Source organism: Enterobacter cloacae complex sp. AR_0002, assembly GCF_001922365.1.
In the GTDB taxonomy this organism is placed as follows: Bacteria; Pseudomonadota; Gammaproteobacteria; order Enterobacterales; family Enterobacteriaceae; genus Enterobacter; species Enterobacter hormaechei_C.
The window spans coordinates 1608316-2063619 of the sequence record NZ_CP018814.1 but is presented as its reverse complement, the minus strand read 5'-3'; the positions used below and the strand labels follow the sequence as shown (position 1 = coordinate 2063619).

Sequence of the window (455304 nt, the reverse complement as noted above, 5' to 3'; positions counted from 1 at the left end):
TTACTGGCAATCCTGGCCACAACGAGTAAAATTACTCACCTGCCGCTTATTCTGTCATCAGGTCGTCGCCCATGAGTAAACCGTTTAAACTGAATTCTGCTTTCCGTCCTTCCGGGGATCAGCCCGAGGCTATTCGTCGCCTGGAAGAGGGGCTGGAGGACGGGCTGGCGCACCAGACCCTGCTGGGGGTTACCGGTTCGGGCAAAACCTTTACCATTGCCAACGTCATTGCCGATCTCCAGCGTCCGACGATGGTCCTCGCGCCGAACAAAACGCTGGCGGCGCAGCTGTATGGTGAGATGAAAGAGTTCTTCCCGGAAAACGCGGTGGAGTATTTCGTCTCCTACTACGACTACTACCAGCCGGAAGCCTACGTTCCCAGCTCCGACACGTTTATCGAGAAAGATGCCTCGGTGAACGAACATATCGAGCAGATGCGTTTGTCGGCGACCAAGGCGCTGCTGGAGCGTCGTGATGTGGTGGTGGTGGCCTCGGTGTCGGCGATCTACGGCCTGGGCGATCCGGATCTCTATCTCAAGATGATGCTGCACCTGACGCAGGGGATGATCATCGATCAGCGGGCGATTTTGCGCCGTCTGGCGGAGTTGCAGTACACCCGTAACGATCAGGCGTTCCAGCGCGGGACCTTCCGCGTGCGTGGCGAGGTGATTGATATCTTCCCGGCGGAATCGGACGACATGGCGCTGCGCGTGGAGCTGTTCGACGAAGAGGTTGAACGCCTGTCGCTGTTCGATCCGTTGACCGGTCACGTCGAGTCGGTGATCCAGCGCTTCACCATCTACCCGAAAACGCACTACGTGACGCCACGCGAGCGTATCGTGCAGGCGATGGAAGAGATCAAAATTGAGCTGGCGGACCGCCGCAAGGTGCTGCTGGCGAACAATAAGCTGCTGGAAGAGCAACGCCTGAGCCAGCGTACCCAGTTCGATCTGGAGATGATGAACGAGCTGGGCTACTGCTCCGGCATCGAAAACTACTCGCGCTACCTATCCGGGCGCGGGCCGGGCGAAGCGCCGCCGACGCTGTTTGACTACCTTCCGGCGGACGGCCTGCTGGTGATCGACGAATCACACGTTACGATCCCCCAGATCGGCGGGATGTACCGCGGTGACCGCGCGCGTAAAGAGACGCTGGTTGAGTACGGGTTCCGACTGCCGTCAGCGCTGGACAACCGTCCGATGAAGTTTGAAGAATTTGAGGCGCTTGCTCCGCAGACCATCTACGTATCGGCGACGCCGGGCAACTACGAGCTGGAAAAATCCGGTGATGACGTGGTGGACCAGGTGGTGCGTCCGACCGGGCTGCTGGATCCGATTATCGAGGTGCGTCCGGTGGCGACGCAGGTGGACGATCTGCTCTCGGAAATACGTGCCCGTTCCGCCATCAACGAGCGCGTGCTGGTTACCACGCTCACCAAACGTATGGCGGAAGATTTGACGGAGTATCTGGAAGAACACGGTGAGAAGGTGCGGTATCTGCACTCGGATATCGATACCGTGGAGCGTATGGAGATCATCCGCGATCTGCGTCTGGGTGAGTTCGACGTGCTGGTAGGGATTAACCTTCTGCGAGAAGGGCTGGATATGCCTGAGGTGTCGCTGGTGGCGATTCTGGACGCGGACAAAGAGGGCTTCCTGCGTTCCGAGCGCTCGCTGATCCAGACCATTGGCCGCGCCGCGCGTAACGTCAACGGGAAGGCGATCCTGTACGGGGATAAAATCACCCCGTCGATGGCCAAAGCGATTGGCGAAACGGAACGTCGTCGCGAGAAGCAGCAGCGCTATAACGAAGAGCACGGCATCACGCCGCAGGGGCTGAACAAGAAGGTGGTGGATATCCTGGCGCTGGGTCAGAACATTGCGAAGACCAAAGCGAAAGGCCGCGGCAAGGCCCGTTCAGTTGTGGAAGAGGATACCGTCGCGCTGACGCCGAAAGCGTTGCAGCAGAAGATCCACGAGCTGGAAGGGCAGATGATGCAGCATGCGCAGAACCTGGAGTTCGAAGAGGCTGCGCAAATCCGCGATCAGCTGCATCAGCTGCGGGATCTGTTTATTGCGGCATCGTGAATTTTTTGCCCGGTGGCGTTTTCTCCCTCTCCCTGTGGGAGAGGGCCGGGGTGAGGGCATCAGGCCGCACAAAACGAACCTAGCCTAATGCCTGAATCGCCTTCTCCAGCGCCTCGCGTAGCAGATGGCGGTCGTGGCGATATTTAATATCGCTGGCTTCCAGCGGTTCCTGTACCACCACGCGATCGCCAATCCCTGATACATCCACTTTCGGTCCGACCACGACACCATCGATAATTTTCTTACCAACGTACTGTTCCATCAGGTCCAGCTTATCCGCCAGCGACAGGCTTGCCGCCGCCGGGCTGAGTTCGCGGCCTAAATTACCGATATAGACCATGGGCGCAGGCGTTCTGCGCAGCGCCTGCGCCAGCTCTTTCACCAGCAGGATCGGCATCAGGCTGGTGTAAAAACTTCCCGGCCCAATCAGGATCAGATCGGCCTCGCCAATCGCTTCTACCGCTTCACGCGTTGCGGGTACGCTGGGGTAGGTCATCAGCTCTTTTGGCGGCAGAAGAAGCTGGTCGATATTCACTTCACCATACACTTCGTGATCGTCAGCATCGATCGCCATCAAATCTACCGGCTGTTCGGACATTGGGATCAGGAACGCATCCACTTTTAGCAGGTTACGAATTAAATTGATCGCTTCCAGAGGGCGCACGCTCAGGTGATCCAGCGCCTTTAACATCAGATTTCCAAGGTTATGGCCTGAAAGTTCGCCATTCCCGCCAAAACGGTACTCAAACATCGCCGAGGCCACGCTTGGCTCAGTGATGAGCTGGTTGAGGCAGTTGCGCATGTCGCCCCAGGCTATCCCGCCTTCAGCACGTCGGATCCGCCCGGTTGAGCCGCCGTTGTCCGTTGTTGTCACGATGCCCGTCAGGCGTGAGCCCAGTGACGATAACGACGACATAACCCGTCCCAGCCCGTGACCTCCGCCAAGAGCGACCACGCGGTCCAGATCCGCAAAAGTGCGATTGCGCATACCTATTCCTTATCCTGTTAAGCTTGCGTCACAGTAACGCAACTACTCCTAAAAGACGATGCCTCTCACAATCCATAATGACGTATATCAATGCGAAAGCGCTGTTTTTGCGTATTCTGTAGTGAAAATGCACGATAACATCGTTATGTATAAATTTATATAGCGAAAAGCGACAATGGCGAAGTGGCGATTTCCACGCTACTATCGCCATAACCACGTTTTCAAAACTGAAAACATACACTCTAGCCCTGGCGCCTGTGTCGAGAGATATGGCGCCCTGGCCGTGGCGGATTTGCCACCAGGGTACAGAAAGAAATGACTGTGCCTCCCGATCTGGAAAGGTGTACATGGCTTCACAACTTACTGATGCTTTCGCGCGTAAGTTTTACTACTTGCGTCTGTCGATTACCGATGTGTGCAACTTCCGTTGCACCTACTGCCTGCCCGATGGCTACAAGCCGGGCAGCGTCACCAATAATGGCTTTCTCTCCGTGGATGAAGTACGCCGCGTTACGCGTGCGTTCTCGGAACTCGGCACGGAAAAAGTGCGTCTTACCGGGGGAGAGCCCTCCCTGCGTCGTGATTTCCCTGACATTATTGCCGCCGTGCGTGAAAACGAACGTATCCGCCAGATCGCGGTGACCACCAACGGTTACCGCATGGCGCGTGACGTGGCGTACTGGCGCGATGCGGGGCTGACGGCGATCAACGTCAGCGTGGACAGCCTTGATGCCCGGCAGTTTCACGCCATTACCGGTCAGGACAAGTTCCGCCAGGTGATGGACGGCATCGATGCGGCGTTTACCGCCGGGTTCGAAAAAGTCAAAGTCAACACGGTGCTGATGCGCGACGTAAACCACCATCAGTTGGACACCTTCCTGGCGTGGATTAAATCCCGTCCCATTCAACTGCGTTTTATCGAGCTGATGGAAACGGGCGAGGGCAGCGAGCTGTTCCGCCGTCACCATATTTCCGGCATGGTGTTGCGCGATGAACTGCTGAAACGCGGCTGGATCCACCAGATCCGCCAGCGCAGCGATGGCCCGGCGCAGGTTTTTTGTCATCCGGATTATGAAGGCGAAATCGGCCTGATCATGCCCTATGAAAAAGACTTCTGTGCCAGCTGCAACCGCCTGCGTGTCTCCTCCGTTGGCAAGCTCCATCTTTGCCTGTTCGGGGATGGCGGCGTCGATCTGCGCGATTTGCTGGAAGATGACGCTCAACAGGACGCGCTTGAAGCACGCATTTCCGAGGCGCTGACGCACAAAAAGCAGACCCATTTCCTGCATCAGGGCAACACCGGCATTACTCAGAACCTGTCCTATATCGGCGGGTAATCAGGCTTTAGAAGGAACCAGAAGATGAGTCAAGTAAGCGCGGAATTTATCCCGACACGCATTGCTATTCTTACCGTTTCCGAACGTCGTGGTGAAGAGGATGATACCTCCGGCCACTGGCTGCGCGAGGCGGCACACGAAGCCGGACACCAGATTGTTGATAAAGCGATCGTCAAAGAAAACCGTTACGCCATTCGCGCTCAGGTCTCACAGTGGATTGCGAACGATGACGTCCAGGTGGTGCTGATCACTGGCGGCACCGGCTTTACCGCAGGCGACCAGGCGCCGGAAGCGCTGCTCCCGCTGTTCGATCGCGAAGTGGAAGGCTTCGGCGAAGTGTTCCGCATGCTCTCGTTTGAAGAGATTGGTACCTCTACGCTTCAGTCCCGTGCTGTCGCGGGGGTGGCGAACAAGACGCTGATCTTCGCCATGCCGGGGTCGACCAAAGCCTGCCGCACCGCGTGGGAAAACATTATTGCCCCGCAGCTGGATGCTCGTACCCGTCCGTGTAATTTCCATCCCCATTTAAAGAAATAAGCTATGTCACAACTGACCCACATAAACGCCGCTGGCGAAGCGCATATGGTGGATGTCTCCGCCAAAGCCGAAACGGTGCGCGAGGCGCGTGCTGAAGCGTTCATCACCATGCTGCCGGAGACGCTGGCGATGATTATCGACGGCAGCCATCACAAGGGTGATGTGTTTGCCACCGCCCGTATCGCTGGTATTCAGGCCGCTAAACGTACCTGGGACCTCATCCCGCTCTGCCATCCGCTGATGCTCAGCAAAGTGGAGGTAAATTTGCAGGCGCAGCCGGCGCATAATCGCGTGCGTATCGAGTCCTTGTGCCGCTTAACCGGGAAAACCGGCGTGGAGATGGAGGCGTTGACGGCGGCCTCCGTGGCGGCGCTGACCATCTACGACATGTGTAAAGCGGTGCAGAAAGATATGGTGATTGGCCCGGTGCGTCTGTTGGCAAAAAGCGGCGGCAAATCCGGCGATTTTAAGGTAGAAAGCCATGATTAAGGTGCTTTTTTTTGCCCAGGTCCGTGAGCTGGTCAATACCGACAGCCTGACGCTGGACGGCTCTTTCGAAAACGTCGCCGCCCTGCGCGCGCATCTGGCGGCGCAAGGCGACCGTTGGGCGCTGGCGCTGGATGAAGGCAAACTGCTGGCCGCCGTGAATCAGACGCTGGTGGAGTTGACCCACCCGCTGGCCGATGGGGACGAAGTGGCCTTCTTCCCGCCGGTCACAGGGGGTTAAGATGACGGAAACCCGAATTCTGGTCGGCCCTGAGCGCTTTAGCGTCGGTACCGAATACAGCTGGCTGGCAGAGCGCGATGAAGACGGCGCGGTCGTGACGTTTACCGGAAAAGTGCGTAACCACAACCTCGGCGACAGCGTAAAAGCGCTGACGCTGGAGCACTATCCGGGGATGACCGAAAAATCACTGGCGGCCATTGTCGAAGAGGCGCGAGGCCGCTGGCCGCTGGGACGCGTTACGGTTATCCATCGCATCGGCGAAATGTGGCCCGGCGAAGAGATTGTGTTTGTCGGCGTCACCAGCGCCCATCGCGGGAGTGCGTTTGCGGCGGGGGAGTTCATCATGGATTATCTTAAAACCAAAGCGCCGTTCTGGAAACGTGAAGCGACGCCGGAAGGTGAGCGCTGGGTGGAATCACGCGACAGCGATAAGCATGCCGCCAGCCGTTGGTAACAGGTTTACGTGGATGTGTTAGTCTTAACGTGTGTGTTTACTTAATCAGGAGTGAATCATGGACCGATTTCCGCGTTCCGATTCGATAGTTCAGCAGACCCGTAGCGGGCTGCAAACCTACATGGCTCAGGTATATGGCTGGATGACGGTTGGCCTGCTGCTTACCGCGTTTATCGCGTGGTATGCGGCAAACACGCCTGAACTGATGATGTTTATCTTCTCCAGCAAAATCACCTTCTTTGGGCTGATTATTGCGCAACTGGCGCTGGTATTTGTGCTCTCCGGGCTGGTGCACAAGCTCAGCTCGGGTATGGCGACCACGCTGTTTATGCTCTATTCGGCGCTGACCGGGCTGACGCTTTCCAGTATTTTCATCGTTTACACCTACTCCTCCATCGCCAGCACCTTTGTGGTGACCGGCGGGATGTTCGGTGTGATGAGCCTGTACGGTTACACCACCAAACGTGACCTGAGCGGCTTCGGCAACATGCTGTTTATGGGGCTGATTGGGATTGTGCTGGCGTCGCTGGTGAACCTGTGGCTGAAAAGTGACGCGCTGATGTGGGCGGTGACCTATATCGGGGTGGTGATCTTCGTGGGCTTAACCGCCTACGACACCCAGAAGCTGAAAAACATCGGTGAGCAAATTGATGTTCGTGACAGTTCAAACCTGCGCAAATACTCGATTCTGGGCGCGTTGACGCTTTATCTGGACTTCATCAACCTGTTCCTGATGCTGCTGCGTATCTTCGGCAACCGTCGTTAGTGAGGGTGGCGCTGTCTGATGCCCTCACCCTGACCCTCTCCCACAGGGAGAGGGAACAAACCCTAAAAACGGCAACGAAGTTGCCGTTTTGCTTTTATTTTGCCATTGCCTTCTCGTTCTTCGCGCGCAGCTTCTTGGCCCGACTCTCCAGCACCAGATAACAGACCGTTGCCAGCGCCAGCGGCAGGAAGTAGTAGATCATGCGGTACGCGAGCAGGGCGGCGATAATCGTCCCGTGAGACACATGCTCCCCCGCAAGCAGCGCGATAAACACCGCTTCCAGTACGCCAATACCCGCCGGAATATGCACAATCACCCCGGCAATACTGCTTACCAGCAACACGCCCAGCACGAAGAAGTAATTCACATCTTCGCCAATTAACAGCCAGATAATGGCCCCCATCGCCATCCAGTTGGCGCTGGAAACCACCATTTGCAGGACGGCAAACTTCCATGACGGCAGCACCAGCTTCTGGCCTTTAATGGTCATGTGACGACGTTTGGCAAAGGCGCAGGCCCACAGGTAGGCCGCGATGATCAGCAGCAGTACGATGCCCAGAATGCCCAGAGTGGCCTCATCGATGTACCAGTGCGCAGGCAGCTGCACCACGCCGATGGTGAAAATCACCCCGCCCAGCAGAATATACCCCAGCCAGTTGGTGGTGATGCTTAAGGAGAAAATACGCGTAATGGTGCCGCCCGGTAAGCCAAGGCGGGAGTACAGGCGATAGCGCATACCAATCCCGCCCACCCAGGTGCTCAGCGTCAGGTTAAAGGCGTAGCAGATGAATGACACCAGCATAACCTGCCGTTTGGCAAGCTTATGCCCGCAGTAGGCGCGTCCCAGCAGGTCATAGCAGCCGTACATCAGGTAGCTCACAATCACCAGCCCAACGGCACCCAGCAGGACTGTCCGGTTGTAGTTGCGAATAACTTTCCACACCTCTTCCCAGTCCACCTTCTGGGCATACACCACCAGCAGTACCGCGACGGCAATAAAGAACAGCCAGGTCAGGATTTTTTTCGCCAGCCGCCAGCGAGGATGAGATTTCGACATCAGGTTTTCCCTCCATCTTCCGCCTCTACGCGGTCCTGGGTTTCCATTTCGGGTTGCACAGGCGGATCCACCAGCGCCAGTTTCGGCGTATGCGCGGGCAGCCAGCCCACCATGGCCGGGAAGTGGCGCAGGAAGTGGAACACCACCACGCCGATGCCCACGTTCCACCAGCTCCGTTTCGGCACCATGGACTCATCCACACGCACGCAGTCTTTATTAATAAGACCCTGAAGGTTATCGCGCAGGGTGTGATTAAACTGGCGATCGTGGATGATGAGGTTCGCTTCCAGATTCAGCGATAAGCTCAGCGGATCAAGGTTGCTGGAGCCGACGGTCGCCCAGTGGTCATCCATCACGGCGACTTTGCCGTGCAGCGGGCGGCGGCGATATTCATAGATCTGCACGCCGCTTTTGACCAGATAGCGATAGAGCAGACGCGCGCCCACCTTCACAATCGGCATATCGGGCTCACCCTGCACGATAAGCTTCACGCTCACGCCGCGTCGGGCCGCGTTGCGCATGGCATGCAAAATCCGGTAACCGGGGAAGAAATAGGCGTTGGCGATAATCACCTCGCGCTTCGCGTTCGCCAGCATCTTCAGGTAATGACGCTCGATATCGTCCCGATGCTCCTCGTTATCACGCCAGACGAACAGGGCCTGCGCCTCGCCGGGCTTGCGGTTCTCCTCCGGGCGGTGACGGCGTCGCCACCAGCGGCGGACGGCCTCCTTGCCGGGTAAGTTTTCCAGCACGAACAGCTGGATGTCCTGCACTACCGGCCCTTCGATACGGATCGCGTAGTCCTGTTTCGCTTCGGGACCGTAATCCGACATATGCTCGGCGGAGTAGTTAATGCCGCCCACGAAGGCCACCGTTTCATCCACCACCACAATTTTGCGGTGCATACGGCGGAACAGGTTGGTGCGCATGCCGAACAGACGCGGGCCGGGATCGTAATAGCGGAACACCACCCCTGCGGCGGTGAGCTCGTTAACAAATTCGTCGCTGAGATCCGGCGAACCATATCCGTCGAGCAGGACCTCGATTTTTATACCGCGACGAGCGGCATGCAGCAGTGCGCTATGCAACTGCCTGCCCACGTCATCTTCAAACCAGATAAACGTTTCCAGAAAGACTTTCTGCTGTGCGTGGCTAATCGCCTCAAAAACCGCCGGATAATAGTTATCGCCATTTTCCAGCAGCGTAATACGGTTACCTTCCTGCCATGTGCATTTCATAAGTGGATCTCCGCGCTGAGTGGGGCATGGTCGGAGAGATGTCGCCAGTTGAGCAAGGCCAGCGCCGTCGGGCTACTGGCGTGGGCATTTTTTACGTAGATGCGGTCAAGGCGCAGCAGGGGGAAGCGCACCGGAAACGTTCGCGCGGGACGACCGCGTGCGCGGGTAAAAATCTCCTCCAGCCCCGCATTCACCTTCAGCGGATGGTTGGCACGCTGTCGCCAGTCGTTGAAATCACCGGCCACCACCACGGGCTCGCCCTCCGGCAGCGCATTTGTCCAGTCTGCCAGCATCTGTAGCTGGGCCTGACGGTGGGCTTCACGCAGGCCAAGATGAACACAGCCTACATGAATGGGAAAATCGAGCTCTGGGGGGGTGATACGACAGTATAACAGCCCGCGTTTTTCACTCTCGCCAACGGAGACGTCCCGGTTCTCATAATGCTCGATAGGAAAACGCGACAGCACCGCGTTACCGTGATGCCCCTCCGGGTAGACCGCATTGCGCCCGTAGGCGTAATCGCTCCACATGGTATCCGCCAGAAACTCGTAGTGGGGCGTGTCGGGCCAGTTTTCGAAATGCATCGGGTGCACTTCATGCGCGCCCATGACCTCCTGGAGGCAGACAATATCGGCGCTGACGGTGCGCACCGCGTCGCGCAGCTCCGGTAAAATGAAGCGGCGGTTAAATGCTGTGAAGCCCTTATGAATGTTTATCGTCAGCACCTTAAGCGAGAAATGCTGCGTTTTTTTGCTCATAAACACCTTCCTGGGTGACTATCCCGATGAAAATAAAGTGTAGTAGGCGTCACAAAAAGATGCGGCGTTACGGAATTTTCCGTAAAGTGCGGTAGTCTGAATTAGCAGAGAAAAATCCTTCAGGAGAGAAGCCATGAAGTGGCAACAACGCGTTCGTGTCGCAACCGGTTTGAGTTGCTGGCAGATAATGTTGCATTTACTGGTCGTGGCCGTACTGGTGATGGGCTGGATGAGCGGCACGCTGGTGCGTGTTGGCTTAGGGTTATGCGTGGTTTACGGCGTGACCGTGCTGTCGATGCTGTTTTTACAGCGTCATCACGACGCGCGCTGGCGCGAAGTGGGAGATGTGCTCGAAGAGCTCACCACCACCTGGTATTTTGGTGCGGCAATGATCGTCCTGTGGCTGTTGTCACGCGTGCTGCAAAACAACCTGCTGCTGGCCCTGGCGGGTCTGGCTATCCTCGCAGGACCCGCGGTGGTGTCGTTGCTCACCAAAGAGAAAAAGCTACGCGATGTTTCGTCTAAACATCGCATAGGCCACTGAGCCCGTAGTGGCCGCGATGACCAGTAGCGGCCACAAACTTCCCCACACAATATCCAGACTCGCATCCTTCAGATAGATTTGCTTGGTGATATCCGTGAAGTGACGAATCGGGTTTATCCACGTCAAATCCTGTAACCACACCGGCATGTTCTCCACTGGCGAAACGTACCCAGAAAGCAAAATCGCCGGCATCATAAAGACAAACACCCCAATAAACGCCTGCTGCTGCGTTGAGCATAGCGCGGAAATCAGCAGCCCAAACCCCACCAGCGACAGGCCGTAAATCACCATCGTGAAGTAAAACAGCGCCAGCGATCCGGCAAATGGGATCTGGTACGCCCATATTCCCACCCCCAGCACGATGGTGGCCTGGAACGTCGCGACAATCAGTGCCGGCACCGCCTTGCCGACAAATATCTGCCAGGTGGCGAGCGGCGAGACCAGCAGCTGATCCAGCGTACCTTGCTCACGTTCGCGTGCCACGGACAGCGAGGTGACGATCATCACCCCGATGGTGGTGATCATGGCGATCAGCGACGGCACCACAAACCACTTGTAGTCCAGATTCGGGTTATACCAGTTGCGCACCACCAGTTCGCTGTTGTTGGGTTTGGGTTTGCCCGCCATCAGCTCCTGCTGGTAATCCTTAACCACCTGCTGGAGGTAGTTGGCCGCAATCTGGGCGCTGTTGGAGTTGCGCCCGTCGAGGATCAGCTGCATCGGCGCGGTCTGGAAGGTATCCAGATTGCGGGAGAAATCCGCCGGGAAGCGCACCAGCAATAATGCTTTCTGCGTGTCGATGGTGGGCTGGATCGCCTGCGGGCTTTGCAGCAGCAGGACATGGGTAAAGGCTTTGGCGCGGGCGAAACGCTGCGTCAGCTCGACGGAATGCTTGCCATTGTCTTCGTTGTAAATGGCGATGGTGGCGTTGGTGACCTCCAGCGTGGCGGCAAACGGAAACAGTACAACCTGAAGCAGCACCGGCAGCACCAGAATGGCGCGGGTCTGCGGCTCGCGCAGCAGGGATTGCAGCTCTTTGCGGATCAGTGTCCATAAACGGTGAAACATGCGCGCTCCTTAATCTAACCGCCGTTTGGTTTTCATCCACGTCAACCCGATAAACATCACCGCCGACGCCATTAAAAACAGCGTGTTGATAATCAGCACTACCGGAATATTCCCCGCCAGGAACAGGCTTTGCAGCGTGCTCACGAAGTAGCGCGCCGGGATAATGTAGGTCACGGCGCGGATGACGGCAGGCATACTGTCTATCTGGAAGATAAACCCTGAGAGCATTATTGACGGCAGGAAAGCGGCGTTCAGCGCCACCTGCGCGGCGTTAAACTGGTTGCGGGTGATGGTGGAGATGAGCAGCCCCATCCCCAGCGTGCTGAGTAAAAACAGGCTTGTGATAAAGAACAGCACCACCAGCGAGCCGCGGTACGGCACGCCGAGGATAAAGACGGACACCAGCATGCAGAGCAGCATCGCCAGCATGCCGAGGAAGTAGTAGGGGATCAGCTTGCAGAGCAGCAGCTCGACGCGCGTCACTTCGGTCGAGAGCAGCGCCTCCATGGTGCCGCGCTCCCATTCGCGGGCGATCACCAGCGAGGTCAGAATCGCGCCGATCACCGTCATAATAATCGTTACCGCGCCCGGAATAATAAAGTGCTGGCTGATGGCGGCGGGGTTAAACCAGTAGCGTGTCTGCACGTCAATCAGCGGTTCAAACTTTTCCCCCCGGTCCTCGGCGCGCTGCATCTGCCAGAGCTGCCAGATCCCCTCCGCGTAGCCCTGCACAAAGTTCGCGGTGTTCGGCTCGCTGCCGTCGGTAATCACCTGGATCGGCGCATCGGCGCCCGGACGCGCCATGTTGGCCGCGAAATCCACCGGAATGACGATCAGGCCGCGAATTTTCCCGGCCTGCATTTTCTGGATCAATTCCTGCCGGCTGTCGCTGATGGTGGCATCGATGTAGGGCGAGCCGGTCATGGCGTGGGTAAAGTCCAGCGCCTCTTCGCTCTGCTGCTCCAGCAAAATCCCGACCCGCAGCTTGCTGGAATCGAGGTTAATCCCGTAGCCGAAAATAAACAGCAGCAGCAGGGGGATCACCACCGCAATCAGCCAGCTGCTGGGGTCGCGCACAATCTGCCGCGTCTCTTTGACGCACAGGGCGCGCACCCGGCGCCAGGAGAGGGCGTTACTGCGCATGAGTATTCTCCTTATCCCAGTCGTGAATGAGGGTGATAAACGCCTGCTCCATGGTCGGGTCTGGCTGCGCGTCGTCGGCGGCCTGCGCTTTCAGGTCATCCGGCGTGCCGTGGGCAATCAGCTTGCCGCGATAGACCAGCCCGATACGGTCGCAATACTCCGCCTCGTCCATAAAGTGGGTGGTGACCATCACGGTCACGCCTTTTTCCACCATGCTATTGATATGCAACCAGAATTCACGGCGGGTGAGGGGGTCCACGCCTGACGTAGGTTCATCAAGAAACAGGATATCCGGCTCGTGCATCAACGAGCAGGCCAGCGCCAGCCGCTGTTTGAAGCCAAGCGGCAGCGCGTCGGTCGCCTGCGAGGCGATATCGGTCAGGCCGAAGGCGTCGCACATGCGGCCGATCTTCTGGTTCTGCGCCCGTCCCCGCAGGCCATAGACGCCGGAGAAAAATCGCAGATTTTGCTCCACCGTCAGGTTGCCGTAGAGCGAAAACTTCTGCGCCATATAGCCCAGGTGCTGGCGCGCCTTGCCGGAGCTGACTTTGAGATCCATGTTCAGCACCAGCGCTTTGCCGGACGTCGGTACCAGCAGACCGCACATCATTTTAAAGGTGGTGGATTTTCCTGCGCCGTTCGGCCCGAGCAGGCCAAATATCTCGCCGCGCTTCACGGCAAAATTGACGTTATCGGTGGCGGCGAAATCGCCGAATTTTTTGGTGAGCGATTTCGCTTCAATGACCGTTTCGCCCGGCGTACCTTCCACCGTGTGCAGAATGGCGCCAAGCGGTGATTCTGAGGTTCCCGCCCCGCCCAGCAGATCGATAAACGCATCTTCAAAGCGCGGCGCGGTCTCTGTCATGTCGATCTCAGGCATCCCCTGCGCACGCCGGATATCGTCGGCGGTGGCCTCTTTTTTGAGGATCACGCGCACCGAACGGCCCTGAATCATCCCGTCGCTCACCTGGGGCAGCTTCAGCACCCGTTGCAGCAGCGTGCGGTTGGATTCCTGCGCGCTGTGCAGCAGAAAACTTCGCCCGGCCATGGTTTGCGTCAGCTCGGTGGGTTCGCCCTGATAGAGCAGTTCGCCTTCATTCATCAGCAGCACGTCGCGGCACTGTTCTGCTTCATCAAGGTATGAGGTACTCCAGAGGATCAGCATGCCGTCACCCGCCAGCTCGTGCACCATCTGCCACAGTTCACGGCGGGAAATCGGGTCCACGCCGACGCCGGGTTCATCCAGCAACAGCACCTTCGGTTCGCCCACCAGCGTGCAGGCCAGCCCCAGTTTCTGCTTCATCCCGCCGGAGAGCTTGCCCGCCAGCCGGTCGGTGAACGGGCCGAGCGAGGTAAATTCCAGCAGGCGGGCGAAGGTTTTCTCCCGGGTTTCGCCGGTGACGCTGCGCAGGTCGGCGTACAGGTTGAGGTTTTCCATTACCGTCAGATCTTCGTACAGACCAAACTTCTGCGGCATATAGCCGAGTATGCCGTGGAGCGCCGCGTCGTCTTTGATCGGATCGAGGCCAAGCACGCTGGCACTGCCTTCATCCGGCTTCAGCAATCCCGCCAGCATCCGCATCAGCGTGGTTTTACCCGCGCCGTCCGGCCCCACCAGCCCGGTCACATAGCCTTTCTGAATCGTACAATTCAGCGGTGCGACCGCCGGTTTAGCCATTCCCGGGAAGCGTTTGACCAGATTGTTGAGCTGGATAACCGCGTCATTCATGTCGTTCCCCGTCGTTTAAGGTCACGGTAACAGGCATGCCCTGACGCAGCGCGTCGTCCGCATCGGTGACGATGATGCGCAGGCGATACACCAGGTCGGTACGCAGGTCCGGGGTTTCAACGGTTTTTGGCGTGAACTCGGCGGTAGGAGAGACGAAGCCCACTTTGCCGTGATACGGCTTGTCCGGGCGACCGTCGGTATAGAGCAGCAGTTCGCGGCCCGGCTGCATCTGGCCAAGATTCGGCTCATCAATGTAAGCGCGCACCCACACCGGACGGGTTAAGGAGAGCGTTAACACGGTGCTGCCCGCGCTGAGCATGCTGCCCGGCTCCACGGCGCGGGTCATCAGCGTGCCGTCAGACGGGGCGATTAACGTGGTGTCGTGCAGATCCAGCTCCGCCTGGGCTAACTGCGCCTGCGCCTGCTCAAGGCTGGCCTTCGCCTGGGCAATGTCCTGCGCACGGTTACCGGTGCGGTACTGGCTTAGCTTATCCTGGGCAGATTTCAGCGTCGCCTGTGCCTGGTCGCGGGATGAGCGCGCATTTTCCAGGTCGTTGGCGGAAATAGTACGGCTTTTCCATAAGCCTTGCTGACGGTTATAAAAATTCTGCGCATAGTCATAGGCGGCTTTTGCCTGCTTAACGGCAGCGGCCGCCTGGGAGATCTCTTCGTCACGATAGCCCGCCAGCATCAGGTCGTATTGCGCCTGTGCGACGGAGACGCCTGCTTTTGCCTGCATCAGCGCGTTCTCAAACGGGGCTTTGTCCAGCATCCCCAGCGTCTGCCCGGCTTTGATGGCATCGCCTTCGTCAACGTTCAGCGAGGCCAGCCGTCCGCCAACGCGGAAGCTCATGTTGACGGTGCGGATATCCACGTTGCCATACAGCGTCAGGCCACGATCCTGCTGGCTCTGATACCACAGCCAGCCGCCTGTTCCCGCGGCAAGCAAGACAACAACCACCAGAATGATGGCGACAGGTTTTTTCATGACTTCTGGCTCCTTTGCGTTAAGCCTTGCAGGATCAGATCAACGTGACAGGTAATGACCTGGCTAATTTGCGCGGCTTTATCCTCATCGAATTGTGTCCAGCCCGTACGTAACAGGATGGTCTCACGCCCCAGACGGAAGGCGAGCACTTCGCCCAGCAGGGCGTGGGTATGCAAAATGGTGTCGGTATCGCTCGCGTCCCGTCCGGTATAGGCGGCGATCAGCCGGGTCAGATGGCTGTGCATCGGGGCGATCACCTGATCGTGCACCAGCTGGTACGCGGCAGTGGGGGAGAGCTGCTCGCGGGAGATAAATTTGCTCAGGTTCAGCGTATCGTCGTGCGTCAGCAGGCGGATCATGTTGTGACAGGCGTTAAGGATCAGCTGGCGGATGGCAGCCCGGTCAGGCTCTGGCTGGCTGAACAGCGCGGTGGCTTCTTCCACGTGCGGGCGAAAGCTGGTGCCGATAAAATCCGCGATCCACTGGGCGCAGGCGAGGTATAAATCCTCTTTTGAGCCAAAATAGTAGGTGATGGCCGCAATATTCTGCCCGGCCTGAGCGGCGATATCCCGCGTGGTGGCATGCAGACCATACTCGCCAAACTGCGCCAGCGCGGCGGCGATAAGCTGACTTTTCGCCTGTTCGCCTTTGGTTGTCGTTGGGGTTGTATTCATAGCAGCATTAAAAATTAATCAATCGATTGATTAAGATTATGCCTGATTTGCGCAAACGTCGAGTCATCGCCGGGGATATTTTATGCGCCACGTCACAAAAGCTGCTACACTCCGCACCTTCGCGACATTGTGGTTTTTGTCCTTCTATTCGTTATATCTCCCTGAAAACTACACCTGTGATGGTCGGGGCGGTTCGGAGTTTTTATGTCTTTTGATTCCCTTGGTCTGAACCCGGAAATTCTGCGCGCCATCGCAGAGCAGGGCTACGTTGAGCCAACCCCTATCCAGCAGCAGGCCATTCCGGCCGTTTTGCAGGGCCGTGACCTGATGGCAAGCGCGCAGACCGGTACCGGTAAGACCGCGGGCTTTACCCTGCCGCTGCTGGAGCTGTTGGTAAAAAACCAGCCGCACGCCAAAGGCCGTCGTCCGGTGCGTGCGCTGATCCTCACCCCAACCCGCGAGCTGGCGGCCCAGATTGGCGAGAACGTGCGTGAATACAGCCGCTACCTCAACATTCGTTCGCTGGTAGTTTTCGGCGGGGTAAGCATTAACCCGCAGATGATGAAGCTGCGCGGCGGCGTGGACGTGCTGGTGGCAACACCGGGACGTCTGCTGGATCTGGAACACCAGAACGCGGTGAAGCTCGATAACATCGAAATCCTGGTGCTGGACGAAGCCGACCGTATGCTGGACATGGGCTTCATCCACGACATTCGTCGCGTGCTGGCGAAGCTGCCGACGCGTCGTCAGAACCTGCTCTTCTCCGCGACCTTCTCCGACGAGATCAAGGCGCTGGCGGAAAAGCTGCTGCATAACCCGCTGGAAGTGGAAGTCGCGCGCCGCAACACCGCCTCCGAGCAGGTGACGCAGCACGTGCACTTTGTAGATAAGAAGCGCAAGCGGGAACTGCTCTCCCAGATGATCGGCCAGGGCAACTGGCAGCAGGTGCTGGTCTTTACCCGCACCAAGCACGGCGCCAACCACCTGGCGGAACAGCTGAATAAAGACGGCATCCGCAGCGCGGCGATCCACGGCAACAAGAGCCAGGGCGCGCGTACCCGCGCGCTGGCGGACTTTAAATCTGGCGACATTCGCGTGCTGGTGGCAACCGACATCGCCGCACGCGGTCTGGATATCGAAGAGCTGCCGCACGTGGTGAACTACGAGCTGCCAAACGTGCCGGAAGATTACGTTCACCGTATCGGCCGTACCGGCCGTGCGGCGGCAACCGGGGAAGCGCTCTCTCTGGTTTGCGTGGATGAACACAAGCTTCTACGCGACATTGAACGCCTGCTGAAGAAAGAGATCCCGCGCATTGAAACCCCGGGCTATGAAGTGGACCCGTCGATCAAAGCCGAGCCAATTCAGAACGGTCGTCAGGGTGGCGGACGCGGTCAGGGCGGCGGTGGTCGCGGTCAGCAGCCGCGTCGTTCAGAAGGTGGCGCGCCGAAATCTTCGGGCAAACCGCCGCGTCGTAATAACGACAGCAAACCAGCCGGTGAAAACCCGTGGCGTAGCGGCGAAGGGAAACCGGCAGGCGAGGGGCAGCGCCGACGCCGCCCGCGTAAACCTGCTAACCCGCAGTAATCTGGAAGCCCGGTCGTAAAGCCGGGCTTTTCTTTTTGCGGCAGCGGAGAGAAAGTGCCACAATAGTGGCTGTTTATACAGTATTTCAGGTTTTCCGATGGCTTTAACCGCTGCGCTGAAAGCGCAAATAGGCGCCTGGTATAAGGCGCTACAGCAGCAGATCCCCGATTTTATCCCCCGAGCGCCGCAGCGGCAGATGATTGCCGACGTGGCAAAAACGCTCGCCGGGGACGACGGGCGACATCTGGCGATTGAAGCCCCGACCGGCGTCGGGAAAACCCTGTCGTATCTCATTCCCGGCATCGCCATCGCGCGGGAGGAGGACAAAACGCTGGTGGTCAGCACCGCCAACGTGGCCTTGCAGGATCAGATCTTCAGCAAAGATTTGCCGCTGCTGCGCAAAATTATCCCCGATTTACGCTTCACCGCCGCCTTTGGTCGCGGGCGCTACGTCTGCCCGCGCAATCTGGCGGCGCTGGCCAGCAGTGAACCCTCCCAGCAGGATCTGCTCGCGTTTCTTGATGACGAGCTAACGCCAAACAACAAGGCGGAGCAGGAGCAGTGCGCAAAGCTGAAGGCCGATCTCGACGGCTACAGGTGGGACGGCCTGCGTGATCACACCAGCCAGGCGATCGGCGACGACCTGTGGCGCAGGCTCAGCACCGATAAAGCGAGCTGCCTGAACCGCAACTGTCACTACTACCGCGAGTGCCCTTTCTTTGTTGCCCGGCGTGAGATTCAGGAAGCGGAGGTGGTTGTCGCCAACCATGCGCTGGTGATGGCCGCACTGGAGAGTGAAGCGGTCCTGCCGGAGCCCAAAAACCTGCTGCTGGTGCTCGATGAAGGTCATCATCTGCCCGACGTGGCGCGGGATGCGCTGGAGATGAGCGCGGAAATTACCGCCCCGTGGTTTCGCCTGCAACTGGATCTGTTCTGTAAGCTGGTGGTAACTTGCATGGAGCAGTTCCGCCCGAAAACCACGCCGCCGCTGGCGGTTCCGGAGCGGTTGAGCGAGCACTGTGAAGAGGTGTACGGCCTCATCGCCTCGCTGAATAACATTCTTAACCTGTATCTCCCCGCCACCCAGGAGGCGGAACACCGCTTTGCGATGGGGGAGTTGCCGCAGGAAGTGATGGAAATTTGTCAGCAGCTGGCGAAGCACCTTGAAAAGCTGCGCGGGCTGGCGGAGATGTTCTTAAACGATCTCAGCGAGAAAACCGGTACCCATGACGTTGTTCGCCTGCACCGCATTCTGCTGCAAATGAACCGTGCGCTGGGCATGTTTGAGGCGCAGAGCAAACTCTGGCGGCTGGCCTCAATGGCGCAGGCGTCCGGCGCGCCGGTGACAAAGTGGGCCACCCGCGAAGTGCGAGACGGGCAGGTACATCTTTTCTTCCACTGCGTGGGCATCCGCGTGGCCGATCAGCTGGAAAAGCTGATCTGGCGCAGCGTGCCGCACGTGGTAGTGACATCGGCGACCCTGCGTTCACTGAACAGCTTCTCAAGGTTGCAGGAAATGAGCGGCCTGAAAGAGAAAGCGGGGGACCGTTTTGTGGCCCTGGACTCGCCGTTCAACCACTGTGAGCAGGGCAAGCTGGTGATCCCGCGCATGAACTATGAGCCGCTTATCGATAACGAAGAGCAGCATATTGCGGAAATGGCGGCCTACTTCCGCGAGCAGGTTGAGAGTAAAAAATACCCCGGTATGCTGGTGCTGTTTGCCAGCGGCCGCGCGATGCAACGCTTCCTGGAGCACGTCACCGATCTGCGCTTGCTCCTGCTGGTGCAGGGCGATCAGCCGCGTTATCGGCTGGTGGAAACCCACCGTAAACGCATTGATAACGGCGAGCGCAGCGTGCTGGTGGGGTTACAGTCCTTTGCGGAAGGGCTTGATTTGAAAGGTGACTACCTGACGCAGGTGCATATCCATAAAATTGCCTTCCCGCCCATCGACAGCCCGGTGGTGATCACCGAAGGCGAATGGCTGAAAAGCCTGAACCGTTATCCGTTTGAAGTGCAAAGCCTGCCTGCGGCGTCGTTTAACCTTATTCAGCAGGTCGGGCGTTTGATCCGTAGCCACGGCTGCTGGGGCGAGGTGGTGATTTATGACAAACGACTGCTCACCAAAAACTACGGCCAACGGCTGCTGAATGCGCTGCCGATCTTCCCGATTGAGCAGCCAGAAGTGCCGGAGGTAAAAAAACGCCCGGCAAAACCCTCTGCCGGGCGTACAAAAAGCATCCGTGCAAAGAGGCGCGGTCCTACTGGTAAGTGAATGTCACCTGAATCACGCTACTGAACGTCCCGGCAGTGACGGGCATTGAGGTGGCGTAGTAGCGCGCGGACAGGGGAAAGGTTGCCGTGTGGTCGCTCGGATTGATGGCGGCGTTAAAGGCGGCCTGCGGAGCAATCAGTATTTTGTCCTGCCGGTCTGCCAGCTCCAGCGCCAGCCCCTTTGCGCTGCCGATATTGGCGAATTTAGTGGGGTGCGTGCTGTCCGCCTGTCCATAGAAGTAGGCGGTGGCAAGCGCGAGGCTTGGCGGGCAGTGGGATACTGACAGGGAAAAGTCTTTCCACTCGCCGGTATCGCCCACGTCTTTAAAACTGCCCGACACCGTCTGGCCTAAGTCCACCGTCAGGTTTCGGCTGGCGCTGTCAATGATGCAGGTATTGGCGTAAATATTTCCCGTCATCTGGATCTGAATATCGTCTGCGTGGGCCTGGGCCAGTAAGCCCATCGTCAGAAACGCGATTGTCTTTTTCATGTTGGTCACTTATAGGCGAGAGTGATGGTTGCTACGGTGTTGGCGGGGCCGGGCGTCACCACATCGTTGATCTGCTCGTAGCGAACCTGAAAGGGGATCTCCAGCGTTTCATTGGCAACGGCCTGGCTTTGAGTGTTGACGTAGGTATCAAAGGTCGCAATGCGGTCATCAAACAGCATTCTCACCCCGACGCCCGTTGCCATGCCTGTCTGCTTCGTCAGTTTGATCACCCCCTCGAATGCCGTCTCGTAGCCGTTAGCACTGGTGATTTTTAGCTCAGGCTGAACGGTTGTGTCACAGTTAACGGTGATATTAAACGTTTGAGCGGGGCTGGATAAAAAACCCACGCTCATAAAATCACTGACGGGAAAATCACCCAAATTAACGGTGAGATTTTTTGGCGAAACAGAGCAGGTGACCTGATGCAAAATGACGTTACCTGCATACGCAATATGGTTAGGGCTGCCGATCCCTTCGTGACCGAAAACGCCAATGCCGAATTCGGTCTGAGACTGCACCAGCGTGCCGGAGGTCACGGCGTCGCTTGTTTTGACCAGTTCAAGCGTGACGTCAAAGTTAAACGACTGTGTGCCATCGCCAGAAACATAGCCAACAGGCGTTCCGCGTGAATCGCACTGTACTCCGCCTGCTCCGCTGATTCGCTGACCCTGATCGTTCATCAATGCGACCCCGACACCCGGTACGCCGGATTCGTATACTCCCTTCAGCCCCGGAATTTCCGCTCCGGTACCGTAGTAACACGAGACAATTTCCAGTCCGCTGTCGATACTCTGATCGCAGTGCCCGGCAACATGAACGCTCTGCTCTGTACCCGGAATGGTTGCACCAACCGCCAGCGTCGTCGGGACAGAAATGGAGGCCATGTTAATCATTTTGGGCAGATCCGGCGTGGTGCAGGTCGCCTTCGCATGCGGCATAAATAACGCGGCGGTTCCCAGAACCAGTAAGAAAAAGCACTGTTTAATCATTTGCATAATCGTTAGCCTGAACGGTGGATCAGTGACACTGCGCGGCAGCGTTAATGATGCTGGTTTGCTCTTTCTCATCCGTTAGCGCATAGTCAGCGACGCAGTGCTCGTTCGCCCCCTGTCCCCAGGAAACGTAGAGATGCCCTTGCTGCGGCAGACCAGAGAGGTAGGTCTGGCCGTCATTCCCGACAATAAATTCGCTGTCCTTATCTTCGGTGGTGACCGTTGCGCCGAAGGGCAGCGGTTTACCCTTTTGCGTAAGCGTCATCAGGACGCGGTTACCCACGCGGGTGTTAAAGCTGGCGCGCACCACGGCCCCGCGGGTTGGCGTCACGATCTGCGCCGCGTGGGTGACGTCGGCGTTGTCCGGTAGCGTTTCGGTATCCAGCGCGATGGTGTTGCGGCGATACGCGGTAACAAACGGCACGACGGTGTAGCCGCGGAAGTCGGTCTCGACGCCCGTCTAGTTCGTGATATGGGTTCCGTGCGTGCCCGGCGCTTTCACCAGCGCGATGGTGTCACCGAGCGGCTGGCTCAGGGTTATTCCGTTCGCATGGGCAACCACGCCGCCCTGCAAACCGACGTTCAGGGTCTGCTGATACTTATCCTGACTGACGCCTGCGCTCACTTCGCCATAGGTCGCTTTGTAATCGGCGTTGATGCTGGTGGAGTTACCGCTGCCGGTGCTGCTCAGCCCTTCCTGGATGTTCCAGTTCAGGTTGTCCTCTTTCAGCGCCGTGCCGTTCAGGCCGATGTTCTGCGTCGTGCCGTCTTTGGTGTTGTTCAGGTTGTAGGTGGCCCAGGTGTTATGCATCCAGCGGTCCAGCGGCACCGAGACGCTCAGCGAGAACTGGTTGTCGTTTGTCACCTCGTTACCGTCTTCATCGCTGTCCTGGGTGTTTTTGTTCATGCTGTAGCTGAGGCTGTAGCTCACCCCGTGCCAGCTATTGTTGTAGCTGACGCTCATCGAGGTCATGTTCTGGCTCTGACTCCAGTACGTCTCTTTCACCATGCTCAGGGTGACGGATCCCCAGCCTTCCGGCAGCGTCTGGTCGATGGTGGCTTCGGTTCGGGCGCGGCGCTGCTGCGGTGCAGACCAGTTGTCGGAGCGGGTATATGACTCCATGGTGTCGTCCAGGGTGTAAAACCCTTTGCTGTTATAGCGATAGCCCGCAAGGGTAAAGTTGGTGCCCGAACCGGCGAAATCTTTGCTGTAACGGATGCGCCATGACTGGCCCTTGCTGGACTGCTGTTTTTTCAACAGAGCTCTGGCGCGGGTTACGTCAATGGAGAACGCCCCCAGATCGCCCATGTTTTTCCCGGCGCCAATCGCCTGTGACTGATAATGGTTACTCTGCTGCACGCCGCCGTAGACCGTGAAGCCGAAGGGTAAACCGTAGATGGCGCTTCCTTGGGCAAACGGGGTCTTTTCAACGTCTTTGTCATAAGAGCGATAACGCCCGGCGGTTACGCTGTAGCGCAGGTTTTTTTCACGCTGCAATACCGGCACGGAGGCAAACGGCACCACGAAGTGGCTTTCGCTGCCGTCTGTTTCTTTCACCGTGACCTGGAGGTCGCCGCTGCTGCCGGTGGGGTAGAGGTCGTTAATCTCGAACGCACCCGGCGCGACCGTATTCTGATAAATTACGTACCCGTTCTGGCGGACCATCACCAGCGCGTTGCTGTGGGCGCTGCCGCGAATAATAGGGGCATAGCCTTTCTCGCTGTCCGGCAGCATGTCGCTGTCGGATTTTAGCTCCACGCCGGTATAGGGGACGCTGTCAAAAACGTCGGAAGGTGAGGTGCTTTGGCCCACCGTCACGTCACTTTTCATCGCCACAATATCGCGTTGCGCATAGGTATAAACGGAGGTGAATTTCTGTTCCTCCTCATGACCCGTGGTGCTGCGATTCCAGGTGGAGTAGTTACGAACGCGCCATGCCCCGATGTTGAAGCCGGGACGCAGGTTAACGTACTGGCTGCTGCTATTCTCTTCACCCTGCTGGCGCGCATGGCTCTGGCTGGCGTTGACGCTGTAATTAAGCAGGCCCGCGTTGATCCCTTCGTCAAACTCTTTCGGGTCGATGTAACCGCGAGGAACCTGACCGAGCGCCTTTTGCGGAATGCTCAGCAGCAGCTGCTGATTGCGCACGCGAAAGGTCGCGGATGCCGAAGGGATGGCGTGTAGATCGGCGCACTGACCTTCTGCCCTCAGCTGCGGATATTTTTGCGTTTTGATCCCGAGGCTCTTTAATTCGTCCAGTGTAAAACAAGGCTGGAGCGTGCTGGTGCCCTGTGGATCTTTAACTAAGTTGAAGGTCACGTCGCGGGTATCAATTTTATTGTTATTGATAAAGATCGCGACCTGATATTTACCTGGCGCCTGGCCGGGACCTTTTTCATAGACAGACAGATCGGTCTTTCCCTGCTGCGGGTTATCAATGTCCAGCAGGGCAGGGTTAAAATAATCATCAGCCAAAACCTGCTGCGCAAAGATCGCCATTGCCAGGCAACAAATAGCCATCAGCAATGACGAAAATCGGCAGGTGAACGGCTTTTTATGGCTGTACATGATGATTTTATTACCGGGTAATACGATTAATGAACGGGTTTAGACCATGTCTGACTGATGCTGCCGTAATCGGTAATAATGGAATACGCGACGGTAGAACCTCCGACGTTGCCAGGTAAAGCAAAATGCGTTTCAGTTTTCGGCACAGCCCAGGTGGCTTTTTTGACTTTCTGACCATTCAGGGTGACGGTCTGAAAATTCATATAGAAAGGTGTGGGATTATTCACCACTAAATCATTCCCTTCGCGATGCCATTCAAGTTTATCGGCCACATCTTCTGGTCTGCCTTTTACGGCTGACGGGCGATAGAGCAATTTAATGCGGGTATTAATGGCAATTTGCAGCGTATTTACCCCTTCGACATGCTTCGAGGACGGGATCGCTTTAATATTCAGCCAGTACAGAGATTCCCTGTCTTCCGGTAAATTTCCTCCCGTACGGACTACGCGCAGGACGTTATCCTCTTTCGCATCCAGTCGAAAAAGCGGCGGGGTGATCAGGAACGGGGCTTTGGCCTGGTTTTTACCGCCAGAATCGACCCAGGACTGCACCAGATAATCCGTGGTATCCGGGTTTGAAAGACCAAGAGAAGATTCCTTTTTATCTCCCTGATAGACCAGCCGGGTGCCATTAATCACGACCCCCGCCTGTGCCGAGGCTGCTACCAGTAAAAGAGTGCTCAGTAAATAACCGTGGCGCATAAAGATTTCTCAATAAAAAGATGAGATATTAATGCTCGCAAAAGCATTAATATCTCAGGATTGATAAGATCAGTTATAAATAACGGTGAAGGTTGATACAGAGTTAGCAGGGCCTGCGGTGACTGCCGCCTGGGTTTGAATATAACGCGCACCGAACTCCAGATCGTTAACCGCCGTGCCGGAGGCTAAAGGATATTGCTTCGAAGGGGTATACAGGCTGACAGGCTGCCCGGACGTGTCAACCAGCTGAATAGCCACACCGGTAGCCGCATCGGTATCGGGCGTTAACGCCAGCGCGGCATTATTATCCGCATCCGGGGTACCACCGAAGTTAATCGCTGCCGAGGTTACGGTTTCCGGACAATTGGTTAACTTAATATCAAACTTCGTTAATGTGCTGGTAGAGCCTGCGCCGGTAAATACCGTTTTAGATACTTTTCCCAACTGAACATCTAATGGATTACTTAATCCATTCACGACCTGGCAAGCAGAATCGATAATTTCTCCGGTGAAATTAATCTGCCCTTCACCGTTGGTTGCCGCAAATGCAGATGCAGAACATCCCACCGTTGCGGCGATAAACAACCCTAATGCAACCTTGTTCATAGTAAATCCCGATATGTTTCTGGCAAAAACGTTGCCTGGACGTTTTCACCGTTGACCTTTAATGACTTTTCGATGTTTATTTAATCAAAAAAAGGACAGAGACGAATCTTTTGTCCCAATCACAAATATTGCAAATAATGCTTGAGTTTATTTTTTTATCTGAAAACAGCAGGTTGATAATGATCACAAAACACTATCGGGTGCGTGTCCATCGGGCTATATTGTTAACAAGATGATGCTGTCAGGAGAAATGTCGTGGATTACCGCAAAATTATCAAAGAGGTAGGGCGTGGGAAAAACCATGCTCGCGATCTGGACCAGGAAACGGCCCGTGCGTTGTACACGCATATGCTGAATGGCGACGTGCCGGAGCTGGAAATGGGCGGCATTCTGATTGCGCTGCGCATCAAAGGGGAAGGTGAGGCGGAGATGCGGGGTTTTTATGAGGCCATGCAGTCGCAGACGATGCGTTTAACCCCGCCCGTCACGAAGCCGATGCCGATAGTGATCCCGACCTACAATGGCGCGCGTAAGCAGGCAAACCTCACGCCGCTGCTGGCTATTCTGTTGCAGAAACTCGGTTTCCCGGTGGTGGTGCATGGCGTGAGCGAAGATCCAACGCGCGTGCTGACAGAAACCATTCTGGAATTATTAGGCATCGAACCTACTCTCCATGCTGGCCAGGCGCAGGCCAAACTGGAGGGGAACCAGCCGGTCTATATTCCCGTGCGCGCGCTCTGCCCGCCGCTGGAAAAGCAGCTGGACATGCGATGGCGAATGGGAGTACGTAACAGCGCCCACACCCTGGCGAAGCTGGCGACGCCGTTTGCCGAAGACGCCGCGCTACGTCTTTCCAGCGTCTCCCATCCGGAGTACGTGACGCGGGTCGGACAATTTTTTGCCGAAATCGGCGGGCGGGCGCTGCTGATGCACGGGACGGAAGGGGAGGTTTATGCCAACCCGCAGCGTTGTCCACAGCTGATGCTGATTGAGCCTGCCGGGACGCGGGTCGTACTGGAACGTGGGGAAGAGAACTGCGATGTGATCTTGCCCGAGTCAAAAGATCCGCAGGTCACCGCGCACTGGATCGTACAGTGTCTGGCCGGAAAGGTGCCGGTTCCTCAGTCGATCAAGCTGCAAATGGCCTGCTGCCTGCTGGCGGCAGGGGAAGTGGCATCCGTGGAAGCCGGATTGCAGCGCGTTGCACAGTCGTTTTAAGCAAAAAAAAGCCCGTCCAGTGGCGGACGGGCAAACAAGGGTAACAACAACAGGGTCAATGAGGGTTGGAGCATCTCACCAGAGGGTATGGTGAGGGTGGAGCATAATTCGTTCGATTACTTGTAGATAACCGCAGTACCGCTCAGTTTGTTATTACCGTTAGTGGACGTGATGGTGTATCCACTTGCGCCGGCAGCGGCTGCTTTTTCCGCCAGTTTGGCTTCCAGACCGTCCAGCGTGGTCGCGCCTTCAGCACTCACCACCCCGATTTTGTTCAGATCCTGTGCCTGAGTAGAGGAGACTGGCTCTACGGCGAAAGCGCCGAAAGAGAGAGCGGACAGGGCAACAGCGGCAACAGCATATTTGATGGTTTTCATAGGTGAATTCTCGCAGGTTATTCTGTTAAAGGGACGATGTTCCGTCGATGTGATAAGTATCACGGTTTTTAGCGGAAGATAAAATCGAAGAGAATTGACGTGGTTGCTCAAAAAAATTGAATGACAAATAACTTATTGATTATTAATAAATTCAGAAGCGGAATTGACACTTCTTGTGGATGCGCTTTACAGAAGCCATCGGAAGGGCACGATTTGCTACGCGTATCGCTAAAAGTCGTGAGCGTAAAGTAAACGGCTGGCTCGGTTAACTTCGGTAAAGGAAAGTCAACGTAACTGGCTGTCTTTCGATCCTCTGCGATTATATCCTGAATGTGTCGCATTTTTCGAATCTTTCTCCTGCTGACAGGCAATACATAGCCGTACGCCAGGAATGGCTTTACGCCGTGCCTCAGGAATCGGATCTCCGCACTCTTCGCATTCCGTCAAACTTTCGCCGCGTGGAATTTCACCGCGAGCACGCGCGACCGCATCTTCAATAGTACTGTTGATCTGTTCGTTAACGGCGTCGTCATTCGCCCAGCCGGAAGCCATCATGTTCTCCTGATCTGTTTAAGCCATTCATCTTAATATGGGGTTAAAAAACGCACAGTCAAGGCGAAGGAAGGGAATGAGAACTGCATCTGCCTGGCAGATGCAGTGTGGGAAGGAATCGATTATTTATAGATGGTCGCGGTGCCGTACATATGGTTATCGCCACCGGCAGCGTTCACCACGAAGCCTTTAGCCCCTTCCTGACGCGCTTTTTCGGCCAGCTTGTCCTGAAGGTCATCAAGGTTGCTTGCCCGGCTGACAGAGACCGTCCCCGCCGCACGTAGCTGGCTGGTGTCGTTGCTGTCGGTCAGAGGTTGAACGGACCAGGCTGAGAACGATGCGCCTGCCAGCGCACCCGCAATAATAAAGGTCAGATATTTTTTCATAATCACATCCTCAGGGGAAACAACAGGTGATTCCTCTTAAGTTTAGAAGCCTGACGCGTGTGATTTAGCGCAAAAATTTGATGATGATCTGCTTATTTTTTGAACGATAAATTCTGACAATTTGTTGACAGATCATAGACATACAGGTCGATGATTTTTGTCGTTTTTTTGTGCGACTCAGACAGATATTTACCCCCGCGCCGTCACAGGGTATCTTACGCGGCTGTTTAAAGGAGAATGCCATGACTTCCCAAAAGCCGGGATTGCACCCGCGTAACCGCCACCGTAGCCGCTACGACATGAAAGCCCTGTGCCTGAGCTGCCCGGAATTGCAGGATTTTATTGTTCAGACACCAGCCGGTGAACCGTCGGTAAACTTTGCCGATCCGCTGGCGGTTAAGACGCTGAACAAAGCGCTGCTGGCCCATTTTTATGGCGTTACGCACTGGGACATCCCGGATGGCTTTCTCTGCCCACCGGTGCCAGGACGTGCGGATTACGTCCATCATCTTGCCGATCTGCTGGCGGATGACAATGGCGGCGTGGTGCCAAAACAGGCCACCGTGCTTGATATCGGTACGGGCGCGAACCTGATCTACCCCCTGATAGGCGCACATGAATATCAGTGGCGGTTTACCGGTAGCGAGATCGGTGCCGAGGCCTTCGCCAGCGCGCAGGCCATTATCAACGCTAACCCGGGGTTAAGCCGGGCCGTTCGTCTGCGTCGTCAGAAGGATGCCGCTGCTATTTTCAACGGCATTATTCATAAGAACGAACAATATGATGCCACCCTGTGCAACCCGCCATTCCACGACTCCGCCGCCTCTGCTCGTGCGGGAAGTGAACGCAAGCGGCGTAACCTGGGCCAGGCTGAAGATGGCGCGCTGAACTTTGGCGGCCAGCAGCAGGAGCTGTGGTGCGAGGGCGGGGAAGTGGCATTTATTCTGCGCATGATTGCCGAGAGTAAGGGCTTCGGTCGTCAGGTGAAATGGTTTACCACGCTGGTCTCCCGTGGCGATAACCTGCCGCCGCTTTACCGCGCGCTGACCGACGTCGGCGCGGTGAAAGTGGTTAAAAAAGAGATGGCGCAGGGCCAGAAGCAGAGCCGCTTTATTGCCTGGTCCTTTATGGACGATAACAAACGCCGCAAATAATCGTTTCTCTGGCCGGGTAAGGCGAAGCCGCCACCCGGCTCGTTTACAGCGTCGGCTCCTGCGGAGGGAGCGGCGAAGCGGGCGGCGACAATACCTGATACGTCTGCACCGGCGCTCTCACGTTCGCCAGATCGAAGTGTTTTTTCACCATGCTGTCGAGGGCGAAGCGCACCGTCCACTGCTTCAGCGGCTGGGTGGTGAACGACACGCGCAGGGTAAAGGCAGTGTTCGTCAGCCCGACGATGCCCGCGAACGATGGTTCACCAATCACCAGCCCGCGAATATCCTCCATCTCCATCAGTTCGTTCACCGCATCCCGCAGCGCCTGCTTCGCCTTATCTGCATCTTCGTGACGATCGACATCATAATTCGCCACCACCGAACCAATGCCGCGCACAAAGTTGGCAAAGGTGGTGATCGATGACCACGGAATAATGTGGTACGCGCCGGTATCCTGACGCACGCCGACGGAGCGAATGGACATCCTCTCGACCGTGCCGGTGAGCGGACCGATGGTCACCAGATCCCCGGTATTCATCCCGTTCTCAAACTGGATAAAAATGCCGGTGATAATATCCTTCACCAGCGTCTGAGAACCGAAGGAGATCGCCAGCCCCAGCGCACCGGCACCCGCCAGCAGCGGGGCGATATTCACGCCGATTTCCGACAGCACAATCATGATGGTGATGGTACTGATGATCACCGCCAGCGCGTTGCGGCACAGGGTTAGCAGCGTGCGGGCGCGGGCGCTCGGTAGCGGCCTGCCGTGGACATCCGACACCAGACGGTTTTCGATAAGGCTTGCCAGCAGCGTCCAGCCGACGGCGGAGAAAAACAGGATCAGCGCGATACGAATAAGAATATCAACGGTCTTTTCCCCCGCGCCGTTATGCAGCCAGTTCCAGAAATCAAACAGCCCCCACGCGTTCAGCAGCAGCATAATTGCCACGCAGACCGTCAGAATACGCGCCACCTTCAGGGATACGGTCATCCAGCCATTCACCCGCTTTTGCAGTTCCGGGTAGTTACGCTGAACCTGCGGCGACAGGGTGATCGTTTTCGACAGCCAGCGGGAAAGCAGGCCAGAGACAAAGGCCGCGATGCCGATAATCGCCAGGCTTTTGAACGTCGCCCCCATCATAAATTTCAGGCTATTGCCCGGGTCGAACAGGGAGAAGAAACAGAGCACAATAAAATAGGCGCTGGCCAGCCAGTGCCACACCAGCGCAAAGGCGCGAATAAAGAGGCTGAAAAAGGAGAGGGAGCGATCGGCCAGGTGCAGCAGGCTGTCGGTGATCGCTTTTTTATTGTGGAAGATGAGGTACAGCGCCCAGACGGTAATGCACAGCATGATCAGCACGTTCGCCAGCGCGCCGAACTGCACGTTAACCTGGTTGGAAATAATCGGCACGGCAACCAACAAGCCATAACCAATCAACCCGCTCAGCACGCTAAGCCGCACCGCCCAGTATTTGGCGCTCTGATCCGAAATGGCGAAGGGGCGAAGGTCCGGCACGCGCGGGCAGAAGATCAACCGCAGGAGGGCTTTAAAGAACTCAATCAGGGCAAACGCATTGAGGAACAGTCCCTGCTGAAACGCGATGGTTTTGTTTCCGGTATTAAGTCGGTCGGCCAGCAGCTGACCGACAAACAGCGTCAGGGCCAGCAGCAGTAAATCGATGACAAACGCCCCGGTAATCATTGCCGGAAGATGCAGCCAGCTGCTTTTATGCTGATTCTTTTTGCGTCCCCACTGGCCCATTTTCCGGTAAAGCGGCCAGACAGACAGGCGCAACAGCCAGTAAAAAATGAAGACGGCGCCAGCCAGAATAGCAAACTGGGTAGCGGCTGCGGAAAAGGTGTGAGGATTAAAAGGCTTATGTGAGGTGCCAACCAGGTTGCGATAGAGCTGGGCAAAACGCGACGACAGGGCTTCCCCGTAGCGGCGACTGATGTCGGTGACGTTTTCCAGCACCGTTTTTTCTTCTTCGGCTTCCGGCGGCGCAATAGCAGGAACCGGATCCTGAGGCGGCGTGGCGGCCACCTTCCTCAGCTGATCGATCAGCTCCTGCCGGGACGTGTCGTTCTCAAGCACGTCGGCAAGCGCGCCGTAAGCGGCTTTTTTCTTTTCAGCGTCTGGCTCTGGCGGCGCATTTTGCTGGGTGGCGGTGGCTCCGGTGGTGACGCCGGGAAGGGTTACAGCAAGTGATGGCGCGCTAAACAGGCTAAACAGTAGCAACAGGATCCACGGCACGGCGTCCTCCGACAAAAATATCGTGCAAAATGATAAGTATAGAGCGCGCGGAGCGGAGGGGAGTTTTTGGGAACAATCCGGCATAAAAAAGCCGGGCATGCCCGGCTCTGTGTGTGGTTATCAGGAGACGTGTTGCAGGAACTCCTGAAGGCGCTGGCTTGGTGGGTTCGCAATCAGCGTCTGCGGATTACCGTCTTCCGCGATGCGGCCCTTATCAATGAAGATCAGACGGGACGCCACTTTTTCGGCAAAGCCGATTTCGTGGGTAACGATGACCATCGTCATGCCTTCTTCCGCCAGATCCTGCATAACTTTCAGCACTTCGTGACGCAGCTCCGGGTCGAGTGCCGACGTTGGCTCATCGAACAGCATCATCTTTGGCTTCACCGCCAGCGCACGGGCAATGGCCACGCGCTGCTGCTGGCCGCCGGACAGCTCGGAAGGATAGTGGTGGGCACGCTCCGCCAGACCAACCTTCGCCAGCAGATCTTTTGCCAGCGCTTCCGCTGCCGCTTTGCTGGCCCCGCGCACGCGCAGAGGACCAAACATCACGTTTTCCAGCGCCGTGAGGTGCGGGAACAGGTAGAACTGCTGGAACACCATGCCCGCTTCCTGGCGGATCAGGCGCTCGTCCACTTTCGGATCGTTAACCTTCAGACCATCAACGATCAAATCGCCGCTGGTGATCTCCTCAAGCTTGTTAATGCAGCGCAGCAGGGTGGATTTTCCGGAACCCGACGGCCCGATGATCACCACCACTTCGCCCTGCCTGATGTTCAAATCGATATTGTGCAACACCTGGGTTGGGCCAAAGTGCTTGGAAACGTTTTTAAATTCAATCACAGGATTTTCATCCTTCTTTCAAGACGACGCAGAACAAAGCTCAGGACAAGCGTGATAATCAGGTAGACAACGGCGACCGCACTCCAGATTTCCAGGGCGCGGAAGTTACCCGCGATGATCTCCTGGCCCTGACGGGTCAGCTCGGCCACGCCGATAACAATAAACAGCGAGGTGTCTTTGATGCTGATGATCCACTGGTTACCCAGCGGCGGCAGCATGCGGCGCAGCGCCAGCGGCAGGATCACGTGACGGATGGTTTCGCGACGGGAAAGACCTAACGCCAGGCCAGCTTCACTGAACCCTTTATGAATCGACAGCACCGCACCGCGGGTAATTTCCGCAATGTAGGCGCCGGAGTTGATCATGATGGTGACAACGGCGGCGCTGAACGGGTCAATGCGCAGGTCGGTGAAGGCCATCGGCAGGGCGAAGTAGATGAACATGACCTGCACCACAATGGGTGTGCCGCGGATCACTTCGATGAAAACCAGTGCGATGTGATTTGCAATCCAGCCACCGTAGGTGCGGGCGAAACCGGCGACAAGACCGATAATCAACCCGCCAACCAGACCGAGGACCGAAATCCACAGGGTCATTTTAGCGCCTTCAAGCAAGAGTGGAATGGCAGGCCAGATGGCGCTCCAGTCAAACTGCATGATGTATTCCTGTATACCGTGGTGAAAAACGAAAAACGTAGGCCCGGTAAGCGTAAGCGCCACCGGGCGTTACAAACCTGAAGTCAGGTGAAATTATTTAGGCTCGGTACCGAACCATTTTTTGTAGATTTCGTTATAGGTGCCGTTCTCTTTCAGGGTTTTCAGCGCGCCGTTAACTTTGTTACGCAGGTCGTCGCTGCCTTTCGGGAATGCAATACCGTACTGCTGAGCTTCCAGAGAATCACCTACCGCTTTGAACTTGCCGTTACCGGCAGTTTTGATGAAGTAAAGGATGTTAGGCGTATCGTGCAGCACCGCATCCGCGCGGTTGGTGCCCAGTTCCATGTAAGCGTTGTCGATGTTCGGGAACTGACGCAGGTCTTTGGTTTTGATGTTGGCTTTCGCGTAATCAACTGAGCCAGTGCCGCTCTTCACGGCGACCACTTTACCGTCGAGATCTTTCACGCTTTTCACATCGTTGTTATCCGCTTTCACCATCACCAGCAGGCCGCTTTTGTAGTAGCCGTCAGAGAAATCGATGGCCTTTTTACGCTCTTCGGTAATGGTGATGCCTGCCAGCGCCAGGTCAACGTTTTTGGTTTGCAGTGCCGGGATAATGCCGCTGAAGTCCATTGGCTTCAGGGTGTAATCCAGTTTGAGTTCTTTTGCGACAGCGGCCCACAGATCCACGTCAAAACCAACGTATTTATCACCCTGTTTAAATTCAAACGGTACGAACGCCGTGTCCGTCGCCACAACCAGTTTGTCGGCAGCCTGCGAGGACACCGCAAACGCCAGGGTAAGTGCAGCCAGTGAAACTTTTAATACAGACTTCATAGCATTTCCTTTTATATCCACGGGGCGATCCCCTGCGAGAACCTCAGGCACAATGAAAAAATCGTGCCAATTTTACAAGCTGTTGTTTTGCAAAGGGGATGATGTCACGCATTGCACGAAAAGCGTGGCAATTCTGCCAGGTTGCACCAGAATGGAGCACCGTTTTGGTGCGCTTCGTTAAGGTCTTCTGACAGGGGGATATTTAGCGCAGAATCTGACGAAAAAACAATCTTCCGTTAACGGTTGTGTGAGGTGATTATTACATTTTATTCACTTTTGCGGTCGTTGCGGGCAAAAGTGCGCACCATAAATGTGCAAAACCCCCGCCAGGGGCGAGGGTTATTCGGAAAATCCGCAGGGATTATTCGATGTTGGACTCGATGAACCACAGGAACTGATCCAGGTCGCGTGATGCGGCAGTGAAGATATCAGCAGTATCTTCATCTTTGGCTTCGCCAATCGCTTTACGAACATCGTTCGCCACAATCGCGTAGCGGTCCGCCAGCTCTTTCAGGTGATCCTGAACGGTATGGATATCCAGCGGATAGCTTTTCAATGGCGTTTTGCTGTTGATCACCTGTGTGGTACCCAGTGCCACGCCACCCAGCTGTACGGCACGTTCGGCCATGGTATCCAGGTGAGTCACCAGTGCTGTGCGGAAGCCATCCAGCATTTCATGAACGGCAATAAAGTTTGCACCGCGCATATTCCAGTGAGCCTGTTTGGTGATCAGCGAAAGATCGATGAACTGGACCACCTGGCGATTCAGCAGCTCAATGGTCGCTTTTTTATCGCTATCCGATACATCGTTACGGGTATAAAGCAGATTAGACGCTTTCGTTTTCACCAGTTTAGCGGTACTCATAATCTCATATCCTCTTGATGTTTGTGTCCCAGGTAATTACGGGACTAAGTATAGCACCGGATTTTTTCTCTGCGGTTTGGCTCTGCCTATTGGTTTAATAGTGAAAGGAAGGTTGTATTATCAACTGATTGAAAAATAAGTGGTTTATTAAAGTTGATACAGATCAATCTTAATTCATTCTTCGGGAAGCCGGGCAGGTGAAATATTTTGGCAATACAAGACAGTTTGTAAGAAATTATTTGAAGTACTGACGAGGCGTATATTCTGCATGGCGGGTTAGCCATGCAGAATTTAAGGCTTAGTTGAGATCGATTTTTTGCACTTTAGGTTCCGGGCGCATGGTCAGGGTGGAGCCCATTGACGCCGCGATAATGGAACAGAGCGCCAGCGTTTGTACCAGGGTCAGGGTTTCACCGAGGAAAATCATTCCTGAGATGGCGGCCAGCGCGGGCTCCATGCTCATGAGCGTACCAAAAATGCGTGTGGGCAGGCGCGTCAGGGCGATCATCTCCAGAGAGTAGGGCAGGGCCGTAGAGAGAATGGCAACCGCCAGACCAACCGGCAGGATTGACCACTGCCATATTGAGTCTGTCGCTTGTGCCATTCCGATTGGGACAAAGATTACGGCGGCAATTAGTGAGCCTAAAGCGACCGTCGCGGGGCCGTGCTCTTCGCCCGCACGCTGGCCAGTGAGAATATACACCGCCCAGCACGCCCCCGCGCCCAGCGCCAGAGCTGCCCCTGTCAGATCGATTTGTGAAACGCTTTGCCCGAGCGGCAGCAGGAACCATAGCCCCAGCACGGCCAGTATGACCCAGATAAAATCTACCGGACGACGAGAAGAGAAGAGGGCAACCGCCAGCGGGCCGGTAAATTCAAGCGCGACCGCGATCCCCAGCGGGATAGTCTGAATAGAGAGATAGAACATGTAGTTCATCCCTCCCAGTGCCAGCCCATAAAAAAGCAGTGGCAGTCGCTGCTCCTTTTTAAACCGTAGCCGCCAGGGTTTAAAGATAACCACGAGGATCAGGGTGCCTAATGCGATACGCAGCGCCGTGACGCCGGGCGCACCAACCAGCGGAAACAGCGATTTTGCCAGCGACGCGCCGCTTTGTATGGACATCATCGCGATAAGTATGACTGCCACCGGCATCCAGACCGACGATTTACGGGGTAAACCTGGCATCCTTTCTCCTGTCAATTTATGTCAAATGAGGTAAAAGTCGCAGTGTAATGGAAATATGCTGCAACGGTTGAGCTACTGTTGAAAAAAATCCAGGGAAAATCCGTAAAATGAGAAAACGTTGATGATTTTATCGCCTGAAAGATTAGGAATAATCTGGATGAACTAAATGGCGATGACGCGCACTATTAGCATTTACAGGTGAAAATCTGGAGTTATTTGAACGAGATAGCTGGTGCTGGAAATGTTCTGTTACAGGAAAGGTCGCATTAGACATCGTGAATGACAAAGAGTTTCACAGAATTTTTTGATATATTTAAAACTTACGGACTTACTTGAAGCACATTTGAGGTGGTTATGAAAAAAATTGCATGTCTTTCAGCACTGGCAGCTGTTCTGGCTGTTTCCGCAGGTACCGCTGTAGCGGCAACTTCTACTGTAACCGGTGGTTACGCTCAGAGCGATATGCAGGGCGTGATGAACAAAACCAACGGTTTCAACCTGAAGTACCGTTACGAGCAAGACAACAACCCGCTGGGTGTGATCGGTTCTTTCACTTACACCGAGAAAGATCGTACTGAAAATGGCTCTTACAATAAAGGTCAGTACTACGGCATCACCGCGGGTCCTGCTTACCGCCTGAATGACTGGGCAAGCATCTACGGTGTTGTAGGTGTTGGCTACGGTAAATTCCAGCAGACCGAAAACCAGGGTCTGAACCGTACTGCAAGCAACAGCGACTATGGTTTCTCCTATGGCGCAGGTATGCAGTTCAACCCAATCGAAAACGTTGCTCTGGACTTCTCCTATGAGCAGAGCCGTATCCGCAACGTTGACGTTGGCACCTGGATCGCGGGCGTAGGTTACCGCTTCTAATCACTTCGGTGAGCCAGTAAAAAATCCGCCCTTTGAGGCGGATTTTTTTGTTTGTACCCTCTCCCCGTGGGAGAGGGCCAGGGTGAGGGCATTAGCCCGCACGAAACGGCAGAAATTACTTACTCTTAATATCGAAAATATCCGTCCCAAGATGGTTATAGTCGACTTTCTGTAACTTAAAGTTGGTAATGTAGACTGGTGGGCCCTTCTTCCCGGAGATAAACGGGTAATCATTTTTTATCTCTTTTGCCTTAATCCCCGTCCATTGTGAGAAGAATTTCAGGAAATCGTTCGCGGAACGGCGCGCTTTTATAATGCGATGCGTTTTGTCATCACTCGACAGCACCATAAACGGTACCTGGAAGTTCTGCTGGAACTTGTCATCGTGGGCTAGATACTGCACCTCTTTACCGCGCTCCTTAAACGCCAGGCCGTGGTCAGAGAAATAGACCATCGAGAAGCTGTCGCCGCTGTTGCGCAGCTGCCCGTACAGCTTGCTGAGCAGATCGTCGGTTTGCGTCATGGTGTAGAGGTAGCAGGACGTCTCTTTGGATTGCACAAACTCCGCATATTTTCCCCCGGTACGATCGCATGCCTGCGGGTGTGACCCCATCAGGTGCAGGACAATCAGCTGCGGCTGGGTGCGCTGGGTGGCAAAGACCTGCGCCGTCATTTTTAGCAACGCTTCATCTTTTGTGTTTTTATCGGCTTCGAAATCACCGCTTTTCAGGAACTGTACCTCGTCGGCACGCTTCGCGATGCTGGCGATGGCGGTATCATATTCGCCGATCTGTCCCTGGTTAGAGAACCACCATGTCTGAAAACCTGCCCGGTTGGCCAGGGTGACAAAATTATCCTGAAACTGCGGTTTTCCATCCACCACGCGGTTGAGCGTCAGACCGAGTGATTTCTGCGTTGAGCCGCTGGCCGCCACGTAGTCGGTAAACAGCGTACCGTTAACGGCGCTGGCAAACGGCGTGTTATCCCAGTGACCGCCAAACGCGCCGAGCGCATCGCGACGCGCGCTTTCTCCGATCACCACCACGTAGGTGTGATACTTCGGTTTCACCGCCAGCACGTTCCAGGTAGCTTTCATGGTGGAAAGCTCGGCCATACGTGCCTGCTCGTCGAGCACTTCCTCGTTATTCACCACCACGTCTTTGACGAAGCGAAACACCGGATACCCGGTATCTTTAAGCTTAAACACGCCGCCCCAGGCCAGATTTTGTACCGGCGCAACAAAAAACGTCACCACGCTAAAGGCCAGACACAGGCTTTCAATTTTACCCCATGCCTTTTTCCCGACGGGCTTACGGCGAACCGCAATCACGCCGAGGGCAAAAATGAAAAGGCCAACCACGTAGTTGTACCACGGAAAGATCGTCAGGATCTCTGTGGACTCTTCCATATTGGTGGAGTGGAGCGCCAGCAGGGTATTAAAGTTTGGCGCGCCATAGGCCTGGCCAAACGGGAAATAGGCGGCAGCAACCAGAGAACAGATCCCGATAAGCACCTTCTGCATGCGCGGTGCGCTTCGCCAGAGAAGGTGAAGAATACAGGTGAACCCGACGGCATAAAGCAGGCTAAAGGGGTAGCCAAGAGCAAAGTTAATCAACAGCGATTGCAAAAAATAGAATCCCGTCCACGGGCTTAAGCCCCGGCTGCGGGTAACAAGTGTATCAATCAGGGTTACGTTCATAGATCACTATCACGAAAACGCCATGTGCTCACCCTGGCGTCAAGGGTCAAAGCCTGCCGGACAGTGCGTGGAAAGGGAATGAGAGGTCCGCTTCAGCGAGCCGCAAATTGTGCAGGGCTGCAAGAAGATAGTGCGAGCGTGAATTAAGGTCAACAGTTGCTAAACAGATGTTTTGCGAAGGGGGCTGCAAATACGCAAAAATAATCGGGAACAGGCCAGCTTACAGCGAAAGTGTGACAGGAAAATGAAGCGGCGTACCGCGACGCCGCTTAGTGGGAAGAGTTGTCGTCCTGCTGGGGTTTGGCGTTAAACATATCGCACAGCATGTTCAACAGCATCAGGCGCACTTTAAAAGGAGAGTGGGTAAACACGTTCATACACCTCTTGAATTCATTCATAAGACCTCCTGATTCATGATCCCTTCGATCCGTGAAGGGTGACTGCATTACATACAGATATAGCACAGGCTATATTGTATAGCTATGGCTAATTCGTTAATTTTTTGTGCTTGTAGAGCTATGGTTTACAATGTGCGCTCCGTTACAGGGCGCTGGAAGCGTCAACCCCATTGAGGAAGCACAATGAACCGTCGCGCAGGTAAGCCAACAACAAAAAAAACGACGCAACTGGTGAACGTTGAAGAGCATGTGGAAGGCTTCCGCCAGGTGCGCGAGGCGCATCGCCGGGAGCTGATTGATGATTATGTCGAACTGATCTCTGATCTGATTCGTGAGGTTGGAGAAGCGCGCCAGGTGGATATGGCCGCACGCCTTGGGGTGTCGCAGCCAACCGTTGCCAAAATGTTAAAACGTCTGGCGTCGGTCGGGCTGATCGAGATGATCCCCTGGCGCGGGGTGTTTCTCACCGCTGAAGGCGAAAAACTGGCGCAGGAGAGCCGCGAGCGCCATCAGATCGTCGAGAATTTTTTACTGGTACTGGGCGTCAGCCCGGAAATCGCCCGTCGGGATGCCGAAGGTATGGAACACCACGTTAGCGAAGAGACGCTGGTGAAGTTCCGCGAATTTACGCTCAAATACGGTCCCTCCGCTGAATGAACATCCCCGGCTTGCAGGCCCTGAAACGCGATCGCTTTTTCCATCTTTTACTTATCACTGGCGTTGGGCTCAGCGTCTTTGTGCCCTTCACGCCGCACACCTGGCCGGCGGCCATAGACTGGCGCACCATAATTACCCTGAGCGGTTTGATGATGCTCACCAAAGGCGTGGAGCTGAGCGGCTATTTTGACGTGCTGGGGCGCAAAATGGTGCGCCGCTTCGCCACCGAGCGCAAGCTGGCCCTGTTCATGGTCTTTTCGGCGGCGCTGCTGTCGACGTTTCTCACTAATGACGTGGCGTTGTTTATCGTGGTGCCGCTTACGCTCACGCTGCGTAAACTGTGCGAAATACCGGTTACCCGTCTGATTATCTTTGAAGCGCTGGCCGTCAATGCGGGCTCGCTGCTTACGCCGATCGGTAACCCGCAGAACATTCTGCTGTGGGGACGCTCCGGTCTGTCGTTTACCGCATTTACCGGGCAGATGGCGCCGCTGGCGCTGGCGATCGTGGCGACGCTGCTGGCGGTGGGCTGGTTTGCTTTCCCGAATAAAACGTTGCAGTACCACAGCGGCACCACCGGCCCCCAGTGGCAGCCGCGTCTCGTCTGGAGCTGCCTGGGGCTGTATATCGTTTTTCTTATCGCGCTGGAGTTAAACCAGGCGCTGGCTGGCGCGCTGCTGGTGGCGTGTGGCTTCCTGTTCCTCGCCCGGCGGGTGCTGGTGAGCGTTGACTGGACGCTGCTGCTGGTGTTTATGGCGATGTTTATTGACGTCCATCTGCTGATCCAGCTCCCGGTATTGCAGAACGTTCTCCATAGCGTTGGCGGTCTGTCGCAGCCGGGATTATGGCTGACGGCGATTGGTCTCTCGCAGGTGATAAGTAACGTGCCGTCCACCATTTTACTGCTTAACTATGTTCCCCCTACGGTACTGCTGGCGTGGGCGGTCAACGTCGGCGGCTTTGGGCTGCTGCCCGGCTCGCTGGCTAACCTCATCGCCCTGCGGATGGCCAACGATCGCCGCATCTGGTGGCGCTTCCATGTATGGTCAATCCCGATGCTGCTCTGGTCAGCGGCGGTCGGTTTCGGACTATTCCTTCTCATATAGTGCGCAATTTGTCAGTTTTTCCTGGCAAATGTATAGCAACGTCCTAGCTTTAGTGAACGGCATAGTGTGATGCCGCTCACTGACAGGACCGTTGCTGAACTATGGCAGAAGATCAAAACCCACCTGCTGACGAGCAGGATCAAAACAATAACGAGCGCAAGCGCCCGGGCAAAAAACCGTTAATTATCCTTGGCATCGTGGTCATCGTGATGGTGATCGTGGCGCTGGTCTGGTGGTTTTTAACCCGTAACGAAGAGACCACCGACGACGCCTTCACCGACGGCGACGTTGTAACCATTGCCCCAAAAACGGCAGGCTACGTCACCGAACTTCGCGTGCGGGATAACCAGCGCGTGAAGAAAGGGGATGTGCTGGTGGTGATCGATCCGCGTGATACCACCGCCCAGCGCGATCAGGCCCAGGCCCAGCTTGGGCTGGCGGTTGCGCAGCTGCATCAGGCGCAGGCGCAGCTGGCGCTCTCGAAAGTGCAATATCCCGCCCAGCGCGATGAAGCCAAAGCCCAGGTACTGAAAGCCCAGGCGGATATGGCCAACGCGCAGGCGGAGTACCGCCGTCAGCGCGGCGTTGACCCGCGTGCGACCACGCAACAAAGTATCGATGCCGCGAACGCTCAGCTGCGCAGTGCCCAGGCTGGCCTTGCCAGCGCGCAGGCGCAGCTGGAAGTGGCGGAGCAGGTACAGCTGCAAATTCGCCAGCAGGAGACCAACGTCGAAGCGCGCGAACGCCAGGTCGATCAGGCCAGAGCGCAGCTGGAAACCGCCAACCTGAATCTCTCTTATACCGAAGTCCGCGCCCCGTTCGACGGTTTTGTCACCAAACGCAACGTCCAGCCCGGTACGCTGGTGCAGGCAGGTACGGCGCTGTTCTCGCTGGTTTCCCCGAACGTGTGGGTGGTGGCGAACTTCAAGGAGTCGCAGCTTGAGCGCATGAAGCCGGGCGACAAAGTGACCGTGTCCGTCGATGCCTGGCCGGATATGGAGCTGGAAGGCCATATCGACAGCATCCAGCAGGGCAGCGGCTCGCGCTTCTCCGCCTTCCCGTCGGAAAACGCCACCGGTAACTTTGTGAAGATCGTTCAGCGCGTGCCGGTGAAAATCGTCATTGATAAAGGGCTGGATCCGAACAAGCCGCTGCCGCTGGGGCTGTCGGTTGAACCGAAGGTCACCGTGGAATGACGGATCACAGCCACGATAACTGGAAGCCCGCCAGTAACCCGTGGGCGGTGGCGATTGTGGTCACCCTGGCGGTGTTTATGGAAATTCTGGACACCACCATCGTCAACGTGGCGCTGCCCCACGTCGCGGGGTCGCTCTCGGCCAGCTATGACGAATCCACCTGGGTGCTCACCAGCTACCTGGTGGCGAACGGCATCGTGCTGCCGATTTCGGCCTTTCTCAGCCGCCTGTTTGGCCGCAAACAGTTCTTCCTGATCTGCATTGTGATGTTCACCATCTGCTCGTTCCTGTGCGGTATCGCCACCGAGCTATGGCAAATCATCCTGTTCCGCGTGATGCAGGGCTTCTTTGGCGGCGGGTTGCAGCCCACCCAGCAGTCGGTGCTACTCGACTACTTTAAGCCGGAGGACAGGGGCAAAGCCTTTGGCCTTTCATCCATTGCCATTATCGTCGCGCCGGTACTCGGCCCCACGCTGGGGGGCTGGATCACCGATAACTACTCCTGGCGCTGGGTGTTCTTTATCAATATCCCGGTAGGGATTGTGACGGTGCTGGCCATCTATCAGCTGCTGGAAGATCCGCCGTGGGAGAAAAAGTCGGAAGAGAAGCTCACCGTCGACTGGACGGGGATCGGCCTGATCGCCCTCGGTCTTGGCTGTTTGCAGGTGATGCTCGACCGGGGCGAAGATGATGACTGGTTTTATTCGAACTTTATCCGCACCTTCGCAGTACTGACGCTGGTCGGTATTATCGGCGCGATCTACTGGCTGATGTATGCCAGAAAGCCGGTGGTGGATCTGCACTGTATGAAGGACCGCAACTTTGCGATCTCCAGCCTGCTGATGGCGGGGATGGCGATGATCCTGTACGGCAGTTCGGTGGTTATTCCGCAACTGGCGCAGCAGGATTTGGGCTATACCGCCACCTGGTCCGGGCTGGTGCTCTCGCCCGGCGCGGTACTGATTGTGCTGACCATCCCGCTGGTGCTGAAGCTGATGCCGGTGGTGCAGACGCGCTGGATCATCGCCTTCGGCTTTACCTGCCTGGCGGTGTCGTTCTTCTGGTCCCGCACGCTGACGCCGGATATCGATTTCGAAACGCTGGTGCTGTTCCGCAGCGCTCAGTCGATTGGACTGGGGTTCCTGTTTGTGCCCCTCACCACCATTGCTTTTATCTCGATCCCGAGGCGGCTTAACGCCGACGCGGCGGCGCTGTTTACCATGTTCCGCAACGTGGCCGGCTCGATTGGGATTTCGCTCTCGACGGCGGCGATCACCGAGCGCTCGCAGGCGCACAGCGCGCATCTGGCTTACCACGCTTCGCCGTTTAACGAGCAATTCCAGCTGGCGATTCGCGAAAGCGCCCAGGCGATCCAGAACTTCACCACTCAGGTGGGCGATCCGACCGGCATTGCCACCGGACGGATGTACCAGACGATGATCGAGCAGTCGCGCTTTCTGGCCTACATTGACGTCTTCACCATTCTGAGCGCGGTGGCCTTATTACTGATTCCGTTTTGTTTATTGCTCTCGCCGGTTAAGAGCGAGGGGAGTGCAGGAGCACACTGATGATACACAGACGTTTACACCCCCTGATTATAATGATGCTGCTGGTGGGTTGCGCCGTCGGGCCGGACTACCAACAGCCTGCACCGCTCGCCACCACGCACTGGAACGATAAGGGCGACAGCGCGGTGAAATCGCAAACTTCCTCCGCCGCCACTAACCCGCGCTGGTGGAAAACCTTCGGCTCGCCGCAGCTCGACAGCCTGATTGAACGCGCCATCGCCGGAAATCTGACGCTACAGCAAACCGTATTACGCATTGCCGGGGCGCGCGAACAGATTAACCAGGCCGGCGGGGCGTTTTTCCCGTCGGTGAATGGCAATGTGCAGGCGACGCGCCAGCAGCTTGGGCTGGAAGGGGAGCTAAAATCCCACGGTGTGTACGACCAGTTGAATAATGTCGATCCTGAACTGCGGGGCGCGTTAGGCCCGCTGACGCAGCCGATTAACCTCTATCAGGGCAGCTTCGACGCCCAGTGGGAAATCGACCTGTGGGGCAAGGCGCGCCGTCAGGTAGAAGCGGCCGAGGCGCAGCAGCGGGCAGCGATCGAGCAGCGTAACGATGCGCTGGTCTCGCTGGAAGCCGAAGTGGCGCGGGCGTGGCTACAGCTGCGTGGGGCGCAGAGCATCATTGCCACGCTTAATACGCAAATTGAAAGCGCACAGCAGACGCTGGATCTGACCGAAAGCCGCCAGCGGGGCGGGCTGTCGCCGCAGATGGACGTGGAGAACGCCCGGGCGCAGCTGGGCAATCTTGAAGCGCAGCTGCCGCAGTATCAGGCGCAGGAACGCCAGGCGATGAACGGGCTGGCGATCCTCCTTGGTAAGCCGCCGGGCGCGCTGGATGCCGAACTGCAATCCGTACAGCCGATGCCTGCCCTGCCGGATATTGTGCAGACCGGTATTCCGTCCACCCTCGCACGCCGTCGCCCGGACGTGCGCGAAGCGGAGGCGAATCTCCATGCCGCCACGGCGCAGATTGGCGTCTCGGTGGCAGAGCTGTTCCCGAGCTTTACCCTCTCCGGGCAGTTTGGCTTGCGCAACAGCGAATCCAATTGGCTAACCGACTGGAGCAGCCACTTCTACAGCTTTGGCCCGCAGGTTTCCATACCGATTTTCCAGGGCGGTCGGCTGGTCTCCAGCGTTAAGGTGGCGCGCGCGCAGCAGGGGGCGGCGGTGCTGGACTATCGTCAGACGGTGCTGACGGCGCTCGGCGACGTTGAAAACGCGCTGGTGAGCTATCGCACCGACCAGCAGCGTGAAGCGGGCCTGGCGAAAACCATCGACGCGCTGCAAAACGCCTTTGATCTCGCCAGCGACAGCTACCGGCAGGGGATCGCCAGCTTTATTGATGTGCTGGACGCCCAGCGTCAGCTCGCTCAGGCCGAACAGCAGCGGGTGCAGGCGCAGGTGCAGAGCGCGCTTGACCTGGTGGCGCTCTACAAAGCCCTCGGCGGCGGTTGGGAGCCGTATCAGCAGGTGCGGCTGCCAGACTACAGCGTCTTTGGCGACGCCCCGCGCGGATAGATTCAGAGGATTGGGCAAGATACGGACAGGAACGCCACATTCGCGATGGCTGGGGGGCGGGTATAACTAACAGACACCCAATCGACATGCGAGGAAAGCGTTATGCGTTATCAAAAACTGGGCAATACCGGACTGTTTGTTTCTGAACTCTGCCTCGGCACCATGACCTTCGGCGGTGAAGGCGGCATGTGGGGCAAAATTGGTCAGCTTCAGCAAAACGAGGCCGAGCAGCTGGTGGGCCGCGCGCTGGATGCCGGGATCAACTTTATCGACACCGCCGACGTTTACTCGGAAGGGCGTTCGGAGGAGATCACCGGGCAGGCGCTGAAGAACCTGAAAATTCCGCGCGAGAACGTGGTCGTTGCCACCAAGGTGTTTGGTGAAACCGGCACTGCGGGGGTGAACTCGCGCGGTAGCTCGCGCTATCACATCATCAGCGGCGTGAAGGAGAGCCTGCGTCGCTTGCAGCTGGATCATATCGATCTCTATCAGCTACACGGTTTCGACCCCGCTACCCCCATCGAGGAGACGCTTTACGCGCTGGATAATCTTGTGCAGCACGGTCACGTGCGCTATATCGGCGTCTCGAACTGGGCGGCATGGCAGATTGCCAAAGCGCTCGGCATCTCTGAGCGTCTGGGGCTGGCGCGTTTTGCCTCATTGCAGGCGTACTACACCATCGCCGGGCGCGATCTTGAGCGCGAACTGGTGCCGATGATGCAGAGCGAAGGCGTTGGATTGATGGTATGGAGCCCGCTGGCGGGTGGTCTGCTGAGCGGAAAATACGATCGCGACGGGCAGAGCGCGGCTGGTAGTCGTCGCCTGGCGTTCGACTTCCCGCCGGTGAATAAGGATCGCGCCTTCGACTGCGTGGACGTGATGCGTATCATCGCCGAAAGTAAAGGCGTTTCCGTGGCGCAAATCGCGCTGGCGTGGCTGCTGCACCAGAAAGCGGTGACCAGTGTCATTATTGGTGCGAAACGCGTCGATCAGCTGGACGATAATATTGCCGCCACCGGGATCCGCTTAAGCGAAGACGAGCTTAAACAGCTGGATACCGTCAGCGCGCTGCCGCGTGAATATCCGGGCTGGATGCTTGAGCGGCAGGGAGAATACCGTCGTAGCCAGCTCGCGCAGCAGTAACCTTCCTTTTCCCCGGTGGCGCTTCGCTTACCGGGGCTACTAACTCTGGTCTTTATTTCAACCCACCTCACAAAAAACGATCCACGCCTTTGATCGAAATTTCATCTTCGCCTATATGACTAGTCATGAAATTTAAATGACTAGTCATATAGGGAGCGACCATGAACAAATCACTGCCAGCCAACTTTTTATGGGGCAACTCGGTATCCAGCATGCAGACGGAAGGGGCATGGAATGAGGGCGGGAAGGGGATGTCGGTGTACGACATTCGGGAAGCCGGGGAGAACATCTCTGACTGGAAAGTGGCGACCGACTCCTACCACCGCTACCGGGAAGATTTCGATCTGATGCAGGATCTGGGCATGGACTGCTACCGCTTCCAGATCTCCTGGAGCCGCGTCTGCCCGCAGGGTGACGGCGAGTTCAACGACGAAGGTATCGCGTTTTACGACCGCTTTATTGACGATTTGCTCGCCCGCGGTATCGAGCCGATGGTCTGTCTCTACCACTTCGATATGCCGCTGGCGCTGGCGCAGGAGTACAACGGCTTCAACGATCGCCGCGTGGTGGACGCCTTTATCCGCTACGGCAAAAAGATGATCGACTGCTTCGGTGACCGGGTGAAGTACTGGCTGACCTTCAACGAGCAGAACATTTTCCATATGCCGGAAGCTTTTCGCATTTCCGGTTACATGAAAGGTGAGCAAACCCTGCGCGAGCTGTATGAGCTTCAGCACCATGCGATGGTGGCGCACATGACTCTGACCGAATACCTGCACCAGACTAAGCCGGGCAAGCTGATGGGCGGCATGCTGGCGCACCAGCTGATTTATCCGGCCACCTGCAAACCGCGCGATATCTTCTGCGCCCAGCAGTACGACGAATTCCTCAACCAGAACCTGCTGCGCGTCTTCGCGGGCCAGGGCTACAGCCCGGCGGTAATGGCGGTGGTGGAGCAGGAGGGCTTCGGCGATATCTACCGCGCAGACGATCTCGCGCTGTTTGCGCGCACGAAGAACGACTTTATGGCCTTCAGCTACTACGCCAGCAAAACGCTGGACAGCGATGCCATCCCGGAAGGCACGCCGGTTAACTATTACCTGCTGCACGGCGAGAAAAACAATCCGTACCTGAAGGCCACCGAGTGGAACTGGCAGATCGATCCGCTGGGCTTTCGCACCATCATCACCCGCTACGCCAACGACTGGCGGATGCCGGTATTCCCGATTGAGAACGGTATTGGGGTGATTGAGTCCTGGGATGGCGTGAATCCGATTGAGGACACCTACCGCATCGACTACCACCGGGCGCACATCGAGGCGATGAAAGCGGCAATATTCGAGGATGGGGCAGAGGTGATGGGCTATCTCGGCTGGGGGTTGATTGACATTCTCAGCTCGCAGGGTGACATGCGCAAGCGCTACGGCGTGGTCTACGTCAACCGTGAAAATCACGACCTGAAAGACCTGAAGCGCGTGCCGAAGAAGAGCTACGCGTGGTTAAAACAGGTTATCCATACCAACGGACGCGAGATGTAAGCCGTACGCTGCCGGGCCGTTTTTGTGACTGATTAATGGGAACACTCCGCTATGTCTGAAACAAAAATAACACCGCACATGCAGTCTTTTGTCGATAAATTTGTAGAGTTCTCGGCGCGCCTGGCAAACCAGGTGCATCTTCGCTCCCTTCGCGATGCCTTCGCCACGGTAATGCCGATTTTCATCCTTGCCGGTCTGGCGGTGCTGGTGAATAACGTGGTGTTCCCGTGGATTTTTGCGGGCGACACGCTTACGCAGTTTAAGGTGTGGGGCGAGGCGATTATCAACGGCACGCTGAACATCGCCGCGCTGCTGCTGGCCCCGATGATCGCCTGGTCGCTGGCGCGCAACAAAGATTTCGACAATCCGGTCTCGGCAGTGGTTATCGCCGTCAGCAGTTTCATTATCATGATGCCGATGCGCTTACAGATTACCCCCGTCGGCAGCGACGCCACGGTGAACGTCACCCAGGTTCTGACGTTCGCCAATATTGGCTCCACCGGGATTTTCGCCGGGGTGCTGATTGGGCTGCTCTCAACCGAGCTGTTTATCGCCATTTCACGGCTGAAGGCGCTGCACATTTCGCTCGGGGAGAACGTACCGCCAGCGGTGAGTAAATCCTTTACCGCGCTGATCCCGACGATCCTCACGCTCTCCCTGTTTGCGGTGCTGGCGGCCATACTGGCAAACGTTCTGCACACGGACCTGATCCATCTCATTACGACCTTTATCCAGCAGCCGCTGCGGCTGATCAACACCAGCCTGCCGGGGACGATTTTCATCTACAGCTTCGGTAACTTCCTGTTCACGCTCGGTATTCATCAGTCGGTGGTCAACAGCGTGGTGCTGGAGCCGTTCCTGCTGATCAATACCAATGAAAATATGCTGGCCTTCGCCAACGGCCAGCCGATCCCGCACATCATCAACAACATCTTTGTGCCGACCTTTGGCATGGTGGGCGGGACGGGCAGCACAATCTCATTGCTGATCGCTATCTTCATCTTCTCAAGACAGAAATCAGCGAAGCAGGTGGCGCGTCTGTCGCTGGCGCCGGGTCTGTTTAACATCAACGAGCCGGTGATTTTCGGCCTGCCGATAGTCTTTAACCTGCCGCTTATGATCCCGTTTGTGCTGCTGCCTGCTATCGGGATTTACTTTGCGTGGCTCTGTACCACGCTGGGGTTCATGTCGCGCTGCGTGGTGATGATCCCGTGGACCACGCCGCCAATTCTCAGCGCCTGGCTGGCGACGGCGGGGGACTGGCGCGCGGTAGTGGTGCAGTTGGCAATCATCGTATTTGGTGTATTCTTCTACCTGCCTTTCCTCAAAGTTGCCGAGCGAGTGGCTTTAAAAAACAGCGGGACAGAACACTAATTTAAGGAAGGACGATGGCGGCGAAGTACATCACCATAGCGCGGGAAATTAAAAAACGCATCATCAGCCAGCAGTACGCCGCCAATGAACCGCTGCCGGACCAGTTCGCGCTGGCGGCGGAGTTCAGCACCAGCCGGATGACCATTCAGCAGGCGATGCGTCAGCTGATTGTCGAAGGGCTGGTCTATACCCGACAGGGGCAGGGCACGTTCATCCGCAAAAATTTCCTCCAGCTTTCCCAGTGGGCTCTCTCCGGCAGCGACTACTTCGGGGCGACCAAAACCTGGGAACATTTAGGCACGGTGAGCAGTCAGGTTGTGCACTTCGAACTGCGTTTCCCGAACGAGAAAGAGCAGGCATCGCTGATGATAAATCCGGATACGCCGATCTATGACTTTATCCGTCTGCGTTTACTGAACGGTGAGCCGATGTCTCTGGACGCCACGGTAATGCCGCTCAATCTGGTCCCCGGTCTGAACAAAACCCATCTTGAAAGTTCGGTATTCCGGTATGTGCAGGAGACGCTGGGGCTGAAGATCATGGGATCGTATCGTGTGGTGCGGGCGCTGAAGCCCAGTGCGCTGGATATGCAGCACCTTGTCTGCGAGCCAACCGACCCGGTGCTGGAGGTAGAGCAGGTGATCTATCTGGAAGATGGTACGCCGCTGGAGTACGCCCATTGTCACTATCGCTATGACCATGGCGGCATCGTTATCGTGAATAACGGATAAAAAAAAGCGGACTTCAAGGTCCGCTTTTTTAATTATCACGATTAGTTTAAACGCACCGGCATACCGGAACGGTTCTGAATCGCCTGGTCAACGATGGTCGTGTCAACATCCGCCTGAGAGGTGACGGACTGCACCGCGCTGGTCAGCTTAATCGGTACGATTTCGTTGTTGTTGATCTGATCTTCGCTGGTGGACAGCGGGTTATGCACTTCAATGTAACGGCTGCCGTCTGGCTCTGACGTCGCTTTCACCGGTTCGTTAATGAACTGCACGCGCGTACCAACCGGCACGTTATCGAACAGGAATTTGATGTCTTCATTACGCAGACGCACGCAGCCGTGGCTTACGCGCAGGCCGATACCGAAGTTGGCGTTTGTACCGTGGATGGCATACAGACGACCAATGTACAGCGCGTACAGACCCATCGGGTTATCCGGGCCGGCAGGCACAACGGCTGGCAGCGGTTCACCGGCAGCAATGTACTCAGCGTGCATTTTGGCGGTCGGCGTCCAGGTTGGGCCCGCTTTCTTACGCTCCACTTTGGTGGTCCAGTTCAGCGGGGTGTCTTTACCCAGCTGACCGATACCGATAGGCAGAACGATCACGGTGTTGGTGCCTTTCGGGTAGTAATACAGACGCATTTCGGCGCTGTTAATCACGATACCTTCGTGCACGGTATCCGGCAGGATCAGCTGCTGTGGAATGTTGAGTACGGTACCCGCTTTCGGCAGATACGGGTCAACGCCCGGGTTCGCTTCCAGCATGTTAGACAGGCCGAGCTGATACTGCGCCGCGAAGTATTCCAGCGGCTGAGTGTTACCTTCCGGCACCGTCACCACCTGGTTTTCACCCACCAGACGGCTTCCGTCTGTCGGCAGGGGATACGTCACCGCAGACGCGGTCTTACAAAAACCTACTACGGCTAACGCCGCCGCAAAAAGCGTTGTTAATTTCATGTTCATGTTATGCGAGGTATCTAAGCCATTCTGGCGATGAGTTGATAAGTCTGAATCGGTAATGGGAGCGCATTATATGTGCATTCCCGTTAACTGGGAATTCAGATGTGTACGAAATCACATTTTTTTCGATTTTGTTAAAGTTTAGTGGATTACTGCAACACGGGATCTCAATTCGGAATTGTGGCATAATGCCTCGTTTATCACACTTTTCGCAGGAATCTCTCCGTGTTAGTTACCAGCAACGTCACTATGCAGTTTGGCAGTAAGCCGCTGTTCGAAAATATTTCCGTCAAATTTGGCGGCGGCAACCGTTACGGCCTGATTGGTGCCAACGGTAGCGGAAAATCCACCTTTATGAAGATCCTCGGCGGTGACCTGGAGCCAACGCTCGGTAACGTGTCGCTCGACCCTAACGAGCGCATCGGTAAGCTGCGTCAGGATCAGTTCGCCTTCGAAGAGTTCACCGTGCTCGACACCGTGATCATGGGGCACGCGGAGCTGTGGGAAGTGAAGCAGGAGCGCGATCGTATCTACGGTCTCGCTGAGATGAGCGAAGAAGACGGTTACAAAGTGGCCGACCTGGAAACGCAATACGGTGAAATGGACGGCTACTCTGCGGAAGCGCGTGCGGGCGAGCTGCTGCTGGGCGTCGGCATTCCGGTTGAACAGCATTACGGCCCGATGAGCGAAGTCGCGCCAGGCTGGAAGCTGCGTGTGCTGCTGGCGCAGGCGCTGTTCTCTAACCCGGACATCCTGCTGCTCGACGAACCAACGAACAACCTGGACATCGATACCATCCGCTGGCTGGAGCAGACGCTGAACGATCGCGACAGCACCATGATCATCATTTCGCACGACCGTCATTTCCTGAACATGGTGTGTACCCACATGGCGGATCTGGACTACGGCGAGCTGCGCGTTTATCCAGGCAACTACGATGAGTACATGACGGCGGCAACCCAGGCACGTGAACGTCTGCTGGCCGACAACGCCAAGAAGAAAGCGCAGATTGCGGACCTGCAATCCTTCGTCAGCCGCTTCAGCGCCAACGCCTCTAAGTCGCGTCAGGCGACCTCGCGTGCGCGTCAGATCGACAAAATCAAGCTGGAAGAGGTTAAAGCCTCCAGCCGTCAGAACCCGTTCATCCGCTTCGAGCAGGACAAGAAGCTGTTCCGTAACGCGCTGGAAGTGGAAGCCCTCACCAAAGGCTTCGATGAAGGCCCGCTGTTCAAAAACTTCAACCTGCTGCTGGAAGTGGGCGAGAAGATTGCCATCCTCGGCGCCAACGGCGTGGGTAAATCCACTATGCTGAAAACCCTGGTGGGTGAACTGCAACCGGACAACGGAACCGTGAAATGGTCTGAAAACGCGCAGATTGGTTACTACGCGCAGGACCATGAATATGAATTCGAAAACGATCTGACTGTCTTCGACTGGATGAGCCAGTGGAAGCAGGAAGGCGACGATGAGCAGGCGGTACGCAGCATTCTGGGGCGTCTGCTGTTCAGCCAGGACGACATCAAAAAGCCCGCCAAAGTGCTATCCGGTGGTGAAAAGGGCCGTATGTTGTTCGGCAAGCTGATGATGGAAAAACCGAATATTCTGGTGATGGACGAACCGACTAACCACCTGGATATGGAATCGATCGAATCCCTGAACATGGCGCTGGAGATGTATCAGGGCACCCTGATCTTCGTCTCTCACGACCGTGAGTTCGTCAGCTCGCTGGCGACCCGCGTGATCGAAATTACGCCAGAGCGCGTGGTGGACTTCACCGGTAACTACGAAGATTACCTGCGCAGTAAAGGTATCGAGAGTTAAAAAATAGCCGGGTGGCGGCTTCGCCTTACCCGGCCTACATTTTATCCCCTCTCCCTGTGGGAGAGGGTTAGGGTGAGGGCTACAGGCCGCACTACACCACCCACTCGCCCCCTTCAACTCCATTCACCCGCAGCGTACGTTTTTCCCCCGCCGGTAATGATACCTTCAGCGCCTTCCATGCCGGACGATAGTCGCCGCGAGCGTTCACCTTCAGGTTGATGGTTGCGCCATCGCACACCATTTCCCATTCCACCCACAGCGCATTGCCGTTCAGGTAGCCCCAGCTTTCACCGTCGTCTTCAAACAGCAGCCCCGAGGTTGTGCCGACGCCTTTCACCGGGAACAGCTTCAGCTCACGGGTATCGTCTTTATCGGCGCTCACGTGACGGATGCGCTCGCTGAGCGGCAGACCGGCCCCGGCGCGCACCAGCAGCGGCAGTTTTTCCAGCGGCGCATCAAGGACGATCGCTTGCCCGCCCGCATACCACGCGTGGGTGTAAAAATCGTACCAGCCGGTTTCGTTATCCGGCAGCCAGACGCGGCGCTCGCGCTGCCCGGCTTCGACGACGCTGGCGACCAGCAGGTCGCGGCCCAGCAGGAAGTCGTCGCACTCTTCAAAGGTCTGCGCATCGTGCTCATGATCGAGGAAGGTCGGGCGCAGCATCGGTTCGTCGTCGGCGTGCGCCTGCCAGAGCAGGGTGTAAAGATACGGCAGCAGGCGGTAGCGCAGCTCAATCGCGCCGCGGATGGCAGGCGTGACGCCCGGATACATCCACGGCTCGTTCACCGTTTGGTCATCGTTCCACGAGTGGATGGTAAAGCGCGGGTGCATCACGCCGTTCTGCACCCAGCGCACGAACAGCTCGGCGTCCGGCTTGTCGCCGGAGAAACCGCCGACGTCGTGCCCGACGTTGAACAGCCCGGACAGGCTCATGCCCAGCCCCATACGGATGTTATAACGCAGGGTGTCCCAGTTGGTGCGGTTGTCGCCGCTCCAGGTCTGAACGTAGCGCTGCATCCCGGCGCAGCCGGAGCGGGAGATCAGATACGGACGTTTCTCCGGCGCAAAGCGCTGCTGGGCCTCCAGCGAAGCGCGCATCATCAGCAGCGGCATCACCGGGCGAATGTGCTTGATGGCGATCTCCTGGCCGAAGCCATAGCAGCGCGCTTCCCCGTCCCACACTTCATACTCGTTGTTGTCGTTCCAGGTGGAGTCGATGCCCATCTCCAGCAGCTGCGTGGTCACGCCGTTCTGCCACCACTGCACCGTCTGCGGGTTGGTGAAGTCGAGGTGCGATCCTTCGTCATCCCAGAAGCTGGAACGTTCAGGCGCATCGGTTTCTGAATCGCGAATGAACAGGCCGCGTTCCGCCACTTCGCTGTAGCGGGGATGATCCTGCAACAGACAAGGCTTGATGTTGGCCGCAAGCCGCAGCCCCGCGTCGTGGAACGCCTGGCTCATCACCTTCGGCTGCGGCACTTTGTCGTAGTTCCAGTTAAAGACGTAGCGCTTGCCGTTAATCGAGGTATAGCCGGAGGAGAGCTGGAACGAGTCGCACGGAATGGCATGCTCTTCGCACAGGCGAATAAAGTTCATCAGCTGATTCTGCGCGTCCGGCGCGTCGGTGTAGTGCATGGTCGAGCCGCTGTAGCCCAGGCTCCATTTCGGTCCGAACAGCGCTTTCCCCGTCAGGCGCACGAAGGCTTTGGTGACGTCCAGCACGCGCCTGCCGGTAAAGATGTAGTAGTCGATATCGCCCGCTTCCGCCTGCCAGCGGCGATAGGCGGTGTGGTAGTTATCGATCTCGTTACCCAGATCCAGCCAGCAGCTGCTCAGGTTATCGTAGAACAGACCGTAGCTCACATCATCGCGACGGGTGAGGGTGAACGGGATGTGCTTGTACAGCGGATCGGTGCTGGCCGCGTTATAGCCCATCGCATCCAGGTTACGCATCTCGTAGCGTTTGCCGTTGCGCTGTAAATCGCCCGCTTTCTCACCCAGACCGTAAAAACGTTCATCCTTACGGCGGCTGAGATAGTGCGCCACGCCGTCACCGTGGGCGTTCAGCAGGTAGGCGCTGGTCGGGCGGTCATTGACCAGCGGCTGCCACTCGCCCGCGTCATTGCGGTAGTGCCACTCCAGCCACAGCGGCTGGTGGACGGTGACGCGCAGCTGCTCGGTTGCCACGGTTAACGTATCGTCCTGCTGCGTCAGCGTCCAGGCGGGGCAGGAGAAGCCGCTGATATCGTCACGACGGCGACCTTCCCACGGCACGTCTTTTTCCGGTGCGATGCTCCAGGTGCGGTCCAGCGCCAGCTCGCCTTTACGCTTGATCAGCACGCGGAACAGGTTCTCTTCCAGCACATACAGGCACAGGCAGTGCTGGCTATCGACCAGCAGTTCCAGATGGTTTGCCGACTGCGTATCAAGGGTCCAGTTTTTCAGGGTTTTCATATGCAATACATCCACTATCAGGCGCGCTTGGCGCGACGTTCAGCAATAAATGCTACCAGGAAGAAAGCGCCAATCAGGTCAAAGAACCCCATGGCGATAAAGAGCGGGTTGAAGCCGATTTTGTCGGCGGTCACCCCGATTAACAGCGAGAACAGGAAGCTGGCGATCCACGCCGCCGAGCCGCGCATGCCGTTGACGGTCGCCATTTGGCCCTTATCGAAGGACTCCACCACCAGCGCGCTCAGCATGCAGGAGATAATCTGGTGCCCGAAGCCGCCGATGGAGATCAGCACGATGGTGATATACGGGTCGCGGGTTACGGCGACGACCGCCAGTGAAATCATCAGAAACGCGCCTGTGACGGAGCTGGCCACCACCGAGTTCACGCGGGAGCAGCCGAACAGGCGGGTATACAGACGCGTCAGGTAGCCGCTCGCCACGCTGCCGAGGTCGGCGGCGAGGAACGGCAGCCAGGCAAACATCGCAATCTGCTTCAGGTCCATGCCGTGCTCTTTGGCGAGGTACAGCGGCACCCAGAAGCTCAGCACCGCCCAGGCGGGTTCTGCCATAAAGGCCGGAATGGCGATACCGTAGAAACGTTTGTTTTTTGAAACGGTTTTCAGCGCGGTCAGGAAGGGCAATTTGACCGGCGCTGGTTCGTTATCCTGCTTGATAAACGCCAGCTCGTCCTTGCTCAGGTTCGGGTGCTGCTCGGGGTTGTGGTAGAACGCCCACCAGAGGATCACCCACAGCAGCGCCAGCACGCCGGTAAACATAAACGCGCCCTGCCAGCCGAACGAGGCGTGAGCAAAGTAGATGATAGGCGGAGCCAGCATCGCGCCGATGGAGAAGCCCACGCCTGCCCAGCCAGCAGCAACGGGACGCTCTGATTTCGGGAACCATTCGCCGATGGTTTTGGCGTTCGCCGGGGTGGCGGCGGCCTCTGAAGCCCCCATAAAGAAGCGCAGTATGGCCAGGTGCAGCCAGCTTCCGGCGCCCGCGTGGAAAATACACATCAGCGCCCAGATCCCGGCGCAGACCATAAAGCCAATCTTCAGGCCAATGACGTCAATCAGCCAGCCGCACAGGGGCTGGAAAATGGTATAGGCGATCTGGAAGGCGCCAACGATCCAGGAGTACTGCTCTGTGGTGATCCCGAGGCTCTCTTTTAGCTCCGGAGCGAGAATACCTAAGGAATTTCGGGTGATGTAGTTAACGGTGACGCCCAGCAAAAACAGCACCAGCACGTACCAGCGCAGGTTCTTGATGACGCGACGGGTTTTGCCTGTCGCAATGGTGTTATTGATGTCCTGACTCATTTTACTCTCCACAAGACGGACGGTAAGGGGACGGCGGTTCAGGTGTCACACAGATTGTTATGCCTTTGATTTCAATCCGCTTATAATGCTTAAGTTGCTATACAACTAGTATGGAAGTTGTGTGACAAGTTCACCTTAAGGAAGAAAATGAGTGGGCAAAAGTGGATTTTGTGCAAAATTTCTCATAACCGACGAAAACACTCTGGCATGATGGCATTCACGTCAGTTATTGCCTGACACACACGCTATGAAAATTTTTTCATTTCGCAAATGGAGCCAGATCACAAAATGGACAAAAGGCTAAAAATCACCGAAATCGCGGCCCGTACGCAGCTCTCCATCAGCACCGTTTCGCGGGTGCTGGCGGGGAAAGCGAATACCAGCGAAAAAGCGCGTGCAAAGGTGCTGGCGTGCGCGCGCGAGCTGGGGGTAATGGACGGCATGGCGGCAGGGCGTCTGCTGCTTAACAGCCTGGTGGTTTTTGCCCCGCAGCGCGCTTTCGACGAGCGGTCCGACATCTTTTACTACCGCGTGATCCAGAGCGTGAGCAAAGCACTTGCCTCCCACGAGGTCCGGTTGCGCTACTGCGCGCTGGAGGAGAACGACAGCGACGCCCAGCTGTTTCTGGCGCGGATGAACGAGCCGGATACGCAGGCGGCCATTCTTCTTGGTATTGACGATCCGCATATCCACGATCTGGCGGTGGACGTGGGCAAACCCTGCATGCTGATTAACTGCCGCGACCGGCACATGCGTCTGCCTGCCGTTGCGCCGGATCACCGCGCCATCGGCGAGCGGGCGGCGGAGTACCTGTTCGAGATGGGACACCGCGAGGTGATGAACGTGCTGTGCCTGCGTCGCTACACGATGGAGCTGCGCCTGTCGGGGATCCGCGACGCGTGGCACGACCATAACCTCAGGTTCAGCGACCGGCGCGATCTGCTGATGGTGCCAAGCTTCAGCGCCAGAGAGACGGAGCAGCTGGTGAGTGATTGGCTAAATCAGCAGCAGGGAAAAGACCTGCCGACGGCATTCCTGGTTGGCGGCGACTTTATGGCGGCGGGCACCATCAGCGCCTTAAAAAACCACGGCCTGCGCGTGCCGCAGGACGTCTCGGTGATGAGCATCGACGGCTTTAACCTGGCGGCGATTCAGGATGTTCCATTAACGGCCGTGCATGTTCCCCGCGATGAGCTGGGAACGGAAGCGGTACACATGCTCCAGCAGCGGCTCATGCGACTGGACGCGCCGGTAGGCACATTGCTGCTGAACGGCACGCTGGCCGTGCGGGAATCGGTACGGCGGATACGTCAGGGGAAACGACGCACCGCCGTGGAGCGGGAAGGGCTGTACGACAGCTAGACCATCCCCAGCGCGCGTTTGCCGTGGATGTTGAGATCGTTCACGGTAAAGCGGTCCTGCCAGGTTTTTTCATAATCCTCGCGCGGGAAGTCTCCCGGCGACGCGCCGGTCTCCAGCGCTTCCTTGACCTTCTTCGCATAGGCGAGGTTCTTCTCGCACATCGGTGCGGCGGGGATATACATCACGTTGCCCCAGCCCTGCTGATTATCCACCGGCGCGACGGAGTGGATCACATCGCAGTGCCACCACACCGAATCACCCGCCTCCAGCGCAGGAATGCTGGTCAGCGCCTCGATAAGCAGCGGGTGCCACTTCTCGGAAACCGGCAGCACGCGCCCCGGCGCCACGCCGCACAGCTCGTCCTCCGGCACGTCGTCCAGCAGCGGACGCAGCAGAATATAGGCCATTGCTTCCGGGATCGGCACCACGTGCAGCAGCCCCTGACCGGGGATCATGTCCGACAGCGCCGTCCAGCCCTGGAAGGTGCGGAACACCGAGCATTTGGTGGTGTTATCGACGGTATACTCTTCCACTTCGGTACGATGCGCGGCGTTCCACGGATCGTATTTCTCAACGTTGCCGTCAAACACGCGGGCAAAGACCTGCTGGTAGGCAGGCAGCAGCCAGCGCTCCAGCGCGCCGGAGTCGGTATGCGCGCCGAGTCCCTTCGAGGTGGTTCCCGGCGGACGGCGGCGGATACGATCCGGGTAAATCACGCTCACGTCCGGGTCGAACCACTGCTTGCCGTTGCTCTCGAACGTCCATAAGCGGTTCAGGAACGACTGCACCTGCGCCATTTCTTCGCTCTGGCGCGCCTGCATTTGCGCCTGCGACCAGTAGATCGGGTAAATCTCCGGACGGGAGGAGGTCAGGGTGCCGAAGAAGTTATCGCCTGGCCCTTTGTACACCTCGTCAAACTTGTTCAGATCGAGGTAGTCGAGCATCGACTGATCCCACGCCAGCGCCTGCTCGCGCGGGAAGTGACCTTTAATCACCGCGCAGCCGCGGCGCTTAACGGCCTCGCGCTGCGCGTCGGTAATCGTGCCGTTTTTCACATCGTTAAACGGAATTACCGGCCAGACGGATTCACCTTTATTTTTGAGGGCGTTAATTTCCGCCACGCGGGTGGCAATGCTGTCGCTGAGCTTGTCGAACACCGCCTGCACGTCGCCGATCTGCGCGCGTAACTCACGTTTCAACTGACGGATTGCCGCTTTGTGATCCGCCGGCAAGGTTTCACTGGTAAAGGTCATAACTGCCTCGCATCTTTCATTCGAAAGTAAAAGTGTCTACAAGCGATACTTTAAGTTAAAAATAAGTTAATGCAAGTTTAAAAACTTGACCTGCGCCACAGGACGGGAAAATGAGTGAGGGTGCCGGAGCAGGACTCCGGCGAGGAAAGGATCAGACGTCGAAAGGAGCGTGGTTGTCGAGCACGGCCTGAATGACGTTCAGCGCGCCCTGATGGTTGTTGTCGTCAGTGCTGTAGCGGCTGATTTCTTTGATGCTTTCCGCCGCGTTGCCCATCGCAAAGGAATATTTCACCAGCTTCAGCATCTCGGCATCGTTGCCGCTGTCGCCAATGGCCACGCACTCTTGCGGAGAGATTTTCCAGCGCTTCAGCAGGCGGCTGATGCCGTTGGCTTTGTGCAGGCCGGGGATAATTAAATCGACAAAGCCAAAGCCGCTGGTGACCGGCTTCATGATGCCGTCCAGGGAGACGTGGAGTTTATCCACCAGATTAGGAATATCGCTGTCCGGCAGGTTCAGGGAGAACTTAAACAGCACGTCGTCAATGTCGCGGTAATCGCTGATGCGCTTTAAGCGGTGGTAGTGCTTTGACATTAGCGCCACGAACGCGTCCGGCGCTTTATCGCTGACGTAGGCGCTCTCCAGCCCGCAGGCCACGAAGTTCAGCCCTTTGTCTTTCAGCAGTTCGCCAATCACGATCTGCGACTCATGGCGGGTCAGTTCGCCGTGGAAAATCTGTTCGCCGTGATCGAAGACCAGCGCGCCGTTTTCCGCCACGAAGGAGATTTGATCCTTAAGTTCCGGGAAAAACGAGATGAGCTGGTAATACTGGTTGCCGCTGGCGACAACAAATTCAATGTTGCGGGCTTTAAGCTGTTTAAACTGTGCCTGGAAGCGGTCACGATCGTACTGCTTGGCATCATCAAGGAAAGTTCCGTCCATATCGGTGACGATAACTTTTACGGTCATACTATGCTCCTGGGTCACTGCGTTTTGAAACATTCTAATAACAAGGTGACGGGGAGCACAAATTTAATTTCATTCGAAAGTAAAAGCAAAACGGCAACCGAGGTTGCCGTTTTTAGTGTTTTCTCCCTCTCCCTCAAGGGAGAGGGGATACACTATTACAGCGTATGCTCAGTACGGGCGATAATATCGTCCTGCGCATCCGGTGACAGGGCGGTGAAGAACGCCGAGTAGCCCGCGACGCGCACTACCAGGTCGCGGTACTGGTCCGGGTGTTTCTTCGCTTCCAGCAGCGTTTCGCGCGAGACGATGTTGTACTGAATATGCCAGCCCTTATGCACCTCGAAGAAGGTGCGCAGCAGCACCATCAGCTTCTGGCGATCGCTGTCGTTTTCCAGCGTCGACGGGTTCAGCTTCTGGTTAAGCAGCACGCCGCCAAGAATCGCTTCCGTCGGCAGTTTACCCACGGAGCCAATCACCGCCGTCGGCCCGAGGTGGTCGGTACCGGAAGCCGGGCTGGCTCCTTCCGCCAGAGGGGTATGCGCCTTACGCCCGTCCGGCGTCGCCATGGTCGCTGCGCCAAACGGCACGTTTGCTGAGATAGACGACGTGCCCGCGTAGTAGTTACCCCCAATCGGGCCGCGGCCGTAGCGTGGGTTGTGATACTGCTTCAGCTCTTCAATGTAGGTCTGATAGGCGCGGGTCAGCAGCATATCCACGCTGTCGTCGTCGTTGCCGTACTTCGGCGCGCCGTTGATCAGGCGCTGACGCAGCTGCTCGTGGGTCAGCCCGTCGAAATCATCGGCCAGCGCCGCCGCCAGCTGCTGCTGGCCGATGACGCCCTGTTCGAACACCAGCTTCTTCACCGCCGCCAGGCTGTTGCCGAGGTTGGCGATGCCCACCTGCAGGCCGGACACCCAGTCATACTTCGCGCCGCCCTGCTTGATGCTTTTCGCGCGCTCGATGCAGTCGTCAACCAGCGCCGAGCAGAGAATGTCGTGGACGTTCTCCTCCAGCATGGTGTCTACCACGTACTCAATCTCGATGGATTTGCGGGTGTAGTAGCGGATCTGGCTATCCCAGGCTGCCATCACTTCGTCGAAGTTGTCGAAGTTACCGGCGGAGAGGGCTTTTTCCTGCGGCAGGAACACCTTGCCGCTGGTGGCGTCGCGGCCGCCTTCCAGCGCGGCGAGCATCACGCGGGCGAAGTTGATGAAGCTCATGCCGGTGCAGCGGTAGCCCCACTTGCCGCCCACCGCGGTTTCGATGCAGCCAATGGCCGCGTAGTCGTAGGCGTCGTCGCGTTCAACGCCGAGCTTGATGAATTCCGGAATGACGATTTCATCGTTGTTGAACGCCGGCATCCCGAAGCCGCAGCGGATCACCTGCACGCAGGCGTCGAGGAAGTCGTTGCTCATGCCCGCGTGGTAGCGCACGCTCAGGTTCGGCTGGGTGGAGCGCAGGCGACCGCAGGATTCCAGAATCGCGTAGGAGAGCGGGTTGACCGCGTCCATCGGCTCACCGTTAACCAGCTTCTGGCCGCCGATGGTGACGTTCTGGTACAGCGGGCTACCGGCGGAAGCCTTCGAGTGCGAGCCGGAGCGGATCTTGTTCACTTCCAGCAATTTCAACCAGCAGCTGTGCAGCAGCTCGATGGCGTGCTCGCGGTCCAGGCTCTGGTCCAGCTCCACGTCGCGGCGATAGTACGGGTAAAGGTACTGGTCCATACGGGCAAAGGAGACGGAGTGACCGTTGGACTCAATTTGCAGGATTAGCTGAATGAAGTAGCACAGCTGTAGCGCCTGCCAGAAGGTTTTTGGCGGCTCGTGAGCAATCACGTCGCAGTTTTCTGCCATCGCCAGCAGCTCGTCGCGGCGGCTTTCGCGGGTTTCGCTGGAGGCCATCTCGCGCGCCAGATCGGCGAAGCGTTTGATGTGCAGGCTGACGGCTTCCAGCACGATATCAATGGCTTTCAGGAACTGATCGCCGTGCAGGTCTTCCAGCACCGTCAGGTTGATGCGTGAGCGGCGCTCGGCCACTTTGGCGCGCAGGCCGTCCAGCCCTTTCTCCAGCACCAGCGGGAAGTTCACCGCCAGGTGCGCGTCGCCGGAGGTCATGTTGCCTTCGGCTTTGATGATGCCGGTTTCCAGCAGGCCTTTCTGCTCGTCGGTGAACATGCCGTAGCAGCGTCCTGCACCGTCTGGCCGCGCCACCATGGGCAGATCTCATGCAGCACGCGCTTGTTCTCTTCGCTCACCGCAAAGCCCGCGCCCGGACGGTCCGCCAGGTCGTCAATCTCTTTCTCAATCCAGGAGACGGTATATTCCGGGAAGATCGGCGCGGCGCGCACTTCGCTGGCCTGGTTCCCGATGATCAGCTCGTCGTGCTTGATCCAGATGGTACGCTTGGCCAGGTGATGCGCCAGCGCCAGGGCGCGGCGCACCGGGATCGGCTTGTCCATGTGCTGCTGGTACATTTCGGTGTAATGCTGGGCGCGCTCGGTACAGACCGGCGGCTTCACGATATGCACCAGGGCCGTTTTGTACGCCTTAATGCGCTCGCTGAGGGTGTTGAGATTCAGGGTGGTCATAAGTTTATCCTCGTAAGGTCGCGGTTAACCCTTTCTGGCAGGCGTACTGCTGCGCGAAGTCCAGCAGGGCAGGGTCATCCAGCGGTTTGTCAGGGGCAGAGTAGGGTTGGCCGAGCAGGGTGTATTTGTTCATGCCCAGCGTGTGATACGGCAGAAAATGAATATCGTGGACGCCGAGTTCATCGGCAGCGAAGTTGGTAATGGCGGTAACGGACGCTTCATCGGCGTTAAAGCCCTGGATCAGCGGCACGCGAATGGTGATTGTTTTCCCGGCGGCGGCCAGGCGCTTCAGGTTGTCCAGGATCCGTCTGGCTGAGCCATCAGTCCACTGTTTGAATACGTCACTGTCCACATGCTTCAGGTCCGCCAGGAACAGATCGACATACGGCAGTGAAGGCTCGATATAATGCCAGGGGACGTGAAGGCAGGTTTCAACGGCGGTATGAATGCCTTGTTCATGGCTGGCTTTAAACAGCGCGTGCGCCAGCTCAGAATTCATAAACGGCTCGCCGCCGGAAAGGGTGATCCCGCCGCCGCTGCGGTCGTAGAAGGGCTTATCTCGCAGCACGGTGGCCATAATCTCCTCCACCTGCTTCTCTTCACCGCAGACGGTAAGCGCCTGGGTCGGACAGCAGTCGGTGAGGGCAGTGAGCGTCTCTTCGTTAAGTTTCTCACGATGAATGACCAGCCCGTTCAGCGCGCGTTCAACATACCCCGGCGCGGCCTGCTGACACAGTTCACAGCCGTCCAGGCACAGACGCGCATCAAATAGCACGTCCCGGCTGCGGGAGCGGCTTTCCGGGTTCTGACACCAGCGACAGCCCAGCGAGCAGCCTTTCAGGAATACCACGGTTCGAATACCTGGGCCGTCGTGGGTGGAGTAACGCTGTATATTGAAGATCATTTTTCTGCCCTCGGGTTACATATGAATATTAAATTACTTTCGAATGAAAGTTATCTTGATATGGGTCAATTCCTGAGCAGGTTTTGCTGTGATAGGGTAAGTGCAGGCTAAATTTGAGGGCGACATCATGGAACTTTATCTCGACACATCTGACGTTGCGGCAGTCAAAAAGCTGGCGCGTATCTTCCCGCTGGCGGGCGTGACCACTAACCCAAGCATTGTGGCGGCGGGTAAAACCCCCCTGGAAGAGCTGCTGCCCGCGCTGCACGACGCGCTGGGCGGCAAGGGCCGGCTGTTCGCTCAGGTGATGGCGAAGACTGCCGAGGGGATGGTGGAAGACGCGCGTAAGCTGCGCGCGATAATCAATGACCTGGTAGTGAAAGTGCCCGTGACCGCTGAAGGGCTGGCGGCGATCAAGATGCTGAAAGCGGAAGGGATCCCGACGCTGGGTACGGCGGTGTACGGTGCCGCGCAGGGGATGTTGTCCGCGCTGGCGGGGGCTGAGTATGTGGCCCCTTACGTGAACCGCGTGGACGCGCAGGGCGGGGACGGGATCCAGACGGTGGTCGAACTGCAACAGTTGCTGACCCTGCACGCGCCGCAGTCAAAGGTGCTGGCCGCGAGCTTTAAAACCCCGCGCCAGGCGCTGGACTGCCTGCTGGCAGGGTGCGAGTCCATCACGCTGCCGCTGGACGTGGCGCAGCAGTTTATTACCTCTCCGGCGGTGGATGCGGCAATTGTGAAGTTTGAGCAGGACTGGCAGGGGGCGTTTGGGCGGACGTCTATTTGATGGGTGTGGCCTGATGCCCTCACCCCAACCCTCTCCCACAGGGAGAGGGAGCAAACACTAAAACGGCAACCTGAAGGTTGCCGTTTGCTTTAACCTTCGCACACCTCACACCCGGGATTACGCATTAGCTTCATCTCGCGAAACTGGCAGGTCATCGCGTCATACATCACGATTTTACCCGCGGCGGGCGTGCCATAGTGCGCCAGCACTTTGATCGCCTCCATGGCCTGCAAGGAACCGATAACGCCAACCAGCGGCGCCATTACGCCCGCCTCGACGCAGGTGAGGGCATTCTCGCCAAACAGACGGCTCAGGCAGCGGTAGCAGGGCTCTCCTTCAGCGTAGGTGAAGACGGTGATTTGCCCCTCCATGCGGATGGCCGCGCCGGAAATCAGCGGCGTTTTATGGGCAAAGCAGCCCGCATTGAGCTGGTTGCGAATGGCGACGTTATCGGTGCAGTCCAGCACCAGGTCATGCCGTGCAATCTGCGCAAACAGCGCGTCGTCATCCAGCATCGCGTCAATCAGGGTGAACTGAACGTTGGGGTTAATGCGCGCCAGCGCCGTGCGTGCTGATTCCACTTTAGGCTGACCGACCGTCGCGTCGCTGTGCAGCGTCTGGCGTTGCAGGTTGGACACCGACACGGTGTCGAAATCCAGCAGCGTCATGCTGCCGACGCCCGCCGCAGCCAGGTATTGCGCCGCCGCGCAGCCCAGCCCGCCCAGACCCACAACCAGCACGCTGGCCGCCTTGAGCGCTTCCTGGCCCTCGAAATCAAACCCGCGCAGCACGATCTGGCGGTTATAGCGCATCATCTCCGGGTCGCTCAGTTCCACCGTCATGTCAGCCTCCGAACAGGTGGTTAAAGCGTTCCACTTCAACCCATTCGCCCGCCTCAACGTGGCCGCGATCGCGCTCCAGCACGATAAAGCAGTTACCCTGACTGAAGGAGCTAAAGATGTGCGAACCCTGATGCCCGGTGGTGCTCACCTCCAGCTCGCCGTCGGCGTTGCGCGCCAGAATGCCGCGCTGGAAATCGAGACGGCCCGGTGATTTTTTGAGGCGCGTTGCCGCCCGCACGCGCACACGTTCCGGCAGCGGGCTGGCATTGTTGCCTGAAAGCTTCGCCAGCAGCGGGATCACCAGCTGGTAGAAGGTCAGCGCGGCAGAGACCGGGTTACCCGGCAGGCCACAGAACCAGCTGTGCGGAAGTTTACCAAACGCGAACGGTTTGCCCGGCTTAATCGCCAGCTTCCAGAAGGCGATTTCACCCAGCTCTTCAAGCAAGGTTTTGGTGTAATCCGCTTCGCCAACCGAAACGCCGCCGGAGCTGATCACCACGTCGGCAGAGGCGTCAGCGTCGATAAACGCCGCGCGCAGTTTTTGCGGATCGTCAGGAATGATACCGAGGTTAATCACCTCGCAGCCCAGCTGCTCAAGCATCAGGTGCACCGCCAGACGGTTGGTGTCGTAAATCTGCCCCTCGTTCAGCGGCTGACCCGGAAGCTGTAGCTCGTCTCCCGTGGAGAACACCGCTACGCGCACTTTGCGGACCACGTCAATCTCCGCGATGCCAAGCGATGCCAGCACCGGCAGTTCGGCGACCGTCAGTTTTTGCCCGGCGGCAAAGACCGTTGCGCCCAGGGTAATGTCTTCCCCGATATGGCGGATATTCTGTCCCGCTTTGACGCTGGCGGTAAAACGCACGCCGTCGTCCGTTTGTTCGGTTTCTTCCTGCATCACCACGGCTTCACAGCCCGTTGGCACCGGCGCGCCGGTCATAATGCGCACGCAGGTGCCCGCTGGCCACTCACCGTTGAACGGCTGCCCGGCAAACGCTTTCCCTGCCACCGGCAGCGGCTGACCCGTTTGCAGATCCGCCAGACGTACGGCATAGCCGTCCATCGCCGCGTTATCGAACCCCGGCACGTTCAGCGGCGAGACGATATCGCGCGCGGCAATACGGCCAAAACAGCGCACAAGCGGCAGCGTCTCAACGTCGTGCAGGGGAGTAATACGATCAAGCATCTGCGAGAGTGCCGTCTCAAGCGGCATCAGTCCGGCGGTAAAATCCATGGTGGGCTCCTGCGGAGTAACAACGAAAGCGCTCATTATGGCAGAAAAGTGCGGCTAACTGTATGACCCGATGGGTGTACGCTTTACATCACAGTTGCGTCTTTCTATATTCAAAAATCATCTGAAGATTCGTCGACGATAATGATATTTATAGAAAAAGCAGCCAGCCAGGCTGATGGGTGATGCGAAATGAGTAAAGCGGTTATCGCAATTCATGGCGGTGCCGGGGCAATCACCCGTGCACAGCTCAGTCCCGAGCAGGAGAAGCGTTATATTGATGCGCTGAACGCCATTGTGGAAACAGGCCAGCGGATGCTGGAAGCGGGCGACAGCGCGCTGGACGTGGTGACCGAAGCGGTGCGCCTGCTGGAGGAGTGTCCGCTGTTTAATGCCGGTATTGGCTCGGTCTTTACGCGCGATGAAACGCACGAGCTGGATGCCTGCGTGATGGACGGCGTCACCCTGAAAGCGGGCGCGGTAGCGGGCGTCAGCCGTCTGCGTAATCCGGTGCTGGCCGCGCGTCTGGTGATGGAACAAAGCCCGCATGTGCTGCTGGCCGGGGCGGGGGCGGAAAAATTTGCCGTCGAGCACGGTATGGACAGGGTCTCGCCCGAGCTTTTTTCCACCGAGGAGCGTTACCGGCAACTGCTGGAGGCCCGTACAGCGGGGATGACGCAGCTGGACCATGCCGCGCCGCTCGATGAACGCAGCAAAATGGGCACGGTAGGCGCGGTGGCGCTGGATAAAGCCGGTAACCTCGCCGCCGCGACGTCGACAGGCGGCATGACCAACAAACTTCCCGGTCGCGTCGGCGACAGCCCGCTGCCGGGGGCCGGGTGTTACGCCAATAACGCCACCGCGGCGGTGTCATGCACCGGCACCGGCGAAGTGTTTATCCGCGCGCTGGCGGCCTACGACATTACCGCACTAATGGATTACGGCGGATTAAGCCTGAGTGAAGCCTGCGAGCGGGTAGTGATGGAGAAACTGCCGGCGCTGGGCGGGATTGGCGGCTTAATTGCGGTGGATCGGGAGGGCAACGTGGCTCTGCCGTTTAACAGTGAAGGGATGTACCGGGCGTGGGGGTATGCCGGCGATGCGCCCAGCACAGGCATTTATCGTGAATAAGGGGGCATTGCGTGCCGCACCGTGAAGAGCTGGACAACTGCGAAGTGCTGGCTGTCCACCAACTGAATATTGCGTTTCAGGAAGAGCGGCAGTTCATCCCCGCAGTACAGAATTTATCGTTTTCGCTCAGGCGCGGCGAGACGCTGGCGATTGTTGGCGAATCAGGTTCCGGTAAATCCGTTACCGCGCTGGCGCTGATGCGTCTGCTTGAGCAGACGGGCGGGCAGGTCACCAGCGAGCGGATGCTGTTGCGCCGTCGCAACCGTCAGGTTATCGATCTCAACGAGCTGAGCGCGTCCCGGATGCAGGGTGTGCGCGGGGCAGATATTGCGATGATTTTTCAGGAGCCGATGACCTCCCTGAACCCGGTTTTCCCGGTGGGCGAGCAGATTGCCGAATCTATCCGCCTGCATCAGGGACTGAGCGGTGATGAGGCGCTCAACGAAGCAAAACGGATGCTGGAGCTGGTGCGTATCCCTGAGGCGCACGCGATTTTGTCCCGCTACCCGCATCAGCTTTCCGGCGGCATGCGCCAGCGGGTGATGATTGCGATGGCGCTCTCCTGCCGTCCAGCGGTGCTGATCGCCGATGAACCGACGACGGCGCTGGACGTGACGATTCAGGCGCAGATCCTGCAGCTCATCAAAGTGCTGCAGCAGGAGATGGAGATGGGGGTGATTTTCATCACCCACGATATGGGGGTGGTGGCGGACATTGCCGATCGGGTGCTGGTTATGCATCAGGGCAATGCCGTGGAAACCGGCACGGTGGAGCAGGTCTTTCATGCGCCGGTGCATTCTTATACCAAAGCGCTGCTGGCGGCGGTCCCGCGTCTGGGGGCCATGAATGGCAGTGATTTTCCGCGCCGTTTTCCGCTGATCTCACAGACCGAACAGGGCAAGCAGGAAGACGAAACCGAGCAGGATACGGTGGTTCCCGGCAGGCCAATCCTCGAAGTGCGTGACCTGGTGACCCGTTTCCCGCTGCGTAGCGGGATCCTCAATCGCGTGAAGCGCGAAGTGCATGCGGTTGAAAACGTCAGTTTTGATCTCTGGCCGGGCGAAACGCTGGCGCTGGTGGGGGAGTCCGGCTGCGGTAAATCCACCACCGGACGGGCGCTGCTCAGGCTGGTGGCGTCGCAGGAGGGGAGCATAACCTTCAACGGTGAGCGCATCGACACGCTACCTAACAGTAAATTGCAGGCGGTACGCCGGGATATTCAGTTTATATTCCAGGATCCTTATGCGTCGCTCGATCCGCGCCATACGGTGGGGTACTCGATTATGGAGCCGCTGCGGGTGCATAACCTGCTCGACGGTGAAGCCGCGCAGCGCCGCGTCGCGTGGCTGCTGGAGCGCGTGGGCCTGAAGCCGGAGCATGCCTGGCGTTATCCGCACGAATTTTCTGGCGGTCAGCGACAGCGTATCTGCATAGCCCGGGCATTAGCCCTGAATCCGAAGGTGGTGATTGCGGATGAGTCCGTGTCAGCGCTGGATGTCTCCATCCGCGCGCAAATCATCAATCTCCTGCTCGATTTACAGCGGGATTTAGGCATTGCGTTTCTGTTTATCTCCCACGATATGGCGGTGGTGGAGCGGATCAGCCATCGCGTGGCGGTGATGTACATGGGGCAAATAGTTGAAATCGGCCCCCGTCGGGCGGTGTTTGAAAACCCGCAGCACCCGTACACCCGCAAGCTGATGGCCGCCGTACCGGTTGCCGATCCTCAGCATCGTCACGCCCAGCGCGTGCTGTTGCAGGACGAAATGCCGAGCAATATTCGTAAACGGGGCGAAACCCTTGAGCGCGTGGCGCTGCGTGAGGTGGGTCCCGGTCATTTTGTCGCACCACCGCGTCAGGGCAATGCATTCTCGCGGTTATAACTTACAACAGGCAGGAGAACACAATGGTTCCTTTTGTTGCTCGTCAATGGCTGCTTGCCGCGAGCGTGACGGCTGCGCTGGCCGCCGCCCCCGCGTTCGCGGCGAAAGATGTGGTGGTGGCTGTGGGGTCTAACTTCACGACGCTGGATCCGTATGATGCTAACGACACCCTTTCTCAGGCGGTGGCAAAATCTTTCTACCAGGGGCTGTTCGGCCTGGACCGCGAGATGAAGCTGAAAAACGTGCTGGCGGAAGGCTATACCGTGTCGGACGATGGGCTGGTCTATACCGTTAAGCTCCGTACCGGCGTGAAGTTCCAGGACGGCACCGACTTCAACGCCGAGGCGGTTAAGATCAACCTGGACCGTGCCAGCAATCCGGAGAACGGCCTTAAGCGCTACAACCTGTATAAAAATATCGCCAGCACCGAGGCGGTTGACCCGGCGACGGTGAAGATCACCCTGAAAGAGCCGTTCTCGGCGTTTATCAATATTCTGGCGCATCCCGCGACGGCGATGATTTCGCCCGCCGCCCTGAAAAAATACGGCAAAGAGATTGGCTTCCACCCGGTGGGAACCGGGCCGTACGAACTGCTTACCTGGAACCAGACCGATTTTGTGAAGGTGAAAAAATTCGCCGGATACTGGCAGCAGGGGCTGCCGAAGCTGGATACCATCACCTGGCGTCCGGTCGTGGACAACAATACCCGTGCCGCGATGCTACAAACCGGCGAAGCGCAGTTTGCCTTCCCAATTCCTTACGAACAGGCGGCGCTGCTGGCGAAAAACAGCAAGCTGGAGCTGGTGGCCAGCCCGTCGATAATGCAGCGCTACATCAGCATGAACGTCACGCAGAAACCGTTCGATAACCCGAAGGTGCGCGAAGCCATCAACTACGCCATTAACCGTCAGGCGCTGGTGAAAGTGGCCTTTGCCGGCTACGCCACCCCGGCGACGGGCGTGATGCCGCCAACCATTGAGTACGCGCAAAGCTATCAGCCATGGCCGTACGATCCGGCGAAAGCGCGGGAACTGCTGAAAGAGGCGGGCTATCCGAACGGCTTTAACACCACGCTGTGGTCGTCGCATAACCACAGTACCGCGCAGAAGGTGCTGCAATTTACCCAGCAGCAGCTGGCGCAGGTGGGCATTAAAGCCAGGGTCACGGCGATGGATGCCGGACAGCGAGCGGCGGAAGTGGAAGGCAAAGGACAGAAAGAGAGCGGCGTACGGATGTTCTACACCGGCTGGACGGCTTCAACCGGTGAAGCGGACTGGTCCCTGTCGCCGCTGTTTGCTTCCCAGAACTGGCCGCCAACGCTGTTCAATACCGCGTTCTACAGTAATCCGCAGGTGGATAAAGATCTGGCCGATGCCCTGAAAACCACCAAACCGGAAGAGAAAGCGCGCCTGTACAAAGAGGCGCAGGACATTATCTGGAAAGAGTCGCCGTGGGTGCCGCTGGTGGTGGAAAAACTGGTCTCAGCCCACAACAAAGCGCTGACCGGTTTTTACATCATGCCGGATACGGGCTTTAGCTTTGATGACGCGGATTTAAAATAAAACTCATGCTGAATTATGTGTGTAAACGCCTGCTGGGGCTTATCCCGACGCTGCTGATTGTGGCCGTGCTGGTGTTTTTGTTTGTCCATATGCTGCCCGGCGATCCGGCGCGTTTGATTGCCGGACCGGAAGCGGATGCGACGGTTATTGAACTGGTGCGTAAACAGCTCGGTCTTGACCAGCCGCTGTACAGGCAATTTCTGCGTTACATTGGCAATGTCCTTCAGGGCGATTTCGGCATCTCAATGGTGTCGCGTCGTCCGGTGTCGGAGGAGATTGCCAGCCGCTTTATGCCTACCTTCTGGTTAACGATTGCCAGTATGAGCTGGGCGGTTGTGTTTGGCCTGGGCGCGGGGATTGTCGCCGCCGTCTGGCGCAACCGCTGGCCGGATAAGCTCGGTATGGCGCTGGCGGTCACCGGCATCTCTTTCCCGGCGTTTGCGCTGGGCATGCTACTGATGCAGATTTTCTCCGTTGAGCTGGGCTGGTTGCCGACCGTCGGGGCCGACACCTGGAAGCACTACATTCTTCCCTCTATGACGCTTGGCGCGGCCGTTGCGGCGGTGATGGCCCGGTTTACCCGCGCCTCGTTTGTCGACGTGCTGAGCGAAGATTACATTCGCACCGCGCGGGCAAAAGGGGTGAGTGAGAAATGGGTCATTCTGAAGCATGGTTTTCGTAATGCGATGATACCGGTGGTCACGATGATGGGGCTACAGTTCGGCTTCCTGCTGGGCGGCTCTATTGTGGTTGAGAAGGTCTTTAACTGGCCGGGGCTGGGGCGCCTGCTGGTCGACTCGGTCGATATGCGTGACTATCCGGTCATTCAGGCTGAAGTCCTGCTTTTCTCGCTGGAGTTTATTCTTATCAACTTAGTGGTGGATGTGCTGTACGCCGCCATTAACCCGGCCATCAGGTATAAGTAAGATGCGATTACTGAACTGGCGTCGCCAGGCCATTTTAAACGCTATGCCGGGGATCAGGCCGGACCATATTCGCACCCCGTGGATTGAGTTCTGGCGTCGATTCCGTCGTCAGCCCGTCGCTATGGTCGCCGGGTTGTTTGTGTTACTGCTGATCCTGGTGGCGATTATCGCCCCCTGGTTAGCCCCGTTTGATGCGGAAAACTACTTCGATTACGACCGGCTGAACGATGGACCGTCGATGATGCACTGGTTTGGCGTGGACTCGCTCGGGCGCGATATTTTCAGCCGCGTGCTGGTAGGGGCGCAGATCTCGCTGGCGGCCGGGGTCTTTGCGGTGCTGATGGGCGCAGCAATTGGCACCGTGTTGGGGCTGGTGGCCGGGTACTACGAAGGCTGGTGGGACCGCATCATCATGCGTATCTGCGATGTGCTGTTTGCCTTTCCCGGTATTCTGCTGGCGATTGCCGTGGTGGCGGTGATGGGCAGCGGCATGGCGAACGTCATCATCGCCGTGGCGGTATTCTCGATTCCCGCTTTCGCGCGTCTGGTACGTGGCAACACGCTGGTGCTGAAGCAGCAGACCTTTATCGAGTCGGCGCGCAGCATGGGAGCCAGCGATGCCACCATCCTGTTCAGCCATATTCTGCCGGGAACGGTCTCGTCTATCGTGGTCTATTTCACCATGCGCATAGGCGTGTCGATTATCTCGGCGGCCAGCCTGTCGTTTTTGGGGTTAGGCGCACAGCCGCCGACGCCGGAGTGGGGCGCGATGCTGAACGAGGCGCGGGCGGATATGGTGATTGCGCCACACGTGGCGATCTTCCCGAGCCTGGCGATTTTCCTGACCGTGCTGGCGTTTAATTTACTGGGGGATGGGCTGCGCGACGCGCTGGATCCGCGGATAAAAGGGTAGTGCTGTGGAATGTGCCGGGTGGCGGCGACGCCTTACCCGGCCTGGAACAGAGGCGTGGGGAGATTAAACCCGGCTGCCCCACAAATCATACTCGTCGGCGTTTTCGACCTTCACGCGAATAATATCGCCCGGCTTGACGTTGGTTTCGCCGTTCAGGTACACCGCGCCGTCGATTTCAGGCGCATCCGCCATGCTGCGGCCAATCGCGCCTTCTTCGTCCACTTCGTCGATAATCACCAGAATTTCGCGGCCCACTTTCTCCTGCAAGCGTTCAGCAGAGATCTGCTGTTGCAGCTGCATAAAGCGGTTCCAGCGCTCCTCTTTTACCTCTTCCGGTACCTGGTCCGCCAGCTCGTTGGCCGTTGCGCCTTCAACCGGGCTGTACTTGAAGCAGCCGACGCGATCCAGACGCGCCTCTTTCAGGAAGTCGAGCAGCATCTGGAAATCTTCTTCGGTTTCACCCGGGAAGCCGACAATAAAGGTGGAGCGCAGGGTCAGATCCGGACAGATTTCACGCCACTGCTTGATGCGCGCCAGCTGGCGGTCAACGGAGCCAGGGCGTTTCATCAGCTTCAGAATGCGCGGGCTGGCATGCTGTAGCGGGATATCCAGGTACGGCAGGATTTTGCCTTCCGCCATCAGCGGGATCACATCGTCAACGTGCGGGTACGGGTAGACGTAGTGCAGACGCGTCCAGATCCCGAGCTTAGCCAGCTGCTCGCACAGGCCGACCATGCTGGTTTTCACTGGCTCACCGTTGTGGAAACCGGAACGGTGTTTAACGTCCACGCCGTAGGCGGAGGTGTCCTGGGAGATGACCAGCAGCTCCTTCACGCCCGCGTCGGCCAGGCGTTTGGCTTCTGCCAGCACCTCGCCAATCGGACGGCTCACCAGATCGCCACGCATCGACGGGATGATGCAGAAGGTGCAGCGATGGTTGCAGCCTTCGGAAATTTTCAGGTAGGCGTAGTGGCGCGGCGTCAGCTTCACGCCCTGTTCCGGCACCAGGCTCAGGAACGGGTTGTGCTTTGGTTTGGGGACGTAGTGATGAACATGTTCCAGCACCTGCTCGTAGCTGTGTGGACCGGTGATCTCCAGCACCTTCGGGTGCACTTCACGGATCTGGTCTTCTTTTGCGCCCAGGCAGCCGGTCACAATCACTTTGCCGTTTTCCGTCAGGGCTTCACCAATGGCTTCCAGGGATTCCTGAACCGCGCTGTCGATAAAGCCGCAGGTGTTGACGATCACCATGTCGGCGTTGTCGTAGCTTGGCACCACGTCATAGCCTTCAGTGCGAAGTTCAGTCAGGATGCGTTCGGAGTCCACCAGGTTCTTCGGGCAGCCCAGGGAGACAAAGCCGATTTTCGGCGGGTGCGTAACATTGCTCATAGGTTAAAAATTCATCAATTATGGAGTTATCAGGGCGGGATTTTACAGCGTATCGCAGGGGATTTATACACTCTTGATGGCGCAGTTGAGGCCGGCAATCGTTGTAACATTGTAAAGAATGTTAATCAGTTATCGTTTATTGATCCCAGGCATTACATTGTACAAAAAATGACCTTATTCTTAATGAGGTAACATGGCTGACAGAGGAGGAATAGCATGTCCGTTGACAGACTGAAACGCGATCTGCTTAACAAGATGATCAACGCCCGAATCGACCTGGCTGCATATCTGCAACTCCGCAAGGCGAAAGGGTATATGTCAGTCAGCGAAAGCGAAAATCTGCGTGATAACTTCTTTGAACTTTGCAATTTCATGCGTGAAAAAGCACCCATCCTGAAAGCGCACTACGCTGAAAGCGAATTAGTGGCGCTGCGCAGCGCCGCCGAGGTGCTCTCCATCGCCGGGGTCTGTTTGATGAACGGACGTCACGACTGCCCGAATTTTATTGCCGTTAACGCGGAGAAGCTTGAAAACTGCCTGACCACGCTCGCGCTTTGCATCATGTGTCTGAACAAGCCGGAAACGCTTGCCCGGCACTGAACCCGGGGGAGGCAACTCCCCCTTCTGATTAAGCTTTTGTAAAAGTGGTAACGCACCCGGGAACAGTGGCTAATCTTTAAGCCATATGTCGATAAAGGAGTGCGTTATGCCTCGATCCTCGCTGATTTTCCTTCCAGTCTTGTTATTCCCGCTTTCACTGCTTGCAGCGCCTGAGACGGTTAAGGTCGACGTGCTACAGACAAAACTGGATCACCCCTGGTCGCTGGCGTTTCTGCCAGATAACAAGGGGCTGCTCATCACGCTCAAAGACGGGCAGCTTAAGCACTGGCAGGCAGGGAAAGGGCTCTCCGATCCGATTGTCGGCGTGCCGAAAGTGTGGGCGAGCGGCCAGGGCGGACTGCTGGACGTCGCGCTGGCCCCGGATTTTGCACAATCACGGCGGGTCTGGCTCAGCTTCGCCGAGGCAGGTAATGATGGCAAAGCGGGTACCGCGGTGGGCTATGGGCGGTTGAGCGATGACCTGTCGCGCATTGAGGGCTTCCAGGTGGTGTTCCGACAGATGCCGAAGCTCTCTACCGGCAACCACTTTGGCGGACGGCTGGTGTTCGACGGCAAAGGCCATCTTTTTATTGGCCTGGGTGAAAACAACCAGCGCCCGACGGCGCAGGATCTGGACAAGCTTCAGGGCAAGGTGGTGCGCCTGACGGAGGACGGAAAAGTGCCACCGGATAATCCGTTTGTGAACACCGCCGGTGCGCGCCCGGAAATCTGGTCCTATGGCATTCGCAACCCGCAGGGAATGGCGATGAACCCGTGGAGTGACACGCTGTGGCTCAACGAACACGGACCACGCGGTGGGGATGAGGTTAACATTCCTGAGAAGGGCAAAAACTACGGCTGGCCCCTGGCGACGCACGGGATCAATTACAGCGGCCTGAAAATCCCGGAAGCGAAAGGCGAGCACGTTGAGGGCACTGAAAAACCGCTGTTTGTCTGGAAAGTGTCGCCCGCCGTCAGCGGCATGGCGTTCTACAACAGCGACGTCTTCCCGCAGTGGAAAAACAAGCTGTTTATCGGCGCGCTGAAGGAGAAAGACGTCATCGTGCTGAGCGTGAAGGGCAATAGCGTGACGGAGGATGGGCGAATTCTTGGGGATAAAGATCAGCGTATCCGCGATGTGCGCGTCGGGCCGGATGGTTATCTGTACGTGCTGACCGACGAGACGGACGGGCAGCTTTGGAAAGTCAGCCCGTCCGGGTCGTAATCAGGTCACCGGGATCATCACCACGTTGCGATACGCCGGGCGCTCGCTGAGCTGCTGGATCCAGCGCTCAAGGTGAGGGCGCGGGGTCCAGCTGAGACCCATGTTAGTGAGGTTCCAGACGAAGGGGGCGACGGCGATATCGCCCACGCCGAACGTGTCGCCGGAGAACCAGGTATGCTTCGCCAGTTCGTCGTCCATCATCGCAAACAGCGACTCACACGCATCCTGGGCGGCATGAATGGCGGGATAATCACGATCGGCTTCCGGCGTACGGATAAGCCCCATCAGGATCACGCGGTGCGTGGGGGAAAGCGTCTGGTTTGCCCAGTCCATCCATTTTTCGCCCTGCGCGCGCTGGGCCGGATTTTCAACCCACAGGCGACCCTGGCCGTACTGCGCGGCGAGATAACGCACAATGGTATTGGACTCCCACAGCGTGGCGTCTGTCTCGTCATCGCGCAGCAACGGCACCAGCCCGTTTGGGTTCATCGCCAGATAGTCGGCGTCTTTATTCACCCCGAACGCCATGCCAGCCATAATTTGGTTGAACGGTAAATCCAGCTCCTCCAGCGTCCAGAGCACTTTCTTCACGTTAGTCGAATTGTTCCTGCCCCACAGCGTAATCATATTTACTCCCGATGAGATGTGAATCCGAGTCAGCTTTTCGCCATGGTGAGATAAACCTAACAATTACGCAACAGATGCTAAAAAAAACGCCGCAATCAAAGCGTATCTGAATGTTATTGCATAAACTTTAAAAACTTTACCTGGAACAGGTTTCTTTGAAGGCTGTAGTGCGCTATTACTCATCGCTTCTTGCGACACGGTGATTGTGACGTGATTTTTAGAATGGACACTCGGGTGGCATTTATGACGCAAAAAACTTCTTCTCTGCGCAGCCTGGCGGCAGGCTCGGCGCTGCTTTTCCTTTTTGCCCCAACGCTTCATGCGGCGGAACAGACAGCGCCCGAAGCGCCGCCTGTTGATGCGCGCGCCTGGATCCTGATGGATTACGCCAACGGGAAAGTGCTGGCGGAAGGTAACGCCGACGAAAAACTCGACCCGGCGAGCCTGACGAAAATTATGACCAGCTATGTGGTCGGCCAGGCGTTAAAAGCAGGCAAGATCAAGCTGAATGACATGGTCACCGTCGGGAAAGATGCCTGGGCGACCGGTAACCCGGCGCTGCGCGGCTCGTCCGTGATGTTCCTGAAGCCCGGTGATCAGGTCTCCGTTTCCGATCTGAATAAAGGGGTCATTATTCAGTCGGGAAATGATGCCTGTATTGCGCTGGCCGATTACGTCGCGGGCAGTCAGGACTCGTTTATTGGGCTGATGAATGGCTACGCGAAAAAACTGGGTCTGACCAATACCACCTTTAAAACCGTTCACGGCCTGGATGCGCCGGGTCAGTTCAGTACCGCGCGCGATATGGCGCTGCTGGGCAAAGCGCTGATCCATGACGTTCCGGATGAGTACGCCATCCATAAAGAGAAAGAGTTTACCTTCAATAATATTCGCCAGCCTAACCGTAACCGCCTGCTCTGGAGCAGTAACGTTAACGTGGACGGCATGAAAACCGGTACAACTGCCGGGGCCGGATACAACCTGGTGGCTTCTGCGACGCAGGGCGATATGCGCCTGATCTCGGTGGTGCTGGGCACGAAAACCGACCGCATTCGTTTTAACGAGTCAGAAAAACTGCTGACCTGGGGTTTCCGCTTCTTTGAAACCGTCACGCCGATTAAGCCGGACGCCACCTTCGTCAGCCAGCGCGTCTGGTTTGGTGATAAAAGTGAAGTAAACCTGGGGGCAGGTGAAGCGGGGTCCGTCACCATTCCACGCGGCCAGCTGAAAAACCTGAAAGCCAGCTATACCCTGACCGAGCCACAGCTGACCGCGCCGTTAAAAAAAGGCCAGGTGGTCGGGACGATAGATTTCCAGCTTAACGGCAAATCCATTGAGCAGCGTCCGCTGGTGGTAATGGAAGCGGTGGAAGAGGGCGGCTTCTTCAGCCGGATATGGGACTTTGTGTTAATGAAATTCCACGGCTGGTTTGGCAGCTGGTTCAGCTAAGTTTTTGCCGGGTGGCGGCTTCGCCTTACCCGGCATAACCTCAATACATCAACTTCACCTGCTGCGCTTTCGCGTATGCCACCAGCTCGTCATCCGGGCGGCAATCACTGACGATGGCGTCAAAGCGCGACAGCTCTCCCATCCTTGCCGGACGGACCTTGCCAAATTTACTGTGATCAACCACCAGCACATGCTGCTGTGCGGCGTTGAGCGCCCACTGTTTCACCGGTAACTCTTCAAGATTAAAACAGGTTGCCCCCTGTTTCACATTCACGCCCGCCGCAGAGTAAAAGGCGATATCCGGGCATACATTGCTCAGCGTGTCCTGATTATTCAGCGGTTTGAAAATGGCGTTGCTGGCATGAAATTCGCCGCCACACAAAATCACCCGGCACGCCGGTTTCTCCTGCAAGGCCAGGAAGGTGTTTAGCGAATAACAGACGGCGGTAAAGGGAACGGTGCTGTCGATGGCCTCGATGATCCACGGGGTTGTCGTACCGCAGTCAAAAAAAAGCGTTTGATGCGGCTGCACCAGCGAGGCGGCGAGCCGCGCGGCTTTGCGCTTCTCCTCCACCAGGCGTGTTTTTTGATCGCTTAACAGATAATGGCTGGCGCTACGCGGCTCCAGAACAATATACCCGCCAAGCAGCACAACGGGGGCGCTGTCGCTGTTCAGATCGCGACGAATGGTCATTTCAGACACGCCAAGCAGGGTAGCGGCTTCCTTAAGATGCAGCTTATCGCTGCGCTTCAGCGCCTGGAGCAGCTGAGCAATGCGGTCATCGCGACGTGTTTCCATAGATCCTCGGGCTAAAAAAGTGAGCCCCCGCAGGGCGGGGGCTCAAGTGTAACCTGACGGACCGGGGTTAGTCACGTATCCAGCCTTTGCGGATCGGAAGGGCAAACAGAACGCGATAGGCCTGTGATAATCCACGATAAAGCGCCGGACCAAAGAGGCTCCACAGGATGGCTGCGCTGATGCAGCCCATCAGTCCCACCAGGAAACCGCCGACCATATCCAGCGGCCAGTGCACGCCCAGGTAGACGCGGGACCAGGCGATGGTGACCGCCACGCCCATCAGCACTACGCCGGACCACAGGCGATGCCAGAACAGGAAGGCCAGCGCAAAGGTGAAGATCACCGTGCCGTGATCGCTCGGGAACGAGTCGTCCGGCGCATGGTGCAGGAAGTTGTAGCCGACGCGATCGACAAACGGACGATCGTGTGGGAAGGCGTGGCCCAGCACGTAGCTTGCCAGCACGCTGACGCCGATCGCCATCGCCATTTTGATCACCAGATGGCGCTGGGCGGTGACCTGTGTACGAGGTCCCCATAACCAGAGGATCACCGCCAGCGCCGGTACAATGCTGATCACATCTTTCGCAATGAAGGTGGCGAGATCGATCATCCATTCCGGTGACGACGGCGTGGCGTTGAGCAGGTAAAACAGTTCGTAGTTCAGATTTTCTAACATAATCTCGTTACTCTTTAGCAAACCAGGCGGAAACCAGCCCGTAAACCAGCACCTGGGAAAACCAGACCCACCACCCGGCCCACAGGTTGTGAGAGAAAAAATGCGCGCCGCGCATGACCTGCCCGAATCCCATCAGCAGCCCCATAACACCGCCCAACGCGACAAAGGTCCAGGCCAGGCGTGGACGTTCACGCCAGAAGGCAAAAAACAGCCCCATCACCATAAACCCGCTTGAGGCGTGGCCGCCGGGAAAGCAGCGTCCCGGTCCGCTGTCTGCCGGAATCGCGCTGAACAGGGGATACGAGACGGCTTTGCCGCCATACTCCACCAGATCCCACGGACAGCTGTGGTGGCTCATGCTTTTCAGGGCTCCTACAACGAGCGCGCCCAGACCCATCAGAAGCGCGGCCGTCACCAGCCGGGCATTGCGTCTGTAAGTCCCGTAAACCAGCGCGATGACGGCCAGGGCAATGGCCACATATTTCGCCAGCCGATGGTTGAGCAGATCCAGCAGCGGATTTTGCTGTAGCGGGAAATGATGCGTCGCCGCGTCATACCAAAAGCCGGTGATCCATCGGTCAAGCGATTCATCGCGCGAAAGCCAGGTAAAAAGCAGCGCAAGGACGATCAGCACGAAAAGCTGATAACCATAAAAGCGGGCAGGCAAACGGTAAAGGCGTTTTGTCTTATTTGTCGGTAACTTAGATAATTCTGAAGGGCTGACGGCGTGTGTCATAGTTTCGGTCAATAACGTGAAATAGCACTATCATAAGGAGGGCAACTTAAGGAAACCTTAAACAACAACGATAAGTGCCTTATTTCTGTTTTTTCACGTTAATTTGCTATCTCAGACAGCGGCAATTCATTACACTCATCGCGATTTTTTCATATTAAAGAGATTGCATGATAAACCGTTCTTCTTCCGGTAATCGTCTGGGTCGTCAGGCGTTACTTTTTCCTCTGTGTCTGGTGCTTTACGAATTCTCTACCTACATCGGCAACGACATGATCCAGCCAGGCATGCTGGCTGTGGTTGAGCAGTACAACGCAGGTATTGAGTGGGTACCTACATCGATGACCGCCTATCTCGCGGGCGGCATGTTTTTACAGTGGCTTTTAGGGCCGCTGTCGGATCGTATTGGCCGCCGCCCGGTGATGCTGACGGGCGTGGTATGGTTTATCGTCACCTGTCTCGCCACGCTGCTGGCGCAGAACATTGAGCAGTTTACGTTGCTGCGTTTCCTTCAGGGCGTGAGCCTGTGCTTTATTGGTGCCGTGGGCTACGCCGCTATTCAGGAGTCGTTTGAGGAGGCGGTATGTATCAAAATTACCGCGCTGATGGCGAACGTGGCGCTGATTGCACCGCTTCTGGGGCCGCTGGTGGGAGCCGCATGGGTCCACGTCGCGCCGTGGGAAGGGATGTTCGTGCTCTTTGCCGCGCTTGCGGCCATCTCTTTCTTTGGTCTGCACCGTGCGATGCCGGAGACCGCCACCCGCCTGGGCGAAAAGCTCTCGCTTAAAGAGCTGGGGCGTGATTATAAGGCGGTGCTGAAAAACGGCCGTTTTGTCGCGGGCGCGCTGGCGACGGGCTTTGTCAGCCTGCCGCTGCTGGCGTGGATTGCCCAGTCGCCGGTCATTATCATCAGCGGCGAACAGCTTAGCAGCTATGAGTATGGCCTGTTACAGGTGCCGATTTTTGGCGCGCTGATTATCGGTAACCTGGTGCTGGCGCGTCTGACGTCACGCCGTACCGTGCGTTCGCTGATTATTATGGGCGGTTGGCCCATAGCGGCAGGGCTGATTATCGCGGCGGTGGCGACCGTAGCCTCGTCTCATGCGTACCTGTGGATGACTGCGGGGCTGAGCATTTACGCGTTTGGTATCGGCGTGGCGAATGCCGGTCTGGTACGCCTGACGCTGTTCGCCAGTGAAATGAGTAAAGGCACGGTCTCTGCCGCGATGGGGATGCTGCAAATGCTGATTTTCACCGTCGGAATTGAGGTGAGCAAGCATGCTTATGCTTTCGGCGGTAACGGGCTGTTCAGCCTGTTCAACCTCGCCAACGGCGTGCTGTGGATTGCCCTGATGGTGGTATTCCTGAAAGACAAACGCGTCGGAAACGCCCTGCAACCGTAATCCTTATCCCCTCTCCCCCCTGGGCGAGCTCGGGACAGTTCCCTCTCCCTGTGGGCTGAGGGATCCCCAGTAATTTGAAAGCAAAAGCGATAACGTTGCCTCAGAATAACTGAGGGCTTTCAGCGATGCCTCGGTCCGGCTGTAAATCGCTGAGGCGTTTCCTGTAGGCCGGGGCGAGGCGCAGGGATGCGCCGAGAGGGCGGGCTTTACAGGGATGTTACCTCCGCCCGTCCCCGATAAGCCGGAAGGAATAAGCCGAAGGCACCTCGAAGCGGCGATTTTCCGCCGGAAGCCCGGGTCGCCAGGGTGGTGGCGACTGAGCCACCCTGGCACGTTCACCGGTCATGTCGTGACAGAGTAGCAAGGAACATAAAGTGAACGGAATGACCACCAGAGCCGTATGTTCCCCCTCACCCCAGCCCTCTCCCTCAAGGGAGAGGGGGCCGTCTGTGCAGGCATTATTTTGTGGGGAACCCTCAGCCCTGTGGGAGAGGGTTAGGATGAGGGCACCAGAGCGCACGGAATCAATTAAACGGCGCCTCCCCGTCCAGCACCCTATCAATTACGTCCAGCACCCCTTCGTCATTATTGTTCGGCGCTTCATAGCGGGCCACCGCCTTAATGTGCGGTCTGGCATTGGCCATCGCGAAGCCAAACCCAGCCTGGCGCAACATCTCCACGTCGTTACCGCTGTCGCCAAAGGCCACCACTTCACTGTCCTCAATGCCCCAGCGCGCTTGCAGGATCCGCAGGCCGTTAGCTTTGTGTACGCCGGGGATAATCAGGTCGATACTGCCGTGTCCCGTGGTCACCGGCACCATGATGTCGCCAAGCTTCTCATGCAGCAGCGCCTGAATGCGCGGAATTTCGTCGTCAGAGACGTTTAGCCCGAATTTGAAGAAAATATCGTTGAGGTTGTCAAAGCTGCTGACGCTTTCAAGGCGGTGATAGTATTTCGCAGCAATCTCTTTGAAGAGGTCGTTATACGTTTTCAGCGTGTAGGCGCTGTTTTTTCCGCAGGCAATTATCTCAATGCCGGGCACGTCGTTTAACAGGGTGGCGACGGTCAGAAAATGCTCTTTCGACAGTTCGCCGTTAAACACGTCTTCGCCCGCATCTACCACCCAGCCGCCGTTTTCGGCGACGAAGGCAATTTCATGGGCGATCTCCGGGAAAAATGAGATCAGCTGGTAGTACTGGTTTCCGCTGGCGACCACAAAACGGATGCCTTGCGCTTTCATGCGCGCGTACTGCGCCAGAAAACGCGCGCGGTTATAGGTTTTCGCATCGCTCAGGAAGGAGCCATCCATGTCGACTGCAATCAGTTTAACGCTCATATCCCTTCTCCATTGACGTTGTTTCTGCTTCCGGTTTTGCCACCGCTCGCGCCACCAGGGCGGCAATAATGACTAACCCTAATACCACCAGCATCGCGCTGCGTAACCCGTAGTGCTCACCGAGGAATCCAAGCAGCGGCGGGCCCACCAGGAAAGCGAGGTAGCCCGTGGTCGCCACGACGCTCACGCGCGTCGGCGCGTCGGGGCCGGTATCGCTGGCAGCGGAAATGGTCAGCGGGAAGCCAAGGGAGGCGCCCAGTCCCCACAGGATCACCGACACGCCGGCAATCCAGTCCACATCCACAAAGATAATCATCGCGATGCCCAGCCCACCCAGCAGGGCGCTGGCACGGACGACAGCCACGCGGCTGTAACGGTCGATAAACCAGCCCCCGGTAAAGCGTCCGACGGTCATGCCGAGCGTAAACCCGGCGTAAATCAGCGAGCCGGAGGTGGGGCTAAATCCGTGCCCGTCCACCATCAGCAACGGTAGCCAGTCGTTGGCCGAGCCTTCAGCAAACGCCATCGCCAGCACCACCACGCCAATCAGCATTAGCTGGAAATCACGATAAAAGGGCAACCCTTTTTCCGCAGACTTCTGTTCGTCCGTGGCGTGTTGTCCTGTGCCTGCGGGAATAGCCCTGATGCCGGTGAGGATCGGGATAATACAGACCAGCGCCGCCAGCAAAATGTGCACATTGGCCGCAATGCCCAGCGCCGTCAGCGCCATCCCCACGCCCGCGCCCGCCAGCGTGCCGAGGCTGTAAAAACCATGCATCATCGGCAGCACCGTTTTGTTCATCGCCTGTTCGACGGCGGCCCCCTCGACGTTAATGGCCACTTCCGCCGCACCAAAGCTGCCGCCAAATACCATCAGCCCAAGGGCAAACATCAGCGGCGAGGCGAACCACAGCGCCACGCTCAGACCGAGCATTCCCACCACGGCGCAGCACATGGTGGTGCGGATCACCGCGCGCGTGCCAAAGCGCTTCACCAGCCAGGCCGAGCAGAGGATGCCGCTCATCGAGCCAATCGACAGGCCAAACAGCACGATCCCCATCTCCGCCGTCGAGACGGACAGCGTATCGCGGATTGCCGGGGTGCGCGTTGCCCAGGAAGCCATCAGCAGCCCGGGGATGAAGAAGAACATAAACAGCGCCCACATGCGCAGATGCAGGGCTTTGCGAGGAGAAGTTAGCGTCATTGGGATCAGCACCAGAAGTACAACAATAGCGACAACACTAGCAACTTTGTGTACATTTGTACACAAACTGGATGAGGATTTTATGAGCAGACCACCGAACGACCCTAACCGCCGCGAGAAGATACTCCAGGCGACGCTGGACACCATTGCTGAGCACGGTATTCATGCCGTCACGCACCGCAAAATTGCCACCTGCGCAGGCGTGCCGCTGGGGTCGATGACCTACTATTTCGACGGGATGGAGTCGCTTCTGGAGGAGGCCTTCACGTGGTTTACGCAGCAGATGTCTCAGCAGTACCGGGATTTCTTCGCGGGGGTGACCGGGCGGGAGAGGGCGTGCGAGGCCATTACCACGCTGATCCACAGTTCAGCCGTGACCACGCCACACAATATGGCGCTGATGTATCAGTTATACGCGTTTATGCACCGCAGCGCCGCGCTGAAAACGGTGATGCAGGACTGGATGAAGATGAGCCAGACTACGCTTGAGCAGTGGTTTGATCCGGCCACCGCCCGTGCGCTGGATGCGTTTATCGAGGGAATGACGCTGCATTTTGTAACCGACCGGTCGCCGTTAACCCGGGAGGAGATCCGGGTGATGGTGGGGCGGATTGCGGGCGAGGATACCATCTGATAGCGCTCGCCCCGGCCACGCCTGATGTCAGGAGATTTTTTTCCCGCTGGCGTCAACGACGACTTCGCCATCTTCCTTCGTAAATGCCCCTTTTTGCGCGTCCGGAAGGATGTCGAGAACGGCTTCAGAAGGGCGGCACAGACGGGTACCCAGCGGCGTCACCACAATCGGACGGTTAATCAGAATAGGGTATTGCAGCATGAAATCGATAAGCTGGTCGTCGGTGAAATGTCCCTGTGAAAGGCCCAGTTGCTCATAAGGCTCGACGTTTTTGCGCAGCAGATCGCCTATGGAAATCCCCATATCTGCAATCAGCCTGGTCAGTTCATCACGCGACGGTGGGTTATCAAGATAGAGAATAATTTCGGGTTCCGTACCGCTGTTGCGGATCATCTCCAGCGTATTGCGCGACGTGCCGCAGGCCGGGTTGTGGTAGATAGTGATATGGCTCATATCCGTTACTCATTACAGTGTGAAGGAGAGACGTAGCGCCAGCGCGGCAAGCGTCACAAAGAGAACTGGCAGCGTCATTATGATGCCCGTCCTGAAATAGTAGCCCCAGGTAATAGTCATGTTTTTCTGTGCCAGCACATGAAGCCATAGCAGGGTAGCCAGGCTCCCGATGGGGGTAATTTTCGGCCCCAAATCGCAGCCAATCACGTTAGCGTAAATCATCGCCTCTTTAACCAACCCTGTTGCAGCACTACCCTCAATGGAGAGCGCGCCAATCAGCACCGTTGGCATATTGTTCATTATGGATGACAGGAAGGCGGTGATAAATCCGGTTCCCAGCGTGGTGACCCAGAGTCCGTACCCGGCTAAGTAATCAAGAACGCCTGAAAGAGACTCCGTCAGCCCGGCGTTGCGCAGGCCATACACCACCAGATACATCCCCAGCGAGAAGATAACAATTTGCCACGGCGCGCCGCGCAGCACTTTTCCGGTGTTAATGGCGTGCCCGCGTTTAGCAACGGCAAACAAAATCAGCGCGCCAGTTGTTGCGATAGCGCTGACCGGGATACCCAGAGGTTCAAGAACAAAGAAACCGACGAGCAGTAGCAGCAGCACGATCCAGCCCGTTCTGAACGTTGGCAGGTCGTGAATGGCCAAAGCAGGCTCGCGGAGTTTTGCCAGGTCATATTCGGGGGGGATTTCATTTCGGAAGAACAGATGCAGCATCACCAGCGTTGCGGCAATCGCAGCGATATCAACCGGGATCATCACCGAGGCGTATTCGCTAAAGCCCAGCTTAAAGAAGTCAGCTGAGACGATGTTGACCAGGTTGGATACAATCAGCGGCAGGCTGGCGGTATCGGCGATAAATCCCGCCGCCATCACGAACGCCAGCGTGGCCTGCTTGCTGAACCCCAGCGCCAGCAGCATGGCGATAACGATAGGCGTCAGGATCAATGCCGCACCGTCATTGGCGAACAGCGCCGCCACGGCCGCACCCAGCAGCACGATCCAGGTAAACAGCAACCGCCCGCGACCGTTTCCCCAGCGAGCAACGTGCAGCGCCGCCCACTCGAAAAAGCCGGACTCATCCAGCAGCAAACTGATAACGATTACCGCGATAAACGTGGCCGTCGCATTCCAGACGATATTCCACACCACAGGGATATCGTTAATGTGGATCACGCCGCTCATCAGCGCCAGCGCGGCGCCAATGGTCGCGCTCCAGCCGATGCTGAGCCCTCTGGGTTGCCAGATGACCAGCACCAGTGTGAATAAAAAAATCGCTCCTGCCAGAAACATCTTTTACTCCGTTATATCTGTTTTTGTGAATGTGTCGTGGTCAGCAAGGGCCCGGGAGGCGGTTTTTCAGCTTCATACGTGTCTCTTCTCGCAGGCAGTTCCAGCTGTTATCGATAACGGTTGCCGCCCACGCGGGCATGTTGGGAGAGAGACGGTAGTAGATCCATTTACCCTCACGACGATCGATGACCAGCCCGGCCTCGCGCAGTAAGGCCATATGGCGCGAGACTTTCGGCTGCGGCTCGTTGGTAGCGGAGCAGAGATCGCAGACGCACAACTCGCCCGCCTCACGCAGAAGCATGACGATGGAGAGGCGCGTTTCGTCGGAGAGGGTTTTGAAGAGCTGGATGGGGAGTAGCATCGGGTGATCCTGCGTGGTTTTTTGTCATATTCATTAAATCATATATGTTTGTGGCGAGTGAGGGAACTATCTCCTTTCAGGCTGTGCTTTTTGCTATGGGATCATTCTTCTGGTTTGAAAGTACATGGATGAAATTCGCCGGGTGTTTTGGGGCGTTGATAGTCGGCTATGTGCTTTCATACGGAGCTGCAAAAATTAGAGGTGGGTGAGCTTTAAAGCTCGATTTTGAGGAATCAAATCTGACATGCAAAAAATCTGTCGCCATTATGTCGCCAATGACCCAATGCTATGTATGTAACTGATTGAATTTAATGGTTTATTTTTTAAGGCAACAAAAAACCCATCAACCTTGAACCAAAACGGCGGGGTTGATGGGCTCCACAAATTGGGGACATCAAAGAAAAGCAGTGGCACTAGTTATGACTGCCCCCTGATAAAAAAGTTCTGCGCGTAACGAAAATAATTTTCACCACGCGCAAACTTGAGACTTATCCGAGTCCTGGCCAGATGATGATGATCAGCGTACCTGCCAGCGTGAGCAGTACGTTAGCGATAGCATAGGTGCCCGCATACCCCAGTGCCGGGATGTTGCTGCGCGCGGTGTCGCTGATGATCTCCATCGCCGGTGCGCAGGTGCGCGCGCCCATCATCGCGCCGAAGAGCAGGGCGCGGTTCATGCGCAGCACGTAAGCGCCGAACAGGAAACAGATCACCACCGGTACCAGGCTGACGATAAGTCCGGAAACCAACATTTGCCAGCCGACCGCGCCCAGGCCGTTGCCAATGCCGCTCCCGGCGCTTAAGCCGACACCCGCCATAAAGACCATCAGACCGAACTCTTTCACCATGTTCAGCGCACCCTGAGGGATATAGCCGAAGGTGGGATGGTTCGCTCGCAGAAAGCCCAGCATGATCCCGGCGAACAGCAGACCGGCTGCGTTACCAATGCCGAAGCTAAAGTTGCTGAACTGGAAGGTGATCATTCCGATCATCAGGCCGACAATGAAGAAGGCGCAGAAGGCTAACAGGTCCGTCACCTGGCTGTGGATCGAGATAAAGCCGATACGATCGGCAACGGTTTTAACACGTCGGGCATCGCCGCTAACCTGCAACACATCGCCTTTATTGAGCACCACGTTATCGTCGATAGGCATTTCAATCTGGCTGCGGATCACGCGGTTGAGGAAACAACCGTGGTCGGTCAGCTTCAGCTGTGCCAGACGGCGGCCCACGGCATTGTGGTTTTTCACCACAATCTCTTCGGTGACAATACGCATGTCCAGCAGGTCGCGGTCAAACACCTCTTTCCCGTTGCGGAAGCTCGGATCGAGACGCGCGTGGGCGTCCGGGTAGCCAACAAGGGCGATGTCATCGCCCATCTGGAGCACCGCGTCACCGTCCGGGTTTGCCAGAATGCCGTTACGACGGATACGTTCGATGTAGCAGCCGGTCTGACGGTAGATCCCCAGCTCGCGCAGGTTTTTCCCGTCGGTCCAGGCAACCAGCTCCGGCCCGACGCGGTAGGCGCGGATCACCGGCAGGTAAACTTTACGTTTGGAGTCCGTGTCCAGGCCGCGCTCGCGGGCGATGGTCTGGGCGCTGGTCTGGAGATCCTGATGCTGAAGTTTTGGCAGATAGCGCGCGCCAACAATCAGGCTCACCAGACCAATCAGATAGGTCAGGGCATAGCCCAGACTCAGGTTGTCCAGCGCGGAGGAAAGCGGCGTGCCGGCCATGCCAGAATGACGAAGCGTATCCCCCGCGCCGACAAGCACCGGTGTGGAGGTCATCGAGCCTGCCAGCATACCGGCCGTTAAGCCGATGTCCCAGCCAAACAGCTTGCCCAGCCCTAACGCAATCAGCAGGGCGCTGCCGACCATCACCAGAGCCAGCATCAGGTAATTTTTGCCATCTCGGAAGAAAATGGAAAAAAAGTTCGGACCGGCTTCCACGCCTACGCAAAAAATAAACAGCATGAAACCTAAGTTAAGCGCGTCCGTGTTAATACTGAAATGTTGTTGACCTAATAACAGGGAGACGACTAAAACGCCAATGGAATTACCAAGTTGAACTGAACCCAGGCGTAATTTACCCAGACAAAGGCCCAGCGCCAGTACCACAAATAATAACAGGATGTAATTCCCATTTAACAAGTCTGCGACGTTTATATTCACGGAGGCTAACTTCTTGTTTACCAGTAAGTTGTTGAATGAAAGGACTATTTGGGCTACTGTTTTCAGAGTCAGGGAATCACTTTGCATCTCCCTGCTTCCTGATAAATACCCTAAACACTAGCAGTCGGTTAGTTTAATCGTAATAGCTACCGACAGCCACCTATTATCGCACGACTTCTGTGCGTGCTTTGGCAAGGATTGCCGCATTGCTTTATCTGACTGGGCGTTCACCGGACGATTTTTGTATTTGATAGAGATAAGTCAGGAGGATAGTTTGAACTTTAAACGAAACTGGGCTGGCGTAATCAGCTGTTTTTTGCTGTTTACGGTCGTTTGCATGTCACTCGCTTTTAACGTGAAAGGCGCCTTCAGAGCGTCCGGTCATCCCGAGCTGGGCCTGTTGTTCTTCATCCTGCCGGGGGTAGTAGCCGGTTTTCTCTCACGTAAAGGCGAGGTGGTGATGCCGCTTATTGGGGCAATGCTTGCGGCCCCGCTCTGCCTGCTTCTGATGCGCGTGCTGTTTCTCTCGTCGAGAAGCGTCTGGCAGGAAGTGGCGTGGCTACTGAGTGGCGTTTTCTGGTGTGCGCTGGGCGCGCTCTGTTTCTTATTTACGCGCAGCCTGCTGCAACAGCGGAAGCAACGTAAATAAAAACGCCCTCAGGGTGAGGGCGTCTTCGCATTACTGAGCCGCAAACAGGCCCAGGTGTTCTTTGGCGTAGGCCTCAAAATCGGTGCAGCCGCCGATGTGTTTCTGATCGAGGAAGATCTGCGGCACGGTTTCAACCGGTTTACCCACAGTTTTTTCCAGATCGGCTTTAGTGATGCCTTCCGCGTGGATATCCACGTAACGGAAGTTGAAATCATCACGTTCTTCAGTCAGTTTTTCTGCCAGCTCTTTCGCGCGTACACAGTAAGGGCATCCTGGACGACCAAAAATTACTGCAAACATTTCTCTCTCCTCAAAAAACAAGCCTGACGGCGAATAGCGCCTATAGTGCACGATAACCTGCCGTCATGGAAAGAAGGTTTCACCTGTCACTTTGATACAGTCAGGCTATGTTTCGCCAATTACATCAGGTGGATCATTGCCTATACTGGCTGCCATACGTTTTACGCAACACAAAGAGAGACAAAATGACGCCAACCATTGACCTGCTTCGTTCCCACCGTTCCATTCGCCATTTCACCGATGAGCCGATTACCCAGGCGCAGCGGGACGCGATCATCGACAGCGCAAGAGGCACCTCCAGCTCCAGCTTTTTGCAGTGCAGCTCCATTATCCGCATCACCGATCCGGCGATGCGTGAGCAGCTGGTAACGCTGACGGGCGGACAAAAGCACGTTGCCCAGGCGGCTGAGTTCTGGGTGTTCTGCGCCGATTTTAACCGTCACCTGCAAATCTGTCCTGAGGCCGAGCTGGGGCTGGCGGAACAGCTGCTGCTGGGCGTTGTGGATACGGCACTGATGGCGCAAAACGCGTTCACGGCGGCGGAATCACTGGGGCTTGGCGGCGTCTATATTGGCGGGCTGCGTAACAACATCGAAAGCGTGACGGAACTGCTGAAGCTGCCGAAACACGTGCTGCCGCTGTTTGGTCTGTGCCTCGGCTGGCCGGCGGATAACCCGGATCTGAAGCCGCGCATTCCTGCTGCGATGCTGGTGCATGAAAACCACTACCAGCCGGTCGACCAGGACGTTCTGCATCAATACGATGAAGAGCTGGCGAACTACTATCTGACGCGCGACAGCAACAACCGCCGCGACACCTGGAGCGACCATATTCGTCGCACCATCATCAAGGAGAACCGCCCGTTCATTCTCGACTACCTGCACAAACAGGGCTGGGCAACGCGGTAGTCCATTCCTCCTGCGCCTCGTGTATGATAGGCAGGCTTTTACCATGTCTTTAGAGAGGTGCAGGGTGAAAATTGCCATATTGTCCCGGGATGGAACGCTCTATTCATGTAAACGCCTGCGAGAAGCGGCGGCGAAACGCGGACATCAGGTTGAAATCCTCGATCCGATGTCCTGCTATATGAACATCGACCCTGCGGCGTCGTCGATTCATTACAAAGGCCGCAAATTGCCGCATTTTGATGCGGTAATTCCACGTATTGGCTCCCAGATCACCTATTACGGCACGGCCGCGCTGCGCCAGTTTGAAATGCTGGGAAGCTATCCGCTCAATGAATCCGTGGCGATTTCCCGCGCCCGCGATAAGCTGCGCTCGCTGCAACTGCTGGCGCGCCAGGGGATCGATCTGCCCGTCACCGGGATTGCTCACTCCCCGGACGACACCAGCGATTTAATCGACATGGTGGGCGGTGCGCCGCTGGTCATTAAGCTGGTGGAAGGTACGCAGGGTATTGGAGTGGTACTGGCGGAGACGCGTCAGGCGGCGGAAAGCGTGATCGATGCGTTTCGCGGTCTGAATGCCCATATTCTGGTGCAGGAGTATATTAAAGAGGCTAAAGGGTGCGACATCCGCTGCTTTGTGGTGGGCAATGAAGTGGTGGCCGCCATAGAGCGGCAGGCGAAAGAGGGCGATTTTCGCTCTAACCTTCACCGCGGCGGTATCGCACGGGTGGCCCTTATCAGCGAGCGCGAGCGTGAGATTGCGGTGAAAGCGGCGCAGACGCTGGGCCTGGACGTGGCGGGGGTCGATCTGCTGCGTGCCGACCGCGGGCCGTTGGTGATGGAAGTTAACGCCTCGCCGGGGCTGGAAGGGGTGGAAAAAACCACAGGCGTCGATATTGCAGGTAAAATGATCGCATGGATTGAACGCCATGCGACGCCGGGATTTTGCCTGAAAACGGGCGGTTAAATGGATCGGCGCGCACTTTTTGCGTAATCTGGACAACGTTTTTATTTAAGAGGCTGCACTGCGATGGATTTACAGGTCGTACCTACACTGGATACGTTACGTCAATGGCTCGATGATGCCGGTATTACTTTCTTCGAATGCGACTCCTGCCAGGCGCTGCATCTGCCTCACATGCAAAATTTCGACGGCATTTTCGATGCCAAAATCGATCTGATTAACGACGTGATCCTTTTCTCCGCGCTGGCTGAAGTAAAGCCGTCCGCGCTGCTGGCGCTGGCATCCGATCTGTCAGCGATCAACGCCAGTTCTTTGACGGTGAAAGCGTTTCTTGACATACAGGATGATAATCTGCCAAAGCTGGTGGTTTGCCAGTCTTTATTCTCCGGCGCGGGGCTCTCCTTCAAGCAGTTCGCCTGGTTTATGCGCCTGAGCGAAGAGCAAATTTCCATGGTCATGATGGAAGCCAACGCACATCACCTGCTGTATAGCGCGGAAGATGACGCCGAGAATAATGATGCATCTCCCAATTTTCTCCACTAAGCCTGTCTGACTTTTGCGCAGTCGCTGCCAGAGCGGCTGCATAACACCGTTTTTTCTGCTGCTTTTAACCTTTCTTTAAAGAATTTTTCACCTCCTCTCCGGCCGTTTCGGCTTATCACGTAGACATAATCTGCATAAAAAATTGATAAAAGGCGTTTTTTCGTCTGGGCTATAGCCGGAGACACGGGCTACAGTTATTCTTGCGGTGCTTAAAAAAGCGAGCGGAACCTGCCGGGATGAGGGGGGTATTTTATTTCGGGCAGAGCGACAAACTATGCATGATTATTGCATATCTTCAGGCTGCACAGTTTTGGTTCGTTTGTTAACGAACTTTCAGAAGGAATAACAATATGATCGCCTTGAATAAAAAATGGTTATCGGGTCTGGTTGCGGGTGCTCTGATGGCCGTCTCTGCCGGCACGCTCGCTGCGGAACAAAAAACGCTGCACGTCTATAACTGGTCTGACTATATTGCGCCGGACACCGTCGCGAATTTTGAAAAAGAGACCGGCATTAAGGTTGTCTACGACGTGTTCGATTCCAACGAAGTGCTGGAAGGCAAACTGATGGCGGGCAGCACCGGTTTCGACCTGGTGGTGCCGTCGGCAAGCTTCCTGGAGCGTCAGTTGACCGCTGGTGTCTTCCAGCCGCTGGACAAGAGCAAATTACCGAACTGGAAAAACCTCGATCCGGACGTGCTGAAGCTGGTGGCGAAGCACGACCCGGACAACAAATACGCGATGCCTTACCTGTGGGCGACCACCGGTATTGGCTATAACGTGGATAAAGTCAAAGCGGCGCTGGGCCCGGACGTCAAGCTGGACAGCTGGGACGTAGTGCTGAAGCCGGAAAACCTCGAGAAGCTGAAAAGCTGCGGCGTCTCTTTCCTCGATGCGCCGGAAGAGATTTTCGCCACCGTGCTTAACTATCTCGGCAAAGATCCAAACAGCAGCAAGGCCGACGACTACACCGGTCCGGCGACCGACCTGCTACTGAAGCTGCGTCCGAATATTCGCTACTTCCACTCCTCTCAGTACATCAACGACCTGGCGAACGGGGATATCTGCGTGGCCATCGGCTGGGCGGGCGACGTCTGGCAGGCGGCGAACCGCGCGAAAGAGGCAAAAAACGGCGTGAATGTTTCCTACTTCATTCCGAAGGAGGGGGCGCTGGCGTTCTTCGACGTCTTCGCTATGCCGGCTGATGCGAAAAATAAAGAGGAAGCGTATCAGTTCCTCAACTACCTGATGCGTCCGGACGTGATTGCTCACATCAGCGACCACGTCTACTACGCCAACGGTAACAAGGCCTCCGTGCCGCTGGTGAGCGAAGAAATCCGCAATAATCCGGCGATCTACCCGCCAGCCGATGTGTTTGCCAAGCTCTTCACCCTGAAAGTGCAGGAACCAAAAATTGACCGTGTGCGTACCCGCGCGTGGACCAAGGTGAAAAGTGGTAAGTAACGGCGTTTGATATCGTTGCCCGGTGGCGCCGTCGCTTACCGGGCCGACAAATCCCGTAGGCCGGGCAAGCGTTAGCGCCGCCCGGCGATGCGCACCCTGACGGTGCGTTTGCACCAGTGTTGATCTATGCCGGAGAGCACCCCGTGAATGACGCGATCCCCCGCCCGCAGGCGAAAGTCCGTAAAGCGCTGACCCCGCTTCTTGAAATTCGTAACCTCACCAAATCCTTCGACGGCCAGCATGCCGTGGACGATGTCAGCCTGACGATCTACAAAGGTGAAATTTTTGCTTTGCTCGGCGCATCCGGCTGCGGTAAATCGACCCTGCTGCGCATGCTGGCCGGGTTTGAACAGCCCACCGCCGGGCAGATCGTGCTGGATGGGGTAGACCTCTCCAGCGTGCCGCCGTACCAGCGGCCCATCAACATGATGTTCCAGTCCTATGCCCTGTTCCCACACATGACCGTCGAGCAGAACATCGCCTTCGGCCTGAAGCAGGACAAACTGCCGAAAGCCGAAATCACCGCGCGCGTGGCGGAGATGCTGAGCCTGGTGCATATGCAGGAGTTTGCGAAGCGTAAGCCGCATCAGCTTTCCGGCGGCCAGCGTCAGCGCGTGGCGCTGGCAAGAAGTCTGGCGAAGCGTCCAAAATTATTACTGCTCGACGAGCCGATGGGCGCGCTGGATAAAAAGCTGCGCGACCGGATGCAGCTGGAAGTGGTGGATATCCTCGAGCGCGTTGGGGTGACCTGCGTGATGGTGACTCACGACCAGGAAGAGGCGATGACCATGGCCGGGCGCATTGCGATCATGAATCGCGGTAAGTTCGTGCAGATCGGCGAGCCGGAAGAGATTTACGAACACCCGACAACCCGCTACAGCGCGGAGTTCATCGGCTCGGTGAACGTCTTCGAAGGGCTGCTGAAGGAACGCCAGGACGACGGTCTGGTGATTGAATCGCCGGGGCTGGTGCACCCGCTGAAGGTTGATTCTGATAACTCCGTGGTGGACAACGTGCCGGTTTACGTTGCCCTGCGCCCGGAAAAAATCATGCTATGCGATGAGCCACCCGCCGATGGCTATAACTTTGCCGTGGGCGAAGTGGTACACATTGCCTATCTCGGCGATCTGTCGATTTACCATGTCCGCCTGAAAAGCGGCCAGATGCTCAGCGCCCAGTTACAGAACGAACACCGGTATCGCAAGGGACAGCCAACCTGGGGCGACGAAGTGAGCCTCTGCTGGGATGCGGACAGTTGCGTAGTCCTGACGGTATAAGGAGCGGTCATGAGTACACTTGAACCTCCAGCCCGCGTCAAAAAACCGGGCGGTTTCGCGCTCTGGCTGGCGCGCATACAGATGGCGCATGGCCGCAAGCTGGTCATCGCCATGCCCTATATCTGGCTGATCCTGCTGTTTCTGCTGCCGTTCCTGATCGTCTTTAAGATCAGCCTGGCGGAGATGGCGCGGGCGATCCCACCGTATACCGATCTGTGGGAGTGGGCCGACGGGCAGCTGACGCTGACCGTAAACCTCGGTAATTTCCTGCAACTGACCGACGATCCGCTCTATTTCGAAGCCTATTTGCAGTCGTTACAGGTTGCGGCTATTTCTACGATCTGCTGCTTGTTGATGGGCTACCCGCTGGCGTGGGCAGTGGCGCACAGCAAGCCGTCGACGCGAAATATTTTACTGCTATTGGTCATTTTACCGTCGTGGACGTCGTTCCTGATCCGCGTGTACGCGTGGATGGGGATCCTGAAGAATAACGGCATACTGAATAACTTCCTGCTGTGGCTTGGGGTGATCGACCAGCCGCTGACGATCCTGCATACCAACCTTGCGGTGTATATCGGGATTGTCTATGCCTATCTGCCGTTTATGGTGCTGCCGATCTATACGGCGCTGACGCGTATTGATTACTCGCTGGTGGAAGCCTCGCTGGATCTCGGCGCACGCCCATTGAAGACTTTCTTCAGCGTCATTGTCCCTCTCACCAAAGGCGGAATCATCGCCGGATCGATGCTGGTGTTTATCCCGGCTGTTGGGGAGTTTGTGATCCCGGAACTGCTCGGCGGCCCGGACAGCATCATGATTGGCCGCGTGCTGTGGCAGGAGTTCTTCAATAACCGCGACTGGCCGGTGGCCTCGGCGGTGGCGATCGTCATGTTACTGCTGCTGATCGTGCCGATCATGTGGTTCCACAAACATCAGCAGAAACAGATGGGAGACCACGGATGAACAACTTACCGGTAGTACGCTCCCCGTGGCGAATTGCGATCCTGATTATCGGCTTTACCTTCCTGTATGCGCCGATGCTGATGCTGGTGATCTACTCGTTCAACAGCTCTAAGCTGGTCACCGTCTGGGCGGGCTGGTCGACGCGCTGGTACAGCGAGCTGTTCCACGATGATGCGATGATGAGCGCGGTGGGGCTGAGCCTGACCATTGCGGCGCTGGCGGCGACGATGGCCTGCGTGCTGGGCACGATTGCCGCGCTGGTGATGGTGCGCTTTGGCCGTTTCCGCGGGGCAAATGGTTTTGCGTTTATGATCACCGCCCCGCTGGTCATGCCGGACGTGATCACCGGACTGTCGCTGCTGCTGCTGTTTGTCGCGCTGGCGCACGCCATCGGCTGGCCAGCGGATCGCGGGATGCTCACCATCTGGCTGGCGCACGTCACCTTCTGTACGGCATATGTGGCGGTGGTCATCTCCTCGCGGCTGCGCGAGCTGGATCGCTCCATTGAAGAGGCGGCGATGGATCTCGGCGCCACGCCGCTGAAGGTCTTTTTCATCATCACGCTGCCGATGATTATGCCGGCGGTGATCTCCGGCTGGCTGCTGGCGTTCACGCTCTCGCTCGACGATCTGGTTATCGCCAGCTTTGTGTCGGGACCGGGCGCGACGACGCTGCCGATGCTGGTCTTCTCCAGCGTGCGGATGGGGGTGAATCCGGAGATCAACGCCCTGGCCTCCATCATCCTTGGCGTGGTCGGAATTGTCGGATTTATCGCCTGGTATTTGATGGCGCGCGCGGAAAAACAGCGTGTGCGCGATATCCAGCGTGCAAGACGCGGCTGAAGGAATTACTATTTCCAGTGATGTGCCGCGTATGACGCGGCACTGTTTTTCAGGGAAGTAAAAACATTGGGATTCTTACAAAAAACACGTCATTCGCACGCCCGTCCGAACGTCCCTGCACTGGTGCAGGTGGCGGCGCTCGCCATTATTATGATCCGCTGTCTGGATGTGCTGATGATAATGAACACGCTGGGTCCGCGCGGAATGGGGGAATTTATTCACCGCAGCGCGCAGACGTGGAATCTGACGCTGGTGTTTCTCAGCAGCCTGATGCTGGTGTTTATTGAGATCTACTGTGCGTTCTCGCTGGTGAAAGGCCGTAACTGGGCGCGCTGGGTGTATCTGCTGACGCAGATCACAGCCGCAGGCTACCTGTGGGCCGCCTCGCTGGGCTATGGCTATCCGGAGCTGTTCAGCATACCCGGTGAGTCGCGACGTGAGATTTTCCATTCACTGGTGATCCAAAAACTGCCGGATATGCTGGTTCTGTTCCTGCTATTTGCACCAGCTTCGAGCCGGCGGTTCTTCCGCCTGCAATAATGTGTATAATCGCAGCCCTCTTGTTTCTTAAGGTTTTCATATGCAGTGCGCACTCTACGACGCCGGACGCTGCCGCTCCTGTCAGTGGATAGAACAGCCGGTCTCTCAACAACTCACCGCCAAAATGGCCAACCTGCAACAGCTGCTGGCAGCACACGCGGTGGGCGAGTGGTGCGCACCCGTCAGCGGCCCGGAGCAGGGCTTTCGCAATAAAGCCAAAATGGTGGTCAGCGGCAGCGTTGAAAAGCCGCTGCTGGGGATGCTGCACCGCGACGGTACGCCGGAAGATTTAACCGACTGCCCGCTGTATCCCGCCTCGTTTGAGTCGGTGTTTAGCGCTCTGAAACCGTTTATCGCCCGGGCGGGGTTAACGCCCTATAACGTTGCCCGCAGGCGCGGCGAGCTGAAATACCTTCTGCTGACCGAAAGCCAGATCGACGGCGGGATGATGCTGCGCTTTGTGCTGCGTTCGGAAAACAAGCTGGAGCAGCTGCGCGCGGCACTTCCGGGATTGCAGCAACAGCTTCCGCAGCTCAAGGTTATCACCGCAAATATTCAGCCGGTGCATATGGCGATCATGGAAGGGGAGAAAGAGATCTTCTTCACCGAACAGCATGCGCTGGAGGAGCGTTTTAACGGCGTGCCGCTGTGGATCCGTCCGCAAAGCTTCTTTCAGACTAACCCCACCGTCGCCAGCGCGCTGTACATCACCGCGCGCGACTGGGTGCGTGCGTTACAGGTTCATCACATGTGGGATCTGTTCTGCGGCGTCGGCGGCTTTGGCCTGCACTGTGCCACGCCAGACATGCAGCTCACCGGCATTGAGATCTCCGCCGAAGCGATTGCCTGCGCGAAGCAGTCCGCCGCGGAGCTGGGGCTGACGAATCTGCACTTCCAGGCGCTGGACTCCACGCAGTTCGCGACCGGGCAGGGCAACGTGCCGGAGCTGGTGCTGGTGAACCCGCCGCGCCGGGGCATCGGCCAGGCGCTCTGCGACTACCTGAGCCAGATGGCGCCGGAGTACATCGTCTACTCCAGCTGTAACGCGCAGACCATGGCGAAGGATATCGCCAGCCTGCCGGGCTACCGCATCGCGCGCGTTCAGCTTTTCGATATGTTCCCCCATACCGCCCATTATGAAGTGTTGACGTTGTTAACCAAAGCGTAGGCCGGGTAAGGCGAAGCCGCCCCCCGGCATAAACCCCACACAATGTTCAACAAAATGTGAACTCTTCCCCCCGGTGAAATCGGGTAAGCTTAAGCCATGAGAAACAAATAAAGGCTTACCCATGAAGCAGATCCTGCTGGTAGAAGATGACCACGATATCGCGGCACTCCTGCGTCTTAACCTGGAAGATGAAGGCTACGCCATTACCCACGAGCCCGACGGGGGCAACGCCTTACAGCGTCTTGAAACACAGCCGTGGGACGCGGTGATCCTCGATCTGATGCTGCCGAATGTTGATGGTCTGGAGATTTGCCGCCGTATCCGCCAGATGACCCGTTACCTGCCCATTATCATCATTAGCGCCCGCAGCAGTGAAACTGACCGTATTACCGGCCTGGAAACCGGGGCGGATGATTATCTGGCAAAACCTTTCTCGGTGCAGGAGCTGATTGCCCGCATTAAGGCGCTGTTCCGCCGACAGCAGGCGATGGGCCAGGCGCAGACGGACGGCATTATTCAGGCGCACGGTCTGACTATCGATCCGCTGGCGCGCACCGTGCGTCTTAACGGTCAACACGTCGATCTCACTCCGCGTGAATTTGAACTGCTCTATTTTTTTGCTCGCCATCCTGGAGAGGTCTTTTCACGTCTGGCATTGCTGGAGCAGGTGTGGGGGTATCAGCACGAAGGCTACGAACACACCGTCAACACCCATATTAACCGCCTGCGCATCAAAATAGAAAAAGATGCCGCCGAGCCGGAGATCGTTCGCACCGTTTGGGGCAAAGGCTACAAATTCGCGGAGCAGAATCATGATGCGTCGCTTTAGCCTGAGCCAGCGCCTGACGCTGCTGTTTACGGTGTTACTGCTGCTCTGCGCCACCGTCGCCTGTGCGGTGCAGCTCTACAGTAGCATGCAGTACGGCAACGCGATGGTGCAGCGGCTCTCCGGCGGGCTGGCGCAGCAGATTGTGCAGCGGGAAGCGATTCTGGATTCGCAGGGCAGGGTGGATCGCAGCGCCTTAAAACCGCTGTTCGACCGGCTGATGACCTTTAATCCGAGCGTCGAGCTGTATGTTGTCTCGCCTGATGGCGATATCCTGGCCGATGCCGCCCCGCCGGGGCACATTCAGCGGCAAAAAATTGACCTCGCGCCGATACAGAATTTCCTGAGCGGGACGGTGATGCCGGTGTTTGGCGACGATCCCCGAAGCCAGAATAAGAAAGTCTTCAGCGCCACCCCGCTGCGGCAGGACGGCGAGCTGAAGGGGTATCTGTACATTATTTTGCAGGGGGAAGAGTCCAACGCGCTGGCGGAGATGGCCTGGCACAAAGCGCTCTGGAGTACGGCGCTGTGGTCGATGCTGCTGGTGGCGCTGTTTGGTCTGCTGGCGGGGGTGCTGCTCTGGTACTGGGTGACGCGCCCGGTTAAAGAGCTCACGCTGGACGTGGCCGGGCTGGAGCAGGACAGCATCAGCGCGATTAAGCAGCTGGCGGCCCAGCCGCTTGAGCCTGCCGGCCAGGATGAAGTGGCGATCCTGCGCAATACCTTTATCGAGCTGGCGCGCAAAATCACCTCTCAGTGGGATCGGCTGGCCGACAGCGACCGCCAGCGCCGGGAGTTTATCGCCAACATTTCGCACGACTTACGCACCCCGCTGACGTCGCTGCTGGGTTATCTGGAAACGCTGTCGCTCAAATCCGCCACGCTGTCGCCGCAGGAGCATCAGCAGTACCTCGCTACCGCGCTGCGTCAGGGGCAAAAGGTACGCCATCTGTCGCAGCAGCTGTTCGAGCTGGCGCGTCTTGAGCACGGCGGCATCAAGCCCCAGCGCGAACGTTTTGCCATGGCTGAACTGATTTCCGACGTGGCGCAGAAGTTTGAGCTTACCGCCCGCACGCGCGAGGTGAACCTGCGTATTGATGTGCCGGGGCGATTGCCGCTGGTGAACGCCGACGTGTCGATGATCGAGCGCGTGGTCACTAACCTTCTGGATAACGCCATCCGTCATACGCCGAGCGGCGGAGAAATTCGTCTGGCGGTCTGGCAGGAGAATGAACGACTTCAGGTCGAAGTGGCAGACAATGGTACGGGCGTAGATGCCTCGCTGCGCGACGATTTGTTCCAGCGGCCTTCAGCGTTAAATCCTCAGGCGTCGCGAGAGAACCGTGGGGGATTAGGGCTGTTAATCGTGAAGAGAATGCTGGAGCTGCACGGCGGTGGGATCAGGCTGATGGAGTCCGTGAGCGGGGCGCGGTTCAGGTTCTTTGTACCGCTATGAGAAATTGCCGGGTGGCGCTGCGCTTATCCGGTCTACAGACCACCCCCGCAGGCCAGACCACCCGGCAAAAAGAGATTACTGAGGGAACCACTGCTCGCTGATTTTCTGGTACGTACCGTCAGCTTTGATCGCTTTCAGCGCGCCGTTCAGTTTCTCAAGCAGAGCCTTGTTATCCGGACGCACGGCAATACCGAGGCCAGTGCCGAAATACTGCGGATCGGTCACTTTCTCCGTCGCTGTACCCAGCTGCGGGTTGGTTTTCAGCCACTCATTCACGACTGCGGTGTCGCCAAATACGCCATCGATACGGCCATTTTTCAGGTCGATAATGGCATTCTGGTAGCTGTCGTAGGCCACGGTTTTCACTTCAGGATGCTTGTCCTGGAGGTATTTCTGGTGCGTGGTGCCGTTCTCCATGCCGATGCGCTTGCCTTTCAGCTCGTCGAAAGATTTATAAGCTCCTTTCTTCGCAATCACCACCGCAGAGTTTGCGTAGTACGGGTCGGTGAACGCGACCTGCTTGCTGCGCTCTGGCGTAATGTCCATGCCGGAGATCACCGCATCGTATTTTTTAAATTTCAGGGACGGGATCAGGCTGTCAAATGCGTGGTTAGTAAAGGTGCAGTCGGCCTGCATCTGTTTGCACAGCGCTTTCGCCAGGTCAATGTCGAAACCGACGATCTGGTTGCTGGCATCCAGCGATTCAAACGGCGGATAGGTGGCAGAAACGCCAAAATTGATTTTATCGGCGGCGGATGCGCCAGCGGCGAAGGTTGCGAGTAATGCGGCCAGAACTAACTTTTTCATTGTAATGCTCCCGTCTGTCTTATTGATGCGCCGTGTCTGCGGCCTGGATGTACAATGCCAGTTAATGAATTTATATGCAATAAAAATGATTAAGTATTATTTTAATCACAAAAAAAAGCGGATAACCCATCAGGTTACCCGCTCCATGAATACCGTTTTATGCATTTGCGTGGTTAATTCCTGCGCTCAAACGCTAACGCCTTACGCTCGATAAGACGCATCATCAGCGTCAGCAGACCGTTGACCACCAGATAGACCAGACCCGCCGCACCGAACACCATTACGTCGTAGGTGCGTCCGTACAGCAGCTGTCCGTGGCCCATCACTTCCATCAGGGTGATGGTGTAGGCCAGTGAGGTGCTTTTGAACACCAGAACGACTTCGTTGGAATAGGAAGAGAGCGCGCGCTTAAAGGCATAGGGCAGCAGGATCGCCAGCGTATCCTTCTTGCTCATGCCCAGCGCTCCGCAGGACTGCCACTGGCCTTCCGGGATCGCGCGAATGGCACCGTAGAACAGCTGCGTGGTGTAGGCGGCGCTGTTCAGCGAGAGGGCAATCAGGGCGCAGAGCCACGGTTCAGAGAGCAGGTGCCAGATCACCGGGTATTCCTGTAACGACGGGAACTGCCCCGGGCCGTAGTAAATCAGGAAGATTTGCACCAGCAGCGGCGTACCGGTAAAGAGCGTAATGTAGCCACGTACAATCCACACCAGCACTGGCGTTTTCAGCGTCAGGACGATGGTGAAGATCAGCGCCAGGATCAGCGCCACGATGATAGACGCGACGGTCAGCGTCAGGCTGGTGTGCAGCCCTTTCATCAGTTCGGGTAAATAATCCAGCATCAGCCTGGTCTCCGTTCAAAACGCGTTGCGCGCAGGTCAATACGCTTCAGAACGTACTGGCTCAGCAACGTGATCACCAGGTAGATTGCCGCCGCGACGATGTACCAGGTAAACGGCTCCTGCGTACGGGTGGCGATACTTTTGGTTTGCAGCATCAAATCGTTCACGCTGATCAGGCTTACCAGCGCGGTATCTTTCAGCAGTACCAGCCACTGATTACCCAGCCCTGGCAGGGCATGACGCCACATCTGCGGCATCACCAGGCGGAAGAAGATCGCCGCTTTCGACAGGCCCAGCGCCTGACCGGATTCCCACTGACCCTGTGGAACCGCTTTCAGCGCGCCGCGCAGCGTTTGTGACGCATAGGCTGAATAGAGCAGGGAGAGCGCAATCACGCCGCACAGGAACGGGCTGACGTCGAAGTTCTCGATCTGCATCTGCACCGGGATTTGCGCAAAGCCGAGATTAATCGTGAAGCCGTCCGACAGCGTTAACAGCAGCTGTGAGGAGCCGAAATAGATAAACAGGACCACCAGAATTTCCGGGAGTCCACGCAGCACAGTCACCAGCGCTGAACCGAGCCATGCGACAGGGCGCCACTTAACGGACTCCCACACCGCAAAGAACATCGCCAGTACGAGGCCGATAATCAGTGCACAAACGGCAAGGCCGACGGTCATCCCGGCGGCGCTTGCTAAAGGAAAAATTTCATTCATCAGGAATTACTTCTGGAACCATTTTTTGTAGATGGTTTCGTAGGTGCCGTCTTTCTTCACTTTTTCCAGCGCAGCGTTGAATTTCTGCTGCAACTCGGTGTTGCCCTGACGTACGGCAATACCCAGACCTGTACCGAAGTAGTCTTTATCGGTCACCTTGTCACCCACGGCAGCCAGCTTGTCGTTCGCTTTCAGCCATTCAGTCACGACAGCCGTATCCCCGAACACCGCATCGATACGACCGTTTTGCAGGTCCAGTTTCGCATTCTGGTAGCTGTCATACGGCACGGTGGTGATTTCCGGGTGCTTATCCATGATGAATTTCTGGTGCGTGGTGCCGTTCTGCACGCCGACTTTCTTGCCTTTCAGCAGGTCAACGGAGGCGTATTTACCTTTCTGACCGATGAACAGCGCCGAGTTGTCGTAGTAAGGGGTGGTGAACAGAACCTGCTTCTCACGCTCCGGAGTGATGTCCATACCGGCCATTACGGCGTCGATACGGCGGAACTTCAGGCTTGGGATCAGGCTGTCGAACGCCTGGTTGCTGAAGGTACAGGTCGCGTCGATCTCTTTACACAGGGCATTTGCCAGGTCCACGTCGAAGCCAACAATCTTGTTGTTCGCATCAATGGATTCAAACGGAGGGTAGGACGCTTCAGTGGCGAAACGGATGGTCTGGGCTGCGGTAGCGGAAAGGCTGACGCTAGCAAGCAGCGCGGCAATCAATACTTTTTTCATTATAATTTCCCTAACACATCAGTGTGATAAGTAGTTTTTGAAGGCATCGGTTTGCGGGTTAGTGAAGCAGCTCGCGTCACCCTGCTCAACGATATACCCGTTTTCCATATAGACCACGCGGCTGGCGGTTTTGCGCGCCACTTCCACCTCGTGGGTCACGATGACCTGGGTAATGTTGGTTTCCGCCAGCTCACGAATGATACTCACGATCTGGGCAGTAATTTCCGGATCCAGCGCCGCGGTCGGCTCATCGAACAGCAGCACCGCTGGCTCCATCATCAGCGCACGGGCGATCGCCACACGCTGTTGCTGACCACCAGAGAGATGCAGAGGATAACGGTCGCTGTACGGTTTCAGACGCAGACGTTCCAGCAGCTTTTCAGCGCGCGCCATCGCCTGGTCTTTGCTTAAGCCAAGCACGCGGCACGGGGCTTCAATCAGGTTTTGCACCACTGTCAGATGCGGCCAGAGATTGTATTGCTGGAAAACCATGCCCACGTTTTGACGCAGTTCACGAATCGCTTTATCAGAAGGGGTTTTCGCGAAGTCAAAATGGTTACCGGCGATGGCCAGCGTTCCCGAACGGGGCATTTCAAGCAGATTTAAAACACGCAGAAGGGAGCTTTTTCCCGCGCCGCTTGGGCCAAGCAAAACCAGCGTTTCGCCCTCCGGGCAACTCAGCGTAATGTCGAACAGCGCCTGGTGTGCGCCGTAGAAGCAGTTAATGCCGTTTAGTTTAATACTCATCGGGGCAGTCTTTACTCATCCAGGCAAACTATAGCAATTGAGGCCGCAGATAGTACCGTTGACAGAATAGTTATGCAATATTTATGCGTTAAAAGTTAAATATAACCCGTGTTTACTCTTAAACATAGCACAAAATAGCGACGGGAAAGGGGGGCGAGTATAAATGTCGGCATTCCGCCTGAAATGCCGGACATTTTACGGGGTTAACGTTTATTTAACGGATGCGTTAGCGGTTCTCAATCGACTGGCGAAGGGTGCCTGCCGGGGCATGAACGCTGCCGCCAATGTAGCGTACATCATCTACTGCCCAGCACTGGCCTTCACGGATCATCAGCACCTCATCCTGCCAGGTTTGCGTCCCCTGGGTTAGCTTCACGCGCAGGGGAATATTGCGTGCGTCAGTATTTGGAATGGTGGATGCGCTGGCGACGTCGGCGCTGTCCGGCAGCGTGGCGCGGCTGGAGAACGGATCGGATGACAGCAGGGCGTTATGCTGCGGATCGCGCGAAGCGTCGGTGAGCAGTTTCGCCAGATTATCGCTCAGGTACGGGCGCAGGGCGGTCAGGTCATTACCGCGATGCTGAATACGGTAATCATAAAATTGTTGCGCCACGGCGTCCGGGCCACCCTCAATACAAGGGCCGCTGCGGGTTCCGATATCCTTAAAGGCTGGCGTGACCGGCGTTGTGCAGGCGCTGAGCACCAGCGCGCATGGCACTAAAAGCGTTAAAGCAGAGTAGCGCATGTTGATTTCCTTATTTATTAACTATCCTTTCAATCATAGCGTAACGAACCGATAATGCAGTTGCTAACGCATTGAACGCTAAAGAAGGAGAGAAAGTATGCAGTTTTCAACAACGCCAACCCTGGAAGGTCAACCGATTACCGAGTACTGCGGCGTGGTCACCGGTGAGGCGATTCTGGGCGCGAACATATTCCGGGACTTCTTTGCCGGCATTCGGGATATCGTCGGGGGTCGCTCCGGCGCGTACGAGAAAGAGCTGCGTAAAGCGCGTGACATTGCGTTTAAGGAGCTGGGCGAGCAGGCCAAAGCGCTGGGCGCGGATGCGGTGGTAGGCATTGATATCGACTACGAAACGGTCGGGAAAGATGCCAGCATGCTGATGGTGAGCGTAAGCGGTACGGCGGTGAAAACCCGTCGATGAAGCGTTCGCTCTCAACCCTCCTGCTGGCGATATTGCTGGCAGGATGCGCCTCGGAAGAGGGCATCGTTGATAAAGGCGCGTACGAGCTGGATACGCGCCATCAGGCGCAGGCGGCCTACCCGCGTATAAAGGTGCTGGTTATTCACTACACCGCTGACGATTTCGACACCTCGCTTGCGACCCTGACCGATAAAAACGTCAGCTCTCACTATCTCATTCCCGCAAAGCCCCCAGCTCCACAGGGCAAACCGCGTATCTGGCAGCTGGTCCCGGAGAGCGAGCTGGCCTGGCATGCGGGCATCAGCTTCTGGCGTGGCACCAACCGCATAAATGATACCTCCGTCGGCATTGAGCTGGAAAACCGCGGCTGGCGGCAAACCGATGGCGTGAAAACCTTTACCCCCTTCGAACCGGGGCAAATTGCGGCGCTGATCCCGCTTGCCAGAGACATCATCGCCCGCTACGACATAAAACCGCAGAACGTGGTGGCACACTCGGATATCGCCCCGCAGCGCAAAGACGATCCTGGCCCGATGTTTCCGTGGCGCGAGCTGGCGCAGCAGGGTATCGGGGCCTGGCCCGATCCGGCGCGGGTGAATTTTTATATCAACGGCCGACCGCATTATCAGCAGGTTGATACCGCAGCGCTGCTCGATCTGCTGGCGCGCTACGGTTACGAGGTGCCAGAAAACAGCACGCCCGCACAGCAAAAACGCATCATCATGGTTTTCCAGATGCATTTCCGCCCGCAGTTATGGAATGGCGTAGCGGATGTGGAAACCATGGCGATTGTCGAAGCACTTTTAGAGAAATACGGGCAGGGGTAAACCTTCGGATTACCCCCGAGTGAGTATATTTTCTTAAGTTTCTATCAGATTAATCCTAAGTACAAACTCATTTCATTTTTAGTTAATTGACTTAAAATTATCCCGATTTAAGATGGACACATAGCGCGCTAAGTAATGTAGCGAATTAATCAAAAACTTTACTCTTTTATTTTTATTCTTGAGATTTTCATCAGGTAAAAATTTATGGTTCGGCGTAAATGCCGCGGCCATCTTATTTTAAAAAATCACATCTTAAATCGGGTATAACAATGTTAAGCATCTATGGAAAAAAATTACGTCCACAATATGAAATGGAAAGAATTATTTCTGCAACCGCAGGCGTTGAAGAAAAAACGTTAAAGAAATGGCAGAAAATTTCCACTACTGATTCCGGTTACATTCATGTCATCGTCAGCGGCGAAGTCGAATTTCGACGTGAATCTGACGAACTGTGCATGTTTACTGTCACCGGACAATGCCTTTTCGGCCTATCGTCAATGTATTACAACGCCACCCATATGTACGGCCTTGTCCGGACGAATACGGTCGTTCGCTCGATCAAGAAAGAGGTCTTCGCCCAGCTGATGACCGAAAAAAATCTGTGGCCTGACCTGACCAAAGTCCTTTCCTGGTACATATGCGTGATGAGCAAACGTGATGATGTTCTGGTTGCCCGCAGTGCGTATTCTGTTGTTCGTGAATTTTTATATGAGATTAACGATCTGACTGTTCATCAGCAACGTGATATTAACGTTTATGATTACATTCAGGAATACACTAACCTCGCACGTAGTACTATTATCAAAATCCTCTCCGATCTGAAAAAAGGTCAATATATTGTGGTGGAAAAAGGTCGATTGCTTAACCTCACCGCACTGCCTGAAAAATATTAATACCTACTCCCGCCGTTCTCCTTTCTCACTCAAAGGAGAACGGCTATTTCCACTGTTTTTTACACTCGCTTGTGAATTATCCTGCGTTTCGTCAACCGGCGGCGCGGGAATTTTTCCTTGAGAATAATCCTGCTCCTGCTCTTTTAATGCCTGCTTAAATAATTCCGTTAATGATGACTCTTCACTGCTCGTGCTGGCGGGGGCGATATCGTGCTCATGCGCCTCGGTTCCGGGTAAGGTATCCCGCGAGGTATCGTGCGGCACCGCGCCCTCGGGCGCCTGCTGCCAGTCGGCATCATCACTGCTGATCGGCAGATCCTGCATCGGTGGAGCATCAACATGCACTGGCGCAACTTTAGGCTGCGGATGCGGGAACGGTTTACTCACGTACACGTAATGCATTTCCGAAAGCTGCGTTTCCGGTTTGGCAACGCTGGCGTTGACCGGTTCAGGTGCCGGGTGGCGCAGGTTCCAGTAGACGTGCATATACAGGCCGACAACCAGCATGGCGCAAAGCCCGACCAGCCATAACGCTGTTTTGCCGAATACGTTTTTCAGGCTGGGGAGTCGGTACGAAAACCAGACCGCTTCCCCGGTTGTATAGCTGCGCTGGGCCGCAAGGCAGATGGTCGACATTAGGCTTTCTTCTCCTGCATTTTTGCGTCCGGGGTGGTGCGGGTTGCCTGAATCAGTACGCCCGGCGTGCTGTTGGTCACGCGCATCAGCTGCATCAGCGTTTCTTCACCGGGGATGCCATCCACGTGCAGATGCATTTTTTGCTGGAACTCGCGGGTGCGTTTCATCATTTCTGCGGTCCAGATCCGGGCATGCGTTTCGGGCTGGCTCAACGCGATGCTTAACTGCTGATCGAGCCAGGCCATGTCTTTGCTGTCGCTGGCCGTGCCGATCGCGTCTTTTCCTTCCGGTGTCAGGCGGTGCAACTGGGTGAAGTTGCCGGTCGCATGCCGGTTAAACCAGCTGCGGCTTACCTGCCAGGTCCGGTTATTCATTAACAAGTCAATTGATGTATCTCCGACCCTGGCGACCACTGCATAGTTAAGGTGACCGCTGGTTTTCAGCTCACTGACCCACGGATACCCTTCCTGCGCCAGCGTCTCCGGGGACGCGTTCCCCTGTTTACACATCAGGTTCACTTTAGCGGCGTTCTGGCACAGCGCATCGTCGGCCGAGGCGTCATACCCCCACATGAGATAAAGCTGATGCATCGCATCCGGCTGATTAACTATTTCGTTGTCGATAACCGGCACTACGGCTGCCTCAGGTTTTGGCGTCTGCTGTTTCCAGCTGACGGGTACCGGCAGCTGGATCGGCAGGCGCGCGCCGATCGACGAGGTAAAATACCAGCCGCAGGCGGCAAACAGCACGGACGCAAACAGCCCCACGGTTGCCAGGCGCTTACCGTGTTTTTTGGCGGGCAGGATCTCTCCCGCCGCCAGACGTAAATGGCGTGGGCTGACCTGCGCCGCGCGTTCCGTCCAGGCGGCGAGCATTGACAGGTGTGCCAGCGCGTTCAGTTTGCTGATGTTGCCTTTGGTCAGCGTGTGCATTTTGCGCACGCGGGCAGGCGGCAACGGCGAATGTTCACAGTCGTGTTCTTCGCACTGCGCCTGCACATAGCTCAGGTATTCGCGGCAGGTGAGGGGGCGCAGGACATGATGTGTGTGCGTATATTCGCGCAGTTCAGGTTGCTTTAGCAGGCGTTCCTGCTCCGCAGCACCCGTCAGCACCACGGCGAGCCGGAAGTTCAGCTCCTGGGCGCGCGTGAGCAGCGTTCCCAGGACTTCACGGCAGCTCTCCTTCATGGCTTCGGAATGGGCGATCGTCAGCACTCTGGATTTTGCTTTCCCCTCCTGCCACTGGCGCAGGACGGCATCCACCGCCTGCATGCGATCTTTAATCGCTTTCGTTCCCGGGTTGAGTTTGTACAGCAGGCTACTGGCACTCAGTTTGGGAAACGCGTTGATGGCAATAACGGTATTGCTGCTGGCTTTCAGCGCGTCGATGAAGTGGCTCAGAAGCGGAGCGTCGTCGCAAAAAAGCCCGATAATACCCGCCAGCTGGGTTTTCTCTTTCAGCAGGTTGAACACGTCCTGATGATAAGGCACCAGAAAATCACCGGATAAACGGGTGATTGTCCTGAATGGCGGATTTTTAAAATTAAAGTGGCTCTGATACATAACGACTGACCGTCTCTGATTAGGAATAGCAACAGCAGCAGAAAGTAAGGTAATGCCCCTGAGCGGTCAATTTGCAGACAGGGTAAAAATATCCAGCTGGCCGCGCCTAACATCTGGATTTTATACGGTCAATATTTTTCTGTATGAAAGTTGGTGGCGAAGTCAGTGGTCGTATTTGCAACAGCTTATTACTATTTTCCTCCATATTGGCGCAGTATGACGCTGCTTATTTTTGCTTTGCTATAGGCCGGATAAAAAATGAGGTTCTCATTTCTGTCACGGTGGATAACGCCTTGTATTATGTTTGTGCTGCTCATTTTTAGCGGCCAGCAAGGGTATCTCACCTTAAAAGATTATAAAAAAGTTACGAATAAGTTGGCTAAAGCTGATCTACAGCCGCTGAAAAAAACGCGCGAGGATAAACCCTTCACGCTTTTTACGGCTGCCGTCCGTCAGGAGAACTTAGCGGATGCGGCAAAAGCCCCGCTGGCAGCGGAGATAGAGGGCATTGTGCGCAGTGATGACGCCTGGCTCTCCTTTGCTGTTATCAAAACCCCAGGCGGTCAGCGAAGCTACCGTGAGGGTGAACCTCTCGCCGGATTTAACGACGCATTTATTCAGGAAATAAACAAAGATAATGTGGTGGTTAATTATGAAGGTGTTACGCAGGTACTGGCGTTAAATAAACCGGACTATTTTAAGGGGGGCGTGGATAGCGGCCCGGTTACACAATCGACGAAAGATGCTGGCGCAGAAAGTTTGCATCTTGATGATTATCTGGTGTTAAAACCCATCATTGAAAAAGGCCGACTGGAAGGCTACAGGATAAATCCAAGGAATGCCTCCGCCTTTTACAGTCAGTCAGGTCTGGAAAAAAGCGATGTGGCGGTTCAGGTTAACTCTGTCGATATGACCGATGAAGCAAAAGCGAAAAGCATTATTGCCAACTGGTCGAAAATGAAAGAAGCGGATGTCGTCGTGCGGCGTCACGCTCACCTTGAAAATATTCGGGTTAATGTTCTAAACAATTAACAAGTGTGCAGACATGAAAAAATTTCCCTGGGCGTGCGTGGCGCTGACCGCATTGTCGTTATATTCCAGTTCGCTGCTTGCAGCTAACTTTAGCGCGAGTTTTAAAAATACTGATATTCGCGAGTTTATCGATACGGTAGGCCGCAATCTCAACAAAACCATTCTGGTCGACCCGTCCGTCCAGGGCACCGTCTCGGTCCGAACCTACAACGTGCTGACGGAAGATGAGTACTACCAATTCTTTCTGAGCGTGCTGGATCTCTACGGCCTGTCGGTGATCCCGATGGACAACGGCATGGTCAAAGTGGTGCGCTCAAGCGTGGCGCGTACCGCCGGTGCGCCGCTGGCAGACAGCAAGAACCCGGGCAAAGGTGATGAGATCATCACCCGCGTGGTGCGCATGGAAAACGTACCCGTTCGCGAGCTGGCCCCGCTGCTGCGTCAGCTCAACGATGCCACTGGCATCGGGAACGTGGTGTACTTTGAGCCGTCCAACGTCCTGCTGTTAACCGGTAAAGCCTCGGTGGTGAACCGCCTGGTGGATCTGGTGCAGCGCGTCGATAAAGACGGTATTCAGCGCCGCGAAATCATCCCGCTGCGCTTTGCCTCTGCCAAAGAACTTTCGGATATGTTGAACAACCTCAACAACGAAGAGCAGAAAGGGCAGAACGCGCCGCAGCTGGCGACCAAGGTGGTGGCGGATGACGAAACCAACAGCCTGGTGATCAGCGGTTCGGAAGATGCGCGCGCGCGTACCCGTTCCCTTATCCATCAGCTGGATCGCGAGCAGAATAACGAGGGGAACACCCGCGTCTTCTACCTCAAATATGCCAGCGCCACCAAAGTGGTGCCGGTGCTGACCGGGATTGGCGAGCAGCTGAAAGACAAGCCGGGCGCGGCCAAAGCGAAAACCGCGAGCGCCTCAACCGATCTGAATATCACCGCCGACGAGTCAACCAACTCCCTGGTGATCACCGCGCAGCCTAATGTGATGAACTCCCTGGAGAAGGTGATCGACAAGCTGGATATTCGCCGTCCGCAGGTGCTGGTGGAAGCGATCATTGCCGAAGTGCAGGACGGCAACGGCCTGGATCTTGGGGTGCAGTGGACCAGCAAGCACGGCGGCGTGCAGTTTGGCGCTACCGGCCTGCCAATCAGCCAGATTAAAAATGGCACCATGAAAGGGGCGAGCTTCACTGGTCTGGCGACCGGCTTCTTTAACGGTGATTTCGGTGCGCTGATGACCGCGCTCTCCACCAACGGCAAAAACGACATCCTCTCCACGCCAAGCGTGGTCACGCTGGATAACAAAGAAGCGTCATTCAACGTCGGTCAGGATGTGCCGGTGCTTTCCGGTTCGCAAACCACCAGCGGCGACAACGTGTTTAACTCCGTTGAGCGTAAAACCGTCGGTACCAAGCTGAAGATTGTGCCGCAAATCAACGATGGCGACATGATCCACCTGAAGATTGAGCAGGAAGTGTCCAGCGTTGACAACAGCGCGACGGAAGATTCGAGCCTCGGCCCAACCTTCAACACGCGCACGATCAATAACGAAGTGATGGTTCACAGTGGCCAGACGGTGGTGCTCGGCGGCCTGATGGAAAATGTGACCAAACAGTCCGTCTCCAAAGTGCCGCTGCTCGGCGATATCCCGCTGGTCGGGCAGCTGTTCCGTTACACCTCGCAGGATACGTCTAAACGCAACCTGATGGTGTTTATTCATACCACCGTCCTGCGTGACGACGACAACTACAGCGCAGCCTCGAAAGAGAAATATGACCAGATCCGGGTGCGCCAGATGCAGCGCGTGGAAGAGAAAAAGCTCGGTATTGTTGAGCCGAGCGACAATGCCGTCCTGCCCGCGTTTCCTTCAGCAAGCCCTCACGTCGCACCGGTGAAAACCTCCGCGGCACGCAATCCGTTTAAAGAGTAAGGCGGAGGGATAAAACGTGGACGAACTGAGTAAATCCCTGTGTAGCAGCAACTACGCAAAAGATAACGGCGTTCTGCTTTACAACAATGACGTCTATATCCGTGAGGACACCCCGGCGTTAGCACTGCTGGAGGTGCGCCGGGTGCTTGGACGCGCGTTCGTCCCGATCACCCTGGCGCCGGAAGCGTTTGATGAGATGCTGGCCAAAATCTGGCAGCAGAGCAGCGGCGTGTCGCAGCAGCTGGTGGACGACATGGACGCGGATATCGATCTGATGGCGTTAACCGAGGAGATCCCGGATAACGAAGATCTGCTCGATAACGACGAAAACTCGCCGGTGATCCGCCTGATCAACGCCATTCTCGGCGAGGCGGTGAAGGACGGCGCGTCGGATATTCATATCGAAACCTTCGAGCGCACCCTGAGCATTCGCTTTCGCGTTGACGGCGTGCTGCGCCCGGTGCTGGAACCGGCGCGTAAGCTCGCCCCGCTGCTGGTATCGCGAATCAAGGTCATGTCGAAACTCGACATCGCCGAGAAACGTCTCCCCCAGGATGGCCGTATCTCCCTGCGCATCGGTCGCAAGGCGATCGACGTGCGTGTGTCGACCATTCCGTCCCAGTACGGCGAGCGCGTGGTGATGCGTCTGCTCGATAAAAGCAATCTCAAGCCCGACATCAACAAGCTGGGGCTGATTGATGAAGAACTGGAGAAGCTGAAAGGGCTGATCGAACGCCCGCACGGGATCATCCTCGTTACCGGCCCGACGGGTTCCGGTAAAAGCACCACGCTGTACGCCATTCTTTCAGCGCTGAACGGCCACGAACGCAACATTCTGACCGTGGAAGATCCGATTGAGTACGAGCTGGAAGGGGTGGGGCAGACGCAGGTTAACCCGCGCGTGGACATGACCTTTGCCCGCGGGCTGCGCGCCATTCTGCGTCAGGACCCGGACGTGGTAATGATCGGGGAAATTCGTGACGGTGAGACCGCCCAGATTGCGGTGCAGGCGTCGCTGACCGGTCACCTGGTGATGTCGACGCTGCACACCAACAGTGCCGCAGGGGCGATAACCCGTCTGCGGGATATGGGGCTGGAGTCCTTCTTAATCGGTTCATCGTTGCTCGGTGTCATTGCCCAGCGTCTGGTGCGTCGGCTGTGTACGCACTGCCGGACCACCAGTCCGCTGGACGCCAATGAAAAAGCGCTGTTCAGCTTTATGGACGCGCCGCCAGAAGCGATTTACCGCGCGGTGGGGTGCGAACACTGCCGTCAGAGCGGCTATCAGGGCCGCGCCGGTATTCATGAATTTCTGGTGGTGGACAGCGCCATGCGCCGCGCCATCCATGAAGATAAGGACGAAATGTCCCTCGAAACGCAGCTCTTTAAGCAGGCCTACAGCCTGCGTGAAAACGGGCTGCTGAAGGTGATCGGCGGCGTGACGTCTCTGGAAGAGGTCATGCGCGTCACCGCCGAGCGTGGGGGGGATGCATAATGGCTTTCTACGCCTGGACAGCGACGGATGCCGCGGGGAAAACCCAGCGCGGGACGTTACAGGCCGAGGGGCAGAAGCAGGTTCGCCAGTGGCTTCGCGAGCAAAAACTGATGCCCGTCAGCATTACCGAAACCCGCGATACGGCGGCTGGCGGGAAAGCGAAAACCGGGGTGAAGCTCTCCACTCCGGTGCTGTCGATGTTTACCCGTCAGCTTTCGACGCTGGTCAACGCCGCGCTGCCGCTGGAGAGCGCGCTGAAGGCGATCTCGAAGCAGACGGAAGACAAAAAGCTGGCGGCGATGGTGGTGGAGATCCGCGAGAAGGTGGTGGAAGGCCACACCCTGTTCGATGCCTTCAGCCAGTTCCCGCGCACCTTCGACAAGCTTTACTGCACGCTGGTGATGGCCGGGGAGAAAACCGGTCACCTGGGCGACGTGCTGGAGAAGCTGGCGGAGTACAACGAGCAGCGCCAGAAGATGAAAAGTAAGCTGACGCAGGCGATGGTCTACCCGATAACCCTCACCGTGGTCGCCATCGCGGTCATCAGCATCCTGCTGGTGGCGGTGGTGCCGCAGGTGATCGAGCAGTTCACTCACATGAAGCAGCAGCTGCCGATCACCACCCGGACGCTGATTGCGGTAAGTGATTTCCTGCAAGCCTGGGGCATTTATATTGTGGGCATTCTGGGGGGCGGCTTTATCGGCTTCAAAACCTGGCTGAGGAATGCCAAAAACCGTTTTCGCTGGCACAGCTGGCTGGTGAACGGCTCGCCGATTAAAAAGCTGGTCTGCGCCATCAACAGCGCCCGCTATATCCGTACCCTGAGTATTTTGCAGGCCAGTAGCGTGCCGCTGCTGGAGGGGATGTATATCGCGATGGACGGTATCGAAAACCGCTATGCCCGGCAGGTGCTGGAGCAGGCCGCCGACACCGTGCGCCAGGGGGCGTCGCTGTATGCGGCGCTGGAACAGGCGAAATTATTCCCGCCCACCATGCTGTATATGATTGCCTCCGGTGAAGAGAGCGGGGAATTAGGTAATTTAATGGATCGCGCGGCGGAAAATCAGGAATCGGCCTTACAACATCGAATTACATTAACGCTGTCGGTCTTTGAACCGGCGCTGGTGGTATCCATGGCGACGATTGTTTTATTCATCGTGCTTTCAATATTACAACCGCTTCTGCAACTTAATAATATGGTAGGTTAAATCATGGCTTTAAAACGTAAAAACCTGGCTCGCCAGGCGGGCTTTACATTGCTCGAATTAATGGTGGTCATTGTTATTCTCGGCGTACTGGCGAGTATGGTAGTGCCAAATTTAATGGGCAATAAGGAAAAAGCCGACACGCAAAAAGCAACCAGCGATATTGTCGCGCTCGAAGGCTCGCTGGATATGTACAAGCTGGATAACCACCGCTACCCGACCACAGAGCAGGGTTTGCAGGCGCTGGTGACCAAACCTGAAATCGCGCCAATCCCGAACGGCTACCGCACGGACGGCTATATCCGTCGCCTGCCCCAGGACCCCTGGGGCAATGATTATCTTCTGGTGAGCCCGGGTGAACACGGCGCGGTGGACGTCTTCTCAGCCGGTCCGGACGGCGAAGCCAATACCGCCGATGACATTACCAACTGGTCTCTGGATAAGAAAGAGAAATAATGAAAAATCAACGCGGCTTTACGTTGCTGGAAATTATTCTGGCGCTGGTGATATTTGCCAGTTGCGCCATGATGGTGGTGTCCACCATTCCTTCGCGCAGCGGCGCGGATATATTTGGCCAGCAATTAAAAGCGCTTGTTGATTATGGTTCAGACCGTGCGGTGATGGACGGAAATATTGTCGGGCTGGTGATCGCCACCGATAAATATCAGCTGGTGACGATCGCCGATGAAAATGGCGAGCGTCACTGGGTGCCATTATCTGCCGGACGCATTACCACCAAAGGTGATTTTCCGGAAGAGATGCATGTGTCGCTCTCGCCGCAGCGCCTGGCCGCGACGGTGACGTCCGAGCCGCAGGTGATCTTTTTACCGGACGGTGAAATCAGCCGCTTTACGCTGACGCTGCAAAGTTATGACAAACAGCACCATTTCCGCGTGGTGTCGCAAGGTGCGGCGCCGGTATCGGTAGAAAACGATGGCTAACGGCAACAAAAAGCAAAAGGGGATGACGCTGCTGGAGGTGATGGTCGCTCTGGTGATTTTCTCCACCGCCGCGCTGGCGCTGATGAACTCGGTCTCCCTGAACGTGCGTTTTACCCATGGCCTGGCCGATACCTTGCAGGCCACTTGGGTGGCGGAAAACCAGCTGGCGGAAGCACAGCTCACGAAAACCGACTTCCCGGATGCTGAACAGCAGGGGACGGAAATCATGGGCGGGCGCCGCTGGAACTGGCGTAAGCAGCGGATGAAAACGGCCGACAACGTCTGGGCGAATACAATACGCGTGTATGCGGAAGGCGATGAGAGCCAGCCGGTTATTTCCCTGCATATCATTCCCCCGGGAGAGAGCAAGTGAAGAAAATGCGACGCCAGCGCGGATTTACTTCCGCGTGAATTACACCGGCAATACCGATGAATTAACGCTTCGCGTGGTCAGCCAGCTTCAGGTGAATAACGAAGCCGGTGAGATCGTGACGTGGCAGCGTCGTTACCGAATGATTGAATAAGAAAAGTAGAACGTTATGAAACAGGTACTTTTTGTTCGTCCCGACAGCCGCGAGGGCGGGAAAATAATGTGGTGTGAGTCCGGCAGCGAGCGCGTCGAGGTGGTCGACAGCCTGGAGATGCTGGCCGAACACCCCCTGGCTACGCGCGTTTGTCTCCTGTTACCCGCCAGCGACATGATTTTCCGCCATTTTAGGCTACCGAAAAAGGTGGCTTCTCAGGGAATGGCCTTCTCGTGGATGGCAGAAGAGACGCTGATTGGCGACGTGGACAACCTCCACTGGACGGTACTCCACAAAAAAGGCGCCGACGTCGACGCCGTGGCCATTGACGCCGACCGCCTGCGCGCAACATTAACCCGCTGTCAGGAGGCCGGATTAAACGTGATTCAGGCCCTGCCTGATGCCTGGCTCCTGCCCGTGACGGCAGGGGGCAGCACGCTGGTCGCGCAGGATGATGGCTACTGGCTGCGTTTATCGCCCCATGTGGCGGGTGAAATGGAGGCAACCCTGCTGCCGCTGTTAATGCAGAAAGCCGGGGGCGGGGAAGTGTGGTGTTACGGCGATGCGCCTGCGAAGGTGCACATTGACGTGCAGCATGCCTGGCAGCATCCGCTGGCGCTGATCCAGCCGCAGTGGCAAACCTGTCGCGTTAACCTGCTTCACGGTGAATTCAGCCTTAAGGCCGGTCATGGGCGGGCAGCGAAAAGGATGAAAGCCGCGATGGTGGCGGCGGGCGTGCTGTCTGTTGGTCTGCTGCTGGGGCCACGCATTGCGATGGCCTGGATGCTGGTGCAGCAGGAAAATCGGGTGCAGCAGGAGATCGTCCAGGTTTATCAGCACCATTTCCCCAGCATGCGCCAGCAGACCAATATCAAATATCACTTTGGCCAAAGCCTGAAAAAACAGAGCAAGGGGTTCTTTCTTCAGCTTGAGGAGCTGGAGAAAGCCCGGCAGTCAGTCCCTGCGATGGAGATCGATCTGCTGGAATACGATGCGCAGCAAAACACCCTGACGCTGAGCGTCAGCGCGCAAAACCAGCCCGCGTTGCAGGCGTTTGTTAACCAGACCAGTGAGAATTTTGATTTTACCTTACAGCCTGTTTCAACAACCGAACCGTATACCGCCATGATCGCAGGGAAACATAAATGAAAGAGCGAATCGCACAGCTGAAAGCGCGCTATCAGAATTACAGCGCCCGGGAAAAAATCATTTTAAAAATATGTGCCGTTGCCATTGTGGGGGCAGCGGTGTATTACACAGGAGTGATCCCCTTGGATAATATGATTAAAAATAGTAAATCGACACTTAAAAGACAAAAAGAGACGCTTAACTGGATGCGCAGTGAAATTGATAAAAATCATCTTCAGATCCAGTTAGTCAAAACGGATAATCCGCGTACGGTGGTCGAGAATAGCGCCCATGAAATTAACCTTTCGCTGACGGATGTGCGCCAGGAGGGGCAAACTTTATCGTTCGTGGTGAATCGGGTTAATGTGTATGAATTAAAAAGCTGGCTGCGTGAAATTAATCAGACCACCGGTGTGAGATTGCAAAAAATTAACCTCACGCCGGTTGACCACCTCAGCGATGTGAAAGCGCAGGTGCAACTCACCTGGGCAAAAAACGCATGAATACCTTCGCGCTGATGCGGGATGCCTTTCCGGTAGGGTTCCCGATAATGAGTGCGATCCTGGGCGGCATTGTGGGCAGTTTTCTTGGCGTTGTCGCCGAACGCGTACCGGGGATGGTGATGGATGAGGAGGGGAGCGGTAATCTGCTCATTCCGGCCTCGCACTGTCCGGTGTGCCAGCACGCGCTCGCCGCGTGGGAAAACATCCCGCTGCTCAGCTGGCTTTTATTACGGGGGCGCTGCCACCAGTGCGGCAGCGCGATCCCGCTGCGACTCTTGCTGGTCGAACTGATCTCCGCCTTGTTTTTTGGCATCACGGCCTGGTGCATGCCGGACGTTCAGGCGCTGTTCTCTTTGTGGTTACTGGCGGCTTTTTTACTGCCGCTGGCCATGATCGACTGGCAGCACCAGCTGCTTCCGGACTGCCTGACCCAGCCGCTGCTGTGGGCAGGTCTCTTGCTTCATGTGTTTGACCACACGTTGCCGCTACGCGATGCGCTGTTCGGCGCGGTGGCGGGCTATCTGTCGCTCTGGCTGCTCTACTGGGCTTTTCGTCTGATCACGGGACGAGAAGGTCTGGGTTACGGGGATTTTAAGCTACTGGCGGCGCTGGGCGCCTGGTGCGGCTGGCAGGCGTTGCCCTCTATTGAACTGGCGGCAGCGTTAAGCGGTATTGTCGGTTATTTCGCCGTAAATAATTTAAATAAAAATAACCTCACTATTTCTTTTGGTCCTTATCTCGCCTTTGCTGGAATAGGGGTTTTTATTAGTCAGCAAATTGCTTTCACATTTTAAATATACAGGTCAAGATTTTTTATAAATCTTTTTGATGGAGGAAGGAAAGGACGATCCTTTACGCTCAGTGTATCGTAAGAGATATAAGCTACACGGGATTTGGCTTGTATCTTTTAATGGAGGAATACAACGCAGTAACAATTTTTTGTTCACGGCACTCACGTTGGTTAAATACGCATTACGCGAAACGCATCCATGATCTCACGGAAGACATGGGTTACTACGTTATAAATAAATTTATCAGGAAATAAAAATGAAATTTATGAAGCCAAAATATCTGGCGCTCTTTATTGCGGCGGCAACCAGCTCCGCATTTGCAGCAGCGCCAGGTGCACCGACGATCGGCTATGGCAATGACAAATTTGCCCTGGTGGAAGTGGATCAGGCTGCACAGGATTATAACAATCTTGTCAAAGTGCATAACGATGGCGTGGATGTAAAAGTTGAGTGGAACGTCTGGAGTGGTGATGCGCCAACTTCTGCGAAAGTTCTGCTGGACGGACAGACCGTATGGACCGGCGCAGCCGGTGCGACGGGCTCTGCAACGTTTAAAGTGAAAAAAGGCGGGCGTTATCAGGAACAGGTTGAAGTCTGTAATGCCAGCGGCTGTGCGAAAAGCGCCAGTAAGCTGATTATTGTGGCTGACACCGACGGTAGCCACCTGCTGCCGCTGAATACGTCTCTCCAGGAGAACAACAAAGCGTTCGCGAAGCATACCGATAAAGTGGTTGCGGCCTACTTCCCGGAATGGGGCGTTTACGACCGTAACTTCCCGGTTGATAAGATCCCTGCGGCAAACCTCAACCACATTCTGTACGGCTTCATTCCAATCTGTGGCGGTGACGGCATCAACGACGGCCTGAAAACCATTGAAGGTGGTAACAGCTTCCGCGTGCTTCAGAACGACTGTAAGGGCCGTCCTGACTTTACCGTGGCGATCCACGACCCATGGGCTGCGCTGCAAAAACCACAGGCTGGCGTCTCCAACTGGGATGATCCGTACAAAGGTAACTTTGGCCAGCTGATGGCGCTGAAAAAAGCGCATCCAGGCCTGAAAGTGCTGCCATCTATCGGCGGCTGGACGCTTTCCGATCCGTTCTTCCACATGGGCGACCCGGCTATCCGAGCACGCTTTGTCTCTTCTGTGAAAGATTTCCTCCAGACGTGGAAATTCTTTGACGGCGTGGATATCGACTGGGAATTCCCGGGAGGTGGCGGTGTAACCGAAAACCTGGGTAACCCGCAGCAGGATAAAGCGACCTATACCGCACTGATGCACGACCTGCGCACCATGCTGAACGAGCTGTCTGCACAGACGGGCCGTACCTATGAACTGACCAGCGCCATCGGTGCAGGCCGCGATAAGATCGAAGACGTGGATTACACCACGGCTCAGCAGTATCTCGACCACATCTTCCTGATGAGCTACGACTTCTACGGCGGCTGGAGCAACACCGTTCTCGGCCACCAGGCTGCGCTGCGTGCGCCAGCATGGCGTCCGGACACTGATTACACCACTGAAAACGGCGTTAACGCGCTGCTTGCGCAGGGTGTACAGCCAGGCAAGATCGTGGTGGGTGCGGGCATGTATGGCCGCGGCTGGACCGGCGTGCATGGCTACACCGGTGACAATCCATTCACCGGTACGGCAACCGGCATGGTGAAAGGCACCTGGGAACCGGGCGTGGTTGACTATCGTCAGATCGTGAACGAATACAAAGGCAAACCGGGCTGGGAATACGGCTACGACACGACCGCTGAAGCCCCTTACGTCTTCAACAAATCCACCGGCGACCTGATCTCGTATGAAGATGCGCGTTCAACCACGGCGAAAGGCAAGTATGTTCTGGCCAATAAACTGGGCGGTCTGTTCGCGTGGTCTATCGACTCTGATACCGGCGACATTCTGAATGCGATGAACGAAAGCCTGCTGGGCGGCGACTCGACTCCGGTTGATCCGGTGGTCACCAACCACGCGCCAATCGCGTCCTCTGCCGATCAGAACGTGTCTGGCCCGGCAACCGTCACGCTCGATGGCTCTGCTTCCAGCGATCCTGATGGCGATGCGATTACCTACAAATGGACTCAGGTCTCTGGTCCGTCTGTCACCATCAACAACAGCACCAAAGCGAAAGCGACCTTCAATGTTGCGGCAGCGACCACCGACCAGACCATGACGTTCCGCCTGACGGTGACCGATGCAAAAGGCCTGAGCAACGCGATTGATGTCCAGGTGGTGAACAAGGCGCCGAAAGCTAACCAGGCACCGGTTTTAAACCCAATGGAAGCGATCACGCTTGAATCTGGTGAAACCTATGCGCTGCATGCCCAGGCTGCGGACCCAGACGGTGATGCGCTGACCTACGCCTGGAGCGTACCAGCAGATATGCACGCCACCGGAACTGACTCCGCGAACGTGAATATCACGGCGCCGGAAGTGAGCTCGACGTCTACCTACACCCTGAGCGTGGTAGTGAGCGACGGTAAGACCAGCGTGCAGTCTAACGTCCAGGTTACCGTGAATCCGAAAGCGGCGCCTGCACCGGTACCTGCTGACGAAGACACTAACCCGGCGGATGACGTTACCCCTCCGGCTGATGATGTGACTCCTCCGTCTGACAAAGGAAGCTGCGATGCACCTGTGGATGCTAACGCCAGCAAATACGCGGCGTGGGAATCCAGCAAAATCTACAACGGTGGCGATATCGTAAGCTTCGACCATCTGGTGTGGAAAGCGAAGTACTGGACTCAGGGCAATCAGCCTGGCTTCGGTGTGGATGCATGGGAGCTGGTGAGCAACGTGAAGATGAACTGGCGTTCTGACCTGGTCTACAACGGCGGCGACACTACCACCTATGAAGGTAACGTTTACCGTGCGAAATGGTGGACCCGTGGTGATAACCCAGCCAACAGCGACGTATGGGTAAAAGAAGGCGCATCAACAGATTGCAAATAATCTAACCCATTAATCACTCCCCCTTTAGAGGGGGAGTGATTCAAAATTCATTTTACAGGATGTTGGTAAGGAGAAATAACCGAAACTGTCAGCAGGTAAAAATGAAAAAGTTAATTTTGTTGTTATTGATAATAAGCCAAAGCGCACTGGCAAATTGTTGGGATAAAGCGGCGCATTATTATCATGTCGATCCTTATTTACTGTACGCGATAGCGAATGTGGAATCCGGAATGAATCCGTATGCGGTTGGGCAAAACCGCGATGGCACGCGGGATGTCGGGCTGATGCAAATCAACAGTTCGCATTTTACCGCGCTGGAAAGCAGAGGCATCGACGAATATCGATTAATCACGGAGCCGTGTACATCGATCATGGTCGGGGCTTCTATCCTTTCCGGGATGATCAGGGTGTATGGCTACAACTGGGAAGCCGTTGGCGCGTATAACGCCGGACTGAAAAAAGAAAATTATCCGCAGAGGATGAAATATGCCCATAAGGTCTGGGCCAAATATCAGCAACTGAAATTAGCAGCACGTTATTAACGTTTTTTATTTTTGAAGAATTCCTGAAGGTGTTCTTCGAAAAGTGAAAACAGCTGAATGTGGTTTATGTATTAACGGAGTAATACCTAAGCCGGGATATTAACATTTAATTTGAAACGAACAGGAAAACTGAAATGAACAAAAGGACGTTACTGAGTGTACTCATTGCGGGAGCCTGCGTGGCGCCATTCATGGCCCAGGCTGCGAATCTGAAGGAGACCAGCAGTGAGCCGTACACCATCAAAGCCAGCGATCTGGCGAAGAAAGAGAAGGAACTGACGGACTTCCCGCTGATGGCTTCGGTTAAAGAGACCATCCAGACGCTGGATAACGCGCAGGTCGAACTGATTGAGCCAGGCCGGGCGGCGAACCCGGACAACGTTAAACGCGTTGAAGGGATTGTGAAAGCCAGCGACTGGGAATATCTCTTCCCGCTGCGCGCTCAGGCCTATACCTACAGCAACTTCCTGAAAGCCGTGGGTAAATTCCCGGCGCTGTGTAAAACCTATAATGACGGTCGTGACAGCGACGCCATCTGTCGCAAAGAGCTGGCCACCATGTTTGCCCACTTTGCCCAGGAAACTGGCGGCCACGAAAGCTGGCGTCCGGAAGCCGAATGGCGTCAGGCGCTGGTCCACGTACGTGAAATGGGCTGGAGCGAAGGGCAGAAGGGCGGTTATAACGGCGAATGTAACCCGGACGTCTGGCAAGGACAGACCTGGCCTTGCGGTAAAGATAAAGACGGCGATTTCCTGAGCTATTTCGGACGCGGTGCGAAACAGTTGTCTTACAACTACAACTACGGTCCATTCTCTGAAGCGATGTACGGCGACGTGCGTACGCTGCTCGACAAACCTGAGCTGGTGGCGGACACCTGGCTGAACCTGGCGAGTGCGATCTTCTTCTTCGCCTATCCGCAGCCGCCAAAACCAAGCATGTTGCAGGTGATCGACGGTACATGGCAGCCGAACGACCACGATAAAGCCAACGGTCTGGTTCCGGGCTTTGGTGTGACCACCCAGATCATCAACGGCGGCGTTGAGTGCGGCGGCCCGACTGAAATTGCGCAGTCTCAGAACCGTATCAAATACTACAAAGAGTTTGCAAACTACCTGAAAGTGCCTGTTCCGGCGAACGAAGTGTTGGGTTGCGCCAACATGAAGCAGTTCGACGAAGGTGGCGCAGGCGCCCTGAAGATTTACTGGGAACAGGACTGGGGATGGAGCGCGGATACCCCGGACGGCAAAACCTACTCTTGCCAGCTGGTGGGCTACCAGACTCCGTTCAGCGCCTTTAAAGAAGGTGACTACAGCAAGTGCGTGCAGAAGTTCTTTAACGTGAAAATCGTTAACGATGATGGTTCTTCCGTTACCCCGGACGAAACCCCGGTCACGCCAACACCGACGCCATCTGGCGATGAAACGCCAGCGCCAACACCAACGCCGGATGAAACCCCGGTCGAACCTGTTGTGGTGAACCACGCGCCGGTTGCGCAGATTGCCGGTCCGATCGGTGCAGTGGAAGCAGGTGCGCAGGTTTCTCTGAGTGCGGAAGGCTCTACCGATCCTGATGGCAACACACTGACGTATACCTGGCGTTCCCAGGATGGTCAGACTGTTACCGGTCAGGACAAAGCGGTTGTGACCTTCACAGCGCCAGAGTCTGCGACGGCGCAGCAGTATGAAGTGAGCCTGACCGTCAGCGATGGCGAGCTGAGCAGCACCACGTCTTACCTGCTGAACGTGAAAGCGAAAGCGGCAACGCCATCCGGAGAAGATACGTCTTACCCGGCATGGAGCGCGAACAGCAAGTACAACGCCGGTGATATCGTGAACAACCACGGTAAACTGTTCCAGTGCAAACCGTTCCCGTACAGCGGCTGGTGTAACAACTCTCCAACGTACTATGAACCAGGCGCAGGTCTGGCATGGGCTGAAGCCTGGACGGCTCTGTAAAAGCAAACGGCAACCCCCAGGGTTGCCGTTTTAGTGTCTGCACCCTCTCCCTGTGGGAGAGGGCCGGGGTGAGGGCATCAGTCCGCACTCTCTGTTTTTTGCCGGGTGGCGCTGCGCTTACCCGGCCTACATGAGGCTGGAACGCTTACCGGTGCAACTTCCCGTGATCCCGTAACCACGCCGCCGTACGCACTATTCCTTCATCCAGCGAGACAATCGGTTTATATCCCAGCTCGTTCTCCGCCCGAGAAATATCCAGCGTAAAATCAAAGTTGAGCTTCGACACACCGTAATGCGTCAGCGCAGGCTCTTTCGCCGATTTGCTGCCAAAACGCTCCATGCTGCGGGCAATCATGTCCAGCATTGGGTAGGGAACGGAACGGATCCGGCAGTCGATTTTTAATTCGTCAATTAGCCTTTGCACAATGCTGCGCAGGGTACAGGGTTCGCCGTTGGTGATGTTATACGCGCGCCCCGACACCAGCTTATCGCATTCCGGCTGGCTCGCCAGCCACATGGCGTGAACGGCATTTTCGTAATAGGTCATGTCCACCAGCGCATCGCCGCCGCGCGGTAACAGCACGCTGCCGTAGTGATGCATCATCTGGGCCAGTCGCGGGATGAAGACTTTGTCGTGCGGCCCAAACAGGCTCTGCGGACGCAGCACGGTAAAGCGGGTGTGCGGGTTTGACTGGGCCAGCAGGTCGATCACCTCTTCGCCCGCCGCTTTACTGCGGGCAAACTCACAGGCAAAGCGCGCCGGGCGGAAATCTTCCTGAATATCACGATGGTGGTGATAGTCGAAATAGAGCGACGGAGAGGAAATATGAATAAAGTTACGCACGCCCCAGGCGACGGCCCATTCACCCAGACGGCGCGTGGCGCGCACGTTGGCGAGATCAAAGGCTTCCTGGGTACCCCACGGGGAGGTAAAACTGGAGCAGTGCCACAGCGTATCGATACCGGCGAGCATCACCTTGGCCTGAGAGGAGACCAGCTCCGTCAGATCGGCATGGACAAATTCAGCGCCCATTTTTTGCAGGAGCTTACCCATCGCCTCATTGCGACCAGTGGCCCTCACGCTGATGCCTTTGTTGCGCAGAAACTCGACCGCATTTCGGCCTAAGCCGCTGGTCGCCCCGGTAACCAGTACCTTCATAACAATCCACTGTGTTGAAAAGAATTTCGTGCGCATTCTTTCGTGAATTACGATGTGTTGCAATGGGAAAGGTGAAAGATTAAGAGTTTTATTTAGTTATTTTCCCGCTTTTCTTCTGCCAGTAGCGCAATCCGTTTCGCCATTCCGCGGAAGATAAACAGGTGTGCCGGGATCATCAGCAACCAGTAAAACAGACCCGGCATTCCGTGCGGATGCCACCATGCCCGAACGTCCAGTTCACGATGGTCGCCCTTGTCCTTCAGGGTGAAGCAGAGCCGCCCCAGCCCCGGCGCCTTCATGCCAAACAGCAGCGCCAGCTGTTTTTCCGGCTCAACGATAATCACCTTCCAGCTGTCGACGGTATCGCCCACCTTCAGCCAGGGATGGGCAGGGCGCCCTTTTGCCAGCCGGTGACCGACCAGCAGATCCAGCGCGCCGCGCGTTTGCCACAGAATATTGCCGAAGAAATAGCGCTCTTTGCCGCCAATCTGGTTCACAACTTCCCACAGCGCTGCCAGGCTGGCCGTGGTTTTGACCGTACAGCCCGCCTGTTTCGGATAATAGCCGTACTCGGGCCGCCAGCGGGCAAACGCCTGCGCGTCGTAGCCCCAGTCGCTGGAGTTCACCAGCTTCTCTTCTTCTTTCAGCGTATTGCGTACGGCATCATCGAAGGGGATCAATTCCTGAGGGATCAAGGCACGCAGTTCACGATCGTCCGCCAGCAGATCGTGCTTCAGTCCCTGTATAAGCGCTTTGGCAGTCGTCGGCGGCACGGAGGTGATCACATTCAAAAACCACACCGAAATCCAGCGGGTCGGGAAGGGGATGGGGATCAGCCAGCGGCGGCGGCCGCTCACCCGCATAAAATGTTCGAACTGCGCCTGATAGCTCAGCACTTCCGGGCCTGCCGCCTCCAGCACGCGATGCTGCTCCGCCGGGTGATCCAGCAATGCCACCAGATAGTGGAGTAAATTCTCCAGCGCAATGGGCGTGGTGCGCGAGCGTACCCAGCGCGGCGGCGTAAGCACAGGCAGGTTGTAGACCATATCGCGCATCACTTCGAATGCGGCGGACCCCGCGCCGACGATGATCCCTGCCCGCAGTTCGGTGACGGGGATACGGGCGCTTCGCAGCGTTTCTGCCGTCAGCTGTCGGGCGCGCAGATGATCTGACTGCTCGTTCTCAGGCGCCTGGAGTGAGCTTAAAAAAATCACCTGCTTCACCGGCGTTTGCCGCAGCGCATCACGAACGTTCATCGCCACCTGACGCTCGTGGGCGATAAAATCGCCGCCTTCGCCCATGCTGTGGACAAGGTAGTAAAGCGTATCGACCCCTTCCAGCAGCGCAGGAAGCGCTTTCGGCCAGTTAAGGTCAACGTTGTGACACGTCACGCCAGGCAAATGTAGCTTTTGCAGGCGTTCCGTGTTGCGTGCCGCTGCCAGCACCTGGTGGCCCTGCTGGCTTAACGCAGTGGTCAGATGCTGACCGATATACCCGCTGGCGCCGAGCACCAGAATACGTTGCGGCACGGTATGCTCCTTAACGCTTTAAAAACGCCTGCCAGTGTTTCACCACCTCGGTCAACTGCTCGCGGTTAACGTCAAGATGCATCACCAGTCGCACGACCGGGGAGGCGTTGATCAGCACGCCTCGGGCTTTCATAAAGTCGCCCAGCGCGGCAGCATGCTCATCGCCGACGCGGACAAACAGCATGTTGGTGTCGTGTCGCATGACATCAGCGCCGATTTCACGCAGCTGCGCTGCCATCCACGCCGCATTATCGTGATCGTCTTTCAGGCGTGACACGTTATTTTTCAGGGCGTACAGTCCGGCAGCCGCCAGAATACCCGCCTGACGCATCCCGCCGCCGGTCATTTTGCGCCACCGGTTGGCGCGTCTGATGTAGTCTGCGCTGCCAACCAGCAGGGAACCTACCGGCGTGCCCAGCCCTTTAGAGAGGCAAATGGTGAACGAGTCGCAATATTGGGTGATCTCTTTCAGCTCGCAGCCGTACTCCACCACGGCGTTGAAGATACGTGCGCCGTCAACGTGGAGGCCGAGCTTGCGCTCGCGGGTAAAATCCCATGCCGCTTTCAGGTATTCGCGCGGCAGGACTTTACCGTTATGGGTGTTTTCGAGGCTCAGCAGTTTAGTGCGGGCGAAGTGAATATCGTCGGCTTTGATTTTCGCCGCGACTTTGTCCAGCGGCAGCGTACCGTCCGGCGCAGCATCGATCGGCTGCGGCTGGATGCTGCCGAGCACCGCCGCGCCGCCGGCTTCGTACAGGTAGTTATGCGCCCCCTGGCCAACGATATACTCTTCGCCGCGCTCGCAGTGGCTCAGCAGCGCCACCAGGTTAGCCTGCGTGCCGGTGGGCAGGAACAGAGCAGCCTCTTTACCGCTCAGCTCGGCCGCATAGCGCTGGAGTTCGTTGACCGTCGGGTCATCGCCGTAGACGTCGTCCCCGACCGGGGCGGCCATCATCTCTTCGAGCATGGCGCGGCCCGGACGGGTAACGGTATCACTACGTAAATCAATCATGGCATGTCCTTATATTTAAAAAGGCGATGCCAGATGTTTTACCTGAGCCAGTTGGTTTTTGCCAGTTCGATCACCTCGTCACCGCGCCCGCTGATGATGGCGCGCAGCATGTAGAGGCTAAATCCTTTGGCCTGTTCCAGCTTGATTTGAGGCGGGATCGCCAGCTCTTCTTTGGCGACCACCACATCCACCAGCACCGGGCCGTCGATGGCGAAGGCGCGTTGCAGGGCGTCGTCCACCTCTGAGGCTTTCTCCACCCGAATACCGGTGATACCGCAGGCTTCGGCGATGCGGGCGAAGTTGGTGTCGTGCAGCTCGGTGCCGTCCGTGAGGTAGCCTCCGGCCTTCATCTCCATCGCCACGAAGCCCAGCACGCTGTTGTTAAAGACCACGATTTTCAGCGGAAGCTTCATCTGCGCCACCGACAGGAAATCCCCCATCAGCATACTGAACCCGCCGTCGCCACACATCGCCACCACCTGACGTTCCGGTGCCGTCGCTTTTGCGCCCAGCGCCTGCGGCATAGCGTTGGCCATTGAGCCATGGTTGAACGACCCAAGCAGGCGTCGTTTGCCGTTCATTTTCAGGTAGCGTGCTGCCCAGACGGTGGGCGTTCCCACGTCGCAGGTGAAGATGGCATCGTCGTCGGCGAAGTGGCTGATCTGCTGCGCCAGATACTGCGGGTGGATCGCTTTTTCGCTCGGTTTGGCGAGATCGTCCAGCCCCTTACGCGCATCGCGATAGTCGCTCAGGGCTTTATCCAGGAATTTGCGGTCCGTTTTTTCTTCCAGTAGCGGCAGCAGGGCGGCGAGGGTGGATTTGATATCGCCGATAAGCGCCATATCCACCTTGCTGTGCGCACCGATGCTGCCGGGATTAATGTCGATCTGGATAATTTTGGCATCCGTCGGGTAGAACGCGCGGTACGGGAACTGAGTGCCGAGCAGGATCAGCGTGTCGGCGTTCATCATGGTGTGGAAGCCGCTGGAAAAACCGATCAGCCCGGTCATGCCGACATCGTACGGGTTATCGTATTCAACGTGCTCTTTCCCGCGCAGGGCATGCACCACTGGCGCCTTGAGCTTGCCGGCAAATTCCACCAGCTCTTTATGCGCACCGGCGCAGCCGCTGCCGCACATCAGGGCGATATTGCTGGAGTATCGCAGCAGTTGCGCCAGCTTTTTCAGCTCTTCTTCGGCAGGGGTAATGGTTGGCTGTGGCGCAGAGTACCAGTGGGTGGTGGCGGTTTCAGGTGCGGCCTTCAGCGCCACGTCCCCCGGCAGCACAACCACCGAAACCCCGCGATTCAGGATCGCCTTACGCATGGCTATCGCCAGCACCTGTGGGATCTGCTCCGGTGATGAGACCAGCTCGCAATAGTGGCTGCATTCACGGAACAGCTCCTGAGGATGCGTCTCCTGAAAATAGCCGCTGCCGATTTCGGATGACGGAATATGTGCGGCAATCGCCAGCACCGGAACATGGTTGCGGTGACAGTCGAAAAGACCGTTGATAAGGTGCAGGTTTCCCGGTCCGCAGGAACCTGCACAGACGGCGAGTTCGCCCGTGAGCTGCGCTTCGGCACCGGCGGCAAAGGCGGCGACCTCTTCATGGCGGGTGGGCATCCATTCAATGGTCTTCATCTTGTTGAGGCTGTCGCTGAGTCCGTTCAGCGAATCGCCGGTGACGCCCCAGATACGCTTTACGCCAGCCTGCTCCAGGGTTTTCGCTATGTATGCAGCCACGGTTTGTTTCATGGTGGTCCTTCTCCTTTATGTGATATCGCTTACAAGCTTAGAAGAAAGTCACTGTATTGGCTGCCTGGTATTCCATACGCACAGGCAGTAGGCACAACGTAGGCCGGGTAAACGTAGTGCCACCCGGCAAAAAGCCCGGTGGCGCTGACGCTTACCGGGCCTACAGGTGAACCACGACAGATTATGCGAGCACAAGATCGCCCTGCGGATGGCACGAACATGCCAGCACATAGCCCTCGGCAATTTCCGCTTCGGTCAGCGTCATGGTGCTGGTGACCGTGTACTCACCGGAAATCACTTTGGTCTTACAGCAACCGCACACCCCGGCGCGACAGGCCGCCGCTACCGGCACGTTGTTGCTTTCCAGCGCTTCAAGCAGCGTGGTGCCCACGCGGCCAAAGAAAGTCTGCGCCGGTTGCAGCTTCGTGAACTTCATCCCGCTGGTCGCCGCTGCCGCTACAGGCGTGAAGAACTGCTCTTTGAAGAAGCGGGTCACGCCGAGCGCTTTCACTTCTTTCTCCACGATCTCCATGTAAGGCGCCGGGCCGCAGGTCATCACGATGCGGTTCGCAATATCCGGCACGCTTTGCAGCAGCTCGCGGCTCAGGCGCCCCGCGACAAAACCGTGCGTCGCGTTGTGCTCAGCCACCAGCGTCACCGGATAGTTGCGCCATTCTTCGGCAAAAATCACATCTTCCGGGGAACGCACGCTGAAAATCACCTGCACGTCGGCCTGAGGACGGTATTTCGCCAGCCAGCGACGCATCGACATAATCGGCGTCACGCCACAGCCTGCCGCCAGCAGCAGGAATTTATCTTCCGTCTTGTCGTCACAGGTAAACTCGCCCTGCGCGTCAGACAGCCAGATGTAATCCCCGCGCTTCACGTCCCGGGTCAGCCACTCGGATCCTGCGCCGTCATCAATACGACGGACGGTGAGCGTAATGTATTCGCTCACGCCCGGCGTGGAGGAGAGGGTGTAGGCGCGCAGGGTATTCGCCGAATTACGCACGCTAACCAGCGCATACTGACCTGGGCGGTACGGGTAGTAGTCATGGCACAGCAGCGACAGCGTCCACACATCCGGCGTCTCCTGATGGATGTGATGAACCTGCATCCGCCACGGACATTGTGAGGTTGGCATGGTCATGAGTTACTCCTTACGCGCTCAGCAGTTGCTTCATATCATCTTCAACGTTGGTCACGGAACGCAGACCAAATTTCTCGTTCAGGATGGCCAGCAGGTCCGGCGTCAGGAAGCCTGGCGCAGTCGGCCCGGTGACGATGTTGGTCACGCCGAGAGAGAGCAGGGTCAACAGAATAACGATCGCTTTCTGCTCGAACCAGGAGAGCACCAGCGACAGCGGCAGGTCGTTCACGCCGCAGCCCAGTTTCTCTGCCAGCGTGACCGCCAGAATGATGGCTGAATACGCATCGTTACACTGACCCGCATCCACCAGGCGCGGCAGACCTTCGATGTTGCCGAAGTCCAGCTTGTTGAAACGGTACTTACCGCAGGCCAGGGTCAGGATCAGGCAGTCTTCCGGTACGCGGGTGGCGAAATCGGTGAAGTAGTTACGTTCCCCGCGCGCGCCGTCACAGCCGCCGATAAGGAAGATGTGACGCAGTTTTTCACGGCTGACGAGGTCAATCAGGGAATCCGCCGCACCCAGCAGGGTTTCACGGCCAAAACCGACGGTGATGAGGTGCGGGATTTCGCTGTACGGGAAGCCTGCCATCTGCTGCGCCTGAGCGATAACCGGACCGAAATCGTCGCCTTCAAGGTGGCTCACGCCCGGCCAGCCGACGATGCTGCGGGTCCAGATACGGTCGTCATACGCGCCGACGGTCGGGTCGATGATGCAGTTAGAGGTCATAACAATTGGGCCAGGGAAGCGGGCGAACTCCACCTGCTGGTTCTGCCAGCCGCTGCCGTAGTTACCGATCAGATGCTTAAATTTACGCAGCTCCGGGTAGCCGTGCGCGGGCAGCATTTCGCCGTGGGTATAGACGTTAACGCCGGTGCCTTCGGTCTGCTTCAGCAGGTTGTAGAGATCTTTCAGGTCATGACCGGAGATCAGGATGCATTTGCCTTCGGTCGCTTTGACGTTGACCTGCGTTGGCGTTGGGTGGCCGTAGGTGCTGGTTTCACCGGCATCCAGAATACTCATCACTTTGAAGTTCATCTGGCCGATTTCCATCGAGCATTCCAGCAGGGCGTTCATGTCGGAAGGCCAGGTGCCCAGCCATGCCATGATTTTGTGGTACTGGGCGTAAATAGCGTTATCGTACTGGCCGAGTACGTGCGCGTGCTCCATATAGGCCGCAGCACCTTTCAGACCGTACAGGCACAGCAGGCGCAGGCCGAGGATGTTCTCGCCAATTGCCGCTTTGTCCTTATTTGGGGTGAATTCTGCGGCCTGACGCTGTAGCTCGCCCAGGTCGTCGCTCACCAGCTGTAGCTCCGCCATCGGGTTGTCCACGCGGGCGCTGGCGTCGGCATTCAGGCACTGCGCTTTCAGGGCTTCACGCAGGGCAATCGCTTCGCGGGCATAGCCCACAATGCGTGGAGAATCGAAGTTAACGTTGGTCAGCGTGGAGAAAAATGCGCGCGGCGCAAAGCTGTCGACATAGTGATCGACAATGCCATATTCACGGGCTTTGAAGGCCCAGGCGGACAAGCCTTGCAGCGCCGCAATCAGCAGATCCTGGAGATCGGACGTTTCTGCGGTTTTGCCGCACATACCCTGCGCGTAAGAGCAGCCGTTGCCTGCTGGGGTACGGATGGTTTGTTCACATTGCACACAAAACATAATCACACCTGTTAAAGTTATATTTGAGATACATGTTTAAGGTTATGCCTGTGCCACAGCAGAGAAAAGTGCTTTCTTATACTAAGTGGAGGGTTATTGATTTAGCGCAATTTTGGCGGCAGGTTCACTACCGCCAAAGCAGTATCAGGCTGAGAAGAACGCCATCAGAATGGGTACCAGCAGGCTCAGAATAAAGCCGTGTACAATGGCGGCAGGAACCATCTCCAGCCCTCCCGAGCGCTGTAACACCGGCAGGGTAAAGTCCATTGAGGTGGCCCCGCACAGGCCCAGCGCAGTAGAGCGGCTGCGGCTTACCAGGCCGGGGATCAGCATGATGGCTAATAGCTCGCGCGCCAGATCGTTAAAGAAGGCGGCGCTGCCGATCACCGGACCAAACGATTCGGTCAGCAGAATACCGGAGAGCGAATACCAGCCGAAACCGGACGCCATCGCCAGGCTGGTTTTCAGCGGCAGATCGAGAATAAAGGCGTTAATCACTCCCCCCGCCAGTGAGCTGGCCACAACGATAACGGCAACCATCATGCCCCGGCGGTTAAGGACAATCTGTTTCAGCGTCATGCCATTATTTCGCAGCTGAATACCAATCAGGAAGAGCAGGAAAATAAGCGTATATTCGCTGGCTTCCATTGCGTGCTGTAAAAATGCCCAGCCGGTCAGACCCAGTAAAAAACCGAGTACCACCACGCCGCACAGCTTTAATGATTCCAGCGCCATCGCAATACGGGAGGGAAGCTTTTCCTGATGATGGTGATTTTTCCAGGGAATAGTGCGTTCCAGCCAGAACAGCGCGGCAATATTGCACAGCAGAATAACCACTACCGTAACCGCAGAATAATGCAGAATGGAAAGCAAGTTCGTCGCCAGATTATCCAGGAAGGCCAGGCTGATCCCCATAAAGAACAGAATGACGTAAACAATCCAGCTGAGAAAACGATTAATAAGCTTTAAGGCCGATTCATGACGCAGCGGAATAAGGTAGCCCGCAATCAGGGGCAGAAGAATGATGAGGAGTCCTGAGAACATGAACAGCCGGTCCTTTTGAGTATCAGTTAAGCGCCAGAGACACTACCCAATAAAGGCTGTGAGGTAAAGCTACAAAAAAAGCCGGGTGGCGGCTACGCCTTACCCGGCTTGTCTATTTGGGGTGGTGCGGCCTGATGCCCTCACCCCGGCCCTCTCCCACAGGGAGAGGGGGGAAAACCATTAATCGCGTTTTTCCAGCAGGGTGCGATACAGCACGCCGCCCAGAATACCGCCGATAATTGGCATCACCCAGAATAGCCACAGCTGTTCAAGCGCCCAGCCGCCCTGGAAAATAGCCACCGCGGTGCTGCGCGCCGGGTTAACGGAGGTGTTGGTCACCGGGATGGAGATGAGGTGGATCAGCGTCAGCGCCAGACCAATAGCGATGGGGGCAAAGCCCGCAGGCGCGTATTTGTCCGTTGCGCCGTGGATCACCAACAGGAAACCTGCGGTGAGCACAATTTCAATCACGATAGCAGACAGCATTGAGTAGCCGCCTGGCGAGTGTTCGCCGAAGCCGTTCGACGCAAATCCGCTGGCCGCGGCGTCAAACCCGGCTTTTCCGCTGGCAATTACGTACAGCACCGCCGCGGCAATAATACCGCCAATAACCTGGGCAATAATATAGCCAATAATATCCTTCGCCGGGAAACGTCCGCCCGCCCATAAACCTAATGTGACGGCCGGGTTGAAATGACCGCCGGAAATATGCCCCACGGCGAATGCCATGGTTAATACGGTTAAACCGAATGCCAGCGCGACGCCGACAAAACCAATACCTAATTCCGGAAATGCGGCTGCCAGTACTGCGCTACCGCAGCCACCAAACACCAGCCAGAATGTGCCAAAGCATTCTGCCGCTAATTTTCTGAACATAACCACCTCAATAATAAACGTCCGCGCCCATTCCTGCGCGCGGGTTATATCGCCATAAAGGGATGACGACTCAAAGAGCCAGTATTTTGAAACCATCAACATCCCTTCGCCACTCAAATAAATTCACTAAATTTGATTTAAGGCAATGTGATGTCAATCCTTGTTCAGAACGGAGGTAATTAGAGCATAGCCCAATAATTAAGGGGGCGTATATTCTGCTGTCGTGACCCACAGCCTGCCGCTATACTGCTGATAACTTGAAGGAAAAAGTGGCCGAATTGCGGGGGATGTATGCTACTCGAACGTGTGGAGATTGTCGGGTTTCGCGGGATTAACCGCCTGTCGCTGCAACTGGAACAGAACAACGTCCTGATAGGCGAAAACGCCTGGGGTAAATCCAGCCTGCTGGATGCCCTGACGCTGCTGCTTTCGCCCGAAGAGAACTTGTACCACTTCGTTCATGATGACTTCTGGTTTCCGCCGGGGGATGTCAACGGGCGCGAGAAACACCTGCATATCATTCTGACCTTCCGCGAATCCGAGCCCGGCCGCCATCGTGTGCGTCGTTTTCGCCCTATGTCGGCCTGCTGGGTTCCCTGTGAAGATGGGTTCCAGCGTATTTTCTATCGCCTTGAGGGCGAAATGGCGCAAAACGACGGGGTATTAACCCTGCGTGAATTTCTTGATGAGAAGGGGAATCCGATCCCGCTCGATAATATTGACGAGCTTGCCCGACATCTTATCCGCCTCTCCCCCGTATTGCGCTTACGCGACGCGCGTTTTATGCGGCGGATCCGTAACGGCACCGTGCCGAATATGCCCGAGGTGGAAGTAACCGCCCGCGAACTGGATTTCCTCGCCCGTGAACTGGTCTCACGGCCGCAGAACCTCACCGACGGCCAGATCCGTCAGGGACTGTCTGCCATGGTACAACTGCTGGAGCACTACTTCTCCGAGCAGGGAACGGGGCAGGCGCGCCACCGTCTGATGCGTCGCCGCTCGCACGATGAACAACGAAGCTGGCGCTATCTCGATATTATCAACCGCATGATCGACCGCCCCGGCGGGCGCACGCATCGGGTGATCCTGCTGGGTTTATTCTCCACGCTTTTACAGGCGAAAGGGACGGTGCGCCTGGATCGGGACGCGCGCCCGCTGCTGCTGGTGGAAGATCCGGAAACGCGGCTCCACCCGATTATGCTTTCCGTGGCGTGGCATCTTCTTAATCTGCTGCCGTTGCAGCGAGTCACCACCACGAATTCCGGAGAACTGCTCTCTCTGACGCCGGTAGAGTATGTCTGCCGCCTGGTGCGTGAATCGTCGCGGGTCACCGCCTACCGGCTCGGGCCCGGCGGGTTAAATGCCGAAGATGGCCGACGGATTGCGTTTCATATCCGTTTTAACCGTGCCTCTTCCCTGTTTGCCCGCTGCTGGTTGCTGGTGGAAGGGGAAACGGAAACCTGGGTGATAAACGAGCTGGCTCGCCAGTGCGGGCACCACTTTGATGCCGAAGGGATCAAAGTGATCGAATTTGCTCAGTCTGGCTTAAAACCGCTGATCAAATTTGCGCGCCGGATGGGGATAGAGTGGCACGTGCTGGTGGATGGCGATGAGGCGGGTAAAAAATATGCGGCGACCGTGCGCAGCCTGCTCAATAACGATCGTGAAGAGGAGCGGGAACATCTGACCGCGCTGCCTGCGATGGACATGGAGCACTTTATGTACCGTCAGGGATTTGACGACGTCTTTCACCGCGTGGCGATGATCCCGGTGGATGTACCCATGAACATGCGTCGGGTGATTGCCAAAGCTATCCATCGGTCGTCAAAACCGGATTTGGCCATTGAAGTCGCGACGGAAGCCGGCAGGCGAGGCGTGGAGTCGGTGCCCACGCTGCTGCGTAAAATGTTCTCCCGCGTCCTCTGGCTGGCTCGCGGGAGGGCCGATTAGCGGTCAGTCGCCTGCGAAACCTGTTGGATCAGGCTATCAAGCAGGGTATAGCGGCGGCGGTATTCGGACCGTTTTTTACTCGCAATCTCTTCCATCGGTTTGCGTGGCATGGTCAGTGGCAGGGCAAAGTTGCCGTTATCCTGCTGCTGTCCGCCAAGGGAGCGCCAGAAGCTGTCATAGTCAGCCAGCAATTTTCCCTCTTTTTTCTTGCGATAGCGCCAGCTGCGGTAGATGTGGGTGGCGTTACTCACCGCGAGGATCTGCTCGACCGGGAAGGCGCCTGCCAGCGTCATGACCGCTTCAACCAGCAGACGTTTTGGGAACAGTCCGTGACAGGCTTTGGTCGCCAGCTGAATGTGCTCGTGCGGGACATGCGCTTTCGCCCCCTGCATTCCGCCGATGAAGAGCGTTGACTTGCCCTGGTATTTGCACAGCGTAAAGGTCAGCTCGGCCAGCACCGTGTTCTGGTGGTCGCAAAAAGTGAGGGTCGCTTCCCCTTCTTTGTCCAGAAACGCATCCGCGCTCAGGCGAACGCTAAACTGCTGTTCCTCTTTGCCCGTTAACGTCACCAGCGTGATGCCCTGGCTGGAGAGGTAGCCGTTCAGCAGCGACGCCGGAAGATGGCGGCTCATCATCTGATAGTGATCGTTCAATGCGTCCAGCGTATTCTGACGACCCATATTTACGGTCAGCCACGGCCGGTGCAGGCGGCACGGCAGGCCGGGCTGCACGCGCAGGATCTGCATCAGACGGGGCTGTTTTGCAAGGTTTCCGAGCAGGCGCGCAGTGGTGAACGGCGTTGCCAGCGAGCGCAACATAAACTTACGTCGATAGGCCGGATTTTGCCACGCCAGCCCCGGCGTGAGGGAACCCGATGTCAGGCTTTTAAACAGTTGCCAGCCCGATTTAGGCTGGGGCAGCGTTGAATAAGGTGTATCGACGATGGAAGACATGTTAGATCCTGCTTCTGGTGGAATATCGCTATTTCAGCAGGCGCTTTATCAACATCGGGTAAACAATTCCCGACGATTACGGGGATCGGGGGTTTCGTTGAGGAGTGGTTTAGATAAAATCAACGGTGATGATAGCCAGAACAACTATTTGGAATATTTATGAACCTGAAGGGAAAACGCAGAAAGCTGTTTCTGCTGCTGGCGGTAGTGGTGTTAGCGGGCGGATTCTGGTTATGGAAGGTACTGAACGCGCCGGTACCACAGTATCAAACGCTGATTGTTCGTCCGGGCGAGCTGCAACAAAACGTGCTGGCGACGGGGAAACTGGATGCCCTGCGTAAGGTTGACGTGGGCGCGCAGGTCAGCGGTCAGCTTAAAACCCTGTCAGTTGAGATTGGCGATAAGGTTAAAAAAGGCCAGCTGCTGGGCGTGATCGATCCTGAGCAGGCGCAAAACCAGATCCGCGAAGTGGAAGCGACGCTGATGGAGCTGCGCGCGCAGCGCGCGCAGGCTCAGGCCGAGCGTAATCTCGCTCAGGTCACCCTGACGCGCCAGCAGGCGCTGGCGAAAACGCAGGCCATCTCGAAACAGGATCTGGACACAGCCGCCACGGAACTGGCGGTGAAGCAGGCGCAGATTGGCACCATCGATGCGCAAATCAAACGGAATCAGGCCTCGCTGGATACGGCGAAAACCAACCTCGATTACACGCAAATCGTTGCGCCAATGGCCGGGGAAGTGACGCAGATAACCACCCTGCAAGGCCAGACGGTCATCGCCGCGCAGCAGGCGCCAAACATCCTGACCCTGGCGGATATGAGCACCATGCTGGTGAAAGCCCAGGTATCCGAAGCGGACGTCATTCACCTTAAGCCGGGGCAGAAAGCCTGGTTTACGGTGCTGGGCGATCCACAAACCCGCTATGAGGGCGTGCTGAAAGATATCCTGCCGACGCCGGAAAAGGTCAACGACGCCATCTTCTACTACGCGCGTTTCGAGGTGCCAAACCCGCAGGGCGTGCTGCGTCTGGACATGACCGCCCAGGTGCATATCCAGCTGACCGGCGTGAAAAACGTGCTGACGGTTCCGCTCTCCGCGCTGGGCGAATCCGCCGGGGACAATCGCTACAAGGTGAAAGTGCTGCGCAACGGCGAAACCCGCGAGCGGGAAGTAGTGATTGGCGCGCGTAACGACACCGACGTGGTGGTGGTAAAAGGGCTGGAAGAGGGTGAAGAAGTGGTCACCAGCGAAACCCTGCCCGGAGCCGCGCAATGACGGCGCTGCTTGAGCTGAATGACATTCGTCGCAGCTATCCGTCCGGCGACGGGCCGGTGGAGGTGCTGAAGGGCATCTCCCTGCGCGTTGAAGCCGGTGAAATGGTGGCGATTGTCGGGGCGTCGGGCTCGGGTAAATCAACGCTGATGAACATTCTCGGCTGTCTGGATAAGCCCACCAGCGGCACCTATCGCGTGGCCGGGACGGATGTTTCCACCCTGGACGGCGACGCGCTGGCGAAGCTGCGTCGCGAGCATTTTGGCTTTATTTTTCAGCGTTACCATCTGCTTTCACACCTGAGCGCGGCGCAGAACGTGGAGGTGCCGGCGGTGTATGCGGGCGTCGAGCGCAAAAAACGCCTTGAACGCGCGAAGGCGCTGTTAACGCGTCTTGGGCTGGCGGAGCGTGTTGATTATCAGCCTTCGCAGCTTTCCGGCGGTCAGCAGCAGCGCGTGAGTATTGCCCGCGCGCTGATGAACGGCGGACAGGTGATCCTCGCCGATGAGCCAACCGGTGCGCTCGACAGCCATTCCGGTGAAGAGGTGATGGCGATCCTGCATCAACTGCGCGATCAGGGGCATACGGTGATTATCGTCACCCACGATCCGCAGGTGGCGGCGCAGGCGGAACGCATTATCGAGATCCACGACGGCGAGCTGGTCAGCAACCCGCCGCCGCGTCAGTCCAGAGCGGCGGCGGCGAAAGAAGCTTTGCCTGTGTCCACCGGCTGGGGCCAGTTTTCCAGCGGTTTCCGCGAGGCGCTGACCATGGCCTGGCTGGCGATGGCGGCCAACAAAATGCGCACTCTGCTGACCATGCTCGGCATCATTATCGGTATTGCCTCGGTGGTGTCGATTGTGGTGGTGGGCGATGCGGCGAAACAGCTGGTGCTGGCGGATATTCGGGCCATCGGGACTAACACCATCGACGTTTACCCCGGCAAAGATTTTGGCGACGACGAGCCGCAGTATCAGCAGGCGCTGAAATACGACGATCTGGCGGCTATTCAGAAGCAGCCGTGGGTGAACTCCGCCACGCCTGCCGTGTCGCAAAACCTGCGTCTGCGCTACGGCAACATCGACGTGGCGGCCAGTGCTAACGGCGTCAGCGGAGATTACTTCAACGTCTACGGCATGACCTTTAGCGAAGGGGCGACCTTCAACGCGGAGCAGCTGGCGGGCAGGGCGCAGGTGGTGGTGCTGGACGCGAACTCGCGCAGACAGCTTTTCCCCAATAAAACCCGTGTAGTGGGGGAAGTGATCCTGGTGGGTAACATGCCCGCCACGGTGATTGGTGTGGCGGAAGAGAAACAGTCCATGTTTGGCAGCAGCAAGATCCTGCGCGTCTGGCTGCCATACAGCACCATTTCCGGGCGCATTATGGGGCAGTCCTGGCTTAACTCCATTACCGTGCGAGTGAAGGAGGGCTACGACAGCGCGCTGGCGGAACAGCAGCTTGAGCGGCTGTTAACCCTGCGCCACGGGAAAAAGGATTTCTTCACCTGGAACATGGACGGCCTCTTGAAAACGGCGGAAAAGACCACACGTACTCTTCAGCTGTTCCTGACGCTGGTGGCGGTGATTTCGCTGGTCGTCGGCGGGATTGGGGTGATGAACATTATGCTGGTGTCGGTGACCGAACGTACGCGGGAGATAGGCATCCGCATGGCGGTCGGGGCCAGAGCCAGCGACGTGCTCCAGCAGTTTTTGATTGAAGCGGTGCTGGTGTGTCTGGTGGGAGGCGCGATGGGGATTGCGCTTTCGATGATGATCGCCTTCGCGCTCCAGCTCTTCTTACCGGGCTGGGAAATTGGCTTCTCGCCGATGGCGATCCTGACGGCGTTTTTATGTTCCACCTTCACCGGTATTCTTTTCGGCTGGCTGCCGGCGCGAAACGCGGCGCGGCTCGATCCGGTGGATGCGCTGGCGCGGGAATAGCCCGAAAATAAAAATGCCAGCCGATCGGGCTGGCATTTTGCCTGCGGGGTGTACACAATGAATCAGAGAGCTATGCAACCGTTTCTGCTTCAACGGGCACGATAAGACTGGCGTGATTGCCTTTTGGCCCCTGGTGTACATCGAACCGGACGGACTGCCCGGCTTTGAGCGTCCTGTAACCATCCATCTGAATGGTGGAATAGTGAGCGAAGATATCCTCGCCGCCGCCTTCGGGGCAAATGAAGCCAAACCCCTTGGCGTTGTTGAACCACTTAACAGTACCCATTTCCATGCTTCGACATCCTTCGTAAATCTTATAAATTAAGATGGAATGAACCGGTGGTGGAGTGGGGGCTGTTCAAAACCTCGCCAACTCACGCTTGTACAATTTAGAGAAACGGAAGAAGCCGTCAAGCGTTTGGCGCTGGAGTTGGGACAATAATCAACCAAAATTTGAGGCAGTTAACGCTATTGCAACAGTTTGTGACAGACATCGCGGATGACAGTAATAGATGATTGTTATCTAACATCTGAGGTAGATTCAAAGTGGTTATGCATAATGGGTAAGACCAACGATTGGCTGGATTTTGACCAGCTGGCGGAAGATAAAGTGCGCGACGCGCTAAAACCGCCATCTATGTATAAAGTTATGTTAATGAACGATGATTACACGCCAATGGAATTTGTTATTGACGTGCTACAAAAGTTCTTTTCTTATGATGTTGAACGTGCAACGCAACTGATGCTTACCGTTCATTATCGTGGCAAAGCGATCTGCGGCATCTTCACTGCCGAAGTCGCGGAAACCAAAGTAGCGATGGTGAACGACTATGCGAGGGAGAACGAGCATCCGTTGCTGTGTACGCTGGAAAAGGCCTGATAAGGCATAAAATTGGGGGAGGTGCCTATGCTCAATCAAGAACTGGAACTCAGTTTAAACATGGCTTTCGCCAGAGCGCGTGAGCACCGACATGAGTTTATGACCGTCGAGCACCTGCTGCTCGCACTGCTTAGCAACCCATCTGCCCGCGAAGCGCTGGAAGCCTGCTCCGTGGATCTGGTGGCGCTACGTCAGGAACTCGAAGCCTTCATCGAACAAACCACACCGGTGCTGCCAGCCAGTGAAGAAGAGCGCGACACGCAGCCGACGCTCAGCTTCCAGCGCGTGTTGCAGCGCGCGGTTTTCCACGTCCAGTCTTCCGGACGTAGCGAAGTGACTGGCGCCAATGTCCTGGTCGCCATCTTCAGCGAGCAGGAGTCCCAGGCGGCCTACCTGCTGCGCAAACACGAAGTCAGCCGGCTCGACGTGGTCAACTTCATCTCTCACGGAACGCGAAAAGACGAGCCTAACCAGGCATCGGATCCCAGCGGACAGATCAACAGCAATGAAGAGCAAGCAGGCGGGGAGGATCGTATGGAAAACTTCACCACCAACCTTAACCAGCTTGCTCGCGTTGGCGGTATCGACCCGCTGATTGGCCGCGACAAAGAGCTGGAGCGTGCCATCCAGGTGCTGTGCCGTCGACGCAAGAACAACCCGCTGCTGGTGGGGGAATCTGGCGTGGGTAAAACCGCGATTGCCGAAGGGCTGGCCTGGCGCATTGTGCAGGGCGACGTGCCGGAAGTGATCGCTGACTGCACCATCTACTCGCTGGACATCGGCTCGCTGCTGGCGGGCACCAAATACCGTGGTGATTTTGAAAAACGCTTCAAAGCGCTGTTAAAACAGCTGGAGCAGGATACCAACAGCATCCTGTTTATCGATGAGATCCACACCATTATCGGCGCAGGTGCGGCCTCCGGTGGCCAGGTGGATGCGGCTAACCTGATTAAACCGCTGCTCTCCAGCGGCAAGATCCGCGTGATGGGCTCCACGACATACCAGGAGTTCAGCAACATCTTTGAGAAGGATCGTGCGCTGGCGCGTCGTTTCCAGAAAATCGACGTTACCGAGCCGTCGGTTGACGAAACGGTGCAGATCATCAACGGCCTGAAAACCAAGTACGAAGCACACCACGACGTGCGTTACACCGCGAAAGCGGTCCGTGCGGCGGTGGAGCTGGCGGTGAAATACATTAACGACCGTCATCTGCCAGATAAGGCGATTGACGTGATTGATGAGGCGGGTGCGCGTGCGCGCCTGATGCCAGCCAGCAAGCGTAAGAAAACCGTGAACGTGGCGGATATCGAGTCCGTGGTGGCCCGCATCGCGCGTATTCCTGAGAAGAGCGTTTCTCAGAGCGACCGTGATACGCTGCGCACCCTCGGCAATCGCCTGAAAATGCTGGTCTTTGGTCAGGATAAAGCCATTGAGGCTTTAACCGAAGCGATCAAGATGGCTCGTGCTGGCCTGGGGCATGACCACAAGCCGGTTGGTTCCTTCCTGTTCGCCGGTCCGACCGGTGTGGGTAAAACCGAGGTAACGGTTCAGCTCTCCAAAGCGCTGGGCATTGAGCTGCTGCGCTTTGATATGTCCGAGTATATGGAGCGTCATACCGTCAGCCGTTTGATTGGTGCGCCTCCGGGATACGTGGGCTTTGACCAGGGCGGCCTGCTCACTGACGCGGTGATCAAGCATCCACACGCGGTCCTGCTGCTCGATGAAATCGAGAAAGCGCACCCGGACGTGTTCAACATCCTGTTGCAGGTGATGGACAACGGGACGCTGACCGATAACAACGGGCGCAAGGCCGATTTCCGCAACGTGGTGTTGGTGATGACCACCAACGCGGGCGTGCGGGAAACCGAGCGTAAATCCATCGGCCTGATCCACCAGGATAACAGCACCGATGCGATGGAAGAGATCAAGAAGATCTTCACGCCGGAGTTCCGTAACCGTCTGGACAACATTATCTGGTTCGATCACCTGTCTACCGAGGTGATCCATCAGGTGGTGGACAAGTTCATCGTCGAGTTGCAGGTTCAGCTGGATCAGAAAGGCGTGTCGCTGGAAGTGAGCCAGGAGGCCCGCAACTGGCTGGCTGAGAAAGGCTACGACCGTGCGATGGGTGCCCGTCCGATGGCGCGCGTGATTCAGGACAACCTGAAAAAACCGCTGGCGAACGAGCTGCTGTTTGGCTCGCTGGTGGACGGCGGCCAGGTAACGGTAGGGCTGGATCAGGCGAAGAACGAACTGACGTACGATTTCCAGAGTGCGGCGAAGCACAAGCCGGAAGCGGCTCACTGAGTGAATTGAACGTTAATGTTAAAAACCGGGCGAATGCCCGGTTTTTTTATGCCTGCTTTTCCCCCTCTCCCTGTGGGAGAGGGTTGGGGTGAGGGCAACAGACCGCAGAGGAATTTTGCGAAGCGCTTTCCAGTTTCGTACTACGTTGGTTGCTGGATAAATCCACAGTAATAAAATGGCGGCGCACCTGCAAAATCAGGTGCCGGGATTGGCGTCCTGAAAGTGTGTGAGCAGCAGTATGCTGCAGGCTTCGTTCGCCCTAAGGAAAAGGGTATAATTCTGCATCTGGCGGGCGAATCGGAAGCTTCTTTTGAAGCGCCAGTAGCACACACACTGGTACGCCAATTCCTTTTCGTCCGCCGCCAGCAAATTGGCGTTTCCTGCGGTGGTAAATTCAAAGTGTGTGAAGGAATTACCCAATGAATACAGAAAACAATTTCGCCCATTTCTACACTGAACTCTCACTCAACCCCGATCTCCCCACCCTGGCCGAGCGCTGCAAACTGCTCACCGAAATCCTCCTCGACTGCAAATCACTTCCGCAAACGCAGCCCGTTTGCCGTTGCCTCGGAGCCTACCTGGAAGAGGTGAAATCCGGCCTCACAGAGTCAATGCGTGATTTTCAGGTGGTTGAATTTGAGGACGACGCGGAGCAACCGCGACAAAAAGAGTGGTTGCTGGAAGATACCGAAACGAAATGCGACTACTGCCGGGCGTTAAACCATGTGCTGCTGGTATCGCATGTTGACCGCGATATGCTGCCGCACCTGACGGGACTGCTGCATGACATTACCCACGCGATAGCTGAAGATTTAATCGTACCTATGAACCCGTGCATGACTATACATCTGCCGACACAGCCACACTAAGACCATAAATAAAAAAGGCCGGGAATATCCCGACCTTTTAAATATTCATCTGCCATTACAGGCGAAAACAATTAGCGACTACGGAAGACAATGCGGCCTTTGCTCAGGTCGTACGGGGTCAGTTCAACAGTCACTTTGTCGCCCGTCAAAATGCGGATATAGTTTTTGCGCATTTTACCGGAGATGTGCGCAGTTACCACGTGACCGTTTTCCAGTTCTACGCGAAACATGGTATTAGGCAACGTATCAAGTACGGTACCCTGCATTTCAATATTGTCTTCTTTGGCCATCTAATCCTCTGGGGTATCACTACCAAGTTTTGAACCGGCAAGATAATGCCGAAATTCCTCAATTAAGTAAAGAATTGCGCGTTTAAAACGCAGCAAAACAGTCTCAGCGTATTGCCCAAGCGTCACGGTACAACCGAACGGAAAGCGCATTCGTAAAGGGGAGACGACAGGATAAACGTCAGGACGTTATCTGAAGCGAGGGTCCCAAACGGCGGCGGGGCAACAGGCAGAAGCTACTCTGCGGCATAATTATAACACCCTCATAAAAAATATGCGGAAAACATTTAGGCATTGGGCATAAAGAGCGCTCTGGGAACCCAAAAATCGCGTGGAAGGGTCTCTTTTCGGCATTGTTCAAGGTGTTCGATATAGTGTCGGCGGGAGATTTCAACGGCGCCGAGCGAGGCGGTGTGCTCATTCAGCACCTGACAATCCATCAGCCGTCCGCCACGTCGGGCAAATTCCTCGCTAAACACCAGCAGCGCGGTTTTTGACGCATTCGTGGCACGGGAGAACATCGACTCGCCGCAGAACAGCGTGCCCTGCGCCACGCCGTACATTCCGCCGACGAGGTTATCCTCTTTCCATACTTCAATAGAGTGCGCGTAGCCCAGCTCATGAAGCTGGTGGTAGGCGATAATGATATCGCGGGTTATCCAGGTGCCTTCATGACGATCTTCAGCGCAGCCTTCGATAACCTGGCCGAAGGCGTGATTGAGCGTGACGCGAAAGGGTGATTTTGCATGAAACCGCTTCATGCTGCGGCTCAGGTGAAACTGCCCAGGCCACAGCACGGCTCGCGGGTCGGGAGACCACCATAAGATCGGGTCGCCAGGCGAAAACCACGGGAAGATGCCGCGCTGGTAAGCCATTAAGAGCCGTGCCGGGCTGAGATCGCCGCCCAGAGCCAGCAAGCCGTTAGGTTCACGCAGCGCCCCCTCCGGTGAAGGGAACGCAATATTATGGCGAGAAAGCTGCACCAGGCGCATGACAACAGAACTCCAGTACGCGAGAGAGGACGCTACAAATATAGTCTACAGGCGCTGTTTAAACTGGTAGTAGCGACCCTGTTTTGCCAGCAGCTCTGCGTGACTACCTTGCTCAATTATGTGTCCGTTGTCCATCACAATTATCTGATCGAAATTCACCAGCCCGCGCAGACGGTGCGTGACCATCAGTACGGTTTTACCTTTCATCACATTCGCCAGTAAATCAAGGATTTGACTCTCAGTCGTGGCATCCAGTCCTTCTGTCGGTTCATCCAGCAACATCAGCGGCGCATCGTGCAGCAGCGCACGCGCAATGGCCAGACGACGCAGTTCGCCGCCGGAAAGCTGTCGACCCCCTTCACCCAGCCAGCTGTTCAAGCCATCGTCTTCAAGCAGCTTGTGCAGCCCAACCTGCTCCAGCATTGCCCGCAGCGTATCGTCGGAGGCGTCTGGTGCCGCCAGAAGAAGATTATCGCGCAGCGTAGCGCTGAACAGATGCACCCGCTGGGGCACGACGCTGACCGTTTTACGCAAGGCCGCTTCGCTAAAACCAGACAGCGGAACGTCGTTAAACCGAATCTCGCCCTGCTGTGGGTCCCACGCGCGCGTGATAAGTTGCAGAAGTGTCGATTTTCCACATCCCGTACGGCCAAGGATCGCAATGCGCTGGCCGGCATCAACAGAAAGGGTGATGTCTTCCAGCGCGTTTTGCGCCGGCTTGTCGTAGGCGAAAGTGACATTGCTGAGCGTCAGCGCGACCTGCTCCGGCACAGCGGTTTGACCCGCGCTGAACTTCACTTCCGGCTCCTGCTCGGCAATATCCGTAATGCGCAGCGCAGAGGCAATCACCTGGCCGAGATGCTGAAAGGCGCCCGTAACCGGGGCTAAGGCTTCAAAGGCTGCCAGGGCACAGAAAACAAACAGCGCAATTAGCGGGCCAGGCTGCGCGTTATCGCCCACGCCACCGGAGGCCATCCAGAGCATGGCGATTACGGCAATCCCACCAATTAACATCATCAGCGCCTGGGAGAAAGCGGTCAGTTCAGACTGGCGACGCTGGGCTTCATGCCAGTTCAGCTCCGTATTTTCCATGCGGGCGCGGTAGCGCTTGCTGGCGCCAAAAAGGGTGAGCTCGGCCTGTCCTTGCAACCAGGCGGTGAGCTGCTGGCGGTATTCTCCGCGCAGGCGCGTCAGGTTTTCCCCGGTGGTTTTACCTGCACGATAAAACAGGGGTGGCAGAATAATCAGCGTCATCAGCATGATGCCGCCGAGCGTCAGTGCGATGGGAACATCCAGGAAACTCAACCCCAGCGTGACCACGACAATCACCACAAACGCGCCCACCATGGGTGAAATGACGCGCAGATAGAGGTGATCCAGCGTATCCACATCTGCGACCACGCGGTTGAGTAATTCGCCCTGTCGAAAACGTGCCAGCCCGGCAGGGGAGAGGGGTAGCAGTTTGCTGAACGTATAAATACGCAGGTGTTGCAGCACGCGGAAGGTCGCGTCGTGGCTGACCAGACGCTCGAAGTAGCGCCCGGCAGTTCGCGTAATCGCCGTACCGCGCACCCCGGCGGCAGGCAGCATGTAGTTAAAGCTGTATAGCCCGGCAAAGCCTGCGGCCGCAGACGCGGAGAGGAACCAGCCGGAAAGCGTAAGCAGACCGATGCTGGCCAGCAGAGTGACGATCGCCAGCACGATCCCGAGCGTCAGCATCCATTTGTGGCGTTTATACAGTGCAAGATACGGAAGCAGGGCGCGCATCAGATATCCTCCTGACGGTTCGCCAGCAGGGTCGCAAACGGCCCCTGCGCGGCAACAAGCGCGGCGTAATCGCCTTGCTCAACAATGTGTCCGTTTTCCATCACCCAGATCTGATCCCAGTCGGCAATACCTTCCAGCTGGTGAGTCACCATCAGGGTGGTTTGCTGGCGTGAGGCTGCGTTAAGCGCATCCATCACGCGCTGCTCGCTATGAGCGTCCAGGCTGGCGGCGGGTTCGTCCAGCAGCATTAGCGAAGAGGGGTTCAGCAGCGCACGGGCAACCGCGACGCGCTGTGCCTGGCCTACTGACAGCCCGGCAGACTGATCGCCAATGACGGTATCGATACCCTGCGCAAGCAGCGGCAGAAACTCGCTGACCCAGGCGCGGTCGAGGACCGATTGCAGCTCATCTTCACGCGCATCCGGGCGCGCCAGCAGCACATTCTCGCGCAGCGTCGGAGCTGGCAGCTGCGGGTTTTGCCCCACCCAGCTCAGCTGTTTACGCCAGGCATCCGGATCGAGCTCGCGCAGCTCCGTTTTATTGATACGCAGCGATCCGGTGTACGCCATAAAACCTGACAGCGCATTCAACAGTGAGCTTTTACCTGAGCCGCTGGTACCCACCAGCACCACCCGTTGCCCGGCAGGCAGGGTAAAGTTCAGCGGACCGGCCAGTACTTTGCCTTCAGGCGACAGAACAGAAAAATCCTGTGCTTCAATGGTCACCGGATCGTTCGTATTCAGCGTTACCTCACCACGCTCCGGATGCGCCAGCGGCGTTTCCATGAAGGTTTTCAGGCTGTCGGCAGCACCCACCGCCTGCGCTTTGGCATGGTAAAAGGTGCCGAGATCGCGAAGCGGCTGGAAAAATTCCGGGGCCAGGATCAGCGCCAGGAACCCGGCGGAAAGCGTAACCGCCGTACCGTAGTGACCAAAGTCCAGCGCGCCGAGGTAGGAGAAACCAAAGTAAACCGCCACCAGCGCAATCGACAGGGAGGTGAAAAATTCAAGTACGCCAGAAGAGAGAAAGGCCATGCGCAACACTTCCATGGTGCGCTGACGAAAATCCTGCGACGCCAGGCGAATGTTTTCGGTTTCCGCTTCACCACGACCAAAGATCCGCAGGGTTTCCATACCGCGCAGACGGTCCAGGAAATGACCGCTCAACCGACCCAGCGCCAGGAAGTTGCGGCGGTTAGCATCAGCCGCGCCCATGCCGACCATCGCCATAAACAGCGGGATGAGCGGGGCGGTGCCAAGCAGGATCAACGCCGCCACCCAGTTAACAGGGAAGATGGCGATAACAATCATCAGAGGCACGAACACCGCCAGGGCCATCTGCGGAAGATAACGCGCGTAGTAATCGTGCATATCGTCGATTTGCTCAAGGATCAGCGTCGCCCAGCTACCGGCCGGCTTGCCCTGGATCCACGCAGGCCCGGCTTCTGAAAGCCGATCGAGCACCTTGCGGCGGATCTCATAGCGGATGTGCTGCCCGGCATGGAACCCAACCCGCTCGCGCAGCCAGACCACCCACGCACGCAGAACGAAAACCAGCACCAGAACGATAAACGGCAACAGCAGCGCTTCGCGCGGGATGTTCTCCATGATCATATGGTTGAGAATGCGGGCCAGCAGCCATGCCTGGGCAACAATCAACAGACCGCTGATAAATCCCAGAACGCGGGAAATCATAAGCCAGCGGCGGGACAGAACGCTTTGCTGTTTCAGCCAGCGGGTTAACTCTTGTTGACGGGTTTTTTCCATTGCGTACTTTGCAGGTGACGTTATAAGAAATTAGACATCTGCATGTTACACGTGAGCAAAAATAAAGGCGACCAGTGGCCGCCTTTATTTACGTTTGTTACTGACTTGTAAAGATTATTTACCTTGTTCAGCCAGCCCGTCCAGATAGCGTTCTGCGTCCAGCGCGGCCATACAGCCGGTGCCCGCAGAGGTGATCGCCTGACGATAAATATGGTCCATCACGTCACCAGCTGCGAAGACACCCGGAACGCTGGTCTGGGTGGCGTTGCCGTGAATGCCAGACTGCACTTTAATGTAGCCGTTCTCCAGCTCCAGCTGACCTTCAAAGATAGCCGTGTTCGGGCTGTGACCGATTGCCACAAACAGGCCTGCCACTTCCAGCGTTTCGACGTTATCGGTGTTCTGGGTATCACGGATACGCAGTCCCGCGACGCCCATCTGATCGCCAGTCACTTCTTCCAGCGTACGGTTGGTATGCAGCACAATGTTACCGCTCGCCACTTTGTCCATCAGGCGTTTGATCAGGATCTTCTCCGCGCGGAAGGTGTCGCGACGGTGGATCAGGTGTACTTCTGAGGCAATATTTGCCAGATACAGCGCTTCTTCCACAGCGGTGTTGCCGCCGCCGATCACCGCAACTTTCTGGTTGCGATAGAAGAAACCGTCGCAGGTCGCGCAGGCTGACACGCCGCGGCCTTTGAACGCTTCTTCAGACGGCAGACCGAGATAGCGGGCAGAGGCGCCGGTGGCGATGATCAGCGCATCGCAGGTGTATTCGCCGCTGTCACCCGTCAGGCGGAACGGACGGTTCTGCAAATCCACTTTATTGATGTGGTCGAACAGGATTTCGGTTTCGAATTTGGCGGCATGCTCGTGCATGCGCTCCATCAGCAGCGGCCCGGTCAGGTCGTTCGGGTCGCCCGGCCAGTTTTCCACTTCCGTGGTGGTGGTCAACTGACCGCCTTTTTCCATCCCGGTGATCAGTACCGGTTGCAGGTTAGCGCGTGCAGCATAGACCGCTGCGGTATAACCCGCAGGTCCAGATCCAAGGATTAGCAGCTTACTGTGTTTGGTCGTGCCCATGAGATCCCCATTGTTGTTGGCAGGCAATGGGCTGGATTGTAGGGAATTTGTTGCCGTAAAAAAAGAGCACGGCAGTTTTGCTTCCGATATATGCAATAGACGCGCCCTATGGGTCAGAGGCGGTCACATCACGTCTGCTACTGAAAACAGCGCGTTTATAAGGCAATAAAATGAGGATTAATACCCCTCCGTAATGAATATCCGGCATCTTGTACTAAAAATCGATGTTTTGCTTTGACAATCCCCTGCGCTTTTGCGAAAACATTCAAGGAAGAAAAAAAGACGCACGAACTGCATGCCGCATAGACATGCACGGAAATGCCATTTTTACCGGGTCAGTGAAATCTACGCATGGTGTGGACAGACGCCATACGTGATGTCTGTGACTGCTTTCGGGCAACGGTCTTCTTACCGCAGAACCCGAATCCACATCGCGTCTAATACATAACCAGGCGATGTGATGAATAACGGGTACAGGCTCTGAACAGTGATGTGCACAGGGTCCAGGCAGGAGTAGGGAAGGAATACAGAGAGACAATAATAATGGTAGATAGCAAGAAGCGCCCTGGCAAAGATCTCGACCGTATCGATCGTAACATTCTTAATGAATTGCAAAAGGATGGGCGTATTTCCAACGTCGAGCTTTCAAAACGTGTGGGACTTTCCCCGACGCCGTGCCTTGAGCGTGTGCGTCGACTGGAAAGACAGGGTTTTATTCAGGGCTATACGGCTCTGCTGAACCCGCATTATCTGGATGCCTCACTTCTGGTATTTGTTGAGATTACTCTGAATCGTGGTGCACCAGATGTGTTTGAGCAATTTAACGCCGCTGTACAAAAACTTGAAGAAATTCAAGAGTGTCATCTGGTTTCCGGTGATTTTGACTACCTGTTAAAAACCCGTGTGCCTGATATGTCCGCCTACCGTAAGCTGCTGGGGGAAACCCTGCTGCGTCTGCCAGGCGTGAACGACACCCGTACTTATGTGGTGATGGAAGAGGTCAAACAGAGCAATCGTCTGGTTATTAAGACGCGCTAACACGGAACAGGTGCAAAATCAGTGTAGTTTGATTACACTCCTGTTAATCCATACAGCAACAGTGCCGGGGAGTCCCGGCGCTGTTGTCCGTTTTAGCACACAGGCAGGACATGCCTGATACCTGGAGAGCCTTTCTTGAGCCAGGAATACACTGAAGACAAAGAAGTCACATTATCTAAGCTAAGCAGCGGACGTCGTCTCCTTGAGGCGTTACTGATTGTTATTGCCCTTTTTGCCGTCTGGCTGATGGCTGCCTTACTCAGTTTCAACCCCTCAGATCCCAGCTGGTCGCAAACCGCATGGCATGAGCCTATCCATAATTTGGGTGGCGTTCCCGGCGCCTGGCTTGCGGACACGCTCTTCTTCATTTTCGGTGTGATGGCCTATACCCTTCCCGTCATCATTATTGGCGGATGCTGGTTTGCCTGGCGTCATCGACAGAATGACGACTACATCGATTATTTTGCCGTTTCGCTGCGCCTGATTGGCGCCCTGGCGCTGATCCTCACCTCCTGCGGACTGGCGGCGATCAATGCCGATGACATCTGGTATTTCGCCTCCGGCGGTGTGATTGGCAGCCTGTTGAGCTCCGCGCTGCAACCGATGCTTCACAGCAGCGGCGGCACGCTGGCGCTGCTCTGCATCTGGGCGGCGGGCCTGACGCTGTTTACCGGCTGGTCCTGGGTGAGCATTGCCGAAAAAATCGGCAGCTTTATTCTGACTCTGCTGACGTTTGCCAGCAATCGTACCCGTCGTGATGATACGTGGGTCGATGAAGACGAATATGAAGATGAATACGAAGAGGAAGACGAGGCACCTGTGCAGCGTCGTGAATCCCGCCGTGCCCGTATTCTGCGCGGTGCTCTGGCACGCCGCCAGCGCGTTGCTGAAAAATTCGCTAACCCGTTAGGCCGTAAAACGGATGCCGCGCTTTTCTCCGGCAAACGTATGGATGAAGACGAGCAGATTGAGTATCGCGGTGCGGCCGTCGATCCTGATGATGTGTTGTTCTCTGGTCATCGAGCTACGCCGGGTGAGTATGACGAATACGATCCGCTGTTGCATGGTCATTCCGTGACTGAACCGGTAGCCGCTGCTGCCGCCGCAACGACGGCTGCGCAGGCCCATGTTGCGCCTGTTGAAGCCGTGATGCCGTCCTCGCCTGTTCCGGCACCGGAGTCCGCGATCCAGCAACCGCAGGTGGACTGGCAGACTGCGCCAGGCGTCCATACGCCTGAACCGACCATTGCGCCGGAGCCTGAAAGCTATATTCCTGTGCAGCAGGAACAGTGTCAGCAATCGTATCAGCCGTCTGAGCCTGCCAGCGAGCCGCAACAGCCGTATCAGGCTTATACGCCCGAACCCGCTGTGCCTGAACAGCCATATGTTGCGCCGGTGTCTGAACCCGAAGTGGTGGAGGAAGCGAAGCCATCCCGTCCGCCATTGTACTATTTTGAAGAAGTGGAAGAGCGCCGTGCCCGTGAGCGCGAGCAGCTTGCCGCCTGGTATCAGCCCGTGCCTGAGCCGATGCAGGAGCCTGTTGTAAAAGCGCCTTCTGCGAGCGTTGCACCTGTAGACCCAGCGCCAGCCGTTGCGTCAGGAGCAGAAACCGTGAAGCAGGCAACGGCAGCCGCTGCCGCGTCCGCTCCGCTATTCAGCCCGGCAACCGACGGTGCGCCGCGTCCTCAGGTGAAAGAGGGCATTGGTCCACAATTGCCGCGCCCTAATCGCGTGCGCGTACCTACGCGCCGGGAGCTGGCCTCTTATGGCATTAAACTGCCTTCTCAGCGTATGGCCGAAGAGAAAGCCCGTGAATCCGACTACGAAGATGATGCCGACGAACTGCATCAGGATGAGCTGGCGCGTCAGTTTGCTGCCCAACAGACTCAACGCTACGGGAATGAGTACCAACACGATGTTCATTCTCAGCAGGATGAAGATGATGCTGCCGAAGCGGAATTAGCGCGTCAGTTTGCCGCCACGCAACAGCAACGTTATTCCGGTGAGCAGCCTTCGGGGGCAAATCCGTTCTCGCTCTCGGACTTTGAATTTTCACCGATGAAAGATCTGGTGGATGACGGTCCGAGCGAACCGCTGTTCACGCCGAGCGTGATGCCGGAAGCGGAACCGGTGCGTCAGGCGCCAGCGCCACAGGTTTACGCGCAGCCGCAACAACCGGCGCCACAGGCGTATGCTCAGCCGCAGACGCCTGCCCAACCGCCGCAGCCGCAGTTCCAGCAGCCAGCACCACAGCCGCAGTTCCAGCAGCCAGCACCACAGCCGCAGGAAAGCCTGATTCACCCGCTGCTGATGCGTAACGGAGACAGCCGTCCGCTGCAACGACCAAGTACGCCGCTGCCGTCGCTGGATCTGTTAACGCCGCCGCCAGCGGAAGTCGAGCCGGTGGATACCTTTGCCCTTGAACAGATGGCCCGTCTGGTGGAAGCGCGTCTGGCTGACTTCCGTATTAAAGCGGACGTGGTGAACTACTCACCTGGCCCGGTGATCACCCGTTTCGAACTGAATCTGGCGCCAGGCGTAAAAGCGGCACGTATTTCTAACCTGTCCCGTGACCTGGCGCGTTCTCTGTCGACCGTGGCGGTACGCGTGGTGGAGGTGATCCCAGGTAAGCCTTACGTTGGCCTTGAGCTGCCAAACAAGAAACGCCAGACCGTTTATCTGCGTGAAGTTCTGGATAACACCAAATTCCGCGACAACCCGTCCCCGCTGACCGTGGTGCTGGGTAAAGATATCGCCGGCGATCCGGTGGTTGCCGATCTCGCGAAGATGCCGCATCTGCTGGTTGCGGGTACCACCGGCTCCGGTAAATCAGTCGGGGTGAACGCCATGATCCTCAGTATGCTCTACAAAGCGCAGCCTGAAGATGTGCGTTTCATCATGATCGACCCGAAAATGCTTGAACTGTCCGTCTACGAAGGCATTCCGCACCTGTTAACGGAAGTGGTGACCGACATGAAGGACGCCGCCAACGCATTGCGCTGGAGCGTCAATGAAATGGAGCGTCGCTACAAGCTGATGTCGGCGCTGGGCGTGCGTAACCTGGCCGGTTATAACGAGAAAATCGCCGAGGCGGCGCGTATGGGCCGTCCGATTCCGGACCCATACTGGAAGCCGGGTGACAGCATGGATGCCCAGCATCCGGTGCTGGAAAAACTGCCTTACATCGTGGTGCTGGTGGATGAATTTGCCGACCTGATGATGACCGTTGGTAAGAAAGTGGAAGAGCTGATTGCGCGTCTGGCACAGAAAGCGCGTGCGGCGGGCATCCACCTGGTACTGGCAACGCAGCGTCCGTCCGTAGACGTTATCACCGGTCTTATTAAGGCAAACATCCCGACCCGTATCGCGTTTACCGTGTCGAGTAAAATTGACTCGCGTACTATCCTTGACCAGGGCGGTGCAGAGTCGCTGCTGGGAATGGGTGATATGCTCTATTCCGGCCCGAACTCCACCTCGCCGGTGCGTGTCCACGGTGCGTTTGTTCGCGACCAGGAAGTGCATGCGGTGGTACAGGACTGGAAAGCGCGCGGGCGGCCGCAATACGTTGACGGCATCACCTCCGACAGTGAAAGCGAAGGTGGCGGCGGTGGTTTTGACGGCGGCGAAGAACTGGATCCGTTATTTGACCAGGCGGTTAATTTCGTCACCGAAAAACGTAAGGCGTCTATCTCCGGCGTCCAGCGCCAGTTCCGTATCGGCTACAACCGCGCGGCGCGTATTATCGAGCAGATGGAAGCCCAGGGTATTGTGAGCGAACAGGGGCATAACGGTAACCGAGAGGTGCTGGCACCACCGCCTTTTGATTAACCTTCAGCGATTGCAAAGAAGGGTAAATCAGCAAAAATTAAGCATATTCTTCTGTCGCCTGCCTTCGGGCAGGTCCAGAATAGAAACGGAACCCCCATATCGGGAAGACGTATTTTAAGGAATAACAATGAAAAAAATCGCCATCGCCTGTGCATTACTCTCCAGTTTTGTTGCCAGCAGCGTCTGGGCTGATGCAGCCAGCGACCTTAAAAGCCGACTGGATAAAGTGAGCAGCTTCCACGCCAGCTTCACGCAAAAAGTGACTGACGGCAGCGGCAACGCGGTGCAGGAAGGTCAGGGGGATTTATGGGTGAAACGCCCGAATCTCTTCAACTGGCACATGACCCAGCCTGATGAAAGCGTGCTGGTGTCCGACGGGAAAACCTTGTGGTTCTACAACCCGTTTGTTGAGCAGGCAACCGCCACCTGGCTGAAAGACGCGACCAGCAATACGCCGTTTATGCTCATTGCCCGTAACCAGTCCAGCGACTGGCAGCAGTACAACATCAAACAAAACGGTGATGAGTTCGTCCTGACGCCAAAAGGCAGCAACGGTAATCTGAAGCAGTTCACGATTAACGTGAGCAGCAACGGTACCATCAATCAGTTCGGCGCGGTTGAGCAGGACGATCAGCGCAGTAGCTATCAGCTTAAGTCTCAGCAAAACGGCGCTGTAGATGCTTCGAAATTCACCTTTACCCCGCCGCAGGGCGTAACGGTGGACGACCAACGTAATAAGTAAGAGGCATGAGTGAGCAACCTGTCGCTCGATTTTTCAGATAATGCGTTTCAACCTCTGGCCGCCCGTATGCGGCCAGAAAATTTAGCGCAGTACATCGGCCAGCAACACCTGCTGGCTGCGGGGAAACCCTTGCCGCGCGCTATTGAGGCGGGGCATCTGCACTCCATGATCCTCTGGGGGCCACCCGGCACCGGCAAAACCACCCTCGCTGAAGTGATCGCCCGCTATGCTAACGCGGACGTTGAGCGCATCTCGGCGGTTACCTCCGGCGTGAAGGAGATCCGCGAGGCGATCGAGCGCGCACGGCAAAACCGTAATGCCGGGCGCCGCACCATTCTGTTTGTTGATGAAGTCCACCGTTTCAACAAGAGCCAGCAGGATGCGTTTCTGCCGCACATTGAAGACGGCACGATTTTCTTCATCGGCGCAACCACGGAAAACCCGTCGTTTGAACTCAACTCCGCGCTGCTTTCCCGCGCCCGCGTTTACCTGCTTAAATCCCTGACCACAGAGGATATCGAAAAGGTTCTGACCCAGGCGATGGAGGACAAAGCGCGGGGTTACGGCGGACAGGATATCGTTCTGCCGGACGAGACGCGTCGTGCGATCGCTGAACTGGTCAACGGCGATGCGCGTCGGGCACTGAATACGCTTGAAATGATGGCCGATATGGCTGAAGTGGATGATGCCGGAAAGCGGGTGCTAAAGCAGGAGCTGCTGACCGAAATAGCTGGCGAGCGCAGCGCACGTTTCGATAATAAAGGCGATCGTTTTTACGACCTGATCTCGGCATTACATAAGTCCGTGCGCGGCAGCGCCCCGGATGCGGCGCTCTACTGGTATGCGCGTATTATCACCGCAGGTGGCGATCCGTTATATGTCGCGCGTCGCTGCCTGGCGATTGCGTCGGAAGACGTCGGCAATGCCGATCCGCGCGCCATGCAGGTCGCGCTTTCCGCCTGGGATTGCTTTACCCGAGTCGGGCCTGCGGAGGGTGAGCGCGCCATTGCTCAGGCTATTGTCTATCTGGCCTGCGCACCGAAAAGCAATGCAGTGTATACCGCCTTCAAAGCGGCGATGTCGGATGCACGTGAACGTCCGGATTACGACGTTCCGGTACACCTTCGCAATGCCCCTACAAAGCTGATGAAAGAGATGGGTTACGGGCAGGAGTATCGCTACGCCCATGATGAACCCAATGCCTACGCCGCCGGGGAGGAGTATTTCCCGCAGGAGATGGCACAAACCCGCTATTATCACCCTACAAACAGAGGTCTTGAGGGTAAGATTGGCGAAAAGCTCGCCTGGCTTGCCGGACAGGATCAAAATAGCCCTATAAAACGCTACCGTTAGTTCAATCGTTGCGGTAATGTTGGCAATATATCTCTGTGGCCGCAGGCTGTGGTCACTTTTTCCTTTTTTAATTCGATAAGCACAGGATAAGCATGCTCGATCCCAATCTGCTGCGTAATGAGCCAGACGCAGTCGCTGAAAAACTGGCACGCCGGGGCTTTAAGCTGGATGTAGATAAGCTGCGCGCTCTTGAAGAGCGTCGTAAAGTTTTGCAGGTACAAACTGAAAATCTGCAAGCAGAGCGTAATTCTCGATCGAAATCCATTGGCCAGGCGAAAGCGCGCGGGGAAGATATTGAGCCATTACGCCTGGAAGTGAACAAACTGGGTGAAGAGCTGGATCAGGCGAAAGCTGAACTGGACGTTCTTCAGGCTGAAATTCGCGATATTGCTCTGGCGATCCCGAACATTCCTGACGACAGCGTGCCTGTCGGCAAAGACGAAAACGACAACGTTGAAGTGAAACGCTGGGGTACGCCTCGCGAGTTTGACTTCGAAGTGCGCGATCACGTGACGCTGGGCGAAATGCACGCGGGCCTGGACTTTGCGGCAGCGGTTAAGCTGACCGGTTCTCGCTTCGTGGTAATGAAAGGGCAAATTGCTCACCTGCACCGCGCGCTGGCGCAGTTCATGCTGGATCTGCACACCGAGCAGCACGGCTACAGCGAAACCTACGTTCCGTATCTGGTTAACCACGATACGCTGTACGGTACAGGCCAGCTGCCGAAATTTGCCGGCGATCTGTTCCATACCCGTCCGCTGGACGAGGAAGCTGACAGCAGCAACTACGCGCTGATCCCAACTGCGGAAGTGCCGCTGACCAACCTTGTGCGTGATGAGATCATCGACGAAGACGATCTGCCAATCAAACTGACTGCGCACTCTCCATGTTTCCGTTCTGAAGCCGGTTCTTACGGTCGCGATACGCGCGGTCTGATCCGTATGCACCAGTTCGATAAAGTTGAGATGGTGCAGATCGTTCGTCCGGAAGAGTCTATGGACGCGCTGGAAGAGATGACCGGCCACGCGGAAAAAGTGCTGGAGCTGCTGGGTCTACCATACCGTCGTATGGCGCTGTGCACCGGCGACATGGGCTTCGGTGCCTGCAAAACCTTCGACCTTGAAGTCTGGGTGCCTGCGCAGAACACCTACCGTGAAATCTCCTCCTGCTCCAACGTCTGGGATTTCCAGGCGCGTCGTATGCAGGCGCGTTGCCGCAGCAAATCTGACAAGAAAACCCGTCTGGTTCATACCCTGAACGGTTCTGGTCTGGCAGTAGGCCGTACGCTGGTTGCTGTGCTGGAAAACTACCAGCAGGCTGACGGACGCATTGAGATCCCTGAAGTGCTGCGCCCTTACATGAAAGGCCAGCAGTTCATCGGCTAATTATTTGCTCTAAGACAAAAAAGCGCCTCAGGGCGCTTTTTTTATGACTCTGATTTGATACGAAGCAATAACCCCTCCCTCTAAAGTAGTAATACTCCTCCGAACGAAAGTCAGCATAAAACACCAATAACGTTGTAATTCGTTATAAATAAAACTACATAGCGGTTTGCGCCGCCTCTCTTTTCTTTGTGAGCAACCAAAGTGAGTCTTTATGAAAATCAAAGCGCCTGAAGCGTTAATGGCTGCCGAGGTCACTCGCCGTGGGTTGATGAAAACCACGGCAATAGGTGGTCTGGCGGTTGCCAGCAGCGCCTTTACGCTCCCCTTTACCCGACTGGCGTCGGCGGCGGAGGCTCTGTCTCCCGCTTCAGCCCCGGAAAAAGTGGTGTGGAGTGCCTGTACCGTTAACTGCGGTAGCCGCTGCCCACTGCGTATGCACGTGGTGGACGGTGAAATCAAATATGTCGAAACCGACAATACCGGCGATGATAACTACGAAGGGTTACATCAGGTTCGTGCCTGTCTGCGTGGTCGCTCAATGCGCCGTCGCGTATATAACCCGGATCGTCTGAAATACCCAATGAAGCGCGTCGGTAAGCGTGGGGAAGGGAAGTTCGAGCGCATTAGCTGGGACGAAGCCTACGATATTATCGCGACCAACATGCAGCGCCTGATCAAAGAGTACGGCAACGAATCTATCTACCTCAACTACGGCACCGGGACGCTGGGCGGTACCATGACCCGCTCCTGGCCGCCGGGTAAAACGCTGGTGGCGCGCCTGATGAACTGCTGCGGCGGCTATCTCAATCATTACGGCGACTACTCTTCCGCACAGATTGCCGCGGGCCTGAACTATACCTACGGCGGCTGGGCAGACGGCAACAGCCCGTCGGATATCGAGAACAGTAAACTGGTGGTGTTGTTCGGCAACAACCCGGGCGAAACGCGCATGAGCGGCGGCGGGGTAACCTATTACCTTGAGCAGGCGCGCGCCAAATCCAACTCACGAATGATCATCGTCGATCCGCGCTACACCGATACCGGCGCAGGGCGTGAAGACGAGTGGATCCCCATCCGCCCTGGTACCGACGCGGCGCTGGTCAATGCGCTGGCGTATGTGATGATTACTGAAAACCTCGTCGACCAGCCGTTCCTGGATAAATACTGCGTCGGTTACGACGAGAAGACGCTGCCAGCCAGCGCACCGGCTAACGGGCACTATAAAGCCTATATTCTTGGCCAGGGCAGCGACGGCGTGGCGAAAACCCCGGAGTGGGCATCCACTATCACCGGCATTCCTGTCGAACGTATTGTTCAGCTGGCACGTGAAATTGGTTCAACCAAACCGGCTTATATCAGCCAGGGCTGGGGACCTCAGCGCCACGCGAATGGCGAAATTGCCACCCGCGCTATTTCTATGCTCTCGATTCTGACTGGCAACGTCGGTATTCACGGCGGTAATAGCGGGGCGCGTGAAGGCTCGTATGAAGTACCGTTTGAACGTATGCCAACGCTGGATAACCCGGTTCAGACCAGCATCTCCATGTTTATGTGGACGGACGCGATCGAGCGCGGCCCGGAAATGACCGCGCTGCGCGACGGTGTTCGGGGCAAAGATAAGCTGGACGTGCCGATCAAAATGATCTGGAACTATGCCGGTAACTGCCTGATCAACCAGCACTCAGAGATCAACCGCACCCATGAAATTTTGCAGGACGACAAGAAGTGCGAAATGATTGTGGTGATCGACTGCCACATGACCTCATCGGCAAAGTATGCCGATATTCTGCTCCCAGACTGCACCGCGTCTGAGCAGATGGATTTCGCGCTGGATGCCTCCTGCGGCAACATGTCCTATGTGATCTTCACTGACCAGGCCATCAAACCGCGCTTCGAGTGCAAAACCATCTATGAGATGACTTCCGAGCTGGCGAAACGTCTTGGCGTTGAGCAGCAGTTCACTGAAGGACGTACTCAGGAAGGGTGGATGCGCCATCTGCACGAGCTCTCACGCAAAGCCATTCCTGACCTGCCGGACTTCGATACCTTCCGCAAGCAGGGCATGTACAAGCAGCGCGATCCGGAAGGGCATCACGTGGCGTATAAAGCCTTCCGCGACGATCCGCAGGCCAATCCGCTGACCACGCCGTCGGGCAAAATCGAGATCTACTCCGAAGAGCTGGCAAAAATTGCCGCAACGTGGGAATTGCCGGAAGGGGACGTTATCGATCCGCTGCCGATTTATACGCCAGGCTTCGAAAACTACAACGATCCGCTGACGGAGAAATTCCCGCTTCAGTTGACCGGTTTCCACTACAAAGCGCGTGTTCACTCCACCTACGGCAACGTTGACGTACTGAAAGCGGCCTGCCGACAGGAGATGTGGATCAACCCGATGGATGCGAAAGCGCGCGGCATTAGTAATGGCGATCGCGTACGTATCTTCAACGGACGTGGTGAAGTGCATATCGAAGCTAAAGTGACTCCGCGTATGATGCCTGGCGTTGTCGCGCTGGGGGAAGGGGCCTGGTATAACCCGGATGCGAACCGTATCGATCAGGCGGGCTGCATCAACGTTCTCACTACGCAGCGTCCATCGCCGCTGGCGAAGGGCAACCCATCCCACACAAACCTCGTTCAGGTTGAAAAGGCGTAAGGAGTAACCGATGACAACCCAGTATGGATTTTTTATTGATTCCAGCCGCTGCACCGGGTGCAAAACCTGCGAGCTGGCCTGCAAGGATTACAAAGACCTGACCCCGGAGGTCAGCTTCCGGCGTATTTATGAATACGCGGGCGGCGACTGGCAGGAGGATAACGGCGTCTGGCATCAGAATGTCTTCGCCTATTACCTGTCGATTGCCTGCAACCACTGCGAAGATCCGGCCTGCACCAAGGTCTGCCCGAGCGGGGCAATGCACAAGCGCGACGACGGTTTTGTGGTGGTGGACGAGGATGTCTGCATCGGCTGTCGCTACTGCCACATGGCCTGCCCGTACGGCGCGCCGCAGTACAATGCCGCCAAAGGCCACATGACCAAGTGCGACGGCTGCCACAGCCGGGTGGCGGACGGCAAAAAGCCCATCTGCGTCGAATCCTGCCCGCTGCGCGCGCTGGACTTTGGCCCGATTGAGGAGCTGCGCAAAAAACACGGCCAGCTTGCTGCCGTCGCGCCACTGCCGTCTGCGCACTTCACAAAGCCGAGTATTGTGATTAAACCTAACGCCAACAGCCGTCCGACGGGTGACACCACCGGCTACCTGGCAAACCCGAAGGAGGTGTGAGATGGGAAGTGGATGGCATGAATGGCCGCTGATGATCTTCACGGTCTTTGGGCAGTGCGTGGCGGGCGGGTTTATCGTTCTTGCGCTGGCGCTGTTAAAAGGGAACCTCAATACTGAACAGCAGCAGCGTTTGGTGTTGAGCATGTTTGGCCTGTGGGTGTTGATGGGCATTGGGTTTATCGCCTCTACGCTGCACCTGGGCTCACCGATGCGCGCGTTCAACTCCCTGAACCGCGTAGGCGCCTCTTCGCTGAGTAACGAAATTGCCAGCGGGGCAATCTTCTTTGCCGTTGGCGGGCTGGGGTGGTTACTGGCAGCGGTGAAAAAGCTGCCGTCAGGGTTACGCGCGTTGTGGCTCATCGTCACCATGGTACTGGGCGTTGTCTTCGTCTGGATGATGGTCAGGGTGTACAACACCATTGATACGGTTCCAACCTGGTACAGCGTCTGGACGCCGATGAGCTTCTTCCTGACCATGTTTATTGGCGGGCCCCTGCTGGGTTATCTGCTGCTGCGCGTGGCTGGCATTAATGGTTGGGCGATGCGCCTGCTGCCCGCGGTCTCGCTGCTGGCGCTGGTAATCAGTACCGTTGTCGCGCTCATGCAGGGAGCGGAGCTGGCGACCATTCACAGCTCTATCCAGCAGGCTTCGGCGCTGGTGCCGGATTACGGTTCGCTGATGGCCTGGCGTGTGGTGCTGCTGACGGCTGCGCTGGTGTGCTGGATTGCCCCTCAGCTTAAAGGTTACTCGCCTGCGCTGCCGTTACTGTCCCTGGCCTTTGTACTGGTGCTGGCAGGGGAGTTAATTGGTCGCGGCGTATTTTATGGTCTGCATATGACGGTCGGTCTGGCTATCGCCAGCTAATTTTAGATTTTGTTATAAAAAGCCGGGACATAGCGCCCGGCTTTTCTTTTTTCATTCATGAAATTTTTCGACTGATGTTTCGTTGTAAAAATTCCCGGAAATAAATAAAAACAAATAGATAATTAATATCAGTAGCAGGCTTTGCATTAGCAGGATGAGTTTTTTAAATCGACAAGGCGCATAACGTGCGTGACGCCTGAATCGGTGGATTGACTTTGTTTTTGCCAGTGGCATGATGCGCACGAAATCTGAACTTCCTCACGGTTTTTAATCCATGACCACCTATACCCGCCCGGTGCTTTTGTTGCTCTGTGGCCTGCTTTTGCTGACCCTGGCGATCGCGGTGTTAAACACACTCGTCCCGCTATGGCTCGCCCATGAAAACTTACCGACCTGGCAGGTGGGTATGGTTAGCTCGTCCTTTTTTACGGGCAATCTGCTGGGCACCTTATTAACGGGCAGCCTTATTAAGCGCTTTGGTTTTAACCGCAGTTATTATCTGGCGTCGCTGATCTTTGCCGTCGGCTGCGCCGGTTTAGGCCTTATGGTCGGCTTCTGGAGCTGGATGGTCTGGCGCTTTATTGCGGGCGTCGGCTGCGCCATGATCTGGGTGGTGGTTGAAAGTGCGCTGATGTGCAGCGGCACGTCCCGTAATCGCGGGCGTCTGCTGGCGGCCTATATGATGGTTTACTACGTCGGTACCGTTCTGGGACAGCTGATGGTCAGCAAACTGCCAACCGACCTGATGAGCGTGCTGCCGTGGGTGACGGGCATGGTGCTGGCGGCGATCCTGCCGCTGCTCTTTACCCGTATTGTGAATCAAAACAGCGAACATCAGGAAGCCACCCACGTCTGGCCGATGCTGAGACTGCGCCAGGCGCGTCTGGGGGTTAACGGCTGCATTATTTCCGGGATTGTGCTGGGCTCGCTCTATGGCCTGATGCCGCTCTATCTTAACCATCAGGGCGTCAGTGATTCCGGGATCGGTTTCTGGATGGCGGTGATGGTCAGCGCGGGGATTGTCGGCCAGTGGCCGATTGGCCGCCTGGCGGACCGCTTTGGTCGTCTGCTGGTGCTGCGCGTTCAGGTCTTCGTGGTCATCATGGGCTGTCTCGCCATGCTCAGCAACGCCGCGATGGCGCCCGCGCTGTTCATTCTGGGGGCTGCGGGCTTTACGCTCTATCCGGTCGCGATGGCGTGGGCCTGTGAGAAAGTTGAGCATCACCAGCTGGTGGCGATGAACCAGGCTTTATTGCTGAGTTACACTATCGGCAGTTTACTGGGGCCGACTTTTACCGCTATGCTCATGCAAAATTATTCTGATAATCTGCTGTTTATTATGATCGCCAGCGTGTCGTTTATTTATCTGCTAATGCTGCTGCGCAAAGTGGGCGAACATCCAACGCCAGTGGCCCATGCCTGATTTATTAAAAGCCTGTCGATGACAGGCTTTTTTGTCCCTGTCACATATAAGACTTTTACTGATTGTGAGTTTTTACTGCCTGGCGATAATTCCAATGAGTTCTCCCACTAAAAGGCAGCCATCATGTCTACTCGTCGTTTTTCCACTACCGCACTTGCCGTAGTGTTGGCTTTAACGTTTGCAACGGCTCCGGCCATGGCTAATCCTGGTAACGGGAATGGCGGTGGTCACGGAAACGGTGGCGGACAAGGTAATAGCGGCAATCATGGTAACGGGAACTCTGGTAACCATGGTAATAAGCACAATAACGGTCAGGATAACCCTGGGAAATCGGATAAGAGCTTTAAAAACAGCAAAGATGTCGGTAATGATGTGGATGCTCGCGTAAGCTTCGATCATGCCCGCCATCTGGCCCTGAATTACGGCTTAACGGGCTACGACTCTCTGCCTCCGGGTATTGCGAAAAACCTGGCGCGCGGTAAGCCACTGCCTCCGGGCATTGCGAAGAAAACCGTGCCAGCCGATATGCTGGGTCAGCTTCCTTCCTATCCGGGCTATGAATGGCGCGTGGTAGGTGACGACCTGGTCTTAATTGCGCTGAGTACAGCGATTGTGACTTCCGTTATTAACGGCGTCTTTAAATAGAATATAAAAAGGCCCGGTTTTCACCGGGCCTTTTCGTTAATACATGACCTTGTGGCCATACTGCTCAAGAATACCTTTGACGCGCTCCATCGTCTCTTTTTTCGGCGGCTTCACGCCATCGAGCTTGTACTCTTCACCCATCGCCACCCATTTATGTTTACCCAGCTCGTGATAGGGCAGAAGTTCGATTTTCTCCACGTTACCCATATCCCGGGTAAATTCACCCAGACGATGTGCAGAGTCATCATCATCTGACCAGCCCGGCACCACCACGTAGCGGATCCAGGTCTTGACGCCTTTGTTGGCAATGTATTTGGCAAATTCCAGGGTACGGTGGTTCGAGACGCCAACCAGATTCTGGTGGATCTCATCGTTCATCTGCTTGAGATCGAGCATGACCAGATCGGTCACTTCAAGCAGTTCATCAATAACTGGATCGTAACGGCGCACAAAGCCGTTGGTGTCGAGGCAGGTATGAATGCCTTCTTTGTGGCAGGCGCGGAACCAGTCGCGCACAAATTCAGCCTGAAGAATGGCTTCACCGCCGGATGCCGTCACGCCACCGCCGGACGCGTTCATAAAGTGGCGATAGGTCACCACCTCTTTCATCAGATCTTCTACGGTGACTTCTTTACCTCCATGGGTGTCCCAGGTGTCACGGTTATGGCAGTACAGGCAGCGCATCAGGCAGCCCTGGAAGAAAGTGATAAAGCGGATCCCCGGGCCATCGACGGTGCCACAGGATTCAAAGGAGTGAATACGACCAATAATTGACATTGCGGTGATATCTCCGAATTTGGCCCATCCGGGGGCCTATGTAGATGCACAGCTCAAAGGCTATGTCGAGTCTGTTTTGGCTGTTATCCATTAAGTATAGATAGCGGACAAAAGAGACTGATGAAGCGAGGGTGTTAAAAAGGCCCCACTTGCGTGGAGCCTTTATTGTACGCTTTTTAACGCGTGATTTCAGTCAATTCCACTTACATGGACTGAGTGAAAGTACGGGTAATAACGTCCTGCTGCTGTTCTTTCGTCAGGGAGTTAAAACGTACTGCGTAGCCAGATACGCGGATGGTCAGCTGAGGATATTTCTCAGGGTGTTCCATCGCATCGAGCAGCATTTCACGGTTCATCACGTTCACGTTCAGGTGCTGACCACCTTCGATGGACGCTTCGTGGTGGAAGTAACCATCCATCAGACCCGCGAGGTTAGTTTTACGCACTTCGTCGTCTTTACCCAGCGCGTTTGGCACGATAGAGAAGGTGTAAGAGATACCATCTTTCGCGTAAGCAAACGGCAGTTTAGCAACGGAGGTCAGAGAGGCAACCGCACCTTTCTGGTCACGACCGTGCATTGGGTTAGCACCTGGGCCGAATGGCGCGCCAGCACGACGACCGTCTGGGGTGTTACCGGTTTTCTTACCATACACAACGTTAGAGGTGATGGTCAGAACAGACTGAGTCGGGATAGCGTTACGATAGGTAGTGAGTTTCTGAATTTTCTTCATGAAACGTTCTACCAGGTCAACCGCCATGTCATCAACGCGAGCGTCGTTGTTACCAAACTGCGGATATTCGCCTTCGATTTCGAAGTCGATAGCCAGACCATCTTCGTCACGAATTGGTTTAACTTTCGCATATTTGATTGCAGACAGGGAGTCAGCCGCAACGGACAGACCTGCGATACCACATGCCATGGTGCGAACGACGTCACGGTCATGCAGCGCCATCAGAGAGGCTTCGTAGCTGTACTTGTCGTGCATGTAGTGGATAACATTCAGCGCGGTCACGTACTGTTTAGCCAGCCAGTCCATGAAGTGATCCATGCGGTCCATGACTTCGTCATAGTTCAGCACGTCGCCTTTGATCGGTTCAGACTTAGGACCAACCTGCATTTTCAGTTTTTCATCAACGCCGCCGTTGATTGCGTACAGCATGGTTTTCGCCAGGTTTGCACGCGCACCGAAGAACTGCATTTGCTTACCAACAACCATTGGACTTACGCAGCAAGCGATAGCGTAGTCATCGTTGTTGAAGTCAGGACGCATCAGGTCATCGTTCTCATATTGCAGAGAAGAGGTGTCGATGGACACTTTAGCGGCGAATTTCTTGAAGTTCAGAGGCAGTTTTTCAGACCACAGAACGGTGATGTTCGGCTCCGGAGAAGGACCCATGGTGTACAGGGTGTTCAGGAAGCGGAAGCTGTTTTTGGTTACCAGAGTACGGCCATCTACGCCCATACCGCCGATAGATTCGGTTGCCCAGATTGGGTCACCAGAGAACAGCTCATCATATTCTGGGGTACGCAGGAAGCGAACCATACGCAGTTTCATGACCAGGTGGTCAATCATTTCCTGAGCGTCTTGTTCGGTGATTTTGCCTGCTTTCAGGTCACGTTCGATGTACGCATCCAGGAAGGTGGATACGCGGCCGAAGGACATTGCTGCACCGTTCTGAGACTTAACTGCGGCCAGGTAGCCGAAGTAGGTCCACTGGATAGCTTCCTGAGCGTTGGTAGCAGGACCAGAGATATCGCAGCCGTATTTAGCCGCCATCTCTTTGATCTGACCCAGCGCACGGTGCTGTTCAGCGATCTCTTCACGCAGACGGATAGTCGCTTCCAGGTTTACGCCGTTTTCCAGGTCAGACTGGAGAGAGACGAACTGCGCGTATTTGTCTTTCATCAGGAAGTCGATACCGTACAGCGCAACGCGACGGTAGTCACCGATGATACGGCCACGGCCATAGGCATCTGGCAGACCGGTCAGAACGCCAGATTTACGGCAGTTCAGAATGTCTTTGGTGTAAACATCGAATACGCCCTGGTTATGGGTTTTGCGGTATTCGGTGAAGATTTTTTTCAGCATTGGGTCCAGCTCGCGATTATACGCTTTGCAGGAACCTTCAACCATTTTGATACCACCGAACGGGATGATTGCGCGTTTCAGTGGTGCTTCAGTTTGCAGACCAACAATTTTCTCAAGGGCTTTATTGATGTAGCCAGCATCGTGAGAAGTGATGGTAGAAGCAACGGAGGTGTCAAAATCAACTGGCGCGTGAGTGCGGTTTTCCAGTTTAACGCCTTCCATTACGCTGTCCCACAGCTTGGTGGTTGCGTCAGTCGCACCAGCCAGGAAGGATTCGTCACCTTCATACGGGGTATAGTTTTTCTGAATAAAGTCACGGACGTTGACTTCATTCTGCCAGTCACCTTTCGTAAAACCTTCCCAGGCTGTGGCTAACTTTTCATTAAGCTCGGACATGTAACACCTACCTTCTTAAGTGGATTTTTTATTTACTGCCTGAGACAACCATTAATGATGATCGCCGCCACGCAGGTAAATGACCCAGTATGTCAACCCAACTAACAGACCCCCACCGATAATGTTCCCGATAGTGACGGGGATCAGGTTATCAGTAATGAAGTTCATAATCGTCAGGTGTGAAAAACTTTCCGGGGTTGAACCTACAGCAGTCCAGAACTCCGGGCTTGCAAAGTTGCGGATAACAATCCCCATCGGGATCATGAACATATTCGCAATACTGTGCTCAAAGCCGCTGGCAACAAACATCGCAACCGGCAGAACCATAATCATGGCTTTATCCATCAGGCTACGACCAGAGTAGCTCATCCAGACCGCCAGGCAGACCATCAGGTTTGCGAGGATGCCGAGAGCAACGGCTTCGATAAATGTATGGTGCATTTTGTGGTCGGCGGTTTGCAGGACGTTAAGCCCCCAGCCGCCGTTGGCGGTCATATACTCGCCAGAGAGCCACATCAACAGAACAAAGAGCAGACAGCCAATCAGGTTGCCAACGTAAACGTTGAGCCAGTTGCGACCCAGTTGACCCCAGGTAATTCTTCCGCTGGCTTTTGCCACAACAATCAGCACCGTTGAGGTGAAGAGGTCGGCGCCGCAGATGACGCAGAGAATCAGGCCCAGTGAGAAGCAAATACCACCAATCAGTTTCGCTATGCCGAAAGGCATCCCGGCCGTGCCGGTGGTGGCTGTGATATAGAAGACGAAAGCGATGGAGATGAACACCCCAGCCGTAATGGCCAGAAAGAACGTCGTCATCGGATGTTTCGTGGCTTTGTAGACACCCGCTTCTTCGGCAACTTTCGCCATCGCAGCGGGGAGTAATAGATCAAAAGGGTTGTCAGCTTTCACACTAACTCTCTCTTTATTAAGTCGGCGACGAGATACTAACAAAGCATTATAGAAGAGAAATTGATATAGATCATATCTCGCCTGGCTTATAGGCCCGCAGTGTGTATGGTTTTACAGCAAAAGCGGAGTAAGTATTTGATTATCCGTATAAAAATAAATTTTAAAAGTTATGAAAAGAGTTGAATTTTTTCCTTCAGCCTCCCATGGAACAGTTAATTAAAATGGAGTATTTATTATAATTAGTAACAGTAAAGCTCAGGTAAGCGTTTTTATATTTACCCGTGGTTAACTTAATTATTACAATTAAAAGTCATTGCGGAAAAATAAAAAAAAGGGGCAATGAAATTGCCCCGTAATATAGCTCAGGCGATTGAATACGCCTACAGCCATTAATGTTATATGCGCTTATTTTGACCAGTAAGCGGCTTTTGCCTTCTGCAATTTTTCATACGCATTCAGCAGTGACTGATGCGCCGGGAAGGCTTGCAGATCGCTGTCAACCGCTTGCAGGCCGTAGAATGGTTCTTCACCGCTCAGCGCCGCGCTGGCAGCTTCAACGGCATCCGCACCGTACATACGCACAAAGGCGTTCAGATACTGCAATGGCTGGCGGTCGTCTTCCTGAGAAAGCAGGAGCAGCGTTTGCAGGCAACGGTAATAATTAGTGCGCTCGGCGGAGAAGACGGACTGGTTAAACTCCATCGTCCACTCGGTCCAGGCCAAAGCCTGATCCAGATCGCCGCCCGCCAGCGCCAGCATCGCTTTCAGCTCGCCGATGCGCAGGGTGTACCAGCCGTTATCTTTTCCGGTCGCCAGACCCAGCAGTTCGCGTACGCGGGTGAAATCATCGTGTCCTTCTTCGTCCAGCTGGGCGATCAGGTTCAGATAATCTTCTTTATCCCACTCGCTGCCTGGCAGGGCCAGCAGGGTTTCACGCAGATGCGCGCCCATGCTGTTGTTTGCCAGCCACAGATCTTCTGCCGGATAAATGTCCGACATACCTGGCACAATAATACGGCACGCGTAAACGCCGAGATGTTCATAGTCGGCAATGTAGACTTCCTGATCTTCCGCGTGGAAGATCGCCATCAGGGTGGCGAACTCTTCTTCCGTCGTACCGGCAAAGCTCCAGTCCACGAACGGATAGTCCGCGTCCTGTTTGAACATATCCCAGGAGATCAAACCGCTGGAGTCGATGAAGTGCGTTTCGAGGTTGGTGTGCTCGGCGACCTCTTCGTCATCAAAGGTCGGCGGCGTAAACACGTCGAGATCTTTCAGGCTACGACCTTGCAGCAGTTCGGTCACGGTACGCTCCAGCGCCACGCCGAAGTCAGGGTGCGCGCCGAAGGAGGCGAAGCAGGTGCCGTTGGCCGGGTTGAACAGCACTACGCAGATAACCGGATATTTGCCGCCCAGAGAGCCGTCATAAGCAAAGATTGGGAAACCTTCTGCTTCCAGTTTGGCGATGGATTCCACCACGCCCGGGTAGCGCGCCAGCACGTCAGCCGGGATCTCCGGCAGGCTGATGGATTCAGCAATAATGCGGTTTTTGATGTGACGCTCGAAAACTTCAGACAACCCCTGCACGCGCGCTTCGTTGCGGGTATTACCGGCAGACATGCCGTTGGACACATACAGGTTGCCGACGATGTTCATCGGGATATAAACGGTCTGCTCGTCAGACTGACGGGTGAACGGCAGGGTGCAGATCCCACGATCCTCATTGCCGGATTGCAGGTCGATCAGCATGCTGCCGGTCAGCTCGTTTTCCGGATCGTAGAACGCGCGCAGGCGGGCATCGAGAATGCCTTCCGGCAGTTCATCGTTTTCGGTCAGCGGGAACCATTTTTCGTTCGGGTAGTGAACGAACGGACCGTTGGCGATAGTTTCGCCCAGCCAGAAGTCGGCGAAGAAGTAGTTGGTGGACAGACGCTCAAAATACTCACCCAGCGCAGAGGCCAGCGCCGCTTTTTTGGTCGCGCCTTTACCGTTGGTAAAGCACAGCGCACAGTCTTTGTCGCGAATATGCACGGACCAGACGTGAGGCACCGGATTCAGCCAGGAGGCTTCTTCGATATTAAAGCCCAGGTCGGTCAGTTTCTGCTGGAAGCGAGCGATGGAATCTTCCAGAGCGGCGTCTTTGCCGGGGATAAACGTTTGAGTCATGGCGTTCACTTTTATCGTACGTAAAGCGCGCAATGATACGGGTTTTGCGTGACGGGTGCTATCTCCGGCGAAAATAAATGGCTGGGCTATGCTTATAAGCAGTAACCTACTGTTAAGGCATAGAAAAATGAAAGCATTTGATCTCCAGCGGATGGCGTTTGATAAAGTCCCGCCTGAGTTTTTAGGCGAAGTGGCGTTGCGTAGCCTTTACACCTTTGTACTCGTCTTCCTGTTTCTGAAAATCACCGGACGTCGCGGCGTGCGGCAGATGTCGCTGTTTGAAGTACTGATTATCCTGACGCTGGGGTCGGCGGCAGGGGACGTTGCCTTTTATGACGATGTGCCGATGGTGCCGGTCTTTATCGTCTTTGTGACGCTTGCACTGCTGTACCGGCTGGTCATGTGGCTGATGTCGAAAAGTGAGAAACTTGAAGATCTGCTCGAAGGGAAGCCGGTGGTGATTGTCGAAGATGGTCAACTGGCCTGGGAGAATGTGCAAAGCGCCAATATGACGGAGTTTGAGTTCTTTATGGAACTCCGTCTGAGCAGTGTTGAGCAACTGGGGCAGGTGCGTCTGGCGATTATGGAAACGAATGGTCAAATCAGCGTTTATTACTATCCCGACGATGAGGTGAAGCCCGGTCTGTGCATCCTGCCGGATATGCTCATCGAGCGATACAAAACTGTACCTGAAGCGGGGGAGTATGCCTGCATAAAATGTAGTCATGTGGTGGTCATGCAGGCGGGCGATCATCAATTATGCCCCCGCTGTACGAATCCAGAATGGACGAAGGTTAGCCGGGCTAAACGCATCACCTGACAGCGATTTTGTCGGTTTTGTGACAACGGTACGGCAGATTGTTTTGTGTGACGAGGGGCACATTTCTTCGGCCATCAGTTTTAGACATTGCGGCGCGTGTCACTGAATGATAAAACCGATATCCACAGTTATAACTTATGGCTTTTAGCGTGGTGAGGGGAAATGGCTCAAGTCTTTAATTTCAGTTCAGGTCCGGCAATGTTACCGACAGATGTGCTCAAACAGGCTCAACAGGAGCTGTGTGACTGGAACGGTCTGGGTACGTCGGTGATGGAAGTCAGCCACCGGGGTAAAGCGTTTATTAAGGTGGCGGAAGAGGCAGAAAAGGATTTTCGCGATCTGCTGAACATTCCCTCGAACTACAAAGTATTGTTCTGTCACGGCGGTGGACGCGGCCAGTTTGCGGGTATCCCGCTCAATCTGCTGGGCGACAAAACCACCGCTGATTACGTTGATGCGGGCTACTGGGCGGCCAGTGCGGTAAAAGAAGCGCATAAATATTGCACGCCGAATGTCATCGATGCCAAAGTGACCGTTGACGGTCTGCGCGCCGTGAAGCCGATGAGTGAGTGGCAGCTTTCTGACAACGCCGCGTATCTTCACTACTGCCCGAACGAAACCATCGACGGTATTGCCATTCACGAAGAGCCAGACTTTGGCGAAAATGTCATTGTGACGGCGGACCTCTCTTCAACCATTCTGTCCACCCCGCTGGATGTCAGCCGCTACGGCGTCATCTACGCGGGTGCCCAGAAAAACATCGGTCCTGCGGGCCTGACAATCGTTATCGTGCGTGAAGACCTGCTGGGGAAAGCCCATAAGTCTTGCCCGTCAATTCTGGATTACACCGTCCTGAACGACAACGATTCCATGTTCAACACCCCACCAACGTTTGCCTGGTATCTCTCCGGCCTGGTCTTCAAATGGCTGAAGCTAAAAGGCGGTGTGGCGCAGATGGATAAGATCAATCAGCAAAAGGCTGAACTGCTGTACGGCGTGATCGACAAGAGCGATTTCTACCGTAACGATGTCGCCAAAACTAACCGTTCGCGCATGAACGTGCCGTTCCAGCTGGCGGACAGCAACCTGGATAACGTGTTCCTTGAAGAGTCCTTCGCGGCGGGTCTGCATGCGCTGAAAGGCCACCGTGTGGTAGGCGGGATGCGCGCCTCTATCTATAACGCCATGCCGCTGGAAGGCGTTAAAGCCCTGACTGATTTCATGATCGACTTCGAACGTCGTCACGGTTAATTGGCTGTTTTTCACCCCCGCAGCGTTCCTGCGGGGTTTTTATTATGTTGAGTTGAGAGTTGAGTTTCATGGAATCCCTGACGTTACAACCTATCGCGCGGGTAGATGGCACCATTAATCTGCCTGGTTCAAAAAGTGTCTCGAACCGCGCTCTGCTGCTGGCAGCTCTGGCAAACGGCACCACCGTCCTCACTAATCTGCTGGACAGCGATGACGTGCGCCATATGCTCAATGCACTGAAAGCGTTGGGCGTTCAGTACGCGCTGTCTGACGATCGTACCCGTTGTGAAGTCACCGGTAACGGCGGCGCGTTACATTCTGCTGAAGCGCTGGAGCTTTTCCTGGGTAACGCCGGTACCGCGATGCGTCCTCTGGCCGCTGCGCTGTGTCTGGGGAGTAACGATATTGTGCTGACCGGTGAGCCGCGAATGAAAGAGCGTCCGATCGGCCATCTGGTGGATGCCCTGCGCCAGGGCGGCGCGCAGATTGATTATCTTGAGCAGGAAAATTACCCGCCCCTGCGTCTGCGCGGGGGATTCACTGGCGGCAATGTAGAGGTTGACGGTAGCGTTTCCAGCCAGTTCCTGACCGCGCTGCTGATGACCGCACCGCTGGCACCACAGGACACCGTCATCAGCATTAAAGGCGACCTGGTTTCTAAGCCGTACATTGATATTACCCTGCACCTGATGAACACCTTTGGTGTTGAGGTGGAAAACCAGTCTTATCAGCGCTTCGTGGTGCGCGGAGCGCAGCAGTATCAGTCCCCGGGCCACTACCTGGTTGAAGGCGATGCTTCCTCCGCCTCCTATTTCCTTGCCGCAGGTGCGATTAAAGGCGGTACGGTAAAAGTGACGGGCATTGGCCGCAACAGCGTGCAAGGCGATATCCGTTTTGCTGACGTGCTGGAAAAAATGGGCGCGGTGGTGACCTGGGGCGATGACTTCATCTCCTGTACCCACGGTGAGCTGAACGCCATTGATATGGATATGAACCATATTCCGGATGCGGCGATGACCATTGCTACCGCTGCGCTGTTTGCGAAAGGCACCACCACGCTGCGAAACATTTACAACTGGCGTGTGAAAGAGACGGACCGCCTGTTCGCGATGGCAACCGAGCTGCGTAAAGTGGGGGCCGAGGTAGAAGAGGGCGAAGACTACATTCGCGTCACGCCGCCGGCAAAACTGCAATTTGCAGAAATTGGCACCTACAACGATCACCGCATGGCGATGTGTTTCTCGCTGGTGGCGTTGTCAGATACGCCAGTCACTATCCTTGATCCGAAGTGTACGGCAAAAACGTTCCCGGACTACTTCGAACAGCTGACGCGCATTAGCACCCTGGCCTGATGATCGTATGCCGCATCACCTGATGCGGCATTTCCTTACGCTTTCTGACACTCATCCTCTTTCATTTCTTCTACACTCTGCTTCAATCATTCCGTAATTTGCACGCAAAGGTAACAGTTGCGCACGTTGGCGCGTATAATGCGCGGCGTTCATGTAAACGGTATGCCTTAATTAAGGAGAAAAAGATGACGGCAATTGCCCCGGTAATCACCATTGATGGGCCAAGTGGCGCAGGGAAAGGTACTCTGTGCAAAGCGATGGCGGAAGCATTGCAATGGCATCTTTTAGATTCGGGAGCAATCTATCGCGTGCTGGCGCTGGCTGCGCTGCATCATCATGTGGATGTTGCGTCTGAAGAAGCGCTGGTACCGCTGGCTGCGCATCTGGATGTGCGCTTTGTCTCGACCGATGGCAACCTTGAAGTGATCCTGGAAGGGGAAGATGTCAGCGGTGAAATCCGTACCCAGGAAGTGGCCAATGCGGCCTCTCAGGTGGCGGCTTTCCCACGCGTTCGTGAAGCGCTGTTACGTCGCCAGCGCGGTTTCCGTGAAGCGCCGGGGCTGATCGCCGACGGCCGCGACATGGGAACCGTGGTATTCCCTGATGCGCCAGTGAAAATTTTCCTTGACGCCTCTTCAGAAGAACGTGCCCATCGCCGCATGCTTCAGTTGCAGGAAAAGGGGTTTAGTGTTAACTTTGATCGCCTTTTATCCGAGATAAAAGAGCGCGATGACCGCGATCGTAACCGCGCCGTCGCACCACTTGTTCCCGCGCAAGACGCATTAGTGCTGGATTCAACCAGTTTAACTATTGAGCAAGTGATTGAAAAAGCGCTACAATATGCGCGCCAAAAACTGGCACTCGCGTAATCGCGACCGATTTAGCAGTACCCCCGCTGCAATGGATTGACGGCGGGTATGTGAAACAACCCCATCCGGCACGGAGCCAGGTGGACGTTAATATTAACCTGAAGATTAAACATGACTGAATCTTTTGCTCAACTGTTTGAAGAATCCTTAAAAGAAATCGAAACCCGTCCGGGTTCCATCGTTCGTGGCGTTGTTGTTGCTATCGACAAAGACGTTGTACTGGTTGACGCCGGTCTGAAATCTGAGTCTGCCATCCCGGCTGAGCAGTTCAAAAACGCCCAGGGCGAGCTGGAAATCCAGGTAGGTGACGAAGTTGACGTTGCTCTGGACGCAGTAGAAGACGGCTTCGGCGAAACCCTGCTGTCTCGTGAGAAAGCTAAACGTCACGAAGCATGGATCACGCTGGAAAAAGCTTACGAAGAAGCTGAAACTGTGGTCGGTGTTATCAACGGCAAAGTTAAAGGTGGCTTCACTGTTGAGCTGAATGGTATTCGTGCGTTCCTGCCAGGTTCTCTGGTAGACGTTCGTCCAGTCCGTGACACCCTGCACCTCGAAGGCAAAGAGCTTGAGTTCAAAGTAATCAAGCTGGACCAGAAGCGTAACAACGTTGTTGTTTCCCGTCGTGCCGTTATCGAATCCGAAAACAGCGCAGAACGCGATCAGCTGCTGGAAAACCTGCAGGAAGGCATGGAAGTCAAAGGTATCGTTAAGAACCTCACTGACTACGGCGCATTCGTTGACCTGGGCGGCGTTGATGGCCTGCTGCACATCACCGACATGGCGTGGAAACGCGTTAAGCACCCAAGCGAAATCGTGAACGTGGGCGACGAAATCACTGTTAAAGTGCTGAAGTTCGACCGCGAGCGTACTCGTGTATCCCTCGGCCTGAAACAGCTGGGCGAAGATCCATGGGTAGCTATCGCTAAGCGTTACCCAGAAGGTACTAAACTGACTGGTCGCGTAACCAACCTGACTGACTACGGCTGCTTCGTTGAAATCGAAGAAGGCGTTGAAGGTCTGGTGCACGTTTCCGAAATGGACTGGACCAACAAAAACATCCACCCATCCAAAGTTGTTAACGTTGGTGATGTAGTGGAAGTGATGGTTCTGGATATCGACGAAGAACGTCGTCGTATCTCCCTGGGCCTGAAGCAGTGCAAAAACAACCCATGGCAGCAGTTCGCGGAAACCCACAACAAGGGTGACCGTGTTGAAGGTAAAATCAAGTCTATCACTGACTTCGGTATCTTCATCGGCCTGGACGGCGGCATCGATGGCCTGGTTCACCTGTCTGACATCTCCTGGAACGTTGCAGGCGAAGAAGCAGTTCGTGAATACAAAAAAGGCGACGAAATCGCAGCAGTTGTTCTGCAAGTTGACGCAGAGCGTGAGCGTATCTCCCTGGGCGTTAAACAGCTTGCAGAAGATCCGTTCAACAACTGGGTTGCACTGAACAAGAAAGGCGCAATCGTAAACGGTAAAGTGACTGCTGTTGACGCTAAAGGCGCAACCGTAGAACTGGCTGACGGCGTTGAAGGTTACCTGCGCGCTTCCGAAGCTTCACGTGACCGCGTTGAAGATGCAACTCTGGTTCTGAGCGTTGGTGACGACGTTGAAGCTAAGTTCACCGGTGTTGACCGTAAGAACCGTGCAATCAGCCTGTCTGTTCGTGCTAAAGACGAAGCTGATGAGAAAGATGCAATCGCAACTGTGAACAAACAGGAAGATGCAAACTTCTCTAACAACGCAATGGCTGAAGCTTTCAAAGCAGCTAAAGGCGAGTAAGTTCAGGTTCGCACCATCATTTGAGCTGTAACGCATTTACAGCGCGAAGGATGGAGAGCAGACTTGACAGATTGCAGGATTCGTCCTGTAATCAATAACAAAGGGCGGCTACGGCCGCCCTTGTTTAATAAGCTGTTCAGCTAATGGGTTTGAAAGGAACCGGAGGAATCATGACCAAGTCAGAATTGATTGAAAGACTTGCCAGTCAGCAACCGCATATCCCTGCCAAGGCTGTGGAAGATGCCGTTAAAGAGATGCTGGAGCATATGGCTACCACTCTTGCCCAGGGCGAGCGCATTGAAATCCGCGGTTTCGGTAGTTTTTCCCTGCACTATCGTGCACCACGTACCGGGCGTAACCCGAAGACTGGCGATAAAGTGGAGCTGGAAGGAAAGTATGTTCCGCACTTTAAGCCGGGTAAAGAACTGCGCGATCGCGCCAATATTTACGGTAACTGAGTTTAATCATCAGGGTTAAACTGAGTTTAAAGAAAGCACCTTAGGGTGCTTTTTTTGTATCCCGCCCCTGCATTTCTGAATACGCGCCGCATTTAAATTTTCTCTTTACTGTAAACGCTAAAAAACGTTGCAGCGTCCGCTGTAAATCACGCCTTTTCTGTCTGACGACGCATCAGTCCCGCCGCATAATCGCCTGAAACATGGAGGTGAAGATGGGGATCCACGTTATCAGTATGTGCGCCATTCTGGCCATAATCCCGCTCTATTGGTTACCCGTTTTGCCAGATTTGCATATTGTCTGGTTGCTGATTGCCGCAGGAATTGCGTTATCAGTACAGCAGAGAAAATGGCTCAGGTTTTCAGGCCTCGCATTGCTTTTTATGTGCTGGGGGATCCTGGCCGCTCAGGAAAGCGTGTGGCCGATGAACCATTTAACGAAAGTTCCGCAGCAGGCCGAGGTGGTCATTACCGCAACGGACGGCGCAACGATGCATCAGGGAAGGATTGTCAGCCTCAATGGAGAACGTGTGTGGGCTGCCATGGGCGTGGCGCTGTATGGCAACTATCTGCCGCAAAACGTCTGCGTGGGTCAACGCTGGGCAATGACCCTGCGGCTCAGGGTGGTACACGGAGAACTCAACGATGGCGGCTATGATTCACAGAAAAATGCCTTTGCCCGACATCAGACGCTGAGTGGACGGTTTACCCATGCGGCGCTCGTTGACGAAGGCTGTAGCCTGCGTGCGCAGTACCTGACATCACTACAGAGTACGCTTTCAGCATATCAGTGGGGACCCGTGATACTGGGGCTGGGAATGGGGGAGCGGCTGTCGGTCTCGCGGGAGATAAAAAACCTGATGCGTGAGACCGGAACGATGCATCTGATGGCAATCTCGGGATTGCATATTGCGCTGGCCGCTTCTGTCATCTGGTTTCTGGCGCGAGGCATCCAGTTCTTCCTGCCGGGCCGCTGGATTATCTGGCAAATCCCCTTGCTGGCAGGGCTGATTTTTGCCGCGTTTTACGCATGGCTAACAGGCTTACAGCCGCCTGCGCTGCGCACGGTTATCGCGCTTGTGGTACTGGCGGTGTTAAAAATGAGCGGTCGCCAGTGGTCGCCCTGGCAGGTATGGCTTACCTGCGTGGCGGCGATCTTGGTTTTCGATCCACTGGCGGTCCTGTCACAAAGCCTGGCGCTATCAGCGTTTGCGGTCGCCGCGCTTATTTTTTGGTATCAGTGGTTGCCTCTCCCGCTCTGGCAACGTGGCCGGTGCCTGCGACCGCTGGTTACGCTGTTGTATTTGCAGGTCGGTATGCTGCTGCTTCTGTTGCCGCTTCAGGTGCTGATTTTCCATGGTTTCAGTCTCTCCTCGCTGGCGGCGAATCTGTTTGCCGTTCCTCTGGTCACGTTTATCTCAGTTCCGCTGATCCTGCTCGGCATGTTTCTGCATCTGTTTCCGGTGGCGACGCTGGAAAGTATCGTCTGGCTGGCTGCCGATAAATCTCTGGCAGGGCTTTTCTGGCTATTGATGCGTTTACCGAATGGCTGGCAGGACGTTGATGAACGCTGGCAATACCTGACGTTACTGCCATGGCTGCTGATCATTGGCTGGCGATTCAGGGCCTTCAGCGCAGTACCCGCAGTCTGTCTGGCAGGCAGCGTGGTGCTGGCATTTCCCCTCTGGCACAGGGCCAAAACAGACAGCTGGTCCCTGCATATGCTGGATGTAGGGCAGGGGCTGGCGATGGTCATTGAGCGTCACGGGAAGGCCATTCTGTATGACACTGGGTTGGCATGGCCCGGTGGGGACAGTGCGCAGCAGCTGATTATCCCCTGGCTACGCTGGCATCATCTGAGGCCGGAAGGGGTGATCCTGAGCCATGAACATCTCGACCACGCGGGGGGACTGGCATCGCTAAAAGCTGCCTGGCCCGCAATGTGGATCAGAAGCCCCTTATCCTGGGCCGGGCATCTTCCTTGCTTTCGTGGAGAGCGATGGCAGTGGCAGGGTTTAACGTTCTCCGTGCACTGGCCACCCGAAAATACCTCGGCAAAAGGTAACAACCGCTCCTGCGTGGTAAAAATCGATGACGGCGAACAAAGCGTTTTACTGACCGGAGATATTGAAGGGCAGGCAGAACTGGCAATGCTGAGCCACCGCTGGCGTCAACTAGCGTCTACACTGATTCAGGTGCCGCATCATGGAAGTAACACGTCATCTTCAACACCGCTGCTACAGCGCGTGGAGGGACAGGTTTCGCTGGCCTCGATGGCCCGCTATAACGCGTGGCGTTTCCCTTCCATCAAAGTAGTCAGGCGCTATCGAACTGAGGGATATCTCTGGCTTGATACTCCGCAGTCCGGACAGATATCTGTGACGTTTTCGCACCAAAGTCGGCAAATTCGCCGCTTACGTGAACACTATTTACCGCGTTGGTATCATCAGTGGTTTGGCGCGCCCGTAGATAACGGGTAGAATATGCGGCTATTTCAACAAATGCTGGTTTTTTGAATGCATAACGACAAAGATCTCTCCACGTGGCAAACGTTCCGCCGGCTCTGGCCGATGATTGCTCCTTTCAAAGCAGGCTTGATCGTGGCGGGCGTAGCGTTAATCCTCAACGCAGCCAGCGATACGTTTATGTTATCGCTTCTCAAACCGTTACTGGATGACGGTTTCGGTAAAACGGATCGTTCAGTGCTGCTATGGATGCCGCTGGTGGTTATTGGGCTGATGATCTTACGCGGAATCTCCAGCTATGTATCCAGCTACTGCATCTCCTGGGTATCCGGTAAAGTGGTGATGACCATGCGCCGTCGGTTATTCAGCCATATGATGGGGATGCCGGTCTCATTCTTTGACAAGCAGTCAACCGGTACCCTGCTGTCGCGTATTACCTACGATTCAGAGCAGGTTGCGTCGTCCTCTTCCAGCGCACTGATTACCGTTGTGCGTGAAGGCGCATCCATCATCGGCCTGTTCGCGATGATGTTCTATTACAGCTGGCAACTGTCGCTGATCCTTATTGTGCTGGCGCCGATTGTCTCCATCGCGATCCGCGTGGTATCAAAGCGTTTTCGCAACATCAGTAAAAATATGCAGAATACGATGGGGCAGGTGACTACCAGCGCCGAGCAGATGCTGAAAGGCCATAAGGAAGTGTTGATCTTCGGCGGTCAGGAAGTCGAAACCAAACGCTTTGACAAGGTCAGCAACAGAATGCGTCTGCAAGGGATGAAAATGGTATCGGCCTCGTCGATTTCCGATCCGATCATTCAGCTGATTGCCTCTCTGGCCCTGGCCTTCGTCCTGTATGCCGCAAGCTTCCCGAGCGTCATGGAAACCCTGACTGCGGGTACCATTACCGTGGTGTTCTCATCCATGATCGCGCTGATGCGTCCGCTGAAATCGCTGACTAACGTCAACGCCCAGTTCCAGCGCGGGATGGCAGCCTGTCAGACGCTGTTCAGCATCCTCGATTCCGAACAGGAAAAAGATGAAGGTACACGCGTGATCGAGCGCGCTAAAGGCGACCTGGAATTCCGTAACGTGACCTTTACCTATCCAGGCCGTGAAGTGCCGGCGCTGCGTGACATCAGCCTGTCCATCCCGGCGGGTAAAACCGTCGCGCTGGTTGGTCGTTCCGGTTCGGGCAAGTCGACCATAGCCAGCCTGATTACCCGTTTCTACGATATCGACCAGGGCGAGATCCTGCTTGATGGTCACGACCTGCGGGAATATACCCTCCAGTCGCTGCGTAACCAGGTTGCGCTGGTCTCGCAGAACGTGCATCTGTTCAACGATACGGTGGCGAACAACATTGCGTATGCCCGTACCGAAGAGTACAGCCGTGAAGAGATTGAGAATGCGGCGCGTATGGCCTATGCGATGGACTTCATTAACAAAATGGATAACGGTCTGGATACGATCATTGGCGAAAACGGGGTGCTGCTCTCTGGTGGTCAGCGTCAGCGTATCGCGATTGCCCGTGCGCTGCTGCGCAACAGCCCGATTCTGATCCTCGATGAAGCAACGTCCGCACTGGATACGGAATCTGAACGCGCTATCCAGTCTGCTCTGGATGAATTACAGAAAAACCGTACCTCGCTGGTTATCGCGCACCGTCTGTCGACCATCGAACAGGCTGACGAAATCGTGGTGGTGGAAGATGGCGTGATCGTTGAACGCGGCAGCCATGCGGACCTGCTGGAACAGCGTGGTGTTTACGCGCAGCTTCATAAAATGCAGTTCGGTCAATGATTGCACGCATCTGGTCGGGTGAATCCCCTCTGTGGGTGCTGCTTCTCCCGCTCTCCTGGCTGTATGGCCTGGTGAGCGGTGCTATTCGTCTGCTTTACCGCCTCGGGATCAAGCGCGCCTGGCGCGCACCGGTACCGGTGGTGGTGGTCGGCAACCTGACGGCGGGTGGAAACGGCAAAACCCCGGTGGTGATCTGGCTGGTAGAACAGCTCCAGAGGCGCGGTATCCGCCCGGGAGTTGTCTCACGCGGTTACGGTGGTAAAGCGGCGCAGTATCCACTGGTGCTGAGCCCAGCTACGACAACCGCTGAAGCCGGCGATGAGCCGGTACTGATTTACCAGCGTACAGGCGCGCCGGTTGCGGTATCGCCGGTGCGCAGTGATGCCGTGAAGGCACTGCTTGCGGAGCATGATGTACAAATCATCATTACCGATGATGGTTTGCAGCATTACGCGCTGGCGCGTGATAAAGAGATCGTGGTCATTGACGGCGTTCGGCGTTTTGGCAACGGCTGGTGGCTTCCAGCCGGTCCAATGCGCGAGCGTGCGTCGCGCCTGAAAACCGTCGATGCCGTGATTGTGAACGGTGGTGAAGCCAGAGCGGGCGAAATCCCGATGCTTCTTCGTCCCGGACAGGCCGTAAATATGCTGACCGGCGAGCGTAAAGATGTCGCGCAACTGGAACATCTGGTTGCGATGGCCGGTATAGGTCATCCGCCGCGTTTCTTCGCAACGCTGGAGAAGTGCGGCGCAAAGCTTGATAAACGGGTGCCGCTGGCCGATCACCAGGCGTTAGTTGCCGAAGAGGTTGAAAGGCTGGCAGCGCCGGGCCAGACGCTGATCATGACGGAAAAAGACGCGGTAAAATGCGGGGCCTTTGCGAAAGAAAACTGGTGGTATCTGCCGGTTGACGCTGAACTCAGCGGCGAACAGCCGGAACATTTGCTCAAGGAACTGCTCGCGTTAGTGCAGTAACTTCTACGCGGTTCCGGTGGTGCTTTGACTGACAGGAAAACGCATGTCTCTACCGCAACTCTCACTTGCAGCCGCACGAAACCTGCATCTTGCCGCCCAGGGGCTTCTGAAAAAGCCCCGCCGCCGCGCGCAGCCAGCTGATATCCTCTCTACCGTGCAACGCATGTCGTTGCTGCAAATCGACACCATTAACATCGTGGCGCGTAGCCCGTATCTGGTCCTGTTTAGCCGCCTGGGAAATTATCCTCCGCAGTGGCTGGATAATGCGCTGAGTCAGGGCGAACTGATGGAATACTGGGCGCATGAAGCCTGTTTTCTCCCGCGCAGCGATTTTGCACTGGTGCGTCACCGCATGCTCGCCCCGGACAAAATGGGCTGGAAATACCGCCAGGAGTGGATGGTGGAACACGCGGATGAAATAGAACAACTGATTGCCCATATTCAGAAAAACGGTCCGGTACGCTCCGCGGATTTTGAACACCCGCGAAAAGGCGCCAGCGGATGGTGGGAGTGGAAACCGCACAAACGCCATCTTGAAGGGCTGTTTACGTCGGGCAAAGTGATGGTGGTCGAGCGCCGCAACTTTCAGCGCGTCTATGACCTCACGCACCGCGTTATGCCTCACTGGGACGATACGCGTGACCTGCTGTCTCAGGAGGTAGCCGAAGCCATCATGCTCGGGAACAGCGCCCGCAGCCTTGGCATCTTCCGCCCGCAGTGGCTGGCGGATTATTATCGTCTGCGTCAGCCGCAGCTAAAACCACTGCTCGAAACGTGGCAGCGCGAACAGCGCGTTATGCCGGTCTCGGTAGAGTCGTTAGGTGAAATGTGGCTGCATGCGGATTTGTTCCCTCTGCTGGCGCAGGCGCAGGAGGGCAAACTCCAGGCGACCCACAGTGCCGTGCTGTCGCCGTTCGACCCCGTTGTCTGGGACAGAAAGCGGGCCGAACAGCTGTTTGATTTCAGCTACCGTCTGGAATGCTACACCCCGGCGCCCAGGCGTCAGTATGGTTATTTTGTTTTGCCGCTGCTGCACAAAGGACAGCTTGTCGGGCGCATGGACGCTAAAATGCACCGTAAAACCGGCATGCTTGAAATTATCGCGCTCTGGCTGGAAGAGGGCATAAAGGTGACGGCTGGCCTGGAAAAAGGGTTAACGACTGCGCTCAGTGAATTTGCGCGCTGGCAGGGGGCGCATGAAATTGTACTCGGTCGCGTGCCTGTGGAGCTGTTTGCGACCTGTCGAGATGGCTGGGAAACAGACACTCCCTGAAAAGGGAATATGATAAGCTTTAGGGATTACCCATACGGAGGAACTATGGATCACCGTTTACTAGAAATTATTGCCTGCCCGGTGTGCAACGGCAAACTGTATTACAGCCAGGATAAACAAGAGCTGATTTGCAAACTGGACAGCCTGGCGTTCCCGCTGCGTGACGGTATTCCGGTCCTGCTGGAAAATGAAGCCCGTTCACTGGTGGCAGAAGAGATCAAACCATGAGTTTTGTTGTCATTATCCCTGCGCGTTATGCTTCAACGCGCCTGCCAGGTAAACCGCTGGTGGATATCAATGGCAAACCGATGATTGTGCATGTCCTTGAACGGGCACGCGAATCGGGCGCCGGACGTGTCATCGTCGCCACCGATCACCCGGATGTCGCGCGAGCGGTTGAGGCCGCGGGTGGGGAAGTGTGCATGACCCGTGCCGATCATCAGTCAGGCACCGAGCGCCTGGCGGAAGTCGTCGAAAAATGTGGTTTCAGCGACGAGACGGTGATTGTGAACGTGCAGGGCGATGAGCCGATGATCCCGGCGGCGATTATCCGTCAGGTGGCCGACAACCTGGCTCGGCGTCAGGTCGGGATGGCAACCCTCGCGGTGCCGATTCACCACGCTGAAGAGGCGTTCAATCCGAATGCGGTGAAAGTGGTCATGGACGCAGAGGGCTACGCGCTCTATTTCTCCCGCGCCACCATTCCGTGGGATCGCGATCGTTTCGCGCAATCGAAAGAGACAATCGGCGAAACCTTCCTGCGCCACATCGGTATTTACGGCTACCGCGCCGGCTTTATTCGTCGCTACGTCGCCTGGGCACCAAGCCCGCTGGAGCATATTGAAATGCTCGAACAGCTTCGCGTGCTGTGGTACGGCGAGAAAATTCACGTTGCGGTTGCCCAGGAAATCCCAGGCACCGGCGTGGATACCCCTGAAGATCTCGAGCGCGTACGCGTCGAAATGCGTTAATTCGCTGGCATCCCCTCGTCTGGGGGGGATGCTCTCCCGCCAGGCAATTTTCCTTTTCTTTTTCATTATTGATCTCTACCGGGTGACATCCGGGTTTCGCGCGCTCATTATAAAAGCAGTAGTCTTAATGGGGGTAATCTCATATGGAACAGCTGCGTGCTGAACTCAGCCATCTCCTTGGCGAAAAGCTAAGCCGGGTGGAATGCGTGAATGAAAAGGCCGATACCGCACTCTGGTCGTTGTATGACAGTCAGGGAAACCCCATGCCGCTGATGGCCAGAAGTTTTACCTCGCCGGGCGTCGCCAGACAGCTGGCCTGGAAAATGTCGATGCTGGCGCGGGAAGGGACTGTCCGTATGCCGACGGTCTACGGCGTGATGACCCATGAGGAGCATCCCGGCCCGGATGTTCTGCTTATCGAGCGTTTACGCGGGGTTTCTGTTGAAGCCCCGACGCGTACACCGGAGCGCTGGGAACAGCTGAAAGATCAGATTGTCGAGGCTCTGCTTGCCTGGCATCGGCAGGACAGCCGGGGTCTTGTTGGCGCGGTAGACAGCACCCAGGAAAACCTGTGGCCGCTGTGGTATCGCCAGCGTGTCGAAGTGCTGTGGGGCACGCTGAACCAGTTCAACAACACCGGCTTAACGATGCAGGACAAACGTATTCTGTTCCGCACCCGGGAATGTCTGCCGACGCTGTTTGAGGGTTTTAACGACAACTGCGTGCTGGTTCACGGCAACTTCACGCTACGCAGTATGCTTAAAGACTCGCGCAGCGACCAACTGCTGGCGATGGTCGGGCCGGGGATCATGCTCTGGGCGCCGCGCGAGTACGAACTGTTCAGGCTGAGCGAGGGCGGGGCGGCGGAAGATTTGCTCTGGCACTATCTTCAGCGCGCCCCCGTTGCGGAGGCCTTTCTCTGGCGACGCTGGCTCTATCTTCTCTGGGATGAGGTGGCGCAACTGGTCAACACCGGGCGCTTTAATCGCGCCAGTTTCGATCTGGCCGCAAAATCACTCCTGCCCTGGCTTGCCTGACGAACCCTTAAGCCACTGCCACAAGCGGCCAAGCGTCTCGTAGCCGACGCGGTCGCTGTGCATCAGCCATACCGGGGACGGGATTATCCGTTCCCACGGATTGAGCGGGGCGTCAATGGCCAGCTGGTTTGCCGGAGCAGGAAGCGGATGCAGGCCCTGCTTCTCAAAGAAAATCATTGCGCGCGGCAGGTGTGAAGCAGAAGTCACCAGCAGGAACGGCACATCACCGATGGCCTGTTTCACCGCCGCCGCCTCTTCTTCGGTATCTTTTGGGCTATCCAGCGTGATGATGGCGGAACGCGGTACGCCAAGTGATTCAGCCACTCTTGCTCCTGCTTCAGCGGTACTGACCGGGTTGGTTTTTGCCGCAGCGCCCGTGAAGATCATCTTCGATCCAGGATTGGCCAGCCACAGGCGGATCCCCTCGTTCAGGCGCGGCAGGCTGTTGTTGATCAGGTTCGAGCTGGGCGCCCAGTTCGGATCCCAGGTATACCCGCCGCCCAGCACCACGATATAGCCCACCTTCTGATTTCCCTGCCACGTCGGGTAGGTGTTTTCAATCGGACGTAATAAACCGTCAGCGATCGGTTGCAGGCTGAGTAACAGCAGCGCCAGCCAGCCCACGGTAACAAGGGATTTACCGCTTTTCTGAAAGCGGCTAAACCATATCATTGCCAGCCCCAGCGCGATGAGAAGCAACAGCAGGGGAAGGGGAAGCATCATGCCTCCGATATATTTTTTTAGGGTAAAAAGCATCCTTTTTGGTTCCTTTTTTAACCATACAGCAGGCGATTGTCGGTGATATTACACCAGAGTGGTTCATTCTCCGCGCGGGTGTGACAAAATAGCGGTTTTGCAGTGAGTGGAACCCTCCCAATGCGGGATCGCAATTTTGATGACATCGCGGAAAAGTTTTCGCGCAACATTTATGGCACCACCAAAGGTCAGCTTCGTCAGACGATCCTCTGGCAGGATCTGGACAAGCTGCTGGCTGAATTCGGTGACCGACCGTTGCGCGTGCTGGATGCCGGCGGTGGGGAAGGTCAGACTGCAATTCTGATGGCGCAGCGGGGACATCACGTCACGCTTTGCGATCTTTCTGCCGAGATGGTTGCGCGCGCCGGGCGAGCGGCAGAAGAGAAAGGTGTGAGCGACAACATGCATTTTATACATTGCGCCGCTCAGGACATTCCGCAGCATTTGGAAACGCAGGTTGATCTGATATTGTTTCATGCTGTGCTCGAATGGATCGCCGAACCCCAGGCGATGTTAAAAACGCTGTGGTCGATGTTGCGCCCGGGCGGTGCGTTATCGCTGATGTTTTACAATGCCAACGGCCTGCTAATGCGAAACGTGCTGGTCGGCAATTTTGGCTACGTACAGCAGGGCATGTATAAAAAGAAACGACGCACGCTTTCACCGGATTTCCCCCGTGAACCGCAGCAGGTCTATGGCTGGCTGGAGGAGATCGGTTGGGAAATTACCGGCAAAACCGGCGTGAGGGTGTTTCATGATTATCTGCGTGATAAACAAAAACAGGATGACTGTTTAGACGCCTTAACAGAAATAGAGACGCGGTACTGCCGCCAGGAGCCTTATCTGAGCCTTGGCCGCTATATACACGTCACCGCGCGCAAGCCGCAGATGCAAGGATAATCTATGAGTGAATTTTCCCAGACAGTCCCCGAACTGGTTGCCTGGGCCAGGAAAAACGATTTCTCCATCTCGCTGCCGGTAGACAGACTCTCATTCCTGCTGGCGGTTGCGACGCTAAACGGCGAACGCCTGGATGGCGAAATGAGTGAAGGCGAACTGGTGGATGCGTTCCGCCACGTCAGTGATGCGTTTGAGCAAACCAGCGAAACCATTAGCGTGCGTGCCAACAACGCAATCAATGATATGGTGCGTCAACGTCTGCTGAACCGCTTTACCAGCGAGCAGGCGGAAGGAAACGCCATCTATCGTCTTACGCCACTGGGTATTGGCATTACCGATTATTACATCCGCCAGCGCGAATTTTCCACGCTGCGTCTCTCCATGCAGCTCTCTATTGTTGCAGGTGAGCTGAAGCGTGCCGCCGACGCGGCTGATGAAAACGGTGACGAATTCCACTGGCATCGCAACGTTTACGCGCCGCTGAAATACTCGGTCGCCGAGATTTTCGACAGTATCGATCTGACTCAACGTCTGATGGACGAACAGCAGCAGCAGGTGAAAGACGATATCGCTCAACTGCTTAATAAAGACTGGCGTGCGGCCATCTCCAGCTGTGAACTCTTGCTGTCAGAAACGTCCGGTACGCTGCGTGAGTTGCAGGATACGCTGGAGGCGGCGGGGGATAAGCTACAGGCCAATCTGCTGCGCATCCAGGACGCGACAATGGCGCACGACGATCTGCATTTTATCGACCGTCTGGTGTTTGATTTGCAGAGCAAGCTTGACCGCATTATCAGCTGGGGCCAGCAGTCAATCGACCTGTGGATCGGTTACGACCGCCACGTGCATAAATTTATCCGTACCGCCATCGATATGGATAAGAATCGCGTCTTTGCTCAGCGTCTGCGCCAGTCGGTACAGACCTATTTCGATGCGCCGTGGGCGCTGACCTACGCCAACGCCGATCGTCTGCTGGATATGCGCGACGAAGAGATGGCGCTGCGCGATGAAGAGGTTACCGGTGAACTGCCGCCGGATCTGGAATACGAAGAATTTAACGAAATTCGCGAGCAGCTTGCGGCGATGATCGAAGAACAGCTCGCTGTCTACAAAACCAGACAAGCACCGCTGGATCTTGGCCTCGTGGTACGCGACTATCTGGCGCAGTATCCGCGCGCGCGCCACTTCGATGTTGCCCGCATTGTTGTAGACCAGGCGGTGCGCCTGGGCATCGCACAAGCCGATTTCACCGGACTGCCGCCGAAGTGGCAGCCGATTAACGATTACGGAGCCAAGGTACAGGCGCATGTCATTGACAAATATTGAACAAGTGATGCCAGTTAAGCTGGCACAGGCGCTGGCGAATCCGTTGTTTCCGGCGCTGGACAGCCAGCTGCGTGCCGGTCGTCACATTGGCCTTGACGAGCTGGATAATCACGCCTTTTTGATGGACTTTCAGGAGTACCTGGAAGAGTTTTACGCTCGCTATAACGTTGAGCTGATCCGCGCGCCGGAAGGGTTTTTCTACCTGCGTCCGCGCTCTACCACGCTTATTCCGCGCTCGGTGCTTTCCGAACTGGATATGATGGTCGGCAAAATTCTCTGCTACCTCTATCTCAGCCCGGAACGTCTGGCGAATGAAGGGATCTTCACCCAGCAGGAGCTTTACGATGAGCTGCTGTCGCTGGCGGATGAAAGCAAGCTGCTCAAGCTGGTGAATAACCGCTCAACGGGGTCCGATCTGGACCGTCAGAAATTACAGGAAAAAGTTCGCTCATCCTTTAACCGTCTACGCCGTCTGGGAATGGTCTGGTTCATGGGTCACGACAGCAGCAAGTTCCGCATCACCGAATCGGTCTTCCGTTTTGGCGCCGACGTGCGTGCGGGTGATGATGCGCGTGAAGCGCAGCTGCGCATGATACGTGACGGTGAAGCGATGCCGGTGGAAAACCATTTGCAGCTCAATGACGAGCACGAAGAGAATCAGCCGGATAGCGGGGAGGAAGAGTAATGATTGAACGCGGTAAATTTCGCTCACTGACGCTGATTAACTGGAACGGCTTCTTTGCCCGAACCTTCGATCTGGATGAGCTGGTGACAACGCTCTCCGGCGGTAACGGGGCGGGTAAATCCACCACCATGGCGGCCTTCGTGACGGCGCTGATACCTGACCTGACCCTGCTGCACTTCCGTAACACCACTGAAGCGGGCGCCACGAGCGGCTCTCGTGATAAAGGTCTGCACGGTAAGCTGAAAGCGGGCGTTTGTTATTCAGTGCTGGACGTGATCAACTCCCGCCATCAGCGCGTGGTTGTAGGCGTGCGTCTGCAACAGGTTGCCGGCCGCGACCGTAAAGTAGATATCAAACCGTTTGCGATCCAGGGGCTGCCTACCTCCGTACAGCCAACCGCGCTGCTGACGGAAACCCTGAATGAACGTCAGGCGCGCGTCCTGACGCTCCAGGAGCTGAAAGACAAGCTGGAAGCCATCGAAGGCGTACAGTTTAAGCAGTTTAATTCCATTACCGACTACCACTCTCTGATGTTCGATCTCGGCGTGGTAGCCCGTCGTCTGCGCAGCGCGTCAGATCGTAGTAAATACTACCGTCTGATTGAAGCCTCCCTGTACGGCGGTATCTCCAGCGCCATTACCCGCTCCCTGCGCGACTACCTGTTGCCGGAAAACAGCGGCGTGCGTAAGGCCTTCCAGGATATGGAAGCCGCGCTGCGTGAAAACCGCATGACGCTGGAAGCGATTCGCGTTACGCAGTCTGACCGGGACCTGTTTAAACACCTGATCAGCGAAGCCACCAACTACGTGGCGGCGGACTATATGCGCCACGCCAACGAGCGCCGTATTCATCTCGATCAGGCGCTGGAGTATCGCCGCGAGCTGTTTACCTCTCGCAAACAGCTGGTGGCCGAGCAGTATAAGCATGTCGAAATGGCGCGCGAACTGGGCGAGCACAATGGTGCGGAAGGGGATCTGGAAGCCGATTACCAGGCGGCCAGCGATCATCTGAATCTGGTGCAGACCGCGCTGCGTCAGCAGGAAAAAATCGAGCGCTACGAAGCCGATCTTGATGAGCTGCAAATTCGTCTTGAAGAGCAAAATGAAGTGGTGGCCGAAGCTGCCGAATTGCAGGAAGAGAACGAAGCCCGCGCGGAAGCCGCCGAGCTGGAAGTGGATGAGCTGAAAAGCCAGCTCGCTGACTACCAGCAGGCGCTGGACGTGCAGCAGACGCGTGCGATTCAGTACAACCAGGCGTTGCAGGCGTTGCAGCGTGCCAAAGAGCTGTGCCATCTGCCGGACCTGACCCCGGAAAGCGCTGACGAATGGCTAAATACCTTCCAGGCCAAAGAGCAGGAAGCCACTGAGAAACTGCTTTCTCTCGATCAGAAAATGAGCGTGGCGCAAACGGCGCATAGCCAGTTTGAGCAGGCGTACCAGCTGGTGGTGGCGATTAACGGTCCGCTGGCGCGTAACGAAGCGTGGGACGTTGCCCGTGAGCTGCTGCGCGACGGCGTCAATCAACGCCATCTGGCCGAACAGGTGCAGCCGCTGCGCATGCGCCTGAACGAGCTGGAACAGCGTCTGCGTGAACAGCAGGAAGCCGAGCGTCTGCTGGCGGAATTCTGCAAGCGTCAGGGTAAAAATTACGATTTCGACGAGCTTGAGGCCCTGCATCAGGAACTGGAAGCGCGTATTGCGGCCCTGTCCGATACCGTATCGAATGCCAGCGAACAGCGCATGACGCTGCGTCAGGAGCTGGAACAGCTTCAGTCCCGTTCGAAGACGCTCTTGCAGCGTGCGCCGATCTGGCTGGCCGCACAAAGCAGCCTGAACCAGCTCAGCGAGCAGTGTGGCCAGGAGTTTGCGTCCAGCCAGGACGTCACCGAATACATGCAACAGCTGCTGGAGCGCGAGCGCGAAGCGATTGTTGAGCGTGACGAAGTGGGCGCGCGCAAGCGTGACGTCGATGAGGAGATCGAGCGTTTAAGCCAGCCAGGCGGCTCAGAAGATCCGCGTCTGAATGCCTTAGCCGAGCGTTTCGGCGGCGTGCTGTTGTCTGAAATTTACGACGATGTTGGTCTGGACGATGCGCCGTACTTCTCCGCGCTGTACGGTCCATCCCGTAACGCGATTGTGGTGCCGGATCTGTCGCTGATTTCTGACCAGCTTGCAGGGCTGGAAGACTGCCCGGAAGATCTCTACCTCATCGAAGGAGATCCGCAGTCGTTTGATGACAGCGTATTCAGCGTTGACGAGCTGGAAAAAGCGGTGGTGGTGAAAATCGCCGATCGCCAGTGGCGCTATTCGCGCTTCCCGGAACTGCCGCTGTTTGGCCGCGCCGCGCGTGAAAGCCGCATTGAAAGCCTGCATGCCGAGCGCGAAACGCTTTCTGAACGTTTTGCGACCCTGTCGTTTGATGTACAAAAAACGCAGCGTCTGCATCAGGCGTTCAGCCGCTTTATCGGCAGCCATCTGGGCGTGGCCTTTGAGCCCGATCCGGAAGCCGAAATTCGCAAGCTCAACACCCGCCGCGGTGAGCTGGAGCGTGCGCTGGCTAGCCATGAAAATGACAACCAGCAGAGCCGCGTCCAGTTCGAGCAGGCGAAAGAGGGCGTTGCGGCGCTTAACCGCATTCTGCCACGCCTGAACCTGCTGGCGGACGATACGCTCGCCGACCGCGTGGATGAAATTCAGGAACGACTGGACGAGGCGCAGGAAGCCGCGCGCTTTGTGCAGCAGCACGGCAATCAGCTGGCGAAGCTGGAGCCGATGGTTTCCGTTCTCCAGAGCGACCCGGAACAGTTTGAACAGTTAAAAGAGGATTACGCCTGGTCACAGCAAGTGCAGCGCGAAGCGCGTCAGCAGGCGTTTGCCCTGACGGAAGTGGTGCAACGTCGCGCGCACTTCGGCTACTCCGATTCAGCAGAAATGCTGAGCGGGAACAGCGATCTTAATGAAAAGCTGCGCCAGCGCCTTGAGCAGGCGGAAGCGGAACGTACGCGCGCGCGCGAAGCGATGCGTACTCACGCCGCACAGCTGAGCCAGTACAGTCAGGTGATGGCGTCGTTGAAAAGCTCCTTCGACACCAAGAAAGAGCTGTTAAACGACCTGCATAAAGAGTTGCAGGACATTGGCGTGCGCGCCGACAGCGGTGCAGAAGAGCGGGCACGTATTCGCCGCGATGAGCTGCATGCTCAGCTCAGCAACAACCGTGCGCGTCGTAATCAGCTGGAAAAAGCGCTGACCTTCTGTGAAGCGGAGATGGACAACCTGACGCGTCGCCTGCGCAAGCTGGAACGTGACTATCACGAGATGCGCGAGCAGGTTGTGACCGCGAAGGCGGGCTGGTGCGCGGTGATGCGCATGGTGAAAGACAACAACGTGGAGCGTCGTCTGCACCGCCGCGAGCTGGCGTATCTGTCGGCCGATGAACTGCGTTCTATGTCGGATAAGGCGCTGGGCGCGCTGCGTCTGGCGGTGGCGGATAACGAACACCTGCGCGACGTGCTGCGCATGTCCGAAGATCCGAAGCGTCCTGAGCGCAAAATCCAGTTCTTCGTGGCGGTGTATCAGCACTTGCGCGAGCGTATCCGTCAGGACATCATCCGTACCGACGATCCGGTTGAAGCGATCGAACAGATGGAGATCGAGCTGGGCCGTCTGACGGAAGAGCTGACCTCCCGCGAGCAAAAGCTGGCAATCAGCTCCCGCAGCGTGGCGAATATTATTCGTAAAACCATTCAGCGCGAGCAGAACCGTATCCGTCAGCTGAACCAGGGCCTGCAAAGCGTGTCGTTTGGCCAGGTCAACAGCGTGAGGCTGAACGTGAACGTGCGTGAGGCGCACTCCACGCTGCTGGACGTGTTGTCTGAACAGCATGAGCAGCACCAGGATCTGTTCAACAGTAACCGCCTGACCTTCTCCGAAGCGCTGGCGAAGCTGTATCAGCGTCTGAATCCGCAGATTGACATGGGCCAGCGTACGCCGCAAACCATCGGCGAGGAGCTGCTGGACTACCGCAACTATCTGGAAATGGAAGTTGAGGTTAACCGTGGCTCAGACGGCTGGCTGCGCGCGGAATCCGGTGCGCTCTCTACCGGTGAAGCCATCGGTACCGGTATGTCGATTCTGGTGATGGTGGTGCAGAGCTGGGAAGATGAAGCGCGTCGTCTGCGCGGCAAAGACATCTCTCCATGTCGTCTGCTGTTCCTCGATGAAGCCGCGCGTCTCGACGCCCGCTCCATCGCCACGCTGTTTGAGCTTTGCGAGCGACTCGATATGCAGCTCATCATCGCGGCGCCGGAAAACATCAGTCCGGAAAAAGGGACAACCTATAAGCTGGTGCGTAAGGTGTTCCAGAACAGTGAACACGTGCACGTCGTGGGCCTGCGTGGTTTCGCCCCGCAGCCACCGGAGTCATTACCGGGCACGGCTGACGCCTCTTAACCTGGGGTGCGACAAATAGCGGCGCTCATGCGCCGCTTTTTTTATTCACTTAACTTGTGTTCAGGGCTGCGTTATCTTTAAACTTCTTTACATAAGGCAAGGCAGCAGCGTGTATGCCTTTCTATACTGAAGGAAAGCTCCAGAATACTGGGCATGTCGTGAAAAACAGGGGGCAAGGGATGTTGCTTAAGAAAAATCGTGGTCGTCAGCTGTCTGCGCTGAGTTTGTGCCTGACAGTGATGTTTGCTCCACTGTTTACCGCTCAGGCCGATGAGCCTGAAATTGTACCGACTGACAGCTCCGCGACGATGGGCGCGCAGCCGACGTCACTGTCACAACCGCTGGATCAGTCTCCGGCGACGGCCATCATGGCCGGCATTAAACCGCTGCCGGAAGGCATCGATACTGGATCATTACGTCAGCAGCTTATGACCGGGCTGCCCTCGGGCTATACTCCCGCTTATATTAACCAGCTCACGCTGCTTTACGCTGCGCGCGATATGAAACCGATGTGGGAAAATCGCGAGGCGGTACGTGCCTTCCAGCAGCAGCTGGCTGAAGTGGCGATTGCAGGTTTTCAGCCGCAGTTCACGACCTGGGTTGAACTCCTGACCGATCCTGCCGTGACCGGACAAGCGCGTGACGTGGTGCTGTCTGATGCCATGATGGGCTACTTACAATTTGTTGCGGGGATTTCGGTGAACGGCAACCGCTGGTTATACAGCAGTAAGCCGTACAAGCTGGCGACGCCTGCGCTGTCCGTCATTAACCAGTGGCAGCTGTCGCTGGATAACGGCGAACTGCCGCGCTTTATCGCAAGCCTTGCGCCTGCCCATCCGCAGTATGCCACGATGCATCAGTCGCTTCTTGAGCTGGTTGCGGATTCCCGCCCGTGGCCTCAGCTGCGCGGCACCACAACGCTGCGTCCGGGGCAGTGGAGCAGCGATGTGCCTGCGATCCGCGAAATTATGAAACGCTCCGGCATTCTCGACAGCGGCCCTAAAATTGCGCTGCCCGGTGACGAGACGCAAAATGCGGTCGTCAGCCCGTCGGCGCCGGTAAAAGAGAAAACCGCCGTTGCGTTGAGCAATAAGCCCGCCGCTTACGATCGCGAGCTGGTCGCCGCAGTGAAGCAGTTCCAGGCCGCGCAGGGGCTGGGCGCTGACGGCGTGATTGGTCCATCTACTCGCGACTGGCTGAACGTCTCTCCGGCCCAGCGGGCTGGAGTGCTGGCGTTGAATATCCAGCGCTTGCGCTTGCTGCCGGGCACGTTATCCACCGGCATTATGGTCAACATTCCGGCGTACTCCCTGGTCTACTATCAGGACGGTAGTGAAGTGCTGGCGTCCCGCGTGATTGTCGGCCGACCTGACCGTAAAACGCCAATGATGAGCAGCGCGCTGAATAACGTGGTGGTTAACCCGCCGTGGAACGTGCCGCCGACGCTGGCGCGCAAAGATATTCTGCCTAAGGTCTGGAATGACCCGGGTTATCTGGAGCGACATAACTATACGGTGATGCGTGGCTGGAACAGCAAAGAAGCGATTGACCCCTGGATGGTGGACTGGTCAACGATTACGCCTTCGAACCTGCCGTTCCGTTTCCAGCAGGCACCGGGCGCACATAACTCGCTGGGACGTTACAAATTCAATATGCCAAGTTCGGACGCAATCTATCTGCATGATACCCCGAACCATAATTTGTTCCAGAAAGACGCACGCGCGCTCAGCTCGGGCTGTGTCCGCGTGAACAAGGCCTCTGAGCTGGCAAATATGCTGTTGCAGGATGCAGGCTGGAACGATACGCGGATATCAGATGCGCTGAAGCAGGGAGATACGCGTTACGTCAATATCCGCCACAATATTCCGGTCAATCTTTACTATCTGACGGCGTTTGTAGGGGCAGACGGACGTACCCAGTATCGTACAGATATTTACAATTATGATCTGACAGCGCGATCCGGCGCACAAATTTTGCCAAAAGCGGAACAATTAATCAGGTAAATGAAGTAGTTCGGTAAAAATGATTGTCGTAAGTTATGGTGAATATGAGGCGATCTGGCTGCAAGCCGCGTATTTACTGGGGTTGGGCGCCTTGACGTAACAGGTTTTGCCAGTTATGGTGCCCTTCGTGCGCTAAGCATATTGACAATTTCTTTTACCTGTAGACCTGATTATCATGGACAAATTTGACGCTAATCGCCGCAAATTGCTGGCGTTAGGTGGCGTTGCGCTGGGCGCAGCAGCCATCCTTCCGACGCCAGCATTTGCCACCCTCTCGACACCTCGTCCGCGTATTTTAACGCTCAACAATCTGCATACTGGTGAGACGCTTAAAGCGGAATTTTTCGATGGCAGAGGCTATATTCAGGATGAATTAGCAAGACTCAACCATTTTTTCCGTGATTTCCGCGCGAATAAAATCAAAGCCATCGACCCTGGATTATTCGATCAGCTTTACCGCTTGCAGGGACTGCTGGGGACCAAAAGGCCGGTGCAGCTCATCTCTGGCTATCGCTCTCTGGATACCAACAATGAACTGCGTGCCCACAGCCGTGGGGTAGCGAAAAAAAGCTATCACACCAAAGGGCAGGCGATGGATTTCCATATTGAGGGCGTTTCGTTAGCCAATATTCGCAAAGCGGCGTTATCTATGCGCGCAGGTGGTGTAGGATACTACCCACGTAGCAACTTTGTGCATATTGATACCGGGCCGGTTCGGCACTGGTAATAACGAAACACAGGAGCAGTATGAACTATCGTATTATTCCGGTTACCGCGTTCTCACAGAACTGTTCATTGATCTGGTGTGAACAAACTAAACTGGCCGCGCTTGTTGATCCCGGTGGCGACGCTGAGACAATCAAGCAGGAAGTCGCTGCCAGCGGTGTAACGCTGATGCAGATTTTACTCACCCATGGCCATCTCGACCATGTGGGTGCAGCGGCTGAACTGGCTGAATACTACGGTGTGCCGATTATCGGCCCGGAAAAAGAAGATGAGTTCTGGCTACAGGGATTACCTGCTCAAAGCCGTATGTTTGGCCTGGAAGACTGTCAGCCACTGACACCGGACCGCTGGCTGAACGAAGGCGATCGCGTTAACGTAGGGAATGTAACTTTACAGGTGTTGCATTGCCCCGGACATACGCCCGGCCATATTGTCTTCTTTGATGACGTGTCGCGTCTGCTGATTTCCGGTGACGTGATTTTCAAAGGGGGCGTAGGACGCAGTGATTTCCCACGCGGCGATCACGGTCAGCTGATTCAGTCGATTAAGCAGAAGTTATTACCGTTAGGTGATGATGTGACGTTTATCCCTGGACACGGACCAATGTCAACGCTGGGGGATGAGCGGTTGCATAACCCGTTCCTTCAGGATGAAATGCCTGTCTGGTAAACCCGGTAAAATAAAAAAGCCTGCGCGATGCAGGCTTTTTTTTAGGGATGCAGGTTACAGCACCGCGACAATGGCTTCGCACAGCGGCGCCATGTTGTCAGGCGTCATACCTGCAACGTTCACGCGGCCAGATGCAACGGCATACACGCCAAACTCTTCACGCAGGCGCAGCACCTGCTCTTTGGTCAGGCCGCTGAAGGAGAACATGCCGTTCTGCTTGATGATGAAGCTGAAGTCACGGTCAGCGCCTTTCTCAGCCAGCGTGTTCACAAACAGCAGACGCATGCGCTGAATGCGCTGACGCATATCGTTCAGCTCTTGCTCCCAGATGGCGCGCAGCGCATCGTTGCTCAGGATCGTCGCGACCACAGACGCACCGTGTGCCGGTGGGTTGGAGTAGTTAGCGCGGATCACGGACTTCATCTGGCTGAATGCGCGATCGACGGTTGCTTCGTCAGCAGCCACCAGCGTACAGGCGCCGACACGCTCGTTATACAGACCAAAGTTCTTGGAATAGGAGCTTGCGACTATCAACTCTTGATGCACGGCGGCGAATGCGCGCAGACCTTCTGCATCTTCTTCCAGACCACGGGCAAAGCCCTGGTAAGCGAAGTCAAACAGCGGCAGCCAGCCTTTTTCAACGGACAGCTTAGCCAGCTGTTCCCACTGCTCAAGCGTAGGATCGATACCGGTTGGGTTATGGCAGCAGCCGTGGAACAGCACCACATCGCCCGCCTGGGCTTCGCTCAGGCTGGCCAGCAGGCCGTCGAAATCCAGCGCGTGGCTGGCTGCGTCGTAGTAGGCGTATTCACGCACTTCCAGACCCGCAGAATTAAACACGCTCTTATGGTTCGGCCAGCTTGGATTGCTTACCCACACACGCTTCACAGAAGTGTTTTTCGCCAGGAAATCTGCCGCCACGCGCAGTGCGCCGGTACCGCCTGGGGTCTGCGCCGTGCGGGCGCGTTTTTCGCTCACAATGGTGCTGCCTTTGCCGAACAGCAGCTCCTGGGTGCAGCGACCAAATTCAGGGATACCATCAATACCGAGGTAGTTTTTGGTGGTTTCGTTTTCCAGCAGATACTGCTCAGCTTTTTTGACGCTGGTCAGTACCGGAGTTTTGCCGGTTTCATCTTTATATACACCAATACCCAGGTTGATTTTTCCAGGGCGGTCGTCGGCGCGAAACAGATCGGCCAGGCCCAGAATTGGGTCGGCAGGAGCGGCAGTAATGTTCTCAAACATGACGAAGTTCCATTGTGATTACAGAAGTGAAATCCGCTATCAGGTTAACGGTAGATTTACAAAATGCCAACCGTTTGCGACGAAAAGCGTGCGGCTTTTCAAAAGTCGCTATTATTTTCTCTCAGGAATAAAAAAACAGGGCCGAAGCCCTGTTCATTAAGCATATAACAACGAGGTGTGCTGATTAGAACTGGTAAACCAGACCCAGAGCCACGATATCGTCGTTGTTGATGCCCAGCTTGTTGTCGTCTTTCAGCTGGTTGATCTGATAGTCAACATAGGTAGACATGTTTTTGTTGAAGTAGTATGTCGCACCAACGTCGATGTAGTTGATGTAGTCTTCGTCACCGATACCTTCTACGTCTTTCGCTTTAGATTTGTAGAAGCGATGGATGGACGCAGACCGAAGTCGAACTGGTACTGAGCGACGACAGAGAAGTCCTGAGACTTGTTAGCGAAACCACGGCTGCCCAGACGCGCTGCGTTACGCATTTCGCCATAAATAGCTGCCAGGTAGATGTTGTTCGCGTCATATTTCAGGCCGGTTGCCCACTGTTCAGCTTTGTCACCTTTACCCCATTCCAGCGTCTGCTGGTTGTTGGTACGGTCAGCTGCACCATAAGCACCCACAATGCCGAAGCCTTCGAAATCATAGCTCAGTGAGGTTGCCCAGCCGTCGCCGTTGGAACGTACTGCATCAGTACGCTCGTTTTTGCCCAGGTACTGAACACCAAAGTTCAGACCGTCAACCAGGCCGAAGAAGTTGCTGTTACGGTAAGTCGCCAGACCACCCGTACGGCCTGCGAAGAAGTTATCGCTCGCGCCGGTGTCGCCGCCGAACTCAGGCAGCATATCGGTGATGCCGATTGCGTCATAGACCAGACCGTAGTTACGACCGTAGTCGAAGGAGCCTGCGTCACCAAATTTCAGACCTGCGAATGCCAGACGGGTTTTGTTGCCGTTCTGTGCATCGCCACCTTCAGAGTTGTTACCCTGGAAGTTGTATTCCCACTGACCGTAGCCAGTCAGCTGATCGTTGATCTGAGTTTCACCTTTGAAGCCCAGACGCGCGTAAGTGTTGTCGCCATCGTTGCTGTCATTATCGGAGAAGTAATGCAGGCCGACTGCTTTCCCGTAAAGATCTAATTTGTTGCCGTCTTTGTTATAGATTTCAGCAGCGTTTGCTGCACCGGCTACCAGCAGGGCAGGGACTACCACTGCCAGGATATTGCGCTTCATCATTATTTATTACCCTCATTGGTTTTTTTATGACACTCGCCACTGCCGTCAATAAATTCTGTCAATAAATATTTCCGGAACTATTGATGAGAGTTAGGTGTCTTTATGTGTCTGACAGGCATCTTTCCATTCATAGAACCGTTTCGCTACACTGAAAGTGCTACAATCTTCAAGATTCAGTTACCAAAAGAAAATATATGTAACTAAATATGTATTTTTGGGAACTTTGTGAAGCACCTCAAACTTCAGCGCTTTCTGGTGAATTAAACCTCCGCTTTATTCTTATATATATGATTTCCTTATGTTTAATTTAGCTAAAGGCCTTTCGTATAAACAGAAGTTAAACGGCTCATTTTTTCTTATAATCGACAAAAGCCATCCAGATGGCTGTGAGGGTGGTTGTTTTTTGTGCTATTGCGTAAGGATTGTATTAAGCGCCATAAAAATGGGGTTATTTTTTTATCTCAGGATATTTCGTGGAAACAAAACGTAACAGGTAGAGGTAATCGCGGGGTTGTGGTTTAAAGACGCTTACTTTTGACTGACGAAAACTGACATTGCAGGATAAAATAATGGCCAGCATTTGCTGGCCATTAAGGATTTGGTCGGTTAGAAACTTGCGTTACGCGGTGTGCGTGGGAACGGAATCACATCACGTACGTTCTGAACACCTGTTACGTAAGCAATCAGACGTTCAAAGCCCAGGCCAAAGCCGGAGTGCGGGACGGTGCCGTAGCGACGGAGATCGCGATACCAGCTGTAGTCCGCCGGGTTCAGACCCATCTCCTGCATACGCGCGTCCAGCACATCCAGTCGCTCTTCACGCTGGGAGCCACCGATAATCTCACCGATGCCCGGCGCCAGCACGTCCATCGCGGCAACGGTTTTACCGTCTTCGTTAAGGCGCATATAGAACGCCTTAATGTCTTTCGGATAATTTTTCACCACAACCGGTGCTTTGAAGTGCTTCTCTGCCAGATAACGTTCGTGCTCGGAGGAGAGATCCACACCCCAGTAAACCGGGTTTTCGAATTTCTCACCGCATTTTTCCAGGATAGCGACCGCGTCGGTGTAATCCACCTGCGCGAAGTCTGCGGAGACGAAGCGCTCAAGACGGGCGATGGCGTCGTTATCGACACGCTCAGCGAAGAATTTCATGTCGTCTGCGCGCTCTTCGAGAACCGCTTTGAACACGTATTTCAGCATCGCTTCTGCCAGGCCAGCCACGTCATTCAGATCGGCAAAGGCCACTTCCGGCTCCAGCATCCAGAATTCCGCCAGGTGACGGCTGGTGTTGGAGTTTTCCGCACGGAAGGTTGGGCCGAAGGTATAGATCTTAGACAGTGCACAGGCGTAGGTTTCGCCGTTCAGCTGGCCAGAAACCGTCAGGAAGGCTTCTTTACCAAAGAAGTCTTTGTCGTAATCCACTTTACCTTCCGGCGTACGCGGCAGGTTTTCCATATCCAGCGTTGAAACGCGGAACATTTCACCTGCGCCTTCGGTATCGGATGCCGTGATCAGCGGAGTAGAAACCCAGAAGTAACCCTGCTCGTCAAAGAAGCGATGCAGCGCCTGCGCCAGCGTATGACGCACGCGGGCAACCGCACCAATCAGGTTGGTGCGCGGACGCAGGTGCGCAACTTCACGCAGATATTCGATGCTGTGACGCTTTGCAGCCATCGGATAGGTGTCCGGATCTTCAACCCAGCCGGTCACTTCCACCGAGGTCGCCTGAATTTCGTAGCTCTGACCCTGGCCCGGAGAGGCCACCACAACACCGGTGACGATCACGGAACAGCCGGTTGTCAGGTGCAGAACGTCATCATTGTAATTGGGCAGAGAATTATTAATGACGGCCTGTACAGGATCAAAGCAGGAACCGTCATAGACGGCGAGGAAGGAGATGCCAGCTTTAGAATCTCGGCGAGTACGCACCCATCCGCGCACGGTGACCTCCTGGTCAACGGCGACACGGCCCTGGAGTACGTCGGCTACAGGCACAACGCTCATAATATTCTCTCTGTTAATAGTCGGAAAAAATAAACACTTGTCCGCCCTTATAGGGGGGATATCTATGTTACCTGCCATCCGCTATCAGACAAGTAAATTTCACCGTCTTGAGAGAAGAAATAAGAAATAAATAAGAGAAGGGGAGCCATGAAGGCTCCCCCGAAGCCGTTAACTGGCTTTTTTAACCTGAGGCAGATCGAAGGCTTTACGTAATGCGCGGACAAACGCTTTGTCATGGCAGATGGTTTTGCCAGGGCTGTCGGAGAGCTTCGCGACCGGCTTACCGTTACATTCCACCAGTTTTATGACGATGTTCAGCGGTTTCACCTGAGGGATATCACAGGTTAACCGCGTACCAATCCCGAAACTCAGGTTCACCCGCGATGAGAAGTGGCGATAAAGGTCGACGGCTTTCGCCAGGTCAAGGTTATCGGAAAAGACCAGCACCTTACTCATTGGGTCGATACCCAGCTTTTCGTAATGGGCGATGGCTTTCTCACCCCATTCAACCGGGTCCCCGGAATCATGGCGCAAACCCTGGTAGCGTTCGGCAAACTCAGGGCCAAAGTCGCGCAGGAACGCGTCCATGGTAATGCAGTCGGTAAGGGCAATACCCAGCCGATCCGGGTATTCCTCTAGCCACGCGGCGAGGGCGGCGCGCTGGCTGTTGGCAAGGTCAGGGCTAATCTGCTGGTGCGCCTGGAACCATTCGTGCGCCTGGGTGCCCATCGGCGTTAAATCAAGGCGACGTGCCAGATCGTAGTTACTGGTGCCAACGAACCACGGCTCCTGTTGCAGACGTCTGACAATGGCTTCCTGAACCTCGCGAGAGAAGCGGCGGCGCGTGCCAAAGTCCATAAGACGGAAGCGGGACATATCCAGCCCTTCGGTCAGTCTGGAAAACTCAACGAGTTTATTCTCCAGAGCGGCGACCGCCTGCGTCACACCGGTTTCAGGGGAGCGATAGCGGTGGGCCAGCTCGCTGATCACGGCCAGAAGCGGCACTTCCCACATGATCACCTCGCGCCACGGGCCGGTCAGACGAATGTCCAGCTTGCCGTTATCATTGGTGACGGTGACCTGTTCCGGCTTATAGCGGAACTCACGCAGCCAGTTCAGATAGTCCGCTTTAAAGAAAGGCAGGCCTGAAAGCCACTGATATTCGTCATCGGTGAGCGCCAGATGCTGCATGGCCTCGACCTGTTCACGAATGGAATCTGCGTAGATACCCAGCAAGTCGTCACCCCGGCAGCGAAATTCCGCCGCAACATGGACATCATGATAGTGGTGAAACACGGCTTGCTGCATATGCAGCTTGTACGCGTCGGTATCCAGCAACGTATGCAGAACCGGAGAAGCGAATTGAGTCATAGGTGCGCTGTAGCATCCTCTCACGGGAGCGTTTAGTACAATAAACAACTCCGGAGTATACCCTGTTTAGTGATTTATTGAACCCCGATCACAACATAAGCACACTTTATGGTCGAGAGCATTTCGTGCCCCGTGTTATAAAAATGTAGCTAAAAAGGGCGTTGTGCCTGAAAAGATGAACATTCTGCATAGCGCGTTTTACACAACAGGAATATATTGAATCGTTACTCGACAAACGATGCATAAGGTTTTCTATGACACAACAGCCACAAGCTAAATACCGCCACGACTACCGTGCGCCGGAATACCTGATAAGCGATATCGATCTGACTTTCGACCTGGATGCCACAAAAACCGTCGTGACGGCGGTAAGCCAGGTGACGCGCCAGAGCGCGACAGCCGTGCCGCTGCGTCTGGATGGTGAAGACCTGACGCTGGTTTCCCTGCATATTAACGATGAAGCCTGGTCAGACTATAAAGAAGAAGGCAACCAGCTGGTCATCGACAACCTGCCGGAACGCTTTACCCTGCGCATCGTGAATGAAATTAGCCCTGCCGCCAATACCGCGCTGGAAGGGCTTTACCAGTCAGGCGTAGCCCTGTGTACCCAGTGTGAAGCCGAAGGTTTCCGCCACATTACCTGGTATCTTGATCGCCCGGATGTCCTGGCGCGCTTTACCACCAAAATTATTGCCGACAAAACGCTGTACCCGTACCTGCTCTCCAACGGCAACCGGATTGGCGAGGGGGAACTGGAGAATGGCCGTCACTGGGTACAGTGGCAGGATCCGTTCCCTAAACCCTGCTATCTGTTTGCGCTGGTGGCGGGAGATTTCGATGTTCTGCGCGACACCTTTAAAACGCGCTCTGGCCGTGAAGTCGCGCTGGAGCTGTTCGTGGACCGTGGCAACCTTGACCGCGCACCGTGGGCAATGACCTCTCTCATCAACTCCATGAAGTGGGATGAAACGCGCTTTGGTCTCGAATATGACCTCGACATCTATATGATTGTTGCTGTCGATTTCTTCAACATGGGCGCGATGGAGAATAAAGGTCTTAACATCTTTAACTCCAAATACGTGCTGGCGCGTACCGATACCGCCACGGATAAAGATTACCTCGATATCGAACGCGTTATCGGCCACGAATATTTTCATAACTGGACCGGGAACCGCGTCACCTGTCGCGACTGGTTCCAGCTGAGCCTGAAAGAGGGCTTAACCGTCTTCCGCGATCAGGAGTTCAGCTCCGATCTGGGATCGCGGGCGGTGAATCGCATCAACAACGTGCGCACTATGCGTGGTCTGCAATTTGCAGAAGATGCCAGCCCAATGGCCCACCCGATCCGCCCGGATAAAGTCATTGAGATGAATAACTTCTACACCCTGACGGTGTATGAAAAAGGCGCTGAAATTATCCGCATGATCCACACCCTGCTGGGCGAAGAGAATTTCCAGAAAGGGATGCAGCTTTACTTCGAGCGTCACGACGGCAGTGCGGCCACCTGCGACGATTTCGTCCAGGCGATGGAGGACGCCTCTAACGTGGATCTGTCTCATTTCCGCCGCTGGTACAGCCAGGCCGGTACGCCGATCGTGACGGTCAAAGACGACTACAACCCGGAAACCGAGCAGTACACGCTGACCATCAGCCAGCGCACGCCGCCAACGGCCGAGCAGGAAGAGAAACATCCGCTGCACATTCCGTTCAGCGTTGAGCTGTACGACAACGAAGGCAATGTGATCCCGTTACAGAAGGGCGGTCACCCGGTGCATAACGTGCTGAACGTGACCCAGGCAGAGCAGACCTTTATCTTCGATAACGTCTATTTCCAGCCCGTTCCTGCCCTGCTGTGCGAATTCTCTGCGCCGGTGAAACTCGAATATAAGTGGAGCGATCAGCAGCTGACGTTCCTGATGCGTCACGCGCGCAACGATTTCTCGCGCTGGGATGCGGCACAAAGCCTGCTGGCGACCTACATCAAGCTGAACGTCAACCGTTACCAGCAGGGCCAGCCGTTGACGCTGCCGGTTCATGTGGCAGACGCGTTCCGTGCCATCCTGCTGGATGAGAACATTGACCCGGCGCTGGCGGCTGAAATTTTAACGCTGCCGTCTGCGACTGAAATCGCCGAGCTGTTTGACATCATTGATCCGATTGCCATCGTCGCCGTGCGTGAAGCGCTGACCCGCACGCTGGCGACCGAACTGGCAGATGAGTTCCTCGCCATTTACAACGCCAACAAGCTGGACGCGTATCGGGTGGAACACGCGGATATCGGTAAACGTTCCCTGCGCAATACCTGCCTGCGCTATCTGGCGTTTGGTGAGGCAGAGCTGGCGAACACGCTGGTCAGCAAGCAGTACCACGAAGCCGATAACATGACGGATGCGCTGGCCGCGCTGGCTGCAAGCGTTGCCGCCGAGCTGCCGTGCCGCGATGCGCTGATGCAGGAGTACGACGACAAGTGGTATCAGGATGGTCTGGTGATGGACAAGTGGTTCATCCTTCAGGCCACCAGTCCGGCAGCCGATGTACTCAGCAAAGTACGTAGCCTGCTGAAGCACCGTTCGTTCACCATGAGCAACCCGAACCGCGTCCGCTCTCTGATTGGTGCCTTCGCCAGCAGCAACCCAGCCGCGTTCCATGCCGAAGACGGCAGCGGTTATCAGTTCATGGTTGAAATGCTGACCGAGCTGAACAGCCGTAACCCGCAGGTGGCGTCTCGTCTGATTGAGCCGCTGATCCGCCTGAAACGTTACGATGCGCAGCGTCAGGCGAAAATGCGCGCCGCGCTTGAGCAGCTGAAAGGGCTGGAAAATCTGTCTGGCGATCTGTACGAGAAGATTGCTAAGGCCTTAGCGTAATAAAAAATTGCCCGGTGGGCAGGTAAAAGCAAAACGGCAACCTCGGTTGCCGTTTTTTAGTTTTTTCTCCCTCTCCCTGTGGGAGAGGGCCGGGGTGCGGGCATCAGGCATTAGCTTTAATCAACACCCGTTCACTTACCCCACGCTTCATCACCCGATCCAGCACTTCGGCTTCCAGCTCCCCCAGTCGGGCCGATCCCACGCGGCGAGGACGCGGAATATCTACCGTCAGATCCAGACCAATTTTACCTTCTTCTATTAACAGCACCCTGTCTGCCATTGCCACGGCTTCACTGACATCATGCGTCACCAGCAGCACCGTAAAGCCGTGCGTCTGCCATAGGGTTTCAATCAGATCCTGCATTTCGATCCGCGTCAGGGCATCAAGCGCGCCGAGCGGTTCATCAAGCAGCAGCAGGCCGGGACGATGAATCAGCGCGCGTGCCAGCGCTACGCGCTGCTTTTGTCCACCCGACAGGGCCGCAGGCCACTCTCCCGCGCGATTCTCCAGCCCTACCGCAGCGAGTGCCTGCCGGGCGTCCTCCCGCCAGATGCCCTTCAGGCCCAGCCCGACGTTATCCATCACCGTTTTCCACGGCAGCAGACGCGCATCCTGAAACATCATGCGCGTATCATCCTGAATCGTGGCCAGCGGCGTAGTGCCTGCCAGAATGTCACCGCTGTTTGGCGCTTCCAGCCCGGCTAAAAGACGCAGCAGGGTACTCTTGCCGCCACCGCTGCGGCCGACAACGGCAACAAACTGTCCGGCAGGAATATGCAGATCCAGTGCATTCAGAATGGTGTTGTCGCCGTAGCGTTTGGTCACGCCGTTCAGCAGTAACGGTGTTCCCTGGTTCAGTCGTGCAGTATTCATGCTTTCGCCTCCTGAGCGGTGTAGGCCGGGTTCCAGCGCAGCCAGCTACGTTCCAGCCACTGGGCGCTGACGTCCGCAAGTTTGCCGAGCAGGGCATAAAGGACAATGGCAACCACCACCACGTCCGTTTGCAGGAACTCGCGGGCGTTCATCGCCAGATAACCGATGCCGGAGTTAGCCGAAATGGTTTCCGCCACGATCAGGGTTAGCCACATCAGGCCGAGCGCAAAACGCACCCCAACCATAATGGAGGGCAGGGCGCCCGGCAGGATCACATGGGTAAACAGGGCAAAACCTGACAGGCCATAGCTGCGGGCCATCTCAACCAGACCGCGATCGATATTGCGGATCCCATGCCAGGTATTGATATAAATCGGGAATAACGTTCCCAGCGCCACGAGGAAAATTTTGGCGCTCTCATCAATGCCAAACCACAAAATAACCAGTGGGATAAGCGCCAGATGCGGCACGTTACGCAGCATCTGAACGGAGGTATCCAGCAGCCGCTCACCCCAGCGGGACAGGCCGCTGATCAGCCCCAGCGTCAGGCCGATGCTTCCGCCAATCGAAAAGCCGATTACCGCGCGCCAGGAGCTGATGGCAAGATGTTGCCACAGCTCACCGCTGGCGCTGAGCGACCAGAACGCTTCCACAACGCCCTCCGGAGAGGGCAAAATGCGGCTCGACAGCCAGCCAGTTGAAGACGCCAGTTGCCAGACGAGGACAATGCCGACGGGCAGAAACCACGGCGCGGCGCGCAGTAGCCATTTTTGTGCGGTTGCAGACATGGTGGCTCCTTAGCTTTGCGCGACTTTTCTCGGGATAAACGCGTTCGCCACGGCTTCGCCCTGTAACTGAAGCTGGCGGGGCTGCGGAATTTCCGGGATAGCGACATCCAGGTGCGGAAACAGCAGTTCACCCACCTTGTACGCCTCCTCCAGATGCGGGTAGCCAGACAGGATAAAGCTGTCGATCCCCAGCGCCGCGTATTCATTAATGCGTGCCGCTACGGTTGGACCGTCGCCGACCAGCGCCGTGCCGGCGCCGCCGCGCACCAGACCCACCCCGGCCCACAGGTTCGGGCTGATCTCAAGATTTTCACGCTTGCCGTTGTGCAGGGAGGCCATCCGGTGCTGGCCCACGGAGTCGGTTTTGGCAAACGCCGCCTGTGCTTTAGCGATAGTATCGTCGTCCAGATGAGCGATCAGACGGTCGGCGGCTTGCCAGGCCTCGTCGTTGGTTTCGCGGACGATCACGTGCAGGCGAATACCAAAGCGCACCGTACGGCCATGTTCTGCGGCTTTAGCGCGTACCTGAGCAATTTTCTCTTTCACCAGCTCCGGTGGCTCGCCCCAGGTCAGATAGAGATCGACCTGCTCAGCCGCCAGCTCCTGCGCCACGTCCGACGATCCGCCAAAATAGAGGGGAGGGCGAGGCTGCTGTAACGGCGGGAAGTAGAGCTGCGCATCGCGAACGTGGATATGTTTCCCTTCGAAGGTGACGGTTTCCCCTTCCAGCAGACGTCGCCAGACGCGGGTGAACTCTGCGGAGGCTTCATAGCGTTCGGTATGATCGAGGAAAACGCCATCCCCCGCCAGCTCCTGCGGATCGCTGCCCGTCACAAGGTTGAACAGCGCACGGCCGTTGGAAAGCCTGTCCAGCGTTGCCGCCTGACGCGCCGCGACGGTGGGCGACACCACGCTCGGGCGCAAGGCTACCAGGAATTTCAGGCGCTGGGTGACGGGGATCATTGACGCGGCAACCAGCCACGCATCCTCACATGAACGGCCCGTCGGGATCAGCACCCCGGTAAAACCGATGCGGTCTGCCGCCTGGGCGATCTGCTGTAGGTAGCCGTGATCGACCGGGCGGGCGCCTTCTTCTGTGCCAAGATAGTGTCCATCACCGTGGGTGGGTAAAAACCAGAAAAGATTCAGACTCATGATTTTTTTCCTTCAATGCCAGCGGGTTGCCAGATGCGTTCGCGAATATCCACCTGCTTTGGAACCAGGCGGTTTTGATAAAAGAGGTCTGCCGTTTGCTGCTGGAGAGCGGCAACGTGGGCGTCAACCGGTGCTATGGTGGTGGGAGGACGGTGGTCAAGATAGGTGGCGATCACCGGTTCAGGCAGGCCCATGGTTTTTGCCAGCAGCGTGATGCTCTGCTGACGCTGGCTTTGGGTCAGCGCATCGGCCTGAGAGAAGGTATCCAGCACCTGCTGAATAAATGCGCCATTTTTCTCAGCGTAAGGACGTGCCGCCAGGTAGAACGAACCGGTCTGCTTCAGGGTGGTGCCGTCTTTCAGCACCCGCACACCGCCCTGCAACAGTGCGGCGGAGTAATACGGATCCCAGATAGCCCAGGCATCAACATTTTTTTGCTGAAACGCCGCGCGCGCATCGGCAGGCGTCAGGTAAACGGGCTGGATATCGGTGAATTTAAGACCGGCCTCCTGCAACGCGCGCAGCAGCAGGTTGTGCGAGCTGGAACCTTTCTGGAAAGCAACCTTGTGGCCTTTAAGATCGGCGACGCTTTTGATCTCGCTGTTTTCCGGCACAAGGATCACCTCTGCCTTCGGCTTGGCGGGCTCAACGCCAACGTAAACCAGATCCGCCCCGGCCGCCTGCGCAAAGATCGGCGGGATATCGCCGGTGCTGCCTAAATCAATACTCCCGACGTTCAGCGCCTCCAGCATCTGTGGTCCGGCAGGGAACTCGACCCATGAGAATTTGGTCTCCGGGAAACGCTTCTCCAGCAACGCATGGCTTTTCGCCAGCACCATGCTGACGCTGCCTTTCTGATAACCGATACGCAGGCTCTCCGGCGCTTTCTCCGTCGCCTGAGCCAGCGACGCCACTGCCAGCAGACCTGCCAGCCCGATACGGGTAACTGTTTTAAACATGCGCCACTCCTTGTGATTGATGAAATGCCGCCGCGTGGCGATCCCGACGATTCAGGGCGTGCCAGAAGGTTTCAAGCGCGCTGTCGAGGCGGGTTTGCAGATTCGGCGTGAAATGCGGTTTATGCTGGTAGTCGATTACCTGTGAGTCGTCAGCGAAGACGCCATGCAGGATCTCCTGTGCTTTCAGCGCGTTCAGAACCGGCTTGAGGGCATAATCCACCGCCAGTAAATGGGCTACCGTACCGCCTGTGGCCAGCGGCAGGACGACCTTACCGTCCAGCGCACGTTCGGGCAGCAGATCGAGGAGCGTTTTCAGTGCGCCGGAAAAAGAAGCTTTATAAATCGGTGTCGCGACGACCAGCCCGTCAGCACTCTTAAGTTGTTCGATCAGGGTTTTCAACGCCGGGCTGTCGAAACGGGCGTAGAGCAGATCTTCAGGCGCGAAATTGTGCAAATTCCAGTGACACACTTCGACATCCAGAGCATTAAGCTTTTCGCGAGCGTATTCCAGCAGTGCGCTGGAGCGAGAGGGGAAGCGGGGGCTTCCGGCCAGGGTAATGACGCGCATGGTTGCTCCTTATAACTAATTGTTTGCTTTTATCTAACATTCATAACAATTTTCAGGAGTGTGACATTGCGTGGTTATTCCACTAAATGATTTATCCTCAGGATGAATGCAGAAAAATGCATAAGAAGCGAACCGATAAGTAAACGATTGCGTTTTACGTGGCTTTTTTGCCACAGGTCAATTCCCTTTCAGGGCGGGATCGCACATAATCCCCTCCCGGTTTGCACACCGGGAATCCAGGAGAGTTCATGTACTACCCCTTCGTTCGTAAAGCCCTTTTCCAGCTCGATCCTGAGCGCGCTCATGAATTTACATTTCAGCAGTTACGCCGTATTACAGGAACGCCTCTGGCCGCGCTGGTGCGTCAAAACGTGCCGGAAAAACCAGTTCAGTGCATGGGCCTGACTTTCAAAAATCCACTGGGCCTGGCGGCCGGTCTGGACAAAAATGGCGAATGCATTGATGCACTCGGTGCGATGGGCTTTGGCTCGATCGAAATCGGGACGGTAACGCCGCGTCCGCAGCCGGGAAATGACAAGCCACGTCTGTTTCGCCTGGTTGAAGCCGAAGGGCTGATCAACCGCATGGGCTTTAATAACCTTGGCGTCGATCATCTGGTTGAGAACGTTAAGAAAGCCCATTTTGATGGCGTGCTGGGTATAAATATTGGCAAAAATAAAGACACGCCGGTCGAGCAGGGTAAAGATGACTATCTGATTTGTATGGAAAAAGTCTATGCCTATGCCGGTTATATTGCGGTGAATATTTCCTCGCCTAACACCCCAGGGCTGCGTTCATTACAATATGGCGAAGCGCTCGACGATCTTCTTAGCGCCATTAAAAATAAACAAACGGCGCTACAGGCGATCCACCATAAATATGTTCCGGTCGCGGTTAAGATCGCCCCGGATCTTTCGGCAGAAGAATTGATCCAGGTTGCCGACAGTTTAGTTCGCCATAATATTGATGGTGTGATTGCGACCAATACGACACTCGATCGCTCTCTCGTTCAGGGAATGAAAAACTGTGACGAAGCGGGTGGATTAAGTGGCCGTCCGGTACAATTAAAAAGCACCGAAATTATTCGCGCACTCTCCGCGGAATTAAAAGGCCAGCTGCCGATTATTGGCGTGGGTGGCATTGACTCCGTCATCGCTGCACGTGAGAAGATGGCGGCAGGCGCATCGCTGGTGCAAATTTATTCCGGCTTTATTTTTAAAGGGCCGCCGCTGATTAAAGAAATCGTCACGCATATCTAATCTTTTCTCTTAATCAGACAACCAGGGCTTTATTTCCAGCCCTGGTTGTTTTATATTCCGTCATTGTTGCTTATTTAGACATTATAGTCTTTTATTACTAGTGTTATAAGCGAAGCGGCAAACAGGACATTTTTAGTACAGGACGTTTAGGGGACGGGAGAGAAACATGCGAATTAAACCTGACGATAACTGGCGCTGGTATTTTTGTGAAGAGCATGACCGTATGATGCTCGACTTAGCCAATGGCATGTTGTTTCGCTCTCGTTTTGCGCGCCGAATGTTAACGCCAGACGCGTTTGCTCCCTCAGGCTTTTGCGTTGACGATGCCGCGCTCTATTTCTCTTTCGAAGAAAAATGCCGCGAGTTCGATCTCTCCAAAGAACAGCGCGCTGAACTAGTATTAAACGCGCTGGTGGCGATCCGTTTCCTGAAACCGCAAATGCCGAAAAGCTGGCATTTCCTTGCGCACGGCATGAGCTGGACCCCGGCTATCGGCGATGCGGCGAGCGTCAATCTGAGCGATACCGAAGAGGAGGTGAATTTGCTGGTGGTTGAACCCGGTGAAAACGCTGCGCTCTGTTTGCTGGCCCAACCCGGCGTGACCATTGCCGGGCGAGTTATGCAGTTAGGTGATGCCATCAAAGTGATGAACGACAGGCTGAAGCCACAGCTGCGCGTTGATTCCTTCAGCCTCGAACAGGCGGTTTAAGCTTCCAGCTGTACGGATGTTTTCGGGACACAGCTACAGCACAGGATCGTGCCGTCACCGCCAATCGCAGATTTCTTCAAGGCACTCACTTCACCATCGACCAGTTTAATGCGACAGCATCCGCAAATCCCCGCGCGACAGGAATACGGTACGCGGATACCCGCCTGTTCCAGTTGTTCCAGTAGCACCTGCTGATTGTTACCACGGATAACTTTGCCTTCCCAGTGAATATCCACCGCGGAAGCGACGTTGGTTACCACGTCAACCATCTCTTCTTCCTGACCTGCGCCGTACACCCTGGCAGGCCCTCGGGTAAGGATCTCGATCTCGTCGCCCACGCGGATCACGCCGCTGGAGCGGGGGATCAGGTTCTGGCCGAAGTCGACATCACCTTTATCCTGCGCGGTGCGAAATGACTGCAAGGTTTTTAGCGGTTCACCGGAAGGATGCTTCTGGCCTTTCTCCGGGCTAATGGTGGTGAGAATACAGCGGCTGCACGGTTTCACCACGTCAAAAATAACGCTGCCGATGCGGATGACTTTCCAGGTATCTTCATCCCAGGCCTCCGCTCCGGTCACCACCAGATTCGGGCGAAACTGCTCCATCTGCACGCTGGCTTTGCAACGTTTTTGTAAATCTCGCAGCGAGGCCTCGCTGGTCAGCAGAAAGGGAAAACCATCCGCGAAGGAGAGGGGAACCGCATCGTGGCGCTTCACGCGACGGGTCAGCGCAGGCCCAACCCAGCGCAGCTGAACGTCACGGGAGAAAAAGCCGCTGAGCCACTGGTTAATGTTATCCGGCGCGATACGCGCGGTAAAATGATTGCCCCACACTTCCGTTGGCGCATCAAGCGGCGCAAAATCAGCAAAGCGGATCACGACGCTTGAACCGTCTGGCGCGGTCAAATGCAGCCCGTCATGAAGCGGGGAAGGCGTAAAGCGAACCATCTGCGGGAACTGACGTGCGGTGATAAACGTACCGTCAGGCTCGGTGACCATAAAAATACGATCGAAGGCGAATCCGCTCATATCGGCCAGCGCGTGAGTCACGCCGATACCGCGCATCGATTTCACCGGATGAATAAAAAGCCTCGATAACGTCGCCACTACACACTCCCGCTAAAGAAAATAAGCCTTCAACTTTATGACATACACGCCATATTAGCTATAATGCGCGACAATTTTCTATGAGTAAAAGTGACGATATGAATTCTCTGTTTGCCAGTACGGCCCGTGGGCTGGAAGAGCTGTTAAAAACTGAACTGGAAGCCCTGGGCGCGAAAGAGTGCCGGGTGGTTCAGGGTGGTGTCCATTTTGAGGGCGACACGCGGCTTATTTACCAGAGCCTGATGTGGAGCCGTCTGGCGTCGCGCATCATGCTGCCGATGAAAGAGTGCAAGGTCTACAGCGATCTTGATCTCTACACCGGCGTACAGATGATCGACTGGACAGAGATCTTCACCCCGGACGCCACCTTTGCGGTGCATTTCAACGGCGTCAACGATGAGATCCGCAACAGCCAGTACGGTGCCCTGCGCGTTAAGGATGCCATTGTGGACTGCTTCACGCGTCGTAATAAAGAACGTCCGAACGTTGACCGTGAAAACCCGGATCTGCGTATCAACGTCTGGCTGAACGGCGATACGGCCAGTATTTCCCTTGATCTGAGCGGCGCAGGCCTGCATCTGCGCGGTTATCGCGATCGCACCGGGATGGCGCCGATCAAAGAAACGCTGGCTGCCGCTATCGTGATGCGCTCCGGATGGCAGCCAGGTACGCCGCTGCTCGATCCGATGTGCGGTTCCGGTACGCTGCTGATTGAAGCCGCGATGCTGGCCACCGACCGTGCGCCAGGGCTGCACCGCGGCCACTGGGGCTTCAAAGGCTGGGCGCAGCACGATGAGGCCATCTGGAAAGAGGTCAAAGACGATGCGCAGACCCGCGCCCGTAAAGGGCTGGCGGAATACACCTCTCACTTTTACGGTTCGGACAGCGATGCACGGGTGATTGAACGTGCGCGCAGCAACGCCCGTCGTGCCGGTATCGGCGAGCTGGTCACCTTCGAGGTGAAAGACGTGGCGAACCTGACCAACCCGTTGCCAAAAGGCCCGTACGGTACGGTGATCAGCAACCCGCCGTATGGTGAGCGTCTGGACAGCGAGCCGGCGCTGATTGCACTGCACAGCCTGCTGGGCCGCAACATGAAAGCGCATTTCGGCGGCTGGAACCTCTCCCTGTTTAGCGCCTCGCCGGAGCTGCTGAGCTGCCTGCAATTGCGTGCCGATCGCCAGTTCAAGGCGAAAAACGGCCCGCTGGACTGCGTGCAGAAAAACTACCATCTGGCAGAGATAGCGGCGGATAGCAAACCGTCAGGCGTGGCGGAAGATTACGCCAACCGCCTGCGCAAAAACCTGAAGAAATTTGAGAAGTGGGCAAAGCAGGAAGGCATCGAATGTTATCGCCTGTACGACGCTGACCTGCCGGAATACAACGTGGCGGTTGACCGCTATGCGGGCTGGGTAGTGGTTCAGGAATACGCCCCGCCGAAAACTATCGATGCGCAAAAAGCGCGTCAGCGTATGCTGGATGTGATTGCGGCCACCATCGCCGTACTCGGCATTTCGCCAAACAAGCTGGTGCTGAAAACCCGTGAGCGTCAGAAAGGCAAAAACCAGTATCAGAAGATGGGCGAGAAGGGTGACTTCATCGAAGTGGGCGAATATAACGCGCGCCTGTGGGTTAACCTGACCGACTACCTTGATACCGGTCTGTTCCTCGACCACCGTATCGCCCGCCGCATGCTGGGCCAGATGAGCAAGGGCAAAGACTTCCTGAACCTGTTCTCCTATACCGGCAGCGCCAGCGTTCATGCGGGGCTTGGCGGCGCGCGTAGCACCACCACGGTAGATATGTCACGAACTTATCTGGAGTGGGCAGAGCGCAACCTGCGTCTTAACGGCTTAACCGGTCGTCAGCATCGCCTGTTACAGGCCGACGTGCTGGGCTGGCTGCGCGATACCGACGAGCAGTTTGACCTGATCTTTATCGATCCGCCGACCTTCTCTAACTCCAAGCGTATGGAGGATAGCTTTGACGTTCAACGCGATCACCTGCGCCTGATGACCGACCTGAAACGCCTGCTGCGTAAAGGCGGCACCATTATGTTCTCGAACAACAAGCGCGGATTCCGCATGGATCACGACGGCCTGGCCGAACTGGGACTGAAAGCACAAGAAATCAGCCAAAAAACGCTGTCTCAGGACTTTGCCCGTAACCGTCAAATCCACAACTGCTGGCTGATCTCCGCGGTCTGAAAGGAAAAATAAATGTCTTTAATTAGTATGCACGGCGCGTGGCTCTCTTTCAGCGACTCACCGCTTCTCGATAATGCAGAGCTGCATATCGAAGATAACGAGCGCGTCTGTCTGGTGGGCCGTAACGGCGCAGGTAAATCGACGCTGATGAAAATCCTCAACCGTGAGCAGGGGCTGGATGACGGCCGTATTGTTTACGAGCAGGATCTGATCGTCTCTCGTCTGCAACAGGATCCGCCGCGTAACGTCACCGGCAGCGTTTACGATTTTGTGGCCGAAGGGATTTCAGAGCAGGCGGAATACCTCAAGCGTTACCACGAGATTTCGCATCTGGTCATGACGGACCCGAGCGACAAGAATCTCAACGAGCTGGCAAAAGTGCAGGAGATGCTCGATCACCACGGTCTGTGGCAGCTGGAAAACCGCATTAATGAAGTGCTGGCCCAGCTTGGCCTGGAAGCGGATATGGAGCTGTCGGCGCTCTCCGGCGGCTGGCTGCGTAAAGCGGCGCTGGGCCGTGCCCTGGTGAGCGGGCCTAAGGTGCTGCTGCTGGACGAACCGACGAACCACCTGGATATCGAAGCGATTGACTGGCTGGAAGGGTTCCTGAAAACCTTTAACGGCACCATTATCTTCATCTCCCACGACCGTTCGTTCATCCGCAATATGGCCACGCGCATTGTCGACCTCGACCGCGGCAAGCTGGTGACTTACCCGGGCGATTACGATACCTATCTACTGGAGAAAGAAGAGAACCTGCGCGTCGAAGAGCTGCAAAACGCCGAGTTCGACCGCAAGCTGGCACAGGAAGAGGTCTGGATCCGTCAGGGCATCAAAGCCCGTCGTACCCGTAACGAAGGCCGCGTTCGCGCCCTCAAGGCGATGCGCCGCGAACGTAGCGAACGCCGTGAAGTCATGGGGAGCGCCAAAATGCAGGTTGAAGAGGCGTCCCGCTCGGGCAAGATTGTCTTCGAAATGGAGAACGTGAATTATTCGGTTGACGGCAAAGTGCTGGTAAACGATTTCTCCGCTCAGGTTCAGCGCGGCGACAAAATTGCGCTGATCGGCCCGAACGGGTGCGGTAAAACCACGCTGCTGAAACTGATGCTCGGTCAGCTCCAGGCCGACAGCGGTCGTATCCACTGCGGTACCAAACTGGAAGTGGCGTACTTCGACCAGCACCGCGCAGAGCTGGATCCAGACCGTACGGTGATGGATAACCTCGCTGAGGGCAAACAGGAGGTCATGGTTAACGGCAAGCCGCGTCACGTGCTGGGCTACCTTCAGGACTTCCTGTTCCACCCGAAACGCGCCATGACGCCGGTGCGCGCGCTGTCCGGCGGTGAGCGTAACCGTCTTTTGCTGGCGCGTTTGTTCCTGAAACCCAGTAACTTATTGATTCTCGATGAACCGACTAACGATCTGGATGTCGAAACGCTGGAACTGCTGGAAGAGTTGATTGATGGTTATCAGGGAACCGTGATGCTGGTCAGCCACGATCGTCAGTTTGTCGATAACACCGTGACCGAGTGCTGGATCTTCGAAGGCGAAGGACGCATCGGGCAATATGTAGGCGGCTATCATGACGCGCGTGGACAGCAATCACAGTCGCTGGCGCAAAAACAGGCGAAGACCAAAAATGTCGCTGAACCTGTTGTTGCAAAAGCAGAAACTGTCAAAAAGTCTCCTGCTAAAATGAGTTATAACTTGCAGCGCGAGCTGGAGGGGCTGCCGCAGCGTCTGGAAGAGCTGGAAGCTGCACTGGAAGCACTGCAAATCCAGGTCGCTGATGCGTCATTCTTTACGCAGCCTCACGACTATACTCAGAAAGTATTGGCTGAACTCTCCCAAGCTGAACAGGCGCTGGAAGAGGCATTTGAGCGCTGGGAGTACCTTGAGTCTCTGAAAAACGGCGCATAAACAGGGATAATCTATGTGTGACCAGCACCATGCCGATCGGCATATATTATGCTCGCAATGCGATATGCTCGTGGCGTTGCCAGAGCTTGGTCACGGACATAAGGCTGCCTGCCCGCGCTGCGGCGCTACGCTGACGACCGAGTGGGACGCGCCAAGGCAGCGTCCTACGGCTTATGCGCTGGCAGCCTTATTCATGTTACTGCTCTCCAATCTCTTCCCTTTCATCTATATGAAAGTAGGTGGGATGACCAGCCAGGTAGATTTACTGGAAATTCCTGGCGTGATGTTCTCGGAAGATTACGCCAGCCTTGGCACCTTCTTTCTTCTGTTCGTGCAGATCGTCCCGGCTTTTTGCCTGGTCGTCATTCTGCTGCTGGTCAACCGCGTCAGGATGCCCACTGTCCTTAAAATCAAACTCGCGCGGATCCTTTTCCAGCTGAAAAGCTGGGGGATGGCGGAAATTTTTCTCGCGGGTATCCTGGTCAGCTTCGTGAAGCTGATGGCCTACGGCGATGTGGGGATTGGCAGCAGCTTTATTCCGTGGTGTCTGTATTGCGTGCTGCAACTGCGCGCGTTCCAGTGCGTGGACCGACGCTGGGCCTGGGACGATATTGCCCCGGCGCCGACGCTCTCGCAGACGGTAAAGGTGGGCGTACCGGGTATCCGTCAGGGGCTTCGCTCCTGCTCGTGCTGCACCGCCGTGCTGCCCGCGGATGTCGAGGTGTGTCCGCGCTGTGAAACAAAAGGTCACGTCCGGCGCAAAAATAGCCTGCAATGGACCATGGCGCTGCTGGTGACCTCTGTCATGCTCTATCTGCCCGCCAATATCTTGCCGATCATGATCACCGATTTGCTCGGCGACAGAATGCCCTCGACCATACTGGCCGGGGTGATTTTGCTGTGGAGCGAGGGATCTTACCCTGTAGCAGGCGTCATATTCCTCGCCAGTATTATGGTTCCGACCTTAAAGATGATTGCCATTGCCTGGCTTTGCTGGGATGCAAAAGGGCACGGTAAGCGAGACAGCGAGCGCATGCATCTGATTTATGAGGTCGTGGAATTTGTTGGCCGCTGGTCGATGATTGACGTGTTCGTGATTGCGGTTCTCTCAGCGCTGGTGCGTATGGGGGGGCTGATGAGTATTTATCCCGCTATGGGAGCGCTGATGTTTGCGTTGGTCGTCATTATGACCATGTTTGCGGCCATGACCTTCGACCCTCGTTTATCGTGGGATCGTGAGCCCGATTCAAGCCATGAGGAAGAGTAAGAGCATGGAAAATAAGAGTGGAGAGGCTAAAGTGCAGAAGGTCAGAAACTGGTCGCCGGTGTGGATTTTCCCCATCGTGACCGCGCTGATCGGTGCATGGATCCTGTTTTATCATTACAGCCATCAGGGACCGGAAGTCACGCTAATTACCACCAATGCAGAGGGGATTGAGGGCGGAAAAACCACCATCAAGAGCCGCAGCGTGGATGTGGGTGTCGTGGAAAGCGCGACCCTGACGGATGATTTAACCCATGTTGAAATCAAGGCCCGCCTGAATGCTGGCATGGAAAAACTGCTCCATGAAGATTCTGTTTTTTGGGTAGTGAAACCGCAGGTTGGTAGAGAAGGGATCAGCGGCTTAGGGACGCTATTGTCCGGGGCTTATATTGAACTCCAGCCCGGCAACAAAGGCGCCCAGCCAGCAAACTATCAGCTGCTGGATTCACCGCCGCTTGCGCCACCGGATGCAAAAGGGATCCGCGTTATTCTGGACAGTAAAAAAGCGGGCCAGCTCTCGCCGGGCGATCCGGTGCTGTTCCGTGGGTATCGCGTCGGTTCGGTTGAAACAAGCACCTTCGATCCGCAAAAACGGACCATCAGCTATCAGCTATTTATCAACGCGCCTAATGACCGCCTGGTGACCAGCAACGTTCGCTTCTGGAAAGACAGCGGGATCGCGGTAGATCTCACCTCTGCGGGGATGCGCGTTGAGATGGGTTCACTCACCACGCTGTTTGGTGGGGGCGTCAGTTTTGACGTGCCGGAAGGTATAGATCTGGGACAACCGGTGGCGGAGAAAACCGCCTTCAGACTGTTTGACGATCAAAAAAGCATTCAGGATGCGCTCTATACCGATCACATCGACTACCTGATGTTCTTTAAGGACTCTGTACGCGGCTTGCAGCCAGGGGCGCCAGTTGAGTTCCGCGGTATTCGTCTGGGGACAGTGGGACAAGTGCCTTACTTTGTTCCGGGACTGAAGCAGATGCTTGATGATGATTATCGTATTCCGGTGCTGATCCGCATTGAGCCTGAGCGTTTGATTAACCAGATAGGCGAGGACCAGGATATTGGGGAGCATATCAGCGACCTGCTGAATCGCGGGCTGCGCGGCTCGCTGAAAACCGGCAACCTGGTCACAGGGGCGTTGTATGTCGATATGGACTTCTATCCAAAAGCGCCACCAATGACGGGTATCCGTGAATTTGGTGGCTACAAAATCATTCCTACGGTCAGCAGTGGCCTGGCGCAGATCCAACAGCGCCTGATGGAAACGCTGGATAAGATCAACAATCTGCCGCTGAATCCAATGCTTGAAGCTGCGACGGGATCACTGCATCAGAGCCAGGCAACGATGCAACGTCTGCAAACCACGCTGGATAATATCAACAAGATCACCGCTAACCAGTCCATGCAGCAGCTGCCGCAGGATATGCAGAAAACGTTGCGCGAACTGAATCGTAGTATGCAGGGCTTCCAGCCGGGCTCAGCGGCCTACAACAAGATGGTGGCGGATATGCAACGTCTTGATCAGGTTTTACGCGAGCTACAGCCCGTTCTGAAAACGCTCAATGAAAAGAGCAACGCACTGGTGTTTGAAGCGAAAGACAAAAAGGATCCTGAGCCTAAGAGGGCGAAACAATGAAAAAATGGCTAATCATCGCAGGCGCACTGGTATTAACGGCCTGTAGCTCTGGAAGCGATAACAAAAGCTACTACCAGCTGCCGTTAAGCGCCCAGTCCGGTGCGCAGAGCAGCACCTCGCAGGGCAGCCGTCTGCTGTGGGTTGAACAGGTTGCCGTGCCAGATTACCTGGCGGGCAACGGGGTGGTCTACCAGACCAGCGATGTGCAGTACGTAATCGCCAACAATAACCTGTGGGCCAGCCCGCTGGATCAGCAGCTACGCAATACGCTGGTGGCGAATCTGAGCAGCCAGCTCCCCGGTTGGGTCGTTGCCTCGCAGCCTCTGGGAAGCGATCAGGACACTCTGAATGTTAACGTGACGGGATTCCATGGCCGCTATGATGGTGCTGTTGTTATCAGCGGGGAGTGGCTGCTGAATCACCAGGGTCAGCTGATTAAGCGTCCTTTCCATCTTGAACTCAAGCAGCAGAAAGATGGCTATGACGAAATGGTGAAAGTACTTGCGCAGGGATGGGCACAGGAGTCGGCTGCTATCGCAAGAGAGATTTCCCGCCTGCCATAAGTAAAATTCATCGACGAAAGCCGCACTCAGCTTCTTGCTGATTGCGGCTTTTTTTTCGTTTTGCGTTCAGGTTGTTACTTGTCCCGCGTCACATTTTTTGTACAAACGATCTTCCATGTAGCTCACAAATATGACACCCGTATGAATTTTGAACGTTGACGCTGACGTCGATTCGGGGTATTCGTTAACTGTGCTTGCACATATTGCAACCACTGTTTTCTTTCCACCAGACAAAAGAATGAGGGAAACGAGGCATGAAGAGACAGAAACGAGATCGCCTGGAAAGGGCTCATCAACGTGGTTATCAGGCTGGCATCGCCGGACGTTCAAAAGAAATGTGTCCCTATCAGGCCCTGAATCAAAGGTCCCAATGGCTAGGGGGCTGGCGAGAAGCCATCGGAGACAGGGCAGTACTTGCTTGATACCGTCTCTTTAAAAAGAAACCTCCGCAATGCGGAGGTTTCGCCTTTCTGGATGGGGCTAAAAGCCGTTATCAGAAAGCGGAGGTATCCTGGAACAGACCCACTTTCAGGTCGTTCGCGGTATAGATCAGGCGACCATCTACCAGCACTTCACCGTCCGCCAGGCCCATAATCAGGCGGCGGTTAACGATGCGTTTGAAATGGATACGGTAGGTGACTTTCTTCGCGGTAGGCAGAACCTGACCGGTGAATTTCACTTCGCCTACGCCCAACGCACGGCCTTTGCCTTCACCGCCAAGCCAGCCCAGATAGAAGCCAACCAGCTGCCACATGGCATCGAGGCCCAGGCAGCCAGGCATTACCGGATCGCCAATAAAGTGGCAACCGAAGAACCACAGGTCCGGGTTGATATCGAGTTCTGCTTCTACGTAACCCTTATCAAAGTTGCCGCCGGTTTCGGTCATTTTCACGACACGGTCCATCATCAGCATATTTGGGGCTGGTAACTGCGGGCCTTTCGCGCCAAACAGTTCACCGCGACCAGAGGCAAGAAGGTCTTCTTTAGTATAGGATTCGCGTTTATCTACCATGTTCTCAGTAAGCCTTATTTTAGTGAAGGACGCAGGATAGCTAACACGTGTACGCTGAACAAGTCCGATCAGTTCGCACTAAACCAACTTAACCAGCGTAACGGCCACGGATAACGATGACGAGCATCCTGCTGTGTCGCCTGAGCTATACGTTCCTGAATGGTCTGCATCAGGGTTGTCTGGCCTTCGCCGTCCCAGACCAGGTTTGTCAGTAAGGGTAGTGCATCCTCAACCCCTTCGATGGCCCAGACGGTGAATTGTTCCTGCTCTACCGCATCCAGAATCGCCTGGCTCAGGCTCAAATGGCGAGCGTTAGGTGCCGGAATAATCACGCCCTGTTTGCCGTTTAAACCGCGCTGCTGGCAGATTGCGAAGAAGCCTTCGATTTTCTCATTCAGTCCGCCCACCGGTTGGGCACGGCCAAACTGATCCACGGACCCGGTAATCGCAATATTCTGGTTAATCGGCACGTCTGCAAGCGCGCTGATCACGGCGCACAGCTCCGCCATTGAGGCGCTGTCGCCGTCGACTTCACTGTAGGACTGCTCAAAGGTCAACGAGGCAGAGAAGGGGATCTGCTGCTCGAGCTGAAGTTCAGACATCAGGAACGCCTGCATGATCATCATGCCTTTGGCATGAATGTTTCCGCCCAGTTCGGCCTTGCGTTCGATATCGGTAAATTCGCCGTCACCAATGTGTACGACACAGCTGATACGGGAAGGCTCACCAAAGGCGCGCGGGTGTCCGGGGAACTCGATGACGGACAAGGCGTTGATTTGCCCGATACGTTCGCCTTCGGTCTCCACCAGAATCTGTTCCAGCAGAATTTCATCCTGCATACGGTCAGCAAGATAACCTTCACGCCATTCACGCTGGGCCAGCATCTGGCTAAGCTGCTCACCGGTAAACGGACCGTTACCGCTGATAACCCCCACTTCACGCAGCTGTTTACCGATCCAGAGCGGGCAGAGCGGCAGGGTTTCCTGATCGCCAGTGTAGCGTACGGCCTCGCGGATTAAGCCCGGCCACGCATCCTCGGCAGGCGAGGGCAGTGCGAAACGTTCCGCCACGGCCATAACCCACTGACACCACTGCGCCATGTCATCGGCATCGGCGATCTGAATATTATCTTCAAATTCGCTATAGACAGCCTGCTCCGCGAGTTCTGGCTCCATTTCCTGGAAATCAGCCAGAGATTCACGGTCGCCCGTCAGCACGACGGTCAGCGACAGCGGCATAGACGGAATGGATACAGGCAGCGGACGCGAATCGTCGTAGCCTACCCAGTCAAAACGTTGCTGCGTCACCACCGTTTTCAGGCGCATCCACAGCAGAGGCTGAGCAAGCAGGGTGCGAAGGGAAATGAGCAACACGCCGCCATTCGCGCGGTGTACCAGCCCCGGTTGCAGTGACACATCGCCATTGAACTGACGAAGGCAGCCGAACAGCTGTTCTGCTTCCACCCAGTTGGCGGTGATCACCTCGCCTTTTGCAGCGAACTGTCCGTCTGCCTGCGTGGCAGGTTCGTACGTCACGTCACGTCCGGCAATATGATACTGGCCACCAAAAACGGCATTCGTTTTTGGCTGCAACTGGCGCATGGCATCACCGAGAAGCGTCAGATACTCGGCTTCTTCCGGGGCTTTGAGCAGCATGAAAGGAGATGTAGCCCATGGGGATGACATCTGCTCCAGCGCGTAATGCAAACGCGGTTGTGTATCGCTAAGTATGAATTCGTGTTCTTTTGTGAGGTCTGGCTGTGCAAACAGCTCCTGATAGCTCTCGGTATCCGGAACCAGGTCACGCCATGCAAGTTTCGTAATGGTCAAAGTTGATGTTTTTTAGTCAGAAGTAAAACCGTGGAGTATACCGTAAGCGGCGCACTCTGCCCAATCAGGATTCGGGTTTTCGTCATGCGGATCGCCTGCGGCGTTTCACAGGATATGATTTCTTTTCAGCAGATTGCCAAAAAACTGATATTCTGAACAGAGTTACACGGTAACACTGAGATCGCAATGAAATATCAACAACTGGAAAACCTCGAAAGCGGCTGGAAATGGAAGTACCTGGTCAAAAAGCACCGTGAAGGGGAGCTGATCACCTGCTACATCGAAGCCAGCGCGGCGCAAGAAGCTGTGGATATGTTGCTGACCCTCGAAAACGAACCGGTACTGGTCAACGGCTGGATTGAGAAACACATTAATCCGGCCCTGTTAAACCGGATGAAGCAAACTATCCGTGCTCGTCGTAAACGGCATTTCAATGCCGAGCATCAGCACACCCGTAAGAAATCCATCGACCTGGAGTTTATGGTCTGGCAGCGTCTGGCCGGGCTTGCGCAACGGCGCGGGAAAACCCTGTCGGAAACGGTGGTGCAGCTGATTGAAGATGCCGAGCACAAAGAGAAGTATGCCAGCCAGATGTCGACGCTGAAGAACGATCTACAGGCACTGTTAGGTAAAAAATAAGCGTTTTGCTTTTCTTCAGATAATAAAAAACCCCGCATGGCGGGGTTTTTTTATAAGACGATAACTTATGCCGCAGGCTGAGTTACAACGTCTTTGATACCTTTAACTTCGATCTCTACGCGACGATCTGGTGCCAGGCAGTCGATCAGTGCAGCGCGTGGTTTCACGTTGTCACAGGTAGAACCGGTAACTGGGTTAGATTCGCCCATACCACGTGGGGAGATCTTGTTAGCTGGGATACCTTTAGATACCAGGTAATCAACTACAGACTGAGCACGTTTCTCAGACAGACCCTGGTTGTAAGCGTCAGAACCGATACGGTCGGTGAAGCCCAGAACCACTACAGAACCGTCTTTAGGATCCAGGTTGCTCAGCTGGGTGTACAGCTGATCCAGTGCCTGCTGACCTTCTGGTTTCAGGGTAGCTTTGTTGAAGTTGAACAGAACGTCAGACTTCAGAGTGAAGTGCTTGGTCTGTACTTCTGGCGCTGGAGCCGGAGCTGGAGCTACGACTGGCGCATCTTCCTGCTGACCGAAACGGTAAGAAACACCAACGCTCAGCATGCCGTTGTCTGGACGAACGCCAACGGTAGCACCGTCACCGATGTTGTTAACCCACTGGTATTCCAGACGGGTAGCGATGTCACGGGTCATTGCCCACTCAACGCCACCAGCGAATACTGGGGAAACACCCGTGTCGTGGTCGTCACCAGCGATGCTGTTGCTGGAGTCTGCACGCCATACCATGCCGCCCAGACGGGTGTACACGTCCAGATCGTCAGTTACTGGGTAACCCAGTTTAGCGGTCAGCTGTACGCCTTGAGCTTTGAAAGCGCCATTTACGTTGTCGCCTTTGTAAGGCATACGACCTAACCAGTCGTAACCCATTTCAAAGCCAACATACGGGTTAACCTGATAGCCACCGAACGCACCTGCACCCAGCTGGCTCTCGTGAGTAGGGCCATCGTTGTTCAGGCTGCTGTTGTACCAACCGGTGTCATGGAACTGAGACCAGCCCAGTTTACCACCTGCATACCAGGTATTATCTTTCGGAGCGGCCTGCGCTACGGTAGCGAAGCCAGCCAGTGCCACTGCAATCGCGATAGCTGTCTTTTTCATTTTTTGCGCCTCGTTATCATCCAAAATTTGCCATGAATATCTCCATCGGAGGAATCACGGTTAAATCCTTCACCGGGGGGCGTGGTCAAATATAAACCTACCGATATCTTCGGCTTAGGCCGAGCACCCCTGGCGATGTAAAGTCTACAACGTAGCTGAAAACTTACAAGTGTGAAGTCCGTCAGGCATATGAAAAAAAAAGTTCCGTATACCTAATATTTAACAATTTTTGAACGAATTTTGTGCAGTAAAATTAACGAGAACCGCGTCAGACAAGCCTTGCCGCAGTTTTGGCGCGTTGAACTTTTTTTGCATACTGCGGTCGAAAAAAATTCCAGGAAAACTCTTAAAATCACTCAATGGTACACATTTGAGTGAATTTTTAGCCCGGGATGTTGTCCTCTGCGATAGGAATCTCCACGAACTGGCCGCATGATGAAACCCATCGCGTTACCTTCTTCAGCCGCTTCAGTCAGACGCAAATGTTCCTCTTGCGACAGATCCTCAGGCAACCACCCAATCACGACGCTATAGTTCCCGGTACGTAATGCCCGGACCATCGACTCGACCGTATCGCAAGGGGAGAGTTGATTAATCTGCATCACCTTCGCTAACGGCAGCCCAGCCGACTGAACCCATTCGCGACTTAATTTTTGCTGTGGCGTCAGCCAGAGCTGCCAGCGAGACTGTTGCCCGAGCTGCTGCAAAAGCGGCAGGAGTAAGAGTTGTGTCAACAGCGGCTGGTCTTCACGGTAAACCACTTCACTGATAAGCCCTGTCGATTCACGCCCGATAGAATTCTGCGCAGCATTGCCTGCGGCAGAAGTAGAAGGTGTTAAGTGATTTGCATAGCCTGAAGTGTACATAATCATTCCAGCCCTGTAGTTACTGTATGGATATACAGTAACCCCTGTATGCATAAAGATCAACCTCATTTTCGGAAAGCGACTCGCAAATTTCATCCATTCCTGGTGAACATGAAAAAATCATCTTGCCCAACGGCAATAAGTTGCCTATTTTCCTGCTAACGGATCCGTTAGTAAGAAATATCGTGGTTACTGTATGATTTTTAATGGAATTATCATGAAAAAGATATCTTATGAGCGGATTTATCAATCTCAAGAATACCTCTCTCCGCTGGGCGAAATTCATCATCGCGCCCTGTTTGGCGGTTATACCCTGGCCGTGGATGAAGCGGTGTTCGCGATGGTGTCTGACGGCGAGCTGTACCTTCGCGCCTGTGAGCAAAGTGCAAAATACTGTGTAAAAAACGCTTCCTCTTTTCTGACCCTGATGAAACGAGGACGCCCAGTGCTGCTTAATTACTACCGTGTGGACGAAGGTCTGTGGCAAAACAGGGAAAAACTGCTTCAGCTCTCCTCGTTTGCGCTCGATGCCGCCAGGAAAGAGCGCTACCAGCGCCATCAGCGTAACCGGCTTAAAGATCTGCCGAACCTGACCTTTCAGATTGAGGTCCTGCTTATGGAGGCGGGCATTACCAATGAAGAGACGCTACGACAGTTGGGGGCGAAGACGAGCTGGCTGAAAATGCGCTCTAAGAATAAAGCGCTGAGTATCCGGGTATTGTTCGCGCTTGAAGGCGCGATTGAAGGGTTACATGAAGCGGCACTCCCGGCGGATATTCGCCGGGAGCTTACGGAGTGGTTTAATGCGCTGCCTGAGTCGCAGGGCCATCATTCCGCCAGGTAGCGATCTGCTGTCGCAGCCGACAAATTTCCGGCAGCAAAGCGATAAGCAGGCCAATTTGCTGAAGGACCAGTGGAGCTTTGTTGTCGGTGCCTGGATCAAGGTGTGCGATACGTTGCACCAGTTCATCCAGTGCCTGGTGAACCCGTGGCTCATCCGCAGGTTGATGATGAAGCGCATCATCAACGTAGCAAACGGCGTCGTCCAGCAGCGCCAGGATGTCCGGATTCGTCAGTTTCTCTCGGTGGGCGCCAAGGGTAGAGATATAGCTGGTGAACGTGTGGTTCAGACACAGCAGGCGGAAGGCTGTCTCACGGATTTCTGCCGTAGCGCGCGGCTCAGTTGACATATTCGAGACAACGGAAGCCAGCTCTGCGTCAGTGTTATGCGCATCGCGACGGGCAATCCGATAGGCCAGACGGTTATCGCGACCCTGATGGTATTGCTCAAGAATAGCATCCAGGTAGCGGCAGTTGGCGTTCATTGCTCTGTCGGACACCTGCGGTAAATTTCGGAAACGCCAGTCAGGCCAGATAAAACTCACCGCCGCCCAGGCGATGGCGCAGCCGATTAGCGTGTCAATCACACGGGGGAGGGCCACCTCAAAGCCTTCACCCAGCAGATTGAAGCAGAGCAGCACCAGCAGCGTGATGAACATCGTGGCGTGGGCATACTGCACATTGCGGAAAGCGAAGAACAGTACACCGGTAATCACAATCAGGATCAGTTGCCCTTCTACGGATGGCACAAAGTAGAGCACCGGCAGCCCGATGGCGACCCCGACTAATGTCCCGACAATACGCAGCGCGAGCCGATGGCGGGTAGCGTTATAGTTCGGCTGGCAGACAAACAGGCTGGTCAACAGGATCCAGTAGCCGTGGTGCAATCCTGTTATCTGGATAAACGCGTAGCCGACGCACAGTACCAGCGACATCCTTACCGCATGGCGAAAGAGGGCGGATTCCGGCGTAAAATGACGGCTCAGGCGCAGCCACATATCGCTGAAACCGTTGAGACTGTCGTCGGCAAGCTGGTTGTCAGCGTCATTGCCCGGCATCGCCATCGCCTGTTCAGACTCAATGGTGGCGAGCTGAGCATCAATGGCTCTCAGGTTGTTGAGCAGGAATCCCAGGGCTTTGAACTGTTCCGGTGATGTCCCACTGGCCTGAACGCGATCGAGCGCCGCATCCAGGTGGCTGAATGCGCGTTCAAAGCGCGGATCGTGCTGATAGGGCGTGCGCAGCAGTATTGAGCGCGCAAGTTGCTGGCAGGCCTGAGACTGCATCGACAGCAGGCGCTGGAAACGGAACATCACGTCGCTATAGCGGAATTTCTCGCGCAGGTCAGCGTACTGCACATGCGAGGAGCTGGCGCGCTCGTGAATATCCTGGGCGACAAAATAGTAGTGCAGTGTGCGCCGTGTACCGCGCTGACCGCGATCGCCGCGCAGACGGGTGAGCAGAGACGCTTTGGTCTGATTCAGCGTGGCGACCAGCTGGCCATTTGCCAGCGCCAGATCGTACAGGGGCGCCTGACTGTCCTCTTCAATATCCGGATCAAACAGCCGGGATTTCAGCTCCAGATAGTGGGCCAGCTGTTCGTAACTGCGGGCAATGTTGTCCTGTAAGGCACGAACCGGAAAAATAAGATGCCCGGTTAAGGTCAGCAGGTTATACCAGATAGCACCCAACAGCAGCAGGACCGGTTGCTGATACCACTGCTCGTAAAGAGAGACGCCCAGCATGGTGTAAATGGCAATCAGCAGGGCGCCAAACGCGATAGTGGCGTAGCGTTGCCCGAGGCCGCCGAGCAAAATGAAGCCGCTGGTGGACACCGTCAGCCCTAAGGCAAACAGCCAGGGCCACGGGAAAAGCAGCTCAACGGAGGCGGAAGCAATAAAGAAGCAGACCAGCGTGATGACCAGATTACGCAAACGACCGGCCAGGCGGTCGTCGAGATCCGCCAGCGCACCGGCCACCACCCCAAGCGTGAGGGGGATGGTGAGCTTCACATCATTCAGCCACCACGGCAGAGCGACGGTGCCGCAGAGGGCGAGAAAAATCCTGACGTTATACAGCCAGTTACTGTTCCATGTATAGCGACGAAGCAGGGGGCTTAGCATGAGAGCGGCCAGTCCTTATTACTGAAAACGACGACGGGCGTTGGCTTCACGCGCGGCTTGCGCGACTTCGACCGGGACAACTCGGCGTCCTACCGGCCACAGGGCGATGGTGGCAATTTTGAAATTAGCGATGCCAACCGGAATGCCAATAATCGTAATGCACTGGGCGATGCCGGCGAAAATATGCATCAGACACAGCCACCAGCCAAAGAAGATCAGCCATAAAATATTCAGCAGCGTGCCGCCGGTATTCATCAGGGCATTTTTTCTTTCCGGCTCCAGCTCATCCACGTGCACGGCTTCATTTCCATAAGGAACGAGGGACAGTTTGGTGATTTCCCAGCAGGAGCGCGTCAGCGGAAGGGTGAAGATGAGCACAATGCTCACCAGGGTGGCAAAAAGCCAGGAAAGGGTGGTGGCAAAACCGCCAAGGACAAAATTCAACACATTCAGAACGGTACGCATAAACCCTCATTTCCTTCGATATGATTAACGCCCGGTGATTGTAACGTTTTTTTGGGCTGGAGCACCTTAAAACTGGCAGTTAAACTGTCTGACAAATTATGACCTCGTGGATCCGGCAGGATATGGAACTGAAAGCAACTTCAATGGGCAAACGCCTGGCGCAGCACCCTTACGACAAGGTTGTCCTTCTCAATGCGGGAGTGAAAGTCTCCGGGGAACGCCACGAATATCTTATTCCGTTTAATCAGCTACTGGCCATTCATTGTAAACGAGGGCTGGTATGGGGGGAGCTGGAGTTCGTCTTGCCGGCAGACAAAGTGGTGCGGCTTCACGGGACCGAGTGGGCGGAAACCCAACGCTTCCACTACCATCTGAACACGCGCTGGCAACAGTGGAGCCAGGAGATGAGCGTGATAGCCGCACAGGTGCTGCAACAGGTGCTGGACGATATCGCGCTAAGCAATACGCAGCAGAAGTGGCTGACGCGCCAGCAAACCGCCGGGCTTCAGCAAAAAATTGCCCAGGCGCTGACGGCATTGCCTTTACCGGTGGCGCGGCTTGAGGAATTTGATAACTGCCGCGACGCGTGGCGGAAGTGTCAGGCCTGGCTGAACGATATCGAGAAAAGCCGTCTGGCGCATAACCAGGCCTGGACTGAGGCGATGCTTACGCAATATGCCGATTTTTTCAGTACGGTGGAATCATCGCCCCTCAATCCTGCCCAGGCGCGCGCCGTGGTGAATGGCGAGCAGTCTCTTTTAGTGCTGGCAGGCGCCGGGAGCGGCAAAACGTCGGTGCTGGTGGCACGCGCGGGCTGGCTTCTGACAACGGGCGAGGCGGTTGCCGACCAGATTTTGCTGCTGGCCTTTGGTCGCAAGGCGGCGCAGGAGATGGATGAGCGCATTCAGGCGCGTTTGCATACCCAGGATATCTCGGCGCGCACGTTCCACTCCCTCGCTTTACACATCATTCAACAGGGCAGCAAAAAAGTCCCTGTTGTCAGCAAGCTGGAGAACGACGCTCAGGCTCGCCAGACGCTGTTTATCAAGGCATGGCGTCAGCAGTGCAGTGAAAAAAAGGCGCAGGCGAAAGGCTGGCGTCAGTGGCTTGAAGAGGAACTCAACTGGGAGGTGCCGGAGGGCAGCTTCTGGCAGGATGAAAAGCTGGCGCGCCGGCTGGGCTCTCGTCTCGACCGGTGGGTAAGCCTGATGCGCATGCACGGCGGCTCTCAGGCGGAGATGACAGAAAGCGCACCGGAAGCGATCCGCGCTGTGTTTTCTAAGCGGGTTAAGCTGATGGCGCCGATGCTGAAAGCGTGGAAAACCGCGCTGAAAGACGAAAACGCGGTCGATTTTTCGGGGCTGATCCATCAGGCCATTATCATTCTGGAGAAAGGGCGCTTCGTCAGCCCGTGGAAACACATTCTGGTGGATGAGTTTCAGGATATCTCGCCGCAGCGCGCTGCGCTGCTTTCGGCGCTGCGGGCGCAGAATAAACACACGTCGCTGTTTGCCGTGGGCGATGACTGGCAGGCTATCTACCGTTTCAGCGGGGCGCAACTATCCCTCACGACAGCCTTCCACCACTATTTTGGGGAAGGCGATCGCAGCGATCTGGACACCACCTACCGCTTCAACGCGCGGATTGGCGAAATAGCCAACCGTTTTATTCAGCAGAACCCGCATCAGCTGTCGAAACCGCTTAACAGCCTGAGGTCTGGGGATAAAAAGGCCGTCACGCTGCTGGCGGACGATCAGCTGGAACCGCTGCTGGATAAACTGAGCGGCTATGCGAAACCGGATGAACGAATTCTGGTGCTGGCGCGTTACCACCACCTCAAGCCGACGGCGCTGGAAAAAGCGGCGACGCGCTGGCCAAAACTACAGCTCGATTTCATGACCATTCATGCCAGTAAAGGGCAGCAGGCCGACTACGTGATTGTGGTGGGGCTAAAAGAGGGGAGCGACGGTTTCCCGGCGCCGGCGCGGGAATCCGTGATGGAAGAGGCGTTATTACCTGTTCCGGAAGATTTCCCGGATGCAGAGGAGCGGCGCTTACTGTACGTGGCGATAACCCGCGCGCGCCATCGCGTGTGGCTCTTGTTCAACAAAGAGGAGCCGTCGGTGTTTGTCGATATTTTGAAGAGTATTGACGTGCCGGTGGCGAGAAAGCCGTAACGCGCCGGGCAAATTCTGTAGGCCCGGTAAGCGCAGCGCCACCGGGCAAAAAACTACTTCAGTCTCTCCGCAAGATAACGCTGATAATCCGGGATCAAAATCTCCACCGGATCGTTAAACTGCGGCGATTCAATGATGAAATCTGCCGTTGAAAGATTGGTGGCTACCGGAATGTTCCATACCGTCGCCAGACGCAGCAGCGCTTTAACGTCCGGATCATGCGGAACCGCGTTCAGCGGATCCCAGAAGAAAATCAGAACGTCAATTTTACCTTCTGAAATCTGAGCGCCTACCTGCTGGTCACCCCCCATCGGGCCGCTCAGCATGGCATTCACTTCCAGACCGGTTTCGCGGTGGATCAGGTTGCCAGTTGTTCCCGTAGCAGAAAGGGCATGATGCTGTAAAAGAGGCTGATGGCGACGAACCCAGTTAAGCAGCATTTGTTTACAGTGATCGTGCGCAACCAGAGCAATGTGCTTGCGCGCCGGAAGTGTACGTGTTGTCAGTTCCATAATCTTATCCGTGAGGTTACCTCGCTACACGATGACGAGAACTGACTGATGCTGCAAGAGAAAGGACAAAAAAATGTGGCTTACGACGAAGGTTGTTGTTTTGCCCATTGCAGAAAACGGGCGCGCGTGTCCGGATCGGCATTCTGGAACCAGAACTTGAGACGTTGCTCAGTAAGGGTCTGCGACTGAGGGGGGAGTACATCCAGCTCCGATACGCCCGAAAGCAGGGTACTGTCATCCGCCATCATGGTGGCGAACTGGGGCAGCGAGGCGCGCCTGCTGGCCCTGTTGTAGGTCTCGGTGTCCGCTTCATAGTCAGTTCCCTTTGGCCTTTTTGTCAGCGCCAGAATATCCAGCTTTACCGGGATGGGCATGGAATCCCCGTCCACCAGTTCAATGCGCGGCGAGGCATCAAATGCCAGTGACTCCTTTTCTGTCTCAAGGCGCGGGAGACGAAAATTGACCTGGCTGATACGCTGGGTATTAAAGCTGACCACCAGCGGAGGCGAAATGTACACCTGCTGTTCGTTGTCGGCGAAGCGAATGGTCTTTTCCACCCGAAAAACCAGCTGATGCGGGCCGTTATCCAGCTCGATGCTGTCTGCGCCCCGTAGCAGGGAACTGGAGACTTTTTTCCCGTCCAGCACCAGCAGGTCAATGTCGGTTGTGAGTCTGAGAGTAGTTGCGAAAACACAAACCGGCATGATTAACGCAACCACAGCCCAGGCAATGCCGGTTTTCATAGCAGACTCCTGTAGACAAACTACCCGGTAAGAATGTATCAAAATTTTTCGATAAACACGTTTACTAACATATAGACATATTCTGCCGTTTTGCCCTCATACTTCTGTATGGGATGCGTGGTTGAGATGTTCGCTTTGACGTACACTTTGAAAAAAACCAGGAGGAATAGCATGAAAGAGAACGACATTGTCGAGATTCTGACGACCACGCGCACTATCGCGCTGGTCGGCGCGAGCGATAAACCGGATCGCCCAAGCTATCGGGTCATGAAATACCTTCTGGACCAGGGATATCACGTGATCCCGGTCTCGCCGAAGGTGGCGGGGAAAACGCTGCTGGGTCAGCAGGGTTATGCGACGCTCGCGGACGTGCCGGAAAAGGTGGATATGGTGGACGTTTTTCGTAATTCAGAAGCGGCCTGGGGCGTGGCGCAGGAAGCGATCGCCATTGGCGCGAAAACGCTGTGGATGCAACTGGGCGTGATTAATGAGCAGGCGGCCGTGCTGGCACGCGATGCCGGGCTGAAAGTGGTGATGGATCGCTGTCCGGCAATCGATATTCCCCGTCTGGGGCTGGCAAAATAAAAAAAGCCCGTTTGACGGGCTTTTTTACACCTTTAGTTACGCAGTCTTGGTGCCTGTAACTGTTTGCGGATGGTCTGAGCAAGCTCGTCCATAGTGGGTTGTTCCGGATGCTCATCCTGTAGTTCACCACTCAGCTGCGCTTCGGCAAGATAGGTATGGACAGGCTGACCATCGTCGCCCTCCATAACCACATGATACCAGGGCGCGGCGCGAAGCTCTGCGTCAACGGCCAGATCGTCTGCTGACGGTTCATCAAGGGAATACTCCGGGTCGATATCCACGACCACACCCAAATATCCAAGCAAGGTGTGGCGGACCTGCTGGCCGATACCGAATTTGCTGGCAATCATAGTCACCTCCCGGGAAACATTACATACACACTATGTGCGGGCAATATTTCTCTTTTCAAGTTACATGACGCGACAGGCAAACCCTTTCAGATACAGCCCTTCCGGGTAGGTAGCGATCACCGGGTGATCGGCGGCCTGACGGAACTGCTCTATAAATTGTACATCACGACTCGCATCTATTGCGGCATCGGCGATGATTTTTTGGAATAAATCTGTCGTCATCAGGCCAGAGCAGGAGAACGTCAGCAGTACGCCGCCCGGGTTCAGCAGCTGGATCGCCAGCATGTTAATGTCTTTATAGCCACGGCAAGCGCCCATCAGCTGGCTTTTATTTTCTACAAACTTCGGTGGGTCCATCACGATAACGTCAAATTTCTCGCCCTGGTCGCGGTATTTACGCAGCAGTTTGAACACGTCGTCGCGCACAAACTCCGCTTTGCTCAGATCCAGCTTGTTCAGCTCAACGTTCTGTTTCGCCACGTCCAGCGCTTCCTGTGAGGTGTCGACGCTCACAACCTGGGCACAGCCGCCCATCAGGGCAGAGACCGCAAAGCCGCCGGTATAAGAGAAGCAGTTCAGCACGCGCCTATCGGCAACGTACTGGCGCGTTGCCAGACGGCTGTCACGCTGGTCGAGGTAATAACCGGTCTTATGGCCGCCCTGGATATCCACCAGCAGCTTCATGCCATGCTCTTCAATAGGCAGCAGGGCAGGCGGCAGTTCGCCGGTGACCGGGCCTTGCGTCAGCTCCATGCCCTCTTTTTTACGTACCGCCACGTCGCTGCGGTCGTAAATGGCACATTCCGGGAACAGGGTTTGCAGGGCGCTAATCAGCGCGGCACGCTGGTATTCCGCCCCGGCGCTCAGCAGCTGCAACACCAGGAAATTGCCGAAGCGGTCAATGGTCACGCCCGGCAGCCCGTCGGACTCTCCGGCAATCAGACGATAGCTGTCCAGCCCGTCACGCTTTGCCAGCCACTCACGCCACTGCTGCGCCTGTTGCAGACGACGGACAAAGAAGTCGATATCGATGGCTTCTTCTTTATCGAACGTCCAGACGCGCGCGCGGATCTGAGATGCAGGCGAGTATGCGCCGCGTGCTAACCATTTCCCCTGATGGTCAACAATATCGATGGTTTCACCGAGGCTGGCTTTACCTTCCATGCGGGCAACCGCGCCGGAAAAGACCCAGGGATGACGGCGCAGTAATGACTTCTCGCGCCCTTTGGCTAACACTAAACGTACACTCATAATTTGCTATTCTGTCGATTCCAATGAAATGGCCGCCATTTTCCCGACTTCAGTGAGGAAATGCAACGCGCCAGTCGGATAAGGAGAAGGATGATGTCAAATGTTTGCACCATTGCCTGGGTCCATGGCCTTGTACAGGGCGTCGGATTCCGCTACAGCACCCAGCGCGAAGCCCTTCAGCTCGGGCTGACGGGGTATGCGCGTAACATGGATGATGGCAGCGTGGAGGTTGTGGCCTGCGGTGAGGCGGATCGGGTTGAGAAGTTGGTGGCGTGGCTGAAAGCGGGCGGGCCGCGCAGCGCGCGGGTTGATAAGGTGCTAACGGAACCGCATCAACCCGACCGGGAATACGCTGACTTCAGTATTCGCTATTAAATGCATTTTACCGGCTTTGGCAGGCCGGCGATTTTTGTCGCCTGTTTAGCCGGGCCTTTCGGAAACAGGCGATACAGATAACGGCTGTTGCCTTTCTCTTCGCCAAATTTATTCGCCATGGCTTTGACCAGCATGCGGATAGCTGGCGACGTGTTGAATTCAAGGTAAAATTCTCGCACGAAGCGCACCACTTCCCAGTGTTCCGGGGAGAGGGTAATTCCTTCGTTATCCGCAATTTTCTCCGCCAGCGCTTCGCTCCACTGGCTGCTCTCTTTCAGATAACCGTCGTTATCGGTTTCGATCTCTTTGCCTTCAAAACTCAACATATTCATTCACGCTTTAGTCAAAAACCGCCTCAGTCTACCAAAAAAACAAAGCCCCGCATAAGCGGGGCCCTGTTCACAGCACGGTGAGTTAATCGCGGCTGGCGAAGCCCAGGATGCTCAGCAGGCTGACAAAAATGTTGTACAGCGACACATACAGGCTCACGGTGGCGCGGATATAGTTCGTCTCACCGCCGTGAATGATGTTGCTGGTTTCATACAGGATTGCGCCGGATGAAATCAGGATAAACACCGCGCTGATTGCCAGATGCAGCGCAGGCAATTGCAGGAAGATGTTCGCCAGCATACCGACCAGTACAATCACGATACCCGCCATCAGCATACCGCCAAGGAAGGACATGTCCTTACGGGTGGTCAGCACGTAGGCCGAGCAGCAGAAGAACACCAGCGCGGTACCGCCCAGCGCCATACCAATCACGTCGCCCATTCCGGCAGACAGATAGGCATTCAGGATTGGCCCCAGAATGTAACCCAGGAAGCCGGTAAAGGCGAACGCGGAGAGAATCCCCACCGGTTTATCCGCGGTTTTGTAGGTCAGGAACATCAGACCGTACATACCCACCAGCGTCAGGATCAGGCCTGGAGAAGGCAGCATCAGTACGGTGCTGGCCGTTGCGGTGATCGCCGAAAACGCCAGCGTCAGGCTGAGCATGAAATAGGTATTGCGCAGCACCTTATGGGTGCTGAGTAGCGATGTGCGGTCGCGTGAAGAAGTAATTATACGATCCATGAGTCACTCTCTTATGACAGATGTAATTAGCGCAAAGAATAGGAAACGGCGCGGCAGACGCAAAGTGGTTTTACCCATCTTTACTCAGCCCCTTAGGGATTATGCTGGTTTTTTATTCTGGCAAAGCCTTTGTACTCAGAATGAAGTGCGGTTTGTAGGGCGTATTCAGATCAACCTCTTATAGGTCACTGAAAAATATTGCGTTATTTCCCTAAGGCCGCTAAGAGTTATTTCCGGATCGTCATAAAAACAGACAATAAGGCGAAGGAAATGAAACCACAAACACGCACGCACTTTACACTCTCTTTGTTAACCGCAGGGATCCTGTGCGCCAGCACGGCAACCTGGGCGGCTAAGGTGCCGGCAGGAACCCAGCTGGCAGATAAGCAGGAACTGGTCAGGAACAACGGCACTGAGCCCGCCTCGCTCGACCCGCATAAAGTCGAAAGCGATGTCGAATTTAATATTATCAGCGATTTATTCGACGGGCTGGTCAGCGTCTCTCCGGCAGGTGAAACCCAGCCGCGCCTGGCGGAGAAATGGGAAAATAAAGACAACACCGTCTGGACGTTCCATCTGCGTCCGGGCATTACCTGGAGCGATGGAACCCCCATCACCGCGGAAGATATTGTCTGGAGCTGGCAGCGGCTGGTCGACCCGAAAACCGCCTCTCCGTATGCCAGCTATCCCGGCAGTATGCGTATCGTCAACGGCACTGATATCGCAGAAGGCAAAAAAGCGCCCGAGTCGCTGGGGGTGAAAGCCATCAATGACAGCACGCTGGAAGTGACGCTCACGCAACCCAACGCCGCTTTCCTGGCGATGCTGGCTCATCCGTCTCTGGTGCCAATAGATAAAGTCCTGGTGGGCCGTTTCGGAGATAAGTGGACCAAACCGGAGCACTTTGTCAGCAGCGGGGCCTATAAACTGTCACAGTGGGTGGTGAACGAACGCATTGTCGCGGTGCGTAACCCGAAATATTGGGATAACGAACATACCGTCATCAACAAGGTGACCTATCTGCCCATTTCCTCTGAAGCCGCTGACGTCAACCGCTATAAAGCGGGCGAAATCGACATTGTCTACACGGTGCCGATCAACCAGTTTGCACAGCTGAAGAAAACGCTGGGGAGCGAGCTGGACGTTTCACCGCAGCTTGCCACCTATTATTATCAGTTCAACACCACCCGGCCGCCGTTCAACGACGCCCGCGTGCGCAAGGCGCTGAACCTGGCGCTGGATAAAGACATTATCGCCGATAAAGTATTAGGGCAGGGTCAGCGCCCGGCATGGCTCATCAGCCAGCCGGATATTGGCGGCGTCAAGCTTCAGAACCCGGATTACGCCAGCTGGCCGATGGATAAACGCATTGCCGAGGCGAAAAAGCTGCTGGCCGAAGCCGGATTTAACGACAGCCATCCGCTCAGTTTTAATCTTCTCTATAACACTTCGGAATCGCACCAGCGTATTGCCATTGCCGCCAGCTCAATGTGGAAGAAGAACCTCGGCGTGGAGGCGAAGCTGCAAAATCAGGAGTGGAAAACCATGCTTGATACCATGCACACCCATAACTTTGACGCGGTACGCTACGCCTGGATTGCCGATTACGACGATGCAGCAACCTTCCTGAATACCTTCCGTACCGGGGATAGCCAAAACACCACTCAGTACAGCAATCCGGATTACGATCGGGCACTGGTGAACGCGGCGAAATCGAAAACGGCGGAGGAGCGCGGTAAGTTCTACCAGCAGGCAGAAGATCTGCTGGGACGCGATGTTCCGGCGATCCCGGTCTATCACTACGTGCGCACGCACCTGGTGAAACCGTGGGTAGGGGGCTTCACGCCAGACAAGCTCGGGTACTACTACACCAAAGATATGTACATCAAAAAGCACTAACGATCCGCGGTGGATATTATGCTGGCAAAATGGCCAATCTGTCGTCTATTCAACCGATTAAACGCATTTTGGCTATTTTTAAAGCGAACGAATGCGCGCGCTCTTTACAGCGCGCGGTGAGGTGTTTATAGTTCGCCTCACTTGGGAAGCGTGGCCGAGCGGTTGAAGGCACCGGTCTTGAAAACCGGCGACCCGAAAGGGTTCTAGAGTTCGAATCTCTACGCTTCCGCCAAATTTGAAACCCCTGCGATAGCAATATCGCAGGGGTTTTTGCTTTGGCGCCAGGCTTCCGTCATGCCACCATGTTGTAGCTTATCGTGATCCCGGCGTCGGCCTTGCAGACCTGAGCTTTTACGCACCAGGTGTCCTCGATGTTTGCTGGTGTCAGTACCGCTTCGGGCGCGCCCGTGGCGGCGATCTGCCCGGCCTTCAGGAGGATCAGACGCTGGCAATAATTGGCCGCAAGATTGAGATCGTGCAGTGCAACCACCACCGTAAGCGGCAGCTGTGAAACGAGCCGCATCAGCTCCAGCTGGTGCTGAATGTCCAGGTGGTTTGTCGGTTCATCGAGCAACAGCACCTGCGGCTGCTGGGCCAGCGCGCGGGCTATCTGGCTTCGCTGGCGCTCTCCGCCAGACAAAGAGTGCCATCGCCGCTGGCGTAAGCGGCATAACTGCATCAGGCCAATCGCCTGCTCAACCGCAGCCTCATCGTCGCGCGAGGTTCTCTGGAATGTTTTCCGGTAGGGCGTACGCCCCAGTCTGACAATATCCTCAACGGTCAGTTCTCCGTCGACCTCAGCATGTTGCGGGACAAACGCCATGTGCTGCGCGCGTTTTTTCAGCGGCATCATGCCGAGCGTTGTGCCATTAAGCGCCACGCGTTCGCTGAGTCGTGGAAACAGCCCGGCGAGACAGCGCAGTAGCGTCGACTTGCCCGAGCCGTTTGGCCCTAACAGGCCGATAATCTGCCCGGATGGCAGGTCGAGATCGATATTCTTAAGCACCGTCTGCGCTTGTCGGGTTACGGTTAACCCGGCCACAGTAATATTCATGGATGCTCCTTTCGGTTTTGATAAAGCAACGCCACAAAGACGGGGGCGCCCACCAGCGCAGTCACCACCCCGATGGGGAGAACCTGGTGCACAATCAGCGTGCGTGAGACGATATCGGCGAGGATCATAAAGTGGGCGCCGATAAGAAACGTCAGCGGGATCGAGCGACGATGGCCCGGCCCGCATAGCATGCGCGTCACATGGGGAATGACCAGCCCGACAAACCCCACTGCGCCGGTGGCGCTCACCAGCGTTGCGGTAACAATGGCACAGGTCAGCAATAAGACAATACGCACGGCGGTAACCGGGATCCCCAGCGTGGTGGAGACCTCATCCCCGAAGGTGAAGGTGTCCAGCGCCCGTGAAAAGAGCAATACCACCAGTAAACCCGCCAGCGTAACGGCCAGCGCCAGCAGCGCGTCAGGCCAGCGCACGCCGCTCAGACTTCCCAGCAGCCAGAACATGACGCTACGGGACTGCTCGGCATTGGCGGACGTGCTGACGACGTACGCGGTCATGGCGTTGAAGAGCTGGGTGCCCGCAATGCCAGCCAGCAAAATGCGCGACGGGCTTTCACTCATCCCGTTTGTTATCACCATGATGAGCGCAAAGGCGGCGCACGAGCCGACAAACGCACCGCTGCTCACGCCAATCACGCTTCCCCCCATGCCGAGAAGCATCACGCAGACGGCCCCCAGCGAGGCGCCCGCGGAAATCCCCAGCAGATAAGGCTCAGCCAGAGGGTTACGCAGGATCGACTGTAACACCAGCCCGCACAACGCCAGGCCGCCGCCGTTGCACGCGGCCATTACTGCCCGGCTCATGCGATATTGCCAGACGATACCTTCCTCCGTTTGCGGCAACGCATAAGAGGTCAAACCCAGTCCGTTGAGGATCGCTTTCCCGGTACTGGCATACGACACCGGCATATCCCCGATACTGGCGGCAAAGACCAGCATCAGCGGCAGCGCCATGGCACCTGCTGCCAGTAAACCCTGCTGGCGGCGGTCAAAAGCGAAATGACTCATTGTTCATCCTGGAAAGAAGCCAGCCGATCGCTGATAAGCTCAACCGCATCGACGTTACGCAATGAAGGGTTTAACGACATCGCTGGCACCACGATGATGTGGTTGTTCCTGACCGCAGGCATGTTCTTTGTCACCGGGTCACTGCGCAAGAACGCTTTTTTTACCTCAACCTCATCGGCAGGATAGAGCCTGCGCGACATCCCGGCGATAACAATCACGTCCGGCTGCGATCGGGCAATATGTTCCCACGTTACAGCGGGCCATTCGTCGTGAGAGTCAATAATGTTCTTCAACCCCAGCGTGCGGCTAATCCAGCCAGGCGCGCCGTAATTCCCCGCCACCCAGGGATCGCCATTCAGACGGCTGCTGGAGAACCAGAATACGACGCTAAGTTGTTTCGCGGAGGCGCGCGCCTGGGCCTTTTTAATACGCTCCGCCAGCGCACGATTGAGCTGCTCACCTCGCGCGGAAACATCAAAAATCGTCGCCAGATCTGTCACTTCCCGCGTAATTTCCGCCAGTGAAAACGGCGCGCTACGTGCTCCGTCTGCGTTTGAGGTTTCCGTTACCGTTTTATCCGTGCAGTCGGCAGGGGAGATCCACGTATTAATCCCCAGCGACGCAAACTGTTCACGGGTTCCCACTTCTCCCTGCGGACCAATGTGCCAGTGATACTGCGCGAGAACGAGTTCAGGTTTCTGCCCTACCACGGCCTCAAAGGAGGGGGAATTATCCGCAAGCCGGGGGAGGTTTTTCCCGGCATCCTCCAGCGTGGGTGGCAGCGTGCCGAACCAGACTGACGTCGCGGCGATGGTTTTCTCCAGCCCCAGTGCGAGCAGTAATTCTGTTTCATGCTGACCCACGGTCACGACGCGCTGAGGAGCCTGCGTAAAGGTCTGCTTTACGCCGCAATTTTCAATCGTGAGAGGCCAGGTGGTTGCGGCGAAAGCGGCAGGTGCCATGGAGAGCAGTGAAGCCAGAAATAACCCTTTTTTAAGTAACATAGAACGCTATCCGAAATTGTTATGTTATAACATAATACATATATTGCGATTGAGAGCAACACGCTCACCGTCGCTTGTTGCAGAAACGAAAGGCTGGACTATTCTCAACATACCCACCTGGCATTCGCGGGTTGCCTGAAAAATAACAAGATTTCTGACCTGGGGGAGTGAGGATGAAAAAGATCCTGCTCGCGTTTGCGTTCTGTTTTGCCGCCCTGAGCGCCTTCTCATCGTATGCCGCAGAGCCCCGCCAGGCGCCTACGGAGCAGGAGCGCGCCCGAACGGTCTATATCTTCCATCAGCCCATCGTCATGCTACAGGCGAAATTTGGCCTGACCACGCCGGAAGAGCGCGTTTTACGCATCCGCAACACCCTGCGCAATTTTACCGAGGCGGATGTGCGTGAGCCGCTCAGCATCGTCCCCGTGACCCGCTATAACCAGCAGGGACGGCTGATAGTGATGAACGGTAAACCTGTGATGCTGCTGACGGAAGGGGATTTGGACGAAGGGGACGATCTTACCCTCGATCAGGCCGCACAGCGCGTGCTGGCGCGCATGGAAGCACAGAGAATGGCGCTGCGCGATCAATACGATTCCGGCTGGCTGGCGCTGTCGACGGTAAAAGCTGCCGCTGGCCTGCTGGCGCTGTTGCTGCTCTGCTACGGCGCGTGGCGATCCTGGCGCTGGTTCCGGCGCGTCTACCGTCGGCGTATTGTGGAGAATCGCAGCCGGGTGCCGCAAAGCTGGCGGCGGTACATTGGCGCCATTGAGATTCGGCTTTACGCCTTGCTGATGTTCCTGCTGGGGTTGATCGGCTTTTACGTCTGGCTGAGCTGGGCATTCAGTCTGTTTCCGTGGACGCGGGTGTGGGGCACGTCGCTGGGAGACTGGACGCTTCGCGTGGTGCAGCAAATCGCCCTGGCGATTGTCTCGGCCTTGCCGGGGCTGACGATTGTTCTGATCATTTTCCTCATTACCGCTTTTATTCTGAAGCTTCTTAAGATGGTGCTGAATCAGGTGGAGGCTGGTCGTCTGCAACTTCCCGGCGTACATCCGGAAACCGTGGGGGCTACCCGTAAGCTCATTTCCGTTGCCGTCTGGCTATTTGCTCTCTCCGCCGCCTGGCCGTTTCTTCCCGGTGCAAACTCGCTGGCGTTTAAAGGTATTAGCGTCTTCTTTGGACTGATGTTAACGCTGGGTTCGGCAGGGGTGATGAACCATGCCATGAGCGGTCTGGTCCTGATTTACTCCCGCGCACTGCGTAAAGGCGATGTCATTCGGGTGGCGGATAACGAAGGTAAGGTCAGTGAAATTGGCATGCTGGCGACCAAAATTATTACCCGGGAAAATTATGTCGTTACCGTGCCCAACGCGGTGGTGGTGAGCGGTAAGATCACCAACCTGAGCGCGCTACAGCCCGATGGCAGCCTCAATCTGACGGTCAGCGTCACTATCGGTTATGACACCCCATGGCGTCAGGTGCATGCCATGCTGGAGCTGGCCGCGAAACGGGCAAAAGGGATTGACCTTTCCGAGCCGCCGCTGGTGCGCCAGTTAGGGTTAATGGACTGGTATATCGCTTACGAATTGCAGGTCCGCCTGCTGCCCGATCAGTCCCTCGCGGTTGCCCGCAATGAACTGCATAGCCAGATACAGGATGTGTTTAACGAATTTAACGTGCAGATCATGTCCCCGAATTTTGTTATGCAGCCAGAGGGCAGCGTGATGGTTGCCAAAGAGAACTGGTATACCGCGCCAGCCAAACCCCCTCAGGGCGAAACGTGACGGCCCGGTTTTTCCGTGGCAAGGCAAAATGTTACAGCTTTTAATCGACGATCGCCGATTTTACACGGGTCATCGCCAGAATGTTTTTTGAGCGCATATTTAATTTCTCGAGGATCCTCACGCGGTAGGTGCTGGTCGTTTTTTGTGACAATTGCAGCTTTTTCGCGATCTCATGGTTTTCCAAATGAAACAGCTTCAGCACGTCATATTCTCGTCGCGTAAAGGAGTGTGTTCTGAGCGCCCGGTAAAAGCGCATCAGCTGCTGAAAAGGGTGAGCAGTAAAATGCATCGACGAATAGATAATATTATCGATTCTCACTGCGCGGTTGGCTTCTATCTCATGCATCAGGACAATGTAATCACGCTTAACTTTTTTGACCTGCCGAATGGTTTTATTGCGTAACTTATCCTGTTCAATCGCAATGATAAAATCCATCGCCTGATCGACCCCATCAAGATCGTGAATATCCGCGTCATCGCGAATCAAATGGGTTGATGTCAGGGAGCTTGATACACCATGGCAAAGGTAATAGTTATCACTGATAAATAAAAAATTCATAATCGTCGTTAAATAAAGTCATGGCTATCTCTTAACGCAGTGATCTACGGTTAATGAGTGTTGTGCGAAAAAGAGTCTAAATGACCACCCGCGAATCTAATAAACGTTATGAATGTAAAAATAAATGTTTACATTTTAGCCAGTCGATGGCGAAGAAATCAGCGGGACGGAAGGGGAGGACGGAAGACGTGTAATGTTATGCAAATTCGTGCTTTACATCATGCTCAGAGATGTTTATAGTGCGCCTCACTTTGGAAGCGTGGCCGAGCGGTTGAAGGCACCGGTCTTGAAAACCGGCGACCCGAAAGGGTTCTAGAGTTCGAATCTCTACGCTTCCGCCAAATTCGAAAACCCTGCGATAGCAATATCGCAGGGTTTTTTCGTTATTCCAGCCCCAGCGTATACTGCGCGATTTTGAAGTAGATAATCAGCCCGGTCCCGTCGATTAGCGTGGCGATAAACGGTGCGGAGACCACCGCCGGATCGATTTTGCAGCGTTTCAGTACCATCGGGATCACCGACGAGACGATGGCGCTCCACAGCGTAATGCAGACCAGCGTCAGGCTGACGATGAGCGTGATTTCCATCCCAATACCCATCATCCAGGCGCGAACGCAGCCCGCCAGACCCAGCGTGGCGGCAATCATTAACGAGGTGCTGATCTCTTTGCGCAGCACGCGACCCACATCGCGAAGGTGGACTTCACCCAGCGCCATGGCGCGCACCAGCGTCGAGGTGATCTGCGTCCCGCTGTTTCCGCCGGTGCCAATCAGCAGCGGAATAAAGAACGCCAGCGCAATGGCGGATTCCAGCGCCTCTTCAAAATGCTGGATCACCGAGCTGGTATACGCTTCCGCGACAAACAGCAGCAGCAGCCAGACGGAGCGTTTCTTCCACAGGCTGAAGGCGCTGGTTTCCAGATAGGGCTTCTCCAGCGGCAGCGTCGCCCCCTGAAGCTGGGCATCTTCAGTAACGTCATCTTCCAGCAGATGGGCGATTTCACGCTCGGTAAGGCAGCCCACCAGCTTGCCGTGGGTCACCACCGGCACTACATCCGCACCCGCATGCGCCAGCAGCCCGGCGACATCCGCCCGCTCATCTTCCGGTTTGAGCTGAATAAAATCCGATATCATCAACCCCTTAACGGGCTGCACGGTGTCGGTGGCCTGCAACAATTTGCGTACGGCGATCAAACCCGCGAGGCGACCGTTATCTTCGATAAAAATATGCGACGGAATATCATCATCTTTTAATTTTTCAAAGAACTGCTCGCGTGCCAGAGCCACGCATAATGAAATATCAATAACGATAAAATCGGTATTCATATATTGCGCGATGGCGCTGTCATTGAAAGCCAGGTTTTGGTTGTGAATAGCGTAAGACATAGCAAATTCCCTTTGAATAATAAAATCTCTCAGGGGCGAGCAAGACAGGGCATGTCGGAAAGGAGATCCCCACGTCCTGGGTTCAGCACTGTACACCGTATCCCGCAAGGGAAGTTATACTGACAAAGCCTTGATTCGACAGTGCCTGTTTTACCCTGTGCCGGTTCTCTCGAACCCACCAGAGCGATAACGTTTATTTGTACAGGAGCCTCGCCATAACGAGATCGTTGTAAAACGAGAGGGATAATACGCTTATTTAAAACTGCTGCTGAGGAATTTTAATAATGTTGAAGAACGGTTTAAATGAATAGTATTAAACGCATGTTGAGGTTTTATTTAACTGTTTTCTTTTTAAATGGAGAATTCATTTGTTACCGGAGAGAGTAAAATGGCATGGCTGGACACGCTGCTGGATCATTTTGCGCATTATCCGACGCATCTGTTCGCGCTGCTCGTTGTTATGGCGTTGAGTAAATCGACGGTGCTGGTCTCCTCGGTGCTGCCGCCCGCATCGGTCATGCTGATGGCGGGGATCGCCGTCAGCCAGTCGAGTCTGCATCCCGGAATGACGTGGCTGGCGGTGGTGATGGGCGCTACGGCAGGTTCGGTGCTGAATTACCATATCGGCCAGCTGATGGGGCATACCCGGCTGGTGTCACGCCTCACCGCAAAACATGCCGATAAGATTCTGCGGGTACAGCATCAGCTGCAAAAGAACGGCGTAGTCGCGCTGTTCACGTCGCGTTTCCTGGCGGTGCTGCGTTATATCGTGCCGCTGGCGGCCGGCATGCTCAGGATGAGCGCGATGAAGGTTTACGTCGTTAGCCTGCTGTCAGCCTGCGCATGGGCGGCGCTGTATGTCGGCATCGTCACCGGCATCAGCATCTGAACGTATTCATCAGTTTGAGAAATGCTTCCCGAAAAAACGGTCACCAGTCTGTCACACTCAGCGTAACGATAAAAACGCATGAGGAAAAAGGGATGAGAAAAGCACTACTCGCTGTCGCCGTGGCAGGAACGCTTTCAGTGACGTTTGGGGCGCAGGCACAGGACACGCCGGATGGCTATCAGCTGGAACAGGTGCTCATCATGAGCCGCCACAACCTGCGCGCGCCGCTTGCCAATAACGGCAGCGTGCTGGAGCAGTCCACGCCGAAGCAGTGGCCGGAGTGGGACGTCCCGGGTGGACAGCTCACCACCAAAGGTGGCGTACTGGAAGTGTATATGGGTCACTATATGCGCGAGTGGCTGGCAGAGCAGGGGATGGTGAAGACGGGTGAATGCCCGCCAGCGGATACCGTCTATGCCTACGCCAACAGCCTCCAGCGCACCGTGGCGACCGCGCAGTTCTTTATCACCGGCGCGTTCCCCGGGTGCGATGTTCCTGTGCATCACCAGGAAAAAATGGGCACCATGGACCCCACCTTCAATCCGGTCATTACCGATAACTCCCCTGAGTTTCGCGAGAAAGCGCTGAAAGCGATGGAGACGGAACGGCAGAAAATGCAGCTGGATGAAAGCTACAAACTGCTGGAAAAGCTGACAAACTACAGCGACTCGCCGTCCTGCAAGGAGAAAAAAGTCTGCTCCCTGACGGAGGCGAAAGATACGTTCAGCGCCGATTATGAAAAAGAGCCGGGCGTCTCCGGGCCGCTGAAGGTGGGTAACTCGCTGGTAGATGCTTTCACGCTACAGTATTACGAAGGCTTCCCGACAGACCAGGTTGCCTGGGGGGAAATCAAAACCGATCAGCAGTGGCGCGTGCTGTCGAAGCTGAAAAACGGCTATCAGGACTCGCTGTTTACGTCGACGGAGGTGGCGCAGAACGTGGCTAAACCGCTGGTGAAGTACATTGATAAAGCGCTGGTGACCGACCAGGCAAAAGCGCCAAAAATCACCCTGCTGGTAGGGCACGACTCTAACATCGCCTCGCTGCTGACCGCGCTGGACTTCAGGCCTTATCAGCTGCACGACCAGCAGGAAAGAACCCCGATTGGCGGTAAAATTGTCTTCCAGCGCTGGCATGATAAAAACACTAACCAGGAGCTGATGAAAATTGAGTATGTTTACCAGAGTTCAGATCAGCTGCGTAACGCCAGCGTACTGTCGCTGCAATCCCCTTCGCAGCGCGTGACGCTGGAGCTGAAGGGCTGTCCGGTGGATGGCAACGGCTTCTGTCCTGTCGATAAATTCAATGCGGTGATGGATAACGCGGCGAAATAGAAAATAACCCCCCGCGTGGGCGGGGGGAACGTTCAGACGTTTTTACGTTCGATGGTTTGCTCGCCCCAGAACAGCGAGTCTTTGTCGGTTTTTTTGAAGGCGCGAACCAGCACTTCATCGTTGCCTTCTTCCCAAATCTGTTCAGCCAGCTTTTCGTCATAATTGGCGACTTCAAAGATGGCTTCGGCAATCTCCGGAGAGGTATTGCGTAAACTTGCCCATTCGCCCACGTGGTGAGCTTTGGATTCTTGAGTTGGCATACTTGTCCTCCTGTTAGGTTAGCCGTTCAGTTTTTTGGCAAGACCCGCGACGTATTCACCCTGATAGCGGGCGATTGAAAGTTCTTCATTGCTTGGCTGACGTGAACCATCCCCACCGGCAATCGTTGTTGCGCCATAGGGCGTACCACCACGGACCTGGGAGACATCAAACAGTTCCTGCGCGCCGTAGCCAATCGGCACAATGACCATCCCATGATGCGCAAGCGTTGTCCAGGTGGAAGTGATCGTCTGCTCCTGGCCGCCGCCCGTGCCGGTAGAGCTGAACACGCTGGCCAGCTTGCCGTATAACGCGCCGGAGGCCCAGAGCCCGCCCGTCTGGTCGAGGAAGGTGCGCATCTGGCCGGACATATTGCCGAAGCGGGTCGGGGTGCCGAAGATAATGGCATCATAGTCCGCGAGCTCCTGCGGGGTGGCGACCGGGGCGTTTTGTGTTTTCCCCCCGGCTTTGGCGAAGGCTTCCGCCTGCATGGTTTCCGGTACGCGTTTAACCACGACCTCAACGCCGTCTACTCTGTTTGCGCCTTCTGCTACTGCGTGAGCCATGGTTTCAATGTGTCCATACATGGAATAATAGAGCACCAGAACTTTTGCCATTTTGCATCACTCCTCGTTGGTTTTTCTTACAGCGGATCGCTGCGTTCCTTTAAAGATATGACATCACAGCCAGACTGCAAAAATGAACGGCATTTCTTTGATATATAACAATATCTTTTCGTTACGTGCTTTGTAGCAAAATGAAACAACTTTCGCGGCGCGGATTTTTCAAAATATAAGAATGGCTTATGAATGACTTCCTCAATATTTCATACGAAAGGCTGAGATCATGTTGCAGAATATTACCTCTCGCTTGCCGGATAGCCGCATTACACTAAGCTTAGTTTCACGCGGCACAGATAAAGGCACTGTCCTTGAGCCGCGAGGTGAAAGAATCCTCTTTTACTGAATGCAATATGATGTCTAATGTTTCACACTCTGGAGGTTAGAGATGGCAAACCATCGTGGTGGTTCAGGTAATTTCGCTGAAGACCGTGAAAGAGCATCAGAAGCAGGTCGTAAAGGTGGCCAGTCTAGCGGGGGCAACTTTAAAAACGACCCTCAGCGCGCATCAGAGGCTGGTAAAAAAGGGGGTAAAAATAGCCACGGCAGCAACAAGTAGTACGCCGGGTTAACTCTCTGCCGCCGGGTTTCCCGGCGGTTTTTTTATGTCTGCTACATTGAACTGTCATCAAAGGCATCGCACACTACAGGATTGATTCTTCGTGCTGGTGTCCCATGTCCGTTTCCCGTTTTACCTTCTCCATTAAGCCTCAGGAAGCCATCCTGATTTTGATCACCATGTTCTGGGGCGGAACCTTTCTTGCCGTTCAGTACGCGGTCACGATGAGCGATCCGTTTTTCTTTGTAGGGCTGCGTTTTGCAACAGCTGCGGTTGCCGTGGCGCTTATTTCACTGAAAACCCTGCGCGGATTGACCCTGAGAGAGCTTAAAGCGGGTGTCGCCATTGGCGTGGCGATTGCCATGGGTTACAGCCTGCAAACGTGGGGGCTCCAGTCTATCTCCAGCAGTAAATCCGCCTTCATCACCGCCATGTACGTACCGCTGGTGCCGCTGTTGCAGTGGCTGTGCCTCGGCAGAATGCCGGGCCTGATGTCGTGCATTGGCATCGTGCTGGCGTTCATCGGCCTTATTTTATTAGCCGGGCCGGAAAATAATCTGCTGGCGCTGGGGCCGGGGGAGATCATCACTCTGGTGGGGGCCGTCGCCATTGCGGCAGAAATTATTCTGATTAGCGCCTGGGCAGGAAAAGTGGACGTCAAGCGGGTGACGGTGGTGCAGCTTGCCACCGCGTCGCTGGTGGCGTTCGCGACGATGGTGCCGGCAGGGGAGTCCGTCCCGCCGATGTCTACCGGGCTTATCGTCGTGGCGCTGGGGCTGGGCATTTTCAGCGCCATTATCCAGGTTACCATGAACTGGGCGCAGCGCAGCGTATCCCCGACACGGGCGACGGTCATTTACACCGGTGAACCGGTGTGGGCGGGTATTTTCGGGCGACTCGCCGGGGAGCGTCTGCCGCTGCTGGCGCTGGTGGGCGCGGCATTTATTATCGCCGGGGTGCTGGTGAGCGAGTTGAAGTTAAAAAAACGACGTAAGGCGACTGCCGGATTGAGCGCTGAACAAGGGGCAGATAGCTAACAACGCGCACCCTGTCCGTTTAGCCCGACGGCGCTTCGCTTGCTCGGGCCTACTTGCCAATTGTAGGCCGGGTAAGCGTAGCGTCACCCGGCAAGAATGCGGCACGTATTTCAGGTGGAAGGGGTGATGGCTTTTCCTTGCGGTACATCCCTTTTCCGGCGGCTCAGCAGGGCGTTGAGCAGGATCGCGCCGAAGGTCGCCGTGCCAATCCCGCCTACCGTAAACCCGCCCAGCGTCAGGGCGAAATCACCCGCCCCCAGCACCAGTGTCACCGCCACCATGATCAGGTTACCATTCTGGCTCAGATCAACATGATTCTGCACCCAGATACGTGCCCCCGCGACGGCAATAAGACCAAATACCACAATCGAGGCGCCGCCAATCACGGGTGCCGGGATGGTGTGGATCAATGCGCCGAATTTTGGGGAAAAGCCGAGCAGCATCGCCATCACCGCCGCCGCCACGAAGACCAGCGTCGAGTAGACTTTGGTCACTGCCATCACGCCGATGTTTTCCGCGTAGGTCGTCACGCCGCTGCCGCCGACCGAGCCGGAGAGCATGGTCGCCAGACCGTCTCCCACAAACGCCCGTCCCATATACGGGTCCATATTGCGGCCGGTCATTCCCGCTACGGCTTTCAAATGGCCCAGGTTTTCAGCCACCAGAATCACCGCGACAGGCGCGATGAGCATCATCGCCTGAGCGTTAAAGGTGGGCGAGGTTATGTGCGGCATGCCGAACCAGGCGGCCTGATGAATCAGTGTGAAATCAACCGGTTTGCCGAGGCCGAACACGTTCGCCAGCAGCGCGTAGACCAGACAGGCCGCAATCAGCCCGACCAGGATCAGCAGCCGCTGGATCATGCCGCGCGTAAAGACCGCCACCACGCCGATGCACAGCACCGTAATCACCGCCATCCAGCTTTCAAACGGCGAGCCGGATACGCTCTTCACCGCAATCGGCGCGAGGTTCAGGCCTATCGCCATCACCACCGCCCCGGTGACAACGGGGGGCATCATCCGCTCGATCCAGCGTGTGCCGACTTTGATCACCACCAGACCGGTCAGGGTATAGACCAGCCCACAGGCGATAATGCCGCCGAGGGCCACGCTCAGGTTGGGGTTAATACCCTGACCGTTAAACCCGGTCGCTGCAATGACCACTCCAACGAAGGCGGCGCTGGAGCCCAGATAGCTGGGCACACGCCCGCCGGTGACAAAAAAGAACAGCAGGGTACCCATACCCGACATCAAAATGGCGAGGTTAGGATCCAGCCCCATCAGCATGGGCATCAGCACCGTCGCACCAAACATCGCGACCGCATGCTGCACGCCCATCACCATTGTCTGCCCGAGCGGGAGCCTTTCATCCGGCGCGACCACGCCTGCTTCTGTGGAGGTCGATTTCAACTGCCAGTGGGGAAGTCCGAACATGATCTGTCTCCTGAATGCGGATTAACAGGCGGGTCGCATAAGTGCGTGATAGCCGCGGTCGAACCACACCAGCCCTTGCGGCGCCGGGTGGCGTACGATGGATACGATGTCGCAAAACAGAATGTCGTGGGTGCCGACGCTCACCACCTGGCTGATGCGGCAGTCGAATGAGGCCAGGGCCGCCTCCAGACGCGGGCAGCCCGTCTCCCCCGTCTGCCAGCGGGCAGCGGCAAAGCGGTCCTCAGTCGGCGTTTTACCGCCAAACAGGTTGGATAAAGGCTCCTGTCCGGCACTCAGCGTGTTAACGCACAGGGTGCGGTTCTCGCTGAAAATCGGCCAGACCGACGCGCCGCGGTTGAGGCAAACCAGCAGAGTGGGCGGGGTATCGGTTACGCTGCATACCGCGCTTGCGGTAAAGCCCGCCATTCCCGCCGGGCCGTCGGTGGTGATGATATTGACCGCCGCACCGACGCAGGCCATGGCATCACGGAACGTTTGTTGATCAAGGGTCGTCATGATGGCTCCTTATTTACGCCAGCCCGCAGGCGTCTTCGAAGGTCAGACGCGGTAAGCGCCCATAAACTTTGCGCATATCGCCATAGCCGATGTTAATCAGCAGATTGCTTTTAAGCAGCGTGCCCGTGAAAAAGGCCGCGTCCACTTTTTCCCGGTCAAAACCCGACATCGGCCCGGTGTCCAGCCCGAGCGCGCGGCAGGCGAAAATCAGGAACGCGGCCTGCATCGAGCTGTTGCGAAAGGCGGTCTCTTCCGCCAGCGCGGGGCTTGCGGTAAACCAGCTTCTGGCATCGCCGTGCGGGAACAGTTCAGGCAGGCGCTCATAAAACTCGCTGTCCCAGGCGACAATCGCCGTGACCGGGGCAGTGAGCGTTTTCTCAAGGTTGCCGCTGGAGAGCGCCGGGCGCAGCTTTTCTTTTCCTTCCGGGCTTCGCACAAACACAATGCGCGCCGGGGAGCAGTTGGCGGACGTCGGCCCCCATTTCATCAGGTCATAAATCTCGTGCAGCGTCTCGTCACTGACCGGTATATCCAGCCAGCCGTTATGGGTACGTGCGCCGGTAAACAGCGTTTCCAGCGCGGCGGGCGTGATGGCTTCGCTCATTCAAACTCCTTACAAAGCGGGTTCTGGGCTGTGCAGCAGGCTGGCAAGCCCGTTCAGCAGCAGAGTGTTAAAGATGTCCGGCGCGGTCACGTTGCAGGCATGCCCGCCCTGGCGCATGACCGTTTTGCGGGCGTGCGGGAGTGCGGCGTGCAGTTCATCAGAACAGACGGACGGCACCAGCAGATCGTCGGTGGAACAGATAATCTGCACGGGGCAGCGAACGCGTGCAGCGTGGCGGCTGAAATCGGCCTGCTTCAGCGCATGCAGCCTGCGCAGCAGATTGGCTTTGCCCTGAAAATGGGCCAGCGCCAGCGCGTCCTCGGCCTCCAGCCGCGGGGCGCGGGCGGCCATCCAGTCTGCCGGGTAGAGGAACAAGGGCTGTGCCTCTACCCACGCCTGCGCGCCGCCCGCATGCAGCAGACGTTCGCGAACGTCAAAACAGCGTCGGGTATGGGCATTGAGCGTCAGCCAGCCGTTGACGCAGACCAGCGCGGTAAGGGCGTCGGGCTTATCGATGGCCAGCCGCAGGCCCACCAGCGCCCCCAGCGCGTGGCCGACCACGCAGTAACGGGCGATCCCTGCCCCGGCTAACGCCAGTGCGAGCTCGTCGGCCATGTGTGCGAGGGTGTAGTCTTCCGGCAGGGTATCCGGGTTATTCCCCGTGCCCCGCTGGTCGTAGCACACCACCTGATACTCCTGCCCCAGCACGGCGAGCTGAGGCAGCCAGTAGCTCCCGCTGCCGCCGAGCCCGGCAATCAGTACCACCACGGGCGCGCCCGCAAAGGGGGGCGGGGAAATGGACAGTTTCATGGCGGCCTCACTTCGCGATGTGCGCAACGGTGGCAATTTCAACCAGCGCGTCCGGCTTTACCAGCCCGCACTGGATGCAAAACCGCGCCGGTTTATCGCCCGGGAAAAACTCCGCGTAGATTTCGTTAATCGCGGCGTAGTTTTTCCAGTCGGTGATAAAGATGCTGTTGAAGGTCACGTCCTCCATCGTGCCACCCGCCGTTTCGATCACGGTTTTGATCGTCTCCAGCACGTGGCGGGTTTGCGCCTTTGGGTCATCGATAAACACCACGTTGTTGTCTTTATCAAACGGCAGCGTGCCCGAGACATACACCACGCCGTCGGCGAGGGTGCCGGGAACGAAGGGGGCAATCGGAGTGCTGGTGCCCGGCGGAATAATCACGGATTTCGGCATAGCGGTTCTCCTCAGGCGATACGGGCGAGCGGGGGATCCAGCGCGTCGCAGAAATCATTGACGTTACTGACCCAGCCAAAAAAGGTTTCGATATTGAACAGGGCGGCTTTCTGGGCAAAATCCGGCCCGGCCTGATGGGTAGCGTCTTCCAGCACCACGCCAAAATACTCGAGGAAAAAGCCGTCGCGCAGGGTCGACTCCACGCAGACGTTGGTGGCAATGCCCGTAAAGACCAGATGACGAATGCCCCGGCTGCGCAGCAGGCTGTCGAGCGGGGTATTGAAAAAGCCGCTGTAGCGCGGTTTCGGCAGTACGATATCGCTGGCTTCCGGTACCAGCTCATCCACCAGTTGATAATCCCAGCCGCCTTTCGCCAGCAGCGTGCCCTGGAGTTCTGGCCGTTGGCGCATGGTTTTCAGGGCGTTGGATTTGTGAAAGTTGGGGGAGCCGGGACCACCAGCTTCGACGTACTGGTCGTCCCAGCCGTTCTGGAACCAGACGATGAGCATGCCCGCAGCGCGCGCAGCGTGCACGGCGGTTTTAATGTTCTCGATCACCGGCTGCGTGGTGGAGACGTCAAACCCGGCCAGATCCAGATACCCGCCTTTACTGGCATAGGCGTTTTGCATATCCACCACGATCAGCGCGCTGCGCTGCACGTCAAAGGTAATGGCTTCCGGGCGAGCGTTGAGGGTCGTCATTACGCCACCTCCTTCGTCACGGCAGGGATGTGGGCGCGGCACTGCATCAGCGGCTGAATGCGCTCGCCGAAGGTTTCCACGCCGGTGAGAAAATCATCGAAGGTCAGCAGCACGCCTTCGGCGCCGGGCACGGCAGCCACTTCGTCGAGCATTCTGGCGACGCTGGCATACGAGCCAACCAGGGTGCCCATGTTGATATTGACGGCAGACGTCGGGTCGGCCATCTGGCGAACGTTGGTGTCCGCGCCGGAGCGGGTATCCTTCTGGCTCTGCTCGGTCAGCCAGCTCAGCGCTTCGTCATCCGCGCCGTCCTTGTATCGTTCCCATTTGGCGCGCGCGGCGTCATCGGTTTCGTCGGCAATCACCATAAACAGCACGTAGGAGCCCACGTCGCGCCCGGTTTTGTCGGCGGCCGCTTTCATGCGTGCCGCAGTGGGCGCGAAGGCGGCAGGGGTGTTAACGCCTTTGCCGAAGCAGAAGTTGAAGTCGGCGTATTTCGAGGAAAATTCCATTCCCGCGTCGCTCTGCCCGGCGCAGATAACCTTCATCGGCACCGACGGCTGCGGGCTGACGCGGCAGTCGTTCATGGTGAAGAAATCGCCTTTGAAATCGCTTTTGCCGGTGCCCCACAGATCGCGCAGCACCTGCACATATTCAGTCAGGTAGTCGTAGCGACGGGAGAAGTAATCGTCCCCCGGCCAGATCCCCATCTGCTCGTACTCCGGCTTTTGCCAGCCGGTGACCAGGTTAACGCCAAAGCGCCCGCCGGAGATGGAGTCGATGGTGGAGGCCATCCGCGCCACGATCGCCGGGGGCAGGGTAAGGGTGGCGGCGGTGGCGTAGATCTGGATCCGCGAGGTGACCGCCGCCAGGCCCGCCATCAGGGTAAAGGACTCCAGGTTGTGGTCCCAGAATTCGGTCTTACCGCCGAAACCGCGCAGCTTGATCATCGAGAGCGCAAAGTCGAAATGGTAATGCTCCGCTTTCTGCACGATGGCTTTATTCAGCTCAAAGGTCGGCATGTATTGCGGGGCAGTGGTCGAGATAAGCCAGCCGTTGTTGCCGATCGGTACAAATACGCCAATTTTCATCACGAACCTCTCTTCATTACGTCGCAGGTGTCACGATGTTTTTGCAAAGGCAGTGCCAGTTTTGAAAATCACTTTGTTATTAGGGTGTTAAATGATGGTTGTTGAAATTAACAGCGAAAATGTGGACTAGATGGTCAAAATCATTGCACAGAAAACAGGCACTCATGCGCGCTGAGGGTGCAGAAGGTCGTGGCGAGACGGGGGTTTTGCTATGCTGAGCGCAGGACAGAAAATGGAGAGCGAAAATGACACAAGGCGCAGTGAAAACACCCGGAAAACGTTCGCAGGCGGTGAGCGCCAAGAAACAGGCGATCCTCAGCGCTGCGCTGGAGACATTTTCGCAGTTTGGTATTCACGGTACGCGCCTTGAGCAGGTGGCGGAGCAGGCCGGGGTGTCCAAGACCAATCTGCTCTACTACTACCCGTCGAAAGAGGCGCTGTATGTGGCGGTGATGCAGCAAATCCTCGATATCTGGCTGGCACCTCTCAAGGCGTTTCGCGAAGAGCTGGCCCCGCTGGTGGCGATAGAGGAGTACATAAGGCTGAAGCTGGAGGTATCGCGTGATTACCCGCAGGCATCCAGGCTGTTCTGTCTGGAGATGTTGCAGGGCGCGCCGCTGTTGCAGGCGGAGCTGACGGGAGATCTAAAGCAGCTGGTGGACGATAAATCGGCCATTATTGCCGGATGGGTCGCCAGCGGAAAACTGGCGCCCGTCGATCCGCATCATCTGATCTTCATGATTTGGGCCTCAACCCAGCACTACGCTGACTTCGCGGCCCAGGTCGAGGCGGTGACCGGTAAAACGCTCCAGGACGAGGCGTTTTTCCAGAGCACCCTCGAAAACGTACAGCGGATGATTATCGAAGGGATCCGCGTGCGTTAATTGCCCGGTGGGAGAGGGCAGCTTAGGTCGCCCTCTTCACACTGCATCAGCGTGGCCAGAAACGCTTCGCGCTCTGCGGTTTTCTCCGCCAGACACTGGTTCACAATCATTGGCTGAACGCTCCCGCCTTCCGTACCCGAACCGATAAACGCACAGTCTGCGTCGCGCAGGCCGATCCACGCCTGCTGCGCCTTTTTCAGCAGGTCGCGCTGAGGGGCTGCCGCGCGTTTGATGGCGGCCTGGTACGTCTGGTTGAGCTTTTTATCCGCAGCCTGGTACTGCTCTGCCGCACAGGCACTGAGTTCTGTCTGGGTGGTCGCTTTGTCGCACTCGTCGGCCAGCGCGCCGGCGCTGAGCAGCAGTGCTGCGCCTGCGATAAGATATCGTTTCATACACTCCCCAATAAAATAAGGCTCCGTCTCCGGAGCCTTATTAGCACAGCGTTAGCCGATTGTCATCAGGCTGGCGTTACCCCCCGCCGCCGCGGTGTTGACGCTGAGCGAGCGCTCAACGTACAGACGCTCCAGCAGCAGGTTGGTTTCCCCGCGCGCAAAGCCCTGCACGGAAACGATGGCACCGCTGCGGGCCGCAACCTGCTCGCACAGTTCGCGCAGCTGGTCGGAATCACCGTGGTAGATCACCGCGTCAAACGGCTGGGTCAGCAGGGCATCGGCCTTCGCAAAGCGAATGCGGGCCGAAACCGCTTTTGGCAACTGTTTGGCGAGGTCGCGATGCAGGGCATCTTCCGGCCACAGCACCTCACAGCCCGTTGCCGTTGCGGCTGCCAGCTGCACCAGCGCATCCTGCTCGTTATCCGCCACGCACAGCACACGCTCGCGCGGCATCAGCGTCCAGGTGTTGCGCTCACCGGTTGGACCCGGCAGCAGACGCTGTGTTCCCGCCTGCGCCAGCTCGCCGTACTGCTGTGCAATCGCATGCAGCTCGGGACGATTTTCAGCCCACTTAATCAGCGCGTCCAGCGGCTGGGTCAGCACGGCTTTCACCTGCGCATCCACCGGATATTCCGCGTCCTGACGCGCCAGCGTCACGCCCAGCGCATTTTCCGGACGATTTGCCAGCAGGCGGTACAGATAGAGCGGACCGCCCGCTTTCGGGCCGGTGCCGGAGAGACCTTCACCGCCGAATGGCTGCACGCCCACGACCGCGCCAACCATGTTGCGGTTGACGTACAGGTTGCCAACTTTAGCATTGCCGGTCACCTGGGCAATGGTTTCGTCGATACGGGTATGCACGCCAAGCGTCAGGCCGTAACCCGAGGCGTTGATCTGATCGATCAGCTCGTTGAGGTTGTTACGGTTGTAGCGCACCACGTGCAGTACCGGGCCGAAGACCTCTTTTTTCAGCTCGTCGAAGCTTGCCAGCTCAATCAGCGTTGGCGGCACGAAGGTGCCGGTCTGCCACTCGCGGGCATCTTCGCTGTTCTCGCGCACCGCCTGGAACACCGGACGGCCTTTTGCACGCATGGTCTGAATGTGGTTTTCAATGTTGGCTTTGGCTTCCGCGTCGATCACCGGCCCGATGTCGGTAGTGAGACGGCCCGGGTTGCCCATGCGGCATTCCGCCATCGCACCGCGCAGCATCTTCAGCGTGTGGTCAGCCACGTCATCCTGTAAGCACAGTACGCGCAGGGCGGAACAGCGTTGGCCCGCGCTGTCGAAGGCAGAAGCCAGCACGTCAACGACGACCTGCTCGGTGAGTGCGGAGGAGTCCACGATCATGGCGTTCATGCCGCCGGTTTCAGCGATCAGCGGGGTAGGACGGCCCTGCGCATCCAGACGGGTGGCGATGTTGCGTTGTAGCAGGGAGGCCACTTCGGTAGAACCGGTAAACATCACGCCGCGTACGCGGTTATCGGAGGTCAGTTTGGCCCCGACCGTTTCACCGCGCCCTGGCAGCAGCTGCACCACGCCCGCCGGTACGCCCGCTTCCAGCAGAATGTTAATGCCCTGGGCGGCAATCAGCGGGGTCTGCTCTGCCGGTTTTGCCAGCACGCTGTTGCCTGCGGCCAGCGCTGCGGCAATCTGGCCGGTGAAGATCGCCAGCGGGAAGTTCCACGGGCTGATACACACCACCGGGCCGAGCGGACGGTGGGTTTCGTTGTCGAAATCATCGCGCACCTGACCCGCGTAGTAGTGCAGGAAGTCGACCGCCTCGCGCACTTCGGCGATGGCGTTGCTGAAGGTTTTACCCGCTTCACGCACCAGAATGCCGATAAGCTGCTGCATCTGATCTTCTATCAGCACCGCCGCGCGTTCCAGAATGGCGGCACGCTCCTGCGGCGGGGTGGCAAACCAGATTGGCGCATTGTTCACCGCGCTCTCCAGGGCCTGCTCCACTTCCGCTTCCGTGGCTTCGCGCACGTAGCCGACGATATCCTTCGGCTCTGCCGGGTTGATCACCGGCTGCATTTCACCGTCCTCAACGGACTGCTCAAGGATCGGTTTAGCCTGCCACTTCTGCAATGCGCTGTTAAGCAGGGCGGAAGAGAGCGACGCCAGACGGTGTTCGTTGGCGAGATCCAGACCCGCCGAGTTGACGCGACCTGCACCATACAGCTCGCGCGGCAGGGCAATCTTCGGATGCGGCAGACCAATCTGGCCTTCCTGCGCCGCCAGCTTCTCAACGGCCTGCACCGGATCGGCCACCAGTTCGTCCAGCGGCAGGGTGGTGTCGGCGATGCGGTTAACGAAGGAGGTGTTCGCCCCGTTCTCCAGCAGACGGCGCACCAGGTAGGCCAGCAGGGTTTCGTGGGTACCTACCGGGGCATAGATTCGGCACGGACGGTTCAGCTTGCCGTCGGCCACTTTACCGGTCACCTGCTCGTACAGCGGTTCACCCATGCCGTGCAGGCACTGGAACTCGTACTGGCCCGGATAGTAGTTCTGACCCGCCAGACTGTAGATCGCCGCCAGGGTGTGGGCGTTGTGGGTGGCGAACTGCGGATAAATCAGGTTCGGCACGCCGAGCAGTTTTTTCGCGCAGGCGAGGTAAGAGACGTCGGTATAGACCTTGCGGGTATAGACCGGATAGCCTTCCAGACCTTCCATCTGGGCGCGTTTGATTTCGCTGTCCCAGTAGGCGCCCTTCACCAGACGGATCATCAGGCGGCGACGGCTGCGGCTGGCCAGGTCAATCAGGTAGTCAATGACGAACGGACAGCGTTTCTGGTAGGCCTGGATAACGAAACCAATCCCGTTCCAGCCCGCCAGCTCCGGCTCGAAGCACAGTTTTTCCAGCAGGTCGAGGGAGATCTCCAGACGGTCCGCCTCTTCGGCGTCGATGTTGATGCCGATATCATACTGGCGCGCCAGCAGGGTCAGGGACTTCAGGCGCGGGTAGAGCTCTTCCATTACCCGATCGTACTGCGCACGGCTGTAGCGCGGGTGCAGGGCGGAAAGCTTGATAGAGATGCCCGGACCTTCATAAATACCGCGACCGTTGGACGCTTTACCGATGGCGTGGATCGCCTGCTGGTAAGAGACCATGTAGGCCTGCGCGTCGGCGGCGGTCAGCGCCGCTTCGCCCAGCATGTCGTAGGAGTAGCGGAAGCCTTTGTCTTCCAGCTTGCGGGCGTTCGCCAGCGCTTCGGCAATGGTTTCCCCGGTGACGAACTGCTCGCCCATCAGGCGCATCGCCATGTCCACGCCCTTGCGGATCAGCGGCTCGCCGCTCTTGCCGATGATGCGGTTCAGAGAGCGCGACAGGTTGGCTTCGTTATGGGTGGAGACCAGCTTGCCGGTAAACAGCAGGCCCCAGGTGGCGGCGTTAACGAACAGGGACGGACTGCGGCCAATGTGGGAGTGCCAGTTGCCGTTGCTGATTTTGTCGCGGATCAGGGCATCGCGGGTGGCTTTATCCGGAATACGCAGCAGCGCTTCCGCCAGACACATCAGCGCCACGCCTTCCTGCGAGGAGAGGGAGAACTCCTGCAACAGACCCTGCACCATACCGGCGCGTCCGCTGGCGGTTTTCTGATTACGCAGCTTGTCGGCGAGCTGATACGCCAGGCTGTGCGCCTGAGCGGCAACGGCTTCCGGCAGGCGCGCCTGCTCCAGCAGCATCGGCACGGCGTCGGTTTCGGCACGGCGGTAGGCGCCGGTAATGGCGGCGCGGCTGACGGACTGCGGCAGGATCTGCTCGGCAAATTCGAGGAACGGCTGGTGGTTCTCCTCAACGGCCGTCGCGGCTTCTTCGCTTTCGTTCGCTGCGCCCGCCAGCAGGGCAGGCAGCTCCGGCAGACCTTCTTCACTCTCCAGTCTTTCCAGATAGTTAAAAATCGCCTGCTTGATTAACCAGTGCGGTGTGCGGTCGATGCGGGTCGCAGCGGTTTTAATCCGTTCGCGGGTAGCGTCATCCAGCTTAACCCCCATGGTGGTCATCCCCATGCCAAAACTCCTGTTGTTCTGTAATAGCGTTCTGTTGATAGCGTGAAATATCCACCATGTTGCAACTTTGTGCAACCGTGTTAAATGTGACCTGGTCTGCAAGCTGGAAAATGAATGGATTGTTAACGATTAGTTAGCTGTGAAAAAGAACGTGCGGCCGTTTCTGAGCCCAGTTTTTATGCGGTGCTTAACACTTTTTAAAGGTGCAACCCGTAAAAGCGTGAGCGAGTGCAACCTATAGGAAAGACGTATAAAACCAGTGATGAAATTCATGTAAATGCAGTGTTAAATCGTTTGTCAGTGGGATGCGTATACGGCAGGATAGCGCGCCCAACGGAAACACATACACACATCACTACGTTCCGGTGATGACATAACAAGGCAACCCGGACGGTTGTCGCTCGACATTTTGGAGAATTTGAATGGCTATTAGCACACCGATGCTGGTGACATTTCTCGTTTATATTTTTGGCATGATCCTGATAGGGTTTTTGGCATGGCGTTCCACTAAAAACTTTGACGACTACATCCTCGGCGGGCGCAGCTTAGGCCCGATGGTCACCGCACTCTCTGCGGGCGCTTCCGACATGAGCGGCTGGCTGCTGATGGGGCTGCCGGGCGCGATTTTCATCTCCGGTATCTCCGAAAGCTGGATCGCCATCGGCCTGACCGTTGGCGCATGGATCAACTGGAAGCTGGTAGCAGGCCGTCTGCGTGTGCATACCGAAGCCAACAACAACGCCCTGACGCTGCCGGACTACTTCACCGGACGCTTTGAAGATAACAGCCGTATCCTGCGCATTATCTCTGCGGTGGTGATCCTGCTGTTCTTCACCATCTACTGTGCTTCCGGCATCGTGGCGGGCGCGCGTCTGTTCGAAAGTACTTTCGGCATGAGCTATGAAACCGCCCTGTGGGCCGGTGCGGCCGCGACCATCCTCTATACCTTCGTGGGCGGATTCCTGGCGGTAAGCTGGACCGACACCGTGCAGGCGAGCCTGATGATCTTCGCCCTGATCCTGACTCCGGTGATTGTCATTTTCACCGTCGGCGGCTTTGGCGAATCGCTGGAAGTGATCAAGCAGAAGAGCATCGAAAACGTCGATATGCTGAAAGGGCTGAACTTTGTCGCCATCGTCTCCCTGATGGGCTGGGGCCTGGGCTACTTCGGCCAGCCGCACATTCTGGCGCGTTTCATGGCGGCGGATTCTCACCATACCATCGTTCACGCGCGTCGCATCAGCATGACGTGGATGATTTTGTGTCTGGCGGGCGCGTGCGCGGTTGGCTTCTTCGGCATTGCGTACTTTAACAACAACCCGGCGCAGGCGGGCGCGGTGAACCAGAACGCCGAGCGCGTGTTCATCGAACTGGCGCAGATTCTGTTTAACCCTTGGATTGCCGGTATTCTGCTCTCCGCGATCCTGGCTGCGGTGATGTCCACCCTGAGCTGTCAGCTGCTGGTGTGCTCCAGCGCCATCACCGAAGACCTCTACAAAGCGTTCCTGCGTAAGGGCGCGAGCCAGAAAGAGCTGGTGTGGGTAGGGCGTTTTATGGTGCTGCTGGTTGCGCTGGTGGCGATTGCGCTGGCAGCAAACCCGGAAAACCGCGTGCTGGGGCTGGTGAGCTACGCGTGGGCGGGCTTCGGTGCCGCGTTTGGGCCGGTAGTCCTGTTCTCCGTCATGTGGTCACGCATGACCCGCAACGGCGCGCTGGCGGGGATGATTATTGGTGCGGTTACCGTTATAGTCTGGAAACAGTTCGCCTGGCTGGGCCTGTACGAAATCATTCCTGGCTTCATCTTCGGCAGCATCGGTATCGTGGTCTTCAGCCTGCTGGGTAAAGCACCGTCTGCCTCCATGCAGAAACGCTTTGCGGAAGCCGACGCGCACTACCACACTGCGCCGCCGACTAAGCTTCAGGCTGAGTAATCTCCCCTCACCCTAACCCTCTCCCCGGTGGGGAGAGGGGATAGTCCTTTCACCTATGTGAGTCTTCATCAATGAGAATTAAAACAGGGTTAATGGTGGCAGCATTCGTGATGCTGGCGGGCTGTAACGCACCCGCGCAGCACGTGCCGGTGGAAACCTGCAAAGCGGATAACCAGATGCAGCAGACCACGCTCTATTTTGGCTTGAATCGCCCGGCAGGGGCGCAGATTACCGGCAGCGAGTGGCAGCAGTTTGTTGACCAGGACGTGACGCCGCGTTTTCGCGATGGCTTAACGGTGTTTGATGCCCGTGGTCAGTGGCTGGGTAACGACGGCAAGGTGGCGCGCGAGCCGAGCAAGGCGCTGATGCTGATCCACGGGAAAGATGCGCAGAGTGAGAAGAATATTGAAGCGTTGCGCGGGATCTATAAGTCACGCTTCGCGCAGGAGTCGGTGATGCGGGTTGACCAGCCGGTGTGCGTGCAGTTTTAATGAAAAACGGCGGGAAATCCCGCCGTTGTAGTATCGTAGGCCCGTGCAAGCGAAGCGCCGCCGGGCATTAACCGCACAAAACTTACAACACCAACCCCGCAAAGCTCGCCGAAAGCAGGCTCACCAGCGTCGCGCCGTACACCAGACGCAAACCAAACCGCGACACCACGTTGCCCTGCTGCTCGTTCAGACCTTTTATTGCCCCCGCCACAATGCCAATGGAAGCAAAGTTAGCGAACGACACCAGGAACACGGACAAAATACCCAGCCCGCGAGGTGACATTTGATGGGCAATTTTTTGCAGCTCGATCATCGCCACAAATTCATTCGCCACCAGTTTAGTTGCCATAATGCTCCCCGCGTTTAAGGCATCGCTCAACGGAATACCAATAAGCCACGCCAGCGGATAAAACACATAACCCAGAATCTGCTGGAAGCTCATGCCAAATATGCTGGAGAAGAGGGCGTTAACGGCGCTAATAAGGGCGATAAAACCAATCAGCATCGCCAGAATAATCATTGCCACCTTAAAACCGGCCAGAATATACTCGCCCAGCATTTCAAAGAAGCTCTGGGATTCGTGCAGTTTTTCCAGCTTGATATCCGGCTCCGCTTCCGGGCGGGTCGGGTTAATGACCGAAAGAATAATAAAGGTGCTGAACATGTTCAGGATCAGCGCCGCGACGACAAATTTGGCGTCGAGCATGGTCATATAGGCCCCGACAATCGACAGCGACACCGTCGACATAGCCGTGGCAGCCATCGTAAACAGACGACGTGAGGAGAGATCCCCGAGTACGCCCTTGTAGGCAATAAAGTTTTCCGACTGACCGAGGATCAGCGAGCTCACCGCGTTGAAGGATTCCAGCTTGCCCATGCCGTTCAGTTTTGACAGCAGCGTCCCGATCACCCGAATAAAGATCGGCAGAATGCGCCAGTGCTGAAGAATACCGATCAACGCTGAGATAAAAATAATGGGGCAGAGCACGCCAAGGAAAATAAACGCCAGCCCTTTTTCACCCATCCCGCCAAAGACAAAATTCGTCCCTTCGGCAGCGAATTTAAGCAGCGACTCAAAGAAACCGGAGACGTATTTAATAATAAACAGACCGCTTTCTGCATGCAGGAAAAAGAACGCCAGCGCAATTTCAATCACGATCAGCTGTAAAACGAAACGAATACGAACTTTTCGGCGGTCGAAACTCACCAGCCAGGCAAGCGCAAGAATAATCACCAGCGCCAGCAGGAAATGGACAATTTTAAACATGGTTTATTTTCAGTTGGTTTTCGAGGTGGACATTTAGCCACAGCCCCGGTTAACCGTAAATGGGCATTTTCGTTATACCTTATAAACGCAACGGTTACTCAGGCAATTATTACTCCGCAATGCGTTTACATCTGGTCATCAAAACGCAACACATTTCGCTTGTTTTTCTTGTTGCCGTAATGATAATCACTATCACAAGAATTTACCTTTCTTTGCATCAGTTGACCGCGATAAACATTTAAGGTGTCGGCATGTTTGTTCCTTTTCTCATTATGTTACGTGAAGGCCTTGAAGCGGCCCTGATTGTTAGCCTTATCGCCAGTTATCTGAAGCGTACCCAGCGCGGACGCTGGATTGGCGTGATGTGGGTTGGCGTTTTCCTTGCCGCGGCGCTCTGCCTGGGGCTGGGTATTCTTATCAACGAAACCACCGGTGAATTTCCGCAGAAAGAGCAGGAGCTGTTTGAAGGCATTGTTGCCGTAATAGCGGTGGTGATCCTCACCTGGATGGTGTTCTGGATGCGCAAAGTTTCCCGTAACGTGAAGGTACAGCTTGAGCAGGCGGTGGATAACGCTCTGCAAAAAGGCAACCACCACGGCTGGGCGCTGATCATGATGGTCTTTTTCGCCGTGGCGCGTGAAGGCCTGGAGTCCGTGTTCTTCCTGCTCGCGGCTTTTCAGCAGGACGTGGGCATCTGGCCGCCGCTGGGCGCGATGCTCGGGCTGGCCACGGCGGTTGTGCTTGGCTTCCTGCTCTACTGGGGCGGCATTCGTCTTAACCTGGGCGCGTTCTTCAAGTGGACCAGCCTGTTTATTCTGCTGGTGGCCGCGGGACTGGCGGCAGGGGCGATCCGCGCCTTCCACGAAGCGGGCCTGTGGAACCACTTCCAGGACGTGGCGTTCGATCTCAGCAACGTCCTGTCGACCCATTCACTGACCGGTACCCTGCTCGAAGGGATCTTCGGCTACCAGGAAACGCCGAGCGTCAGCGAAGTGGCGATGTACTTTATCTATCTGGTTCCGGCGCTGATCCTGTTCGCTATGCCGCCACGTACCGGCTCGCAGACGTCGCGCGTTGCGCCGTAAGTGCTGTTTTAGTTACAACATACTTTTAAAGGGAAGAGTCATGGCCATTCAGTTCCGTCGTAGTGCGTTATGCGCAGGCATCGCCGCGCTGTTCGTGTCTGCCTTCGCCGCTCAGGCAGCAGATATTCCGCAGGTCAAAGTCACCGTCAACGATAAACAGTGTGAGCCGATGACCATCACGGTTAACAGCGGTAAAACCCAGTTTATTATTCAGAACCACAGCCAGAAGGCGCTGGAGTGGGAAATCCTGAAAGGCGTGATGGTGGTGGAAGAGCGCGAGAATATCGCGCCGGGCTTCAGCCAGAAGATGACCGCAAATCTTCAGCCCGGGGAATATGACATGACCTGCGGCCTGCTGACTAACCCGAAAGGTAAGCTGATCGTCAAAGGCGCAGCGACGGCGGACGCGGCCAAAGGCACGGCGCTGCTGAGTCTCGGCGACGCTATTACCGCCTATAAAGCCTACGTCACCAAAGAGACGGCGGACCTGGTGGCAGGCACCAAAGCCTTTACCGACGCGGTGAAAGCGGGCGATATCGAAAAAGCGAAATCCCTGTATGCGCCTACACGTCAGCACTACGAGCGCATCGAGCCGATTGCCGAGCTGTTCTCTGACCTCGATGGCAGCATTGACGCCCGTGAAGACGACTACGAGCAGAAGGCCGCCGATCCGAAATTCACCGGCTTCCACCGTCTGGAAAAAGCCCTGTTTGGCGATAACTCCACCAGGGGGATGGAGAAATACGCCGAGCAGCTCAACAGCGACGTGCTGGAGCTGCAAAAACGCATCAGCGAGCTGGCATTCCCACCGTCGAAAGTGGTGGGTGGCGCAGCGGGTCTGATTGAAGAAGTAGCCGCCAGCAAAATCAGCGGTGAAGAAGATCGTTACAGCCACACCGACCTGTGGGACTTCCAGGCAAACGTCGACGGCGCACAGAAAATTGTCGATCTGCTGCGGCCACAGTTGCAAAAAGAGAACGGCGAACTGCTGGCGAAAGTGGATGCCAATTTTAAGAAAGTTGACGCTATCCTGGCGAAATACCGCACCAAAGACGGGTTCGAAACCTACGACAAGCTGACCGATGCTGATCGTAACGCGCTGAAAGGCCCGATTACGACGCTGGCGGAAGATCTCTCCCTGCTGCGTGGCGTACTGGGTCTGGATTAAGCGATGAACGAGCATGACGAGTACGACGTGGCGGAACCTTCCCGACGTCGGTTGTTAAAAGGGGTAGGGGCGCTGGGCGGCGCGTTTGCCCTGGCGGGCGGCTGTCCGGTGGCGCATGCGGCAAAACCGCAAAGCGCCCCCGGCACGCTCTCCCCGGACGCGCGTATGGAAACGCAGCCGTTTTATGGTGAGCACCAGGCGGGGATCCTGACGCCGCAGCAGGCCTCGATGATGCTGGTGGCTTTCGATTCGTTGGCGAGTGATAAGGCCGACCTTGAGCGTCTGTTCAGGCTATTAACCACGCGCATTACCTTCCTCACCGCCGGCGGTCCGGCACCGGAAACACCGAATCCGCGCCTGCCGCCGATGGATTCCGGGATCCTCGGGGCGTTTATCGCTCCCGATAATCTGACCATCACCGTGTCGGTGGGGGAATCACTATTTGATGATCGCTACGGTCTGGCGAAGCAGAAGCCGAAAGCGCTGCAAAAAATGACGCGATTCCCGAATGATTCTCTCGACGCGGCGCTGTGCCACGGCGATCTGCTGTTGCAGATCTGCGCTAATACCCAGGATACGGTGATCCACGCCCTGCGCGATATTATCAAGCACACCCCGGATCTGCTGAGCGTGCGCTGGAAGCGGGAAGGTTTTATCTCTGACCACGCCGCGCGCAGTAAAGGGAAAGAGACGCCGGTCAACCTGCTGGGCTTCAAAGACGGTACCGCCAACCCGGACAGCAGCAATACCGCGTTGATGAACAAGGTGGTCTGGGTTACGGCGGATCAGGGCGAACCGGCCTGGGCGGTGGGCGGCAGCTATCAGGCGGTGCGTATCATTCAGTTTCACGTGGAGTTCTGGGACCGCACGCCGCTGAAAGAGCAGCAGACTATCTTCGGCCGCGATAAGCAAACCGGCGCACCGCTCGGCATGAAGCTCGAGCACGATGAACCCGACTACGCCCGCGATCCGAACGGGGATGTCATCGCGCTGGACAGCCATATTCGCCTCGCCAATCCTCGCACCAAAGAGACGCAATCCAGCCTGATGATGCGCAGGGGTTACAGCTACTCGCTGGGGGTGACCAACTCCGGGCAGCTTGATATGGGACTGCTGTTTGTCTGCTATCAGCACGATCTGGAGAAGGGATTCCTAACCGTGCAGAAGCGGCTCAACGGCGAAGCGCTGGAAGAGTACATTAAGCCCATCGGCGGCGGCTATTTCTTTGCCCTGCCCGGCGCGCGTGACGCGAACGCCTGGCTCGCTCAGGGTCTCATAGAAGCCTGATAATCGTCCCTGCGACAGTTCGCGGGGACATTATTTTTTTCCCGGACTATCTTATTGTTATATTTCTGTAATATTTCTATATAAGACTGATTTTCCATGTAGGGGCAGTCCGAAAAGTTGCATTCAGGTAAAATAAATGTTGCATTTATGATAATTCCTGATGTACTTAAGAGAAGACAGCGGTAGTTCCCGGCAGTGATGTTAACTCACTATGGAGATCGCGAATGGTTGCGTCCTGTACTGGACAAGGTAAACATATCAACCGCAGTACCCGGCGCGGAGGCTCAGACTCCGGCAGCGATTTCTTCACCACCAAATTCTCTCCTTCACCTCAACAACCTTTTTCTACCGACGTGCATAACGGTGCGCGTAGCCGTTGTATATCGTCATCCGGTAATGCAAGCAATGGCTTACAAGGAAGCCAACCCTCTGATGTTCGTGCGCATAATCGTGCCGATGCTGGCGCGTGTGATGAATACCAACAACTCAAGGTGCTATCCATGGGAAGACAGAAAGCAGTGATCAAAGCTCGTCGCGAAGCAAAACGTGTGCTGAGACGGGATTCACGTAGTCATAAACAGCGTGAAGAAGAATCGGTCACCTCGCTTGTGCAGATGAGCGGCGTAGAATCGATTGGCATGGCGCGGGACAGCCGCGATGCATCGCCAATTGTGGCGCGAAATGAAGCTCAGGCGCACTACCTGAATGCTATCGAGAGTAAACAGCTCATCTTTGCAACCGGGGAAGCCGGATGCGGGAAAACCTGGATCAGCGCCGCCAAAGCGGCGGAGGCGCTGATTCATAAGGACGTGGAAAGGATCATCGTTACCCGTCCGGTACTGCAAGCGGATGAAGATCTGGGCTTCCTGCCTGGCGATATTTCCGAGAAGTTTGCCCCGTACTTCAGGCCCGTCTATGACGTGCTGGTGAAGCGGTTGGGCGCTTCCTTTATGCAGTACTGCCTGCGACCAGAGATTGGCAAGGTGGAAATCGCGCCGTTCGCCTATATGCGCGGACGTACATTTGAAAATGCGGTCGTTATTCTTGACGAGGCTCAGAACGTGACCGCTGCGCAAATGAAGATGTTTTTAACGCGCCTCGGGGAGAACGTGACGGTGATCGTCAACGGCGATATTACCCAGTGTGACCTGCCGTCGGGCGTGAAGTCCGGCCTGAGCGATGCCATGTCACGTTTTGAGGAAGATGAGATGATAGGGGTGGTCCGCTTCACAAAAGAGGACTGCGTCCGCTCGGCGCTCTGCCAGCGCACGCTACAAGCGTATTATTGAATATGCTGTTGTGTTCAAGGCCCGGGAAACCGGGCTTTGTTTTTTGTGCATTTTATCCCCTCTTCCCTGGGGAGAGGGTTAGGGTGAGGGGCTCAGGCCGCACCGAACTGCATATAGCACTGGGGGGATTGACTCGCTGCGCTCGCCCTGCGGGCAGCCTGTTCGCTTCGCTCTCAGTCTGTCCAACTGGCTGCGCCAGTTGTCGAACCCCGGCCGGGGGTTCTCATTCCCCACAAAGGCGTACAACATGCAAAAAAAAAGCCCGCATTTTCATGCGAGCTCTTCTTCAAATATGGCGGTGAGGGGGGGATTGACTCGCTGCGCTCGCCCTGCGGGCAGCCTGTTCGCTACGCTCTCAGTCTGTCCAACTGGCTGCGCCAGTTGTCGAACCCCGGTCGGGGGCTCTCATTCCCCCCAAAGGCGTACAACATGCGAAAAAAAAGCCCGTATTTTCATGCGAGCTCTTCTTCAAATATGGCGGTGAGGGGGGGATTCGAACCCCCGATACGTTGCCGTATACACACTTTCCAGGCGTGCTCCTTCAGCCACTCGGACACCTCACCATATTGTTTTGCTGCCTGACCGCTTGGGGGGCAACGGGGCGCTACTATAGGGAGTTGCGCTAAAACGGTCAAGCAGATTTTCAGCATTCGTGCTTGTTCGGTTAAGCCTTAATCAGCTTATGTCGCAGCGCGCAGGGTTAACGCTGCGAATCGAGCACTTCGCTATTTTTCACCACGTCCTGCGCTTTGCTGTAACTTTCGATCAGCAGCTGGTAGGCCGGGAAGATGTGTGTGTACACCTCTGCCCATTCACCCGCATCTTCACGGTTCCACGTGCGCTGAATTTCGGAAGCAACAGCAGCCGTGTCCATCGGCACCACGCCTGCCTGCACCACGCGCGCCAGGGTGATCTCCTGCGCCATTTTGCTGTAGGTGCCGGAGGCATCAATCACCGCAAACACTTTATATCCGTCCGCCACCGCGCTGATGGACGGGAAGGCCATGCAGACGCTGGTGATCGTCCCCGCGATAATCAGCGTTTTGCGCCCGGTGGCTTTCACCGCCGCCACGAACTCCGGGTTATCCCAGGCGTTGATCTCACCCTTGCGTGCGACATACTGTGCGTGCGGCGCGTTGGCGTGGATCTCCGGGATAAGCGGGCCGTTTGGTCCCTGTGGAACCGACGCCGTGGTGATCACCGGGATCTTCGCCAGCGAGGCGATTTTTGCCAGCGCCGCTGCACGGGCGCGCAGCTCAGGCATTGGCATGTCTCCAACGGTCTGGAAAAGCCCGCTCTGGTGATCGATAAGCAGCATAACGGCATCGTTTACGTCAATAACGGGACGTGCACCGTTGAAGTTTGCAGGGGTAGACATAATGCGCTCCTTATTACGTTTAGATTTGGCCAAAGCGGCCGGAGTTGAAATCGCGAATAGCCTCGGCGATTTCGGTTTTACTGTTCATCACAAACGGGCCATAGCCCACGATGGGTTCATTCAGCGGCTCCCCGGCCATCAGCAGCACTTTGGCATCGCTGCTGGCTTCGAGATGCAGTTTGTCACCGCTCTGGCTCAGCACGACCAGTTGCGCCTCACCGGCAGGCGTGGTGCCGTTCACCGTCACGCTGCCTTCAACGACAACCAGCGCCGTGCTCCAGCCTTCGGGCTGATTAAGCGTCAGGTGGCTACCCTGATGCAGCGCGAGATCCCACACGTTCAGCGGTGAGAAGGTATGCGCCGGGCCGGTTACCTCTCCAAAGCGGCCAGCAATCACGCGCAATGTTCCGCTGTTATCTGGCAGGGTGACCACCGGGATATCCGCCTGAGTGATGCTCTGGTAGCCAGGCGTCGCCATTTTGTCCCTGGCGGGCAGGTTGACCCACAGCTGCATCATTTTCAGTTCACCGCCTTTCTGCGAAAACGCGCTGGAGTGGAACTCCTCGTGCAAAATGCCTGCGCCCGCCGTCATCCACTGCACGTCACCTGGACCAATAACGCCGCCTCTGCCGGTTGAATCACGGTGCTCCACTTCGCCTGAGTAGACGATGGTTACCGTTTCAAAACCGCGATGAGGATGCTCGCCCACGCCGCGTTTCGCGCCATCCGCCGGGAAGGTATGCGGTCCGGCGTAGTCCAGCAGCAGGAACGGGCTCAGGGGCTCGCCATGCGTCTGGTAAGAAAACATCGAACGAACCGGAAAACCGTCACCGACCCAGTGCGGACGAGGTGCGGTATACACGCCTGTTACGTTTTTCATGATTAACTCCTGATGTCCTGTTGATGGAATTAGCTTATATTCAGGGTTAATATCCCGGTAGATAGCAAAAATGACATTCACTGTTCCTTAAATGGAACAATGGAGGCGTATGCAGGACCTCAATGATTTCGTATGGTTTGTGAAGGTGGTGGAGCATGGCGGCTTTGCAGCGGCGGGTCGGGCGCTCGATCAGCCTAAGTCGAAACTGAGCCGTCGGATTGCGCAGCTGGAGGAACGCCTGGGTGTTCGGTTGATACAACGTACCACGCGGCAGTTTGCGGTGACGGAGGTGGGGCAGACATTCTATCAGCACTGTAAAGCTATGCTGGTGGAGGCTGAAGCTGCGGAGGAGGCGGTGGCTGCTTTACAGGCTGAGCCGCGTGGTATGGTCCGGATCACCTGTCCTGTCACCTTGCTGCACGTTCACGTGGGGCCCATGCTGGCGCGGTTTATGGCGCGCTATCCGGGGATCAACCTTCAGCTCGAAGCCACCAACCGCCGGGTCGATCTGGTGGCGGAGGGGGTGGATGTGGCGATCCGCGTTCGTCCGCGCCCGTTTGATGACAGCGATCTGGTATTAAGGGTGCTGGCGGACAGGGGACACTGTCTGGTTGCCGGGCCGGCACTGATTGAACGGATGGGCAACCCGGCGATGCCCTCTGAACTCAGCGAGTGGCCGGGGTTAAGTATGGGGGCGGGCAAGCACCTGCATAAGTGGGAATTGAACGGGCCGGAGGGCGCAAAGGCAGAAATTCACTTCACGCCACGCCTGGTGACTACCGACATGCTGGCGCTGCGGGAGGCGGCGATGGCGGGCGTGGGCGTGGTACAGCTGCCCATTTTGATGGTGAAGGATCAGCTGGCTTCAGGTGAACTTGTTCGGGTGCTGAATGCCTGGGAACCCAGACGGGAAGTGATCCATGCGGTGTATCCTTCCCGGCGCGGCCTGCTGCCATCGGTCAGGACGCTGGTGGATTTTCTCACCGAAGAGTATGCAAAGATGGTTGAAGACTAGCTTTTTGTAGGTCGGGTAAGCGTAGCGCCACCCGACACAATTACCGCAGGGGCTGCAAAGTTCGAATCCCCCACAGGCGTGCAACATGTGAAAAAAAAGCCCGCATTTTCATGCGAGCTCTTTTTCAAATATGGCGGTGAGGGGGGGATTCGAACCCCCGATACGTTGCCGTATACACACTTTCCAGGCGTGCTCCTTCAGCCACTCGGACACCTCACCATATTGTCATCCCGTTGTTGTCGGGACGGGCGCTAATGTAAGGAAAAGCCGTACTGCCGTCAACCCACTTTTTCAGTAATTTAGCGTGTTTAGACAAACTTCAGGCAACCTGATTCCGAAATGTGCGAAATGCGCCTCTTTTATCAGCAACGCGGTTTAGCGATAAATTTGTTATGCTGGCAAGCCAGTTGAAAATGAAAATAAAACAGCGCAATAAAAAGCAATGACTATGGATATTATCTTCTATCACCCCACTTTTGATACGGCTTACTGGATTAGCGCGCTCACGGCGGCTCTGCCTGGCGCACGCGTTCGCGAATGGAAACAGGGCGATAATGAACATGCCGACTACGCGCTGGTCTGGCATCCCCCGGTCGAAATGCTTCAGGGACGCCGTTTGAAGGCGGTGTTTGCTCTTGGTGCAGGGGTGGATTCCATTCTCAGTAAGCTGAAGGCACACCCTGAAATGCTGCCGGAAGATATTCCCCTGTTTCGTCTGGAAGATACCGGTATGGGGCAGCAGATGCAGGAATATGCCGTGAGCCAGGTGCTGCACTGGTTCCGCCGCTTCGACGATTATCAGGCGTTCAAACAGCAATCCCACTGGGAACCGCTCCCGGATTATCAGCGTGAAGATTTCACCATCGGCATCCTCGGCGCGGGTGTACTGGGCTCAAAAGTCGCCGAAGCGCTCGCCCCGTGGGGCTTCCCACTGCGCTGCTGGAGCCGGAGCCGTAAGGAGTATCCGGGCGTCGAGAGCTTTGCCGGAACGGACGAACTCCCGGCGTTCCTGAAAGGGACTCGCGTCCTCATTAACCTGCTGCCGAATACGGCGGAAACGGTCGGCATTATCAATGGCACGCTCCTCAACCAGTTGGCAGAAGACAGCTACTTAATGAACCTGGCGCGCGGGGTACACGTTGTGGAAGACGATCTGCTGAAAGCGCTGGATAGCGGTAAACTGAAAGGCGCAATGCTGGATGTGTATAGCCGCGAACCGCTGCCAAAAGACAGCCCGCTCTGGGCACATCCGCGCGTGGCGATGACGCCCCATATTGCGGCCGTGACGCGACCGGCGGAGGCCGTGGCGTACATCTCGCATACCATCAGCGAAATAGAGAAGGGTAACGCGGTGACCGGACAGGTCGACAGACAGCGAGGCTACTGAGAGAAACCCGGCGTTCGCCGGGTTTTTGCTAATATTCGCCGCTGATAACTGCTATCCTTTGGAAAAACCGCAGAGGAGAGAAAGATGTATCCCGTTGACCTGCATATGCACACCGTCGCCAGTACCCACGCTTACAGTAACCTCCATGATTATATCGCTCAGGCGAAGCTGAAAGGCATCAAACTGTTTGCGATAACCGATCACGGTCCGGATATGGCGGATGCGCCGCACTACTGGCATTTTGTGAATATGCGTATCTGGCCACGCCTGGTGGACGGTATCGGGATACTGCGCGGCATCGAAGCGAACATCAAAAATACTGACGGTGAGATTGACTGCACCGGCCCGATGCTGACCTCTTTAGATCTGATCCTCGCTGGCTTCCATGAGCCGGTCTTTGCGCCCCAGGATAAAGAGACCAACACCGCAGCGATGATTGCCACTATTGCCAGCGGCAACGTGCACATTATCAGCCACCCGGGAAATCCGAAATACCCGATTGATATTCAGGCCGTGGCGCAGGCGGCAGCGAAGCACCGCGTGGCGCTGGAGATTAACAACTCCTCCTTTGTTCACTCGCGTAAGGGCAGTGAAGCCAACTGCCGCGAAGTGGCGGCGGCCGTGAGTGACGCGGGCGGCATGGTGGCGCTGGGCTCTGATTCACACACGGCCTTCACGCTGGGGGATTTCAGCGAGTGCCTGAAAATATTGCGGGACGTGAATTTCCCGGAAGAACAGATCCTGAACGTCACGCCGCGTCGTATGCTCGACTTCCTTGAGTCGCGCGGCATGGCGCCGATTGATGAATTTGCCGATCTTTAATTAATAACGGAATAAAAACATGAATGAGTTTTCCATCCTTTGCCGCGTGCTGGGCACCTTATATTACCGCCAGCCGCAGGATCCGCTGCTGGTTCCGCTGTTTACCCTGATTCGTGAAGGTAAACTGGCGCAGAGCTGGCCGCTGGAACAGGATGAATTGCTGGAACGCTTGCAAAAAAGCTGCGATATGCAGCAGATTTCAACGGATTACAACGCGCTGTTTGTGGGGGAAGAGTGTCGCGTGTCGCCGTATCGTTCTGCCTGGCAGGAAGGTGCGACCGAAGCGGAAGTTCGGGCGTTTCTTTCAGAACGCGGCATGCCGCTGACGGATATGCCTGCCGATCATATCGGTACCCTGCTGCTGGCGGCCTCCTGGATTGAAGATAATGCAGGTGATGATGAGAACGAGGCGATTGAGACCCTGTTCGAAACGTATCTGCTGCCGTGGGTTGGCACCTTCCTGGGTAAAGTGGAAGCCCACGCCACTTCGCCATTCTGGAGAACGCTGGCTCCGCTGACGCGTGACGCTATCGCTGCTATGTGGGACGAGCTGGAAGAAGAGAACGAAGAGTGACTTGAATCACAAAAATCCTGCAACGATACATTTCAACTTGCACGTAATGTGCTTCTGATCTCATTTCTATGGTGCGCATCTGCTAAGATGCGCACCATGAACATATTACTTTGTATTGCAATCACGACTGGCATCCTCTCCGGCCTCTGGAGTTGGGTGGCTGTTTCTCTCGGCTTGTTGAGCTGGGCTGGTTTTCTTGGCTGCACGGCCTATTTCGCCTGCCCGCAGGGTGGTCTCAAGGGGCTCTTTATTTCAGGCTGCACGTTACTGAGTGGCGTGGTCTGGGCGCTGGTCATTATGAAAGGCAGCGCGCTGGCGCCGCATCTTGAAATCCTGGGGTACGCCATGACCGGCATTGTGGCCTTCCTGATGTGCGTTCAAGCAAAACATCTGCTGTTGTCCTTTGTGCCCGGCACATTCATGGGTGCCTGCGCGACCTTTGCAGGGCAGGGGGACTGGAAGCTGGTGGTCCCTTCGCTCATGCTGGGGTTACTGTTTGGCTACGCAATGAAGAACAGCGGCCTCTGGCTTGCGGCCCGACGCGAGAAGAGCCAGAGCGTTCCTGCGGTAAGTAAATAAAAAAAGGCGAGACGGAAATCTCGCCTTTTTTAAGCGCCGCCGATTATGACTCTGGCGGCACCGACATCTCACGATATTTCACCAGCACCGCATTACTCACGTCACTTTTATTCTGAAGATCCCACAAGCCGCGATCGATACCGTCATTAATGAGGAAAATCACGCCGGTTTCGATGGCCGACATCAGACACAGCATGACCGGCTCGTTAGAGGTATAGCCAATTTCACCCTCCAGCAGACGCTGGTAATCGATAAAGCGGAATACCCCGGCCTGCACTTCATAAGAGAGAATCGTTTTGCTGGTGGTCACCGAGGATAATATCTCACCCGTGCTCACGTTAACCACGCGCAGGTTGACGGCAATCTGGTCCAGCTGATACTGCGTGTCGGCCCCGATGCCAAAGTAACGCGCACCCGCGCCACCCGATTTCACGTTACTTTCGTAGCCGATAATCGAGCCTTCCACCATGATATTGGCTGCGGTGAGAGACTGTAGTGGCATGCGGTTATTGACGCCAACGGTACCATTCTCCTGCGCGGCACGAATGATTTTTCGTTCGTTAAGCAGGTTTTGCAGCCCCTGACGTTCCAGCGGGATAAACCAGCGAGAATCTTTCAGGGCGGTAACCAGCATCGCGGTGGCGCTCTGCGGTACGGCTGTCGAGAAGTTACTGGCCGGATACGGTTTGAACTGACCCGTCTCATCCTGAATGTTATACACCGAGACGAATATCTTTCCGGTTGGGACCGGCAGATGCGTCAGATCCCGATAGCTCTGGGCACGAGGCATCAGGGTGGGTTTAGCGGCTTCTTTTGGCGGGGCAGTTAAACAACCGCTTAATAAGCACACTGCAACTAAAATAAAAAAGCGCTGCATAATAATTGTCCTTATTTCGGGGTTGTTTAGAAATCAGTTGAATTGGTCTGCAAACCGGAAACCTGGATTGTCGACGTTTTACCGGTTTTTCGGTCTGTCACATTTAACTGAAGCTGCCCGTCTTTATTGGCAATATCGACGATAAAGTCGTTGGTGACCATCCGGCCGGGTTTTCCGGTATTAATGTTAGTTAATAAGCCACCTAATATTTGCGACTGGATGGCCTGAGTAAAATTATCCAGGGCTGACGGGGTCTCGATACCGAAATCATCGTCATAGCTGGGGTCTTTATAGGAGTTTTGAGCCTGAGCCTGGTTAAGCATAAAGGCTCCGTTATTCGGGTTGCCGCCAAAATTAGGGTTGCGGAACTGGAATGTCATATTTCCGGCCCAGCTCAACGGCGCAATGAGCATTAACGAAATCACTGTGTGTGCGAGACGCATTACAGCCTCCGAAATTGGTATCGTTGTTAGAACTCATCTTTTGCTAAATCGCCTGTGCTCAAAAGGGCTTTGTCTAACTGTAGGCGGTTAATAGCTTCTTCTGTTTGTGCCAGCGCGAAAGCGACGTTCTGATCGAAGTCTCTTTTCGTTGGGAATAAAAAAGTCTGGTAAATAACGTCCTGATTAGCGGTTATTGTGATCCAGCTTCCCCACCGCGCACTGGGCCGTTCGTTGATGGTTAAGTTACCCGGATAATCGCTTTCCCACTTATCGCTGAAGGCACGATAAAAATCGTGTCCGGCAGAGGTGACGGTGTGGTCGGTTAACAGTCCGGGAACTTCTACCTCAACAGCCTGAAGGTTTCCGGCAGCAAGCATAATGCCTGCGGCGGCAATCCAACTTAAGGTGCGTTTCATGCTATTAACGCCTGAGGTTATCGTTTGCCCACGACACCGCCTGCGTGCGATTTTTAACAGCTATCTTTTTGAAAAGATTATAAAGATGCGTCTTAACCGTATTTTCGCTGATAAATAACGAACGGGCGATTTCAATATTTGAAGCACCAATACGCAGTTTGTTCAGGATCTCTTTCTCACGGTGCGTCAGAAGGGCCGATTCCGAACTGTTATAGCGATAATTTCCGGAGTGGGTAATGAGGTAGCTGGCCAGTTTCTGCGAGAAATAACACTCCCCCCGCAATATGCCCTGCAAACCCTCCACGACACGGTTTTCTTCTTCAGTGACGTAAAACACGCCGTTAATATGCGGCCAGCTCTCAATTTCGCGGAAAGGATACTCATCAGGCGTATTTAATAACAATACGCGGATATTATTGTTTTTCCTGCTTAAATTATCTTGCCAGTAATGAATGAGTTTTTTATCCGCTTCCATCATATCGAGAAGAATGATGCTGCCAGAAGCGATATCATCAAAAGAACGTTGAATATTATGCAGTTTCCCGTTAAGAGACAGGCATTGCTTTAAATGCTGCAATAACGCTGTCGCTTGTAAGGAAGGTTTTGTGATCAACAATAATGTATGACCGGGTAAGCTATGGACTTCATTAAACATGATGAAACCCCACGTTATTTATGACACCCGGCAGTTGCCCTCGTATTATTGAAAAGGGCACCAGAGGTACTGACAGGTGTGGCACTGCTGTGTGTAGTTAAAAAACCTTCCTCCAAAGGAGGCGGTAAAATTAAAAACAAATAACGTACTGCTGTTTTCAATCTAGCTATTGCAAACTTTAAAGCAAGTGTTAATCGTGTAACAGAATGTAAAATTCGATATTAATTTGTGTATATTGCAGGGCTAATAGATTTTAAGATAAGGGGAAAGTTGTACATGTGTATAAACGTGCACAGATTTTAAAAACCATAAAGTATATTATAATGGGTTGAATTATTTGGCTTTGTATTATTCTAAGCCAGCCGGTAAAAAGTATGATCTCTGCTAAAAACATAAGACTTCCCTAAGCCAGAATTTTTTCTTAAGAAAACTTGCTTCGTGTCACGCGCGTGGCAAAGGGCATTGTCTTTTTTGTCTGAAGAAGCCGGTGCAGGTTGGACAGTCTGTCTCGCTGTTGTACAAGCGCAGGAAGACATTTTTGGTTTCTGCTTTAGGCGTGTATCCCGTCGTTTCAGGCGAGATTTACGACTTTGAGGTGAAGGAGAATATAAAAATAAGGCGCACGGGTGAGATATTAAACATGTTTCGGCAGACATACTCTTTTCCGTAACGCGGCGTTAACAAAACGAATCGCGTTAACGGAGCAAGAGATACTTTTTTATAGCCAGGTCCAGGGTGACAGCATGAAAAACAAAACGTTGTTTATGATGTTTACATTACTGGGTGCGCCTGGGTTTGTAATCGCAGGTGATTCAGATTTAGCCAGTTCTGAATATAATTTTGCGATAAATGAATTAAGTAAAGCTTCATACAATCAGGCAGCCATTATTGGTCAACAGGGTTCAGGAAATAATTCTGATGTACGCCAGGACGGTTCTAAATTGCTGTCCGTTATTTCTCAGGAGGGCGGGAATAACCGCGCGAATGTTGATCAGTCAGGGACGTATAACCTTGCTTATATCGATCAGACCGGCAACGGCAACGATGCGAGTATTAAGCAGGGCGCTTTTGGCAACACCGCCATGATTATCCAGAAAGGCTCGGGTAACAGGGCGAATATAACGCAGTATGGTACGCAGAAAACAGCAGTTGTAGTGCAGAGACAGTCGCAAATGGCTATTCGCGTTATTCAACGTTAGCGATGTGTGACGCCTTAATCAATCCGATGGGGGTTTACCATGAAACTTTTCAAAGTGGCAGTTATTGCAGCAATCGTAGTTTCTGGCAGTGCTTTCGCAGGTGCGGTACCACAATTTGGCGGCGGCCACGGTGGTGGCTGGGGTGGCGGCAATAACGGCCCTGACTCAACCCTGAGCATTTACCAGTACGGCGGCGGTAACTCCGCGCTTGCTTTGCAGACGGACGCCCGAGATTCTGAATTGACCATTACCCAGCATGGTGGTGGTAACGGCGCAGATGTTGGCCAGGGCTCTGATGACAGTTCTATCGATCTGCTGCAAAAAGGCTTTGGTAACAGCGCCACCATCGACCAGTGGAATAGCAAAGACTCTGTTATCAACGTGAAACAGTTCGGCGGCGGCAACGGCGCGGCGGTAGACCAGACAGCGTCCGGCTCAACGGTGACTGTGCACCAGGTTGGCTTTGGCAACAACGCGACCGCACACCAGTACTGATTCATTTCTGTACCAAAAAACAGGGCATGCGCCCTGTTTTTTTTCGGGAGGATCTCATGAGCACCTTCATTCTCCTTGCCGCGCTTGCCAGCCAGATAACGTTCAGCATCTCACAGCAGGCAAATATGACAACCATTATTCCTCAGGTCACGCTGGCAGACGCTTGCGAATGTCAGGTTGAGGTGTTATCTGTCCGACAGGGGCAGGGGGGACAAAGTACATCGCGGCAGAAAAATACTCTTTTTATACCCGCTAATCAGCCGATTGATTTAACGCGAATCAGTTTAAATATTCGCTCAGGGGATGCGGTAAAAATAATCGTCACCGTTTCCGATGGAAAATCGCTTCATTTATCACAGCAGTGGAACGCACCGGTAAGTGCGCTTTAATAATTCATGAAATCAATGATTTAATAAAGTGGCGGCGCTGCACAGGTAAGCTATGCTGATATCAAGAACCCAGTCATCGGGTTGCTTAAATTGATACTTCATAACGGAGCGTTTTTACCCCTCAAGGACGAATTTCATTGAGGAGTACAAATAATGTTCAAATCCGCAGCGTGTATTATTTCTGGTCTGGGACTGATCCTGTCCTCTTTTTTTTCTCCGGCTTATTCAGCAACTATAGAAAATGGTGGGGTGATTCATTTTCGTGGCGCGGTGGTCGCTGACCCGTGCGAAGTCACGCCCCGGCATCAGCAGTTTGCGATCTCCTGTCCGGAAAATAACCGTATGAAAACGCATACCATCAGTTATGACGAGGCGCTCCGGGGCCATCATCCTCATTCAGCTCTGGCCGCTGTCAGCATGAAATACCTGAATGAACAGAAAACGCTTGCGGTCGTTCAGGTGGATTACCGCTAACCGACGTTTTTTTCGCGGCAGTTTTTCTCCTTCTCCCTCTGCGATACACTGGTGAAAAAGGCGGGTTGCAGAGGGTGTTTATGAGACCGCAAATCGACGTTATTCATGGCGATATCACGACGGTGCGCGTTGACGTGATCGTCAACGCAGCCAATTCCTCCCTGATGGGTGGTGGCGGGGTGGACGGTGCCATTCACCGGGCCGCAGGCCCTCAACTCCTTGAAGCATGCAAAACCGTGCGTCAGCAGCAGGGAGAGTGCCCGCCGGGGCATGCTGTTATTACGCTTGCGGGCGATCTCCCGGCCAAAGCGGTGATCCATACCGTTGGACCCGTCTGGCACGGTGGCGACCGCCATGAGGCTGAGATTCTGGAGCAGGCGTATCGTAACTGCCTGCGGCTTGCGGCGGATAACGGGTATAAGACCATGGCGTTCCCCGCCATTAGCACCGGGGTGTTCGGTTATCCAAAGGAAGCAGCAGCTACGATCGCCGTGAATACCGTTTATCACTACCTTTCCCTCAAGCCCATGCCGGAAAAAGTCATTTTTGTCTGTTTCGATGAGCACACCGCCGACCTGTATCAGCGGATTTTGACCGCGCGCAGCCAGGCATTTTGATGTCTGAAGTGCAAAAACGGCGCCCTGGAGGCGCCGTTTTGTTATCCCGCTTTAACCTGAGGTTTGCCTGAGAACAGGAAACGCAAAAGCGGGATCCGCAGGTGGATTTCATACAACACGATGGCAATGCCAACCACAAAGACCAGGCCGGTGAAGAAGCCCAGCGCATTCGAGGCGATATGCGGCGTAATGTACGCCCCGAAAAACAGCGTCAGCGGATGGTGAACCAGGTAGATAAACAGCGAAGCATTAACGAAATAGGTGACGCGACTGGATTTAAAATTCAGCAGACGATGGCCAAGGGCGAACACCACGTTCACCATCCACAGGCCCATCAGCATCGTTATCACGCTCTCTGTCTCATACATCCACGCGTCCCCGCTGCCATAGCGCTGATTGAGAAGATAGGCGGCAAAGGCCAGCGCAGCACCCACCGCACACCAGGGGGAGGGGGTGGTAAACAGCGCTTTAAGCCGGGGATGAATAAATGCCAGCGCCCCAATCAGGAAGAAGGGAATGTAGAACAGGGTCTGCATCACCACGAAATTAAACAGCCCATCGCTCAGAATGGGAGGGTAGACAATGAGCAGGGTACGCCTGACGGCGGCATACGCGACCCCCAGCGCAAGAAACAGCAGCGACAGCTTGCCCAGGGTGATGTTGGCGAAGAAGGTCGAGGATGCGGTGCTCGCGCGCTGACGCAGCTGGCTGAAGATCAGCAAACTCACCATGGTTAGCACCACCAGTACCAGCAGGAACCAGAGGTGGGAAATAAGCTCCCAGACCAGGGTGTTGTATTTCTCATAGAAGGAGAGATTCGGCCAGTTTTCCGCCTTGCCTTTAACATGCTGCAACATGATGAACTGCGGCAGCGTCAGCAGCGGAATGGCCGTCAACATCGGTATGCCCACGCGCTCCACGCGCACTTTCCACCATCGCTTGAGGGGATAGCGCAAGAAGAGCATGTAAGAGAAATAACCGGAAATAACAAAAAACACCTGCATGCGGAAGGCATGGATAAAATCATTAAACAGCGTCAGCCACCAGGAGGGCATCTGGCTGTTCACGTGCCAGGTGTGGCTGGAATAGATCAGTGAAATATGAAAAGGGATCCCCAATAGCATGAGCCATGCGCGGATCGAGTCGAGGAAATATTCACGTTGTACAGGGGTTGTGCTCATATAACTTTGCGCATTCTCAGACTTTTCGCCTTATCCCTAAGGCTCATAATGGTTACATTCGGAGCCAACCCTACACCAAGACCGACACCCTGTCTCCAGGATAAGCACGCAAAGTGAAAAGCGGGTTCTTTCATTTGCTTAATCCATGAGCCAGCGAGCTGAACAAAGCAGTGATAATGTTGTCGGATTGCCTGAGTTTCCATTAAAATGGATCGGATCGATATAAGCACACAAAGGGGGAAGTGCTTACTTATTATGAAACATAAACCACAAATGATGAAAATGCGTTGGTTGGGTGTAGCAGTGCTGTTGTCACTGTATACCTCATCTGCACTGGCCTTTAACATCGATGATGTCGCAAAACAGGCAAAATCGATGGCGGGCAAGAGCTACGAAGCGCCAAAAAGTAACCTGCCCTCCGTTTTCCGCGACATGAAATACGCGGACTATCAGCAGATCCAGTTCAATCACGATAAAGCGTACTGGAACAATATTAAAACCCCGTTCAAGCTTGAATTTTACCACCAGGGTATGTACTTCGACACGCCAGTTGCCATCAATGAAGTGACGGCGACCGCGGTACGCAAAATCAAGTACAGCCCGGATTACTTCAATTTTGGCGATGTGCAACACGATAAAGACACGGTGAAAGACCTCGGCTTCGCAGGCTTCAAGGTGCTTTATCCGATTAACAGCAAAGATAAAAACGATGAAATCGTCAGCATGCTTGGCGCCAGCTACTTCCGCGTGATTGGCGCGGGGCAGGTGTACGGGCTTTCTGCGCGCGGTCTGGCAATTGATACCGCGCTGCCATCAGGTGAAGAATTTCCACGTTTTCGCGAGTTCTGGATCGAACGTCCAAAACCAACCGACAAACGTCTGACAATTTATGCGCTGCTGGACTCCCCTCGTGCGACCGGCGCTTATCGCTTCGTGATCATGCCAGGGCGTGACACGGTGGTTGACGTGCAGTCTAAAGTTTACCTGCGCGATAAAGTGGGCAAACTGGGCGTCGCACCGCTGACCAGTATGTTCCTGTTTGGGCCGAACCAGCCATCTCCGGCGACCAATTTCCGTCCTGAACTGCATGATTCCAATGGCCTCTCCATCCATGCCGGTAACGGCGAGTGGATCTGGCGTCCGCTGAACAACCCGAAACACCTCGCGGTCAGCAGCTTTGCGATGGAAAACCCGCAGGGCTTTGGTCTGCTGCAACGTGGCCGTCAGTTCTCCCGCTTTGAAGATCTGGATGACCGCTACGATCTGCGCCCAAGCGCCTGGGTTACGCCGAAAGGCGACTGGGGTAAAGGTAAGGTTGAGCTGGTTGAAATTCCAACCAACGATGAAACCAACGATAACATCGTGGCGTACTGGACACCGGATCAGCTGCCTGAAGCCGGTAAAGAGATGAACTTCAAGTATGCGATTACCTTCAGCCGTGACGAAGACAAGCTGCACGCACCGGATAACGCGTATGTGATGCAGACGCGTCGTTCAACGGGTGATGTGAAGCAGTCCAACCTGATTCGTCAGCCGGATGGCACGCTGGCATTTATCGTGGACTTCGCCGGGCAGGATATGAAAAAACTGGCGCCGGATACTGCCGTGACGGCACAGGCCAGCATTGGCGATAACGGTGAAATCGTTGAAAACGCCGTGCGGTACAACCCGGTCACCAAAGGGTGGCGTTTGACCCTGCGCGTGAAGGTGAAGGATCCGAAACAGACCACTGAAATGCGCGCCGCGCTGGTCAGTAACGATAAGCCGCTGAGTGAAACCTGGAGCTATCAGCTACCTGCCAATGAATAATACATCTGAATATATTGATGCCATGCCGCTGACGGACATTGAAAAAGCGGCGCTCCCTGCGAGCGACATCCGCGCGGTTCACACCGCGCTGGATGGTGAACATCGTCATTTTTCCCGTGATGATGATACGCCGCTGGGGTCAGTGAAGGCACGTCTGGAGCAGGCATGGCCGGACTCGCTGGCAGAAGGGCAGTTAATCAAGGATGACGAAGGGCGTGACCAGCTACAGGCGATGCCAAAGGCCACGCGTTCCTCCATGTTCCCCGATCCGTGGCGCACCAACCCGGTGGGCCGCTTCTGGGATCGTCTGCGTGGGCGTGACGTGACACCGCGCTATCTGTCACGTCTGACCAAAGAACAGCAGGCCTCCGAGCAGAAATGGCGTACCGTAGGAACGATTCGTCGTTACATTCTGCTGCTGCTGACGCTGGCGCAGACGGTTGTCGCCACCTGGTACATGAAAACCATTCTGCCGTACCAGGGCTGGGCGTTGATTAACCCTGCTGACATGATTGGCCAGGATATCTGGGTCTCCTTCATGCAGCTGCTGCCGTATATTTTACAGAGCGGCATTCTTCTGCTGTTCGCCGTGCTGTTCTGTTGGGTCTCCGCCGGGTTCTGGACGGCGCTGATGGGCTTCCTGCAACTGCTGATGGGGCGTGACAAATACAGCATTTCCGCGTCGACGGTCGGGGATGAACCCCTCAATCCTGAGCACCGTACCGCGCTGATCATGCCTATCTGTAACGAAGACGTTGACCGCGTATTCGCCGGGCTGCGTGCCACCTGGGAGTCCGTGAAGGCGACCGGTAACGCGGCGCATTTCGACGTCTATATCCTGAGCGACAGCTACAACCCGGATATTTGCGTGGCAGAGCAAAAAGCCTGGATGGAGCTGATTGCCGAGGTGCAGGGGGAAGGGCAGATCTTCTACCGCCGTCGTCGTCGTCGTGTTAAGCGTAAGAGCGGGAACATTGATGACTTCTGTCGTCGCTGGGGTAACCAGTACAGCTACATGGTGGTTCTGGATGCGGACTCCGTGATGAGCGGCGACTGCCTGAGCGGGCTGGTCCGTCTGATGGAAGCCAACCCGAACGCGGGTATTATTCAGTCCTCGCCAAAAGCGTCAGGTATGGACACGCTGTATGCGCGCTGCCAGCAGTTTGCGACCCGCGTCTACGGGCCGCTGTTTACTGCCGGTCTGCACTTCTGGCAGCTGGGTGAATCTCACTACTGGGGCCACAACGCCATTATCCGCGTGAAGCCATTCATCGAGCACTGTGCCCTGGCGCCGCTGCCGGGTGAAGGGTCGTTTGCCGGGTCCATTCTGTCGCATGACTTTGTGGAAGCTGCTCTGATGCGTCGTGCAGGGTGGGGCGTCTGGATTGCCTACGATCTGCCTGGCTCGTATGAAGAGCTGCCGCCGAACCTGCTGGATGAGCTCAAACGCGACCGCCGCTGGTGTCACGGTAACCTGATGAACTTCCGCCTGTTCCTGGTGAAAGGGATGCACCCTGTTCACCGTGCGGTGTTCCTGACGGGCGTTATGTCCTATCTGTCTGCGCCGCTGTGGTTTATGTTCCTGGCACTCTCGACCGCGTTGCAGGTTGTGCATGCTCTGACGGAGCCGCAATACTTCCTGCAACCGCGCCAGCTGTTCCCGGTGTGGCCGCAGTGGCGTCCGGAGCTGGCGATTGCGCTGTTCGCGTCGACCATGGTGCTGCTGTTCCTGCCTAAGCTGCTCAGTATCATTCTGATCTGGTGCAAAGGTTCGAAGGAGTACGGTGGCTTCTGCCGCGTGACCCTTTCACTGCTGCTGGAAGTGCTGTTCTCGGTCCTGCTGGCGCCGGTGCGTATGCTGTTCCATACGGTGTTTGTGGTGAGCGCGTTCCTGGGATGGGAAGTGGTGTGGAATTCACCGCAGCGTGACGATGACTCTACGCCGTGGAGTGAGGCCTTTATGCGCCACGGCTCTCAGCTGCTGCTGGGCCTGGTGTGGGCCGTTGGTATGGCCTGGCTGGATCTGCGTTTCCTGTTCTGGCTGGCGCCAATCGTCTTCTCGCTGATCCTGTCGCCGTTTGTGTCGGTGATCTCCAGCCGTTCCACGGTGGGCCTGCGTACCAAACGCTGGAAGCTGTTCCTGATCCCGGAAGAGTATTCTCCGCCGCAGGTGCTGGTGGATACCGATACCTATCTGGAGCAGAACCGCAAACGCACGCTGGATGATGGCTTTATGCACGCCGTGTTTAACCCGTCATTCAACGCGCTGGCAACCGCGATGGCGACGGCGCGTCACCGCGCCAGCCAGGTGCTGGAGATCGCCCGCGATCGCCACGTTGAGCAGGCGCTGAACGAGACGCCAGAAAAGCTTAACCGCGACCGTCGTCTGGTGCTGTTGAGCGATCCGGTGACGATGGCACGGCTTCACTACCGCGTGTGGTCCGCGCCGGAGAGATACTCTTCGTGGGTGAACTACTATAAGGACGTTAAGCTGAATCCGCTGGCACTGAAGGCGAAGTAAGTTGTTAAGTAGGGCGGGTAAGCGAAGCGCCACCCGCCAAATGAAATACCGGCTTAATCGCCGGTATTTTTTTAGAGGTCAGACATGAAAGTAATCATTGTCGTCATGATGGCATGCCTGCTCAGCGGCTGCGGCAGCATTATCAGCCGCACCATCCCCGGGCAGGGCCACGGGAATCAATACTACCCCGGCGTACAGTGGGACGTTCGCGATTCCGCATGGCGCTATCTCACCGTGCTCGATCTGCCGTTTTCGCTGATTTTCGACACGCTGTTGCTGCCCATTGATGCCAGTCACGGCCCTTACGAGTAACGGGAGCTCATCGCTCGTCCCATTCGTCCGCTGCGGCCTGACCCTCTTCGGTATCCAGCGGCGGTTCGAGCTGAAACTCGCCTTCGTCCCATTCGTGCAGCGTATTTTCTTCCAGCCACTCCTGACGTAACTCAATTTCGTCATAGTCGCCGTCGAATACTGCCTGTGCACCTTCACCACTCAGTATCGGCAGACATTCACCATCTTCACCTTCATCAGCAAAGAATTCGGCCTGCCACATAATATCGCCGTCCTGTAGGACGTATTTTTGGATATTGAGTTGTTGCACGTCAGCATCTTCTTCCTCAATGCCGGGATTATCGGCGAGGAACTCTTCGCGAGCGGCATCAATTGCTTCTTCCAGCGTGGCGTACATGGTCATTGGTGTCTCCCTGTTTTTCGTGAAGGTATTCAGGGAAAGAATAGCTGATTATGTGATTTTGCAAGTATGAATGCGAAAATTAGCCGTCACGATGTTGTCTTATTCGCCCCGGGCGTAGCGCCCGGGATAAGCTGAGCCACGAATAAACGGCGTTGAACAGCACGACGCCTGCCGTCACGATAAAGACCGCCCGGAAACCGAAACTGGCTGAAATCCCCGCACCGACCAGCGGCCCGGTGACGTTACCCAGATCGCGAAACGACTGGTTATAGCTGAAAATACGACCGGCTATCTGGTTGGTGGAATTATAGACCAGCAGCGTCTGCACGGCCGGGAGCAGTGCGCCATCGGCAGCCCCCAGCAGGAAGCGCAGGACGCCGAGCTGCCAGGGAGACTGCACCATCGCCATGGGGATCAGCAGCAGGACGGAGACGATCAGGGCGCAGATCAGGATCTTTTCCGGGCCGATACGGTCTCCCAGCTTGCCGAGCCGCGGCGCGCTCAGTAGCGCCGCCACGCCGGGAACAGAGGCGATCAGGCCGCTGATAAAGGCGATATTGCTGACGTTTCCCGCCAGATCGCGGACATAGAGCGTCAGAATAGGCGCGATTGAACCGGTGGCCACCTGGATAATCATGGTAGTCACAAACAGACTCAGCACCAGCTTTGGGTTTTTCAGCGAGGCCAGCACATCCCGGGCGTGCAGCATCTCTTTTTTGGCTACCGGCGTGAAATTCTCCCGGATACAGATAAGCGTCACCAGGAAGCAGAGGAACAGCACGCTGGCGGTAATGAAGAATACCGGCCGCAGTCCGTAGTGGTCGGCCAGCAGCCCGCCCGCCAGCGGGCCCAGCAGTGCGCCACTTACGCCGCCAGTAGAGAGCGTGCCCAACGCCCAGCCGCTTTTCTGGCGCGGGATTTGGGTGGCGATCAGGGCGTTGGCGTTAGGGATAAATCCCCCGAGCAGACCCAGGAGTGCGCGTAATATCAGGAACTGCCAGACGTTCTGCGCCACCCCCATCAGCAGCATAATGATCGCCATGCCGAGCGCGGAGCGCAGCAGCATAATTTTGCGGCCTTTGCGATCCGCCAGCCCACCCCAGAAAGGCGACGCAATGGCGGAGAACAGGAACGTAATGCTGAACACCAGGCCGGACCACATATTCAGGGCGCTATGTCCGGTGACGCCGAGCTGTTCAACGTAGAGGGGCAGGAAAGGCATCACCAGGCTAAAGGCGGCGCCAGTAAGAAAACAACCCAGCCACGCAACCGTCAGGTTACGTTTCCAGTTTATGGGAGCATCTGTGGGGGACATAACTATCCGCATAATGAGGTGCAGGGCACCGTGACCAGTGAGGTAATAAGCCTGCTAATTATGCGCCCGGGGTATGATTGCCGCAATGACGGGGAGCTTTTAAAGCTAAAACAACATGCGGCCCGGAAGGCCGCATGCAGATTAATACCGGGAAGGGACGCCCTGAGGCCGGGTTTTAAAGCGGCGATGCAGCCACATGTACTGCTCCGGGGCGAGCATAATGCATTTCTCGACAACGCCGTTCATCCAGCGGGCGGTGGTTTCCGCATCAATCAGCGGTGGCGCGAGCTCCGGCTCCAGCATGATGAGCTGATAGCCTGAACCGTCTGGTTTACGGCGCGGTACAAACGGCACGATAGCCGCTTTGGACATTCGCGCCAGCATCCAGGTCCCGGTGGTCGTCGCTGCATCTTCCACCGCAAAGAACGGAACAAACACGCTGGATTGCGGGCCATAGTCATGATCCGGGGCGTACCAGACCACTTCACCTGATTTCAGGGCGCGGATCATCCCTTTCAGGTCTTTTCGGTCGATCATGCTTTTATTGGAGCGCATACGTCCGTTGGTCTGGATCAAATCGATCACCGGATTATCGTTAGGACGATAAACGCCAATACCGGGCGCCTGCATGCCGAACATGCGTGCGCCAATTTCGAGCGTCAGAAAATGAACGCCAATCAGCAGGACGCCAGTCTGGTTGGCCTGAAGAGTATGCACTGGCTCCATGCCGGTCCCAGCCACTTCCGTCCAGCGCGCCATGCGCTTATCCGACCAGAACCAGGCCATACCGGTCTCCATCAGCCCCATGCCGACAGATTCGAAGTTTTTAACCACCATGTCGTGGCGCTCAGATTCACTCATCTGAGGAAAGCAAAGCTCAAGGTTGCGATACGCGATCCTGGCGCGACGCTTCATAAACTGCTGAGCAATGCGACCCAGCCCTTTACCCATGCGGAAAATGACGGGATAAGGCAGCTGTACAATTAGCCACAACAAGCCAATGCCTGACCATGTTAACCAATAGCGGGGATGCAAAAGCGCGGCAGTAAATTTCGGTAACTGGGTCATGTCTGTCCTGTGTTCTAACGTCCTGAAAGGCTATTGTCTCATTTTTTAAGGCATAGCCAAAATGTCTGTCATCGAAACATGAAAGAATATGCAAATGTTAAGTCTGATTAATCAGATTGACTGAAATGTAGCGTAAATTGTGTGGATGTAAATTGTCTTTGTTTGCTATATCATGCCGACCGATTTTTATTTCTCAACGATTGCAGGACTTGTACACCATGCCAGTGTTACACAACCGCGTTTCGAATGAGATGTTGAAAGCGCGTATGTTGGCCGAAACCGAACCGCGCACAACGATCTCTTTCTATAAGTATTTCACCATCGACGATCCACAGGCGACCCGCGATGCGCTTTACCAGGCTTTCACCGCCCTGAACGTGTTTGGTCGCGTCTATCTGGCGCGTGAGGGGATTAACGCGCAGATCAGCGTGCCGGAAAGCAAGGTCAGCGCCTTCCGCGATCTCCTTTACGGGTTTGATCCGGCGCTTAACGGCTTACGCCTGAATATTGCGTTGGATGATGACGGTAAATCATTCTGGGTGCTGCGCATGAAGGTGCGCGAGCGTATTGTGGCGGATGGCATTGACGATCCGAGCTTCAATGCTGCTAATGTGGGGGAATACCTGAAGGCCGCTGAAGTGAACGCGATGCTCGACGATCCGGATGCGGTGTTCATCGATATGCGTAACCACTACGAATATGAAGTGGGGCACTTCGAAAATGCGATGGAAATTCCTGCCGACACCTTCCGCGAGCAACTGCCGAAAGCGGTTGAGATGATGCAGGAGCATAAAGACAAAAAGATCGTGATGTACTGTACCGGGGGGATCCGCTGTGAAAAAGCCAGCGCCTGGATGAAGCACAACGGGTTTAATAAAGTCTGGCACATTGAGGGTGGGATTATCGAGTATGCCCGCCGCGCCCGTGAGCAGGGTTTACCGGTGCGTTTTATCGGTAAGAACTTTGTGTTTGATGAGCGTATGGGCGAGCGAATTTCAGAGGACGTGATCGCGCACTGTCACCAGTGCGGAACACCGTGCGATACGCATACCAACTGCAAAAACGACGGGTGTCATCTGCTGTTTATTCAGTGCCCTGCATGCGCCGAGAAGTTTAATGGCTGCTGTAGCGAGCTGTGCAGCGAAGAGAGTATGTTGCCTGAAGAAGAGCAACGTCGTCGCCGTGCCGGACGCGAGAACGGGAATAAGATCTTTAATAAATCCCGGGGCCGACTGAATACCAAACTGGGTATTCCGGACCCGGAGTAAAACACTGCCCGGCGGCTCACAAGCCTGCCGGGCCTGTTTTATGACTTCTGCTGAACGCCTTCCACCGAAATAATCAGCTCTACATCCTGCGATGCCGGGCCTAAATCCGTGGTGATATTAAAATCTTTCAGATGAATTTTGCCTGCGGCTTCAAAGCCAGCACGTTTTCCGCCCCATGGATCGTCACCCTGTCCAATTAATTTGGCATCCAGTGTGACAGGTTTTGTTACGCCGTTCAGCGTGAGAATACCGGTAATAGCGAGTTTATCACCGTCTTTCTTCACCTCTGTCGACGCGAAAGTAGCTTGCGGGAATTTGCCCACGTTCAGGAATTCAGCGCTGCGCAGATGTTTATCACGCTCGGCGTGATTAGTGTCGACGCTGTTGGTATTAATGGTGACGTTCACTTTATCGGCAGCAGGGTTTTTCTCGTCGAAAGTAAATGTGCCATCGAAATCATTGAACGTGCCATATAACCAGCTGTAACCCAGATGCTGAATACGGAAATTGACGAAGGCATGCTGGCCCTCTTTATCAATTTTATAGTCGGCGGCCAGGGCCGAACCGGTAGTAAATAACAGCGAACCTAATGCGATACCCAACAGGCGTTTTTTCATTTTATGCTCCAGAGTCAACTGACGAACGGCCAAGCATGCGCTTCAGCGTATCGTCTTTATCAATAAAGTGGTGTTTCAGGGCCGCAAGGCCATGCAGGACAGACAAGATCACTACGCTCCATGCCAGCCACAAATGAACCACACCTGCGGTGTCAGCCTGTGAACCGGCGTCAGCCAGCGTGGCTGGGACATCAAAAAGCCCAAATACGCTGATCGGTTTGCCGTCTGCGGTCGAAATGAGATAGCCGCTGATCAGAATGGCGAACAGCAGGGCATAGAGTGCGATATGCGCGCCAACAGCGCTTATGCGGGTAAGTCGGCCATGGCTTTTGGGCGCAGGAGGGGGCGGAGAGATAAGTCGCCAGATCACGCGAAAAACCAGACCCATCATCAGCAGAACCCCAATGCTTTTGTGCAATTCGGGGGCCTGATGATACCAACCGTCATAATAGCTTAATGTCACCATCCAGAGGCCGAGACCAAACATGGCATAGACGGCAATTGCAAATAGCCAGTGTAAACACATGGATATTATTCCGTAGCGACGGGAGGAGTTACGCCATTGCATATGAATTTCCGTTCTCAAATGACTGAGCAATAAAAATGGACGGGTTAAATAAATAATGCAACTGAAAAAAATGAATAATGTATTTTATTTAATTTATTTCAGCGAATTTGAATGTGTTTCCGCAATGTATTTCAATCGCTTCGTTCAATAAATTTGAGGCGACGTTTTTTAAAAATATAAGTTAAATAAATTTAAAGGAGTGTCAATAAACGTCAGCGAGAACGTTCAGAAGAATACAATATAGATAACGTCAATGATCGCCAGTAGCGACCAAAGAACAATGTAGAGCATGAAATGCTCGCGGATGTTATTGATAAGGTAATTCACCAGTCTGCGCATCATGCCCCTCTCGCTAAACAGGCCCCGGTTACTCGGAGCCTGAAGAGGTATTATCGATCAAAGCGCGAGAGCGCGAAGGGCTTGAGATCAAACGAAGGCGCTTTCCCCTGAGCAAACTGGGCGGCGATTTCACCTAACACAGAGGCAAATTTAAACCCGTGACCGCTGAGCCCGGTTACGAGCAGGGTGTTGTCGTGCCCCGGCAGGGTGTCGATGATAAAGTCTTCATCCGGGGTGTTGTCGTAGGTGCACGCTGCGCCGTAAAGCAACCCGCCTACGCCCGGCAGGATATTACGCAGGAACGTGAAGGCTTCGGAACCATCCTGCGGATAAGCTCCGTACGGTTTGCGTTCTTCCGCAGAGGAAATTACCTGCCCGCCGTTATGTTTGCCAATCTTGAGCGCGTCTTTTTCCGAGGGGAAACCGTAGAACTGGTCGCCATTGGGTAACTCGCCTGTAAACGCCGGGAATTTGTTCTGGCTGCTGTAACGCCCGTCAGACTGGAACCAGGAGAAGACTTTTCGCACCGGCTGGATGGGCAGGTCCGGCAGCAGTTTCGTCACCCACGTTCCCGCACTCACCAGCAGACGCGTGGCGGTATATTCACCTTCAGAGGTGGTGACGGTTGAACCCTCTGCATGGTGGGTGATGCCCGTGACCGGACAGTTGAACAACTGCGCGCAGCCCGCTTTGGCGGCGAGATCAATCCAGGTCTTAATGGCCGTTTCGCTGTGCAGTACGCCAGAGTTGGCTTCAAACAACCCAATGTAGTCTTCAGGGACAGAAATTTCCGGCCAGCGCGCCATGATGCCGTTCGCATCCAGACGCTCGACGTCCAGGCGGTAGGCTTTCGCGCTCTCCTCGACGGTCGCCAGAAACGTGGAGCTGGCTGGCCCCAGGTTAACGACCCCGGTGCGCTCAAAAATGCGTTCTTCGGTGAGGGCGGCCAGCTCATCCCACAGCGTCTGAGCCCGAAGCACCAGCGGTACATAGCGCTCACCTTCGCCATAAGCGTGACGTATCAGACGGGTATCGCCGTGATGGCTTCCTTCAGAGTGGGGGGGACGATGGGCGTCAATCATCAGCACATTCAGACCCGCCTGCGTGGCGTAATAACCGGCGGCAGATCCTACGGAGCCGCTTCCGATAATGATCAAATCGTATTTCATAGGCTTCTCTTTACTAACGCTTTGTTAGCAGAGTAATTAACTATGTAGGCTTATACAAGAACGAAATAAATAAGGCACCGCGAGGGTGCCTGTTGAGTGAAGAGGCATAAGATTAATGCCGTTTATACTCATTTTCCTGGTAGTCGCCAGATTCTATTTTTGCGATGCCTGCTTCCAAAATAGAGATAAACTGACGGGCGACGTCTGTTGTAAGCCACAGCGTCTGTCCAACTTCCGCTTCATCACGGTTTAGCTGATTTGGGGTCTGGTAGTGCAAACGCAGCATCAGCGCATCGTAGCTGTCTACGGTGCTGATATCCCAGCCAACAAGCGGATGGGTCTGGATCACTTCACTATTCTTTTCCATTATAACCCCCTTAATGCGTGTTAGAAGACAACGACTTTGAGGTTCAATGCATGTTTTTCTGAAAGCAATTTCAGTATATCAATTAATAAGGGTTCAGCAGGAAAAAATAAACGGGTAGCAACACATTTTTCTGCTTTTTAGGATTGTTCGAACAATAAAACGCCATCTTGTTCACGATTTTCTAAGAAGATGCTGAAATATTTTGAACTTTCAGGAGACGAAACGAAAAAAAGCCGGGGCGACCCGGCAAAAAACACAATGAGGGAGCAAATTTTAATCAGTGATGAACCAGTCGTCGGCGCTTTCCCATGTTTCCTGCAAAATTTCGCTGATGCGTTCTTTGTCTTCTTTCGCGCCGCCGATGACGGAAAGATGGTTTGCTGTCGCATAACGTACCGTTACGGCGCCATCGTTTTCAGGAAAAGTGCTGTTAATACGTCGGGATAGTTCACCCGCCAGAGCGTCGAGTGCGCCAGCAGGCAGGACGGTGGATTTGGCAATGGTGACTTCAATACGCATAAATGCCCCCTGTGTAATATACTGTTTATTTATACAGTTATATTATCGGTTTGACAACAGGGGGCGACAGTTTTTTAGCGTTTTACCGTCCAGTTTACGGTTTCACCGGCCAGGAAGGGGATCAGCGTATCGTCGGTGAGCGCAATCGACGCTTCAACCTGGCTTTCTTTGCGCTCCAGCTCAATGAACGTGTCATTGATCGGCAGACCGTAGAAACGCGGGCCGTTAAGGGAGCAGAAGGCTTCGAAATGGTCTAACGCATTCATCTCTTCAAACACGGTTGCGTAACTTGCCAGGGCGGTCGGGGCGTTAAAGCAGCCTGCACAGCCGCAACTCGCCTCTTTACGGTGACGGGCATGCGGGGCGGAATCCGTGCCGAGGAATGCGCGCGGGAAGCCGCTAGCGACCAGCTCACGTAGCGCCTGCTGGTGGATGTTGCGCTTGAGGATCGGCAGACAATACAGATGTGGGCGAACGCCGCCCACCAGCATGTGGTTACGGTTAAACATCAGGTGCTGCGGGGTGATGGTGGCGGCAATCAGCTCGTTTCCATCCCGGACATACTCTGCGGCATCTTTAGTCGTAATGTGTTCAAACACCACTTTCAGCCCCGGAAGACGCTGGCGCAGCGGCTCCATGACCGTTTCGATAAAACGTGCTTCGCGATCGAAAATATCAATGTCAGCGTGGGTCACTTCCCCGTGCACCAGCAGCGGCATGCCCAGTTTTTGCATACGCTCCAGAACGGGCATGATGGCGTCGATACTGGTCACCCCATGGCTGGAGTTGGTGGTGGCATTCGCCGGGTAGAGCTTCGCGGCGGTGAACACACCTTCGTTAAACCCGCGCTCAACCTCATTGGGATCCAGCGAGTCCGTCAGGTAGCAGGTCATCAACGGGGTAAAATCGTGCCCGGCCGGAACGGCGTCAAGGATACGCTGGCGATAGGCAATCGCGGCCTCGACGGTAGTGACTGGCGGAACCAGGTTAGGCATAACAATCGCACGGCCATAAATTTCGCTGGTATACGGCACGACGGTTTTCAGCATGTCGCCATCACGAAGATGGATATGCCAGTCGTCTGGGCGGCGGATTTTGAGAACCTGGGATTGTACAGTCATGGAAGCTCCGGCTTGAAAGAGATCAGTCATAAGATGGCTGTTTTTGCCGGACACAAATCATAAGCGGAAACGTTTTCGTTTGCACACTATTCCGTTAAAAAAAACGGGCGCCTGAGCGCCCGGAGTATTTAGTCGGTGAAAGGGATGATGATTTCACCCGGTTTCACCTCTATCCCTTTGGCATATTTTTTCGCCAGAGATTCACCTTTGCTTTTGTCTTCGCTCAGAACATAGGCAGGTTGTTGGTTAAAGTAGTTCTGCAACGACTGGTTGAGATACGGCATCAGCGTTTGCAGCACCGGTTTCATTTTATCCGGCGTTACAACCGCATCGACGATTTCCATCTCTTGCAGGAAAATTGCCCCTTTCTCTTTATTAAAGACCGGCAGCGCCTTGAGCTTCAGCTTGATATCCGCTTTCTGATTGCCGAAGAGCGAGGTCATATCGAGGCTGGCATCGCCGGAAAGGGTGACTTTGTTAGGCTCCTCGCGACCAATCTGGCTGGCGAGATTCGTCAGGACGATATGCGCATCCGCAAGGCCGGGCACGCCGATATCTTTTGAAAAGTTATTATGTTTTTCCAGCGCCTGATTAATTTCCTGCTCACTGACGGTGTACTGCGTAAGCTGGTTACATCCCACCAGCAGACCACTGACAATTAACGCAGCGGCAATAACGATCTTTTTCATGGCGTTCCTCAACATAAAATCGGCGCATCTGTCCTGATACGCCAGTATGTCAGGGTGATCCTACAGAAACCAGCAGAAAAAACTGATAATGCAAGAGGTCAGGCGCCAGGCTCCAGCATCCCGCGGGTGCTGCGTTTATCACTGAACTGCCACCAGAGGGCAATCAGCGTCATAAAGCCGACCATGCCGAGCATGACCCACGGCAGCTCCGGCTGATGGAGCGCTTTTCCGGCATCAAACAGCCAGCCGCCACCGGTGTAACCCAGCGCGCCGCCAAGCGCCAGCCCGAGACGGCTGAAGCCCATGTAGCTGCCCCGGGCCCGGGCGTCGGCAAGTGACGCGCTCAGCGTTTCACGGGCTGGCTCGGCAATGATTGAGCCAATATAGAAGGTGCAGATCAGCATAAACAGCTGCTGAAGCGAACTTACCAGACCGATGGGCATCATGCTCAGCGTCATCAGCAACAGCCCGGCCATCAGACGGTGCTCAAGCCGGAAACGGCGCTCGCTCCAGCGGGCAATTGGATAGAGCAGAGTCAGTGAGAGGCAGGCCTCTATGGCATACATCCATTTCACCGCCGCTGGCGTGCCGGCAATATCGTTAACCATAATGGGCAGCATCAGCATGACCTGCACGGCGAGCATGTAGTAGCCGGTCAGGGTTAACACATAGGTGACGAAGCGTTTATCGCTCAACACACGGTCAAGCCCTTCCCGCACAGGCGCTTTCACCGTCGACAGCTTCCATGCGGGCAGAAACAGACCGTTAAACAGCGCGCAGAGAATAAACAACACCGCGCCGGTGGCGCAAACCAGGCGGAAATCGTATTGCAGCAGCCAGCTTCCCAGCAGGGCGCCCACCACCGCGCCAGCGCTGTCCTGCATCATCAAAATCGAGAAGAAGCGCCCCCGATGTTGCGGACGGATAAGCTTAACCACCAGCGCGGTACGCGGTGGGTCGAAAAGGGTGCCGCCAATCCCGGAAAGGAAACAGGAGAACCACAGCAGCCAGGGTTCATGAGCGATTGCCATGGTGGCGAATCCCGCCGCACGTAACAGCATGCCGGTGACGATCATCGGTTTCGCGCCGAAGCGGTCAGCTATTGCGCCGCCAAACACGCCCAGACCCTGTTGTACAAACTGGCGTAGACCCAGCGCGATCCCGACCATCAATGCCGCCCAGCCCATTTGATCGACAAAACGAATTGATATAAGCGGAAAAACGACAAAAAAGCCGAGCACGACCAGCATGTTATCGACGAGCAGGAAATATTTACCCAGGCTCCTGGCCTGTGATACGCGGGACATTTTCCCTCCAGGGAAAATAAAAGGTGAGCACGCTAACATTCTGCGGTGTCGCCGCGCTTTTTCCCATACCCGCTGGCGACAATATTTTTTTATCAAAAAGGTGCTTTGATAGAGAGTTCTCATCGAAAAATGTGAAAAGCGATCAAAATGGTATGTCACTGTTTTCACAGAAGGCGCAGGCACAGGTATAGTAAAGCTAACAGGCAGAGCAGAAGCGACGGGAAGGAGTGGTAACGATGTTTGGCTATCGCAGTAATGTGCCAAAAGTGCGTCTGACGACGGACAGGCTGGTCGTTCGTCTGGTGCATGAGCGTGATGCCTGGCGTCTGGCGGATTATTACGCCGAGAATCGCCAGTTTTTAAAACCCTGGGAACCCGTTCGGGACGAGAGCCACTGCTACCCCTCTGGCTGGCAGGCGCGCCTCAGTATGATTGCGGAATTTCATAAACAGGGAAGTGCGTTTTATTTCGCGCTTCTCGATCCGGAAGAGAAAGAGATCGTTGGCATTGCCAATTTTTCAAACGTGGTACGCGGGTCGTTTCACGCCTGCTATCTCGGGTATTCCATCGGCCAGAAATGGCAGGGACAGGGGCTCATGTTTGAGGCGCTGACGGCGGCGATTCGCTACATGCAGCGCACGCAACATATCCATCGCATTATGGCTAACTACATGCCGCACAATAAGCGCAGCGGCGATCTGCTGGCCCGCCTGGGGTTTGAGAAAGAAGGCTATGCCAAAGATTATCTGCTGATTGACGGCGAGTGGCGGGACCATGTGCTCACCGCGCTCACCACGCAGGAGTGGACCGCGGGTCGTTAAGGAGAAAAGATGAAATATCAGTTAAATGGCGCCGAAGCGCGCGTGATCGGCTGCCTTCTGGAAAAGCAGGTCACCACGCCGGAACAGTATCCTCTGTCCGTGAATGCCGTCACGATGGCCTGCAACCAGAAGACGAACCGTGAGCCGGTGATGAACCTTGGCGAGCACGAGGTGCAGGATATCCTTGATGAGCTGGTGAAGCGCCACTACCTGCGCACCGTCAGCGGCTTCGGTAACCGCGTCACTAAATATGAACAGCGCTTTTGTAATTCTGAATTTGGCGATTTAAAACTCAGCGCTGCGGAAGTGGCCGTTATCACCACGTTGCTGCTGCGCGGGGCGCAGACGCCGGGGGAACTGCGCACACGCGCTTCCCGCATGCATGAGTTTCAGGATATGCAGGACGTTGAACAGACGCTGGAGGGATTAGCCTCACGCGAGGACGGTCCCTACGTGGTGCGTCTGCCCCGCGAACCGGGCAAGCGTGAAAGCCGCTACATGCACCTGTTTAGCGGCGACGTGGAGCCCTCTGCGCTGGCCGTCGTATCCGACACGCCAGCATCAAACGAAAGCCTGACCGCGCGCGTGGCAGCCCTGGAAGACGAGGTTGCCGGGCTGAAGCAGCGTCTGGATGCGTTACTCGCACATCTGGGAGATTAATCGTGACAACATTACGCATTGGTGTTGTGGGGCTGGGAGGGATTGCGCAAAAAGCCTGGCTGCCCGTTTTAGGCGCCGCGTCAGACTGGACGCTGCAAGGGGCGTGGTCGCCCACCCGCGAGAAAGCAGAGCGCATCTGCAAAACCTGGCGCATCCCTTATGCCGGTTCGCTACAGGATTTAGCCCGTGAATGTGATGCGGTATTTGTGCATACCTCAACCGCGACGCACTACCAGGTGGTGAGCGAGTTGCTGAATGCAGGCGTTCACGTCTGCGTGGATAAACCCCTGGCGGAAAATGTACAGGATGCTGAGCGACTGATTGAGCTGGCCGCGCGTAAAAAGCTGACGCTGATGGTCGGCTTCAACCGCCGTTTTGCGCCGCTCTATCAGCAGCTTAAAGCGCAGTCCGGCTCGTTCGCCTCTCTGCGTATGGATAAGCACCGTACCGACAGCGTGGGGCCGAACGATCTGCGCTTCACGCTGCTGGATGATTATCTCCACGTCGTGGATACGGCCCTGTGGCTGAGTAACGGAAAAGCCCAGCTGCAAAGCGGCACGCTGTTGACCAGCGAGCAGGGTGAGATGGTTTACGCCGAACATCATTTTGCCGTTGAGCATTTGCAGGTGACGACCAGCATGCATCGTCGGGCGGGCAGCCAGCGCGAGTCCGTGCAGGCCGTTACGGATGGCGCGCTGTATGACGTCACCGATATGCGAGAGTGGCGGGAAGAGAAGGGCAATGGCGTGGTTGCGTTACCCGTTCCCGGCTGGCAGAGCACCCTGGAACAGCGTGGCTTTGTGGGCTGCGCGCGTCACTTCATCACCTGCGTGCAGAATCAGACGGTTCCTGAAACGTCCGGGGAGCAGGCCATTCTGGCGCAGCGCATCGTGGAACGACTCTGGCGCGAAGCCATGTCGGAATAACTCGCTGTAACATCTGCCGATAGTAATTCGTTGAAATCCGGTTAGACTAAGCGCCGCTTGTTGGCTTTGCCGGGTGGCGCTTTCGCTTATCCGTCCTGGAAATCCGTAGGGTTTTGGAACTTCACGTTAATGAACTTATTAAAATCGCTGGCGGCCGTCAGCTCGATGACCATGTTTTCCCGCGTGCTAGGCTTTGCGCGCGATGCCATTGTGGCAAGGGTTTTTGGCGCAGGGATGGCGACTGACGCCTTTTTCGTTGCGTTCAAGCTGCCGAACCTGCTGCGCCGTATTTTTGCCGAAGGGGCTTTCTCACAGGCATTTGTCCCGATCCTTGCGGAATATAAAAGCAAGCAGGGCGAAGATGCCACCCGCGTCTTTGTGGCTTACGTTTCCGGTTTACTGACGCTGGCGCTGGCGATCGTGACCGTCCTGGGCATGCTGGCAGCGCCCTGGGTAATCATGGTAACGGCACCGGGCTTTGCCGACACGGCGGATAAATTTGCCCTGACGACGCAACTGCTGCGGATAACCTTCCCCTATATTCTGCTGATTTCGCTGGCGTCGCTGGTGGGTGCCATCCTGAATACCTGGAACCGCTTCTCCGTGCCGGCCTTTGCCCCCACGTTCCTTAATGTCAGCATGATTGGCTTTGCGCTGTTCGCCGCGCCGCATTTTAACCCACCGGTGCTGGCGCTGGCCTGGGCCGTGACCGTCGGCGGGGTGTTACAGCTTGCTTACCAGCTTCCGCACCTGAAAAAGATCGGCATGCTGGTTCTGCCGCGCATTAGTTTCAAAGATGCGGGCGCAATGCGCGTTATTAAACAGATGGGACCGGCGATACTCGGCGTGTCCGTCAGCCAGATCTCGCTGATCATCAATACCATCTTCGCCTCTTTCCTGGTGTCGGGCTCGGTGTCCTGGATGTACTACGCCGATCGTCTGATGGAGTTTCCATCAGGGGTGCTGGGCGTGGCGCTGGGGACTATTCTGCTGCCGTCGCTGTCGAAAAGTTTCGCCAGCGGCAACCACGATGAATACTGCCGCCTGATGGACTGGGGACTGCGTCTCTGTTTTCTGCTGGCATTGCCAAGCGCGGTGGCGCTGGGGATCCTGGCAAAACCGCTGACGGTGTCGTTGTTCCAGTATGGAAAATTCACCGCCTTTGATGCCGCCATGACCCAGCGTGCACTGGTAGCCTACTCGGTGGGGCTGATGGGGCTGATCGTCGTGAAGGTGCTTGCGCCCGGTTTCTATTCACGTCAGGACATCAAAACGCCGGTTAAGATTGCCATTGTGACGCTGATTATGACGCAGCTGATGAACCTCGCGTTTATTGGACCGCTGAAACACGCGGGGCTGTCATTGTCGATTGGTCTGGCGGCCTGTCTGAACGCCGGGCTGCTGTACTGGCAGCTGCGCAAGCAGGATATCTTCACACCGCAGCCGGGCTGGGCAAGCTTCCTGCTGCGTCTGGCGATCGCGGTAGTGGTGATGGCGGCTGCGCTGGTTGGCATGTTGTATGTCATGCCTGAATGGGCGCAGGGCACCATGCCTTACCGCCTGATGCGTCTGATGGCCGTGGTGGCGGTCGGGGTGGTGGCGTACTTTGCCACGCTGGCGGTGCTTGGCTTCAAGGTGAAAGAATTCGCCCGCCGCACGGTATAAACGTCAAAAGGGGAGTTCACCAGAAGGTGCTCCCCGCTTCATGACGTGCCGCTACTGCGTCAAATCGAAATCTTTTTCCCGCCCGTGATACGTGCCGTGGCCGTCTGACCATCCGCACCGTACAGCCCCGGCTCTTTATAGGGCTTTAACACCTCAAGCGCCTGCTGATTACGGATAATCTGACCTTCCAGCAGCCAGCCGTTATGCTGGTTGAGATCGCGAAGATGCTGGGTTTTTTCTGTAATGGTCTGCCAGCGTTCGTTGATCTCATCATTGGCGCTGCGTTTCGCGTCTTGCTCAGCGCGTCGCTGTTTTTCCAGATAATCCAGGGTCGCCAGCAGCGAGCTTTTATCTTCAGTTATGCGTTGCAACGCGCTGCCGTTGATTTGACCAGAAGAGAGGTGGTGCTGTTCGGCATCCATCACCGTTTTCAGGTCGTTCAGGACCACCGTCATTTGATCCAGTATTTCTGACAGTCGACTCATACGGTTAGTTACTCTGGAGGAAACTCTGTGCGTCCTGAATCAGCGCATCAGCGATTTTGCTGGTATCCATTTTCAGTTCGCCGTTACGGATAGCCGTTTTCAGCGCTTCAACACGTTCCATGTTGATATCGCTGCTGCCTGGCTGCATCAGCTTCGACTGCGCATCGCTCAGCGTGACGCTGGTGCTGTTAGCCGTCGACGTTTTTTCCAGACGCGTTTTTTGCGGGGCAGCCTCATTCGTTTCGCGAGGTTGTACAGTGCTAACCGGCTTCAGGGCTGATGTACGATCAATGCTCATAGTGTTGTCCTCATCGAGGGTTCGCGGCGTTTGCGCCTGACATCATCATTTGTTGAATATTTATCGGCAGTCGCCGCGAAATCTTTAAAAAGATTACAGGTTAATCAGAATATTCCCATCAGGACCGACCGTGCCGCTGACCACCTGGCCTGAGGACATTCTGACCCGGGCATTTTGCGCCACTGCGGCATTATTCAGCGCTTTTCCTTCGCTGTTGATACTAAAGCCTTCGCCATTGGCGACCACCATCACCTGTTGTCCCGCTTTCACCCGCCATGCCTGGCGCAGCATGGATAGCTGTATCGCCTGTCCAGGGGCGACATCGCGCAGGCTGACCGCCTCCTGAGCCTGGTTAATGTCCAGCATCGTCCGCGGTGGAAGCTGATCCAGACGGCCTCGCTTCAGCGTTACGCTGTCAGGTTGCAGCAGGCTGCCTCGCGGAATCGGAACGGCGGCGACAACATAATTGCCCGTCGCCTGTACCGCAACCTGTAAATACCGTTTTTCATTGGCGCAACGCGCCAGCACGTTCACGTTACCCCATAACTTTGTGCTGCCGGTCACGCTAAATGACGGGGCTTCGCAGGAAGGGTAAAGGTTAGGCGGGGTGCGCACGGTCACGCGTACGTCATCGCTGAAACCGGCCAGCTTCTGCGCAAAGAATGCATTGAGCTGGTCCTCTAACCCCTCCGCCTGCAACAGAGGGCTCAAAAGCAACAGGGTCGCCGCCAGGCCACGTTTAAAAGTCCGCATCGCACGTTCCACCATGTCCAGAATTAAGCAAATTCTACCCGCAGTGGTTTTCCATCAACGCAACAAATAGCGACGCATTTTGCGCTTATTCCGTCGATAAGGGAGACGCCTTGAGATTTAAGCTGTGAACTGAAATTTTCTCATCAGCGGAGGAGACATGCTCGATAAACTCGACGCCGCGTTACGTTTTCAGCAGGAAGCGCTCAATTTACGCGCCCAGCGGCAGGAGATTTTAGCCGCCAATATCGCCAACGCGGATACCCCCGGGTATCAGGCGCGCGATATTGATTTTTCCAGTGAACTCAAAAAAGTGATGGAGCGTGGACGTGCCGAAGGAACGGGTGTCTCACTGGCCCTGACATCCTCACGTCATATTCCCGCTCAGGCGATGACCGCACCAACGACCGACCTGCTTTACCGTATTCCCGATCAGCCCTCGCTTGATGGTAACACCGTCGACATGGACCGGGAGCGCACACAGTTTGCCGATAACAGCCTGCAATACCAGACAGGCCTGACGCTACTCGGCGGGCAAATTAAAGGCATGATGACCGTCCTACAGGGGGGCAATTAGTAAATGGCCTTGCTGAATATTTTTGATATCGCCGGTTCGGCATTAACGGCGCAGTCTAAACGACTGAACGTGGCCGCCAGTAACCTGGCCAACGCCGACAGCGTGACCGGCCCTGACGGGCAACCGTATCGCGCTAAACAGGTTGTCTTCCAGGTTGATGCTGCACCGGGTGCGGCAACGGGCGGCGTAAAAGTGGCGGACGTGGTTGAGAGCCAGGCACCCGACAAGCTGGTTTACGAGCCAGGCAACCCGCTCGCGGATGCCAGCGGCTACGTGAAAATGCCGAACGTGGATGTGGTCGGGGAGATGGTGAACTCCATGTCCGCGTCGCGCAGCTACCAGGCAAACGTCGAAGTGCTTAATACCGTGAAGAGCATGATGCTCAAAACACTCACTCTCGGCCAGTAAAGGAGACACGCATGTCCATCGCCGTAAACGTGAATGACCCGACAAATACCGGCGTCAATAGCACCAGCAGTGCGACCGGTTCCAGCTCTCTCACCGGGAGCAATGCCTCCGATTTACAGAGCAGCTTCCTGACCCTGCTGGTGGCGCAGCTGAAAAATCAGGACCCGACCAATCCGATGCAGAACAACGAACTGACCACGCAGCTTGCGCAGATCAGTACCGTCAGCGGCATTGAGAAACTGAACACCACGCTCGGCTCGGTCTCCGGTCAAATCGATAATAGCCAGTCCTTGCAGGCCGCCAACCTGATCGGGCACGGGGTGATGATCCCGGGGACCACGATTCTGGCGGGCACCAGCACCACCGATGGCACGTCCACCACCACCACGACGCCGTTTGGCGTTGAGTTGCAGCAGCCGGCCGACAAAGTCACCGCCACAATCAAAGACGCCAGCGGCAACGTGGTGCGCACGATTGAGATTGGCGAGCTTAAAGCGGGCGTTCATACCTTTACCTGGGATGGCAGCCTGACCGACGGCACTAAAGCGCCTAACGGCTCGTATCAGGTTGCGATTAGCGCCAGCAACGGCACCACTCAGCTGGTGGCTCAGCCGCTACAGTTTGCCCTGGTTCAGGGCGTCATCAAAGGTAGCGATGGTAACAAACTGGATTTGGGTACCTCCGGTACCACCACACTCGACGAAGTTCGGCAGATTATCTAAGCCTTCATACTTATCAGGAGTAAGTCATGGCCTTTTCTCAAGCGGTCAGCGGCCTGAATGCTGCGGCCACCAACCTGGACGTCATTGGCAACAACATCGCCAACTCCGCGACCTATGGTTTTAAATCCGGTTCTGCGTCTTTTGCAGATATGTTTGCAGGCTCTAAAGTGGGCCTGGGCGTGAAGGTGGCGGGTATCACCCAGGACTTCACCGACGGGACGACCACCAACACCGGTCGCGGTCTGGACGTCGCCATCAGCCAGAACGGTTTCTTCCGTATGGTGGATGCCAACGGTTCCGTATTCTACAGCCGCAACGGCCAGTTCAAGCTGGATGAAAACCGTAACCTGGTGAACATGCAGGGGCTTCAGTTAACCGGTTATCCGGTTGCCGGCACGCCACCTACGGTGCAAACCGGTGCGAATCCGCAGGCTATCTCCATCCCAACGACGCTGATGGCGGCGAAGTCCACCACCACGGCCTCTCAGCAGATCAACCTGAACTCCACCGATACCGCACCAACCGTCGCCTTCGACCCGGCCAACCCTGACTCTTACAACAAGAAAGGCACCGTGACGGTGTTTGACAGCCAGGGTAATGCGCACAACATGAACCTGTTCTATGTCAAAAACGCGACGCCAGCTAACTCCTGGAAGGTGTATTCCCAGGACGGCAGCGTAGCAGGAGATGCCGCGAAACTGGCAACCACGCTGACCTTTAACGCGAGCGGCGTGCTGACGGGTGGCGATGATATCAAGATCACAACGGGCACCGTTCCGGGCGCGACGCCAGCCACGTTTGACATGAGTTTCGCCAACTCCATGCAACAGAATACCGGTGCGAACAACATCGTGGCGACGAGCCAGAACGGTTATAAGCCGGGCGATCTGGTGAGCTACCAGATCAACGATGACGGTACCGTTGTCGGTAACTATTCGAACGAACAGACCCAGGTGCTGGGCCAGATCGTGCTGGCAAACTTCGCCAACAACGAAGGCCTGAAATCCGAAGGGGACAACGTCTGGTCTGCCACGCAGTCTTCCGGTGTTGCCCTGCTGGGTACTGCGGGTTCCGGTAACTTCGGCACGCTGACCAACGGCGCGCTGGAAGCCTCTAACGTCGATCTGAGTAAAGAGCTGGTGAACATGATCGTCGCGCAACGTAACTACCAGTCCAACGCGCAGACCATCAAAACCCAGGATCAGATCCTTAACACGCTGGTTAACCTGCGTTAAGCAGCTGACGGGAAAGCGCAATGGATCACGCAATATATACAGCGATGGGCGCAGCAAGCCAGACGCTCAATCAGCAGGCTGTTACCGCCAGCAACCTGGCGAACGCCTCCACGCCAGGTTTTCGTGCGCAGCTCAACGCGCTGCGTGCGGTGCCGGTAGAAGGGCTGTCATTGCCCACGCGTACGCTGGTCACCGCTTCCACGCCGGGCGCCGACATGACGCCAGGCCAGATGGATTACACCGCGCGTCCGCTGGACGTTGCCCTTCAGCAGGACGGCTGGCTGGCGGTGCAAACGGCTGACGGCGGGGAAGGGTATACCCGCAACGGTAATATCCAGGTGAGCGCCACCGGGCAGCTGACGATTCAGGGGCATCCGGTGATGGGCGAAGCCGGTCCGTTGACGGTGCCGGAAGGGTCAGAGCTGACCATTGCGGCAGACGGGACGATTTCGGCGTTAAATCCGGGCGACCCGGCTAACACCGTTGCGCCTGTCGGTCGTCTGAAGCTGGTGAAAGCGGAAGGCAACGAAGTGCAGCGTGGCGATGACGGGATGTTCCGTCTGACCCAGGCGGCGCAGGCCACGCGTGGCGCCACGTTACAGGCCGACCCGACCATCCGCGTGATGTCCGGCGTGCTGGAAGGCAGTAACGTCAAACCGGTAGAAGCCATGACCGACATGATCGCCAGCGCCCGCCGCTTCGAAATGCAGATGAAAATTATCAGCAGCGTCGATGAAAACGCAGGCAAGGCTAACCAACTTCTGGCTATGAGTTAACAGGACTCCCTATGATCAGTTCTTTATGGATCGCGAAAACCGGTCTGGACGCACAGCAAACCAATATGGATGTGATTGCCAACAACCTGGCAAACGTCAGCACCAATGGTTTCAAGCGCCAGCGTGCGGTTTTCGAAGATTTGCTTTATCAAACGATTCGTCAGCCAGGGGCGCAGTCTTCTGAGCAAACCACGCTGCCGTCCGGTCTGCAAATTGGTACCGGCGTGCGCCCGGTTGCCACCGAGCGTCTGCACAGCCAGGGCAACCTGTCCCAGACCAACAACAGTAAAGACGTTGCCATCAAAGGTCAGGGTTTCTTCCAGGTGCAGCTGCCTGACGGGACCTCCGCCTATACCCGCGATGGTTCGTTCCAGGTGGATCAGAATGGTCAGCTGGTGACAGCGGGCGGCTTCCAGGTTCAACCTGCGATCACCATCCCGGCGAACGCGCTGAGTATCACCATTGGTCGTGACGGTATCGTCAGCGTCACTCAGCAAGGTCAGGCCGCGCCGGTCCAGGTTGGACAGCTCAATCTGACGACCTTCATGAACGATACCGGGCTGGAAAGCATCGGTGAGAACCTCTACACCGAAACGCAGTCTTCCGGCACGCCAAATGAAAGTACCCCGGGCCTGAACGGGGCGGGGCTGCTGTATCAGGGGTATGTGGAAACCTCGAACGTTAACGTGGCGGAAGAGCTGGTGAATATGATCCAGGTCCAGCGCGCCTATGAAATTAACAGTAAAGCAGTGTCGACGACCGACCAGATGCTGCAAAAACTGACGCAACTCTAAGGTGTAGCCCGGTGCGGTAAACGTCGCACCGGCTCCCTGTTTTCGAAGATGAAGGCAATGCAAAAAAACGCGGCGTTTCGTTATCCGATCCTGACTGTTCTGGCCGTCACCCTCAGCGGGTGTGCCTGGATCCCGTCTAAACCATTGGTACAGGGTGCGACTACCGCCCAACCCGTTCCCGGCCCCGCGCCGGTGGTGAACGGTTCTATTTTCCAGACCGCGCAGCCGATTAACTACGGTTATCAGCCGCTGTTTGAAGACCGTCGTCCGCGTAACGTCGGCGATACGCTGACCATTGTGTTGCAGGAAAACGTCAGCGCGAGCAAGAGCTCGTCGGCGAACGCCAGCCGCGACGGCAAAACCAATTTTGGCTTCGACACCGTACCGCGCTATCTGCAAGGGCTGTTCGGCAACGCCCGTGCGGATGTGGAAGCCTCCGGCGGCAACACCTTTAACGGTAAAGGTGGCGCGAACGCCAGCAATACCTTCAGCGGAACGCTGACGGTAACGGTTGACCAGGTTCTGGTGAACGGCAACCTGCACGTGGTGGGCGAAAAACAGATCGCCATTAACCAGGGTACGGAATTTATTCGCTTCTCCGGTGTGGTTAACCCTCGCACTATCAGCGGCACCAACACCGTACCGTCCACCCAGGTGGCGGATGCGCGCATTGAGTACGTCGGCAACGGCTACATCAACGAAGCGCAAAATATGGGCTGGCTGCAACGCTTCTTCCTTAATCTATCGCCGATGTAAGCGAGGTGACCTATGTATAAATTTCTCTTCGCCGTGGCGCTGTCGTTGGTCGCCACCGTTGCGCAGGCCGATCGCATACGCGATCTCACCAGCGTGCAGGGCGTGCGCGAAAACTCCCTGATTGGCTATGGCCTGGTGGTGGGGCTGGATGGGACGGGTGACCAGACGACCCAGACGCCGTTCACCACCCAGAGCCTGAACAACATGCTCTCGCAGCTCGGTATTACCGTACCGGCCGGGACCAACATGCAGCTGAAAAACGTGGCGGCCGTGATGGTGACCGCGTCTTATCCGGCCTTTGCGCGTCAGGGGCAGACCATCGACGTGGTTGTCTCGTCGATGGGTAATGCCAAAAGCCTGCGTGGCGGTACGTTGCTGATGACGCCGCTGAAAGGCGTCGACAGCCAGGTGTATGCTCTGGCGCAGGGCAACATTCTGGTTGGCGGAGCAGGTGCGTCGGCGGGCGGCAGCAGCGTGCAGGTGAACCAGCTGAACGGGGGACGTATTACCAACGGCGCGATCATCGAACGTGAGCTGCCGACCCAGTTCGGCACCGGCAACACCATTAACCTGCAACTGAATAACGAAGACTTTACGATGGCGCAGCAGATCGCTGACACCATCAACCGCAGCCGGGGCTACGGCAGCGCCACCGCGCTGGATGCCCGCACCGTGCAGATCCGCACGTCAACCGGCAGCAGCAACCAGGTGCGAATGCTGGCCGATATCCAGAATATGGAAGTGAACGTGCCGGTTCAGGATGCGAAAGTCATTATCAACTCCCGAACCGGCTCGGTGGTGATGAACCGCGAAGTGACGCTGGACAGCTGCGCCGTGGCGCAGGGCAATCTCTCCGTCACGGTTAACCGCTCGGCCAACGTCAGCCAGCCGGATACCCCGTTTGGTGGCGGTCAGACGGTAGTGACCCCGCAAACGCAGATTGATTTACGACAGAGCGGCGGTTCGTTGCAGAGCGTGCGCTCCAGCGCCAACCTGAACAGCGTGGTGCGTGCCTTGAATGCGCTGGGTGCAACGCCAATGGATCTGATGTCCATTCTGCAATCCATGCAAAGTGCAGGCTGCCTGCGCGCTAAACTGGAAATCATCTAAATGCTGACCGATAGCAAACTGTTGACCAGTGCCGCCTGGGATGCCCAGTCGCTCAACGAGCTGAAAACCAAAGCGGGCAAGGATCCGGCGGCGAATATCCGCCCGGTTGCCCGTCAGGTGGAAGGCATGTTCGTGCAGATGATGTTGAAAAGCATGCGTGAAACTCTGCCGAAAGACGGCATGTTCAGCAGTGATTCCACGCGGCTTTACACCAGCATGTACGATCAGCAGATTGCCCAGCAAATGACCGCCGGAAAGGGACTCGGCCTGGCGGACATGATCGTGAAGCAGACCGCAGCCGCTCAGGGACTCCCGCCTGAAGAGGCCCCGCCGCAGGTGCCGCTGAAGTTTGATCTGGAAAAGGTGACCAGTTATCAAAATCAGGCGCTAACGCAGATGGTGCGTAAGGCGATGCCGAAGCCGGCAGAAACGCGTGACGAGCCGCTCTCCGGCGACAGCAAAGACTTCCTGGCGCAGCTCTCCCTGCCGGCGCGTCTTGCCAGTGAAGAGAGCGGCGTGCCGCACCATCTGATTCTGGCGCAGGCGGCGCTGGAGTCGGGCTGGGGGCAACGTCAGATCCGCAGGGAGAACGGCGAGCCGAGCTTCAACATCTTTGGCGTGAAGGCCACCTCCAGCTGGAAAGGGCCGACCACGGAAATCACCACCACCGAATATGAAAACGGTGCGGCAGTGAAGGTGAAAGCCAAATTCCGCGTCTACAGCTCGTATCTGGAAGCGTTGTCGGATTATGTCGGGCTGCTGAGCCGGAACCCGCGCTACACTGCGGTGACCCAGGCCGCCACGCCAGAGCAGGGCGCTCAGGCATTGCAGAATGCCGGCTACGCGACCGATCCAAACTATGCACGCAAGCTGACCAGCATGATCCAGCAGCTGAAATCCATGTCTGAGAAGGTCAGCAAAGCATATAGCACAGATCTCGAAAATCTGTTCTGAAAGTTCTCAAGTCCCGGAGGAGGTTGCCGATAACCTTCATCAGGACTCGTGTCTGAACGTATAAAAGGAACCCCCATGTCCAGTTTGATTAACAGCGCCATGAGTGGCCTCAGTGCTGCGCAGTCGGCACTCAATACCGTCAGTAATAATATTTCAAGCTACAACGTGGCAGGTTATACCCGCCAGACCACCATTTTGGGGGCATCAAACAGCACCCTGGCCGGTGGTGGCTGGGTGGGTAACGGGGTCTATGTCTCCGGCGTTCAGCGTGAATATGATGCGTTTATCACCAACCAGCTGCGTGCGGCGCAGAACCAGAGCAGTGGGCTGACCACGCGCTACCAGCAGATGTCAAAAATTGACGACGTGCTGTCGGATACCACGAACTCGCTTTCTGCCAACCTCCAGGATTTCTTTAAAAGCCTGCAAACGCTGGTGAGTAACGCAGAAGATCCGGCTGCACGCCAGACGGTGCTCGGTAAGGCGGATGGTCTGGTAAACCAGTTTAAAACCAACGATCAATATCTCCGCGATCAGGATGCGCAGGTCAATACGGCGATTTCTACCAGCGTCGATCAGATCAATAACTATGCGAAGCAGATTGCTAACCTTAACGATCAGATCTCCCGGCTGACTGGCGTAGGGGCGGGCGCATCCCCGAACGAACTGCTCGATCAGCGCGATCAGCTGGTGAGTGAACTGAACAAGATTGTCGGTGTGGACGTTACCGTACAGGACAGCGGCACGTATAACATCTCTATCGCCAACGGTTACACCCTGGTACAGGGCAGCAACGCAAGTCAGCTGGCGGCGGTGAAATCCAGTGCGGACCCAGCGCGTACAACGATTGCGTATGTGGATGCCGCAGCAGGCAACGTGGAGATCTCAGAAAAACAGATCACCACGGGGTCGCTTGGAGGGCTGTTAACGTTCCGTTCTCAGGATCTGGATCAGGCGCGAAACACCCTCAACCAGATGGCGCTGGCGTTTGCGGATGCCATGAATACCCAGCACCAGGCGGGCTTTGACGCCAACGGAGATAAAGGCGGCAAGCTGTTTGATTTTGGCTCCCCGGCAGTGCTGAGTAACGGCAAAAACACCGGAAGCGCGTCCGTTACGGCAACGATGACGGACAGTACCAAGGTCCAGGCGACAAATTACAAAGTTGAGTATAACGGTACTGACTGGACAATCACGCGTCTGTCGGACAACACCAGCTTCACGGCCAAGCCTGACGCCAGCGGTAATCTTTCGTTTGATGGTCTTAACGTTAAGATTAGCGGCTCAGCCAATAATAAAGACAGTTTCATCGTCAAACCGGTGAATGACGTCATTGTGAATATGGACGTTGCGATCAGCGACGAATCCAAACTGGCGATGGCCTCCGCGCAAGGAAGCGGCGAAAGTGACAATACCAATGGCCAGAAGCTGCTGGATTTGCAGAGCGCTAAGCTGGTGGGGGGGAACAAAACCTTTAACGATGCTTATGCCGCGCTGGTCAGTACGGTGGGCAGCACCACGGCGTCGCTGAAAACCAGCAGCGAAACCAAAGTTAACGTGGTGACGCAGCTGACCAAACAACAGCAGTCAATCTCCGGGGTTAACCTGGATGAAGAGTATGGCAACCTGCAACGCTATCAGCAGTACTATCTGGCGAATGCGCAGGTGCTGCAAACGGCGAGCACGCTGTTTGATGCATTGATCAATATCCGCTAAGGCTGAGGCATAAAAAATGCGTATTAGTACTCAAATGATGTATGAGCAAAGCATGCGCGGCGTGACGAACTCACAAAGTCTCTGGCTCAGCTACGGCGAGCAGATGTCTACGGGGAAGCGCATCAACCGTCCATCTGACGATCCGATTGCCGCCTCGCAGGCCGTTGTGCTCTCTCAGGCTCAAACGCAAAACAGTCAGTATGCGCTGGCGCGCTCCTTCGCTACGACGAAAGTCTCGCTGGAAGAGAACGTGTTATCGCAAGTGACAACCGCTATCCAGGCTGCTCAGGAAAAGATTGTCAATGCGGGCAACGGTACGTTAAGTGACGATGACCGCGCTTCGCTGGCCACGAACCTGCAAGGTATTCGCGATCAGCTCATGAACCTGGCTAACAGCACGGACGGTAACGGCCGCTATATTTTTTCCGGTTACAAGACCGAAGCGGCGGCTTTCGACCAGACTACGGGTGATTATAAGGGCGGCGGAACGCCAATCAGCCAGCAGGTTGACTCCGCGCGCACGATGCAAATCAGCCATACGGGCACTGAAGTTTTCGATAGCTTCACCAGCAATGCGAAGCCAGAGCCAGATGGTAGTAAACCGGAAACGAATTTGTTCAAGATCCTCGACTCCGCAATTGAAGCGCTGAATACGCCGATTGGGGAGGATGAAACGAAAGCCGAGGCGTTTACGGCGGCTATTGATAAAGCCAACCGTGGCCTGAGCAACTCCCTCAACAACGTGCTGACCGTGCGCGCCGACCTCGGCATCAAGCTGGATGAGCTGGGCAAGCTGGACGCTCTGGGTGAAGACCGCGCGCTGGGTCAGACCCAGCAGATGAGTAACCTGGTTGACGTGGACTGGAACTCGGTGATTTCGTCCTACACCATGCAGCAGGCGGCGTTGCAGGCCTCGTATAAAGCCTTTAGCGATATGCAGGGTATGTCTTTGTTCCAGATGAACAGATAAGACTCTGACCTGTTTAACATGTCTTGAAACTGGGCATGTTTTGACTGCCCAACCCGTCCGGGTTGGGCATTTTTTTTTAAACACTTTCTGCCTGTGCGGACAGCACCCGGGCGCTTTCAATCACTCTGATAGCCAGCGCAATGGCACCACACAGGGTTGCCAGAGCCACCACGCCAGACCAGCCTGCCAGCGTGTAGATATTGCTGCCTAATGCCGAACCCAGCGCCATTCCGATGAAAATGACGGTAAACAGCAGGGCGTTCAGGCGTCCGCGGGCCTGCGGCTCAAGGCTGTAGACCAGATTCTGGTGGGCCACGAGGCTGGACTGCAAGCCGAGATCGAAACCGACCGCGGAGAGGGCAATCAGGATCAATTGACCGTGTATACCCAGTGCCGGCATCAGGAACATCAGGGCAAACGAGAGGGTCACCAGCGCGGCACCCAGTTGGGTGACTTTACCGGCGCCCAGCTTATCTGCCAGACCACCTGCCAGCGGTGCGGCCAGCGCGCCAGCGGCTCCGGCAATACCAAATCCACCCGCCACAGCGCTGCCAAGGTGATACCGTTCCAGCAGCATGACCGCCAGCGTTGACCAGAATGCGCTAAAGGCAATCGACAGAAAACCCTGGGCCAGCGCGGCCCGACGCAGCGCCGGGTAGCGGCGCCAGAGGTGTTCCATGGAGCGCATCAGCGCCGGGTAGCTCAGCGTGGAGTGAACGGCGAAGCGGGGAAGCACGGCCCACATGACCACGCCGACAAAGGCAATACTTGCGGCGGCCAGCTGATACATCACCCGCCAGCCAAAGGCTTCACCCACCACGCCGCTCACGGTTCTGGAGAGCAAAATCCCCAGCAGCAGGCCGGTCATCACCGTGCCGACCGTTTTTCCCTGTTTGCCTTCCGGTGCGAGGATCGCTGCGGCCGGGACAATATCCTGCGCCATGGTGGCGGCCATGCCAATCAGCAGGCTGGTGAGCAGCAGGGAGTGCAGTTGTCCGGTCAGGCTACAACCCAGCAGGAACAGCGCCAGAGCCGCACTTTTTATCAGGATCAGCGTTCTGCGATCATGACGATCGCCGAGCGGCAGCAGAAACAGGATACCTAAGGCATAACCCGCCTGGGTAAGCGTCGGGACCATGCCCATGCCTTCGATGCTCAGGTTCAGGTCTGAGCCCATCAGCGGCAGCAGAGGCTGGGCATAATAGATGGATGCCACGCTAAAGCCCGCACCGAGCGCCAGCATTAAGATTACCCAGCGGCTTACAGCCCGGGTGGTAGTTGTGTTCATAAGATGTTCCTCATTCGTCGTGTGCGGCTATTTTTTATCAGTACGCCTTGCGACGGTAGCGGGCGCGGTGGTAAAACGCTTATACGTGTAGCGTATGGATGGAAATGATATGAAAAGGCCTGAGCGTATAGATCGGGTAGAACTGATGCGAACGTTTGTTCGCATTGTGGAGGCGGGGTCTCTTTCTGCGGCAGCACGTCAGCTGGCAACAACCCAGGCCACGGTGAGCCGACGGTTGCAGTCGCTTGAGACCATGCTGGGAGTACGCCTGATGCTGCGCACAACCCATACGACCCGGCTGACCGATGACGGCGAACGCTGCTATCAGCATGCCCGACGGGTGATTGACAGCTGGCTGGCACTGGAAGACGAGGTAGGGCAGACGGAAGATGAACCGGTTGGGGTGCTGAGGGTGCGCGCCCCGCACGCGTTTGGCCAGGATCAGCTTCTGAAACCGTTAACCGAATTTTTGCAGCGCTATCCCCAGCTTTCTGTTGAGTGGATGCTCAACGATCGCTCGGTTGATTTCCTCGGCGACAACCTTGACTGTGCTATTCGGGTGGGTGTGGAAGTCGATCCGGCAACCGTGTCCGTGCTGCTGGCTGAAGTGCCGCGCTCGGTGGTGGCTTCACCGGAATTACTGGCCCGTTATCCCGCGGTTAAAACGCCGGAAGATTTGCAACAGCTTCCCTGGATTGCCATCAGCTCTTTTTATCAACGCCATGTGGAGCTTTTCCACGATGCATCATCTGCCCCGACGCGGGTTACCATTACGCCACGCCTGAGTACCGACAGCCTGTATGTGGCGCGCAATACGGCACTCACCGGGCTAGGCGTTGCGGTGGTATCCAGCTGGACAGTACAGGATGATATTCAGGAAGGACGACTGGTGCATCTACTGCCAGAGTGGCAGCCGGCAGCGCTACCGGTACATCTGGTTTACCCCTGGTCTCGTTATTATCCGGCGCGCTTGCGGCGTTTTCTGGAGCTGATGCGGCAGATAATGCCGGAGGTTACCGGAATGAGAAAGCCCCTGCAACAGCCATAAAAAAGCCGACCCGAAGGTCGGCTTTCAGTATTAGCGTGCGTTATTCAACAGGCTGAGGACGAGTAGCTGGCGCAGTAGCCATGTGCGTTGCACTGTGACCACCGGCAGCACCTTTGCCTTCGAAGTTGAATGCCGGACGAACCCAGTCGCTATGGCGTGGCGCTTCAGGTACATACTCAGGTGCCGGGGCGCGAGTCATCGGCGCGGTAGCAACGTGAGCAGGCGCTACAGCTGCAACGACCTCAATCGGCTCTGATTTCACTTCAGGCTCTTTGACCTCTTCGACAACAGGTTCAACCTGAATCTCGACGTCCTGAACAACCTCTTCAGTCACCGTTTCGACGGCAACGTCTGCGGTCTCTTCTGCTGCGGAGACTGGCTCAGCGTCTTCCGCGACTTCTTCAGCCACCACGGTATCTTCTTCGGCAATGATCTGCGGAGCGGCATCAACCGGCGCAGCAATGACTTCAGGATGGGTCGTTTCCACTTCCACAGCCTGCGGTGCCGCTGTGTCAACAACCTGCGGTTCAACCACGGTTGCCGCTTCAGTCACGACGTCTTCCACCGCTGCTATTGGTGCAATCACCTCTTCGGTCACAGTCTGTTCTTCAACAGCCTGCTCCGGGCGAGCAACCGGATAACGGATCCAGACTTTACCGGATGCCATCTCTGGTGACGCACACGCCACGGTCAATGGCATTGGCGACTGAGTTGGGTAACGCTCGTCACGGTAACGACGACGACGCTGACCGCTCACGCGTAGATGACGCGGAGAACGACGGGAGCGACGCGGCATACCTGCGTTGTCACGGTTTTCGCTGCTTTCGTCTTGCTCAACCTGATTTTCTACTACGGCTGGCAGGTCAACTTTCGCAACCTGTGTACCCGTTGTGCTTTCTGCTGCTTCAACCGCGATAACGTCGTTTTCTTCCGCCTGAACAGCACCCACACGCACTTTCTGGGTCAGCTGACGCTGCTTACGACGCGGCATAACCTGAGTACGCTCTTCCTGCTCCGTGTCCTGCTGTTCAACAGGCGCTTCGCGGTTCAGGTTTTTGACTTCCTGCTGGGCCTGGCGTTTCTCGTCGTTACGACGACGGTTACGCTCGCGGCGAGGTTGCTGCTCGTCACGCTGTTTGCTCTTCTCGGACTCATCGCCCGCCTGCTGGCGAATCTCACGATCTTCAACGTTCTGCTGTTGCTTCTCGCGACGGTTGCGACGGTTGTCCTCGCGTTGTTCACGACCTTCGTTGTTCTCGGAACGATTATCACGGCGCTCGTTACGATCGCTACGGTCGTTGCGGTCATTACGATCGCGACGATTGTTCTGACGCTTACGACGGTCCTGCTGACGCTCTGGTTTCGCTTCTTTTGGCGCTTCTTTCGGCTGCTCAGGCTGAACTTCTTCGCCAGCAAACATTTTTTTCAGCGCGCCGAAGATGCGGCTCAGGAGACCCGGCTGCTCAGGCTGCGCTTTTGCCGCGGCAGGGGCCGCCTTTTGCACGGCAGGTTTTGCCGCTGGTTTTTCCAGCGTCGCTTCCGGCGGGGCTTCCGGCATGATGAAGGTTGCTAATGCAGGCTGCTCAGGCAGTTTACGCTCGGCAGGCTCTTCATCCGATGGCAGCGCCATTTCTTCTTCATGAAGCTTCGGCAGCAGGTAGCTGAGGGTGCTTGTCTCTTCACCTTTACGCACGCGCAGCACGTGATAGTGCGGGGTTTGCATCTCGTCGTTTGGCACGATGATGCAGCGAACGCCGCCCTGACGCGCTTCGATTGCGCTCACCGCTGCACGTTTTTCGTTCAGCAAGTAGGAGGCAATCGGCACCGGAACAATGGCGTGAACCTCTTTGGTGTTCTCTTTCAGCGCTTCTTCTTCAATCAGACGCAGAATAGAGAGGGAGAGCGATTCATTGTCACGCACGGTACCTGTCCCGGAACAGCGCGGGCAGACGTGATGGCTGGACTCGCCGAGTGACGGGCTCAGACGCTGACGGGACATTTCCAGCAGGCCGAAGCGCGAGATATGGCTAATCTGGATACGCGCGCGATCCTGGCGCACCGCTTCACGCAGACGGTTTTCAACCGCACGCTGGTGGCGAACCGGGGTCATGTCGATGAAGTCGATAACAATCAGACCACCCAGGTCGCGCAGGCGGAGCTGGCGGGCGATTTCATCAGCGGCTTCTAGGTTGGTGTTGAAGGCGGTCTCTTCGATGTCGCCGCCGCGGGTTGCACGCGCGGAGTTGATGTCGATAGCGGTCAGCGCTTCGGTGGTATCGATAACGATAGAACCGCCGGACGGCAGACGCACTTCACGCTGGAAGGCAGACTCGATCTGGGATTCAATCTGATAGTGGCTGAACAGCGGGATTTCACCGGTGTACAGTTTAATTTTGCTGGTGAAATCCGGGCGACCCAGCGCGGCGATGTGCTGGCGAGCCAGCTCAAGCACTTTCGGGTTATCAATCAGAATTTCACCGATGTCCTGACGCAGATAATCACGGAAGGCACGCACAATGACGTTGCTTTCCTGGTGGATCAGGAACGGAGCAGGACGGCTTTCAGCCGCTTTCTTGATGGCTTCCCAGTGCTTCAGACGGAAGCTCAGGTCCCACTGCAATGCTTCGGCAGATTTGCCGACGCCTGCGGTGCGCACGATAAGGCCCATGCCGTCTGGCAGCTCAAGACTTGCCAGCGCTTCTTTCAGCTCTGTACGGTCATCACCTTCGATACGGCGAGAGATGCCACCCGCACGCGGGTTGTTTGGCATCAACACCAGATAGCTTCCTGCCAGACTGATAAAGGTGGTCAGTGCGGCACCTTTGTTGCCACGCTCTTCTTTATCGATCTGGACGATAACTTCCTGACCTTCACGCAGAACATCTTTAATGTTCGGACGGCCATGGGAGTTGTAGTTTGCAGGAAAATATTCGCGGGCGATTTCTTTGAGAGGAAGGAAACCGTGACGCTCAGCACCGTAATCGACAAATGCAGCTTCAAGGCTTGGTTCAATGCGGGTGATTTTGCCTTTGTAAATGTTCGCTTTTTTCTGTTCGTGTCCAGGACTTTCGATATCCAGATCGTACAGGCGCTGCCCATCCACAAGGGCGACACGCAACTCTTCTTGCTGAGTTGCGTTGATTAACATTCTTTTCATCGTAACTTACTCGTTATTCTTACATTGACGACAAAGCTGCGGGCAAGGTGACGCTTTCCGGGGTATGAACCGATGGCCTCGTGTCTATTCACGTCGCCAACCTCACGGTTGTCGCTCGCTTAAGAGGCGCAGAGTGTCGGTTGCCTGTGTTTCATACGGAAACACAGCGCAATTATCAGGGGAATTGCCTGGGAAAACTCTCCAGAGAACAATCCTTATACCGGGAAGTACTGCAACCCGCAGCCCGCTAACTGCCTGAAAGATCAATACGTCTTACGCCATTGCTGCGTGGATGATCGGTCAGACAAAATTGGTCATTCCGTCGACATCCTTACAAAACCCGGATTTAACGCGGAAAACGGATTCATTATTCCACTGCTCGCCGGGTTATAGCAAGATGACTTTTACCAATTATCACCCGGTTACTCACAGTTTCTTCACTTCAACGGGGTGATTGGTTTAATAACCACCAAATCGATTGCGCGAAAGGGGAGCGGTCCGGATAAAAGTAAATATAAGCATAGAAAAATGAGTGGCGCTAATGCCTGACGCTATTTAGAATCGCCAACCATGAAAACAGAGACTCCAGCCGTAAAAATGGTTGCCATCGCCGACGACGAGGCGGGGCAACGTATCGATAATTTTTTGCGCACCCAGCTGAAGGGTGTGCCAAAAAGCATGATTTATCGCATCTTGCGTAAGGGCGAGGTGCGGGTGAACAAAAAACGCGTGAAGCCAGAGTATAAGCTCGAGGCGGGCGATGAAGTCCGCATTCCACCGGTACGTGTTGCAGAGCGTGAAGAAGAGGTCGTTTCTCCGAAGCTGCAAAAAGTCGCGGCCCTGAGCGACGTTATCCTTTATGAGGACGACCACATTCTGGTGCTGAATAAACCGTCCGGAACGGCGGTACACGGGGGGAGCGGCCTAAGCTTCGGCGTGATTGAAGGGTTACGCGCGCTGCGCCCGGAAGCGCGTTTCCTCGAACTGGTTCACCGTCTTGACCGTGATACCTCTGGCGTGCTGCTAGTGGCGAAAAAACGTTCTGCGCTGCGTTCACTGCATGAACAGCTGCGCGAAAAAGGGATGCAGAAAGATTATCTGGCGCTGGTGCGCGGCCAGTGGCAGTCCCACGTGAAAGTGGTGCAGGCGCCGCTGCTGAAAAATATTCTGCAAAGCGGCGAGCGCATTGTTCGTGTTAATCAGGAAGGGAAACCGTCTGAGACGCGCTTTAAAGTTGAAGAGCGCTACGAATTCGCCACGCTGGTGCGCTGTAGTCCGGTGACGGGGCGTACTCACCAGATTCGCGTCCATACCCAGTTTGCGGGCCATCCGATTGCGTTTGATGACCGCTATGGCGATCGCGAATTTGATAAGCAGCTGGCGGGGACGGGGCTATCGCGTCTGTTCCTGCATGCGGCAGCGCTGAAGTTCACCCATCCTAATACCGGTGAAGTTATCCGTATTGAAGCGCCGCTGGATGAGCAGCTCAAACGCTGTCTGAAAGTTCTGCGCGGCTGATTTTGTGCCGGGTAGCGCTGCGCTTACCCGGCCTACATGTTTTTCTCCCTCTCCCACAGGGAGAGGGCCGGGGTGGGGGCATCAGGCCGCAACGGTCACATCGTCAGCGGATTACACTCTTCTCGCCTTAACATCTGGCACAGCGCAATCAGCGGCAACCCCACCAGCGTGTTGGGATCGCGGCCATCGAGCTTGTCGAACAACGCAATCCCTAGTCCTTCACTTTTAAAGCTCCCTGCACAGTTCAGCGGACGTTCCCGACGCACATAATCCATAATCTCCTGTTCGCTAAGATGACGGAAGTGCACATCAAACGGCTCGCACTCGGTTTGCAGATGGCCGGAAGCCGAATTATATAGCGCCAGGCCGGTATAAAAGGTCACGATACTGCCTCGCGCACGCAAAAGCTGCTGGCAGGCGATTTCTTCCGTATACGGTTTGCCGGTGATTTCGCCGTCCAGCACACAAACCTGATCGGAGCCTATAATCAGATGAGCGGGGTAACGTGCGGCCAGCGACTGTGCTTTCTCTTTCGCGAGACGGGTCACCAGATGACGCGGTGACTCGCCCGGCTGTGGCGTTTCATCCACCTCCGGCGCAGCGCATTCAAACGGGATCCCGAGCTTTTCCAGCAGCATTCGGCGATAAGGTGAAGTGGAAGCAAGGACGAGATTTGGCATATTTTTATCACCAGATATAGCGTATCGATGCCAGCCATTTTAAACTACAGGCCGCAATGTGTGCGAATAATTGGCAAAAGGCAGCTCTGGTTGCCTTTTTCTTTGACTCTATGACGTTACAAAGTTAATATGCGCGCCCTATGCAAAAGGTAAAATTACCCCTGACTCTTGATCCGGTTCGTACGGCTCAAAAACGCCTCGATTACGAAGGAATCTATTCTTCCGATCAGGCTGAGCGTATTGCCGAATCTGTAGTCAGTGTGGACAGTGATGTAGAATGCTCCATGTCGTTCGCTATCGACAACCAGCGTCTCGCCGTGTTAACCGGTGATGCAAAGGTGACGGTAACGCTCGAATGTCAGCGTTGCGGGAAACCGTTTGTACAGCATGTTCACACAACGTATTGTTTTAGTCCGGTTCGTTCTGACGAACAGGCTGAAGCACTCCCGGAAGCGTATGAGCCGATTGAGGTTAACGAATTCGGTGAAATCGATCTTCTGGCGCTGGTTGAAGATGAAGTCATCCTCTCCCTGCCAGTCGTTCCGGTGCATGATTCTGAACACTGTGAAGTGTCCGAGGCGGACATGGTCTTTGGGGAACTGCCTGATGAAGCGCAAAAACCAAACCCATTTGCCGTATTAGCCAGCTTAAAGCGTAAGTAATTGAGGAGTAAGGTCCATGGCCGTACAACAGAATAAACCAACCCGTTCCAAACGTGGCATGCGTCGTTCCCATGACGCGCTGACCGCAGTTACCAGCCTGTCTGTAGACAAGACTTCTGGTGAGAAACACCTGCGTCACCACATCACCGCTGACGGTTTCTACCGCGGCCGCAAGGTTATCACTAAGTAATCACGCGTCAGCGTGATTAGGCTTAGTGAGGAACTTCCCCGTGCAAACGGGGAGTTTACCGAACCAGGCTGCGACGATACCTTGACACGTCTAACCCTGGCGTTAGATGTCATGGGGGGAGATTTTGGCCCTACCGTGACAGTGCCTGCAGCATTGCAGGCACTGAATTCTAATTCGCAACTCACACTTCTTTTAGTCGGTAATCCCGACACAATCACGCCATTACTTGCAAAAGCTGACTTTGAACAACGTTCGCGTCTGCAGATTATTCCTGCGCAGTCAGTTATTGCCAGTGATGCCCGGCCATCGCAGGCTATTCGTAATAGCCGCGGCAGCTCTATGCGAATGGCGCTGGAGCTGGTGAAAGAAGGGCGAGCACAGGCTTGCGTCAGCGCGGGAAATACTGGCGCGCTGATGGGGCTGTCGAAATTATTGCTCAAGCCGATTGAGGGCATTGAGCGTCCGGCGCTGGTGACGGTGTTACCGCATCAGCAGAAGGGCAAAACGGTGGTGCTGGATCTGGGCGCTAACGTGGATTGTGATAGTACAATGCTGGCTCAGTTTGCCGTTATGGGGTCGGTGCTGGCAGAAGACGTGCTCGGGATTAACAATCCCCGCGTTGCGTTATTGAATATTGGTGAAGAAGAGACCAAAGGTCTGGACAGTATCCGCGACGCTGCGGAAATACTCAAACAGGTCCCCTCCATCAACTATATTGGTTATCTCGAAGCCAATGAGTTGCTGACGGGCAAAACGGATGTATTAGTGTGTGATGGCTTCACCGGAAACGTGACGTTGAAGACCATGGAAGGGGTCGTACGAATGTTCCTTTCTCTGCTGAAATCGCAGGGAGACGGTAAAAAAAGGTCCTGGTGGCTGATTATATTAAAGCGTTGGTTACAAAAAAGCCTGACGCGGCGATTCAGTCACCTCAACCCCGACCAGTATAATGGCGCCTGTCTGTTAGGATTGCGCGGCATCGTGATTAAGAGTCATGGCGCCGCCAATCAGCGAGCATTTACCGTCGCGATTGAACAGGCAGTGCAGGCGGTGCAGCGTCAAGTCCCTCAGAGGATTGCCGCTCGCCTGGGATCTGTATTAGCTAAAAGTGACTGAGCGTACATGTATACGAAGATTTTAGGTACCGGCAGCTACCTGCCAAAACAAGTGCGTACCAACGCCGATCTTGAAAAAATGGTAGATACGTCTGACGAGTGGATTGTCACGCGCACAGGTATCCGTGAACGTCGTATCGCCGCGCCAGACGAAACTGTGTCCACCATGGGCTACGAAGCCGCTCAGCGAGCGCTTGAGATGGCTGGCATTGATAAAGAACAGATCGGGCTTATTGTGGTGGCGACCACCTCTGCCACGCATGCCTTCCCAAGCGCAGCGTGCCAGGTGCAGAACATGCTCGGCATCAAAGGCTGCCCGGCATTTGATGTTGCAGCAGCATGCGCGGGTTTCACCTATGCACTGAGCATCGCCGATCAGTATGTAAAATCGGGCGCCGTAAAATATGCGCTGGTGATCGGCGCTGACGTGCTGGCGCGTACCTGCGATCCAACCGATCGCGGCACGATCATTATTTTTGGCGATGGCGCGGGCGCGGTGCTGCTGGGGCAGTCCGAAGAGCCGGGCATCATCTCCACGCACCTGCATGCCGATGGCCGCTACGGCGAGCTGTTAACGCTGCCTAACGCCGATCGCGTTAATCCGGACAGTTCAATTTACCTGACAATGGCAGGTAACGAAGTGTTTAAAGTGGCCGTGACTGAACTGGCTCACATCGTTGATGAGACGCTGGAAGCGAACAATCTGGACCGCGCCGCACTCGACTGGCTGGTACCGCATCAGGCTAACCTGCGTATTATCAGCGCGACGGCGAAGAAGTTGGGCATGTCTATGGATAACGTTGTGGTGACGCTCGATCGCCACGGCAACACCTCTGCGGCATCGGTACCGTGCGCATTTGACGAAGCGGTACGCGATGGACGAATTAAACGGGGCCAACTGGTCTTGCTTGAAGCCTTTGGTGGCGGGTTCACCTGGGGTTCCGCGCTGGTTCGTTTCTAGGATAAGGATTAAAAAATGACGCAATTTGCTTTTGTGTTCCCGGGACAGGGCTCGCAAACTGTTGGGATGTTGTCTGAAATGGCAGCAAACTATCCGGTTATTGAAGAGACTTTCCGTGAAGCTTCTGACGCGCTGGGTTATGATCTGTGGGCGCTGACCCAACAGGGCCCCGCTGAAGAACTGAACAAAACCTGGCAGACTCAACCGGCACTGCTGGCGGCATCCGTCGCATTGTGGCGCGTATGGCAGCAGCAGGGCGGCAAAGCGCCGACGCTGATGGCGGGTCATAGCCTCGGTGAATACTCTGCGCTGGTCTGCGCTGGCGTGATTGCCTTCGCTGACGCGGTACGCCTGGTTGAATTGCGTGGTAAATTCATGCAGGAAGCGGTGCCAGAAGGCACGGGCGGCATGTCTGCCATCATCGGTCTGGATGATGCTTCTATCGCTAAAGCCTGTGAAGAATCTGCTGAAGGTCAGGTCGTTTCTCCGGTAAACTTTAACTCGCCAGGCCAGGTGGTAATCGCGGGTCATAAAGAAGCGGTTGAGCGTGCAGGCGCTGCCTGTAAAGCTGCGGGCGCAAAACGTGCACTGCCCCTGCCGGTGAGCGTGCCGTCTCACTGCGCGCTGATGAAGCCCGCAGCCGATAAGCTCGCGGTTGAGCTGGAAAAAATGACCTTTAACGCACCGACGATTTCCGTTGTGAATAACGTCGATGTGAAGTGCGAAACCGCGCCGGAGGCTATCCGTAACGCGCTGGTTCGCCAGCTCTACAGCCCGGTTCAGTGGACTAAAACTGTTGAATTTATGGCGTCTCAGGGCGTGGAACATCTGTATGAAGTCGGTCCAGGTAAAGTACTTACCGGTCTGACAAAACGTATTGTAGATACCCTGACTGCCTCGGCGATTAACGAGCCGGAAGCCATGAAAGCGGCACTCTCGCAATAAAAGAGGAATACCATGAGTTTTGAAGGAAAAATTGCCCTGGTGACCGGCGCAAGCCGCGGTATTGGGCGCGCTATTGCTGAAACACTGGTTGCGCGCGGCGCAACGGTGATCGGGACTGCGACCAGCGAGAATGGCGCACAGGCCATCAGCGACTATCTGGGTGCGAACGGTAAAGGTCTGGTACTGAATGTGACTGAACCAGCATCTATCGAATCTGTTCTGGAAAATATTCGCGCAGAGTTTGGCGAAGTGGATATTCTGGTCAATAATGCCGGGATCACTCGCGACAACCTGCTGATGCGAATGAAAGACGACGAGTGGAACGATATTATCGAAACCAACCTGTCATCTGTATTCCGTCTGTCAAAAGCGGTAATGCGCGCTATGATGAAAAAGCGTCATGGTCGTATTATCACTGTAGGTTCTGTGGTTGGTACCATGGGAAATGCTGGTCAGGCTAACTACGCTGCGGCGAAAGCAGGTCTGATCGGTTTCAGTAAGTCGCTGGCGCGTGAAGTCGCGTCCCGCGGAATTACTGTAAACGTTGTTGCTCCGGGCTTTATTGAAACGGACATGACGCGTGCGCTAACTGATGAGCAGCGTGCGGGTACGCTGGCGGCAGTTCCAGCGGGTCGTCTTGGCGACCCTAAAGAAATCGCCAGCGCGGTTGCATTTTTAGCCTCTGACGAAGCGGGTTACATCACTGGTGAAACCCTCCACGTCAACGGCGGGATGTACATGGTTTAATCACGATCGAAAATATTTGCGTTATTTGGGCAAATGGCCTCAAAATAACGTAAAATCGTGGTAAGACCTGCCGGGATTTAGTTGCAAATTTTTCAACATTTTATACACTACGAAAACCATCGCGAAAGCGAGTTTTGATAGGAAATTTAAGAGTATGAGCACTATCGAAGAACGCGTTAAGAAAATTATCGGCGAACAGCTGGGCGTTAAGCAGGAAGAAGTTGTGAACTCCGCTTCCTTTGTTGAAGACCTGGGCGCAGATTCTCTTGACACCGTTGAGCTGGTAATGGCTCTGGAAGAAGAGTTTGATACTGAGATTCCGGACGAAGAAGCTGAGAAAATCACCACCGTTCAGGCTGCCATTGATTACATCAACGGTCACCAGGCGTAAGTGAACATCTCCAGGCGGTCATTCGACCGCCTGAGTTTTATCTTTTGTTGTCCCACGAATCTCTTTTTTTATCCCTCCCTGGAGGACAAGCGTGTCTAAGCGTCGTGTAGTTGTGACCGGACTTGGCATGTTGTCTCCTGTCGGCAATACCGTAGAGTCCACCTGGAAAGCTCTCCTTGCCGGTCAGAGCGGCATCAGCCTAATCGACCATTTCGATACTAGCGCCTATGCAACGAAATTTGCTGGCTTAGTAAAGGATTTTAACTGTGAAGAGATCATCTCGCGCAAAGAACAGCGCAAGATGGATGCCTTCATTCAATATGGAATTGTCGCTGGCGTTCAGGCCATGCAGGATTCTGGCCTTGAGATTACGGAAGAGAACGCGACCCGTATCGGCGCCGCTATCGGCTCCGGGATTGGCGGTCTTGGTCTGATTGAAGAAAACCATACATCTCTGATGAATGGCGGCCCGCGTAAAATCAGCCCGTTCTTCGTTCCGTCTACGATTGTCAACATGGTGGCAGGTCACCTGACCATTATGTTCGGCCTGCGTGGCCCAAGCATCTCAATCGCGACAGCCTGTACGTCTGGCGTGCATAACATCGGCCAGGCCGCGCGTATCATTGCGTACGGCGATGCAGATGCTATGGTTGCGGGCGGCGCTGAAAAAGCCAGTACCCCACTGGGCGTCGGTGGTTTCGGTGCAGCGCGTGCGCTCTCTACCCGAAACGATAATCCTCAGGCGGCGAGCCGTCCGTGGGATAAAGACCGTGATGGTTTCGTGCTGGGTGACGGTGCAGGCATGATCGTACTGGAAGAGTACGAACACGCGAAAAAACGTGGCGCGAAAATTTATGCTGAAGTTGTTGGCTTTGGCATGAGCAGCGATGCTTATCACATGACGTCTCCTCCAGAGAATGGCGCAGGTGCTGCGCTGGCGATGGAAAACGCCATCCGTGATGCGGGCATTACGCCGGCACAGATTGGCTACGTTAACGCGCATGGGACGTCTACCCCTGCGGGCGATAAAGCAGAAGCGCAGGCTGTTAAGTCTATCTTCGGCGAATCTGCCAGCCGTGTGCTGGTGAGCTCCACGAAATCCATGACCGGTCACCTGCTGGGCGCTGCGGGGGCAGTAGAGTCAATCTACTCTATTCTCGCGCTGCGCGATCAGGCTGTACCACCAACCATCAACCTGGATAACCCGGATGAAGGTTGCGATCTGGACTTCGTTCCTCACGAAGCGCGCCAGGTTAGCGGTATGGAGTATACCCTGTGTAACTCCTTCGGCTTCGGTGGGACTAACGGTTCTCTGATCTTCAAAAAGGTCTGAGTCTGGTTAGTCGCTGACGATAAAAAAGGTCCGCTTGCCGGGCCTTTTTTATTAGGCGAAATCCCCTTGTCCGGCTGTCCACATCCTGCCAGACTGAGCCTCCACGCATAAGGAGCCACTATGTTTTTGATTAATGGCCTTGAGCAAGACACGCTGCCGGCAAGCGACAGGGCGACCCAGTTTGGCGATGGCTGTTTCACGACTGCGCGTATTCTCGACGGTGACATGTGCCTGCTCGGGGCCCATATCCTTCGTTTACAAAAAGCCTGCGAAACATTACTGATCCCCTTCTCGCAGTGGGACATTCTTGAAAGTGAGATGCGTCGGCTGGCGTCAGAAAAAGCAAGCGGCGTCCTGAAAGTCATTATCAGCCGCGGGAGCGGTGGCCGGGGCTATAGCGGTTCTGCCTGTCTGCATCCTACGCGGATCCTTTCCGTTTCAGATTATCCTTCCCATTATGCGCACTGGCGTGAAGAGGGCGTAGCCCTGGCGCTAAGTCCGGTACGTCTGGGAAGAAACCCGATGCTCGCTGGCATAAAACATCTCAACCGCCTTGAACAGGTGCTAATTCGTACTCATCTTGAGCAGACGGAGGCCGGGGAGGCGCTGGTTCTTGACAGCGAAGGGTACATTACGGAATGCTGTGCGGCTAATTTACTCTGGCGGAAGGGCAGTGACGTGTTCACGCCTTCGCTGGAGCAGGCCGGCGTCAACGGCATTATGCGGCAGTTTTGTATGCACCAGCTGGCACGCGCAGGCTTTCGCGTTGTCGAAGTCAACGCTAAGGAAGAGGCGCTGTTGGCTGCCGATGAAGTTGTTATCTGCAATGCGCTGATGCCCGTTGTCCCCGTTCGCGCTTATGGCCGCAAATGCTGGTCATCCCGCGAGCTGTTCCAGTTTCTGGCCCCGTTATGTGAGCAAACCAGGTAGTCATGAAGAAAATGTTACGCTTTGTCCTCCTTCTGATCGTTGCGTTAGGTATCGCTGGCGGAGCAGGAGTGTGGAAAGTCCGTCAGCTGGCGGAGAGTCAGATCCTGATAAAAGACGAGACGATTTTTACCCTGAAAGCGGGGACCGGGCGGCAGGCGCTTGGTCAGCAGCTGTATGACGACAAAATTATCAATCGCCCACGCGTATTCCAGTGGCTGCTGCGTATTGAACCGGACCTGTCCCATTTCAAGGCCGGTACCTATCGCTTTACCCCTGGCATGACCGTGCGCGAGATGCTGCAACTGCTGGAAAGTGGTAAAGAAGCCCAGTTCCCGCTGCGTTTCGTGGAAGGTATGCGTCTGAGCGATTACCTCAGGCAGCTGCGTGACGCGCCGTACATCAAGCATACGCTGAAAGATGACCGCTACCAGACCGTGGCAGACGCCTTAAAATTCGAACATCCCGAGTGGGTGGAAGGCTGGTTCTGGCCCGATACGTGGATGTATACGGCAGGCACGACGGATGTGGCCATGCTGAAGCGCGCGCACAACAAAATGGTCGCGGCGGTAGACGCTGCCTGGGAAGGGCGAGCAGAAGGCCTGCCTTATAAAGATCAAAACCAGTTCATGACGATGGCCTCGATCATCGAGAAAGAGACGGCCGTTGCTGCCGAACGTGACCAGGTTGCCTCGGTGTTTATTAACCGTCTGCGCATCGGCATGCGTTTGCAAACCGATCCTACCGTCATCTACGGCATGGGCGAAAACTACAACGGCAGGATTTCCAGAAAAGATCTGGAGACGCCAACGGCGTATAATACTTACGTGATTAGCGGCCTGCCGCCTGGACCGATTGCGACGCCGAGTGAAGCATCGTTGAAGGCCGCCGCGCACCCGGCCAAAACGCCGTATCTCTATTTTGTGGCTGACGGAAAAGGGGGGCACACGTTCAATACCAACCTGGCCAGCCACAATCGCTCCGTTCAGGACTATCTGAAGGCACTTAAGGAAAAAAATGCGCAGTAAATACATTGTCATTGAGGGACTCGAAGGGGCGGGCAAAACAACTGCCCGTAACGTGGTGGTGGATACGCTTACGTCGCTTGGCGTTGCCGACATGGTCTTCACCCGCGAGCCGGGCGGTACGCAGCTGGCGGAAAAACTGCGCAGCCTGGTTCTGGATATCAAATCCGTTGGCGATGAAGTTATTACCGACAAAGCGGAAGTGCTGATGTTCTATGCGGCGCGCGTTCAGCTGGTGGAGACGGTGATCAAACCCGCTCTGGCAGAAGGGAAATGGGTGATTGGCGATCGCCACGATCTCTCAACCCAGGCATATCAGGGCGGTGGCCGGGGTATCGACCAGACCATGCTGGCTACGCTTCGCGACGCGGTTCTGGGCGATTTCCGTCCTGACCTGACGCTGTATCTGGACGTGACCCCTGAGGTGGGCCTGAAGCGCGCCCGTGCCCGCGGCGAACTGGACCGCATTGAACAGGAATCTTTTGATTTCTTTAACCGCACCCGTGCGCGTTATCTGGAACTGGCCGGGCAGGACAAGACCATTCGTACCATCGATGCGACGCAATCTCTTGAAGACGTTACGCGTGATATTCAGCAGACTGTTACGCAGTGGCTACAGGAGCAGCAGGCATGAAATGGTATCCATGGTTGCGCCCACACTTTGAACAGCTGATCGGCAGCTATCAGGTTGGTCGGGGGCATCATGCGTTACTGATCCAGGCGCTTCCGGGAATGGGTGATGATGCGTTGATTTACGCCATCACCCGCTTTCTGATGTGCCAACAGCCGGAAGGACATAAAAGCTGCGGTAAGTGCCGGGGTTGCCAGCTCATGCAGGCGGGCACGCATCCTGACTATTACACCCTCGAACCCGAGAAAGGCAAAAATACGCTCGGTATCGACGCGGTGCGTGAGGTCAGTGAGAAACTGTACGAATATGCGCGTCTGGGCGGGGCGAAAGTGGTGTGGCTGAAAGACGCCGCGCTGCTCACGGAAGCCGCAGCCAACGCCCTGTTAAAAACCCTGGAAGAGCCGCCAGAGAACACCTGGTTTTTCCTCTCCTGCCGCGAGCCGGAACGCTTGCTGGCGACGCTGCGCAGTCGCTGCCGTCTTCACCACCTCGCTGTCCCTCAGGAATCCTGGTCGCTCGCCTGGCTTGAGCGAGAAGTGACGGTGTCACAAGACGCGGCGCGCTCGGCGTTGCGCCTGTGCAGCGGTGCGCCTGCGGCTGCGCTGGCCTTATTGCAGCCGGAGGTGTGGTCCCAGCGTGAAACGCTGTGTCGTGCGGTTGAATCAGCCCTCGACAGCCATGACTGGCTGAGCATGCTGCCAGCGCTGAACAGCGATCAGGCTCCGGAACGGCTGCACTGGCTGGCCGCACTGCTGCTGGATGCGCTCAAAATCCAGCAGGGGGCTACGCTTCTGACTAACCCTGACGTGTGGGCGTTGGTCACCACACTGGCGAATCGCCTGTCAGGGCAGTCGCTGCACGCTATCCTTCATGATATCTGCCAGAGTCGTGAACAACTTTTGACGGTAACCGGTCTCAATCGCGAGCTTTTACTGACCGACCAGTTACTGCGTATCGAACACTACCTGCAACCGGGTGTCATACCGCCGGTTTCCCACCTCTGAGAGAGACATTATGTTTTTAGTCGACTCACACTGCCATCTCGATGGCCTGGATTATCAATCCCTGCATAAAAATGTGGACGACGTGCTGGCGAAAGCCGCCGCGCGCGATGTGAAATTTTGCCTGGCCGTGGCGACCACGCTGCCGGGTTACCGCTCCATGCGTGAACTGGTAGGCGAGCGCGATAATGTCGTCTTCTCCTGCGGCGTGCATCCGCTGAATCAGGATGAAGCTTACGACGTTGAGGATTTACGCCGTCTTGCCGCAGAAGAGGGCGTAGTGGCGATGGGCGAGACCGGTCTGGACTATTTCTACACCCCCGAAACAAAACCTCGCCAGCAGGAATCCTTCCGCAACCACATCCGTATTGGCCGTGAGCTGAATAAGCCGGTTATCGTTCATACCCGCGATGCGCGCGCCGACACGCTGGCGATCCTGCGGGAAGAAAAGGTGACGGATTGCGGTGGCGTACTACACTGTTTCACAGAAGACAGAGAAACGGCGGGTAAGCTGCTTGATTTAGGCTTTTATATTTCATTCTCGGGGATTGTCACGTTCCGCAATGCTGAGCAACTGCGTGATGCGGCGCGCTATGTTCCGCTGGATCGTATTCTGGTGGAAACCGATTCCCCGTACCTGGCGCCGGTGCCTCATCGCGGCAAAGAGAATCAGCCAGCGATGACCCGGGATGTCGCTGAGTATATGGCCGTTCTGAAAGGTGTCAGTATTGAAGAGCTGGCTCGCGTGACAACGGAAAACTTCGCCAGCCTGTTCCATATCGACCCCGCCCGCCTGCAATCTGTCTGATACACCTGTTATTTTTAGGCTCGTAATTAATAAGTAAAACGAGTAAAGTTCACCGCCTCATTTGGGGCGGTGATGGCGTTTTTAGACACATCCAGACATGCTTTATGTAAATATCTGCAAGTTTTTTGGCCGTCTTGAACTGAAACGTGATAGCCGTCAAACAAACTCAGAGGGAATTATTTTACTCTGTGTAATAAATAAAGGGCGCTTAGATGTCCTGTCCACGGCGCGGTACTCCCCCCGGGCCAATGCGTGAAAACGTAAAAAAAGCACAAATACTCAGGAGCACTCTCAATTATGTTTAAGAATGCATTTGCTAACCTGCAAAAGGTCGGTAAATCGCTGATGCTGCCAGTATCCGTACTACCTATCGCAGGTATCCTGCTGGGTGTCGGTTCTGCAAACTTCAGCTGGCTGCCAGCCGTAGTTTCCCACGTGATGGCCGAAGCAGGCGGTTCTGTTTTTGCTAACATGCCGCTGATCTTCGCTATCGGTGTTGCTCTGGGCTTCACCAATAACGACGGTGTATCTGCTCTGGCGTCCGTTGTTGCTTACGGCATCATGGTGAAAACCATGGCTGTGGTTGCGCCGCTGGTACTGCATTTACCTGCTGAAGAGATTGCCGCTAAGCATCTGGCGGACACCGGTGTTCTCGGTGGTATCATCTCCGGTGCGATTGCAGCGTATATGTTTAACCGCTTCTATCGCATCAAGCTGCCTGAGTATCTGGGCTTCTTCGCGGGTAAACGTTTTGTGCCGATCATTTCTGGTCTGGCCGCGATTTTCACCGGTGTGGTCCTGTCCTTCATCTGGCCACCAATCGGTACGGCAATCCAGACCTTCTCTCAGTGGGCGGCTTACCAGAACCCGGTTGTGGCGTTCGGCATCTACGGCTTCATTGAGCGCTGCCTGGTACCATTTGGTCTGCATCACATCTGGAACGTTCCATTCCAGATGCAGATTGGTGAATACACCAACGCAGCAGGCCAGGTGTTCCACGGCGACATCCCACGCTACATGGCGGGTGACCCAACGGCAGGTAAACTGTCTGGTGGCTTCCTGTTCAAAATGTACGGTCTGCCAGCTGCCGCAATTGCGATTTGGCACTCTGCTAAACCAGAGAACCGTGCAAAAGTGGGCGGTATCATGATCTCCGCAGCGCTGACCTCGTTCCTGACCGGTATCACCGAGCCGATCGAGTTCTCCTTCATGTTCGTTGCGCCGATCCTGTACATCATCCACGCTGTACTGGCAGGTCTGGCATTCCCAATCTGTATCCTGCTGGGTATGCGTGACGGTACGTCCTTCTCTCACGGTCTGATCGACTTCATCGTTCTGTCCGGTAACAGCAGCAAGCTGTGGCTGTTCCCAATCGTGGGTGCAGGCTACGCAGTGGTGTACTACACCGTCTTCCGCGTGCTGATCAAAGCACTGGACCTGAAAACGCCGGGTCGTGAAGATGCAACGGAAGACAGCAAAGCCGGTGCGACCAGCGAAATGGCGCCTGCTCTGGTAGCTGCTTTCGGTGGTAAAGAGAACATCACTAACCTGGACGCGTGTATCACTCGTCTGCGTGTGAGCGTTGCCGACGTTGCGAAAGTAGACCAGCCGGGTCTGAAAAAACTGGGCGCAGCGGGCGTCGTTGTTGCAGGTTCTGGTGTTCAGGCTATCTTCGGTACGAAATCCGATAACCTGAAAACCGAAATGGATGAGTACATCCGCAACAACTAAGCTGTGACCTGGGGAGACTAAGGCAGCCGAATGGCTGCCTTTTTTATTATTGCGGCTTGTGGTGCCGGGTGGCGGCTGCGCTTTACCTGGCCTACGTGATGGGTACGCCCGGTAAGCGCAGCGCCACCGGGCTTCTGTCACTCAGAAATCGTAGCTCGCGCTCACCGAGACGTTCAGCGGCGCGCCATACACTACATAAGAGCCGACGTAATCGTAATACTCTTTGTCGAACAGGTTGTTGACGTTAGCCTGTACCGCAAAATCTTTGGTGACCTGATAACGGCTGAACAGGTTCACCAGCCCATAGCTGCCTTGCTCCGCGCGGGAACGTCCTGCCGGGCCGCCTTCCACGTCCGTCCACACTTTGTTCTGCCAGTTTACGCCACCGCCCACGGTCAGTTCCGGCAGCATTGGCAACTGATAGCGGGTGAAGAGCTTCATGGTTGTGCGCGGCTGATCGGAGCTGACGGCGTTGCCATTCTTATCTTCTGCGATGTAACGCGTCGCGCCGAAGGTCAGCTGCCAGTTATCGGTCAGGGCACCGTTGAGCTCGAACTCGACCCCTTTGCTGACCACCCCGTCCAGCGATTCATAGATCGACTCACCGCTCGGCATGTAGGTATAGGTATTGCTGGCGACGTTATCCTGCTCAATGCGGAAAATCGCCAGTGAGGTGGTGAGGCGGGTATTAAACCAGTCTGCCTTCACCCCGGCTTCGTAGCTTTTGCCCGTGGTAGGGTCGAGATAACGTCCGTTGGCATCGCGCTTATCCTGCGGCTGGAAGATAGAGGTATAGCTGACGTAGGTCGACCAGTCCTCATTGATGTCATACACCAGGCCAGCGTACGGCGTGACATCATCTTTGGTGCTTTCCAGACGGGTATTCGGCGATCCTGCCGGGTTATAACGAATATTGTATTGGGTGTAGCGCGCGCCCAGGATCAGGTGCAGCGGATCGGCCAGCGAGAAACGAGCCGAAGAATAGGCTGAAGACTGGCGAATATCATCCTTGCTGTAGAGTTTCCACGGCGTCCACTGCGGATCGGCGATGTTCCCGTTCCAGTTCTTAAAGTTGCCGACATCCACCATGCCGTATACCGCATCCGGCATGGAGTTGTCGTAATGGTTACGTTGACGGCTGAAGCTGCCGCCGAACATCATTTCATGTTGACGACCAAAGAGATCGAAGCCGCCGCGCAGGAAGGCGTCGACCGCATCCTGTTTACGTTCCCCACGGTTCCAGCCGCCGTAACCTACCAGGCCCGCACCGGTCTCTTTATCCGGATAGCCGGACATATACATCAGTTTGGAGTCGAAGTTGGTTTCAGCGTGCATACCGTTGATATGCGCTTCCCAGCCATTATCGAAACGCTGAGTCAGGTTAGCGAAGATGCGGGTGCTGTCTTTATCTGAATAGGCCCAGTCAGGCGCGACGGTCTGGCTGCGATTGTAGTGGGTCTTACTTCCGTCGCTGTACCAGGTCGGCAGTCCGCCCCAGGTTGGGTCGGCGGTATGGCTTTCCTGATACTCATACCCTACCGAGAGAGTCGTGCTGTCGGTGACATCCGCGTCCATCACGCCGTAGAGGAATTTCTTCCGGTAGTGGTAGTTATCCACGAAGCTGTCGTTGTCCTGATAACCGGTGATCAGACGACCCCGTACCTTACCTGACTCTACCAGCGGCGCCTGGAGATCCAGCACGTAGCGCTGCTTGTCCCAGCTGCCGTAGCTGGCGGAGACGTTACCTTTAAATTCCGGGCTGTCCGCGTGCTTACGCACCATATTAACGTACGCCGCCGGGTTCCCCGTGCCGGACATCAGGCCGGTGGCGCCGCGAACCACTTCAATGCGGTCATAAATCGCGGTATCGGCGGCGGTATCACCAAAGTTCCACACTTCACTGATGGAGGTTGGCAAGTCGTCATAGGCGTAGTTGCTGACGAAAAAGCCGCGTGAGTAAAACACGGTACGGTCGCTGTCCTGCACCTGGGCCGTAATGCCCGTGGTGTTCGTCAGCACCTGTCCGATGGATTGCAGATTCTGGTCAGCCATACGTTGCTGGCTGATAACGCTGACGGACTGTGGGATGTCGCGGGGAACCAACAACAGTTTGGTGCCGGTGGTGGTGGTTTTTACGCTGTAATCCTGATCCTGGCTGGCAGAAAGATCCTGTGTGTTGTCAAAACCCCCGTCAACGACAACGGTATCTTCGGTGGTTGAAGCAGCGAAAGCGGCGGTTGGCGTCAATGCCATAGCAATGCAGGCGGCCAGCAACGAAGGTGTTGCGGCAGGCTGACGTTGCCCATCCCTGGTGTGATTAATGAAAGACATCATCAAACCCTTAGTGAATGGTGAAGGTATTTCGCGACAGTCCCGCTAGCACGGGCTGACGTCGTTTTCTATGTTAAAAATGCGCATGAAAATGCAAATGCGAAATATACGCATTGTGATTAACGCTGTAAACAGATGTTTCGGGATGAACTGAAATAAGGTTTCAGAAAAGAAAAGTCCTAAAGCGATGCCTCTTCAGCCAGATGGGGGACAATCAGGAAAGAAATCACGGGAGAAGGTTGAAAGGACAGGAGAAACTCGCTCATACTCTTGTCTTGTGTCACGCAGTAAATCAGACAATGTGTGTTAACAACGGACGCACGACGCCAGATTAAACTTAAAAGGAAAAGGTCATGGCTGAAGAAACGATTTTCAGTAAAATTATCCGCCGCGAAATTCCGTCGGATATTGTCTATCAGGATGAACTGGTCACGGCTTTCCGCGACATTTCTCCCCAGGCGCCGACGCACATCCTTATTATTCCCAATATTCTGATCCCGACCGTTAATGACGTTAAAACCGAGCATGAAGTGGCGCTGGGCCGTATGCTGACGGTGGCCGCGAAAATCGCTGAGCAGGAAGGGATTGCTGAAGACGGATACCGTTTGATCATGAACTGTAATCGCCATGGCGGCCAGGAAGTCTATCATATTCATATGCATCTGCTGGGTGGACGTCCACTGGGACCGATGCTGGCACATAAAGGTCTTTAATATGTTAACTGGGCGTATTGCAGCGCTGATCGTGACGCTGGTAATGGTTGGGTGCAGCGCGCGTCCAGCCATCCCGGTCAGTGAAGAACAGACGCTGGTGATGGAGTCCTCAGTGCTTGCTGCGGGCATCACGGCGGAGAAGCCTTCGCTGACCATAAGCGAAATCCAGTCTTCAGCCTCTTCTACGCTCTATAACGAAAGGCAAGAGCCAGTGACGGTGCATTATCGCTTCTACTGGTATGACGTGAGAGGTCTTGAGATGCACCCGCTTGAGGCGCCGCGCAGCGTGACCATCCCGGCAAGATCGTCGGTCACGCTCTACGGCAGCGCCAGCTATCTGGGTGCACATAAGGTGAGACTTTATCTTTATTTGTAAGGAGTGAACCTTGATTAAAACAATGAGCCGTTATGCGCTCCTGAGTGCCTTTGCACTCTTTCTGGCGGGTTGTGTGACGCGAACGGAAGAACCTGCACCGGTGGATCAGGCGAAGCCGGGAACGGAACAGCCAACAACGCCAGCGCAGCCTGTTCCAACCGTGCCGTCTGTACCGACCATTCCGGCGCAGCCTGGCCCGATCGAACATCCGGACGACACCGCACAGCCTGCGCCGCGAGTACGCCACTATGACTGGAATGGCGCAATGCAGCCGATGGTGGGCAAAATGTTGCAGGCACAGGGTGTTACGCCCGGCAGCGTGCTGCTGGTGGACAGCGTGAACAACCGTACAAACGGTTCCCTGAATGCGGGAGAAGCGACGGAAACCCTGCGCAACGCGCTGGCAAACAACGGTAAATTTACGCTGGTCTCTGCTCAGCAGCTCGCGGTCGCAAAGCAGCAGCTTGGTCTGTCGCCTCAGGACAGCCTGGGTTCGCGCAGTAAAGCGATTGGTATTGCCCGCAACGTTGGCGCGCAGTATGTCCTTTATTCAAACGCGACAGGCAACGTGAACACGCCGTCGTTGCAGATGCAGTTAATGCTGGTTCAGACCGGCGAAATTATCTGGTCAGGTAAAGGTGCCGTTACGCAACAATAAGCGCACGCGTCATGAGGTCCTGACGCGTTATTTCCCTCAATACCATGTTATCGCGCCGCAAGCCCCCGCCGGGCTTGGCGGCGCGAGTTGCATTATTGAGCATGGCGACCATCGGCTGGTTTTACGTCAGCATCACGATGCCGCCGCGCCTGCCTCCCATTTTCGTCGCCAGTTCCGCGCCCTGAAGCGCCTGCCCGCCGACCTTGCGCCACAACCTCATCTCTTTATCAGAGACTGGATGGCGGTGGCGTTTATTGCGGGTGAGATCAAAAGCGAGCTTCCCGATACGCCTGCGCTGGCAGCCATGCTGTATCATCTGCATCGCCAGCCGCGTCTGGGCTGGCGGGTAACGTTACTTCCTTTGCTGGATCACTACTGGCAGCAGGCTGCGCCTGGACGACGCACGCCCTACTGGCTGGCGCAGCTTAAGCGGTTGCGTAAAGCGGGAGAGCCGCAGGCGTTACGTCTGGCGCCGCTGCATATGGATGTCCACGCGGGGAATATCGTTCATACCACGGCAGGCGAGAAACTTATCGACTGGGAATATGCCGGAGACGGTGACGTGGCGCTCGAACTTGCTGCGGTCTGGATGCCTGATGAGGCGTCGCGCGAGCAGCTGATAACCGCCTATGCCCGAAACGCCAACATCAATTCGCTCACCCTTGCGCGGCAGGTCGCGCGCTGGCGTCCGTGGGTGTTGATGCTGATGGCGGGATGGTTTGAAATGCGCCTTCAGCAGACAGGTGACAAACAATTTATTGCGCTGGCAAATGATGCCTGGCGTCAGTTACAAACGAAAGGATAAGAGAGGTTGGTGTGGGTCCAGTAATGTTGGATGTCGAAGGGTTTGAGCTGGATGCGGAAGAGCGCGAAATTCTGGCACATCCGCTGGTAGGGGGGCTGATTCTTTTCACCCGCAATTATCATGATCCGGAGCAGTTGCGTGAGCTGGTTCGCCAGATCCGTGCGGCGTCGCGCAATCACCTGGTGGTGGCCGTAGACCAGGAAGGTGGGCGTGTGCAGCGTTTCCGCGAAGGGTTTACCCGTTTACCCGCCGCGCAATCTTTTGCTGCGCTGCTGGGGATCGAAGAGGGCGGTCAACTGGCGCAGGATGCCGGCTGGCTGATGGCCAGCGAGATGATCGCCATGGATATCGACATCAGCTTCGCCCCGGTGCTGGACGTAGGACACATTAGCGCGGCAATTGGTGAGCGTTCGTATCATGACGATCCGCGTATTGCGCTGGCAATGGCGACGCGCTTTATTGACGGTATGCATGCTGCGGGCATGAAAACCACCGGCAAACATTTCCCGGGCCACGGGGCGGTGACGGCAGATTCCCATAAAGAAACCCCGCGCGATCCGCGCCCGGAAGCAGACATTCGCGCTAAAGATATGTCGGTTTTCCGCTCGCTGATCGCTGATAACAAGCTGGATGCCATCATGCCTGCGCACGTCATCTACAGTGAGGTCGATCCGCGTCCGGCCAGCGGCTCTCCACACTGGCTTAAAACCGTGCTGCGTCAGGAGTTAGGCTTCAATGGCGTAATTTTCTCTGACGATTTATCCATGGAAGGGGCGGCGATTATGGGTAGCTATGCCGAACGTGGGCAGGCTTCGCTGGATGCGGGTTGCGATATGATCCTCGTCTGCAATAATCGTAAAGGGGCGGTGAGCGTGCTGGATAACCTGTCGCCGATCAATGCTGAACGTGTTACACAATTGTATCATAAAGGTTCATTTAGTCGTCAGGAGCTGATGGACTCGGCGCGCTGGAAAACGGTAAACGCCCGGCTTGAAGCCCTGAACGAGCGCTGGCAGGCACATAAAGCAGCCCTTTAATTCATCCCGGAAGGCGTAGCGTGGTGAGACGATGATCATCTATTTACACGGTTTTGACTCAAACAGTCCTGGTAATCATGAGAAAGTGCTGCAATTGCAGTTTATCGATCCGGATGTCCGGCTGATCAGTTACAGCACACGTCATCCGAAGCATGACATGCAGCATCTGCTTAAAGAAGTGGATAAAATGTTGCAGCTCAATATCGACGATCGCCCGCTGATCTGCGGCGTGGGGTTAGGAGGATACTGGGCAGAGCGCATCGGTTTTTTGTGCGATATCCGTCAGGTCATTTTTAATCCTAACCTGTTTCCGAACGAAAACATGGAAGGCAAAATCGATCGCCCGGAGGAGTACGCCGACATCGCCACCAAATGCGTGAGCAATTTCCGTGAAAAGAACCGCGATCGGTGTCTGGTGATCCTCTCCCGCAACGATGAAGCGCTGAACAGCTCCCGCGCCGCCGAGCTTCTGCACCATTACTACGAAATTGTCTGGGACGAAGAGCAGACCCACAAGTTCAAAAACATTTCCCCGCACTTGCAGCGTATTAAAGCCTTTAAAACGCTGGGCTGATCTCCCTGAACCTGATAAAGGCTCGGTACGTGAAAGCGTACCGGGCCTCTTTTTTGTCAGAGTTGTCTACTTTTAAACCATCAAAACTTGATACATATCAATTTTGGTATGACCAATGCGCCTGACGTGCTATTCTCAATGAATCTGAACGGTTTCAGCGCAGTAACCTGTTGTTAATTAAGGGTTATTTATATAACTTTTAATTAACAATTGGTTAATAATTTGAGGGGGTCACGTTGACTACGCCATTGAAAAAGATAGTGATTGTCGGCGGTGGTGCTGGCGGACTGGAGCTGGCGACGCAGCTGGGTAAGAAACTGGGTCGCGGTAAGAAAGCCAAAATCACGCTGGTGGATCGTAACCACAGCCATCTGTGGAAGCCGTTACTGCACGAAGTGGCGACCGGGTCGCTGGATGAGGGCGTGGATGCGCTCAGCTATCTGGCGCATGCGCGTAACCACCACTTCCAGTTCCAGCTGGGTTCGGTGGTGGATATCAATCGTGAAAACAAAACCATCACGCTGGCTGAGCTGCGTGATGATAAAGGCGAGTTGCTGGTTCCTGAGCGCAAGCTGGCCTATGACACGCTGGTGATGGCCCTGGGCAGTACCTCCAATGATTTCAACACCCCAGGCGTAAAAGAGCACTGCATCTTCCTGGATAACCCGCATCAGGCGCGTCGTTTCCATCAGGAGATGCTTAACCTGTTCCTGAAGTACACCAACAACATGGGTGCTAACGGCAAGGTCAACATTGCTATCGTGGGCGGCGGCGCAACGGGCGTTGAATTATCGGCGGAGTTGCACAATGCGGTCAAGCAGCTGCACAGCTACGGCTACAAAGGGCTGACTAACGAAGCGCTGAATGTGACGCTGGTGGAAGCAGGTGAACGCATTCTGCCTGCGCTTCCGCCGCGTATTTCCGGCGCGGCGCACAACGAGCTGACTAAACTGGGCGTGCGCGTGCTGACCCAGACCATGGTGACGAGCGCGGATGAGGGCGGCCTGCATACCAAAGACGGCGAGTACATCCAGGCCGACCTGATGGTCTGGGCTGCGGGGATCAAAGCGCCTGATTTCATGAAAGATATCGGTGGGCTGGAGACAAACCGCATTAACCAGCTGGTGACAGAGCCGACGCTGCAAACCACGCGCGATCCGGACATCTTCGCCATCGGCGACTGTGCCTCCTGCGCACGTCCGGAAGGCGGATTTGTACCGCCTCGCGCTCAGGCTGCGCACCAGATGGCAAGCCTCGTGCTGCATAACATCCTGGCGCAGATAAAAGGCAAACCGATGAAAGCCTATGTCTACAAAGACCACGGCTCTCTGGTGTCGCTCTCAAACTTCTCCACCGTGGGCAGCCTGATGGGTAACCTGATGCGCGGCTCCATGATGGTGGAAGGGCGCATCGCCCGCTTCGTGTACATTTCTCTGTACCGTATGCACCAGATTGCGCTGCACGGCTACTTCAAAACCGGCCTGATGATGCTGGTTGGCCGCATCAACCGCGTGATCCGTCCACGCCTGAAGCTGCACTAATTTCTCTCTCCCTCCGGACCCTCCGGAGGGAATTCTTAGCACATCATGCTGTGCATTTCCCTCCTGACGCTTAAGAGTTCTCTTAAACCCACGTTGTCCCGGCCAACAACCCTGATTTTGATCCTTTATCTTATTGGCGAAGCGTTTATTGCGCTGCAAAATTGCTACCAATTGCAACAAAGGAGGAAGTCCCGTGAATAAATCAATGTTGGCGGGTATAGGGATTGGCGTCGCAGCTGCGTTAGGTGTGGCTGCCGTTGCCAGTCTGAACGTACTTGATCGTGGCCCGCAGTATGCGCAGGTGGTTTCCGCTACACCGATCAAAGAGACGGTCAAGACGCCTCGTCAGGAGTGCCGTAATGTTTCTGTCACCCATCGTCGTCCAGTTCAGGATGAAAACCGTATCGCTGGCTCCGTGCTGGGCGCGGTTGCTGGTGGGGTGATTGGTCATCAGTTTGGTGGCGGCCGTGGTAAGGATGTCGCGACGGTGGTTGGTGCGCTGGGTGGCGGTTATGCCGGTAACCAGGTACAGGGCGCGATGCAGGAAAATGATACCTACACCACAACGCAGCAGCGCTGTAAAACCGTGTATGACAAGTCTGAAAAAATGTTGGGCTACGACGTAACCTACAAAATTGGCGATCAGCAGGGCAAAATCCGCATGGATAAAGATCCTGGTACGCAGATCCCTCTCGACAGCAATGGTCAGCTGATACTGAATAACAAAGTGTAAAAAAGATGTTCTCTGAACTTAGCTCCTCATGCGCTCAGGCTGAGGAGCTTTTTTTTGCGTCAGAGTTTAAGAAGTTCAGGCCACAGGCGCAGCGTTGTGTGCGTAATCCCCTGCAATTTTTCCAGCGTCGCGCCTTCACGGGCGCTGATGGACATCCCCTGTAAAATACAGCTCAGATACTGGGCCAGCTCCTGCGGACGGCAATGCGCCGGGATTTCGCCGCGCAGCTGACGCTGAGCCAGAAACGTGCTGAGCGTCTCCTCCTGCATCGCATGTCGCGATTTGACCGTGTTGGCAATCTCTTTAGAGGATGCCGCGAGGGTCGCGGAGGTGTTGATCATAAAACACCCCGCAGGCGTGTCCTTGCTGGTATAGCAGGTCGCGATTGCCGTGAAATAATCCTGTAATGCCTGCTCAACCGTTTTTTCTTCACAGAATAGCTGGGCTTCATGTTTTGCCGCGAAGCGCGAGATGTATCTGTCCAGAACGGCCCGGAATAAGCCTTCTTTGTTGGTGAACTCTGCGTACAGGGTAGGGGCTTTAGCACCCGTAGCTTCCACGAGATCGGAAAGCGACGTGGCTTCATACCCATGCTGCCAGAAGAGCGTCATGGCCTTATCGAGCGCCGCATCCCTGTCGAACACTTTTGGTCGGCCACGGCTTTTCTTTGCGCAACGCGTGACATCGGTTGTCATGTGCCGTTGGTCCTCTGTTGTTTTGTTGAATAGTCATTATAAAAATAAACGTCTGCAACGACCAGCGGTGATTTCTGAAAAATAATTTAATTTTATCTTTTTGAAATATAAGGCAAATGAAATTAATTTAACGATCATTATAAAAATGAGTTGACGTGTGACCTGGATCACATCTATCATTTACCTATCGATCGTTAACTAAATAACTAACGACCACTACATCATCTGCCTAAAGGTATAAAATCATGAAAAACGTTAAAACCCTCATCGCTGCCGCCGTTCTGAGTTCACTCTCTTTCGCAAGCTTCGCTGCTGTTGAAGTACAATCCACTCCAGCAGACCAGCAGAAAGTCGGTACCATCTCTGCCACTGCCGGGACTAACCTGGGCTCTCTGGAAGATCAGCTGGCGCAAAAAGCTGACGAAATGGGTGCGAAATCATTCCGCATCACCTCTGTGACCGGTCCTAACACCCTGCACGGTACCGCAGTTATCTACAAATAAGCGTAACGCAACCCTCCGTTATGCCACTGCAATAAAAAACGCCCTGCTGATGCAGGGCGTTTGTCGTTATTGCTGCTTTACATTGACTGCTGAGCAACCTCATGATGCCGCGTAACATCGGTTGGCATCCCCGAACGTGCTTCCATCGCCCGCTCCATCACTGCGCCATCGGTGTTGGCATTCGTTTTAAAGCTCACCATTGAGGCATTCAGATTAATCGGCAGCGTCTGCGGATCGTCATTGATGTTTTTCGATAGCGGCTGGTGGATCTCAACCAGACGGACGCCACCTGGCTCTTCAGACACTTTAATCGGCGTATTAATGATATTCACTTTCGTGCCAGGGGCGATCACGCGGTAGAGCGTTTTGATATCGTCATCGCGCAGGCGAATGCAGCCGGAGCTGACGCGCATCCCGATCCCGAAATCCGCATTCGTTCCGTGCAGAAGATAAACCCCACCATATGCCGCCAGGCGAATTGCATGATGTCCCATCGGATTATCCGGGCCAGCAGGTACCACGGCGGGCAGGTCGATACCTTGAGCTTTATAACGGGCGCGAATGTTTGCCGTCGGGGTCCAGGTAGGATTAGCGCGCTTATCAGAGACGGTGGTGACCATGGTAGGTGTGAGCGTATCGCCCCCCAGTTGACCAATACCGATAGGGTAGACGGTCACTTCGTTCTTGCCCGGCGGGTAGTAATACAGACGTAGCTCGGCGAGGTTAATCACAATGCCCTGACGCGGCGCGTCCGGCAGGATGGTTTGCAGCGGAATCGTCAGTACGCTGCCCGCCCGGGGCACGTACGGATCTACGCCCGGGTTGGCCTGCAACAGCGCCAGGAACCCGACGTTATATTTTTTGGCAATCGCTTCCAGCGAGCCGCCATCGTTTTCAACCACGTGAAAGCGGTTTTCACCTACGACGTTGCTGCCGGCGGGCGGAAGAGGCCAGGTATTGGCGCGAGCAGGGAGCGCGACGGCAACCGTCGCGGCCAGCGCAACCAGAGTTAACCAGCGGGTAAAACGCGAAGAAATCATCATTATGATAATCCATACAAATGATAAGGTTATTGTTTTATAAGGCGTTAATGATAATTATGGCGAATGTATAGTCGGGAAGATCGGGCGAAGTGCAAAGAGTTTGTAAATTGTCCCCCACCAGCCGGGCGCTGGCGGGGGAAACCGTTATGCGATGGCGTTCTCTTCCAACTGACGCATAAAGTTACGCACCCAGTCCATGCGGGTTTTACGTTCCGTCAGATCCTGAGTAAATTTCAGACGCGTAGGGCCATCAAGACGGAAATGCTGCGGCTGTTTTTGCAGGAGGCCAATCAGCCACATCGGATCGACGTGGTTCTTTTCGGCAAACTCAATTACGCCGCCTTTCTCATTGCCTTCAAGTTTGCGAATGCCCAGCTTCTGCGCCTGCTGACGCAGGCGGGCAATATCCAGCAGGTTGCGCGCCGCATCGGGCAATATCCCAAAACGGTCAATCAGTTCGACTTTGATCTCTTCCAGCTCGCCTTCGCTTTTCGCGCTGGCAATGCGTTTGTAGAACGACAGACGGGTATTCACGTCAGGAATAAAATCATCCGGCAGCAGGGAAGGCATGCGCAGTTCCACTTCGGTCTGCTGGCTGGTGAGATCTTCCAGAGACGGTTCACGTCCGGCTTTAAGCGCGTCGACGGCATTTTCCAGCAGCTCCATATACAGCGAGAAACCGATGGTTTCCATGGAGCCGCTCTGGTCTTCACCCAGCAGCTCACCGGCGCCGCGGATCTCCAGGTCGTGGGTCGCCAGCGCAAAGCCAGCGCCCAGATCTTCCAGCGAGGCGATCGCTTCCAGACGCTTTTGCGCGTCGGTGGTCATTGCCTTCGGATGCGGCGTCAGCAGCCAGGCGTAGGCCTGATGGTGCGAACGCCCGACCCGCCCGCGCAGCTGGTGCAGCTGAGCCAGGCCGAAGTGATCCGCCCGTTCGATGATGATGGTGTTCGCCGTCGGAATGTCGATTCCGGTCTCAATGATGGTGGTACACACCAGCACGTTAAAGCGCTGGTGGTGGAAATCGTTCATTACCCGCTCCAGCTCGCGCTCGCGCATCTGGCCGTGACCAATGGCGATGCGCGCTTCCGGCACCAGCTCTGCCAGCCTGTCGGCGGCTTTCTGAATATTTTCAACGTCGTTGTACAGGTAATAGACCTGGCCACCGCGCAGCACTTCGCGCAGGATCGCCTCGCGCACCACCAGATTGTCGTACTCGCGAACAAAGGTTTTCACCGCCAGACGGCGCGCCGGTGGGGTAGCGATTATCGACAGATCGCGCATGCCGCTCATCGCCATGTTCAGGGTGCGCGGGATCGGCGTTGCGGTCAGGGTCAGAATGTCGACGTTGGCGCGCATCGCTTTGATGCGCTCTTTGTGGCGCACCCCGAAGCGGTGCTCTTCGTCAACGATCAGCAACCCCAGATCTTTCCACTTCACGTCACTTTGCAGCAGCTTGTGAGTGCCGATCAGAATATCAATTTTGCCTTCACTTGCCTGTTCCAGGATCTGCGTCTGCTCTTTGGCACTGCGGAAGCGGGACAACATTTCGATACGTACCGGCCAGTTGGCGAAGCGGTCGCGGAAGTTGTCGAAGTGCTGCTGGGCAAGAAGGGTGGTCGGCACCAGCACCGCCACCTGCTTGTTGTTCTCAACCGCCAGGAAAGCGGCGCGCATCGCCACCTCGGTTTTACCGAAGCCCACGTCGCCGCAGACTAAGCGATCCATCGCCAGCGGCTGGCACATGTCGCTCAGCACGGCGTTGATGGCCTGGGCCTGATCCGGCGTAGTTTCAAACGGGAAGCTGTCGCAGAACAGCTGGTACTGCTCTTTATCATGCTTAAACGCATACCCTTCTTTGGCCGCACGCTGAGCGTAAATATCCAGCAGCTCGGCGGCCACGTCGCGCACTTTTTCCGCCGCTTTCTGGCGTGCACGCGCCCAGGCATCGCCGCCCAGCTTGTGCAGCGGCGCATTCTCTTCCGCGCCCCCGGCGTAGCGGCTGATCAGATGCAGGGACGACACCGGAACATACAGCTTGGCGTCGTTAGCGTAGGTCAGCATCAGGTATTCACCTTTGATGCCACCTGCTTCGAGGGTGGTCATCCCCTGATAGCGACCCACACCGTGTTCCAGGTGAACAATCGGCTGACCGGGGTGCAGTTCGGCCAGGTTGCGGATCAGGGTGTCCGGGTTGATGGTGCGACGGCTGTCCTGACGACGGCGCGCGACGCGCTCGCCCAGCAGGTCGCTTTCACATATCAACGCCAGGTTATTGAGCGTATCAATGAATCCGTGCTCGGCGGCGCCGATCATCAGGTAACGGCCATTTCCGGTCGCTTCGCTCAGGCGAAGAATACGCTTTGGCGCGACTTTGATCCTTCCCAGCAGTTCGCCCAGCGCTTCACGGCGACCTTCACTTTCAACGGAGAAGACCACCGGCCCGGTGAAGGACTCAAGAAACTTGCGCAGATTATCGAGCGGGGATTTCTGCTGCGCCTGAACGGCCAGGTCAGGCAGCATCCGGAAGGCGAGGTTAGTGTTGGCGGCCTTATCGGCAAGCGAATCGGTTTTGAGCTGCATACGCGGCCAGCGTTTCAGCTCGGCGTTGAGCTCGTCGGTACGCAGCCACAGCATTTCCGGCGGCAGCAGCGGACGCATCGGGTCAACGCCCCGGTTTTCAAAGCGGGCACGCGTTTCGCTTTCAAAGCGGCTGGCGCTGGCGTCGATATCCCCGGTGTTAACAATCAGCGTATTTGCCGGGAAGTAGCTGAACAGCGCCGGCAGCGGTTCGTTAAAGAAAAGGGGCTGCCAGTACTCGATCCCGGCCGGAAGGGTGCCTTTGCTGACCTGCTGGTAGATATGTTCGGCATCACGCTTCACGTCGAACCTGTCGCGCCACTGGCTGCGGAACAGTTCGATGGCGGTTTTATCCGTCGGGAACTCATGGGCGGGCAGCAGATTAATAGAGTCCACTTCCTCCAGCGTGCGCTGGGTGTCGGCGTCGAACACGCGCAGGCTGTCGATCTCATCATCGAAGAAATCCAGACGGTACGGCTGGTCGCTGCCCATCGGATAGAGATCAAGCAGCGCACCGCGCGTCGCGTATTCGCCGTGCTCCATCACCTGATCGACATGTCGATAGCCGGCTCCATCCAGCTGCACGCGCAGGGCATCGCGCGACAGGCGCTGGCCTTTTTTCATCACCAGCGCATGGCCGTGCAAATAGCTGTGCGGGCAGACGCGCTGCATCAGGGTATTCACCGGCACAATCAGCACGCCGCGCTGCATGGTGGGGAGCTGATACAGCGTCGACAGGCGCGAGGAGATGATCTCCTGGTGCGGAGAGAAACTGTCGTAGGGAAGCGTTTCCCAGTCGGCCAGGCTGAATACCAGACTGTCGGTGAACTGACGAATTTCGTCGTGCAGGCGCAGGGCGTTTTGCATGTCCGGGGCAACCAGCACCACCGGCCCTGGATGCCGCTCGGCAATTTCCGCCACCAGCGTGGCGCAGGCCGCGCCTGTCAGTTCGCCCAGCTGGCGTTGGTCACCTGCTTTTACAGGCAAGGAAAAACGATAGTGTTCAGGCATGGCTATGTCAGAGTCTCTTGGGGATATACCAACAGTATTGGGGCATATCACTGATACGCAATGTCTTTATTATCCTCGATCGTTATGCATAAGCAAATCGTAACCGCACAAGAGGGAAAGTGCCCCCGGATGGGGGCCGAGGAGATTAACGGGTAGCAGTCTGTGGAGAAAGCCGCGCGGGAGGGGAGAAGAAAAGGTCGCCAAAGAGGGCGGTTGAGAGCTTACGTGCCCCCAGCCCAACCAGCGTGCAGACGAGCAGGCTGATAAACGGATAGACCAGAATCAGCGTTAACTCCGCCCAGATCGGCCAGTACGCCGCATTCATTTCGCGAATCAGGAGCAGGCTAAACGCCTCAATTAAAATGCGGTGGGTGGTATAAATCGCGATGGTGTTTGAACCGATGACGTTCAGCAGATTATTGGGATGAACGGCATAACGCTGCTCGAAGCTGTAAAAGAGCTTCATGATGACTACGATCGACAGCAGTGAGAGCGGCAGAGGAACATTAGCGAACCACAGCACTACCGACACCGCGCCAGAGGCGATAAGTACCAGCCAGCTGCGGCGCAAATTCATCCCTTTCATCCACGCCATCAACTGCGCGCCGTACCATGCGCCGAGGCTGTAGTAGATCATGTTGCGCACCACGCTGTTCATTCCCCACCACGGTAACGGCAGGAAGTTGATGGCGATGCTTGCCAGCGCCAGAATCCCCAGCATCGGCAGTTTCCAGCGGCTCAGCAGCTTACAGAGCGTAAAGTAGACCACTAACGCGTACAAATACCACAGGCTGGTGCTGGCCGTGAGCATTCCCAGTACAAACCCTGAAACGGAATCGGCGTAGGCCGCATTGGATGCTGTCGCCAGTTCTCGCTCGGGGGCGAGCCAGGCATTCAGATGGGTCAGCGCCTGCCATTGCAGGACGCCCCACAGGGCCAAAACCCAGACGATGCTCCAGATCCGCTTGTCGAGACTGGTGCGCCAGTTCACCTCGTCAATATAACGACGGATCAAATAGCCGGAGATAAAGAAAAACACCGGCATACGGAACGGGGCAAGGTAAAGATTAAAGTAGACCCAGCATTTGGCGAGCAGGCCCGATAACGGATGCTGTAGCCCGTCAAGGTGAGGATAAAAGGTGATCACCGAGTGGTAAATTACCACCAGGCAGATGCACAGGCCTTTTATCTGGTTAATCCATAATGCTTTTTGTTTCATGGTGCGTGACGACCTTGTTGCCATAAACGAAACGCCGATTGTTGTAAAATGAAGCCCTGATGTAATGGGTAACAGTCTGTATCAGGACGATTTTCGGAAAAGGTGGAGACTGTCTGGCGGAAGTTCAGTCAGTAGCATGATGATTTATCTGAATTTTTCGGAAAAATGATTACCGAATCTTACGGTTTCAGTCATTTACGCTTAACGGATTCGCTTATATACTCGTGGGTCTGCTATCAGCAAACAGACGGATTTCATGTATCAACCTGTCGCACTCTTTATAGGCTTACGTTACATGCGTGGGCGCGCCGCGGACCGCTTCGGTCGCTTTGTCTCCTGGCTTTCGACTATTGGCATTACGCTTGGCGTGATGGCACTGGTGACGGTGCTTTCCGTCATGAACGGCTTCGAGCGCGAGCTGCAAAACAATATCCTGGGGCTGATGCCGCAGGCCGTTCTCTCTTCCACTCAGGGTTCCGTTAATCCGCAACAGCTGCCGGAAAGCGCGGTGAAGTTACAGGGTGTCACGCGCGTTGCGCCGCTCACGACGGGCGATGTGGTGCTGCAAAGCGCCCGTAGCGTGGCGGTCGGGGTGATGCTGGGTATCGATCCCGCGCAAAAAGATCCGCTGACGCCGTTCCTGGTCAATGTGAAACAAACCGACCTGGAAGCGGGTAAATACAACGTCATCCTCGGCGAGCAGCTTGCCGGGCAGCTCGGGGTCAACCGTGGCGATCAGCTGCGCGTGATGGTGCCGTCAGCCAGTCAGTTTACGCCGATGGGGCGTCTGCCAAGCCAGCGCCTGTTCAACGTGATTGGCACGTTTGCGGCGAACAGCGAAGTTGATGGTTACCAGATGCTGGTGAACATTCAGGACGCCTCGCGTCTGATGCGCTACCCCGCGGGAAATATTACCGGCTGGCGTCTGTGGCTTGATGCGCCGCTGAAGGTGGATACCCTTAGCCAGCAGACGCTACCGGAAGGGACGAAATGGCAGGACTGGCGCGACCGGAAAGGCGAACTGTTCCAGGCCGTGCGCATGGAGAAAAACATGATGGGGCTGCTGCTGAGCCTGATCGTGGCCGTTGCCGCGTTTAATATCATCACCTCGCTCGGGCTGATGGTGATGGAGAAGCAAGGCGAAGTCGCCATTCTGCAAACCCAGGGGCTGACTCCGCGCCAGATCATGGCGGTATTTATGGTCCAGGGTGCCAGCGCCGGCATCATCGGCGCGCTGCTCGGCGCGGCGCTGGGGGCGCTGCTCGCCAGCCAGCTCAACAATCTCATGCCGATTATCGGCGCGCTGCTTGATGGCGCGGCGCTGCCGGTGGCTATCGAGCCGCTCCAGGTGGTCGGTATTGCGTTGGCCGCGATGGCCATTGCGCTGCTTTCTACGCTTTATCCTTCCTGGCGGGCTGCCGCCACTCAACCCGCTGAGGCTTTACGTTATGAATAAGATCCTGTTGCAGTGCGACAACCTGTCCAAACGCTATCAGGAAGGCACTGTGCAGACCGACGTGTTGCACAATGTGAGTTTTAGCGTGGGCGAAGGCGAGATGATGGCGATTGTCGGCAGCTCCGGCTCCGGTAAAAGTACGCTGCTGCACCTGCTTGGCGGGCTGGACACGCCAACCGAAGGCGATGTGATCTTCTCCGGGCAGCCGCTGAGTAAAATGTCGTCTACGGCGAAAGCCGAGTTGCGTAACCGTGAGCTGGGTTTTATCTACCAGTTCCACCATCTGCTGCCGGACTTTACGGCGCTGGAAAACGTCGCAATGCCGCTGCTGATTGGTAAAAAGAAACCCGCGGAAATTAATGCCCGCGCCAGCGACATGCTAAAAGCGGTAGGGCTGGGTCATCGCGGGAATCACCGTCCGTCTGAGCTTTCAGGCGGTGAGCGTCAGCGTGTGGCCATCGCCCGTGCGCTGGTCAACAACCCGCGCCTGGTGCTGGCGGATGAACCGACAGGTAACCTCGATGCGCGTAACGCAGACAGCATTTTCCAGCTTCTCGGCGAACTGAACGCCGCGCAGGGAACCGCGTTTCTGGTGGTCACCCACGATTTACAACTGGCTAAGCGGATGGGGCGTCAGCTGGAAATGCGCGACGGTCGTCTGAATGCTGAACTGACGCTGATGGGAGCGGAGTAATGGCTTCACCGTTATCGTTACTCATCGGGTTACGCTTTAGCCGCGGTCGTCGCCGGAGCGGGATGGTTTCCCTTATCTCCGTGATCTCCACCATCGGTATCGCCCTGGGCGTGGCGGTGCTGATTGTGGGCTTAAGCGCCATGAATGGCTTTGAGCGTGAACTGAATAACCGCATTCTGGCCGTTGTCCCTCACGGTGAAATCGAGCCGGTTAACCAGCCGTGGTCCAACTGGCAGGATGCCCTGAACAAAGTGGAAAAGGTGCCCGGCATTGCGGCGGCTGCACCTTACATTAACTTTACCGGGCTGGTAGAGAGCGGGGTAAACCTGCGCGCCATTCAGGTGAAAGGGGTAAATCCTCGTCAGGAAGAGCGTCTGAGCGCGCTGCCGCGCTATGTGCAAAATGGCGCATGGGCAAACTTTAAGGCCGGCGAGCAGCAGATTATCATGGGCAAAGGCGTTGCCGATGCGCTGAAGGTGAAGCAGGGCGACTGGGTCTCGATCATGATCCCGAACGCCAGCGCTGATCACAAATTGCAGCAGCCTAAGCGCGTACGTCTGCACGTCACCGGTATTTTGCAGCTGAGCGGCCAGCTCGATCACAGCTTCGCGATGGTGCCGCTGGAAGATGCACGCCAGTATCTGGATATGAGCGACAGCGTGACGGGCATTGCCATTAAGGTTAACGACGTCTTCAACGCCAATAAACTGGTGCGTGACGCTGGCAGCGTGACGAATAACTATGTCTACATCAAAAGCTGGATCGGCACTTACGGGTATATGTATCGTGATATCCAGATGATCCGCGCGATTATGTATCTGGCGATGGTGCTGGTGATTGGGGTGGCGTGTTTTAATATCGTCTCGACGCTGGTGATGGCCGTTAAGGATAAGAGCGGCGACATCGCCGTGCTGCGTACCTTAGGGGCGAAAGACGGTCTTATTCGCGCCATCTTCGTCTGGTACGGTTTACTGGCGGGGCTGTTTGGCAGCCTCTGCGGCGTGGCGATCGGCGTGGTGGTTTCCCTTCAGCTGACGCCGATTATCAACGGGATTGAAGCGCTTATTGGCCATCAGTTCCTGTCAGGCGATATCTATTTTATTGACTTCCTGCCGTCTGAACTGCACTGGCTGGACGTTATTTATGTGCTGGTTACAGCACTTTTACTGAGTCTGCTGGCAAGCTGGTATCCGGCGCGTCGCGCTAGCCGAATTGATCCGGCGAGGGTATTAAGTGGCCAGTAATTTCGTCATGGTTTAGCGGTCTTTTGGCCGCTGAATCAAACAGAGGAATGCATCATGTATTACGGATTTGATATTGGCGGCACCAAGATTGCGCTCGGCGTGTTCGATAAAGATCTTAAGCTACAATGGGAAACCCGCGTCCCCACGCCGCGCGAAAGCTACGATGAATTTTTAACCGCCATAGCCGCGCTGGTGGCGCAAGCGGATGAACGCTTTGGCGTCAAAGGCAGCGTTGGCATTGGTATTCCGGGTATGCCCGAAACCGACGATGGCACGCTGTACGCGGCCAACGTGCCTGCCGCCAGCGGCAAACCGCTGCGGGCCGATCTCTCCGCGCTCCTTGAACGCGATGTGCGTTTAGATAACGATGCCAACTGCTTCGCGCTCTCTGAAGCCTGGGATGATGAATTCCGTCGCTTCCCGCTGGTGATGGGGCTGATCCTCGGAACGGGCGTCGGTGGCGGGATTGTCATTAACGGTAAGCCCATTACCGGGCGCAGCTATATTACCGGCGAATTTGGCCATATCCGCCTGCCGGTGGATGCTCTGGAGGTCGTCGGACGTGATTTCCCGCTGACCCGCTGCGGCTGTGGGCAGCACGGCTGTATTGAGAACTACCTGTCAGGCCGCGGGTTTGCATGGCTTTACGAACACTTCTATCATCAGAAACTTGAGGCCCCTCAAATCATTACCCTGTGGGAGCAGGGGGATGCGCAGGCGCGTGAGCACGTCGAGCGCTATCTGGATCTGCTGGCGGTGTGTCTGGGGAATATCCTGACTATCGTCGATCCGGATCTGCTGGTGATCGGGGGAGGGCTGTCAAATTTCACTGCGATTACGGAACAGTTGTCCGGGCGTCTGACCCGACATTTATTGCCGGTCGCCCGCGTGCCGCGCATTGAGCGTGCGCGACACGGGGACGCAGGAGGCATGCGCGGAGCCGCATTCCTTCATCTCACCGATTAGTTTACGAGGTTATTATGCTGTCGCGTCGCCAGGGTCGACTCAGCCGTTTTCGCAAAAATAAACGCCGCTTACGTGAACGCCTGCGTCAGCGGATCTTTTTCAGAGACAGGATGATGCCAGAAGCGATGGATAAACCCAGAGTGGTGGTGTTGACCGGTGCGGGGATCTCCGCCGAATCCGGTATTCAGACTTTCCGCGCAGCGGATGGACTGTGGGAAGAACACCGAGTTGAAGATGTGGCGACGCCGGAAGGTTTCGCCCGCGACCCGGCGCTGGTGCAGGCGTTCTACAACGCCCGCCGTCGCCAGCTTCAGCAGCCGGAGATTGCGCCGAATGCGGCGCACCTGGCGCTGGCAAAGCTGGAGGAAGCGCTGGGGGATCGTTTTCTGCTGGTCACGCAGAACATCGACAATCTTCACGAAAGGGCCGGAAACCACAACATCATTCACATGCACGGCGAACTGCTCAAGGTGCGGTGCGCATGGAGTGGTCAGGTGCTGGAGTGGAAAGAGGACGTGCTGGACGAAGACCGCTGCCACTGCTGTCAGTTCCCTTCGCGTCTGCGTCCGCATGTGGTCTGGTTTGGCGAAATGCCGCTGGGAATGGATGAGATCTACAGCGCCCTGGCCATGGCGGACGTCTTTATCGCCATTGGTACTTCGGGACATGTCTATCCGGCGGCGGGATTTGTTCACGAAGCGCGACTTCAAGGTGCCCATACGGTGGAGCTTAATCTGGAGCCAAGCCAGGTCGGGAGTGAGTTTGAAGAGAAACATTACGGTCTGGCGAGCGAGGTGGTGCCAGCCTTTGTGGATAAACTCCTGAAGGGGCTATAAGAGTAACGGGCGACATTGCGTCGCCCGTTATGCATTAACGGCCTGCTTTTAGCTTCTGATAATATTCTTCATACAGGCGGCTCGCGTCACCGACGTCGTTCTGCCATTCCCCTTTGCTGATGGTTTCAGCGTCCGGATAAAGCGATTTATCATTTGCCACTTCAGGGCTTAAAAGCTTCCGTGCGGCCAGGTTTGGCGTCGGGTAGCCGATAGTTTCCGCCACCTCTTTTGCCACATCCGGGCGCAGCAGGAAGTTGATCAGCTTCAGGGCACCCTCGACGTTTTTCGCATTCGCCGGGATCGCAAGGCTGTCCATCCAGAATATGCCGCCCTCTTTCGGCCAGACCACCACCAGCGGCGTCCCGGCCTGACGCGCCACAAACGCAGAGCCGTTCCAGACCATCCCCAGATTCACTTCACCTTCCATATACGGGTTAGCCGGGTTATCCGAGTTGAACGCCGCCACGTTTGGCATCAGCTTTTTCAGTTCGTTATACGCTGCTTCGATTTCTTTCGGATCGGTGGTGTTGCCGGAATAGCCGAGTTTACGCAGCGCCACCTGGAACACTTCGCGCGCATCGTCGGTTAACAGCAGGCTGCTTTTGTATTCCGGCTTCCACAGGTCAGCCCAGGATGAAACCGTTTTGGGATCAATGGCATCGCTGTTGATGCCAATTGCCGTCGCGCCCCAGATGTACGGAATGGAGTAGTCGTTGTTCGGGTCGAACGGCTTGTTTAGCATCTCAGGATCGAGGTTAGAAAAATTCGTTAGCTTCGTTTTGTCGATCTTCTGGATCATGCCTTCTTTGCGCATCTTGTCGACGAAATAGGTCGACGGCACCACCAGGTCATACGCGCCATCTTTATAGGTTTTGAGCTTGGCGTACATGGTTTCATTCGACTCGTAGGTCGAATAGATCACCTTGATGCCTGTCTCTTTGGTGAACTGCTCCAGCAGGCCCGGCGGCACATACTCGGTCCAGTTGTAGAAATAGAGCGTTTTGCTGTCATCAGCATGCGCAGCGCCCATTCCGAGCACCAGTGCCGCAGCGGCAAGCATTTTTTTCATTTCTGTGTCCCCTGAGATTTTGTTTTATCACGAGCAATAACCTGGCTGGCAATCACCAGAACCAGCGATAACACCAACAGAATAGTCGCCAGCGCGTTCACTTCGGGTGAAACACCGACTTTAACCATTGAGTAGATCTTCAACGGCAGAATTTCATAGCTCGGCCCGGTGACGAAGGAGGACACGACCACGTCGTCCATCGACAGGGTAAAGCTGAGCAGCCATCCTGCTGCCACGGCGGGCATCGCCAGCGGCAGAATGATTTTGCGCAGAATGGTCATCTCGCTGGCACCCAGATCTTTCGCCGCTTCCAGCATGCGTACGTCGAACCCTTTCAGACGCGCGTAGACGGTTACCACCACAAACGGCAGACAGAAGGTGATATGCGAGAACAGCAGCGACCAGAAACCGAGCTGGACGCCCAGCAGCATAAACAGCACCAGCAGTGAAATGGCCATCACGATATCCGGGGACATCATCACCACAAACAGCATGCCGCTGACGAACGGCTTACCGCGAAAACGGTAGCGGTACAGCGCCACGGCGGTCAACGAGCCAATCAGCGTCGCGAAGGTGGCAGAGAATACCGCCATTGTCAGCGAGTGCTGAGCGGCCTGTAGCAGGCTGTCATTGTTCATCAGCAGGCCATACCATTTGGTGGTAAACCCTTGCCAGTTGATCCCGAAGCGCGAGCTGTTAAAGGAGTTCACGATCAAAATGATTATCGGAATATAAAGATACGCATAAATGGCGGTCATAAAACCACCGCGAAGCAGTCGACCGATCATTCCAGCTCCACCTTCTTATTCAGCAGGCGTGAGGCACGCCAGTAAACCAGCAGCATCAGCCCCATCACCACCGTCAGCGTTATGCTGGTGGCCGAGCCGAACGGCCAGTCGCGAATGTTAAGGAACTGGCTCTTAATCACGTTACCGATCAGCAGGTTTTTCGCCCCGCCCATCAGGTCCGAGACGTAGAACAGCCCCATCGCAGGCAGCATGACCAGCAGACAGCCGGCGATAATACCCGGCATGGTCAGCGGAATAATGATGCGGACAAAGGTTTGTAACTTACTGGCGCCCAGGTCTTTCGCTGCTTCCAGCAGCGGTTTATCGAGCTTTTCAATGCTGGAGTAGAGCGGCATCACCATAAACGGCAGCAGGATATAGACCAGGCCGACAATCACCGCGCCCGGGGTGAACATGATGCGGATCGGCGTCTCGATCACCCCCAGCCACAGCAGAAACTCGTTCAGATAACCTTTGGTGCTGAGGAAGATTTTCAGCCCGTAGATGCGGATTAACGAGTTGGTCCAGAACGGCACAATCAGTAAAAACAGCAGCAGCGGCCGCACTTTTTGCGGCAGGCGGGCCAGGAACCAGGCGAACGGATACCCCAGTACCAGGCAGGCGAGGGTGGCAATCAGCGCCATATTGAGCGAGTGCAGCAGCACGTCAAAATAGAGCGGATCGAGCAGGCGCGCGTAGTTGTCCAGCGTAAAGACCATCGCCACGAAGTTCGCGTCGTCGCGGGTCAGGAAGCTGGTCACGATGATCATCAGGTTGGGAAGAAAGACAAACAACACAAGCCAACCGACGATCGTGGCAATCACCACATTCTGGAACTTACTTGTGTTCTTCATCAGCCAGTACAACCTCCCAGCTTTCTACCCAGTTGATGACCATTTTCTGATCCAGCGAGTGGTCGAAGTCCGGATCGTCCTCGTTAAAGAATTCGCTGACCATCACCATTTTGCCGTTTTCCAGTTCGACCACGGATTCGAGGGTCATCCCTTTGTAGTTACGTTCGCGAACGTAACCGATCAGACCTTCGACGTCAGCCGTGTCGTGGATCTCATCAACGCGGAGATCTTCCGGGCGCAGCAGGACGTTGAGCCTTTGCCCCTTTTCCACGGCAAAGTTAACCGTGATGTTGCATTCGCGGCCTTCCACGTTCGCGCGCACGCGCTGCTCGTCCAGACGCTCAATCACCGTGGCGTTGAAAATATTGATTTCACCAATGAAGCTGGCGACGAACAGGTTTTTCGGCTCTTCGTAAATTTCACGCGGGGTGCCATCCTGCTCAATCTTGCCGTCGCGCATCACCACGATACGGTCTGACATGGTCAGGGCTTCTTCCTGATCGTGCGTGACAAACACGAACGTAATGCCGAGCTTACGCTGAAGTGCTTTCAGCTCGTTCTGCATCTGCTTGCGCAGCTTGTAGTCCAGCGCGGAGAGGGATTCATCCAGCAGGAGCAGGCGAGGTTTGTTGACCACGGCGCGGGCAATGGCCACACGCTGCTGCTGACCACCGGAAAGTTGATGAGGCTTGCGCTGGGCGAATGCCTCCAGCTGCACCATGCGCAGGGCTTCGGTAACCCGAGGCGGGATCTCGCTGGCCGGTGTTTTTTGCATCCGCAGGCCAAACGCCACGTTCTCAAACACGGTCATGTGCGGGAACAGGGCATAGCTCTGAAAGACGGTATTGACGTGGCGATCTTCGGCAGGAACCTGGGTAATGTCCTGGTTCTCAAGATGGATATGGCCGTTATCGACGCTTTCCAGCCCGGCGATAAGGCGCAGGACGGTGGTTTTGCCGCAGCCGGAGGGGCCGAGCAGCGTGAGAAACTCACCGTCATTGATGGTCAGATTAAGGTCGGAAATGACATCTTTGCCATCGAAACTTTTACGAATTCGTTCCAGTTGCACCAGCGGTGAAAGGGAACGGGGTTGTGTATTCAATTTTCGCGCTGTCCCATATAGACGCCTCAGGCAGCAGACTGAAGCGGGGTTTGTGTGTAACCACCTTGGTGACTCGTAATGAGGGCGGACATTCTACGGCAAACCCATTGAATCGCCAATCCTTCTCACTTATTCATAAGCTACATTTATTAACGCAGAACGATATAAACGTAAAAAGTTCTCGTTTGCGGGATAAAAGTGACCTGACGCAATATTTGCGTTTTGCTGCTTAATGATAATGTTGTCACAAAAAGTGAGGGTGACTGCATGGATAAACTACTTGAGCGTTTCTTACATTACGTTTCGCTGGATACCCAATCTAAGCCGGGGGTCCGACAGGTGCCAAGCACCGAAGGCCAGTGGAAGCTGCTAAATCTGCTGAAAGAGCAGATGGAGGCTATGGGGTTGGTTGACGTCACGCTCAGCGAAAAAGGGACCGTGATGGGAACGCTGCCGGCGAATATTGACGGCGATATCCCGGCAATTGGCTTTATTTCTCATGTCGATACCTCACCTGATTTTAGCGGTAAACACGTTAATCCGCAGATTGTTGAAAACTACCGCGGCGGTGATATAGCACTGGGCATTGGCGACGAAGTGCTGTCGCCAGTGATGTTCCCGGTACTGCATCAGCTGCTGGGGCAGACGTTAATCACTACCGACGGCAAAACCTTGCTGGGGGCCGATGACAAAGCGGGCATCGCCGAGATCATGACGGCGCTGGCGGTGCTGAAGGGCAAAAATATCCCGCATGGCGATATCCGCGTGGCCTTCACGCCGGATGAAGAGGTTGGAAAAGGCGCGAAACACTTTGACGTTGAGGCGTTTAACGCGCAATGGGCCTACACCGTTGACGGTGGCGGCGTGGGTGAACTTGAGTATGAAAACTTCAACGCGGCATCGGTAACGATCAAAATCGTCGGGAATAACGTGCACCCGGGCTCTGCGAAAGGAGTGATGGTGAATGCACTGTCGCTGGCTGCGCGTATTCATGCGGAAGTGCCCGCCGAAGAGAGCCCGGAGATGACGGAAGGGTATGAGGGTTTTTATCATCTGACCAGCATCAAGGGGACCGTGGACAGCGCGCAGATGCACTATATTGTCCGCGATTTCGACCGCAAAGCCTTTGAAGCGCGCAAGCGTAAGATGATGGAGATCGCGAAAAAAGTCGGCAAGGGGCTACATCCGGATTGCTATATTGAGCTCATCATCGAAGACAGCTATTACAATATGCGCGAGAAGGTGATGGAACATCCGCACATTCTTGATATCGCCCAGCAGGCGATGCGCGATTGTGACATCGAGCCGGTGATGAAACCGATCCGTGGTGGAACCGATGGTTCACAGCTGTCGTTTATGGGCCTGCCGTGCCCGAACCTGTTTACCGGTGGATATAACTACCACGGCAAGCATGAGTTCGTGACGCTGGAAGGGATGGAGAAAGCGGTGCAGGTGATTGTGCGGATAGCGGAGTTAACCGCGAAGCGGTAAAAAAAGCCCGGTGGCGCTTCGCTTACCGGGCCTACAGGAACGGCTTTTGTAGGCCGGGTAAGGCGTAGCTGCCACCCGGCAAACATCATGGTTCAGTCCTCAAAAAACCAGTACCCGCTGTTAACCAGCGCGGCCAGCATGGCGAGGAAGGAGGGATCGTCCAGCGCGTCGCCAAAGGTATCCGCAGTCAGCACCATATGGCTGGCAATCGCTTCCAGCGCCGGGCGATGCGGAGAGTCCAGGCGCTCGCCGTTGACGAATACCTCTTCGCCAATGCGCAGTACACGTAATCCGCCCAGACGAACCAGCTTATCGCCCTGCTGGAGCGCATCATAAATTTCATCTGCCTGATAAGGCGGCTCTGGCGGTGCGACGTCCAGTTCGTGACGCGACTGGCTGATAAACTCGCCAAACCACTGTCTGAAGTGCTCCGGTTCGTTGATCAGATCCAGCATCATCCCGCGCAGCTTATCCAGCTCCTCTGGCAGAATATCCGCCGGATGCTCACGCGCCGGAACGTCCGGATCGCTGTAACGGTAACTGCCCAGCTCACGCTGTAAAACATAGTCAGCAAATCCGCTGATCATCTCGCGCCCGCTTGGCGCGCGGAAACCAACCGAATAGTTCAGCGAGTTTTCCAGGGAATAACCTTCATGCGGGAAGCCCGGTGGGATATAAAGAATGTCACCTGGCTCCAGCTCTTCATCAATGATCCCTTCAAACGGATCAACCTGGAGCAGATCCGGGTGCGGGCAGTGCTGTTTCATTGGCACTTTTTCGCCCACGCGCCAGCGACGGCGACCGGTACCCTGAATGATAAACACGTCGTACTGATCCAGATGCGGACCCACGCCGCCACCGGGAACGGAGAAGGAGATCATCAGATCGTCCATTCGCCAGTCTGGCAGGGCGCGGAAGGGACGCATTAAGGCTGCGGTAGGTTCGTGCCAGTTGTTGACCGCCTGCACCAGTAAAGACCAGTTGTTTTCGCCCAGGTGATCGTAGCTTTCAAAGGGACCGTGGCTGACCTGCCATTTCCCGTCCTGGTGGCTTACCAGACGGCTGTCTACCTCGTTTTCCATCGCCAGACCAGCGAGTTCGTCAGGAGAAATAGGGTCGATAAAATTGCTGATCCCGCGTTTAAGAACGACCGGGCGTTTTTGCCAGTAACGTTCAATAAAGTCGGGCCAGTTAAGCGTTAATTGATAATCCATATTTATGTATTCCGCAGGCTCTTACTGAGTCGGATTATAACGGAAGCCCCGCTCCCTGGCTGCGAGATCCGCGTATTTTTCACATTCCGGGTCAACTATCGTTCGATACGGGATGCTGGCGGCCAAAAATGACTTCCATCCGGGCTCCGCCCAGCAAACTTTCACCGGTTTCAATCTTGCCCTCGTACTGATCGACAATTTCCCTGGCGACGGATAATCCGACGCCCTGGCCTGGCCGCAGCGTATCGGCGCGCTGGCCGCGATCGAACACCACTTCGCGTTTATTACGGGGAATGCCAGGACCATCATCCTCAACGATAATATGCAGTTCGTTATCCGTTACCCGCGCGGAGACCTCGACAAACTCCAGACAATATTTGCAGGCGTTATCGAGCAGGTTTCCCATCACTTCCATAAAGTCATTCTTCTCGCCAACAAAGCTAATTTCCGGTGAGATATCCAGACTGATGTTGACCCCTTTACGCTGGTACACCTTGTTCAGCGCCGAGGTGAGGTTATCCAGCAGCGGGGCTACCGGGTGCAGTTCACGGCTCAACAGAGCGCTTCCGGAGCGCATGCTCGCGCGGTGCAGGTAATAGCCGATCTGCTGTGAAATACGGCTGATTTGTTCCAGCATCACCGGCTCTGCATCATCCACGCTCATTTTCGAACTGCGCATGGAACGCAGGGTACTCTGCATCACCGCCAGCGGGGTTTTCAGGCTGTGCGTAAGGTCGGTGAGCGTCGTGCGATACTTGTCGTAGCGTTCACGTTCGCTTTTCAGCAGGCGGTTGAGGTTGCGCACCAGGCTGGTCAGTTCGCGCGTAGTTTCCGGGTTCAGCTTCTCGCGGTGATGTTCTTCCAGCTCGCGCACCTCTTTGGCAAGGGATTCAATCGGGCGGAGGCTCCACCATGCAGCAACCCACAGGAGAGGGATCACCAGCAGCAGGTTGGCAGCCAGAACATACACAAACCAGTTCCAGACCATATATGAGCGTTTCAGCTCAACCGGGATGGTATCGATCACCACAATGGTTAACTGCGGCATGTTCAGGGTGGCGGGATAAAGGTTGATGGCCACAGAGTGGGTCATCTCCGTGTCGTCATCTTCGGCACGGATCTCATTAAGCTTGATCTGTAAGGCGCGATCGTCACGCAGCAGGCTGCTGGTGGAGTTGAGATCGGCTTCTATTTCATGAAAACCGTTGGTTTTCAGCCATTCCGGACGGATGCGCTTTTTCAGCCACGGGACATCGCGCTGGGCCCACAGCAATTTCCCTTTTTCATCGTAGATCAGCGCCAGCGTCGGGCTCTGCTGATTCAGGTTTTCCGGCATCTCGACGGTGATTCGGTTGTTCTCCCACTTCGCCAGGGTATAAAACAGGTTACTTTCGCCGCGAAGCAGGCGGAAGGTGGTTTTATCGAAGCTCACGCTATACCCGACCAGCGCCACCATCCCGTAAGAGAGCGACAGCACCAGCACGACGGCGGCGGTTGCCAGCAAAAAGCGAACCCGCAGCGAAAGGGGTAAAATGTGACGCAAAATCCCTTTCATTTAGCGTAATTCAAACAGGTAGCCCTGACCACGCACGGTGGTGATCACGTCATGCGGGTACTGCGCCTGAATTTTTTTACGCAGGCGGCCCATCAGCACGTCAATGGTGTGGCTTTCGCGCAGTTCGGCATCCGGATAGAGCTGAAGCATCAGGGAATCTTTGCTCACCACTTTACCGTTGTTACGGATCAGCGTTTCCATGATGGTGTATTCGAATGCGGTCAGCTTGATCACTTCATCATTAATAGAAAATTCGCGGCGGGAGAGATCCACCTGGAATGGCGGCAGAGAGATCACCTGCGACGCCAGCCCGCTGTTGCGGCGCAGAAGCGCCTGCATACGCGCGGCGACTTCTTCAATATGGAAGGGTTTAGTCACGTAGTCATCCGCGCCAGCGCTCAGGACTTCAACCTTGTCCTGCCAGCCTTCACGGGCAGTTAGCACCAGCACCGGCAGGGAAACGTCATGGCTACGCCAGCGGCGGATAAGGGACAATCCGTCTTCATCCGGTAGCCCTAAATCGACAATGGCGATGTCCGGCAGGTGTTCATTGAGATAATAATCGGCCTCTTTTGCGTCTTCAGCATCGTCCACCTGATGACCCATCTCCTGAAGTTGAACTTTCAGGTGATGGCGTAGCAATGCGTTATCCTCAACAACCAGTACGCGCATCATCATTTCTCCCTTTATAAATGGTATGAATAGTTTAACGCTGATTATTCAGGTTGACACCAGCGCGATGAAATTAAATGATTTTTTTGCATGCTCCAGAACACAGGGGGCATGACGCCAGGCGCGGGTAATATAAACGGACTTGTTTTCGCAAGCTTCTGCAATCCGGATAAAACAGCCATCCGTTTATGAAATGTTGAAGGCGAGTCGCTTTTTTGACAGAAGGGTCACGCCAGTTTTGTAAAGATTGCCCTTTTTTTTGTAAGGATGTTCTCACTATGTATGCCTTTGTCTATGCTTATTTTATGGTACGAAATTAGATTTGCATAAGATGTGCCAGAAAAGCAGCATTTTTACACGACAAAACAGCAATATAGCGAGTAAAGAGGGTTTTATGGAATGGAAGGTTGTTGAGACTATTGCGAGCCCGGAAAGCGGAACTATCTTTTGCAAAGTTGAAACACAGTATGGCCTGAATTATATCCTGTGGTTAAAGGGAGATTATTACGTTCGTACAGGTGAAATCATCACCACCTCAAACCAGGGGATCCTGATTAACGATCGACGCCGTAGAGTATGGATAGCGCAGGCAATGCCCTTTACATCCATAGGCTGGATGGGGTTCAAACAGAAAAACGCGTGTCCAGGCAACCGGCAAGAGATGGATCGTCCGTGCACGGCTGAAACCCCGTGCCAGTTCAAACTGTGCCCGTTCGGCTTAAAACGGTATATTCCGGAAAGTTATTCCACGACGAAAATTAACAACCATCCTGACGGCAGGCTTTAATCCCGGCAAAACAGGTAATGTGACGTGAAAACATCAACTCGATGATGTAAAACAGCCCCCTTTCCGGATGGAAAGGGGGAAGGGCGATTACTCTAGCTCGTCAACCATAGTAATGGCGCGGCCAATATAGTTTGCCGGGGTCATCTCTTTCAGGCGCGCTTTTTCTTCTTCTGGCAGCGCCAGACCGTCGATAAACTGTTTCATACCTTCAGCATCAACGCGTTTACCGCGGGTCAGCTCTTTGAGTTTCTCGTACGGTTTTTCAATGCCGTAACGACGCATCACGGTCTGAATCGGCTCCGCCAGCACTTCCCAGTTGTGATCCAGCTCGTCCAGCAGACGGTCGCGGTTAACTTCCAGTTTGCTCACACCTTTCAGGGTGGACTGGTAGGCGATCAGCGCGTAGCCAATACCTACGCCCAGGTTACGCAGCACCGTGGAGTCAGTCAGGTCGCGCTGCCAGCGGGATACCGGCAGCTTGCTCGCCATATGCTGCAACACGGCATTCGCCAGACCCAGGTTACCTTCGGAGTTTTCGAAGTCGATTGGGTTCACTTTGTGCGGCATGGTGGACGAACCGATTTCCCCGGCGATGGTTTTCTGCTTGAAGTGGTTCAGGGCGATGTAACCCCATACGTCACGATCGAAGTCGATCAGGATGGTGTTGAAGCGCGCAATGCAGTCAAACAGCTCGGCGATGTAGTCGTGCGGCTCAATCTGGGTGGTGTACGGGTTCCACTGGATCCCCAGAGAGGTCACAAACTCTTCGCTGAACTGGTGCCAGTCCACTTCCGGGTACGCGGCGATGTGGGCGTTGTAGTTACCCACCGCGCCGTTGATTTTGCCGAGGATCTCAACCTGCTCCAGCTGACGATACTGGCGTTCCATGCGGTACGCCACGTTCGCCATCTCTTTACCCATGGTGGATGGGGTTGCAGGCTGGCCGTGAGTACGGGACAGCAGCGGAATGTCGCGGTATTCCACGGACAGCGCTTTCACCGCATCAATGATTTTACGCCAGTAAGGGAGTACCACCTCTTTCCGCGCGGTAGAGAGCATCAGCGCGTGAGACAGGTTGTTAATATCCTCAGACGTACAGGCGAAGTGAATAAATTCAGATACCGCGTGCAGGGCAGGGACGCATGCCACTTTCTCTTTCAGAAAGTATTCAACTGCTTTCACGTCGTGGTTGGTGGTGCGTTCGATGGTTTTAATGCGCGCGGCATCTTCTTCGCTGAACTCAGCAACGATTTTATCAAGGTAATCGTTTGCCTTTGCGTCAAAAGCAGGAACTTCCTTGATTGCTGTCTGGGCGGCCAGCTTTTGCAGCCAGCGTACTTCAACCTGAACACGGAACTTCAGCAGGCCATATTCGCTGAAGATCCCGCGCAGCGCGCTGACTTTATCGCCGTAGCGTCCATCGACAGGGGATACGGCGGTCAGTGAGGATAATTCCATAATTCGCAACTCCGGGAGGTTAACAATGAGCAAGAATTTGTTTTGCCTGAGTCGTCAGGCGATGACGAGAAAACATTAACTGTAGGCGGCCACCGCCGACCTGTTGCCACAGCACGGCGGCACGGATGCCTGCCAGCAGCGAAGCGCGTACCTTCGCCTGTACCTGTGGGCTTTGCAATACGGCAGGCGAACCGGTGACCTGAATACGCGGGCCGAGCGGGCTAATCACGTCAACGTAGATACCGGCCATCGCGCTCAGCAGGGTCTCAGACTGGAGGTCAAAGTGGTCGAGCTGGCGCTGTAGCCCGGCGATGCGATCGCCCAGGGTATTCATTGCGCCTTTTGCCGTGTTCAGCTTACGTTCCAGCACCATCAGGCTTAAGGTGTAGCGGGTCAGTTCCGCATTCAACCCCTGACGGTTGCTGGCGTTGAGCACGCCGAGCAGAGTTTCAAGACCGAGACGAAGATTGGTTTCACTGCCGCCAAAGACGCCCAGCGTGGAGCCTGGGTTGAGGTCGATAACGCTGTTAAGTGAAACGTGCAGGGCGTCAGCGTCGCAATGACCCTGATGCGCCAGCTGTTGCACCAGACGGGCTGACTGGCAAATTCCCGCCAGCGCCAGGGTGATGTCGTAATAGTTCTTCGCCACACGGTCTCCTTTATGTGTGCAAACGGTTTAAACAGCAGGCAGCGGCAGGCGCTGTTCAATGATCCCACCGCCGAGGCAAATTTCGCCGCTGTAGAAAACAGCAGACTGGCCAGGGGTAACGGCGGAAACCGGCTCGTCGAAACGCACGTCAATGCGATCGTCATCCAGTGCGGTTACGGTGCAAGGGATGTCCGTCTGGCGGTAGCGCGTTTTCACTGTGCAGCGCAGCGTGCCTTTCAGCGGCTCGCGATCGACCCAGTGCAGCTGTTGCGCGATCAGTCCAACGGACATCAGGCGCGGGTGGTCGTGACCCTGAGCCACAACCAGAATATTGTTTTCGACGTCTTTGTCGACCACGTACCACGGATCTTCGCTGCCCTCTTTGGTGCCGCCGATACCCAGACCTTTACGCTGGCCGAGAGTGTGGTACATCAGTCCCTGGTGCTGACCAATCTCATCACCGTCAACGGTGACGATTTTGCCCGGCTGTGCAGGCAGGTAGCGCCCCAGGAACTCGCGGAATTTACGCTCGCCGATAAAACAAATACCGGTGGAGTCTTTTTTCTTCGCGGTGATCAGATCCAGATCTTCAGCAATCTTACGCACTTCCGGCTTTTCCAGCTCGCCGACCGGGAACAGACTTTGGGCAATCTGTTCGTGGCTCAGCGTATAGAGGAAGTAGCTCTGATCTTTATTGCCGTCCAGGCCGCGCAGCAGCTGGCTTTTGCCATTCACATCCGCGCGACGCACGTAGTGGCCGGTCGCAATGTAGTCTGCGCCCAGGTCTTCCGCAGCGAATTCCAGGAAGGCTTTGAATTTGATCTCTTTGTTGCACAGGATATCCGGGTTTGGCGTGCGGCCCGCTTTGTACTCTTCGAGGAAGAGTTCAAAAACATTGTCCCAGTATTCTGCGGCAAAGTTAACGGTGTGCAGTTCGATGCCGAGCTTATCGCACACGGCCTGCGCATCGGCGAGATCCGCAGCGGCAGTGCAGTATTCCTCGCCATCGTCTTCCTCCCAGTTCTTCATGAACAGGCCCTCCACCTTATAGCCCTGTTGCTGCAACAGGTAGGCGGAAACGGAGGAATCGACACCGCCGGACATGCCGACGATTACTTTTTTCTGGCTGTTATCTGACATGGAATACTCACGACATTGAACTTCAAGGCGGCGTATTCTATCACGCCCCCCCACCATTGACACCCTCTGTAAACGGCCAGTTAAATTCTGCAATGACATCCAGCGGCAGGCGCGCCGTAGACTGCCAGCAGCGGATGCTTTCCGCAACCAGTGGCGAGCGCAGGTTTGGCGCGTTCAGGATCTCCTCTGCGGTCACCCACAGGCAGCGATCGATATCGTCGTCGTGCGGTTCAGTGGCGCACGTTTCGTTAAGCTCAACGGCGAATAAAAAGCGCAGGAAAGGTGTCTGGTCAGGCGCTATCCACTGATGCATACGGATAAAGTGCTGCGGTTCGGCGCGGATACCCGTCTCTTCCCAGAGCTCGCGTTTCGCTGCCTGCAATAAGGTTTCATTGGCTTCAAGATGCCCGGCTGGCTGGTTCCACAGCGCTTTGCCGTTAATGGTCTCTTCCACCACCAGGAATTTCCCCTGCGCGTGGACCACGCAGGCGACCGTAACATGAGGTTTAAACATCAGTTCTCCTTAGGGGTAACATCCCGCCATTCCCCGTTTGCCAGCGAGTCCAGCGTATAGCTGCCCATGGCGTAGCGAATGAGTCGCAGGGTAGGGAAGCCCACATGCGCAGTCATGCGCCTGACCTGTCGGTTGCGGCCTTCATAAAGGGTGATTTTAAGCCAGCTGGTAGGAATGGATTTACGCTCACGAATCGGCGGGTTGCGCGGCCACAGCCACTCGGGTTCATTCACACGTTCAATACCAGCCGGCAGGGTGGGACCGTCGTTCAGCGTTACGCCGTTGCGCAGCTTTGCCAGCGACGCGTCGTCCGGCTCGCCTTCAACCTGCACATAGTAAATTTTTCCGGTACGTTTGCCCGGCTGAGTAAGCCTGGCCTGGAGCACGCCGTCATTGGTAAGGACCAGCAGCCCCTCGCTGTCGCGATCCAGACGTCCCGCTGCGTAGACTCCCTGTACGGGGATAAAGTCCTTCAGCGTGCTGCGCCCGGCCTCGTCGGTAAACTGCGGCAATACATCGTAGGGTTTATTGAACAGTATGACCCGCGTTGGCTGGGGTTCTGGCGTTCTTCTGGTGGCTTGTCGTGAGCTGAATCGCTCAACCCGGTGTTTTCTAAAAGAAGTTTTCGTCATGGTATTTTCAGGCGTTATCAATTGCCGCATTATAGCCTAATAACGAAGACCTTTCATGGCGTCGGACAATCAGGTACTATCGGAAGGCTCATTACAATTTATTAACATAAGATCAGTAACAACCAGAAGCGCTCGAAGGAGAGGTTAATGGAAAGCAAAGTAGTTGTTCCGGCGGAAGGTAAAAAGATCACCCTGCAAAACGGCAAGATTAACGTTCCTCACAACCCGATTATCCCGTTCATCGAAGGTGACGGTATCGGTGTAGACGTTACCCCGGCGATGCTGAAAGTGGTTGATGCCGCTGTTGAGAAAGCCTACAAAGGCGAGCGTAAAATTTCCTGGATGGAAATTTACACCGGTGAAAAATCCACTCAAGTTTATGGCCAGGACGTCTGGCTGCCAGCCGAAACGCTGGACCTGATCCGCGACTATCGCGTTGCTATCAAAGGCCCTCTGACCACGCCAGTTGGCGGCGGCATTCGCTCCCTGAACGTGGCGCTGCGTCAGGAACTGGATCTGTATGTGTGTCTGCGTCCGGTGCGTTACTACCAGGGCACTCCAAGCCCGGTTAAGCACCCGGAACTGACCGACATGGTTATCTTCCGTGAAAACTCTGAAGACATCTACGCGGGTATCGAATGGAAAGCGGACTCTGCTGATGCAGAAAAAGTGATTAAATTCCTGCGCGAAGAGATGGGCGTGAAGAAAATTCGCTTCCCTGAGCATTGCGGCATCGGCATCAAGCCGTGCTCCGAAGAAGGGACCAAGCGTCTGGTGCGTGCCGCCATCGAATACGCTATCACCAACGATCGTGACTCTGTGACCCTGGTGCACAAAGGCAATATCATGAAGTTCACCGAAGGCGCGTTCAAAGACTGGGGCTACCAGCTGGCGACCGAAGAGTTCGGCGGTGAACTGATCGACGGCGGCCCATGGCAGAAAATTAAGAACCCGAACACCGGTAAAGAGATCATCATTAAAGATGTGATTGCCGATGCGTTCCTGCAACAGATCCTGCTGCGTCCTGCTGAGTATGACGTGATCGCCTGTATGAACCTGAATGGTGACTACATCTCCGATGCGCTGGCAGCACAGGTGGGTGGTATCGGTATCGCCCCGGGCGCGAACATCGGTGACGAGTGCGCCCTGTTCGAAGCCACTCACGGTACTGCACCGAAATACGCAGGCCAGGACAAAGTCAACCCAGGCTCTATCATTCTGTCCGCAGAGATGATGCTGCGTCATATAGAATGGTTCGAAGCCGCAGACCTGATCGTTAAGGGTATGGAAGGCGCGATTAACGCGAAAACCGTCACCTATGACTTTGAACGTCTGATGGAAGGCGCTAAACTGCTGAAATGCTCAGAGTTTGGCGACGCGATTATCGCGAACATGTAATCCACTCGCTGGGTTAAATGACAACGGGAGCCTGAGGGTTCCCGTTTTTTATGCACACAAGACGGAAACAACGCTATGACTCATGATATCCCGCTCAAGTATTATGACATCGTCGACGAGTATGCGACTGAAACGGCGAAACCGGTAGAAGAGGCAGAGCGTACGCCGCTGGCACACTATTTCCAGCTGCTGCTCACTCGCTTATACAACAATGAGGAAATCAGTGAAGAGGCGCAGCGGGAGATGGCTGTCCAGGCGGAGATAGACGAAGTGCGCATTGACGATATTGCGAACTTCCTGAATCAGTGGGGCAATGAATAACGCATCATCGCGCTGAGTCTGCCAGCAGCCTGGCGAGGTCGTGCCGGGTTAGCGACTTTGAAAAGTACCAGCCTTGTACGAGGGCATCGGGGTATCTCTGCGCGATGAACTGAAATTGTTTTTCGCTTTCAACCCCTTCAAAAACCAGGGTTTTGTGCAGTTTAGCGAGCGCGTCGCTGAAGATCACCAGGATATCCTGTTTATAGTGCTCGCTGATGCCGTCCACTAACGACTTATCTACCTTGATTTCGTCATATTTGAGATTTGTGAGCCTGGCAAGATTAGAGTTTTGCACGCCAAAATCGTCTATTGAAATTTTGACGCCTGCCGATTTAAGCTCCTCACAAAACTCTTCAAGGATGGCCGAGGTGGAAACGCCATTCTCGGATAACTCAACTTTGATTAACGATAAAGGAATCGCGTTCTCTGAGCATGCATGACGTAATACCGACAGGAATTTGCCGTCTTCAATTTCCGTCCGGCCAACGTTCAGTGAAATCATTAACTGATGTTCAGCGGCCAGCGCGGCAATTTCCGCCAGGGATTTCTTTATCATGTTCTGATAATAAACGTTATACAGGCCAATTTTTTTGATTAACGGGATAAACAGCTCAGGAGAAACCTCTTTGTGATTGTTATCCTGCCATCTTGATAACACTTCAACCCCGACGATTTTCTTATCAGCAACCCGAATAACAGGCTGAAAATGAACGCTGATGGTATTCGCTTTTACCGCTTTGACCAGCGTTCGTTCCAGAGAACGTCGGTCTTCATAAAGTCGAAGAGAAAACAGCGTCAGGGATACCCAGATAAAGTATAAAAACAAGCACAGAAGCACCATCACTACGTGGGAGAGCGAAGCCAGTCCGGCATCGTGGTGTGTGACGGTAACGCACAAATCCCAGCGTGTACTGCACTCTGTCACAGCCAGCGTAAATAACAGAGACTGTAAGCGGCTGAAGTTTTCTGATGGCGGCGTAACGGTGAAAAAGGTGCGGCCGAAATCTTTAGTGGAAGAACGAAGCGAATAGTTGGCGGTAACGGGGGCAAATTTATCGTAGGCTGAACGGGAGGTGAAAATAATAAGGTGGTTATAAATTGTCGCATTACCGATAAAGAAATCTTTCTGCGAAAACTGCGCCAGACTGAATCCGTTCTGGGTTTTATGCAGCTCAGGGGGAAGGGCGATGGGATTTGCCAGCTTGCCCCAAAACGCGGTGCAGGTGATTTTCCCCTTTTCAATAAACCCCACATCGGCGAAATAGAGACTACGCATCTTTAATTTTCGGTAGACGTTCAGACTGGCGCTATCGCATCCCTGCGCGGAGGTATTTTTAAGCGTACTGGCGATATTTTGCGTTAACTCTTCGGAATAGCTTAAGAGCGTGTGGGAGATCTCCCTCTGCCGGTTCTTTTGCTGCTCAACGATAATGGCGTTAACCGCATACAGCGACAGGACGACCATTAGGGTTGAGATGATAGCAACGGCAATGGCCTTCTTCATTTTCCTGCTGTCCCGCCACGTCCTGAGGTGCAGGGATCTTATCACAGGTCATAAAAGCTACAAGTATGAGAGTTGAGCCGGCACGGAATCGGAAGGAAATCCACCCTGCCAGGCTCCTTTCAACTCAGAACCACTCAAACCGTGTTGAGAGCAGTAACAGTAGCGTACTGGCAGAAACAAGATTAAGGCAGATGACGAACTTGCTCGATACGTTCATGTTATCAACGCTTTTTGGTTATTCAGAAGCCACAGAGAATAGCGTTTCACCTCCACAGAAAAAACGCCAGATTTTGGTGGGTTGAGGCAAAAAAAAAAGCCCACTAAAAAGTGGGCAAGAAATACTGGAAGCAATGTGAGCAATGTCGTACTGAATACCTGAGTTATTTGCTCAACTATTCAGTAATGAGAAAGATAATCTTTCTCAGTAGAAGATGCAACCCCAGGATGAGTGTGGATCGACATTTTTTACTGCTCATATTTTACTCAAACGAGCCGTGTGATTCTTATCACAAATTTCCTTTCTCAGATCCTGTGCTATCCTTTTCTGTGTCGTTGATTTAATGACAAAAACCATACAGAGAGGAAAGCTATGGGAATTTTATCCTGGATTATCTTTGGGCTGATTGCGGGGATCCTGGCGAAGTGGATTATGCCGGGCAAAGATGGCGGCGGTTTCATCGTCACGATCATTCTGGGGATTGTGGGTGCAGTCGTCGGCGGCTGGATCAGTACCCTGTTCGGCTTTGGCAGAGTTGATGGCTTCAACTTCGGCAGCTTTGTCGTCGCGGTGATTGGCGCGCTGGTTGTTCTGTTTATCTACAGAAAAATCAAAAGCTAAATCTGACCTGTGTTAAAAAAGGCTGCCTGACGGCGGCCTTTTTACTTTGGGCGTTACCACCAGCCTAACTGCGTACCGGCGACGGCCACGATGGCGACAATCAGCATGATGATGGTCGTTTTTCTCATTTATGCCCCCGGCGCGGCGTAACCGCCAAGGAAAAACCAGCCTAAAAACACCACCGCTGTGATAAAAATAACCACCGGAAAGAGGATCCCTATTCTCATGCCATCACCTGTTTGAGTTTGTATAAGGCCGTAGAGTGTACGGTTTTAATCTAACGCGACAAAGCCTGTTTTGCTTTTTCCTTTTTTATCCTGATACATCGCGAGGTCCGCGGTGCGCAGGGCGCTATCTTCATCCGTGCTGTGAGGATCAACAATAACGACGCCAAGGCTTGCACCGGGATAAAGAATGGTGGCATTGCCTAACCCGTATTCGCCCGCAATAAGACCATTGAGGCGGGTTTTGATTGCGTTGATCTCTGTACTGGTGTCGCCATCATCGCTGTGACTCAGGCTGGCAACCAGAAATTCATCGCCGCCGAGCCGGCCAATAATCTCATCCTGCGTTTGCTCGTGAGTCAGTCGCTTGCCGACCTGTACGAGGAAGCGATCGCCCGCCTCATGCCCGTACTGGTCATTGATTCGCTTGAAATCATCGAGGTCAATAAAGGCAATCATGACGTTGCGGCTAAGATGGCGCGCCAGTGAGAACAGGGTGGTAAGGTTTTCAAAAATGGCGCGACGATTCGGCAGGCCGGTAAGGGCGTCGGTGTAAGAGTGGGTAATGAGCGCCGCATTTGCTTCACGAAGCTGAAGCACAAGCGACTCTTTCTGAATATACTGACCAATTAACCCGGCAAAGAGCCTGATCACCTGCTCGCCACGCTCGCTGAACTGTTTCTGTGCGGTGCTGGCAGCGCAAAGCGTGCCGTACAGAGAACCGTCAGCCAGGTGAACCGGCACGCTCATATAGGTTGTAATACCCAGTGCTTTTGCCGCTTCACACTCCGGCCAGCGGTCAGGCACCTCGTTACTGAACAAAGTGTCGCTATCCATGGCGCGCTTACAGAGCGTTTCGTCCCAGGGCACGCTGAACCCTTCCGGGATTTGCATTTGCTTGCTGTTACGGGCATATAAAATGTGCTGCAAACGCGCGTTAATATCGATTTTGGTCAGGTAGGTTGATTCCATATCCGTCACAATTTCCAGCATTTCCAGTAGCTGACGCACAAGACTGTCGAGAGATTGCTCAGTGGAGAGGGTTTCTGAAACACGGGCAAGAATGATATCTGACATGAGGCAGGTTGACTCCCATGCAGAAGACCTCTGTATCTGCATGTTATGCTGAAAATTTAGACTCCGGTCATAGTAAAACATGAACAGGATTAATTTTATAGATTCTTCTGAAAGCGGATGAGGGAGAGGCTAAAAAAAAGCCCCGATGTTGAGATCGGGGCAAAACATCTTGATTACGGAATGATGTTCTCTGGTCAGTGTGAGAACAGGTATCACTATAAGAGGGAATCGTGCAGGTTTAATGGAGAAATCATGGAGAAAACGGCGATGACCCGTTACTCTGACGTTTTTACACCCTGAAGGATCATGATAATGAAATATCTTCTCCTGGCGCTTGTTGTACCGCTGGCCGCCTGCTCAACAAAGACCACCCCTTCTGATGCGCCTCAACCGCCGCACGCTATTGGTATGGCAAACCCGGCGTCAGTGTACTGTCTGGAGAAAGGGGGAGAGCAAATCCCTGTTCAAAGCCCGCAGGGTGTACGTACCGAGTGCAAATTACCAGGCGGGGAAGTGATCGATGAATGGGATCTCTACCGACGCGATCACCCGCAACCAACCAGATGACAAGGGCAATAAAACTGCGATACACTTCTCTTTAGGATTATTCTTAGCCAGTTTCTGGCAGTACGTTTGCGAGAAGAAGTATGTTTCAGTTAAAACCGGGCAGCATGGCGATGATCGTGGGTGCGCGTACGGCGGCAGGCCGTCGAAATATCGGTAAATCCGTGGAGCTGTTTGGCCTTTGTCAGCCGGGCCAGCGTTTTGTAAACCCGGTTAACGGCGTCATGACGCAATTACCTGATACATCAGCACGTGCGCTGTGGCTGGTCACCGGTGATGTTTACGCCTTTGATAACCAGCACGGTTTTGCGTTTGTTCGCCCGGAACATTTGATGCCGCTAACTCCCGACGAGATGCCACACAACGTGGATGAGCTGGCGATCGGTTAATCACAGTTTACGTAGCCAGTCCGCCAGTACCCGCGCGTGATTCTGCTCCCTATTTTTCGCCCCGTAGAGTAGCGTCACGGTCTGCTGTCGGGCGAGGGCCGCCAGGCGTTTGCCTTCATCCTGATGCTGCGCCAGCTCTTTACGATAGGCTTCACTGAACGCAGTGAAATCTATCGTTTCACTGTGAAAAGCTTTTCGCAGTTCGCTGGACGGCGTTAGCGATTTACACCACTCATCACAGGCGAGGTCGGTCTTTTTTATTCCTCGCGGCCAGAGTCTGTCTACCAGCACCCGGTAACCATCGTCTGACGTTGCCTGTTCATATACGCGCTTACATTGAATCATCCGTTTTCCTCCTGCCGTGCGACGTTCGGCAAGAACACTATAGCACCCGGCTTTTATCCACCCAATTTAAGGTATTGTGATAATTGCAAAAGATCGGTAGTCTGAGGCTCCTTATGTTATCTGAAAATCCTCCGGCATAAGGAATCTCTCATGGAACTCTCCCCGGTTAAAACGACGCTGCGCATTGCGCTGGTTGGTGATTTCAATCCTGATGTTATTGCGCACCAGGCGATCCCGCTGGCGATTGACGACGCCGCTGCGGTTCTGGATCTCACCGCTGATTATGACTGGCTCGCCACGCCTGAGCTGACCAGCCCCGAAGACCTGGTCGGGTACGATGCCATCTGGCTGGTACCGGCAAGCCCGTATAAAAACACCGAGGCGGCGTTTATTGCGGCGCGTTACGCGCGTGAGAATAGCATCCCCTTTCTCGGCACCTGCGGCGGGTTCCAGCATGCGCTGATTGAGTATGCGCGTAATGTACTGGGCTGGCACGATGCAGGCCATGCCGAAACCGATACCGAGGGAAGGATGGTGATTGCGCCGCTGACCTGCTCGCTGGTAGAAAAAACCGACGCGATAGAGCTGCGGAATAACACGCTGATTGCCAAAGCGTATGGCAAGCCGGAAATTCAGGAGGGGTATCACTGCAATTACGGCGTCTCACCTGAGTTTGCCAGCCAGCTTGAGCGGGGCGACATGCGCGTAACGGGCTGGGACGAGCAGGGCGAGATCCGCGCGGCAGAGCTGATAACCCATCCTTTCTTTGTCATCACCCTGTTCCAGCATGAGCGGGCTGCGCTTCAAGGGCGACCTGTCGTGCTGGTACAGGCCATGCTGCGGGCGGCGCAGGGATAAAAAAAGCAGACCGTCAGGTCTGCCTTGAATGTCAGCGGGGTGTGATCTCCCGGTCACGCCCGGCCAGCATGCCGCACAGGGCCATCACTACCGCAGCCAGCGCACAGGCCAGCAGCGGAATGCGCCAGTCTCCGGCGGTATCGTGAATTTTCCCCATCAGCGGTGGGCCACAGGCCGCCAGAAGATAGCCAATCGACTGTGCCATGCCGGAGAGCGCGGCGGCCTGATGTGCCGAGCTGGCCCGCAGTCCGATAAACGTCAGGCCGAGGATCATGGTGGCGCCGGATCCAAAGCCAAACACCAGCGTCCAGACGACGGCCAGCCCCGGCGCGAACCAGAACCCGGCCGCACTGACAGCGCACATCAGAGCGACAAGCCCGGCTATGCCACGCTGATCGTTAAGACGGTGCAGGATCAGCGGAATGGCGAGACCGGGAACAGCGGTTGCCAGCTGGAGAAGCCCGTGCATGGAGCCAGCCTGCGTTTCGCTGTAGCCGTGGCTAAGCAAAATCGCGGGTAACCAGCCGATAATGACATAGTAAATCAGCGAGTTAATGCCCAGAAAAAGCGTCACCTGCCAGGCGAGTGCCGAGCGCCAGATAGCCCGGTTGTGCAACGCGCCCGCGCCGGTCAGGGTGGCGGCCGGCCTCTGGCGCCATTGCGGTAACCACAGCAGCAGCGCCACCAGCGGGAAGAACATCAGCATCAACAGCGCTCCGTGCCAGCCACCACTCCCCAGCGACAGCGGGACGATCAGCGCCGACCCTGCGGCAGCGGCGGCCCCCATCGTCAGCGAATACGCCCCCGTGAGTTTTGCGACCTGGCCCGGAAAATCACGTTTGATTAAGCCAGGTAACAGGACATTGCCCAGCGCAATCCCACAGCCCACGATCGCCGTACCGATAAACAGCAGCGCGGCCGACGGCAGCGAACGTACGCCAATCCCGATGCAAATCAGCAGCAGAGCGATAAAAAGGCTGCGCTCCATGCCCAGGCGCCGGGCGACGCCTGCGGCAAGGGGAGAGATAAAGGCGAAGGCAAGCAGGGGCAGCGTTGTGAGCAGGCCGGTTTGCGCCGTGCTTAAGCCATAGTCCTGTCGGATGGTGTCGAGCAGGGGGGCGACACCGGTAAAGGTGACGCGCAGGGTCGTGGCGATCATCAGGATGCCTGCAACCAGCAGCGCACCCTGTTTCCCGGAAGGTTGAATAGCAGTAGTCATTATTGTCTCTTACGTTCAGGCGAGCGCATACCATACCGATTTAAGTTGTGGTTGAAATCAGGCTAAAATGACAGTTTATCGCTAATATCGGACAACTTTATGTACGGACTGGGGCTCGACGGCTACGATCCCGATAGCCAGCACGACGCGGCGGTGGCCTTTCGCATCCGCGTGGTGGCACAGGAACAATTTATTCCGCTGCATCAGCACCGCAAAGGGCAGCTGATTATGGCGCTGGGTGGAGCGATCACCTGTGAAGTGGAGAGCGCGATGCTGATGGTGCCGCCCCAGTATGCGGTGTGGATCCCAGGACAAACGCCGCACAGCAACAAGGCGACGCCCGGCGCGCAGCTCTGCCTGCTGTTTATTGAACCCGGTGCGCTCGAATTGCCGACGCGTACCTGTACGCTGAAAATATCGCCCCTGGTGCGGGAGCTGGTGCTGGCGCTTGCGGACAGGTCACGGGAAGAGTTGCCTCTTCCCGCTACGGGAAGGCTGGTAGACGTCCTGTTTGATGAACTGCCCCTGCAACCGCAGGAGCATCTACAGCTGCCGGTATCTCCGCATCCAAAAATTCGCCTGATGAGTGAGACCATGGCAAACGAACCTGCCGCCTGGCAGACGCTGGCGCAGTGGGCAAGCCACTTTGCCATGAGCGAACGCAATCTGGCGCGGCTGGTGGTGAAAGAGACCGGCTTAAGCTTTCGCCGCTGGCGGCACCAGCTCCAGCTGATTGTCGCATTGCAGTTTTTGATCGGCGGGAAGTCGGTCCAGCAGGCGGCGCAGGCGCTGGGGTATGACTCCACCACCGCCTTCATCACCATGTTTAAGAAAGGACTGGGACAGACGCCGGCCCGCTATATCGCCAGCCTGACTACGACTTCCCGATAAACAGCGAAACCAGACCGGCAGCAATCAGTGGGCCAACCGGCACGCCACGAAACAGCGCCACGCCTAACACGGTGCCCACCAGCAGCCCGGCCACCAGCGAAGGCTGGCTGCTCATCAGCGTCACGCCGCGACCGCCAAGCCACGAGACAAAAACGCCCACCGCAATCGCCACCAACGATTTCCAGTTTACAAAGGAGTGCAGCAGCGTTGAGGCCGGTAGCGTTCCGCTGGCAATCGGGGCCATCACGCCGATGGTCAAAATAATGATCCCGATGGTAAGCCCCTGTTTTTCTATCCACGGGAAGAAGGTGTTCAACGGTGTGACGCGAACGATGATCAGGACCAGAATGGAAATCGCGACGGTGGTGTTGTGGCTGACAAAACCCAGTGCAGCCAGGGCCAGAAGTATGAGCAGTGTAGGGTCGAACATGACGGGATCCTTGCCAAAAATAGTAAGCCTGCTTACTTTACGCGCAAACGCGTCGGCAGGCAGGCTTTACTGAAAAAATTGTCTATTTTTGGGCACTTGCCTGACGTCAGTCCACCAGTTGCTGGATAAGCGGACTCCCTTCGCGGATAAACACCGGGATGGTTTCCAGCGCCGCAGGCACCCGGATATGCTCCCCACCGGCGTAGCGCTCACCGTTGAGAGCGACCCAGCTATTGCCCGTCGGCAGCCAGACATCGCGCTCACGCTGGCCGGCCTGCATAACCGGTGCCACCAGAAGATCTTCGCCAAACAGATACTGATCTTCACACGCCCAGCTCTGCTTGTCCTGCGGATAGTGCCAGAACAGCGGACGCATGAGCGGGTCTCCGTGCAGATGAGCCTGCTGGTACAACGCGTCAATATACGGGCGCAGGGTTTCGCGCACGGTAAGCCAGTGCTGCATGATGGCGTAATTCTCTTCTCCGTAACTCCACAGCTCATTAGGCGAACCGCTGTTACACTGAGGAATGCCGTCACGGTAGCGCTCCGGAGGCTGAATCTGCGGTTCGCGATAGCCGTGCATGCGCAGAACCGGTGTAAACACCGCCCACTGGAACCAACGGATCAGTAATTCGTGGAACGCCGGGTCGTTAACGTTCCCTCCCTGGAAGCCGCCGATATCGGTCGTCCACCATGGGATCCCCGCCAGCCCCATATTCAGTCCCGCGGCGAGTTGATTGCGAAAAGCATGGAATGAGGAGTGGACATCACCCGACCACGCCAGCACACCGAATCGCTGGCTGCCTGCCCAGGCGCAGCGTACAAGGTTAACAATGTCGGTTTCACCGTTTGCCTGGAGCCCATCGTAAAAGCCCTGCGCAAAATCACGCGGGTAGCGATTGCCCACTTCCAGTACCGGACCGGCGTGGTAGCGATAGTTGTCAAAATCATAGGCGCGGTATTCCGGTTCCGCTTCGTCCAGCCAGAACAGCTTAATGCCCATGTCGTAGTAATTTTTCTTCACCGTATCCCAGACGAATTTCCGCGCCTCAGGATGGGTCGCATCAAAGAAGGTGGTATTGCCCATAAAGTCGAGGTTGACCTGCACGCCACGTTCACTGCTGACCAGCCAGCCTTTGGCTTTCATCAGCGGATAGAGAGGGCTGCGCGCCTCTACCGTTGGCCACACCGACACCATCAGCGCAATACCCATTTCGCGCAGCTCGTCGACCATCCCTTCAGGGTCGGGCCAGTCTACGGGGTCGAAGCACCAGGTGCCCTGATTCGGCCAGTGGAAAAAGTCGATGACCATTACCGACAGCGGCAGATTACGGCGGCGATACTCCCGCGCAACCTCAAGCACCTCCTGCTGGGTACGGTAGCGTAATTTGCACTGCCACAGCCCGCTGATAAACGCCGGGGCGGCGGGCGGAGTTCCGGTGGCTTTTACATACTGGCGGGTGATATCCGCCACCGTGTCAGCGGCGGTGATCCAGTAGTCCATTTCTCCCGTCACGCGGGCGCGCCATTCCGTCTGATTTTTTGCAAAGCTGGCTTCACCAATCGCCGGATTGTTCCACAGCAGGCCATAGCCAAGGCTGGACTGCATAAAGGGCACGCTGGCCTGGGAGTTGCGCTGCGCCAGTTCCAGCGTACAGCCTTTCAGATCCAGCCACGGCTGTTGATACTGACCCATGCCATAGATGCGTTCATCCGGACGCGATTCAAACCGGACGGTGAGCTGATATTTTCCCCCCATTAGCGGCTTAAATTCACGGCCATCCAGCTTCAGGGCGCTGACATATTTATCCTGACTCTTCTCGCTGGCACCGATACCCACCGTTGAACGCTGGCGCCACATCTCTTCCAGCAGCAGTTCGCCGCGCTGATTGTAGAAGGCCAGCTGACCTTTAAGGTTCAGCGTCGCGGTAATATTGCCGTTGCGCAGCGTCAGGCTTTCCGCTTCGGCGATAATCTCAGCCTGGCAAGGGGCGGCGGGCAACAGTGCCTGTAAGGCGTCCTCAAAAGCCGGGGAGCAGGTGGCCCTGACGCGCAGGCTGTTTTCTCCCCACGGTTCAATACGCAGGATCTGGCGTTCAAAACGCCATTCGATGCTGTTGGAATGTTGAATCAGCTCACTCATGGATAACGCGTCCTTCTAAACAGGGTGTTTGGCGAGATGGATGGATTGCATTGTGCTGTCGTCGAGCTTATACCAGCGCAGCGTGGCAAACGCGCAGAGTGACAAGACGCCAGGCACGACGGTGAAGAGGGCGATGATGCAGTACATGGCCGTGTTGGTCTGCTCCGGGGCATTGGCAACATAACCGCTTAAGCCCAGCGTCCAGCCAACAATCGCGCCGCTGATCGCCATCCCCAACTTGAGTACGGCGAGGAAAGTGGAGAAGATCACGCCGTCCATGCGTTTGCCCTGTTTCCATTCGCCGTAATCGGCGACGTCCGCCATCATTACCCACATCAGCGTGGTGGTGGCCTGGTAAAGGGTGGAGACGATAAACGTCATGGGCACCAGAATAAGCACCGACTTAGGCGCAAAGAACAGAGCGATGCTGAGTACCCCCGCCAGTACGGAACAGTATCCAAACATCTGCACTTTGCTGACGTTCTGCGTCAGACGTTTGGCCAGCGCGCTGCCTGCGGCTTTCCCGAGAATATGCGCCCCGAGCATCCACATAAAATAGCTTGCGCTACCGAGATAATAAGTGACGAAATACATCATTGCGCCAAGGCGAATAACGCCAAAACCAATGTTGGTTAATACCAGGACGGCGACAATCCGCCATTGGTCGTTTCGTAATAAATCCCGCAGTTCCGCAAGATAATTATTGTGGGTAGCGGGAGCCTTAATACGTTCACGCGTATTGGCGAAGCAGATCCAGAACATGACGACCGCGACGGTCGCCATAATGGCCATTGCCCAGCGGTAGCCCAGTAATTTATCGTCGCCACCTAAAAACTCTGCCAGCGGCATCATAAAGAATGTCGACAGCGCGCCACCCAAAGTGGCAAGGAAAAAGCGATAAGACTGGAGGGAAATTCGCGCATCGTTGTCGGGCGTAATCACCGCGCCCATGGAGCAATAGGGAATATTGATTGCGGTATACATCAGCATCATCAGGGTATAACTGACGGTAGCGAAAATCATTTTACCGTGCAGATCGAGGGACGCCGGCACGGCGTAGGTCAGCAGACAACTTGCGCCAAAGGGCAGCGCCAGCCACAGCATCCAGGGACGGAATTTGCCCCAGCGCGTGCGCGTCCTGTCAGCGATATAGCCCATCGCCGGGTCTATTATGGCATCGGCGGTTCTCGCCAGAAGAAACATGGTGCCCACGAATGCGGCAGGTAGCCCCACCACGTCCGTATAGTAAAACGTCAGAAAAATAATGACGTTATCCAGCCCAATATGGCTCGCCATATCGCCTAACCCATAACTGATCTTTTCTTTACGGGTAATTATCTCGGTCATTGTATTCACCTTGCCAGTGTAAGGTTTATTTTTGAGGTGCTCCGTAAACAGGGTTAACCAGGATGAAAAGGTTAACAATTGCGAGATCTGGCATCGGGGTTACGTAAATTTCTTTTCGTGATACCGGTAACAAATAAAGTATTTAAACAGTGACTTTATACGGAGGAGGATAGTTAACAGCGAATCGTTTCAGCGAAAAAAATCGTCTTTTCGCGGACGCGTCATTGTCATTTAGCTGTCATTGTGGGGGAGTAAAAAAGAGGTAAATGGGCAAAGCAGAGGGCATCATGAACGATCCTATGTTTGTCGAAACGCTAATTATTTCCTCATCATTTTTTATCATCGCGATTATTTTGATTGCTTCCGTGCTGCTGCTGGAAAACGGCTGACCGTTAGCCAGCCGCTGTATTTATTGTTTACGGAACGTCACCAGTTCAGGACGGGCGATACGCAGATAGTCCTGGGTATCCATTATCACCGATTTTTCCAGCAGGCCGGCGTTAAAGGCGATTTCATCGAAGCGCTCAAACAGCAGCGGATCGGCGACCAGCGTCAGATCCGGATGAAAGCTGAAGGGGGGAATGGCGCCGAAAACGCAGCCGGTAAGCGCATCCACTTCTGCCGGACTGGCGAGAGAGGCCTTTAGCCCACCGAAATGGCTGGCCAGCAGGCTCAGATCGGCCTGCCGATCGGCGGCAAGGATTGCCAGAATATGTTTCTTAACGCCGTTGCCTTTTACCTTGCAGACCAGTGCTTTTGCACCCTGCCGGAGATCGGTCCCGCGAATTTCACTGACCGCTTCGCATTTCCCAACGGCCTCATGCGCCACCACGCGAAAGCGCGCCTCCTGCTCGGTTAATAAGCTGATTAGGCGCTGATGGGTCGTCGTCCCGGTCACGTCATCAGACATAACGATTTCACCTGTGATTTGCCAATACGTAGCTTGCTACATTAGCACGGGACGGAGAGGGCTGAAAGAAAACAGCCAGCGGGAGCGCTGGCTGTTGGGTCATGCGTTGCTGGTGGATGACTGTTTCTGGAACAGTTCCCGGAAGACCGGATAGATGTCATCCTGGTCACGAATGTGCTGCATCGCAAAGTTATCAAACATCGCTTGCAGATGCTCATACTCACGCCATAGCGTCTGGTGGGCGCGACGGGTAATTTCAATGTAGCTGTAGTAACGCACCACCGGCAGGATCTTCTTCGCCAGAATTTCATGACACAGCGGCGAGTCATCCGCCCAGTTATCGCCATCCGATGCCTGCGCGGCGTAGATGTTCCACTGCGCCGGATCGTAGCGCTCCTTCACTACCTCATCCATCAGCTTCAGGGCGCTCGACACGATGGTGCCACCGGTCTCCTGCGAGTAGAAGAACTCATGTTCATCCACCTCTTTCGCCTGAGTGTGATGGCGGATGTAGACCACCTCCACGTTCTTATACGTTCTGCTCAGGAACAGATAGAGCAGAATATAAAAACGCTTAGCCATATCCTTGGTGGCCTGATCCATTGAACCTGACACGTCCATCAGGCAGAACATCACCGCCTGGCTGGAAGGCTCAGGGCGTTTTTCGTAGTTCTTGTAGCGCAGGTCGAACGTGTCGATAAACGGCACCCGGTCGATCTTCGCCCGCAGTTTGGCAATCTCTTTTCGCAGGCGCTCCTCTTCCAGCAGTTGCGCCGGTTCCGTGTTTTCCACTACTTTCAGGCTGGTTTCCAGCTCGCGCAGTTCGCGCCGTTTGCCTGCCGTCATCGCCGTGCGTCGCGCCAGCGAGTTTTGCAGTGAACGCACCACGCTGATGTTGGCGGGCACCCCATTTGCGGTATAGCCCGCACGATGGGTTTTGTATTCGTTGAGTTGACGGTGCTGATTCTTTCTCAGATTCGGCAGGGCCAGATCCTCAAACAGCAGATCGAGATATTCGTCTTTTGAAATCTGGAAGACAAACTCATCCTGGCCTTCTCCGTCCTGGCTGGCTTGCCCCTGACCGCTGCCAGAACCGCCGCCTCCGCCTTGGGGACGCTCGATTCTGTCATTCTGGACGAAGTGGTCATTACCTGGGTGTACACGATGGCGAAGGCCGCCACGCCCCTGATGAAACATCGGTTCGCTGATGTCATCGTTGGGGATGGAGACGGATTCGCCGCTGTCGACGTCGGTCACCGAGCGTTTGTTGATGGCCTCGGAGATCGACTGTTTAATTTGCGCTTTATAACGGCGCAAGAAGCGCTGGCGATTCACCGTGCTCTTGTTTTTGCCGTTAAGACGCCGGTCAATAAACCAGGTCATATATCCCCCGTACTGCATTTGCCAACTTGCAGCGTCCGTAAGTGCCGGACATTTTGTTGGCCCGGTAAGCGCGTTACCGGGCACTTGTTTTAAGACGATTTACGCACGCGCAGATACCATTCACAAAGCAGGCGGACCTGTTTGCGCGTATAGCCTTTTTCCATCATACGGTCGACAAAATCGTCGTGCTTTTTCTGCTCGTCGGTTGAGGTTTTGGCGTTGAACGAGATAACCGGCAACAGCTCTTCCGTGTTAGAGAACATTTTCTTCTCTATAACGGTGCGCAGTTTTTCGTAGCTGGTCCAGTTCGGATTGCGGCCGTTGTTATGCGCTCTGGCGCGCAGCACGAAGTTCACAATCTCGTTTCGGAAGTCTTTCGGGTTGCTGATCCCGGCTGGTTTCTCGATTTTTTCAAGTTCCGCGTTCAGGGATTCACGGTCAAACAGCTGGCCGGTATCCGGGTCGCGATACTCCTGATCCTGGATCCAGAAGTCAGCGTAAGTGACGTACCGGTCGAAGATGTTCTGGCCGTATTCGGAATAGGATTCCAGATAGGCGGTCTGGATCTCTTTGCCAATGAACTCGGCGTATTTCGGGATCAGGTAGCCTTTCAGGAACTCCAGGTAGCGTTCAGCCTGCTCCTGTGGGAACTGTTCACGTTCAATTTGCTGTTCCAGCACGTAGAACAGATGTACCGGGTTGGCGGCCACCTCCGCGTGGTCGAAGTTAAAGACGCGGGAGAGGATCTTAAACGCGAAACGCGTCGACAGACCGTTCATCCCTTCGTCGACCCCGGCGTAATCGCGGTATTCCTGGTACGATTTCGCTTTCGGGTCGGTATCCTTCAGGCTTTCGCCGTCATACACGCGCATTTTTGAGTAGATGCTGGAGTTTTCCGGCTCTTTCAGGCGCGACAGGATCGAGAAGCGCGACAGCGTTTCCAGCGTTCCCGGTGCGCAAGGGGCATGGACCAGCTCACTGTGGTTGAGCAGTTTTTCGTAAATCTTGATCTCCTCGGAGATCCGCAGGCAATAAGGCACTTTGACGATGTACACACGGTCAAGGAACGCCTCATTGTTTTTGTTGTTACGGAAGGTCACCCATTCAGATTCGTTAGAGTGGGCAAGGATAATCCCGTTAAACGGCAGGGCGGAAATACCTTCCGTCCCGTTGTAGTTCCCCTCCTGGGTGGCGGTCAGCAGCGGATGCAGCACTTTGATCGGTGCTTTAAACATCTCGACGAATTCCATAATCCCCTGGTTGGCACGGCACAGCGCACCGGAATAGCCGTAGGCATCCGGGTCGTTTTGCGCGTGATGCTCCAGCTTACGGATATCGACTTTACCCACCAGCGCCGAGATATCCTGGTTGTTCTCGTCACCGGGTTCTGTTTTGGCAATGGCGATCTGCTCGAGGATAGACGGCCACACTTTCACGACGCGGAATTTGGTGATGTCCCCGCCAAACTCGTGCAGACGTTTTGCCGCCCACGGCGACATGATCGTACCGAGATAGCGATGCGGAATGCCAAACTCTTTTTCCAGAATTTGCGCATCCTCTTGCGGATTAAACAGGCACAGCGGATGGTCATTGACCGGGCTGCGCTCGCCGTTGGCGCTCAGCACATAGATCGGCACGCGCTGCATCAGCGCTTTCAGCCGTTCAGCCAGGGAGGATTTACCCCCACCGACAGGACCCAGCAGGTAAAGGATCTGCTTCTTCTCTTCCAGCCCCTGAGCGGCATGCTTCAGGTAGGAGACGATCTGCTCAATGGCATCTTCCATGCCATAGAACTCTTCAAACGCCGGGTATCGGGCGACCACCCGATTCGAAAAGAGACGGGAAAGCCGTGGCTCCAGGGCAGTATCAACCATGTTTGGCTCACCAATAGCCATCAATAGCCGTTCTGCCGCATTGGCATAGGCACTGCGATCTTGCCGACAAATGGTAAGAAACTCCTGCAGTGTGAACTCTTCGTCCTTGGCAGCTTCGTAGCGCTGGCGATAGTGATCGAATATATTCATGGCATGCCGTCCTTTCGTTTTTTAGCACAGGATAAGAGCCGTTCGTATGAGTAGTGGAGGCTCCCGGAAGAGAATTTTTCGCACCTCACTGCCAGAGCAGCAACCTGTGTGCCAGGTCGAAGGCTATGAACCGCAGGGTGTTCAGCAAAACCTCTTCTTAAATTAAAGCGTAGATGGCAATTGCAAAACTTGCATACGGATAAAATCTACTTTCAATGACATATCAATAACTCATCCAAAAATTTCCACTGCGGTTATAAGCGAAAAGCGGGTTTTTCATTTATCGGTCACATAAATGAAAGCGGGATGTCATCTGAAAAATGAAAAATAACGGGTTAATCAAACGGATTAGTGCGCAAAAAATTTTGGGATGTACGGGAATGGCGGTTACACTTCACCCGCTGATTATTTGACTACAGGAAAGAATGGATTGTGACCAAACTCAAACTTCTGGCATTGGGCATCCTTGCCGCTACCGCAGCGAGCACCGTACAGGCTGAGAGCCAGTGGACTGTTGGCGCGGGTGCTGGCGTGATTAACAGCCCGTACAAGCAGTATGACCGCGACGTTTATCCTGTCCCCGTTGTCACCTATGAAGGCGATAACTTCTGGTTCCGTGGGTTGGGCGGCGGCTACTATCTGTGGAACGATACGGCCGATAAGCTCTCCATCATGGCCTATTACGACCCAACGCACTTTAAACCAGGCGACAGCGACAGCAATGCGCTTCGTCAACTGGACAAACGCAGAAGCTCACTGATGGCGGGGCTTTCTTACGTCCATAATACCGAGTATGGCTTCCTGCGCACTGCACTGGCGGGCGATACCCTGGACAACAGCAACGGCTTCATCTGGGATCTGGCGTGGCTTTACCGCTATACCAACGGCGCAGTGACGCTGACGCCGGGTATCGGTGTGCAGTACAGCAGCGAAAATTACAACGACTACTACTATGGCGTGTCTAAAGCGGAGTCTCGCCGCAGTGGTTTGAATAGCTACAGCGCGGATGATGGCTGGGACCCGTACCTGGAACTCACCGCATCGTATAACTTCCTCGGTGACTGGAATGTGTACGGTACTGGCCGTTACATTCGTCTGAGCGATGAAGTGAAAGACAGCCCGATGGTCGACAAGTCCTGGTCTGGCATCTTCTCTGTAGGTGTGACCTACAAGTTCTGACCAGAACGTAATGCATTAAAACGGGGCGCTTGCGCCCCGTTTGTTTTTTATGATGCCTGAACAATATTAGCGCTTCACAATCTTGATCGTCTGGCCTAAGCGGGACGGTTTTTCTTCGCTGGTTTTCTGCGGCGCGGTCACGCACGCGGTTTCCACGCAGACGAAGGTTTTGTAACCGTCATCCGGGATATCCGCCATGCTGACGGAAAGGGCAGGGCCCGGGTTCCAGCCCACTACGTTGCTGTGGTGGTGATGAACCACATCAATACCGCGGTTCAGCGCGCTGTCGTGGATGACGCTACAGGCTTCCGGGTGCAGGTATACGCGGTCGGTACGATCCGGGAAAGTCTGCACGCCGTCGTCCAGCTTGCCTTCTTTCGCGTTATCCACTTTGTCGATAAAGGTATCGCCAAGTCCGCTCACCTTAACGGCCTGAATGTCGCCTACGTTGAAATAGGTGTGCAGGGCGGACGTAGTTTCGAATTCGCCGTGCGCTTCCAGTTCAATCTCGCAGGTTTTACCCAGCTTGAAGCGGGCATACAGGGTGAATTCATGTGGCCACAGGGCGCGCGTTTCATCATTCGCCTGGAGCTCAAAGGTCAACACCGCGCCGTTTTCATCTTCGTTGTGGGCTTTCAGCGTCCACTGCTGGTTACGGGCGAAACCGTGAGACGGTAATCCCTGCTGCGCTGACGGGCCAAACCATGGCCAGCAAATCGGTACGCCGCCGCGGATCGCCGCCCCTCTTTTGAACGAGGTGGCCTCGCTCAGCCACAGGCCTTCTTCTTCACCTTCTGGTTTCCAGGAGAGCAGGTGGGCGCCGTTGAGCGCGACGGAGGCTTTAACGCGCGGATGATCAACGACGATGATATCGGCACCGTCAATCTGACGGCGGGAGAGCACAGGGGTAAGTTGTTCGACTACCGGAAGTGCAAAAATTTTATTAATCATTAAGCAATCCTCTGTCTAAAAACAATAAAAAAGGCGACCGAAGTCGCCTTTTAGGATCAAGCACTCATCTCAACTTATTTGGAGATGTGAGCGATCAGGTCCAGTACTTTGTTAGAGTAGCCAGTTTCGTTGTCGTACCAGGAAACCAGTTTCACGAAGTTGTCGTTCAGTGCGATACCTGCTTTAGCATCGAACACGGAAGTGCACACTTCGCCGTTGAAATCGGTAGATACAACGTCGTCTTCGGTGTAACCCAGAACGCCTTTCATTGGGCCTTCGGAAGCAGCTTTGATTGCTTTCTTAATTTCTTCATAAGAAGCAGCTTTTTCCAGACGAACGGTCAGGTCAACAACGGATACGTTAGGAGTTGGAACGCGGAACGCCATACCAGTCAGTTTGCCATTCAGTTCTGGCAGTACTTTACCTACTGCTTTAGCAGCACCGGTAGAAGATGGGATGATGTTCTGAGCCGCGCCACGGCCGCCGCGCCAGTCTTTGTGAGACGGGCCATCAACGGTTTTCTGAGTAGCGGTGGTTGCGTGAACGGTAGTCATCAGACCTTCGATGATGCCGAAGTTGTCGTTGATAACTTTAGCCAGCGGTGCCAGGCAGTTGGTGGTGCAGGATGCGTTGGAAACGATATCCTGGCCAGCGTAAGTTTCAAAGTTTGCACCGCGAACGAACATTGGGGTGTTGTCTTTGGAAGGACCAGTCAGAACAACTTTCTTCGCACCCGCAGTGATGTGTTTACGTGCAGTTTCGTCGGTCAGGAAGATACCGGTAGCTTCAGCTACAACGTCAACACCGATTTCGTTCCATTTCAGGTTAGCTGGGTCTTTCTCAGCAGTAACGCGGATGGTTTTGCCGTTAACAACCAGGTGGCCGTCTTTCACTTCAACGGTGCCGTCGAAACGACCGTGAGTTGAGTCGTACTTCAGCATGTACGCCATGTATTCAGCGTCCAGGAGATCGTTGATACCAACGATTTCGATGTCAGAACGTTTCTGAGCAGCACGGAAAACAATACGGCCGATACGGCCAAAACCGTTGATACCTACTTTGATAGTCATATATTCCACCAGCTATTTGTTAGTGAATAAAAGGTTGCCTGTAAAATTACAAAAACCTTACGCAGCGTCAAGCGGAATCGTGTCAATCATTGCGACAAATCAATCCTGTGACTAACGTTTGTGCGACTGACTCGCCTCACTTTCCCTTTGAGCTAGCAACCACATGGGGGCTGCGCCCGGAATTTTAAAGGCCTCGCAGGATTAAAATGTGAAATTGATCACAATTGCCTGACCGCCTTTTCGCGACACATAAGTTTAGAACAAAAGTGCACGCGCGGGTGTTAATGTTTTGTTAGAATCTGGGTTAAAAGATGTCTGTTTCAACAGCGAGATGTAAGCATATGTCGAACCAACGTAACCCCGACGATTTGAAAAAAAACCTTACAGAGATGCAGTTTTACGTGACGCAAAATCACGGCACAGAACCGCCGTTTTCCGGGCGTTTGCTGCACAATAAACGGGAAGGCGTCTACCACTGCCTGGTGTGTGATGCACCGCTGTTTAACTCCCAGACGAAGTACGATTCTGGCTGCGGCTGGCCGAGTTTTTACGAGCCTGTCAGCGATGATGCGATCCGCTACCTGACGGACACCTCGCACGGCATGGTGCGCACCGAAATTCGTTGCGGGAACTGCGACGCCCATCTCGGGCATGTCTTCCCGGATGGCCCGCAGCCGACGGGGGAGCGTTTCTGCGTAAATTCGGCTTCCATGAGCTTTACCGATGATGAAAACGGCGACCAGATCAAGGGTTGAAAAAACGATTCAGCAAATTATTCCTTTGAAAGGGAGAGATCATGAATATTGATGACATGATTGCAGGTATGACCCCGGAGGTTTATCAGCGTCTGGTGACGGCCGTTGAGCTGGGAAAATGGCCGGACGGTGTGGCGCTCACACCTGAGCAAAAAGAGAACAGCTTGCAGCTGGTGATGCTGTGGCAGGCGCGTCACAATACCGACGCCCAGCACATGACCATCGACACTAACGGTCAGATGGTGATGAAAAGCAAGCGCGAGTTGAAAGAAGACTTCGGCATCACGCCGAAGCCGATTGCGACGATGAAAATGCAATAACGGTGCGGGTTTATGCCCTCACCCAACCCTCTCCCAAAGGGAGAGGGCTTGATTGTCTTACTACTGATGCAGGATCCCAAGCGACTCCGCCAGCTGTTTCGCGAGCTGGTTTTCGTCGTCAGCCCCATACTCCCAGAACATGGCGCCGGCAAGTCCTTTCTCCTTGATGTAATCCGCTTTGATCGCCACGGAGCGCGGGTTCTCATAGGAAATCGCAAACAGCGCCTTCCCGTCGGCAGATTTCACCGACAGCCACGGCACCTTCGCCTGTTCGTCCCAGTGCTCGGTAAAGCGTTTTTGCGGATCGTTCAGCAGCTTGCGGACGATATCGTTGTATTTCACATAGGTATCTTTGGTCAGATCATAGCCAAGCGATTTGAACAGGCTCAGTTCCTGCGGCCCGAAGTAGGGCTGCGTCACCGGATTGTTTTGCGCGTCTGGTTTGCTCCAGTCGATCCCTGGCTCTACGGCACGTTTCGGCACGCGCCCATAGAAACCAATTCCGAGGTTCATCTGCTGCGGCTTCAGCCCGGCGGCCAGATAGTTATTCACCACAAAATCGACGCTGTATTTGTCTGCGGCAGCAACCGTTGGCCAGTCGCTGGAGTCATACAGATTCGCGTTAAAATACTGAGTACCGTACGCCATGTCGTAGGTCATCAGGTTGATGTAATCAAGCAGGGGGGCAATGGCTTTCACATCCACCCAGCTTTTCGGACTTTCCGCATTCGCGCCCACCGCAATCGTGACCAGCTTTTTCTTACCAAACGCGTAACGCATCTCTTTTAACAGCGCGGTGAAATTATCCCGGTCGGCTGGAGTGCTCTCGACCAGTCCCCACGCGCCGTTGACCGGGAACTCCCAGTCGAGATCGATCCCGTCCAGGCCGTATTGACTGACGATCTCCTGCGCGGAGCGAATAAACACCGCGCGGCTCTCTTTGGTTGCCGCTGCGCCAGAAAAACCTCGCGCGCCCCAGCCGCCAACGGAAAGCAGGACTTTCAGGTTCGGGTTTTGTTTACGAAGCTGAGGAAGTAACGCCAGATCGGATGCCACCTTGGGTGATAACCAGATTTGATGCAGTTTTGCCGGATCTTTCAGCGCGGCGTTGGTTTCGTCTTTCTCGTTGTTATAGACCAGACCAAACGAGTAGTTGAGGTGGGTGATCTGGCGCACGTCGAGTTTATGAATATCGCCACCCGGTCCGGCGGTAACATCGCCACCGCCATTGAAGTAACCCACGGACATCAGGGGCGCAGCGGAAGCCAGTGACGCGCAAAGCAAGGGTAATGCTGCCAGCAAGGGCAAACGTTTCATATAATTTCCTCTTTGACTGAATAAAAATAACCACGCCACAGAAAAGGCGTGGCGAAAAAACAGCCTCGAGAGAATAGCATCGCCGTTTCGCTTGTGATGCGAGGGAGTTCACTTTATGGGGATTGGGGAAGAAATGCCGGGTGGCGCTGACGCTTACCCGGTCTACAAAACCAGAGAAAGTAGGCCGGGTAAGGCGAAGCCGTCACCCGGCTAAAAAGCTTACGCCTGCGTCTCCATCCAGTCAGCCAGCGTATACAGCGTTGCGCCTTCTGCGGCCATATCCATAAACGCCTGAGCGCTGTCATGCGGCTGAATATTCACCCCGCGACAGCCGTCGGTGATGACATTCACGGTATAGCCCAACTGGAGCGCATCCAGCACGGTGAACTTCACGCAGTAATCCGTCGCCAGGCCCAGCACAATCAGCTCGGTGATCTCATGGTGGCGCAACCACGCGTCCAGCGCCGTCTTCTGACGATGACCGTTATCAAAGAACGCGCTGTAGCTGTCGATGGTTGGGTTTTCACCTTTGTGGAACACCGCGTCGATGGCCTTCTGGTTCAGCAGCGGATGCAGCTCAGCGCCTTCCGTCTGCTGCACGCAGTGATCGGGCCAGAAGGTTTGCGCCAGCCCGTCCAGTTCGCCCTGGCTGAAAGGCTCAACGTTGTGCTGGCTGGCAAAGCTGCCGTGGTTTGCCGGATGCCAGTCCTGACTCGCCACCACCGCTTCACCACGAGCTTTACACCACGCAATCAGCGAATTCGCGACGTCTACGGTGCTGTCGCCTTCCGCGACGGCCAGCGCACCACCCGCACAGAAATCATTTTGCAAATCGACCAGTAACAGGGCGCGTTGCTTCATGGGATCTCCTTATTCGTCCGGCGTCAGTTCACCGCGCAGGTTTTGCATCATGGCGCGGCGAATGGAATCAATATCCAGATCCTGACTCAGTAAATAGTGAAGTTTAGTCAGTGTTGCCTCAACGGTCATATCGAAACCACTTATCACGCCTGCGTGAGCCAGAGCATTACCGGTGGCGTAGCCGCCCATATTGACCTTGCCGGACATACACTGGGTGAGGTTGACCACCACAATCCCGCGATCGCTCGCCTCCTGAAGCTCCTTAAGGAACTCACCGTTCTGCGGGGCGTTACCCACACCATAGGAGCGCAGGATCAGCGCCTTCACCGGCTGGCGCAGAAAGTTGCGCACCACGTCGGCGGAAATACCCGGGTAAATCGTCACCACGCCAATCGGCTGCGGGGTAATGGGGTGAACGATCAGCTCGCCTGCGGTATTTGGCGCGGGCGGCGTGCCCAGACGACGGATATGGATCCCCGCTTCCAGCAGCGGTTGCAGGTTAGGTGAGGCAAAAGCGTCAAAGCCATCGGCGTGCGCTTTAGTGGTACGGTTCCCGCGGTACAGTCGGTTGTTGAAGAACAGCGTTACCTCGTTGATCGGGTAATTAGCGGCCACGTACAGGGAGTTAAGCAGGTTGATCTGCCCGTCTGAACGCAGTTCCGCCAGCGGGATCTGCGAACCGGTCACGATGACGGGCTTGCTCAGGTTCTCCAGCATGAAGGAGAGCGCCGAGGCGGTGAACGCCATGGTGTCGGTGCCGTGAAGGATCACGAAGCCGTCGTACTGGTCGTAATGGGCTTTAATATCGTCCGCAATATGCTGCCAGTCTTCCGGCGTCATGTCGGAGGAGTCCATCAGCGGCTCATATTCGTGGATGGTAAAGTCCGGCATTTCCGGACGGTGAAATTCAGGCATCAGCGCCAGCTGGCGCTGCAAGTGGCCGGAAACCGGGATATAGCCATTTTCTGAGCGCTGCATACCGATGGTACCGCCGGTATAGGCGACATATATTGATTTCTTCTGCATGGTAATGAGTTCTTGTTCTTCAAAAGAAAAAATCCCCTCTTCACGGGAAGAGGGGACGGTTTTTAACGCACGTTCGCGCAGGTCAGGCAAAACGCGTAACGGCTCTGTGGATCATTAAAGGCTGCGAGCTTGTCGCTCTCCGCTTTCATGGCTTTCGCCGCGGTCGCCACCGGCGCCGGCAGATACGCCTGAAGCGCTTCCGGTAGCATGGTGCGGACGGAGCCGGACATGCTGTCCATGACCATATCGAAGAACGTCGGTTCGTCCTGATAATAGTCCACGTGCCACTGCTTGAGCTTCGCCAGCTCCGCCGCTTTCTTCACGGCGTCGTCGAAGTCACCCAGGCTGTCTACCAGGCCGTTGCTCTTCGCATCCTGGCCGGTCCAGACGTGGCCCTGCGCGATCTGGTCAATCTGATCGGGCGTCTTTTTACGGGAGTCCGCAACCAGCGTGATGAAACGTTTATAGCCACTCTCAATGCTGAGCTGCATCATCTCAGACACCTCAGGCGGCAGGGATTTGGTAACGGACACGTCTGCCAGCGGCGAGGTGGAAACGCCGTCGGTGTGGACGCCGAGATAATCCAGGCTGTTCTCAACGGTGTTGATCACACCGAAGATGCCAATCGAGCCGGTCAGCGTGCTTGGGTTAGCCACAATGTAGTTGGCTGGCGTCGAGATCCAGTACCCCCCGGAAGCCGCCATGCCGCCCATCGAGACCACTACCGGCTTGCCTGCGGCGCGCGCGGCGGCCAGTTCAGCACGGATCACTTCAGAGGCGCTGACGCTGCCGCCAGGGCTGTTCACCCTCAGGACAATTGCCTTCACTTTCGGATCCAGGCGCGCATCGCGGATCTGCGACGCGGTGGTGTCTCCGCCGACGTTCCCCGGCGTTTCTTCCCCGTCCATAATGGCCCCGTTAGCAAACACCACGGCGATGCTGTCACCGCTGTCGTCCGGTTTTTTCGCAGCGTAGTCATACATGCTGATGGCGCTGTAGTTTTTGTCCTCTTTACTCCAGCCGAACTGTTTGGTCAGCGCTTTTTCAATTTCAGCGCTGGAACCCAGCTGATCGACCAGTTTGTTATCAAGCGCGTATTTCGCTGTATCGCCGTCCACCTTGCGCAGGCCGTCCAGCACGCCGCGCGCGCCCGGGAAGACCTGCTCAGCGGTAATCTGACGGTTAGCGGCAATGGTGCCGAGGTAGTTCTGCCACAGCTCACCAATCCAGCGGCTGTCCGCTTCACGGGCAGCAGGGGACATATCATCGCGGATAAACGGCTCCACGGCGGATTTATAGGTCCCGACGCGGAAGACGTGGGTAGTGACCTTCAGCTTGTCGAGCAGCGATTTGTAGTACAGACCGTTAGTGGCGAAGCCATGCAGATCGACCGTGCCCTGTGGCGAAAGCCAGATCTTATTGGCAAAGCTCGCCAGATAATATTGCCCCTGGGTGTAGCTGTCGCCAATGGCAATAACCGGTTTACCGCTGTCGCGAAATTCGCGCAGCGCTTTACCGATGTACTGCATTGACGGCTGATCGGCGCCGGCAAAATCTTTCAGGTCCAACACGATACCGGTAATGTTACGATCGTCTTTGGCCTGACGGATGGTGTCGACAATATCAAACAAGGAGTTTTCCTGGAGACGGTCTGACGTTGCGCCGAACAGCTGGCGGCCAATCACGCCCAGACGGTTGCTGGTCGATGGCTTATCAACAATCACCCCGGTGATATCGAGTAACAGTGCGCCGCGCGTCGAATGCTGCGACTGGTTTGCGTTGCTGATATGCATCCAGATACCAGCGCATACCAGGACCAGGAAGATGAAAAAGATGTTCATCACCAGGTTGCGGACGAAGTTGAGCAGTCGCCACGTCCATTTAAAGAAACCGGCAAAGATTCGCCAAAGGGTTCGCATGTATTCTCCCTAACCAGAAAAGGACTGTTTCCGTCGCCACGGGACGGTAATGTGCGGTTATCGTAATGACCCAACCGCCACTTGTCAGCAGGAATCGCCTGCCACGCTGTAACAAATTCTGCTGTCGTGTTAATTTTGTGAGTAAATTTCATGAAAGGAGTTAACCAATGGACGCACTTGAACTGCTTGTTAACCGTCGTAGCGCTTCCCGCCTGGCCGAACCGGCACCCGTCGGCGAGCAGCTGGAAAACATTCTGCGTGCCGGAATGCGTGCGCCGGACCATGGCACATTGCAGCCGTGGCACTTCTTTATTATTGAAGGCGAAGGGCGCGGCCGCTTCAGCCAGCTGCTGGAGCAGGGGGCTGTTGCCGCAGGCCAGGATGAGAAGGGGATTGATAAAGCCCGCAACGCGCCATTCCGTGCGCCGATGATCATCGCGGTAGTCGCAAAATGCCAGGCCGATCATAAAGTGCCGGTCTGGGAGCAGGAGATGTCTGCCGGTTGCGCGGTAATGGCAATGCAAATGGCCGCCGTCGCGCAGGGCTTCAATGGCATCTGGCGCACCGGACCGCTGACCGAAAGTTCGGTCGTGCGTGATGGCTTTGCCTGTGGCGAGCACGATAAAATTGTCGGCTTCCTCTATCTCGGCACCCCGCAGCTTAAAGCCTCCAGCACCATCAGCGTGCCGGACACCACGCCTTTCGTCAGCCGTTTTTAATTACCCGCGCTAAACTGTCTGGATTCTGAGCATCCGCCGCAGAATTCAGACAGTCATACTTACCTCTTTATGGAATGAGCGCTACCATAGCGCGATTGAGATGACAGGAGACGTCCATGAGCGAGCAAACCATTCGTTTAACGCAATACAGCCACGGAGCCGGTTGCGGTTGTAAAATTTCCCCGAAAGTGCTGGAGACCATCCTGCACAGTGAGCAGGCGAAGTTTGTCGACCCGAACCTGCTTGTCGGTAACGAAACGCGTGACGATGCAGCGGTTTATGACTTAGGTAACGGCACCAGCATTATCAGCACTACTGACTTCTTTATGCCGATTGTCGACAACCCATTCGACTTCGGACGCATTGCGGCCACCAACGCCATCAGCGATATCTTTGCGATGGGCGGTAAACCGATCATGGCGATCGCCATTCTGGGCTGGCCGATTAACACCCTCCCGCCGGAGATTGCCCGCGACGTGATTGAAGGCGGACGCTTTGCCTGCCAGCAGGCGGGTATTGCCCTGGCCGGTGGTCACTCTATCGATGCGCCGGAGCCGATCTTCGGCCTGGCCGTCACCGGCGTGGTGCCCACCGAACGCGTGAAGCGCAACAGCACGGCGCAACCGGGCTGCAAACTGTTCCTCACCAAGCCGCTGGGCGTTGGCGTACTGACGACCGCAGAGAAAAAGTCCTTGCTGAAGCCCGAGCATATTGGTCTGGCAACGGAAGTGATGTGCCAGATGAACCTCGCCGGTGCGGCATTCGCCAATATCGACGGCGTGAAGGCCATGACCGACGTGACCGGATTTGGTCTGCTGGGGCACCTCTCTGAAGTGTGTCAGGGCGCGGGCGTGCAGGCGCAGGTCTGGTATCAGGATGTGCCGAAACTGCCGGGCGTGGAAGAGTACATTGCTCAGGGCGCCGTTCCGGGCGGGACGCAGCGCAACTTCGCCAGCTACGGCCATTTAATGGGCGAAATGCCGGAAGCATGGCGTAACCTGCTGTGCGATCCGCAAACCTCCGGCGGTCTGCTGCTGGCGGTGACGCCGGAAGCTGAAGCTGACGTTCAGGCGACGGCTGCCGAGTTTGGCATCACCCTGACGGCCATTGGTGAGCTGGTGACCGCCCGCGGTGGTCGCCCGATGATTGAGATCCGTTAATTCGATGCGGTTGTTTATTGCCGAAAAACCGAGTCTGGCGCGTGCCATCGCCGACGTGCTGCCCAAGCCGCATCGCAAAGGTGATGGCTTTATCGAATGCGGTAACGGACAGGTGGTCACCTGGTGTATCGGGCACCTGCTTGAACAGGCGCAGCCGGATGTCTACGACAGCCGCTACGCCCGCTGGAATCTCAACGATCTGCCAATTGTGCCGGAAAAGTGGCGTCTGCAACCGCGTCCTTCCGTCACCAAACAGCTCAACGTCATTAAGCGCTTCCTGCATGAGGCGACGGAAGTGGTCCACGCGGGTGACCCGGACAGGGAAGGGCAACTGCTGGTCGATGAAGTGCTGGACTACCTGGAGCTGGCGCCGGAAAAGCGTCAGCAGGTGCAGCGCTGCCTTATCAACGACCTCAACCCGCAGGCGGTGGAGCGCGCGATTTCGCGCCTGCGCGCCAACAGCGAATTTATTCCCCTGTGTGTCTCCGCGCTGGCACGTGCCCGCGCGGACTGGCTGTACGGGATCAACATGACCCGCGCCTACACCATCCTGGGACGCAATGCGGGCTATCAGGGCGTACTCTCTGTTGGGCGTGTTCAAACCCCGGTGCTGGGGCTGGTGGTGCGTCGCGACGAAGAGATCGAAAATTTCGTCGCCAAAGACTTCTTCGAAGTCAAAGCGCATATCGTCACGCCGAAAGACGAACGCTTTACCGCCGTCTGGCAGCCGAGCGATGCCTGTGAGTCATATCAGGACGAAGAGGGACGGCTGCTGCATCGTCCGCTGGCGGAGCACGTGGTTAACCGCATTACCGGCCAGCCCGCGATAGTCACCAGCTATAACGACAAACGGGAATCAGAGCCCGCACCACTGCCGTTCTCCCTTTCGGCGTTGCAGATCGAGGCCGCGAAAAAGTTTGGCCTGAGCGCGCAGAACGTGCTCGATATCTGCCAAAAGCTCTATGAAACCCACAAGCTGATCACCTATCCGCGTTCGGACAGCCGCTATCTGCCGGAGGAACACTTCGCCGGACGCCACTCGGTGATGAACGCCATTGGTGTCCATGCGCCGGATCTGTTGCCGCAACCGGCGGTAAACCCGGATACCCATAACCGCTGCTGGGACGATAAAAAAGTCGATGCCCACCACGCGATAATCCCGACGGCGCGCACCAGCAACGTCAACCTGACCGACAACGAAGCAAAAGTCTATAACCTGATCGCACGTCAGTATCTGATGCAGTTCTGCCCGGACGCGGTTTTCCGCAAGTGCGTTATTGAGCTGGAAATTGCCAAAGGCAAATTTATCGCCAAAGCGCGTTTCCTCGCGGAAGCGGGCTGGCGCACGCTGCTCGGCAACAAAGAGCGTGACGAAGAGAACGACGGTACGCCGCTGCCGGTCGTGGCCAAAGGCGACGAACTGCTGTGCGAGAAGGGGGAGGTGGTTGAACGACAGACCCAGCCGCCGCGCCACTTCACCGATGCGACGCTGCTTTCGGCCATGACCGGGATCGCCCGTTTTGTGCAGGATAAAGATCTGAAGAAGATCCTGCGCGCCACCGACGGTCTGGGTACGGAAGCAACCCGCGCGGGGATCATCGAGCTGCTCTTTAAGCGCGGTTTTCTTGAGAAAAAGGGGCGCTATATCCATTCGACCGAGCCGGGGCGCGCGCTGATTCATTCCCTGCCGGAGCTGGCCGCCAGGCCGGACATGACCGCGCACTGGGAATCGGTGCTGACGCAGATCAGCGAGAAGCAGTGCCGCTATCAGGACTTTATGCAGCCGCTGGTGGGGACGCTTTACCAGCTGATCGATCAGGCGCGCAGCACGCCGGTGAAGCGCTTCAGAGGGATGGTTGCACCAGGCGCGGGTGCGAAGAAACCGTTTAAAAAGAAGAAAAGCGCGGCCTGATACGCCCGGTTTTCACCCTCTCCCTATGGGAGAGGGCCGGGGTGAGGGCACCCGGCCGCACGATATAAACCTTAAATCACACCCTGCCCAATCATCGCATCCGCCACCTTCACGAACCCGGCGATATTCGCCCCGCGCACGTAGTTGGTTTGCGATGCCTCCCCGCCGTACTCCACGCAGGCATGGTGAATATCCAGCATGATGTGGTGCAGGCGCGCATCCACTTTCTCCGCCTTCCAGCCGAGACGCGCGGCGTTTTGCGCCATCTCGAGGCCGGAGGTGGCCACGCCGCCCGCGTTAGCGGCCTTGCCCGGCGCAAACAGCACGCCCGCGTCCAGGAACAGATCGGTCGCTTCAATGGTGGTGGGCATATTTGCCCCTTCCGCTATCGCTTTCACGCCATTGCTAATCAGCGTCCGGGCGGCATCCACGTCCAGTTCGTTTTGCGTCGCGCACGGCAGGGCGATATCCACCGGCACGCCCCACGGCTGTTTACCTTCCAGATAGGTCAGGCCAAACTCACGGGCATAATCCGCTACCCGACCGTCACGGCTGGCTTTGATTTCGCACAGACGCGCCAGTTTTTCTGCCGTAAAGCCAGCTTCATCCACTACGGTGCCGCTGGAGTCGGAGGCGGTCACCACGCGCGCGCCAAACGCCATCGCTTTCTCGATAGCGTACTGCGCCACGTTGCCGGAGCCGGAGACCGCCACGCGCATCCCCTCGAAGCTCAGCCCGTGACGCTTAAGCATCGCTTCAGTGAAATAGACCAGACCGTAACCCGTCGCTTCCGGGCGAATCAGGCTGCCGCCAAACGACAGACCTTTGCCGGTAAAGACGCAGGCGCTGTTGTTGGAGAGCTTTTTCATCATCCCGGCCATAAAGCCCACTTCACGACCCCCCACGCCGATATCTCCGGCGGGAACGTCGGTGTCCGGCCCAAGGTGGCGATAGAGTTCAGTGACCAGCGCCTGGCAGAAGCGCATCACTTCGCCTTCGCTCTTGCCTTTCGGATCGAAATCACTCCCGCCTTTACCGCCGCCCATCGGCAGGGTAGTGAGCGCATTTTTAAAGGTCTGCTCGAAGCCGAGGAACTTCAGAATCGACAGGTTCACCGAAGGATGGAAGCGCATCCCGCCCTTAAACGGCCCAATGGCGGAGTTAAACTGCACGCGCCATGCGCGGTTGACCTGCACCTGATTGCGATCGTCCACCCACGCCACGCGGAACTGGATGACGCGCTCTGGCTCTACCAGACGTTCAAGCAGCGCCATCTGGCGGTAGCGCGGATTTTCCTCAAGGAAGGGCCACAGGGTGGTCATGACTTCACGAACGGCCTGGGCAAACTCGCTTTGGTGCGGGTCGCGCTGCTGAACATGGGCAAGAAAGCTTTCCAGAGAGCGTGTCTGATCCATAGATATAAGAACCTCTTATAATAATTTATGCGTGTGGCGGAGATGTTTTGTGTCGTTTTTTTGACTATACCACCCGCACCGCTTTGAGAGGCAAGCAGAAATTTATGCTGCAAGGGAAATTAATGACAGGGCGCGCGTCATAACTAAAAGCGATGACGAGATACATTAAAGATCCCGTCCGGATCGACCGTTATAGATATAAACGATGCAAAGGAAACAAAGTCTATGAACCGTTACGCAATGGCCGCGTTATGTTTGATGGTGTCCGCCGGGGCACAGGCTGATCGCATTCGCCCGGATGTCGAGGTTAACGTGCCGCCAGAGGTCTTTAGCGCTGGCGGCCAGCGTGCGCAGCCGTGTAATCAGTGCTGTATCTATCAGGATCAAAACTATTCCGAAGGCGCAGTGGTCAGGGCGGATGGCGTGCTGTTGCAGTGCCAGCGTGATGAACGCACCCTCAGTACAAACCCGCTGGTCTGGCGTCGCGTAAAAGAATAAACGCTTCCAGCAGCGGTATATCCGCCGGGGCTAAATCATACGTGAACGCGTCTTCTGGCGTACACCATACCAGCGCCGAGTGATAATGCGCCTTCAGCTCACCGCTAAATTCAGGCACATGCCAGGCGTGGAGGTGAATCAGCCGCTGCGACACCTCCCGCTGGTGGCTTGCCACATACCGCGCGGGCACAGCTTCAATGCCGAGCTCTTCGCGCAGTTCGCGGATCAGCGCTTCCGGCTGGGTCTCACCGGCTTCAACCTTCCCGCCCGCAAATTCCCACATTCCTGGCTGATCGGCATGTTCGGGACGCTGCGCCAGCAAAATCTTGCCCTCATTTTCGAGGATGGCCGCAACCACATCGAGTGTTTTCAGCATGTTCGTCAATAATTAATAGCGAAAAACGACATATTATCGTGCCCTTCCAAAGAGTCCAGTCATCAGGAGAATCAGGTGAAAGAGATATCCGCCTGGGTTGCGCCCATGGAAACCCTTCCCGTCAGCCTTAGCCCCATCGCCGCCATGCAGAAAAAACACTTCGGCGCGGTGCTGAACCCCACTCGCTGGTGGGGGCGTATGCCGCGTCTTTTCTGGCTGGTGGCGCTGTTTGTCGGCTATCTGGAGCGGCGCAAGGCGCGTTTGACCCCGGTTCTGCGATCGCTACTAATGACGCGGGTCTCGCAGATCTGCCACTGCGCATTTTGTATTGATGCCAACAGCCTGCGTCTGGCCGAGCGGAGCGGGGCGCTGGATAAAGTGCAGGCCGTCAGCGACTGGCAAAATTCCACCCTGTTCAGCGAAGAGGAGCGCGCGGCGCTGGCCTATGCGGAAGCGGTCACCGCCACGCCGCCTGAGGTGGATGAAAATATCAAAAGCCTGCTGAAGCGCCACTTTACGGAAGAGACCATCACCGAAATGACGGCTCTGATTGCCTTTCAGAATCTTTCCGCCCGCTTTAACGCCGCGCTGGATATCCCGACTCAGGGGCTGTGCGCCACGTTTAAAGGTAAACCACATGCTGGATAAACATCTGCACCCCCGGCTGAAACCCGGGTTAAATCAGCTGGCCGCCGCGCTGGATAAACCGTTTATCACGCCTGATGGCTTAACGCTCGCCGGGTTTGCGATTGGCGTGCTGGCGTTACCTTTTCTGGCGCTGGGCTGGTATCCGGCGGCGCTGATCGCCATTGTGCTGAACCGGCTGCTGGATGGTCTGGACGGCGCGCTGGCGCGTCGCCGTGGCCTGACGGACGCGGGAGGATTTCTTGATATCGCCCTCGACTTCCTGTTTTACGCCCTGGTGCCGTTTGGTTTTGCGCTGGCCGCTCCGGCTGATAATGCGATCGCCGCCGCCTGGCTGCTGTTCGCGTTTATGGGGACGGGCAGCAGTTTTCTGGCCTTTGCCGCGCTGGCGGGGAAGCATGATATCGACAACCCCGGCTATGCGCACAAGTCGCTTTATTACATTGGAGGATTAACGGAAGGAACAGAGACCATCGCGCTGTTTGTGCTGTGCAGCCTGTTTCCGGCGCATTTCGCGCTCTTTGCATGGGTGTTTGGCGCGTTGTGCTGGCTGACCACCACAACGCGCATCTGGAGCGGTTATATCACGCTGAAGTCACTTCCCCGCTAGCGTGCGCTCTCCGGTCCGCGCTCCCCGGTGGAGACCGGGTTCTGCGGATGGCTGCTCCATTCGTACCAGCCGCCGTCGTAGACGGCAACGTTCTGCCAGCCCATGGCGCGGGCGTACATAAAGGCTTCAGACGCGCGCCAGCCGGTACCACAGTAAAACGCAACGTGCTGCTCCGGCAGGATATTCCACGTTTTCCACATGGCGGCAATATCATCGGCGCTGCGCATGGTGCCATCCGGATTGTGGAAATCTTCCATGTGGGTCGCGTCGCTGCCCGCATGGCCCCAACGCGCACCGGCAATTTCACCTTTTGGCTTGATATAGCTGTAGCCGCTGGTTTCACCGATAAACTCTGGCCAGGAACGAATGCTCACCAGCGACGCGTCCTGACGGTGCAGCATTCCCCGGGCCTGCTCCATATCCACCATCAGCCGCGGCTGGCCCGGGATCGGCGCGCCAAAATCAGGGGCTGGCTTCACGTTTGCAGGCGTTCCGCGCTCAACGGGCAGGCTGGCGTCGGACCACGCCTTCCAGCCGCCATCCAGAATCCGTACATCCTTCACGCCCGCGTAGAGCATGATCTGCGCCACGCGCGCGGCGGCATACACGTCGCGACCGTACAGAATGACGGTGGTATCGTGACGGATCCCGTGCTTCGCCAGCATCGCTTTCAGCTTTTCGTCAGAGACCTTATTCCACAGCGGTTCGCTTTCCACTTCATTGGTGTCGATATAGCCCGCGTCGGGAATGTGGCTCAGGAGATAAAGCTTCGGCGCACCCCAGCCAGCCTCGATCACCTTCCACTCTCCGGCTGGTGCGGCGGTAACGGGTTTGCCCTGCTGCAACTGGTGGATCCACTGCGGATAAACCAGCTGTTCGAAATGCGCCAGACGTTGCAGACGGTCGGATTGTTGCAGGGCATCGCTCAGGGTGGAGACGTGGGTAAAGCCCGCTTTCTCCAGCCGTGTTTTGACGGTCTGGTTGTCATTATCGTTGCCATAGAGCGCAACCGGCATGTCTGGCGTAAGCCGATGCTGTTTTGCCCAGCCGCTGAGCTGTTCATCGCTCATTGCCCCAAGCCAGCTGGCAGAGAGATTAAGTGCGGCGGGCTCGTGCCCGGACGTTCCGCTCAGGGTCTGCGGCCAGCCGTTATAGAACGCACTGATGCGCGTATCAATTACCGCGCCGTTTTGCGTCTGAAGCTGAGCCAGCGTGAGGGAGTGGGGCATATCAGCCGCCGTGGAGGAGAGTGAGGCGAGGCCGCAGATCAGGGCCAGCGCGGTCAGTTGAGAAACACGTTTCATCGAAAAACCTGACGTCATTAAAAGAGGGGGGCATTGTCGTCTCTCCTGAAGCCAAAAACATTGCGTTAGCACATTATTGCCAGCGAGAAATCTCAATCACCTCGCCGCCGGGCGGAATATCGTCCTCATCATGCGTGACCAGCACCACCGGGATCCTGCGCTGGCGAGTGACCTCGAATACCCACGCCCGGAATGAGGCGCGCAGCGTTTTATCCAGTCGACTGAACGGCTCGTCGAGCAGCAATGCCTGCGGCTGGGCGAGAAGGGCGCGCAACAGGCTGACCCTGGCGCGCTCGCCGCCGGAAAGGGTCGCCGGATCGCTGGTGTAGTGGTTTGCCAGCCCGGCAGTCTCCAGGGCCTGCTCGACCGCGTTGCGGCGGGCGCGCCCGACGATGTGCGCCGGCAGCGCCAGCATCAGGTTTTGCCCCACGCTGAAGGCGTCAAACAGCAGGGCATCCTGAAACAGAATGCCGATCCCGCGCGTTTCCACGGGGAGCATATCGCAGCGACGATCGTTCAGCCACAGCTCGCCGTGCGCCTTAAAATCAGCGGATAACGCACCCACCATCCAGGCGAAAAGGGTCGATTTCCCACTCCCGGAGGGCCCCATCAGCGTGACGATCTCCCCCGCCGGGACGCGGAAGTTGACCTCATGTAAGAGCGGCGCAATGGTGAGATTTTTCACGGTCAGCATTAACGTAATCCTTGTCTGTGACGGCCCACGAGCCGGGAGAGCAGCGCGGCAAGGGCAAATACGCTGCTGGTCAACAACAACAGACCCAGCGCCCGGCTGGCGAGGATCGGAATGCTGCCGCCGCTGCTGAGGGCGACCGCCTCCGTCGTCAGGGTGGTGAAACGTCCCGCCCCCAGCCAGAGGGTAGGCATGTACTGGGCCATGCTCACGGAAAAGCCGGTGGCAAAGGCCAGCAGGGCCGGACGAACCATCAATGGGCATTTCACTAGCCAGAAAATTTTCGCCCGCCGCCAGCCCAGCGTTCTGGCGGTGAGGATAAGCCGGGGATCGAGCCGGCGCCAGGCCGGTTGCAGCACCAGGAGCATCCACGGGAGGACCCAGAGCATATGGCTCCAGAGCACCGCAGCGTACTGGCCGTCGATGCCCAGCCACAGCGCTACGGCGTATTGCCCGGACACGAGGGGCAGCGCCGGGAGGGCGAGCGGCAGCCAGATCCACACCGCGCCGCGCTGGGATCCCCACTCAAGCCAGAGCATGAGGATGGCCAGCGCTGTCAGGCTGGACAGCAGTCCCAGTGAAAGGCTGTCGCTGACGGGGCCGATGTCGTCCCGGCGTGCCAGCATCAGCAGAACCAGCGCACAGAGCACGCCGCACAGCGGCAGTAACCCGCCCAGCACCCGTGCGGGCAGCACACTATGCGAAGCGCGACGAACCCCGGAGGGAGCACGCTGGGCGTGCCGCCATGCCGTCCAGAAGCCGTATCCCACCGCGGCAAGCGCCGCCAGCAGCAGGAGCAACACCAGACACAGCAGCGTTCCCTTGGTTTGCTGCTGCGCATCGCCCTGGGTGAGCCACTGCCAGGCCAGCACCGCCAGCGTAGGCGGGTTGCCCGGCCCGAGCACGATCGCCACATCCACCACGGAAAGCGACCAGGCGAGCACCGCCAGCATCACGGCGCCCAGCGCGGGGGCGATTGCCGGGAGGACGAGCCAGTTGAGCGCCTGCATTCGTCCGTAGCCGAAGGTATGCAGGACAATTTTCTGCTGTACGAGGCGCTTTTCAGGCAGCGCGGCGTAGATTGTCCACAGAACGAACGCGCTCTCTTTGACCGCAAGCGTCAGGCCAAGCCCGATACCGTAGCGGTCAAGCTGCGGCGAACAGACTGTACAGATCCGGTAAAACTGCCCCCCTTCCGCAAACAGCAGCAGCGCGCTGGTGGCGAAGGCGACGTGCGGCACGGCTAACAGCCACGGCAGACGGGTGCTCAGGCGCTGCCAGCCTTCACCCGGCCAGAGAAGCGCAAGCAGGGTCAGGGCGATAAACAGTGAGCCCAGCGTCGCGATAAGCGTGGAAACCAGCGTGGCGGCCAGCGCCTGCGGCAGCTGCGGGTCGGCAAACAGCGTCGCCCAGTTGCCGGGAGAAAACGCCGGGGCCAGCAGCATGCCGCTGGCGGGAAGCAGGGGCAGATAGATGACCGCCATTGCCGCCCAGACCAGCCCGCTTAGCGGGTTCCGTAGCGGCGAAGCCATTCCTGCTCCAGGGCGTTAACCCAGGCGGCGTGCGGTTCGGGAAGCACATCAGGCGTGCTTGATGGGGTAAAGGCGCGAAGCTGTTTTGCCGCTTTCGCAGGCAGTTTTTCGCCATCCAGCACGCTCGGGTCACCCCAGACGTCAGGATTAGCTTTGCGGATCTGCGCCTGTGGTGACAGCAGGAAATTCGCCACCACTTTCGCACCTGCGCTCGCGCTGGCGTTTGCCGGGATGGCGACAAAATGGACGTTGCCGATCATGCCTTTGAGAAAGCCGAAACTGTAGCTGTCGGCAGGCAGTTCACCGCTCGCCACCTTTTGCATCGCATGGGCGGGGTTAAAGGTGAGCGACAGGTTCAGACTGCCGCTGGCCAGCAGCGTATCCATGCGCGCAGGCGACGGAGGAAAATCGTTCCCTTCGCGCCACAGCAGGGGGTGCAGCGTATCAAGGTAATCCCACAGCGGCGCGGTGACCTGCGCAAAGGTACTGTCTGGCGCGTTTTTTAACGCCTCCGGATGGGCGGTCAGCGCCAGCAGTAGCTGCTCAAGAAACGCCGTGCCGGTAAAATCCGGCGGTCGCGGATAGCTCACCTTGCCAGGGTGCTGTCGGGCGTATACCAGCAGCGCGTGGGGATCTGCCGGTGGTGTCGGCGTACTCGCTTTACGGGCGATAAAGGTTAATTGCGCGCCGCCCCACGGGGATTCTGCCCCATCGGTCGGGATGGCAAAATCTTCCGTTACCGGTTTACGGGTATCGACGTAGCGCCAGTTGGGCAGGGTTTGCGCCCAGCCGGTGAGCAGCAGGTTTGCCGCTTTCAGGTTGCGGAAGTTTTCCCCGTTTACCCAGAGCAGATCCACCGACCCGTTACTGCTACGTCCTGCGGCATGTTCCGTCTGGATCCGCTTCACCGCGTCGGCGGCATCGGCCAGATGAACGATCTTCAGGTTGATGGCGTAGTGCGTTTTCATCTCGCCGCTTACCCAGTCGAGGTAGCGGTTAACGGCCTCGTCACCGCCCCAGGCGTTAAACCAGACGGTCTGCCCGGTGGCCTGTTGCTGAATGGATTGCCAGCTCTCTGCGGCGAAGGCAGAGGTTGCCAGCAGCAGACTCGTCAGAAACGCGCAAAAACGCACCCGGCGCATAATGCCTCACTTTTTAATCGAAGGGATGTAACGGGAAAACAGCCAGCGAGTGACCAGCGGTAATAACCCTAACAGTGTAAAGGCGAACAGCAGTCCCGGCGACAGAATATCTCGCAGCGAGGTAAGTTTTCCCAGCTCGCGTCCGGCGTTCAGATAAATGACGGTGGCAGGTAGCATCGCAAGCTGGCTGACCCACCAGTAGTGACGCACCCTGAGACGGGTTAGCCCCATCAGCAAATTGACCAGAAAGAACGGGAACAACGGCATCAGGCGCAGGGCAAAAAGGTAGCGTGCGCCGTCGCGATCCATTCCCGCATCTATCGTGCTCATCTGTGCGGCAAAGCGCCGCTGCACCCAGTCGCGCAGCAGATAACGGCTGACGAGCATGGCAAGCGTGGCGCCGAGCGTCGAGGCAAATGACACCAACAGCGTCGCCTCCCACAGGCTGAAAAGCGCCCCGCCGAGCAGCGTCAGAAGCGCGGCTCCGGGGATCGATAGCGCGGAGAGCAGAACGTAAACCGCAAAATAGAACAGCGCGCTCTGAAGGGGCGCTTGCTCCACACGAGCGAGCAACGTTTGCTGGTGTATTTTTAGCGTGTCGAGGGAGAGCATGCCCGGTGGAAGCAAAACAACAATTAAAACAAATGCGCCCAGAAGGGCGCACAGGAGACTGATTTTTTTAATATTCACTGAAGTTTACAGCTTGAACGTTGCCCATACCGGCGCATGGTCGGACGGCTTTTCCATGCTGCGGATGTCATAGTCGATACCGGTTTCGATGCAGCGTTCGGCCAGGGGGGCGCTCGCCAGCAGCAGATCAATACGCAGGCCCCGGTTGTCATCAAAGCCTTTAGAGCGGTAGTCAAACCACGAGAAACGGTCCTGCGTTTCCGGGTTAGCCGTGCGGAAAGTATCCACCAGCCCCCAACCCAGCAGGCGCTCCATCCACTCGCGCTCCTCCGGCAGGAAAGAGCATTTGCCGGTGCGCAGCCAGCGCTTACGGTTCTCTTCGCCAATACCGATATCCAGATCCGTCGGGCTGATATTCATGTCGCCCATTATCAGCACCGGGTTTTCTTTTTTGAGTTCGGTTGTCAGGTAGTTTTGCAGATCCTGATAAAACTTCGCTTTGGCCGGGAATTTGGTTTCATGATCGCGGCTTTCACCCTGCGGGAAATAGCCGTTGATGACGGTCACATTGCCGAGTGCGGAAGGAATTTCCGCCATGATGATGCGGCGCTGCGCCTCTTCACCGTCACCCGGGAAACCACGGCGCACCGACACCGGCGTATCTTTGGTCAGCAGCGCAACGCCGTAGTGGCCTTTCTGACCGTGGTAAAAAACGTTATAGCCCAGCTTCGCTACCTCTTCGAGCGGGAACATATCGTCGTGAACTTTTGTCTCCTGCAAGCCGATCACATCTGGCTGATGTTGCTCAACAATCGCTTCAAGCTGGTGAGGGCGGGCACGCAGGCCGTTGATATTAAAAGAGACAAATTTCATAGTCGCTGCCAATGCAAGGTGAATAGTGCAAGGATGGTAGCAGAATTTACGTCGTCTGTTATCCGCTTCGCCCAATTACTGCGACAGATAATGCCAACGGTGCAATATTTGCACCATTTCGGCGCGTTTTGCCCTCGAACAGGGCGTAAACGACCGATAAATTTCGCGAGCGATCACAATTCCAGAATTATATTTGGCCTCTGCATACTCTTTCTTGTTTTCATGCGGCAAAGCGCCGCTTGTCGTAAAAATATTCACTATTTATGCATTATAAGTGAATATCTCCATATTGTAACTCATTGATATTCTGTTATCCAAACCCATTTATGCATTTTTATCGCTGGCTGGCACGAACGCTGCAATCTACATTCACAGTGCAAACACTCAATTATTTAACATTTAAACAACCTTTTATTTACCGGATGAGGTCGCTATGTCTCTGTCAGTTACGCGTGAAAATTTCGATGAATGGATGATGCCGGTATACGCTCCGGCGGCTTTTATTCCGGTACGTGGGGAAGGCTCTCGCCTGTGGGATCAGCAGGGCAAAGAGTATATCGACTTTGCAGGTGGGATTGCGGTGAATGCGCTGGGGCATGCAAACCCGGCGTTGCGGCAGGCGCTGAATGACCAGGCGGCGAAATTCTGGCATACCGGCAACGGTTATACCAACGAACCGGCATTGCGTCTGGCGAAGAAGCTGATCGACGCCACCTTCGCAGAAAAAGTCTTTTTCTGTAACTCCGGCGCGGAAGCGAACGAAGCGGCGCTGAAGCTGGCGCGCAAATATGCGCACGATAAATTCGGCGCGCATAAGAGCGGCATCGTAGCCTTTAAAAATGCTTTCCATGGCCGCACGCTGTTTACCGTCAGTGCGGGCGGTCAGCCCTCATATTCTCAGGATTTTGCGCCGCTGCCGCCGGATATCCGTCATGCGGCGTATAACGATTTACACTCTGCCAGCGAGCTGATTGACGACACCACCTGTGCGGTGATTGTCGAGCCCATGCAGGGGGAAGGCGGCGTCATGCCCGCCCAGAAAGCGTTCCTGCAAGGGCTGCGCGAGCTGTGCGATCGGCATAACGCGGTCCTGATTTTTGACGAAGTCCAGACCGGCGTGGGCCGCACGGGTGACCTGTACGCCTACATGCACTATGGCGTGACCCCGGATGTGCTCTCAACAGCCAAAGCGCTCGGCGGCGGTTTCCCGGTGGGGGCGATGCTGACCACCGATAAATTCGCCAGCGTGATGACCGTGGGCACTCATGGCACCACATACGGCGGCAACCCGCTGGCAACCGCTGTCGCCGGACAGGTGCTGGATATCATCAACACCCCTGAGGTGCTGAACGGCGTGAAGCAGCGTCACCAGTGGTTTGTTGAGCGACTCACGGCCATTAACAGCAAAACTGGCCTGTTCAAAGAGATCCGCGGTCTGGGGCTGTTAATAGGCTGTGAGCTTGCCCCTGAGTTTGCCGGCAAAGCGAAGCTGATTTCACAGGAAGCGGCAAAGCAGGGCGTAATGGTGCTGATTGCCGGTGCTAACGTGGTGCGCTTTGCCCCTGCGCTGATCGTCAGCGAGGAAGAGGTCAGAACTGGCTTAGATCGTTTTACGCTGGCCTGCGAACAGGTGAAGTCCGGGGTGTCATCATGATGGTCATCCGTCCCGTTGCGCACGGCGATCTCGCCGGGCTTATGCAGCTTGCCGGTAAGACAGGGGGCGGGCTGACCTCGCTGCCTGCTGATGAAAAAACGCTGTCGGCGCGCATTGAGCGCGCCCTGCAAACCTGGCAGGGGACGTTGCCAAAAAGCGAACAGGGCTATGTGTTCGTGCTGGAAGATACCGACACGGGAACCGTGGCGGGGATTTGCGCTATCGAGGTGGCCGTCGGGCTTAATGATCCGTGGTACAACTACCGCGTCGGCACGATGGTCCACGCCTCGAAAGAGCTGAACGTTTACAACGCGCTGCCGACGCTCTTCCTCTGTAATGACCATACCGGCGCCAGCGAACTCTGCACCCTGTTTCTCGATCCGGACTGGCGCAAAGAGGGCAACGGTTATCTGCTCTCCAAATCGCGCTTTATGTTTATGGCCGCCTTTCGCGACCGCTTCAACGAAAAAGTGGTCGCGGAGATGCGCGGCGTGATTGATGAGACGGGCTACTCGCCGTTCTGGGAGAGTCTGGGCGAACGCTTCTTCTCCATGGAATTTAGCCGGGCGGATTACCTGTGCGGCACCGGTCAGAAGGCGTTTATCGCCGAGTTGATGCCGAAGCATCCTATTTATACCCATTTCCTAACGCCAGAAGCGCAGGCGGTGATCGGCGAAGTTCACCCGCAAACCGCCCCGGCCCGCGCGGTGCTGGAGAAAGAGGGATTTCGCTACCGTAACTACGTCGACATCTTCGACGGCGGCCCGACGCTGGAATGCGACATTGACCGCGTTCGCGCCATCCGTAAAAGCCGCCTGGTTGAGGTTTCAGAAGGCCAGCCCGCGCCGGGCGAGTGGCCAGCCTGCCTGGTCTCGAACGAGAATTACACCAACTTCCGCGCCATGCTGGTGCGAACCAACCCATCATGCGAGCGTCTGGTACTGACGGCTGCGCAACTGGATGCCCTGAAATGTAACGCTGGCGACACGGTTCGCCTGGTGCGGCTCTGCCCTGAGGAGAAAACAGCATGACTCTATGGATTAACGGTGACTGGGTTACGGGCGAAGGTGACGCGCGGACAAAAACTAACCCGGTCGGCCAGGAGGTGCTCTGGTCTGGGAACGACGCAAGCGCCGGGCAGGTTGAGCAGGCCTGTCAGGCTGCACGCCGCGCGTTTCCGGCGTGGGCGAAACGGCCATTCTCCGAGCGCCAGGCGCTGGTTGAGAAATTTGCTGCGCTGCTGGAGGCCAATAAAGCCGAGCTGACCCGCATCATTGCCTGCGAAACCAGTAAGCCGCGCTGGGAGGCAACAACCGAAGTCACGGCGATGATCAACAAAATTGCGATATCGGTGAAGGCGTACCATACCCGCACCGGCGAGCAGCATACCGAGATGCCAGACGGCGCTGCCACGCTGCGCCACCGTCCGCACGGGGTACTGGCGGTGTTTGGCCCGTATAACTTCCCCGGGCATCTGCCGAACGGGCACATTGTGCCTGCGCTGCTGGCGGGGAATACCGTCATCTTCAAGCCGAGTGAGTTAACCCCCTTAACCGGAGAAGCAGTGGTAAAACTCTGGGAGCAGGCGGGGCTGCCGCCGGGGGTGCTGAATCTGGTGCAGGGCGGGCGTGAAACCGGTCAGGCGCTGAGTGCGCTGAGCGACATTGACGGTCTGCTGTTTACCGGCAGTGCCGGAACGGGCTATCAGCTGCATCGTCAGCTGGCGGGGCAACCGGAAAAAATTCTGGCGCTGGAGATGGGCGGCAACAACCCACTGATTGTGGAAGATCCGGAGGATATCGATGCCGCGGTCCACTTGACCATTCAGTCGGCGTTCATTACCGCCGGACAGCGCTGCACATGCGCCCGCCGCCTGCTGGTTAAGCGCGGCGCGCAGGGGGATGCGTTCCTGAAGCGTCTGGTGGAGGTGAGCGCGCGTCTGGTTCCCGCGAAATGGGATGCCGAGCCGCAGCCGTTTATCGGCGGGCTGATCTCCGGGCAGGCGGCGCTGAACGTACTGAAAGCGTGGCAGGAGCACGTGGCGCGCGGGGCGAAAACCCTGCTGGAGCCGAAGCTGGTTCAGCCCGGCACGTCGCTGCTGACGCCGGGGATTATTGACATGAGTGCGACAAGCAACGTGCCGGATGAAGAGGTCTTTGGCCCGCTGCTGTGCGTCTGGCGCTATGACGATTTTGAGTCGGCGATCGAGATGGCCAACAATACCCGCTACGGCCTGTCGAGCGGCCTGATATCGCCGCATCGCGAGAAATTCGACCAGCTGCTGCTGGAAGCGCGCGCCGGGATCGTGAACTGGAACAAACCGCTGACCGGTGCGGCGAGCACTGCGCCGTTTGGTGGCGTAGGGGCGTCGGGCAACCATCGCGCCAGCGCCTGGTATGCCGCCGATTACTGCGCGTGGCCGATGGCAAGCCTGGAAACCCCGGCGCTGACGCTGCCGGAGACGTTGAATCCGGGCCTGGATTTTACTGAGGGTGACGCCCATGAAAGCGCGTGAGGTTAACTTTGACGGCCTCGTGGGGCTGACGCACCACTATGCCGGGCTGTCGTTCGGTAATGAAGCCTCGACGAAGCACCGTTTCCAGGTCTCGAACCCGAAGCTGGCGGCGAAGCAGGGGCTATTGAAAATGAAGGCGCTGTCAGATGCCGGTTTCCCGCAGGCGGTGATCCCACCGCAGGAGCGCCCAAACGTGGCCGTGCTGCGCCAGCTGGGGTTCAGCGGTACGGATGAACAGGTGGTGGAAAAAGCAGGCACGCAGACGCCACACCTGCTTTCCGCAGCCAGTTCAGCCTCCTCGATGTGGGTGGCGAATGCCGCCACCGTTGCGCCGTCGGCGGATACGCTGGACGGCAAAGTGCATCTGACCGTTGCTAACCTGAACAACAAATTCCACCGCGCCAGCGAAGCGGAGACCACCGGGCGCGTGCTGCGCGCCATTTTTAATCATGATGCGCATTTCGAGGTACATTCGGCGCTGCCGCAGGTCGCGATGTTTGGCGATGAAGGGGCGGCAAACCACAACCGTCTGGGCGGCGACTATGGCGAGCCGGGTTTGCAGCTGTTTATCTATGGACGGGAAGAGGGCGGCCACGCCGCGCCGGTTCGTTATCCGGCGAGACAAACCTTAGCCGCAAGCCAGGCGGTTGCGCGGCTGAACCAGGTTAATCCTTCTCAGGTGATTTTTGCCCAGCAAAATCCGCAGGTGATCGACCAGGGCGTGTTTCATAACGACGTCATTGCCGTTTCCAACCGTCAGGTACTGTTCTGCCACGAGCAGGCGTTTGCCCATCAGGAAAAGTTGCTGGCCACGCTGCGCGAACGCGTGCCGGGATTTATGCCGATTCAGGTGCCCACGCAGGCGGTAAGCGTGCAGGACGCGGTCGAAACGTATCTGTTCAACAGCCAGCTGCTGAGCCGGGATGACGGCAGCATGATGCTGGTGCTGCCGCAGGAGTCCCGCAACCATCAGGGCGTCTGGCGCTATCTCAGCGAACTGGTGCAGACGGATAACCCGATTGATGAACTGCGCGTGTTCGATCTGCGGGAAAGTATGGCCAACGGCGGGGGACCGGCGTGCCTGCGACTGCGCGTGGTGTTAACGCCGGAGGAGATGCAGGCCGTGAATCCGGCGGTGATGATGAACGACACGCTGTTCAATACCCTCAATGACTGGGTGGACCGCTATTATCGCGACCGTCTGGTTCAGGCCGATCTGGTTGATCCGCAGCTGCTGCGCGAAGGCCGCGAAGCGCTGGATGCATTATCAACCATCCTGCAACTGGGATCGGTTTATCCGTTCCAGCGCTAAGGAGATGATATGGAAAACTTACTGGCGCTGACGCTGGCCGAAGAGACACCGGAGCGGCAAGAGGGGGAAGGCCCCGCGTTCCACTGGCGATGGCTCGGGCCGGGCGTGCTTGAACTGACGCCGACGGGGAAATATAACCTGTCGCTGCTGCTTTCTACCGGCATTCACGGAAACGAAACTGCGCCCGTGGAGATTGTCGAACTATTGCTGCGCGCGCTGTATCGCGCAGAGATCACGCTGCACTGCCGTCTGCTGGTGGTACTGGGAAATCCGCCTGCGCTGGCGCAAAATAAACGGTATCTCGTGAGCGACATCAACCGCATGTTTGGTGGTCGCTGGGCGCAGTTTCCACAGAGTGATGAGACGACTCGCGCGCAATGGCTGGAGAAGGTGGTCACGGCGTTTTTTGCCGGGGCGGGGGAAACGCGCTGGCACCTTGATCTGCATACGGCCATTCGCGCCTCGTACCATGTGCGTTTTGGCGTGTTACCGCAGCGTCATCAGCCGTGGGATGAGGCGTTTCTGACCTGGCTTGGCGATGCGGGGCTGGAGGCACTGGTCTTCCACCAGACACCAGGCGGCACGTTTACCCACTTCACCTGCGAGAATGTTGGCGCGTTATCCTGCACCCTGGAGCTGGGAAAAGCGCTGCCGTTCGGGCAAAACGACCTGACGCGTTTTACCCCTACGCATCAGGCGCTCCGGGCGTTGCTAGCCGGGGTTGCGCCGGAACCCACCCGGGAACCCGTCGTGCGCTATCGGGTCGTGCAGCAGATCACGCGTCAAAGCGAGGCTTTCCAGCTTCATATGGCACCCCATACGCTGAACTTTACGCCGTTTCGCCAGGGCGTCCTGCTGGCGGAAGATGGTGAGACGCGCTATACGGTACAGAAATCCACGGAATATGTTTTATTTCCTAATCCGTCGGTCGCGTTTGGTTTGCGAGCAGGTCTGATGCTGGAAAAAATGCCCTGATCGTCTCCCCTCGCGCAGACCGGAGGGGAAATGAAGAATAAATTTCTTAACGTTAAAAGCGCTCTGGTATTGTTTGCGGAATATTCCTGGAGAATTGCTTTATTATTAAACGGCACTTCGCTATACTTCTCCATAATCTCTTTAAAATCATCCTGTTTAATATTTTTGTTTCATCTCTCCACGCTTTTTCCTTAATTTCTCCACAATTGGCGAAAAGTTGTTTTTTACACTTTCATTGTTTTACCGTTGCTCTGACTAATTGACGATAAACGCCGTAAAGTTAATCTCGTCAACACGGCATAGCGCCGAAGAATAACTGAAAGTAAGGAAAGACATTATGCGTAAATTAACTGCACTGTTTGTTGCCTCTACCCTGGCTCTGGGCGCTACCAGCATGGCGTTCGCCGCCGATACCGCGACCACTACCGCCGCGCCGACGGAAGGCAAAATGATGATGCATCATAAAGGCAAGCCGGGTATGCACCATGAGATGATGATGTTTAAAGATCTGAACCTCACCGATGCGCAGAAGCAGCAGATCCGCGACATCATGAAAAGCCAGCGTGACCAGATGAAACGTCCTCCGCTGGAAGAGCGCCGCGCAATGCATGACATCATTGCCAGCGACAGCTTCGATAAAGCAAAAGCGGAAGCGCAGATCGACAAAATGGCCGAGCAGCATAAAGCACGCATGCTGGCCCACATGGAAACCCAGAACAAGATTTACAACATTCTGACGCCGGAACAGAAAAAGCAATTTAATGCCAATTTTGAGAAGCGTCTGACAGAACGTGCAGCGCCGGAAGGTAAAATGCCTGCACCAACCGAATAATCGGTTCACTCTCTTAAGACCGCCGGGCTCCTGTCTACAAAAGCGAAAACGCTGTGGACAGGACCGGCGGTTTTTCTTTTATCCCATGCCTAAGGTCTGGCCTGACTGCTGCCGATAATACGTCTGTGAAAATGCCCTGGCGCACGGTGCGTCCTTCAGGAGTGGTCATGGAATTCTTTGATATCCGTAAAATGCCGGTCAGTCTCTGGCGTAATGGTGCGGGTGAGACGCGTGAGATTTGCTGTTTTCCTCCCGCGACGCGGGATTTTTTCTGGCGGGCCAGTATTGCCTCCATCGCCAGTAACGGCGAATTCTCCGCGTTCCCGGGCGTTGACCGGGTGATTACGCTGCTGGAAGGCGGCGAGGTGACCCTGGATGCAGGCAGGGCGTTTTGTCATACCCTGAAGCATCACCAGCCTTACCGATTTGCGGGCGATCTGGCGGTGAAAGCCGTGCTCACAGAGGGGCAGATGTCGATGGACTTCAACATCATGACCCGACGGGATTGCTGCCAGGCAAAGGTGCGCGTTGCTACCCGAACGTTCACTACCTTCGCGTCACGCGGTGGGGTGGTCTTTGTATTAAGTGGCGCCTGGCAACTGGGCGACAAATTACTGACCGCCGATCAGGGTGCCAGCTGGGAAGCGGGCAGTCATACCCTCCGTTTACTGGAAACGAAGGGGTCGCTGCTGTTCAGTGAAATTACCTGGCTGCCGGGTCACTGAGGACGATGATCTCATGTTTTCCGGTTAATAGTGGCTTACAGAGAATTTTGTAACCATCCTGATCGAACCCGGCAGGGGTGCGCAGCAGGGCGGTAGCGTCATCCAGACTTTCAACGGCGCCAAGCCAGAGCCAGTTGCGGATGATGTGATAGTGCGTCATCGCATCGCGGGTTTCTTTCAGCGCCACCGCGCCTTCCCACGGCCAGCAGTTAACGCTGATAGAGGCCAGGCCCGCCATAAACCGGGCATGATGTTCTTCAACGCTCTCTTTTCCACAACACGCCCCGGCGCAGCGTTTCAGCGCGGAGCGGAAACAGGCGCGACCGCGGGTGGTGGCTTCCAGTCCTAACAGGCCGTAACAAAGCTGTAATTCATCAGCCAGGGATTGCAGGGTTTGCAGTGCGGCACGTTTGTTGGCAAACAGACCGTAAAGATTGGGTTCATGCGAAAAATCCACTTCCCGGGCATAAACAACCTGCGGTTTTCCTGCGTTAACCTGCAAGGAACACAGCTGGCGGTTGCGGCGCAGGCGTTTGTTAAACAGCGGCTGCTGTTCCTTGATGAGCCGGGCTTCGAGCAGAAGCGCGCCCAGTTCGCCTGCCGTCTCGATCCAGGTGATCCGCCGGGACTGCCTGAGCATCGATGCTTCATCCGGCGTACGCAGGTGCGACATCACCCGGCTGCGGATATTCACGCTTTTGCCGATATAGAGCGGCATGGTATCGCTGTCGCCGTGGAAGAAATAGACGCCAGGCTGTTTAGGCAGAGCCTCAAGCCAGGGGCGAAGATGCTCGGGATATTCGTAGATAGCCGCCGCTTCAAACTCAAGACGCGGGGCGGATTGACGCCTGCTCACATACTGCTCCATATACTGTTCAGGCATACAGTGTAGCAGGTGTTCGGTGGTTAAAAAAGAGCCGGGTGGCGGTTACGCCTTACCCGGCCTGTAAAACTGAGTTACCGTTTTGCTTTTACTTTTTCCAGAAATCATCAAACACCGTAATCGGCGGACGGCGCTTGTGCTCGGTTTTCAGATACCAGCCTTCGATAATTTTGGCGGTACCTTCGTCGAGCGTTTTGCCTTCCAGATAATCATCAATGTTGTCATATGTGACGCCCAGCGCGGCTTCATCCGGCAGGGAAGGGCGATCGTCCTCCAGGTCCGCCGTTGGCGCCTTCTTATACAGGTGCTCCGGGCAGCCCAGCGCCGCCAGCAGCTGCTTGCCCTGACGCTTGTTCAGGCGGAAGAGGGGGTTGATATCCGTGCCGCCATCGCCGTATTTGGTGAAGAAGCCGGTGATGGCTTCCGCGGCGTGGTCGGTGCCGACGACGACCCCTTTGGTCATCCCTGCGATACTGTACTGCGCTTTCATGCGCTCACGGGCTTTCTCGTTGCCGCGAACAAAATCGCTCAGTTCAATACCGGCTTCACGCAAGGCCTGCTCGCTTGCCAGTACCGAACCTTTGATGTTTACGGTAAGAACACGGTCCGGCTGAATAAACGCGATCGCATCCTGACAGTCCTGCTCGTCAGCCTGCACGCCATACGGCAGACGTACGGCAATAAATTGCAGCGCGGTGTCACCGGTCTCGTCACGCAGCTCGGAGATGGCCATCTGGCTCAGCTTGCCGGCCAGAGTGGAATCCTGACCGCCGCTGATACCCAGCACCAGCGTCTTCAGGAAAGGGTGTGCAGACAGGTAAGCTTTCAAAAAATCAACGCTACGACGGATCTCTTCATTGGCATCAATCGCAGGTTTCGCGCCCAGCGCCTGAATAATTTCTTGTTGCAGAGCCATTACGCCCTCCCTATGCAGAACCAAACAGAAAGTGTGATCTGTTAAAACTAACCCTTTGTCGGGGAAACGACAAGGATCACAGTTTTGAGTGTACTGTTTTACAGCGATTTAGCAGCTTACCGTTGTTTTATTAGAATTTTCCGAAATTCGTCTGGCGTAACTCGCAAAGTTGAACAATAGTAATTTTTATCCCATGCTTAGTTAACACGCTGATAAACAAGAGGACGGAATATGAACAAGAACGTAGCAGGAATTTTAAGCGCAGCGGCGGTACTGACTATGCTGGCAGGGTGTACAGCTTACGATCGCACCAAAGATCAGTTCACACAGCCAGTGGTAAAAGACGTCAAAAAAGGCATGACGCGTTCCCAGGTTGCAGCCATTGCCGGTAAACCTTCTTCAGAAGTTACTATGATCCACGCGCGTGGTACCTGCCAGACCTATATTCTGGGTCAACGTGATGGTAAGGCAGAGACCTACTTTGTCGCCCTGGATGATACGGGTCACGTGATCAATTCTGGTTACCAGACCTGTGCCGAATACGACACCGACCCACAGGCACCTAAGGCACAGTAAGCCTGCTTGCCTGAGAGCGTTAACAAACCGGCCGGAAGGCCGGTTTTTTTATGCATACGTGAATCTTATTTCTTGGCGCGAATTATTTGCCTGAAATGTGAAGGTAGTCAACAAGCCAGGTCAATGAGAGACAATTTCAGTCTATCCAGAATTATCCCCTCCCTGTACCATTGCGTATACTCACTTCAACGATAAACAATGTTCAGCACACTGCCCGTCAGCCAGGATAGCGAGTCGAGTGATAGCGAGACGGCGGGTAGCCAAACAAGAGGGAAGTTATCATGGAAAAGAAACATATCTATCTGTTTTGCTCTGCGGGCATGTCCACTTCGCTGCTGGTTTCCAAAATGCGCGCTCAGGCCGAAAAATATGAAGTCCCTGTGGTGATTGAGGCGTTTCCGGAAACGCTGGCGGGCGAGAAGGGTCAGACAGCCGACGTTATTTTACTCGGGCCGCAAATCGCTTATATGCTGCCAGAAATTCAGCGTCTGCTACCCAATAAGCCGGTCGAAGTGATCGATTCCGTTTTATACGGCAAGATTGATGGTTTAGGTGTATTAAAAGCTGCCGTTGCGGCGATTAAAAAAGCTGCTAATTAATTTTTTATTTTTCCCGTCAAAGAGTTATTTCACACACAATACGCCGTAACGGTCGTTGCGGCCTTTAAGGGTATTTTCCTATGAGTAAAGTCATCGCTTCACTTGAAAAGGTACTCCTTCCTTTTGCTGTTAAAATAGGAAAGCAGCCTCACGTTAATGCCATTAAGAACGGCTTTATTAAATTAATGCCGTTGACATTAGCCGGGGCAATGTTCGTTTTAATTAACAACGTTTTTCTGAGCTTTGGAGAAGGTTCCTTTTTTTATTCATTAGGAATTAGGTTAGATGCTTCAACTATTGAAACCCTTAATGGTTTAAAAGCCATTGGCGGCAACGTATACAACGGTACGTTGGGTATTATGTCGCTAATGGCGCCTTTCTTTATTGGAATGGCGCTGGCGGAAGAGCGTAAAGTGGATCCGCTGGCGGCAGGCTTACTGTCCATTGCCGCGTTCATGACCGTCACACCGTACAGCGTGGGCGAAGCTTATGCCGTTGGCGCCAACTGGCTGGGTGGGGCAAACATCATTTCCGGTATTATTATCGGGCTGGTGGTGGCCGAAATGTTCACCTTCATTATTCGCCGTAACTGGGTTATCCGCTTGCCGGATAGCGTTCCGGCCTCTGTTTCTCGTTCATTTTCCGCGTTGATTCCGGGCTTCATTATTCTCTCCATCATGGGGATTATTGCCTGGGCGCTCTCTCACTGGGGCACAAACTTCCACCAGATCATTATGGACTCTATCTCAACGCCGCTGGCGTCGATGGGTAGCGTGGTCGGTTGGGCGTATGTCATCTTTACCTCCCTGCTGTGGTTCTTCGGCGTGCATGGTTCACTGGCACTGGCGGCGCTGGACAGCGGTATTATGACCCCATGGGCACTGGAAAACGTCGCGCTTTACCAGCAGTACGGCTCCGTCGATGCGGCGCTGGCGGCCGGTAAAACCTTCCATGTGTGGGCGAAGCCGATGCTTGACTCCTATATCTTCCTGGGCGGTACCGGGGCGACGTTGGGTCTGATCATCGCGGTCTTTATTGTTTCTCGCCGCGCCGACCATCGTCAGGTTGCGAAGCTGGCCCTGCCGTCAGGCATCTTCCAGATTAACGAGCCGATCCTGTTTGGTCTGCCAATTATCATGAACCCGGTGATGTTCATTCCCTTCATCCTGGTTCAGCCGCTGCTGGCCGCGATTACGCTGACGGCGTACTACCTGGGCATTATCCCGCCGGTGACCAACATTGCGCCGTGGACGATGCCGGCTGGTCTGGGCGCGTTCTTCAACACCAACGGTAGCGTGGCGGCCTTCCTGCTGGCGATATTCAACCTCGGGATTGCAACCCTGCTCTACATGCCGTTCGTGGCGATTGCGAACAAGGCCGCAACGGTTATCGATGAAGAAGAGAGCGAAGAGGATATCGCCCTCGCACTGAAATTCTAAAATTGCACGGCGCGGGGCAACCCGCGCCAGCGGAAAGGAGCTTAAAAAATGTTAGATTTAGAGAGTATCGTTGCCGAAGAAACCGCAGAGAACGATCTGGAAGAGGTGGTGATGGGCCTCATCATCAACTCCGGGCAGGCACGCAGCCTGGCGTATGCGGCTCTTAAGCAGGCTAAGCAGGGCGACTTCGTTGCCGCGAAAACCATGATGGAGCAGTCCCGTACGGCGTTAAACGAAGCGCATCTGGTGCAGACGAAGCTTATCGAAAGCGACCAGGGCGAAGGGAAGATGAAAGTGAGTCTGGTGCTGGTACATGCGCAGGATCATCTGATGACCTCCATGCTGGCGCGCGAGCTGGTAGCGGAGCTCATCGAGCTTCACGAGAAGATGCAATAAGTCAGGATGAAGTAGCAGGAGGTCAGCACGATGGAAATCAAAACCGCACATGAGCAGCAGCTGTTTAATGGCAAGAATTTTCACGTGGTGATTTACAACAAAACGGAGAGCGCCAGCGGTCTGCACCAGCATGACTACTACGAGTTCACGATTGTTCTGACCGGCCGCTACTATCAGGAGATCAACGGTAAGCGCGTCCTGCTTGAGCGTGGCGATTTCGTCTTCCTGCCGATGGGATCTTATCACCAGAGCTTTTATGAGTTTGGTGCGACGCGCATTCTGAACGTAGGCGTGAGCAGGCGTTTCTTCGAGAAGCATTATCTGCCGCTGGTGCCGTTCTGCTTTGTGGCGTCACAGGTGTATCGCGTTAAAAATGAGTTTATGACCTGGATTGAAACGGTTATCGCCTCGCTGAATTTCCGCGACAATGAATTTGATGAATTTATTGAAACCGTGACGTTCTACGTCATGAATCGCCTCCGCCATCACCGTGAAGAACAGCAGGTGGTGGATGATATTCCTCAGTGGCTGCGTAGTACCGTGGAGCTGATGCACGACAAAGGACAGTTCAGCGATAACGCCCTGGAGAATATGGTGGCGCTGTCGGGTAAATCGCAGGAATATTTGACGCGCGCCACGCAGCGTTATTACCGTAAAACGCCTGTGCAAATTATTAATGAAATCCGCATTAACTTTGCCAAAAAACAGCTGGAAATTACTAATTACTCTGTCACCGATATCGCTTACGAATCGGGTTACAGCAGTCCCAGTCTGTTTATTAAAACCTTTAAAAAATTGACTTCATTCACACCGAACAGTTACCGCAAAAATTTAACGGTAATTAATTAACTTTCGGCGGTTTATCCGCCAGGAACAGTGACGTAATGGCTTGCCCAAATAGCGGGAAGAGCACGCTATACCTTGCAGGCGATTAACCTGATACGCTAAGGGAGATATTATGCAACAGAAATTAAAAGTCGTAACCATTGGTGGCGGCAGCAGCTATACCCCGGAATTACTTGAAGGTTTCCTGAAACGGTATCATGAATTACCGGTCAGCGAATTATGGCTGGTGGATGTTGAAGAAGGTCAGGAGAAGCTGAATATTATTTTTGAACTGTGCAAACGCATGGTTGAAAAAGCGGGCGTGCCCTTAACCGTGCATAAAACGCTGGATCGTCGCCTGGCACTGAAAGATGCTGACTTCGTGACCACGCAGCTGCGCGTCGGCCAGCTGAAGGCGCGTGAGCTGGACGAGCGCATTCCGCTGAGCCATGGTTATCTGGGCCAGGAAACCAACGGGGCAGGTGGCCTGTTTAAAGGCCTGCGTACTATTCCGGTCATTTTTGACATCATTAAAGACGTGGAGGAGATCTGCCCGAACGCCTGGGTGATCAACTTTACCAACCCGGCCGGGATGGTCACCGAGGCAGTCTATCGCCATACCGGTTTCAAACGCTTTATCGGCGTCTGCAATATTCCGATTGGCATGAAGATGTTCATCCGCGATGTACTGGAACTGACCGAGCACGATGATCTGTCCATTGACCTGTTCGGCCTGAATCACATGGTCTTTATCAAAGATGTGATTGTGAACGGGCAATCGCGCTTTGCGGAACTGCTCGACGGCGTCGCCTCTGGTCGCCTGACTGCGGCCTCGGTGAAAAACATCTTCGATCTGCCGTTCAGCGAAGGGCTGATCCGCTCCCTGAATCTGCTGCCGTGCTCGTATCTGCTTTACTACTTCAAGCAGAAAGAGATGCTGGCCATTGAAATGGGCGAATACTACAAAGGTGGCGCACGCGCTCAGGTTGTGCAGAAAGTAGAGAAGCAGCTGTTTGATTTGTATAAAGATCCGAACCTGAACGTCAAACCGAAAGAGCTGGAGCAGCGCGGCGGGGCATACTATTCAGATGCGGCGTGTGAAGTGATTAACGCCATTTACAATGACAAGCAGGCCGAGCACTATGTGAACGTTCCCCATCACGGGCACATCGACAATATCCCGGCAGACTGGGCCGTTGAGATGACCTGCATCCTTGGACGCGAGGGTGCAAAACCGCATCCCCGCATTACCCACTTCGACGATAAGGTGATGGGGCTGATTCACACCATCAAAGGCTTTGAAGTGGCGGCGAGCAATGCTGCCCTGAGCGGCGAACTGAATGACGTGCTGCTGGCGCTGAATCTCAGCCCGCTGGTGCATTCTGACCGTGACGCTGAAAAACTCGCGAGTGAGATGATCCTGGCGCATGAAAAATGGCTGCCAAACTTTGCTGCAACGGTTGAGAAACTGAAACTCACACACCGTTAAGAGGAGGCGCGATGGAAAACCTGCTGATCGTCAATGCCGATGATTTTGGCCTGTCAAAAGGGCAGAACTACGGCATTATTGAAGCCTGTCGCCGGGGCGTCGTGACCTCTACAACAGCGCTCATCAACGGTGAGGCGGTGGAACATGCGGCGCAGTTAAGCCGTGAGCTGCCCGAGCTGGGCGTGGGCATGCACTTTGTGCTGACGCTTGGGTTGCCCCTTTCACCGATGCCGGGTCTGACGCGCGAGGGACAACTGGGGAAATGGATTTGGGAAATGGCGGAGCAGGACGCTCTGCCGCTCGATGAGATTGCCCGCGAGCTGGAGTGCCAGTTTAACCGCTTTGTGGATGTGTTTGGCCGCGAACCTACCCATATTGACAGCCATCATCATGTGCATATGATCCCGGCGATTTTCCCGCTTGTGGCAGAGTTTGCGCAACGTAAAGGCGTGGCGATGCGCGTGGATCGTGAGGTGCGCGGGTTGCCGGACGTCGCGGTGACGTCAACGGAGGGGTTCAGCAGCGCATTTTATGGCGACGAGATCGACGAAGCGCTGTTCCTGAAGGTGCTGGATGACTCCGCCGCAAAAGGGGAGCGCTCGCTTGAGGTAATGGCGCACCCGGCGTTTGTCGATGAGATAGTACGTAAGAGCGCCTACTGCTGGCCGCGTCTGGCAGAACTGGATGTGCTGACATCGGCGTCATTAAAGTATGCGATTGCCGAGCGTGGGTATCGTCTGGGGACGTTCAGGGATCTTTGAGGCAAAGCCCGGTGGCGAGGTAAAAGCAAAACGGTAACCTTTTGGTTACCGTTTTTATTGTTTTCTCCCTCTCCCAGGGGAGAGGGCCGGGGTGAGGGCTTCAGGTTTTTTACGCCGGTATCTGGTCAATCTTACTGCTGCGCGACCACACGCGGTGCGCGGCGAGCAGGTCAAACAACCGGGTCATAAACGCATCATCGACGTTATCACCTTCGACAATGCCTTCTTCCCCTTGATCCGGTACCTTCAGCAGAGTTTTAAACTTCCGCGCATCGCCTGCCAGAGCGATTGGCTTCAGGTGCTTATAGGCTTCCAGCAGATAATAGGCGGCATCACCGTTACCGAGCAGGCTCTCAACGTCGCCGCACGGCATAATCACCGCATCAACCGTCAGCGACGGTGCTCCGGCGAAGGTCGCGGCAATCGGCAGGACGGAGCCATCATCGGCCGTCACTTCACCCATGCGAGAGTAAAGCAGTTTGGCATGTACGCCCTGGGTTTTGAGCGCCCGCATGATCCCCAGTACGTCGCTGGCGCGCGGTTTATCGTTCAGCAGAATAGCCACTACGCGGCCTTTAATTGACCCGCCAGGTACCGCGTACAGGCTCAGGGACGGATCCTTCTTCAGCCCGTTCACGTCTTTTGGCGGTGCGGCATGGCATTGCTCATCGGTGAGCGTGATGCCGAGATTATTCGCCACGCCCTGAGCAAGCTGGATATCAATATGCGCCAGATGGTCGACCACGCGCTCGCGAATGTAGGTACGCACCACTTTGCTCAGCTCAAAGCTGAAACCGCCGATAATGTGCTGCTGTTCAATCGGGGTCTGGCTGTTCCAGAACAGGCGAGGCTGAGCGTAATATTCGCCGAATGACGGGCTGCGCTCGCGAATTTTTGTTCCGTCCACGCGCTCCTGATACGACTCGAATCCGCCACGTTTTGGCCCCGGCGGGGTTTCACGCGGCCAGTTATCGTTAATGGAGTTTGGCTCGTAGTTCGCCGGGTTGGTATCGATATCCTGGCGATGCATCCCGTCACGCTGGAAGTTATGGTACGGGCAGGTCGGACGGTTGATAGGAATTTCGTGGAAGTTCGGTCCGCCGAGACGGCTGATCTGCGTATCGGTATAAGAGAACAGACGGCCCTGGAGCAGCGGATCGTTGGTGAAATCCAGCCCCGGCACAATATGGCCCGGGTGGAACGCAGCCTGCTCATTCTCCGCGAAGAAGTTATCCGGGTTGCGATTAAGCACCATTTTGCCCACCAGCTGAACCGGCACCAGCTCTTCGGGAATAAGCTTGGTCGGGTCGAGCAGGTCGAAGTCGAATTTGAATTCGTCCTCTTCCGGGATCAGCTGTAACCCCAGCTCGTATTCCGGGAAATCACCGGCTTCAATGGATTCCCACAGTTCGCGACGGTGGAAGTCCGGATCGCGCCCGGTCAGCTTCTGTGCTTCATCCCACACCAGGGACGCTTTCCCCGCGACCGGTTTCCAGTGGAAACGCACAAACGTCGCTTTACCTTCAGCGTTAATCAGACGGAAGGTATGAATACCAAAGCCTTCCATGGTGCGATAGCTGCGTGGGATCCCCCGGTCAGACATCGCCCACATCACGTTGTGAAGGGTTTCCGGTTGCAGGGAGACGTAGTCCCAGAAGGTGTCATGCGCACTTTGTCCCTGCGGTATGGCCCAGTGTGGCTCTGGTTTTACCGCATGGACAAAGTCAGGGAATTTATGCGCATCCTGAATGAAGAAAACCGGGGTGTTATTCCCGACGAGGTCGAAAATGCCCTCTTCGGTATAGAATTTGGTGGCGAAGCCGCGAATATCACGCACCGTGTCGGCCGAACCCGCGCCGCCCTGTACGGTAGAGAAGCGCACAAATACCGGTGTAATTTTGTTCGGATCGGAAAGGAAATCCGCCTTCGTGATCTCCTTCAGGCTCTTGTACGGCTGGAAATAGCCGTGCGCCGCAGAGCCGCGAGCGTGAACGATACGTTCAGGAATACGCTCATGGTCGAAATGGGTGATTTTTTCCCGCAGGATGAAATCTTCCAGCAGCGTCGGGCCGCGCGTTCCGGCGCGCAAGGAGTTCTGATCATCGGCGATGCGCACGCCCTGATTGGTGGTCAGCGCATAGCCTTCACCCCCTTTGCGGTGCGGGTCGAGAGATTTTAACTTTTCGTTGTCCGCATCGGGTGACTTCATGCTTCCCGGTGCAGTAGGTTGCTCGCCCGGCGCGGAGAGGCCCGGCGACGGTTTATGAGAGCCATCCGCAGGGGCGAGTGAGTCCATTCCCGGTTGAGATTCTTCGGTGCCATGAATAGGGGATTGATGGGGTTTATCATTGTTCGACATTGCACGATTCTCCTTTGTTCGTTCCTGAAAACCCTATTAAGGATAGAACAATGTGATGAATTAGCAGGCGAACTAAGCGTTTTCAGAGGAAGTGATTAGCGAAAGGAGCCATCTGCCACATGTCAGGCGCGACGGGTGGGGGGAGAATCGGCTATGATAGAAATTTCCTGCTTTAAGAATTTGCTTTAGTGAACCCGTCGCTTATGAAACCTCTTCGTCAACAAAACCGCCAGGTTATTAGCTATGTGCCCCGCGTTGAACCCGCGCCGCCTGACCATGCCCTGAAAGTGGATGGTTTTCGCGATGTCTGGATGTTACGGGGTAAATACGTTGCCTTCGTGCTGATTGGCGAGCACTTCCGTCGCTCCCCTGCGTTTACGGTGCCAGAATCGGCGCAGCGATGGGCTATGCAGACCCGCCAGGATGAAGAGGTTGAAGAATAACAGCCATAAAAAAACCGCCCTCAGGCGGTTTTTTTATTTCGGCCGTGATTAACGATGGGCCAGTTCGGCATCATCTTCACTGTCGAGAATTGTTTTGTCGGTCTGCTTCAGCCACTGGCTGGTCAGGGTACCGGCGGTCATTGAGCCACTCACGTTCAGGGCGGTACGACCCATGTCGATCAGCGGTTCAACAGAGATCAGCAGGGCAACCAGCGTCACCGGCAGTCCAAGCGCAGGCAGAACGATCAGCGCAGCGAAGGTCGCGCCGCCGCCCACGCCCGCAACACCGGCGGAGCTAATGGTCACGATACCGACCAGCGTCGCAATCCAGACCGGATCCAGCGGATTAATCCCCACTGTTGGGGCAACCATTACGGCCAGCATCGCCGGGTAGAGACCCGCACAGCCGTTCTGCCCGATGGTGGCGCCAAAGGAGGCCGAGAAGCTGGCGATAGACTCCGGTACGCCCAGACGACGGGTCTGTGCTTCGACGTTCAGCGGGATAGATGCCGCGCTGGAACGGCTGGTAAAAGCGAAGGTCAGCACCGGCCAGACTTTACGGAAGTATTTCAGCGGGCCAACGCCGTTCACCGCCAGCAGAATGCCGTGCACAACAAACATGATGCCCAGACCGAGGTACGAGGCAATCACAAAGCTGCCAAGCTTAATGATGTCTTGCAGGTTAGAACCTGCAACGACTTTGGTCATCAGCGCCAGGACACCGTACGGCGTCAGCTGCATGACCAGACGCACCAGCTTCATCACCCAGCTTTGCAGGGTATCGATGGCTGTCAGAACGCGCTCGCCTTTCGGCGCATCGTCCTTCAGCAGCTTCAGCGCAGCCACGCCCAGGAATGCCGCGAAGATCACCACGCTGATAATGGAGGTTGGGCTTGCGCCGGTCAGATCAGCAAACGGGTTCTTAGGAATGAAGGAGAGCACCATCTGCGGAACGGTCAGATCGGCCACTTTACCCACGTAGTTGGTCTCAATCGCCGTCAGACGCGCGGTTTCAGCGCTACCCTGCACCAGACCTTCAGCAGTCAGGCCAAACAGATTGGTTACCAGTACACCCACCAGCGCTGCAATCAGCGTGGTGAAGAGCAGGGTACCAATGGTCAGGAAGCTGATTTTACCCAGTTGAGAGGCATTGTGCAGGCGGGCTACGGCGCTCAGAATAGAGGCGAATACCAGCGGCATAACGATCATTTGCAGCAGCTGTACATAGCCGTTACCGACAATGTTGAACCACTGAATGGAGTCTTTCAGTACCGGGCTGTCGGAGCCGTAAATAGCGTGTAAGGCCAGGCCAAACACCACACCCATGACCAGACCGACCAGTACCTTTTTCGCCAGGCTCCACTGTTTGTGGCGAGCCTGGGCGAGAAGCAATAGCAATACGACGAACACAACAATGTTCGCGATGAGTGGAAAATTCATCCCCGTTCTCCTGATTTATTATACGGTCGGTTTTTACCGAACCTGTTGGCGCAAGGTTATCAGAAGTGTGATGTCACGCTTATATCCATATGGAATGGTTTATGACAAAAGTGATTATATTGTCGGTTTAATGTTCAATCTGGTGATTAATAAAACGATTGAACTGAAATTGCAGCGAGTTGATCATCTGCGATGACCAGCGCACTGCACCATTTTCGGGCAATGTCTGCGGCATCCAGACGGCATACGCAAACAGCGCCATGCACAGAACGCGCTCCAGCTGGTTGCCTTTTTGCGGCACGAGGATTGGCAGGCGGAAACGCCAGCGGCAGGGCCAGAGCAGCGGTACGCCCGCTGGCGTCAGCATATCGGCGAGGATATGGCTTAAGTAGCCAAGCACCATGCCCTGAATGGCATCCGCCGGGACGATCCAGCTCTCCGGAACCTTTAAATAGAAGAGTGTAAGCAGGCCAAATACGGCCAGCAGGCTGTGGGTAAACCCGCGATGACCAAAGGCTCTGGCGATGGGCTTTGAAATCCACTTTAGCCGCTGGCCAAGGAATGACTTTGGATGATCTATGTCCGGCAGCAGGCAGGTAAGTACGGCGGAAGGGACAATATGCCACCAGTCCCCCTGTGCCAGCACAGGGGTCAGTTCAGCGTTTTTGGCAAACACTGCACAGGCAAGTGAAAAAAGCAGGTGGCCTTCCGCCGTCATGATAAAACCCGGTAAACTGTCGATTCATACAGTATAGGGTTTTTATACAGTGTGTGAAAGAGGTGACGGTGTAACTCTTTGTCACAAACGCGCGGTTAGCGCGCCAGCCAGCCACCGTCTACGGCGAGAGTATGACCGTTAACGTAATCAGATGCTCTTGAAGCCAGAAACACCACCGGACCCTGTAAATCCTCCGGGAGACCCCAGCGGCCCGCCGGAATCCGGTCGAGGATCGCCTGGCTACGCTGCTCATCATCGCGAAGCTGCCGGGTGTTATTGGTCGCCATATAACCTGGCGCGATAGCGTTCACGTTAATACCTAGCGGCGCCCATTCGTTCGCCAGCAGGCGGGTGAGGCCCAGCACGCCGCTTTTGGACGCCGTATAGGAGGGCACCCGGATGCCGCCCTGGAAGGAGAGCATGGAAGCAATGTTAATGATCTTGCCGCCCTGACCCTGCGCGATAAACTGTTTCGCCACTGCCTGAGAGAGGAAAAAGACTGATTTCAGATTGAGATCGATGACCTCGTCCCAGTCCTTCTCACTAAATTCCAGCGCATCGGCACGGCGGATGGTGCCGGCATTGTTAACCAGAATATCGATGCGGCCCATCTCAGCGACTGCGGTATCCACCACGCTCTGAATACTCTCCTGCTTGCCAAGATCGGCGCGAATCGCGATAAAGCGTCGTCCCAGCGCCGTAACGCGCGCTGCCGTTTCGTCAGGAACCTTGCGGTTAACCCCCACGATATCGCATCCTGCTTCGGCGAGGGCAATGGCCATGCCTTGCCCCAGACCGGTATCGCACCCGGTCACCATCGCCACTTTTCCTGCCAGAGTAAAAGCATCCAGTATCATACGCGCCTCAGAAGTCAGGTTATTGTCATTCTGCACGTAAGAATAGGAGTCTGGAATGAGAAAAGCAAATAAAGTAAAACGTTGTTTTGATTTTGCGGGGCAGGCAGCCGAAGCTGCCTGAAAGAGCGTTACTCCCCACGCAGATGGCGGGCAGTCAATTCTTCAAGAGACGTCAGCCTGACATCCGCCAGGGCAAAACGGGGATCGTGTCGGCCTTCTTCAGCCGGCACAACGATGGAGCGCATACGTGCGGCTTTGGACGCCACCATGCCGTTAACCGAATCTTCCAGCGCCACACAGGTAAGCGGATCCAGCCCCAGTTTCGCGGCGCAGTCCATATACACCTGCGGATGTGGCTTGCTGTACGGAAGCTTTTCGGCCGAGGCCAGCGCGTCGAAGCTGTCGCGCAGCCCGAACATCGTCAGCACTTTTTCCAGCATATGCAGCGGTGAGGCGGAGGCCAGTCCCACTTTCAGCCCTTGCGCCTTGCACAGGGCGATAGCGTCGCGTACGCCCGGTAACAGAGGCTTATACTCTTCTACGAGGGAGATGGCGCGGTTGATAATGCGCGCCGTAACTTCGTCGCGATCCGGGCCAACCCATGGCTGGTGGGCATACCAAAGGTCAACCACCATATCGATGCGCAGCCCCAGGGTATCGGGAAGCTCGTTACGACGACTGATATCGACGCCGAGGCTGGCCATCACGTCCAGTTCAGCCCGATCCCACAGGGGTTCGGAATCAATCAGCAATCCATCCATGTCAAAAATAGCGGCAAGTATCTGGCGCGGTGTCGACATTACAACATCTCCTTATCTTGGGGTAAGACGAACGGTGCTAAGCACAAGCAATTTAGCATATTGCATGCAAAGAGCGGGCGAAATTGACCGACAGCAGGTAGACTTAGGCACAAATAACGCGTCTTTATGAAGAGGAACTAATGACGTATCAACAAGCTGGACGCATCGCGGTCTTAAAACGTGTTGCTGGTTGGGTTATTTTTATTCCCGCCCTGATTTCAACGCTGATCTCCGTACTCAAATTTATGTACGATCACAGCGAAAAACAGCCGGGCATCAATGCCGTTATGCTTGATTTTGCCCACGTCATGATTGAGATGATGCGGTTTAACACTCCGTTCCTGAACGTCTTCTGGTTCAACTCCCCCACGCCGGATTTTCACCACCAGCTGAATGTCGGTTTCTGGATAATCTATGCGTTGATATTTATCGCGATGGCGTTGCAGGCCTCCGGCGCGCGCATGAGTCGCCAGACCCGCTTTTTACGCGAAGGGGTGGAAGATCAGCTGATACTTGAGAAGGCGAAAGGCCCTGACGGGATGAGCCGCGAGCAGATCGAATCGCGCATTGTCGTTCCGCGTCATACCATTTTTGTGCAGTTTTTCCCGCTCTACATCCTGCCGGTCATCATCATTGTGGCCGGGTATTTCTTCTTTACGCTGCTTGGCTTCCTGTAAATCCTAAGGGAAGGGGCGTGATGCTGCCCCTTCCCGCTATGCCGCCAGAATACGGTCCAGCGCCCGCTGGGCATTTACCAGATGACTCCCGCCAAACAAAATAGCCCGGTTTAGCAAGGTGTACAGCTGATAAACCGGCTGACGATCAAGGAAACCCGCAGGTAACGGCGAGACAGACTGATAGCCATCATAAATTTGCGGCGGCTGTTCAGGGTGCAACGGCAGCATCGCGAGGTCACACTCTCTGTCGCCCCAGTAGCAGGCCGGGTCATATATATAGGGACCATCAGGCCCAAGCGCGCAGTTGTTTGACCATAAATCACCGTGCAGAAGGGAAGCCTGAGGCTGATGCGAAGCCAGACGCTGCTGAATATGTTCAACAATCGCGTCGATGTTGCCGAACGCTAATCCCTTTTCAGCGGCCAGCTCCAGCTGCCAGCCGATGCGCTGTTCGGCGAAAAAAGTCGACCAGCGGCGCTGCCATGCGTTTGGCTGTGGGGTGGTGGAGAGGTCGTTATCGAAATCGAGCCCAAACTGAGGTTGATCGCTCCACTGGTGCAAACGGGCGATCTGTTGCCCGAGAATAAAGGCGTTATGCGCATCCAGAGGACGCGCGGGAAGATAGTTCATCACCAGAAAGCTATAGTCACGATCGCTGCCGACGGCTAAAACCTGCGGAACGGTGACTGTTTTACTGCGCGATAACAGCTCAAGCTGATCGGCTTCGGCAGTAAAAATGGGGAGCAATTCGCGCTCATCACATTTAACGAAAAGATCGCGCCCGGCGTAACGTAAATGCCATGCGGCATGGATCTCTCCGCCTGGCAGTTCGTTACGCAGTTCAATTTCACCTTCACCCAGCTGCTCACTTAAAAGATGACTGATAGCCTGCCACATGATGTCTCTCCCATGTTGTCTGCCAGATCATAAAGTTAGCGCAAAACGGCTATAAAAAAACAGGAACTAACGCACAACTGAGCGGTTTAATTTTATACAGGGCACTTATTGTTCTTTTTTATGCCAGTTTTCCCACCTATCCACATCAATTTCCGTGGCTTTGTCAGTCACGCTTTCCACCAGGCTACTGGCCAGCGCCTTCACCTCTTCCTGACTCAGCGGGCTTATCAGGCCAAATGCCAGTGAGCCGAGATCGTGAATATTGCCCTCATCGTCCGTCAGCGTGAGCAGAAAATTGGCGCGCGTGAACGCGTTGTTGAGTTCATTCAGTTCGGTCAGCGACGCCTCATGAATATTCACGGTTACGACGTAGCGGGTGATATCACCACTGCTCATAATTCACCTCGTTGTTATCCTGAAAGTTTTCTTAGCATAGTCGATAAGCCCTGTTTAGCGACTTCCCCCTCCATGGGAAGGGGAAGCAGGTTCAGCTTCTCTCGAGGTAATCGACAATTTTCTGGGTATCCGCAAGCGAACACAGACGCGTTCCCTGATTGATGGTGGCTGCACTCCCTGCCGCGACGCCATAGCGTGCCATCTCCAGAAGCGAAGCGCCCTGCGCCAGCTTCAGCACCATCGCGCCAACCATACTGTCACCGGCACCCACGGTGCTCTGGCTTTTCATCGGCGGTGGCACAACCTGCACAAAGCCCGTCTTATCGACGGCCAGCGCCCCCTGAGGACCGAGAGAAACAACAACGCGATGTGCTTTGCCCGTACGTACCAGCTCTTCTGCGGCAGTACGAACGTCATCAGGCTGGCTGAGTTCTCGATTAACCAGGGCACTGAGCTCTTTCTGGTTAGGTTTAACGAGTTCAAGTTGTCCGGGTTCTAACGCCGCCTTCAGGGCTTCGCCCGAGCTATCGACAATGCAGCGGATGCCGCGCTGGAGCGCCGCCTGAACCAGCGCCGTCAGTTTCTCTGTTTTGACGCCCGGCGGCAGGCTACCGCTGATCACCAGTAATGAGCCGCTTTCAATGGTCAGCACTTTCTCTTCCAGTTGACGAAACTCATCATCGGTCAATATCGCCCCCGGCATCACAAAGCGATATTGCTCGCCGCTGGATTCAACATGGACATGCAGATTCTGCCGGGTCCAGTCTTTAGCGTCGACGGTGTCTACGGCCACCTGTTCATCTGCCAGCAACGCCACCAGATGTTCTCCCGTGGCGCCGCCAGCGGGGAAGATGGCGGTGGCTTTTCCGCCGAGATGGGTAATAGCGCGCGCCACGTTGATGCCGCCGCCGCCCGGCTCAAACACCGGCGCGCTACAGCGCAGCTTACCTTCCGGGTAGATTTGCGGCGTCATGGTCGCGGAGTCGAGGGAAGGGGAGAGTGTCAGCGTATAAATCGAAGCCATCATGACCTCCTTTTATCATGGGTTCTTTTAAGCCTGGCACCGTTTGGCAGGAAGGCAACGTAAATAACAGTATGATTTTAAATATGAATGCTGACAAATAAGCTGCGCCGGGCATATAAAATAAAACGCGTTTTGGGATCGTTCTTATTCAAAAAATGAAAGAAGAAAATATTGCTATGTTATTTGCGGCTTTTTATAATTTGTTACCTTTCTATGGTCGCCTTGTCATTGATCCGCAAGAAAGTTTCCGAGACCGTGACGGTCTCTTTTTATGTTGTACGGACTCCTTAAATAAAATGAAGCTTTTGAAGACAGTACCCGCAGCACTGATGCTGGCGGGTGGCGTATTTGCGTCACTGAATGCAACCGCCGATGATACCGTTTTTACTGTCATGGACGATCCCTCCACTGCCAAAAAACCCTTTGAAGGTAACGTGAATGCCGGGTATCTGGCGCAATCCGGTAATACGAAAAGCTCCTCCCTGACCGCAGACAGCACCCTGACCTGGTACGGCAACACCACGGCCTGGTCGCTGTGGGGAAATGCCAGCAACACCTCTGCTAACGATCAACGCTCATCGGAGAAATACGCGGTAGGCGGACGTAGCCGATACAACATGACCGATTATGACTACCTGTTCGGGCAGGCGAGTTGGCTGACTGACCGCTACAACGGCTATCGCCAGCGTGATGTCGTAACTGCGGGTTATGGTCGTCAGTTCCTCAATGGGCCGGTGCACAGCCTGCGTTTTGAATTCGGTCCGGGTGTCCGTTACGACGAGTACACCAACGGCGAAGATGAAACCCAGCCGCTGGGTTATGCATCGGGCACCTATGCATGGCAGATGACCGACAACGCAAAATTCACCCAGGGTGTGTCGGTGTTTGGTGCTGAAGATACAACGCTGAACTCAGAAAGTGCGTTGAACGTGGCGATCAATGAACACTTTGGACTCAAGGTGGCGTACAACGTAACCTGGAACTCATCCCCACCTGATTCTGCACCGGAACATACCGATCGCCGAACCACGATTTCATTAGGTTATAAAATGTAATATCGTCGGGCCGAGAATAATCCCGGCCCGTTTTTTATTTTCTGAAACTGTGCTTATTTATATTAAACGGCGTTTTAAAATAATGTGTCTGGTTTCATCTTCATAATTTCTCCATAATTAGCTGGCCAGGGCTTATTCAGTTTATTTGACACGAATTGATAAATAATTTGACTAGGCAAGAATGTGATCCAGATCTACACTTACGGCACAGGCGAAAAACTTGCCTCAGGCATATCGTATTAAATAAGTATGAGAATAAAATTATGAAAAAAATCAAAACCGCTACAGCAGCGATGGTGCTTTCCGCACTTTCATTTGGCGTATTTGCTGCTGATAATACGCAACCTGCCAATGACGTTAACAGCCCAATCGGGATCGCTAAAGCCTCTGATGTAGAAGCAGGCTCCAACATTGCCCCTGGCTCTCAGTCTACCGGCCAGTCAATGAATGATGCATTTGATGTACATAAGCTGGTGGCGGGTGAGTGGTCCTGATATTTCAACTGCCACGTGTGACGGAATATATACGCTGCCACAGCCTGTCGAAAACCGGCTAATGACGTACCGGTTTTGGACCATAAATTATCGTAAAGATAGTTAAGATTTATTCAGTAAATTCACGGCAGGTTTTCGCTGACAAAATATCAGCCCCAGATCATAGCGGCCCAGCGCAGCAGCAACATCGCGCCGCAAATAGCAATTAACACCACGACCATTTTCCAGTGCTTCACGGCAAATCTTTTTGTTGGCATAACCTAATCCTTGTCAGTTGATACCCTTAGTCTACCAAAGTCTGCGCCAGAAAGCGCTCAACAAGGGAGAACAGGTTATGCCGGAACACCGGTTCGGCTTAAAACCAATGGAATCTGTCAGCCAGAATCAATACCAGGCCAGCAGCGGAAAGTAGATTTAATATCACAACGGTTCTACTCGATACGTTCATGTGATACCCCTTCGATGTTTAAGGACCAGATCAAGAATAGCTCAGCACTTTCGGATTGCGAGCACCCGTCAACAAAAGTTCATTAATGCAGACAACAGGATGTGCGGTTCAAAACGGTCGCAGGAAGGTGCATTCGCCCTGTCAATAGTGTTACCATTACGTCGCCTGTCGTAAACCCGCATTATTCTGAAATCGGCCGGTGAATGATGACGAACCAATTTGACGATTGTTGGTCAGATGGTTTCGTAATCTACTGTTTAATCACGATTATTTTCTTTGTATATGCTCTTATGTGTGGGGCATCACTGCAAATAAGGATATAAAATGCCTGTAATTACTCTTCCTGATGGCAGCCAACGCCATTTCGACCACGCTGTTAGCCCAATGGATGTTGCCCTGGATATCGGTCCTGGACTTGCAAAAGCAACCATTGCAGGCCGCGTAAACGGCGAGCTGGTAGACGCGTCCGATCTGATTGAAAGCGATGCAACGCTTGCGATCATCACCGCGAAAGACGAAGAAGGTCTGGAGATCATTCGTCACTCCTGCGCGCACCTGTTAGGCCATGCTATCAAGCAGCTGTGGCCAAACACCAAAATGGCGATCGGCCCGGTTATCGACAACGGTTTCTACTACGACGTTGACCTTGACCACACCCTGACCCAGGAAGATATCGACGCGCTCGAAAAACGTATGCACGAGCTCGCCGAAACTAACTATGACGTCATTAAGAAGAAAGTCAGCTGGCACGAAGCGCGTGAAACCTTCGTGAAGCGCGGCGAGAGCTACAAAGTCTCGATTCTTGATGAAAACATCGCTCATGATGACAAGCCAGGCTTGTACCATCACCAGGAATACGTCGACATGTGCCGTGGTCCGCACGTGCCGAATATGCGCTTCTGTCATCACTTCAAACTGATGAAAATCGCAGGCGCTTACTGGCGTGGCGATAGCAACAACAAGATGTTGCAGCGTATCTATGGTACCGCGTGGGCCGATAAGAAAGCCCTGAACGCATACCTGCAACGCCTGGAAGAGGCGGCTAAGCGTGACCACCGTAAAATCGGTAAGCAGCTTGACCTGTATCATATGCAGGAAGAAGCGCCGGGGATGGTGTTCTGGCATAACGACGGCTGGACTATCTTCCGTGAACTGGAAACGTTCGTGCGCTCCAAGCTGAAAGAGTACCAGTATCAGGAAGTGAAGGGCCCGTTCATGATGGACCGTGTGCTGTGGGAAAAAACCGGCCACTGGGACAACTACAAAGATGCGATGTTCACCACTTCGTCTGAGAACCGTGAATACTGCATCAAGCCAATGAACTGCCCGGGCCACGTTCAGATCTTCAACCAGGGTCTGAAATCCTACCGCGATCTGCCGCTGCGTATGGCGGAGTTCGGTAGCTGCCACCGTAACGAGCCATCAGGTGCGCTGCACGGTCTGATGCGTGTTCGTGGCTTTACTCAGGATGATGCGCATATCTTCTGTACTGAAGATCAGGTCCGTGAAGAAGTTAACGCCTGTATTCGTATGGTCTACGATATGTACAGCACCTTTGGCTTCGAGAAGATCGTGGTCAAACTCTCAACGCGTCCGGAAAAACGTATCGGCAGCGATGAGACATGGGATCGCGCAGAGGCGGATCTCGCCGTAGCGCTGGAAGAGAACGGTATTCCGTTCGAATACCAGCTGGGCGAGGGCGCATTCTACGGTCCGAAAATTGAATTTACCCTTTATGACTGCCTCGATCGCGCATGGCAGTGCGGAACGGTACAGCTGGACTTCTCCCTGCCGCAGCGTTTAAGCGCCTCTTATGTTGGCGAAGACAACGAGCGTCAGGTGCCGGTTATGATTCACCGTGCGATTCTCGGTTCACTGGAGCGCTTCATCGGCATCCTGACCGAAGAGTTCGCAGGCTTCTTCCCAACCTGGCTTGCGCCGGTGCAGGTCGTGGTGATGAACATTACCGATTCTCAGGCGGATTACGTTAAAGAATTGACGCAGAAACTACAAAATGCGGGCATTCGCGTAAAAGCAGACTTGAGAAATGAGAAGATTGGCTTTAAAATCCGCGAGCACACTTTACGTCGTGTCCCGTATATGTTGGTCTGTGGTGATAAAGAGGTGGAAGCAGGCAAAGTTGCCGTTCGCACCCGCCGTGGTAAAGACCTGGGGAGCCTGGACGTAAGTGAAGTGATTGAGAAGCTGCAACAAGAGATTCGCAGCCGCAGTCTTCAACAACTGGAGGAATAAGGTATTAAAGGCGGAAAACGAGTTCAAACGGCACGTCCGAATCGTATCAATGGCGAGATTCGCGCCCAGGAAGTTCGCTTAACAGGTCTGGAAGGCGAGCAGCTGGGGATTGTGAGTCTGAGAGAAGCGATCGAAAAGGCTGAAGAAGCTGGAGTAGATTTAGTTGAAATCAGCCCTAACGCCGAACCGCCAGTTTGTCGTATCATGGACTACGGCAAGTTCCTTTATGAAAAGAGTAAGTCTTCTAAGGAACAGAAGAAGAAGCAAAAAGTTATCCAGGTTAAGGAAATCAAATTCCGTCCTGGTACCGACGATGGCGATTATCAGGTAAAACTCCGCAGCCTGATTCGCTTTCTGGAAGATGGCGATAAGGCCAAGATCACGCTGCGTTTCCGCGGTCGTGAGATGGCCCACCAACAGATTGGTATGGAAGTGCTTAACCGCGTCCGTGACGATCTGAGTGAACTGGCAGTAGTCGAATCCTTCCCTACGAAGATCGAAGGCCGCCAGATGATCATGGTGCTCGCTCCTAAGAAGAAACAGTAAGGCCTTCAAGCAGCAAAATCTGTGGAGCCTTCGGGTTTCATAGGTTTTGTTCGCCTATGTTTCGTTTATTTAACAATGCGAAGTGGAAGTTATTAAAATGCCAAAAATTAAGACCGTACGCGGTGCTGCTAAGCGCTTCAAAAAAACCGGTAAAGGTGGTTTTAAGCACAAGCACGCTAACCTGCGTCACATTCTGACTAAGAAAGCTACCAAGCGTAAACGTCACCTGCGTCCAAAAGCCATGGTTTCTAAAGGCGATCTGGGCCTGGTCATCGCGTGCCTGCCGTACGCATAAGTCGTTAACGTTTAACTTTTTTAACTTAGAATAGATACAGGAGAGCACACATGGCTCGCGTAAAACGTGGTGTAATTGCACGTGCACGTCACAAGAAAATTTTGAAACAAGCTAAAGGCTACTACGGTGCGCGTTCACGCGTATACCGCGTTGCCTTCCAGGCTGTTATCAAAGCAGGTCAGTACGCTTACCGTGACCGTCGTCAGCGTAAGCGTCAGTTCCGTCAACTGTGGATTGCGCGTATCAACGCAGCAGCACGTCAGAACGGTATTTCTTACAGCAAATTCATCAACGGCCTGAAAAAAGCCTCTGTTGAAATCGACCGTAAGATCCTGGCTGACATCGCAGTATTTGACAAAGTAGCGTTCACCGCTCTGGTCGAAAAAGCGAAAGCAGCACTGGCATAAGCCAGTTGAGAGAGGGGGCTTTGCCTCCTCTTTTCATTTAACACCATCAGAAGATTGACATTTATCCGTGCAGGCTTTTCAATAAGGTCTTAACGGTTTTTACCCTACAAGGTAACGCAAGCATGAATGCTGCTATTTTCCGCTTCTTCTTTTACTTTAGCACCTGACTTCAGGAGGCTAGCGCGTGAAAGATGAAACGAAAAACAGCGCCAGATAAGCCTCCCGATGGAGGCTTTTTTTGTGCCTGAAGTTAAGAGAATACGTCCAACAATTCGGTGTCTGCACCGACATAATGAGGAAAACCATGTCACATCTCGCAGAGCTGGTTGCCAGTGCAACGGCCGCCATTAACCAGGCCTCAGATGTTGCCGCGTTAGACAATGTCCGCGTCGAATATCTGGGCAAGAAAGGGCATTTGACCCTTCAGATGACTACCCTGCGTGAACTGCCAGCAGAGGAGCGCCCGGCAGCCGGTGCAGTGATTAACGAAGCCAAAGAGCAGGTACAGCAGGCGCTGAACGCGCGTAAAGCCGAGCTGGAAAGCGCAGTACTGAATGCGCGTCTGGCGGCAGAAACGATTGACGTTTCTCTGCCGGGTCGTCGTATCGAAAACGGCGGTCTGCATCCGGTTACCCGTACTATCGATCGTATTGAAAGTTTCTTCGGTGAGCTCGGCTTTACCGTGGCGACTGGCCCGGAAATTGAAGATGATTACCATAACTTCGATGCCCTCAACATTCCTGGCCATCATCCGGCACGTGCTGACCACGACACTTTCTGGTTTGACGCTACCCGTCTGCTGCGTACCCAGACTTCCGGCGTTCAGATCCGTACCATGAAGGAACAGGAACCGCCTATCCGCATCATCGCGCCGGGTCGCGTATACCGTAACGACTACGATCAGACCCACACCCCAATGTTCCACCAGATGGAAGGTCTGATTGTTGATAAAAACATCAGCTTCACCAACCTGAAAGGCACGCTGCACGATTTCCTGAACAACTTTTTTGAGGAAGATTTGCAGGTTCGCTTCCGTCCGTCCTACTTCCCGTTCACCGAACCGTCTGCGGAAGTTGACGTGATGGGTAAAAACGGTAAATGGCTGGAAGTGCTGGGCTGCGGCATGGTGCATCCAAACGTGCTGCGCAACGTGGGTATCGATCCAGAAGTGTATTCCGGCTTTGCGTTCGGTATGGGCATGGAGCGTCTGACCATGCTGCGCTACGGCGTAACCGATTTACGTGCGTTCTTCGAAAACGATCTGCGTTTCCTCAAACAGTTTAAATAAGGGCAGGACAGAACAATGAAATTCAGTGAACTGTGGTTACGCGAATGGGTGAACACCACGCTGGACAGCGACGCGCTTTCCAACCAGATCACCATGGCGGGTCTGGAAGTTGATGGTGTAGAGCCGGTTTCTGGCGCCTTCACCGGCGTGGTCGTGGGCGAAGTTGTTGAATGCGGTCAGCACCCTAACGCTGACAAACTGCGCGTAACAAAAGTCAATGTGGGCGGTGATCGTCTGCTGGATATCGTCTGCGGTGCGCCAAACTGCCGTCAGGGCCTGAAAGTGGCCGTGGCGACCGTCGGTGCGGTACTGCCGGGCGATTTCAAAATCAAAGCGGCTAAGCTGCGCGGTGAGCCGTCTGAAGGTATGCTGTGCTCCTTCTCCGAACTGGGTATTTCCGACGATCACTCCGGCATTATTGAACTGCCGCAGGATGCGCCAGTCGGTACCGATATCCGCGAATACCTGAAGCTTGATGACAACACCATCGAAATCAGCGTAACGCCAAACCGTGCCGACTGCTTAGGCATCATCGGTGTGGCCCGCGACGTGGCCGTGCTAAACCAGACCGAACTGAACGTGCCGGAGATCGCGCCGGTTGAGGCAACCATCAGTGACGTGCTGCCGATTCAGGTAGACGCGCCTGAGGCCTGCCCACGCTACCTCGGTCGTGTGGTGAAAGGTATTAACGTTAAAGCGCCAACCCCGCTGTGGATGAAAGAGAAACTGCGTCGCTGCGGTATCCGTTCTATCGACGCCGTGGTTGACGTCACCAACTATGTTCTGCTGGAGCTCGGCCAGCCAATGCACGCCTTTGATAAAGATCGTATCGAAGGTGGGATCGTCGTGCGCATGGCGAAAGAGGGCGAAACCCTGGTTCTGCTGGACGGCAGCGAAGCGAAACTGAACGCCGACACCCTGGTGATTGCCGATCACAACAAAGCGCTGGCGATGGGCGGTATCTTCGGCGGCGAGCACTCTGGCGTTAACGACGAGACGCAAAACGTCCTGCTGGAATGCGCGTTCTTCAGCCCGCTCTCCATCACTGGCCGCGCACGCCGTCACGGTCTGCACACTGATGCTTCTCATCGCTACGAGCGTGGCGTGGATCCTGCGCTGCAATACAAAGCGATGGAGCGTGCAACTCGCCTGCTGATCGATATCTGCGGCGGTGAAGCGGGTCCGGTAATTGATGTGACCAACGAAGCGACACTGCCGAAGCGTGCGACCATTACCCTGCGCCGCAGTAAGCTGGATCGCCTGATTGGTCACCACGTTGCCGATGCGCAGGTGACCGACATTCTGACGCGCCTGGGCTGCGAAGTCACAGAAGGTCAGGACGAGTGGAAAGCCGTTGCGCCATCCTGGCGTTTCGACATGGAGATCGAAGAAGATCTGGTGGAAGAAGTGGCCCGCGTTTACGGCTACAACAACATCCCTGACGAGCCGGTGCAGGCGGGTCTGGTGATGGGCAGCCATCGCGAGGCCGATCTGTCTCTGAAGCGTGTGAAAACCATGCTGAACGACAAAGGCTACCAGGAAGTGATCACCTACAGCTTCGTTGATCCTAAGCTGCAACAGCTGATCCACCCGGGTCAGGAAGCGCTGATCCTGCCAAGTCCGATTTCCAGCGAGATGTCAGCGATGCGTCTGTCCCTGTGGACGGGACTGCTGGGCACTATCGTTTATAACCAGAACCGTCAGCAAAACCGCGTGCGTATTTTCGAAAGCGGTTTGCGCTTTGTACCGGATACTCAGGCGAATTTAGGCATCCGTCAGGATCTCATGCTGGCCGGCGCCATCAGCGGTAACCGCTATGAAGAGCATTGGGACCTGGCAAAAGGGACGGTTGATTTCTACGATATGAAGGGCGATCTGGAAGCAATTCTCGATCTGACCGGTAAATTATCCGAAATTGAATTCCGCGCAGAAGCGATTCCAGCCCTGCATCCGGGTCAGAGTGCGGCGATCTATTTAGACGGCAAACGTGTTGGTTTCATTGGGGTTGTTCACCCGGAACTGGAACGTAAGCTGGATCTGAATGGCCGTACCATCGTATTCGAACTGGAGTGGAACCCGGTTGCAGACCGCGTCATTCCTCAGGCGCAGGACGTCTCACGCTTCCCGGCAAACCGCCGTGATATCGCGGTTGTGGTCGCTGAAAATGTGCCCGCAGCAGATATTTTGGCCGAATGTAAGAAAGTTGGCGTAAATCAGGTAGTTGGCGTAAACTTATTTGACGTGTACCGCGGCAAGGGCGTAGCAGAAGGTTTCAAGAGCCTCGCTATTAGCCTTATCCTTCAGGATACCAGCCGTACACTCGAAGAAGAGGAGATTGCCGCTACCGTCGCCAAATGTGTAGAGGCATTAAAAGAGCGATTCCAGGCATCATTGAGGGATTGAACCTATGGCGCTTACAAAAGCTGAAATGTCAGAATATCTGTTTGATAAGCTTGGGCTTAGCAAACGGGATGCCAAAGAGCTGGTAGAGCTGTTTTTCGAAGAGATCCGTCGTGCTCTGGAAAATGGTGAGCAGGTTAAACTCTCCGGTTTTGGCAATTTTGATTTGCGAGACAAAAACCAACGTCCGGGCCGTAACCCGAAGACGGGGGAAGATATTCCCATTACAGCCCGCCGCGTGGTGACCTTCAGACCCGGACAGAAGTTAAAAAGCCGTGTCGAAAACGCAACGCCCAAAGCAGAGTAATATGAACTAACTAAAAAGGCCGCTCACGCGGCCTTTTTTCTTTGCGCTATTTGCAAAACCCGCCGTAAAATCAATGATATCTCAACCGGATAACCTATCGTCTATGCTTGATCTTGCCCGTCTTCAGCACCGCTCCGATCTCCGCCGCCTGTGTCTGCTCGGGGTGCTGTTGATTGTCGCCACCACCGTCAGCCTGTGCGCGGGCGATCGGTGGCTGGGGCCGGAAAGCTGGTTTACGCCTGAAGGGCAGCTCTTTGTCTGGCAGATCCGCCTGCCGCGGACGCTGGCTGTCCTTTTGGTCGGCGCTGCGCTGGCGCTGTGCGGTACGATCATGCAGGCATTATTTGAAAACCCTCTGGCGGAACCCGGGCTTCTCGGGGTCTCGAATGGTGCAGGCGTCGGGCTTATCGCCGCCGTGATGCTGGGGGGAGGCGAGCTCTCCGCCTGGGGGATTAGCCTCAGCGCCATCCTTGGCGCGCTGTTGATAACCCTTATCCTTCTGCGCTTTGCTCGTCGCCATTTATCCACCAGCCGGCTGCTGCTTGCCGGGGTAGCGTTGGGGATCATCTGTAGTGCGCTGATGACCTGGGCCGTCTACTTCTCCACCTCCTTCGATCTGCGCCAGTTAATGTACTGGATGATGGGGGGATTTGGTGGCGTCGACTGGCGTCAGGGGTGGCTGATGGTGCTCCTGATCCCGGCTATCCTGTGGATGGTTTTCCAGGCGCAGCCGCTGAATATTCTCGCGCTGGGCGAAACGTCTGCTCGCCAGCTCGGGATGCCGATTGGATTCTGGCGCAACGTGCTGGTTATCGCCATCGGCTGGATGGTGGGCGTAAGCGTGGCGCTGGCGGGGGCGATTGGCTTTATTGGGCTGGTGATCCCGCATATGCTGCGTCTGTGCGGCATGACGGACCACCGAACCCTGCTCCCGGCCTCGGCGGTTGCCGGGGCGGCAACGCTGCTGGTTGCCGATATCATCGCCCGACTCGCCCTGACGGCCGCTGAGTTGCCCATAGGCGTGGTGACCGCAACGCTGGGCGCGCCGGTCTTTATCTGGCTACTATTAAAAGCTGGACGTTAAAACACAACCTGTAAGTCAACCTGAGGGAATGCTATGCAGTCTGATATTCTGAATACCGAAGTGACGACCATTGACGGCGAGAAAACCACGCTGGAAGGCTACAAGGGCAAGGTGCTGCTCATCGTGAACGTGGCGTCGAAATGTGGCCTTACGCCGCAGTATGAACAGCTGGAAAACATTCATAAAGCCTGGGAAAAAGACGGCTTTACCGTACTCGGCTTCCCGTGCAACCAGTTCCTGGGCCAGGAGCCGGGCAGCGAAGAGGAAATTAAGACCTTTTGCAGCACAACCTATGGCGTGACGTTCCCGATGTTCAGCAAAATTGACGTGAACGGGGAAAATCGTCATCCGCTGTATGCCAAACTGGTGGCCGCGGCGCCGACCGCCGTTGCGCCTGAAGAGAGTGGTTTCTATGAGCGTATGGCGAGTAAAGGCCGCGCGCCGCTCTATCCGGACGATATTCTGTGGAACTTCGAAAAATTCCTGATTGGACGTGACGGTCAGGTCGTGCAGCGTTTTTCGCCTGACATGACGCCGGAAGATCCTATCGTGATGGAATCAATCAAGCTGGCGCTGGCGAAATAATGACGCTGCTGATGCAGCTCACGGACGTTGCCGGGAAGGGACGTCTTGAGCCTGTGACTGCCGCAGTCAACGCAGGTGAAATCCTTCACCTGGTTGGGCCAAACGGCGCCGGAAAAAGCACGCTGCTGGCTCGCATGGCGGGGCTGACCACCGGGGAAGGAGAGATAACCTTTCTCGGGCAATCGCTCGTCGACTGGCTACCCGCTACACTTGCCTCCCGTCGAAGCTACCTGGTTCAGCAGCAGGTTCCGCCCTTTGCGATGCCCGTCTGGCACTACCTGACGCTGCATCTGTCTGATAAAAATCAGGTGGGCTTGCTCAACGAGGTTGCTGCGGCGCTCGGGTTAGACGATAAGCTCACCCGGCAGGCAAATCAGCTTTCCGGCGGCGAGTGGCAGCGCGTGCGTCTGGCCGCCGTTATCCTTCAGATCCATCCGGCGGGAAATCCTCACGGGCGGATGCTGCTGCTGGACGAGCCGATGAGCGGGCTGGACGTTGCCCAACAGGCAGCGCTGGATACCCTGCTCAGCGCGCTATGTCGCAAGGGGATCGCCATTGTGATGAGCAGCCATGATTTAAACCATACGTTGCGCCACGCGCATCGGGTGTGGTTGCTGGCGCGTGGCAAACTGATTGCCAGCGGAACGCGCGACAACGTGCTGACGGCCGCCAATCTTGCGAGCGCTTACCACATGTCGTTCCGGAGGCTGGATATTGAAGGCCACAAGATGCTCATTTCCACGGCGCAGGAATAACCTTTCTTGCACAGTCGCATAGATGCACGCTAAATTACCGAAAGAACAAAAAAAGCAGAGGATTCGTCTGAAATGCGATTCTGGTTTCTCCTTGTTGCGGCGCTATTTCTTGCAGGATGCAGCAGCCATCGTGCACCTCCGCCCAACCCACGGCTTTCCGATTCCATTACGGTCATTGCCAGCCTGAACGATCAGCTCAGCAACTGGCGCGGCACCCCTTATCGCTACGGCGGCATGAGCCGGGGCGGGGTGGATTGCTCAGGATTCGTGCTGATGACCTTCCGCGATAAATTTGACCTCCAGCTTCCGCGAGAAACGCGTATGCAGGCGAAAATCGGCACTGAAATTGATAAAGACGAACTCCTGCCCGGCGATCTGGTCTTTTTTAAAACGGGCTCCGGTGAAAGCGGCCTTCATGTCGGCATTTATGACACCGATAATCAGTTCATTCATGCCTCGACCAGCCGTGGCGTGATGCGCTCCTCTCTGGATAATGTTTACTGGCGTAAAAACTTCTGGCAGGCCAGACGTATTTAACCGCTGCATAAGAATGTAGTGCGGAGGGCCTGGCGGTGAAAATAGACGTCAGGCTTTTCTTACGGGTTGATTAAAGTTAAATTTTTTGCCCAATTATTTATGGCGGCATGTGCCTGTTTTATCTAAAACTGGCTATTATTCAATAACCAGGATAAAATTAATTAAGATTCAGGGAAAAATCTGAAAATTAATACGGAAAGAATGAAATTAATCTTATTAAAATCAAGACAGTGGAATTGTGCCTGCAATTGCTCCAGGATGTTCTCTCTCATCTTTAATGCAGGACAAGCGCGATGATTATTACGCTAGATAATGCTTACCAGTCTGAACTTTTACTCCTTCCGGCGCGTGATAGTGCAGGTTTGCTTAAAGGTTTAGAGATTTTGGTTAACTTTACTGGCGTGGGTGCGGACGTACGGATCCCGACTGAACTGGTTATCCCCCATCTTTCTCAGGAAGATGAATTAGCGCTGTTTCAGGAGAAACTACAATTACTCGATACCTGTAAGCTATTTTTTATTCAGCATCAGTTAATTGCATGGATCAATATTACACCTGCAATTGTTGAGTTTTTATTAACTAATGAGAACGCTGTTTCAATCCTTGAACGATATCCGTTTCTTGAGTTTACTGTTAATGAGAACTATCCAGGTTTAAATAACGGGAAAGACGATCCCTGTCTGGCAAGAATGGCGATCCATTTCCCCTTAGTGCTGGCTAACTTCGGTGCAGGGGCTGCGTCCCTTAAGCCGGTTTATGATGGTCTGTTCAAACGGGTGGTTCTGGATAAAAACTTTATCCAGCAGCGTGTCTCGGCACTCTCGTTTGAGCCTTTTATGCGCGCTATTCTCTGGCAGATCGCGCCGCACTGTCAGTCGGTCATGGTCTCGGGAATTGACGATCACGGCATCTTACAACGCGTGCTGTCATTCAATTTTGGTGCAATGCAGGGAAGCCTGTGGCCTGCCGTCCCGGCAGAGCGGGTCACGACTCTCGTACAGCAATAACCCCTTTCTTCGCCCGTGTTTACGTCCAGGGAAACCCTCTACACTTAAAGCAGGAGGACTTATGACCCTGTCTTTTACTGCTCACTGGCACGATGAATTACCCGGCTTTTACACCGCGCTTAAGCCAACGCCTTTACAAAACGCGCGTCTTATCTGGCATAACGATGCATTAGCGGATTCGCTTGGCATCCCTTCGACGCTTTTTCAGCCAGAAAAAAGCGCCGGCGTCTGGGGCGGCGAAACGCTGCTTCCGGGCATGAAGCCGCTGGCTCAGGTCTACAGCGGACATCAGTTTGGCGTCTGGGCGGGACAGCTCGGCGATGGCCGCGGTATCCTGCTGGGTGAACAAGTTCTGCCGAATGGCGAAACGCTCGACTGGCACCTGAAAGGGGCAGGGCTAACCCCATACTCACGCATGGGAGATGGCCGCGCGGTGCTGCGTTCAACCATACGTGAAGGTCTGGCTTCCGAGGCGATGCACGCTCTGGGGATCCCTACCTCACGTGCGCTGTCCATTGTCACCAGCGACACGCCGGTGGCCCGCGAAACGATGGAGCAGGGAGCGATGCTGGTCCGCGTGGCGGAAAGCCATCTGCGTTTCGGTCATTTTGAACACTTCTACTATCGCCGCGAGCCGGATAAAGTCCGCCAGCTTGCCGATTACGCTCTTCGTCGTCACTGGCCGCACCTGCAAAACGAGCCGGACCGCTATGTTCTCTGGTTCCGTGATATTGTTGCGCGCACCGCCGCAATGATTGCCCGCTGGCAGGCCGTCGGCTTTGCCCATGGGGTGATGAACACCGACAACATGTCCCTGTTAGGGCTGACGTTTGACTACGGTCCGTACGGCTTCCTTGATGACTATCAGCCGGGTTACATCTGTAACCATTCGGACTATCAGGGGCGTTACCGTTTCGACAACCAGCCTGCGGTGGGGCTGTGGAACCTTCAGCGGCTTGCACAAAGCCTGTCGCCGTTTATCGACGTCGATGCCCTGAACGATGCGCTGGACAGCTATCAGGAGATCCTGCTGCGGGAATACGGTGTGTTAATGCGCACCAGGCTGGGGCTGATGACGCAGGAAAAAGGCGATAACGCGCTGCTGAATGGGCTGTTTGCCATCATGGCGCGTGAAGGCAGCGACTATACCCGAACCTTCCGTATGCTGAGCCAGACCGCGCAGCAGAGCGCCGCGTCACCGCTGCGCGACGAGTTCGTCGATCGACAGGCGTTTGATGACTGGTTTGCCGCTTACCGGGCGCGTTTACAGCAGGAACAAATTGATGACTATACCCGCCAGGCGCGGATGAAGGCGGTTAACCCGGCGATGGTATTGCGCAACTGGCTGGCGCAGCGGGCCATTGAGCAGGCAGAGCAGGGGGACTATACCGAGCTGCATCGGCTACATATCGCCCTGCGCACGCCGTTTGCCGACCGGGAGGATGACTATGTCAGCCGCCCGCCGGACTGGGGCAAGCGGCTGGAAGTGAGCTGCTCAAGCTAAGGGGCGAGAAAAACCTGCGGCGCGGCGTGCGCCGGATGTCTGCCGACGTGCACCTGCGCACCGTACCAGCGTGCCAGCGCGTCGGCCTGCAAAACCGTCTCCGGTATGCCCTGAGAAACAATCCTGCCGTTGTGTAACAGCAGGATCCGGTCCGACCATAATGCGGCAAGATTGAGATCGTGCAGCACCACGCAGGCGTGAAGATGGCCCTGACGGGTCAGCGATTTCAACAGGCGCAGCAGATGCTGCTGGTGGTAGAGATCCAGCGCGGAAGTGGGTTCGTCGAGAAACAGCCAGCCGCGTGGCGTTCCGTCACGCCACAGCTGCGCCAGCGCGCGAGCGAGCTGGACGCGCTGTTGCTCGCCCCCCGAGAGGGCATGATAGCGCCTGCCGGCCAGCGGCAGGCAACCGGCCAGCTGCAACACCTCACGCACAATTGACGGTTCCGGGTGACGCGTCCAGGGCGCACGCCCCATTCCAACGATCTCCTCCACCTGCCAGTCAAATCCAGGCTGAGATTGCTGGCGCATCACCGCCCGATAGCGCGACAGCGTCTGCGGATGCCATTCATCCAACGCTTTTCCCGCCAGCGAACAGCCTCCGCTGTCGGGTTTCAGATAGCCGGTCAGCAGCCGCAGCAGCGTGGATTTCCCCGCGCCGTTGGGGCCGATCAATGTAACCAGCTCTCCCTGCGACAGTGACAGCGAAACGTTATCTGTCAGCGTGCGGCCAGACCGGGTAAAAGTCAGATTTTCAGCCGTATAACGTTCAGCCATGCTGTTCTCCACGACGAAAAATGAGCCATAAGAACCAAGGAGCGCCAAGGATACTGGTGAGCAGGCCGACCGGCATTTCTGCCGGGGCGACCAGGGTGCGCGCGACCGTATCCGCCACCAGCAGCAGTAACGCGCCCGCGAGTACCGTGCCGGGGAGGGTTGCCCGGTGATCGGCGCCCAACCACATGCGCATCAGGTGCGGCACCACGAGTCCGACAAAGCCAATCACGCCGCTGACGGCGACAGCCGCAGCGACCAGCAGGGCGCTGCATAACAGTAATATTCGCTGTACAAGGGCAACGTCCACGCCAAGGTAATGCGCTTCCTCTTCACCCAGTTGCAGTAAATTTAACGCACTGGCACAGCGCCAGATCGCCAGAGCGGCAGGCACCATCAGCGAGGTCACGGCGAGCAGCGTGGACCACTGAGCCTGACCAAGACTTCCCATTCCCCAGAGTGAAAGCTGACGCAGCTGGGCGTCATTGCTGACCCACGAAAGCACACCCACTGCCGCACCGCACAGAGCATTGATGGCGATACCCACCAGCAACAGACGTGACAGAGAGGTGTCATGCTGCTTGCTGAGCAGGAAGATCACGCCTGTGGCTGCCAGCGCCCCAAGAAATGCCGCCAGCATAGGGGCGTAAAGCATCACCAGCGCGGGCAGCGCGAGCGGGAGCACAACCCACAGGGCGACGGCCAGCGCCGCACCGCTGCTGATCCCGAGCAGGCCCGGGTCGGCAAGCGGATTGCGGAACAGCCCCTGCATGACGCAGCCGGCGAGCGCCAGCGACCCGCCAATCACCAGCGCCAGCAGCACGCGGGGCAGACGGATGGTGAGCCAGATATGGCGTAGCGTCTCATCGCTGCCGCTCCACAGCACGTTCACCGGCAGGCGTAACGCCCCAAAACCGGTAGCCATGATCGTCATGACGGTAAGCGACCCCGCCAGAAGCCATAACGATAACGTGATGCGCCGGGACATCAGGGCAGTTGCTCCGCTCTGGCACGCAGCTGTTGTATGGCTTTCGGCGTGCGGACGCTGAAGCCCAGCAGGGCCATGTCATCAATAGCCAGCACCTGCTTGCTTCGTCCCGCTGGCGTTTGCGCCAGACCGGGCAGTTTCCACAGATTTTCTTCGCCGCCCAGCGCGTTAAGGCCCTCCTGCGAAATCACCACCAGATCCGGCTGGCTGGCCATCACCCCCTCCTGGGAAAGCGGCTGATAGCGGGTAAAGCCCTGCATGGCGTTCTGCAACCCGGCGGCGCGTATTGCCGCATCCGCGCCGGTCTGTTGCCCGGCCGCCATTGCGGTCATTCCGCCGTGGCTGAGGATAAACAGCACCCGCTTGTTGAGCGGCATTGAGGGCAGTGCCGCCAGCGCCTGACGCAGCGAGCTGCGCAGGGTTTCCCCTTGCGCCTCATGATGCGTCGCCTGAGCTATCACCCGTACTTTTTCGTCAATCGCGCGCAGGTCAGGCGTGCCGGGAACGGTAACCACCCGGACGTGGCTCTGTTCAACCTGCTTCAGCGCCAGAGAGGGCTGCGCCTGGTCGCTTGCCAGCACCAGCGTCGGGCGTACGGACAAAATCCCCTCCGCATTCAGCTGGCGAAGATACCCTACGTCAGGCAGCGCGTTTGTCGCCTGCGGCCACTGGCTGGTACTGTCGCGCGCAACCAGAGAAGACTCCGCGCCGAGGGCGTAGACGATCTCCGTCACGTCGCCGCCGAGGGCGACAATTCTCTCCGGCGCGGCGACGGCAACCAGCGGCAGGGCACAGAGCAGGGCAAACCAGTTTTTCATGCCGCCAGCCCTTCCGGCGTCAGGGCGTCAATCTGGCGACGCCACCGGCTCTGCTCAGGCTCGCCTTCGGTACGCTGCCCATAGAGCTGGGCGATCTGAGTGCCATCCGCAGCAAACAGCTCCAGGCTGGTAACGTGTCCGTCCGCCGTAGGTTTACGCGTTACCCACGTCTCGGCGATAGTCTCCTCCAGCAGATGCAGGGTAAAGGTTGGGTTGAAGATGTTCAGCCAGCCTTTCATGGGCGTCAGTTTTTCCACCACACCGGTGAAAATCTGCACGCAGCCGCGGTTGCCGACGAAGATCATGATTTCGTTTCTGTCCTGTCGCGCCGTCTCCAGCAGCTGTGCCAGCGCGCTGTTATCCACCTTACAGGCCAGATCGTCACTCACCAGACGAAACGCCTGCTGGCGGCTCAGGTTATGGCGCTTCAGTAAGCTAAAGAACTGATGCACGTCGGTCATGGCGCGCCACTCTTTCTCCACCGAGCCTGCATCAGCACCGTCGGAATGCGCAGGGGCCTCGACAGCCTTTAGCGCCAGAGCGGGGTTATCGGCAATGATAAAACGGGTCAGCACGTCGCCCCAGGCGGCAACGTCGGTGTGATCCGTGGTGTAGACCTTAAGTAAAGCGTCGCCCTGATGATCGAAGAACTGAATGCTCTGACGTTCGCCGCGGGAGGTCGTTTCACTTATGTGAAACGCGCTCGCCCACTGGTTGAGGAACAAACGCAGATCCAGCGCACGCGGATTTAGCACCAGCCCGGCGTGGCCGCCGAGGTGCTGGTTAGTAAACGCTCCGATCTGTTCATGAACGGCGTATTCGTTACGGCAGATGCATTTGGTTTCCCCCACCGACTCCAGCGCCGCCAGAATCTCACGGATTTCACCGCGCAGCCGCCAGGCGTCGTGTCCAACACGCGCAAATGCCAGCTCTGCTTCGCTGATGTGCATTAATCCGGCGATATCACGGGCGTACTTACCCGGATGTTCTTCTTTAAGCTCAAGCCAGCGTGTGTAGTGACCCATAATCTTATCCTTCTGAATCGTTGCCCCGAAGGGAATTACCATTGATAACTGACGAAGATCTTGCCGTTGCGGCCATCCTGCGGGATGCCCTGCGGTGACCAGTAGGCTTTGTCGAAGGCGTTCCCCAGCACGAGGGTGGTGGTGATGCCTTTGAACTGCTGCTGACCTTTATAGCTGACGTAGAAATCATTCACTGCGTAGCCAGGCTGCTCGCTGT

General features: G+C 55.8%; 432 protein-coding genes, 4 tRNA genes, 4 pseudogenes, 2 riboswitches and 1 other annotated feature (1 of these 443 only partly in view). Of the genes and pseudogenes, 239 read left to right on the top strand and 201 right to left on the bottom strand.

Translation table 11 applies throughout. The features are described 5' to 3' along the window. Positions 1-71 precede the first annotated feature (71 nt). Positions 72-2087 (top strand): excinuclease ABC subunit UvrB, encoded by a 2016-nt coding sequence (uvrB, locus tag AM329_RS10165; protein ID WP_003858519.1) that lies wholly within the window; start codon positions 72-74, stop codon positions 2085-2087. Positions 2088-2166: 79 nt separating this feature from the next. On the opposite strand, the gene yvcK is transcribed toward uvrB, so the two are convergent. Next, the gene (gene yvcK / locus AM329_RS10160; protein ID WP_023299636.1) at positions 2167-3075 is read right to left on the bottom strand and encodes a uridine diphosphate-N-acetylglucosamine-binding protein YvcK; all 909 of its coding nucleotides are present in this window, start codon (positions 3073-3075) and stop codon (positions 2167-2169) included. A 226-nt stretch (positions 3076-3301) separates the two neighbouring features. Beyond that, positions 3302-3435: riboswitch (molybdenum cofactor riboswitch) on the top strand. Between yvcK and moaA the strand changes: the two genes are divergently transcribed. From moaA to AM329_RS10130, 6 genes are all read left to right on the top strand, one after another. Next, complete coding sequence (gene moaA / locus AM329_RS10155) at positions 3423-4412, top strand: GTP 3',8-cyclase MoaA (protein WP_003858516.1); 990 nt, start codon at positions 3423-3425, stop codon at positions 4410-4412. It overlaps the preceding riboswitch by 13 nt. Before the next feature lie 24 nt (positions 4413-4436). Then, on the top strand, positions 4437-4949 hold the full coding sequence (moaB, locus tag AM329_RS10150) for a molybdenum cofactor biosynthesis protein B (protein ID WP_003858514.1): 513 nt from the start codon (positions 4437-4439) through the stop codon (positions 4947-4949). Between the two features lie 3 nt (positions 4950-4952). Beyond that, the gene (moaC, locus tag AM329_RS10145) at positions 4953-5438 is read left to right on the top strand and encodes a cyclic pyranopterin monophosphate synthase MoaC (RefSeq protein WP_003858511.1); all 486 of its coding nucleotides are present in this window, start codon (positions 4953-4955) and stop codon (positions 5436-5438) included. Further along, entirely contained in the window at positions 5431-5676 is a 246-nt protein-coding gene (moaD, locus tag AM329_RS10140) for a molybdopterin synthase sulfur carrier subunit (protein ID WP_003858510.1), read from the top strand. The genes moaC and moaD overlap by 8 nt, the downstream gene beginning before the upstream one ends. A 1-nt stretch (position 5677) precedes the next feature. Continuing rightward, positions 5678-6130 (top strand): molybdopterin synthase catalytic subunit MoaE, encoded by a 453-nt coding sequence (gene moaE / locus AM329_RS10135; RefSeq protein ID WP_003858509.1) that lies wholly within the window; start codon positions 5678-5680, stop codon positions 6128-6130. A 58-nt stretch (positions 6131-6188) separates the two neighbouring features. Continuing rightward, complete coding sequence (locus AM329_RS10130) at positions 6189-6896, top strand: Bax inhibitor-1/YccA family protein (RefSeq protein WP_003858508.1); 708 nt, start codon at positions 6189-6191, stop codon at positions 6894-6896. A 94-nt stretch (positions 6897-6990) separates the two neighbouring features. Here AM329_RS10130 and AM329_RS10125 read toward each other — a convergent pair whose 3' ends face one another. From AM329_RS10125 to AM329_RS10115, 3 genes are read right to left on the bottom strand one after another with little or no spacing between them, the layout of a single operon-like run. Further along, positions 6991-7953: a YbhN family protein gene (locus AM329_RS10125; RefSeq protein WP_032608897.1), complete on the bottom strand. Its 963-nt coding sequence runs from the start codon at positions 7951-7953 to the stop codon at positions 6991-6993. Then, entirely contained in the window at positions 7953-9191 is a 1239-nt protein-coding gene (gene clsB / locus AM329_RS10120) for a cardiolipin synthase ClsB (RefSeq protein ID WP_003858503.1), read from the bottom strand. The genes AM329_RS10125 and clsB overlap by 1 nt, the downstream gene beginning before the upstream one ends. Continuing rightward, positions 9188-9949 (bottom strand): endonuclease/exonuclease/phosphatase family protein, encoded by a 762-nt coding sequence (locus AM329_RS10115; RefSeq protein WP_023315668.1) that lies wholly within the window; start codon positions 9947-9949, stop codon positions 9188-9190. Before AM329_RS10115 ends, clsB begins: the two co-directional genes overlap by 4 nt. A gap of 133 nt (positions 9950-10082) precedes the next feature. Here AM329_RS10115 and AM329_RS10110 point away from each other — a divergent pair, with 133 nt between their 5' ends. Further along, entirely contained in the window at positions 10083-10493 is a 411-nt protein-coding gene (locus AM329_RS10110) for a YbhQ family protein (protein WP_003858499.1), read from the top strand. Here AM329_RS10110 and AM329_RS10105 read toward each other — a convergent pair. The 5 genes from AM329_RS10105 to cecR are packed head-to-tail and all read right to left on the bottom strand — an operon-like array spanning position 10455 to position 16095. Next, positions 10455-11561: an ABC transporter permease gene (locus AM329_RS10105; protein WP_022647506.1), complete on the bottom strand. Its 1107-nt coding sequence runs from the start codon at positions 11559-11561 to the stop codon at positions 10455-10457. The two genes, AM329_RS10110 and AM329_RS10105, sit on opposite strands and share 39 nt — an antisense overlap. Before the next feature lie 9 nt (positions 11562-11570). Then, positions 11571-12704: an ABC transporter permease gene (locus AM329_RS10100; protein WP_023324348.1), complete on the bottom strand. Its 1134-nt coding sequence runs from the start codon at positions 12702-12704 to the stop codon at positions 11571-11573. Further along, on the bottom strand, positions 12694-14433 hold the full coding sequence (locus tag AM329_RS10095; RefSeq protein ID WP_032608898.1) for an ATP-binding cassette domain-containing protein: 1740 nt from the start codon (positions 14431-14433) through the stop codon (positions 12694-12696). Before AM329_RS10095 ends, AM329_RS10100 begins: the two co-directional genes overlap by 11 nt. Continuing rightward, the gene (hlyD, locus tag AM329_RS10090) at positions 14426-15421 is read right to left on the bottom strand and encodes a secretion protein HlyD (RefSeq protein ID WP_023315672.1); all 996 of its coding nucleotides are present in this window, start codon (positions 15419-15421) and stop codon (positions 14426-14428) included. Before hlyD ends, AM329_RS10095 begins: the two co-directional genes overlap by 8 nt. Then, complete coding sequence (gene cecR, locus AM329_RS10085; RefSeq protein ID WP_003858489.1) at positions 15418-16095, bottom strand: transcriptional regulator CecR; 678 nt, start codon at positions 16093-16095, stop codon at positions 15418-15420. Before cecR ends, hlyD begins: the two co-directional genes overlap by 4 nt. Before the next feature lie 204 nt (positions 16096-16299). Here cecR and rhlE point away from each other — a divergent pair, with 204 nt between their 5' ends. Then, a complete protein-coding gene (rhlE, locus tag AM329_RS10080) occupies positions 16300-17682 on the top strand; it encodes an ATP-dependent RNA helicase RhlE (protein WP_003858487.1) in 1383 nt (460 codons plus the stop codon). Positions 17683-17779: 97 nt separating this feature from the next. Continuing rightward, positions 17780-19957, top strand: coding sequence for an ATP-dependent DNA helicase DinG (gene dinG, locus AM329_RS10075; RefSeq protein ID WP_022650647.1), 2178 nt, complete (start codon positions 17780-17782; stop codon positions 19955-19957). Here the strand turns inward: dinG and AM329_RS10070 are convergent. The 5 genes and pseudogenes from AM329_RS10070 to AM329_RS10050 all read right to left on the bottom strand — a co-directional run bounded on the left by AM329_RS10070 (position 19944) and on the right by AM329_RS10050 (position 25315). Further along, positions 19944-20447, bottom strand: coding sequence for a fimbrial protein (locus AM329_RS10070; protein WP_032608899.1), 504 nt, complete (start codon positions 20445-20447; stop codon positions 19944-19946). The genes dinG and AM329_RS10070 overlap by 14 nt on opposite strands. A gap of 5 nt (positions 20448-20452) precedes the next feature. Then, positions 20453-21442: a fimbrial protein gene (locus AM329_RS10065; protein WP_003858481.1), complete on the bottom strand. Its 990-nt coding sequence runs from the start codon at positions 21440-21442 to the stop codon at positions 20453-20455. A 22-nt stretch (positions 21443-21464) separates the two neighbouring features. Further along, positions 21465-24008: pseudogene (locus tag AM329_RS10060) on the bottom strand (fimbria/pilus outer membrane usher protein). A gap of 26 nt (positions 24009-24034) precedes the next feature. Next, positions 24035-24709, bottom strand: a complete 675-nt coding sequence (locus tag AM329_RS10055; RefSeq protein ID WP_032608900.1) for a molecular chaperone — start codon at positions 24707-24709, stop codon at positions 24035-24037. Between the two features lie 69 nt (positions 24710-24778). Further along, positions 24779-25315: a fimbrial protein gene (locus AM329_RS10050; RefSeq protein WP_003858476.1), complete on the bottom strand. Its 537-nt coding sequence runs from the start codon at positions 25313-25315 to the stop codon at positions 24779-24781. A 255-nt stretch (positions 25316-25570) separates the two neighbouring features. Between AM329_RS10050 and ybiB the strand changes: the two genes are divergently transcribed. After that, positions 25571-26533 carry a DNA-binding protein YbiB gene (ybiB, locus tag AM329_RS10045; protein WP_023315678.1) on the top strand — a complete coding sequence of 321 codons (963 nt, stop codon included), beginning with the start codon at positions 25571-25573 and terminating at the stop codon, positions 26531-26533. 116 nt (positions 26534-26649) lie between these two features. Here ybiB and ybiJ read toward each other — a convergent pair whose 3' ends face one another. From ybiJ to mcbA, 3 genes are all read right to left on the bottom strand, one after another. Beyond that, positions 26650-26910, bottom strand: coding sequence for a DUF1471 family protein YbiJ (gene ybiJ / locus AM329_RS10040; protein WP_003858474.1), 261 nt, complete (start codon positions 26908-26910; stop codon positions 26650-26652). Positions 26911-27195: 285 nt separating this feature from the next. After that, positions 27196-27462 (bottom strand): DksA/TraR family C4-type zinc finger protein, encoded by a 267-nt coding sequence (locus AM329_RS10035; RefSeq protein ID WP_003858472.1) that lies wholly within the window; start codon positions 27460-27462, stop codon positions 27196-27198. A 122-nt stretch (positions 27463-27584) separates the two neighbouring features. Then, positions 27585-27848: a DUF1471 family periplasmic protein McbA gene (mcbA, locus tag AM329_RS10030; protein WP_003858470.1), complete on the bottom strand. Its 264-nt coding sequence runs from the start codon at positions 27846-27848 to the stop codon at positions 27585-27587. A 242-nt stretch (positions 27849-28090) separates the two neighbouring features. Between mcbA and rlmF the strand changes: the two genes are divergently transcribed. Continuing rightward, complete coding sequence (gene rlmF, locus AM329_RS10020; protein WP_023315680.1) at positions 28091-29002, top strand: 23S rRNA (adenine(1618)-N(6))-methyltransferase RlmF; 912 nt, start codon at positions 28091-28093, stop codon at positions 29000-29002. A gap of 43 nt (positions 29003-29045) precedes the next feature. On the opposite strand, the gene ybiO is transcribed toward rlmF, so the two are convergent. The 6 genes from ybiO to rhtA form a co-directional block, all read right to left on the bottom strand. Then, positions 29046-31256: a mechanosensitive channel protein gene (gene ybiO / locus AM329_RS10015; RefSeq protein ID WP_032608902.1), complete on the bottom strand. Its 2211-nt coding sequence runs from the start codon at positions 31254-31256 to the stop codon at positions 29046-29048. Between the two features lie 120 nt (positions 31257-31376). Further along, the gene (glnQ, locus tag AM329_RS10010) at positions 31377-32099 is read right to left on the bottom strand and encodes a glutamine ABC transporter ATP-binding protein GlnQ (protein ID WP_003858465.1); all 723 of its coding nucleotides are present in this window, start codon (positions 32097-32099) and stop codon (positions 31377-31379) included. After that, positions 32096-32755: a glutamine ABC transporter permease GlnP gene (gene glnP, locus AM329_RS10005; RefSeq protein WP_003858462.1), complete on the bottom strand. Its 660-nt coding sequence runs from the start codon at positions 32753-32755 to the stop codon at positions 32096-32098. The genes glnQ and glnP overlap by 4 nt, the downstream gene beginning before the upstream one ends. 93 nt (positions 32756-32848) lie before the next feature. Next, positions 32849-33592 (bottom strand): glutamine ABC transporter substrate-binding protein GlnH, encoded by a 744-nt coding sequence (gene glnH / locus AM329_RS10000; protein WP_003858455.1) that lies wholly within the window; start codon positions 33590-33592, stop codon positions 32849-32851. Positions 33593-33953: 361 nt separating this feature from the next. After that, positions 33954-34457 (bottom strand): DNA starvation/stationary phase protection protein Dps, encoded by a 504-nt coding sequence (gene dps, locus AM329_RS09990; RefSeq protein ID WP_000100801.1) that lies wholly within the window; start codon positions 34455-34457, stop codon positions 33954-33956. A gap of 298 nt (positions 34458-34755) precedes the next feature. Then, on the bottom strand, positions 34756-35643 hold the full coding sequence (rhtA, locus tag AM329_RS09985) for a threonine/homoserine exporter RhtA (RefSeq protein WP_022650655.1): 888 nt from the start codon (positions 35641-35643) through the stop codon (positions 34756-34758). A gap of 354 nt (positions 35644-35997) precedes the next feature. On the opposite strand from rhtA, the gene ompX reads away from it, so the two are divergent. Then, the gene (gene ompX / locus AM329_RS09980) at positions 35998-36516 is read left to right on the top strand and encodes an outer membrane protein OmpX (protein ID WP_003858450.1); all 519 of its coding nucleotides are present in this window, start codon (positions 35998-36000) and stop codon (positions 36514-36516) included. A 115-nt stretch (positions 36517-36631) separates the two neighbouring features. Here the strand turns inward: ompX and AM329_RS09975 are convergent, their stop codons facing one another. Both AM329_RS09975 and mntS read right to left on the bottom strand, forming a co-directional pair. Then, positions 36632-38215 carry a phosphoethanolamine transferase gene (locus AM329_RS09975; protein ID WP_075155261.1) on the bottom strand — a complete coding sequence of 528 codons (1584 nt, stop codon included), beginning with the start codon at positions 38213-38215 and terminating at the stop codon, positions 36632-36634. Between the two features lie 269 nt (positions 38216-38484). Continuing rightward, complete coding sequence (gene mntS / locus AM329_RS09970) at positions 38485-38613, bottom strand: manganase accumulation protein MntS (protein ID WP_017384915.1); 129 nt, start codon at positions 38611-38613, stop codon at positions 38485-38487. A 183-nt stretch (positions 38614-38796) separates the two neighbouring features. On the opposite strand from mntS, the gene mntR reads away from it, so the two are divergent. The 9 genes from mntR (at position 38797) to AM329_RS09925 (ending at position 49449) form a co-directional block, all read left to right on the top strand. Continuing rightward, a complete protein-coding gene (gene mntR / locus AM329_RS09965; RefSeq protein ID WP_022650657.1) occupies positions 38797-39270 on the top strand; it encodes a manganese-binding transcriptional regulator MntR in 474 nt (157 codons plus the stop codon). Then, positions 39267-40376 carry an anion transporter gene (locus AM329_RS09960; RefSeq protein ID WP_032608904.1) on the top strand — a complete coding sequence of 370 codons (1110 nt, stop codon included), beginning with the start codon at positions 39267-39269 and terminating at the stop codon, positions 40374-40376. The genes mntR and AM329_RS09960 overlap by 4 nt, the downstream gene beginning before the upstream one ends. A gap of 101 nt (positions 40377-40477) precedes the next feature. Beyond that, positions 40478-41572: an HlyD family secretion protein gene (locus AM329_RS09955; RefSeq protein WP_015571057.1), complete on the top strand. Its 1095-nt coding sequence runs from the start codon at positions 40478-40480 to the stop codon at positions 41570-41572. Further along, entirely contained in the window at positions 41569-43140 is a 1572-nt protein-coding gene (locus tag AM329_RS09950) for a DHA2 family efflux MFS transporter permease subunit (RefSeq protein ID WP_015571056.1), read from the top strand. The genes AM329_RS09955 and AM329_RS09950 overlap by 4 nt, the downstream gene beginning before the upstream one ends. Beyond that, on the top strand, positions 43140-44663 hold the full coding sequence (locus AM329_RS09945) for an efflux transporter outer membrane subunit (protein ID WP_032608905.1): 1524 nt from the start codon (positions 43140-43142) through the stop codon (positions 44661-44663). The genes AM329_RS09950 and AM329_RS09945 overlap by 1 nt, the downstream gene beginning before the upstream one ends. A 102-nt stretch (positions 44664-44765) precedes the next feature. Further along, positions 44766-45806, top strand: a complete 1041-nt coding sequence (locus AM329_RS09940) for an aldo/keto reductase (protein ID WP_032608906.1) — start codon at positions 44766-44768, stop codon at positions 45804-45806. Between the two features lie 161 nt (positions 45807-45967). Then, positions 45968-47344: a glycoside hydrolase family 1 protein gene (locus AM329_RS09935; RefSeq protein WP_032608907.1), complete on the top strand. Its 1377-nt coding sequence runs from the start codon at positions 45968-45970 to the stop codon at positions 47342-47344. 51 nt (positions 47345-47395) lie between these two features. Then, positions 47396-48718 (top strand): PTS sugar transporter subunit IIC, encoded by a 1323-nt coding sequence (locus AM329_RS09930; RefSeq protein WP_032608908.1) that lies wholly within the window; start codon positions 47396-47398, stop codon positions 48716-48718. Positions 48719-48732: 14 nt separating this feature from the next. Then, the gene (locus tag AM329_RS09925) at positions 48733-49449 is read left to right on the top strand and encodes a GntR family transcriptional regulator (protein ID WP_032608909.1); all 717 of its coding nucleotides are present in this window, start codon (positions 48733-48735) and stop codon (positions 49447-49449) included. Positions 49450-49490: 41 nt separating this feature from the next. On the opposite strand, the gene ldtB is transcribed toward AM329_RS09925, so the two are convergent. After that, a complete protein-coding gene (gene ldtB, locus AM329_RS09920; RefSeq protein ID WP_003858435.1) occupies positions 49491-50411 on the bottom strand; it encodes a L,D-transpeptidase in 921 nt (306 codons plus the stop codon). A gap of 222 nt (positions 50412-50633) precedes the next feature. Between ldtB and AM329_RS09915 the strand changes: the two genes are divergently transcribed. Continuing rightward, complete coding sequence (locus tag AM329_RS09915; protein WP_003858434.1) at positions 50634-52229, top strand: ABC-F family ATPase; 1596 nt, start codon at positions 50634-50636, stop codon at positions 52227-52229. A 91-nt stretch (positions 52230-52320) separates the two neighbouring features. Here the strand turns inward: AM329_RS09915 and AM329_RS09910 are convergent, their stop codons facing one another. Next, positions 52321-54684 carry a TIM-barrel domain-containing protein gene (locus tag AM329_RS09910; RefSeq protein ID WP_032608910.1) on the bottom strand — a complete coding sequence of 788 codons (2364 nt, stop codon included), beginning with the start codon at positions 54682-54684 and terminating at the stop codon, positions 52321-52323. 17 nt (positions 54685-54701) lie between these two features. Next, a complete protein-coding gene (locus tag AM329_RS09905; protein WP_032608911.1) occupies positions 54702-56003 on the bottom strand; it encodes an MFS transporter in 1302 nt (433 codons plus the stop codon). A 288-nt stretch (positions 56004-56291) separates the two neighbouring features. Here AM329_RS09905 and AM329_RS09900 point away from each other — a divergent pair, with 288 nt between their 5' ends. After that, positions 56292-57365: a LacI family DNA-binding transcriptional regulator gene (locus tag AM329_RS09900; protein ID WP_032608912.1), complete on the top strand. Its 1074-nt coding sequence runs from the start codon at positions 56292-56294 to the stop codon at positions 57363-57365. Here the strand turns inward: AM329_RS09900 and AM329_RS09895 are convergent. From AM329_RS09895 to AM329_RS09880, 4 genes and pseudogenes are all read right to left on the bottom strand, one after another. Next, complete coding sequence (locus tag AM329_RS09895; RefSeq protein WP_032608913.1) at positions 57362-58618, bottom strand: DUF1479 domain-containing protein; 1257 nt, start codon at positions 58616-58618, stop codon at positions 57362-57364. The two genes, AM329_RS09900 and AM329_RS09895, sit on opposite strands and share 4 nt — an antisense overlap. 151 nt (positions 58619-58769) lie before the next feature. Beyond that, a complete protein-coding gene (locus AM329_RS09890) occupies positions 58770-59585 on the bottom strand; it encodes a Cof-type HAD-IIB family hydrolase (RefSeq protein WP_023324370.1) in 816 nt (271 codons plus the stop codon). A 155-nt stretch (positions 59586-59740) separates the two neighbouring features. After that, positions 59741-62172, bottom strand: a pseudogene (locus AM329_RS09885) (formate C-acetyltransferase/glycerol dehydratase family glycyl radical enzyme). 4 nt (positions 62173-62176) lie between these two features. Beyond that, positions 62177-63076, bottom strand: a complete 900-nt coding sequence (locus AM329_RS09880) for a glycyl-radical enzyme activating protein (protein WP_032608914.1) — start codon at positions 63074-63076, stop codon at positions 62177-62179. 127 nt (positions 63077-63203) lie between these two features. Here AM329_RS09880 and fsa point away from each other — a divergent pair, with 127 nt between their 5' ends. Then, positions 63204-63866: a fructose-6-phosphate aldolase gene (fsa, locus tag AM329_RS09875; protein ID WP_017384896.1), complete on the top strand. Its 663-nt coding sequence runs from the start codon at positions 63204-63206 to the stop codon at positions 63864-63866. A gap of 89 nt (positions 63867-63955) precedes the next feature. On the opposite strand, the gene moeB is transcribed toward fsa, so the two are convergent. Beyond that, complete coding sequence (moeB, locus tag AM329_RS09870) at positions 63956-64708, bottom strand: molybdopterin-synthase adenylyltransferase MoeB (protein WP_032608915.1); 753 nt, start codon at positions 64706-64708, stop codon at positions 63956-63958. 1 nt (position 64709) lies between these two features. Next, positions 64710-65942 carry a molybdopterin molybdotransferase MoeA gene (moeA, locus tag AM329_RS09865; protein ID WP_032608916.1) on the bottom strand — a complete coding sequence of 411 codons (1233 nt, stop codon included), beginning with the start codon at positions 65940-65942 and terminating at the stop codon, positions 64710-64712. Between the two features lie 189 nt (positions 65943-66131). Between moeA and iaaA the strand changes: the two genes are divergently transcribed. The 5 genes from iaaA to gsiD are packed head-to-tail and all read left to right on the top strand — an operon-like array spanning position 66132 to position 72354. Next, positions 66132-67070, top strand: a complete 939-nt coding sequence (iaaA, locus tag AM329_RS09860) for a beta-aspartyl-peptidase (protein ID WP_032608917.1) — start codon at positions 66132-66134, stop codon at positions 67068-67070. A gap of 11 nt (positions 67071-67081) precedes the next feature. After that, a complete protein-coding gene (gene gsiA, locus AM329_RS09855; protein ID WP_032608918.1) occupies positions 67082-68953 on the top strand; it encodes a glutathione ABC transporter ATP-binding protein GsiA in 1872 nt (623 codons plus the stop codon). 23 nt (positions 68954-68976) lie between these two features. Continuing rightward, a complete protein-coding gene (gsiB, locus tag AM329_RS09850; RefSeq protein ID WP_032608919.1) occupies positions 68977-70515 on the top strand; it encodes a glutathione ABC transporter substrate-binding protein GsiB in 1539 nt (512 codons plus the stop codon). Positions 70516-70520: 5 nt separating this feature from the next. Continuing rightward, entirely contained in the window at positions 70521-71441 is a 921-nt protein-coding gene (gene gsiC / locus AM329_RS09845) for a glutathione ABC transporter permease GsiC (RefSeq protein ID WP_006809475.1), read from the top strand. A 1-nt stretch (position 71442) separates the two neighbouring features. Further along, a complete protein-coding gene (gene gsiD / locus AM329_RS09840; RefSeq protein ID WP_003858425.1) occupies positions 71443-72354 on the top strand; it encodes a glutathione ABC transporter permease GsiD in 912 nt (303 codons plus the stop codon). Between the two features lie 63 nt (positions 72355-72417). Here gsiD and rimO read toward each other — a convergent pair whose 3' ends face one another. After that, complete coding sequence (gene rimO / locus AM329_RS09835) at positions 72418-73743, bottom strand: 30S ribosomal protein S12 methylthiotransferase RimO (protein ID WP_022650675.1); 1326 nt, start codon at positions 73741-73743, stop codon at positions 72418-72420. A 216-nt stretch (positions 73744-73959) separates the two neighbouring features. Between rimO and bssR the strand changes: the two genes are divergently transcribed. Together bssR and AM329_RS09825 are read left to right on the top strand one after the other, a co-directional pair. Beyond that, the gene (bssR, locus tag AM329_RS09830; RefSeq protein WP_032608920.1) at positions 73960-74343 is read left to right on the top strand and encodes a biofilm formation regulator BssR; all 384 of its coding nucleotides are present in this window, start codon (positions 73960-73962) and stop codon (positions 74341-74343) included. Positions 74344-74449: 106 nt separating this feature from the next. Then, positions 74450-75568, top strand: coding sequence for a PQQ-dependent sugar dehydrogenase (locus tag AM329_RS09825; RefSeq protein ID WP_032608921.1), 1119 nt, complete (start codon positions 74450-74452; stop codon positions 75566-75568). Here the strand turns inward: AM329_RS09825 and AM329_RS09820 are convergent, their stop codons facing one another. Next, a complete protein-coding gene (locus AM329_RS09820; RefSeq protein ID WP_003858411.1) occupies positions 75569-76195 on the bottom strand; it encodes a glutathione S-transferase family protein in 627 nt (208 codons plus the stop codon). Between the two features lie 243 nt (positions 76196-76438). On the opposite strand from AM329_RS09820, the gene dacC reads away from it, so the two are divergent. Continuing rightward, the gene (dacC, locus tag AM329_RS09815; protein ID WP_032610192.1) at positions 76439-77644 is read left to right on the top strand and encodes a serine-type D-Ala-D-Ala carboxypeptidase; all 1206 of its coding nucleotides are present in this window, start codon (positions 76439-76441) and stop codon (positions 77642-77644) included. A gap of 40 nt (positions 77645-77684) precedes the next feature. Here dacC and deoR read toward each other — a convergent pair whose 3' ends face one another. The 3 genes from deoR to AM329_RS09800 all read right to left on the bottom strand — a co-directional run bounded on the left by deoR (position 77685) and on the right by AM329_RS09800 (position 79855). Beyond that, positions 77685-78443 carry a DNA-binding transcriptional repressor DeoR gene (deoR, locus tag AM329_RS09810; protein WP_032608922.1) on the bottom strand — a complete coding sequence of 253 codons (759 nt, stop codon included), beginning with the start codon at positions 78441-78443 and terminating at the stop codon, positions 77685-77687. Positions 78444-78510: 67 nt separating this feature from the next. Beyond that, positions 78511-79119, bottom strand: coding sequence for an undecaprenyl-diphosphate phosphatase (gene ybjG / locus AM329_RS09805; RefSeq protein WP_032608923.1), 609 nt, complete (start codon positions 79117-79119; stop codon positions 78511-78513). A gap of 7 nt (positions 79120-79126) precedes the next feature. After that, positions 79127-79855 (bottom strand): phosphatase PAP2 family protein, encoded by a 729-nt coding sequence (locus tag AM329_RS09800; RefSeq protein WP_032608924.1) that lies wholly within the window; start codon positions 79853-79855, stop codon positions 79127-79129. Between the two features lie 167 nt (positions 79856-80022). On the opposite strand from AM329_RS09800, the gene AM329_RS09795 reads away from it, so the two are divergent. Then, entirely contained in the window at positions 80023-81255 is a 1233-nt protein-coding gene (locus AM329_RS09795) for an MFS transporter (RefSeq protein ID WP_032608925.1), read from the top strand. A gap of 524 nt (positions 81256-81779) precedes the next feature. Here the strand turns inward: AM329_RS09795 and AM329_RS09790 are convergent. Then, a complete protein-coding gene (locus tag AM329_RS09790; RefSeq protein ID WP_022650681.1) occupies positions 81780-82592 on the bottom strand; it encodes a Cof-type HAD-IIB family hydrolase in 813 nt (270 codons plus the stop codon). Beyond that, positions 82582-83796 (bottom strand): MFS transporter, encoded by a 1215-nt coding sequence (locus AM329_RS09785; RefSeq protein WP_022650682.1) that lies wholly within the window; start codon positions 83794-83796, stop codon positions 82582-82584. Before AM329_RS09785 ends, AM329_RS09790 begins: the two co-directional genes overlap by 11 nt. 82 nt (positions 83797-83878) lie before the next feature. On the opposite strand from AM329_RS09785, the gene AM329_RS09780 reads away from it, so the two are divergent. Then, positions 83879-84430 carry a TetR/AcrR family transcriptional regulator gene (locus AM329_RS09780; protein ID WP_032608926.1) on the top strand — a complete coding sequence of 184 codons (552 nt, stop codon included), beginning with the start codon at positions 83879-83881 and terminating at the stop codon, positions 84428-84430. A 27-nt stretch (positions 84431-84457) separates the two neighbouring features. On the opposite strand, the gene arsC is transcribed toward AM329_RS09780, so the two are convergent. From arsC to AM329_RS09755, 4 genes are all read right to left on the bottom strand, one after another. Continuing rightward, positions 84458-84883 (bottom strand): glutaredoxin-dependent arsenate reductase, encoded by a 426-nt coding sequence (gene arsC / locus AM329_RS09775; RefSeq protein WP_032608927.1) that lies wholly within the window; start codon positions 84881-84883, stop codon positions 84458-84460. Positions 84884-84895: 12 nt separating this feature from the next. After that, positions 84896-86185, bottom strand: coding sequence for an arsenic transporter (locus AM329_RS09770; RefSeq protein ID WP_032608928.1), 1290 nt, complete (start codon positions 86183-86185; stop codon positions 84896-84898). Positions 86186-86225: 40 nt separating this feature from the next. Continuing rightward, a complete protein-coding gene (locus tag AM329_RS09765; RefSeq protein ID WP_032608929.1) occupies positions 86226-86546 on the bottom strand; it encodes a metalloregulator ArsR/SmtB family transcription factor in 321 nt (106 codons plus the stop codon). Positions 86547-87034: 488 nt separating this feature from the next. Beyond that, positions 87035-88720, bottom strand: coding sequence for an aspartate:alanine antiporter (locus tag AM329_RS09755; RefSeq protein ID WP_032610193.1), 1686 nt, complete (start codon positions 88718-88720; stop codon positions 87035-87037). Positions 88721-88994: 274 nt separating this feature from the next. Between AM329_RS09755 and AM329_RS09750 the strand changes: the two genes are divergently transcribed. Next, positions 88995-89369 carry an inner membrane protein YbjM gene (locus AM329_RS09750; protein ID WP_032608930.1) on the top strand — a complete coding sequence of 125 codons (375 nt, stop codon included), beginning with the start codon at positions 88995-88997 and terminating at the stop codon, positions 89367-89369. A 30-nt stretch (positions 89370-89399) separates the two neighbouring features. Here the strand turns inward: AM329_RS09750 and AM329_RS09745 are convergent, their stop codons facing one another. Further along, a complete protein-coding gene (locus AM329_RS09745) occupies positions 89400-89669 on the bottom strand; it encodes a GrxA family glutaredoxin (RefSeq protein ID WP_006809455.1) in 270 nt (89 codons plus the stop codon). Positions 89670-89854: 185 nt separating this feature from the next. Here AM329_RS09745 and nfsA point away from each other — a divergent pair, with 185 nt between their 5' ends. From nfsA to AM329_RS09680, 11 genes are all read left to right on the top strand, one after another. Next, positions 89855-90577: a nitroreductase NfsA gene (gene nfsA, locus AM329_RS09740; protein WP_003858388.1), complete on the top strand. Its 723-nt coding sequence runs from the start codon at positions 89855-89857 to the stop codon at positions 90575-90577. 64 nt (positions 90578-90641) lie between these two features. Further along, positions 90642-91544 (top strand): 30S ribosomal protein S6--L-glutamate ligase, encoded by a 903-nt coding sequence (gene rimK, locus AM329_RS09735; RefSeq protein ID WP_032608931.1) that lies wholly within the window; start codon positions 90642-90644, stop codon positions 91542-91544. A 63-nt stretch (positions 91545-91607) separates the two neighbouring features. Beyond that, a complete protein-coding gene (locus AM329_RS09730; protein WP_003858385.1) occupies positions 91608-92084 on the top strand; it encodes a YbjN domain-containing protein in 477 nt (158 codons plus the stop codon). A gap of 350 nt (positions 92085-92434) precedes the next feature. After that, on the top strand, positions 92435-93547 hold the full coding sequence (gene potF / locus AM329_RS09720; RefSeq protein WP_023315715.1) for a spermidine/putrescine ABC transporter substrate-binding protein PotF: 1113 nt from the start codon (positions 92435-92437) through the stop codon (positions 93545-93547). Between the two features lie 143 nt (positions 93548-93690). Continuing rightward, complete coding sequence (gene potG, locus AM329_RS09715; RefSeq protein WP_017693732.1) at positions 93691-94824, top strand: putrescine ABC transporter ATP-binding subunit PotG; 1134 nt, start codon at positions 93691-93693, stop codon at positions 94822-94824. 9 nt (positions 94825-94833) lie between these two features. Continuing rightward, entirely contained in the window at positions 94834-95787 is a 954-nt protein-coding gene (gene potH, locus AM329_RS09710; RefSeq protein ID WP_003858381.1) for a putrescine ABC transporter permease PotH, read from the top strand. Continuing rightward, positions 95784-96629: a putrescine ABC transporter permease PotI gene (potI, locus tag AM329_RS09705; RefSeq protein WP_003858378.1), complete on the top strand. Its 846-nt coding sequence runs from the start codon at positions 95784-95786 to the stop codon at positions 96627-96629. The genes potH and potI overlap by 4 nt, the downstream gene beginning before the upstream one ends. 42 nt (positions 96630-96671) lie before the next feature. Next, the gene (locus tag AM329_RS09700; RefSeq protein WP_087920835.1) at positions 96672-97169 is read left to right on the top strand and encodes a YbjO family protein; all 498 of its coding nucleotides are present in this window, start codon (positions 96672-96674) and stop codon (positions 97167-97169) included. A 40-nt stretch (positions 97170-97209) separates the two neighbouring features. Next, the gene (gene rlmC / locus AM329_RS09695; protein ID WP_032608934.1) at positions 97210-98337 is read left to right on the top strand and encodes a 23S rRNA (uracil(747)-C(5))-methyltransferase RlmC; all 1128 of its coding nucleotides are present in this window, start codon (positions 97210-97212) and stop codon (positions 98335-98337) included. Positions 98338-98458: 121 nt separating this feature from the next. Continuing rightward, a complete protein-coding gene (locus AM329_RS09685; protein ID WP_022650690.1) occupies positions 98459-99166 on the top strand; it encodes a response regulator transcription factor in 708 nt (235 codons plus the stop codon). Then, the gene (locus tag AM329_RS09680; RefSeq protein ID WP_022650691.1) at positions 99150-100619 is read left to right on the top strand and encodes a sensor histidine kinase KdpD; all 1470 of its coding nucleotides are present in this window, start codon (positions 99150-99152) and stop codon (positions 100617-100619) included. The genes AM329_RS09685 and AM329_RS09680 overlap by 17 nt, the downstream gene beginning before the upstream one ends. Before the next feature lie 75 nt (positions 100620-100694). Here AM329_RS09680 and artJ read toward each other — a convergent pair whose 3' ends face one another. The 6 genes from artJ to AM329_RS09650 form a co-directional block, all read right to left on the bottom strand. Continuing rightward, positions 100695-101426 carry an arginine ABC transporter substrate-binding protein ArtJ gene (gene artJ / locus AM329_RS09675; protein WP_015571008.1) on the bottom strand — a complete coding sequence of 244 codons (732 nt, stop codon included), beginning with the start codon at positions 101424-101426 and terminating at the stop codon, positions 100695-100697. 173 nt (positions 101427-101599) lie between these two features. Further along, on the bottom strand, positions 101600-102268 hold the full coding sequence (artM, locus tag AM329_RS09670; RefSeq protein WP_003858369.1) for an arginine ABC transporter permease ArtM: 669 nt from the start codon (positions 102266-102268) through the stop codon (positions 101600-101602). After that, positions 102268-102984 (bottom strand): arginine ABC transporter permease ArtQ, encoded by a 717-nt coding sequence (gene artQ, locus AM329_RS09665; RefSeq protein ID WP_003858367.1) that lies wholly within the window; start codon positions 102982-102984, stop codon positions 102268-102270. Before artQ ends, artM begins: the two co-directional genes overlap by 1 nt. A gap of 6 nt (positions 102985-102990) precedes the next feature. After that, on the bottom strand, positions 102991-103722 hold the full coding sequence (gene artI, locus AM329_RS09660; RefSeq protein ID WP_006174322.1) for an arginine ABC transporter substrate-binding protein ArtI: 732 nt from the start codon (positions 103720-103722) through the stop codon (positions 102991-102993). Positions 103723-103740: 18 nt separating this feature from the next. Beyond that, positions 103741-104469: an arginine ABC transporter ATP-binding protein ArtP gene (artP, locus tag AM329_RS09655; RefSeq protein ID WP_006809439.1), complete on the bottom strand. Its 729-nt coding sequence runs from the start codon at positions 104467-104469 to the stop codon at positions 103741-103743. A 226-nt stretch (positions 104470-104695) separates the two neighbouring features. Beyond that, the gene (locus AM329_RS09650) at positions 104696-105214 is read right to left on the bottom strand and encodes a lipoprotein (protein WP_023315717.1); all 519 of its coding nucleotides are present in this window, start codon (positions 105212-105214) and stop codon (positions 104696-104698) included. Positions 105215-105311: 97 nt separating this feature from the next. On the opposite strand from AM329_RS09650, the gene AM329_RS09645 reads away from it, so the two are divergent. The 3 genes from AM329_RS09645 (at position 105312) to AM329_RS09635 (ending at position 107355) form a co-directional block, all read left to right on the top strand. Next, the gene (locus tag AM329_RS09645) at positions 105312-105635 is read left to right on the top strand and encodes a heavy metal-binding domain-containing protein (protein WP_003858361.1); all 324 of its coding nucleotides are present in this window, start codon (positions 105312-105314) and stop codon (positions 105633-105635) included. Beyond that, on the top strand, positions 105632-106462 hold the full coding sequence (locus AM329_RS09640) for an N-acetylmuramoyl-L-alanine amidase (RefSeq protein WP_032608935.1): 831 nt from the start codon (positions 105632-105634) through the stop codon (positions 106460-106462). The genes AM329_RS09645 and AM329_RS09640 overlap by 4 nt, the downstream gene beginning before the upstream one ends. A 269-nt stretch (positions 106463-106731) precedes the next feature. After that, positions 106732-107355: a helix-turn-helix domain-containing protein gene (locus AM329_RS09635; RefSeq protein WP_022650695.1), complete on the top strand. Its 624-nt coding sequence runs from the start codon at positions 106732-106734 to the stop codon at positions 107353-107355. A gap of 3 nt (positions 107356-107358) precedes the next feature. Here the strand turns inward: AM329_RS09635 and AM329_RS09630 are convergent, their stop codons facing one another. Further along, complete coding sequence (locus AM329_RS09630) at positions 107359-107991, bottom strand: hypothetical protein (protein ID WP_032608936.1); 633 nt, start codon at positions 107989-107991, stop codon at positions 107359-107361. Then, positions 107991-109553: an ExeA family protein gene (locus tag AM329_RS09625; protein ID WP_032608937.1), complete on the bottom strand. Its 1563-nt coding sequence runs from the start codon at positions 109551-109553 to the stop codon at positions 107991-107993. Before AM329_RS09625 ends, AM329_RS09630 begins: the two co-directional genes overlap by 1 nt. A 300-nt stretch (positions 109554-109853) precedes the next feature. On the opposite strand from AM329_RS09625, the gene gspC reads away from it, so the two are divergent. The 14 genes and pseudogenes from gspC to AM329_RS09555 all read left to right on the top strand — a co-directional run bounded on the left by gspC (position 109854) and on the right by AM329_RS09555 (position 124564). Further along, positions 109854-110585, top strand: a complete 732-nt coding sequence (gene gspC / locus AM329_RS09620) for a type II secretion system protein GspC (RefSeq protein WP_032608938.1) — start codon at positions 109854-109856, stop codon at positions 110583-110585. A 13-nt stretch (positions 110586-110598) separates the two neighbouring features. Continuing rightward, positions 110599-112521, top strand: a complete 1923-nt coding sequence (gene gspD / locus AM329_RS09615) for a type II secretion system secretin GspD (RefSeq protein WP_032608939.1) — start codon at positions 110599-110601, stop codon at positions 112519-112521. A gap of 16 nt (positions 112522-112537) precedes the next feature. Continuing rightward, positions 112538-114016, top strand: coding sequence for a type II secretion system ATPase GspE (gspE, locus tag AM329_RS09610; protein WP_032608940.1), 1479 nt, complete (start codon positions 112538-112540; stop codon positions 114014-114016). Beyond that, positions 114016-115224: a type II secretion system inner membrane protein GspF gene (gene gspF / locus AM329_RS09605; protein WP_032608941.1), complete on the top strand. Its 1209-nt coding sequence runs from the start codon at positions 114016-114018 to the stop codon at positions 115222-115224. Before gspE ends, gspF begins: the two co-directional genes overlap by 1 nt. 3 nt (positions 115225-115227) lie before the next feature. Next, positions 115228-115677 carry a type II secretion system major pseudopilin GspG gene (gene gspG / locus AM329_RS09600; protein ID WP_003858352.1) on the top strand — a complete coding sequence of 150 codons (450 nt, stop codon included), beginning with the start codon at positions 115228-115230 and terminating at the stop codon, positions 115675-115677. Beyond that, positions 115677-116162, top strand: coding sequence for a type II secretion system minor pseudopilin GspH (gene gspH, locus AM329_RS09595; protein ID WP_032608942.1), 486 nt, complete (start codon positions 115677-115679; stop codon positions 116160-116162). The genes gspG and gspH overlap by 1 nt, the downstream gene beginning before the upstream one ends. Further along, positions 116155-116535, top strand: a complete 381-nt coding sequence (gene gspI / locus AM329_RS09590; protein ID WP_032608943.1) for a type II secretion system minor pseudopilin GspI — start codon at positions 116155-116157, stop codon at positions 116533-116535. The genes gspH and gspI overlap by 8 nt, the downstream gene beginning before the upstream one ends. Positions 116536-116560: 25 nt before the next feature. Further along, positions 116561-116686, top strand: a pseudogene (locus AM329_RS09585) (type II secretion system minor pseudopilin GspK); the annotation flags it as partial. A gap of 15 nt (positions 116687-116701) precedes the next feature. Continuing rightward, a complete protein-coding gene (gene gspL / locus AM329_RS09580; RefSeq protein WP_032608944.1) occupies positions 116702-117835 on the top strand; it encodes a type II secretion system protein GspL in 1134 nt (377 codons plus the stop codon). Beyond that, positions 117832-118317, top strand: a complete 486-nt coding sequence (gene gspM / locus AM329_RS09575; RefSeq protein ID WP_022650705.1) for a type II secretion system protein GspM — start codon at positions 117832-117834, stop codon at positions 118315-118317. Before gspL ends, gspM begins: the two co-directional genes overlap by 4 nt. Continuing rightward, positions 118314-119111: an A24 family peptidase gene (locus AM329_RS09570; protein ID WP_032608945.1), complete on the top strand. Its 798-nt coding sequence runs from the start codon at positions 118314-118316 to the stop codon at positions 119109-119111. The genes gspM and AM329_RS09570 overlap by 4 nt, the downstream gene beginning before the upstream one ends. 253 nt (positions 119112-119364) lie before the next feature. Then, positions 119365-122067, top strand: a complete 2703-nt coding sequence (locus AM329_RS09565; protein WP_032608946.1) for a glycosyl hydrolase family 18 protein — start codon at positions 119365-119367, stop codon at positions 122065-122067. Positions 122068-122168: 101 nt separating this feature from the next. Next, positions 122169-122609, top strand: coding sequence for a type III secretion system invasion protein IagB (gene iagB / locus AM329_RS09560; protein WP_022650708.1), 441 nt, complete (start codon positions 122169-122171; stop codon positions 122607-122609). 134 nt (positions 122610-122743) lie between these two features. Next, positions 122744-124564 (top strand): chitinase, encoded by a 1821-nt coding sequence (locus AM329_RS09555; RefSeq protein WP_032608947.1) that lies wholly within the window; start codon positions 122744-122746, stop codon positions 124562-124564. Between the two features lie 145 nt (positions 124565-124709). Here AM329_RS09555 and AM329_RS09550 read toward each other — a convergent pair whose 3' ends face one another. The 8 genes from AM329_RS09550 to aqpZ all read right to left on the bottom strand — a co-directional run bounded on the left by AM329_RS09550 (position 124710) and on the right by aqpZ (position 134754). Continuing rightward, on the bottom strand, positions 124710-125723 hold the full coding sequence (locus AM329_RS09550; RefSeq protein WP_017384852.1) for an NAD(P)-dependent oxidoreductase: 1014 nt from the start codon (positions 125721-125723) through the stop codon (positions 124710-124712). Positions 125724-125815: 92 nt separating this feature from the next. Further along, a complete protein-coding gene (locus AM329_RS09545; RefSeq protein ID WP_022650710.1) occupies positions 125816-127252 on the bottom strand; it encodes an SDR family oxidoreductase in 1437 nt (478 codons plus the stop codon). A 10-nt stretch (positions 127253-127262) separates the two neighbouring features. Further along, on the bottom strand, positions 127263-128264 hold the full coding sequence (ltaE, locus tag AM329_RS09540) for a low-specificity L-threonine aldolase (RefSeq protein WP_032608948.1): 1002 nt from the start codon (positions 128262-128264) through the stop codon (positions 127263-127265). A 38-nt stretch (positions 128265-128302) separates the two neighbouring features. Beyond that, positions 128303-130021, bottom strand: a complete 1719-nt coding sequence (poxB, locus tag AM329_RS09535; RefSeq protein WP_017693711.1) for a ubiquinone-dependent pyruvate dehydrogenase — start codon at positions 130019-130021, stop codon at positions 128303-128305. A 181-nt stretch (positions 130022-130202) separates the two neighbouring features. Continuing rightward, positions 130203-131171, bottom strand: coding sequence for an NADH oxidoreductase (gene hcr / locus AM329_RS09530; protein WP_032608949.1), 969 nt, complete (start codon positions 131169-131171; stop codon positions 130203-130205). Positions 131172-131181: 10 nt separating this feature from the next. Next, positions 131182-132834 (bottom strand): hydroxylamine reductase, encoded by a 1653-nt coding sequence (hcp, locus tag AM329_RS09525; protein WP_017384847.1) that lies wholly within the window; start codon positions 132832-132834, stop codon positions 131182-131184. A 144-nt stretch (positions 132835-132978) separates the two neighbouring features. Beyond that, positions 132979-133878 carry a lysine exporter LysO family protein gene (locus tag AM329_RS09520; protein WP_032608950.1) on the bottom strand — a complete coding sequence of 300 codons (900 nt, stop codon included), beginning with the start codon at positions 133876-133878 and terminating at the stop codon, positions 132979-132981. A gap of 180 nt (positions 133879-134058) precedes the next feature. Further along, positions 134059-134754: an aquaporin Z gene (gene aqpZ / locus AM329_RS09515; RefSeq protein WP_026080729.1), complete on the bottom strand. Its 696-nt coding sequence runs from the start codon at positions 134752-134754 to the stop codon at positions 134059-134061. A 291-nt stretch (positions 134755-135045) separates the two neighbouring features. Here aqpZ and AM329_RS09510 point away from each other — a divergent pair, with 291 nt between their 5' ends. After that, the gene (locus AM329_RS09510) at positions 135046-136704 is read left to right on the top strand and encodes an ATP-dependent endonuclease (protein ID WP_023324396.1); all 1659 of its coding nucleotides are present in this window, start codon (positions 135046-135048) and stop codon (positions 136702-136704) included. On the opposite strand, the gene AM329_RS09505 is transcribed toward AM329_RS09510, so the two are convergent. Beyond that, complete coding sequence (locus AM329_RS09505; RefSeq protein WP_032608951.1) at positions 136701-137657, bottom strand: VirK/YbjX family protein; 957 nt, start codon at positions 137655-137657, stop codon at positions 136701-136703. The two genes, AM329_RS09510 and AM329_RS09505, sit on opposite strands and share 4 nt — an antisense overlap. 159 nt (positions 137658-137816) lie before the next feature. Here AM329_RS09505 and macA point away from each other — a divergent pair, with 159 nt between their 5' ends. Then, on the top strand, positions 137817-138932 hold the full coding sequence (gene macA, locus AM329_RS09500) for a macrolide transporter subunit MacA (RefSeq protein WP_017384842.1): 1116 nt from the start codon (positions 137817-137819) through the stop codon (positions 138930-138932). Then, entirely contained in the window at positions 138929-140869 is a 1941-nt protein-coding gene (macB, locus tag AM329_RS09495) for a macrolide ABC transporter ATP-binding protein/permease MacB (RefSeq protein WP_032608952.1), read from the top strand. Before macA ends, macB begins: the two co-directional genes overlap by 4 nt. Positions 140870-140939: 70 nt before the next feature. Here the strand turns inward: macB and cspD are convergent, their stop codons facing one another. After that, positions 140940-141161 (bottom strand): cold shock-like protein CspD, encoded by a 222-nt coding sequence (cspD, locus tag AM329_RS09490; protein ID WP_006809408.1) that lies wholly within the window; start codon positions 141159-141161, stop codon positions 140940-140942. Between the two features lie 267 nt (positions 141162-141428). On the opposite strand from cspD, the gene clpS reads away from it, so the two are divergent. From clpS to AM329_RS09475, 3 genes are all read left to right on the top strand, one after another. Continuing rightward, positions 141429-141749, top strand: coding sequence for an ATP-dependent Clp protease adapter ClpS (clpS, locus tag AM329_RS09485; RefSeq protein WP_006174393.1), 321 nt, complete (start codon positions 141429-141431; stop codon positions 141747-141749). 27 nt (positions 141750-141776) lie between these two features. Beyond that, positions 141777-144056 (top strand): ATP-dependent Clp protease ATP-binding subunit ClpA, encoded by a 2280-nt coding sequence (clpA, locus tag AM329_RS09480; protein WP_006809407.1) that lies wholly within the window; start codon positions 141777-141779, stop codon positions 144054-144056. Positions 144057-144475: 419 nt separating this feature from the next. Continuing rightward, positions 144476-144925 carry a hypothetical protein gene (locus AM329_RS09475; protein WP_023324398.1) on the top strand — a complete coding sequence of 150 codons (450 nt, stop codon included), beginning with the start codon at positions 144476-144478 and terminating at the stop codon, positions 144923-144925. A 71-nt stretch (positions 144926-144996) separates the two neighbouring features. On the opposite strand, the gene infA is transcribed toward AM329_RS09475, so the two are convergent. The 5 genes from infA to trxB all read right to left on the bottom strand — a co-directional run bounded on the left by infA (position 144997) and on the right by trxB (position 150820). Further along, positions 144997-145215 (bottom strand): translation initiation factor IF-1, encoded by a 219-nt coding sequence (infA, locus tag AM329_RS09470; RefSeq protein WP_002211347.1) that lies wholly within the window; start codon positions 145213-145215, stop codon positions 144997-144999. A gap of 284 nt (positions 145216-145499) precedes the next feature. After that, complete coding sequence (gene aat / locus AM329_RS09465) at positions 145500-146204, bottom strand: leucyl/phenylalanyl-tRNA--protein transferase (RefSeq protein WP_032608953.1); 705 nt, start codon at positions 146202-146204, stop codon at positions 145500-145502. Between the two features lie 45 nt (positions 146205-146249). Next, the gene (gene cydC / locus AM329_RS09460) at positions 146250-147971 is read right to left on the bottom strand and encodes a cysteine/glutathione ABC transporter ATP-binding protein/permease CydC (RefSeq protein WP_032608954.1); all 1722 of its coding nucleotides are present in this window, start codon (positions 147969-147971) and stop codon (positions 146250-146252) included. After that, positions 147971-149737, bottom strand: a complete 1767-nt coding sequence (gene cydD / locus AM329_RS09455; RefSeq protein WP_032608955.1) for a cysteine/glutathione ABC transporter permease/ATP-binding protein CydD — start codon at positions 149735-149737, stop codon at positions 147971-147973. The genes cydC and cydD overlap by 1 nt, the downstream gene beginning before the upstream one ends. 114 nt (positions 149738-149851) lie before the next feature. Then, complete coding sequence (gene trxB, locus AM329_RS09450; RefSeq protein ID WP_003858303.1) at positions 149852-150820, bottom strand: thioredoxin-disulfide reductase; 969 nt, start codon at positions 150818-150820, stop codon at positions 149852-149854. Between the two features lie 543 nt (positions 150821-151363). Between trxB and lrp the strand changes: the two genes are divergently transcribed. The 10 genes from lrp to AM329_RS09390 all read left to right on the top strand — a co-directional run bounded on the left by lrp (position 151364) and on the right by AM329_RS09390 (position 165383). Continuing rightward, a complete protein-coding gene (lrp, locus tag AM329_RS09440; RefSeq protein ID WP_000228469.1) occupies positions 151364-151858 on the top strand; it encodes a leucine-responsive transcriptional regulator Lrp in 495 nt (164 codons plus the stop codon). A gap of 135 nt (positions 151859-151993) precedes the next feature. Continuing rightward, positions 151994-155686, top strand: a complete 3693-nt coding sequence (locus tag AM329_RS09435; protein ID WP_032608956.1) for a DNA translocase FtsK 4TM domain-containing protein — start codon at positions 151994-151996, stop codon at positions 155684-155686. Between the two features lie 127 nt (positions 155687-155813). Beyond that, complete coding sequence (gene lolA / locus AM329_RS09430; RefSeq protein WP_003858270.1) at positions 155814-156428, top strand: outer membrane lipoprotein chaperone LolA; 615 nt, start codon at positions 155814-155816, stop codon at positions 156426-156428. A gap of 9 nt (positions 156429-156437) precedes the next feature. Then, the gene (rarA, locus tag AM329_RS09425; RefSeq protein ID WP_032608957.1) at positions 156438-157781 is read left to right on the top strand and encodes a replication-associated recombination protein RarA; all 1344 of its coding nucleotides are present in this window, start codon (positions 156438-156440) and stop codon (positions 157779-157781) included. Between the two features lie 92 nt (positions 157782-157873). Next, the gene (gene serS, locus AM329_RS09420) at positions 157874-159166 is read left to right on the top strand and encodes a serine--tRNA ligase (RefSeq protein ID WP_003858266.1); all 1293 of its coding nucleotides are present in this window, start codon (positions 157874-157876) and stop codon (positions 159164-159166) included. A 211-nt stretch (positions 159167-159377) separates the two neighbouring features. Beyond that, the gene (gene dmsA / locus AM329_RS09415; protein ID WP_032608958.1) at positions 159378-161822 is read left to right on the top strand and encodes a dimethylsulfoxide reductase subunit A; all 2445 of its coding nucleotides are present in this window, start codon (positions 159378-159380) and stop codon (positions 161820-161822) included. A 10-nt stretch (positions 161823-161832) separates the two neighbouring features. Further along, positions 161833-162450 carry a DMSO/selenate family reductase complex B subunit gene (locus AM329_RS09410; protein WP_003858259.1) on the top strand — a complete coding sequence of 206 codons (618 nt, stop codon included), beginning with the start codon at positions 161833-161835 and terminating at the stop codon, positions 162448-162450. 1 nt (position 162451) lies between these two features. Further along, complete coding sequence (locus AM329_RS09405) at positions 162452-163315, top strand: dimethyl sulfoxide reductase anchor subunit family protein (protein ID WP_003858256.1); 864 nt, start codon at positions 162452-162454, stop codon at positions 163313-163315. A 274-nt stretch (positions 163316-163589) separates the two neighbouring features. Continuing rightward, positions 163590-164738 carry an MFS transporter gene (locus AM329_RS09395; protein WP_003858254.1) on the top strand — a complete coding sequence of 383 codons (1149 nt, stop codon included), beginning with the start codon at positions 163590-163592 and terminating at the stop codon, positions 164736-164738. Between the two features lie 123 nt (positions 164739-164861). Beyond that, positions 164862-165383: an anti-virulence regulator CigR family protein gene (locus AM329_RS09390; protein ID WP_022650721.1), complete on the top strand. Its 522-nt coding sequence runs from the start codon at positions 164862-164864 to the stop codon at positions 165381-165383. A 36-nt stretch (positions 165384-165419) separates the two neighbouring features. Here AM329_RS09390 and pflA read toward each other — a convergent pair whose 3' ends face one another. The 4 genes from pflA to ycaO form a co-directional block, all read right to left on the bottom strand. Next, on the bottom strand, positions 165420-166160 hold the full coding sequence (gene pflA / locus AM329_RS09385; protein WP_003858250.1) for a pyruvate formate lyase 1-activating protein: 741 nt from the start codon (positions 166158-166160) through the stop codon (positions 165420-165422). Between the two features lie 203 nt (positions 166161-166363). Further along, a complete protein-coding gene (gene pflB, locus AM329_RS09380) occupies positions 166364-168646 on the bottom strand; it encodes a formate C-acetyltransferase (RefSeq protein WP_003858247.1) in 2283 nt (760 codons plus the stop codon). A 51-nt stretch (positions 168647-168697) separates the two neighbouring features. Beyond that, positions 168698-169555 carry a formate transporter FocA gene (gene focA / locus AM329_RS09375; protein ID WP_017384832.1) on the bottom strand — a complete coding sequence of 286 codons (858 nt, stop codon included), beginning with the start codon at positions 169553-169555 and terminating at the stop codon, positions 168698-168700. Between the two features lie 405 nt (positions 169556-169960). Then, complete coding sequence (gene ycaO, locus AM329_RS09370) at positions 169961-171721, bottom strand: 30S ribosomal protein S12 methylthiotransferase accessory factor YcaO (RefSeq protein ID WP_032610194.1); 1761 nt, start codon at positions 171719-171721, stop codon at positions 169961-169963. A 127-nt stretch (positions 171722-171848) separates the two neighbouring features. Here ycaO and AM329_RS09365 point away from each other — a divergent pair, with 127 nt between their 5' ends. The 13 genes from AM329_RS09365 (at position 171849) to AM329_RS09305 (ending at position 186773) form a co-directional block, all read left to right on the top strand. Next, positions 171849-172541, top strand: coding sequence for a DUF421 domain-containing protein (locus tag AM329_RS09365; RefSeq protein WP_003858241.1), 693 nt, complete (start codon positions 171849-171851; stop codon positions 172539-172541). Positions 172542-172703: 162 nt separating this feature from the next. Next, positions 172704-173792 carry a 3-phosphoserine/phosphohydroxythreonine transaminase gene (gene serC / locus AM329_RS09360; RefSeq protein ID WP_003858240.1) on the top strand — a complete coding sequence of 363 codons (1089 nt, stop codon included), beginning with the start codon at positions 172704-172706 and terminating at the stop codon, positions 173790-173792. A gap of 68 nt (positions 173793-173860) precedes the next feature. Next, positions 173861-175144, top strand: coding sequence for a 3-phosphoshikimate 1-carboxyvinyltransferase (gene aroA, locus AM329_RS09355; RefSeq protein ID WP_003858238.1), 1284 nt, complete (start codon positions 173861-173863; stop codon positions 175142-175144). A 185-nt stretch (positions 175145-175329) separates the two neighbouring features. Then, on the top strand, positions 175330-176013 hold the full coding sequence (gene cmk / locus AM329_RS09350) for a (d)CMP kinase (protein ID WP_003858236.1): 684 nt from the start codon (positions 175330-175332) through the stop codon (positions 176011-176013). A gap of 111 nt (positions 176014-176124) precedes the next feature. After that, the gene (gene rpsA / locus AM329_RS09345; protein WP_003858235.1) at positions 176125-177798 is read left to right on the top strand and encodes a 30S ribosomal protein S1; all 1674 of its coding nucleotides are present in this window, start codon (positions 176125-176127) and stop codon (positions 177796-177798) included. A 170-nt stretch (positions 177799-177968) separates the two neighbouring features. After that, entirely contained in the window at positions 177969-178256 is a 288-nt protein-coding gene (gene ihfB, locus AM329_RS09340; RefSeq protein WP_003858233.1) for an integration host factor subunit beta, read from the top strand. Between the two features lie 212 nt (positions 178257-178468). Then, positions 178469-180733 carry a ComEC family protein gene (locus tag AM329_RS09335; RefSeq protein WP_032608959.1) on the top strand — a complete coding sequence of 755 codons (2265 nt, stop codon included), beginning with the start codon at positions 178469-178471 and terminating at the stop codon, positions 180731-180733. 36 nt (positions 180734-180769) lie between these two features. Continuing rightward, positions 180770-182518, top strand: coding sequence for a lipid A ABC transporter ATP-binding protein/permease MsbA (gene msbA, locus AM329_RS09330; protein ID WP_003858227.1), 1749 nt, complete (start codon positions 180770-180772; stop codon positions 182516-182518). Then, on the top strand, positions 182515-183492 hold the full coding sequence (gene lpxK, locus AM329_RS09325) for a tetraacyldisaccharide 4'-kinase (RefSeq protein WP_032608960.1): 978 nt from the start codon (positions 182515-182517) through the stop codon (positions 183490-183492). The genes msbA and lpxK overlap by 4 nt, the downstream gene beginning before the upstream one ends. A 43-nt stretch (positions 183493-183535) precedes the next feature. Then, positions 183536-184765, top strand: coding sequence for a winged helix-turn-helix domain-containing protein (locus AM329_RS09320; RefSeq protein ID WP_022650726.1), 1230 nt, complete (start codon positions 183536-183538; stop codon positions 184763-184765). A 45-nt stretch (positions 184766-184810) separates the two neighbouring features. Beyond that, complete coding sequence (ycaR, locus tag AM329_RS09315) at positions 184811-184993, top strand: protein YcaR (protein ID WP_003858220.1); 183 nt, start codon at positions 184811-184813, stop codon at positions 184991-184993. Continuing rightward, positions 184990-185736 carry a 3-deoxy-manno-octulosonate cytidylyltransferase gene (kdsB, locus tag AM329_RS09310; protein ID WP_003858218.1) on the top strand — a complete coding sequence of 249 codons (747 nt, stop codon included), beginning with the start codon at positions 184990-184992 and terminating at the stop codon, positions 185734-185736. The genes ycaR and kdsB overlap by 4 nt, the downstream gene beginning before the upstream one ends. Positions 185737-185879: 143 nt before the next feature. Continuing rightward, a complete protein-coding gene (locus AM329_RS09305) occupies positions 185880-186773 on the top strand; it encodes a YcbJ family phosphotransferase (RefSeq protein WP_003858216.1) in 894 nt (297 codons plus the stop codon). Here the strand turns inward: AM329_RS09305 and elyC are convergent. Beyond that, entirely contained in the window at positions 186750-187529 is a 780-nt protein-coding gene (gene elyC / locus AM329_RS09300) for an envelope biogenesis factor ElyC (protein WP_032608961.1), read from the bottom strand. The genes AM329_RS09305 and elyC overlap by 24 nt on opposite strands. 120 nt (positions 187530-187649) lie before the next feature. On the opposite strand from elyC, the gene cmoM reads away from it, so the two are divergent. The 7 genes from cmoM (at position 187650) to AM329_RS09265 (ending at position 198286) form a co-directional block, all read left to right on the top strand. After that, positions 187650-188429 (top strand): tRNA uridine 5-oxyacetic acid(34) methyltransferase CmoM, encoded by a 780-nt coding sequence (cmoM, locus tag AM329_RS09295; RefSeq protein WP_003858212.1) that lies wholly within the window; start codon positions 187650-187652, stop codon positions 188427-188429. Positions 188430-188432: 3 nt separating this feature from the next. Then, on the top strand, positions 188433-189755 hold the full coding sequence (gene mukF / locus AM329_RS09290) for a chromosome partition protein MukF (protein ID WP_015570962.1): 1323 nt from the start codon (positions 188433-188435) through the stop codon (positions 189753-189755). Next, entirely contained in the window at positions 189736-190440 is a 705-nt protein-coding gene (gene mukE, locus AM329_RS09285; protein ID WP_032608962.1) for a chromosome partition protein MukE, read from the top strand. Before mukF ends, mukE begins: the two co-directional genes overlap by 20 nt. Continuing rightward, positions 190440-194888 (top strand): chromosome partition protein MukB, encoded by a 4449-nt coding sequence (gene mukB / locus AM329_RS09280; protein ID WP_032608963.1) that lies wholly within the window; start codon positions 190440-190442, stop codon positions 194886-194888. Before mukE ends, mukB begins: the two co-directional genes overlap by 1 nt. Before the next feature lie 179 nt (positions 194889-195067). Next, on the top strand, positions 195068-196891 hold the full coding sequence (gene ldtD / locus AM329_RS09275) for a L,D-transpeptidase (RefSeq protein ID WP_003858203.1): 1824 nt from the start codon (positions 195068-195070) through the stop codon (positions 196889-196891). A 175-nt stretch (positions 196892-197066) separates the two neighbouring features. Then, positions 197067-197618, top strand: a complete 552-nt coding sequence (locus AM329_RS09270; RefSeq protein WP_003858202.1) for a YcbK family protein — start codon at positions 197067-197069, stop codon at positions 197616-197618. Positions 197619-197638: 20 nt separating this feature from the next. Then, the gene (locus AM329_RS09265) at positions 197639-198286 is read left to right on the top strand and encodes an MBL fold metallo-hydrolase (RefSeq protein WP_023315760.1); all 648 of its coding nucleotides are present in this window, start codon (positions 197639-197641) and stop codon (positions 198284-198286) included. Positions 198287-198340: 54 nt separating this feature from the next. On the opposite strand, the gene AM329_RS09260 is transcribed toward AM329_RS09265, so the two are convergent. The 4 genes and pseudogenes from AM329_RS09260 to pncB form a co-directional block, all read right to left on the bottom strand. Beyond that, complete coding sequence (locus AM329_RS09260; RefSeq protein WP_003858198.1) at positions 198341-199531, bottom strand: amino acid aminotransferase; 1191 nt, start codon at positions 199529-199531, stop codon at positions 198341-198343. Between the two features lie 184 nt (positions 199532-199715). Continuing rightward, a pseudogene (gene ompF, locus AM329_RS09255) lies at positions 199716-200773 on the bottom strand (porin OmpF). Positions 200774-201379: 606 nt separating this feature from the next. Continuing rightward, positions 201380-202780, bottom strand: coding sequence for an asparagine--tRNA ligase (gene asnS, locus AM329_RS09250; protein WP_003858191.1), 1401 nt, complete (start codon positions 202778-202780; stop codon positions 201380-201382). Between the two features lie 168 nt (positions 202781-202948). Next, positions 202949-204151, bottom strand: coding sequence for a nicotinate phosphoribosyltransferase (gene pncB / locus AM329_RS09245; protein WP_003858188.1), 1203 nt, complete (start codon positions 204149-204151; stop codon positions 202949-202951). A 254-nt stretch (positions 204152-204405) separates the two neighbouring features. Here pncB and pepN point away from each other — a divergent pair, with 254 nt between their 5' ends. Next, positions 204406-207018 (top strand): aminopeptidase N, encoded by a 2613-nt coding sequence (gene pepN, locus AM329_RS09240; protein ID WP_032608964.1) that lies wholly within the window; start codon positions 204406-204408, stop codon positions 207016-207018. A gap of 103 nt (positions 207019-207121) precedes the next feature. Here pepN and ssuB read toward each other — a convergent pair whose 3' ends face one another. Genes ssuB through ssuE form a run of 5 tightly spaced genes read right to left on the bottom strand, consistent with a single transcriptional unit; the run spans position 207122 to position 211362 of the window. Continuing rightward, on the bottom strand, positions 207122-207892 hold the full coding sequence (gene ssuB, locus AM329_RS09235) for an aliphatic sulfonates ABC transporter ATP-binding protein (protein ID WP_003858186.1): 771 nt from the start codon (positions 207890-207892) through the stop codon (positions 207122-207124). Beyond that, positions 207889-208680, bottom strand: a complete 792-nt coding sequence (gene ssuC / locus AM329_RS09230) for an aliphatic sulfonate ABC transporter permease SsuC (RefSeq protein ID WP_032608965.1) — start codon at positions 208678-208680, stop codon at positions 207889-207891. Before ssuC ends, ssuB begins: the two co-directional genes overlap by 4 nt. Positions 208681-208689: 9 nt before the next feature. Next, on the bottom strand, positions 208690-209835 hold the full coding sequence (gene ssuD, locus AM329_RS09225; protein WP_003858183.1) for an FMNH2-dependent alkanesulfonate monooxygenase: 1146 nt from the start codon (positions 209833-209835) through the stop codon (positions 208690-208692). Then, complete coding sequence (locus AM329_RS09220; RefSeq protein ID WP_032608966.1) at positions 209832-210794, bottom strand: sulfonate ABC transporter substrate-binding protein; 963 nt, start codon at positions 210792-210794, stop codon at positions 209832-209834. The genes ssuD and AM329_RS09220 overlap by 4 nt, the downstream gene beginning before the upstream one ends. Continuing rightward, a complete protein-coding gene (ssuE, locus tag AM329_RS09215) occupies positions 210787-211362 on the bottom strand; it encodes an NADPH-dependent FMN reductase (RefSeq protein WP_003858180.1) in 576 nt (191 codons plus the stop codon). Before ssuE ends, AM329_RS09220 begins: the two co-directional genes overlap by 8 nt. Before the next feature lie 248 nt (positions 211363-211610). Here ssuE and pyrD point away from each other — a divergent pair, with 248 nt between their 5' ends. Both pyrD and zapC read left to right on the top strand, forming a co-directional pair. Next, complete coding sequence (gene pyrD, locus AM329_RS09210) at positions 211611-212621, top strand: quinone-dependent dihydroorotate dehydrogenase (protein ID WP_015570907.1); 1011 nt, start codon at positions 211611-211613, stop codon at positions 212619-212621. A 166-nt stretch (positions 212622-212787) separates the two neighbouring features. Continuing rightward, positions 212788-213330, top strand: a complete 543-nt coding sequence (zapC, locus tag AM329_RS09205; RefSeq protein ID WP_022650736.1) for a cell division protein ZapC — start codon at positions 212788-212790, stop codon at positions 213328-213330. Here the strand turns inward: zapC and AM329_RS09200 are convergent. Next, positions 213327-214436, bottom strand: coding sequence for a YcbX family protein (locus tag AM329_RS09200; protein WP_003858174.1), 1110 nt, complete (start codon positions 214434-214436; stop codon positions 213327-213329). The two genes, zapC and AM329_RS09200, sit on opposite strands and share 4 nt — an antisense overlap. A gap of 98 nt (positions 214437-214534) precedes the next feature. Between AM329_RS09200 and rlmKL the strand changes: the two genes are divergently transcribed. The 6 genes from rlmKL (at position 214535) to rmf (ending at position 222460) form a co-directional block, all read left to right on the top strand. Then, positions 214535-216643, top strand: coding sequence for a bifunctional 23S rRNA (guanine(2069)-N(7))-methyltransferase RlmK/23S rRNA (guanine(2445)-N(2))-methyltransferase RlmL (rlmKL, locus tag AM329_RS09195; protein WP_032610195.1), 2109 nt, complete (start codon positions 214535-214537; stop codon positions 216641-216643). Positions 216644-216655: 12 nt separating this feature from the next. Next, on the top strand, positions 216656-218563 hold the full coding sequence (locus tag AM329_RS09190) for an ABC transporter ATP-binding protein (protein WP_006809352.1): 1908 nt from the start codon (positions 216656-216658) through the stop codon (positions 218561-218563). Between the two features lie 13 nt (positions 218564-218576). Next, on the top strand, positions 218577-219830 hold the full coding sequence (pqiA, locus tag AM329_RS09185) for a membrane integrity-associated transporter subunit PqiA (protein ID WP_017693685.1): 1254 nt from the start codon (positions 218577-218579) through the stop codon (positions 219828-219830). A gap of 4 nt (positions 219831-219834) precedes the next feature. Next, a complete protein-coding gene (pqiB, locus tag AM329_RS09180) occupies positions 219835-221475 on the top strand; it encodes an intermembrane transport protein PqiB (protein WP_003858166.1) in 1641 nt (546 codons plus the stop codon). Further along, positions 221472-222038 carry a membrane integrity-associated transporter subunit PqiC gene (pqiC, locus tag AM329_RS09175; RefSeq protein ID WP_017384809.1) on the top strand — a complete coding sequence of 189 codons (567 nt, stop codon included), beginning with the start codon at positions 221472-221474 and terminating at the stop codon, positions 222036-222038. Before pqiB ends, pqiC begins: the two co-directional genes overlap by 4 nt. Before the next feature lie 254 nt (positions 222039-222292). Next, entirely contained in the window at positions 222293-222460 is a 168-nt protein-coding gene (gene rmf, locus AM329_RS09165; RefSeq protein ID WP_003858162.1) for a ribosome modulation factor, read from the top strand. Positions 222461-222531: 71 nt separating this feature from the next. On the opposite strand, the gene fabA is transcribed toward rmf, so the two are convergent. Both fabA and AM329_RS09155 read right to left on the bottom strand, forming a co-directional pair. Further along, a complete protein-coding gene (fabA, locus tag AM329_RS09160; protein ID WP_000227926.1) occupies positions 222532-223050 on the bottom strand; it encodes a bifunctional 3-hydroxydecanoyl-ACP dehydratase/trans-2-decenoyl-ACP isomerase in 519 nt (172 codons plus the stop codon). A 68-nt stretch (positions 223051-223118) separates the two neighbouring features. Further along, complete coding sequence (locus AM329_RS09155; protein ID WP_032608967.1) at positions 223119-224879, bottom strand: Lon protease family protein; 1761 nt, start codon at positions 224877-224879, stop codon at positions 223119-223121. Between the two features lie 186 nt (positions 224880-225065). On the opposite strand from AM329_RS09155, the gene matP reads away from it, so the two are divergent. After that, a complete protein-coding gene (gene matP, locus AM329_RS09150) occupies positions 225066-225518 on the top strand; it encodes a macrodomain Ter protein MatP (RefSeq protein WP_003858158.1) in 453 nt (150 codons plus the stop codon). Positions 225519-225583: 65 nt separating this feature from the next. Here matP and ompA read toward each other — a convergent pair whose 3' ends face one another. Together ompA and sulA are read right to left on the bottom strand one after the other, a co-directional pair. Beyond that, the gene (ompA, locus tag AM329_RS09145) at positions 225584-226636 is read right to left on the bottom strand and encodes a porin OmpA (RefSeq protein WP_017694761.1); all 1053 of its coding nucleotides are present in this window, start codon (positions 226634-226636) and stop codon (positions 225584-225586) included. 356 nt (positions 226637-226992) lie between these two features. Next, positions 226993-227502, bottom strand: a complete 510-nt coding sequence (gene sulA, locus AM329_RS09140) for an SOS-induced cell division inhibitor SulA (RefSeq protein ID WP_032610196.1) — start codon at positions 227500-227502, stop codon at positions 226993-226995. 217 nt (positions 227503-227719) lie between these two features. On the opposite strand from sulA, the gene AM329_RS09135 reads away from it, so the two are divergent. Then, the gene (locus AM329_RS09135; protein ID WP_023315767.1) at positions 227720-228346 is read left to right on the top strand and encodes a TfoX/Sxy family DNA transformation protein; all 627 of its coding nucleotides are present in this window, start codon (positions 227720-227722) and stop codon (positions 228344-228346) included. Here the strand turns inward: AM329_RS09135 and yccS are convergent. After that, entirely contained in the window at positions 228303-230465 is a 2163-nt protein-coding gene (yccS, locus tag AM329_RS09130) for a YccS family putative transporter (RefSeq protein ID WP_032608968.1), read from the bottom strand. The genes AM329_RS09135 and yccS overlap by 44 nt on opposite strands. 18 nt (positions 230466-230483) lie before the next feature. After that, positions 230484-230930, bottom strand: a complete 447-nt coding sequence (locus AM329_RS09125) for a YccF domain-containing protein (RefSeq protein ID WP_003858149.1) — start codon at positions 230928-230930, stop codon at positions 230484-230486. Between the two features lie 122 nt (positions 230931-231052). Here AM329_RS09125 and helD point away from each other — a divergent pair, with 122 nt between their 5' ends. Next, entirely contained in the window at positions 231053-233107 is a 2055-nt protein-coding gene (gene helD / locus AM329_RS09120; RefSeq protein WP_032608969.1) for a DNA helicase IV, read from the top strand. Positions 233108-233160: 53 nt separating this feature from the next. On the opposite strand, the gene mgsA is transcribed toward helD, so the two are convergent. After that, positions 233161-233619 carry a methylglyoxal synthase gene (gene mgsA, locus AM329_RS09115; protein ID WP_003858146.1) on the bottom strand — a complete coding sequence of 153 codons (459 nt, stop codon included), beginning with the start codon at positions 233617-233619 and terminating at the stop codon, positions 233161-233163. Positions 233620-233699: 80 nt separating this feature from the next. Next, entirely contained in the window at positions 233700-234362 is a 663-nt protein-coding gene (locus AM329_RS09110) for a DUF2057 family protein (protein WP_032608970.1), read from the bottom strand. 171 nt (positions 234363-234533) lie between these two features. Between AM329_RS09110 and AM329_RS09105 the strand changes: the two genes are divergently transcribed. Then, positions 234534-234947 carry a CoA-binding protein gene (locus tag AM329_RS09105; RefSeq protein WP_003858138.1) on the top strand — a complete coding sequence of 138 codons (414 nt, stop codon included), beginning with the start codon at positions 234534-234536 and terminating at the stop codon, positions 234945-234947. Between the two features lie 32 nt (positions 234948-234979). On the opposite strand, the gene hspQ is transcribed toward AM329_RS09105, so the two are convergent. Both hspQ and rlmI read right to left on the bottom strand, forming a co-directional pair. Next, positions 234980-235297 (bottom strand): heat shock protein HspQ, encoded by a 318-nt coding sequence (gene hspQ / locus AM329_RS09100; RefSeq protein ID WP_003858136.1) that lies wholly within the window; start codon positions 235295-235297, stop codon positions 234980-234982. A gap of 60 nt (positions 235298-235357) precedes the next feature. After that, the gene (rlmI, locus tag AM329_RS09095) at positions 235358-236548 is read right to left on the bottom strand and encodes a 23S rRNA (cytosine(1962)-C(5))-methyltransferase RlmI (protein ID WP_032608971.1); all 1191 of its coding nucleotides are present in this window, start codon (positions 236546-236548) and stop codon (positions 235358-235360) included. A gap of 93 nt (positions 236549-236641) precedes the next feature. Here rlmI and yccX point away from each other — a divergent pair, with 93 nt between their 5' ends. After that, entirely contained in the window at positions 236642-236923 is a 282-nt protein-coding gene (gene yccX, locus AM329_RS09090; protein WP_017693676.1) for an acylphosphatase, read from the top strand. Here the strand turns inward: yccX and tusE are convergent. Together tusE and yccA are read right to left on the bottom strand one after the other, a co-directional pair. Then, entirely contained in the window at positions 236920-237249 is a 330-nt protein-coding gene (gene tusE, locus AM329_RS09085; protein ID WP_032610197.1) for a sulfurtransferase TusE, read from the bottom strand. The two genes, yccX and tusE, sit on opposite strands and share 4 nt — an antisense overlap. A gap of 88 nt (positions 237250-237337) precedes the next feature. Further along, the gene (gene yccA, locus AM329_RS09080) at positions 237338-237997 is read right to left on the bottom strand and encodes an FtsH protease modulator YccA (protein ID WP_003858127.1); all 660 of its coding nucleotides are present in this window, start codon (positions 237995-237997) and stop codon (positions 237338-237340) included. Between the two features lie 270 nt (positions 237998-238267). Here yccA and AM329_RS09070 point away from each other — a divergent pair, with 270 nt between their 5' ends. Then, positions 238268-239896, top strand: a complete 1629-nt coding sequence (locus AM329_RS09070) for an ABC transporter substrate-binding protein (protein ID WP_032608973.1) — start codon at positions 238268-238270, stop codon at positions 239894-239896. Positions 239897-240040: 144 nt separating this feature from the next. Further along, positions 240041-240128 (top strand) — tRNA-Ser (locus AM329_RS09065). Positions 240129-240188: 60 nt separating this feature from the next. Here AM329_RS09065 and AM329_RS09060 read toward each other — a convergent pair. From AM329_RS09060 to AM329_RS09050, 3 genes are read right to left on the bottom strand one after another with little or no spacing between them, the layout of a single operon-like run. After that, positions 240189-240950 (bottom strand): ABC transporter ATP-binding protein, encoded by a 762-nt coding sequence (locus AM329_RS09060; protein WP_023324419.1) that lies wholly within the window; start codon positions 240948-240950, stop codon positions 240189-240191. Next, positions 240947-241978 (bottom strand): iron ABC transporter permease, encoded by a 1032-nt coding sequence (locus tag AM329_RS09055; RefSeq protein ID WP_032608974.1) that lies wholly within the window; start codon positions 241976-241978, stop codon positions 240947-240949. The genes AM329_RS09060 and AM329_RS09055 overlap by 4 nt, the downstream gene beginning before the upstream one ends. Then, positions 241975-242982: an ABC transporter substrate-binding protein gene (locus AM329_RS09050; RefSeq protein WP_022650752.1), complete on the bottom strand. Its 1008-nt coding sequence runs from the start codon at positions 242980-242982 to the stop codon at positions 241975-241977. Before AM329_RS09050 ends, AM329_RS09055 begins: the two co-directional genes overlap by 4 nt. A gap of 173 nt (positions 242983-243155) precedes the next feature. Here AM329_RS09050 and AM329_RS09045 point away from each other — a divergent pair, with 173 nt between their 5' ends. After that, complete coding sequence (locus tag AM329_RS09045; RefSeq protein ID WP_032608975.1) at positions 243156-244769, top strand: mechanosensitive ion channel family protein; 1614 nt, start codon at positions 243156-243158, stop codon at positions 244767-244769. Positions 244770-244809: 40 nt separating this feature from the next. On the opposite strand, the gene AM329_RS09040 is transcribed toward AM329_RS09045, so the two are convergent. After that, positions 244810-245328: a LuxR C-terminal-related transcriptional regulator gene (locus AM329_RS09040; RefSeq protein WP_003858117.1), complete on the bottom strand. Its 519-nt coding sequence runs from the start codon at positions 245326-245328 to the stop codon at positions 244810-244812. Positions 245329-245581: 253 nt separating this feature from the next. Between AM329_RS09040 and AM329_RS09035 the strand changes: the two genes are divergently transcribed. Then, a tRNA-Ser gene (locus AM329_RS09035) sits at positions 245582-245669 on the top strand. Between the two features lie 42 nt (positions 245670-245711). Here the strand turns inward: AM329_RS09035 and AM329_RS09030 are convergent. Continuing rightward, on the bottom strand, positions 245712-246713 hold the full coding sequence (locus tag AM329_RS09030) for a magnesium transporter (protein ID WP_015570882.1): 1002 nt from the start codon (positions 246711-246713) through the stop codon (positions 245712-245714). Between the two features lie 60 nt (positions 246714-246773). Beyond that, a riboswitch (M-box (ykoK) riboswitch) is annotated at positions 246774-246943 on the bottom strand. Positions 246944-247101: 158 nt separating this feature from the next. Here AM329_RS09030 and AM329_RS09025 point away from each other — a divergent pair. After that, positions 247102-247602, top strand: coding sequence for a DedA family protein (locus AM329_RS09025; RefSeq protein WP_003858113.1), 501 nt, complete (start codon positions 247102-247104; stop codon positions 247600-247602). 92 nt (positions 247603-247694) lie between these two features. Beyond that, positions 247695-248936, top strand: coding sequence for a bifunctional glucose-1-phosphatase/inositol phosphatase (gene agp, locus AM329_RS09020; protein ID WP_032608976.1), 1242 nt, complete (start codon positions 247695-247697; stop codon positions 248934-248936). Positions 248937-248968: 32 nt separating this feature from the next. Here agp and AM329_RS09015 read toward each other — a convergent pair whose 3' ends face one another. Then, positions 248969-249196 (bottom strand): YccJ family protein, encoded by a 228-nt coding sequence (locus AM329_RS09015; protein ID WP_003858110.1) that lies wholly within the window; start codon positions 249194-249196, stop codon positions 248969-248971. Positions 249197-249214: 18 nt separating this feature from the next. Continuing rightward, complete coding sequence (gene wrbA, locus AM329_RS09010) at positions 249215-249811, bottom strand: NAD(P)H:quinone oxidoreductase (protein WP_006809323.1); 597 nt, start codon at positions 249809-249811, stop codon at positions 249215-249217. 391 nt (positions 249812-250202) lie between these two features. On the opposite strand from wrbA, the gene AM329_RS09005 reads away from it, so the two are divergent. Then, positions 250203-250373, top strand: coding sequence for a general stress protein (locus tag AM329_RS09005; protein WP_001273664.1), 171 nt, complete (start codon positions 250203-250205; stop codon positions 250371-250373). 116 nt (positions 250374-250489) lie between these two features. Further along, positions 250490-251410, top strand: a complete 921-nt coding sequence (locus AM329_RS09000) for a DMT family transporter (RefSeq protein WP_003858106.1) — start codon at positions 250490-250492, stop codon at positions 251408-251410. Positions 251411-251520: 110 nt separating this feature from the next. On the opposite strand, the gene rutG is transcribed toward AM329_RS09000, so the two are convergent. The 7 genes from rutG to rutA are packed head-to-tail and all read right to left on the bottom strand — an operon-like array spanning position 251521 to position 256959. Further along, on the bottom strand, positions 251521-252843 hold the full coding sequence (rutG, locus tag AM329_RS08995; RefSeq protein WP_003858104.1) for a pyrimidine utilization transport protein G: 1323 nt from the start codon (positions 252841-252843) through the stop codon (positions 251521-251523). A gap of 21 nt (positions 252844-252864) precedes the next feature. Next, positions 252865-253359 (bottom strand): NADH-dependent FMN reductase RutF, encoded by a 495-nt coding sequence (gene rutF, locus AM329_RS08990; protein WP_032608977.1) that lies wholly within the window; start codon positions 253357-253359, stop codon positions 252865-252867. Between the two features lie 13 nt (positions 253360-253372). Next, entirely contained in the window at positions 253373-253963 is a 591-nt protein-coding gene (locus tag AM329_RS08985) for a malonic semialdehyde reductase (protein WP_032608978.1), read from the bottom strand. A gap of 9 nt (positions 253964-253972) precedes the next feature. Next, positions 253973-254773, bottom strand: a complete 801-nt coding sequence (rutD, locus tag AM329_RS08980) for a pyrimidine utilization protein D (protein ID WP_023324430.1) — start codon at positions 254771-254773, stop codon at positions 253973-253975. Positions 254774-254780: 7 nt separating this feature from the next. Beyond that, positions 254781-255167, bottom strand: coding sequence for a pyrimidine utilization protein C (gene rutC, locus AM329_RS08975; RefSeq protein ID WP_032608979.1), 387 nt, complete (start codon positions 255165-255167; stop codon positions 254781-254783). 11 nt (positions 255168-255178) lie between these two features. Further along, positions 255179-255868: a pyrimidine utilization protein B gene (gene rutB, locus AM329_RS08970; protein WP_032608980.1), complete on the bottom strand. Its 690-nt coding sequence runs from the start codon at positions 255866-255868 to the stop codon at positions 255179-255181. Next, a complete protein-coding gene (gene rutA, locus AM329_RS08965; protein ID WP_022650759.1) occupies positions 255868-256959 on the bottom strand; it encodes a pyrimidine utilization protein A in 1092 nt (363 codons plus the stop codon). The genes rutB and rutA overlap by 1 nt, the downstream gene beginning before the upstream one ends. Before the next feature lie 245 nt (positions 256960-257204). Here rutA and rutR point away from each other — a divergent pair, with 245 nt between their 5' ends. Further along, positions 257205-257843: an HTH-type transcriptional regulator RutR gene (gene rutR / locus AM329_RS08960; RefSeq protein WP_023324433.1), complete on the top strand. Its 639-nt coding sequence runs from the start codon at positions 257205-257207 to the stop codon at positions 257841-257843. On the opposite strand, the gene AM329_RS08955 is transcribed toward rutR, so the two are convergent. Both AM329_RS08955 and putA read right to left on the bottom strand, forming a co-directional pair. Then, on the bottom strand, positions 257840-258235 hold the full coding sequence (locus AM329_RS08955; protein WP_032608981.1) for a lysozyme inhibitor LprI family protein: 396 nt from the start codon (positions 258233-258235) through the stop codon (positions 257840-257842). The genes rutR and AM329_RS08955 overlap by 4 nt on opposite strands. Before the next feature lie 51 nt (positions 258236-258286). Continuing rightward, complete coding sequence (putA, locus tag AM329_RS08950) at positions 258287-262249, bottom strand: trifunctional transcriptional regulator/proline dehydrogenase/L-glutamate gamma-semialdehyde dehydrogenase (protein ID WP_032608982.1); 3963 nt, start codon at positions 262247-262249, stop codon at positions 258287-258289. Between the two features lie 422 nt (positions 262250-262671). Between putA and putP the strand changes: the two genes are divergently transcribed. Then, positions 262672-264180 carry a sodium/proline symporter PutP gene (putP, locus tag AM329_RS08945; protein ID WP_003858085.1) on the top strand — a complete coding sequence of 503 codons (1509 nt, stop codon included), beginning with the start codon at positions 262672-262674 and terminating at the stop codon, positions 264178-264180. Positions 264181-264251: 71 nt separating this feature from the next. After that, on the top strand, positions 264252-264671 hold the full coding sequence (locus tag AM329_RS08940; RefSeq protein WP_023315789.1) for a DUF3574 domain-containing protein: 420 nt from the start codon (positions 264252-264254) through the stop codon (positions 264669-264671). Between the two features lie 82 nt (positions 264672-264753). On the opposite strand, the gene AM329_RS08935 is transcribed toward AM329_RS08940, so the two are convergent. Then, positions 264754-265938 carry a NupC/NupG family nucleoside CNT transporter gene (locus tag AM329_RS08935; RefSeq protein ID WP_023315790.1) on the bottom strand — a complete coding sequence of 395 codons (1185 nt, stop codon included), beginning with the start codon at positions 265936-265938 and terminating at the stop codon, positions 264754-264756. A gap of 251 nt (positions 265939-266189) precedes the next feature. Here AM329_RS08935 and efeU point away from each other — a divergent pair, with 251 nt between their 5' ends. From efeU to phoH, 4 genes are all read left to right on the top strand, one after another. Next, a complete protein-coding gene (efeU, locus tag AM329_RS08925; protein ID WP_003858080.1) occupies positions 266190-267023 on the top strand; it encodes an iron uptake transporter permease EfeU in 834 nt (277 codons plus the stop codon). 40 nt (positions 267024-267063) lie between these two features. Next, a complete protein-coding gene (gene efeO, locus AM329_RS08920) occupies positions 267064-268191 on the top strand; it encodes an iron uptake system protein EfeO (RefSeq protein ID WP_032608984.1) in 1128 nt (375 codons plus the stop codon). A 3-nt stretch (positions 268192-268194) separates the two neighbouring features. Next, on the top strand, positions 268195-269478 hold the full coding sequence (gene efeB, locus AM329_RS08915; protein ID WP_032608985.1) for an iron uptake transporter deferrochelatase/peroxidase subunit: 1284 nt from the start codon (positions 268195-268197) through the stop codon (positions 269476-269478). 500 nt (positions 269479-269978) lie between these two features. Further along, complete coding sequence (phoH, locus tag AM329_RS08910) at positions 269979-270767, top strand: phosphate starvation-inducible protein PhoH (protein WP_003858070.1); 789 nt, start codon at positions 269979-269981, stop codon at positions 270765-270767. Between the two features lie 475 nt (positions 270768-271242). Here the strand turns inward: phoH and AM329_RS08900 are convergent. From AM329_RS08900 to AM329_RS08890, 3 genes are all read right to left on the bottom strand, one after another. Further along, positions 271243-271330: transfer RNA gene (locus AM329_RS08900), tRNA-Ser, on the bottom strand. Positions 271331-271467: 137 nt separating this feature from the next. Then, complete coding sequence (locus tag AM329_RS08895; RefSeq protein WP_003858068.1) at positions 271468-272145, bottom strand: isochorismatase family protein; 678 nt, start codon at positions 272143-272145, stop codon at positions 271468-271470. 19 nt (positions 272146-272164) lie between these two features. Further along, positions 272165-273025, bottom strand: coding sequence for a pirin family protein (locus AM329_RS08890; RefSeq protein WP_032608986.1), 861 nt, complete (start codon positions 273023-273025; stop codon positions 272165-272167). Between the two features lie 109 nt (positions 273026-273134). Between AM329_RS08890 and AM329_RS08885 the strand changes: the two genes are divergently transcribed. Continuing rightward, entirely contained in the window at positions 273135-274040 is a 906-nt protein-coding gene (locus AM329_RS08885; protein WP_023324439.1) for a LysR family transcriptional regulator, read from the top strand. 131 nt (positions 274041-274171) lie between these two features. Here AM329_RS08885 and AM329_RS08880 read toward each other — a convergent pair. Beyond that, a tRNA-Ser gene (locus AM329_RS08880) sits at positions 274172-274259 on the bottom strand. 229 nt (positions 274260-274488) lie between these two features. Here AM329_RS08880 and ghrA point away from each other — a divergent pair. The 4 genes from ghrA to AM329_RS08860 all read left to right on the top strand — a co-directional run bounded on the left by ghrA (position 274489) and on the right by AM329_RS08860 (position 277402). Next, complete coding sequence (gene ghrA / locus AM329_RS08875; RefSeq protein WP_032608987.1) at positions 274489-275427, top strand: glyoxylate/hydroxypyruvate reductase GhrA; 939 nt, start codon at positions 274489-274491, stop codon at positions 275425-275427. Positions 275428-275511: 84 nt separating this feature from the next. Beyond that, positions 275512-276249 (top strand): phosphatase, encoded by a 738-nt coding sequence (locus tag AM329_RS08870; RefSeq protein WP_032608988.1) that lies wholly within the window; start codon positions 275512-275514, stop codon positions 276247-276249. A 19-nt stretch (positions 276250-276268) separates the two neighbouring features. Further along, a complete protein-coding gene (locus AM329_RS08865; protein WP_003858059.1) occupies positions 276269-276823 on the top strand; it encodes a molecular chaperone in 555 nt (184 codons plus the stop codon). 96 nt (positions 276824-276919) lie between these two features. After that, positions 276920-277402 carry a DUF1097 domain-containing protein gene (locus AM329_RS08860; protein WP_057979956.1) on the top strand — a complete coding sequence of 161 codons (483 nt, stop codon included), beginning with the start codon at positions 276920-276922 and terminating at the stop codon, positions 277400-277402. A 43-nt stretch (positions 277403-277445) separates the two neighbouring features. Here the strand turns inward: AM329_RS08860 and csgG are convergent, their stop codons facing one another. Genes csgG through csgD form a run of 4 tightly spaced genes read right to left on the bottom strand, consistent with a single transcriptional unit; the run spans position 277446 to position 279793 of the window. Then, positions 277446-278279, bottom strand: coding sequence for a curli production assembly/transport protein CsgG (csgG, locus tag AM329_RS08855; RefSeq protein ID WP_003858055.1), 834 nt, complete (start codon positions 278277-278279; stop codon positions 277446-277448). Between the two features lie 26 nt (positions 278280-278305). After that, positions 278306-278722 (bottom strand): curli production assembly/transport protein CsgF, encoded by a 417-nt coding sequence (gene csgF / locus AM329_RS08850; RefSeq protein WP_032608989.1) that lies wholly within the window; start codon positions 278720-278722, stop codon positions 278306-278308. Between the two features lie 26 nt (positions 278723-278748). Continuing rightward, entirely contained in the window at positions 278749-279138 is a 390-nt protein-coding gene (gene csgE, locus AM329_RS08845; protein WP_032608990.1) for a curli production assembly/transport protein CsgE, read from the bottom strand. Positions 279139-279142: 4 nt separating this feature from the next. Then, complete coding sequence (gene csgD / locus AM329_RS08840) at positions 279143-279793, bottom strand: biofilm master transcriptional regulator CsgD (RefSeq protein ID WP_003858049.1); 651 nt, start codon at positions 279791-279793, stop codon at positions 279143-279145. 743 nt (positions 279794-280536) lie between these two features. Here csgD and csgB point away from each other — a divergent pair. The 5 genes from csgB to ymdB all read left to right on the top strand — a co-directional run bounded on the left by csgB (position 280537) and on the right by ymdB (position 282967). Next, positions 280537-280992, top strand: coding sequence for a curli minor subunit CsgB (gene csgB / locus AM329_RS08830; protein WP_003858046.1), 456 nt, complete (start codon positions 280537-280539; stop codon positions 280990-280992). A 39-nt stretch (positions 280993-281031) separates the two neighbouring features. After that, complete coding sequence (csgA, locus tag AM329_RS08825) at positions 281032-281487, top strand: curli major subunit CsgA (protein ID WP_003858043.1); 456 nt, start codon at positions 281032-281034, stop codon at positions 281485-281487. Between the two features lie 56 nt (positions 281488-281543). Continuing rightward, positions 281544-281876, top strand: coding sequence for a curli assembly chaperone CsgC (csgC, locus tag AM329_RS08820; RefSeq protein ID WP_032608992.1), 333 nt, complete (start codon positions 281544-281546; stop codon positions 281874-281876). A gap of 153 nt (positions 281877-282029) precedes the next feature. Beyond that, a complete protein-coding gene (locus AM329_RS08815; protein ID WP_003858038.1) occupies positions 282030-282350 on the top strand; it encodes a type 1 fimbrial protein in 321 nt (106 codons plus the stop codon). 80 nt (positions 282351-282430) lie between these two features. After that, positions 282431-282967 carry an O-acetyl-ADP-ribose deacetylase gene (ymdB, locus tag AM329_RS08810; RefSeq protein WP_023324442.1) on the top strand — a complete coding sequence of 179 codons (537 nt, stop codon included), beginning with the start codon at positions 282431-282433 and terminating at the stop codon, positions 282965-282967. A 41-nt stretch (positions 282968-283008) separates the two neighbouring features. Here the strand turns inward: ymdB and mdoC are convergent, their stop codons facing one another. Continuing rightward, positions 283009-284148, bottom strand: a complete 1140-nt coding sequence (mdoC, locus tag AM329_RS08805) for a glucans biosynthesis protein MdoC (RefSeq protein ID WP_032608993.1) — start codon at positions 284146-284148, stop codon at positions 283009-283011. Between the two features lie 255 nt (positions 284149-284403). Between mdoC and mdoG the strand changes: the two genes are divergently transcribed. From mdoG to AM329_RS08785, 3 genes are all read left to right on the top strand, one after another. Beyond that, positions 284404-285957: a glucans biosynthesis protein MdoG gene (gene mdoG / locus AM329_RS08795; RefSeq protein WP_032608994.1), complete on the top strand. Its 1554-nt coding sequence runs from the start codon at positions 284404-284406 to the stop codon at positions 285955-285957. Beyond that, entirely contained in the window at positions 285950-288478 is a 2529-nt protein-coding gene (gene mdoH, locus AM329_RS08790) for a glucans biosynthesis glucosyltransferase MdoH (protein WP_015570846.1), read from the top strand. Before mdoG ends, mdoH begins: the two co-directional genes overlap by 8 nt. A gap of 84 nt (positions 288479-288562) precedes the next feature. Then, positions 288563-288790, top strand: a complete 228-nt coding sequence (locus tag AM329_RS08785; RefSeq protein ID WP_003858030.1) for a YceK/YidQ family lipoprotein — start codon at positions 288563-288565, stop codon at positions 288788-288790. A gap of 7 nt (positions 288791-288797) precedes the next feature. On the opposite strand, the gene AM329_RS08780 is transcribed toward AM329_RS08785, so the two are convergent. From AM329_RS08780 to AM329_RS08770, 3 genes are all read right to left on the bottom strand, one after another. Next, positions 288798-289172 carry a MysB family protein gene (locus AM329_RS08780; protein WP_003858026.1) on the bottom strand — a complete coding sequence of 125 codons (375 nt, stop codon included), beginning with the start codon at positions 289170-289172 and terminating at the stop codon, positions 288798-288800. Positions 289173-289251: 79 nt separating this feature from the next. Beyond that, entirely contained in the window at positions 289252-290487 is a 1236-nt protein-coding gene (mdtG, locus tag AM329_RS08775) for a multidrug efflux MFS transporter MdtG (RefSeq protein WP_032608995.1), read from the bottom strand. A 141-nt stretch (positions 290488-290628) separates the two neighbouring features. Further along, positions 290629-291555, bottom strand: coding sequence for a Kdo(2)-lipid IV(A) acyltransferase (locus AM329_RS08770; protein WP_003858019.1), 927 nt, complete (start codon positions 291553-291555; stop codon positions 290629-290631). 218 nt (positions 291556-291773) lie between these two features. On the opposite strand from AM329_RS08770, the gene AM329_RS08765 reads away from it, so the two are divergent. Beyond that, positions 291774-292823, top strand: a complete 1050-nt coding sequence (locus AM329_RS08765; RefSeq protein ID WP_003858018.1) for a rhodanese-related sulfurtransferase — start codon at positions 291774-291776, stop codon at positions 292821-292823. A gap of 38 nt (positions 292824-292861) precedes the next feature. Here AM329_RS08765 and AM329_RS08760 read toward each other — a convergent pair whose 3' ends face one another. The 9 genes from AM329_RS08760 to mdtH form a co-directional block, all read right to left on the bottom strand. Further along, positions 292862-293440, bottom strand: a complete 579-nt coding sequence (locus AM329_RS08760) for a YceI family protein (protein WP_032608996.1) — start codon at positions 293438-293440, stop codon at positions 292862-292864. Position 293441: 1 nt separating this feature from the next. Then, complete coding sequence (locus AM329_RS08755) at positions 293442-294008, bottom strand: cytochrome b (protein ID WP_032608997.1); 567 nt, start codon at positions 294006-294008, stop codon at positions 293442-293444. 225 nt (positions 294009-294233) lie between these two features. Further along, a complete protein-coding gene (locus tag AM329_RS08750) occupies positions 294234-294347 on the bottom strand; it encodes a YceO family protein (RefSeq protein ID WP_003858014.1) in 114 nt (37 codons plus the stop codon). A gap of 50 nt (positions 294348-294397) precedes the next feature. Beyond that, positions 294398-295516 (bottom strand): N-methyl-L-tryptophan oxidase, encoded by a 1119-nt coding sequence (solA, locus tag AM329_RS08745; protein ID WP_023324445.1) that lies wholly within the window; start codon positions 295514-295516, stop codon positions 294398-294400. 112 nt (positions 295517-295628) lie between these two features. After that, positions 295629-295883: a biofilm formation regulator BssS gene (gene bssS, locus AM329_RS08740; protein ID WP_003858012.1), complete on the bottom strand. Its 255-nt coding sequence runs from the start codon at positions 295881-295883 to the stop codon at positions 295629-295631. A gap of 273 nt (positions 295884-296156) precedes the next feature. Beyond that, on the bottom strand, positions 296157-296402 hold the full coding sequence (dinI, locus tag AM329_RS08735) for a DNA damage-inducible protein I (protein ID WP_003858011.1): 246 nt from the start codon (positions 296400-296402) through the stop codon (positions 296157-296159). 74 nt (positions 296403-296476) lie between these two features. Beyond that, positions 296477-297523, bottom strand: coding sequence for a dihydroorotase (gene pyrC, locus AM329_RS08730; RefSeq protein WP_023315804.1), 1047 nt, complete (start codon positions 297521-297523; stop codon positions 296477-296479). A 128-nt stretch (positions 297524-297651) separates the two neighbouring features. Continuing rightward, positions 297652-298212 (bottom strand): lipoprotein, encoded by a 561-nt coding sequence (locus tag AM329_RS08725; RefSeq protein WP_023305855.1) that lies wholly within the window; start codon positions 298210-298212, stop codon positions 297652-297654. Between the two features lie 98 nt (positions 298213-298310). Beyond that, positions 298311-299519: a multidrug efflux MFS transporter MdtH gene (gene mdtH / locus AM329_RS08720; protein WP_003858008.1), complete on the bottom strand. Its 1209-nt coding sequence runs from the start codon at positions 299517-299519 to the stop codon at positions 298311-298313. 236 nt (positions 299520-299755) lie between these two features. Between mdtH and rimJ the strand changes: the two genes are divergently transcribed. The 4 genes from rimJ (at position 299756) to murJ (ending at position 303591) form a co-directional block, all read left to right on the top strand. Next, entirely contained in the window at positions 299756-300340 is a 585-nt protein-coding gene (gene rimJ, locus AM329_RS08715) for a ribosomal protein S5-alanine N-acetyltransferase (RefSeq protein WP_003858007.1), read from the top strand. Between the two features lie 9 nt (positions 300341-300349). Then, entirely contained in the window at positions 300350-301000 is a 651-nt protein-coding gene (locus AM329_RS08710) for a YceH family protein (protein WP_003858006.1), read from the top strand. A 2-nt stretch (positions 301001-301002) separates the two neighbouring features. Continuing rightward, positions 301003-301926 (top strand): Gfo/Idh/MocA family protein, encoded by a 924-nt coding sequence (locus AM329_RS08705; RefSeq protein ID WP_023315806.1) that lies wholly within the window; start codon positions 301003-301005, stop codon positions 301924-301926. A 129-nt stretch (positions 301927-302055) separates the two neighbouring features. After that, positions 302056-303591, top strand: a complete 1536-nt coding sequence (gene murJ / locus AM329_RS08700; RefSeq protein ID WP_023324447.1) for a murein biosynthesis integral membrane protein MurJ — start codon at positions 302056-302058, stop codon at positions 303589-303591. Positions 303592-303650: 59 nt separating this feature from the next. On the opposite strand, the gene flgN is transcribed toward murJ, so the two are convergent. The 3 genes from flgN to flgA all read right to left on the bottom strand — a co-directional run bounded on the left by flgN (position 303651) and on the right by flgA (position 305127). Then, on the bottom strand, positions 303651-304076 hold the full coding sequence (gene flgN, locus AM329_RS08695) for a flagella biosynthesis chaperone FlgN (RefSeq protein ID WP_003858003.1): 426 nt from the start codon (positions 304074-304076) through the stop codon (positions 303651-303653). Positions 304077-304080: 4 nt separating this feature from the next. Further along, the gene (flgM, locus tag AM329_RS08690) at positions 304081-304374 is read right to left on the bottom strand and encodes a flagellar biosynthesis anti-sigma factor FlgM (RefSeq protein WP_003858002.1); all 294 of its coding nucleotides are present in this window, start codon (positions 304372-304374) and stop codon (positions 304081-304083) included. Between the two features lie 93 nt (positions 304375-304467). After that, entirely contained in the window at positions 304468-305127 is a 660-nt protein-coding gene (gene flgA / locus AM329_RS08685; RefSeq protein WP_032610198.1) for a flagellar basal body P-ring formation chaperone FlgA, read from the bottom strand. A 157-nt stretch (positions 305128-305284) separates the two neighbouring features. Between flgA and flgB the strand changes: the two genes are divergently transcribed. The 11 genes from flgB to flgL all read left to right on the top strand — a co-directional run bounded on the left by flgB (position 305285) and on the right by flgL (position 315142). Then, positions 305285-305701: a flagellar basal body rod protein FlgB gene (gene flgB, locus AM329_RS08680; RefSeq protein WP_003857999.1), complete on the top strand. Its 417-nt coding sequence runs from the start codon at positions 305285-305287 to the stop codon at positions 305699-305701. Positions 305702-305704: 3 nt separating this feature from the next. After that, positions 305705-306109 (top strand): flagellar basal body rod protein FlgC, encoded by a 405-nt coding sequence (flgC, locus tag AM329_RS08675; RefSeq protein WP_003857997.1) that lies wholly within the window; start codon positions 305705-305707, stop codon positions 306107-306109. Positions 306110-306120: 11 nt separating this feature from the next. Further along, positions 306121-306831, top strand: a complete 711-nt coding sequence (gene flgD / locus AM329_RS08670; protein WP_003857994.1) for a flagellar hook assembly protein FlgD — start codon at positions 306121-306123, stop codon at positions 306829-306831. A gap of 26 nt (positions 306832-306857) precedes the next feature. Then, the gene (gene flgE, locus AM329_RS08665; protein ID WP_003857992.1) at positions 306858-308066 is read left to right on the top strand and encodes a flagellar hook protein FlgE; all 1209 of its coding nucleotides are present in this window, start codon (positions 306858-306860) and stop codon (positions 308064-308066) included. Between the two features lie 20 nt (positions 308067-308086). Next, entirely contained in the window at positions 308087-308842 is a 756-nt protein-coding gene (locus AM329_RS08660; protein ID WP_003857990.1) for a flagellar basal body rod protein FlgF, read from the top strand. Positions 308843-308853: 11 nt separating this feature from the next. Beyond that, a complete protein-coding gene (gene flgG, locus AM329_RS08655) occupies positions 308854-309636 on the top strand; it encodes a flagellar basal-body rod protein FlgG (protein ID WP_000625853.1) in 783 nt (260 codons plus the stop codon). 57 nt (positions 309637-309693) lie between these two features. Continuing rightward, complete coding sequence (gene flgH, locus AM329_RS08650) at positions 309694-310392, top strand: flagellar basal body L-ring protein FlgH (RefSeq protein WP_003857987.1); 699 nt, start codon at positions 309694-309696, stop codon at positions 310390-310392. Between the two features lie 12 nt (positions 310393-310404). Further along, entirely contained in the window at positions 310405-311502 is a 1098-nt protein-coding gene (locus tag AM329_RS08645; RefSeq protein ID WP_003857984.1) for a flagellar basal body P-ring protein FlgI, read from the top strand. After that, positions 311503-312456 carry a flagellar assembly peptidoglycan hydrolase FlgJ gene (gene flgJ / locus AM329_RS08640; protein WP_017384732.1) on the top strand — a complete coding sequence of 318 codons (954 nt, stop codon included), beginning with the start codon at positions 311503-311505 and terminating at the stop codon, positions 312454-312456. Between the two features lie 75 nt (positions 312457-312531). Continuing rightward, on the top strand, positions 312532-314172 hold the full coding sequence (flgK, locus tag AM329_RS08635; protein ID WP_032608998.1) for a flagellar hook-associated protein FlgK: 1641 nt from the start codon (positions 312532-312534) through the stop codon (positions 314170-314172). A gap of 16 nt (positions 314173-314188) precedes the next feature. After that, positions 314189-315142 (top strand): flagellar hook-associated protein FlgL, encoded by a 954-nt coding sequence (gene flgL, locus AM329_RS08630; protein ID WP_003857977.1) that lies wholly within the window; start codon positions 314189-314191, stop codon positions 315140-315142. 76 nt (positions 315143-315218) lie between these two features. On the opposite strand, the gene AM329_RS08625 is transcribed toward flgL, so the two are convergent. Continuing rightward, on the bottom strand, positions 315219-316430 hold the full coding sequence (locus AM329_RS08625; RefSeq protein ID WP_003857976.1) for an MFS transporter: 1212 nt from the start codon (positions 316428-316430) through the stop codon (positions 315219-315221). Between the two features lie 109 nt (positions 316431-316539). On the opposite strand from AM329_RS08625, the gene AM329_RS08620 reads away from it, so the two are divergent. Further along, positions 316540-317478, top strand: coding sequence for a LysR family transcriptional regulator (locus AM329_RS08620; RefSeq protein ID WP_086598422.1), 939 nt, complete (start codon positions 316540-316542; stop codon positions 317476-317478). Positions 317479-317518: 40 nt separating this feature from the next. Here AM329_RS08620 and rne read toward each other — a convergent pair whose 3' ends face one another. Beyond that, positions 317519-320635 carry a ribonuclease E gene (gene rne / locus AM329_RS08615; protein ID WP_032609000.1) on the bottom strand — a complete coding sequence of 1039 codons (3117 nt, stop codon included), beginning with the start codon at positions 320633-320635 and terminating at the stop codon, positions 317519-317521. Positions 320636-321205: 570 nt separating this feature from the next. On the opposite strand from rne, the gene rluC reads away from it, so the two are divergent. Next, positions 321206-322153: a 23S rRNA pseudouridine(955/2504/2580) synthase RluC gene (gene rluC, locus AM329_RS08605; RefSeq protein ID WP_003857970.1), complete on the top strand. Its 948-nt coding sequence runs from the start codon at positions 321206-321208 to the stop codon at positions 322151-322153. 95 nt (positions 322154-322248) lie between these two features. On the opposite strand, the gene AM329_RS08600 is transcribed toward rluC, so the two are convergent. Beyond that, a complete protein-coding gene (locus AM329_RS08600; protein WP_032609001.1) occupies positions 322249-322833 on the bottom strand; it encodes a nucleoside triphosphate pyrophosphatase in 585 nt (194 codons plus the stop codon). Between the two features lie 140 nt (positions 322834-322973). On the opposite strand from AM329_RS08600, the gene yceD reads away from it, so the two are divergent. From yceD to ptsG, 14 genes are all read left to right on the top strand, one after another. Beyond that, positions 322974-323495 carry a 23S rRNA accumulation protein YceD gene (yceD, locus tag AM329_RS08595; RefSeq protein WP_003857966.1) on the top strand — a complete coding sequence of 174 codons (522 nt, stop codon included), beginning with the start codon at positions 322974-322976 and terminating at the stop codon, positions 323493-323495. Positions 323496-323511: 16 nt separating this feature from the next. After that, positions 323512-323685 (top strand): 50S ribosomal protein L32, encoded by a 174-nt coding sequence (rpmF, locus tag AM329_RS08590; RefSeq protein ID WP_003857964.1) that lies wholly within the window; start codon positions 323512-323514, stop codon positions 323683-323685. 81 nt (positions 323686-323766) lie between these two features. Next, positions 323767-324801, top strand: a complete 1035-nt coding sequence (gene plsX, locus AM329_RS08585) for a phosphate acyltransferase PlsX (protein ID WP_003857962.1) — start codon at positions 323767-323769, stop codon at positions 324799-324801. Positions 324802-324807: 6 nt separating this feature from the next. Continuing rightward, complete coding sequence (locus tag AM329_RS08580) at positions 324808-325761, top strand: beta-ketoacyl-ACP synthase III (protein ID WP_003857960.1); 954 nt, start codon at positions 324808-324810, stop codon at positions 325759-325761. Positions 325762-325776: 15 nt separating this feature from the next. After that, on the top strand, positions 325777-326706 hold the full coding sequence (gene fabD, locus AM329_RS08575; RefSeq protein WP_003857958.1) for an ACP S-malonyltransferase: 930 nt from the start codon (positions 325777-325779) through the stop codon (positions 326704-326706). A gap of 12 nt (positions 326707-326718) precedes the next feature. Continuing rightward, complete coding sequence (fabG, locus tag AM329_RS08570) at positions 326719-327453, top strand: 3-oxoacyl-ACP reductase FabG (RefSeq protein WP_003857956.1); 735 nt, start codon at positions 326719-326721, stop codon at positions 327451-327453. 154 nt (positions 327454-327607) lie between these two features. Continuing rightward, a complete protein-coding gene (acpP, locus tag AM329_RS08565; RefSeq protein ID WP_003857954.1) occupies positions 327608-327844 on the top strand; it encodes an acyl carrier protein in 237 nt (78 codons plus the stop codon). Between the two features lie 91 nt (positions 327845-327935). Next, positions 327936-329177 carry a beta-ketoacyl-ACP synthase II gene (gene fabF, locus AM329_RS08560; RefSeq protein ID WP_003857950.1) on the top strand — a complete coding sequence of 414 codons (1242 nt, stop codon included), beginning with the start codon at positions 327936-327938 and terminating at the stop codon, positions 329175-329177. Between the two features lie 120 nt (positions 329178-329297). Then, complete coding sequence (gene pabC / locus AM329_RS08555; RefSeq protein WP_022650785.1) at positions 329298-330107, top strand: aminodeoxychorismate lyase; 810 nt, start codon at positions 329298-329300, stop codon at positions 330105-330107. A 2-nt stretch (positions 330108-330109) separates the two neighbouring features. Then, entirely contained in the window at positions 330110-331132 is a 1023-nt protein-coding gene (gene yceG, locus AM329_RS08550) for a cell division protein YceG (RefSeq protein ID WP_032609003.1), read from the top strand. Continuing rightward, positions 331122-331763 carry a dTMP kinase gene (gene tmk / locus AM329_RS08545; protein WP_003857946.1) on the top strand — a complete coding sequence of 214 codons (642 nt, stop codon included), beginning with the start codon at positions 331122-331124 and terminating at the stop codon, positions 331761-331763. The genes yceG and tmk overlap by 11 nt, the downstream gene beginning before the upstream one ends. Continuing rightward, entirely contained in the window at positions 331760-332764 is a 1005-nt protein-coding gene (gene holB / locus AM329_RS08540) for a DNA polymerase III subunit delta' (RefSeq protein WP_003857944.1), read from the top strand. The genes tmk and holB overlap by 4 nt, the downstream gene beginning before the upstream one ends. Positions 332765-332774: 10 nt before the next feature. Continuing rightward, complete coding sequence (locus AM329_RS08535; RefSeq protein WP_015570819.1) at positions 332775-333569, top strand: metal-dependent hydrolase; 795 nt, start codon at positions 332775-332777, stop codon at positions 333567-333569. Positions 333570-333866: 297 nt separating this feature from the next. Next, positions 333867-335300, top strand: a complete 1434-nt coding sequence (ptsG, locus tag AM329_RS08530; RefSeq protein WP_003857942.1) for a PTS glucose transporter subunit IIBC — start codon at positions 333867-333869, stop codon at positions 335298-335300. A 141-nt stretch (positions 335301-335441) separates the two neighbouring features. Here the strand turns inward: ptsG and fhuE are convergent, their stop codons facing one another. Then, positions 335442-337631, bottom strand: a complete 2190-nt coding sequence (gene fhuE / locus AM329_RS08525; RefSeq protein WP_032609004.1) for a ferric-rhodotorulic acid/ferric-coprogen receptor FhuE — start codon at positions 337629-337631, stop codon at positions 335442-335444. Between the two features lie 353 nt (positions 337632-337984). Between fhuE and hinT the strand changes: the two genes are divergently transcribed. The 8 genes from hinT (at position 337985) to AM329_RS08485 (ending at position 344068) form a co-directional block, all read left to right on the top strand. Further along, positions 337985-338344, top strand: coding sequence for a purine nucleoside phosphoramidase (gene hinT / locus AM329_RS08520; RefSeq protein WP_006809243.1), 360 nt, complete (start codon positions 337985-337987; stop codon positions 338342-338344). Position 338345: 1 nt separating this feature from the next. Further along, positions 338346-338720 carry a YcfL family protein gene (locus AM329_RS08515; protein WP_003857939.1) on the top strand — a complete coding sequence of 125 codons (375 nt, stop codon included), beginning with the start codon at positions 338346-338348 and terminating at the stop codon, positions 338718-338720. 13 nt (positions 338721-338733) lie between these two features. Then, positions 338734-339378 (top strand): penicillin-binding protein activator LpoB, encoded by a 645-nt coding sequence (gene lpoB, locus AM329_RS08510; protein ID WP_085929697.1) that lies wholly within the window; start codon positions 338734-338736, stop codon positions 339376-339378. Beyond that, positions 339359-340183 carry a thiamine kinase gene (thiK, locus tag AM329_RS08505; RefSeq protein ID WP_032609005.1) on the top strand — a complete coding sequence of 275 codons (825 nt, stop codon included), beginning with the start codon at positions 339359-339361 and terminating at the stop codon, positions 340181-340183. Before lpoB ends, thiK begins: the two co-directional genes overlap by 20 nt. Before the next feature lie 11 nt (positions 340184-340194). Further along, on the top strand, positions 340195-341220 hold the full coding sequence (gene nagZ / locus AM329_RS08500; RefSeq protein WP_003857934.1) for a beta-N-acetylhexosaminidase: 1026 nt from the start codon (positions 340195-340197) through the stop codon (positions 341218-341220). A gap of 31 nt (positions 341221-341251) precedes the next feature. Next, positions 341252-341794 carry an alpha/beta hydrolase YcfP gene (gene ycfP / locus AM329_RS08495; RefSeq protein ID WP_006809239.1) on the top strand — a complete coding sequence of 181 codons (543 nt, stop codon included), beginning with the start codon at positions 341252-341254 and terminating at the stop codon, positions 341792-341794. A 236-nt stretch (positions 341795-342030) separates the two neighbouring features. Beyond that, positions 342031-343335: an NAD(P)/FAD-dependent oxidoreductase gene (locus AM329_RS08490; RefSeq protein WP_022650789.1), complete on the top strand. Its 1305-nt coding sequence runs from the start codon at positions 342031-342033 to the stop codon at positions 343333-343335. Between the two features lie 193 nt (positions 343336-343528). After that, complete coding sequence (locus AM329_RS08485; RefSeq protein ID WP_017384715.1) at positions 343529-344068, top strand: glycine zipper 2TM domain-containing protein; 540 nt, start codon at positions 343529-343531, stop codon at positions 344066-344068. Between the two features lie 59 nt (positions 344069-344127). Here AM329_RS08485 and comR read toward each other — a convergent pair whose 3' ends face one another. Beyond that, on the bottom strand, positions 344128-344763 hold the full coding sequence (gene comR, locus AM329_RS08480) for a TetR family copper-responsive transcriptional repressor ComR (RefSeq protein WP_022650790.1): 636 nt from the start codon (positions 344761-344763) through the stop codon (positions 344128-344130). Between the two features lie 245 nt (positions 344764-345008). On the opposite strand from comR, the gene bhsA reads away from it, so the two are divergent. Beyond that, the gene (gene bhsA, locus AM329_RS08475; protein ID WP_006809234.1) at positions 345009-345266 is read left to right on the top strand and encodes a multiple stress resistance protein BhsA; all 258 of its coding nucleotides are present in this window, start codon (positions 345009-345011) and stop codon (positions 345264-345266) included. A 77-nt stretch (positions 345267-345343) separates the two neighbouring features. Here bhsA and AM329_RS08470 read toward each other — a convergent pair whose 3' ends face one another. From AM329_RS08470 to AM329_RS08460, 3 genes are all read right to left on the bottom strand, one after another. Then, positions 345344-346309 (bottom strand): L,D-transpeptidase family protein, encoded by a 966-nt coding sequence (locus tag AM329_RS08470; protein ID WP_022650791.1) that lies wholly within the window; start codon positions 346307-346309, stop codon positions 345344-345346. Between the two features lie 144 nt (positions 346310-346453). Then, positions 346454-349900 carry a transcription-repair coupling factor gene (mfd, locus tag AM329_RS08465; protein ID WP_023315819.1) on the bottom strand — a complete coding sequence of 1149 codons (3447 nt, stop codon included), beginning with the start codon at positions 349898-349900 and terminating at the stop codon, positions 346454-346456. Positions 349901-350045: 145 nt separating this feature from the next. Then, positions 350046-351119 carry an acyltransferase family protein gene (locus AM329_RS08460; protein WP_023324461.1) on the bottom strand — a complete coding sequence of 358 codons (1074 nt, stop codon included), beginning with the start codon at positions 351117-351119 and terminating at the stop codon, positions 350046-350048. Positions 351120-351375: 256 nt separating this feature from the next. Between AM329_RS08460 and lolC the strand changes: the two genes are divergently transcribed. From lolC to cobB, 5 genes are read left to right on the top strand one after another with little or no spacing between them, the layout of a single operon-like run. Next, positions 351376-352575, top strand: coding sequence for a lipoprotein-releasing ABC transporter permease subunit LolC (gene lolC / locus AM329_RS08455; protein ID WP_017384712.1), 1200 nt, complete (start codon positions 351376-351378; stop codon positions 352573-352575). Then, entirely contained in the window at positions 352568-353269 is a 702-nt protein-coding gene (gene lolD / locus AM329_RS08450; protein ID WP_015570809.1) for a lipoprotein-releasing ABC transporter ATP-binding protein LolD, read from the top strand. Before lolC ends, lolD begins: the two co-directional genes overlap by 8 nt. After that, positions 353269-354513 carry a lipoprotein-releasing ABC transporter permease subunit LolE gene (gene lolE, locus AM329_RS08445; RefSeq protein WP_003857918.1) on the top strand — a complete coding sequence of 415 codons (1245 nt, stop codon included), beginning with the start codon at positions 353269-353271 and terminating at the stop codon, positions 354511-354513. Before lolD ends, lolE begins: the two co-directional genes overlap by 1 nt. A 54-nt stretch (positions 354514-354567) precedes the next feature. Then, positions 354568-355479: an N-acetylglucosamine kinase gene (gene nagK, locus AM329_RS08440; RefSeq protein ID WP_022650795.1), complete on the top strand. Its 912-nt coding sequence runs from the start codon at positions 354568-354570 to the stop codon at positions 355477-355479. Between the two features lie 14 nt (positions 355480-355493). Next, entirely contained in the window at positions 355494-356315 is an 822-nt protein-coding gene (cobB, locus tag AM329_RS08435; RefSeq protein WP_022647760.1) for a Sir2 family NAD+-dependent deacetylase, read from the top strand. A 34-nt stretch (positions 356316-356349) separates the two neighbouring features. Here cobB and potD read toward each other — a convergent pair whose 3' ends face one another. The 4 genes from potD to potA are packed head-to-tail and all read right to left on the bottom strand — an operon-like array spanning position 356350 to position 360158. Continuing rightward, entirely contained in the window at positions 356350-357384 is a 1035-nt protein-coding gene (gene potD / locus AM329_RS08430; protein WP_032609006.1) for a spermidine/putrescine ABC transporter substrate-binding protein PotD, read from the bottom strand. Beyond that, positions 357381-358172, bottom strand: coding sequence for a spermidine/putrescine ABC transporter permease PotC (gene potC, locus AM329_RS08425; protein WP_015570805.1), 792 nt, complete (start codon positions 358170-358172; stop codon positions 357381-357383). Before potC ends, potD begins: the two co-directional genes overlap by 4 nt. After that, complete coding sequence (gene potB, locus AM329_RS08420; protein ID WP_017693625.1) at positions 358169-359026, bottom strand: spermidine/putrescine ABC transporter permease PotB; 858 nt, start codon at positions 359024-359026, stop codon at positions 358169-358171. Before potB ends, potC begins: the two co-directional genes overlap by 4 nt. Beyond that, entirely contained in the window at positions 359010-360158 is a 1149-nt protein-coding gene (gene potA, locus AM329_RS08415; protein WP_166714835.1) for a spermidine/putrescine ABC transporter ATP-binding protein PotA, read from the bottom strand. The genes potB and potA overlap by 17 nt, the downstream gene beginning before the upstream one ends. Positions 360159-360395: 237 nt before the next feature. On the opposite strand from potA, the gene pepT reads away from it, so the two are divergent. Further along, entirely contained in the window at positions 360396-361619 is a 1224-nt protein-coding gene (gene pepT, locus AM329_RS08405; protein ID WP_023315823.1) for a peptidase T, read from the top strand. 92 nt (positions 361620-361711) lie between these two features. On the opposite strand, the gene AM329_RS08400 is transcribed toward pepT, so the two are convergent. The 3 genes from AM329_RS08400 to phoP form a co-directional block, all read right to left on the bottom strand. Then, on the bottom strand, positions 361712-362833 hold the full coding sequence (locus AM329_RS08400; RefSeq protein WP_003857909.1) for a cupin domain-containing protein: 1122 nt from the start codon (positions 362831-362833) through the stop codon (positions 361712-361714). Positions 362834-362924: 91 nt separating this feature from the next. Then, entirely contained in the window at positions 362925-364388 is a 1464-nt protein-coding gene (phoQ, locus tag AM329_RS08395; protein WP_015570801.1) for a two-component system sensor histidine kinase PhoQ, read from the bottom strand. After that, entirely contained in the window at positions 364389-365060 is a 672-nt protein-coding gene (phoP, locus tag AM329_RS08390; RefSeq protein ID WP_026094318.1) for a two-component system response regulator PhoP, read from the bottom strand. It lies immediately after the preceding gene. Positions 365061-365454: 394 nt separating this feature from the next. On the opposite strand from phoP, the gene AM329_RS08385 reads away from it, so the two are divergent. After that, the gene (locus tag AM329_RS08385) at positions 365455-365847 is read left to right on the top strand and encodes a hypothetical protein (protein ID WP_022650801.1); all 393 of its coding nucleotides are present in this window, start codon (positions 365455-365457) and stop codon (positions 365845-365847) included. 87 nt (positions 365848-365934) lie between these two features. Here the strand turns inward: AM329_RS08385 and purB are convergent, their stop codons facing one another. Genes purB through rluE form a run of 5 tightly spaced genes read right to left on the bottom strand, consistent with a single transcriptional unit; the run spans position 365935 to position 370270 of the window. Next, positions 365935-367305, bottom strand: coding sequence for an adenylosuccinate lyase (gene purB / locus AM329_RS08380; protein WP_032609008.1), 1371 nt, complete (start codon positions 367303-367305; stop codon positions 365935-365937). A gap of 19 nt (positions 367306-367324) precedes the next feature. Continuing rightward, entirely contained in the window at positions 367325-367954 is a 630-nt protein-coding gene (gene hflD / locus AM329_RS08375; protein WP_003857903.1) for a high frequency lysogenization protein HflD, read from the bottom strand. Between the two features lie 27 nt (positions 367955-367981). Beyond that, the gene (mnmA, locus tag AM329_RS08370; RefSeq protein WP_032103856.1) at positions 367982-369094 is read right to left on the bottom strand and encodes a tRNA 2-thiouridine(34) synthase MnmA; all 1113 of its coding nucleotides are present in this window, start codon (positions 369092-369094) and stop codon (positions 367982-367984) included. 40 nt (positions 369095-369134) lie between these two features. After that, the gene (locus tag AM329_RS08365) at positions 369135-369608 is read right to left on the bottom strand and encodes an NUDIX hydrolase (protein ID WP_022650804.1); all 474 of its coding nucleotides are present in this window, start codon (positions 369606-369608) and stop codon (positions 369135-369137) included. Beyond that, a complete protein-coding gene (rluE, locus tag AM329_RS08360) occupies positions 369608-370270 on the bottom strand; it encodes a 23S rRNA pseudouridine(2457) synthase RluE (RefSeq protein WP_022650805.1) in 663 nt (220 codons plus the stop codon). The genes AM329_RS08365 and rluE overlap by 1 nt, the downstream gene beginning before the upstream one ends. Positions 370271-370387: 117 nt before the next feature. On the opposite strand from rluE, the gene icd reads away from it, so the two are divergent. Together icd and AM329_RS08350 are read left to right on the top strand one after the other, a co-directional pair. Continuing rightward, entirely contained in the window at positions 370388-371638 is a 1251-nt protein-coding gene (gene icd / locus AM329_RS08355; RefSeq protein WP_032609009.1) for an NADP-dependent isocitrate dehydrogenase, read from the top strand. A 75-nt stretch (positions 371639-371713) separates the two neighbouring features. Further along, on the top strand, positions 371714-371959 hold the full coding sequence (locus AM329_RS08350; protein ID WP_032609010.1) for a YmjA family protein: 246 nt from the start codon (positions 371714-371716) through the stop codon (positions 371957-371959). Positions 371960-371963: 4 nt separating this feature from the next. Here AM329_RS08350 and AM329_RS08345 read toward each other — a convergent pair whose 3' ends face one another. Together AM329_RS08345 and yncL (AM329_RS08340) are read right to left on the bottom strand one after the other, a co-directional pair. Further along, entirely contained in the window at positions 371964-373463 is a 1500-nt protein-coding gene (locus AM329_RS08345) for an EAL domain-containing protein (protein WP_032609011.1), read from the bottom strand. A 124-nt stretch (positions 373464-373587) separates the two neighbouring features. Continuing rightward, entirely contained in the window at positions 373588-373680 is a 93-nt protein-coding gene (gene yncL / locus AM329_RS08340; protein WP_071524166.1) for a stress response membrane protein YncL, read from the bottom strand. A 372-nt stretch (positions 373681-374052) separates the two neighbouring features. On the opposite strand from yncL (AM329_RS08340), the gene AM329_RS08330 reads away from it, so the two are divergent. Then, positions 374053-374301 (top strand): GlsB/YeaQ/YmgE family stress response membrane protein, encoded by a 249-nt coding sequence (locus AM329_RS08330; RefSeq protein WP_003857896.1) that lies wholly within the window; start codon positions 374053-374055, stop codon positions 374299-374301. Positions 374302-374354: 53 nt separating this feature from the next. On the opposite strand, the gene AM329_RS26335 is transcribed toward AM329_RS08330, so the two are convergent. The 3 genes from AM329_RS26335 to AM329_RS08320 are packed head-to-tail and all read right to left on the bottom strand — an operon-like array spanning position 374355 to position 375602. Beyond that, positions 374355-374408 carry a hypothetical protein gene (locus AM329_RS26335; protein WP_071532068.1) on the bottom strand — a complete coding sequence of 18 codons (54 nt, stop codon included), beginning with the start codon at positions 374406-374408 and terminating at the stop codon, positions 374355-374357. A gap of 21 nt (positions 374409-374429) precedes the next feature. Further along, positions 374430-374528: a YoaK family small membrane protein gene (locus AM329_RS25470; protein ID WP_015570793.1), complete on the bottom strand. Its 99-nt coding sequence runs from the start codon at positions 374526-374528 to the stop codon at positions 374430-374432. Between the two features lie 45 nt (positions 374529-374573). Continuing rightward, positions 374574-375602 (bottom strand): sensor domain-containing diguanylate cyclase, encoded by a 1029-nt coding sequence (locus AM329_RS08320; RefSeq protein ID WP_032609012.1) that lies wholly within the window; start codon positions 375600-375602, stop codon positions 374574-374576. A gap of 312 nt (positions 375603-375914) precedes the next feature. Here AM329_RS08320 and AM329_RS25195 point away from each other — a divergent pair, with 312 nt between their 5' ends. Next, on the top strand, positions 375915-376169 hold the full coding sequence (locus tag AM329_RS25195) for a DUF333 domain-containing protein (RefSeq protein WP_023315857.1): 255 nt from the start codon (positions 375915-375917) through the stop codon (positions 376167-376169). 80 nt (positions 376170-376249) lie between these two features. Then, on the top strand, positions 376250-376555 hold the full coding sequence (locus tag AM329_RS08305) for a hypothetical protein (RefSeq protein ID WP_022650810.1): 306 nt from the start codon (positions 376250-376252) through the stop codon (positions 376553-376555). Here AM329_RS08305 and AM329_RS08300 read toward each other — a convergent pair whose 3' ends face one another. Then, on the bottom strand, positions 376556-376900 hold the full coding sequence (locus tag AM329_RS08300; RefSeq protein ID WP_003857886.1) for a DUF488 domain-containing protein: 345 nt from the start codon (positions 376898-376900) through the stop codon (positions 376556-376558). Positions 376901-377050: 150 nt separating this feature from the next. Here AM329_RS08300 and AM329_RS08295 point away from each other — a divergent pair, with 150 nt between their 5' ends. Continuing rightward, positions 377051-377758 carry a CTP synthase gene (locus AM329_RS08295; protein WP_032609014.1) on the top strand — a complete coding sequence of 236 codons (708 nt, stop codon included), beginning with the start codon at positions 377051-377053 and terminating at the stop codon, positions 377756-377758. A 31-nt stretch (positions 377759-377789) separates the two neighbouring features. Here AM329_RS08295 and AM329_RS08290 read toward each other — a convergent pair whose 3' ends face one another. Continuing rightward, complete coding sequence (locus AM329_RS08290; protein ID WP_022650812.1) at positions 377790-378977, bottom strand: CynX/NimT family MFS transporter; 1188 nt, start codon at positions 378975-378977, stop codon at positions 377790-377792. A gap of 99 nt (positions 378978-379076) precedes the next feature. Here AM329_RS08290 and AM329_RS08285 point away from each other — a divergent pair, with 99 nt between their 5' ends. Beyond that, positions 379077-379868, top strand: a complete 792-nt coding sequence (locus tag AM329_RS08285) for a helix-turn-helix transcriptional regulator (RefSeq protein ID WP_022650813.1) — start codon at positions 379077-379079, stop codon at positions 379866-379868. On the opposite strand, the gene AM329_RS08280 is transcribed toward AM329_RS08285, so the two are convergent. From AM329_RS08280 to AM329_RS08270, 3 genes are all read right to left on the bottom strand, one after another. Next, positions 379852-380298 (bottom strand): DUF441 domain-containing protein, encoded by a 447-nt coding sequence (locus tag AM329_RS08280; RefSeq protein ID WP_003857881.1) that lies wholly within the window; start codon positions 380296-380298, stop codon positions 379852-379854. The genes AM329_RS08285 and AM329_RS08280 overlap by 17 nt on opposite strands. Before the next feature lie 106 nt (positions 380299-380404). Beyond that, positions 380405-382441 carry a TIM-barrel domain-containing protein gene (locus AM329_RS08275; RefSeq protein ID WP_023315858.1) on the bottom strand — a complete coding sequence of 679 codons (2037 nt, stop codon included), beginning with the start codon at positions 382439-382441 and terminating at the stop codon, positions 380405-380407. Positions 382442-382456: 15 nt separating this feature from the next. Beyond that, positions 382457-383788: a glycoside-pentoside-hexuronide (GPH):cation symporter gene (locus AM329_RS08270; RefSeq protein ID WP_044596273.1), complete on the bottom strand. Its 1332-nt coding sequence runs from the start codon at positions 383786-383788 to the stop codon at positions 382457-382459. A 287-nt stretch (positions 383789-384075) separates the two neighbouring features. Between AM329_RS08270 and yoaI the strand changes: the two genes are divergently transcribed. Next, positions 384076-384177 carry a small membrane protein YoaI gene (yoaI, locus tag AM329_RS26085; protein ID WP_017384693.1) on the top strand — a complete coding sequence of 34 codons (102 nt, stop codon included), beginning with the start codon at positions 384076-384078 and terminating at the stop codon, positions 384175-384177. A 20-nt stretch (positions 384178-384197) separates the two neighbouring features. Here the strand turns inward: yoaI and AM329_RS08265 are convergent, their stop codons facing one another. The 3 genes from AM329_RS08265 to yeaG form a co-directional block, all read right to left on the bottom strand. After that, a complete protein-coding gene (locus AM329_RS08265; RefSeq protein ID WP_022650816.1) occupies positions 384198-384698 on the bottom strand; it encodes a YbaK/prolyl-tRNA synthetase associated domain-containing protein in 501 nt (166 codons plus the stop codon). 99 nt (positions 384699-384797) lie between these two features. Beyond that, complete coding sequence (locus AM329_RS08260) at positions 384798-386081, bottom strand: YeaH/YhbH family protein (protein WP_032609015.1); 1284 nt, start codon at positions 386079-386081, stop codon at positions 384798-384800. Between the two features lie 89 nt (positions 386082-386170). After that, complete coding sequence (gene yeaG / locus AM329_RS08255; protein WP_006809140.1) at positions 386171-388105, bottom strand: protein kinase YeaG; 1935 nt, start codon at positions 388103-388105, stop codon at positions 386171-386173. 432 nt (positions 388106-388537) lie between these two features. Between yeaG and AM329_RS08250 the strand changes: the two genes are divergently transcribed. Next, positions 388538-389284, top strand: a complete 747-nt coding sequence (locus AM329_RS08250; RefSeq protein WP_022650867.1) for a MipA/OmpV family protein — start codon at positions 388538-388540, stop codon at positions 389282-389284. A 66-nt stretch (positions 389285-389350) separates the two neighbouring features. On the opposite strand, the gene AM329_RS08245 is transcribed toward AM329_RS08250, so the two are convergent. Together AM329_RS08245 and gapA are read right to left on the bottom strand one after the other, a co-directional pair. Continuing rightward, complete coding sequence (locus tag AM329_RS08245) at positions 389351-390235, bottom strand: D-hexose-6-phosphate mutarotase (RefSeq protein ID WP_023324474.1); 885 nt, start codon at positions 390233-390235, stop codon at positions 389351-389353. 74 nt (positions 390236-390309) lie between these two features. Then, positions 390310-391305, bottom strand: a complete 996-nt coding sequence (gapA, locus tag AM329_RS08240) for a glyceraldehyde-3-phosphate dehydrogenase (RefSeq protein ID WP_006809136.1) — start codon at positions 391303-391305, stop codon at positions 390310-390312. A gap of 341 nt (positions 391306-391646) precedes the next feature. Here gapA and msrB point away from each other — a divergent pair, with 341 nt between their 5' ends. Further along, positions 391647-392060, top strand: coding sequence for a peptide-methionine (R)-S-oxide reductase MsrB (msrB, locus tag AM329_RS08235; protein ID WP_032609016.1), 414 nt, complete (start codon positions 391647-391649; stop codon positions 392058-392060). 41 nt (positions 392061-392101) lie between these two features. Beyond that, entirely contained in the window at positions 392102-392380 is a 279-nt protein-coding gene (locus AM329_RS08230; protein WP_003857863.1) for a YeaC family protein, read from the top strand. Positions 392381-392440: 60 nt separating this feature from the next. On the opposite strand, the gene AM329_RS08225 is transcribed toward AM329_RS08230, so the two are convergent. The 4 genes from AM329_RS08225 to sppA all read right to left on the bottom strand — a co-directional run bounded on the left by AM329_RS08225 (position 392441) and on the right by sppA (position 397503). Then, a complete protein-coding gene (locus tag AM329_RS08225; protein WP_032609017.1) occupies positions 392441-393697 on the bottom strand; it encodes a glycoside hydrolase family 18 protein in 1257 nt (418 codons plus the stop codon). 219 nt (positions 393698-393916) lie between these two features. After that, on the bottom strand, positions 393917-394558 hold the full coding sequence (gene pncA, locus AM329_RS08220; RefSeq protein WP_032609018.1) for a bifunctional nicotinamidase/pyrazinamidase: 642 nt from the start codon (positions 394556-394558) through the stop codon (positions 393917-393919). A 9-nt stretch (positions 394559-394567) separates the two neighbouring features. Then, positions 394568-395584, bottom strand: coding sequence for an asparaginase (gene ansA / locus AM329_RS08215; protein WP_023303507.1), 1017 nt, complete (start codon positions 395582-395584; stop codon positions 394568-394570). 62 nt (positions 395585-395646) lie between these two features. Next, positions 395647-397503 carry a signal peptide peptidase SppA gene (gene sppA / locus AM329_RS08210; RefSeq protein ID WP_032609019.1) on the bottom strand — a complete coding sequence of 619 codons (1857 nt, stop codon included), beginning with the start codon at positions 397501-397503 and terminating at the stop codon, positions 395647-395649. A gap of 167 nt (positions 397504-397670) precedes the next feature. Here sppA and AM329_RS08205 point away from each other — a divergent pair, with 167 nt between their 5' ends. The 3 genes from AM329_RS08205 (at position 397671) to AM329_RS08195 (ending at position 401294) form a co-directional block, all read left to right on the top strand. Beyond that, a complete protein-coding gene (locus AM329_RS08205) occupies positions 397671-398222 on the top strand; it encodes an NAD(P)H nitroreductase (RefSeq protein ID WP_023324479.1) in 552 nt (183 codons plus the stop codon). Between the two features lie 116 nt (positions 398223-398338). Then, entirely contained in the window at positions 398339-399382 is a 1044-nt protein-coding gene (gene selD / locus AM329_RS08200; protein WP_032609020.1) for a selenide, water dikinase SelD, read from the top strand. A gap of 4 nt (positions 399383-399386) precedes the next feature. Further along, positions 399387-401294, top strand: a complete 1908-nt coding sequence (locus tag AM329_RS08195; RefSeq protein ID WP_023324481.1) for a DNA topoisomerase III — start codon at positions 399387-399389, stop codon at positions 401292-401294. 71 nt (positions 401295-401365) lie between these two features. Here AM329_RS08195 and gdhA read toward each other — a convergent pair whose 3' ends face one another. Then, positions 401366-402709, bottom strand: coding sequence for an NADP-specific glutamate dehydrogenase (gdhA, locus tag AM329_RS08190; protein WP_032609021.1), 1344 nt, complete (start codon positions 402707-402709; stop codon positions 401366-401368). Positions 402710-402934: 225 nt separating this feature from the next. Between gdhA and AM329_RS08185 the strand changes: the two genes are divergently transcribed. Then, positions 402935-403207 carry a YnjH family protein gene (locus AM329_RS08185; protein WP_003857857.1) on the top strand — a complete coding sequence of 91 codons (273 nt, stop codon included), beginning with the start codon at positions 402935-402937 and terminating at the stop codon, positions 403205-403207. Here AM329_RS08185 and AM329_RS08180 read toward each other — a convergent pair. Next, complete coding sequence (locus AM329_RS08180; protein WP_023315911.1) at positions 403167-403583, bottom strand: pyrimidine (deoxy)nucleoside triphosphate diphosphatase; 417 nt, start codon at positions 403581-403583, stop codon at positions 403167-403169. The two genes, AM329_RS08185 and AM329_RS08180, sit on opposite strands and share 41 nt — an antisense overlap. 75 nt (positions 403584-403658) lie before the next feature. Here AM329_RS08180 and AM329_RS08175 point away from each other — a divergent pair, with 75 nt between their 5' ends. Next, positions 403659-404231, top strand: a complete 573-nt coding sequence (locus AM329_RS08175; protein WP_003857852.1) for a carboxymuconolactone decarboxylase family protein — start codon at positions 403659-403661, stop codon at positions 404229-404231. Further along, positions 404221-404838: a CDP-alcohol phosphatidyltransferase family protein gene (locus AM329_RS08170; protein WP_022650879.1), complete on the top strand. Its 618-nt coding sequence runs from the start codon at positions 404221-404223 to the stop codon at positions 404836-404838. The genes AM329_RS08175 and AM329_RS08170 overlap by 11 nt, the downstream gene beginning before the upstream one ends. Here AM329_RS08170 and AM329_RS08165 read toward each other — a convergent pair. The 6 genes from AM329_RS08165 to xthA form a co-directional block, all read right to left on the bottom strand. Further along, positions 404835-406142, bottom strand: coding sequence for a sulfurtransferase (locus AM329_RS08165; protein WP_032610200.1), 1308 nt, complete (start codon positions 406140-406142; stop codon positions 404835-404837). The two genes, AM329_RS08170 and AM329_RS08165, sit on opposite strands and share 4 nt — an antisense overlap. Before the next feature lie 73 nt (positions 406143-406215). Next, complete coding sequence (locus AM329_RS08160; protein WP_022650881.1) at positions 406216-406836, bottom strand: ATP-binding cassette domain-containing protein; 621 nt, start codon at positions 406834-406836, stop codon at positions 406216-406218. Next, positions 406836-408365 carry an ABC transporter permease subunit gene (locus AM329_RS08155; protein WP_032609022.1) on the bottom strand — a complete coding sequence of 510 codons (1530 nt, stop codon included), beginning with the start codon at positions 408363-408365 and terminating at the stop codon, positions 406836-406838. Before AM329_RS08155 ends, AM329_RS08160 begins: the two co-directional genes overlap by 1 nt. Next, complete coding sequence (locus tag AM329_RS08150) at positions 408338-409507, bottom strand: ABC transporter substrate-binding protein (RefSeq protein WP_072163305.1); 1170 nt, start codon at positions 409505-409507, stop codon at positions 408338-408340. The genes AM329_RS08155 and AM329_RS08150 overlap by 28 nt, the downstream gene beginning before the upstream one ends. Before the next feature lie 6 nt (positions 409508-409513). Next, positions 409514-410197, bottom strand: coding sequence for a TVP38/TMEM64 family protein (locus AM329_RS08145; RefSeq protein WP_032609023.1), 684 nt, complete (start codon positions 410195-410197; stop codon positions 409514-409516). 6 nt (positions 410198-410203) lie between these two features. After that, positions 410204-411010 (bottom strand): exodeoxyribonuclease III, encoded by an 807-nt coding sequence (gene xthA / locus AM329_RS08140; protein ID WP_022650885.1) that lies wholly within the window; start codon positions 411008-411010, stop codon positions 410204-410206. Between the two features lie 433 nt (positions 411011-411443). Between xthA and AM329_RS08135 the strand changes: the two genes are divergently transcribed. The 7 genes from AM329_RS08135 (at position 411444) to ves (ending at position 419023) form a co-directional block, all read left to right on the top strand. Then, positions 411444-412664: an aspartate aminotransferase family protein gene (locus AM329_RS08135; protein ID WP_032609024.1), complete on the top strand. Its 1221-nt coding sequence runs from the start codon at positions 411444-411446 to the stop codon at positions 412662-412664. Next, a complete protein-coding gene (gene astA, locus AM329_RS08130; RefSeq protein ID WP_022650887.1) occupies positions 412661-413695 on the top strand; it encodes an arginine N-succinyltransferase in 1035 nt (344 codons plus the stop codon). The genes AM329_RS08135 and astA overlap by 4 nt, the downstream gene beginning before the upstream one ends. After that, positions 413692-415179: a succinylglutamate-semialdehyde dehydrogenase gene (gene astD, locus AM329_RS08125; protein WP_032609025.1), complete on the top strand. Its 1488-nt coding sequence runs from the start codon at positions 413692-413694 to the stop codon at positions 415177-415179. Before astA ends, astD begins: the two co-directional genes overlap by 4 nt. After that, entirely contained in the window at positions 415166-416491 is a 1326-nt protein-coding gene (astB, locus tag AM329_RS08120) for an N-succinylarginine dihydrolase (RefSeq protein WP_032609026.1), read from the top strand. The genes astD and astB overlap by 14 nt, the downstream gene beginning before the upstream one ends. Positions 416492-416500: 9 nt before the next feature. After that, positions 416501-417466 (top strand): succinylglutamate desuccinylase, encoded by a 966-nt coding sequence (astE, locus tag AM329_RS08115; protein ID WP_032609027.1) that lies wholly within the window; start codon positions 416501-416503, stop codon positions 417464-417466. A 337-nt stretch (positions 417467-417803) separates the two neighbouring features. After that, positions 417804-418298 carry an ATP-independent periplasmic protein-refolding chaperone Spy gene (gene spy / locus AM329_RS08105; RefSeq protein ID WP_015570753.1) on the top strand — a complete coding sequence of 165 codons (495 nt, stop codon included), beginning with the start codon at positions 417804-417806 and terminating at the stop codon, positions 418296-418298. A gap of 167 nt (positions 418299-418465) precedes the next feature. After that, positions 418466-419023, top strand: a complete 558-nt coding sequence (ves, locus tag AM329_RS08100; RefSeq protein WP_022650891.1) for an environmental stress-induced protein Ves — start codon at positions 418466-418468, stop codon at positions 419021-419023. Here the strand turns inward: ves and cho are convergent. Beyond that, the gene (cho, locus tag AM329_RS08095) at positions 419001-419879 is read right to left on the bottom strand and encodes an excinuclease Cho (protein WP_057979962.1); all 879 of its coding nucleotides are present in this window, start codon (positions 419877-419879) and stop codon (positions 419001-419003) included. The two genes, ves and cho, sit on opposite strands and share 23 nt — an antisense overlap. 115 nt (positions 419880-419994) lie before the next feature. Further along, positions 419995-420822, bottom strand: a complete 828-nt coding sequence (nadE, locus tag AM329_RS08090) for an ammonia-dependent NAD(+) synthetase (RefSeq protein WP_003857837.1) — start codon at positions 420820-420822, stop codon at positions 419995-419997. Between the two features lie 231 nt (positions 420823-421053). Between nadE and osmE the strand changes: the two genes are divergently transcribed. The 7 genes from osmE (at position 421054) to chbG (ending at position 426907) form a co-directional block, all read left to right on the top strand. Then, complete coding sequence (gene osmE / locus AM329_RS08085; RefSeq protein ID WP_003857836.1) at positions 421054-421398, top strand: osmotically-inducible lipoprotein OsmE; 345 nt, start codon at positions 421054-421056, stop codon at positions 421396-421398. A 281-nt stretch (positions 421399-421679) separates the two neighbouring features. After that, positions 421680-421997: a PTS N,N'-diacetylchitobiose transporter subunit IIB gene (chbB, locus tag AM329_RS08080; RefSeq protein ID WP_015570750.1), complete on the top strand. Its 318-nt coding sequence runs from the start codon at positions 421680-421682 to the stop codon at positions 421995-421997. 80 nt (positions 421998-422077) lie between these two features. Continuing rightward, positions 422078-423436: a PTS N,N'-diacetylchitobiose transporter subunit IIC gene (gene chbC, locus AM329_RS08075; RefSeq protein WP_032609028.1), complete on the top strand. Its 1359-nt coding sequence runs from the start codon at positions 422078-422080 to the stop codon at positions 423434-423436. A gap of 48 nt (positions 423437-423484) precedes the next feature. Then, positions 423485-423832, top strand: a complete 348-nt coding sequence (chbA, locus tag AM329_RS08070; protein WP_003857835.1) for a PTS N,N'-diacetylchitobiose transporter subunit IIA — start codon at positions 423485-423487, stop codon at positions 423830-423832. A 30-nt stretch (positions 423833-423862) separates the two neighbouring features. Beyond that, positions 423863-424681 carry a transcriptional regulator ChbR gene (gene chbR, locus AM329_RS08065; RefSeq protein ID WP_017384663.1) on the top strand — a complete coding sequence of 273 codons (819 nt, stop codon included), beginning with the start codon at positions 423863-423865 and terminating at the stop codon, positions 424679-424681. A gap of 109 nt (positions 424682-424790) precedes the next feature. Continuing rightward, a complete protein-coding gene (locus tag AM329_RS08060) occupies positions 424791-426146 on the top strand; it encodes a 6-phospho-beta-glucosidase (RefSeq protein ID WP_022650894.1) in 1356 nt (451 codons plus the stop codon). Positions 426147-426157: 11 nt separating this feature from the next. Then, the gene (chbG, locus tag AM329_RS08055) at positions 426158-426907 is read left to right on the top strand and encodes a chitin disaccharide deacetylase (RefSeq protein WP_032609029.1); all 750 of its coding nucleotides are present in this window, start codon (positions 426158-426160) and stop codon (positions 426905-426907) included. Between the two features lie 109 nt (positions 426908-427016). On the opposite strand, the gene katE is transcribed toward chbG, so the two are convergent. Then, positions 427017-429266: a catalase HPII gene (gene katE / locus AM329_RS08050; RefSeq protein ID WP_022650896.1), complete on the bottom strand. Its 2250-nt coding sequence runs from the start codon at positions 429264-429266 to the stop codon at positions 427017-427019. Between the two features lie 203 nt (positions 429267-429469). On the opposite strand from katE, the gene cedA reads away from it, so the two are divergent. After that, complete coding sequence (gene cedA, locus AM329_RS08045) at positions 429470-429709, top strand: cell division activator CedA (protein WP_022647825.1); 240 nt, start codon at positions 429470-429472, stop codon at positions 429707-429709. Between the two features lie 48 nt (positions 429710-429757). Here cedA and tcyP read toward each other — a convergent pair whose 3' ends face one another. The 4 genes from tcyP to hxpB form a co-directional block, all read right to left on the bottom strand. Continuing rightward, entirely contained in the window at positions 429758-431149 is a 1392-nt protein-coding gene (gene tcyP, locus AM329_RS08040; protein ID WP_022647826.1) for a cystine/sulfocysteine:cation symporter, read from the bottom strand. Positions 431150-431276: 127 nt separating this feature from the next. Next, on the bottom strand, positions 431277-431867 hold the full coding sequence (locus tag AM329_RS08035) for a metal-dependent hydrolase (protein WP_015570742.1): 591 nt from the start codon (positions 431865-431867) through the stop codon (positions 431277-431279). Between the two features lie 95 nt (positions 431868-431962). Next, positions 431963-432724 (bottom strand): 2-dehydro-3-deoxy-D-gluconate 5-dehydrogenase KduD, encoded by a 762-nt coding sequence (gene kduD, locus AM329_RS08030; RefSeq protein ID WP_003857827.1) that lies wholly within the window; start codon positions 432722-432724, stop codon positions 431963-431965. 128 nt (positions 432725-432852) lie between these two features. Then, positions 432853-433524 carry a hexitol phosphatase HxpB gene (hxpB, locus tag AM329_RS08025; RefSeq protein WP_003857825.1) on the bottom strand — a complete coding sequence of 224 codons (672 nt, stop codon included), beginning with the start codon at positions 433522-433524 and terminating at the stop codon, positions 432853-432855. Between the two features lie 140 nt (positions 433525-433664). On the opposite strand from hxpB, the gene AM329_RS08020 reads away from it, so the two are divergent. Then, the gene (locus tag AM329_RS08020) at positions 433665-434201 is read left to right on the top strand and encodes a YniB family protein (RefSeq protein ID WP_003857823.1); all 537 of its coding nucleotides are present in this window, start codon (positions 433665-433667) and stop codon (positions 434199-434201) included. A gap of 36 nt (positions 434202-434237) precedes the next feature. Here AM329_RS08020 and AM329_RS08015 read toward each other — a convergent pair whose 3' ends face one another. The 3 genes from AM329_RS08015 to pfkB form a co-directional block, all read right to left on the bottom strand. Continuing rightward, positions 434238-435098 (bottom strand): fructosamine kinase family protein, encoded by an 861-nt coding sequence (locus tag AM329_RS08015; RefSeq protein ID WP_022650899.1) that lies wholly within the window; start codon positions 435096-435098, stop codon positions 434238-434240. A gap of 105 nt (positions 435099-435203) precedes the next feature. Next, positions 435204-435494: a type V toxin-antitoxin system endoribonuclease antitoxin GhoS gene (gene ghoS, locus AM329_RS08010; protein ID WP_032609030.1), complete on the bottom strand. Its 291-nt coding sequence runs from the start codon at positions 435492-435494 to the stop codon at positions 435204-435206. Between the two features lie 91 nt (positions 435495-435585). Beyond that, positions 435586-436518 (bottom strand): 6-phosphofructokinase II, encoded by a 933-nt coding sequence (pfkB, locus tag AM329_RS08005; protein WP_032609031.1) that lies wholly within the window; start codon positions 436516-436518, stop codon positions 435586-435588. A 296-nt stretch (positions 436519-436814) separates the two neighbouring features. Between pfkB and AM329_RS08000 the strand changes: the two genes are divergently transcribed. Continuing rightward, positions 436815-437573 (top strand): YdiY family protein, encoded by a 759-nt coding sequence (locus AM329_RS08000; RefSeq protein ID WP_026080717.1) that lies wholly within the window; start codon positions 436815-436817, stop codon positions 437571-437573. Between the two features lie 263 nt (positions 437574-437836). Then, entirely contained in the window at positions 437837-438067 is a 231-nt protein-coding gene (locus AM329_RS07995; RefSeq protein ID WP_022650901.1) for a hypothetical protein, read from the top strand. Between the two features lie 149 nt (positions 438068-438216). Here AM329_RS07995 and yniD read toward each other — a convergent pair whose 3' ends face one another. Continuing rightward, positions 438217-438324: a small membrane protein YniD gene (gene yniD, locus AM329_RS25460; protein WP_003857815.1), complete on the bottom strand. Its 108-nt coding sequence runs from the start codon at positions 438322-438324 to the stop codon at positions 438217-438219. A 98-nt stretch (positions 438325-438422) separates the two neighbouring features. After that, positions 438423-438515: a stress response membrane protein YncL gene (gene yncL / locus AM329_RS07990; RefSeq protein ID WP_071785204.1), complete on the bottom strand. Its 93-nt coding sequence runs from the start codon at positions 438513-438515 to the stop codon at positions 438423-438425. A gap of 324 nt (positions 438516-438839) precedes the next feature. Between yncL (AM329_RS07990) and thrS the strand changes: the two genes are divergently transcribed. From thrS to selO, 14 genes are all read left to right on the top strand, one after another. After that, complete coding sequence (gene thrS / locus AM329_RS07985) at positions 438840-440768, top strand: threonine--tRNA ligase (protein WP_003857814.1); 1929 nt, start codon at positions 438840-438842, stop codon at positions 440766-440768. Positions 440769-440771: 3 nt separating this feature from the next. Then, positions 440772-441314 (top strand): translation initiation factor IF-3, encoded by a 543-nt coding sequence (infC, locus tag AM329_RS07980; protein ID WP_023616141.1) that lies wholly within the window; start codon positions 440772-440774, stop codon positions 441312-441314. Between the two features lie 97 nt (positions 441315-441411). Next, positions 441412-441609 carry a 50S ribosomal protein L35 gene (gene rpmI / locus AM329_RS07975; protein WP_001124225.1) on the top strand — a complete coding sequence of 66 codons (198 nt, stop codon included), beginning with the start codon at positions 441412-441414 and terminating at the stop codon, positions 441607-441609. Between the two features lie 50 nt (positions 441610-441659). Further along, positions 441660-442016: a 50S ribosomal protein L20 gene (gene rplT, locus AM329_RS07970; RefSeq protein WP_000124850.1), complete on the top strand. Its 357-nt coding sequence runs from the start codon at positions 441660-441662 to the stop codon at positions 442014-442016. A gap of 117 nt (positions 442017-442133) precedes the next feature. Beyond that, positions 442134-442258, top strand: a sequence feature (Phe leader region). Beyond that, positions 442139-442183, top strand: a complete 45-nt coding sequence (gene pheM, locus AM329_RS25870; RefSeq protein WP_001386830.1) for a pheST operon leader peptide PheM — start codon at positions 442139-442141, stop codon at positions 442181-442183. It overlaps the preceding feature by 45 nt. Before the next feature lie 62 nt (positions 442259-442320). Continuing rightward, positions 442321-443304, top strand: a complete 984-nt coding sequence (gene pheS, locus AM329_RS07960; protein WP_003857809.1) for a phenylalanine--tRNA ligase subunit alpha — start codon at positions 442321-442323, stop codon at positions 443302-443304. Between the two features lie 15 nt (positions 443305-443319). Beyond that, positions 443320-445707, top strand: coding sequence for a phenylalanine--tRNA ligase subunit beta (pheT, locus tag AM329_RS07955; protein ID WP_022650903.1), 2388 nt, complete (start codon positions 443320-443322; stop codon positions 445705-445707). 4 nt (positions 445708-445711) lie between these two features. Continuing rightward, complete coding sequence (gene ihfA / locus AM329_RS07950) at positions 445712-446011, top strand: integration host factor subunit alpha (protein WP_003857805.1); 300 nt, start codon at positions 445712-445714, stop codon at positions 446009-446011. Positions 446012-446114: 103 nt separating this feature from the next. Then, positions 446115-447095: a vitamin B12 ABC transporter permease BtuC gene (btuC, locus tag AM329_RS07945; protein WP_032609032.1), complete on the top strand. Its 981-nt coding sequence runs from the start codon at positions 446115-446117 to the stop codon at positions 447093-447095. A gap of 33 nt (positions 447096-447128) precedes the next feature. Then, positions 447129-447680 carry a glutathione peroxidase gene (locus AM329_RS07940; protein WP_022650905.1) on the top strand — a complete coding sequence of 184 codons (552 nt, stop codon included), beginning with the start codon at positions 447129-447131 and terminating at the stop codon, positions 447678-447680. After that, positions 447680-448435 (top strand): vitamin B12 ABC transporter ATP-binding protein BtuD, encoded by a 756-nt coding sequence (gene btuD, locus AM329_RS07935; protein ID WP_022650906.1) that lies wholly within the window; start codon positions 447680-447682, stop codon positions 448433-448435. Before AM329_RS07940 ends, btuD begins: the two co-directional genes overlap by 1 nt. A 72-nt stretch (positions 448436-448507) precedes the next feature. After that, the gene (locus tag AM329_RS07930) at positions 448508-448972 is read left to right on the top strand and encodes an NlpC/P60 family protein (protein WP_015570730.1); all 465 of its coding nucleotides are present in this window, start codon (positions 448508-448510) and stop codon (positions 448970-448972) included. A 293-nt stretch (positions 448973-449265) separates the two neighbouring features. After that, positions 449266-449979 carry an EAL domain-containing protein gene (locus AM329_RS07925; RefSeq protein WP_032609033.1) on the top strand — a complete coding sequence of 238 codons (714 nt, stop codon included), beginning with the start codon at positions 449266-449268 and terminating at the stop codon, positions 449977-449979. Between the two features lie 61 nt (positions 449980-450040). Then, positions 450041-451483, top strand: coding sequence for a protein adenylyltransferase SelO (gene selO / locus AM329_RS07920; RefSeq protein WP_032609034.1), 1443 nt, complete (start codon positions 450041-450043; stop codon positions 451481-451483). Here selO and AM329_RS07915 read toward each other — a convergent pair. The 5 genes in view from AM329_RS07915 to AM329_RS07895 are tightly spaced (at most 35 nt apart) and all read right to left on the bottom strand, a layout consistent with a single transcriptional unit that may run on beyond the window. Continuing rightward, on the bottom strand, positions 451480-452259 hold the full coding sequence (locus AM329_RS07915) for a heme ABC transporter ATP-binding protein (protein WP_032609035.1): 780 nt from the start codon (positions 452257-452259) through the stop codon (positions 451480-451482). The two genes, selO and AM329_RS07915, sit on opposite strands and share 4 nt — an antisense overlap. Further along, the gene (locus tag AM329_RS07910; protein ID WP_032609036.1) at positions 452252-453244 is read right to left on the bottom strand and encodes an iron ABC transporter permease; all 993 of its coding nucleotides are present in this window, start codon (positions 453242-453244) and stop codon (positions 452252-452254) included. The genes AM329_RS07915 and AM329_RS07910 overlap by 8 nt, the downstream gene beginning before the upstream one ends. Next, entirely contained in the window at positions 453244-454062 is an 819-nt protein-coding gene (locus AM329_RS07905) for a hemin ABC transporter substrate-binding protein (RefSeq protein ID WP_032609037.1), read from the bottom strand. Before AM329_RS07905 ends, AM329_RS07910 begins: the two co-directional genes overlap by 1 nt. After that, positions 454059-455087, bottom strand: a complete 1029-nt coding sequence (chuS, locus tag AM329_RS07900) for a hematinate-forming heme oxygenase ChuS (protein ID WP_032610202.1) — start codon at positions 455085-455087, stop codon at positions 454059-454061. The genes AM329_RS07905 and chuS overlap by 4 nt, the downstream gene beginning before the upstream one ends. Before the next feature lie 35 nt (positions 455088-455122). Then, positions 455123-455304, bottom strand: partial view of a TonB-dependent hemoglobin/transferrin/lactoferrin family receptor gene (locus tag AM329_RS07895; protein WP_032609038.1) — the 3' portion only. It continues 1801 nt past the right edge of the window; 182 of the gene's 1983 nt are visible here — the last part of the coding sequence; its start codon lies beyond the right edge, outside the window — the gene reads right to left on this strand; the stop codon is at positions 455123-455125.

Excerpts from the sequence above, each read along its gene's own strand:
- efeB (WP_032608985.1), top strand. The coding sequence starts at position 268,195 with ATGAACGAGCATGACGAGTACGACGTGGCGGAACCTTCCCGACGTCGG.
- dmsA (WP_032608958.1), top strand. The coding sequence starts at position 159,378 with ATGAAAATCAAAGCGCCTGAAGCGTTAATGGCTGCCGAGGTCACTCGC.
- rlmI (WP_032608971.1), bottom strand. The coding sequence starts at position 236,548 with ATGAGTGTACGTTTAGTGTTAGCCAAAGGGCGCGAGAAGTCATTACTG.
- csgA (WP_003858043.1), top strand. The coding sequence starts at position 281,032 with ATGAAACTTTTCAAAGTGGCAGTTATTGCAGCAATCGTAGTTTCTGGC.
- mdtH (WP_003858008.1), bottom strand. The coding sequence starts at position 299,519 with ATGTCCCGCGTATCACAGGCCAGGAGCCTGGGTAAATATTTCCTGCTC.
- AM329_RS09925 (WP_032608909.1), top strand. The coding sequence starts at position 48,733 with ATGGCGGCGAAGTACATCACCATAGCGCGGGAAATTAAAAAACGCATC.
- flgA (WP_032610198.1), bottom strand. The coding sequence starts at position 305,127 with ATGCGGACTTTTAAACGTGGCCTGGCGGCGACCCTGTTGCTTTTGAGC.
- AM329_RS09565 (WP_032608946.1), top strand. The coding sequence starts at position 119,365 with ATGAAATTTATGAAGCCAAAATATCTGGCGCTCTTTATTGCGGCGGCA.
- msrB (WP_032609016.1), top strand. The coding sequence starts at position 391,647 with ATGTCGAACCAACGTAACCCCGACGATTTGAAAAAAAACCTTACAGAG.
- AM329_RS08760 (WP_032608996.1), bottom strand. The coding sequence starts at position 293,440 with ATGAAAAAACGCCTGTTGGGTATCGCATTAGGTTCGCTGTTATTTACT.
- mnmA (WP_032103856.1), bottom strand. The coding sequence starts at position 369,094 with ATGTCAGATAACAGCCAGAAAAAAGTAATCGTCGGCATGTCCGGCGGT.
- nagK (WP_022650795.1), top strand. The coding sequence starts at position 354,568 with ATGTATTACGGATTTGATATTGGCGGCACCAAGATTGCGCTCGGCGTG.
- AM329_RS08225 (WP_032609017.1), bottom strand. The coding sequence starts at position 393,697 with ATGAAACGTTTGCCCTTGCTGGCAGCATTACCCTTGCTTTGCGCGTCA.
- AM329_RS07995 (WP_022650901.1), top strand. The coding sequence starts at position 437,837 with ATGAAAAAAATCAAAACCGCTACAGCAGCGATGGTGCTTTCCGCACTT.
- AM329_RS10110 (WP_003858499.1), top strand. The coding sequence starts at position 10,083 with ATGAAGTGGCAACAACGCGTTCGTGTCGCAACCGGTTTGAGTTGCTGG.
- gspH (WP_032608942.1), top strand. The coding sequence starts at position 115,677 with ATGAAAAATCAACGCGGCTTTACGTTGCTGGAAATTATTCTGGCGCTG.
- moaE (WP_003858509.1), top strand. The coding sequence starts at position 5,678 with ATGACGGAAACCCGAATTCTGGTCGGCCCTGAGCGCTTTAGCGTCGGT.
- rmf (WP_003858162.1), top strand. The coding sequence starts at position 222,293 with ATGAAGAGACAGAAACGAGATCGCCTGGAAAGGGCTCATCAACGTGGT.
- yccS (WP_032608968.1), bottom strand. The coding sequence starts at position 230,465 with ATGCTAAGCCCCCTGCTTCGTCGCTATACATGGAACAGTAACTGGCTG.
- glnH (WP_003858455.1), bottom strand. The coding sequence starts at position 33,592 with ATGAAGTCTGTATTAAAAGTTTCACTGGCTGCACTTACCCTGGCGTTT.
- rutC (WP_032608979.1), bottom strand. The coding sequence starts at position 255,167 with ATGCCGAAATCCGTGATTATTCCGCCGGGCACCAGCACTCCGATTGCC.
- AM329_RS08885 (WP_023324439.1), top strand. The coding sequence starts at position 273,135 with ATGCAGGACCTCAATGATTTCGTATGGTTTGTGAAGGTGGTGGAGCAT.
- AM329_RS08035 (WP_015570742.1), bottom strand. The coding sequence starts at position 431,867 with ATGACGGCGGAAGGCCACCTGCTTTTTTCACTTGCCTGTGCAGTGTTT.
- AM329_RS08660 (WP_003857990.1), top strand. The coding sequence starts at position 308,087 with ATGGATCACGCAATATATACAGCGATGGGCGCAGCAAGCCAGACGCTC.
- lolE (WP_003857918.1), top strand. The coding sequence starts at position 353,269 with ATGGCTTCACCGTTATCGTTACTCATCGGGTTACGCTTTAGCCGCGGT.
- AM329_RS08305 (WP_022650810.1), top strand. The coding sequence starts at position 376,250 with ATGTTTCAGTTAAAACCGGGCAGCATGGCGATGATCGTGGGTGCGCGT.
- AM329_RS09025 (WP_003858113.1), top strand. The coding sequence starts at position 247,102 with ATGGCATGGCTGGACACGCTGCTGGATCATTTTGCGCATTATCCGACG.
- AM329_RS09625 (WP_032608937.1), bottom strand. The coding sequence starts at position 109,553 with ATGTATCAGAGCCACTTTAATTTTAAAAATCCGCCATTCAGGACAATC.
- AM329_RS09395 (WP_003858254.1), top strand. The coding sequence starts at position 163,590 with ATGACCACCTATACCCGCCCGGTGCTTTTGTTGCTCTGTGGCCTGCTT.
- AM329_RS08300 (WP_003857886.1), bottom strand. The coding sequence starts at position 376,900 with ATGATTCAATGTAAGCGCGTATATGAACAGGCAACGTCAGACGATGGT.
- AM329_RS09770 (WP_032608928.1), bottom strand. The coding sequence starts at position 86,185 with ATGTTTCTGGCAGGAGCGATTTTTTTATTCACACTGGTGCTGGTCATC.
- potB (WP_017693625.1), bottom strand. The coding sequence starts at position 359,026 with ATGAAGAACACAAGTAAGTTCCAGAATGTGGTGATTGCCACGATCGTC.
- gspC (WP_032608938.1), top strand. The coding sequence starts at position 109,854 with ATGTTTGTGCTGCTCATTTTTAGCGGCCAGCAAGGGTATCTCACCTTA.
- asnS (WP_003858191.1), bottom strand. The coding sequence starts at position 202,780 with ATGAGCGTTGTGCCTGTAGCCGACGTACTCCAGGGCCGTGTCGCCGTT.
- clsB (WP_003858503.1), bottom strand. The coding sequence starts at position 9,191 with ATGAAATGCACATGGCAGGAAGGTAACCGTATTACGCTGCTGGAAAAT.
- potD (WP_032609006.1), bottom strand. The coding sequence starts at position 357,384 with ATGAAAAAAATGCTTGCCGCTGCGGCACTGGTGCTCGGAATGGGCGCT.
- bssS (WP_003858012.1), bottom strand. The coding sequence starts at position 295,883 with ATGGAAAAGAATAGTGAAGTGATCCAGACCCATCCGCTTGTTGGCTGG.
- moaB (WP_003858514.1), top strand. The coding sequence starts at position 4,437 with ATGAGTCAAGTAAGCGCGGAATTTATCCCGACACGCATTGCTATTCTT.
- lolC (WP_017384712.1), top strand. The coding sequence starts at position 351,376 with ATGTATCAACCTGTCGCACTCTTTATAGGCTTACGTTACATGCGTGGG.
- AM329_RS08290 (WP_022650812.1), bottom strand. The coding sequence starts at position 378,977 with ATGACTACTGCTATTCAACCTTCCGGGAAACAGGGTGCGCTGCTGGTT.
- hspQ (WP_003858136.1), bottom strand. The coding sequence starts at position 235,297 with ATGATTGCCAGCAAATTCGGTATCGGCCAGCAGGTCCGCCACACCTTG.
- wrbA (WP_006809323.1), bottom strand. The coding sequence starts at position 249,811 with ATGGCAAAAGTTCTGGTGCTCTATTATTCCATGTATGGACACATTGAA.
- flgE (WP_003857992.1), top strand. The coding sequence starts at position 306,858 with ATGGCCTTTTCTCAAGCGGTCAGCGGCCTGAATGCTGCGGCCACCAAC.
- astE (WP_032609027.1), top strand. The coding sequence starts at position 416,501 with ATGGAAAACTTACTGGCGCTGACGCTGGCCGAAGAGACACCGGAGCGG.
- rutF (WP_032608977.1), bottom strand. The coding sequence starts at position 253,359 with ATGACGACCCTTGATCAACAAACGTTCCGTGATGCCATGGCCTGCGTC.
- AM329_RS09055 (WP_032608974.1), bottom strand. The coding sequence starts at position 241,978 with ATGAGTCATTTCGCTTTTGACCGCCGCCAGCAGGGTTTACTGGCAGCA.
- ybiJ (WP_003858474.1), bottom strand. The coding sequence starts at position 26,910 with ATGAAAACCATCAAATATGCTGTTGCCGCTGTTGCCCTGTCCGCTCTC.
- yeaG (WP_006809140.1), bottom strand. The coding sequence starts at position 388,105 with ATGAATATATTCGATCACTATCGCCAGCGCTACGAAGCTGCCAAGGAC.
- spy (WP_015570753.1), top strand. The coding sequence starts at position 417,804 with ATGCGTAAATTAACTGCACTGTTTGTTGCCTCTACCCTGGCTCTGGGC.
- AM329_RS09050 (WP_022650752.1), bottom strand. The coding sequence starts at position 242,982 with ATGTTACTTAAAAAAGGGTTATTTCTGGCTTCACTGCTCTCCATGGCA.
- elyC (WP_032608961.1), bottom strand. The coding sequence starts at position 187,529 with ATGCTTTTTACCCTAAAAAAATATATCGGAGGCATGATGCTTCCCCTT.
- pheS (WP_003857809.1), top strand. The coding sequence starts at position 442,321 with ATGTCACATCTCGCAGAGCTGGTTGCCAGTGCAACGGCCGCCATTAAC.
- AM329_RS07910 (WP_032609036.1), bottom strand. The coding sequence starts at position 453,244 with ATGTCCCGGCGCATCACGTTATCGTTATGGCTTCTGGCGGGGTCGCTT.
- AM329_RS07940 (WP_022650905.1), top strand. The coding sequence starts at position 447,129 with ATGCAGTCTGATATTCTGAATACCGAAGTGACGACCATTGACGGCGAG.
- fhuE (WP_032609004.1), bottom strand. The coding sequence starts at position 337,631 with ATGTCTTTCATTAATCACACCAGGGATGGGCAACGTCAGCCTGCCGCA.
- aqpZ (WP_026080729.1), bottom strand. The coding sequence starts at position 134,754 with ATGTTCAGAAAATTAGCGGCAGAATGCTTTGGCACATTCTGGCTGGTG.
- mfd (WP_023315819.1), bottom strand. The coding sequence starts at position 349,900 with ATGCCTGAACACTATCGTTTTTCCTTGCCTGTAAAAGCAGGTGACCAA.
- potI (WP_003858378.1), top strand. The coding sequence starts at position 95,784 with ATGAACAACTTACCGGTAGTACGCTCCCCGTGGCGAATTGCGATCCTG.
- AM329_RS08985 (WP_032608978.1), bottom strand. The coding sequence starts at position 253,963 with ATGAGCGAAGCCATCACGCCCGCCGCGCTGGAAACGCTGTTTACCGGC.
- AM329_RS09000 (WP_003858106.1), top strand. The coding sequence starts at position 250,490 with ATGTCCGTTTCCCGTTTTACCTTCTCCATTAAGCCTCAGGAAGCCATC.
- rimO (WP_022650675.1), bottom strand. The coding sequence starts at position 73,743 with ATGAGCAATGTTACGCACCCGCCGAAAATCGGCTTTGTCTCCCTGGGC.
- AM329_RS09790 (WP_022650681.1), bottom strand. The coding sequence starts at position 82,592 with ATGAGCGTTAAACTGATTGCAGTCGACATGGATGGCTCCTTCCTGAGC.
- AM329_RS08645 (WP_003857984.1), top strand. The coding sequence starts at position 310,405 with ATGTATAAATTTCTCTTCGCCGTGGCGCTGTCGTTGGTCGCCACCGTT.
- AM329_RS08385 (WP_022650801.1), top strand. The coding sequence starts at position 365,455 with ATGGAATGGAAGGTTGTTGAGACTATTGCGAGCCCGGAAAGCGGAACT.
- AM329_RS08280 (WP_003857881.1), bottom strand. The coding sequence starts at position 380,298 with ATGTTCGACCCTACACTGCTCATACTTCTGGCCCTGGCTGCACTGGGT.
- flgL (WP_003857977.1), top strand. The coding sequence starts at position 314,189 with ATGCGTATTAGTACTCAAATGATGTATGAGCAAAGCATGCGCGGCGTG.
- phoQ (WP_015570801.1), bottom strand. The coding sequence starts at position 364,388 with ATGAAAGGGATTTTGCGTCACATTTTACCCCTTTCGCTGCGGGTTCGC.
- AM329_RS08785 (WP_003858030.1), top strand. The coding sequence starts at position 288,563 with ATGAAAGTAATCATTGTCGTCATGATGGCATGCCTGCTCAGCGGCTGC.
- AM329_RS08060 (WP_022650894.1), top strand. The coding sequence starts at position 424,791 with ATGCAACAGAAATTAAAAGTCGTAACCATTGGTGGCGGCAGCAGCTAT.
- AM329_RS10105 (WP_022647506.1), bottom strand. The coding sequence starts at position 11,561 with ATGTTTCACCGTTTATGGACACTGATCCGCAAAGAGCTGCAATCCCTG.
- AM329_RS08815 (WP_003858038.1), top strand. The coding sequence starts at position 282,030 with ATGTTCAAATCCGCAGCGTGTATTATTTCTGGTCTGGGACTGATCCTG.
- AM329_RS09060 (WP_023324419.1), bottom strand. The coding sequence starts at position 240,950 with ATGAATATTACTGTGGCCGGGTTAACCGTAACCCGACAAGCGCAGACG.
- pncA (WP_032609018.1), bottom strand. The coding sequence starts at position 394,558 with ATGAAGCAACGCGCCCTGTTACTGGTCGATTTGCAAAATGATTTCTGT.
- AM329_RS09645 (WP_003858361.1), top strand. The coding sequence starts at position 105,312 with ATGCAGTTTTCAACAACGCCAACCCTGGAAGGTCAACCGATTACCGAG.
- AM329_RS08600 (WP_032609001.1), bottom strand. The coding sequence starts at position 322,833 with ATGCCAAATCTCGTCCTTGCTTCCACTTCACCTTATCGCCGAATGCTG.
- AM329_RS08350 (WP_032609010.1), top strand. The coding sequence starts at position 371,714 with ATGACTCATGATATCCCGCTCAAGTATTATGACATCGTCGACGAGTAT.
- clpS (WP_006174393.1), top strand. The coding sequence starts at position 141,429 with ATGGGTAAGACCAACGATTGGCTGGATTTTGACCAGCTGGCGGAAGAT.
- nadE (WP_003857837.1), bottom strand. The coding sequence starts at position 420,822 with ATGGCTCTGCAACAAGAAATTATTCAGGCGCTGGGCGCGAAACCTGCG.
- AM329_RS08320 (WP_032609012.1), bottom strand. The coding sequence starts at position 375,602 with ATGTCAGATATCATTCTTGCCCGTGTTTCAGAAACCCTCTCCACTGAG.
- cedA (WP_022647825.1), top strand. The coding sequence starts at position 429,470 with ATGAAACCTCTTCGTCAACAAAACCGCCAGGTTATTAGCTATGTGCCC.
- hlyD (WP_023315672.1), bottom strand. The coding sequence starts at position 15,421 with ATGAAAAAACCTGTCGCCATCATTCTGGTGGTTGTTGTCTTGCTTGCC.
- ansA (WP_023303507.1), bottom strand. The coding sequence starts at position 395,584 with ATGCAGAAGAAATCAATATATGTCGCCTATACCGGCGGTACCATCGGT.
- AM329_RS09765 (WP_032608929.1), bottom strand. The coding sequence starts at position 86,546 with ATGCTACTCCCCATCCAGCTCTTCAAAACCCTCTCCGACGAAACGCGC.
- yccX (WP_017693676.1), top strand. The coding sequence starts at position 236,642 with ATGTCAAATGTTTGCACCATTGCCTGGGTCCATGGCCTTGTACAGGGC.
- moeB (WP_032608915.1), bottom strand. The coding sequence starts at position 64,708 with ATGACGGTGGAACTGAGCGACCCGGAGATGATGCGCTATAACCGCCAG.
- purB (WP_032609008.1), bottom strand. The coding sequence starts at position 367,305 with ATGGAATTATCCTCACTGACCGCCGTATCCCCTGTCGATGGACGCTAC.
- iagB (WP_022650708.1), top strand. The coding sequence starts at position 122,169 with ATGAAAAAGTTAATTTTGTTGTTATTGATAATAAGCCAAAGCGCACTG.
- yvcK (WP_023299636.1), bottom strand. The coding sequence starts at position 3,075 with ATGCGCAATCGCACTTTTGCGGATCTGGACCGCGTGGTCGCTCTTGGC.
- ves (WP_022650891.1), top strand. The coding sequence starts at position 418,466 with ATGGAATTCTTTGATATCCGTAAAATGCCGGTCAGTCTCTGGCGTAAT.
- flgM (WP_003858002.1), bottom strand. The coding sequence starts at position 304,374 with ATGAGCATTGATCGTACATCAGCCCTGAAGCCGGTTAGCACTGTACAA.
- tcyP (WP_022647826.1), bottom strand. The coding sequence starts at position 431,149 with ATGAATTTTCCACTCATCGCGAACATTGTTGTGTTCGTCGTATTGCTA.
- moaD (WP_003858510.1), top strand. The coding sequence starts at position 5,431 with ATGATTAAGGTGCTTTTTTTTGCCCAGGTCCGTGAGCTGGTCAATACC.
- moeA (WP_032608916.1), bottom strand. The coding sequence starts at position 65,942 with ATGGATTTTACCGCCGGACTGATGCCGCTTGAGACGGCACTCTCGCAG.
- AM329_RS09900 (WP_032608912.1), top strand. The coding sequence starts at position 56,292 with ATGGACAAAAGGCTAAAAATCACCGAAATCGCGGCCCGTACGCAGCTC.
- chbC (WP_032609028.1), top strand. The coding sequence starts at position 422,078 with ATGAGTAAAGTCATCGCTTCACTTGAAAAGGTACTCCTTCCTTTTGCT.
- ihfB (WP_003858233.1), top strand. The coding sequence starts at position 177,969 with ATGACCAAGTCAGAATTGATTGAAAGACTTGCCAGTCAGCAACCGCAT.
- artQ (WP_003858367.1), bottom strand. The coding sequence starts at position 102,984 with ATGAATGAAATTTTTCCTTTAGCAAGCGCCGCCGGGATGACCGTCGGC.
- AM329_RS10055 (WP_032608900.1), bottom strand. The coding sequence starts at position 24,709 with ATGCGCCACGGTTATTTACTGAGCACTCTTTTACTGGTAGCAGCCTCG.
- katE (WP_022650896.1), bottom strand. The coding sequence starts at position 429,266 with ATGTCGAACAATGATAAACCCCATCAATCCCCTATTCATGGCACCGAA.
- AM329_RS10100 (WP_023324348.1), bottom strand. The coding sequence starts at position 12,704 with ATGCGCAGTAACGCCCTCTCCTGGCGCCGGGTGCGCGCCCTGTGCGTC.
- ssuC (WP_032608965.1), bottom strand. The coding sequence starts at position 208,680 with ATGTCTGCAACCGCACAAAAATGGCTACTGCGCGCCGCGCCGTGGTTT.
- ycaR (WP_003858220.1), top strand. The coding sequence starts at position 184,811 with ATGGATCACCGTTTACTAGAAATTATTGCCTGCCCGGTGTGCAACGGC.
- gsiB (WP_032608919.1), top strand. The coding sequence starts at position 68,977 with ATGGTTCCTTTTGTTGCTCGTCAATGGCTGCTTGCCGCGAGCGTGACG.
- pqiC (WP_017384809.1), top strand. The coding sequence starts at position 221,472 with ATGAAAAAATGGCTAATCATCGCAGGCGCACTGGTATTAACGGCCTGT.
- rpmI (WP_001124225.1), top strand. The coding sequence starts at position 441,412 with ATGCCAAAAATTAAGACCGTACGCGGTGCTGCTAAGCGCTTCAAAAAA.
- lrp (WP_000228469.1), top strand. The coding sequence starts at position 151,364 with ATGGTAGATAGCAAGAAGCGCCCTGGCAAAGATCTCGACCGTATCGAT.
- uvrB (WP_003858519.1), top strand. The coding sequence starts at position 72 with ATGAGTAAACCGTTTAAACTGAATTCTGCTTTCCGTCCTTCCGGGGAT.
- pqiA (WP_017693685.1), top strand. The coding sequence starts at position 218,577 with ATGTGTGACCAGCACCATGCCGATCGGCATATATTATGCTCGCAATGC.
- AM329_RS08860 (WP_057979956.1), top strand. The coding sequence starts at position 276,920 with ATGAACATATTACTTTGTATTGCAATCACGACTGGCATCCTCTCCGGC.
- AM329_RS09475 (WP_023324398.1), top strand. The coding sequence starts at position 144,476 with ATGAATACAGAAAACAATTTCGCCCATTTCTACACTGAACTCTCACTC.
- AM329_RS08620 (WP_086598422.1), top strand. The coding sequence starts at position 316,540 with ATGAAAAGGCCTGAGCGTATAGATCGGGTAGAACTGATGCGAACGTTT.
- AM329_RS08710 (WP_003858006.1), top strand. The coding sequence starts at position 300,350 with ATGAAATATCAGTTAAATGGCGCCGAAGCGCGCGTGATCGGCTGCCTT.
- AM329_RS09265 (WP_023315760.1), top strand. The coding sequence starts at position 197,639 with ATGAACTATCGTATTATTCCGGTTACCGCGTTCTCACAGAACTGTTCA.
- aat (WP_032608953.1), bottom strand. The coding sequence starts at position 146,204 with ATGCGCCTGGTGCAGCTTTCTCGCCATAATATTGCGTTCCCTTCACCG.
- potH (WP_003858381.1), top strand. The coding sequence starts at position 94,834 with ATGAGTACACTTGAACCTCCAGCCCGCGTCAAAAAACCGGGCGGTTTC.
- putP (WP_003858085.1), top strand. The coding sequence starts at position 262,672 with ATGGCTATTAGCACACCGATGCTGGTGACATTTCTCGTTTATATTTTT.
- chuS (WP_032610202.1), bottom strand. The coding sequence starts at position 455,087 with ATGGGTCACTACACACGCTGGCTTGAGCTTAAAGAAGAACATCCGGGT.
- putA (WP_032608982.1), bottom strand. The coding sequence starts at position 262,249 with ATGGGGATGACCACCATGGGGGTTAAGCTGGATGACGCTACCCGCGAA.
- potF (WP_023315715.1), top strand. The coding sequence starts at position 92,435 with ATGATCGCCTTGAATAAAAAATGGTTATCGGGTCTGGTTGCGGGTGCT.
- yncL (WP_071524166.1), bottom strand. The coding sequence starts at position 373,680 with ATGAACGTATCGAGCAAGTTCGTCATCTGCCTTAATCTTGTTTCTGCC.
- AM329_RS08165 (WP_032610200.1), bottom strand. The coding sequence starts at position 406,142 with ATGAAACGTGTTTCTCAACTGACCGCGCTGGCCCTGATCTGCGGCCTC.
- AM329_RS09880 (WP_032608914.1), bottom strand. The coding sequence starts at position 63,076 with ATGATCTTCAATATACAGCGTTACTCCACCCACGACGGCCCAGGTATT.
- AM329_RS09105 (WP_003858138.1), top strand. The coding sequence starts at position 234,534 with ATGAAAGAGAACGACATTGTCGAGATTCTGACGACCACGCGCACTATC.
- mukE (WP_032608962.1), top strand. The coding sequence starts at position 189,736 with ATGTCATTGACAAATATTGAACAAGTGATGCCAGTTAAGCTGGCACAG.
- AM329_RS10035 (WP_003858472.1), bottom strand. The coding sequence starts at position 27,462 with ATGGCTTCCGGCTGGGCGAATGACGACGCCGTTAACGAACAGATCAAC.
- AM329_RS09335 (WP_032608959.1), top strand. The coding sequence starts at position 178,469 with ATGGGGATCCACGTTATCAGTATGTGCGCCATTCTGGCCATAATCCCG.
- AM329_RS07915 (WP_032609035.1), bottom strand. The coding sequence starts at position 452,259 with ATGGCTGAACGTTATACGGCTGAAAATCTGACTTTTACCCGGTCTGGC.
- AM329_RS09640 (WP_032608935.1), top strand. The coding sequence starts at position 105,632 with ATGAAGCGTTCGCTCTCAACCCTCCTGCTGGCGATATTGCTGGCAGGA.
- ldtD (WP_003858203.1), top strand. The coding sequence starts at position 195,068 with ATGTTGCTTAAGAAAAATCGTGGTCGTCAGCTGTCTGCGCTGAGTTTG.
- AM329_RS08015 (WP_022650899.1), bottom strand. The coding sequence starts at position 435,098 with ATGTGGCAGGCTATCAGTCATCTTTTAAGTGAGCAGCTGGGTGAAGGT.
- xthA (WP_022650885.1), bottom strand. The coding sequence starts at position 411,010 with ATGAAATTTGTCTCTTTTAATATCAACGGCCTGCGTGCCCGCCCTCAC.
- flgC (WP_003857997.1), top strand. The coding sequence starts at position 305,705 with ATGGCCTTGCTGAATATTTTTGATATCGCCGGTTCGGCATTAACGGCG.
- pepT (WP_023315823.1), top strand. The coding sequence starts at position 360,396 with ATGGATAAACTACTTGAGCGTTTCTTACATTACGTTTCGCTGGATACC.
- AM329_RS08205 (WP_023324479.1), top strand. The coding sequence starts at position 397,671 with ATGGACGCACTTGAACTGCTTGTTAACCGTCGTAGCGCTTCCCGCCTG.
- cydD (WP_032608955.1), bottom strand. The coding sequence starts at position 149,737 with ATGGAAAAAACCCGTCAACAAGAGTTAACCCGCTGGCTGAAACAGCAA.
- lolA (WP_003858270.1), top strand. The coding sequence starts at position 155,814 with ATGAAAAAAATCGCCATCGCCTGTGCATTACTCTCCAGTTTTGTTGCC.
- AM329_RS09650 (WP_023315717.1), bottom strand. The coding sequence starts at position 105,214 with ATGCGCTACTCTGCTTTAACGCTTTTAGTGCCATGCGCGCTGGTGCTC.
- zapC (WP_022650736.1), top strand. The coding sequence starts at position 212,788 with ATGCGAATTAAACCTGACGATAACTGGCGCTGGTATTTTTGTGAAGAG.
- AM329_RS09270 (WP_003858202.1), top strand. The coding sequence starts at position 197,067 with ATGGACAAATTTGACGCTAATCGCCGCAAATTGCTGGCGTTAGGTGGC.
- AM329_RS08155 (WP_032609022.1), bottom strand. The coding sequence starts at position 408,365 with ATGGCTTCGCCGCTACGGAACCCGCTAAGCGGGCTGGTCTGGGCGGCA.
- serC (WP_003858240.1), top strand. The coding sequence starts at position 172,704 with ATGGCTCAAGTCTTTAATTTCAGTTCAGGTCCGGCAATGTTACCGACA.
- AM329_RS08265 (WP_022650816.1), bottom strand. The coding sequence starts at position 384,698 with ATGTCTGATGACGTGACCGGGACGACGACCCATCAGCGCCTAATCAGC.
- AM329_RS08285 (WP_022650813.1), top strand. The coding sequence starts at position 379,077 with ATGTACGGACTGGGGCTCGACGGCTACGATCCCGATAGCCAGCACGAC.
- AM329_RS10070 (WP_032608899.1), bottom strand. The coding sequence starts at position 20,447 with ATGAAAAAGACAATCGCGTTTCTGACGATGGGCTTACTGGCCCAGGCC.
- artJ (WP_015571008.1), bottom strand. The coding sequence starts at position 101,426 with ATGAAAAAGTTAGTTCTGGCCGCATTACTCGCAACCTTCGCCGCTGGC.
- agp (WP_032608976.1), top strand. The coding sequence starts at position 247,695 with ATGAGAAAAGCACTACTCGCTGTCGCCGTGGCAGGAACGCTTTCAGTG.
- AM329_RS09510 (WP_023324396.1), top strand. The coding sequence starts at position 135,046 with ATGCTACTCGAACGTGTGGAGATTGTCGGGTTTCGCGGGATTAACCGC.
- AM329_RS08330 (WP_003857896.1), top strand. The coding sequence starts at position 374,053 with ATGGGAATTTTATCCTGGATTATCTTTGGGCTGATTGCGGGGATCCTG.
- csgG (WP_003858055.1), bottom strand. The coding sequence starts at position 278,279 with ATGCAGCGCTTTTTTATTTTAGTTGCAGTGTGCTTATTAAGCGGTTGT.
- AM329_RS09190 (WP_006809352.1), top strand. The coding sequence starts at position 216,656 with ATGTCTTTAATTAGTATGCACGGCGCGTGGCTCTCTTTCAGCGACTCA.
- AM329_RS08245 (WP_023324474.1), bottom strand. The coding sequence starts at position 390,235 with ATGATTAATAAAATTTTTGCACTTCCGGTAGTCGAACAACTTACCCCT.
- pqiB (WP_003858166.1), top strand. The coding sequence starts at position 219,835 with ATGGAAAATAAGAGTGGAGAGGCTAAAGTGCAGAAGGTCAGAAACTGG.
- AM329_RS09800 (WP_032608924.1), bottom strand. The coding sequence starts at position 79,855 with ATGACACACGCCGTCAGCCCTTCAGAATTATCTAAGTTACCGACAAAT.
- AM329_RS10125 (WP_032608897.1), bottom strand. The coding sequence starts at position 7,953 with ATGTCGAAATCTCATCCTCGCTGGCGGCTGGCGAAAAAAATCCTGACC.
- artM (WP_003858369.1), bottom strand. The coding sequence starts at position 102,268 with ATGCTGGATTATTTACCCGAACTGATGAAAGGGCTGCACACCAGCCTG.
- fabD (WP_003857958.1), top strand. The coding sequence starts at position 325,777 with ATGACGCAATTTGCTTTTGTGTTCCCGGGACAGGGCTCGCAAACTGTT.
- mcbA (WP_003858470.1), bottom strand. The coding sequence starts at position 27,848 with ATGAAAAAATATCTGACCTTTATTATTGCGGGTGCGCTGGCAGGCGCA.
- AM329_RS09785 (WP_022650682.1), bottom strand. The coding sequence starts at position 83,796 with ATGACGCTAACTTCTCCTCGCAAAGCCCTGCATCTGCGCATGTGGGCG.
- AM329_RS08770 (WP_003858019.1), bottom strand. The coding sequence starts at position 291,555 with ATGACCCAGTTACCGAAATTTACTGCCGCGCTTTTGCATCCCCGCTAT.
- rpmF (WP_003857964.1), top strand. The coding sequence starts at position 323,512 with ATGGCCGTACAACAGAATAAACCAACCCGTTCCAAACGTGGCATGCGT.
- AM329_RS09220 (WP_032608966.1), bottom strand. The coding sequence starts at position 210,794 with ATGTTTAAAACAGTTACCCGTATCGGGCTGGCAGGTCTGCTGGCAGTG.
- AM329_RS10050 (WP_003858476.1), bottom strand. The coding sequence starts at position 25,315 with ATGAACAAGGTTGCATTAGGGTTGTTTATCGCCGCAACGGTGGGATGT.
- AM329_RS09820 (WP_003858411.1), bottom strand. The coding sequence starts at position 76,195 with ATGATTACGCTGTGGGGCAGGAACAATTCGACTAACGTGAAGAAAGTG.
- AM329_RS09685 (WP_022650690.1), top strand. The coding sequence starts at position 98,459 with ATGAAGCAGATCCTGCTGGTAGAAGATGACCACGATATCGCGGCACTC.
- solA (WP_023324445.1), bottom strand. The coding sequence starts at position 295,516 with ATGAAATACGATTTGATCATTATCGGAAGCGGCTCCGTAGGATCTGCC.
- AM329_RS09960 (WP_032608904.1), top strand. The coding sequence starts at position 39,267 with ATGAACATCCCCGGCTTGCAGGCCCTGAAACGCGATCGCTTTTTCCAT.
- hinT (WP_006809243.1), top strand. The coding sequence starts at position 337,985 with ATGGCTGAAGAAACGATTTTCAGTAAAATTATCCGCCGCGAAATTCCG.
- AM329_RS08170 (WP_022650879.1), top strand. The coding sequence starts at position 404,221 with ATGCTGGATAAACATCTGCACCCCCGGCTGAAACCCGGGTTAAATCAG.
- AM329_RS08470 (WP_022650791.1), bottom strand. The coding sequence starts at position 346,309 with ATGATGATTTCTTCGCGTTTTACCCGCTGGTTAACTCTGGTTGCGCTG.
- rlmKL (WP_032610195.1), top strand. The coding sequence starts at position 214,535 with ATGAATTCTCTGTTTGCCAGTACGGCCCGTGGGCTGGAAGAGCTGTTA.
- cmk (WP_003858236.1), top strand. The coding sequence starts at position 175,330 with ATGACGGCAATTGCCCCGGTAATCACCATTGATGGGCCAAGTGGCGCA.
- flgB (WP_003857999.1), top strand. The coding sequence starts at position 305,285 with ATGCTCGATAAACTCGACGCCGCGTTACGTTTTCAGCAGGAAGCGCTC.
- AM329_RS09045 (WP_032608975.1), top strand. The coding sequence starts at position 243,156 with ATGAAAAAGATCCTGCTCGCGTTTGCGTTCTGTTTTGCCGCCCTGAGC.
- bhsA (WP_006809234.1), top strand. The coding sequence starts at position 345,009 with ATGAAAAACGTTAAAACCCTCATCGCTGCCGCCGTTCTGAGTTCACTC.
- yceG (WP_032609003.1), top strand. The coding sequence starts at position 330,110 with ATGAAGAAAATGTTACGCTTTGTCCTCCTTCTGATCGTTGCGTTAGGT.
- hcr (WP_032608949.1), bottom strand. The coding sequence starts at position 131,171 with ATGACCATGCCAACCTCACAATGTCCGTGGCGGATGCAGGTTCATCAC.
- yoaI (WP_017384693.1), top strand. The coding sequence starts at position 384,076 with ATGAACGATCCTATGTTTGTCGAAACGCTAATTATTTCCTCATCATTT.
- AM329_RS10095 (WP_032608898.1), bottom strand. The coding sequence starts at position 14,433 with ATGAATGACGCGGTTATCCAGCTCAACAATCTGGTCAAACGCTTCCCG.
- ghoS (WP_032609030.1), bottom strand. The coding sequence starts at position 435,494 with ATGAGCAGTGGTGATATCACCCGCTACGTCGTAACCGTGAATATTCAT.
- ycaO (WP_032610194.1), bottom strand. The coding sequence starts at position 171,721 with ATGACTCAAACGTTTATCCCCGGCAAAGACGCCGCTCTGGAAGATTCC.
- AM329_RS09680 (WP_022650691.1), top strand. The coding sequence starts at position 99,150 with ATGATGCGTCGCTTTAGCCTGAGCCAGCGCCTGACGCTGCTGTTTACG.
- AM329_RS07925 (WP_032609033.1), top strand. The coding sequence starts at position 449,266 with ATGATTATTACGCTAGATAATGCTTACCAGTCTGAACTTTTACTCCTT.
- AM329_RS09040 (WP_003858117.1), bottom strand. The coding sequence starts at position 245,328 with ATGAATTTTTTATTTATCAGTGATAACTATTACCTTTGCCATGGTGTA.
- rhtA (WP_022650655.1), bottom strand. The coding sequence starts at position 35,643 with ATGCCAGGTTTACCCCGTAAATCGTCGGTCTGGATGCCGGTGGCAGTC.
- mukF (WP_015570962.1), top strand. The coding sequence starts at position 188,433 with ATGAGTGAATTTTCCCAGACAGTCCCCGAACTGGTTGCCTGGGCCAGG.
- AM329_RS08580 (WP_003857960.1), top strand. The coding sequence starts at position 324,808 with ATGTATACGAAGATTTTAGGTACCGGCAGCTACCTGCCAAAACAAGTG.
- AM329_RS08780 (WP_003858026.1), bottom strand. The coding sequence starts at position 289,172 with ATGACCATGTACGCCACGCTGGAAGAAGCAATTGATGCCGCTCGCGAA.
- flgN (WP_003858003.1), bottom strand. The coding sequence starts at position 304,076 with ATGAGTCGACTGTCAGAAATACTGGATCAAATGACGGTGGTCCTGAAC.
- yncL (WP_071785204.1), bottom strand. The coding sequence starts at position 438,515 with ATGAACGTATCGAGTAGAACCGTTGTGATATTAAATCTACTTTCCGCT.
- AM329_RS08275 (WP_023315858.1), bottom strand. The coding sequence starts at position 382,441 with ATGAGTGAGCTGATTCAACATTCCAACAGCATCGAATGGCGTTTTGAA.
- matP (WP_003858158.1), top strand. The coding sequence starts at position 225,066 with ATGAAATATCAACAACTGGAAAACCTCGAAAGCGGCTGGAAATGGAAG.
- efeO (WP_032608984.1), top strand. The coding sequence starts at position 267,064 with ATGGCCATTCAGTTCCGTCGTAGTGCGTTATGCGCAGGCATCGCCGCG.
- trxB (WP_003858303.1), bottom strand. The coding sequence starts at position 150,820 with ATGGGCACGACCAAACACAGTAAGCTGCTAATCCTTGGATCTGGACCT.
- ybjG (WP_032608923.1), bottom strand. The coding sequence starts at position 79,119 with ATGTTAGAAAATCTGAACTACGAACTGTTTTACCTGCTCAACGCCACG.
- AM329_RS09550 (WP_017384852.1), bottom strand. The coding sequence starts at position 125,723 with ATGAAGGTACTGGTTACCGGGGCGACCAGCGGCTTAGGCCGAAATGCG.
- gspI (WP_032608943.1), top strand. The coding sequence starts at position 116,155 with ATGGCTAACGGCAACAAAAAGCAAAAGGGGATGACGCTGCTGGAGGTG.
- AM329_RS08725 (WP_023305855.1), bottom strand. The coding sequence starts at position 298,212 with ATGAAAAAGATCGTTATTGCCGCTGCGTTAATTGTCAGTGGTCTGCTG.
- AM329_RS08135 (WP_032609024.1), top strand. The coding sequence starts at position 411,444 with ATGTCTCTGTCAGTTACGCGTGAAAATTTCGATGAATGGATGATGCCG.
- AM329_RS09945 (WP_032608905.1), top strand. The coding sequence starts at position 43,140 with ATGATACACAGACGTTTACACCCCCTGATTATAATGATGCTGCTGGTG.
- ssuB (WP_003858186.1), bottom strand. The coding sequence starts at position 207,892 with ATGAATACTGCACGACTGAACCAGGGAACACCGTTACTGCTGAACGGC.
- rimJ (WP_003858007.1), top strand. The coding sequence starts at position 299,756 with ATGTTTGGCTATCGCAGTAATGTGCCAAAAGTGCGTCTGACGACGGAC.
- AM329_RS08460 (WP_023324461.1), bottom strand. The coding sequence starts at position 351,119 with ATGAAACAAAAAGCATTATGGATTAACCAGATAAAAGGCCTGTGCATC.
- gspD (WP_032608939.1), top strand. The coding sequence starts at position 110,599 with ATGAAAAAATTTCCCTGGGCGTGCGTGGCGCTGACCGCATTGTCGTTA.
- AM329_RS08150 (WP_072163305.1), bottom strand. The coding sequence starts at position 409,507 with ATGCGCCGGGTGCGTTTTTGCGCGTTTCTGACGAGTCTGCTGCTGGCA.
- AM329_RS08750 (WP_003858014.1), bottom strand. The coding sequence starts at position 294,347 with ATGCGCAGACTGGTGAATTACCTTATCAATAACATCCGCGAGCATTTC.
- pheT (WP_022650903.1), top strand. The coding sequence starts at position 443,320 with ATGAAATTCAGTGAACTGTGGTTACGCGAATGGGTGAACACCACGCTG.
- msbA (WP_003858227.1), top strand. The coding sequence starts at position 180,770 with ATGCATAACGACAAAGATCTCTCCACGTGGCAAACGTTCCGCCGGCTC.
- AM329_RS08195 (WP_023324481.1), top strand. The coding sequence starts at position 399,387 with ATGCGGTTGTTTATTGCCGAAAAACCGAGTCTGGCGCGTGCCATCGCC.
- flgD (WP_003857994.1), top strand. The coding sequence starts at position 306,121 with ATGTCCATCGCCGTAAACGTGAATGACCCGACAAATACCGGCGTCAAT.
- pncB (WP_003858188.1), bottom strand. The coding sequence starts at position 204,151 with ATGACTCAATTCGCTTCTCCGGTTCTGCATACGTTGCTGGATACCGAC.
- cobB (WP_022647760.1), top strand. The coding sequence starts at position 355,494 with ATGCTGTCGCGTCGCCAGGGTCGACTCAGCCGTTTTCGCAAAAATAAA.
- dacC (WP_032610192.1), top strand. The coding sequence starts at position 76,439 with ATGACGCAAAAAACTTCTTCTCTGCGCAGCCTGGCGGCAGGCTCGGCG.
- cydC (WP_032608954.1), bottom strand. The coding sequence starts at position 147,971 with ATGCGCGCCCTGCTTCCGTATCTTGCACTGTATAAACGCCACAAATGG.
- AM329_RS08755 (WP_032608997.1), bottom strand. The coding sequence starts at position 294,008 with ATGCAATGGCGTAACTCCTCCCGTCGCTACGGAATAATATCCATGTGT.
- efeU (WP_003858080.1), top strand. The coding sequence starts at position 266,190 with ATGTTTGTTCCTTTTCTCATTATGTTACGTGAAGGCCTTGAAGCGGCC.
- AM329_RS09930 (WP_032608908.1), top strand. The coding sequence starts at position 47,396 with ATGTCTGAAACAAAAATAACACCGCACATGCAGTCTTTTGTCGATAAA.
- phoP (WP_026094318.1), bottom strand. The coding sequence starts at position 365,060 with ATGCGCGTACTGGTTGTTGAGGATAACGCATTGCTACGCCATCACCTG.
- sppA (WP_032609019.1), bottom strand. The coding sequence starts at position 397,503 with ATGCGAACCCTTTGGCGAATCTTTGCCGGTTTCTTTAAATGGACGTGG.
- rutA (WP_022650759.1), bottom strand. The coding sequence starts at position 256,959 with ATGAAAATTGGCGTATTTGTACCGATCGGCAACAACGGCTGGCTTATC.
- ptsG (WP_003857942.1), top strand. The coding sequence starts at position 333,867 with ATGTTTAAGAATGCATTTGCTAACCTGCAAAAGGTCGGTAAATCGCTG.
- AM329_RS09950 (WP_015571056.1), top strand. The coding sequence starts at position 41,569 with ATGACGGATCACAGCCACGATAACTGGAAGCCCGCCAGTAACCCGTGG.
- AM329_RS08535 (WP_015570819.1), top strand. The coding sequence starts at position 332,775 with ATGTTTTTAGTCGACTCACACTGCCATCTCGATGGCCTGGATTATCAA.
- gspM (WP_022650705.1), top strand. The coding sequence starts at position 117,832 with ATGAAAGAGCGAATCGCACAGCTGAAAGCGCGCTATCAGAATTACAGC.
- AM329_RS08270 (WP_044596273.1), bottom strand. The coding sequence starts at position 383,788 with ATGACCGAGATAATTACCCGTAAAGAAAAGATCAGTTATGGGTTAGGC.
- mdoH (WP_015570846.1), top strand. The coding sequence starts at position 285,950 with ATGAATAATACATCTGAATATATTGATGCCATGCCGCTGACGGACATT.
- thrS (WP_003857814.1), top strand. The coding sequence starts at position 438,840 with ATGCCTGTAATTACTCTTCCTGATGGCAGCCAACGCCATTTCGACCAC.
- mntR (WP_022650657.1), top strand. The coding sequence starts at position 38,797 with ATGAACCGTCGCGCAGGTAAGCCAACAACAAAAAAAACGACGCAACTG.
- mukB (WP_032608963.1), top strand. The coding sequence starts at position 190,440 with ATGATTGAACGCGGTAAATTTCGCTCACTGACGCTGATTAACTGGAAC.
- fabG (WP_003857956.1), top strand. The coding sequence starts at position 326,719 with ATGAGTTTTGAAGGAAAAATTGCCCTGGTGACCGGCGCAAGCCGCGGT.
- AM329_RS08940 (WP_023315789.1), top strand. The coding sequence starts at position 264,252 with ATGAGAATTAAAACAGGGTTAATGGTGGCAGCATTCGTGATGCTGGCG.
- rluC (WP_003857970.1), top strand. The coding sequence starts at position 321,206 with ATGAAAACAGAGACTCCAGCCGTAAAAATGGTTGCCATCGCCGACGAC.
- potC (WP_015570805.1), bottom strand. The coding sequence starts at position 358,172 with ATGATCGGTCGACTGCTTCGCGGTGGTTTTATGACCGCCATTTATGCG.
- yceD (WP_003857966.1), top strand. The coding sequence starts at position 322,974 with ATGCAAAAGGTAAAATTACCCCTGACTCTTGATCCGGTTCGTACGGCT.
- AM329_RS09110 (WP_032608970.1), bottom strand. The coding sequence starts at position 234,362 with ATGAAAACCGGCATTGCCTGGGCTGTGGTTGCGTTAATCATGCCGGTT.
- ghrA (WP_032608987.1), top strand. The coding sequence starts at position 274,489 with ATGGATATTATCTTCTATCACCCCACTTTTGATACGGCTTACTGGATT.
- tmk (WP_003857946.1), top strand. The coding sequence starts at position 331,122 with ATGCGCAGTAAATACATTGTCATTGAGGGACTCGAAGGGGCGGGCAAA.
- astB (WP_032609026.1), top strand. The coding sequence starts at position 415,166 with ATGAAAGCGCGTGAGGTTAACTTTGACGGCCTCGTGGGGCTGACGCAC.
- glnP (WP_003858462.1), bottom strand. The coding sequence starts at position 32,755 with ATGCAGTTTGACTGGAGCGCCATCTGGCCTGCCATTCCACTCTTGCTT.
- AM329_RS09940 (WP_032608906.1), top strand. The coding sequence starts at position 44,766 with ATGCGTTATCAAAAACTGGGCAATACCGGACTGTTTGTTTCTGAACTC.
- rutD (WP_023324430.1), bottom strand. The coding sequence starts at position 254,773 with ATGAAACTGTCCATTTCCCCGCCCCCCTTTGCGGGCGCGCCCGTGGTG.
- mgsA (WP_003858146.1), bottom strand. The coding sequence starts at position 233,619 with ATGGAACTGACAACACGTACACTTCCGGCGCGCAAGCACATTGCTCTG.
- gsiD (WP_003858425.1), top strand. The coding sequence starts at position 71,443 with ATGCGATTACTGAACTGGCGTCGCCAGGCCATTTTAAACGCTATGCCG.
- AM329_RS08345 (WP_032609011.1), bottom strand. The coding sequence starts at position 373,463 with ATGAAGAAGGCCATTGCCGTTGCTATCATCTCAACCCTAATGGTCGTC.
- gsiC (WP_006809475.1), top strand. The coding sequence starts at position 70,521 with ATGCTGAATTATGTGTGTAAACGCCTGCTGGGGCTTATCCCGACGCTG.
- icd (WP_032609009.1), top strand. The coding sequence starts at position 370,388 with ATGGAAAGCAAAGTAGTTGTTCCGGCGGAAGGTAAAAAGATCACCCTG.
- flgK (WP_032608998.1), top strand. The coding sequence starts at position 312,532 with ATGTCCAGTTTGATTAACAGCGCCATGAGTGGCCTCAGTGCTGCGCAG.
- AM329_RS09955 (WP_015571057.1), top strand. The coding sequence starts at position 40,478 with ATGGCAGAAGATCAAAACCCACCTGCTGACGAGCAGGATCAAAACAAT.
- iaaA (WP_032608917.1), top strand. The coding sequence starts at position 66,132 with ATGAGTAAAGCGGTTATCGCAATTCATGGCGGTGCCGGGGCAATCACC.
- ompA (WP_017694761.1), bottom strand. The coding sequence starts at position 226,636 with ATGAAAAAGACAGCTATCGCGATTGCAGTGGCACTGGCTGGCTTCGCT.
- dinI (WP_003858011.1), bottom strand. The coding sequence starts at position 296,402 with ATGCGTATTGAAGTCACCATTGCCAAATCCACCGTCCTGCCTGCTGGC.
- AM329_RS10130 (WP_003858508.1), top strand. The coding sequence starts at position 6,189 with ATGGACCGATTTCCGCGTTCCGATTCGATAGTTCAGCAGACCCGTAGC.
- csgF (WP_032608989.1), bottom strand. The coding sequence starts at position 278,722 with ATGCGTCTCGCACACACAGTGATTTCGTTAATGCTCATTGCGCCGTTG.
- aroA (WP_003858238.1), top strand. The coding sequence starts at position 173,861 with ATGGAATCCCTGACGTTACAACCTATCGCGCGGGTAGATGGCACCATT.
- ihfA (WP_003857805.1), top strand. The coding sequence starts at position 445,712 with ATGGCGCTTACAAAAGCTGAAATGTCAGAATATCTGTTTGATAAGCTT.
- yccA (WP_003858127.1), bottom strand. The coding sequence starts at position 237,997 with ATGGATCGTATAATTACTTCTTCACGCGACCGCACATCGCTACTCAGC.
- AM329_RS08625 (WP_003857976.1), bottom strand. The coding sequence starts at position 316,430 with ATGAACACAACTACCACCCGGGCTGTAAGCCGCTGGGTAATCTTAATG.
- deoR (WP_032608922.1), bottom strand. The coding sequence starts at position 78,443 with ATGGAAACACGTCGCGATGACCGCATTGCTCAGCTGCTCCAGGCGCTG.
- csgB (WP_003858046.1), top strand. The coding sequence starts at position 280,537 with ATGAAAAACAAAACGTTGTTTATGATGTTTACATTACTGGGTGCGCCT.
- AM329_RS09630 (WP_032608936.1), bottom strand. The coding sequence starts at position 107,991 with ATGTCGACCATCTGCCTTGCGGCCCAGCGCAGCTATACAACCGGGGAA.
- AM329_RS09935 (WP_032608907.1), top strand. The coding sequence starts at position 45,968 with ATGAACAAATCACTGCCAGCCAACTTTTTATGGGGCAACTCGGTATCC.
- yniD (WP_003857815.1), bottom strand. The coding sequence starts at position 438,324 with ATGCCAACAAAAAGATTTGCCGTGAAGCACTGGAAAATGGTCGTGGTG.
- cecR (WP_003858489.1), bottom strand. The coding sequence starts at position 16,095 with ATGAATACAACCCCAACGACAACCAAAGGCGAACAGGCGAAAAGTCAG.
- AM329_RS09260 (WP_003858198.1), bottom strand. The coding sequence starts at position 199,531 with ATGTTTGAGAACATTACTGCCGCTCCTGCCGACCCAATTCTGGGCCTG.
- AM329_RS07905 (WP_032609037.1), bottom strand. The coding sequence starts at position 454,062 with ATGAAAAACTGGTTTGCCCTGCTCTGTGCCCTGCCGCTGGTTGCCGTC.
- pfkB (WP_032609031.1), bottom strand. The coding sequence starts at position 436,518 with ATGGCTTCGATTTATACGCTGACACTCTCCCCTTCCCTCGACTCCGCG.
- pyrC (WP_023315804.1), bottom strand. The coding sequence starts at position 297,523 with ATGACTGTACAATCCCAGGTTCTCAAAATCCGCCGCCCAGACGACTGG.
- AM329_RS09410 (WP_003858259.1), top strand. The coding sequence starts at position 161,833 with ATGACAACCCAGTATGGATTTTTTATTGATTCCAGCCGCTGCACCGGG.
- chbR (WP_017384663.1), top strand. The coding sequence starts at position 423,863 with ATGGAAATCAAAACCGCACATGAGCAGCAGCTGTTTAATGGCAAGAAT.
- dinG (WP_022650647.1), top strand. The coding sequence starts at position 17,780 with ATGGCTTTAACCGCTGCGCTGAAAGCGCAAATAGGCGCCTGGTATAAG.
- macB (WP_032608952.1), top strand. The coding sequence starts at position 138,929 with ATGACGGCGCTGCTTGAGCTGAATGACATTCGTCGCAGCTATCCGTCC.
- rutR (WP_023324433.1), top strand. The coding sequence starts at position 257,205 with ATGACACAAGGCGCAGTGAAAACACCCGGAAAACGTTCGCAGGCGGTG.
- AM329_RS09570 (WP_032608945.1), top strand. The coding sequence starts at position 118,314 with ATGAATACCTTCGCGCTGATGCGGGATGCCTTTCCGGTAGGGTTCCCG.
- chbA (WP_003857835.1), top strand. The coding sequence starts at position 423,485 with ATGTTAGATTTAGAGAGTATCGTTGCCGAAGAAACCGCAGAGAACGAT.
- AM329_RS09005 (WP_001273664.1), top strand. The coding sequence starts at position 250,203 with ATGGCAAACCATCGTGGTGGTTCAGGTAATTTCGCTGAAGACCGTGAA.
- mdoC (WP_032608993.1), bottom strand. The coding sequence starts at position 284,148 with ATGAGCACAACCCCTGTACAACGTGAATATTTCCTCGACTCGATCCGC.
- lolD (WP_015570809.1), top strand. The coding sequence starts at position 352,568 with ATGAATAAGATCCTGTTGCAGTGCGACAACCTGTCCAAACGCTATCAG.
- AM329_RS09125 (WP_003858149.1), bottom strand. The coding sequence starts at position 230,930 with ATGCGTACCGTTCTGAATGTGTTGAATTTTGTCCTTGGCGGTTTTGCC.
- AM329_RS08865 (WP_003858059.1), top strand. The coding sequence starts at position 276,269 with ATGAATGAGTTTTCCATCCTTTGCCGCGTGCTGGGCACCTTATATTAC.
- rhlE (WP_003858487.1), top strand. The coding sequence starts at position 16,300 with ATGTCTTTTGATTCCCTTGGTCTGAACCCGGAAATTCTGCGCGCCATC.
- arsC (WP_032608927.1), bottom strand. The coding sequence starts at position 84,883 with ATGAGCCATATCACTATCTACCACAACCCGGCCTGCGGCACGTCGCGC.
- kduD (WP_003857827.1), bottom strand. The coding sequence starts at position 432,724 with ATGATACTGGATGCTTTTACTCTGGCAGGAAAAGTGGCGATGGTGACC.
- rlmF (WP_023315680.1), top strand. The coding sequence starts at position 28,091 with ATGACTTCCCAAAAGCCGGGATTGCACCCGCGTAACCGCCACCGTAGC.
- chbG (WP_032609029.1), top strand. The coding sequence starts at position 426,158 with ATGGAAAACCTGCTGATCGTCAATGCCGATGATTTTGGCCTGTCAAAA.
- gspL (WP_032608944.1), top strand. The coding sequence starts at position 116,702 with ATGAAACAGGTACTTTTTGTTCGTCCCGACAGCCGCGAGGGCGGGAAA.
- flgJ (WP_017384732.1), top strand. The coding sequence starts at position 311,503 with ATGCTGACCGATAGCAAACTGTTGACCAGTGCCGCCTGGGATGCCCAG.
- csgE (WP_032608990.1), bottom strand. The coding sequence starts at position 279,138 with ATGAAACGCACCTTAAGTTGGATTGCCGCCGCAGGCATTATGCTTGCT.
- mdoG (WP_032608994.1), top strand. The coding sequence starts at position 284,404 with ATGAAACATAAACCACAAATGATGAAAATGCGTTGGTTGGGTGTAGCA.
- pflB (WP_003858247.1), bottom strand. The coding sequence starts at position 168,646 with ATGTCCGAGCTTAATGAAAAGTTAGCCACAGCCTGGGAAGGTTTTACG.
- ymdB (WP_023324442.1), top strand. The coding sequence starts at position 282,431 with ATGAGACCGCAAATCGACGTTATTCATGGCGATATCACGACGGTGCGC.
- astA (WP_022650887.1), top strand. The coding sequence starts at position 412,661 with ATGATGGTCATCCGTCCCGTTGCGCACGGCGATCTCGCCGGGCTTATG.
- macA (WP_017384842.1), top strand. The coding sequence starts at position 137,817 with ATGAACCTGAAGGGAAAACGCAGAAAGCTGTTTCTGCTGCTGGCGGTA.
- AM329_RS09030 (WP_015570882.1), bottom strand. The coding sequence starts at position 246,713 with ATGTCTTACGCTATTCACAACCAAAACCTGGCTTTCAATGACAGCGCC.
- AM329_RS10115 (WP_023315668.1), bottom strand. The coding sequence starts at position 9,949 with ATGAGCAAAAAAACGCAGCATTTCTCGCTTAAGGTGCTGACGATAAAC.
- ldtB (WP_003858435.1), bottom strand. The coding sequence starts at position 50,411 with ATGAACATGAAATTAACAACGCTTTTTGCGGCGGCGTTAGCCGTAGTA.
- rlmC (WP_032608934.1), top strand. The coding sequence starts at position 97,210 with ATGCAGTGCGCACTCTACGACGCCGGACGCTGCCGCTCCTGTCAGTGG.
- AM329_RS09070 (WP_032608973.1), top strand. The coding sequence starts at position 238,268 with ATGAAACCACAAACACGCACGCACTTTACACTCTCTTTGTTAACCGCA.
- btuD (WP_022650906.1), top strand. The coding sequence starts at position 447,680 with ATGACGCTGCTGATGCAGCTCACGGACGTTGCCGGGAAGGGACGTCTT.
- tusE (WP_032610197.1), bottom strand. The coding sequence starts at position 237,249 with ATGTTGAGTTTTGAAGGCAAAGAGATCGAAACCGATAACGACGGTTAT.
- pabC (WP_022650785.1), top strand. The coding sequence starts at position 329,298 with ATGTTTTTGATTAATGGCCTTGAGCAAGACACGCTGCCGGCAAGCGAC.
- bssR (WP_032608920.1), top strand. The coding sequence starts at position 73,960 with ATGTCCGTTGACAGACTGAAACGCGATCTGCTTAACAAGATGATCAAC.
- ssuD (WP_003858183.1), bottom strand. The coding sequence starts at position 209,835 with ATGAGTCTGAATCTTTTCTGGTTTTTACCCACCCACGGTGATGGACAC.
- dps (WP_000100801.1), bottom strand. The coding sequence starts at position 34,457 with ATGAGTACCGCTAAACTGGTGAAAACGAAAGCGTCTAATCTGCTTTAT.
- astD (WP_032609025.1), top strand. The coding sequence starts at position 413,692 with ATGACTCTATGGATTAACGGTGACTGGGTTACGGGCGAAGGTGACGCG.
- AM329_RS08365 (WP_022650804.1), bottom strand. The coding sequence starts at position 369,608 with ATGTTTAAACCTCATGTTACGGTCGCCTGCGTGGTCCACGCGCAGGGG.
- AM329_RS25195 (WP_023315857.1), top strand. The coding sequence starts at position 375,915 with ATGAAATATCTTCTCCTGGCGCTTGTTGTACCGCTGGCCGCCTGCTCA.
- chbB (WP_015570750.1), top strand. The coding sequence starts at position 421,680 with ATGGAAAAGAAACATATCTATCTGTTTTGCTCTGCGGGCATGTCCACT.
- gspF (WP_032608941.1), top strand. The coding sequence starts at position 114,016 with ATGGCTTTCTACGCCTGGACAGCGACGGATGCCGCGGGGAAAACCCAG.
- pepN (WP_032608964.1), top strand. The coding sequence starts at position 204,406 with ATGACACAACAGCCACAAGCTAAATACCGCCACGACTACCGTGCGCCG.
- AM329_RS08935 (WP_023315790.1), bottom strand. The coding sequence starts at position 265,938 with ATGTTTAAAATTGTCCATTTCCTGCTGGCGCTGGTGATTATTCTTGCG.
- AM329_RS09505 (WP_032608951.1), bottom strand. The coding sequence starts at position 137,657 with ATGTCTTCCATCGTCGATACACCTTATTCAACGCTGCCCCAGCCTAAA.
- artP (WP_006809439.1), bottom strand. The coding sequence starts at position 104,469 with ATGAGTATTAAACTAAACGGCATTAACTGCTTCTACGGCGCACACCAG.
- mntS (WP_017384915.1), bottom strand. The coding sequence starts at position 38,613 with ATGAATGAATTCAAGAGGTGTATGAACGTGTTTACCCACTCTCCTTTT.
- AM329_RS09365 (WP_003858241.1), top strand. The coding sequence starts at position 171,849 with ATGAAAGCATTTGATCTCCAGCGGATGGCGTTTGATAAAGTCCCGCCT.
- AM329_RS08765 (WP_003858018.1), top strand. The coding sequence starts at position 291,774 with ATGCCAGTGTTACACAACCGCGTTTCGAATGAGATGTTGAAAGCGCGT.
- serS (WP_003858266.1), top strand. The coding sequence starts at position 157,874 with ATGCTCGATCCCAATCTGCTGCGTAATGAGCCAGACGCAGTCGCTGAA.
- rluE (WP_022650805.1), bottom strand. The coding sequence starts at position 370,270 with ATGCGGCAATTGATAACGCCTGAAAATACCATGACGAAAACTTCTTTT.
- AM329_RS09745 (WP_006809455.1), bottom strand. The coding sequence starts at position 89,669 with ATGTTTGCAGTAATTTTTGGTCGTCCAGGATGCCCTTACTGTGTACGC.
- AM329_RS08295 (WP_032609014.1), top strand. The coding sequence starts at position 377,051 with ATGGAACTCTCCCCGGTTAAAACGACGCTGCGCATTGCGCTGGTTGGT.
- AM329_RS08400 (WP_003857909.1), bottom strand. The coding sequence starts at position 362,833 with ATGGATTATCAATTAACGCTTAACTGGCCCGACTTTATTGAACGTTAC.
- poxB (WP_017693711.1), bottom strand. The coding sequence starts at position 130,021 with ATGAAACAAACCGTGGCTGCATACATAGCGAAAACCCTGGAGCAGGCT.
- rutG (WP_003858104.1), bottom strand. The coding sequence starts at position 252,843 with ATGTTCGGACTTCCCCACTGGCAGTTGAAATCGACCTCCACAGAAGCA.
- AM329_RS09015 (WP_003858110.1), bottom strand. The coding sequence starts at position 249,196 with ATGCCAACTCAAGAATCCAAAGCTCACCACGTGGGCGAATGGGCAAGT.
- rne (WP_032609000.1), bottom strand. The coding sequence starts at position 320,635 with ATGAAAAGAATGTTAATCAACGCAACTCAGCAAGAAGAGTTGCGTGTC.
- AM329_RS09910 (WP_032608910.1), bottom strand. The coding sequence starts at position 54,684 with ATGAAAACCCTGAAAAACTGGACCCTTGATACGCAGTCGGCAAACCAT.
- osmE (WP_003857836.1), top strand. The coding sequence starts at position 421,054 with ATGAACAAGAACGTAGCAGGAATTTTAAGCGCAGCGGCGGTACTGACT.
- AM329_RS10065 (WP_003858481.1), bottom strand. The coding sequence starts at position 21,442 with ATGCAAATGATTAAACAGTGCTTTTTCTTACTGGTTCTGGGAACCGCC.
- holB (WP_003857944.1), top strand. The coding sequence starts at position 331,760 with ATGAAATGGTATCCATGGTTGCGCCCACACTTTGAACAGCTGATCGGC.
- sulA (WP_032610196.1), bottom strand. The coding sequence starts at position 227,502 with ATGTACACTTCAGGCTATGCAAATCACTTAACACCTTCTACTTCTGCC.
- AM329_RS08230 (WP_003857863.1), top strand. The coding sequence starts at position 392,102 with ATGAATATTGATGACATGATTGCAGGTATGACCCCGGAGGTTTATCAG.
- AM329_RS08955 (WP_032608981.1), bottom strand. The coding sequence starts at position 258,235 with ATGAAACGATATCTTATCGCAGGCGCAGCACTGCTGCTCAGCGCCGGC.
- AM329_RS08260 (WP_032609015.1), bottom strand. The coding sequence starts at position 386,081 with ATGACCTGGTTTATTGACCGGCGTCTTAACGGCAAAAACAAGAGCACG.
- nfsA (WP_003858388.1), top strand. The coding sequence starts at position 89,855 with ATGACGCCAACCATTGACCTGCTTCGTTCCCACCGTTCCATTCGCCAT.
- AM329_RS07930 (WP_015570730.1), top strand. The coding sequence starts at position 448,508 with ATGCGATTCTGGTTTCTCCTTGTTGCGGCGCTATTTCTTGCAGGATGC.
- AM329_RS08870 (WP_032608988.1), top strand. The coding sequence starts at position 275,512 with ATGTATCCCGTTGACCTGCATATGCACACCGTCGCCAGTACCCACGCT.
- fabA (WP_000227926.1), bottom strand. The coding sequence starts at position 223,050 with ATGGTAGATAAACGCGAATCCTATACTAAAGAAGACCTTCTTGCCTCT.
- infA (WP_002211347.1), bottom strand. The coding sequence starts at position 145,215 with ATGGCCAAAGAAGACAATATTGAAATGCAGGGTACCGTACTTGATACG.
- AM329_RS08890 (WP_032608986.1), bottom strand. The coding sequence starts at position 273,025 with ATGAAAAACGTAACAGGCGTGTATACCGCACCTCGTCCGCACTGGGTC.
- AM329_RS25470 (WP_015570793.1), bottom strand. The coding sequence starts at position 374,528 with ATGAGAATAGGGATCCTCTTTCCGGTGGTTATTTTTATCACAGCGGTG.
- csgC (WP_032608992.1), top strand. The coding sequence starts at position 281,544 with ATGAGCACCTTCATTCTCCTTGCCGCGCTTGCCAGCCAGATAACGTTC.
- cspD (WP_006809408.1), bottom strand. The coding sequence starts at position 141,161 with ATGGAAATGGGTACTGTTAAGTGGTTCAACAACGCCAAGGGGTTTGGC.
- rpsA (WP_003858235.1), top strand. The coding sequence starts at position 176,125 with ATGACTGAATCTTTTGCTCAACTGTTTGAAGAATCCTTAAAAGAAATC.
- ycfP (WP_006809239.1), top strand. The coding sequence starts at position 341,252 with ATGATCATCTATTTACACGGTTTTGACTCAAACAGTCCTGGTAATCAT.
- AM329_RS09730 (WP_003858385.1), top strand. The coding sequence starts at position 91,608 with ATGGATTTACAGGTCGTACCTACACTGGATACGTTACGTCAATGGCTC.
- pyrD (WP_015570907.1), top strand. The coding sequence starts at position 211,611 with ATGTACTACCCCTTCGTTCGTAAAGCCCTTTTCCAGCTCGATCCTGAG.
- gapA (WP_006809136.1), bottom strand. The coding sequence starts at position 391,305 with ATGACTATCAAAGTAGGTATCAACGGTTTTGGCCGTATCGGCCGTATT.
- AM329_RS08160 (WP_022650881.1), bottom strand. The coding sequence starts at position 406,836 with ATGCTGACCGTGAAAAATCTCACCATTGCGCCGCTCTTACATGAGGTC.
- AM329_RS09825 (WP_032608921.1), top strand. The coding sequence starts at position 74,450 with ATGCCTCGATCCTCGCTGATTTTCCTTCCAGTCTTGTTATTCCCGCTT.
- comR (WP_022650790.1), bottom strand. The coding sequence starts at position 344,763 with ATGACAACCGATGTCACGCGTTGCGCAAAGAAAAGCCGTGGCCGACCA.
- flgG (WP_000625853.1), top strand. The coding sequence starts at position 308,854 with ATGATCAGTTCTTTATGGATCGCGAAAACCGGTCTGGACGCACAGCAA.
- btuC (WP_032609032.1), top strand. The coding sequence starts at position 446,115 with ATGCTTGATCTTGCCCGTCTTCAGCACCGCTCCGATCTCCGCCGCCTG.
- AM329_RS08515 (WP_003857939.1), top strand. The coding sequence starts at position 338,346 with ATGTTAACTGGGCGTATTGCAGCGCTGATCGTGACGCTGGTAATGGTT.
- rutB (WP_032608980.1), bottom strand. The coding sequence starts at position 255,868 with ATGACGACCCTCAACGCTCGCCCGGAAGCCATTACCTTTGACGTGCAG.
- murJ (WP_023324447.1), top strand. The coding sequence starts at position 302,056 with ATGAACTTATTAAAATCGCTGGCGGCCGTCAGCTCGATGACCATGTTT.
- kdsB (WP_003858218.1), top strand. The coding sequence starts at position 184,990 with ATGAGTTTTGTTGTCATTATCCCTGCGCGTTATGCTTCAACGCGCCTG.
- AM329_RS09905 (WP_032608911.1), bottom strand. The coding sequence starts at position 56,003 with ATGAGTCAGGACATCAATAACACCATTGCGACAGGCAAAACCCGTCGC.
- AM329_RS09390 (WP_022650721.1), top strand. The coding sequence starts at position 164,862 with ATGTCTACTCGTCGTTTTTCCACTACCGCACTTGCCGTAGTGTTGGCT.
- AM329_RS09305 (WP_003858216.1), top strand. The coding sequence starts at position 185,880 with ATGGAACAGCTGCGTGCTGAACTCAGCCATCTCCTTGGCGAAAAGCTA.
- selD (WP_032609020.1), top strand. The coding sequence starts at position 398,339 with ATGAGCGAGCAAACCATTCGTTTAACGCAATACAGCCACGGAGCCGGT.
- cmoM (WP_003858212.1), top strand. The coding sequence starts at position 187,650 with ATGCGGGATCGCAATTTTGATGACATCGCGGAAAAGTTTTCGCGCAAC.
- AM329_RS09890 (WP_023324370.1), bottom strand. The coding sequence starts at position 59,585 with ATGACCGTAAAAGTTATCGTCACCGATATGGACGGAACTTTCCTTGAT.
- selO (WP_032609034.1), top strand. The coding sequence starts at position 450,041 with ATGACCCTGTCTTTTACTGCTCACTGGCACGATGAATTACCCGGCTTT.
- AM329_RS08020 (WP_003857823.1), top strand. The coding sequence starts at position 433,665 with ATGACGTATCAACAAGCTGGACGCATCGCGGTCTTAAAACGTGTTGCT.
- AM329_RS09555 (WP_032608947.1), top strand. The coding sequence starts at position 122,744 with ATGAACAAAAGGACGTTACTGAGTGTACTCATTGCGGGAGCCTGCGTG.
- rplT (WP_000124850.1), top strand. The coding sequence starts at position 441,660 with ATGGCTCGCGTAAAACGTGGTGTAATTGCACGTGCACGTCACAAGAAA.
- flgH (WP_003857987.1), top strand. The coding sequence starts at position 309,694 with ATGCAAAAAAACGCGGCGTTTCGTTATCCGATCCTGACTGTTCTGGCC.
- AM329_RS09780 (WP_032608926.1), top strand. The coding sequence starts at position 83,879 with ATGAGCAGACCACCGAACGACCCTAACCGCCGCGAGAAGATACTCCAG.
- artI (WP_006174322.1), bottom strand. The coding sequence starts at position 103,722 with ATGAAAAAAGTATTGATTGCCGCGCTGCTTGCTAGCGTCAGCCTTTCC.
- fsa (WP_017384896.1), top strand. The coding sequence starts at position 63,204 with ATGGAACTTTATCTCGACACATCTGACGTTGCGGCAGTCAAAAAGCTG.
- mdtG (WP_032608995.1), bottom strand. The coding sequence starts at position 290,487 with ATGTCCCCCACAGATGCTCCCATAAACTGGAAACGTAACCTGACGGTT.
- moaA (WP_003858516.1), top strand. The coding sequence starts at position 3,423 with ATGGCTTCACAACTTACTGATGCTTTCGCGCGTAAGTTTTACTACTTG.
- hxpB (WP_003857825.1), bottom strand. The coding sequence starts at position 433,524 with ATGTCGACACCGCGCCAGATACTTGCCGCTATTTTTGACATGGATGGA.
- ltaE (WP_032608948.1), bottom strand. The coding sequence starts at position 128,264 with ATGATTGATTTACGTAGTGATACCGTTACCCGTCCGGGCCGCGCCATG.
- pflA (WP_003858250.1), bottom strand. The coding sequence starts at position 166,160 with ATGTCAATTATTGGTCGTATTCACTCCTTTGAATCCTGTGGCACCGTC.
- AM329_RS08000 (WP_026080717.1), top strand. The coding sequence starts at position 436,815 with ATGAAGCTTTTGAAGACAGTACCCGCAGCACTGATGCTGGCGGGTGGC.
- AM329_RS09975 (WP_075155261.1), bottom strand. The coding sequence starts at position 38,215 with ATGAACGTAACCCTGATTGATACACTTGTTACCCGCAGCCGGGGCTTA.
- AM329_RS09320 (WP_022650726.1), top strand. The coding sequence starts at position 183,536 with ATGTCTCTACCGCAACTCTCACTTGCAGCCGCACGAAACCTGCATCTT.
- clpA (WP_006809407.1), top strand. The coding sequence starts at position 141,777 with ATGCTCAATCAAGAACTGGAACTCAGTTTAAACATGGCTTTCGCCAGA.
- AM329_RS09405 (WP_003858256.1), top strand. The coding sequence starts at position 162,452 with ATGGGAAGTGGATGGCATGAATGGCCGCTGATGATCTTCACGGTCTTT.
- gdhA (WP_032609021.1), bottom strand. The coding sequence starts at position 402,709 with ATGGATCAGACACGCTCTCTGGAAAGCTTTCTTGCCCATGTTCAGCAG.
- AM329_RS09135 (WP_023315767.1), top strand. The coding sequence starts at position 227,720 with ATGAAAAAGATATCTTATGAGCGGATTTATCAATCTCAAGAATACCTC.
- ompX (WP_003858450.1), top strand. The coding sequence starts at position 35,998 with ATGAAAAAAATTGCATGTCTTTCAGCACTGGCAGCTGTTCTGGCTGTT.
- AM329_RS08185 (WP_003857857.1), top strand. The coding sequence starts at position 402,935 with ATGAACCGTTACGCAATGGCCGCGTTATGTTTGATGGTGTCCGCCGGG.
- AM329_RS09520 (WP_032608950.1), bottom strand. The coding sequence starts at position 133,878 with ATGTTCTCAGGACTCCTCATCATTCTTCTGCCCCTGATTGCGGGCTAC.
- helD (WP_032608969.1), top strand. The coding sequence starts at position 231,053 with ATGGAACTGAAAGCAACTTCAATGGGCAAACGCCTGGCGCAGCACCCT.
- acpP (WP_003857954.1), top strand. The coding sequence starts at position 327,608 with ATGAGCACTATCGAAGAACGCGTTAAGAAAATTATCGGCGAACAGCTG.
- AM329_RS08180 (WP_023315911.1), bottom strand. The coding sequence starts at position 403,583 with ATGCTGAAAACACTCGATGTGGTTGCGGCCATCCTCGAAAATGAGGGC.
- AM329_RS08895 (WP_003858068.1), bottom strand. The coding sequence starts at position 272,145 with ATGTCTACCCCTGCAAACTTCAACGGTGCACGTCCCGTTATTGACGTA.
- phoH (WP_003858070.1), top strand. The coding sequence starts at position 269,979 with ATGGGAAGACAGAAAGCAGTGATCAAAGCTCGTCGCGAAGCAAAACGT.
- lpxK (WP_032608960.1), top strand. The coding sequence starts at position 182,515 with ATGATTGCACGCATCTGGTCGGGTGAATCCCCTCTGTGGGTGCTGCTT.
- gspG (WP_003858352.1), top strand. The coding sequence starts at position 115,228 with ATGGCTTTAAAACGTAAAAACCTGGCTCGCCAGGCGGGCTTTACATTG.
- csgD (WP_003858049.1), bottom strand. The coding sequence starts at position 279,793 with ATGTTTAATGAAGTCCATAGCTTACCCGGTCATACATTATTGTTGATC.
- moaC (WP_003858511.1), top strand. The coding sequence starts at position 4,953 with ATGTCACAACTGACCCACATAAACGCCGCTGGCGAAGCGCATATGGTG.
- AM329_RS09635 (WP_022650695.1), top strand. The coding sequence starts at position 106,732 with ATGTTAAGCATCTATGGAAAAAAATTACGTCCACAATATGAAATGGAA.
- AM329_RS09795 (WP_032608925.1), top strand. The coding sequence starts at position 80,023 with ATGATAAACCGTTCTTCTTCCGGTAATCGTCTGGGTCGTCAGGCGTTA.
- hcp (WP_017384847.1), bottom strand. The coding sequence starts at position 132,834 with ATGTTTTGTGTGCAATGTGAACAAACCATCCGTACCCCAGCAGGCAAC.
- ssuE (WP_003858180.1), bottom strand. The coding sequence starts at position 211,362 with ATGCGCGTCATTACCCTGGCCGGAAGCCCCCGCTTCCCCTCTCGCTCC.
- AM329_RS09895 (WP_032608913.1), bottom strand. The coding sequence starts at position 58,618 with ATGACCTTTACCAGTGAAACCTTGCCGGCGGATCACAAAGCGGCAATC.